General features: G+C 67.2%; 414 protein-coding genes, 4 tRNA genes and 2 pseudogenes (1 of these 420 running past the window's edge). 261 read left to right on the forward strand and 159 right to left on the reverse strand.

Translation table 11 applies throughout. The features are described from left to right. Positions 1-91 precede the first annotated feature (91 nt). The 4 genes from ACS5PN_RS00005 to ACS5PN_RS00020 all read right to left on the reverse strand — a co-directional run bounded on the left by ACS5PN_RS00005 (position 92) and on the right by ACS5PN_RS00020 (position 3,748). Positions 92-790 (reverse strand): ABC transporter transmembrane domain-containing protein, encoded by a 699-nt coding sequence (locus tag ACS5PN_RS00005; RefSeq protein ID WP_439461892.1) that lies wholly within the window; start codon positions 788-790, stop codon positions 92-94. Between the two features lie 47 nt (positions 791-837). Beyond that, on the reverse strand, positions 838-2,628 hold the full coding sequence (locus ACS5PN_RS00010) for an asparagine synthase-related protein (RefSeq protein WP_439461893.1): 1,791 nt from the start codon (positions 2,626-2,628) through the stop codon (positions 838-840). Between the two features lie 14 nt (positions 2,629-2,642). Next, positions 2,643-3,368 carry a lasso peptide biosynthesis B2 protein gene (locus ACS5PN_RS00015; protein ID WP_439461894.1) on the reverse strand — a complete coding sequence of 242 codons (726 nt, stop codon included), beginning with the start codon at positions 3,366-3,368 and terminating at the stop codon, positions 2,643-2,645. Positions 3,369-3,613: 245 nt separating this feature from the next. Continuing rightward, positions 3,614-3,748 carry a rubrivinodin family lasso peptide gene (locus ACS5PN_RS00020; protein WP_439461895.1) on the reverse strand — a complete coding sequence of 45 codons (135 nt, stop codon included), beginning with the start codon at positions 3,746-3,748 and terminating at the stop codon, positions 3,614-3,616. A gap of 318 nt (positions 3,749-4,066) precedes the next feature. Here ACS5PN_RS00020 and ACS5PN_RS00025 point away from each other — a divergent pair, with 318 nt between their 5' ends. Continuing rightward, complete coding sequence (locus ACS5PN_RS00025; protein WP_439461896.1) at positions 4,067-5,101, forward strand: hypothetical protein; 1,035 nt, start codon at positions 4,067-4,069, stop codon at positions 5,099-5,101. 79 nt (positions 5,102-5,180) lie between these two features. Here ACS5PN_RS00025 and ACS5PN_RS00030 read toward each other — a convergent pair whose 3' ends face one another. Further along, complete coding sequence (locus tag ACS5PN_RS00030) at positions 5,181-5,489, reverse strand: helix-turn-helix transcriptional regulator (RefSeq protein WP_439461897.1); 309 nt, start codon at positions 5,487-5,489, stop codon at positions 5,181-5,183. A gap of 452 nt (positions 5,490-5,941) precedes the next feature. Here ACS5PN_RS00030 and ACS5PN_RS00035 point away from each other — a divergent pair, with 452 nt between their 5' ends. Further along, positions 5,942-6,451: an H-NS histone family protein gene (locus ACS5PN_RS00035; RefSeq protein ID WP_439461898.1), complete on the forward strand. Its 510-nt coding sequence runs from the start codon at positions 5,942-5,944 to the stop codon at positions 6,449-6,451. 16 nt (positions 6,452-6,467) lie between these two features. Here the strand turns inward: ACS5PN_RS00035 and ACS5PN_RS00040 are convergent, their stop codons facing one another. Continuing rightward, positions 6,468-7,283: a hypothetical protein gene (locus tag ACS5PN_RS00040; protein ID WP_439461899.1), complete on the reverse strand. Its 816-nt coding sequence runs from the start codon at positions 7,281-7,283 to the stop codon at positions 6,468-6,470. Positions 7,284-7,397: 114 nt separating this feature from the next. Here ACS5PN_RS00040 and ACS5PN_RS00045 point away from each other — a divergent pair, with 114 nt between their 5' ends. The 4 genes from ACS5PN_RS00045 (at position 7,398) to ACS5PN_RS00060 (ending at position 10,268) form a co-directional block, all read left to right on the forward strand. Beyond that, on the forward strand, positions 7,398-7,829 hold the full coding sequence (locus ACS5PN_RS00045) for a hypothetical protein (RefSeq protein ID WP_439461900.1): 432 nt from the start codon (positions 7,398-7,400) through the stop codon (positions 7,827-7,829). Between the two features lie 27 nt (positions 7,830-7,856). Further along, the gene (locus ACS5PN_RS00050; protein WP_439461901.1) at positions 7,857-8,531 is read left to right on the forward strand and encodes a type 1 glutamine amidotransferase domain-containing protein; all 675 of its coding nucleotides are present in this window, start codon (positions 7,857-7,859) and stop codon (positions 8,529-8,531) included. A 40-nt stretch (positions 8,532-8,571) separates the two neighbouring features. Beyond that, positions 8,572-9,090 carry a GNAT family N-acetyltransferase gene (locus tag ACS5PN_RS00055; protein WP_439461902.1) on the forward strand — a complete coding sequence of 173 codons (519 nt, stop codon included), beginning with the start codon at positions 8,572-8,574 and terminating at the stop codon, positions 9,088-9,090. Between the two features lie 410 nt (positions 9,091-9,500). Then, positions 9,501-10,268: a DUF3108 domain-containing protein gene (locus ACS5PN_RS00060; RefSeq protein ID WP_439461903.1), complete on the forward strand. Its 768-nt coding sequence runs from the start codon at positions 9,501-9,503 to the stop codon at positions 10,266-10,268. A 573-nt stretch (positions 10,269-10,841) separates the two neighbouring features. Here ACS5PN_RS00060 and ACS5PN_RS00065 read toward each other — a convergent pair. Then, a complete protein-coding gene (locus ACS5PN_RS00065) occupies positions 10,842-13,202 on the reverse strand; it encodes a S1/P1 Nuclease (protein ID WP_439461904.1) in 2,361 nt (786 codons plus the stop codon). A gap of 218 nt (positions 13,203-13,420) precedes the next feature. Here ACS5PN_RS00065 and ACS5PN_RS00070 point away from each other — a divergent pair, with 218 nt between their 5' ends. From ACS5PN_RS00070 to ACS5PN_RS00085, 4 genes are all read left to right on the forward strand, one after another. Beyond that, the gene (locus ACS5PN_RS00070) at positions 13,421-14,332 is read left to right on the forward strand and encodes a hypothetical protein (RefSeq protein ID WP_439461905.1); all 912 of its coding nucleotides are present in this window, start codon (positions 13,421-13,423) and stop codon (positions 14,330-14,332) included. Positions 14,333-14,641: 309 nt separating this feature from the next. Continuing rightward, positions 14,642-15,016 carry an XRE family transcriptional regulator gene (locus ACS5PN_RS00075; protein WP_439461906.1) on the forward strand — a complete coding sequence of 125 codons (375 nt, stop codon included), beginning with the start codon at positions 14,642-14,644 and terminating at the stop codon, positions 15,014-15,016. A gap of 940 nt (positions 15,017-15,956) precedes the next feature. After that, positions 15,957-18,947, forward strand: a complete 2,991-nt coding sequence (locus ACS5PN_RS00080; RefSeq protein ID WP_439461907.1) for a TonB-dependent receptor domain-containing protein — start codon at positions 15,957-15,959, stop codon at positions 18,945-18,947. Between the two features lie 487 nt (positions 18,948-19,434). After that, positions 19,435-20,253 (forward strand): DUF3108 domain-containing protein, encoded by an 819-nt coding sequence (locus ACS5PN_RS00085; protein WP_439461908.1) that lies wholly within the window; start codon positions 19,435-19,437, stop codon positions 20,251-20,253. A gap of 249 nt (positions 20,254-20,502) precedes the next feature. On the opposite strand, the gene ilvB is transcribed toward ACS5PN_RS00085, so the two are convergent. From ilvB to ACS5PN_RS00105, 4 genes are all read right to left on the reverse strand, one after another. Beyond that, positions 20,503-22,338 (reverse strand): biosynthetic-type acetolactate synthase large subunit, encoded by a 1,836-nt coding sequence (ilvB, locus tag ACS5PN_RS00090; protein WP_439461909.1) that lies wholly within the window; start codon positions 22,336-22,338, stop codon positions 20,503-20,505. Between the two features lie 393 nt (positions 22,339-22,731). Then, the gene (locus tag ACS5PN_RS00095) at positions 22,732-23,229 is read right to left on the reverse strand and encodes a hypothetical protein (RefSeq protein ID WP_439461910.1); all 498 of its coding nucleotides are present in this window, start codon (positions 23,227-23,229) and stop codon (positions 22,732-22,734) included. Between the two features lie 307 nt (positions 23,230-23,536). Beyond that, a complete protein-coding gene (locus ACS5PN_RS00100) occupies positions 23,537-25,423 on the reverse strand; it encodes an acyltransferase family protein (protein WP_439461911.1) in 1,887 nt (628 codons plus the stop codon). A 720-nt stretch (positions 25,424-26,143) separates the two neighbouring features. Next, entirely contained in the window at positions 26,144-26,551 is a 408-nt protein-coding gene (locus ACS5PN_RS00105) for a nuclear transport factor 2 family protein (RefSeq protein WP_439461912.1), read from the reverse strand. Positions 26,552-27,671: 1,120 nt separating this feature from the next. On the opposite strand from ACS5PN_RS00105, the gene ACS5PN_RS00110 reads away from it, so the two are divergent. Beyond that, on the forward strand, positions 27,672-28,853 hold the full coding sequence (locus ACS5PN_RS00110) for a hypothetical protein (RefSeq protein WP_439461913.1): 1,182 nt from the start codon (positions 27,672-27,674) through the stop codon (positions 28,851-28,853). Positions 28,854-29,089: 236 nt separating this feature from the next. Here the strand turns inward: ACS5PN_RS00110 and ACS5PN_RS00115 are convergent, their stop codons facing one another. Both ACS5PN_RS00115 and ACS5PN_RS00120 read right to left on the reverse strand, forming a co-directional pair. Then, positions 29,090-30,292 (reverse strand): type II toxin-antitoxin system HipA family toxin, encoded by a 1,203-nt coding sequence (locus ACS5PN_RS00115; protein ID WP_439461914.1) that lies wholly within the window; start codon positions 30,290-30,292, stop codon positions 29,090-29,092. 49 nt (positions 30,293-30,341) lie between these two features. Then, positions 30,342-30,683: a helix-turn-helix domain-containing protein gene (locus ACS5PN_RS00120; protein WP_439461915.1), complete on the reverse strand. Its 342-nt coding sequence runs from the start codon at positions 30,681-30,683 to the stop codon at positions 30,342-30,344. 422 nt (positions 30,684-31,105) lie between these two features. Here ACS5PN_RS00120 and ACS5PN_RS00125 point away from each other — a divergent pair, with 422 nt between their 5' ends. After that, entirely contained in the window at positions 31,106-31,651 is a 546-nt protein-coding gene (locus ACS5PN_RS00125) for a GSU2403 family nucleotidyltransferase fold protein (RefSeq protein WP_439461916.1), read from the forward strand. 152 nt (positions 31,652-31,803) lie between these two features. On the opposite strand, the gene ACS5PN_RS00130 is transcribed toward ACS5PN_RS00125, so the two are convergent. Next, positions 31,804-33,288, reverse strand: coding sequence for a tyrosine-type recombinase/integrase (locus ACS5PN_RS00130; RefSeq protein WP_439461917.1), 1,485 nt, complete (start codon positions 33,286-33,288; stop codon positions 31,804-31,806). Positions 33,289-33,379: 91 nt separating this feature from the next. Further along, entirely contained in the window at positions 33,380-34,294 is a 915-nt protein-coding gene (locus tag ACS5PN_RS00135) for a YicC/YloC family endoribonuclease (RefSeq protein ID WP_439461918.1), read from the reverse strand. A gap of 32 nt (positions 34,295-34,326) precedes the next feature. Here ACS5PN_RS00135 and ACS5PN_RS00140 point away from each other — a divergent pair, with 32 nt between their 5' ends. Genes ACS5PN_RS00140 through hemW form a run of 5 tightly spaced genes read left to right on the forward strand, consistent with a single transcriptional unit; the run spans position 34,327 to position 38,736 of the window. After that, positions 34,327-35,295, forward strand: a complete 969-nt coding sequence (locus tag ACS5PN_RS00140) for a serine/threonine protein kinase (RefSeq protein ID WP_056195338.1) — start codon at positions 34,327-34,329, stop codon at positions 35,293-35,295. Continuing rightward, complete coding sequence (locus ACS5PN_RS00145) at positions 35,292-36,200, forward strand: PP2C family protein-serine/threonine phosphatase (protein ID WP_439461919.1); 909 nt, start codon at positions 35,292-35,294, stop codon at positions 36,198-36,200. Before ACS5PN_RS00140 ends, ACS5PN_RS00145 begins: the two co-directional genes overlap by 4 nt. A 23-nt stretch (positions 36,201-36,223) precedes the next feature. After that, positions 36,224-36,946: a ribonuclease PH gene (gene rph / locus ACS5PN_RS00150; protein WP_439461920.1), complete on the forward strand. Its 723-nt coding sequence runs from the start codon at positions 36,224-36,226 to the stop codon at positions 36,944-36,946. Then, complete coding sequence (rdgB, locus tag ACS5PN_RS00155; RefSeq protein WP_439461921.1) at positions 36,943-37,548, forward strand: RdgB/HAM1 family non-canonical purine NTP pyrophosphatase; 606 nt, start codon at positions 36,943-36,945, stop codon at positions 37,546-37,548. Before rph ends, rdgB begins: the two co-directional genes overlap by 4 nt. A gap of 3 nt (positions 37,549-37,551) precedes the next feature. Then, positions 37,552-38,736, forward strand: coding sequence for a radical SAM family heme chaperone HemW (gene hemW / locus ACS5PN_RS00160; protein WP_439461922.1), 1,185 nt, complete (start codon positions 37,552-37,554; stop codon positions 38,734-38,736). Here the strand turns inward: hemW and ACS5PN_RS00165 are convergent. Further along, positions 38,708-39,634 (reverse strand): LysR substrate-binding domain-containing protein, encoded by a 927-nt coding sequence (locus ACS5PN_RS00165; RefSeq protein WP_439461923.1) that lies wholly within the window; start codon positions 39,632-39,634, stop codon positions 38,708-38,710. The genes hemW and ACS5PN_RS00165 overlap by 29 nt on opposite strands. A gap of 94 nt (positions 39,635-39,728) precedes the next feature. On the opposite strand from ACS5PN_RS00165, the gene ACS5PN_RS00170 reads away from it, so the two are divergent. Beyond that, on the forward strand, positions 39,729-40,034 hold the full coding sequence (locus tag ACS5PN_RS00170) for a hypothetical protein (protein WP_439461924.1): 306 nt from the start codon (positions 39,729-39,731) through the stop codon (positions 40,032-40,034). Between the two features lie 4 nt (positions 40,035-40,038). On the opposite strand, the gene ACS5PN_RS00175 is transcribed toward ACS5PN_RS00170, so the two are convergent. The 3 genes from ACS5PN_RS00175 to ACS5PN_RS00185 are packed head-to-tail and all read right to left on the reverse strand — an operon-like array spanning position 40,039 to position 42,658. Then, on the reverse strand, positions 40,039-41,127 hold the full coding sequence (locus ACS5PN_RS00175) for a protein-glutamate methylesterase/protein-glutamine glutaminase (RefSeq protein ID WP_439461925.1): 1,089 nt from the start codon (positions 41,125-41,127) through the stop codon (positions 40,039-40,041). An 11-nt stretch (positions 41,128-41,138) separates the two neighbouring features. Next, on the reverse strand, positions 41,139-41,804 hold the full coding sequence (gene cheD, locus ACS5PN_RS00180; RefSeq protein ID WP_439461926.1) for a chemoreceptor glutamine deamidase CheD: 666 nt from the start codon (positions 41,802-41,804) through the stop codon (positions 41,139-41,141). A gap of 2 nt (positions 41,805-41,806) precedes the next feature. Further along, on the reverse strand, positions 41,807-42,658 hold the full coding sequence (locus tag ACS5PN_RS00185; RefSeq protein ID WP_439461927.1) for a CheR family methyltransferase: 852 nt from the start codon (positions 42,656-42,658) through the stop codon (positions 41,807-41,809). 210 nt (positions 42,659-42,868) lie between these two features. On the opposite strand from ACS5PN_RS00185, the gene ACS5PN_RS00190 reads away from it, so the two are divergent. From ACS5PN_RS00190 to ACS5PN_RS00220, 7 genes are all read left to right on the forward strand, one after another. Next, positions 42,869-43,606: a GGDEF domain-containing protein gene (locus ACS5PN_RS00190; RefSeq protein ID WP_439461928.1), complete on the forward strand. Its 738-nt coding sequence runs from the start codon at positions 42,869-42,871 to the stop codon at positions 43,604-43,606. Continuing rightward, positions 43,603-44,418 carry a MinD/ParA family protein gene (locus ACS5PN_RS00195; RefSeq protein WP_439461929.1) on the forward strand — a complete coding sequence of 272 codons (816 nt, stop codon included), beginning with the start codon at positions 43,603-43,605 and terminating at the stop codon, positions 44,416-44,418. The genes ACS5PN_RS00190 and ACS5PN_RS00195 overlap by 4 nt, the downstream gene beginning before the upstream one ends. Further along, the gene (locus ACS5PN_RS00200) at positions 44,411-44,803 is read left to right on the forward strand and encodes a group II truncated hemoglobin (protein WP_439461930.1); all 393 of its coding nucleotides are present in this window, start codon (positions 44,411-44,413) and stop codon (positions 44,801-44,803) included. Before ACS5PN_RS00195 ends, ACS5PN_RS00200 begins: the two co-directional genes overlap by 8 nt. A gap of 76 nt (positions 44,804-44,879) precedes the next feature. Beyond that, positions 44,880-45,257, forward strand: a complete 378-nt coding sequence (locus ACS5PN_RS00205; protein ID WP_439461931.1) for a response regulator — start codon at positions 44,880-44,882, stop codon at positions 45,255-45,257. A 3-nt stretch (positions 45,258-45,260) separates the two neighbouring features. Then, positions 45,261-47,468 (forward strand): ATP-binding protein, encoded by a 2,208-nt coding sequence (locus tag ACS5PN_RS00210; RefSeq protein ID WP_439461932.1) that lies wholly within the window; start codon positions 45,261-45,263, stop codon positions 47,466-47,468. Between the two features lie 14 nt (positions 47,469-47,482). Continuing rightward, complete coding sequence (locus ACS5PN_RS00215) at positions 47,483-47,956, forward strand: response regulator (RefSeq protein ID WP_439461933.1); 474 nt, start codon at positions 47,483-47,485, stop codon at positions 47,954-47,956. After that, on the forward strand, positions 47,949-49,910 hold the full coding sequence (locus ACS5PN_RS00220) for a response regulator (RefSeq protein WP_439461934.1): 1,962 nt from the start codon (positions 47,949-47,951) through the stop codon (positions 49,908-49,910). Before ACS5PN_RS00215 ends, ACS5PN_RS00220 begins: the two co-directional genes overlap by 8 nt. Positions 49,911-49,943: 33 nt before the next feature. On the opposite strand, the gene ACS5PN_RS00225 is transcribed toward ACS5PN_RS00220, so the two are convergent. Then, a complete protein-coding gene (locus ACS5PN_RS00225; protein WP_439461935.1) occupies positions 49,944-50,588 on the reverse strand; it encodes a hypothetical protein in 645 nt (214 codons plus the stop codon). A 274-nt stretch (positions 50,589-50,862) separates the two neighbouring features. Between ACS5PN_RS00225 and ACS5PN_RS00230 the strand changes: the two genes are divergently transcribed. Beyond that, a complete protein-coding gene (locus ACS5PN_RS00230) occupies positions 50,863-51,429 on the forward strand; it encodes a hypothetical protein (protein ID WP_439461936.1) in 567 nt (188 codons plus the stop codon). Between the two features lie 37 nt (positions 51,430-51,466). Here the strand turns inward: ACS5PN_RS00230 and ACS5PN_RS00235 are convergent, their stop codons facing one another. Together ACS5PN_RS00235 and radC are read right to left on the reverse strand one after the other, a co-directional pair. Continuing rightward, positions 51,467-52,114, reverse strand: a complete 648-nt coding sequence (locus ACS5PN_RS00235) for a Smr/MutS family protein (protein ID WP_439461937.1) — start codon at positions 52,112-52,114, stop codon at positions 51,467-51,469. Then, on the reverse strand, positions 52,111-52,785 hold the full coding sequence (radC, locus tag ACS5PN_RS00240; protein ID WP_439461938.1) for a RadC family protein: 675 nt from the start codon (positions 52,783-52,785) through the stop codon (positions 52,111-52,113). Before radC ends, ACS5PN_RS00235 begins: the two co-directional genes overlap by 4 nt. Positions 52,786-52,825: 40 nt before the next feature. On the opposite strand from radC, the gene ACS5PN_RS00245 reads away from it, so the two are divergent. The 4 genes from ACS5PN_RS00245 (at position 52,826) to ACS5PN_RS00260 (ending at position 55,774) form a co-directional block, all read left to right on the forward strand. After that, positions 52,826-53,269 carry an FKBP-type peptidyl-prolyl cis-trans isomerase gene (locus tag ACS5PN_RS00245; protein ID WP_439461939.1) on the forward strand — a complete coding sequence of 148 codons (444 nt, stop codon included), beginning with the start codon at positions 52,826-52,828 and terminating at the stop codon, positions 53,267-53,269. After that, positions 53,269-54,246, forward strand: coding sequence for a 4-hydroxy-3-methylbut-2-enyl diphosphate reductase (gene ispH / locus ACS5PN_RS00250; RefSeq protein ID WP_439461940.1), 978 nt, complete (start codon positions 53,269-53,271; stop codon positions 54,244-54,246). Before ACS5PN_RS00245 ends, ispH begins: the two co-directional genes overlap by 1 nt. Positions 54,247-54,318: 72 nt before the next feature. After that, a complete protein-coding gene (gene serS, locus ACS5PN_RS00255) occupies positions 54,319-55,614 on the forward strand; it encodes a serine--tRNA ligase (protein ID WP_439461941.1) in 1,296 nt (431 codons plus the stop codon). A 69-nt stretch (positions 55,615-55,683) separates the two neighbouring features. Further along, positions 55,684-55,774: transfer RNA gene (locus tag ACS5PN_RS00260), tRNA-Ser, on the forward strand. A 130-nt stretch (positions 55,775-55,904) separates the two neighbouring features. Here the strand turns inward: ACS5PN_RS00260 and ACS5PN_RS00265 are convergent. Continuing rightward, positions 55,905-56,243, reverse strand: a complete 339-nt coding sequence (locus ACS5PN_RS00265) for a hypothetical protein (protein WP_439461942.1) — start codon at positions 56,241-56,243, stop codon at positions 55,905-55,907. Between the two features lie 68 nt (positions 56,244-56,311). Further along, positions 56,312-57,238, reverse strand: a complete 927-nt coding sequence (locus tag ACS5PN_RS00270; RefSeq protein WP_439461943.1) for a LysR family transcriptional regulator — start codon at positions 57,236-57,238, stop codon at positions 56,312-56,314. Between the two features lie 102 nt (positions 57,239-57,340). Between ACS5PN_RS00270 and ACS5PN_RS00275 the strand changes: the two genes are divergently transcribed. Beyond that, a complete protein-coding gene (locus ACS5PN_RS00275) occupies positions 57,341-58,201 on the forward strand; it encodes an inositol monophosphatase family protein (protein WP_439461944.1) in 861 nt (286 codons plus the stop codon). 35 nt (positions 58,202-58,236) lie between these two features. Then, positions 58,237-58,872: an NADPH-dependent F420 reductase gene (locus tag ACS5PN_RS00280; protein WP_439461945.1), complete on the forward strand. Its 636-nt coding sequence runs from the start codon at positions 58,237-58,239 to the stop codon at positions 58,870-58,872. A 10-nt stretch (positions 58,873-58,882) separates the two neighbouring features. Here ACS5PN_RS00280 and ACS5PN_RS00285 read toward each other — a convergent pair whose 3' ends face one another. From ACS5PN_RS00285 to ACS5PN_RS00300, 4 genes are all read right to left on the reverse strand, one after another. Further along, positions 58,883-60,250, reverse strand: a complete 1,368-nt coding sequence (locus ACS5PN_RS00285) for a multicopper oxidase family protein (protein WP_439461946.1) — start codon at positions 60,248-60,250, stop codon at positions 58,883-58,885. 13 nt (positions 60,251-60,263) lie between these two features. Next, on the reverse strand, positions 60,264-61,637 hold the full coding sequence (locus ACS5PN_RS00290) for a TolC family protein (RefSeq protein WP_439461947.1): 1,374 nt from the start codon (positions 61,635-61,637) through the stop codon (positions 60,264-60,266). Between the two features lie 74 nt (positions 61,638-61,711). Beyond that, positions 61,712-62,047: a hypothetical protein gene (locus tag ACS5PN_RS00295; RefSeq protein ID WP_439461948.1), complete on the reverse strand. Its 336-nt coding sequence runs from the start codon at positions 62,045-62,047 to the stop codon at positions 61,712-61,714. A gap of 10 nt (positions 62,048-62,057) precedes the next feature. Beyond that, positions 62,058-62,912 carry an AraC family transcriptional regulator gene (locus tag ACS5PN_RS00300; RefSeq protein WP_439461949.1) on the reverse strand — a complete coding sequence of 285 codons (855 nt, stop codon included), beginning with the start codon at positions 62,910-62,912 and terminating at the stop codon, positions 62,058-62,060. A 99-nt stretch (positions 62,913-63,011) separates the two neighbouring features. On the opposite strand from ACS5PN_RS00300, the gene ACS5PN_RS00305 reads away from it, so the two are divergent. Both ACS5PN_RS00305 and ACS5PN_RS00310 read left to right on the forward strand, forming a co-directional pair. Continuing rightward, complete coding sequence (locus ACS5PN_RS00305; RefSeq protein ID WP_439461950.1) at positions 63,012-63,560, forward strand: carboxymuconolactone decarboxylase family protein; 549 nt, start codon at positions 63,012-63,014, stop codon at positions 63,558-63,560. A 22-nt stretch (positions 63,561-63,582) separates the two neighbouring features. Continuing rightward, positions 63,583-64,281, forward strand: coding sequence for a glutamine amidotransferase (locus tag ACS5PN_RS00310; protein WP_439461951.1), 699 nt, complete (start codon positions 63,583-63,585; stop codon positions 64,279-64,281). On the opposite strand, the gene ACS5PN_RS00315 is transcribed toward ACS5PN_RS00310, so the two are convergent. Both ACS5PN_RS00315 and ACS5PN_RS00320 read right to left on the reverse strand, forming a co-directional pair. Beyond that, a complete protein-coding gene (locus ACS5PN_RS00315; RefSeq protein ID WP_439461952.1) occupies positions 64,261-65,007 on the reverse strand; it encodes a LuxR C-terminal-related transcriptional regulator in 747 nt (248 codons plus the stop codon). The two genes, ACS5PN_RS00310 and ACS5PN_RS00315, sit on opposite strands and share 21 nt — an antisense overlap. Positions 65,008-65,104: 97 nt before the next feature. Continuing rightward, on the reverse strand, positions 65,105-66,082 hold the full coding sequence (locus ACS5PN_RS00320; RefSeq protein WP_439461953.1) for an NADPH:quinone oxidoreductase family protein: 978 nt from the start codon (positions 66,080-66,082) through the stop codon (positions 65,105-65,107). 93 nt (positions 66,083-66,175) lie between these two features. On the opposite strand from ACS5PN_RS00320, the gene surE reads away from it, so the two are divergent. The 6 genes from surE to ACS5PN_RS00350 all read left to right on the forward strand — a co-directional run bounded on the left by surE (position 66,176) and on the right by ACS5PN_RS00350 (position 72,817). Then, complete coding sequence (gene surE, locus ACS5PN_RS00325) at positions 66,176-66,919, forward strand: 5'/3'-nucleotidase SurE (protein WP_439461954.1); 744 nt, start codon at positions 66,176-66,178, stop codon at positions 66,917-66,919. 4 nt (positions 66,920-66,923) lie between these two features. Beyond that, positions 66,924-67,727 (forward strand): protein-L-isoaspartate(D-aspartate) O-methyltransferase, encoded by an 804-nt coding sequence (locus tag ACS5PN_RS00330; protein WP_439461955.1) that lies wholly within the window; start codon positions 66,924-66,926, stop codon positions 67,725-67,727. Between the two features lie 62 nt (positions 67,728-67,789). Continuing rightward, positions 67,790-68,671, forward strand: coding sequence for a peptidoglycan DD-metalloendopeptidase family protein (locus tag ACS5PN_RS00335; protein ID WP_439461956.1), 882 nt, complete (start codon positions 67,790-67,792; stop codon positions 68,669-68,671). A 105-nt stretch (positions 68,672-68,776) separates the two neighbouring features. Beyond that, positions 68,777-69,724, forward strand: a complete 948-nt coding sequence (gene rpoS / locus ACS5PN_RS00340; protein ID WP_439463675.1) for an RNA polymerase sigma factor RpoS — start codon at positions 68,777-68,779, stop codon at positions 69,722-69,724. A 30-nt stretch (positions 69,725-69,754) separates the two neighbouring features. Beyond that, positions 69,755-71,110 carry a 23S rRNA (uracil(1939)-C(5))-methyltransferase RlmD gene (rlmD, locus tag ACS5PN_RS00345; protein WP_439461957.1) on the forward strand — a complete coding sequence of 452 codons (1,356 nt, stop codon included), beginning with the start codon at positions 69,755-69,757 and terminating at the stop codon, positions 71,108-71,110. A 195-nt stretch (positions 71,111-71,305) separates the two neighbouring features. Further along, complete coding sequence (locus tag ACS5PN_RS00350) at positions 71,306-72,817, forward strand: glycoside hydrolase family 5 protein (protein WP_439461958.1); 1,512 nt, start codon at positions 71,306-71,308, stop codon at positions 72,815-72,817. A gap of 43 nt (positions 72,818-72,860) precedes the next feature. On the opposite strand, the gene ACS5PN_RS00355 is transcribed toward ACS5PN_RS00350, so the two are convergent. After that, positions 72,861-73,553, reverse strand: a complete 693-nt coding sequence (locus ACS5PN_RS00355; protein WP_439461959.1) for a Bax inhibitor-1/YccA family protein — start codon at positions 73,551-73,553, stop codon at positions 72,861-72,863. A 91-nt stretch (positions 73,554-73,644) separates the two neighbouring features. On the opposite strand from ACS5PN_RS00355, the gene ACS5PN_RS00360 reads away from it, so the two are divergent. From ACS5PN_RS00360 to ACS5PN_RS00385, 6 genes are all read left to right on the forward strand, one after another. Then, on the forward strand, positions 73,645-74,046 hold the full coding sequence (locus ACS5PN_RS00360) for a GlcG/HbpS family heme-binding protein (RefSeq protein ID WP_439461960.1): 402 nt from the start codon (positions 73,645-73,647) through the stop codon (positions 74,044-74,046). 194 nt (positions 74,047-74,240) lie between these two features. Beyond that, the gene (carA, locus tag ACS5PN_RS00365) at positions 74,241-75,401 is read left to right on the forward strand and encodes a glutamine-hydrolyzing carbamoyl-phosphate synthase small subunit (RefSeq protein ID WP_439461961.1); all 1,161 of its coding nucleotides are present in this window, start codon (positions 74,241-74,243) and stop codon (positions 75,399-75,401) included. Positions 75,402-75,412: 11 nt separating this feature from the next. Continuing rightward, positions 75,413-76,054 (forward strand): leucine efflux protein LeuE, encoded by a 642-nt coding sequence (gene leuE, locus ACS5PN_RS00370; RefSeq protein WP_439461962.1) that lies wholly within the window; start codon positions 75,413-75,415, stop codon positions 76,052-76,054. Between the two features lie 10 nt (positions 76,055-76,064). Beyond that, on the forward strand, positions 76,065-79,352 hold the full coding sequence (gene carB / locus ACS5PN_RS00375) for a carbamoyl-phosphate synthase large subunit (RefSeq protein WP_439461963.1): 3,288 nt from the start codon (positions 76,065-76,067) through the stop codon (positions 79,350-79,352). Between the two features lie 78 nt (positions 79,353-79,430). Then, on the forward strand, positions 79,431-79,907 hold the full coding sequence (gene greA / locus ACS5PN_RS00380; protein ID WP_439461964.1) for a transcription elongation factor GreA: 477 nt from the start codon (positions 79,431-79,433) through the stop codon (positions 79,905-79,907). Next, the gene (locus ACS5PN_RS00385) at positions 79,907-80,350 is read left to right on the forward strand and encodes a DUF4149 domain-containing protein (protein ID WP_439461965.1); all 444 of its coding nucleotides are present in this window, start codon (positions 79,907-79,909) and stop codon (positions 80,348-80,350) included. The genes greA and ACS5PN_RS00385 overlap by 1 nt, the downstream gene beginning before the upstream one ends. Here the strand turns inward: ACS5PN_RS00385 and ACS5PN_RS00390 are convergent. Next, on the reverse strand, positions 80,328-80,807 hold the full coding sequence (locus tag ACS5PN_RS00390; RefSeq protein ID WP_439461966.1) for a YhbY family RNA-binding protein: 480 nt from the start codon (positions 80,805-80,807) through the stop codon (positions 80,328-80,330). The two genes, ACS5PN_RS00385 and ACS5PN_RS00390, sit on opposite strands and share 23 nt — an antisense overlap. 20 nt (positions 80,808-80,827) lie before the next feature. Here ACS5PN_RS00390 and ACS5PN_RS00395 point away from each other — a divergent pair, with 20 nt between their 5' ends. The 4 genes from ACS5PN_RS00395 (at position 80,828) to glmM (ending at position 85,738) form a co-directional block, all read left to right on the forward strand. Then, positions 80,828-81,502: an RlmE family RNA methyltransferase gene (locus tag ACS5PN_RS00395; RefSeq protein WP_439461967.1), complete on the forward strand. Its 675-nt coding sequence runs from the start codon at positions 80,828-80,830 to the stop codon at positions 81,500-81,502. Positions 81,503-81,587: 85 nt separating this feature from the next. Beyond that, positions 81,588-83,489 carry an ATP-dependent zinc metalloprotease FtsH gene (gene ftsH, locus ACS5PN_RS00400; RefSeq protein WP_439461968.1) on the forward strand — a complete coding sequence of 634 codons (1,902 nt, stop codon included), beginning with the start codon at positions 81,588-81,590 and terminating at the stop codon, positions 83,487-83,489. A 61-nt stretch (positions 83,490-83,550) separates the two neighbouring features. Continuing rightward, a complete protein-coding gene (folP, locus tag ACS5PN_RS00405) occupies positions 83,551-84,393 on the forward strand; it encodes a dihydropteroate synthase (RefSeq protein ID WP_439461969.1) in 843 nt (280 codons plus the stop codon). 13 nt (positions 84,394-84,406) lie between these two features. After that, on the forward strand, positions 84,407-85,738 hold the full coding sequence (gene glmM, locus ACS5PN_RS00410; RefSeq protein ID WP_439461970.1) for a phosphoglucosamine mutase: 1,332 nt from the start codon (positions 84,407-84,409) through the stop codon (positions 85,736-85,738). 61 nt (positions 85,739-85,799) lie between these two features. Here glmM and ACS5PN_RS00415 read toward each other — a convergent pair whose 3' ends face one another. After that, positions 85,800-86,279, reverse strand: a complete 480-nt coding sequence (locus ACS5PN_RS00415) for a fasciclin domain-containing protein (protein ID WP_439461971.1) — start codon at positions 86,277-86,279, stop codon at positions 85,800-85,802. A gap of 229 nt (positions 86,280-86,508) precedes the next feature. Between ACS5PN_RS00415 and pstS the strand changes: the two genes are divergently transcribed. The 7 genes from pstS to phoR all read left to right on the forward strand — a co-directional run bounded on the left by pstS (position 86,509) and on the right by phoR (position 93,265). After that, complete coding sequence (pstS, locus tag ACS5PN_RS00420; protein ID WP_439461972.1) at positions 86,509-87,549, forward strand: phosphate ABC transporter substrate-binding protein PstS; 1,041 nt, start codon at positions 86,509-86,511, stop codon at positions 87,547-87,549. A gap of 161 nt (positions 87,550-87,710) precedes the next feature. Beyond that, positions 87,711-88,670 (forward strand): phosphate ABC transporter permease subunit PstC, encoded by a 960-nt coding sequence (pstC, locus tag ACS5PN_RS00425; protein WP_439461973.1) that lies wholly within the window; start codon positions 87,711-87,713, stop codon positions 88,668-88,670. Further along, complete coding sequence (pstA, locus tag ACS5PN_RS00430; protein WP_439461974.1) at positions 88,667-89,530, forward strand: phosphate ABC transporter permease PstA; 864 nt, start codon at positions 88,667-88,669, stop codon at positions 89,528-89,530. Before pstC ends, pstA begins: the two co-directional genes overlap by 4 nt. Before the next feature lie 10 nt (positions 89,531-89,540). Beyond that, complete coding sequence (pstB, locus tag ACS5PN_RS00435; protein ID WP_439461975.1) at positions 89,541-90,326, forward strand: phosphate ABC transporter ATP-binding protein PstB; 786 nt, start codon at positions 89,541-89,543, stop codon at positions 90,324-90,326. A 14-nt stretch (positions 90,327-90,340) separates the two neighbouring features. Next, entirely contained in the window at positions 90,341-91,048 is a 708-nt protein-coding gene (gene phoU / locus ACS5PN_RS00440) for a phosphate signaling complex protein PhoU (RefSeq protein WP_439461976.1), read from the forward strand. 2 nt (positions 91,049-91,050) lie between these two features. Continuing rightward, on the forward strand, positions 91,051-91,752 hold the full coding sequence (phoB, locus tag ACS5PN_RS00445) for a phosphate regulon transcriptional regulator PhoB (RefSeq protein ID WP_439461977.1): 702 nt from the start codon (positions 91,051-91,053) through the stop codon (positions 91,750-91,752). A gap of 145 nt (positions 91,753-91,897) precedes the next feature. After that, positions 91,898-93,265 carry a phosphate regulon sensor histidine kinase PhoR gene (gene phoR, locus ACS5PN_RS00450; protein ID WP_439461978.1) on the forward strand — a complete coding sequence of 456 codons (1,368 nt, stop codon included), beginning with the start codon at positions 91,898-91,900 and terminating at the stop codon, positions 93,263-93,265. 155 nt (positions 93,266-93,420) lie between these two features. Here the strand turns inward: phoR and ACS5PN_RS00455 are convergent, their stop codons facing one another. The 5 genes from ACS5PN_RS00455 to trxA all read right to left on the reverse strand — a co-directional run bounded on the left by ACS5PN_RS00455 (position 93,421) and on the right by trxA (position 97,431). Then, positions 93,421-95,061 carry a hypothetical protein gene (locus tag ACS5PN_RS00455; protein ID WP_439461979.1) on the reverse strand — a complete coding sequence of 547 codons (1,641 nt, stop codon included), beginning with the start codon at positions 95,059-95,061 and terminating at the stop codon, positions 93,421-93,423. Further along, on the reverse strand, positions 95,058-95,201 hold the full coding sequence (locus ACS5PN_RS00460; RefSeq protein ID WP_439461980.1) for a hypothetical protein: 144 nt from the start codon (positions 95,199-95,201) through the stop codon (positions 95,058-95,060). The genes ACS5PN_RS00455 and ACS5PN_RS00460 overlap by 4 nt, the downstream gene beginning before the upstream one ends. Before the next feature lie 5 nt (positions 95,202-95,206). Next, complete coding sequence (locus ACS5PN_RS00465) at positions 95,207-95,458, reverse strand: type B 50S ribosomal protein L31 (RefSeq protein ID WP_310268140.1); 252 nt, start codon at positions 95,456-95,458, stop codon at positions 95,207-95,209. Between the two features lie 138 nt (positions 95,459-95,596). After that, a complete protein-coding gene (rho, locus tag ACS5PN_RS00470) occupies positions 95,597-96,862 on the reverse strand; it encodes a transcription termination factor Rho (protein WP_439461981.1) in 1,266 nt (421 codons plus the stop codon). A gap of 239 nt (positions 96,863-97,101) precedes the next feature. After that, positions 97,102-97,431: a thioredoxin TrxA gene (gene trxA / locus ACS5PN_RS00475; RefSeq protein ID WP_056195487.1), complete on the reverse strand. Its 330-nt coding sequence runs from the start codon at positions 97,429-97,431 to the stop codon at positions 97,102-97,104. Positions 97,432-97,581: 150 nt separating this feature from the next. On the opposite strand from trxA, the gene ACS5PN_RS00480 reads away from it, so the two are divergent. Continuing rightward, on the forward strand, positions 97,582-100,167 hold the full coding sequence (locus ACS5PN_RS00480) for a PD-(D/E)XK nuclease family protein (protein WP_439461982.1): 2,586 nt from the start codon (positions 97,582-97,584) through the stop codon (positions 100,165-100,167). Beyond that, positions 100,164-103,379, forward strand: a complete 3,216-nt coding sequence (locus ACS5PN_RS00485) for a UvrD-helicase domain-containing protein (RefSeq protein WP_439461983.1) — start codon at positions 100,164-100,166, stop codon at positions 103,377-103,379. The genes ACS5PN_RS00480 and ACS5PN_RS00485 overlap by 4 nt, the downstream gene beginning before the upstream one ends. Here ACS5PN_RS00485 and ACS5PN_RS00490 read toward each other — a convergent pair. From ACS5PN_RS00490 to ACS5PN_RS00500, 3 genes are read right to left on the reverse strand one after another with little or no spacing between them, the layout of a single operon-like run. Continuing rightward, positions 103,376-103,774 (reverse strand): hypothetical protein, encoded by a 399-nt coding sequence (locus ACS5PN_RS00490; protein WP_439461984.1) that lies wholly within the window; start codon positions 103,772-103,774, stop codon positions 103,376-103,378. The genes ACS5PN_RS00485 and ACS5PN_RS00490 overlap by 4 nt on opposite strands. Then, positions 103,775-104,152, reverse strand: coding sequence for a YybH family protein (locus tag ACS5PN_RS00495; protein ID WP_439461985.1), 378 nt, complete (start codon positions 104,150-104,152; stop codon positions 103,775-103,777). It lies immediately after the preceding gene. 34 nt (positions 104,153-104,186) lie between these two features. Beyond that, entirely contained in the window at positions 104,187-104,756 is a 570-nt protein-coding gene (locus tag ACS5PN_RS00500) for a TetR/AcrR family transcriptional regulator (protein ID WP_439461986.1), read from the reverse strand. A 134-nt stretch (positions 104,757-104,890) separates the two neighbouring features. On the opposite strand from ACS5PN_RS00500, the gene ACS5PN_RS00505 reads away from it, so the two are divergent. From ACS5PN_RS00505 to ACS5PN_RS00520, 4 genes are all read left to right on the forward strand, one after another. Then, complete coding sequence (locus ACS5PN_RS00505) at positions 104,891-105,628, forward strand: hypothetical protein (protein ID WP_439461987.1); 738 nt, start codon at positions 104,891-104,893, stop codon at positions 105,626-105,628. Then, a tRNA-Pro gene (locus tag ACS5PN_RS00510) sits at positions 105,619-105,695 on the forward strand. The genes ACS5PN_RS00505 and ACS5PN_RS00510 overlap by 10 nt, the downstream gene beginning before the upstream one ends. A gap of 177 nt (positions 105,696-105,872) precedes the next feature. Further along, entirely contained in the window at positions 105,873-107,861 is a 1,989-nt protein-coding gene (locus tag ACS5PN_RS00515) for an OPT family oligopeptide transporter (RefSeq protein WP_439461988.1), read from the forward strand. A 10-nt stretch (positions 107,862-107,871) separates the two neighbouring features. Next, positions 107,872-107,948: transfer RNA gene (locus ACS5PN_RS00520), tRNA-Arg, on the forward strand. An 828-nt stretch (positions 107,949-108,776) separates the two neighbouring features. Here the strand turns inward: ACS5PN_RS00520 and ACS5PN_RS00525 are convergent. Beyond that, positions 108,777-109,499 carry a hypothetical protein gene (locus ACS5PN_RS00525; protein ID WP_439461989.1) on the reverse strand — a complete coding sequence of 241 codons (723 nt, stop codon included), beginning with the start codon at positions 109,497-109,499 and terminating at the stop codon, positions 108,777-108,779. Between the two features lie 252 nt (positions 109,500-109,751). Here ACS5PN_RS00525 and ACS5PN_RS00530 point away from each other — a divergent pair, with 252 nt between their 5' ends. Further along, the gene (locus ACS5PN_RS00530; protein ID WP_439461990.1) at positions 109,752-109,931 is read left to right on the forward strand and encodes a hypothetical protein; all 180 of its coding nucleotides are present in this window, start codon (positions 109,752-109,754) and stop codon (positions 109,929-109,931) included. Positions 109,932-109,938: 7 nt separating this feature from the next. Here the strand turns inward: ACS5PN_RS00530 and ACS5PN_RS00535 are convergent, their stop codons facing one another. After that, positions 109,939-110,628 carry an NUDIX hydrolase gene (locus ACS5PN_RS00535; RefSeq protein WP_439461991.1) on the reverse strand — a complete coding sequence of 230 codons (690 nt, stop codon included), beginning with the start codon at positions 110,626-110,628 and terminating at the stop codon, positions 109,939-109,941. Positions 110,629-110,736: 108 nt separating this feature from the next. Between ACS5PN_RS00535 and ACS5PN_RS00540 the strand changes: the two genes are divergently transcribed. From ACS5PN_RS00540 to ACS5PN_RS00560, 5 genes are read left to right on the forward strand one after another with little or no spacing between them, the layout of a single operon-like run. After that, positions 110,737-111,573 carry a cysteine hydrolase gene (locus ACS5PN_RS00540; RefSeq protein WP_439461992.1) on the forward strand — a complete coding sequence of 279 codons (837 nt, stop codon included), beginning with the start codon at positions 110,737-110,739 and terminating at the stop codon, positions 111,571-111,573. An 11-nt stretch (positions 111,574-111,584) separates the two neighbouring features. Further along, entirely contained in the window at positions 111,585-112,781 is a 1,197-nt protein-coding gene (pncB, locus tag ACS5PN_RS00545; RefSeq protein WP_439461993.1) for a nicotinate phosphoribosyltransferase, read from the forward strand. Beyond that, positions 112,778-114,490, forward strand: a complete 1,713-nt coding sequence (locus ACS5PN_RS00550) for an NAD+ synthase (protein WP_439461994.1) — start codon at positions 112,778-112,780, stop codon at positions 114,488-114,490. Before pncB ends, ACS5PN_RS00550 begins: the two co-directional genes overlap by 4 nt. Continuing rightward, complete coding sequence (locus ACS5PN_RS00555; RefSeq protein WP_439461995.1) at positions 114,487-115,044, forward strand: prolyl hydroxylase family protein; 558 nt, start codon at positions 114,487-114,489, stop codon at positions 115,042-115,044. Before ACS5PN_RS00550 ends, ACS5PN_RS00555 begins: the two co-directional genes overlap by 4 nt. Continuing rightward, complete coding sequence (locus ACS5PN_RS00560; RefSeq protein WP_439461996.1) at positions 115,041-116,075, forward strand: bifunctional nicotinamide-nucleotide adenylyltransferase/Nudix hydroxylase; 1,035 nt, start codon at positions 115,041-115,043, stop codon at positions 116,073-116,075. Before ACS5PN_RS00555 ends, ACS5PN_RS00560 begins: the two co-directional genes overlap by 4 nt. A gap of 8 nt (positions 116,076-116,083) precedes the next feature. On the opposite strand, the gene ACS5PN_RS00565 is transcribed toward ACS5PN_RS00560, so the two are convergent. After that, on the reverse strand, positions 116,084-116,776 hold the full coding sequence (locus ACS5PN_RS00565; RefSeq protein WP_439461997.1) for an N-acyl amino acid synthase FeeM domain-containing protein: 693 nt from the start codon (positions 116,774-116,776) through the stop codon (positions 116,084-116,086). A gap of 448 nt (positions 116,777-117,224) precedes the next feature. On the opposite strand from ACS5PN_RS00565, the gene ACS5PN_RS00570 reads away from it, so the two are divergent. From ACS5PN_RS00570 to ACS5PN_RS00600, 7 genes are all read left to right on the forward strand, one after another. After that, positions 117,225-117,422 carry a hypothetical protein gene (locus tag ACS5PN_RS00570; protein ID WP_439461998.1) on the forward strand — a complete coding sequence of 66 codons (198 nt, stop codon included), beginning with the start codon at positions 117,225-117,227 and terminating at the stop codon, positions 117,420-117,422. Then, on the forward strand, positions 117,419-117,556 hold the full coding sequence (locus ACS5PN_RS00575; RefSeq protein ID WP_439461999.1) for a hypothetical protein: 138 nt from the start codon (positions 117,419-117,421) through the stop codon (positions 117,554-117,556). Before ACS5PN_RS00570 ends, ACS5PN_RS00575 begins: the two co-directional genes overlap by 4 nt. A gap of 14 nt (positions 117,557-117,570) precedes the next feature. Continuing rightward, entirely contained in the window at positions 117,571-117,780 is a 210-nt protein-coding gene (locus ACS5PN_RS00580; RefSeq protein ID WP_439462000.1) for a hypothetical protein, read from the forward strand. Positions 117,781-117,852: 72 nt separating this feature from the next. Next, on the forward strand, positions 117,853-119,916 hold the full coding sequence (locus tag ACS5PN_RS00585) for an SPFH domain-containing protein (RefSeq protein WP_439462001.1): 2,064 nt from the start codon (positions 117,853-117,855) through the stop codon (positions 119,914-119,916). Between the two features lie 12 nt (positions 119,917-119,928). Further along, positions 119,929-121,212 (forward strand): sensor histidine kinase, encoded by a 1,284-nt coding sequence (locus ACS5PN_RS00590; RefSeq protein ID WP_439462002.1) that lies wholly within the window; start codon positions 119,929-119,931, stop codon positions 121,210-121,212. Then, complete coding sequence (locus tag ACS5PN_RS00595; RefSeq protein WP_439462003.1) at positions 121,209-121,895, forward strand: response regulator; 687 nt, start codon at positions 121,209-121,211, stop codon at positions 121,893-121,895. Before ACS5PN_RS00590 ends, ACS5PN_RS00595 begins: the two co-directional genes overlap by 4 nt. Positions 121,896-121,903: 8 nt before the next feature. Further along, complete coding sequence (locus ACS5PN_RS00600; RefSeq protein ID WP_439462004.1) at positions 121,904-122,731, forward strand: alpha/beta fold hydrolase; 828 nt, start codon at positions 121,904-121,906, stop codon at positions 122,729-122,731. 4 nt (positions 122,732-122,735) lie between these two features. On the opposite strand, the gene ACS5PN_RS00605 is transcribed toward ACS5PN_RS00600, so the two are convergent. Then, the gene (locus tag ACS5PN_RS00605) at positions 122,736-123,515 is read right to left on the reverse strand and encodes an SDR family NAD(P)-dependent oxidoreductase (RefSeq protein WP_439462005.1); all 780 of its coding nucleotides are present in this window, start codon (positions 123,513-123,515) and stop codon (positions 122,736-122,738) included. Positions 123,516-123,798: 283 nt separating this feature from the next. Here ACS5PN_RS00605 and ACS5PN_RS00610 point away from each other — a divergent pair, with 283 nt between their 5' ends. Beyond that, positions 123,799-124,488 (forward strand): PEP-CTERM sorting domain-containing protein, encoded by a 690-nt coding sequence (locus tag ACS5PN_RS00610; protein WP_439462006.1) that lies wholly within the window; start codon positions 123,799-123,801, stop codon positions 124,486-124,488. A 77-nt stretch (positions 124,489-124,565) separates the two neighbouring features. On the opposite strand, the gene ACS5PN_RS00615 is transcribed toward ACS5PN_RS00610, so the two are convergent. The 3 genes from ACS5PN_RS00615 to ACS5PN_RS00625 all read right to left on the reverse strand — a co-directional run bounded on the left by ACS5PN_RS00615 (position 124,566) and on the right by ACS5PN_RS00625 (position 128,060). Continuing rightward, positions 124,566-126,857: a molybdopterin cofactor-binding domain-containing protein gene (locus tag ACS5PN_RS00615; protein ID WP_439462007.1), complete on the reverse strand. Its 2,292-nt coding sequence runs from the start codon at positions 126,855-126,857 to the stop codon at positions 124,566-124,568. Next, complete coding sequence (locus ACS5PN_RS00620; protein WP_439462008.1) at positions 126,854-127,321, reverse strand: (2Fe-2S)-binding protein; 468 nt, start codon at positions 127,319-127,321, stop codon at positions 126,854-126,856. The genes ACS5PN_RS00615 and ACS5PN_RS00620 overlap by 4 nt, the downstream gene beginning before the upstream one ends. 148 nt (positions 127,322-127,469) lie before the next feature. After that, the gene (locus ACS5PN_RS00625; protein WP_439462009.1) at positions 127,470-128,060 is read right to left on the reverse strand and encodes a porin family protein; all 591 of its coding nucleotides are present in this window, start codon (positions 128,058-128,060) and stop codon (positions 127,470-127,472) included. A gap of 215 nt (positions 128,061-128,275) precedes the next feature. Here ACS5PN_RS00625 and ACS5PN_RS00630 point away from each other — a divergent pair, with 215 nt between their 5' ends. After that, positions 128,276-128,956: a response regulator gene (locus tag ACS5PN_RS00630; protein ID WP_439462010.1), complete on the forward strand. Its 681-nt coding sequence runs from the start codon at positions 128,276-128,278 to the stop codon at positions 128,954-128,956. Then, positions 128,956-130,353 (forward strand): ATP-binding protein, encoded by a 1,398-nt coding sequence (locus ACS5PN_RS00635; RefSeq protein WP_439462011.1) that lies wholly within the window; start codon positions 128,956-128,958, stop codon positions 130,351-130,353. The genes ACS5PN_RS00630 and ACS5PN_RS00635 overlap by 1 nt, the downstream gene beginning before the upstream one ends. On the opposite strand, the gene ACS5PN_RS00640 is transcribed toward ACS5PN_RS00635, so the two are convergent. After that, a complete protein-coding gene (locus ACS5PN_RS00640; RefSeq protein ID WP_439462012.1) occupies positions 130,354-131,103 on the reverse strand; it encodes a type 1 glutamine amidotransferase domain-containing protein in 750 nt (249 codons plus the stop codon). A gap of 89 nt (positions 131,104-131,192) precedes the next feature. On the opposite strand from ACS5PN_RS00640, the gene ACS5PN_RS00645 reads away from it, so the two are divergent. Genes ACS5PN_RS00645 through ACS5PN_RS00675 form a run of 7 tightly spaced genes read left to right on the forward strand, consistent with a single transcriptional unit; the run spans position 131,193 to position 136,499 of the window. Continuing rightward, positions 131,193-131,687 (forward strand): (2Fe-2S)-binding protein, encoded by a 495-nt coding sequence (locus ACS5PN_RS00645; protein ID WP_439462013.1) that lies wholly within the window; start codon positions 131,193-131,195, stop codon positions 131,685-131,687. Further along, a complete protein-coding gene (locus ACS5PN_RS00650) occupies positions 131,684-133,837 on the forward strand; it encodes a molybdopterin cofactor-binding domain-containing protein (RefSeq protein ID WP_439462014.1) in 2,154 nt (717 codons plus the stop codon). Before ACS5PN_RS00645 ends, ACS5PN_RS00650 begins: the two co-directional genes overlap by 4 nt. After that, complete coding sequence (gene soxX, locus ACS5PN_RS00655) at positions 133,837-134,208, forward strand: sulfur oxidation c-type cytochrome SoxX (RefSeq protein ID WP_439462015.1); 372 nt, start codon at positions 133,837-133,839, stop codon at positions 134,206-134,208. Before ACS5PN_RS00650 ends, soxX begins: the two co-directional genes overlap by 1 nt. Further along, positions 134,205-134,615 carry a thiosulfate oxidation carrier protein SoxY gene (locus ACS5PN_RS00660; protein WP_439462016.1) on the forward strand — a complete coding sequence of 137 codons (411 nt, stop codon included), beginning with the start codon at positions 134,205-134,207 and terminating at the stop codon, positions 134,613-134,615. Before soxX ends, ACS5PN_RS00660 begins: the two co-directional genes overlap by 4 nt. Next, positions 134,615-134,938 carry a thiosulfate oxidation carrier complex protein SoxZ gene (locus ACS5PN_RS00665; RefSeq protein WP_439462017.1) on the forward strand — a complete coding sequence of 108 codons (324 nt, stop codon included), beginning with the start codon at positions 134,615-134,617 and terminating at the stop codon, positions 134,936-134,938. The genes ACS5PN_RS00660 and ACS5PN_RS00665 overlap by 1 nt, the downstream gene beginning before the upstream one ends. After that, positions 134,935-135,657, forward strand: coding sequence for a sulfur oxidation c-type cytochrome SoxA (soxA, locus tag ACS5PN_RS00670; RefSeq protein ID WP_439462018.1), 723 nt, complete (start codon positions 134,935-134,937; stop codon positions 135,655-135,657). Before ACS5PN_RS00665 ends, soxA begins: the two co-directional genes overlap by 4 nt. Before the next feature lie 44 nt (positions 135,658-135,701). Next, the gene (locus tag ACS5PN_RS00675; protein ID WP_439462019.1) at positions 135,702-136,499 is read left to right on the forward strand and encodes a hypothetical protein; all 798 of its coding nucleotides are present in this window, start codon (positions 135,702-135,704) and stop codon (positions 136,497-136,499) included. A 6-nt stretch (positions 136,500-136,505) separates the two neighbouring features. Here ACS5PN_RS00675 and ACS5PN_RS00680 read toward each other — a convergent pair whose 3' ends face one another. Continuing rightward, positions 136,506-137,198 carry a glutathione binding-like protein gene (locus ACS5PN_RS00680; RefSeq protein WP_439462020.1) on the reverse strand — a complete coding sequence of 231 codons (693 nt, stop codon included), beginning with the start codon at positions 137,196-137,198 and terminating at the stop codon, positions 136,506-136,508. A 126-nt stretch (positions 137,199-137,324) separates the two neighbouring features. On the opposite strand from ACS5PN_RS00680, the gene ACS5PN_RS00685 reads away from it, so the two are divergent. Next, a complete protein-coding gene (locus ACS5PN_RS00685) occupies positions 137,325-137,996 on the forward strand; it encodes a hypothetical protein (protein WP_439462021.1) in 672 nt (223 codons plus the stop codon). 230 nt (positions 137,997-138,226) lie between these two features. Here the strand turns inward: ACS5PN_RS00685 and ACS5PN_RS00690 are convergent, their stop codons facing one another. Together ACS5PN_RS00690 and ACS5PN_RS00695 are read right to left on the reverse strand one after the other, a co-directional pair. Further along, positions 138,227-139,300 carry a phosphotransferase gene (locus ACS5PN_RS00690; protein WP_439462022.1) on the reverse strand — a complete coding sequence of 358 codons (1,074 nt, stop codon included), beginning with the start codon at positions 139,298-139,300 and terminating at the stop codon, positions 138,227-138,229. Positions 139,301-139,365: 65 nt separating this feature from the next. After that, on the reverse strand, positions 139,366-140,070 hold the full coding sequence (locus tag ACS5PN_RS00695) for a Crp/Fnr family transcriptional regulator (protein WP_439462023.1): 705 nt from the start codon (positions 140,068-140,070) through the stop codon (positions 139,366-139,368). A 178-nt stretch (positions 140,071-140,248) separates the two neighbouring features. Between ACS5PN_RS00695 and ACS5PN_RS00700 the strand changes: the two genes are divergently transcribed. Further along, positions 140,249-141,898, forward strand: coding sequence for a type IV pilus assembly protein FimV (locus ACS5PN_RS00700; protein ID WP_439462024.1), 1,650 nt, complete (start codon positions 140,249-140,251; stop codon positions 141,896-141,898). 12 nt (positions 141,899-141,910) lie between these two features. On the opposite strand, the gene ACS5PN_RS00705 is transcribed toward ACS5PN_RS00700, so the two are convergent. Genes ACS5PN_RS00705 through lptF form a run of 4 tightly spaced genes read right to left on the reverse strand, consistent with a single transcriptional unit; the run spans position 141,911 to position 145,435 of the window. Beyond that, positions 141,911-142,855 (reverse strand): CysB family HTH-type transcriptional regulator, encoded by a 945-nt coding sequence (locus ACS5PN_RS00705; RefSeq protein WP_439462025.1) that lies wholly within the window; start codon positions 142,853-142,855, stop codon positions 141,911-141,913. Further along, complete coding sequence (locus ACS5PN_RS00710) at positions 142,852-143,214, reverse strand: sirohydrochlorin chelatase (RefSeq protein ID WP_439462026.1); 363 nt, start codon at positions 143,212-143,214, stop codon at positions 142,852-142,854. The genes ACS5PN_RS00705 and ACS5PN_RS00710 overlap by 4 nt, the downstream gene beginning before the upstream one ends. Next, positions 143,214-144,341 carry an LPS export ABC transporter permease LptG gene (lptG, locus tag ACS5PN_RS00715; RefSeq protein WP_439462027.1) on the reverse strand — a complete coding sequence of 376 codons (1,128 nt, stop codon included), beginning with the start codon at positions 144,339-144,341 and terminating at the stop codon, positions 143,214-143,216. The genes ACS5PN_RS00710 and lptG overlap by 1 nt, the downstream gene beginning before the upstream one ends. Then, the gene (lptF, locus tag ACS5PN_RS00720) at positions 144,338-145,435 is read right to left on the reverse strand and encodes an LPS export ABC transporter permease LptF (RefSeq protein ID WP_439462028.1); all 1,098 of its coding nucleotides are present in this window, start codon (positions 145,433-145,435) and stop codon (positions 144,338-144,340) included. The genes lptG and lptF overlap by 4 nt, the downstream gene beginning before the upstream one ends. A 30-nt stretch (positions 145,436-145,465) precedes the next feature. On the opposite strand from lptF, the gene ACS5PN_RS00725 reads away from it, so the two are divergent. The 9 genes from ACS5PN_RS00725 to ACS5PN_RS00765 all read left to right on the forward strand — a co-directional run bounded on the left by ACS5PN_RS00725 (position 145,466) and on the right by ACS5PN_RS00765 (position 159,142). After that, positions 145,466-146,929, forward strand: coding sequence for a leucyl aminopeptidase (locus ACS5PN_RS00725; protein ID WP_439462029.1), 1,464 nt, complete (start codon positions 145,466-145,468; stop codon positions 146,927-146,929). Positions 146,930-146,932: 3 nt separating this feature from the next. Then, positions 146,933-147,355, forward strand: coding sequence for a DNA polymerase III subunit chi (locus ACS5PN_RS00730; RefSeq protein WP_439462030.1), 423 nt, complete (start codon positions 146,933-146,935; stop codon positions 147,353-147,355). A 117-nt stretch (positions 147,356-147,472) separates the two neighbouring features. Then, complete coding sequence (locus ACS5PN_RS00735; protein WP_439462031.1) at positions 147,473-148,615, forward strand: branched-chain amino acid ABC transporter substrate-binding protein; 1,143 nt, start codon at positions 147,473-147,475, stop codon at positions 148,613-148,615. A gap of 694 nt (positions 148,616-149,309) precedes the next feature. After that, a complete protein-coding gene (locus ACS5PN_RS00740) occupies positions 149,310-150,692 on the forward strand; it encodes a TIGR03013 family XrtA/PEP-CTERM system glycosyltransferase (RefSeq protein ID WP_439462032.1) in 1,383 nt (460 codons plus the stop codon). Between the two features lie 101 nt (positions 150,693-150,793). Further along, positions 150,794-152,908 (forward strand): XrtA/PEP-CTERM system histidine kinase PrsK, encoded by a 2,115-nt coding sequence (gene prsK, locus ACS5PN_RS00745; RefSeq protein ID WP_439462033.1) that lies wholly within the window; start codon positions 150,794-150,796, stop codon positions 152,906-152,908. Further along, positions 152,905-154,266 (forward strand): PEP-CTERM-box response regulator transcription factor, encoded by a 1,362-nt coding sequence (prsR, locus tag ACS5PN_RS00750; protein WP_439462034.1) that lies wholly within the window; start codon positions 152,905-152,907, stop codon positions 154,264-154,266. The genes prsK and prsR overlap by 4 nt, the downstream gene beginning before the upstream one ends. An 8-nt stretch (positions 154,267-154,274) precedes the next feature. Beyond that, on the forward strand, positions 154,275-157,049 hold the full coding sequence (gene prsT / locus ACS5PN_RS00755) for an XrtA/PEP-CTERM system TPR-repeat protein PrsT (protein ID WP_439462035.1): 2,775 nt from the start codon (positions 154,275-154,277) through the stop codon (positions 157,047-157,049). A gap of 39 nt (positions 157,050-157,088) precedes the next feature. Continuing rightward, positions 157,089-158,372, forward strand: a complete 1,284-nt coding sequence (locus ACS5PN_RS00760; RefSeq protein WP_439462036.1) for a GNAT family N-acetyltransferase — start codon at positions 157,089-157,091, stop codon at positions 158,370-158,372. Between the two features lie 38 nt (positions 158,373-158,410). Then, a complete protein-coding gene (locus tag ACS5PN_RS00765) occupies positions 158,411-159,142 on the forward strand; it encodes a S1C family serine protease (RefSeq protein WP_439462037.1) in 732 nt (243 codons plus the stop codon). Between the two features lie 124 nt (positions 159,143-159,266). Here ACS5PN_RS00765 and ACS5PN_RS00770 read toward each other — a convergent pair whose 3' ends face one another. Beyond that, on the reverse strand, positions 159,267-160,001 hold the full coding sequence (locus tag ACS5PN_RS00770) for a PEP-CTERM sorting domain-containing protein (protein WP_439462038.1): 735 nt from the start codon (positions 159,999-160,001) through the stop codon (positions 159,267-159,269). A gap of 224 nt (positions 160,002-160,225) precedes the next feature. Here ACS5PN_RS00770 and ACS5PN_RS00775 point away from each other — a divergent pair, with 224 nt between their 5' ends. From ACS5PN_RS00775 to ACS5PN_RS00855, 17 genes are all read left to right on the forward strand, one after another. Beyond that, entirely contained in the window at positions 160,226-161,803 is a 1,578-nt protein-coding gene (locus tag ACS5PN_RS00775) for an FAD-binding oxidoreductase (RefSeq protein WP_439462039.1), read from the forward strand. Between the two features lie 198 nt (positions 161,804-162,001). Next, the gene (locus tag ACS5PN_RS00780) at positions 162,002-162,640 is read left to right on the forward strand and encodes an XrtA/PEP-CTERM system exopolysaccharide export protein (protein WP_439463676.1); all 639 of its coding nucleotides are present in this window, start codon (positions 162,002-162,004) and stop codon (positions 162,638-162,640) included. A gap of 65 nt (positions 162,641-162,705) precedes the next feature. Continuing rightward, positions 162,706-164,295 (forward strand): XrtA system polysaccharide chain length determinant, encoded by a 1,590-nt coding sequence (locus ACS5PN_RS00785; RefSeq protein WP_439462040.1) that lies wholly within the window; start codon positions 162,706-162,708, stop codon positions 164,293-164,295. Between the two features lies 1 nt (position 164,296). Further along, the gene (locus ACS5PN_RS00790; RefSeq protein ID WP_439462041.1) at positions 164,297-165,283 is read left to right on the forward strand and encodes an XrtA-associated tyrosine autokinase; all 987 of its coding nucleotides are present in this window, start codon (positions 164,297-164,299) and stop codon (positions 165,281-165,283) included. Further along, on the forward strand, positions 165,255-166,778 hold the full coding sequence (locus ACS5PN_RS00795) for a TIGR03016 family PEP-CTERM system-associated outer membrane protein (RefSeq protein ID WP_439462042.1): 1,524 nt from the start codon (positions 165,255-165,257) through the stop codon (positions 166,776-166,778). The genes ACS5PN_RS00790 and ACS5PN_RS00795 overlap by 29 nt, the downstream gene beginning before the upstream one ends. Positions 166,779-166,782: 4 nt before the next feature. Continuing rightward, positions 166,783-167,880, forward strand: a complete 1,098-nt coding sequence (locus ACS5PN_RS00800) for an XrtA/PEP-CTERM system-associated ATPase (RefSeq protein WP_439462043.1) — start codon at positions 166,783-166,785, stop codon at positions 167,878-167,880. A 173-nt stretch (positions 167,881-168,053) separates the two neighbouring features. Next, positions 168,054-168,947, forward strand: a complete 894-nt coding sequence (locus ACS5PN_RS00805) for an XrtA system polysaccharide deacetylase (RefSeq protein ID WP_439462044.1) — start codon at positions 168,054-168,056, stop codon at positions 168,945-168,947. Next, entirely contained in the window at positions 168,948-169,997 is a 1,050-nt protein-coding gene (locus ACS5PN_RS00810) for a FemAB family XrtA/PEP-CTERM system-associated protein (protein ID WP_439462045.1), read from the forward strand. It abuts the gene before it with no gap. A gap of 8 nt (positions 169,998-170,005) precedes the next feature. Further along, entirely contained in the window at positions 170,006-171,199 is a 1,194-nt protein-coding gene (locus tag ACS5PN_RS00815) for a TIGR03087 family PEP-CTERM/XrtA system glycosyltransferase (RefSeq protein WP_439462046.1), read from the forward strand. Continuing rightward, the gene (xrtA, locus tag ACS5PN_RS00820) at positions 171,196-172,755 is read left to right on the forward strand and encodes an exosortase A (protein ID WP_439462047.1); all 1,560 of its coding nucleotides are present in this window, start codon (positions 171,196-171,198) and stop codon (positions 172,753-172,755) included. The genes ACS5PN_RS00815 and xrtA overlap by 4 nt, the downstream gene beginning before the upstream one ends. Before the next feature lie 43 nt (positions 172,756-172,798). Continuing rightward, the gene (locus ACS5PN_RS00825; protein WP_439462048.1) at positions 172,799-174,079 is read left to right on the forward strand and encodes a nucleotide sugar dehydrogenase; all 1,281 of its coding nucleotides are present in this window, start codon (positions 172,799-172,801) and stop codon (positions 174,077-174,079) included. An 83-nt stretch (positions 174,080-174,162) separates the two neighbouring features. After that, the gene (locus ACS5PN_RS00830) at positions 174,163-175,302 is read left to right on the forward strand and encodes a TIGR03088 family PEP-CTERM/XrtA system glycosyltransferase (protein WP_439462049.1); all 1,140 of its coding nucleotides are present in this window, start codon (positions 174,163-174,165) and stop codon (positions 175,300-175,302) included. A 116-nt stretch (positions 175,303-175,418) separates the two neighbouring features. After that, positions 175,419-177,356 (forward strand): XrtA/PEP-CTERM system amidotransferase, encoded by a 1,938-nt coding sequence (locus ACS5PN_RS00835; RefSeq protein WP_439462050.1) that lies wholly within the window; start codon positions 175,419-175,421, stop codon positions 177,354-177,356. Next, positions 177,353-178,567 carry a TIGR04063 family PEP-CTERM/XrtA system glycosyltransferase gene (locus ACS5PN_RS00840; RefSeq protein WP_439462051.1) on the forward strand — a complete coding sequence of 405 codons (1,215 nt, stop codon included), beginning with the start codon at positions 177,353-177,355 and terminating at the stop codon, positions 178,565-178,567. Before ACS5PN_RS00835 ends, ACS5PN_RS00840 begins: the two co-directional genes overlap by 4 nt. After that, complete coding sequence (locus ACS5PN_RS00845) at positions 178,567-179,760, forward strand: glycosyltransferase family 4 protein (RefSeq protein WP_439462052.1); 1,194 nt, start codon at positions 178,567-178,569, stop codon at positions 179,758-179,760. Before ACS5PN_RS00840 ends, ACS5PN_RS00845 begins: the two co-directional genes overlap by 1 nt. Continuing rightward, positions 179,753-181,072 carry a putative O-glycosylation ligase, exosortase A system-associated gene (locus ACS5PN_RS00850; protein WP_439462053.1) on the forward strand — a complete coding sequence of 440 codons (1,320 nt, stop codon included), beginning with the start codon at positions 179,753-179,755 and terminating at the stop codon, positions 181,070-181,072. Before ACS5PN_RS00845 ends, ACS5PN_RS00850 begins: the two co-directional genes overlap by 8 nt. After that, on the forward strand, positions 181,069-182,028 hold the full coding sequence (locus ACS5PN_RS00855) for a polysaccharide deacetylase family protein (RefSeq protein WP_439462054.1): 960 nt from the start codon (positions 181,069-181,071) through the stop codon (positions 182,026-182,028). Before ACS5PN_RS00850 ends, ACS5PN_RS00855 begins: the two co-directional genes overlap by 4 nt. 9 nt (positions 182,029-182,037) lie before the next feature. On the opposite strand, the gene wecB is transcribed toward ACS5PN_RS00855, so the two are convergent. The 6 genes from wecB to ACS5PN_RS00885 form a co-directional block, all read right to left on the reverse strand. Beyond that, positions 182,038-183,153: a non-hydrolyzing UDP-N-acetylglucosamine 2-epimerase gene (gene wecB, locus ACS5PN_RS00860; protein WP_439462055.1), complete on the reverse strand. Its 1,116-nt coding sequence runs from the start codon at positions 183,151-183,153 to the stop codon at positions 182,038-182,040. Between the two features lie 17 nt (positions 183,154-183,170). Next, positions 183,171-184,853, reverse strand: coding sequence for an asparagine synthetase B family protein (locus ACS5PN_RS00865; protein WP_439462056.1), 1,683 nt, complete (start codon positions 184,851-184,853; stop codon positions 183,171-183,173). A gap of 14 nt (positions 184,854-184,867) precedes the next feature. Beyond that, positions 184,868-187,054, reverse strand: coding sequence for a GNAT family N-acetyltransferase (locus ACS5PN_RS00870; RefSeq protein WP_439462057.1), 2,187 nt, complete (start codon positions 187,052-187,054; stop codon positions 184,868-184,870). 64 nt (positions 187,055-187,118) lie between these two features. Further along, positions 187,119-188,621 carry a lipopolysaccharide biosynthesis protein gene (locus ACS5PN_RS00875; protein ID WP_439462058.1) on the reverse strand — a complete coding sequence of 501 codons (1,503 nt, stop codon included), beginning with the start codon at positions 188,619-188,621 and terminating at the stop codon, positions 187,119-187,121. Beyond that, complete coding sequence (locus ACS5PN_RS00880) at positions 188,614-189,597, reverse strand: glycosyltransferase family 2 protein (RefSeq protein WP_439462059.1); 984 nt, start codon at positions 189,595-189,597, stop codon at positions 188,614-188,616. Before ACS5PN_RS00880 ends, ACS5PN_RS00875 begins: the two co-directional genes overlap by 8 nt. Beyond that, positions 189,597-190,574 carry a glycosyltransferase gene (locus ACS5PN_RS00885; protein WP_439462060.1) on the reverse strand — a complete coding sequence of 326 codons (978 nt, stop codon included), beginning with the start codon at positions 190,572-190,574 and terminating at the stop codon, positions 189,597-189,599. Before ACS5PN_RS00885 ends, ACS5PN_RS00880 begins: the two co-directional genes overlap by 1 nt. Positions 190,575-190,846: 272 nt before the next feature. Between ACS5PN_RS00885 and ACS5PN_RS00890 the strand changes: the two genes are divergently transcribed. The 3 genes from ACS5PN_RS00890 to ACS5PN_RS00900 are packed head-to-tail and all read left to right on the forward strand — an operon-like array spanning position 190,847 to position 194,414. After that, positions 190,847-191,872 (forward strand): NAD-dependent epimerase/dehydratase family protein, encoded by a 1,026-nt coding sequence (locus ACS5PN_RS00890; RefSeq protein ID WP_439462061.1) that lies wholly within the window; start codon positions 190,847-190,849, stop codon positions 191,870-191,872. Next, positions 191,869-193,302, forward strand: a complete 1,434-nt coding sequence (locus ACS5PN_RS00895) for a GMC oxidoreductase (RefSeq protein WP_439462062.1) — start codon at positions 191,869-191,871, stop codon at positions 193,300-193,302. Before ACS5PN_RS00890 ends, ACS5PN_RS00895 begins: the two co-directional genes overlap by 4 nt. Beyond that, entirely contained in the window at positions 193,299-194,414 is a 1,116-nt protein-coding gene (locus ACS5PN_RS00900; protein WP_439462063.1) for a glycosyltransferase family 4 protein, read from the forward strand. Before ACS5PN_RS00895 ends, ACS5PN_RS00900 begins: the two co-directional genes overlap by 4 nt. A gap of 30 nt (positions 194,415-194,444) precedes the next feature. On the opposite strand, the gene ACS5PN_RS00905 is transcribed toward ACS5PN_RS00900, so the two are convergent. Genes ACS5PN_RS00905 through ACS5PN_RS00925 form a run of 5 tightly spaced genes read right to left on the reverse strand, consistent with a single transcriptional unit; the run spans position 194,445 to position 197,993 of the window. After that, on the reverse strand, positions 194,445-195,362 hold the full coding sequence (locus tag ACS5PN_RS00905; RefSeq protein WP_439462064.1) for a glycosyltransferase family 2 protein: 918 nt from the start codon (positions 195,360-195,362) through the stop codon (positions 194,445-194,447). A gap of 15 nt (positions 195,363-195,377) precedes the next feature. Then, positions 195,378-196,106 (reverse strand): ABC transporter permease, encoded by a 729-nt coding sequence (locus tag ACS5PN_RS00910; RefSeq protein ID WP_439462065.1) that lies wholly within the window; start codon positions 196,104-196,106, stop codon positions 195,378-195,380. Further along, the gene (locus ACS5PN_RS00915) at positions 196,085-196,939 is read right to left on the reverse strand and encodes a hydrolase 1, exosortase A system-associated (RefSeq protein WP_439462066.1); all 855 of its coding nucleotides are present in this window, start codon (positions 196,937-196,939) and stop codon (positions 196,085-196,087) included. The genes ACS5PN_RS00910 and ACS5PN_RS00915 overlap by 22 nt, the downstream gene beginning before the upstream one ends. Next, positions 196,936-197,739 (reverse strand): hydrolase 2, exosortase A system-associated, encoded by an 804-nt coding sequence (locus ACS5PN_RS00920; RefSeq protein WP_439462067.1) that lies wholly within the window; start codon positions 197,737-197,739, stop codon positions 196,936-196,938. Before ACS5PN_RS00920 ends, ACS5PN_RS00915 begins: the two co-directional genes overlap by 4 nt. Beyond that, positions 197,736-197,993 (reverse strand): acyl carrier protein, encoded by a 258-nt coding sequence (locus ACS5PN_RS00925; protein ID WP_439462068.1) that lies wholly within the window; start codon positions 197,991-197,993, stop codon positions 197,736-197,738. The genes ACS5PN_RS00920 and ACS5PN_RS00925 overlap by 4 nt, the downstream gene beginning before the upstream one ends. A gap of 100 nt (positions 197,994-198,093) precedes the next feature. On the opposite strand from ACS5PN_RS00925, the gene ACS5PN_RS00930 reads away from it, so the two are divergent. Then, positions 198,094-199,683 (forward strand): acyl-CoA ligase (AMP-forming), exosortase A system-associated, encoded by a 1,590-nt coding sequence (locus ACS5PN_RS00930; protein ID WP_439462069.1) that lies wholly within the window; start codon positions 198,094-198,096, stop codon positions 199,681-199,683. Between the two features lie 7 nt (positions 199,684-199,690). Continuing rightward, entirely contained in the window at positions 199,691-200,953 is a 1,263-nt protein-coding gene (locus tag ACS5PN_RS00935) for a pyridoxal-dependent decarboxylase, exosortase A system-associated (RefSeq protein ID WP_439462070.1), read from the forward strand. A 3-nt stretch (positions 200,954-200,956) separates the two neighbouring features. Here the strand turns inward: ACS5PN_RS00935 and ACS5PN_RS00940 are convergent, their stop codons facing one another. Together ACS5PN_RS00940 and ACS5PN_RS00945 are read right to left on the reverse strand one after the other, a co-directional pair. After that, positions 200,957-201,691 (reverse strand): arginyltransferase, encoded by a 735-nt coding sequence (locus ACS5PN_RS00940; protein WP_439462071.1) that lies wholly within the window; start codon positions 201,689-201,691, stop codon positions 200,957-200,959. After that, complete coding sequence (locus ACS5PN_RS00945) at positions 201,688-202,419, reverse strand: leucyl/phenylalanyl-tRNA--protein transferase (protein WP_439462072.1); 732 nt, start codon at positions 202,417-202,419, stop codon at positions 201,688-201,690. Before ACS5PN_RS00945 ends, ACS5PN_RS00940 begins: the two co-directional genes overlap by 4 nt. A gap of 15 nt (positions 202,420-202,434) precedes the next feature. Between ACS5PN_RS00945 and ACS5PN_RS00950 the strand changes: the two genes are divergently transcribed. From ACS5PN_RS00950 to ACS5PN_RS00960, 3 genes are all read left to right on the forward strand, one after another. After that, on the forward strand, positions 202,435-202,812 hold the full coding sequence (locus tag ACS5PN_RS00950) for an ArsC family reductase (RefSeq protein WP_439462073.1): 378 nt from the start codon (positions 202,435-202,437) through the stop codon (positions 202,810-202,812). Positions 202,813-202,943: 131 nt separating this feature from the next. Continuing rightward, on the forward strand, positions 202,944-204,152 hold the full coding sequence (locus ACS5PN_RS00955) for an ammonium transporter (protein WP_439462074.1): 1,209 nt from the start codon (positions 202,944-202,946) through the stop codon (positions 204,150-204,152). 48 nt (positions 204,153-204,200) lie between these two features. Beyond that, on the forward strand, positions 204,201-204,902 hold the full coding sequence (locus ACS5PN_RS00960; protein ID WP_439462075.1) for a riboflavin synthase subunit alpha: 702 nt from the start codon (positions 204,201-204,203) through the stop codon (positions 204,900-204,902). On the opposite strand, the gene ACS5PN_RS00965 is transcribed toward ACS5PN_RS00960, so the two are convergent. Next, positions 204,886-205,620, reverse strand: coding sequence for a substrate-binding periplasmic protein (locus tag ACS5PN_RS00965; protein ID WP_439462076.1), 735 nt, complete (start codon positions 205,618-205,620; stop codon positions 204,886-204,888). The two genes, ACS5PN_RS00960 and ACS5PN_RS00965, sit on opposite strands and share 17 nt — an antisense overlap. 211 nt (positions 205,621-205,831) lie before the next feature. Between ACS5PN_RS00965 and kdpF the strand changes: the two genes are divergently transcribed. The 11 genes from kdpF (at position 205,832) to ACS5PN_RS01020 (ending at position 218,221) form a co-directional block, all read left to right on the forward strand. Continuing rightward, positions 205,832-205,924 carry a K(+)-transporting ATPase subunit F gene (gene kdpF, locus ACS5PN_RS00970; protein ID WP_082532572.1) on the forward strand — a complete coding sequence of 31 codons (93 nt, stop codon included), beginning with the start codon at positions 205,832-205,834 and terminating at the stop codon, positions 205,922-205,924. Continuing rightward, the gene (gene kdpA, locus ACS5PN_RS00975) at positions 205,921-207,699 is read left to right on the forward strand and encodes a potassium-transporting ATPase subunit KdpA (protein WP_439462077.1); all 1,779 of its coding nucleotides are present in this window, start codon (positions 205,921-205,923) and stop codon (positions 207,697-207,699) included. The genes kdpF and kdpA overlap by 4 nt, the downstream gene beginning before the upstream one ends. Next, the gene (gene kdpB / locus ACS5PN_RS00980) at positions 207,696-209,750 is read left to right on the forward strand and encodes a potassium-transporting ATPase subunit KdpB (protein WP_439462078.1); all 2,055 of its coding nucleotides are present in this window, start codon (positions 207,696-207,698) and stop codon (positions 209,748-209,750) included. Before kdpA ends, kdpB begins: the two co-directional genes overlap by 4 nt. 17 nt (positions 209,751-209,767) lie before the next feature. After that, entirely contained in the window at positions 209,768-210,466 is a 699-nt protein-coding gene (locus tag ACS5PN_RS00985) for a TorF family putative porin (RefSeq protein ID WP_439462079.1), read from the forward strand. Between the two features lie 9 nt (positions 210,467-210,475). Next, positions 210,476-211,063 carry a potassium-transporting ATPase subunit KdpC gene (gene kdpC / locus ACS5PN_RS00990; protein ID WP_439462080.1) on the forward strand — a complete coding sequence of 196 codons (588 nt, stop codon included), beginning with the start codon at positions 210,476-210,478 and terminating at the stop codon, positions 211,061-211,063. 16 nt (positions 211,064-211,079) lie between these two features. Further along, entirely contained in the window at positions 211,080-212,054 is a 975-nt protein-coding gene (locus ACS5PN_RS00995) for a magnesium and cobalt transport protein CorA (protein ID WP_439462081.1), read from the forward strand. Continuing rightward, positions 212,045-214,723, forward strand: a complete 2,679-nt coding sequence (locus tag ACS5PN_RS01000; RefSeq protein ID WP_439462082.1) for a DUF4118 domain-containing protein — start codon at positions 212,045-212,047, stop codon at positions 214,721-214,723. The genes ACS5PN_RS00995 and ACS5PN_RS01000 overlap by 10 nt, the downstream gene beginning before the upstream one ends. A 130-nt stretch (positions 214,724-214,853) precedes the next feature. Further along, positions 214,854-215,519, forward strand: a complete 666-nt coding sequence (locus ACS5PN_RS01005; RefSeq protein WP_439463677.1) for a response regulator — start codon at positions 214,854-214,856, stop codon at positions 215,517-215,519. 143 nt (positions 215,520-215,662) lie between these two features. Further along, the gene (locus ACS5PN_RS01010) at positions 215,663-217,225 is read left to right on the forward strand and encodes a methyl-accepting chemotaxis protein (RefSeq protein ID WP_439462083.1); all 1,563 of its coding nucleotides are present in this window, start codon (positions 215,663-215,665) and stop codon (positions 217,223-217,225) included. An 88-nt stretch (positions 217,226-217,313) separates the two neighbouring features. After that, complete coding sequence (locus ACS5PN_RS01015) at positions 217,314-217,532, forward strand: DUF3820 family protein (protein WP_439462084.1); 219 nt, start codon at positions 217,314-217,316, stop codon at positions 217,530-217,532. Then, positions 217,529-218,221, forward strand: a complete 693-nt coding sequence (locus ACS5PN_RS01020; RefSeq protein ID WP_439462085.1) for a phosphodiester glycosidase family protein — start codon at positions 217,529-217,531, stop codon at positions 218,219-218,221. Before ACS5PN_RS01015 ends, ACS5PN_RS01020 begins: the two co-directional genes overlap by 4 nt. A gap of 2 nt (positions 218,222-218,223) precedes the next feature. Here the strand turns inward: ACS5PN_RS01020 and ACS5PN_RS01025 are convergent, their stop codons facing one another. Then, positions 218,224-218,958 carry an ABC transporter substrate-binding protein gene (locus tag ACS5PN_RS01025; protein WP_439463678.1) on the reverse strand — a complete coding sequence of 245 codons (735 nt, stop codon included), beginning with the start codon at positions 218,956-218,958 and terminating at the stop codon, positions 218,224-218,226. Between the two features lie 222 nt (positions 218,959-219,180). On the opposite strand from ACS5PN_RS01025, the gene ACS5PN_RS01030 reads away from it, so the two are divergent. From ACS5PN_RS01030 to ACS5PN_RS01040, 3 genes are read left to right on the forward strand one after another with little or no spacing between them, the layout of a single operon-like run. Beyond that, positions 219,181-220,047 carry an ABC transporter ATP-binding protein gene (locus tag ACS5PN_RS01030; protein WP_439462086.1) on the forward strand — a complete coding sequence of 289 codons (867 nt, stop codon included), beginning with the start codon at positions 219,181-219,183 and terminating at the stop codon, positions 220,045-220,047. Next, positions 220,044-221,624, forward strand: a complete 1,581-nt coding sequence (locus ACS5PN_RS01035) for a hypothetical protein (protein ID WP_439462087.1) — start codon at positions 220,044-220,046, stop codon at positions 221,622-221,624. Before ACS5PN_RS01030 ends, ACS5PN_RS01035 begins: the two co-directional genes overlap by 4 nt. Positions 221,625-221,680: 56 nt before the next feature. Further along, complete coding sequence (locus ACS5PN_RS01040) at positions 221,681-222,190, forward strand: hypothetical protein (RefSeq protein ID WP_439462088.1); 510 nt, start codon at positions 221,681-221,683, stop codon at positions 222,188-222,190. Positions 222,191-222,193: 3 nt separating this feature from the next. On the opposite strand, the gene ACS5PN_RS01045 is transcribed toward ACS5PN_RS01040, so the two are convergent. The 4 genes from ACS5PN_RS01045 to ACS5PN_RS01060 form a co-directional block, all read right to left on the reverse strand. After that, positions 222,194-224,830 (reverse strand): TonB-dependent receptor, encoded by a 2,637-nt coding sequence (locus ACS5PN_RS01045; RefSeq protein WP_439462089.1) that lies wholly within the window; start codon positions 224,828-224,830, stop codon positions 222,194-222,196. Between the two features lie 76 nt (positions 224,831-224,906). Further along, positions 224,907-226,148, reverse strand: a complete 1,242-nt coding sequence (locus ACS5PN_RS01050; RefSeq protein ID WP_439462090.1) for an MFS transporter — start codon at positions 226,146-226,148, stop codon at positions 224,907-224,909. Continuing rightward, a complete protein-coding gene (locus tag ACS5PN_RS01055) occupies positions 226,145-227,083 on the reverse strand; it encodes a carbohydrate kinase family protein (RefSeq protein WP_439462091.1) in 939 nt (312 codons plus the stop codon). The genes ACS5PN_RS01050 and ACS5PN_RS01055 overlap by 4 nt, the downstream gene beginning before the upstream one ends. 64 nt (positions 227,084-227,147) lie before the next feature. Beyond that, positions 227,148-228,398 carry an ROK family protein gene (locus ACS5PN_RS01060; RefSeq protein ID WP_439462092.1) on the reverse strand — a complete coding sequence of 417 codons (1,251 nt, stop codon included), beginning with the start codon at positions 228,396-228,398 and terminating at the stop codon, positions 227,148-227,150. A 301-nt stretch (positions 228,399-228,699) separates the two neighbouring features. On the opposite strand from ACS5PN_RS01060, the gene ACS5PN_RS01065 reads away from it, so the two are divergent. From ACS5PN_RS01065 to ACS5PN_RS01100, 8 genes are all read left to right on the forward strand, one after another. Then, positions 228,700-229,809 (forward strand): hypothetical protein, encoded by a 1,110-nt coding sequence (locus tag ACS5PN_RS01065; RefSeq protein WP_439462093.1) that lies wholly within the window; start codon positions 228,700-228,702, stop codon positions 229,807-229,809. Then, a complete protein-coding gene (locus ACS5PN_RS01070; protein ID WP_439462094.1) occupies positions 229,806-231,614 on the forward strand; it encodes a glycoside hydrolase family 9 protein in 1,809 nt (602 codons plus the stop codon). The genes ACS5PN_RS01065 and ACS5PN_RS01070 overlap by 4 nt, the downstream gene beginning before the upstream one ends. A gap of 57 nt (positions 231,615-231,671) precedes the next feature. Further along, positions 231,672-232,628 carry an RNA polymerase sigma factor SigJ gene (gene sigJ, locus ACS5PN_RS01075; RefSeq protein WP_439462095.1) on the forward strand — a complete coding sequence of 319 codons (957 nt, stop codon included), beginning with the start codon at positions 231,672-231,674 and terminating at the stop codon, positions 232,626-232,628. A 49-nt stretch (positions 232,629-232,677) separates the two neighbouring features. Continuing rightward, entirely contained in the window at positions 232,678-233,157 is a 480-nt protein-coding gene (locus ACS5PN_RS01080) for a carboxymuconolactone decarboxylase family protein (protein WP_439462096.1), read from the forward strand. Between the two features lie 190 nt (positions 233,158-233,347). After that, positions 233,348-234,580, forward strand: coding sequence for a M28 family metallopeptidase (locus ACS5PN_RS01085; RefSeq protein ID WP_439462097.1), 1,233 nt, complete (start codon positions 233,348-233,350; stop codon positions 234,578-234,580). Positions 234,581-234,893: 313 nt separating this feature from the next. Then, positions 234,894-236,726 carry a thiamine pyrophosphate-binding protein gene (locus tag ACS5PN_RS01090; RefSeq protein WP_439462098.1) on the forward strand — a complete coding sequence of 611 codons (1,833 nt, stop codon included), beginning with the start codon at positions 234,894-234,896 and terminating at the stop codon, positions 236,724-236,726. Next, complete coding sequence (locus ACS5PN_RS01095) at positions 236,723-237,547, forward strand: citryl-CoA lyase (protein ID WP_439462099.1); 825 nt, start codon at positions 236,723-236,725, stop codon at positions 237,545-237,547. The genes ACS5PN_RS01090 and ACS5PN_RS01095 overlap by 4 nt, the downstream gene beginning before the upstream one ends. Beyond that, the gene (locus ACS5PN_RS01100) at positions 237,544-238,338 is read left to right on the forward strand and encodes a citrate/2-methylcitrate synthase (RefSeq protein WP_439462100.1); all 795 of its coding nucleotides are present in this window, start codon (positions 237,544-237,546) and stop codon (positions 238,336-238,338) included. Before ACS5PN_RS01095 ends, ACS5PN_RS01100 begins: the two co-directional genes overlap by 4 nt. On the opposite strand, the gene ACS5PN_RS01105 is transcribed toward ACS5PN_RS01100, so the two are convergent. Beyond that, positions 238,326-240,437, reverse strand: coding sequence for a TonB-dependent receptor plug domain-containing protein (locus ACS5PN_RS01105; RefSeq protein WP_439462101.1), 2,112 nt, complete (start codon positions 240,435-240,437; stop codon positions 238,326-238,328). The two genes, ACS5PN_RS01100 and ACS5PN_RS01105, sit on opposite strands and share 13 nt — an antisense overlap. Positions 240,438-240,653: 216 nt before the next feature. Between ACS5PN_RS01105 and ACS5PN_RS01110 the strand changes: the two genes are divergently transcribed. The 3 genes from ACS5PN_RS01110 (at position 240,654) to ACS5PN_RS01120 (ending at position 245,443) form a co-directional block, all read left to right on the forward strand. Next, positions 240,654-242,720 carry a TonB-dependent receptor plug domain-containing protein gene (locus ACS5PN_RS01110; protein ID WP_439462102.1) on the forward strand — a complete coding sequence of 689 codons (2,067 nt, stop codon included), beginning with the start codon at positions 240,654-240,656 and terminating at the stop codon, positions 242,718-242,720. A 102-nt stretch (positions 242,721-242,822) separates the two neighbouring features. Next, positions 242,823-243,755, forward strand: coding sequence for an ABC transporter substrate binding protein (locus ACS5PN_RS01115; protein ID WP_439462103.1), 933 nt, complete (start codon positions 242,823-242,825; stop codon positions 243,753-243,755). An 8-nt stretch (positions 243,756-243,763) separates the two neighbouring features. After that, positions 243,764-245,443 (forward strand): ATP-binding protein, encoded by a 1,680-nt coding sequence (locus ACS5PN_RS01120; protein ID WP_439462104.1) that lies wholly within the window; start codon positions 243,764-243,766, stop codon positions 245,441-245,443. On the opposite strand, the gene ACS5PN_RS01125 is transcribed toward ACS5PN_RS01120, so the two are convergent. The 7 genes from ACS5PN_RS01125 to acnA all read right to left on the reverse strand — a co-directional run bounded on the left by ACS5PN_RS01125 (position 245,421) and on the right by acnA (position 254,640). Continuing rightward, positions 245,421-247,775 (reverse strand): ATP-binding cassette domain-containing protein, encoded by a 2,355-nt coding sequence (locus tag ACS5PN_RS01125; protein WP_439462105.1) that lies wholly within the window; start codon positions 247,773-247,775, stop codon positions 245,421-245,423. The two genes, ACS5PN_RS01120 and ACS5PN_RS01125, sit on opposite strands and share 23 nt — an antisense overlap. A 133-nt stretch (positions 247,776-247,908) precedes the next feature. After that, the gene (locus ACS5PN_RS01130) at positions 247,909-248,319 is read right to left on the reverse strand and encodes a VOC family protein (protein ID WP_439462106.1); all 411 of its coding nucleotides are present in this window, start codon (positions 248,317-248,319) and stop codon (positions 247,909-247,911) included. Between the two features lie 40 nt (positions 248,320-248,359). After that, on the reverse strand, positions 248,360-248,803 hold the full coding sequence (locus ACS5PN_RS01135) for a helix-turn-helix transcriptional regulator (protein ID WP_439462107.1): 444 nt from the start codon (positions 248,801-248,803) through the stop codon (positions 248,360-248,362). Further along, a complete protein-coding gene (locus tag ACS5PN_RS01140; RefSeq protein WP_439462108.1) occupies positions 248,800-249,903 on the reverse strand; it encodes an acyltransferase family protein in 1,104 nt (367 codons plus the stop codon). Before ACS5PN_RS01140 ends, ACS5PN_RS01135 begins: the two co-directional genes overlap by 4 nt. An 87-nt stretch (positions 249,904-249,990) precedes the next feature. Next, entirely contained in the window at positions 249,991-250,500 is a 510-nt protein-coding gene (locus ACS5PN_RS01145) for a hypothetical protein (protein ID WP_439462109.1), read from the reverse strand. Between the two features lie 130 nt (positions 250,501-250,630). Continuing rightward, positions 250,631-251,707, reverse strand: coding sequence for a M35 family metallo-endopeptidase (locus tag ACS5PN_RS01150; protein WP_439462110.1), 1,077 nt, complete (start codon positions 251,705-251,707; stop codon positions 250,631-250,633). A gap of 191 nt (positions 251,708-251,898) precedes the next feature. Further along, complete coding sequence (gene acnA, locus ACS5PN_RS01155) at positions 251,899-254,640, reverse strand: aconitate hydratase AcnA (protein WP_439462111.1); 2,742 nt, start codon at positions 254,638-254,640, stop codon at positions 251,899-251,901. 50 nt (positions 254,641-254,690) lie between these two features. On the opposite strand from acnA, the gene ACS5PN_RS01160 reads away from it, so the two are divergent. The 13 genes from ACS5PN_RS01160 (at position 254,691) to dut (ending at position 267,061) form a co-directional block, all read left to right on the forward strand. Further along, a complete protein-coding gene (locus ACS5PN_RS01160; RefSeq protein ID WP_439462112.1) occupies positions 254,691-256,040 on the forward strand; it encodes an MATE family efflux transporter in 1,350 nt (449 codons plus the stop codon). A 78-nt stretch (positions 256,041-256,118) separates the two neighbouring features. Beyond that, the gene (locus ACS5PN_RS01165) at positions 256,119-257,093 is read left to right on the forward strand and encodes a BMP family lipoprotein (RefSeq protein ID WP_439462113.1); all 975 of its coding nucleotides are present in this window, start codon (positions 256,119-256,121) and stop codon (positions 257,091-257,093) included. Positions 257,094-257,172: 79 nt separating this feature from the next. Further along, entirely contained in the window at positions 257,173-258,717 is a 1,545-nt protein-coding gene (locus tag ACS5PN_RS01170) for an ABC transporter ATP-binding protein (RefSeq protein WP_439462114.1), read from the forward strand. Then, entirely contained in the window at positions 258,714-259,823 is a 1,110-nt protein-coding gene (locus tag ACS5PN_RS01175) for an ABC transporter permease (RefSeq protein ID WP_439462115.1), read from the forward strand. The genes ACS5PN_RS01170 and ACS5PN_RS01175 overlap by 4 nt, the downstream gene beginning before the upstream one ends. Then, positions 259,816-260,781, forward strand: a complete 966-nt coding sequence (locus ACS5PN_RS01180; RefSeq protein WP_439462116.1) for an ABC transporter permease — start codon at positions 259,816-259,818, stop codon at positions 260,779-260,781. The genes ACS5PN_RS01175 and ACS5PN_RS01180 overlap by 8 nt, the downstream gene beginning before the upstream one ends. 1 nt (position 260,782) lies before the next feature. Beyond that, positions 260,783-261,199: a cytidine deaminase gene (gene cdd / locus ACS5PN_RS01185; protein ID WP_439462117.1), complete on the forward strand. Its 417-nt coding sequence runs from the start codon at positions 260,783-260,785 to the stop codon at positions 261,197-261,199. A gap of 10 nt (positions 261,200-261,209) precedes the next feature. Beyond that, the gene (locus ACS5PN_RS01190; protein WP_439462118.1) at positions 261,210-262,046 is read left to right on the forward strand and encodes a purine-nucleoside phosphorylase; all 837 of its coding nucleotides are present in this window, start codon (positions 261,210-261,212) and stop codon (positions 262,044-262,046) included. Further along, positions 262,043-262,807 (forward strand): deoxyribose-phosphate aldolase, encoded by a 765-nt coding sequence (deoC, locus tag ACS5PN_RS01195; protein WP_439462119.1) that lies wholly within the window; start codon positions 262,043-262,045, stop codon positions 262,805-262,807. The genes ACS5PN_RS01190 and deoC overlap by 4 nt, the downstream gene beginning before the upstream one ends. Before the next feature lie 3 nt (positions 262,808-262,810). Beyond that, positions 262,811-264,121: a thymidine phosphorylase gene (deoA, locus tag ACS5PN_RS01200; RefSeq protein ID WP_439462120.1), complete on the forward strand. Its 1,311-nt coding sequence runs from the start codon at positions 262,811-262,813 to the stop codon at positions 264,119-264,121. After that, the gene (gene trmB, locus ACS5PN_RS01205) at positions 264,121-264,825 is read left to right on the forward strand and encodes a tRNA (guanosine(46)-N7)-methyltransferase TrmB (protein ID WP_439462121.1); all 705 of its coding nucleotides are present in this window, start codon (positions 264,121-264,123) and stop codon (positions 264,823-264,825) included. Before deoA ends, trmB begins: the two co-directional genes overlap by 1 nt. Before the next feature lie 34 nt (positions 264,826-264,859). After that, positions 264,860-265,369, forward strand: coding sequence for a hypothetical protein (locus ACS5PN_RS01210; RefSeq protein WP_439462122.1), 510 nt, complete (start codon positions 264,860-264,862; stop codon positions 265,367-265,369). A 16-nt stretch (positions 265,370-265,385) separates the two neighbouring features. Then, positions 265,386-266,612 (forward strand): bifunctional phosphopantothenoylcysteine decarboxylase/phosphopantothenate--cysteine ligase CoaBC, encoded by a 1,227-nt coding sequence (gene coaBC / locus ACS5PN_RS01215; RefSeq protein WP_439462123.1) that lies wholly within the window; start codon positions 265,386-265,388, stop codon positions 266,610-266,612. Next, positions 266,612-267,061, forward strand: a complete 450-nt coding sequence (dut, locus tag ACS5PN_RS01220) for a dUTP diphosphatase (protein ID WP_439462124.1) — start codon at positions 266,612-266,614, stop codon at positions 267,059-267,061. Before coaBC ends, dut begins: the two co-directional genes overlap by 1 nt. Before the next feature lie 30 nt (positions 267,062-267,091). Here dut and ACS5PN_RS01225 read toward each other — a convergent pair whose 3' ends face one another. Continuing rightward, positions 267,092-267,613, reverse strand: a complete 522-nt coding sequence (locus tag ACS5PN_RS01225; protein ID WP_439462125.1) for an FKBP-type peptidyl-prolyl cis-trans isomerase — start codon at positions 267,611-267,613, stop codon at positions 267,092-267,094. Between the two features lie 40 nt (positions 267,614-267,653). Between ACS5PN_RS01225 and ACS5PN_RS01230 the strand changes: the two genes are divergently transcribed. From ACS5PN_RS01230 to ACS5PN_RS01240, 3 genes are all read left to right on the forward strand, one after another. Then, positions 267,654-268,769, forward strand: a complete 1,116-nt coding sequence (locus ACS5PN_RS01230; RefSeq protein WP_439462126.1) for a JmjC domain-containing protein — start codon at positions 267,654-267,656, stop codon at positions 268,767-268,769. After that, entirely contained in the window at positions 268,766-269,260 is a 495-nt protein-coding gene (locus ACS5PN_RS01235) for a hypothetical protein (protein WP_439462127.1), read from the forward strand. Before ACS5PN_RS01230 ends, ACS5PN_RS01235 begins: the two co-directional genes overlap by 4 nt. A 165-nt stretch (positions 269,261-269,425) precedes the next feature. Further along, a complete protein-coding gene (locus ACS5PN_RS01240) occupies positions 269,426-269,632 on the forward strand; it encodes a hypothetical protein (protein WP_439462128.1) in 207 nt (68 codons plus the stop codon). Between the two features lie 128 nt (positions 269,633-269,760). Here ACS5PN_RS01240 and ACS5PN_RS01245 read toward each other — a convergent pair whose 3' ends face one another. From ACS5PN_RS01245 to ACS5PN_RS01275, 7 genes are all read right to left on the reverse strand, one after another. Next, positions 269,761-270,540 (reverse strand): MBL fold metallo-hydrolase, encoded by a 780-nt coding sequence (locus tag ACS5PN_RS01245; RefSeq protein ID WP_439463679.1) that lies wholly within the window; start codon positions 270,538-270,540, stop codon positions 269,761-269,763. A gap of 27 nt (positions 270,541-270,567) precedes the next feature. Then, complete coding sequence (gene bamC / locus ACS5PN_RS01250) at positions 270,568-271,749, reverse strand: outer membrane protein assembly factor BamC (protein WP_439462129.1); 1,182 nt, start codon at positions 271,747-271,749, stop codon at positions 270,568-270,570. 69 nt (positions 271,750-271,818) lie between these two features. After that, entirely contained in the window at positions 271,819-272,700 is an 882-nt protein-coding gene (gene dapA, locus ACS5PN_RS01255) for a 4-hydroxy-tetrahydrodipicolinate synthase (protein ID WP_439462130.1), read from the reverse strand. Between the two features lie 30 nt (positions 272,701-272,730). Then, positions 272,731-273,234 carry a class I SAM-dependent methyltransferase gene (locus ACS5PN_RS01260; RefSeq protein ID WP_439462131.1) on the reverse strand — a complete coding sequence of 168 codons (504 nt, stop codon included), beginning with the start codon at positions 273,232-273,234 and terminating at the stop codon, positions 272,731-272,733. Then, positions 273,231-273,362, reverse strand: coding sequence for a hypothetical protein (locus ACS5PN_RS01265; protein WP_439462132.1), 132 nt, complete (start codon positions 273,360-273,362; stop codon positions 273,231-273,233). Before ACS5PN_RS01265 ends, ACS5PN_RS01260 begins: the two co-directional genes overlap by 4 nt. After that, positions 273,359-274,582 carry an MFS transporter gene (locus tag ACS5PN_RS01270; RefSeq protein ID WP_439462133.1) on the reverse strand — a complete coding sequence of 408 codons (1,224 nt, stop codon included), beginning with the start codon at positions 274,580-274,582 and terminating at the stop codon, positions 273,359-273,361. The genes ACS5PN_RS01265 and ACS5PN_RS01270 overlap by 4 nt, the downstream gene beginning before the upstream one ends. A gap of 13 nt (positions 274,583-274,595) precedes the next feature. Continuing rightward, complete coding sequence (locus ACS5PN_RS01275) at positions 274,596-275,954, reverse strand: amidohydrolase family protein (RefSeq protein WP_439462134.1); 1,359 nt, start codon at positions 275,952-275,954, stop codon at positions 274,596-274,598. A 77-nt stretch (positions 275,955-276,031) separates the two neighbouring features. Between ACS5PN_RS01275 and ACS5PN_RS01280 the strand changes: the two genes are divergently transcribed. The 6 genes from ACS5PN_RS01280 (at position 276,032) to ACS5PN_RS01305 (ending at position 283,250) form a co-directional block, all read left to right on the forward strand. After that, the gene (locus tag ACS5PN_RS01280; protein ID WP_439462135.1) at positions 276,032-278,026 is read left to right on the forward strand and encodes a DNA topoisomerase IV subunit B; all 1,995 of its coding nucleotides are present in this window, start codon (positions 276,032-276,034) and stop codon (positions 278,024-278,026) included. Continuing rightward, positions 278,026-279,057, forward strand: coding sequence for a histone deacetylase family protein (locus ACS5PN_RS01285; protein ID WP_439462136.1), 1,032 nt, complete (start codon positions 278,026-278,028; stop codon positions 279,055-279,057). The genes ACS5PN_RS01280 and ACS5PN_RS01285 overlap by 1 nt, the downstream gene beginning before the upstream one ends. Next, positions 279,054-279,578: a GNAT family N-acetyltransferase gene (locus ACS5PN_RS01290; RefSeq protein ID WP_439462137.1), complete on the forward strand. Its 525-nt coding sequence runs from the start codon at positions 279,054-279,056 to the stop codon at positions 279,576-279,578. Before ACS5PN_RS01285 ends, ACS5PN_RS01290 begins: the two co-directional genes overlap by 4 nt. Then, positions 279,575-280,228 carry a lytic transglycosylase domain-containing protein gene (locus ACS5PN_RS01295; RefSeq protein ID WP_439462138.1) on the forward strand — a complete coding sequence of 218 codons (654 nt, stop codon included), beginning with the start codon at positions 279,575-279,577 and terminating at the stop codon, positions 280,226-280,228. The genes ACS5PN_RS01290 and ACS5PN_RS01295 overlap by 4 nt, the downstream gene beginning before the upstream one ends. Next, a complete protein-coding gene (parC, locus tag ACS5PN_RS01300; RefSeq protein ID WP_439462139.1) occupies positions 280,225-282,558 on the forward strand; it encodes a DNA topoisomerase IV subunit A in 2,334 nt (777 codons plus the stop codon). The genes ACS5PN_RS01295 and parC overlap by 4 nt, the downstream gene beginning before the upstream one ends. 203 nt (positions 282,559-282,761) lie before the next feature. After that, a complete protein-coding gene (locus ACS5PN_RS01305) occupies positions 282,762-283,250 on the forward strand; it encodes an FxDxF family PEP-CTERM protein (RefSeq protein WP_439462140.1) in 489 nt (162 codons plus the stop codon). Here the strand turns inward: ACS5PN_RS01305 and ACS5PN_RS01310 are convergent. The 4 genes from ACS5PN_RS01310 to ACS5PN_RS01325 are packed head-to-tail and all read right to left on the reverse strand — an operon-like array spanning position 283,213 to position 286,490. After that, complete coding sequence (locus ACS5PN_RS01310) at positions 283,213-283,977, reverse strand: alpha/beta hydrolase family protein (protein WP_439463680.1); 765 nt, start codon at positions 283,975-283,977, stop codon at positions 283,213-283,215. The two genes, ACS5PN_RS01305 and ACS5PN_RS01310, sit on opposite strands and share 38 nt — an antisense overlap. A gap of 2 nt (positions 283,978-283,979) precedes the next feature. After that, the gene (locus ACS5PN_RS01315) at positions 283,980-284,477 is read right to left on the reverse strand and encodes an outer membrane protein assembly factor BamE (RefSeq protein ID WP_439462141.1); all 498 of its coding nucleotides are present in this window, start codon (positions 284,475-284,477) and stop codon (positions 283,980-283,982) included. Between the two features lie 7 nt (positions 284,478-284,484). Further along, a complete protein-coding gene (locus ACS5PN_RS01320; RefSeq protein WP_439462142.1) occupies positions 284,485-285,525 on the reverse strand; it encodes a quinone-dependent dihydroorotate dehydrogenase in 1,041 nt (346 codons plus the stop codon). 14 nt (positions 285,526-285,539) lie between these two features. Continuing rightward, positions 285,540-286,490, reverse strand: coding sequence for a LysR family transcriptional regulator (locus tag ACS5PN_RS01325; RefSeq protein WP_439462143.1), 951 nt, complete (start codon positions 286,488-286,490; stop codon positions 285,540-285,542). A 102-nt stretch (positions 286,491-286,592) separates the two neighbouring features. Here ACS5PN_RS01325 and ACS5PN_RS01330 point away from each other — a divergent pair, with 102 nt between their 5' ends. The 9 genes from ACS5PN_RS01330 to ACS5PN_RS01370 all read left to right on the forward strand — a co-directional run bounded on the left by ACS5PN_RS01330 (position 286,593) and on the right by ACS5PN_RS01370 (position 295,436). Beyond that, positions 286,593-287,519, forward strand: a complete 927-nt coding sequence (locus ACS5PN_RS01330) for a DMT family transporter (RefSeq protein WP_439462144.1) — start codon at positions 286,593-286,595, stop codon at positions 287,517-287,519. Positions 287,520-287,549: 30 nt separating this feature from the next. After that, positions 287,550-288,671 (forward strand): 3-deoxy-7-phosphoheptulonate synthase, encoded by a 1,122-nt coding sequence (locus ACS5PN_RS01335; protein ID WP_439462145.1) that lies wholly within the window; start codon positions 287,550-287,552, stop codon positions 288,669-288,671. Between the two features lie 272 nt (positions 288,672-288,943). Next, the gene (locus ACS5PN_RS01340) at positions 288,944-289,375 is read left to right on the forward strand and encodes a DUF2141 domain-containing protein (protein ID WP_439462146.1); all 432 of its coding nucleotides are present in this window, start codon (positions 288,944-288,946) and stop codon (positions 289,373-289,375) included. Positions 289,376-289,386: 11 nt separating this feature from the next. Beyond that, on the forward strand, positions 289,387-290,868 hold the full coding sequence (locus ACS5PN_RS01345) for a carotenoid oxygenase family protein (RefSeq protein WP_439462147.1): 1,482 nt from the start codon (positions 289,387-289,389) through the stop codon (positions 290,866-290,868). A 191-nt stretch (positions 290,869-291,059) separates the two neighbouring features. Continuing rightward, a complete protein-coding gene (locus ACS5PN_RS01350; RefSeq protein WP_439462148.1) occupies positions 291,060-291,731 on the forward strand; it encodes a PEP-CTERM sorting domain-containing protein in 672 nt (223 codons plus the stop codon). A 17-nt stretch (positions 291,732-291,748) separates the two neighbouring features. Next, positions 291,749-292,366, forward strand: coding sequence for a PEP-CTERM sorting domain-containing protein (locus ACS5PN_RS01355; RefSeq protein ID WP_439462149.1), 618 nt, complete (start codon positions 291,749-291,751; stop codon positions 292,364-292,366). A gap of 5 nt (positions 292,367-292,371) precedes the next feature. Beyond that, on the forward strand, positions 292,372-294,132 hold the full coding sequence (locus ACS5PN_RS01360; protein WP_439462150.1) for a glycoside hydrolase family 16 protein: 1,761 nt from the start codon (positions 292,372-292,374) through the stop codon (positions 294,130-294,132). Between the two features lie 54 nt (positions 294,133-294,186). Next, positions 294,187-294,846: a ribose-5-phosphate isomerase RpiA gene (rpiA, locus tag ACS5PN_RS01365; protein WP_439462151.1), complete on the forward strand. Its 660-nt coding sequence runs from the start codon at positions 294,187-294,189 to the stop codon at positions 294,844-294,846. Positions 294,847-294,854: 8 nt separating this feature from the next. Then, a complete protein-coding gene (locus ACS5PN_RS01370) occupies positions 294,855-295,436 on the forward strand; it encodes a hypothetical protein (RefSeq protein ID WP_439462152.1) in 582 nt (193 codons plus the stop codon). 126 nt (positions 295,437-295,562) lie between these two features. Here ACS5PN_RS01370 and ACS5PN_RS01375 read toward each other — a convergent pair whose 3' ends face one another. The 6 genes and pseudogenes from ACS5PN_RS01375 to ACS5PN_RS01400 form a co-directional block, all read right to left on the reverse strand. Beyond that, on the reverse strand, positions 295,563-297,152 hold the full coding sequence (locus ACS5PN_RS01375; RefSeq protein WP_439462153.1) for a M4 family metallopeptidase: 1,590 nt from the start codon (positions 297,150-297,152) through the stop codon (positions 295,563-295,565). A gap of 240 nt (positions 297,153-297,392) precedes the next feature. Further along, positions 297,393-298,286 (reverse strand): annotated as a pseudogene (locus tag ACS5PN_RS01380) (methyl-accepting chemotaxis protein); the annotation flags it as partial. 523 nt (positions 298,287-298,809) lie between these two features. Beyond that, positions 298,810-300,753, reverse strand: a complete 1,944-nt coding sequence (mnmC, locus tag ACS5PN_RS01385) for an FAD-dependent 5-carboxymethylaminomethyl-2-thiouridine(34) oxidoreductase MnmC (RefSeq protein WP_439462154.1) — start codon at positions 300,751-300,753, stop codon at positions 298,810-298,812. Beyond that, on the reverse strand, positions 300,750-301,394 hold the full coding sequence (locus tag ACS5PN_RS01390) for an NAD(P)H-binding protein (RefSeq protein WP_439462155.1): 645 nt from the start codon (positions 301,392-301,394) through the stop codon (positions 300,750-300,752). The genes mnmC and ACS5PN_RS01390 overlap by 4 nt, the downstream gene beginning before the upstream one ends. A 2-nt stretch (positions 301,395-301,396) precedes the next feature. After that, positions 301,397-302,908, reverse strand: coding sequence for a DEAD/DEAH box helicase (locus ACS5PN_RS01395; RefSeq protein WP_439462156.1), 1,512 nt, complete (start codon positions 302,906-302,908; stop codon positions 301,397-301,399). Between the two features lie 165 nt (positions 302,909-303,073). Next, the gene (locus ACS5PN_RS01400; RefSeq protein WP_439462157.1) at positions 303,074-304,642 is read right to left on the reverse strand and encodes an ABC transporter substrate-binding protein; all 1,569 of its coding nucleotides are present in this window, start codon (positions 304,640-304,642) and stop codon (positions 303,074-303,076) included. Positions 304,643-304,733: 91 nt separating this feature from the next. Here ACS5PN_RS01400 and ettA point away from each other — a divergent pair, with 91 nt between their 5' ends. The 4 genes from ettA to ACS5PN_RS01420 all read left to right on the forward strand — a co-directional run bounded on the left by ettA (position 304,734) and on the right by ACS5PN_RS01420 (position 309,318). Next, a complete protein-coding gene (gene ettA / locus ACS5PN_RS01405) occupies positions 304,734-306,398 on the forward strand; it encodes an energy-dependent translational throttle protein EttA (RefSeq protein WP_439462158.1) in 1,665 nt (554 codons plus the stop codon). Between the two features lie 224 nt (positions 306,399-306,622). Then, entirely contained in the window at positions 306,623-307,102 is a 480-nt protein-coding gene (locus tag ACS5PN_RS01410) for a Spy/CpxP family protein refolding chaperone (RefSeq protein ID WP_439462159.1), read from the forward strand. A 91-nt stretch (positions 307,103-307,193) separates the two neighbouring features. Beyond that, positions 307,194-307,913, forward strand: coding sequence for a response regulator (locus tag ACS5PN_RS01415; RefSeq protein ID WP_439462160.1), 720 nt, complete (start codon positions 307,194-307,196; stop codon positions 307,911-307,913). 10 nt (positions 307,914-307,923) lie between these two features. Continuing rightward, a complete protein-coding gene (locus ACS5PN_RS01420; RefSeq protein ID WP_439462161.1) occupies positions 307,924-309,318 on the forward strand; it encodes a HAMP domain-containing sensor histidine kinase in 1,395 nt (464 codons plus the stop codon). 164 nt (positions 309,319-309,482) lie between these two features. On the opposite strand, the gene ACS5PN_RS01425 is transcribed toward ACS5PN_RS01420, so the two are convergent. From ACS5PN_RS01425 to trpS, 3 genes are read right to left on the reverse strand one after another with little or no spacing between them, the layout of a single operon-like run. Then, positions 309,483-310,826: an MATE family efflux transporter gene (locus ACS5PN_RS01425; protein ID WP_439462162.1), complete on the reverse strand. Its 1,344-nt coding sequence runs from the start codon at positions 310,824-310,826 to the stop codon at positions 309,483-309,485. Then, positions 310,823-311,233 carry a DUF3717 domain-containing protein gene (locus ACS5PN_RS01430; protein WP_439462163.1) on the reverse strand — a complete coding sequence of 137 codons (411 nt, stop codon included), beginning with the start codon at positions 311,231-311,233 and terminating at the stop codon, positions 310,823-310,825. The genes ACS5PN_RS01425 and ACS5PN_RS01430 overlap by 4 nt, the downstream gene beginning before the upstream one ends. Then, complete coding sequence (gene trpS / locus ACS5PN_RS01435) at positions 311,230-312,234, reverse strand: tryptophan--tRNA ligase (protein WP_439462164.1); 1,005 nt, start codon at positions 312,232-312,234, stop codon at positions 311,230-311,232. The genes ACS5PN_RS01430 and trpS overlap by 4 nt, the downstream gene beginning before the upstream one ends. Positions 312,235-312,292: 58 nt before the next feature. Here trpS and purN point away from each other — a divergent pair, with 58 nt between their 5' ends. Further along, positions 312,293-312,925, forward strand: coding sequence for a phosphoribosylglycinamide formyltransferase (purN, locus tag ACS5PN_RS01440; RefSeq protein WP_439462165.1), 633 nt, complete (start codon positions 312,293-312,295; stop codon positions 312,923-312,925). A gap of 146 nt (positions 312,926-313,071) precedes the next feature. On the opposite strand, the gene ACS5PN_RS01445 is transcribed toward purN, so the two are convergent. Further along, a complete protein-coding gene (locus ACS5PN_RS01445) occupies positions 313,072-313,719 on the reverse strand; it encodes a DUF1345 domain-containing protein (protein ID WP_439462166.1) in 648 nt (215 codons plus the stop codon). Positions 313,720-313,744: 25 nt separating this feature from the next. Between ACS5PN_RS01445 and ACS5PN_RS01450 the strand changes: the two genes are divergently transcribed. From ACS5PN_RS01450 to ACS5PN_RS01460, 3 genes are all read left to right on the forward strand, one after another. Then, positions 313,745-315,007, forward strand: coding sequence for an RsmB/NOP family class I SAM-dependent RNA methyltransferase (locus ACS5PN_RS01450; protein ID WP_439462167.1), 1,263 nt, complete (start codon positions 313,745-313,747; stop codon positions 315,005-315,007). A 130-nt stretch (positions 315,008-315,137) separates the two neighbouring features. After that, entirely contained in the window at positions 315,138-316,349 is a 1,212-nt protein-coding gene (locus tag ACS5PN_RS01455) for a DesA family fatty acid desaturase (protein ID WP_439462168.1), read from the forward strand. Positions 316,350-316,451: 102 nt separating this feature from the next. Next, a complete protein-coding gene (locus ACS5PN_RS01460; protein WP_439462169.1) occupies positions 316,452-316,949 on the forward strand; it encodes a DUF3016 domain-containing protein in 498 nt (165 codons plus the stop codon). A gap of 101 nt (positions 316,950-317,050) precedes the next feature. Here the strand turns inward: ACS5PN_RS01460 and rpmG are convergent, their stop codons facing one another. The 3 genes from rpmG to trxB all read right to left on the reverse strand — a co-directional run bounded on the left by rpmG (position 317,051) and on the right by trxB (position 318,625). Further along, positions 317,051-317,221: a 50S ribosomal protein L33 gene (gene rpmG / locus ACS5PN_RS01465; protein ID WP_025564431.1), complete on the reverse strand. Its 171-nt coding sequence runs from the start codon at positions 317,219-317,221 to the stop codon at positions 317,051-317,053. A 34-nt stretch (positions 317,222-317,255) separates the two neighbouring features. Beyond that, positions 317,256-317,489 (reverse strand): 50S ribosomal protein L28, encoded by a 234-nt coding sequence (gene rpmB, locus ACS5PN_RS01470; RefSeq protein ID WP_025564080.1) that lies wholly within the window; start codon positions 317,487-317,489, stop codon positions 317,256-317,258. A 176-nt stretch (positions 317,490-317,665) separates the two neighbouring features. Beyond that, entirely contained in the window at positions 317,666-318,625 is a 960-nt protein-coding gene (gene trxB / locus ACS5PN_RS01475) for a thioredoxin-disulfide reductase (protein ID WP_439462170.1), read from the reverse strand. Positions 318,626-318,789: 164 nt separating this feature from the next. Here trxB and ACS5PN_RS01480 point away from each other — a divergent pair, with 164 nt between their 5' ends. From ACS5PN_RS01480 to ACS5PN_RS01500, 5 genes are read left to right on the forward strand one after another with little or no spacing between them, the layout of a single operon-like run. Then, positions 318,790-319,458: a Crp/Fnr family transcriptional regulator gene (locus ACS5PN_RS01480; protein ID WP_025564077.1), complete on the forward strand. Its 669-nt coding sequence runs from the start codon at positions 318,790-318,792 to the stop codon at positions 319,456-319,458. 16 nt (positions 319,459-319,474) lie between these two features. Then, complete coding sequence (locus ACS5PN_RS01485) at positions 319,475-321,856, forward strand: DNA translocase FtsK (RefSeq protein ID WP_439462171.1); 2,382 nt, start codon at positions 319,475-319,477, stop codon at positions 321,854-321,856. Further along, positions 321,853-322,458, forward strand: coding sequence for an outer membrane lipoprotein chaperone LolA (lolA, locus tag ACS5PN_RS01490; protein WP_439462172.1), 606 nt, complete (start codon positions 321,853-321,855; stop codon positions 322,456-322,458). The genes ACS5PN_RS01485 and lolA overlap by 4 nt, the downstream gene beginning before the upstream one ends. A 38-nt stretch (positions 322,459-322,496) precedes the next feature. Continuing rightward, complete coding sequence (locus tag ACS5PN_RS01495; RefSeq protein ID WP_439463681.1) at positions 322,497-323,783, forward strand: replication-associated recombination protein A; 1,287 nt, start codon at positions 322,497-322,499, stop codon at positions 323,781-323,783. Further along, positions 323,770-324,666: an amino acid ABC transporter substrate-binding protein gene (locus ACS5PN_RS01500; protein WP_439462173.1), complete on the forward strand. Its 897-nt coding sequence runs from the start codon at positions 323,770-323,772 to the stop codon at positions 324,664-324,666. The genes ACS5PN_RS01495 and ACS5PN_RS01500 overlap by 14 nt, the downstream gene beginning before the upstream one ends. Here ACS5PN_RS01500 and ACS5PN_RS01505 read toward each other — a convergent pair whose 3' ends face one another. From ACS5PN_RS01505 to ACS5PN_RS01515, 3 genes are read right to left on the reverse strand one after another with little or no spacing between them, the layout of a single operon-like run. Then, positions 324,667-324,867 (reverse strand): hypothetical protein, encoded by a 201-nt coding sequence (locus tag ACS5PN_RS01505; RefSeq protein ID WP_439462174.1) that lies wholly within the window; start codon positions 324,865-324,867, stop codon positions 324,667-324,669. 9 nt (positions 324,868-324,876) lie between these two features. Beyond that, the gene (locus tag ACS5PN_RS01510) at positions 324,877-326,217 is read right to left on the reverse strand and encodes a sigma-54-dependent transcriptional regulator (RefSeq protein WP_439462175.1); all 1,341 of its coding nucleotides are present in this window, start codon (positions 326,215-326,217) and stop codon (positions 324,877-324,879) included. Next, on the reverse strand, positions 326,210-328,087 hold the full coding sequence (locus ACS5PN_RS01515; RefSeq protein ID WP_439462176.1) for a sensor histidine kinase: 1,878 nt from the start codon (positions 328,085-328,087) through the stop codon (positions 326,210-326,212). Before ACS5PN_RS01515 ends, ACS5PN_RS01510 begins: the two co-directional genes overlap by 8 nt. A gap of 299 nt (positions 328,088-328,386) precedes the next feature. Between ACS5PN_RS01515 and ACS5PN_RS01520 the strand changes: the two genes are divergently transcribed. Genes ACS5PN_RS01520 through ACS5PN_RS01535 form a run of 4 tightly spaced genes read left to right on the forward strand, consistent with a single transcriptional unit; the run spans position 328,387 to position 331,945 of the window. Then, positions 328,387-329,310, forward strand: a complete 924-nt coding sequence (locus ACS5PN_RS01520; protein WP_439462177.1) for a branched-chain amino acid ABC transporter permease — start codon at positions 328,387-328,389, stop codon at positions 329,308-329,310. A gap of 13 nt (positions 329,311-329,323) precedes the next feature. Then, positions 329,324-330,406, forward strand: coding sequence for a branched-chain amino acid ABC transporter permease (locus ACS5PN_RS01525; RefSeq protein WP_439462178.1), 1,083 nt, complete (start codon positions 329,324-329,326; stop codon positions 330,404-330,406). A gap of 13 nt (positions 330,407-330,419) precedes the next feature. Further along, entirely contained in the window at positions 330,420-331,205 is a 786-nt protein-coding gene (locus ACS5PN_RS01530; protein ID WP_439462179.1) for an ABC transporter ATP-binding protein, read from the forward strand. Between the two features lie 17 nt (positions 331,206-331,222). Further along, the gene (locus ACS5PN_RS01535; protein WP_439462180.1) at positions 331,223-331,945 is read left to right on the forward strand and encodes an ABC transporter ATP-binding protein; all 723 of its coding nucleotides are present in this window, start codon (positions 331,223-331,225) and stop codon (positions 331,943-331,945) included. A 215-nt stretch (positions 331,946-332,160) separates the two neighbouring features. On the opposite strand, the gene ACS5PN_RS01540 is transcribed toward ACS5PN_RS01535, so the two are convergent. The 5 genes from ACS5PN_RS01540 to ACS5PN_RS01560 all read right to left on the reverse strand — a co-directional run bounded on the left by ACS5PN_RS01540 (position 332,161) and on the right by ACS5PN_RS01560 (position 339,010). Further along, positions 332,161-334,497, reverse strand: a complete 2,337-nt coding sequence (locus ACS5PN_RS01540) for an alkaline phosphatase D family protein (protein ID WP_439462181.1) — start codon at positions 334,495-334,497, stop codon at positions 332,161-332,163. Positions 334,498-334,510: 13 nt separating this feature from the next. Beyond that, positions 334,511-335,989 (reverse strand): OmpP1/FadL family transporter, encoded by a 1,479-nt coding sequence (locus ACS5PN_RS01545; RefSeq protein WP_439462182.1) that lies wholly within the window; start codon positions 335,987-335,989, stop codon positions 334,511-334,513. A 150-nt stretch (positions 335,990-336,139) separates the two neighbouring features. Next, positions 336,140-337,195 carry a Leu/Phe/Val dehydrogenase gene (locus ACS5PN_RS01550; protein WP_439462183.1) on the reverse strand — a complete coding sequence of 352 codons (1,056 nt, stop codon included), beginning with the start codon at positions 337,193-337,195 and terminating at the stop codon, positions 336,140-336,142. Between the two features lie 67 nt (positions 337,196-337,262). Beyond that, complete coding sequence (locus ACS5PN_RS01555; protein ID WP_439462184.1) at positions 337,263-337,991, reverse strand: 2OG-Fe dioxygenase family protein; 729 nt, start codon at positions 337,989-337,991, stop codon at positions 337,263-337,265. Beyond that, positions 337,991-339,010: a CDP-6-deoxy-delta-3,4-glucoseen reductase gene (locus tag ACS5PN_RS01560; RefSeq protein WP_439462185.1), complete on the reverse strand. Its 1,020-nt coding sequence runs from the start codon at positions 339,008-339,010 to the stop codon at positions 337,991-337,993. Before ACS5PN_RS01560 ends, ACS5PN_RS01555 begins: the two co-directional genes overlap by 1 nt. Positions 339,011-339,163: 153 nt before the next feature. Between ACS5PN_RS01560 and ACS5PN_RS01565 the strand changes: the two genes are divergently transcribed. Continuing rightward, entirely contained in the window at positions 339,164-340,024 is an 861-nt protein-coding gene (locus tag ACS5PN_RS01565; protein WP_439462186.1) for an NAD-dependent epimerase/dehydratase family protein, read from the forward strand. Here ACS5PN_RS01565 and ACS5PN_RS01570 read toward each other — a convergent pair. Together ACS5PN_RS01570 and ACS5PN_RS01575 are read right to left on the reverse strand one after the other, a co-directional pair. Next, the gene (locus tag ACS5PN_RS01570) at positions 340,021-340,614 is read right to left on the reverse strand and encodes a rhomboid family intramembrane serine protease (RefSeq protein WP_439462187.1); all 594 of its coding nucleotides are present in this window, start codon (positions 340,612-340,614) and stop codon (positions 340,021-340,023) included. The genes ACS5PN_RS01565 and ACS5PN_RS01570 overlap by 4 nt on opposite strands. Before the next feature lie 94 nt (positions 340,615-340,708). Beyond that, positions 340,709-340,793 (reverse strand) — tRNA-Leu (locus ACS5PN_RS01575). Between the two features lie 93 nt (positions 340,794-340,886). On the opposite strand from ACS5PN_RS01575, the gene cysM reads away from it, so the two are divergent. The 4 genes from cysM (at position 340,887) to ACS5PN_RS01595 (ending at position 344,377) form a co-directional block, all read left to right on the forward strand. Then, positions 340,887-341,783 carry a cysteine synthase CysM gene (gene cysM, locus ACS5PN_RS01580; RefSeq protein ID WP_439462188.1) on the forward strand — a complete coding sequence of 299 codons (897 nt, stop codon included), beginning with the start codon at positions 340,887-340,889 and terminating at the stop codon, positions 341,781-341,783. Further along, positions 341,780-342,322, forward strand: coding sequence for an NUDIX domain-containing protein (locus ACS5PN_RS01585; protein ID WP_439462189.1), 543 nt, complete (start codon positions 341,780-341,782; stop codon positions 342,320-342,322). The genes cysM and ACS5PN_RS01585 overlap by 4 nt, the downstream gene beginning before the upstream one ends. 4 nt (positions 342,323-342,326) lie before the next feature. Beyond that, positions 342,327-342,554: a sulfurtransferase TusA family protein gene (locus ACS5PN_RS01590; RefSeq protein WP_439462190.1), complete on the forward strand. Its 228-nt coding sequence runs from the start codon at positions 342,327-342,329 to the stop codon at positions 342,552-342,554. 128 nt (positions 342,555-342,682) lie between these two features. After that, positions 342,683-344,377, forward strand: coding sequence for a hypothetical protein (locus ACS5PN_RS01595; protein WP_439462191.1), 1,695 nt, complete (start codon positions 342,683-342,685; stop codon positions 344,375-344,377). A 1-nt stretch (position 344,378) separates the two neighbouring features. On the opposite strand, the gene galU is transcribed toward ACS5PN_RS01595, so the two are convergent. After that, on the reverse strand, positions 344,379-345,272 hold the full coding sequence (gene galU / locus ACS5PN_RS01600) for a UTP--glucose-1-phosphate uridylyltransferase GalU (RefSeq protein ID WP_439462192.1): 894 nt from the start codon (positions 345,270-345,272) through the stop codon (positions 344,379-344,381). An 84-nt stretch (positions 345,273-345,356) separates the two neighbouring features. On the opposite strand from galU, the gene ACS5PN_RS01605 reads away from it, so the two are divergent. After that, positions 345,357-346,307 carry an NAD(P)-dependent oxidoreductase gene (locus tag ACS5PN_RS01605; RefSeq protein ID WP_439462193.1) on the forward strand — a complete coding sequence of 317 codons (951 nt, stop codon included), beginning with the start codon at positions 345,357-345,359 and terminating at the stop codon, positions 346,305-346,307. A gap of 7 nt (positions 346,308-346,314) precedes the next feature. Here ACS5PN_RS01605 and ACS5PN_RS01610 read toward each other — a convergent pair whose 3' ends face one another. Together ACS5PN_RS01610 and ACS5PN_RS01615 are read right to left on the reverse strand one after the other, a co-directional pair. Further along, positions 346,315-349,128 (reverse strand): valine--tRNA ligase, encoded by a 2,814-nt coding sequence (locus ACS5PN_RS01610; protein ID WP_439462194.1) that lies wholly within the window; start codon positions 349,126-349,128, stop codon positions 346,315-346,317. A 94-nt stretch (positions 349,129-349,222) separates the two neighbouring features. Further along, a complete protein-coding gene (locus tag ACS5PN_RS01615; protein ID WP_439462195.1) occupies positions 349,223-350,980 on the reverse strand; it encodes a CocE/NonD family hydrolase in 1,758 nt (585 codons plus the stop codon). Positions 350,981-351,289: 309 nt separating this feature from the next. Here ACS5PN_RS01615 and ACS5PN_RS01620 point away from each other — a divergent pair, with 309 nt between their 5' ends. The 4 genes from ACS5PN_RS01620 to ACS5PN_RS01635 are packed head-to-tail and all read left to right on the forward strand — an operon-like array spanning position 351,290 to position 353,810. After that, positions 351,290-351,730, forward strand: coding sequence for a hypothetical protein (locus tag ACS5PN_RS01620; RefSeq protein WP_439462196.1), 441 nt, complete (start codon positions 351,290-351,292; stop codon positions 351,728-351,730). Beyond that, complete coding sequence (locus ACS5PN_RS01625; protein WP_439462197.1) at positions 351,730-352,017, forward strand: ATP-binding protein; 288 nt, start codon at positions 351,730-351,732, stop codon at positions 352,015-352,017. The genes ACS5PN_RS01620 and ACS5PN_RS01625 overlap by 1 nt, the downstream gene beginning before the upstream one ends. A gap of 6 nt (positions 352,018-352,023) precedes the next feature. After that, positions 352,024-352,737, forward strand: coding sequence for a response regulator transcription factor (locus ACS5PN_RS01630; RefSeq protein WP_439462198.1), 714 nt, complete (start codon positions 352,024-352,026; stop codon positions 352,735-352,737). Continuing rightward, entirely contained in the window at positions 352,734-353,810 is a 1,077-nt protein-coding gene (locus tag ACS5PN_RS01635; RefSeq protein WP_439462199.1) for a sensor histidine kinase, read from the forward strand. The genes ACS5PN_RS01630 and ACS5PN_RS01635 overlap by 4 nt, the downstream gene beginning before the upstream one ends. Here the strand turns inward: ACS5PN_RS01635 and ACS5PN_RS01640 are convergent. The 3 genes and pseudogenes from ACS5PN_RS01640 to ACS5PN_RS01650 all read right to left on the reverse strand — a co-directional run. After that, entirely contained in the window at positions 353,807-355,297 is a 1,491-nt protein-coding gene (locus ACS5PN_RS01640) for an amidase (RefSeq protein WP_439462200.1), read from the reverse strand. The two genes, ACS5PN_RS01635 and ACS5PN_RS01640, sit on opposite strands and share 4 nt — an antisense overlap. A 98-nt stretch (positions 355,298-355,395) precedes the next feature. Then, positions 355,396-356,373, reverse strand: a complete 978-nt coding sequence (locus tag ACS5PN_RS01645; protein WP_439462201.1) for a GMP reductase — start codon at positions 356,371-356,373, stop codon at positions 355,396-355,398. Positions 356,374-356,902: 529 nt separating this feature from the next. Then, positions 356,903-357,505: pseudogene (locus ACS5PN_RS01650) on the reverse strand (NUDIX domain-containing protein); the annotation flags it as partial. A 60-nt stretch (positions 357,506-357,565) separates the two neighbouring features. Here ACS5PN_RS01650 and ACS5PN_RS01655 point away from each other — a divergent pair. Next, entirely contained in the window at positions 357,566-358,324 is a 759-nt protein-coding gene (locus ACS5PN_RS01655) for a DeoR/GlpR family DNA-binding transcription regulator (protein WP_439462202.1), read from the forward strand. Here ACS5PN_RS01655 and ACS5PN_RS01660 read toward each other — a convergent pair. Continuing rightward, a complete protein-coding gene (locus ACS5PN_RS01660) occupies positions 358,314-359,621 on the reverse strand; it encodes a DUF3422 family protein (protein ID WP_439462203.1) in 1,308 nt (435 codons plus the stop codon). The two genes, ACS5PN_RS01655 and ACS5PN_RS01660, sit on opposite strands and share 11 nt — an antisense overlap. 84 nt (positions 359,622-359,705) lie before the next feature. Here ACS5PN_RS01660 and ACS5PN_RS01665 point away from each other — a divergent pair, with 84 nt between their 5' ends. Both ACS5PN_RS01665 and ACS5PN_RS01670 read left to right on the forward strand, forming a co-directional pair. After that, the gene (locus ACS5PN_RS01665; RefSeq protein WP_439462204.1) at positions 359,706-360,839 is read left to right on the forward strand and encodes a beta-ketoacyl-ACP synthase III; all 1,134 of its coding nucleotides are present in this window, start codon (positions 359,706-359,708) and stop codon (positions 360,837-360,839) included. A gap of 56 nt (positions 360,840-360,895) precedes the next feature. After that, positions 360,896-361,387, forward strand: a complete 492-nt coding sequence (locus tag ACS5PN_RS01670; RefSeq protein WP_439462205.1) for a hypothetical protein — start codon at positions 360,896-360,898, stop codon at positions 361,385-361,387. Positions 361,388-361,402: 15 nt separating this feature from the next. Here the strand turns inward: ACS5PN_RS01670 and ACS5PN_RS01675 are convergent, their stop codons facing one another. After that, the gene (locus ACS5PN_RS01675; RefSeq protein ID WP_439462206.1) at positions 361,403-362,146 is read right to left on the reverse strand and encodes a transporter; all 744 of its coding nucleotides are present in this window, start codon (positions 362,144-362,146) and stop codon (positions 361,403-361,405) included. A gap of 36 nt (positions 362,147-362,182) precedes the next feature. Between ACS5PN_RS01675 and sbcB the strand changes: the two genes are divergently transcribed. Next, the gene (sbcB, locus tag ACS5PN_RS01680) at positions 362,183-363,616 is read left to right on the forward strand and encodes an exodeoxyribonuclease I (RefSeq protein ID WP_439462207.1); all 1,434 of its coding nucleotides are present in this window, start codon (positions 362,183-362,185) and stop codon (positions 363,614-363,616) included. 79 nt (positions 363,617-363,695) lie between these two features. After that, positions 363,696-365,663, forward strand: coding sequence for an MFS transporter (locus ACS5PN_RS01685; RefSeq protein ID WP_439462208.1), 1,968 nt, complete (start codon positions 363,696-363,698; stop codon positions 365,661-365,663). Here the strand turns inward: ACS5PN_RS01685 and ACS5PN_RS01690 are convergent. Together ACS5PN_RS01690 and ACS5PN_RS01695 are read right to left on the reverse strand one after the other, a co-directional pair. Continuing rightward, positions 365,660-366,979, reverse strand: a complete 1,320-nt coding sequence (locus ACS5PN_RS01690; RefSeq protein ID WP_439462209.1) for an amidohydrolase family protein — start codon at positions 366,977-366,979, stop codon at positions 365,660-365,662. The two genes, ACS5PN_RS01685 and ACS5PN_RS01690, sit on opposite strands and share 4 nt — an antisense overlap. A gap of 1 nt (position 366,980) precedes the next feature. Continuing rightward, a complete protein-coding gene (locus tag ACS5PN_RS01695) occupies positions 366,981-370,052 on the reverse strand; it encodes an amidohydrolase family protein (RefSeq protein ID WP_439462210.1) in 3,072 nt (1,023 codons plus the stop codon). Between the two features lie 125 nt (positions 370,053-370,177). Between ACS5PN_RS01695 and ACS5PN_RS01700 the strand changes: the two genes are divergently transcribed. Both ACS5PN_RS01700 and ACS5PN_RS01705 read left to right on the forward strand, forming a co-directional pair. After that, entirely contained in the window at positions 370,178-371,110 is a 933-nt protein-coding gene (locus ACS5PN_RS01700; RefSeq protein WP_439462211.1) for a GGDEF domain-containing protein, read from the forward strand. Between the two features lie 114 nt (positions 371,111-371,224). Then, positions 371,225-371,497 (forward strand): hypothetical protein, encoded by a 273-nt coding sequence (locus ACS5PN_RS01705; protein WP_439462212.1) that lies wholly within the window; start codon positions 371,225-371,227, stop codon positions 371,495-371,497. 27 nt (positions 371,498-371,524) lie between these two features. Here the strand turns inward: ACS5PN_RS01705 and ACS5PN_RS01710 are convergent, their stop codons facing one another. Next, positions 371,525-371,923 (reverse strand): MerR family transcriptional regulator, encoded by a 399-nt coding sequence (locus tag ACS5PN_RS01710; RefSeq protein ID WP_439462213.1) that lies wholly within the window; start codon positions 371,921-371,923, stop codon positions 371,525-371,527. A 74-nt stretch (positions 371,924-371,997) separates the two neighbouring features. On the opposite strand from ACS5PN_RS01710, the gene ACS5PN_RS01715 reads away from it, so the two are divergent. From ACS5PN_RS01715 to ACS5PN_RS01730, 4 genes are all read left to right on the forward strand, one after another. Further along, a complete protein-coding gene (locus ACS5PN_RS01715) occupies positions 371,998-373,236 on the forward strand; it encodes an NADH:flavin oxidoreductase/NADH oxidase family protein (protein ID WP_439462214.1) in 1,239 nt (412 codons plus the stop codon). 65 nt (positions 373,237-373,301) lie between these two features. After that, positions 373,302-374,156 carry a hypothetical protein gene (locus ACS5PN_RS01720; protein ID WP_439462215.1) on the forward strand — a complete coding sequence of 285 codons (855 nt, stop codon included), beginning with the start codon at positions 373,302-373,304 and terminating at the stop codon, positions 374,154-374,156. 50 nt (positions 374,157-374,206) lie between these two features. Beyond that, positions 374,207-374,773, forward strand: coding sequence for a sigma-70 family RNA polymerase sigma factor (locus ACS5PN_RS01725; protein WP_439462216.1), 567 nt, complete (start codon positions 374,207-374,209; stop codon positions 374,771-374,773). Then, positions 374,766-375,773 carry an ankyrin repeat domain-containing protein gene (locus ACS5PN_RS01730; RefSeq protein ID WP_439462217.1) on the forward strand — a complete coding sequence of 336 codons (1,008 nt, stop codon included), beginning with the start codon at positions 374,766-374,768 and terminating at the stop codon, positions 375,771-375,773. The genes ACS5PN_RS01725 and ACS5PN_RS01730 overlap by 8 nt, the downstream gene beginning before the upstream one ends. Positions 375,774-375,822: 49 nt before the next feature. On the opposite strand, the gene acnB is transcribed toward ACS5PN_RS01730, so the two are convergent. The 5 genes from acnB to ACS5PN_RS01755 form a co-directional block, all read right to left on the reverse strand. Beyond that, positions 375,823-378,414 (reverse strand): bifunctional aconitate hydratase 2/2-methylisocitrate dehydratase, encoded by a 2,592-nt coding sequence (gene acnB, locus ACS5PN_RS01735; protein ID WP_439462218.1) that lies wholly within the window; start codon positions 378,412-378,414, stop codon positions 375,823-375,825. 20 nt (positions 378,415-378,434) lie between these two features. Beyond that, positions 378,435-378,845 carry a type II toxin-antitoxin system VapC family toxin gene (locus ACS5PN_RS01740; protein ID WP_439462219.1) on the reverse strand — a complete coding sequence of 137 codons (411 nt, stop codon included), beginning with the start codon at positions 378,843-378,845 and terminating at the stop codon, positions 378,435-378,437. Further along, positions 378,842-379,105, reverse strand: a complete 264-nt coding sequence (locus ACS5PN_RS01745) for an AbrB/MazE/SpoVT family DNA-binding domain-containing protein (RefSeq protein ID WP_439462220.1) — start codon at positions 379,103-379,105, stop codon at positions 378,842-378,844. Before ACS5PN_RS01745 ends, ACS5PN_RS01740 begins: the two co-directional genes overlap by 4 nt. A 104-nt stretch (positions 379,106-379,209) precedes the next feature. After that, positions 379,210-379,821 carry a hypothetical protein gene (locus tag ACS5PN_RS01750; protein WP_439462221.1) on the reverse strand — a complete coding sequence of 204 codons (612 nt, stop codon included), beginning with the start codon at positions 379,819-379,821 and terminating at the stop codon, positions 379,210-379,212. 135 nt (positions 379,822-379,956) lie between these two features. Next, positions 379,957-380,970 (reverse strand): HpcH/HpaI aldolase/citrate lyase family protein, encoded by a 1,014-nt coding sequence (locus tag ACS5PN_RS01755; RefSeq protein WP_439462222.1) that lies wholly within the window; start codon positions 380,968-380,970, stop codon positions 379,957-379,959. 150 nt (positions 380,971-381,120) lie between these two features. Here ACS5PN_RS01755 and ACS5PN_RS01760 point away from each other — a divergent pair, with 150 nt between their 5' ends. Beyond that, positions 381,121-382,686, forward strand: coding sequence for a methyl-accepting chemotaxis protein (locus ACS5PN_RS01760; protein WP_439462223.1), 1,566 nt, complete (start codon positions 381,121-381,123; stop codon positions 382,684-382,686). 62 nt (positions 382,687-382,748) lie between these two features. Here ACS5PN_RS01760 and ACS5PN_RS01765 read toward each other — a convergent pair whose 3' ends face one another. After that, complete coding sequence (locus tag ACS5PN_RS01765) at positions 382,749-383,735, reverse strand: malate dehydrogenase (RefSeq protein WP_439462224.1); 987 nt, start codon at positions 383,733-383,735, stop codon at positions 382,749-382,751. Positions 383,736-383,821: 86 nt separating this feature from the next. Between ACS5PN_RS01765 and ACS5PN_RS01770 the strand changes: the two genes are divergently transcribed. The 11 genes from ACS5PN_RS01770 (at position 383,822) to ACS5PN_RS01820 (ending at position 396,157) form a co-directional block, all read left to right on the forward strand. After that, complete coding sequence (locus ACS5PN_RS01770) at positions 383,822-384,547, forward strand: GntR family transcriptional regulator (RefSeq protein WP_439462225.1); 726 nt, start codon at positions 383,822-383,824, stop codon at positions 384,545-384,547. Between the two features lie 91 nt (positions 384,548-384,638). After that, entirely contained in the window at positions 384,639-385,067 is a 429-nt protein-coding gene (gene sdhC, locus ACS5PN_RS01775) for a succinate dehydrogenase, cytochrome b556 subunit (protein ID WP_439462226.1), read from the forward strand. A gap of 19 nt (positions 385,068-385,086) precedes the next feature. Then, positions 385,087-385,446 (forward strand): succinate dehydrogenase, hydrophobic membrane anchor protein, encoded by a 360-nt coding sequence (gene sdhD, locus ACS5PN_RS01780; protein ID WP_439462227.1) that lies wholly within the window; start codon positions 385,087-385,089, stop codon positions 385,444-385,446. After that, on the forward strand, positions 385,446-387,212 hold the full coding sequence (gene sdhA / locus ACS5PN_RS01785; RefSeq protein WP_439462228.1) for a succinate dehydrogenase flavoprotein subunit: 1,767 nt from the start codon (positions 385,446-385,448) through the stop codon (positions 387,210-387,212). The genes sdhD and sdhA overlap by 1 nt, the downstream gene beginning before the upstream one ends. A 26-nt stretch (positions 387,213-387,238) precedes the next feature. Further along, positions 387,239-387,940: a succinate dehydrogenase iron-sulfur subunit gene (locus ACS5PN_RS01790; RefSeq protein WP_439462229.1), complete on the forward strand. Its 702-nt coding sequence runs from the start codon at positions 387,239-387,241 to the stop codon at positions 387,938-387,940. 3 nt (positions 387,941-387,943) lie between these two features. Beyond that, entirely contained in the window at positions 387,944-388,207 is a 264-nt protein-coding gene (locus tag ACS5PN_RS01795) for a succinate dehydrogenase assembly factor 2 (protein ID WP_439462230.1), read from the forward strand. Positions 388,208-388,231: 24 nt separating this feature from the next. Further along, positions 388,232-389,542: a citrate synthase gene (gene gltA / locus ACS5PN_RS01800; RefSeq protein WP_439462231.1), complete on the forward strand. Its 1,311-nt coding sequence runs from the start codon at positions 388,232-388,234 to the stop codon at positions 389,540-389,542. A 64-nt stretch (positions 389,543-389,606) separates the two neighbouring features. After that, positions 389,607-390,530, forward strand: a complete 924-nt coding sequence (locus ACS5PN_RS01805) for a ribokinase (RefSeq protein WP_439462232.1) — start codon at positions 389,607-389,609, stop codon at positions 390,528-390,530. A gap of 19 nt (positions 390,531-390,549) precedes the next feature. Further along, on the forward strand, positions 390,550-391,863 hold the full coding sequence (locus ACS5PN_RS01810) for a TRZ/ATZ family hydrolase (protein ID WP_439462233.1): 1,314 nt from the start codon (positions 390,550-390,552) through the stop codon (positions 391,861-391,863). 86 nt (positions 391,864-391,949) lie between these two features. Then, complete coding sequence (gene purL / locus ACS5PN_RS01815) at positions 391,950-395,912, forward strand: phosphoribosylformylglycinamidine synthase (RefSeq protein WP_439462234.1); 3,963 nt, start codon at positions 391,950-391,952, stop codon at positions 395,910-395,912. Further along, positions 395,870-396,157, forward strand: a complete 288-nt coding sequence (locus tag ACS5PN_RS01820) for a hypothetical protein (RefSeq protein WP_439462235.1) — start codon at positions 395,870-395,872, stop codon at positions 396,155-396,157. The genes purL and ACS5PN_RS01820 overlap by 43 nt, the downstream gene beginning before the upstream one ends. Positions 396,158-396,176: 19 nt before the next feature. Here the strand turns inward: ACS5PN_RS01820 and ACS5PN_RS01825 are convergent, their stop codons facing one another. The 4 genes from ACS5PN_RS01825 to ACS5PN_RS01840 form a co-directional block, all read right to left on the reverse strand. Continuing rightward, positions 396,177-396,635, reverse strand: coding sequence for an SRPBCC family protein (locus ACS5PN_RS01825; RefSeq protein ID WP_439462236.1), 459 nt, complete (start codon positions 396,633-396,635; stop codon positions 396,177-396,179). After that, the gene (locus ACS5PN_RS01830) at positions 396,632-396,979 is read right to left on the reverse strand and encodes an ArsR/SmtB family transcription factor (protein ID WP_439462237.1); all 348 of its coding nucleotides are present in this window, start codon (positions 396,977-396,979) and stop codon (positions 396,632-396,634) included. The genes ACS5PN_RS01825 and ACS5PN_RS01830 overlap by 4 nt, the downstream gene beginning before the upstream one ends. Then, positions 396,948-397,613: a glutathione S-transferase family protein gene (locus ACS5PN_RS01835; protein ID WP_439462238.1), complete on the reverse strand. Its 666-nt coding sequence runs from the start codon at positions 397,611-397,613 to the stop codon at positions 396,948-396,950. Before ACS5PN_RS01835 ends, ACS5PN_RS01830 begins: the two co-directional genes overlap by 32 nt. 112 nt (positions 397,614-397,725) lie before the next feature. Continuing rightward, positions 397,726-399,057: an MFS transporter gene (locus ACS5PN_RS01840; protein WP_439462239.1), complete on the reverse strand. Its 1,332-nt coding sequence runs from the start codon at positions 399,055-399,057 to the stop codon at positions 397,726-397,728. 114 nt (positions 399,058-399,171) lie between these two features. Between ACS5PN_RS01840 and cyoA the strand changes: the two genes are divergently transcribed. The 7 genes from cyoA to ACS5PN_RS01875 are packed head-to-tail and all read left to right on the forward strand — an operon-like array spanning position 399,172 to position 405,922. Next, positions 399,172-400,257 (forward strand): ubiquinol oxidase subunit II, encoded by a 1,086-nt coding sequence (gene cyoA / locus ACS5PN_RS01845; protein WP_439462240.1) that lies wholly within the window; start codon positions 399,172-399,174, stop codon positions 400,255-400,257. Positions 400,258-400,265: 8 nt separating this feature from the next. Further along, complete coding sequence (gene cyoB, locus ACS5PN_RS01850; RefSeq protein ID WP_439462241.1) at positions 400,266-402,290, forward strand: cytochrome o ubiquinol oxidase subunit I; 2,025 nt, start codon at positions 400,266-400,268, stop codon at positions 402,288-402,290. A gap of 16 nt (positions 402,291-402,306) precedes the next feature. Continuing rightward, positions 402,307-402,930 (forward strand): cytochrome o ubiquinol oxidase subunit III, encoded by a 624-nt coding sequence (gene cyoC, locus ACS5PN_RS01855; protein WP_439462242.1) that lies wholly within the window; start codon positions 402,307-402,309, stop codon positions 402,928-402,930. Beyond that, positions 402,930-403,322: a cytochrome o ubiquinol oxidase subunit IV gene (gene cyoD, locus ACS5PN_RS01860; RefSeq protein WP_439462243.1), complete on the forward strand. Its 393-nt coding sequence runs from the start codon at positions 402,930-402,932 to the stop codon at positions 403,320-403,322. The genes cyoC and cyoD overlap by 1 nt, the downstream gene beginning before the upstream one ends. Continuing rightward, the gene (locus ACS5PN_RS01865; RefSeq protein WP_439462244.1) at positions 403,322-404,029 is read left to right on the forward strand and encodes an SURF1 family protein; all 708 of its coding nucleotides are present in this window, start codon (positions 403,322-403,324) and stop codon (positions 404,027-404,029) included. The genes cyoD and ACS5PN_RS01865 overlap by 1 nt, the downstream gene beginning before the upstream one ends. Further along, entirely contained in the window at positions 404,026-405,375 is a 1,350-nt protein-coding gene (locus ACS5PN_RS01870) for an ATP-binding protein (protein ID WP_439462245.1), read from the forward strand. Before ACS5PN_RS01865 ends, ACS5PN_RS01870 begins: the two co-directional genes overlap by 4 nt. Further along, complete coding sequence (locus ACS5PN_RS01875; RefSeq protein WP_439462246.1) at positions 405,365-405,922, forward strand: response regulator transcription factor; 558 nt, start codon at positions 405,365-405,367, stop codon at positions 405,920-405,922. Before ACS5PN_RS01870 ends, ACS5PN_RS01875 begins: the two co-directional genes overlap by 11 nt. A gap of 126 nt (positions 405,923-406,048) precedes the next feature. Here ACS5PN_RS01875 and ACS5PN_RS01880 read toward each other — a convergent pair whose 3' ends face one another. The 7 genes from ACS5PN_RS01880 to ACS5PN_RS01910 all read right to left on the reverse strand — a co-directional run bounded on the left by ACS5PN_RS01880 (position 406,049) and on the right by ACS5PN_RS01910 (position 411,133). Next, positions 406,049-407,344: an NAD(P)/FAD-dependent oxidoreductase gene (locus tag ACS5PN_RS01880; RefSeq protein ID WP_439462247.1), complete on the reverse strand. Its 1,296-nt coding sequence runs from the start codon at positions 407,342-407,344 to the stop codon at positions 406,049-406,051. Between the two features lie 126 nt (positions 407,345-407,470). Beyond that, a complete protein-coding gene (locus ACS5PN_RS01885; RefSeq protein ID WP_439462248.1) occupies positions 407,471-407,821 on the reverse strand; it encodes an RNA recognition motif domain-containing protein in 351 nt (116 codons plus the stop codon). Positions 407,822-407,903: 82 nt separating this feature from the next. Beyond that, complete coding sequence (locus tag ACS5PN_RS01890) at positions 407,904-408,113, reverse strand: hypothetical protein (RefSeq protein WP_439462249.1); 210 nt, start codon at positions 408,111-408,113, stop codon at positions 407,904-407,906. Positions 408,114-408,349: 236 nt separating this feature from the next. Beyond that, a complete protein-coding gene (locus ACS5PN_RS01895; RefSeq protein ID WP_439462250.1) occupies positions 408,350-409,339 on the reverse strand; it encodes an LLM class flavin-dependent oxidoreductase in 990 nt (329 codons plus the stop codon). Beyond that, a complete protein-coding gene (locus tag ACS5PN_RS01900; RefSeq protein WP_439462251.1) occupies positions 409,336-410,238 on the reverse strand; it encodes an alpha/beta hydrolase in 903 nt (300 codons plus the stop codon). Before ACS5PN_RS01900 ends, ACS5PN_RS01895 begins: the two co-directional genes overlap by 4 nt. A 104-nt stretch (positions 410,239-410,342) precedes the next feature. Then, positions 410,343-410,882 (reverse strand): GNAT family N-acetyltransferase, encoded by a 540-nt coding sequence (locus ACS5PN_RS01905; protein ID WP_439462252.1) that lies wholly within the window; start codon positions 410,880-410,882, stop codon positions 410,343-410,345. Next, positions 410,879-411,133 (reverse strand): DUF2917 domain-containing protein, encoded by a 255-nt coding sequence (locus tag ACS5PN_RS01910; protein WP_439462253.1) that lies wholly within the window; start codon positions 411,131-411,133, stop codon positions 410,879-410,881. The genes ACS5PN_RS01905 and ACS5PN_RS01910 overlap by 4 nt, the downstream gene beginning before the upstream one ends. A gap of 132 nt (positions 411,134-411,265) precedes the next feature. On the opposite strand from ACS5PN_RS01910, the gene gcvA reads away from it, so the two are divergent. After that, on the forward strand, positions 411,266-412,183 hold the full coding sequence (gene gcvA / locus ACS5PN_RS01915; protein WP_439462254.1) for a transcriptional regulator GcvA: 918 nt from the start codon (positions 411,266-411,268) through the stop codon (positions 412,181-412,183). A 232-nt stretch (positions 412,184-412,415) separates the two neighbouring features. Continuing rightward, complete coding sequence (locus ACS5PN_RS01920; RefSeq protein ID WP_439462255.1) at positions 412,416-413,078, forward strand: PEP-CTERM sorting domain-containing protein; 663 nt, start codon at positions 412,416-412,418, stop codon at positions 413,076-413,078. An 81-nt stretch (positions 413,079-413,159) separates the two neighbouring features. On the opposite strand, the gene ACS5PN_RS01925 is transcribed toward ACS5PN_RS01920, so the two are convergent. Continuing rightward, positions 413,160-413,873: a YebC/PmpR family DNA-binding transcriptional regulator gene (locus ACS5PN_RS01925; RefSeq protein WP_439462256.1), complete on the reverse strand. Its 714-nt coding sequence runs from the start codon at positions 413,871-413,873 to the stop codon at positions 413,160-413,162. Positions 413,874-413,927: 54 nt separating this feature from the next. Beyond that, on the reverse strand, positions 413,928-415,016 hold the full coding sequence (locus ACS5PN_RS01930; RefSeq protein ID WP_439462257.1) for a S1C family serine protease: 1,089 nt from the start codon (positions 415,014-415,016) through the stop codon (positions 413,928-413,930). A gap of 112 nt (positions 415,017-415,128) precedes the next feature. Between ACS5PN_RS01930 and ACS5PN_RS01935 the strand changes: the two genes are divergently transcribed. The 6 genes from ACS5PN_RS01935 (at position 415,129) to ACS5PN_RS01960 (ending at position 419,253) form a co-directional block, all read left to right on the forward strand. Continuing rightward, a complete protein-coding gene (locus tag ACS5PN_RS01935) occupies positions 415,129-415,572 on the forward strand; it encodes a hypothetical protein (protein WP_439462258.1) in 444 nt (147 codons plus the stop codon). Then, positions 415,573-416,301: a DUF1624 domain-containing protein gene (locus ACS5PN_RS01940; RefSeq protein ID WP_439462259.1), complete on the forward strand. Its 729-nt coding sequence runs from the start codon at positions 415,573-415,575 to the stop codon at positions 416,299-416,301. It abuts the gene before it with no gap. Beyond that, the gene (locus ACS5PN_RS01945; protein WP_439462260.1) at positions 416,301-417,092 is read left to right on the forward strand and encodes a polysaccharide deacetylase family protein; all 792 of its coding nucleotides are present in this window, start codon (positions 416,301-416,303) and stop codon (positions 417,090-417,092) included. The genes ACS5PN_RS01940 and ACS5PN_RS01945 overlap by 1 nt, the downstream gene beginning before the upstream one ends. 181 nt (positions 417,093-417,273) lie before the next feature. After that, positions 417,274-418,011, forward strand: coding sequence for a 23S rRNA (guanosine(2251)-2'-O)-methyltransferase RlmB (gene rlmB, locus ACS5PN_RS01950; protein ID WP_439462261.1), 738 nt, complete (start codon positions 417,274-417,276; stop codon positions 418,009-418,011). A gap of 33 nt (positions 418,012-418,044) precedes the next feature. Continuing rightward, positions 418,045-418,677, forward strand: coding sequence for a uracil phosphoribosyltransferase (gene upp, locus ACS5PN_RS01955; RefSeq protein WP_439462262.1), 633 nt, complete (start codon positions 418,045-418,047; stop codon positions 418,675-418,677). A gap of 111 nt (positions 418,678-418,788) precedes the next feature. Continuing rightward, on the forward strand, positions 418,789-419,253 hold the full coding sequence (locus ACS5PN_RS01960; protein WP_439462263.1) for a hypothetical protein: 465 nt from the start codon (positions 418,789-418,791) through the stop codon (positions 419,251-419,253). A 4-nt stretch (positions 419,254-419,257) separates the two neighbouring features. On the opposite strand, the gene ACS5PN_RS01965 is transcribed toward ACS5PN_RS01960, so the two are convergent. From ACS5PN_RS01965 to ACS5PN_RS01975, 3 genes are read right to left on the reverse strand one after another with little or no spacing between them, the layout of a single operon-like run. Beyond that, positions 419,258-419,800, reverse strand: a complete 543-nt coding sequence (locus ACS5PN_RS01965; RefSeq protein WP_439462264.1) for a chromate transporter — start codon at positions 419,798-419,800, stop codon at positions 419,258-419,260. Continuing rightward, positions 419,797-420,351: a chromate transporter gene (locus ACS5PN_RS01970; RefSeq protein ID WP_439462265.1), complete on the reverse strand. Its 555-nt coding sequence runs from the start codon at positions 420,349-420,351 to the stop codon at positions 419,797-419,799. Before ACS5PN_RS01970 ends, ACS5PN_RS01965 begins: the two co-directional genes overlap by 4 nt. A gap of 7 nt (positions 420,352-420,358) precedes the next feature. After that, the gene (locus tag ACS5PN_RS01975) at positions 420,359-421,366 is read right to left on the reverse strand and encodes a D-2-hydroxyacid dehydrogenase family protein (protein WP_439462266.1); all 1,008 of its coding nucleotides are present in this window, start codon (positions 421,364-421,366) and stop codon (positions 420,359-420,361) included. 124 nt (positions 421,367-421,490) lie between these two features. On the opposite strand from ACS5PN_RS01975, the gene ACS5PN_RS01980 reads away from it, so the two are divergent. The 4 genes from ACS5PN_RS01980 (at position 421,491) to ACS5PN_RS01995 (ending at position 427,560) form a co-directional block, all read left to right on the forward strand. Beyond that, positions 421,491-422,000: a DUF1993 domain-containing protein gene (locus tag ACS5PN_RS01980; RefSeq protein ID WP_439462267.1), complete on the forward strand. Its 510-nt coding sequence runs from the start codon at positions 421,491-421,493 to the stop codon at positions 421,998-422,000. 125 nt (positions 422,001-422,125) lie between these two features. Next, on the forward strand, positions 422,126-423,985 hold the full coding sequence (locus ACS5PN_RS01985) for an O-linked N-acetylglucosamine transferase family protein (protein ID WP_439462268.1): 1,860 nt from the start codon (positions 422,126-422,128) through the stop codon (positions 423,983-423,985). Beyond that, positions 423,986-426,361, forward strand: coding sequence for a type I secretion system permease/ATPase (locus tag ACS5PN_RS01990; RefSeq protein WP_439462269.1), 2,376 nt, complete (start codon positions 423,986-423,988; stop codon positions 426,359-426,361). It begins immediately after the preceding gene. After that, complete coding sequence (locus ACS5PN_RS01995) at positions 426,358-427,560, forward strand: HlyD family type I secretion periplasmic adaptor subunit (protein WP_439462270.1); 1,203 nt, start codon at positions 426,358-426,360, stop codon at positions 427,558-427,560. The genes ACS5PN_RS01990 and ACS5PN_RS01995 overlap by 4 nt, the downstream gene beginning before the upstream one ends. A 31-nt stretch (positions 427,561-427,591) precedes the next feature. Here ACS5PN_RS01995 and ACS5PN_RS02000 read toward each other — a convergent pair whose 3' ends face one another. Beyond that, the gene (locus ACS5PN_RS02000; RefSeq protein WP_439462271.1) at positions 427,592-429,070 is read right to left on the reverse strand and encodes an alpha/beta hydrolase; all 1,479 of its coding nucleotides are present in this window, start codon (positions 429,068-429,070) and stop codon (positions 427,592-427,594) included. A 228-nt stretch (positions 429,071-429,298) separates the two neighbouring features. Here ACS5PN_RS02000 and ACS5PN_RS02005 point away from each other — a divergent pair, with 228 nt between their 5' ends. The 8 genes from ACS5PN_RS02005 (at position 429,299) to ACS5PN_RS02040 (ending at position 435,771) form a co-directional block, all read left to right on the forward strand. After that, positions 429,299-430,714 (forward strand): TolC family protein, encoded by a 1,416-nt coding sequence (locus ACS5PN_RS02005; protein ID WP_439462272.1) that lies wholly within the window; start codon positions 429,299-429,301, stop codon positions 430,712-430,714. 25 nt (positions 430,715-430,739) lie between these two features. Next, positions 430,740-431,153 carry a sugar 3,4-ketoisomerase gene (locus ACS5PN_RS02010; protein WP_439462273.1) on the forward strand — a complete coding sequence of 138 codons (414 nt, stop codon included), beginning with the start codon at positions 430,740-430,742 and terminating at the stop codon, positions 431,151-431,153. After that, the gene (locus tag ACS5PN_RS02015) at positions 431,150-432,238 is read left to right on the forward strand and encodes a DegT/DnrJ/EryC1/StrS family aminotransferase (RefSeq protein ID WP_439462274.1); all 1,089 of its coding nucleotides are present in this window, start codon (positions 431,150-431,152) and stop codon (positions 432,236-432,238) included. The genes ACS5PN_RS02010 and ACS5PN_RS02015 overlap by 4 nt, the downstream gene beginning before the upstream one ends. A gap of 2 nt (positions 432,239-432,240) precedes the next feature. After that, positions 432,241-433,239 (forward strand): WcbI family polysaccharide biosynthesis putative acetyltransferase, encoded by a 999-nt coding sequence (locus ACS5PN_RS02020; RefSeq protein WP_439462275.1) that lies wholly within the window; start codon positions 432,241-432,243, stop codon positions 433,237-433,239. Continuing rightward, on the forward strand, positions 433,236-434,897 hold the full coding sequence (locus ACS5PN_RS02025) for an AMP-binding protein (protein ID WP_439462276.1): 1,662 nt from the start codon (positions 433,236-433,238) through the stop codon (positions 434,895-434,897). The genes ACS5PN_RS02020 and ACS5PN_RS02025 overlap by 4 nt, the downstream gene beginning before the upstream one ends. Next, positions 434,894-435,130, forward strand: coding sequence for an acyl carrier protein (locus ACS5PN_RS02030; protein ID WP_439462277.1), 237 nt, complete (start codon positions 434,894-434,896; stop codon positions 435,128-435,130). Before ACS5PN_RS02025 ends, ACS5PN_RS02030 begins: the two co-directional genes overlap by 4 nt. A gap of 92 nt (positions 435,131-435,222) precedes the next feature. After that, complete coding sequence (locus ACS5PN_RS02035) at positions 435,223-435,510, forward strand: hypothetical protein (protein WP_439462278.1); 288 nt, start codon at positions 435,223-435,225, stop codon at positions 435,508-435,510. 60 nt (positions 435,511-435,570) lie between these two features. Further along, a complete protein-coding gene (locus ACS5PN_RS02040) occupies positions 435,571-435,771 on the forward strand; it encodes a hypothetical protein (protein WP_439462279.1) in 201 nt (66 codons plus the stop codon). A gap of 23 nt (positions 435,772-435,794) precedes the next feature. Here ACS5PN_RS02040 and ACS5PN_RS02045 read toward each other — a convergent pair whose 3' ends face one another. Continuing rightward, positions 435,795-436,973 carry a radical SAM protein gene (locus ACS5PN_RS02045; protein WP_439462280.1) on the reverse strand — a complete coding sequence of 393 codons (1,179 nt, stop codon included), beginning with the start codon at positions 436,971-436,973 and terminating at the stop codon, positions 435,795-435,797. A gap of 237 nt (positions 436,974-437,210) precedes the next feature. Here ACS5PN_RS02045 and ACS5PN_RS02050 point away from each other — a divergent pair, with 237 nt between their 5' ends. Genes ACS5PN_RS02050 through ACS5PN_RS02075 form a run of 6 tightly spaced genes read left to right on the forward strand, consistent with a single transcriptional unit; the run spans position 437,211 to position 442,266 of the window. After that, the gene (locus ACS5PN_RS02050) at positions 437,211-437,465 is read left to right on the forward strand and encodes an acyl carrier protein (RefSeq protein ID WP_439462281.1); all 255 of its coding nucleotides are present in this window, start codon (positions 437,211-437,213) and stop codon (positions 437,463-437,465) included. Continuing rightward, a complete protein-coding gene (locus ACS5PN_RS02055; RefSeq protein WP_439462282.1) occupies positions 437,462-438,745 on the forward strand; it encodes a class I adenylate-forming enzyme family protein in 1,284 nt (427 codons plus the stop codon). Before ACS5PN_RS02050 ends, ACS5PN_RS02055 begins: the two co-directional genes overlap by 4 nt. Further along, positions 438,742-439,470 (forward strand): SDR family oxidoreductase, encoded by a 729-nt coding sequence (locus ACS5PN_RS02060; protein WP_439462283.1) that lies wholly within the window; start codon positions 438,742-438,744, stop codon positions 439,468-439,470. Before ACS5PN_RS02055 ends, ACS5PN_RS02060 begins: the two co-directional genes overlap by 4 nt. Continuing rightward, positions 439,467-440,225, forward strand: coding sequence for an N-acetyltransferase (locus tag ACS5PN_RS02065; RefSeq protein ID WP_439462284.1), 759 nt, complete (start codon positions 439,467-439,469; stop codon positions 440,223-440,225). Before ACS5PN_RS02060 ends, ACS5PN_RS02065 begins: the two co-directional genes overlap by 4 nt. Positions 440,226-440,229: 4 nt before the next feature. Beyond that, entirely contained in the window at positions 440,230-441,576 is a 1,347-nt protein-coding gene (locus ACS5PN_RS02070) for a hypothetical protein (RefSeq protein WP_439462285.1), read from the forward strand. Positions 441,577-441,591: 15 nt separating this feature from the next. Beyond that, the gene (locus ACS5PN_RS02075; protein ID WP_439462286.1) at positions 441,592-442,266 is read left to right on the forward strand and encodes a glycosyltransferase; all 675 of its coding nucleotides are present in this window, start codon (positions 441,592-441,594) and stop codon (positions 442,264-442,266) included. Positions 442,267-442,281: 15 nt separating this feature from the next. Here ACS5PN_RS02075 and ACS5PN_RS02080 read toward each other — a convergent pair whose 3' ends face one another. From ACS5PN_RS02080 to ACS5PN_RS02100, 5 genes are all read right to left on the reverse strand, one after another. Beyond that, entirely contained in the window at positions 442,282-442,683 is a 402-nt protein-coding gene (locus ACS5PN_RS02080) for a hypothetical protein (protein WP_439462287.1), read from the reverse strand. 89 nt (positions 442,684-442,772) lie between these two features. Then, positions 442,773-443,429: a general secretion pathway protein GspB gene (locus ACS5PN_RS02085; protein ID WP_439462288.1), complete on the reverse strand. Its 657-nt coding sequence runs from the start codon at positions 443,427-443,429 to the stop codon at positions 442,773-442,775. A gap of 26 nt (positions 443,430-443,455) precedes the next feature. Continuing rightward, entirely contained in the window at positions 443,456-445,102 is a 1,647-nt protein-coding gene (locus ACS5PN_RS02090) for an AAA family ATPase (protein ID WP_439462289.1), read from the reverse strand. Between the two features lie 51 nt (positions 445,103-445,153). Beyond that, on the reverse strand, positions 445,154-445,678 hold the full coding sequence (locus tag ACS5PN_RS02095) for a hypothetical protein (protein ID WP_439462290.1): 525 nt from the start codon (positions 445,676-445,678) through the stop codon (positions 445,154-445,156). Between the two features lie 16 nt (positions 445,679-445,694). Next, positions 445,695-448,286, reverse strand: partial view of a protein kinase domain-containing protein gene (locus ACS5PN_RS02100; RefSeq protein WP_439462291.1) — the 3' portion only. It continues 12 nt past the right edge of the window; only the last 2,592 of its 2,604 coding nucleotides appear in the window; its start codon lies beyond the right edge, outside the window; its stop codon occupies positions 445,695-445,697.

A 448,286-nucleotide genomic window follows, 5' to 3' on the forward strand; every position in this document is an offset into this window, starting at 1 on the left:
CAACGTTCCCACATCAATGCCTTCTGCGCGGCGGTGTAGTACGTCCGTGTCCGGTACTTCATCTGCAACACTCCTTCTGCCTGAGCAGTGGTCAGTGTGTTGCGTCGACCGGTTGAATCCGCCTTCCATAGCAGACGATCGACTCGTAGTTGATCAGCTTGTCGGCAAGCTGACTTTGTGCGTCTAGGTTGGCCTTTGAAACCCCTCGAGCGGCGATGGCGAGAGTGGGTGTGTATCTACTGAGTGACGCATACACGACGGCTGTTGTCGCATAGACCGTGATGAGGGCGGGTTGTCCGAGGCCGATCAGAACCAGCGTCACTGTCACCCCTTCAATCACTACCGGAGCGGCGTTGTAGAAGAGGCTGAAGACGATGATCTGAAAACCAGAAACCGCCTGCTGCAGCGCCTGGACAAGTTCGGTGGGGGTTTTTTGAAGGTGGAATGCAAACGGAAGCTCGAGGAGGCGTTCGAAATACTGCTGGCGCATATGGGCGAAAAGGCGCTGCTCTGCAGTGCTCGCAAGCCAAGGGCGAAACTCGGTCAAAAGGCGACTGGCAATCTGGCAAAGCAGATAAGCTGCACCCGCAGCTGCGATACCTGGCGGCATCCCACGGTGCCCCGAAGCTTGACTGCAGGCGTCGACCATTTCCTTGAGTGCGAGAGGTGCCAGGCCTGTGAGGGCGCCAATGATCATTGCTAATAAGCCCGTCGCACCGAATCGGCATGCCACGGATCGGTCCATGTTCGACAGCAGCACCCGAAGCGCCGATGCGAGAGCTTGATGCATCGGCGGTTCGTGAGGGTTCCTCGCGCCGCTAGAACTTTGCAGAGCCATCAGTGAGTCCAGCGCGTCAGCCAGGCTTCCACCGCTACCAGCGCGTGGATCTGGGTGAGCGGGCCTGCCATCGCTGTCGGTCGGCCGGACAGCAGTGCCTCAACTTTTGAGCGATCCACCAGGTGACGTTGGACTAAGCGACCGTCAAGCAGCAGGTTGCGTACAAAGCCGAGGTTGTGATCCAACACTGCTTTGATGTGTTCCTCCATGCCGCCCTTGGAGCGGCGATTGGCTATACAGGGCGGTAGGTCTTCCGCGAAAGCTTGGCGTGCCAGTGCCCGTCCCTGGCCTCCCCGTGTCAACACGTAGCTCGGCAGCCGAAGGCAGAGTTCCACCAATGGCTGCGACAAGAGCGGGTTGACGATCTCAGGCGCCGCAGACTGTTCAAACGGGTCGTAGTAGCCGATCGGGTGAGCAAGCGCCAAGGCCTGCATGTATTTGCCGATAGAGAGCGACTCCAGGTGAGGCAAAGTCGGATGGAGGATTGGATGACGTCTGCGCCGGTTCTGCAGGCTCTCGGTGGTCAAAAGCGGCGTCGGAACGATCAGGTTTCGGGCCGCTAACGAAGGCCACACGCGATCTCTCAGCGCAAGAGCCATGGCGCGCCACACGGAGATCTTTCCGAGGCGAGCAGCATCCAACGCGGCAGTGGGAAAGCCGGCATCGAGGCCTTTCGCTCGAAGATAGTCGGCCGCCGGCCACCATCTGGGGAACTCAAAGAAGAGCGAATCGCCGCCGGCGCCCGTAAAAAGGGCCGAAGCGCCGTGCGCAGATGCCAGGGCAGCGTCGGTGCTGGCGTTCATCCATCCGATGTATGGAATCGGAAATGGTGTGCGGGCAGTTTCGAAGATGCGCTCGATCCGGTAGTTGACGTTGCGTACGCGCTCCAACAGATCGCGTCCAGTGCGAGCTGCCGCCAATCTGGCGTAGACGCGTTCATCACTGTCTGAACCGGGCGAGTGGTAGTTGATGCAAATCACGTCTGCGAGCGTGTCGGCCGGGGATAAGCAACTCAACAGGATCGACGAATCGACTCCGCCGGACAGGCGAAGCAGCAGGGTTCCATAGCAGGATGCCCATGCTTGCGTGCAAGAGCGAACGGTTTGCCGGAGAACCCGCATCGCATCTTCTGGATTGCTTGTCGCAGGGTCTTGAGCAAACGCAATGGCGCTCCATAGCAGCGTCGATGTGCCGGTGTTCAAATCAAGCAACTCGCCAGGATGCACTTGCGAGACACCATGCAGCGCGGTCTCGCGTCCGACGGTTTCGCCCCACCGGAGCTGAGCCGTCAGGACGTTCCAGTTCACGGCGAAGGACACGAAGCCTCGCAGCAGATGCAGTGCATCTTCCAACCGAGAGAAGACGACGGTCAGCCCTTGGTGCTTGACAAAGAAGCAGGGCAGCGTGCCTGTGGGATCGCGGAGAACAGAGACTGCACCGGATGCAGCCTGGAAGAAGGCGACGTAGCGGCCCCAATAGTCGTTGACGAGGGATCGACCGCCGCTGGTCAAAATCTTGGTGCTCTCTTCGCCGGTCGGCGTGACGCGAGTTGCCGATGAACCCAGATCAGCACGACGCAATAACCTGCCCAGCACGATGCCGCGTGCTTCTGGCAACACCGTGGCACTGTTGATGCCTGGTTTCGATCCGATCGTGAGCACTTCAAGGCCGGGTTGAGCGAGAGCTGTACTCCAACCTGGGCGCATCCGCATGGCCTGGCAGAGTTCATTCGCTGCCAACACGGTCGTCGATGCGGCGCTGTCCCACGCGATGGCTACGTAGCGAAACATGTATACGGCTGCAATCAAGCCACGAGGAGAGGTCGAAAACGGCGTACGTACTCGTGCTGGTCGTTCAAAACGATGTTTCCGCTCTGGACCCAGGAGTGCGCGCCGAACGGCGATGTCTTGACGCCGATGACCCAGTGCGGGAACAGCCCCTGACTGGCCAGAAAATTGAGAAATACCAGCGAGTCGTATAGGCATTTCTCCCTCGCAGTGACGGCGAACGGTCGCAGGGAGTGGTAGGTGGCTGCGCAGGACGTCAGCGCGGCGATCGAGTTGGCACCAGTGCGGGCATCACGCTGTCTGCGCTGCACCACCGCCGTTGCAATGGCGTTCAAGGATCGGCAGCGCAGCCACCACGCCGCCAGAGCAGCACCCTTTATGAAGGCAACGATAGCCCTGGAGTCCACCTCTGCCCTCCTCGTGGATGCGTCAACCGCAACGGAAGCGGTGGCCTCAATGATCGGCGGTGCGAAGCGCTCGACCCCTGGGAGTTCTGTCAGAAGTCCTTGGGTCGTCAGGCGTTGCAAGGACTCCTCAACCTCCTGCGTCATCTGAGCGGGCTCCGTCATTGGATGGATGACTGGCCACCCGTCGATGAAGCTCGCTAGCGCAGCTGATACGGGACGACTGATGCCCAGATACCGGTTGCCTCTCAGATCGAGGAGGATGGCTTGGCCGTCGCTTTCACAGGCACGGACATGTGCGGCAAGCGCGAGTCGACGCAACGTTATTGGATCGTTCATGGATCTCTTCCCCCTGCGGCTGAGTGAGACGCGGATGCTTAGATACTTGGCTTGGAGCTGCGCCCTGTCGCCTTCTCCGCGTTGGGCGCCTGCGGCGCGGCCGGAAGGGGCAGGGCAGAAGGCAAGGACGAGCACGGAATGGTTCGGTGGCACTACAACAGGCCTGCGGCTGTTGTGCCTGGATCGTTTCGTCCTTGCCGAGGGGGAGCCGGCGCGACTAACTAGTCATCGCACCGTTGAACTCCTCAGTTTTCGAACTTGCCGGGGACTTGCGGGTTGTCCTCGGCATAGATCGGTGCGGGGACGCCCATGGTGAGTTCCTTGGCGTCGCCGAACTCGACGACGTGCTGGGTCAGGTCTTCTTGCGATGTCTTGTCCATGATGGACTCCTTCGGAGGTGAGGTTGAGGATCAAAGTCCCAAGGCGCTTGTCGCTTTGGGCCACGGAAAGTTATCGATGCCGCTTCGAGCGGTCGATGGCTTGGCGCAGATCCTCGAAGCGCGTTCGGTCTTGCTTTGCGAAGAAGCACCCTCCTCCGAGGGCAGCAAATTGATTGCGACGCCGTAGGACAACGACCGCTTTCCCGTTCGGCGCGTCGACGAAAATGCCGGGGAGCGCGCACTTCTGGGAGCCGAACGATTGCGCTGGTACTGTGGAATTGGGGATGAGCAATTCCTGAGCGGGATCGTCAATGGCCCATGCACCATGCCGCCGCAGCAGCAGCCGATATCGATTTAGACCCAGGTCTCTCAACATGGCTTCTTTGTTGGCAGGCTGCCGTCGGGAGAAGCTTTCTCGCCGAACCCTCACTGGCCTGGCGCATCCGAGGCCGTTTGATTGACGCTCATCGGGAATGGGGAAGGGTGCTCGTCGACTTTGTTGTGTTGCCGACTGAGATCCATGCGATCACTCAAATCCGCCGCGACGACTCCGTCGGCAGCGTCGCCCGGGCCTTCGGAAACGTTGTGTCTCGATGGGTGCGTCAGGCGCAGCCCATCCGCAGCCCCGTCCTTGCGGGGCCCTACCTGGCCCAGCGAGTCGACGGACGGGATGCCCTGCTTCGGGAAGTACGCATGTTGGCCTGGCGCCCTGTTCTACAAAAACAATGTTCAACGCCGACGCACCATCCCTATGGCGGCTTGCGTATCGCTTTGGGCCTCGCGCCCTCTAAAGGCTTTGATGCCCGGCCGCTACTGGGTCAGTTCGGTGACTCCGTATCTACTGCGCGCGAAGCGCTGCGCAAGTGGGCAGCGGTCCGCCCTTCGGATCAGGATTGGCGCGTTTGGGCGCTGACTCGAGGGTTGGAGGTCGCCCTGAGCGGCGGTGGAGCGCATTTCTCTGTTGCTAGGGCAGTTGAAGGTCCAGCCGCGGCCCTGATCGCGGCGGGAGGAGGCCGCGGCGTAGCAGGCGCGCTTGACCTGATCGGCATCTGGGTGTGCGCGACGATCCAATCAGCGTCGCCGCTGGACATCAAGTCGAGTTCCAGCGCGATGGCTGCTCGCGGTCGGGCATTGGTCGCATGCCTAGCAGTGGCACATCGTCTCTGTTCGGCCGCGGCCGTCGCAAGACATTTTCTGCGGGCGAAAGCGACGCTCAGTGAGCAGATGACCGCTTGCCGATCTCGTCCCAGTGACCGGCTGATCCTTGCTACGCCACTGCGCCGCATCCTCGAGGAAGGGATGTTGCTTCAAGAGGCTGCTGCCGTAGTCAATCACCGAATCCCGGCGGAGTGACCAATTGGCGGGCTCCGGGCGTTCAGGAAGCCAGGTCGGGTCGCGGCACGTAGGCCGCGCGCAGCGGCGCGAGTCGTCGTCAGCGGCGCTTTGGCTTGCTGTGCGCCGCACTCTGTTGGGTCCGAAAGCCTCGAACGCCGGCCATGGCATCCGACGTCGCCAATGATGATGTCGGCCGCGCCTCGCACCAGCCCAGGATCTCTGCAAAGCGCCAGCCGATGGCGCGGGCCCCAAGCTGAATCTGCTTCGGGAAGAGGTCGGCGGCCATCATCCGATAGATGGTCGATCGACCCAGCCCCGTTATCTCGCAGACTCTCGGAAGCCTTAACAAGATCGGATCATTGGCTACGCTCGTATCGAACGAGACCTTCTGTAGGGTGCTGTGCATGAGGCGCCTTTCATTGGTGGTCTCGAAAATCTAGTGCCACTTTCACAGCAGGGGGCGCTGGATTCAGACTGAAATCTTGCACTCGGACAGCGAAACCCGTCCCATGCGCGTTGGCGTAGGCAAGCGGGAACATGCGCATCCAGTCCTCCGAACCGTTGACGGGGCAGCCATGGTCTTCAGCCCGCTTCCCTTTGCCATCAGCAAGATGCAGGGTGGTCGTTCTTGCTGAAGATCTAACGCGTAGTTGATGCGGAATGGCGTGCGGGCCCTCGGACTTGAAGGTTTACTGGAGGCCTCGTTCGGAATGAAATGACGCCCCCAAATCGCGCCTTGCCGATGTGCGTAAATATCACAGCGTCGGTTCCGAATGAATCGGATATGAACTAGAGTTCACGCAGAGCGAATAAAAGCTCTCCCTTTTATCCACTATGGAGCCCTTAATGGCGAAATCTTTGTCGACCATCCTCAGTCAAATCGAGCGATTGCAGAAAGAGGCGACTGCAATTCAGTCTGAAGTTGTCGATCGGATCAGAAAGGACATCGCGAAGTTTGGATTGACCGCCGAACAGCTCTTCGGCGAAACGACAAGTCGTCAACCCAAGGCGCGTCCGGCAGCAAAAACTTCGGCCAAGGGCGCGAAGTACGCCGATGGAAGCGGAAACACCTGGGGTGGTATGGGCAAGCGGCCCGATTGGCTGCGCCAAGCGTTGACGTCGGGCAAGACCCTGGAAGACTTTTTGGTTGGCCGAGCGACAGCTAGCGCCACACCTGCCAAGGCTTCGCGCAAACGTGTGGGCAAGAAGAAGGTTGCAGCTCCGCGGAAACGCGCCGCAGCGGCCAAACGCGCTCCAGCCAAGGACGTGGTGAGCGAGGTGGTTGCCAGCAAGAAGGTGGCTCGAAAGAAGGCGCCCAGCAGGAAGCCGAGGGCGAAGCCCGTGGCGAAGGAAGCCAGCGTCGCGTGACCGGCTGCTAGAGACATCAACTCAGCTGGAAGCTGATTGCCGCCGTTCGATGCATAGGCACCGAGGCCCGATGGGCTTGGTGCGGTCGAATGCATTTGTGGAGCTGGATGTTCAGGGGCGGTCGCGGTAGGTTGCGACCAGGTCGTCCTGCGTTTGATGCCGGCTCCGTGCGGTACAGGAGGAGCCAGTCCAGTTCGTCGGGCGCCATCGTGGATGAGTTTCTCAAGGACTCAAGATGGCGTGCCGGCGGATTCGGGCGAAGCATTTCAGATGGCACGTGACAGTGCTCATCTTGAATGTGCGCTTTGCGAGAGCAGGCTGTTGGCTCTCTCTGGATGCCGCTGACTATTGCTGTGGGAGCGGTGATTTCGTTCAAGGAGATCACTGCGCCACGGACGATCGTCAGGGCGCGATTCGTTGGTCTGGCGTTGTAGGCGATGAACGCCCTGGTCTTTTTGGTCGCCTTGGCGGCATGCAGTTGCTGGAGGTTGCGAACCTCACCCGCCAGTGCAGCGCTTTCCCAGCCCCGTACACCACTTAGGGCTGCATCAGTCGTTTGGTCCAAAGCCACCGAGGTGTAGGACTGGAACGCGCCGTCATCTGCAGCGTCGTTGAAGGCGACGATGGAGCCTGGATTCGTGAGCCATCGCATGCTGGCTGCCACTGCGCGGGTGCCCTGGGCAACTCCGGCCTTTGGCCGCATCAAATGACCCGCCCGTCGTGAGCTGCTCAAGCAGGGCAACGTTTTCGCCGCTTGATCACGCCGCTTTGCCGCATGTTCGACGAGCGTCGCGTTCCCGTGTGCCTTGATTGTTCCAGCAATCCATTCCATGACGCATATTAAACATGCTGTGGATATTCGCGCCCTATTCCTTGACTACGTAAAGCCGTAGTTGCGCCCAAACGCGATCCGTACATCATGACGAGGTGTAATTAGGGTGTGGCGTTGAAAGATATTTTCAAATCTACGACGATTCGAACATTTGTTGTTCAATATTCGTATATCTATTTAATCCTGATTGCCTGTATGTGGCAGGGGGCTGGCCATGATGCGCTGGCGACCTATTTTCAGCTGCTGGCGTCGTCTGTGGCTCTGTTCCTCACGATCTGCTCTCGTTGGCCGTTGCGCACTTCATGGTCGCCCAAGGTGTTCGCGATGCGAACCACAACTGTCACTACGCTCTTGCACGTTTTCGTTCAATTAATGACTATTTTGGGGTTGACCCTTTTCTACCCGGAAAAGGAGGAATTTCGCTGGTTGATATTTGTCGCGATGGCAACTGTGGTGCTGCAAGCATTTATAAATGGAATTGTTGTTGTCACGGTTTTAGACCATTTGGAAAGACTTCGCTCCGCTGAGCGATGGAGCTGGCAATAACCTGCGTTTGCATTTGGGAATGCATAAATGAAAGTGTTGTTTGTTCTGACATCCAACGGATTTTTGGGGTCAACAGGTCAGGCTACGGGTACCTGGCTTTCTGAATTTTTGGTTCCCTACCGATACTTTGTAGATCGTGGGATTGATGTCGCGGTTGCTTCGGTCAAAGGTGGAGATGCACCTCTTGATCCGTCAAGTGTCGAAGCTCAAAAATCAACGGGAACTGAGCTGGATCCTCAAAGTAAGGCGCTTCTTAGGAACTCGCTTTGTCTAGCGTCAAATTTCGCTCAATTGAGCGACTGTGATGCCATCTTCTTCCCAGGTGGCAGCGGTGGCATGTGGGATTTTCCAGATTCGGAAGCTGTTCAATGGGCTGTTGAATATTGCTTGACCAACGGTAAAGTCGTTGCGGCGTTGTGTCATGGCGTGGCAGGTCTGGTTTCGGCGCGGGCCTCATCGGGTGATTCGGTGCTGCATGGGAGGCGTGTTACTGGTTTTTCGGATGCAGAGGAACTCGAAATTGGCAGGGAGACCGTTGTGCCATTTTTGCTTGAATCGAAACTGCGGCAATTGGGTGCTGAGTACCGATGCGCGTCAAATTGGCAACCTTGCGTGGAAATCGACGGTAAGTTAATTACTGGTCAAAATCCCGCGTCAGCGGCAATGCTGGCGGAGGCAGTCTACTCAGTCTTGACTCGATGATGTGGTCGGTGGAGCGTCAACGTCGCCAAGGGATGAGCGAATGAAACTCATCAAGTCGCAGGATTCGCGCGCTGTGCGCTTGCTTCAGACAGACGGCGAGGTAATTGAAGCGCTTCAGGTGCTACGATGCGCGAGCCAGCGTATGCGGCGTATGGGTGTGCCGTATTGGCAACCCAGAGAATTGGGTTTGGGGGCTTTGATAGGGCGACGTATTTGCGGGGAGTTGATCGGTGGGTTTGAGAATTCAAAGCTATGTGCCACTATGCAATTGCATTTGCACGACACTGAGTTCTGGCCCGAAGCTATTCGTGGCGACGCTATATATCTGCACAAATTGGCAGTTGCCGAGCGACATGCAAGACAGGGGTGGGGCGACACGATGGTGTCGTGGGCTGCAGTCTTCGCCGTCCGCGAGAGCTGTTCACGATTGAGGCTTGATGTCGTTCCTGGCGCCTTGGAGCGCTACTACGAGCTTCTCGGCTTCCAACCGGTTGGCGAGGTCAGATCAGCCCGCGCGGGAGGCACCGTCATCAAGATGGAGCGACTCTTGAAGATGTAGATCGTCCAGGCAGCGCAACAGTCAGTCGTTTTTGCTGGGCAGAGCATTCATCGATGCTGCCTGCGCAAGGAGTCTTGCAGCGGTGTTCGTCAGCGTGGAGGTCCCGGCCGAAGGTATTTCCTTGGCGCACCCCCGCCTCAATTCATCCCATTTTTAGCCCACTCGATAAGAACTCTGAATCTACGGGATTTCGGAGTGGCGTCGTGGCTTTAGGGATGGGACGTTCAACCATTTTGGGATGGAGACTGCGTTGCGGCCGAGAGGTCCGGGGGGGGGGGCGATCGTCGGCGGGAGGGCATGCTACGCGCTTCTACGTCGGGTCAAGTACTCACTATTTAACTTCGTTAGGGCGGTAACCAATGAATTTCCACTGTTCTCGCTGGATCGTCGTTTCACTTTTATCCGGGGCCATGATCATGGCGTCGGGCGCAGAGGTGATTCCAACACAGACCCTGCACGTTGGAGACAAACTCGCACGAATTCAGTTGTTGACAGCATCGGATCGCACATATTTGCGCTACACCGTTGATGGTGATGGAAAGCGCAGCGCGGTGGATATTTGGCGCCGAACGGTTTCTTTTGAGAATGCAGGACGTGATCGCGTGATGCGTATTTCTCAACGCTGGGATGGCAATACTCCTGAAGAATATCGCTTGATGCAAGAGTCAACATTCAGGGCTAGCGATATGAAGCCGATCGAGCATCGGAGAAATAGCTTCAGAGCGGGCAAAAGTAGCGAACGTACTTATCAATTTCTGGATGGAAAGATCATCGGTTCGGCAAACGAGGTCACGCCTGCGATGGATGTCAAGGCGGACGAGCCAATGTTCAATTTTGAAACTGATATTGAATTGTTGCAAACGCTGCCTTTGGCGCGCCACTACTCTGTAAGTATTCCTTTTTATGATCCAGGACGCGATCCTCCCAATCGTTATCGATTTGACGTGATCGGTGAAGACAAGCTCAAGATGCCGGATGGCCGGCTAATTGATGCATGGATTGTCGCCTGCAACTACAATGACAAAAACGGTCCCGTTCAACGCTTTTGGTTTGCTAAGCAGACCCAAGTCATGATTCAAGAAGAGGTCACGCTTCCAGACGGCCTTTCCCATTTCAAGACGCTTCTTTGGGACGAGCCAAAGTCATTGGTGCCACTGAAGCCGTCAAAGTCTTCCTGAGCAGGCCTCGCTACATGGCCTGAGCACAAACGCGCCCGGAAGGGTTGGTTCCTCGCCGGGCGTCCTTGGTTTCAGTTGTGCTTTATAGGGGCCCAATTTCCTAGCGGCTGATTGATTGTGCTTGAAAGATTGACGAAATAGCCAGAGTGGCCAGGGGTGGCGAAGGCGGCCAATAGTATGAAGATGGTCGCTGCTTGTGAAAATGTTTTCAATTTGACGCGCCGGCAATGTTATGGAGCAAGGAATTTACGATGGCCGCGCTGCTGGTGCAACTGCGATAGTTCGTATGATTCTTGTATGAATCTGCAGGCGGTCAGTGCTTCTTCGCCGGCCGGGCACGGCTCCGATGAACGGTTGCAGTTATTGATTTACAGACGACTTTCGATCCATTTTCCGACTAGTCCTTGCATGTATTAGAGTTGCGTGGAGGCGATGCTCGCTGCAGATCTTCTTGGATTCGGCTGGGCGGATGCGGGAGTTCAGAGCGGGCCCCTCGGTATGCCGCAATGTCGTGCGGCGTCTCAGATTCCCAGCCAATCCGCACCGCGCCGGGGCTTCCGAAGCTCAGAATCGTTAGGCGTCGCGGATTGCCCGCTCGATCTCGTTCACGGTCACAGACTCGATGAAGCTTGGATCTTCATAGAGAGTCTTGACGGCGTCGGAATCGACGCGCCCTGGGTTGACACCGCCACCGCCTGCAACCCACGCCGACTCCCAGACCATCGCAAGTGTCCGTACGCCAAGTGCGAGAACCTTGCCTGTCGGTGTGGCGAGGTCGTGCCAGAGCGCAGCGGCGTGCGGGAGTGAGTTGGGTTGGAAGCTGCGCTCGTACGCATCGATGATCTTGCGAGGCGGCAGGACCTTTGCGACGTCCCGCATGCATTTCAGTGTTGCCACTGCGGCGCTCTGTCCATCTGGCACGAGTTGCATGCCGTGATTGGCGCCGAGGTTCTTTGCAATTTCAGGGAAGAGCTGGTCTTCGCGAGCTGCCTTGTTGAGCATGTCTGTTTCATAGGCTGAGTGCACGCCTTCGCCCCGATACGCCGGCAGCTTGTTCTTCTGCTTGTCCTTGCGGCTGCTGCTCAGTCTGGGGATATCCGGCTCTTCATCCTTGATGCCATCGGAGTAGATGGAGCCGTGCAAAGGTTGTGATGAGTCACCGATGTAGTGGGCAAGGGTGCCTGCGGCAGCGATGAAGCGCGTTGGGTCGGTTCCGGCATATTTCTGCAGGTGGACGAAGTACTGCCAGACTCGGAAGGGCAGGATGCCGCGATGCAGCACATCAACCGTTTCAGGAAACGTATCGAAGTAGCGATTCCAGTCGTCGGCCGTGATGAGGTTGGGATTGCCGACGCAGGCTTCCGTCAGCGTGGGCGCGCCGTCAAAAGGCCGATCGGCATCGCAATGATGATTGGCGTGCTCAGGGCCGGTTGATCTCACGCCGCCAGATCGGGTGTCTCTCCCGCCCACAACACCGATGTCTTCGCCGTTCTTGTTCGGATGAGGCGAGGGATAGTTTTTCCAGACGATATCGGGAACGTCGGCCAGCGGCACGAATCCGGCGTCAATCAGATCCTTGCCCTTGGGTTCCTTGGTGAGCTGGTCGACCTCGATGCTGATGAGATCGGCGTTGTCGCTCAAGAACGCCTTCAGTTCTGGATCCTTGACTTGAGCGATTGCCAGCGACCCGATCGAGTAGTGCCCCAGGGCTCCCCAGGTGCCCGAGACACCATCGCTTCCTTCTACAACCAGCTCTACGTCCAGGAGCTTGCAAACATTGCTCAGCCCGGTGGCGAGCGAGAAGGTCGAGCGCTCCTTGCTATCGACGAAGGTCTGTGCGCCCCACTCGATGGCCAAAGGGCGCAAGTCTCGTTTCATCATCGGCCGCTTGTCCTCGCTGCCATCGGGCAACGGCATCTGGAGCTGCCAAAGCGCGCCGGAGTCACCGGGCCGTGCGCCCGACGAGCCTTCCTTGGGCGAGATCAAAAAGTCGCTGACGTAGTCGAAGCCGCCGACCGATTTGTAGCGGTAGAACATCCCCTTGATGACCCCTTCGAGGACCCCCGAGGCGGCGCCGACTGCAACCACTGGTTGGTCCATCAGTCTTCGCAAGGACAGGTTCTGCTCATAGATGTCAAAGAGTGGCTTGATCGGAGGCAGCTGGTAGACGTTGGGGGTCCATTGCCGTAGATCCTCAAGACGCACAAGACCCACGTCGAGATTCAGCCAGGTCTGGCGCAAGGGCAGGGCGGGGTAGACCTCGGAGAAAAGTTTGCGTGTGATCTGAAGGGGGCTGCTCACGCCTACCTGTTCGACATGCGATCGCAGACCTACCTGCACGGGTGTGCCCTCCTCGCCGCAGGCATGGCGGGCGGTCAAGGCATAGGTGAGATGTCCGTCGGAGACGAGGCAACCGACGGTAGCGAATCGGGGTTCTTGCTGGATCTCGACACGAACCGGCAAGCCTGCGCCGAAGATGCCAGCGGGCCGCATCACGGGCTGACGTCCGATGGACTCTTTCTGTGCAACGGGCGGTGCGAGGACGGTGCAAACCGGCACGGCCCGCCCGTCAGGCAGGTACAAGCGCTTGGGGACGATGTCCGTCGCGCGCGGGCTCCCCGGTCGGCCGAACGCCGTCTCGTCAGTCCATTCGCGCACAAGCACCAGGATGCATGGCCATGAGTAGTCGCGCACCTGAGAGTTGTCGAATCTTCTGGGATAAGTCTTCTTGTCGCGGCTCTTGCCACCCCGGTCCAGGATGCGCGAATCGGGCCAGTCCTCATCGTTTCGAATGAGATAGAGCCCCACCGCCGTCCCCACCACGTTGGCTTTGCTCATCAGGTGAAAGTGGTAGAGGTCGCGAGCCTCAACCAGATCCCTGAGGGACAGTACCGAGAAGGCGTGAGTGGACTCTGCTTCAGAAGATTCAGACATGGACCTCTCCCTTAAGCGGCTCAGTGTGAGCCTTTTGCTGCGCGATCGAGGCTGGCTTGCTCGGTGCTGGCGGCCAGCATGGGTGCGCAAGAAGTCAGCGGGATGACGGATCCCGTGAGAGCACCGGCTGCGCGGTTCTAACGCGACGTGCTGTGGTAAGCATCCATAGAAATGACGACAGCAAGATTTGCGCAAGCAAGCAAAGGGGAGGTTCTCCGATGGTGACGTTCCAGACTACGTCGATTCGTAGCCGTTGGGTGTCCTGCCTGCAAATATGGTTCGCGGGCTCGCATGGGTTGGATCCGGTGATCGGCGCCTGCGGCGATACCGATGGGGCGTCGCCCTTTCTATGCGTTTTGAGCCCGAGTCCTTTGATGCCTTTTTCGTGTTCCTCTCTTCGCCGCGCTGCTGCTGCGCTGCTCGGTGCTCTCATTTGCTTCACATCGCTTGTGGGCTGTGATGGCGCCTTCATTGGGGATCGAGAGGGTGGATACCGGGTTTCGGAAGCCATAGAGGTCCACCTGGCCGCATCGAGTTCATTGAAGGTCAATGGCTTCGAGGTTGCCGCTGGGTCTTCAAAGACGATTACCGGTAGCTTCATGCGCTCTGACTACTTGAATGACACCTTTGAAGGACTGCCGGTGAAGCGAAGTGTCGTGACGCTGGAGCTGAGCTATGCCAGCCCGGGAGAAATCGTCGGTCGCAGGTCTGTTCGAAAGGACTATTTCGACGGCATCTTCAACCCGCGCGGGTACTACGACGACGGTTTGGCAAGCGGGGTGTCGGACTATGCGGTCGTGCGCAATCTTTCGATGCTCCCGACGGCGCCGCGTGGTGGTGAATCGGGAACGTGGTTTGAACTCACGCACTTCGAGAGTGGAGCAAGAAAGGTCGTCACGGGGCTCACGACGGTGAGCTATGCGTTTGCCGTGGCCGTGGCCGGATCGCCTGGAGCGCTGACCATCACGATGGCCACCATGGATGGCAGTCAAGCGCCCGTCTCTACGATCACGTCGATCTACGAGATCGCATTGACGCCATCAGGCTATTCCTCGATCGCACCCGCAAGGCTGCTCAAGCAGGTGAAGGTCCTTTCCGACGGATCGCGAACAGAGCTGACCTACTCTTGAAGGTGTGCGGCGCGACAGACGCGTAGGCTTCAGCAGGCTCAAGGCTGGCGCGTTTAGTCGGCCAGCGACCCAGAAGCAGTTCCGAGGTGGTTTGGAGTGGCGGTCTTGGTTGTCGCGGCGATCCGCGCTCCCTTGAAGGCCCATGCTCGAGTGCATCAACGAGCCCGTCGCTCTGATGTCGAATCGAGTCCGACGTAAGGTGATTGGCGATGTCGCTGGGCGGGGAGCGACTCGAAGAGGAGAGGGCTTCAGCCGCTGATTTGAAAATAGAATTTACTGAAAAGGTATGTGGCGGTAAATTCTATTTGTATGCCGAAGGTTTCCAAAGCGCTTCTTCAGATGCCTCCAGCGACTGCAAAGGCGTTGCAGAAGCTGGGGGCGGATCTCATGGTGGCCAGGCTGAGACGGAAACAGTCCCTCAAGACTTGGGCGACTCGTCTGGGGGTCACCATTCCGACGTTGTTGAGATTGGAGGCGGGCGATCCATCTGTGAGTGTGGGCATCGTGGCGACTGCGCTCTGGTTGGTCGGGCGAGATGGTGAAGTCGCGCGGCTGGCGGCTCCTGAATACGACAAGGGTGCACTTGAACTCGACGTTCGGGAGGCCGTCAAGTTGGCCGATGATCGCGCGCGGGCAAGCGCAGAAGCGGCGCTCTCTGGTAGAGCCCGTCAAGCCAAGAAGTAGTCATGCGTCACGACAGGCTTTTCCTCTGTTACCTCGAGAGCACTTCAAGACGTGCGGTGTGTCCGAGTCAGATACAGCGGCGATCGCTCAGCATGTCGATGGTGACGCGTTGCGCGCCCGGCGAGACAGCCCCGCGCCAAAGGATTACGCATCCATGGCGAACGTGAGGCCGCGGCCCCTTCGAGCCTTGGTCCGATCAAGGACGCCAAGCAAGTGGTAGGACGGCTGTAGTCGCTGAAGGGGCGGGCCGTGCATCGTGTTTGGGTCTGGCGACGGCGTCATCTTCAGCAGTGAAAACATCATCTTCGACGAAGCCAGGGTGCCGTTCTCGCCGACACGTAGGGGATGCGACTGAAGTTGCGCAGCGATCCGCTTTAAGCCGGGCGAGTGCGAGGAGGTCGGGAAGCGGACCTGCATGGCCGTTGACCCGTTCAGCGACTTCCTGGAACTGCTGGAGTCCGCCAGCTTCGAGTTGATCCGGAAAGACCCGACGCCCCTCGTCGAACGCTTCTCGACCGACGCGTCAGCCAGCAGAACTACGCCAGAGGCTAGGCCAAGTAGCCGTGGCGTCGCGATGCAAATGCGAAGCACCAGTCCATCACTCCGCGTGCGACATCAGGTGTGCTCGTGGTGATTGAGCGGTGCATTCATGCCGGTTCGCTCGGCAAGAGATTTGCTAGAGACCGGCGTCGGCTCGTTGTCGTTTACACCGCAATGAAGTCGCCCGAGATCTGAGCGATGACTACGAGTTCTTGTAGGTTTCAACGCGCGACTTTCGGCAGGACTTTGCTGAAGAAGCAACTGTTTCCCTAGGGCGGCAACCTGCAATTCTGCAAATTACGCGCGAGCGTCACCTTGTCAAGGGGGGCATGCCTCACTGCGACTTCAATGGAGTGGATCGCCAGACTGGCGCGATGTATTTCACTCAGCCTTCACGAACATGAAATCTCACCGACACGTCCCGAAGCTGGCAATTACGCTGACTGCGCTTGCAGCACAGACGCTTTGCGTACAGGTCCTTGCTCAGACACAGCCCGATCAATTGGAGCGCGTGGAGATAACGGGCTCAAACATCAAGCGTACGGTGAAGGAGAGCAGCTCACCAGTCGATGTCATTACCGCCAAGGACATTTCTGCTTCAGGCGTCAGGAACACGCTAGACCTGCTGAGGGCTCTCGTGCCAGCTATGGGCAGCGACGGCTTCATGGACAGCCCCACTCAAAACGGCTTCTCCAGGAGCGTGTCGACCGCGTCGCTGCGGAACCTGTCCGCCACGTCCACGCTGATCCTGCTGAATGGCCGTCGGATGACGCCATCAGCTTACGCCAACCCGAACAACGGTACATCTACGCTGTATGACTTGAATTCGATTCCGGTCTCGGCGCTTGCGCGCGTTGAGGTGCTGAAGGATGGTGCCTCCGCCGTCTACGGTTCGGACGCCATCGGCGGTGTCATCAACTTCATCACCCGCAACGACTACCAAGGCATCGAAGTCAAGGCAGTTGGTGGTGCTAACGGCCACAAGGAATTTCAGAAGGGTGGCCTCAGTGGGATTGCTGGTTACGGCAACCTGGCCACTGACGGCTACAACGTCCTGATCGGTGCGGACCTCTCGGTCAAGGGGCGGAGCATGGTGAACGACGCGACTGACGCCGGCATCCAGGCCGCCGACTATCGTGCGATGAACCTGCGCCGAAATCCCTACGGCAGCATCCTTTCGTCTTCGCCGTTCTTCACCAAGGAGGGCACCTCCGGGGCGCGAAATTTCTCTCAGGCCAGCTCGGCCAACATCATCAACAAGGTGAACTGCGATGCGTCGCAACAGATGACTGTTCCGACGGCGGATGCCATCAAGTATGGCTTCTCGACCGCTGCCTCGGCGGCCGGATTGCTGAACAGGCCCTTCTGCAATTACAGCCTCGACAATAACAACGAGATGCAGAATCCGGGAACCGACGCGAATCTGCTCGGCCGCGGCACGCTGCAAATGAACAGCAACCTCACTGCATTTGCAGAATTTGGCTACAGCCGGAGCGAACGCAAATATCTTGCCGCCTCGCGCACCATCAATGGTCTGTCACCCACCAGCAACTTCTTGCTGGGCGGCGGGGGTACAGCCCCAAGCTTCCAGCCAATCTTGGAAGTTGGTCATCCCGACAACCCGTTCCCAAATGCCCGTGCCGCGGTTCAGCTGCGTTTTGAGAACATCAAAGGTGGCTACAACGAGCTGAATGAGGGCTACCGTGCGCTGGCGGGCGTCAGGGGCACGGTCTTCAGCAATTGGGACTGGGAATCCGCAGTTCTCTGGAACCGTTCTGATCGCAACGCGTACTACTACGGCTTCTTGCGCCTGCCAGTATTGCGCCAGATGCTAGGGACGCAGTACGGTGGCAGCAACCGCTCGCTGGCCTCTATCGCGGCCGATCCAGATCTGTCGCGCCCTTTGCACAACATCGGAAAGGCTGAGATCGTCCAGTGGGACGCCAAGGTCAGCACCGAGTTCGGCAAGCTGCCGGGCGGCGCCATTGGCATGGCTGCCGGCGTGGAGCTGCGCCATGAATCCATCGACCTCCAGCCAGATCCCGAGAATGCCGCGGGCAACATCCTGGGTTTGGCCAATACAGCCGTGAAGGGCGGCCGTGATGTCAAGTCAGCCTTCGTGGAATTCCGTGTGCCAGCGCTGAAGTCGCTGGAATTCGACCTGGCTGGCCGTGTCGACAAGTACCCCGGCATCAAAACCAACTTTGTGCCTAAAGCCGGCTTCAAATGGACTGCGACGGATATGTTGAGCCTGCGCGGCACCTACGCGGAAGGCTTCCGTGCGCCCGCTGTGTCGCAGGTAAGCCCGGGCGGCGCGCAGTTCTTTATTAACAACCTGCTGGATCCCGTACGCTGCAACACCAACGCGTCGCCGCAAGTGCCATTCCCTGGCGCGGAAGCGGCAGACTGCAACAAGACTGTATCCGGACAAGGGGGGGCCAACCCGTTGCTGCGTCCGGAGACGGCCTACAGCTCGTCCTTCGGTCTGGTTCTGTCTCCGACGCAAGGGGTCGATTTCGTGGTGGGCTACTTCAAGATCCGCAAGAACGGTGAAGTGGCTTTGGGCAACGCCCAGGATGTGATCGACCATCCAGAGCGCTATCCAGCAGGTTCACTGGTGCGTGATACCAATCCCGCCTTGCTGTTGAATGGTCAGCCAGGCACAGGACCTCTGTTGACTGTCGCTACGCCTTGGAGCAACCAGGGCAGCACGATGGTCTCAGGTATTGACTTCGAGGCCAAGGTGTCCACGAAAATCATGGACGGTGCTGCCAAGTGGACGAACTCACTGAACGGTACCTACACAACGAAGTACGAGCGCATCGAAGCTCCGGGATTGCCGTCCAACAACCTCGTAGGAACCCGTGGAACTCTATGGGACTTTGCGACTTCGGCGGGCGATATTCCGCGTACGAAATTCCGCCTTTCGTCTGCGCTGGAAACTGGCGACCACGCGCTGATGGGGGCGCTGAATTACGTCAGTGGTGTTTCGTTCATCCGCAAGCAAGAAGGACAGCCTGACGGAACGATGACGAACTACTCTGGCAACACCTGCCACTATGGCAACGTCACAGACCCAGGCGATGTGGCGCTGGGCTTGGTAGGCCGCGTCCAGATCGGTCAGGCGCCCACTGCAACCAATGGTCGCGACCTCTATCTGAACCGCTACCCGGGTTGCCGTTTGAGCAGCTGGATGACGTTTGACGTGGGCTACACCTACACGGGCTTCAAGGACCTGACGCTGTCCCTGAACATTCAGAACATCTTGAATGAGAAGGCCCCCTACGATCCGGGCTCTCCTACCAATCCTTTCATCCTTGGCTATAACCCCGGCCTGCACAACCCCTTCGGGCGCTACTTCACGGTCTCAGCGAGCTATAAGTTCCGTTGATCGAAGGACTTCAGCGGTTAGCCATCAAAGGGCGCCCAGGGGGCGCCCTTTTTGCAAGAAGATCTGCTTGGACTAGCACCTTCTGATTCAAGGGCGGGCGTGTAGCGTCGCTTCCCTTGGTATGCAACGTTAGCGTTTCGCACGGCAGCCCGACTCAGCGCCGGCCCACGCACGCATCGGATTGGGACGACGGAGAGATTTCCTCAGGAGCGCTGAAGCGAAGTCTTCGGCCTGAACAGGAAGCGACGCCCTGGTTGAGTGTGTGTGGCCCTAGCTCCATGTCTAAACAGGTGCTCGTTGACGAAGCCAAAACGCAGCTCCTACGATATTTCGGGGTCCTTTGCTGTCTTTCGGGATGGGCCTGCGAATGAACTCGAGGCGCAGACTGCTGTGAGGAGCAGGGAAGTATTGCCTGTTTCGGTGTCGGAAGGCGCATCGTCCTGGTGTGCGCGACATTGATTGATCCCTCGTTAATAGGCGGAATGGCATGAAATCAATCGCAACCCGTTGGATGACTGTCGCAACACTGGTCTGCGCTGCAACAGCGGCGCAGTGTGAAACCCAGGTCGCTACTCAAACGCTTCATGTTGGAGATCAGATCGCCCGACTGCATCTGCTGACTGCTTCGGAGAGGACGTATTTGCGATACAACATTGACGGAAACGGCAAGCGGAGCGCCACTGACATCTGGCGCCGGAAGGTCTCTTTCGAAGGGTCGGGTTCCGATCGGGTCATACGCATTTCACAGCGATGGGACAGTGCGACGCCTGATGAGTACCGGTTGCTGGAAGAAGCCACGTTTCAAGCTCAGAACATGAAGCCGATCCAGATTCGTCGTGATGTCCAAAGGGGCGGCAAGAGCAGCAGCAGGACCTATCGATTTCTGGAGGGACACGTCACTGGAACCGCCACTGAAAGATCACCTGCGCTAGACGTCAAGTTAGACGAGCCGATGTTCGATTTCGTGACTGACATCGAGCTGCTTCAGACCTTGCCTTGGTCGCCAGGATATTCGGTGAGCATTCCCTTCTACGAACCTGGAGGAGATGCGCCGGGTCGCTATCGCTTCGAAGTCGTTGGTGAAGATAGACTTGCAATGCCCAACGGGCAGACGGCAGATGCTTGGGTCGTTGCCTCCAACTACAACGTAGAGGACGGTCCTGTTAAACGATTCTGGTTCGCGAAGGGAACGCAGATCATGATCCGCGAAGAGGTGACGTGGAAGGATGGACTGTCTTACATCAAGACCCTGCAATGGGATGAGCCTGCTCCATTGAAGCCGCGAAAGACTGCCGGTCAATCTTGACGTGCATATTTGATGGTCGGCGACGCAGCAGCGTGCGCGAACGTCCGTCGCCGACCCGTCTGCAGCTAAGGAAGCCTTGAAGGTGTGAACAGGTGCCGGCGCTTGGACTCGAGCCAGCGTCGCCAGGCTCACGCGTTGAGCAACGTGAGGACGCTAGTTTCATGCGGCCTCGAACGCACTTGATTCTGCGGAGTCAAACGCCTAAGGCACCAGCGCACTCTTTGGCGCGGCGGCGATGTTGCGGCAGTCTCAGCGGCGCGTATCGTGCTCGACGTACGGTCGATCTCGTGCAAGCAAGACTTCATGATGACCGCATCCCGGCGGGATCATCGGAAAGCAGTTTTCCTGCTGCGCTACGCGAACATCCAATAGATATGGAGCCTCGCTGTCCATGCATCGCTTGAGCGCTGCATCCAGCTGGGCGCGGGCGTCCACACGTTCTGCCTGCCATCCGAACCCGCGGGCTACTGCGACGAAATCCGGTGGCGCGGCGGTCTCGCTTTGGCTGTACCGGCTGCCGTGTATCAACTCCTGCGACTGCCGGATCATCCCCATCCACCCGTTGTTGCAGAGAACGACTTTCACGGGGGTACGGTGCTGCAGCGCCGTTGCCATTTCCTGGATGTTCATCAGAAACGAGGCGTCTCCGCTGAGACAGATCACCAAGCGGTCAGGGTGAGCGATCTGTGCACCGATTGCCGCCGGAAGGCCGTATCCCATGGTGCCGGCTCCGCCGGAAGTGAGCCACCGATAGGGGCGTTCAAACCGCAGATGCTGGGCAGCCCACATCTGGTGTTGACCCACATCCGTGGACACGATGGCATCACGGCCATCTAGGGCGACTTGAAGCCTGGAAATGAGCGCCTGAGGTGCAATGACTTCTGGCGTATCGACAAAGCTCAGTGAATGCGCCGAGCGCCATATATCGATGTGCTGCCACCAATCGTTCAGGCGGCGTGGCGCGATAACTTGATTTTCGAGTGCGTCATTGAGGGCCGCAAGCACGACCTCGCAGTCTCCGACGAAAGGCAGGGTTGCGCGTACCACCTTGTTGATCGATGCGGGATCGATGTCAATGTGGATCACGTCGGCATAGGGACTGAAAACATCCAGCCGGCCTGTCACGCGGTCATCGAAGCGCGCACCTACACAGACGATGACATCAGCGTGATGCATAGCAAGGTTGGCTTCCAGCGTGCCGTGCATGCCGAGCATGCCAAGCCATTGCGGGTTCGATGAGGGAAATGCGCCCAGTCCCATCAATGTCAACGTGCACGGTGCGCCAGTCAAGGCGGCAAGTCGTGCGAATTCCGCGCAGGCTTGCGGGCCCGCATTGATCAAGCCACCGCCGCCATACAGCACGGGACGAGATGCCCCGGCAATGAGTGTGGCAGCTCGCTCGATCCCGCGCATGCTGCTGCGGCGATTTACCCGTGGCGGCGGGTCCGGCGGGTGCCGCTGCGCGTCGGGGCGGTCAAGCTGAATGTCTTTGGGAATGTCGATGAGTACGGGGCCTGGCCGACCACTTCGAGCCACGTGAATGGCCTTGCGCAGCGTGTCTTCCATCAGCTCAGACCGACGCACCTGGGTGTTCCATTTCGTCACGGAGCGCGAAATACCCAGCGCATCACATTCTTGAGATGCATCCGTGCCGATAGCGGTCGTTGAAACCTGACCGCTAATGCATAGGACGGGGATCGAGTCGCACATCGAGTCCAACAGTCCCGTTGTCGTGTTGCTCACGCCAGGTCCGGACGTGACGAAGATGACGCCCACCTTGCCTGTCGTCCGCGCATAGCCCTGTGCCGCGTGCACGGCTGCCTGTTCGTGACGGACCAGTACGTGGCGCATGGCCGGTCGAGAAAGCAACGCGTCATATAGCGGCAGCACCGCGTCACCCGGGTATCCGAAGACGGTATCCACTCCCATGGACAGCAGGGTGTCGATAAGGACCTCAGATCCGTTTCGCAAGTGCCGTTGCGGTGGATGGTGGGCGATGCGCTGTTCGACGATCGCGGGCTGATTAGCCGCGGGCGGTCGAGGATCGAGAGACATCACGCTTACGTTTGGCAGATCACTCTTCATCGAGCTTGGAAAGATGAGCGGGGAGGAAGGCGGTCGCCGTCAATGGTGCGGTGCATCGACCCGTGGACTCATAAGCGAGATCGGTCGCGAAGTCGGCTCATGGAGCGACTCCTGTGGACTCCCTATGTCGAGCCTTGCTCAACGCTATCCATTCAGAGGCACGGTCGCTAACGTGCATTGCCCTGGATCCGTGACGGCGCTCATGGCAAGTAAGAGCTTCCGCGGAGGGGGAAGCTCCAACATTGAACTCGAGCTTTGCAGAGGCGCTTGCCGAAGTTGTCGCGACAAGTGCCATCTACCTGGCAGTTGATATGTCACCAGGTGAGCCGTTGCGTTGCGGCAAGGAGCGAAGGATTTACTTTGTTGAAGTGGACTATGGACAGATGCACCGATCTACTTGAAACGCTGGCGAGACAACGGTATCAAGCCCATCTCGTGACTACCTCGGTAGAACTTATCGCCAACTCTGTACACCACACCACCGGAAAGAGGCAACTCAATTCGATAGCTTTTAACGACTATCGGCAGGGATTGCCCCCGGTTTCTGTGTTTGACGCGGAGACTGGCGTCAACAGTAAACTCGGGACCCAACTTGTCGCCGTCGTCGTCCTCGTCTTTAGCTGCTGCTTCTGCTCTGATTTGAGTCAGAGCGGTTTGAGCCTGTTTGGCAGTCAAGATGCCCATTTTTTGATTCGTACGAACCATGGCTTCATAGTCGACGTACCAGGTGCCGATCAGCTCTTGAACGTGAGCGGGCGTGATGGGTTGAATGTCCTTTCCATACATATTAGATGCGTGCTTTGCATTTAGATTGTCCAAATCGTCTCGCGATTGCGCGGGAGCTGAGACGGCGGTCGAAAGAGCCAACAATAGGCCAACAAGTCGAAGCACGTGGAACTTCCTCTGCAAAGGTGACAAGCGTTGTGCCGATGCTAGCCGTCAGCACATGGACGAGCACTACGACTGCTCGTACGACGCGTTTCGCAAGCTGCCATCGCGACATGGTTGCCGCTGTGTGGTCTGCTATGGCTTGTTTGGAGGCACGTCAAAGGACACGCCGGTGTCGGTCTGCTTGGAGAACGACGCGACTCCCGTGCCCATTGAGTGCGAGCGCAAGAGCGATTTGCTTATCGCGGTCTTTCTCTTGCGAAACTACGGCCTCATCTAGGTCATCAGCAGTCGGTGAGGACAACGCGGCTCAGTTCAACAGGGTTAGGTCGATATAGGAGGCGGAGCTGCTGACGTACGCTCTCGTCATGTGATCCGTATCAAGATACAGCGGCCTCCCATTGCTGTCGAATATCGGACATTCGTCAGGTGTGCATAGGGTCCTAAGTGGGTCGATTACGACTGCGTTTAGAGACGTTGCGATCGACCTGACTGCGAAGTGCAGTGCATCCATTTGCCTCGTAAACTCCACTGGATCAAAATGCAGATCCGCTATAGGTTTCGGCGAAATCTTGGACAGTCGAGATCCGGTAAACATGTTCTTGGGCGCAAGTTGGGGGCCTGCTGGCGCGCTGAGCAGGATGTAGATTCGCTTCCCCTTTGTTGCAGCAACTCGCGCCAGATAATCGCTCAAGGCCTTGCGGGCAAGAGGTTGCTGAAGCTCCTCAGAAAACTTCAACCAGCTCACGCTTAGGACAATTCTTTGCGTTGAGGGCTTGCCAATCAGCTCCTCAAGAAGCTCTAGCGCGTCATCGCAGGTATGCGTGCGCAACATGATTTCGCGCACTAGGCTGCAAGCGCGCTGATTACCAACCAAGATTGCGCCGTTCGACGCGCTTGGATTTTCCCTGATAACTGCTTCAATCCGTGGGCCGTACTGCTCCATATGAGAGTCGCCGAGAAAAAGCGTGTCGGAGGCGCGCGCGCTGTGGAGGTCGGAGTAACGCAAGGCTCCTAAGCTGTGCAGGTTTGAGGACGGCGGCGGATATTGCCAGTCATTCCCGGCAAGCAGAATTTTGCTAAAGCTGACGTCGCGCAATCGGGGCTCAAACGTACCAGCGTGCGCAACAGCGCCCACGCAGGCTACAGAGGCGAGACCCGCGACCAAAGCGGATGCAACGTGCGGTTTGGCCGAGTGCCTGACGCGCCGCTCCACGAACCTCCAGGTGAGGTGCGCGAGGACCAGCGCCAGCGTGACGGCAATAGCGCGTTCGCTCGGTGTGAGAACACTCCCCTTGACGACCTTGAAGAAGACCAGTACTGGCCAATGCCACAGGTAGAGCGGGTAACTGATCTTTCCCACGTAGACGGCGAGTCGACTGGACAGAACAACCCTGTTAAACCAGCTGCCGTCAGCAAGCAGAAGCAACACTGCACCGGCAGTAGGCAGCAACGCCCACCACCCCGGGAACTTACTCTCTTTGGTCAGATTGACTATGGCAATTAACGCCACCAGCACCCCCAGTCCCGCCACCGGATTCACCCACGTGGAGCAACTTAGACGGCGAGTTAATGTTGTGTGCGCTAAGACGGCACCCACCAACAACTCCCATATGCGAGCAAATGGTGAATAAAACGCAGCCACGGCGTCCTTATTAAGCAGCAGAACGCCAAAAATGAAGGACGCAGTCCCAAGGGTAAGGATCCACGCTCCTAGCCGCCTCTTCGAAACCATACTAAGGATCACCGGCCATACGACGTAGAACTGCTCTTCGATGGCCAAAGACCAAAGGTGAAGGAGGGGCTTTGTATCGGCAGCAGGATCAAAATAGCCCGCCTGACTCCAAAGCACGAAGTTGGCGAGGAACGCCGCTCCTCCGCTCATCTCAGTACCTAGTAGCACAAACTCGTCCGACATCAGCACGTACCAGCCGACAGCCAGTGTGCTAACGCAAACGAGGATGAGCGCTGGAACGATGCGCTGAATTCGCCGTTTGTAGAAGTGCAGGTAGCTGAAGGTCGAATCTTCCAGCGACGTCAAAATGATTCGGCTAATCAAGAAGCCGGAGATGACGAAGAAGATATCGACGCCTACAAACCCGCCTTTTACCAAATTTGGGAAGGCGTGAAAGCCAACCACTGCGCTTACCGCCAGCGCTCTCAACCCATCAATATCCGGCCGATATGTGCTTTTCAAAATGTCAATTTAAATTTTGCAACCGACGTTCATACTCAACGCTGGCGGACAGCGGTGCTGGTGTATCGAGCCGCTAGATTCCGTTGCCCGGACTGAGCTACCGCAATGCAGGCGCTGCGAACCTTCGCAATCAGCCTGAAGTCGCCTTAGGGCAAGTTGCGCAAGCGAAACTTCAACTCCGCTTGTCGCTCGTCGGCGCCGGGATGCTCGGCCCGACTTGCGGTGCATCGCATATGACGGTGCGCTCTGCAGGCTTGAAGTACAGCGCCCCCGAGCACTGGCTATTGCCCTTCCATCGATACCCGGCCGCCTGCATTCGGCCTGTCACCGTCGCCAGCGCTTGACCGTTCTGGGATATGAGGAAGGACCGTCGTCGCTCCCCTCGGGAGTCCATGTAGCCGGTTGGGTGCACACCATGCGTGCCATATGGCTCGGCCTTGATGTCGTCGTCGGATGGTGCGCTAGCCGCTGATGAGGCAGCAGAGGCTACGGCCGGTGGCGCTGGCATGTTGCGGACCGGCGTGGTGACCGCAGCCATTGCTTCGGCCGCTTTGGCCTGCGCAGCAGTCTGATTCTTCGACCCGGCATCCGTCGTCCATGGCATTTTCAATTTGCCTGTCACGACAGCTCGCACTTGCTTTGCGTCGAGGAGGCCGACCGCGCGTTGCTCGCGCGTGTGCGTCGGAGCTTCGCTGTACGCGCCTCGAAGTGGAGGTAGGGTCACGCTTTGCTCGCTTGACGAGCCAATGCGCGAAGGTGATCCGAGGCAGCTTGATCGTCGCAAATGTGCAGGCGAACCTCTTTCAAGACGGAACCTTCGAAGCGAAATTGCTCGGCGATGTAGATCGTTCCCTTTGACTTCGCGAGGCCAGCACGCATGGTGGCAAAAACGATCTCGTCGTCACCGAAGACCCCAAGCAGTTCGAATCGGGTGAAGTCGTAGAACTCACGGACCTTTGGATAGAACTCTTGAAATTCCGCAAGCCCGTGAAACGTTCCACCGAAAGGTAGTGAAGCGGGCTCGTGCATGACGAGGTTCTTGTCGAAACGATCCGGATAGTCTTCAAGTCGGCGCTTGGTGCCGATCATCTCAGCGATAAATTGCTTGTTTGACAGACTGCTTGCCATGAGGTGTCTTCATTGAATGGATCGATCGGGACAGTCGTCGCTACGCAGCGCTTCTTTGTCACTGCTTTAGTTGCAGGCTGTACGTGTGCGACGAGGGTCAAGGTTGTTGCAGAACACTCCGGTCTTTTGGGGCGGCGAAGTTGTTCACGAAGAGTGCGTCTCTTGGCTGAGGCGTTACTCGTCCGCTGTCTCTTGGCAACGTTTTGTGCCTCGCCTGAGGCTTCGTTCAAGTCTGAGCGATGTTTAGAAAATTGAGTCTATGCACATTGCTGTCGGTGGCTGACTACGGTGTTTCGTGGTTGCCTCGCGGTGAAGGGTGGCTCTGGACTGCCGCCTTTTCTAATGTTCACGGAACCGGGCGCGCTGGCCGTTGGCTGTGGGTGCCTTCGCCCTGTCCAACTGCACGTTCACGCTCCGCATCGCCGCGCAACCGTAGGGTCCGAATCACCGTTCGCCGCACTCGGGAGGCCGAGGCCCAAGGGAAGGTGATTGCATTCACCGACGATCGTCGCGTGACCGCCGATGCGTATCGCGCGGCGAGATTCGTCGGTCATCTGCACGATGCTCCCCGCTGAGCGAATGACGGCTCCGCCGACGCCGGCGCGCCGTACAAATCCTTGTCCTGACATACGACTTTTCGTAGCCAGCACTCGCCGTCGATCGATATCGGAGCGAGTGCCTGGCAAATAGACTGCGATGGCCTCGCATCACACTCCAGGTCGTTTGGTTCGCATGGCAGCGCCATCGGGAGGATCCCCCGAGGCAGCTGGTGCCGAAATTCCAGACTCGTTCTGCCAATGCGACCAGCCTCGCTTCATCTGACGATGACCTCCGTCGGTGGCTGAGACTGCCGAATATGGCCGGTAGCGGCGCAGGCCTCGCAACGGAGATGAGGGCACCCATGTCGAATGTTGTACCGGTAGCGATCCAACGCCGCTCATCGAACTTGGAGAACGTGAGCCGGGCCACGATTCCGGTTTCAACGATGCACGAGGAAACACCTGGCCCTTGCAGGGCGTGTGTTGCGCCGATAGCGCCTGACCCTTCTCGTCATCGCGAGGCTCGACGTGAAAGACGAGCCAACTTTGACTTCAAGGCGGCTGGAGCAAGGTTGGTCTGGATGCTTGCGTTGACGGTTCCAGGCCATGTTGCGTGGTCGGCCACGCCGCTTGGAAGCATCGACCAGCTGCCGCTGTCGGCTGGACAGAACATCGTCCATGCCGCCCCGGTCATCACGGAGGTCCCCTCAATCGAACTGCCCGGCGTACCGGCCCGTGTGGCGGCTGTGTTCGCCAGCATGTTCCCCAGTGATCCCGCCGATTCGTCGGCCAGCCAGAATTCGCTCGCATGGGGCGACATCCCTGGCCTCGGGACTTTCGACGTCATCCAGGGCGAGGACCTATCGGCGCAATACTTGGCTGGCCTTGCCCGCACCATCAGCCTCCCCGAGACCGGAAAGGACGATGTGCGCATCAAGCTGCAGGGTAGACCGGGAAACCTGTGGCGAACGGATGAATACACGTTGCGAGGTGAACCGATCTGGATGGAATGCAGCTTTATCGTCACCTTCTTTGCGACGACGCAGGGCACACGTGTCGAGGTGCACGAAATCGGGACGCTCTTGCCAGGTCGTCAGTTGATCTCCAACCCGCGTACCTTGAAGTCCGATTGGGGGTATGACTTGCGCGATATGCCCTATCCGACCCGCAAGGAGCCATTGAAGCTGCTGCAGCTCCTGCACAAGAAATGGTCGGCCTCGACAGCCCTGGGCGCCGACAAGCTGCCCTGGCCGCCTCGCGCGATGCCCGGACGCAACGCCTTTCGCAAGCGCCTCGAGATGTTGATAGACACCGAGCGACTGAGAGTGACGGACGCCCGTGGTGCTCTCGACCCGTCGGATCCTTCTAAGCTGCGCATCGGCTGCGAGATGGTCCACGACGATGACGAGCCGCTGGTGTTTCCCCCAGGCACCGATCTGCATAGCGCCTTGCAGTTGCTTCAGGGCATCGAGCCCGTTTCCGCACGGGCGGGATTCGATAGGCCATGGCCGTTGCTGGGTGTGGCCTATCCCATCGGCAACAACCTTTTTGTGCCTGCACGTACCGTGTTGAAGCCGCACGAACGGATCAAGCTGGACGAAACCATCTCGTTGACGATATTCAAGCTGCGTCCGGGGCGGTACCGCATTCACTTGATGCTGTTCGCCAACACACGAGCCGGCCGGGTGCAGTACTCGGAGCAGACTGGCTCCGGAGTCACTTTCGAAATACCGGACAAGCTGCAGCAAGCAAAGCCGCAGTAGCGGTATGACAACTCGTTCGTGCGGTGAAGGCGGTGTAGGCAGTTGGGCAACCTAGGTTGCCCAGACGAGGCAGAATCAGCCGCTGGGTCACTCGGGACAGTCTGATTCGGTCACATGCTTGAAGGCCTGGACGTCTGGAACCCAGCTTCAGTGCGCTTCATTGAAGGCCACAGTGGTCGTAGTCCCACTCCTCTCGTGGATCACTTGAATTCAGCACTCTCTGTCGTTTTCGCGGCTTACTCGGCAGTATCAAAACCGGGATAGGCGAAGGCCCCAGCGATGCGATCACAGTCGCTGACGGTGACACCTGCTTCCCGAGCCGTCGCGTACCAGCTTGCGCTTACCTGAGCGTGCATTGCGCGAACGATGGCTTCTGCTTCATCTCGAATTAGTAGAAAGCGCGCGTGCTGGCTTTTTAGATTGCCAGCATTGGCTGCGCGCCCCGCATCGCCGCAGATCATGGCTAGGTCGCGCCGTTCGATGCTGACGGGCGTCGTCGGTGTGAGGTCATATGCCGGTGACAGCATCCAATCGGAGCCGCGCGCGATCACCGCATGATTTCGCGGGTGATCGTCGTTGTTGCTGATCAGGGCGTTAAAGCACATGCGAAGGAAAAGTTCGCGCGCATTGTCTTCTGGCTGTGCACAGGCGCGCCGAACTTCCTCGGCCAGGGCGACATAGGACCACCGTTCGCGCGAGCGATGCGTGTCGTCAGCGCGTAGCAGCGTCAGTGCACTGACCATGCGGGCGCGCATATAGCCGCCGTCGGTTTTCAGTCGATCAAAGCGTTTTACAAGCAGTACAGAGCGACCGGCAACCTCGACGACGCGGCTGGCCGCGACATTGATGCCGCAAGTCCGTGCGAGGACCAGCATTGCATGCTCGACTTTCGCACTGTCCCAACGGTCGTCAGGGCGATTGAATTTGGCGATCCATAAGCCTTCCTCGTCTTCGATGACGGCCTTTGGTCTGGCGCCGCCCATGGAGGTGCCGAGAAGTAGCAGGTTCTCCACCTGCTCGGTATCGCCGGCTCCGTCGCCCTCTTGCGCCACGATGGCATCGGCGGCGCGCTGCAGTTCGGTGAGATCTAACGTTCGGTTGAAGTGCCGTCTGGGCGCGGGCGGCACCGAATTCAAGCCGAAGCCTAGTGCGCCGGCCCTGTCATCCGGCGAATGCAACAAATACTGCAGTTCACCAAGCGATGTTTGCCCGAGATGGCGCTCAATGAGTCGGCGTCCCCAGTAGTCAGGGCTGGCGTCCCGTATGGCGCCGAACATGCCGCCCAGTGCCGCCGTTGAATAGGTCCGCGGAGCAAGCTTCAGCTCGACTGGGTCAAGGGGCACTGCATCCGGCCGCGCAAGGTAGCTTCTGCCATAGACGAAACGCCCTTCAGATGCACCATTCCGATTTGCGCCCAAGGTAAAGCGACCGGCGGTCACGGGTTCCGTCCAGCCGGGAAGGGTTATGTAAACGAAGCATTCTCGAGGCTCAGAAGTCATTGTCGAGATCTCCGCTCGGCCGTGCCCTCACGCGCTCACGCGCGAGCGCCAGTGTCTGGCCTTCGGCGTCCTTTTCCGGCGATGCGAGGTCCGCCGCCTGGTCAAGCAGGCCCAACGCCCATAGCAGAGCTAGGTAGACAGCGACACCGGTTGAGGGCTTGCCTTTCTCGGCGTCGGAAACGGCACGAATTCCTGTCCCGATCTTCTCGGCGATCTCAGCAACAGTGAGGTTGCGTCGGACGCGTGCCGTCTTGAGGCTGGCTCCAAGGCGTGTCAGCGCTTGTTCGACCTCAAAGGGGGGGGCGGCGAGCAGCTTGTTGCGGGCGGTCATTGCGGTACCTAGCTGCTGGCGCATAGCCATAGAGACCCATGCCCAGCATGCTTCAATGTTGGAAAAATTGCTCTCAAGAGCATTTTATGCAGCCTAGCAAGCTTTCTAGGTTAATTTTTTAAGAGTCTGATACTTGCGCAAACTCCCACTGGGGTGAGCCCAAGATCGGCTCGCCCGAAAGCATCGCAAGAAACCTATCAAGTCTGCTAGGTTGCTATTGAGGCTTGCTGCTGTTTTGCGCCAAGGAGACCCACCACGCGTTGTGAATTACTTCTAGCACCTTCAGGGCAGCCTTAGGAATCGGGTAAGGGGCGGTGCGCCAGGCGAATCCTCTGCCACGCATGAACATGTGTATCGTGCCAAGCTGCAGGCCGGGCAGAAGCTGTCCCTGTACTTCGCGGACCTTAATGCGCACGTATGCCATGTACGCCTACGAAGCCGCCGCTGGAGTCGTGTTTGATGAGCCGACGATGGCGACGAATGATGTCGACCTTTTTCTCACCGCCGATTCGCGGATGAAGTTCGCGCAAGTCGTTGAAGAGCGCGTAAGCATGCTCGACTTCCTGAAGGAAGCGGATCCGACCTTTGAGCGCAACGAAGACCAGAAGGAGTCAGCAATGAACAGCGATGGCTTCTCGGTCGACTTTCTGCGGCGCAGTGAAAAGGAGCAGTGCACGAACCCGTATTCGATCTCAGGGATCGAAGGGGACATCTATCCGGCGAAGGCCAAGGAGTCGACCAAGTTCATCGGCTCACCAGCATTCGAGCAAGTGATCATCGGCGTCAACGACACCATGACGCTAATGCGGACAATCGATCCCGTCACGTTTGCGAGCTTTAAGGAGTGGATGTCGACCCTGACGGACCGCGAGGCGTTAAAGCTCAATCGTGACAAGCTGCAGGCGGAGGCCGTGCGGCAACTGTTGGCCGAAGGACGGTTGGTCTCGAAGATCCAGGCATCTTCCTGAACCGCGGTGTGCTGAAAATTTCAGGCGCTGAAGCCTGCGCAGGCCGCCCCAGACGCGGATCGCGCAGCCAGCCCCCGAGTGTGATACCGCCCAATTCGAGAGGGGCCTGCTCAAGCTGGCCCCTCAGCGTTCGCCGTACCTCGCCTAAAGCACTACTTTCGGCGTGGCACCGTCTCGATGGTTGTTGTGCCGGGTCGTCGCCCGGCTTCCGTCACGGGAATGAACTCTCCAGAACGGGCGCCGCGACCAACGCGCGTAGTGGGTCCGGTAGGCGTGTTGGCGATTGAATCGAGCAACCGCGCCCAGGCCTGAAGAGCGGTGAGGCGCTCGCTGAAATAGTCGTGGCGGTCGTAGATGCCCTCGACGTTCTTCAGCTTGTGGTTCAGCGCCCGCTCGGCGACGAAGCGATCAACGCCGAGCCTGGCCATGTTGGTCCGAGCGGTCCGACGCATGTCGTGCACGGTGAAGTGCTCAATGTCTAGGACTTCCAGCCGCTTGAGAGCGACGTTCAGAGTGTCAGGCCCGACGTGCGGAAACCGGTTGACCTTGGGTTGCCCTAGTCGGCTCCTGACGAGTCGGCGAGCGGGGAAGACGTGCAGGCTGCCGCAAGACAGCACGCGAACTTCTTTCAGCCACTCGAGGACCGTGTCGGCAAGCGGAATGACGATCGCGGTTTTCGTCTTGGTGCGCTCCTTCTGCAGCGTCCAAATGCCAGCCTCAAGATCGAAGGCGTCCCATCGAGCAGACAGCAGCTCCATCTTGCGGACGCAAAGGGCGAGCAGCAACCAGACGGCCAGTTCATTGATGCGGCCGAAATTTGGCGTGTCCCGCATGGACGAGGCCAGCTGTTCAATTTCCTCGACGGCAAGAGCCCGTTCTCTGGGTACCTCCGGGCCGCCAGCATCTGCAAGTTCGAAATCAGCCGCAGGATTGCGCTCAATCCAATGATTGCGCACGGCCATCTTGAACATTCGGTTCAAGTACAGCAGCGCATCGTTGGCAACGGTAGGGGCGCCATTGGCGACGATGCGCATCAGCACCCGATCCACGTGCATTGGCTGCACGTCCTTGGGGGTCAGAGCGCCGATTACCGGATAGATGTGCTTCTTCAACACGCGCGCGACGACGCTCGGGTGCTTGTATCGAGGCTCGATGTAGCGCTCGTACCAGAGTTGCCCCAGGTCTCGAACCGTCGGTACCTCACCCAGCTTGGCCTTCTCTACCTGCTTGGCGGCGGCCACGTCGACGCCGCGCTCGATGAGAGCCCGGTCTTTGCGGGCCTGCTCCCGCGCCTGCTTGAGTGTCAGCTCGGGGTAGCGGCCAAGGACCTTCTCGCGCGACCGGCCGTGCACCCTGAAGCGCAAGATCCACGAGGCCTTGCCCTCGCGCGCTGATTTCGCGCTGGCGACGAAGGTCAGGCCCTCGCCGACCGCGTGATCCGTGGCGCCATTTGCCAACCAAGCTTTGAGCCCACGGTCAGTGAGCAGCTTCTTTCGCTTGTCCAATTTCGCATCTCCGTCATAGGAGGCTGTGGGGTTCCGGTGCAGAAAATTCCGCATCGTGAGATGCGGCAATTCACCCCACAAAAAACCCCACACGAACCCCACACTACACCCCAAAAAGGAGGTGCGCTTCACTGCTACGCTGTGGGACGGTTTGGTGCGAAAAAACCTTTTAAATCAACAGGTTATTGAGTGTTTGGCGCGCGTCCTGGGACGCCCCAAAAACCTACTCAATGTTTTGCACCTGCTCGCGCATCTGCTCGATGGCGACCTTCATCTCGACCGAGACGTTGGTCAGTTCGAGGGCGGCCGACTTGGATCCCAGGGTGTTGGCTTCGCGATGTAATTCCTGAATCAGGAAATCCAGCCGCTTGCCGAGTTCGCCGCCCTTTTTCAGCAGGCGTGTCAGCTCGTCCAAGTGAGCGCGCAGCCGCCCCAGTTCCTCGGCCACGTCGATACGGATGGCGAAGGCCGCCGCCTCGTTCAGTGCCCGCTCCTGCAGGGCCTCCTTGGACACGCTGTTGGCACCTCCGGTGGCCGTCAGGGCCTCCTGCCAGCGCTCCAGGAAGCGCTGCTGCTGGCGTTGCACGACGGCCGGCAGCAGGGGCTCGGCCTCGTCGGCCAGTTCGCGCAGGCGCTTGATGCGTTCGTTCAGGATGGCGACCAGCTTTTCGCCTTCGCGTTCGCGGGCGTCGGCCAGGCCCTGCACGCAGGCCTGGGCGGCCTCCAGCGTGGCGCTGTCCAGCTGGGCCGGCGCTGCCGCACCGCTCTTGCACCAGTTCAAGGCCTCGTGGACGGACAGAGGCGCGGCCTGGGGCAGCCAGGTGAGCACCTTGGCTTCCAGGCTGGCCAGGCGGTTGAGTTGTTCCGGCTGGGGCTGGGGCCAGGCGCCGTCGGCTTCGCGCTGAGTATTGATGCGCAGTTCGATCTTGCCGCGCTTGAAACGCGCGGCGATCAGTTCGCGCAATTGGGGTTCGAGCCCCCGCAATTCTTCGGGCATGCGCATGGACAGGTCCAGAAACCTGCCGTTGACCGAGCGCAACTCGACGCTGACCGAAGCTTGCGGGGAACTGTTGCCATCCTCGGCTTTAGGGGGTTGCGCCAGGGAATTGGCGTACCCGGTCATGCTGTAGACTGGCATTTCGCATCTCGCAAAACAGACAAAACGCGATTATGTCCAAGCCGAAGCCGGCGCCCTTGCCCGCAGGCACGGTGGTTGGGGGCTATCAGATCATCAAGCGATTGGCGGCGGGCGGTTTCGGCGTGGTTTATCTCGCCGAGGATCCCGACCACCACCTGGTCGCATTGAAGGAATATCTGCCCTCATCGCTGGCCGAACGTTCGCCCGGCGAACTGACACCTCGCGTCAAGCCCGAGAAGCAGCCGCTATACCGGCTCGGCTTGAAGAGCTTCTTCGAAGAAGGGCGCTCGCTTGCCCAGATCTCGCACCCCAGCGTCGTTTCGGTGCTGAATTTCTTGCGCGAGAACGAAACCGTTTACATGGTCATGAACTATCTGCAGGGTGACACCTTGCAGGATTTCATCGTGACCGCGCGCGACATGAAGCGCGACAAGGTCTTCCGCGAATCGACCATCCGCAGCCTCTTCGACGAGATCCTGCGTGGCCTGCGCATCGTCCACCAGCACAAGATGCTGCACCTGGACATCAAGCCGGCCAATATCTTCATCACCAATGACAACAAGGCCGTGCTGCTCGACTTCGGCGCCGCGCGCGAAGTGCTGAGCAAGGAAGGCAACTTCATCCGCCCGATGTACACGCCGGGCTTTGCCGCACCGGAGATGTACCGCCGCGACGGCTCGCTCGGTCCCTGGACCGACATTTACGCCATCGGTGCCTGCATCTATGCCTGCATGCAGGGCTACCCGCCCAATGACGCGCCGCAGCGCCTGGAAAAGGACCGCCTGTCGCTGAGCCTGAGCCGCCTGCGCAATGTCTATTCCGACAACCTGCTCGAGGTGACCGAGTGGTGCATGTCGCTGGACGCGCTGTCGCGCCCGCAAAGCGTCTTCGCGCTGCAGAAGGAACTCGCGCGTGAAACCGAGCGGCGCTACACCAAACTCAGCTTCAGCGAACGCCTCAAACTCCAGCTCGAAAATCTGAAGTCCGGAGCCAAGGCGTGAGATTCAGCGTCTTCCAAGTCAGTCGTCGCGGTGGCCGCGAGACCAATGAAGACCGCATGGGCTATTGCTTCACGCGGGAGGCCGGCCTGTTCGCGCTGGCCGACGGCATGGGCGGCCATCCGGAAGGCGAGGTCGCAGCCCAGATCGCGCTGCAGACCCTGGCCGCGCTGTTCCAGCAGGATGCCCGCCCGGTCATCGAGGACCCGCAGCGCTTCCTGCAGGAAACGATCGTCATCGCCCACCAGCAGCTGCTGCGCTATGCGGCCAGCAAGGGGCTGCATGACACGCCGCGCACCACCGTCGTCGCCTGCATCCTGCAGGGCAACCAGGCCTGGTGGGCGCATTGCGGCGACTCGCGCCTTTACCTGGTGCGCGGCGGCAAGCTGATCGCCCGCACCCGCGACCATTCCTATTCCGAGTTGCAGGAAGCCCTGGGCCGTGTGTCCCGCGGCAGCGAGCCCTTCAACCGCAATGTCCTCTTCACCTGCCTGGGCAGCCCCGGCAAGCCCATGGTGGACTGCCAGGGGCCACTGGTCATGGAGGCAGCGGACCGCATCCTGCTGTGCTCGGATGGCCTGTGGGGCAGCGTCGAGGACAGCGAGATCGTCCAGCATCTGGCCGACCAGGCCATCACCGAGGCGGCTCCTGACCTCGTCGAGCAGGCCCTGCGCAACGGGGGCGCACGCAGTGACAACGTCACCGTGCTGGCCGTCGAATGGGAAGGCGAGGGCGACCCCGGCGGTGACACGACGCAGAACCTCGGCAACTCCGGCTTTGCCTCCACCATCCAGGGTGCCCTGGATGCCGACCTCGTCGCCGCGATGGATGACGAGGAGATCGAGCGTTCGATACGCGAGATCAACGAAGTGATTCGCCAGTCTGGCCGCGGCGCCCACAAGCGCTGAGCGTCGCTAACCCTTCTTCCCCTATGACCAAGACCTTCACGCGCAGCGCAGGCCGCGCTGCCAATCAATTGCGCCCGGTGCGCATCACCCGCGGTTTCACGGTGCATGCCGAAGGCTCGGTGCTGATCGAGTTCGGCGGCACCCGCGTGCTGTGCACGGCCTCCGTCGAGGAGCGCGTGCCACCGCACAAGCGCGGCTCGGGCGAGGGCTGGGTCACGGCCGAATACGGCATGCTGCCGCGCGCCACCCACACGCGTGGCGACCGCGAGGCCGCGCGTGGCAAGCAGAGTGGCCGCACGCAGGAAATCCAGCGCCTCATCGGCCGCTCGCTGCGCGCCGTCTTCGACCTGAGTGCCCTGGGCGAGCGCACCATCACGCTGGACTGCGACGTGCTGCAGGCCGACGGTGGCACGCGCACGGCCGCCATCACGGGCGCCTTTGTCGCCGCCCAGGACGCCGTCAACAAGCTGCTGGCCGACAGCAAGCTGTCGCGCTCGCCCATCAAGGACACGGTGGCCGCCATCTCGGTCGGCATCGTCGACGGCGTGCCGCTGCTGGACCTCGAATACGTCGAGGACGTGGCCTGCGACACCGACATGAACGTCGTCATGACGGGCTCGGGCGGCTTTGTCGAGCTGCAGGGCACGGCCGAGGGCGTGGTTTTCACGCGCGACGAGATGAATGCCTTGCTCGACCTGGCCGACAAGGGCATTCGCGAGCTGATCGAATTTCAGAAGGCTGCATGAAGCTGGTCCTCGCCTCCAACAACGCCAAGAAGCTCGTCGAGCTGCAGGCCCTGTTCGCGCCGCTCTGCATCGAGCTCGTGAACCAGGGAAGCCTGGGCATTCCGGAGGCCGAGGAACCCTTCGACACGTTTGTCGAGAATGCGCTGACCAAGGCGCGGCACGCCGCCAAGCTGAGCGGCCTGCCGGCCCTGGCCGACGACTCGGGCCTGAGCGTCGACGCGCTGGGCGGTGCGCCCGGCGTGCGTTCGGCCCGCTATGCGCTGGACGCCGGCGGCGAGAAGAGCGATGCGGCCAACAACCAGCGCCTGCTGCGTGAGATGGCTGCGATCGAGGATCGCCGCGCGCGTTTCGTCTGCGCCCTGGTCGCTGTGCGCAGCGGCGACGATCCCGAGCCGCTCATCGCCATGGGCCGCTGGCAAGGTGAGATCCTGGCCGCGCCGAACGGTGAAGGCGGCTTTGGCTACGACCCGTTGATGCACATCCCGGCGCTGGGCCAGACGGCGGCCAGCCTCGGTGCCGAGGTCAAGAACCGCCACAGCCATCGCGCGCTGGCGGCGCTGCACCTGATCGAACAGTTCCGCGAGGTCTGGCGCCTCGGGTGAGTGATGGCTGAACTGTTGAACCTGATGCGTCCGGGCACCTTGCAGTTGCCCGCGCTGCCCCCGCTTTCGCTCTACGTCCATCTGCCCTGGTGCCTGCGCAAATGCCCCTACTGCGACTTCAATTCGCATGAGGTCAAGAACGGCGCCTTGTCGACCGACACGGCTGAGGCCTATCTCGCCGCGCTGCGGGCCGATCTTGAAGCAGCATTGCCGTTGATCTGGGGCCGCCATGTCATCAGCATCTTCATCGGCGGCGGCACACCCAGTCTGTTCAACCCCGAGCAGATCGCTCGGTTGATCTCTGACATCCGCGCCCGCCTGCCGCTGGAGCCGGGCTGCGAGATCACGCTGGAGGCCAACCCGGGCACCTTCGAGCGCGAGCGCTTTGCGGGCTTCCGTCAGGCCGGCGTCACGCGGCTGTCGGTCGGCGTGCAGAGCTTTGACGATGCGCAGCTCAAGACCCTGGGCCGCGTCCACAGCGCAAGCCAGGCGCGCGAGGCCCTGACCGAGGCCGCGGGTGCTTTCGACACCTTCAACCTCGACCTGATGTACGCGCTGCCCGGCCAGACCCTGGACGACCTGGCGCGCGAGCTGGACACGGCCTTGAGCTTCAAGCCGCCGCATCTGTCCATCTATCACCTGACCATCGAGCCCAACACGGTGTTCGCGACGCGCACGCCCGAGCACCTGCCCGACCCCGACCTGGCCAGCGACATGCTGGACCTGATCACCGAGAGGACAGCTGCCACCGGGTTGTCGCGTTATGAGGTCTCGGCCTATGCGCGCGAGGGCCATCGCTGCCTGCACAACCTGAACTACTGGCAGTTCGGCGACTACCTGGGCATCGGCGCCGGCGCGCACAGCAAGCTCAGCTTCCCCAACCGCGTGCTGCGCCAGGTGCGTTGGCGCGAGCCGGCCGCCTTCATGGCGCAAGAGAACAAGGTCAGCAACGAGAACGAGGTGGCCCGCAAGGACCTGCCTTTCGAGTTCATGCTGAATGCGCTGCGGCTCAAGGAGGGCGTCACGATGACGCAGTTCCTGGAGCGCACGGGCCTGCCGGTGTCCAGCATTGCCAAGGGCCTGGAGACGGCACGCGCTCGCGGCCTGCTGACGGACGATGCGGCCCGTATCCAGCCCACCGAGCGCGGCTTCGACTTCCTCAGCGATCTACAGCAGCTGTTTCTGTGAGTCGTTGCTGGAGCGCGGCGATCTCGGCGTGCAGCCAGTCGCAGAAGGCCCGTACGGCCGGGTCGTCGCGCAGGGCCTCCGGGTAGACGACGTGATAGTCGCGCCCGGCGTCCAGGTCCAGTTCCTGAGCCGCAACGCGCACGAGGCGCCCATCCAGCAGGGCGTCGCCGGCGATCAGCTCGCGCGCCAGGGCCACACCCATGCCTTGCTCGGCGGCCTGCAGCAGCACGCCGGCATCGTTGAAGCTGGCCACGACGACGGGCGCGATCGGCAGGCCGGCCAGGGCAAACCATTCACGCCAGACATCCACGTCGTCCAGCAGCGGCTGCGAGGCCAGGGCCTCCAGCGGCTGACCGATCAGGCGGTGCGCCAGCGCCGGTGCGGCGACGGCGATCAACGGTGAGTGGAAGAGGCGCTCGTTGACGAGGCCAGGCCAGGACCCGCGGCCCACGCGCAAGCCGAGTTGGTAGCCCTCACGCTCCAGGTCGACGACCTGATGGCCTGTGTGCAGGTCCAGCGTGATGCAGGGCTGCAGGGCCTGCCAGCGCGGCAGCCGGGGCATCAGCCAGCGCTGGGCGAAGGAGGGCAGGGAGGTGATGCGCAGCATCTGGGCCTGGTTGCCGTGGGCCTGGCCGGCGGCGAGCAGGCCGGCCTGCAGCTCGGCAAACACCTTGCTGACGGCGCGCTGCAGGGCCTGTCCGGCCGGGTTCAGCACCAGGCGCCGGCCTTGCCGCGTGAAGACTTCGAAACCTAGGGCCGTTTCGAGGCCGCGGATCTGCTGGCTGACGGCGCTGTGCGTCAGGTGCAGGCTTTCGGCGGCTGCGCGCAGGTTCTCGGTCTGGGCGGCGGCACGGAAGGCGGCCAGGTAATGCAGCGGAAAACGGTCCAGGGAAGCCATCTGGTTAGCCAATCAAACCAATCAGTGCAGAAATAAGCGCTTCGTGGCGACCTGTTGGATAAATAGCATAACCAGCACTTGAAGGAAACGCATCATGAACACGCTGCCTCGCTGGATCTCTTTTGCCTCTTTTGCTGCCGTCCTGGTGCTCGCCACGACGAGCGCGCGGGCGTTCACGGACGCCAATGCCGACCTGAAGGAAGCCGCCGCCGACCGCACGAACCGTGTGGTCGTGGTCGGCAAGGCGGAGCGCCCCGTGCAGACGGCCTACGTGCCGGCGAGCCCCAAATCGCTGGACGGTTTCAAGCCGGTGTTCCCGGCGGATTCGGTGGTCGTCACGCGTCAGCGACCCCTGCTGGTGGCGAAGGCCGAGCTGTCCGCCAGCGCGACCAAGCGCTGAAGGATCAGACGCGGTTGAGCGAAATGCCCGAGGTCGCGCGCAGCCGCTCCAGCACCTTGCCGGCGATCTGGTTCAACGGCAGAACCTCATCCGCTGCGCCGGCCGCGATGGCCTCGCGCGGCATGCCGAAGACGACGCAGCTGGCTTCGTCCTGGCAGTAGTTGTAGGAGCCGGCGTCCTTCATGACCTTCATGGCCTTGGCGCCGTCGGCGCCCATGCCGGTCAGCATGATGCCGATGGCGTTCTGGCCGACGACCTTGGCGGCCGACAGGAACAGGGCCTCGACCGACGGCTTGTGCCGATTGATCGGTTCGCCGTCCTGCACGCGGGCGATGTAGTTGGCACCGCTGCGCTCCACGCTCAGGTGCATGCCGCCCGGCGCGATATAGCCGTGGCCGGGCAGGATGCGCTCGCCGTCCTGGGCTTCCTTGACGCGGATCTTGCACAGGCCGTCCAGCCGCGCCGCATAGCTCTTGGTGAAGCCGGGCGGCATGTGCTGGGTGATGACGACGGCCGGGCTGTCGGCCGGCAGGTTGATCAGCACGTCCTTGGTGGCCTCGGTGCCGCCGGTGGAAGCGCCGATGAAGATGATCTTCTCGGTCGAGGCCTTGCCCAGGCTGGCCATGGTGACGGCCTTGACCGGTGCGGGGGGCGCGGTGCCCGGCGCGGGCGGCGGCGGCGCGCGGCGGATATGGGCCTTGGACGCGACGCGGATCTTGTCGGTGATGTCCTGGGCCAGCAGCTTGATGCCGTCGGCTACGCCGATCTTGGGCTTGGCGACGAAGTCGATGGCGCCCAGTTCCAGCGCCTTCAGGGTGACCTCGGCACCGCGCTCGGTCAGCGTGGACACCATCACCACGGGCATGGGACGCAGCCGCATCAGCCGCGACAAAAAGTCCAGGCCGTCCATGCGCGGCATCTCGACGTCCAGCGTGATGACGTCGGGGTTGAGGTTGCGGATCATCTCGCGCGCGACCAGGGGGTCGGCGGCCGCGCCTATGCATTCCATGTCGGACTGCCGGTTGATGATCTCGGTGAGGATGGAGCGCACCAGCGCCGAGTCGTCCACCACCACGACTTTGGTCTTGGCCATCGTTGGCCTCCTCAGAACAGATCGATGGAGCCGCCGCTGCTGGCGACCGGCTGCACCTTTTGGATCGCGGCCTTGTCCTGCTGGACCAGCGCATCGGTGTTGGTCGGCGCCAGACGCTTGACCATGGCCTTGCCGCTGGCCGGCAGGAAGCAGACCTTGCGCGGATACACGTCCATCACGTCCTTGGACACGATGGGAATGCGTTCCAGCTTCAGGAAGTCGATGACGAAGTTGGTGTTGCGCTCGCCGACATTGAGCGAGTTCATGCCCGAGATGACGGCGCCACCGCCGAAGATCTTGGCTTCCATGCGGGCCTTGCTGGCGCCGCGCTTCATCATCTCGTTGATCAGCAATTCCATCGCGAACGAGCCGTAGCGGCCCGAGTCGCCGTTGCCCTCGGGCAGCATGAAGTGGTTCATGCCGCCGACCTTGGCGACGCGGTCCCACAGGCAGGCCGCGATGCAGGAGCCCAGCGTCGTCATGACGAGCAGGTCCTCCTGGTCGACGAAGTACTCGCCGGGCAGGATCTTGACGGCCGCGTTCTTGAAGTGGGCGTCGTAGAAGAAGAAGGAGGCTTCACCCTGCTTGCGGGGCTGGGCCTTGAGCTGGTTGACCCGCGCGACGGCGACGGGGTTGCCGAGGCCGATGGTGGGTGCGGAGGCAAGGGGAGTGCTCATGCTCAGACCCGTTCGTAAATGGTTTTGCCGCGCAGCTTGAACAGATCGCGGGATTCGGTGAAGTTCTCCGAGTGCCCGACGAACAGCAGCCCTCCCGGCCGCATGACGCGGTGGATGCGCTCCAGCACCTTGCGTTGGGTGGGCGCATCGAAATAGATCATGACGTTGCGGCAGAACACCATGTGGAAGGGGTCGCCCAGCTGCCACTGCGTGTCCATCAGGTTCAGCGGGCGGAAATCGACCCAGCGCTGCAACTCGGGCTTCACGCGGATCTTGCCGGAATTGGCGCCGGTGCCGCGCATGAAGAAGTTCTTCAGCCGCGTGGCGTCCAGGCCGCGGGCATCGGCGTTGTAGACCCCGCGCTTGGCCGCGGCCAGCACATTGGTGTCGATGTCGCTGGAGACGAGCTGCACCGAGGCGCTGGGGCCCAGGGCTTCGCTGCAGGTCATCAGGATGGAATAGGGTTCCTCGCCGGTCGAGGCCGCGCAGCACCAGATGCGCACACCCTTGCCTGCGTAAGGCTTGAGGTCGTCCTTGAGTGCGTGGAAGTGGTGTTCCTCGCGAAAGAAGGAGGTCAGGTTGGTCGTCAGGCAGTTGACGAACTCCTGCCACTCGGCGGCGCCGGACGGGCCGGTGGAAGACTCCAGCCACTGCAGATAGCTCGCGAAGCTCTTGTGCCCGGTCTCGCGCAGGCGGCGCGACAGCCGGCTGTAGACCATCGCATGCTTGCCGTCATGCAGGCTGATGCCGGCATGCTTGTAGATCAGCTCCCGCACACGGTCGAAGTCGGCCTTGCTGAAGCTGAACTCATGATCGAGGGAGTCGTTGCCGGTGGCGAGGTCGGGTGCGGGCATGTCTAAAAATCAGATTTGTTGGTGCTCGCAGCAGTTCTGGCGTTGGCGCGCCGATTCTGCACCGCAGGCCCTTTGTACGGTCCTGGTCCGGTCCAGCATAGTGCAAACAGGCTCCAGGAACGTGCCTGTTTCACGACCTGGACACACGGAGGCCGCTGCTAGACTGCCTCGAAACCACAATCCGGCCATCCGCTCCCTCAGCCGACCCCTTTGGAACAACGCCTGCCCGCCACCCACCTGATCGATGCCCAGACGCTCGATCTGGACCAGGCCCTGCAATTGCTGCAGCAGGCCGGCGCATTGCTTCCGGACGAAGCGCCGATGAGTGCCGCCTGGCTGCAGGCCGTGCTGGATGCGCTGTGCGACCTCTCCAGCAAGGACGCCCTGACCGGCCTCGTCAACCGCCGCAGCTTCGAGATGGCCCTGGCCCGTGAAGTCGACCGCGTGGCCCGCTCCGGCGAGGCCGCACTGCTGCTGATGCTGGACATCGATCACTTCAAGGCCGTCAACGACACCCACGGCCACGGCGCCGGCGACCAGGTCATCCGCGCCGTCGCCCACGCCGTCGAACAGACCGTGCGGCCCATGGACCTCGTCGCCCGCGTGGGTGGTGAGGAGTTCGCCATCATCCTGCCCAACTGCGCCTCGCATGTGGGCCTGGCCGTGGCCGAGCGCGTGCGCGAGCGTGTCTCCGAGCTGGCCATCGAGGTCGGCCCCGGCCAGATGCTCAACGTCACCGTCAGCCTGGGCGGCGCCTTCGCCCCGCAGTGGGTGCGCTCATCGCCGCTGCTGTGGACGGAGCGGTCCGACCGCCAGCTCTACCGCGCCAAGGCTGAAGGGCGCAACCGTGCCTGCCTTGAACCCCAGATCGATTCCCTGGTCAGCGCCGAAGAAAAGGGCATGTTGTTTGCCACCCTGAATCTCGAAACGCAACAGGACCTGCCATGAGCACCACTACCGATCCTGCTGCTCCCACGCCGCCGCCCCAGCGCCCCGCCCGTACGGGTGGTGCCCGCACCCTCGCCGTCACCAGCGGCAAGGGCGGCGTCGGCAAGACCTTCGTCACCGCCAACCTCGCGGCGGCCCTGGCCGCGCGCGGCCAGAAGGTGCTGGTGCTGGACGCCGACCTCGGCCTCGCCAACCTCGACGTGGTGCTGAACCTGCACCCCAAGCTGACGCTGCACGACGTCTTCACCGAGAAGGCCACGCTGGAGCAGGCCATCCTGCCCGCGCCCGGTGGCTTCAGCGTGCTGCTGGCCGGCTCGGGCATGGTCGAGTACTCGCGCCTAACGCCCGAAGTGCGCGACAAGCTGCTGCACATCATCGACCTGGTCAAGCCGCGCTTCGACTGGGTGCTGCTGGACACCGGCGCCGGCATCTCCGATGTCGTGCTGTTCGCCATCTCGCTGGCCACCGACGTCCTCGTCGTCGCCACGCCCGAACCCACATCGCTGACCGATGCCTACGCCACCATCAAGGTGCTGGCCACGCAGCAGGAGCGCCGCCAGGTGGGCCTGCTGGTCAACCAGGCCAACCGCGTCGGCGAAGGCAAGCTGATCTGTGGCCAGCTGCAGCAGGTCCTGCAGCGCTTCGTCGGCCCGGCGCCGGGCCAGAACTTCCGGCTTGAGCTGTATGGCGAGGTCAAGGCCGACCCGGCCGTCAAGCAGGCTGTCCTCAAGCGCCAGCTGATGCTGGAGCATTACCCGGGCTGCGACGCGGCCCAGGCCATCAAGGCGCTCGCCTCAAAAATTCTTGGCTGATTCCCCGACCACCGCCTTCGAATGGGTGGGCGGCGAGGCGCGCGTGCGCGAGCTCGTCGACCGCTTCTACGACCTGATGGACCTGGAGCCGGCCTATGCGCGGCTGCGCGCGGCGCATGGCGATTCGCTGGACAGCGCGCGCGACAAGCTGTTCTGGTTCCTGTGCGGCTGGCTGGGTGGCCCAGACCACTACATCAGCCGCTTCGGTCACCCGCGGCTGCGGGCGCGCCACATGCCATTTCGCATCGGCATCGCCGAGCGCGACGAATGGCTGGCCTGCATGGCCCAGGCCATGCAGGAGACCGGGGTGGACCCGGCCCTGCAGGCCCGGCTGGCCGAATCCTTCGCAGGAACGGCCGATTGGATGCGCAATGTCGGCGCGTGAGCCGGTCAACGCGAGTCATCTCACGTCTTTGTAACTGCTGCCAGAAGGCCCCGCGGGCTCACGTAGCATTTGAGGCATGAGTGTCGCTGCCGACGAATTGCCGCATATCCTGATCGTTGACGACAACGTCGATGCGACCGAAGTGCTTGCCCTGCTGATCGAGATCGAGGGGTTCAGCGTGTCCACCGCACGTACGCTGGCCGAAGGCCGCGAGCAGATCGTCCGCCAGCGCCCGCGCCTGATCTTCCTGGATCTCAACCTGCCCGACGGCAACGGCATGAGTCTGCTCGCTGACGTGAAGGCCGACCAGATGACGGCGGCCATTTCGGTGGTGATGCTCAGCGGGATGATGGACGACAAGATCCGCGAAGAAGCCCATCTGCTGGGTGCGGATGCCTTCCTCGTCAAGCCCTTGGAGCATGACCAGATGACTGCCTTGTTGGGAGCGATCTGAGCAGTGGTTGCGCCCGTCCTGTTGCCGACATCGGCTCTCGCGGCGGATTGCGCCAGCGAGCCTATCCGCGTGCCCGGCGCCATCCAGCCGCATGGCTGGCTGCTGTCGGTCAACGCGGGCGACGGATCCGTGGTGGCCTGGAGCCGCAACTGGGTCGACCTGCTTGGGGATGATCCACCCGCCGAAGCCCTTGCTGGGTTCGCCGCCTCTGTGCACGACGAGACCGCTGCACTGGTCGAGGGCGAGGGCGCGCAGTCGCTCGGCCTGCAGACGCTGGGCGGGCGAAAGCTGCATGTGTCGGCCCACCGTTTGGGTGGCCTGGTGCACCTCGAGCTGGAACCCGCCATGGCCGACGAGGGTGCCCGCGCGCCCATCTACAGTCTGGCGCGCCATGTGGTGCCGCAAATGCAGCGAACGACATCGGTCCAGGAGGTCTGCGAGGTTGTCACCACGGAGATGAAGCGGCTGACCGGTTTCGGCCGCTGCCTCATCTACCGTTTCGATGCCGATGGCCATGGCGAGGTGCTGACGGAATGCTTGGACGCGGGCTACGAGGCCTACCAGGGTCACCATTTCCCGGCCTCCGACATCCCCGCCCAGGCGCGTGCGCTGTACCGGCTCAACCACCTGCGGCTGATCCCCGACGCCAATTACACGCCGGTGCCGGTGCACTTTGCAGATGGCCGCTCCACCGCTCTGGCCCTGGACCTGTCACAGGCCCAGCTGCGCAGTGTGTCGCCGGTGCATCTGGAATACATGCGCAACATGGGCACGCTGGCCTCGATGTCGGTATCCATCATCGTGCGCGGCGAGCTGTGGGGCTTGGTGTCCTGTCATGACCACGACCCGCGTGCGCTGTCCTACCAGACCCGCATGGCCTGCGAGCATCTGGGCCAACTGCTGTCGCTGCAGATCGAGGCCAAGGAGGAGAACGAACAGGTCAACCAGCAGCTGAAGCTGCGCGAGCTGACGTTGGCCATGGTGGCCCATATGGCTGACAGCGACGCGACGCTGCAGCGCCTGGTGGACGAGCCGGGACCGCTGCTGCGCCTGGCGCGCGCGGCGGGGGCGGCCGTCATCCTGAACGACCAGTGTTGGTGCATCGGCGACACGCCCGACCGCGAAACGGTACTTCGGGTGGGGCAGTGGCTGGCCGGCCGCATCGACGATGTGATGCACACGGACCGGCTGGGGCAGGAGGAGGCCGAATTCGCCGCCGAGGGGGCCAAGGCCTGCGGCGTGCTGGCCATCTCCATCTCCAGCCTGCACCGTCACTACATCGTCTGGTTCCGGCCCGAGATCGCCCAGACCATCACCTGGGCCGGCGAGCCGCGCAAGGAGGCGTTGGCCCCGGGCACTCAACTGCACCCGCGGCGCAGCTTCGCGAGTTGGGTCGAGCATGTCAGCGGGCGTTCCATGCCGTGGCGGCCGGCCGAGATCCACGCCGCGCTGGAGCTGCGCCAGGCGCTGATCGGCATCGTGCTGCGCCGCGCGGAGGAGATGGCCGAGGTGGCCGCCGAACTCGGCCGCGTCAACAAGGAGCTGGAAGCCTTTTCCTACACCGTGTCCCACGACCTGCGTGCGCCGATGCGCCACATCTCAGGCTTCGTCGACCTGGTGATGGAGATGGACGGCAAGAGTCTCAGCGAGCGCACGCGGCGCTATCTGGCCCACGTCAAGGAGGCCTCGGCCCATGCCGGCATGCTGGTGGATGCGCTGCTGGACTTCTCCCGCATGGGGCGCTTGGCGCTGAAATGCAGTTGGATCAATACCGAGGCGCTGGTCGACGACCTCATCGCCGAGCAGGCCGGGGCGCCACGCGAAGGGCGCGTTGAATGGGTGGTGCAGCGCCCGCTGCCGCGGCTGTGGGGCGACCCGGTGCTGATGCAGGTCGCGCTGCGCAACCTGATCGGCAATGCTGTCAAGTACAGCCGCACGCGCGAATTGGCGCGCATCGAGATCGCGCCTGTTCAAGACGAACGTGGCGCGGGTCTTTCCATCAGCGACAACGGCGTCGGCTTCCAGATGAAATACGTCAACAAGCTGTTCGGCGTGTTCCAGCGGCTGCACCGCAGCGAGGCGTTTGAAGGCACCGGCATCGGCCTGGCCAGCGTGCGCCGCATCATTGAAAAACACGGTGGCAGCGTGGAGGCCTACGGCGAGGTCGACCGCGGCGCGCGCTTCACGTTCGTGATGCCGCTGCCAGATTGAGAGGAGAAAACGCCATGCACACCCCCGCCACGCTCAAACCCATCCTGCTTGTCGAGGATGACGCGCGAGACCTGGAGCTGACCCTGGTCGCGCTGGAAAAGAGCCAGCTTGCCAACGAAGTCATCATCGTGCGCGACGGCGCCGAGGCGCTGGACTATCTCAACCGCGAGGGCGCGCATGCAGGGCGCGCCGAAGGCAACCCTGCCGTCGTGCTGCTGGACCTGAAGCTGCCCAAGGTCAATGGCCTGGAAGTGCTGAGCACCGTGCGTGCCACCGCCGCGCTGAAGAGCATCCCGGTCGTCATGCTGACGTCGTCGCAGGCCGAGTCCGACGTGGTGCAGAGCTACGAGCTGGGCGTCAACGCCTATGTTGTGAAGCCGGTCGAGTTCAAGCAATTCGTGACGGCCATCTCCGACCTGGGCATGTTCTGGGCCGTGCTGAACGAACCGCCCCCCGGCTCGCTGCGCACGCATCGGCGCTATGAGTGAGGGCGACCTGCAGGTGCTGTTGCTCGAGGACTCGGCGTTCGACGCCGAGTTGCTCGGCACGTCGCTCGACGCGGCGGGGCTGAACGCGCACATCACCTGGGTACAGGACGAAGCCGGCTACAAGCTGGCGCTGCAGCGCCAGGCTTTCGACCTGATCCTGTCCGACTACCAGCTGCCGGATTTCAACGGCGGCGAGGCACTGGACCACGCCCGCACGGCGGCGCCGCAGACGCCCTTCATCTTCGTCTCCGGCGTCATCGGCGAGGAGAACGCCGTCGAGCTGCTCAAGCGCGGCGCGACCGACTATGTGACCAAGGGCCGCCTGTCGCGCCTGCCCCTGGTCATCGAGCGTGCGCTGCGTGAAGTGGCCCAGCGCGAGGCACAGCGGCGCGTGCAGGCGCAGCTGCGCGAGGCCGACGCGCTGTATGCGCGCGTCGTCGACTCCTTGCACGACTACGCCGTCGTGCTGCTGGATCAGGAGGGGTTGATCCGGGGCTGGAATCGCGCCGCCAGCGGCATGTTCGGCCGCGGGCTGGAGACCGTGATCGGGCGCTCGGCCGACCTGCTGTTCTCGCCCGAGGACCGCGTCACCGGGGTGCTGGCCCGCGAGATGGCCACCGCGCTCGCCAACGGTTCGGCGCGTGACGACCGCTGGCTGATGCGCCAGGACGGCACACGGCTGCGCGCCGAGGGCGTGATGACGCCCATCTTCAGCGCGGCCGGCGAACACACCGGCTTCTCCAAGATCGTGCGCGACGTGACCGCCGCCTACGAAGCTTCGCAGCAACTGCGCCAGGCCAAGGAGGAGGCTGAGCGCAGCAACGAGCTCAAGGACCAGTTCCTCGCCGTGCTGTCCCACGAGTTGCGCTCGCCGCTGAGCGCCATCAGCGGCTGGGCCGACATCCTGGAAAAGCACGCTTCGGGCAACGAATTGCTGGCCAAGGCGGCCCTGGTCATCCGCCGCAACGCCCAGCTGCAGACCCGCATGATCAACGACCTGCTGGACATGAGCGCCGTCGTTGCCGGCAAGCTGGTGCTGCAGCGGGACGCCGTGGACCTGGCCGCGCTGACGGCCGAGACCCTGCTGTCCCATGTGCACACGGCCCAGGCACGCAGCATCGAACTGCAATGCCAGGGCAACAGCGTGCTGTGGGTCTCGGGGGACGCGCAGCGACTGACCCAGGTCATTTCCAACCTGGTGGGCAATGCGCTGAAGTTCAGCAACGACGGCGGACGTGTCGTCGTCAGGACGCGGCAGGACGAAGATGGCACGGTGGTGCTGTCGGTGCAGGACGATGGTCGCGGCATCTCACCCGACTTCCTGCCCCATGTCTTCGACCGCCTGCGCCAGGAGGACGGCTCGCGCACCCGCAAGGCGGGCGGCCTCGGCCTGGGCCTGGCCATCACGCGGGCCATCGTCGAGCTGCACGGCGGCCACATCGCCGCGCACAGCGAGGGCCCGGACCTGGGTGCGCGCTTCGACGTGCGCCTGCCAGCGGCGCCGCCGCCCCCGGTGGCGCCGACGGCTGCGGTCGCTCCCCCCGTCGATGCGCGTGCGCCCCGGCTGGACGGCGTGCGCCTGCTGCTGGTCGACGACGAGGATGACGCCCGCGAAGTCGGCCAGGCCGCGCTGCGCGACCTCGGCGCCGAGGTCATGGCAGCCAGCAGCGCACGCGAGGCCCTCGCCCTGCTGCAACCCGGCCGCTTCGACCTGCTGGTGTCGGACATCGGCATGCCGGAAATGGATGGCCTGGCGCTCGTGCGCGCCGTGCGCAGCCAAGCGGCGACGGCCGATCTGCCCGCGGTGGCGCTGACCGCCTTCGCCATGCTGCCCGACCGCCAGGCGGGGCTCGCCGCCGGCTTCCAGCGCTATGTCGCCAAGCCCATTGACATCCGCAAGCTGGGTCAGGCCATCAGGGAAGCTTTGCAGTCACCCCGGCGGCCTGTCGCCTGACGCCATTCGGCGGCGGCGCCTTCTCGAGCGTCGTCAGTCGATCCGGAAGGCGAAGTCCTGCTGGAAGGTCGCGTCGCCCTGGCACTGGTAGCCCGACAGAGCGGATTCCACCGAACGCTGCAGTGAGCGCTTGGTCTTGCTGTCCAGGGCACCTTGCGCGACCTTGAAATCGGTACCGACGACACGGCCGCCGCGCACCGTGGCAATCACCTGCAGCACCGCTTCGCCGACCCAGTTGACGGCAGGGACCTCGGGCTTGGGCATCACGGAGCAGACGGCGCCGGGCGCCTTGATGCCGGTGTCGGGCTTGGAGGTCGCGATGGCGATGGTCTGGCCCGTGCCCATCGTCGGCCCATCGGTGGCGGGCACGGGGTCGCGAACCACAGTGCCGCTGATGACGGGATCTGACGGTGCGATCACGGGCACTGTGGGCTCCGGAATCGCGATCTTCACGTCACGCATGACCGGCTCGGTCGGGCGCACCGGATCCTGGGGTAACGGAATCTCCGGGACCTCGGGCGGCAACGGTTTGAGCGTGATGTTCTCGGGCGCCCTGGGTGGTGTCTTGATCAACCCGGCGCTCAGCGCATAGATCGCCGCCAGATGCACGACGACGACGAAACCGATGCCGACATAGCTCTTGGGCTGAGGCGCACGATCGGAAAAGGTCAGGGACATGGGCTCTCCTCGTTGGGGCTGCGAAAAACCGGACGTCGCTCAGATGGCGGCTTGAGTCCAGACTACTCCGGGCTAACCGCGCCGGTCAATGGCGTTGCACCCCGTGTCGGCGGCGCGACGCGACAGCCCGGTGTTATTCACCGTCAGCGGCGTGTCAGGCGAAGGCTCGCAGCGCGTTCTTCTGCGCCAGCATGAAACCGGCCGCCGGCGGCATGCGTGCTACCGTCCCCATCCAGCGCCCTGCGCGCTTTGCCATCTCGAAGGGACGCTCTCCATGCACCGGAAACTTTTCTTCTGCATCGCACTGGCCGCCAGCGCACTGGCCCATGCCCAGCCGGCGGCGGATGCCTGGACCAATGTGTCGCCGGCGCCGGATGACCGCTACACCAACCCGAAGAAACCCCTTTACGCGGGCCCCAACGGCTGGTTCAACTACGGCGAGTTGCGCGCCAGCGCCGGCGCCAAGCAGTACAGCTTCAAGGCCGGCCTGCAATACCTCTCCACGCCCGAGGCCTTCGTGCTGACGCCCAGCGACAAGCTGCAGCTGGCCTCGCTGGACTTCGGGAGTGCCGCGCCGGCGCCGGGCGTCTACCAGGTCGCTGCCAAGCCCAATCTCGCGGCGCGCCAGGTGAAGGTGAACTTCGCCGACGTGTCCAACAAGAAGATCGTCGAATGGAACTCCAGCGGCGCTGCCAAGGGCAGCGTCACGGTGAGCCAGGTCAATGGCTTTCTGTATTTCAAGGCGCGCGACCTGCAACTCACACCCTCGGGTATGCACAACGCGGGCGACCTGAAGAAGCCGCTGGTGCTGGGCATCGAAGGCGCCAGCAAGATCCAATAGGCGCACGGCGCACGGCGCATTGCCTGCGCCTGCCCCGTCAGGGCGTTCCCGCCAGCAGCACGATGAGGGCGCCGGCGCCGCCGTCGCTGGCGCGCGCCTGCACAAAGGCCAGCACCTCGTTCTTCTGCACCAGCCAGCGCCGCACCCGGCCCTTGAGCACCGGCTCGCGGCCCGGCGAGCCGTGGCCCTTGCCGTGCACGACGCGCACGCAGCGCAGGCCGCGGCGTGCGCTGTCGTGGATGAAGAGGCCCAGGGCCTCGCGGGCCCCGTCGCGGCGCAGGCCGTGCAGGTCGAGCTGGGCCTGCAGCGACCAGTGGCCGCGGCGCAGTTTGCGCACGACCTCGAGGCTGATGCCTTCACGACGAAAGCTCAGCGTCTCGTCGGTGTCCAGCAGCGACTCGACATCGATCTCGTCGGACAGTGCCTGCAGCAGCACGGCGCGCTCATCGGCCTCGCGCTGGCGTGGCTCGGGTGGGGGCTGCTCCAGAGCGTGGACGAATCTATCGGTGCTGCGCAGCGGCGTCACCGGGCCGACGGTCAGCTCGAAGACCCGCCGCTCCTGCTCGGCCAGGCGCATGGCCGCGGCGACCCGCTCGCGCTCGACTTCGGCCGCCAGGCGTGCCGCGGCCAGCTCGCGGGCCAGCGGCTTCAGGTCGGCCAGGCTGCGCACCGACTTCGTCGTCACAGCAGCCCCCGTTCGGCAAACGACACCACCTCGCCCGCGCCGACAATGAAATGGTCGACCACGCGCACGTCCACCAGTGCCAGCGCCTGGCTGAGCTGCCGGGTGAGCAGCTCATCGGCCTTGGAGGGTTCGGCCACGCCGCTGGGGTGGTTGTGGGCCAGGATGGCGGCGCCGGCGCCCAGGGCCAGCGCGCGCTTGACGACTTCGCGAGGGTGGACGGTGGTCGATGTCAGCGAGCCCTGGAACAGCGTCTCCATGGCGATCAGCCGCAACTGGGCGTCCAGGAAGAGCACGGCAAACACCTCGTGGCCCAGGCCGCCGAGGTGCAGGCGCAGATAGGTTTTCACCTTATCGACGTCGTTCATGGCCGGCTTTTCGGCCAGTTGCTGGTTCAGCGAGCGTCGGGCAATCTCGAGAACCGCCGCGATCTCGGCGCGCTTGGCCGGCCCCAGGCCCTTGACCTTGCCCAGGTCCTGCACGCTGGCCGCCAGCAGCCCGGCCCAGCCGCCAAAACGGTCCAGCAGGCTCTGCGCCAGCTGCAGCACGGGCATGCCTTTCAAGCCGGTGCGCAGCAGCAGGGCCAGCAGTTCGGCATCCGCCAAGGCCTGCGGTCCGCGGGCAAGCAGCTTCTCGCGCGGGCGGGCGTCCGGGGGCAGATGGGTCAAAGACATAAAATCACGCCCAGTCTAGCCAAGCGGTCCCCTCTCTCGCATGAACCCCATCCAGGCCGGGTCCTTCCTGACCCTGCATTACCGGCTCTCGGGCCCGGACGGTGCCGACATCGTCAACACCTTCGACGACAAGCCCGCCACGCTGTCCCTCGGCATCGGCCAGCTGTCGCCGGCCATTGAGTCGCGCCTGATCGGCCTGCCCGAGGGCGCCCACGAGCGTTTCGAGCTGGCGCCCGGCGAGGCCTTCGGCGAGCGCAACCCCGAGCTGCTGCAGCGCGTGAAGCTGTCGCTGCTGCGCCAGCTGGGCGACCCCGACGAGGTCTACAACGTCGGCGACGTGGTGCAGTTCCCAGGCCCGGACGGGCAGGGCGGCTATGCCGGCGTCGTGCGTGAGCTGGGCGACGAGGCCCTGCTGTTTGACTTCAACCATCCTCTTGCGGGCCAGCCGGTCAGCTTTGAGGTGCAAGTGATCGGGGTGCTGTGATGAACGCCGTCGTACAACCCCAGGAAGTGCTGCTGGCCGAGCCGCGCGGCTTCTGCGCCGGCGTGGACCGTGCCATCGAGATCGTCGAGCGCGCCCTCGTCAAGTTCGGTTCGCCCATCTATGTGCGCCACGAGATCGTGCACAACACCTATGTCGTCAACGACCTGAAGTCGCGGGGCGCCATCTTCATCGAGGACCTGGCCGAGGTGCCGCCCGGCGCCACGCTGGTGTTCAGCGCCCATGGTGTCAGCCAGGAGGTGCGCCGCGAAGCTGCCGCGCGCGGCTTCCAGGTGTTCGACGCCACCTGCCCGCTGGTGACCAAGGTCCACGTCGAGGTGGCCAAGCTGCACCGCGAGGGCTACGAATTCATCATGATCGGCCACAAGGGCCACCCCGAGGTCGAAGGCACCATGGGCCAGCTGTCCGAGGGCATCTTCCTGGTGGAAGAGGTCGAGGATGTGGCCAAGGTGCAGGTCAAGGATGGCGGCAAGCTGGCTGTCGTCACGCAGACGACGCTGAGCGTGGACGATGCTGCCGAGATCCTGGCCGAGGTGAAGCGTGTCTTCCCGCAGGTGCGCGAGCCCAAGAAGCAGGACATCTGCTACGCCACGCAGAACCGCCAGGACGCCGTCAAGGTGCTGGCGCCGCAGGTCGACGTCGTCGTCGTCGTTGGCAGCCCGACCAGCTCCAACAGCAACCGCCTGCGCGAACTGGCCGAGCGCCTGGGCACGCCGGGCTATATGGTCGACGCGGCCGAGGACCTGAAGGCCGAATGGCTGGAAAACCGCCCCCGCGTGGGCCTGACGGCCGGCGCTTCGGCGCCCGACGTGCTGGTGCAGGCCGTCATCGACCGCCTGCGCGCTCTCGGCGCCACGACCGTGCGCAGCCTGCCGGGCGTGGAGGAGCATGTGCGCTTCCCGCTGCCCATGGGCCTGGGCGACAAGTCCATGGCCGAGGTGAGTTCCTCTCGATCTTGAAGCCGGTGCCTCACGCATCCGGCGGCGCCTGACATCGGCGCCGCTTTCGCATCCGAATCCTGAAAGACACCCATGCTTGACATCACCCAGCTGCGCAAGGAACTCGATACCGTCATCGAGCGCCTGAGCGCGCGCAAGAACCCCCAGCCCTATCTCGACGTGGAGCGCTTCAAGTCGCTCGAGGCCGAACGCAAGGGCGTGCAGACCCGCACCGAGGAACTGCAGGCCCGCCGCAATGCGCTGTCCAAGCAGATCGGCATGGCCAAGGGCAAGGGCGAGGACGCCTCGGCCCTGATGGCCGAAGTCGGAGGCATCGCCGATGAACTCAAGGCCGGCGCCGAGCGCCTGGAGGCCATCCAGGTCGAACTGAACGACCTGCTGATGGGCGTGCCCAATCTGCCGGACGCCAGCGTGCCGGCCGGCACCGACGAAACCGGCAATGTCGAAGTGCGCCGCTGGGGCACGCCCCGCACGTTCGATTTCGAGGTCAAGGATCACGTCGACCTCGGCGCGCCGCTGGGCCTGGACTTCGAGACCGGCGCCAAGCTGTCGGGCTCGCGCTTCAGCTTCCTGCGTGGCCCCGTCGCCCGCCTGCATCGCGCGCTTGCCCAGTTCATGCTCGACGTGCAGACGACCGAGCATGGCTACACCGAGTGCTACACGCCCTACATCGTCAACCGCGAGATCCTCGAGGGCACGGGCCAGTTGCCCAAGTTCAAGGAAGACATGTTCTGGGTGCTGCGCGGCGGCGACGATGAGCAGGCCGAGCAGTACCTGATCTCGACCTCGGAAATCTCGCTGACCAACACCGTGCGCGAGAGTGTGCTGAAGGCCGAGGACCTGCCCGTCAAGATGACGGCCCACAGCCCCTGCTTCCGTTCGGAAGCCGGCTCCGCCGGCCGCGACACCCGCGGCATGATCCGCCAGCACCAGTTCGACAAGGTCGAGATGGTGCGCATCGAGCAGCCCGACAACAGCATGGCCGCGCTGGAAGAGATGACGGGCCACGCCGAAGCCATTCTCAAGAAGCTCGGCCTGCCTTACCGCACGATGCTGCTGTGCGGTGGCGACATGGGCTTCGGCGCGGTCAAGACCTATGACCTCGAAGTCTGGCTGCCGGCTCAGAACACCTTCCGCGAGATCAGCTCCTGCTCGAACATGGGCGCCTTCCAGGCCCGCCGCATGCAGGCGCGCTTCAAGAACGCCCAGGGCAAGAACGAGCTGGTGCACACGCTGAACGGCTCCGGCCTGGCGGTGGGGCGCACGCTGGTGGCGGTTCTCGAGAACTACCAGAACGCCGACGGCAGCATCACGGTGCCGGAAGCGCTGCGCTCCTACATGGGTGGCGTTGAAGTGCTGCGCGCCTGATTTGTTCGGTGGGGCGAAAAAACCTGGCTATAATGCAAGGCTTCGCTCCACATGTAGCGCACCGAATCAGGAGAGGTGGCAGAGTGGTCGAATGTACCTGACTCGAAATCAGGCGTACGGTATCCCCGTACCGTGGGTTCGAATCCCACCCTCTCCGCCAATTTTCTCCCATGAGAAACACCCCACGAAAGCCACCCTAACCGGTGGCTTTTTTCTTGCCCGTCTCGGCCGTTGTGCGGGGCTTTCTGCCAATGTTCCCAAGGGCCACGGCCATGGGGCCGTCGCTGCAGTTACAGCGCGCCGCGAATCTGCTGCGGCAGCAGTTCCAGCACCAACTCCCTGCGAAGCCCGTGTGGGCTGCCGGTGCCCGAAGCTTCGAGCGCGAGAGTCGGGTCGGCATTCATGGCGCGCCTGATGGCATCGATCAAGGGCACGCGCACGCCTGGGTTGTCACCGGCGGCGTTGAAGGCGGCCTGGCAGATCAGTCGCAAGGCGTCCAGCTGTGCGCCGCGTATCTCGACCACCTCGACGAGCGCGTCCATGCGCGCGGCCATGGAGGCCATGGTGGCGTGCAGATGTGAGGTGATGGACAGTGATTGGCCCGAGGCCATCAATTCTTCTTCGTTCATGGGCGCCCCCTTTGGCTTGTTGGTTGGAGTTCAACCCTCCAGCGTAGCCGAAACAGACCGCTCGTCACTCAACTGGCGGTGGCACGAGCGGGGCGCTCTCGCCGTGTCGGGGCGAGCAGCGACCTGACCGCTTCGCCGACCTGCTCGCGCAGCCATGCGTGGGCGCGATCCCCGTCGTGGCGCCGGTGCCAGGCGGCAATGACCGGCAGCGGCGGCGCCTGCACCGGCAGCGCCGCCGTCTTGAGCTGCATGGCCTCGATCAGCGCCGAGCACACCCGTTCCGGTACGACCACCAGCAGGTCGGCGGCGCTCGCCATGCACAGCGCCGCTGCCGCCGTGGGTGCCGATGCGACCACCCGGCGTGCCAGCCCCTGGGCGGCCAGCAGTTCATCCATCGGGTCCTGCAGCCGGCCTCGGCGTGACACCGTAACGTGGTCCGCCGCCGCATAGCTGCGCGCCGTCAGCTTGCGGCCGGCCAGCGGGTGCTGGGCGCGCAGCGCGACCACCACACGCTCCTCGCCCAGCACCGCATGCGCGACGTCCGCCTGTGAAGGGATGGCCGCGCTGAGGTGCAGGTCGACCTGGCCCTGGCGAAGTTCTGGCGTCTCGATGTTGGCCTCCGCCAGCATCCGCAGGCGCGCATTCGGCGCGGCCTGCCGCAGGGTGGCCAGCAGCATCGGCCCCAACGCGCCGGCTAGCGCGTCGTGGCACTGGAGGGTGAAGCTGCGTTCCAGATCGGTGGGGTCGAAGGACTGCTGGCGGGCCAGCACGGCCTGAGCGCGCAGGACGACGGCATGCACTTCTTCCTGGATCGCCAGCGCATACGGCGTGGCTGCCATGTGGCGGCCGGCGCGCACGAGGATGGCGTCGCCCGTCATGTGGCGGATGCGATCCAGCGTGCGGCTCATGGCGGGCGAGCTGACGTGCATGCGTGCCGCGGCGCCGCCCACGCTGCCCTCGTCGAGCAGCGCGTCCAGCGCGAGAAGCAGGTTCATGTCCAGTTGCATTTGGGTTAACTGACTCGTAGCCACGTTTGATTTGATGTTAATTGAACGGCCGCCCAAGATGACGCCATGTCTTCAAACCAAGGAACCGACATGGACCTCTCGAACCCCCTGATGCAGACGGCCGAACGCCTTTCGACCCAGGCCGCCGCCGCGCCCGACGACGGCGGATTGCTGGCCGCCGCGGTGGCCGCTGTACGCGCGGCTGGCGCCGTCATGCTGGCCCGCTTCGACGCGCAAGCCCGCACCCCCGACGACCTGGCCGGCGTCGTGCGCGCCATCCATGCCAACGACGATGCCTCGCTGGCCGTGGCACGCCGGCTGCTGGAGCGGGCCCGGCCGGGCGCCGGCTGGGTGGACGACGAGCTGGAAGGCGGCGCACTGCCCGACGGCGAGTGGTGGGTGTTCGACCCGGTGGAGGGCAATGTGAACCATGTGCATGGCCAAGCCGAATGGGGCATCAGCGCGACCCTGGTGCGCGACAACCAACCGGTGCTGACCGCCGTCTACGAGCCGGTGGCGGATCGCCTGTACACGGCGGTGCGAGGCAGCGGTGCCGCCTATGAGAACGGCGTGCCGATGCGCGCGTCAAAAAAGACCGAGCTGAAGGCCGCCATCGTCACGACGGGGCAGGCCAGGCCCGGTGAAACGGCAGACACCTACCGGCGCCTGGGCGCCTCGGTGACGGCCATGCTGAATGCGGCCCTCGTCGTGCGCATGACGGTGCCGGCCACCTTCCAGCTGGGCCAGGTGGCGGCAGGCCAGATCGACGGCTTCTGGCAGTACAGCGACGTGCGCTCGGGTCTGGCGGCCGGCGCGCTGCTGGTGGCCGAGGCGGGCGGCCGCGTCACCGACACCCGCGGCAATCCCTGGACACTCGCCAGCGAAGACTTCCTGGCCAGCGCGCCAGGCGTGCATCGCGAAGCGGTACAGGCGCTGGCTCAGGTGGCCTGAACAGCAGACAAGAACTCGATCTCAAGGAACACATGATGAACATCAGCATCCTCGGTGCCGGCCGCGTCGGCGCCACACTCGCCAAAGCCCTGGCCGACAAGGGCCATGCCATCACGCTGGGCCATCGCGATCCGCAGGCCGGAGCCAGCCGCTGGCAAGGGCCGGCCGTTCAACACGCCTCACTCGCGGATGCTGCGGCCGCTTCGGCCTTCGTCATCAATGCCCTGCCGGGCGAAGCGGCTTTGCAGGCCTTGAAGGCGCTGGAGGCGGCGCTGCAAGGCAAGGTCTTGCTGGACGTCGCCAACGCCACGGTGCGCACGGCTGACGGCATGCCCGGTGGGCTGCTCTATCCCGACAGCAGCCTGGCCGAGCAGTTGCAGGCGGCGCTGCCGCAGACGCGCGTCGTGAAGGCGCTGAACACGATGCTGTTCACGGTGATGGCGGCGCCGCACAGCCTGGCCACGCCGCCCACTGCCTTCCTCAGCGGCAATGACGCACAGGCCAGGGAGCAGGTGAAGGCGCTGCTCGGCGAACTGGGCTGGCCGGCGGAATGGCTGCTCGACCTCGGGCCCATCGAATCCGCCCGCGCCACGGAGGCCTTCATCCTGATGGTGCCCCGCCTCATCGCCGCCAGAGGCTTCAAGCCCTTTGCGCTGACGGTGGCGGGATGACCGGCCGGCGTCAGTGGCCGTGGTGGCCCTGGGGCTTGCGCACCTGGACCTCGACGTTGGCGGGCTGCGGGGCGGAAGAACCAGGCGCCACGGCCGCGGGTGGCGCATCGCCTACCTCGCGAGCCAGGGTGCCGGGCGGATGCTGGAACCAACCCGGGTCTGAATAGTCGCCGCGCTTCAGCCCGCGCCTGACCTTCAGCATGCTGAACATGCCACCCATGGCGATGGCCCCGAAAGGCCCGTCGCCGGCCATCATCGGCGCGGTGTTCTCGGGTCCCGGCATGCTCATTTCCGTCATCTCGTGCATGCCGTTGTGGCCCATGGCCATATAGCCCGGCACCAGCTTGCGAATCTTGGCCTCCAGGTCGCTGGCATCCACGCCCAGCATGGTCGGCACGTTGTGACCCATCGCATTCATCGTGTGATGGGCCTTGTGGCAGTGGAAGGCCCAGTCGCCTTCCTCGTCGGCGATGAACTCGAGCTGGCGCATCTGGCCCACGGCGATATCCGTCGTCACTTCGGGCCAGCGGGCCGTGCGCGGCACGGGGCCGCCATCCGTGCCGGTGACCTCGAACTCATGGCCGTGGATGTGGATGGGGTGGTTGGTCATCGTCAGGTTGCCGACGCGGATGCGCACGCGGTCGCCCTGGCGCGCCACCAGCGGCGCGATGCCCGGGAAGATGCGGCTGTTCCAGCTCCATAGGTTGAAGTCCAGCATGGTCATGACCTTGGGCGTGGCGCTGCCGGGCTCGATGTCATAGGCGTTGAGCAGGAAGGCGTAGTCGCGATCCACGTCGGCGATCTGCGGATGCCTGGCCTTGGGATGCGTGATCCACAGGCCCATCATGCCCATGGCCATCTGCACCATCTCGTCGGCATGCGGGTGGTACATGAAGGTGCCGGGACGGCGGGCGACGAACTCGTAGACCCAGGTCTTGCCCGGTGGGATGGGTGGCTGGGTCAAGCCCGTCACGCCGTCCATGCCATTGGGCAGGCGCTGGCCGTGCCAATGCATGCTGGTGCCCTCGGGCAGGCGGTTGGTGACGTAGATGCGCACGCGGTCGCCTTCGACGACCTCGATGGTTGGGCCGGGGCTCTGGCCGTTGTAGCCCCACAGCCTGGCCGTGAAGCCGGGCGCCATCTCGCGCACGACGGCCTCGGCAACGAGATGGAACTCCTTGACGCCGTCCTTCATGCGCCAGGGCGCCGTCCAGCCGTTCAGCGTGACGACGGGGTTGTAGGGCCGGCCATTGGGCGGCACGAGGGGGGCCTGCGTGTCGGGCGAGGTCTGGATGACGGGTTCGGGCAGGGCCGCGAGGGCCACCGTGGAGACCGCGGCCAGCGAGGTGCCGGCAAGCAGGGAGCGTCGATTGAGCATGGGGTCCTCGGAATCAGTGGGGCGCTGCAGCGGCGGGCGCGGCGGCGGTGGCCTGCGGCAGGCTGGGCGTGGCGCGGCCGACGAGGGCCTGGTCGAGGTCGGCCTGGGCGATCCAGAAGTCGCGCAGGGCGTCCTGCGCGGCGCTGACGGCGGCCGCCTGGGCGCGCGCGTCGGCCAGCAGTTCGAAGACGCCGATCAGCATGGCGTTGTAGCGCAGCAGCTGCTCCTGGGAGACGCGCTGGGCCAGCGGCAGCAGTTCGTCGCGATGCTGGCGGGCGACGTCGAAGGCGCTGCGGTAAAGGCCGTAAGCCTCGCGCGCCTCGGAGCGTGCCTGGATGGCCGTGTCGGCCGCGATGTGAGCGGCTTCGCGGGCCAGGGCTTCGGCCTTGGGAACCGGTCCGGGGCCGAACAGCGGCAATTCCAGAGCCACTTCCCAGCCGCGTTGCGTCGGCTGCTCGTTGGAGGAGTTGCGCACCGTGCCCAGCTCCAGCATCGATACCCAGCGCGTCGCGCGCGCCAGGTCGAGCTGCTTGCCTGACTGCTCCAGCGACAGCCGCGCCGCCCGCACGTCCAGGCGCTGGGCCAGAGCCTGCGCTTCGACGCCGGCCAGTTCGCGTGGCGCCGTGGGCAGTTCGGGCAGGCGCTCTGGCAGGCGCAGCGCCTGGCCGTCCTCCAGGCTCAGCAGGCGCACGAGGCGTTCGCGTGCCGCCAGGCGCTGGGTTTCGGCGCGTGCCAGGGCCAACCTCGCCTCGGCCTCGAAGCCCTGTTCGCGGGCGCGTGAGAGGGCGTTGAAGTTGCCGGCCGCCTGCATGCGCTTGGCCAATTCGGCGCCGGCTTCGGCGGCCTCCATCACCTGGCGGCGGTAGGCCAGGGCTTCTTCGGCGGCCACGGCGCGCACCCAGGCGCGGCGTGTATCAGCGACCAGGGCCAGAGTGTCGGCGGCGGCTTGCTGCTGCTCGGCCTGCAGGCGGCGCTGTTCGGCGGCGCGCACCAGCGGCAGGGTCAGCAACCGGGCCAGGTCGACATGCCAGCCGCGCTCGATCTCGACTTCGCTGCCGCGGGTCAGGCGGCTGAAGCGAAAGCCCGGGTTGGGCAGGCGGCCGGCCGCGTCGACCTCGGCGGCCGTGACGCCCAGGCGCGCCAGCCGGGCCTGCAGGCCGCGGTTGTTCTGCAGAGCGAGCTGCACGGCGGCTTCGGCCGTCAGCGGCTCGCGCAGGCGCTCGGCGATCTGGTCAGGCGAGGGCAGGGTGGCCGACAGTGGCTGGGCGGTGTGCGGCTCGGTCAGCCTGGAGACCGGCGCGATGTCGTCAGGCGGCGCGGTGGCGCAACCGGCCAGCGCAGCCAGCAGCGCGAGCCCGCAGGCGCGCGCGAAGGGAAGGGAATGCATGCAGAGCCTCTCGGGCGGTGCGAAGACGCCCGCCGCGCGATGGACGGCGGCGGGAACAGCGGCAGGGGAGAGGCTCAGGCCCTGGGAGGCGGGTCGGGCAGGGGCGGCACGATGCCGGCCCAGGTCTCGGCCGGCGCCTGGGCCACGCGCACGGAAGGTGCGGTGGGTGCTGCATCCAGCGTCAGAACAGGCGGAGGTGCGGCGGCCAGGCAGCAGGGCGCGCAGAGCTTGCAGGGTTTGGCCGCGTGGTCGTGGGCATCGCCCTGCGACATCGCGTGATGTTCATGGCCAGCGTGCTGCTCCTGCACCGGCATCGGCTCACAGCCCAACTGGCCGGCCGCGAGCAGGCTGCGCAGGGGCAGCAGCACGAGCAGCAGGCAGAGGACGAGGAAGCGGCCGGGGCGACGCATGCGCGGCACTTTAACTGGCTTGTTGGAGCCAGGCCCGCGGCGACAGCCCCTCATGCTTCTGCGCAAACAGTCGGCTCAAGGCCGAGGCATTGGCATAGCCCAGCTCGACCGCCAGCGTCTTCAAGGGCTTGCCGGCCTGCAGCTCGGCACGGGCGATGGCCAGGCGCCAGTCGGCCAGGTAGTCGGCCGGCGACTGGCCCACGGCTTCGCGGAAGGCCTCGGCAAAGCGGCTGCGCGACATGCCGGCCTGCGCCGCCATGGCCGCCAGGCTCCAGGCCTCGCCGGGCCGCGCATGCAGGGCCGTCAGCGCGTGGGCCAGGCGCGGCTCGGCCAGGCCGCGCATCAGGCCCAGGGGCAGGGGAGCGTCGTGCTGGTCCAGCATCCAGCGCAGCAGTTGCAGCAGCAGCACCTCGAAGAGCCGGTCGGCCAGCAAGCGCTGCCCGCAGCGCACGCGCTCGGCTTCGCCAAACAGCAGGCCGAGCGTCGCTTCCAGCCCTTCCACCTGGGCCAGCGGCAACACGACCAGGGGCGGCAGGGCCTGGACGAGAGGATGCCCGGCTGCGAAGTCCAACGTCGCGCAGACAAAGTCCGCCCCTTCGGCCGGCGCGTTGTGGAAGTCGTGGGCCAGCGGCCGCGGGTAGAAGACCAGACTCGGCTCGCGCACCCACAGGCTTTCGACGAGACCCGTCGCGGCGGCGTGCCTGACCTCCATCTCGCCGTTGCGCATCACATGCAGGAAGCCGCGGCCGGGCTGGGCGTCGAAATGGGTCACGCCGCACAGCGGTCCGGCGTGGAAGAGGCTGGCGCGCACGCGAAAGCGTTCGAACAGCGGACTCAGGCGATCCAGTGGCGGGGCTTCAGCCATGGGACGAATAGGTTGAATTGCTGGATTCAATGATACCTATCGTTCCTCACTGGCGGCGACAGTGGAGGCCTTCCTCCACTGCAACCGAAAGGTGATTTCATGACCTCCCGTATTCCCCTCGTCTCCGCCAACGACACGCCCACCGCCAGCCGCGCCACGCTGGATGCCGTCCACGGCGCCTTTGGTGCCACGCCGAACATGTTCCGTGCCGTCGCCAACTCGCCGGCCTCGCTGCAGGCCCTGTGGGGCTTTTTCGGTGCCCTGGGTGGCGGCACGCTTCCCGCCAAGCTGGGTGAGCAGATCGCCGTCGCAGTGGCCGACCGCAATGCCTGTGAGTACTGCCTGGCCGCCCACACGGCTTTGGGTCGCAAGGCGGGAGGGACGTCGGCCGAGATGAGCGCGGCCCAGGCCGGCGAGTCGGCTGACCCTGCCACGGCTGCGGCGCTGCGTTTTGCCTTGAAGCTCGTCGAGCAGCGCGGCCAGGTTGGCGATGCCGACGTGGCGGCCCTGCGCGCCGCGGGTTTTGCCGACGGCCAGATCGTCGAGATCCTGGCCCATGTCGCGCTGAACCTGTTTACCAACTATGTGAACGTCGCCTTCGCCGTGCCGGTGGATTTCCCCGGCGTGAAGCTCCGTTCGGCAAGCTGATCGAGAGGCGATGATGGCGCCGATGAAAACCGCTCTCGCCCTGCGCCATCTCGCCTTCGAAGATCTCGGCGTCATCGAGCCCGTGCTGCGCGAGCGCGGCTTGGACGTCCGCTACCACGAGGCGGGTGTCGACGACTTCAACGCCGTCGACCTCGCCGCCGTGGATCTGCTCATCGTGCTCGGCGGCCCGATCAGCGTCGAGGACGAAGAGCGCTTCCCCTGGCTGGTCGACGAGGTGGGGTTGATCCGCCAGCGGCTGGACTCGGAGCGCCCGCTGCTCGGTATTTGCTTGGGCGCGCAGTTGATGGCGCGGGCCCTGGGCGCTCGCGTCAAGCCCATGGGCGTCAAGGAGATCGGTTTTGCGCCGTTGACGCTGACCGAGGCCGGGCGGAACACGGCGCTGGTTGAACTGGGCAGCCAGCCCGTGCTGCACTGGCACGGCGACCAGTTCGAGCTGCCGGCCGGCACGAGGTCACTCGCAACCACCGCCGTTTGCCCACACCAGGCCTTCGCCCCTCATGCCAAGGCCCTGGGCCTGCAATTCCACCCCGAGGTCGACCCGGCTCGCTTCGAGCAATGGCTGATCGGCCATATCGACGAGCTGGAGCACGCCGGCATTGCGCCGGGCGAGTTGCGCACCGCGATGGCGGGCGAGGCGGAGGGTTTGAAAGCCGCCCTCAGGCGGCTGATGGGGCGCTGGTTAGACCAGGCCCTGCTTTGACGCCAGCACGGCCGCTTCGGCGCGGCTGGAGACGTTGAGCTTCTTGTAGATGGACTTGATGTGGTCGTTGACGGTGAACCACTTGATGCCCATCAGGTTCGCGATCTCCTTGATCGTGAAGCCCTTGCTCAGATAGGTCAGCACTTCGCTCTCGCGCGGCGTCAGGCGCTCCCACTCGGGCGGCGGGTCCAGGGCGACGCTGCGGCTGTTGGCAAACGGCGCGTGCGCGGTGGACAGGGCGCCGAAGCCGGAGTTCAGCGGCATGGTGCCGCTGTCGCCGCTGGCCGTGGGGCGGAAATGGGTCAGCAGGCGGCGGGCGATGGCCGGCGACAGCGGCGGCTGGCCGCGCACGATGCGCTGCAGTTCTTCCACGAGCACCTCGAAGCGGTCTTCCTTCAGCAGATAGCCGTCGGCGCCGCATTGCAGGGCGGGGAAGAGGTGGTCGTCGTCGGAGTACAGCGTCGTGACGATCTTGATCGCCGTCGAGCCCGTCAGTTCGGTCAGGAACTCCATGCCGTTGCCGTCGGGCAGTTCCAGGTCGACGAGGATGAGCTTGAAGCCGATTTCCGAATTGCCGCTGGACAGCTTGGCGACCTGGCGGCGGGCGTTCTCGAGGTCACCGACTTCGGTGATCTCCATCGCGTCGCTGAAGCTCTCCCGCACCACCCGGCACAGAAAGCTGCGGGCGACGGGGTTGTCTTCGATGATGAGAACTTTGACGGTCATGGGGGCAGACGGCTGTCGATTCGACCGACAGGAATGTAGCGCACAGACCCCTGGAAACCCGGAGCTGTCGCTGATGCGCACGACCCCGTTTCAGGCTTCACGAATTGGTAAGAACTAACTTGCCCACCACCTCGCGGGCCGCCATGCGCGCGAAGGCGGCCGGCAATTCCTCCATGGGCAGCACGCGGTCCAGCACCGGCTTGATCTTGCCGGCGGCATACCAGCCGGCCAGCTCGCCCAGCATGCGGGCGTTGTTGCCCGGCTCGCGCTTGGCGAATTCGCCCCAGAACACGCCGACCAGGGAGGCGCCCTTCAGCAGGGCCAGGTTCAGCGGCAGGGCCGGGATCTGCCCCTGGGCGAAGCCGATGACGAGGTAACGGCCGCGCCAGGCGATGGAGCGGAAGGCGGCTTCGGCCATGTCGCCACCGACCGGGTCGTAGATGACGTCCGGGCCTTTGCCTTCGGTCAGGGCCTTCAGTTCGTCGCGCAGGTTCTGCGTCGTGTAGTTGATGGCCGCGTCGGCGCCCAGTGCCTGGCAGGCCTGGCATTTGGCATCGCTGCTGGCCGCGGCGATGACCTTGGCACCGGCCGCCTTGGCGATCTGGATGGCTGCGGTGCCGACGCCGCCGGCGGCGCCGAGGATGAGGACGGTCTCGCCGGCTTTCAGGGCGGCGCGGTCCATCAGCGCATGGTGGCTGGTGGCATAGGTGCAGATGAAGGCTGCGGCATCCTCGAAGCTGAAGCCGTCGGGCAGGGGCATGGCCAGCATGGCGGGAATGCAGACCTCGGTGGCGAAGCCGCCCAGGCCGCCAAAGGCCGCGACGCGCTGCCCGACCTTGAAGCCTTTGACGCCTTCACCGACCTCGGTGACGACACCCGAGAACTCCGTGCCCGGCACGAAGGGCAGGGGCGGCTTCATCTGGTATTTGTTCTGCACGATGAGCAGGTCAGGAAAATTCAGGCTGGCGGCGCGGATGTCCACGCGCAGATGGCCTGCCGCCAGGGCCGGCGCCGGCAGTTCACGCCATTGCAGCGCCTCGACGCCCACCGGGTTCTCGCAGAGCCATGCCTTCATCGTCGTCTCCAGATTTCGTGAATTCGCGATGATAGGAATCAGAGTGGTTACACCCGGTCTCGCAGGTGACGCTCTCCCTACAATTGCCTTCCTATGCGAATCCTGATTTCCAACGACGACGGCTACCTCGCGCCGGGCCTGGCGGCCCTGGTGAAAGCCTGTGAAGGCCTGGGCGAGATCGACGTCATCGCCCCCGAGCAGAACGCCAGCGGCACGTCCAACTCGCTGACGCTGAACCGGCCCCTGAATGTCTACCGCGCCGCCAACGGCTTCCGCTATGTCAGCGGCACGCCGTCCGACGGCGTCCACCTCGCGCTGAGCGGCCTGCTGGGCTACCGGCCCGATCTGGTGCTCTCGGGCATCAACAACGGCGCCAACATGGGCGACGACACCCTGTATTCCGGCACTGTCGCCGCCGCCACCGAGGGCTATCTCTTCGGCATCCCGTCCATCGCCTTCTCGCAGGCCGAGAAGGGATGGGTCGAGCTGGAAGCCGCGGCGCGCACGGCGCGCAGCGTCGTCGAGCAGGTCATTGCCGGTGGGCTGGGTCAGGGCTTTCTGCTCAACGTCAACATCCCCAACCGGGCCGATGCCGACACCCTGCCGCGCAAGATCACCCGCCTGGGCCGCCGCCACTCGGCCGAGGCCATCATCGAGCAGATCAACCCTCGCGGCGAAACCATCTACTGGATCGGCCCGGCCGGCGACGCCCGCGATGCCGGTGAGGGCACGGACTTCCATGCCACGGCCAACGGCCAGGTGTCGATCACGCCGCTGCAGGTGGACCTGACCGAGCATGCCTCGCTGGGCGCCTGGCAGCAGCGGCTGGGACTCTGACCGCATGTCCACGCCCAAGCGCTTCCCGGCCAGCCTGAAATCGGCGGCGGCACCGCAGCGCGAGCTGCTGATGCCGCAGCGCCATCTGCACCAGGCCACGCGGGATGCCGCCCGGCTGGCTCGCCCCAGCGGTACGGGCCTGGACAGCGGCGCCGTGCGCCAACGCATGGTGGACCGGCTGCGGGCCGAGGGCAAGTTCGACGAGCATGTGCTGGCCGCCATGGCCAGCGTGCCGCGCCACGAGTTTGTCGACAGCGCGCTGGCCGCCCAGGCTTATGAAGACACGGCCCTGCCCATCGGCCATGGCCAGACCATCTCCAAGCCTTCGGTGGTCGCCCACATGCTGGGCCTGCTGATGGCTGGCGCGGGTGCGCGCCAGCGCGGCTCGCTGGGCCGCGTGCTGGAGATCGGCACGGGCTGCGGCTACCAGGCCGCCGTCATCGCGCTGCTGGCTCGCCAGCTCACGTCCATCGAGCGGCTGCAGGGCCTGCATGACAAGGCCAAGCTGAATCTGCAGCGGGTCGGCCTGCCGCGGGTGCCGCGCCTCATCTGGGGCGATGGCCGCATCGGCCACGCGGCCAGCGGGCCTTTCGACAGCATCATCGCCGCGGCCGGTGGCGAGGACATTCCGGCCGCCTGGACGGAGCAATTGGCGCCGGGCGGGCGGCTGATTGCGCCGACGGCGGCGAGCGGTCGCGGCCAGGTGCTGGTGGTGCTGGACCATGTCGTCGAAGGGGGCGTCAGCCGCTGGGCGCGCAGCGAGCACGAGGCCGTGCTCTTCGTCCCCCTAAAATCCGGCGTCCTCTGACGGGCCGTCGGCGCACCGCGCTACACAATCGGGTCGGCCTTCCAACGTGCACCAGCCACACGATGCCCTCAAGTCTGCGTCTTCTATTCACTGTCATCGCCACCTCGCTGCTGCTCAGCGCCTGCACTGTCACGCCGCGTCACCCGGCGCCGGTCGAGGACCGCAACTCGCAGCCCGCCACGGCCGCGGTGGCGCCGGTGCCTGCGGCCTCGGCGGCTTCGGCCCCTGAGGTCAAGCCGCCTCCGGGTGCCGAGAACGCGGGCAAGCCCGGCTACTACACCGTCAAGCCCGGCGATGCGCTGATTCGCGTCGCGCTGGACAACGGCCAGAGCTGGCGCGACGTGGCCAAATGGAACAACCTCGAGAACCCCAACCGCATCGAGGTGGGGCAGGTGCTGCGCGTGGTGCCGCCGGGCGTCGACCCCAGCGCCGTGACGGCCAAGCCGATTGCCAGCGCCACCAAGGTCGAGTCCCGTCCGCTGGACGCCAAGCCCCCCGTTTCCTCCGCCAGCGCGCCGCCCTCCACGCCGCCGGCTGCGCCGACGCCCGCGCCTGCAACGGCTGCGTCGGAAGACGACAGCATGGCCTGGGGCTGGCCGGTGACCCAGTCCATCAGCGCCGGTTTCGACGAGCAGCGCAACAAGGGCCTGGACTTTGCCGGCAAGCCGGGTGACCCGGTGCTGGCTGTCGCCGATGGTCGCGTTGTTTACGCTGGTTCGGGGTTGCGCGGCTACGGCAACTTGGTCATCATCAAGCACAACAACACCTACCTGACGGCGTACGCCCACAACCGGGCCATGCTGGTCGAGCAGGACCAAGTCGTACGCAAAGGTCAGAGGATTGCCGAGATGGGTTCCACCGAGAGCGACACCGTCAAGCTGCACTTCGAAGTGCGCAAACTCGGCAAGCCTGTCGATCCGGCCAAGCTGCTGCCGCCGCGCTGACAAGCCGGCCAGCCAACCACCATGCACCGGGCCAGCGATCACGCCATGAAACGCGCTGCGCCCAAGCTCAACGGTCATGGTGGCAATGGGGGTGAGCCTGGCGTGATGCTGTCGGCCATGAATGGCGGCGGCGATGCCGAACCCGCGCCGGAGGCGGGCGAAGACGAAGGCCAGGTGCTGCGCAGTTCCGGCGACGAGGTCGAACTTGGCAATGCGCTGCAGGCCTATCTGCGCGACATCCGCCGCACGCCGCTGCTGACCCCGCAACAGGAGTTCGACACGGCGGTGAAGGCGCGTGCGGGTGATTTCGACGCCCGCCAGGCCATGATCGAGCACAACCTGCGCCTGGTCGTCAGCATCGCCAAGAACTATCTCGGCCGCGGCCTGCCGATGAGCGATCTCATCGAGGAAGGCAACCTCGGCCTGATGCATGCCATCGGCAAGTTCGAGCCCGAACGCGGTTTCCGCTTCTCCACCTATTCGAGCTGGTGGATACGCCAGAGCATCGAGCGCGCGCTGATGCACCAGGCCCGCCTCGTGCGACTGCCCGTGCACATCGTGCGCGAGCTCAACCAGGTGCTGAAGGCGCGCCGTGCGCTGGAGGCGCTGCAGAGTGCCAATGGTGCAGAAGGGCGCGTGCGCGCCGAGGACGTGGCCCAGGCCCTGGGCCGGCCGGTCGACGAGGTGGCCGAGCTGCTGGCCTATGCCGAACTGCCGAGCTCGCTGGACTCGCCGGTGGACCGCAATGGCGAGGGTGGCGAATCCATGCTCGACCTGGTGGCCGACGACCAGGCCATCGACCCCATGGGCCTGCGCCTGTCGCACGAGGTCGAGGAGCTGCTGCAGCATGGCCTCGCCAGCCTGAACGACCGCGAGCGCGAGGTGCTGTCGGGCCGTTACGGCCTGTCGGACCGCGAACCGGAGACGCTGGACGTGCTGGCCATCCGCCTGAAGCTGACGCGCGAGCGCATCCGCCAGATCCAGATCGAGGCATTGGCCAAGCTGAAGCGCAACATGATGCGCCACGGCGTGGACCGGGACAGCATCTTTTAGGGCATCGAAGCCGCCTCGGATAATCCGGGGATGAATCCAACAACGACAGACTGGCTCAAGGTCGAAAGCATCGAGCTTGAGGCGCAGGGCGTGGCGCACAACGCCGAGGGCAAGGTGGTCTTTATCGACGGCGCTCTGCCGGGCGAGATCGTCAAGGCGCAGATCGCGCGCCGCAAGAACAATTGGGAGCAGGGCCAGCTCACCGAGATCAAGAAGGAAAGCCCGCTGCGCGTGACGCCGGGCTGCCCCCACTTCGGTCTGCACGCCGGCGCCTGCGGCGGCTGCAAGATGCAGCATCTGCAGGCGGGCGCCCAGGTCGCCGTCAAGCAGCGCGTGGTGGAAGACCAGCTCTGGCATCTCGGCAAGGTCAAGCCCGAGGTGCTGCTGCGCCCCATCGAGGGGCCAACCTGGGGCTACCGCTACCGTGCGCGCTTCTCGGTGCGCTATGTGCAGAAGAAGGGCGTGGTGCTGATCGGCTTCCATGAGCGCAAGAGCCGCTACGTGGCCGACATGCAGGTCTGCAAGGTCGTGCCCAAAGTGGTCAGCGACCTGCTGATGCCGATGCGCGAGCTGATCTCCAGCATGGCCGAGCGCGACCGCCTGCCGCAGATCGAGCTGGCCATGGGCGACGAGGTCATCGCACTGGTGCTGCGCCACCTGAACCCGCTGCCGGATGGCGACATCGCGCTGCTGCGCGCGTTCGCGGCCCAGCATGGCGTGCAGTGGTGGCTTCAGCCCAAGGGGCCGGACACGGTCAAGCTGCTCGACGAAGGCGGGCCGGAGCTGGCCTATGCGCTGCCGGAGTTCGGCATCCGCATGCCCTTCAAGCCGACCGATTTCACCCAGGTCAATCCGCACATCAACGCGACCCTGGTCGGCCGGGCGTTGCGCCTGCTGGCGGTGCAGAAGGACGAGCGAGTCATCGACTGGTTCTGCGGCCTGGGCAACTTCACGCTGCCGCTGGCCACGCAGGCGCGCGAGGTGCTGGGCATCGAGGGCAGCGAGACCCTGGTGCAGCGCTCGCGTGAGAACGCTGCGGCCAACGGCCTGGCGCACAAGACGAGCTTCGTCGCGCGCAATCTGTTCGAGATGACGCCGGAACTGCTGGCCCTGGACGGCACGGCGGACCGCTGGCTCATCGACCCGCCGCGCGAGGGTGCTTTCGCATTGGCGAAGGCGGTGGCGGACATCGCCCAGGACCCGTCGCTGGCGCCGGGCTGGACGGCTCCGAAGCGCATCGTCTACGTGAGCTGCAACCCGGCGACGCTGGCGCGGGATGCGGGCCTGTTGGTCAATGTGGCGGGCTATCGCTGCACGGCGGCGAGTGCGGTGAACATGTTCCCGCACACGGCCCACGTCGAATCGATCGCCGTCTTCGAGCGCTAAGACTCGACCCACGTCCCACCGAATCCCGGCCTGCCCCTCGTGGCGGCCGGGATTTTTGCTTTCGGGCCTACGTGTTAGTCCGGAAGCGCTCTCCGGTTTTTAGTAGACAAAATAAATAAACAATGTTGTTTAGTTATTGTGCCGAGCCGCGGACCACCCGGCCGGATCCAGACTTCCACAGGAGACAAGTCGGCCATGCCCATCACCCATTCGCTGCCCCGCATCCTCGGCGCTGCCTGCCTGGCCTTGGGCCTCGCGTCGGCTGCGCTCGCACAAACCCCCGTGGCCCTGCCGCAGCTGGCCCTCAAGCGTGGCGTCAACGCGCTGGGCTACGACCCGCTGTGGAGCGATCCGTCCAAGGCGCGTTTCCAGCCGCGCCACATGCAGGCCATCCGCGACGGTGGCTTCGACCATGTGCGGTTGAACCTGCATGCCTTCGAGCACATGGACGCTCAAGGGCAGCTGTCGGCGGCCTGGTTGAAGACGCTAGACGAGATGACGGCTGCGGCGCTGAATGCGGGCCTGCAGGTCATCCTCGATCAGCACAACTTCAACGACTGCGCCAAGGAGATCGACGCCTGCCGCGTGCGGCTCAAGGCCTTCTGGCGCCAGATTGCGCCGCGCTACAAGGATGCGCCCGATGCGGTGCTGTTCGAGATCCTGAACGAGCCCAATGGCGCGGCGGACGCGATCTGGAACGACATGCTGGCCGAGAACCTGGCCATCATCCGCGAGAGCAACCCGAAGCGTCGCGTCGTCGTCGGGCCGAAGTTCTGGAACTCGCTGGACCAGCTCGACAGCCTCAAGCTGCCCGAGGGCGATCGCAACCTGGTCGTGACCTTCCACTACTACACACCCATGGAGTTCACCCACCAGGGCGCGTCCTGGACGCCGCAGTTCCAGAAGCTGTCGGGCGTGACCTGGGGCACGGCGCAGGAACTCGACAAGCTCAGGCAGGACTTCGATCGCGTCAAGGCCTGGAGCCAGCGCACCGGCCGGCCCATCCTGCTGGGTGAATTCGGCGCGCTGGAGACGGCGGGCATGGCCCAGCGCGTTGCCTGGACAGCGGCGGTCGGCCGCGCCGCCGAGGCCCGCGGTTTTAGCTGGAGCTACTGGCAGTTCGACTCGGACTTTGTCGCCTGGGACATGAAGGCCGATGGCTGGGTCAAGCCCATCCTGAATGCCCTGGTGCCGGTGCCCGGCGCTCCGGCCCCGGTGGCGCGCAGCAGCGACCCGGCGCTGGACCACCTCATCAACGCGGCCAAGGTGAGCGCCTGGTCGGTCTATGGCGAAGGCCAGTCCACGAGCCAGGTGCCCTGCGAAGCCTCGGGCAAGGCCTGCCTGCGCGTCGACCTGCAGGGCAAGCGCGCCAATCCCTGGGACAACGGCGTCATCGCGCCCATCACGGCCGACATCCGCAAGGGCGACAAGCTGCAGGTGCTGGTGTGGATGCGGCTGGACACCGATGACGCCAAGGCCAAGGTCAATGTGCCGGTCTCTCTGCAGCTGAATGCGGCGCCCTATACGGCCCTGCTGTCGGGCGCGGCGACGCTGACCAACAAGCTGGAGCCCGTGGTGTTGAACGGCACGGCGCAGGAGAACTATGCAGCCGGCACGGTGATGATGTCGGCCCATGTCGGGCAGGTGGGGCAGCCGATCTGGGTCAGCGCGCCCTTTGTGCTGCGCAACTACACGCCGGGCAAATAAAAAAAGCGGCCCGCGGGCCGCTTTTTCATTGTGGGCGCGTCAATCAGTCGCGCTCGCCGCCGAAGATGCCGAGCAGGCTCAGCAGGCTCTGGAAGATGTTGTACAGGTCCAGGTAGATGTGCAGCGTGGCGGAGATGTAGTTGGTCTCGCCGCCGTCGATGACGCGCTTGATGTCATACAGCAGGAAGGCCGAGAACACGCCCAGCATCAGCACCAGGATGGTCAGCATCAGGGCCGACGACTGCAGGAAGATGTTGGCGATGCAGGCCACGAACAGCACGATGGCGCCGACGAACAGGAACTTGCCCATGAAGGACAGGTCGCGCTTGATGACGGTGGACAGGCTGGCCATGGCGAAGAAGATGGCCGAGGTGCCGCCGAAAGCGGTCATGACCAGGCTCGCGCCGTTGCGGTAGCCCAGCACCTCGGCGATCAGGCGCGACAGCATCAGGCCCATGAAGAAGGTGAAGCCCAGCAGGGCCACGACACCGGCGCTGCTGTTCTTGGTCTTCTCGACGACGAACATCAGGCCGAAGGCGCCGATGAAGAAGACTGCGGTGCTGATGCCGAAGCCCAGCTTGGCCATGAAGCCGGTGGACACGCCGATCCAGGCGCCCAGCACGGTTGGCACCAAAGACAGCGCGAGCAGCCAGTAGGTGTTGCGCAGCACGCGCTGACGGTCGACGGCCAGGCCGCTGCCGGCGTAGCCATAAGAGTTTTGCAGACTGTCGTTCATGACGATGCTCCCGGTACGAAAAGAAACCGCGGGAATTCTAGGTGCCCGCAAGGCCGCTACATTGGGGGCTGACCCCAGGAAAATCAAGACCATGAAACAGCAAGCTCAACTCGAACTTTCAGACGTCAAGCGCATCGCCGCCGCCGCCGAGGCCCATGCCCTCAGCAAGGGCTGGGCAGTTTCCATCGCCATCGTCGACGCCGGCGGACATCTGCTGTGGCTGCAGCGCCTGGATGGCGCATCGCCCAGCTCCGCCCTGTTTGCCCCCGCCAAGGCCCACACCTCGGCCCTGGGCCGGCGCGAATCCAAGATCTACGAGGACATGATCAACGGCGGCCGCCAGTCCTTCCTCAGCGTGCCCGGGATGCACGGCCTGCTGGAAGGCGGCGTGCCCATCCTCGTCGAGGGCCAGTGCGTCGGTGCGGTGGGTGTCAGCGGCGTCAAGTCCAGCGAAGACGCAGAGATCGCCAAGGCCGGTATCGCCGCCCTCTGAGGCCGCCCCTGGAGGCGTCACGAAGCCGTCGCAAGGTGGTCACGAAGCCTCCGTACTTACCCCAGTCGGCTATACTCGATGGGTTTACCTGAACCCACCTGCTGCCCGGCGAAAACCTCTTCGGTTTCCTCAAGTTGATCCGCTCCCTTCGGGCGGGTTGATGCTGGGCACGCGCCCCACTTGCGGAGATCCTTGTGCTGACCGACCTGCTCCATCCCCCTCAAGCAATTCTGGCTCTGGCGGATGGGACGGTGTTCCGAGGCCAGTCCATCGGCGCCACGGGCCAGACGGTCGGCGAAGTGGTGTTCAACACCGCGCTGACGGGTTACCAGGAAATCCTCACCGACCCCAGCTACTGCAAGCAGATCGTCACGCTGACGTATCCGCACATCGGCAGCTACGGCATCAGCGAGGAAGACGTCGAGGCCTCCAAGGTCTTCGCCGCCGGCCTGGTCATCAAGGACCTGCCGATCCGCGCGTCCAACTTCCGCTCCGGCAAGACGCTGGACGCCTATCTGCGTGAGCAGGGCACGGTCGGCATCGCCGGTCTGGACACGCGCCGCCTGACCCGCGTGCTGCGCACCCAGGGCGCGCAGAACGGCTGCATCCTGGCCCTGGCGGCCGGCGAGGCGGTCACGCAAGCCCATATCGACACGGCGGTTGCCGCCGCCAAGGCCGCGCCGTCCATGGCCGGCCTGGACCTGGCCAAGGTCGTCAGCCGCACCGAGAGTGAAGTCTGGACCCAGACCGAATGGAAGCTGGACGGCGGCTATGGCAAGCAGACTTCGCCGAAGTTCCACGTGGTCGCCTATGACTTCGGCGTCAAGCTCAACATCCTGCGCATGCTGGCCGAGCGCGGCTGCAGGGTCACCGTCGTGCCCGCGCAGACGCCGGCCAGCGCCGTCTTCGACCTGGAGCCGGACGGCGTCTTCCTGTCCAACGGCCCCGGCGACCCGGAGCCCTGCGACTACGCCATCAAGGCCACGGCCCAGCTGATCGAGTCCGGCATCCCCGTCTTCGGCATCTGCCTGGGCCACCAGATCCTGGCCCTGGCCTCGGGCGCCAAGACCTTCAAGATGAAGTTCGGCCACCACGGCGCCAACCACCCGGTCAAGGACCTGGACAGTGGCCGCGTCGGCATCACCAGCCAGAACCACGGCTTCGCGGTCGACCCCGAGACGCTGCCGGCCAACCTGCGCGCCACCCACGTCAGCCTGTTCGACGGCACGCTGCAGGGCATCGCCCGCACCGACAAGCCGGCCTTCAGCTTCCAGGGCCACCCGGAAGCCAGCCCCGGTCCGCACGACATCGCCTATCTGTTCGACCGTTTCATTGGCTTGATGAACAAAGCCTGAGGAGCCTGCACATGTTCGGCATCACCGACCTCGGCACCTTCCTCGCGGCAGCGATCTTCATCATCCTGCTGCCCGGGCCCAATTCGCTCTATGTGCTGTCCGTCGCGGCCCAGCGCGGCGTGCGCACCGGCTACACGGCCGCCTGCGGCGTCTTCGTCGGCGACACGGTGCTGATGACGGCCGCGGCGGCCGGCGGCGCCTCGCTGCTGATGGCCAGCCCTCAGATCTTCTTCGTCGTGAAGATGGTCGGCGCGGTCTATCTAGGCTGGATCGGCATCCAGCTGCTGCGCGGTGCGATCAGCACCTGGCGTGGCGATGCCAGGTCGGCCGAAGCGCCGCGCGTCGTTGACGCCAGCCAGCCCTTCCGCAAGGCCCTGGTCGTCAGCCTGCTGAACCCCAAGGCCATCGCCTTCCTGCTGTCCTTCTTCATCCAGTTCGTCGACCCGGCCTATCCGACGCCGGCGCTGACCTTCCTGATCCTGGGTTCCATCATCCAGGTGCTCAGCTTTGTCTATCTCTCGACGCTGATCTTTGCCGGTGCCCGCCTCGCGGCGGCCTTCCGTGCACGCCGTCGTCTCTCTGGCGCCGCCAATGCCGGCGTCGGTGCACTTTTCGTCGGGTTCGGGGCCAAGCTCGCGACCGCCACACTCTAAGCAGACCGCCATGCCGAAACGTACAGACCTCAAGAGCATCCTCATCATCGGCGCCGGCCCGATCATCATCGGCCAGGCCTGCGAGTTCGACTACTCGGGCGCCCAGGCCTGCAAGGCGCTGCGCGAGGAGGGCTACAAGGTCATCCTGGTGAACAGCAACCCGGCGACCATCATGACGGACCCGGACACGGCCGATGTCACCTACATCGAGCCCATCACCTGGCAGGTGGTCGAGAAGATCATCGCCAAGGAGCGCCCCGACGCCGTGCTGCCCACCATGGGCGGCCAGACCGCGCTGAACTGCGCCCTGGACCTGCACAAGCACGGCGTGCTGGCCAAGTACAACGTCGAGATGATCGGCGCCAACGAGGTCGCCATCGAGAAGGCCGAGGACCGCCTGAAGTTCAAGGACGCGATGACCAAGATCGGCCTGGGCTCGGCCAAGTCGGGCATCGCGCACACGCTGGAAGAGGCCTGGGCGGTGCAGAAGCGCATCCAGGCCGACCTCGGCGCAAATGGTGAACATTCGGGCTTCCCCATGGTCATCCGCCCCAGCTTCACGCTGGGCGGCACGGGTGGCGGCATCGCCTACAACCCGGAAGAGTTCGAGACCATCTGCAAGCGCGGCCTGGACCTCTCGCCCACCAACGAACTCCTCATCGAAGAGAGCCTGATCGGCTGGAAGGAATACGAGATGGAGGTCGTCCGCGACAAGGCGGACAACTGCATCATCGTCTGCTCCATCGAAAACCTGGACCCGATGGGCATCCACACCGGTGACTCCATCACCGTGGCGCCCAGCCAGACGCTGTCCGACAAGGAATACCAGCTGCTGCGCAATGCCTCGCTGGCCGTGCTGCGCGAGATTGGCGTGGACACCGGTGGCTCCAACGTGCAGTTCTCCATCAACCCGAAGGACGGCCGCATGGTCGTCATCGAGATGAACCCGCGCGTGTCGCGCTCCTCGGCGCTGGCCTCCAAGGCGACGGGCTTCCCCATCGCCAAGATCGCCGCCAAGCTGGCCGTCGGCTACACGCTGGACGAGCTGAAGAACGACATCACCGGCGGCATCACGCCGGCGTCGTTCGAGCCCAGCATCGACTACGTCGTCACCAAGATCCCGCGCTTTGCCTTCGAGAAGTTCCCGATGGCCGACTCGCGCCTGACGACGCAGATGAAGTCCGTCGGCGAGGTGATGGCCATGGGCCGCACCTTCCAGGAGTCCTTCCAGAAGGCCCTGCGCGGCCTGGAGACCGGTATCGACGGCCTGACCGAGCGCAGCAACGACCGCGAGGAGATCGTGCAGGAGATCGGCGAGGCCGGCCCCGAGCGCATCCTCTTCCTGGCCGACGCCTTCCGCATCGGCATGACGCTGGACGAGATCTACGAAGAGACCGCGGTGGACCCGTGGTTCCTGGCCCAGATCGAGCAGCTGGTGCAGATCGAAGGCGCGCTGAAGGGCCGCACGATTGAATCGATCACCGAGGCCGAGCTGCGCCTGCTCAAGACCAAGGGCTTCTCGGACAAGCGCCTGGCCAAGCTGCTGGGCACCCACCAGCATGCCGTGCGCGAACGCCGCCATGCGCTGAACGTGCGCCCGGTCTACAAGCGCGTGGACACCTGCGCCGCCGAGTTCTCGACGCAGACGGCCTATATGTACTCGACCTATGAAGGCGAGGGCGCCGAGTGCGAGGCCGCACCGACGGACAAGAAGAAGATCATGGTGCTGGGCGGTGGCCCGAACCGCATCGGCCAGGGCATCGAGTTCGACTATTGCTGCGTGCACGCGGCCCTCGCCATGCGCGAGGACGGCTACGAGACGCTGATGGTCAACTGCAACCCGGAGACCGTCTCCACCGACTACGACACGTCCGATCGCCTCTACTTCGAGCCCGTCACGCTGGAAGACGTGCTGGAGATCGTCGACAAGGAAAAGCCGGCCGGCGTCATCGTGCAGTATGGCGGCCAGACGCCGCTGAAGCTGGCCCTGGACCTGGAGCGCGCCGGCGTGCCCATCATCGGCACCACGCCCGACAGCATCGACATCGCCGAGGACCGCGAGCGCTTCCAGAAGCTGCTGCATGAACTCGGCCTGAAGCAGCCGCCCAACCGCACGGCGCGCACCGAAGAGCAGGCTGTCACGTTGGCCAACGAGATCGGCTATCCGCTGGTCGTGCGCCCCAGCTATGTGCTGGGCGGCCGCGCTATGGAGATCGTGCACGGCGACAAGGACCTGGAGCGCTATATGCGCGAAGCGGTGCGCGTCAGCGAGAAGTCGCCAGTGCTGCTGGACCACTTCCTGCAGGACGCCGTCGAGGTCGACGTGGACTGCATCTCCGACGGCGTCGACACCATGATCGGCGGCATCATGGAGCACATCGAGGCGGCCGGCATCCACTCCGGCGACTCGGCCTGCTCGCTGCCGCCGTACACGCTGGCGGCCGACGTGCAGGATGAGCTGCGCCGCCAGACCGCGGCCATGGCCAAGGCGCTGAAGGTTGTCGGCCTGATGAATGTGCAGTTCGCCATCCAGGGCGACGTGGCCAAGGGCCTGGAACACTGCACGATCTATGTGCTGGAAGTGAACCCGCGCGCCTCGCGCACGGTGCCCTATGTCTCCAAGGCCACGGGCCAGCAGCTCGCCAAGATCGCGGCGCGCTGCATGGCGGGCCAGAAGCTGCAGGACCAGCGCGACCGCAAGGGCCGCGTGCCGGCCGAGGTCGTGCCGCCTTACTTCAGCGTCAAGGAAGCGGTCTTCCCCTTCAACAAGTTCCCGGGCGTGGACCCCATCCTCAGCCCCGAGATGCGTTCGACCGGTGAAGTGATGGGAGCAGCCCGGACATTTGGCGAGGCCATGCTGAAGAGCCAGATCGGTGCGGGTTCGCGCCTGCCGCGTCAAGGCAACGTCTTGATCACCGTGAAGAACAACGACAAGGCCCGCGCCATCGCCATCGCCAAGGACCTGCACGAACTGGGCTTCGGTCTCGTCGCGACCAAGGGCACGGCCGCCGCCATCATCGAGGCCGGCGTGCCGTGCAAGCTGATCAACAAGATCAAGGACGGCCGTCCGCACATCGTCGATGCGCTCAAGGGCGGTGACATCCAGCTCGTCTTCACGACGGTCGACGAAACCCGCACGGCCATCGCCGACAGCCGCTACATCCGCCAGGCCGCACTGGCCAATCGTGTGACCTATTACACGACCATGGCCGGCTGCGAAGCCGCGGTCGAAGGCATGAAACACCGCGATGGCCTGACCGTGCAATCCCTGCAGGAACTGCACGCCGAGCTGGCTTAAACTTCAGCCCTATCGATTCCGCCGCAGCAGCCCGCACGGGCCGCAGCGGCGGAACTCTTTTTGCCATCGAGTTTTGACATGACGACCATTCCCCTGACCAAGCGCGGCGCCGAGGCGCTGAAGGCCGAGCTGCACCGCCTCAAGACCGTCGAGCGTCATGCCGTCGTCCAGGCGATTGCCGAGGCGCGCGCCCAGGGTGACCTGAGCGAAAACGCCGAGTACGACGCGGCCAAGGACAAGCAGGGCTTCATCGAAGGCCGCATCCTCGAGATCGAAGGCAAGTTGGCCGCGGCTCAGATCATCGACCCGTCGTCGCTGGACGCCGGCGGCCGCGTGGTCTTCGGTGCCACCGTGGACCTGGAAGACGAGGACAGCGGCAATGCCGTGACCTACCAGATCACCGGCGACGACGAGGCCGACATCAAGCTGGGTCGCATCTCGGTGGGTTCGCCCATCGCCCGCGCCCTGATCGGCAAGGAAGCCGGCGACGTGGCCGAAGTGCAGGCCCCCGGTGGCGTACGCCGCTACGAAATCATCGAAGTCCGTTACGAGTGATGTTCGCCAGGCTCCAAGCCCTGCTGGCCGCCCTCTGGGGCGGCTTTTTGCTGTGTATCGCCTTCGTCGCGACGCCCACGGCCTTCGCGGTGCTCGAGCGCGCCCAGGCCGGTGCCTTCGTCGCGCGCGTGTTCGCCATCGAGGCTCAGGTCAGCCTGGCACTTGGTTTGGTGCTGCTGATGATCGAGCGCCGCATCACGCGTGATGCGGTGGAGGCGGGCGGCGCGAGCAGCCAGTTCTCGGCCAAGCTGCTGCTGCCGGTCGTGGCGCTGTTCTGCACCATCGCCGGCTACTACGGCCTGCAGCCGATGATGGCCGACGCAAAAGCAGGCCATGGCGTCGCGTCATTCGCGGCGCTGCATGGCATGTCGTTGGCGTTTTTTGGCGTCAAAGGCCTGGCCGTCTTGGCCCTGGCCTGGATCAGTCAGCAGCGGTCTTCTTGACGCTGGTCATCTTGCTGCGCTTCTTGATGCGCTTGATCTCGCCGCCCTGGGTCACGCGCTCGTTGCCCATGACCTTGACCTTGTTGATCTGAGGGCGACCGTTGCCGCTCTTGGAGAACTTGACGATCTTGACGACACGCGGACCCGGCATGGCGTTTTCGCGCTCTGCCTTGGGTTTCTCGGGGATGGGGCGCCACAGCACCAGCAGCTTGCCGATGTGCTGGATGGGCGCGGCGTTCAGTTCGTCGCAAAGTTGCACGAACATGGCCTCGCGCGCCTCGCGATCGTCGCCCTGAACCCGCACCTTGATCAGGCCATGGGCATTCAGCGCGGCGTCGGTTTCCTTGACGACGGCGGGCGTCAGGCCCTCGCCGCCGACCATCACGACCGGGTCGAGATGGTGGGCATCGGCGCGCTTTTCCCGGCGCTGGGTGGGAGTCAGGTTGATTTGAGGCATCCCCGTATTATCCCGTAGGCATGAAAACTCAAACCAAAAGCAAGAAGCTCAACAAGGCGTGGTTGAACAACCACGTCTCGGATCCCTATGTTCAGCAGGCTCAGAAGGACGGTTACCGCTCCCGCGCCGCCTACAAACTCAAGGAAATCGACGAAGAGCTGAAGCTGATCCGACCGGGCCAGGTCGTCGTCGACCTGGGCGCCACGCCCGGCGCCTGGAGCCAGTACCTGCGCCGCAGGTTCGCGCCCACGGAGGCGGGGCGGGGCGGAGCGGCGGTAGGCCAACTCAACGGCACCATCATCGCGCTGGACCTGCTGGAGTTCGAGCCCATCGAGGGCGTGCAGTTCATCCAGGGTGATTTCCAGGAAGACGCCGTGCTGGCGCAGCTGGAGGAGGCCCTGGCCGGCAAGCCCGTGGATGTCGTCGTGTCGGACATGGCGCCCAATCTGTCGGGTATTGCTTCGACCGACGCCGCACGCATATCCAACCTGATCGAATTGGCCGTCGATTTCTCGGATAAACACCTCAAACCCGATGGGGCGCTGGTGGCCAAGGTCTTCCATGGCAGTGGTTACAACGAGCTCGTGGACCTGTTCAAGGCGCATTTCAAGGTCTTCAAGGTCGTCAAGCCCAAGGCCTCCCGCATCCGCTCCTCCGAGACATTCTTGGTGGGCATGGGGCTGAAAAACCGCTGATTACAGGGCTGGCCCCCTTGCCGGCCCTAAAATCGCCCCCACTGTCCTGAAACCCGCGCTGGGCCATCAGGGCCAAGGAGTCGCAGTGAACAATCAATGGTTTTCGAAGTTCGCCGTCTGGATCGTGATCGCCCTCGTGCTGTTCACGGTCGTCAAGCAGTTCGGCGGCACCACGGCACCCGGTAAGCAAGTCACTTATTCCGAGTTCCTGGATCTGGTCCAGGCACACCGGATCAAGTCCGTCATCCTGCCCGATGGGTTCGCGGGAGACGTGATCGCCGAAGACACCGAGGGCAACAAGCTCCGCACGCTGGCCACCGCCAAGGATCAGGGCCTCGTTGGTGACCTGATCAGGAATGGCGTCAAGTTCGACGTCAAGCCGCGTGAAGAGCAGAGCTTCCTGGTCAGCATGCTGATCAACTGGACGCCCATGCTGCTGCTGATCGGCGTCTGGGTCTACTTCATGCGCCAGATGCAGGGGGGTGGCAAGGGCGGGGCGTTCAGCTTCGGCAAGTCCAAGGCCCGCATGCTGGACGAGGCCAACAACTCCATCACCTTCGCTGACGTCGCCGGTTGCGACGAGGCCAAGGAAGAGGTGAAGGAGCTGGTCGACTTTCTGAAGGACCCGCAGAAATTCCAGAAGCTCGGCGGCCGCATCCCGCGCGGCGTGCTGATGGTCGGCCCTCCGGGTACCGGCAAGACGCTGCTGGCCAAGTCCATCGCCGGTGAAGCCAAGGTGCCCTTCTTCACGATCTCGGGTTCCGACTTCGTCGAGATGTTCGTCGGCGTCGGCGCGGCTCGCGTGCGCGACATGTTCGAGCAGGCCAAGAAGAGCGCACCCTGCATCATCTTCATCGACGAAATCGACGCTGTCGGCCGCCATCGCGGCGCGGGCCTCGGCGGCGGCAACGACGAGCGCGAGCAGACCCTGAACCAGATGCTGGTTGAGATGGACGGCTTCGAGACCAACCTCGGCGTCATCGTCATCGCGGCCACCAACCGTCCCGACATCCTGGACCCGGCCCTGCTGCGTCCTGGCCGTTTCGACCGCCAGGTCTATGTGACGCTGCCGGACATCCGCGGCCGTGAGCAGATCCTGAACGTGCACATGCGCAAGGTGCCCATTGGCCAGGACGTCAACGCGTCCATCCTGGCCCGCGGTACGCCCGGCATGAGCGGTGCCGACCTGGCCAACCTCGTCAACGAGGCTGCCCTGTTCGCCGCCCGCCGCAATGGCCGGCTGGTGGAAATGATCGACTTCGAGCGCGCCAAGGACAAGCTCTACATGGGCCCCGAGCGCAAGAGCATGGTCATGACCGAGGACGAGAAGCGCGCCACGGCGTATCACGAGTCCGGCCACGCCGTCGTCGCCGAGTTGCTGCCCGGCACCGACCCGGTCCACAAGGTCACCATCATGCCGCGCGGCCGTGCCCTGGGCGTAACCTGGCAGTTGCCCGAGCGCGACCAGCACAGCCTGTACTTCAAGCAGATGCTCAACAGCATCAGCATCATGTTCGGTGGCCGCATTGCCGAGGACCTGTTCGTCCACGACATCTCCACCGGCGCGTCCAACGACTACGAGCGTGCCACCCGCATGGCCCGCGACATGGTCACGCGCTATGGCATGAGCGAGGCCCTGGGCCCCATGGTCTATGCCGAGAACGAAGGCGAAGTCTTCCTCGGCCGCAGCATGACCAAGACGGCCAATATCAGCGAGAGCACGCAACAGAAGGTCGACAGCGAGATCCGCCGCATCCTCGACCAGCAGTACGCCGTCGCGCAGAAGATCCTTGAAGACCACAAGGACAAGGTCGAGGTGATGACCGATGCGCTGATGAAGTGGGAAACCATCGACCGCGACCAGATTCTGGACATCATGGCCGGCCGTCCGCCGCGTGAGCCGGGTGGCGGCACGCCGGTGGCCCCCAGCGGTCCGAGCGGCGGTACGCCGCCCGTCAGCACCGACGGCGCTCCGGCCGCGGCCTGATCCGAAAACCCGTGACGGGCCCGGCTTCCACCGGGCCCGTTTTCATTCCGAGCTATTTTTCATGCACTGGCAGACCCGGCGTTTTCGCATCGACCTGAGCCGCCCACGCGTGATGGGCATCGTCAACGTGACGCCGGATTCCTTCTCGGATGGCGGCAGCCATGACGACAGCCGTGCGGCGATTGCGCACTGCGAGCGGCTGGTGGCCGAAGGGGCCGACATGCTGGACATCGGCGGTGAGTCCACCCGTCCCGGGGCGCCGCGTGTCGATGTCGACAGCGAATGGGCGCGCATCGACAAGGTGCTGGTCGCGGCTGTCACGATGGGTGTGCCCGTCTCGGTCGACACGTACAAGCCCGAGGTCATGCGGCGAGCGCTGGAGGCGGGGGCAGACGTCATCAACGACGTGCAGGCCCTGCAGATGCCGGGTGCGCTTGCAGCGGTGGCGGGCAGCGGTGCCGGTGTGTGCCTGATGCATATGCGCGGCGAGCCGGCTTCGATGATGGATCTGGCCGTCTATGGCGACGTGGTGGCCGAGGTGGCGGCCTTCCTGGCGCAGCGCGCCCAGGCGGCGCGGGACTCGGGCATTCCGGCGGACTGCATCGCCCTCGACCCTGGCTACGGCTTTGCCAAGAAGGGGGAACACAACCTGGGCTTGCTGGCGGGACAGCGACATTTGGCGCAACTGGGCTACCCGCTGCTTGTCGGCTGGTCGCGCAAGCGCACCCTGGGCGACATCACCGGTCGGCCGGTGGATCAGCGCCTGCCGGCCAGCCTGGCGGCAGCCCTGAAGGCCGTCAGCCTTGGTGCGAATCTGCTGCGTGTGCACGATGTCGCCGCCACGGTGGACGCGCTCAAGGTCTGGGCCGCGGTCGATGCGGCGACAATCCCGGCCACTGAATAAAAGGAAGAGCTCGATGGGCCGCAAGTATTTTGGAACCGACGGCATTCGAGGCACGGTGGGCCAGGATCCGATCACGCCGGACTTCATGCTGCGCCTGGGCCATGCCGTGGGCCGCGTGCTGCGCAAGGCCAACAAGCGCCCCACGGTGCTGATCGGCAAGGACACCCGCATCTCGGGCTACATGCTCGAGTCCTCGCTGGAAGCGGGCTTTGCGTCGGCCGGTGTCAATGTGCTGCTGACCGGCCCGCTGCCGACGCCGGGCGTTGCCTACCTGACCCGCGCGCTGCGCCTGGACCTGGGCGTGGTCATCAGCGCCTCGCACAACCCCTTCCAGGACAACGGCATCAAGTTCTTCTCCGCCAAGGGCGAGAAGCTGCCCGACGCCTGGGAAATGGACGTCGAGTCCGCGCTGGAAGAAGCCCCGCAATGGGTGGATTCGGCCAGCCTCGGCCGCGCCAAGCGCCTGGAAGACGCCCGCGGCCGCTACATCGAGTTCTGCAAGAACAGCTTCGGCTCCGACCTGACGCTGAAGGGCCTGAAGATCGTCGTCGACGCAGCCCACGGTGCGGCCTATCACGTCGCGCCCGACGTGTTCCACGAGCTCGGCGCCGAGGTCATCTCGATCGGCTGCAAGCCTGACGGCTTCAACATCAATTCCGGCTTCGGCGCGACGGCGCCTGGCGCTCTCGTGGAGGCCGTCAAGGCCCATGGTGCCGACTACGGCGTGGCTCTGGACGGTGACGCCGACCGCCTGCAGCTGGTGGACGCCAATGGCCGCCTGTACAACGGCGACGAGCTGCTCTATGTGATGGTGGCCGACCGGCTGTCGCAGGGCCTGCGCGTGCCCGGTGCGGTGGGTACGCTGATGACGAATATGGCGGTCGAGCTGGCCCTGCGCGCGCGCGATGTCGAGTTCGTGCGCGCCAAGGTCGGCGACCGCTATGTGCTGGAAGAGCTGGCCGCCCGCGGCTGGCAGCTCGGCGGTGAAGGCTCGGGCCATCTGCTGGCCCTGGACAAGCACACCACGGGTGACGGCATCGTCAGCGCGCTGCTGGTGCTGCAGGCCGTCTGCCGCAGCGGCCGCAGCCTGGCGGATCAGTTGCAGGGCGTGGAGCTGTTTCCGCAGACGCTGATCAATGTGCGCCTGCAGCCCGGCCAGGACTGGAAGCGCAACACGCGCCTGGCGGAAGAGCAGACAGCAGTGATCGCCGAGCTGGGCGACCGCGGCCGGGTGTTGATCCGTCCGTCGGGCACTGAACCGCTGGTGCGGGTGATGGTCGAGGCCTCGGATGCCACCCTGGCGCAGCGCTGCGCCCAGCGCTTGGCGGACACGCTGACTGCCTGATCCGTCGATGCCACGCAAAAAGGCCGCCCTCGGGCGGCCTTTTTCTTTGGCGGAGCGCTGCTTACTTCTTCGGCGGCATCAGCACACGGTCGACGACGTGGGCCACGCCGTTGGTGGCGACGATGTCGGCCTGCTGCACGACGGCGTCGTCCACGGTGACGAAGCTGCCGGCCTTGGCCAGGACCACCGTGGCGCCTTGGTGGGTCTTGGCGGCGCCCGGCTTCACGTCGGCGGCGGCAACGCGGCCGTCGATGACGTGATAGCCGAGCACGGCCTTGAGCTGGGCCGGGTCGGCGGCCAGGGCTTCCAGGGTCTTGGCCGGCACGGCCTTGAAGGCGTCGTCGCTGGGCGCGAATACCGTCAGCGGGCCTGCGGCGCGCAGTTCATCGACCAGGCCGGCCTGGGCCACCAGGCGGTTGAAGGTGCTGAGCTGCGGGTCGCGGGCCAGCGTGTCGGCCAGAGGCGCGGGGGCGGGCGTGGTGGCGCAGGCGGACAGCAGCGCGGCGGCGGCCAGTGCGATCAGGGACGTGCGGCGGATCATGAGGGGGCTCCGGTTGAGGTCTGAAAACGACTGGCCGGCACTCTAGAACTGCAATATGACACTCCGGTGAACCGAAAATGACACTGTCACAAAGCGGCTCGAATGGCTTCCCAGCAGGCGGCTGACGCGCTCCAATGTCCGCATCGATGACGCGACGGTCACTGAACCGTCACATTCCATCCCTAGGATGCCGTTCATCGTCAAAACCGCGCTGCGGAAGGTGTCTCAGATGAACTTTGTCCAGGTCAGCAAGTCGCTCGCGATCGTCGCGGGTCTGTTCGGTGCCCAAGTGGCCCTTGCCCAGGACGTCACTGGCGCTGGCGCCACTTTCCCGGCTCCCATCTATGCCAAGTGGGCCGACGCCTACAACAAGGCCACCGGTGCCCGCATCAACTACCAGTCCGTCGGTTCCGGCGCCGGCATCCGCCAGATCAAGGCCAAGACGGTCGACTTCGGCGCTTCCGACATGCCGCTGAAGGACGAGGAACTGGCCAAGGACGGCCTGGTCCAGTTCCCCATGGTCATCGGCGGCGTCGTGCCCGTCGTCAACATCAAGGGCATCGCCCCGGGCCAGATGAAGCTGACCGGCGCCGTGCTGGCCGACATCTACCTGGGCAAGGTCACCAAGTGGAATGACGCGGCCATCGCCGCCCTGAACCCGGGCGTCGCCCTGCCGGACGCGACCATCGCCCCGGTGGCCCGCGCCGACGGCTCGGGTACGACCTTCATCTTCACCAACTACCTGTCCAAGGTCAGCGACGCCTGGAAGACCCAGGTCGGCGAAGGCACGACGGTCAAGTGGCTGGCCGGTACGGCCGGCAAGGGCAATGAAGGCGTCGCCGCCTTCGTGCAGCGCCTGCCCAATTCCATCGGCTACGTCGAGTACGCCTATGTGAAGCAGAACAAGATGACCTACGTCCAGCTGAAGAACAAGGACGGCCAGTGGGTCAACCCGAGCGACGACGCCTTCAAGGCCGCTGCCGCCGGTGCCGACTGGAACAAGACCTTCTACCAGATCACCACCGACCAGCCCGGCAAGGCCGCCTGGCCGCTGACCAACCCGACCTACATCCTGATGTTCAAGTCGCAGGACAAGGCGGCACAAGCCAGCGCCGCGCTGAAGTTCTTCGAGTGGGCCTATGTCAATGGCGACAAGTCGGCCGACGACCTCGACTACGTGCCCCTGCCCGCCGCCGTGAAGGACCTGGTGCGCAAGCAGTGGACCGACCACATCAAGGACACCGCTGGCAAGGCCGTCGCCTACAAGTGATTCCCGGGTGTCGTCGGTGACACCCCGGCAGGCCCGGCTCCAGCCGGGCCTTGCCACATCGAAGACACCCAACCCGTGACCCCACTTCAGGAGGTTCCTTGGCAGCCATCCTTCCAGCCGGCCCCACCGGCGTCGATCGAAGCGAACCCCAGACCTCGCCGATGAATCCCCAACCCCAACGCCGCCGTGTCGCCCCCTGGGCCGACGCCGTGTTCGCGGCCCTGTCGCAGGGTGCGGCCTGGCTGACGCTGGCGCTGATGGTCGGCATCATCGGCTCCCTCATCGTCGGCGCAGCGCCGGCCCTCAGGGCCTTCGGCCTCGGCTTCCTGACCAGCGCGGAATGGGACCCGGTGCAGGAGAAATTCGGCGGCCTGGTGATGATCTACGGCACGCTGGCCAGCTCCTTCATCGCCCTGGTCATCGCCGTGCCGGTCAGCTTCGGCATCGCCATCTTCCTGACCGAGCTGTCGCCCAGCTGGCTCAAGCGCCCCCTGGGCATCGCCATCGAGCTGCTGGCGGCCGTGCCCTCCATCGTCTACGGCATGTGGGGCCTGCTGGTGTTCGGTCCCATCCTGGCCACCTTCGTGCAGCAACCGCTGCAGGCCGTGTTCACCGGCGTGCCCTTCATCGGGTCGCTGTTCTCCGGTCCGCCGGTGGGCATCGGCATCTTGTCGGCCGGCATCATCCTGGCCATCATGATCATTCCCTTCATCGCCTCGGTGATGCGCGACGTCTTCGAAGTCACGCCGCCGATGCTGAAGGAGTCGGCCTACGGCCTGGGCGCGACGACCTGGGAGGTCGTCTCCAAGGTGGTGCTGCCCTACACCAAGACCGGCGTCGTTGGCGGCGTCATGCTGGGCCTGGGCCGCGCGCTGGGCGAGACCATGGCCGTCACCTTCGTCATCGGCAACATGAACCAGCTGAACTCGCTGTCGGTCTTCGAGGCCGCCAACAGCATCACCTCGACGCTGGCCAACGAGTTCGCCGAAGCCGGCGAGGGCCTGCACCAGGCTTCGCTGATGTATCTCGGCCTGGTCCTCTTCCTGATCACCTTCGTCGTGCTGTCCATCTCCAAGCTGCTGCTGCTGCGCCTGAAGAAGGGCGAGGGAGCCCGTTCATGAGTTCAACCCTCGACGCTCGCCGCCTGGCGATGCACCACAAGCGCAAGCGCGTCAACGCCGTTGCGCTGACCCTGTCCCTGGGTGCCATGGCCTTTGGCGTGTTCTGGCTGATCTGGATCCTGTTCGAGACCATCTATCTCGGCATCGGCGGCCTGAACCTGGCCACCTTCACGCAGATGACGCCGCCGCCGCAAGGCGAGGGCGGCGGCCTGGCCAATGCCATCTTCGGCAGCTTCGTCATGGTCGGCCTGGCCACGCTGGTGGGCACGCCTGTCGGCATCATGGCCGGTGTCTACCTGGCCGAGTACGGCCAGAAGACCTGGCTGGGCAGCGCGGTGCGCTTCATCAACGACATCCTGCTGTCGGCACCGTCCATCGTCGTCGGCCTGTTCGTCTACGCCGTCATCGTGGCCAAGCTGAAGAGCTTCTCCGGCATGGCGGGTGCGCTGGCCCTGGCCCTGCTGGTCATTCCGGTCGTCATCCGCACGACCGAGAACATGCTGAGCCTGGTGCCCAATGCGCTGCGCGAAGCGGCCTATGCGCTGGGCACGCCCAAGTGGAAGGTCATCCTGTCCATCACGCTGAAGGCGGCCCGCGCGGGCGTCATCACTGGCATCCTGCTGGCCCTGGCCCGCGTGTCCGGCGAAACGGCACCGCTGCTGTTCACGGCCCTGTCCAACCAGTTCTGGACCAGCGACATCAGCTCGCCGATGGCCAGCCTGCCGGTCACCATCTTCAAGTTCGCGATGAGCCCCTATGAGAACTGGCAGAAGCTGGCCTGGGCCGGCGTCTTCCTGATCACCGTGGGCGTGCTGCTGCTGAACATCCTGGCCCGCGTGCTCTTCAAGAACAAACACTAAGGACCCCACCATGGACGCCAAGATCGAAACGCCCGTGGGCGAGCGCGCCAAGCTGTCGGTGCGCAACCTGAACTTCTACTACGGCGGCTTTCACGCGCTGAAGAACATCAACCTCGACATCCCCGAGAAGAAGGTCACCGCCTTCATCGGCCCGTCGGGTTGCGGCAAGTCCACGCTGCTGCGCACGCTGAACCGCATGTTCGAGCTCTACCCCGAGCAGCGCGCCGAAGGCGAGATCCTGCTGGACGGCGAGAACATCCTGCAGAGCAAGGACGACGTCTCGCTGATCCGCGCCAAGGTCGGCATGGTCTTCCAGAAGCCCACGCCCTTTCCGATGTCCATCTACGACAACATCGCCTTCGGGGTGCGCCTGTTCGAGACGCTGCCGCGCGTGGAGATGGACGAGCGGGTCGAATGGGCGCTGAAGAAGGCGGCCCTGTGGACCGAAGTGAAGGACAAGCTCAACCAGAGCGGCTCGGGCCTGTCCGGTGGCCAGCAGCAACGCCTGTGCATTGCCCGCGGCATCGCCATCAAGCCCGAGGTGTTGCTGCTCGACGAGCCCTGCTCGGCCCTGGACCCGATCTCCACCGGCAAGATCGAAGAGCTGATCCACGAGCTGAAGAGCGACTACACCGTCGCCATCGTGACCCACAACATGCAGCAGGCCGCGCGCTGCTCGGACTACACCGCCTATATGTACCTGGGCGACCTGATCGAATTCGGACCGACCGCTGAGCTCTTCATGAAGCCCAAGCGCAAGGACACCGAGGACTACATCACCGGCCGCTTCGGCTGATCAAGGAGGACGGTATGGTGGACAAACATCTCTCAACCCAGTTCGACGCCGAGCTCAGCGGCATCTCGACCCGCGTGCTGGAAATGGGCGGCCTCGTCGAGGCCCAGGTGGCCCAGGCCGTGCAGGCCCTGGCCGACTTCAGCGCCGAGTCGGCCGACGAAGTGCTGGCCAAGGAAGGCCGCGTCAACACGATGGAAATCGAGATCGACCGCGATCTCTCCACCATCATCGCGCGCCGTCAGCCCACGGCCCGCGACCTGCGCCTGCTGATCGCCATCAGCAAGAGCATCGCCAACCTCGAACGCGTCGGCGACGAGGCGGCCCGCATCGCCCGCACCGTGCAACGCCTGGTGTCGGGCGGCGTCTCGAGCCGGCTGCGCCTGCCCATGGGCGACCTGGCCTTCGAGGCCGAACTGGCCATCAAGCAGCTGCGCAAGTCGCTGGACGCCTTCGCCCGGCTGGACGTGGAGCGTGCGCTGGACGTGCTCAAGCACGACGACGAGATCGACAAGGAATTCGACGGCCTGCTGCGCAAGCTCATCACCTACATGATGGAAGACCCGCGCACCATCTCCTCGTCGATCGACCTCGTCTTCGTCGCCAAGGCCATCGAACGCGTTGGCGATCACGCCAAGAACCTGGCGGAAGTGGTGATCTACGTGGTCAAGGGCCAGGATGTCCGGCACGCCACGCCGGAAGCCGTCGAGACCATGGTGCGCTGATCATGAGCCGAGTTCTTGTCGTTGAAGACGAATCGGCGATTGCCGAGCTGATCTCCATCAATCTGCGCCACGCCGGCTTCGAAGTGACGATCGCCGGCAGTGCGACGCAGGCCCAGTACGAGGTCGACCGCGTGCTGCCCGACCTGGTCGTGCTGGACTGGATGCTGCCCGGCCAGAGCGGCGTCGCCCTGGCCCGCCAATGGCGCACCACGGCCCGCACCAAGGAACTGCCCGTCATCATGCTGACCGCGCGCGCCGAGGAGGGTGACAAGATCGCCGGCCTGGATGCGGGTGCCGACGACTACATCACCAAGCCCTTCTCGACCAACGAGCTGCTGGCCCGCATCCGCGCCGTGCTGCGTCGCAAGGCTCCCGAGGCGCTGGACAGTGCCGTGGAAGTCGGCCCGCTGCTGCTGGACCCGGGCACGCGCCGCGTCAGTCGCGAGGGCACCGAGGTCAAGCTCGGCCCGACCGAATTCCGCCTGCTGCACTTCCTGATGACGCACCCTGAGCGCGTGCACAGCCGCTCGCAGCTGCTGGACCGTGTCTGGGGCGACCATGTCTTCATCGAGGAACGCACCATCGACGTCCACGTCAAGCGCCTGCGCGAAGCGCTGGAGCGCGTGCAGTGCGCGCGCATGATCGAGACCGTCCGTGGCGCGGGCTACCGCCTGACGCAGCAGAGCAGTGCGCTGTCAGCATGAGCCCCTCGTCCAAGGTGTACCTTGGCCGGTCCCCCGAGGGGACGGCGATGCTTGCCGGATTGACCGGCAAGCACATCGCCAGAGCGGGCCGGCTAGGGAGCGGCTCGGCGCTCGTCCCGCGAGCCACTGAGATGTACCTCGCTTCATGACCTGGTTGCTGCCCCGACTGCTGATGGCCCTGGTGGCTGCGCTGCTCGGGTTTGTCATCGGAGTGGCGGTCCGCACGGCCACGGGTATCGACAGCCTGGGCCTCGGTATCGGCATCGTCAGCGGTGTCGTGCTGATGATGGGGGTCGACGCGGTGCGGGGCCACCGGCTGCTGAGCTGGCTGCGCGGCAACCAGCTCGAGAACGCGCCGCGTGACACCGGCCTGTGGGGCGAGGTCGGCTATCGCATCGAGCGCGCCGTGCGCGACCGCGATCGCGCCGTCGCCCGCAACCGGCTGGAGCTGGAGCAGTTCCTCTCGGCCATCGAGGCCTCGCCCAACGGCGTGCTGATGTTGGACTCGCACGAGCAGATCGTCTGGTGCAACCGTGTCGCGGCCGACCATTTCGCGCTCGACCCGCAGCGCGACCTGCGCCAGCGCATCACCAACCTCGTGCGGGCGCCGGCCTTCGTCGCCTATCTGCAGGCCGGCAACTTTGCCGAGCCTCTGGTGCTGGGCAATGGCCGCGGCCCGGGCACGCTGTCCATCATCGTGCGCGAGTACGGCGAGGGCATGCGCCTGGTGCTGTCCCTGGACGTCACCGAACGCATGCGCTCCGACGCCATGCGGCGCGACTTCGTCGCCAATGTCTCGCACGAGATCCGCACGCCGCTGACCGTGCTGTCGGGCTTCATCGAGACCATGCACTCGCTGCCGCTGACGGCGGTCGAGCGAGAGCGCGTGCTGGTGCTGATGAACCAGCAGACCCAGCGCATGCAGACCCTGGTGGCCGACCTGCTGACCCTGGCCCAGCTCGAAGGCAGCCCGCGCCCGGCGCCGGATCGCTGGGTGGGCCTGGACGGTCTGCTGTTGCGCATCGCCGCCGATGCCGAGGCCTTGTCGGCCGGCCGCCATCCGCTGCGCCTCAAGCCCGAGACCCATGTCGAGCTGGCCGGCATCGAGAGCGAATTGCTCAGCGCTGTTGCCAACCTCGTGACCAATGCGGTGCGCTACACGCCCGATGGTGGCGAAGTCGAGGTGACCTGGCGATTGCTGGAAGGCGGTGACGGCGAGCTGACCGTCATCGACACCGGCCCGGGCATCGCGCGCGAGCACATCCCGCGGCTGACCGAACGCTTCTATCGCGTCGACGGCAGCCGTTCGCGCGAGACCGGCGGCACGGGCCTGGGCCTGTCCATCGTCAAGCATGTCATGCAGCGCCATGGCGGCGAGCTGATGATCCAGAGCGACGTGGGCAAGGGTTCGCGCTTCCGCCTGGTCTTCCCGGCCGCGCGCGTGCGCCAGGCCAGCGATTCGGCGCTGGGCGACGAGGCGGCCTTCAATGCCGCCGCGCTGTCAGATCACTGACAAGGGAAGCTCCGAACAGGCGCCATCGCGGCGCGCGCATCCCGGCTGCGGGCGCATCGCGGCGTTGCAAATCCGCACCGTAGCGGAGCTACGGCTGTGGTTTGCGCCTTGCGCTGCATCCCGCATCCAGGCGCGCACGCTCGCGCTGGCCCTGTTCAGAGCTTCCGCAGCAGCGTCAGGCTGGCACTGCCGCTGCGGTCCGTCGGTCGCTTCACCTGGGCGATGACCTGCCAGCCCGGGGGCGTCGGCTGGCCAGCGCCGATGACGGCGAAGCTGCATCCGGAGGCGTTGAGCGAACCGCGGCCGTGCACCTGCCAGCCGCCATGCCATTCCAGGGCTGCCAGCGTGGCCAGGTTCTGGCCCGGCGCGGCGAGACAGTTGGCATCGGCTGGCATGCGGGCCTTCAGCCGTGCCACCAACGGCGCCAGGCTGCGACCGTAGTCCAGCGGCGGCAGCATCAGGCTCATCACCAGCAGCCAGCCCAAGGCGACACCACCGGCCGGCAGGGCCAGGCTCTTCCACAGCGCATGGCGGTGGCGGGCCGTGCGCCATCGCACCAGGGCCAGCCACGCCGCGGTCGCGGCGATGGCGAGCACCAGGGCGAGCAGGCTGAAGCGCGGCTCGAAACCTTCGGCCAGGCGGCGCAGATTGGCCATGGGCCGCTCCGGCCAGCCGGTGTGCATGGACACGTAGTAGAGCCAGCCGAACAGCGCCACGGCCGAGAAGATGAAGACGCAGAACCAGTCCACCGCTGCGGAGACGCTGCGGCTCAGCGTCGGCAGCGCAAACGCGGCCAGGATGGCCAGCGAAGGCAGGGCCAGCAGCAGGGCGCGCTCCGAGCCGTCCATGGTGATGCAGGCCATCAGCGGCACCAGCAGGGCAATCGCCGGCACGGTGATGTGGCGGCGCAGGCCGTGGCGGCGCCAGCGCCACAGCGTCCACAGCGCCAGCGGGCCGGCCGGCCAGCAGAACCAGGCCAGCAGGCTCAGCAGCGAAGCAAACTGAAGGCCCGGCCTGACGCGCCAGGCCCAGCCGTCGAAAGCCCAGGCCGCCACCACGGCCAGGGTCAGCGAAGCGAGCAGCCAGACGCGCTGGCCCTTGGCCTCGTCATAGCTGGAGCGGTGATTGAGCAGCAGGCCCAGGATGCCGAGGGCGCAGGCCACCGTCGGCGCGCCGCTGGCGGCCAGTACGGGCAGGGCCAGCAGCACGGCGACGCGAGAGCGGCCGGGCTTGAACGGTGCGGCGGCCAGGCCGTAGAGATAGCCCGAGATGGCCAGCAACTGCACCAGCTCGGGCGTGGTCTCGTGGCCCAGTTGCAGCAGGCCCAGGGACGCCATCAGCGCCAGCAGGGAACCGTCGGCCAGGGCGCGGGCGTAGTCCACGGCCTGGGCCTCGCCGCCAAAGGCGAATGCGACGGGTTGGGCGGCCTCGGTGCGGGCCAGATGGAAGCAGGTGTACCAGACCGCCACCAGCACGCCGACCAGCACGAAGGCATAGGGCAGGCGGGCGGCGATGGGTGCGTCCAGGAAGGGCAGGGCCTTGATGGCCAGGGCGCCCAGCCAGTAGGGCAGGGGGCCGCCGTCGGCGGGAATGCCGGCGATGGCCGGCTGCCACCACGGCGCATGACCCTCGGCAATGCTGGCCATGAAGCCAAACGCCGTCAGATCGGCGTTGCGCCAGGGATCGCGGCCGAAGATGCCGGGGATCACATAGGCGGCGCACAGCAGGATCAGCGCCAGTCGCGGCAGGCGCTCGACGCCGCGCTCGGCGACGATGGCGGGGGTGGGGAGATTCACGCGGCGATATCGAAGAGGTCGGCCGGGATCATGCCGTCAAACGGCGTCCGGAAATGCAAAAGGGCTCGGCGAATGCTGCGGAAAAACAAAAGGGCAGCCTGAGCTGCCCTTTGGTCGTTGGCGCGGCGAAACGCCGCCAAGCCAATTACTTCTTGAGGTGAGCGAACTTGTTGCGGAACTTCTCGACGCGACCGCCCAGGTTGTCCACGCTCTTTTGCGTGCCCGTGTAGAAGGGGTGCGACTCGCTGGTGGTTTCCAGCTTCACCAGCGGCAGGGTCTTGCCGTCGATTTCGGTGGTTTCCTTGGTCTGCACGGTCGAGCGCGTGACGAACTGGAAACCGTTCGACAGGTCGATGAACGCCACGTCGCGGTAGTTGGGGTGAATGCCGTCTTTCATGGGAACCTCTTGGCTAGGTTGGGAGCCACGCCGACCGCATTTTTGGCTGCAGTGGACGCACTTTCCAGGGTGTCTGGGCGGAAAACCGGCGATTGTAGCCGGCTTCCCCGCGGTTTGGCTAGTTCTGGGTAGGAAGGACTACCCGCCGCGCCGCATCATGTCGAAGAAGTCCAGGTTGTTCTTCGACGCCTTCATCTTGTCGAGGATGAACTCCATCGCCTCGATTTCGTCCATGTTGTAGAGCAATTTGCGCAGGATCCAGCTTTTTTGCAGGATTTCCGGCTTCAGCAGCAGCTCTTCACGGCGGGTGCCCGACTTGTTGATCAGGATGGATGGGTAGACGCGCTTCTCGGCCATGCGGCGATCCAGGTGGATTTCGCAGTTGCCGGTGCCCTTGAACTCTTCGTAGATCACCTCGTCCATCTTGGAGCCGGTGTCGATCAGGGCCGTGCCGATGATGGTCAGCGAGCCGCCTTCCTCGATGTTGCGCGCGGCGCCGAAGAAGCGCTTGGGGCGCTGCAGGGCGTTGGCGTCCACACCACCGGTCAGCACCTTGCCGGAGCTGGGCAGCACGTTGTTGTAGGCGCGGGCCAGGCGGGTGATCGAGTCCAGCAGGATGATCACGTCCTTCTTCAGCTCCACCAGGCGCTTGGCGCGCTCGATGACCATTTCCGCGACCTGCACGTGGCGGGCGGCGGGTTCGTCGAAGGTGGAGCTGATGACCTCACCGCGCACGGTGCGGATCATTTCGGTCACTTCCTCAGGGCGCTCGTCCACGAGCAGCACGATGAGGTGGCAGTCCGGATGGTTGGCCACCAGCGCATGCGCCAGGCTCTTCATCATCTCGGTCTTGCCGGTCTTGGGCTGCGACACGATCAGGGCGCGCTGGCCTTTGCCGAGCGGCGCGATCATGTCGACGATGCGGCCGGTGATGTTCTCTTCGCCCTTGAAACCTTCGCGCTCGAGCTTGAACTGCTCCTTGGGGAACAAGGGCGTCAGGTTCTCGAACATGATCTTGTTCTTGCTCTCCTCGGGCGTCTGGTTGTTGACGCGGTCGACCTTGACCAGAGCGAAGTAGCGTTCGCCGTCCTTGGGCACGCGCACTTCACCTTCCACCAGGTCACCGGTGTGCAGGTTGAAGCGGCGGATCTGGCTGGGCGACAGGTAGATGTCGTCCGTCGAGGCCATGTAGCTGGCTTCGATCGAGCGCAGGAAGCCGAAGCCGTCGGGCAGCACTTCGAGCACGCCATCGCCGAAGACCTGCTCGCCAGCCTTGGCGCGCTTCTTCATGATGGCGAACATCAGCTCCTGCTTGCGCAGGCGGGTGACGTTGTCGATCTCCAGCTCCTCGCCCATCTGGATCAGGGCGGAGACGTGAAGCGCTTTGAGTTCGGAAAGATGCATGGGTGAACACCCGTCAGGGGCCGCGGCGCCAGCCAAGGCGCAACGGCGATTCCACGGCCGCCCCGGGAAAGGACCGAAAGGGCAATCGCTCAAACAGCGAGCGATGCGGATTCAGAAAGTGGGGGAGGGGGAGGCCGAGTCCACGCTGGCTGGGTCCCTTGGAACCCGGGGCGTGTTGGCTTTGGCTGCTGCAGCGGGGCACCGGGAGGTGCATCATGCGCTGCAGCAGTTGGGCGCGATTATAGGTTCGCGTCGAGGAAGGCGGTCAACTGGGCCTTGGACAGGGCGCCAACCTTGGTGGCGGCGAGCTGGCCGTCCTTGAACAGCATCAGCGTCGGGATGCCACGGATGCCGAACTTGGCGGGCACTTCGCGGTTCTCGTCGACATTCATCTTGGCGATCTGCAGCTTGTCACCGTAGCCGGTGGCGACCTCGTCCAGGATGGGCGCGATCATCTTGCAGGGGCCGCACCATTCGGCCCAGTAGTCCACCAGCACCGGCTTGCCGGACTGGATCACGTCGGCGTCGAAGGACGCGTCGGAAACATGCTTGATCAATTCGCTGCTCATGGGAGGGTTCCTTGGCCTCAAAGGGGTGGCGGTCACCGCGGGGGCGCCGTCCGAATAGGCAAAATCATTGTGACATAGCCACTTTTCCCGGACGGTCGCGAGGGTGACCGAAGCAATGGCAGACATCAGGGCGGGAGGCCCGCTTTACAAGTGCAACAAGCCTTGAACCTGGGCCTGGAACCCGGGGAAGACATCGAATCCTGCTGGCGTCGCGTCGCCGCAACCTGTGCCAACTGGCTGGCCGGCCAGGGTGCGCCCCTGCGCGACGCCGTGCTGCTGCTGCCCTTTGCCCAGCAGATTGCTCCCGCGCGGCGCGCATTCCTGGCCCGCGGCGGCTGGATGCCGCGCATCACCACCAGCCACAGCCTGGCCTCGGCCCTGGGGCCGGCCACGCTGGCGTCGCCCGAGCAGCTGTCGGGCGATGCTGCCATCGATGCCTTCACGGCCGACCGCCTGCTGGCCGGCCAGAGCTGGGTCGAGCCCCTCAAGCGCAGCAGCCCGCGCGACTACCGTGTCGCGGTGGCCCGCCTGGTCGACACCGCCCAGGCCCTGGCTCGCGCCGCTGCCCAGGTGCCGCCTCAGGACCGCACGGCCTTTCTTGAGGACGCCCGCCAGCGACTCGCGGCGCTGGAAGCCGGCCCCGGCCTGCTGGAGCGCGCCCTGGCCCAGGTTGCCCTGGCCTGGGTGGCGGCCGACGAGCGTCGCCCGGCCACCGACACCCTGTTTGCGCTGCGCCCCAGCGCCTGGATCTGGCTGCGTGTCGGCGGGCCCGACGCGTTGGCCCGCACCCTGCTCGCCCAGGCCGGCGACGTGCCGACGCTGTGCCTGGATGCCGACCTCGACCTCGACCAGGCCTGGAGCGGCTTCACGCCCACGGCGCGGGTGGAGGAGGCCGTCGCGCCGGACTTCGAAACCCTGGCTGCGCAGACGGCCACCGCAGTCATCCAGCACCTCAACGCCGGCCGCCGGCCGGTCGCCCTGCTGGCCCAGGACCGCGTCGTCATCCGCCGCGTGCGCGCCTTGCTGGCCCGCCAGCATGTGCCCGTGCACGACGAAACCGGCTGGACGCTGGCGACCACGCCTGCCGCCGCCGCCGTCATGGCCCTGCTGCGCGCTGCCCTGGCTGGCGGCGCCGTGGACGACTGGCTGGCCTGGCTCAAATCGGCCCTGGCCACGGGCTGGGACACCGAGGGCCTGGCCGGGCTGGAATCTCGCTGCCGCCGCCTCGGCTGGCGACAGGCTGCGCAGCTCGACGCCGCCACGCTGCCGCCCGCCGTCGCGGCCGTCTGGCAACGCGCGCGCCGCCAGCTGGAGCCGTTGGCCGGCGGTTCGCGGTCGCTCGGCGGCTGGCTGGTCGGGCTTGGTCAGGCGCTGAACGGGCTGGCGCCGCTGGCCGATGTCGAAGGCGGCGAGGCCCTGCTGGAGACGCTGTGGATTTCGCGCAACCCCTGGGCCGGCAGCGCCCACGAGGCGGCGCTGGCACAGACGCGGTTGCGTCCCGATGAATTCCTCGCCTGGGTCAACGACACGCTGGAGGCCGCCCAGTTCGAGCCTGCCGAAGAAGCAGGCGCTGCCGAAGTCGTCATCACGCCGCTGGCCCGCGCCATGCTGCGACCCTTTGGCGCCGTCGTGCTGCCGGGCGCCGACGCCGCGACCCTCGGCCCCGTGAATCCTCAAGCCGGCCTGCTGGCCGATGCCGACGCGGCGGCCCTGGGCCTGCCCAGCCTGGCCGAACGCCGCGAGGCTGAGGCCCTGGGCTTTGCGCAGCTGCTGCGCGCACCTGTGCTGACCGTACTGCGCTGTGCCTTTGCCGGCGCCGAGCCCTTGCCGCCCAGCCCGCTGCTGGAGCGCCTGTCGGGCGCGGCCGCCAAGGTGGGGCAGATGCTGCCGGCCTGGCGCGACGAACGGGTGTCGGTCATCGCGCCGCCGCTTGTGCAACAGCGCGCTGCCGCCGATGCAGGCGGCCGCCTGCCGGCTGCCCTGAGCGCCAGCGCCATTGATGCGCTGCGCAACTGCCCCTACCAGTTCTTCAGCCGCGTACTGCTGGGCCTGCGCGAGGCCGATGAGCTGGAGCAGGAGCTCAGCAAGCGCGACTACGGCACGTGGCTGCATGCGGTGCTGAAGCGCTTCCACGAGGCACGTGCTCCCGATGACGACACAGCCTTGCGCGCCGCCGCCGAGACCGAACTGGCACTGCTGGACGCTGCCGATTTCCTGCCCTTCTCGGCCGCCTTCGAGCGCCTGCGCCCCCATTACCTGGCCTGGCTGGCCGAGACCGAGGCCACCGGCCAGCGTTATGCCGCCGGCGAAGTGGACCGCGCGGCCCATCCCTTTGCGGCGCCACTGGACGGCCTGGCCGTGAAAGGCCGCATCGATCGCATCGACGACGCGAAAGGCGTGACCTGGCTGCTGGACTACAAGACCGGCGATGCCAAGGCGCTGAAGGAGAAGGTGGCCGCCAAATTGGAGGACACCCAGCTCGCCACCTACGCGTTGCTGAGCGGTGCCGAGCGTGGGCTGCAGGCGGCCTATCTCGTGCTGGACGACGGCAAGGGCATCTCACTGCTGCCGCACGAAGACGTCAGCGCCACTGCGCTGGCCCTGCGCGATGGCCTGCAGGCCGACCTCACGGCTTTGCGCGAGGGCGCGTCGCTGCCCGCATTGGGCGAAGGCCGGGTCTGCGACTACTGCGAAGCCCGCGGCCTGTGCCGTCGTGACGATTGGAGTTCGACATGAGCAATGCCGAACTCGCCTACTGGGCCGACGGCTACCGCATCCCGCGCGAGCGCTTCTACGAGCTCGCCTGCGATCCGGCGCGCAGCATCGTCGTCGAGGCCTGCGCTGGCGCCGGCAAGACCTGGATGCTGGTCTCGCGCATCCTGCGTGCACTGTTGGCCGGCGCCGAGCCGCAGCAGATCGTCGCCATCACCTTCACCCGCAAGGCTGCCGGCGAGATGCGCCAGCGCCTGGCCGAATGGCTGGCCGAGTTCGCGCATGCCACCGAGGCCGAGCAAATCGTGGCCCTGCGCCTGCGCGGCGTCTCGGCTGAAGAGGCAGTCACGCTGCGGCCGCGGCTCGCCACCTTGCAGGCCGAGCTGCTGCGCGGTGGCCGGGCCGTCGAGGTGCGCACCTTCCACGGCTGGTTCTCGCAGTTGCTGCGTGCCGCGCCGCTGGCATTCCTGCAAACCCAGGGCATCGCGCCCGAGCTGCAACTCATCGAGGACGAAGAGGAGCTGATGCCCACGCTGTGGCGGCGCTTTCACGTCGCCGTGCTGGCCGACGAAGCGCTGCGGGCCGACTTCCAGGCGCTGACGCAATCGCGCGGCCGCTACAACCTGCGCGAATGGCTGCTGGGCGCCTTCTCCAAGCGCGTCGAGCTGCGCCTGTCCGAGGCGGCTGGCGTGCTGGCATCCAGCCTGCCTGGTGCGGTCGATCTGCTGGGCACGACGCCCGAGCAGTACTTCGGCCACCTGCGCGAACCGCTGAAGGGCCTGGCCCGCCAACTCGGCGCAGCCAAGGGCAAGAAAGCCCAGGACGCGGCGATGGCGCTGGAGCAGGCCGAGGACTTCGACGCCTGCTTTGCCGCCCTCTTCACGCAGAAGGCCGAGCCGCGCAAGCTCGGCGTCGACAACCCCGACCTGGACGAGCTGTGCGAGGAGCTGCAGCGCCTGCGCGCGGCCATCGCCCAGCAGCGCGCCGCCGACGAACACGCCGCCATGCGCCGTTTGGCTTTGGTGCTGGTCGAGGCCTTCGAGGGCCTCAAGCGAGAGCGCGGCCTGGTCGACATGAATGACCTGGAGCGCGGCGCCCTGGCCCTGCTGGCCGATGCCCAGACCGCGGGCTGGGTGCAGCAGCGCCTGGACGCCCAGGTGCGCCACCTGCTCATCGACGAATTCCAGGACACCAGCCCGCTGCAATGGCAGGCCCTCCACGGCTGGCTGTCGGCCTATGCCGGCGCCGGCGCGGGCTCGCCGTTGTCGGTCTTCATCGTGGGCGACCCCAAGCAGAGCATCTACCGCTTCCGTCGTGCTGACCCGCGCGTGTTTGCAGCGGCGCAGGAATTTGTCTGCGATGGCCTGGCCGGCGTGCGCCTGGCCTGTGACCACACGCGGCGCAATGCGCCCGAGGTGCTGGCCGTCGTCAACGCCGCCTTCGACAGCGCCCAGCGCGCCGGCGACTACGAAGGCTTTCGCGTCCACACCACGGAGGTCGGCAAGGTTGACGACCTGGCCGGCCTGTGGGCCCTGGATGCCGAGGTCAAGACGGCGCCCGCGGTCGATGATGTCGATCCCTTGCGCTGGCGGCCCAGCCTGACCGAAGCCCGTCACGAAGCCGAGATCAGCCGCCGTGCGCCCGAATGTGAGCGCGTCTGTGCCGCCATCGTGGGCCTGCTGCGCGAACGCCCCGAACTCAAGCCCGGCGACCTTTTTGTGCTGGCCCGCAAGCGCGACCCGCTGCGCCAGCTCAGCGAAGCATTGACGGCCGCCGGCGTGCCTCACGCTGCGCCCGAGGAGCAGCCGCTGGTCGAGTTGCCTGACGTCGCCGACCTGCTGGCCCTGCTGGACGTGCTGGCCTCGCCCGGTCACGATCTGTCTCTGGCGCATGCGCTGCGCAGCCCGCTTCTTGGCGTCGACGAGGCCGACCTGCTGACCCTGGCCGAAGCTGCCGGCACGGCCGAATGGCTGGGCAAGCCCGCCACCGAGCGCCGCCGCTGGTGGGACGCGCTGCAAGACCTGAAGGCCCCCAGTGCCGCTTTGGCGCGCGCCCAGGCGCTGCTGCGCGACTGGGCCGAGCAGGCCCGCCTGCGCACGCCGCACGAGTTGCTGGACCGCATCGTCCACGAAGGCGAACTGCTGGCGCGCATCGCCGCGGCCGTGCCTCCCGCAGACGCCGCTGTCCGCCTGCAAAGCGTGCAGGCCCTGCTGCATGCGGCCCTGGACCTGGACGGTGGCCGCTATGCGCAGCTCTACGGCTTTGTGCGCGCGCTGAAGAGCCGGCCCATCAAGTTCGTGCCGGCCGCCGCACCCGATGCCGTGCAGCTGCTGACCATCCACGGTGCCAAGGGCCTGGAGGCGGAAGTTGTCTTCCTGCTCGACACCGATGCCGCGCCGCCCAAGGCCGAGACCCTGGGCCTGCTGCTGGACTGGCCGGTCGGCCAGCTGTCGCCGCGCCGCGCCGCCTTCCTGGCCTCCGAAGCCAAGCCGCCGCCGTCGCTGCAGGCCCTGGTTGACGACGAGCGCATTGCCCGTGAACGCGAAGAGCTGAACGGCCTCTACGTCGCCATGACGCGGGCGCGCCGCGCCATCGTGCTCAGCCACACGCCAGGCCGCAGCCACGCGACGAGCTGGTGGGACCGGCTGCAACCGCTGGCCCGACGCTGGCCCTTCAGCCTGGACCCGAGCGCGCGCACCGACACCGCCGCGCCGCGGCTTGCCCCCTTGCCGCTCTGGCAGGCGCAGCCGATGCCACCTGTGCGTGACGGCACCGCCCGCAATGAGCGCGAAGCCAAGGTGGGCGAGGCCCTGCACCGCGCGCTGGAATGGGTCTCAGCCCCAGGCCAGACCCAGTCGCTGGACGTGCTGCTGGCTGCATCGGCCCAAGCCTTTGGCCTGGACGCCAAGGCCCGCGAGCAGCATGCGAAAGCGGCCAAGGCCATCCTTGACAGCCCCGACTGCAAACCCTTCTTCGATCCGGCCGAACTGCTGTGGGCCGGCAACGAGGTGGCCGTGGGGCAGGGTGGCGAAGACCAGCGCATCGACCGCCTCGTGCAGCGCCGCGATGGCTGCTGGTGGGTGCTGGACTACAAGCTGGGCGCCACGCCCGAGCGCGAGCCGGCCTATCTGGCGCAGATGCGCAGCTATGTCGCCGCGGTGCAGGCGCTGCAGCCGGGGGAGCAGGTCAGGGCGGCGTTGATCAGTGGGACGGGGCGGTTTGTGCCTGTCGACTAGCGCGAGTGCTCGCTGGCGATGGCGCGCAGCACCCTGCGCATGAGGCGCGAGACCTGCCAGAGGTTGTCCTCATCCTCCTCTTGAGGATTCGCCCAGTACAGGATGGACGCCCCATGCAGATCGGAGCGCGCCCGCAGCAAGGGTTCGATGGCACCCCATGCGGTCGCGTTGGCGTGCATGTCCTCGACGCACCGGATCAACATCTCCATCAGCGACACCCGCTCGTCGTTGGACAAGTCCGCCGTGCAATACGCGTGCAGGAAGTCTTCGAATCTGTCGGGGCTCGCGACTTGCCATTCCCAGTCCTGCATCCAGTCTTCGCAGGGCAGGCCAAACCGTTGGGCAAGCGACTGGCGTGCCGCCGCGCTGGGAAGGGAGGTCTGCAGTTCAGTCATTCACCAAGCAACCGAATACCGGTCAATCACCCACAGCCACGTGCCATCCGTCTGGCGCCGCGCCACCTCCGTGGTGATGGAGCCATTGCGGCAACGCGTCGAGGTCAAGGCCAGTTCACCGCAGATGAGGGCGGGCCGCTGTTCTCCGTACTCGAACTTGCGTCTCTCCGGCCCGAACCCCGTCACCTGGAGCTGGGTGAAGTACGCGTGGATGGCTTCCCTGCCATGCACGAAGCTGCCCTCGCCGATGTCGATGACCGCATCGGGCTCGAACAACGCCGTCATGCCGTCCACGTCGCCCGCGTTCTCGCGTGCGACCAGCAAGCGCTCCAGGTCCTGGGGATCGCGTGCGGGTTCTCTCGTTGACAGATCGGTCATGGACACTCCGCCAAGTGGTGGGGTTGGCTTGAGTCTAGGCCGCCACGGCCACGTCCAGCCCCGGAAAGCACAACCGCTGGAACTGCGCGTTCAGGTCCTCCGGCGGCAGTGGCTTGTCGCTCTCCATCCACCAGATGAAGCTGGCCCACAGCGCGCCCACGACGTACTGCGTGGCCAGGTCCAGCCGCGCGCCGGTGATGGGGGCGTGGCGCTGTCGCAGGTCTTCGCGCACCAGCGCCGCCAGCATCTGGCGCACGTGGCGCTCCACGCTGCTCTCGCTCTCGCGGGCCACCGTCATGTCGTAGATGCGCCGGTGGCTGGCCAGATGCTGGAAGAAGGGCAAGGTGAAACCCAGCGGCTCGTCGCGAGCGCGGCCGGCTTGCTCCAGCCAGCCGCGCAGGCGGCCGATGCTGGCGGCCAGCAGCTCGTCCTTGCTCTGGAAGTGGGCGTAGAAGGTGGCGCGACCCACGCCGGCGCGGTCGATGAGGTTCTGGATGGTCAGCCGCTTGTAGCCGCGCTCCTGCATCAGCGCGAACAGGGCTTCGAGGATGAGGTCGCGCGAGCGTTGCGCGCGGCGGTCCAGTGTCGCAAGGGTCTCGGGCATGGGTAAGAGGGTTGTTTTGCCGAACAAACTGCCAACGCCTGTTCGCTAGCGAACAACCGGCTGCCGTCTGTGCGGGACATGCTCAGGGGCGCTGAGTATGGTTGGTTTCGTCATCCACTCACCCACCGCAACCCATGCCCAAACAACCGCTCGCCGATCAGCCCGACGTCCAGCCCGGCACCCGCGCCGCCGGCATCGCCATCGCGCTGGCCACCATCATCTCGACCGTCTTCGTCGCCCTCGACGAGAGCGGCGGCGGCCAGGGTCAGCTCGCCATCCTGCAAAGCATTGCGCAACTGGCGGCGCTCAAGGCCACCGTGCATGGCGTGGCCATCGCTAGCATCTGCGCCTACGCCTTTGGCTATTCGGCGCTGACGCGCCGCCTGTCGCTGCGCCGCCCCGCCGTGCTGGCCGGCTTGGCCGCCTACCTGCTGGGCTGCGTGGCGCTGGTGGGCGCCACCATCGTGGATGGCTTCGTCATCCCCCACCTGGCGGCCGACGCCATCGTCGGCTCGCCCACACGCCTGCAAGTCGGCTACGAACTGGTCCACGCCGCCGGCATCGCGCTGACCGACGCCGCCAAGATTGGCTGGCTGCTGCAGGCCGCGGGCGCCCTGGCCTGGGCCGGCGTCCTGATGGGCGAGGGTGGTTTCGCCCGCGTCATCGGCATCGTGGGAGCCGTCGCCAACCTCGCCGTGGCCGCCGCCGTGCTGAGCGCGGGCGTCAACATGACCATGACCGCCATCCTCACCATCCTGCTTGCCCAACTCGTCTGGAACGTCGCCGCGGCCCTCTGGCTCGTGCGCACGCCCAGGGCTCAGTCGGCTGCCTCGTTTTCGTCAGCTAGAATGATTGGCTCAGTCGGGGCGTAGCGCAGCCTGGTAGCGCATCTGCTTTGGGAGCAGAGGGTCGCGAGTTCGAATCCCGCCGCCCCGACCAAACCTTTTTGACGACCCGCCTCGGCCCCGCGCCGCGGCGGGTTTGTTTTTTTGAAGCCCCCGTATCCGGGGGCTTCGATCCGAGGGCATCCCCCAAAGTCCGACCGAGCGGTCGGCCGGGACAATCCCAGGCTTTTGCTGCAACCCCGGCACGGCCACAAGCCACGCCAGAGATCCCATGGCACTCCAACACCTGACCGACGATCAGATCGCCACCATGACTCGCGCCCAAAAGGACGAGTGGTGGTTCAAGAACGTCTTCCGTGGCGACATGGCCCAGTTGACGCTGCGCTCGGGCCTGACCGGTTTCCTGCTCGGCGGCGTGCTGTCGTCCACCGGGCTGTATATCGGCGCCAAGACTGGCATTTCCCTGGGCGTCGGCCTCACATCGGTCATCCTGGCCTTTGCACTGTTCCGCGCGCTGCACGCAGCGGGCATGGCCAAGGACTACACCATCCTGGAGAACAACTGCACCCAGTCCATCGCCACGGCCTCGGGCTATGTGACGACGGCGCTGATCTCCAGCCTGCCGGCCTACATGCTGGTGACGGGCCATGTGCCGCCGGGCTGGCAGATCGCGGTGTGGATGTTCCTGATCTCGCTCGTGGGCGTGCTGCTGGCCTTCCCGCTGAAGCGCCGCTTCATCAACGAAGACCAGGCGCCTTTCCCCGAAGGCCGCGCCTGCGGCGTGGTGCTGGATTCGCTGTACCACGGCGAGGGCAGCGAGGGCATGTTCAAGGCGAAGCTGCTGGCCTGGGTGGCGGGCGGTGCTGCGCTGCTGCAGGGCATCTGCGGTGAAGGCTGGATGAAGCTGATCCAGTTCAAGCTGCTGGCCATGGACAAGTGGGCCGGCATGACCGAGCCCTGGCATCTGCACGACCGCATCGACGACTACTACTACGCCTGGGCGGTCAAGGCGCACGGCTTCATCCCCAGCATCCTGGGTACTGACTTCCGCACGCTGGGCCTGCGCCTGGTGGTGGACGCCGCGCTGATCGGCACCGGCGGCCTGATGGGCATTGCCATCGCGGCCAGCTGCTTCCTGGGCGCCTTCATCAACTTCGTCTTCCTGGCGCCGCTGATGATCCAGGTCGGCGACATCGTGCCGCGCCTGGGCGCCAACGGCGTGCCCATCCCGCTGAACCGCGTGGAGATCGTCAACCAGTGGTCGCTGTGGTGGGGCGTCACGATGATGGTGGTGGGCGCGCTGGTGTCGCTGCTGGCCAAGCCCGAGATCTTCACCAGCGCCTTCAAGCGCAAGGATGCCAAGGCCAAGGCCGACGAGCCCAAGAGCGACCTGCTGAAAGACATCGAAGTGCCGCTGTGGATCAGCTGGATCGGCGTGCCTGTCGTCAGCCTGCTGGGCTGCCTGGCCACGCACTACTTCTTCGGTGTGCCGCTGTGGCTGACCATCGTGTCGCTGCCGCTGATCTTCGTGCTGACCGTCATCTGCACCAACTCCATGGCGCTGACCTCGTGGACGCCGACCGGCTCGCTGTCCAAGATCACCCAGTTCACCATGGGCGCGCTGGACCGCGCCAACCCTGGCTCCAACCTGCTGCCCGCCGGCATGACGGCCGAGATCTCGTCCAACGCGGCCAACCTGCTGTCGGACATCAAGCCCGGCTACATGCTGGGCGGCAAGCCGCGTCACCAGGCCATCGGCCACGTCATTGGCAACATCGCCGGCGTGCTGGTCTGCGTGCCGCTGTTCTTCCTGCTCTTCATCAAGACCGACGCCAACGGCGCCATCAACGTGGCTGGCATGGTGAGCGACCAGTTCGGCTTCCCCGCCGCGCTGCAGTGGAAGGGTGTGGCGGACATCATCGCCAAGGGCCTGAAGAGCCTGCCCACGTCGGCGCTGATCTCCATGGGCGTGGCGGCCGTGGCGGCCGTCATCATCGAGGTGGCCCGCATCGTCACCAAGGGCAAGTCCGGCCTGTCGGCCGTGGCCATCGGCCTGGGCGTGACCCTGCCGCCGCAAGCTACCTTCATGATGTTCGTTGGCGCCTTGATGTTCTGGTACATGGCCCGCAAGCACAAGAAGGCGCCGGGCTCCAAGGGCCACCGCATCTGGGTTGAAGGCATGGAGCCCATTTGCGCCGGCCTCATCTCCGGTGCTGCGTTGATGGGCATCGGCGACGCCATCATCGGTGTGCTGATCTAATTCGAGTTTGCTGTCCGTAGCTCAACTGGATAGAGCAGCTGCCTTCTAAGCAGCAGGTCGGGGGTTCGAGTCCCTCCGGACAGGCCAGATCAAGAGTCGCAAGACGACTCACTAGCGCTCAGGCGCCCAGCTCCATCGAGGACCTGGGCGCCTTTTTCATGGCGGTCGGACTGCCAGTACTTTGGGTCTCGCAGCTTGGTACCGGTCGATGTCGAGAAGCGGCCCTGCGACCTATACGAGGCTAAATGCTGCTGCTGGTCTTGACTCAAATCGACGCTCGTTACGGACGCGGCAATAAGAGTAGAAGCCAGAAAGTTAGCGATGGACTGAAAAGAAAAGAGAGCAAAAACCATCTTCCATATGACCTACCCTGCCGTCTAGCCCAACTTCCCATGAAGGAGCAAATCAAGCCATAGACCGCAAACCCAACCAAAAGCGGCACGACGTCAGCAAAAGAAGATTTCTTCTTGACGGAGGTTTCTTGAGCCGGCGCTTCAGGTGCAGATCGATCTGCAACGCTGTCCACTTCGCGGGAGCTTGCCGAGGTCGTTACAGATTCGACAGGCCGCGGCGGTTGATACTGAGTGGCACTCGGTTTTTGGCCTGGCGTGGTCGCACTGTTGCGACGATTTGCCGGAGTGGTTTCGACTACAGAGCTGGTGGCACTGGACGGGCAGGGGTCGCTTTGATATGCCGTAGAACCGTTTGGCTGTTTGCATTTATACACTTGGGCATGCGAGAGGGCATGAAAACAAGTGACAAGGATAAAGACCAGGATGCGGAAGTTCAGCATGCAAGAATTTTCGTATTTGCGACTGGGGCTGCAGGGTGGATGACGGGCAACTAGCAATAAGCGGAGCTGAGATTTCGCTTGCGAAACTCGGTGGATCGCAAGACGGAGATCTATTACTCCAATCAGGATGGGGCTTGCTGCGGTGACAAGTCAGGCAATAGCCCATCAGCCCTCATGGCTTGTAGCAGTTCCTTCATGAGCGCCTCATAGCCAGAAAACTTCCCCAGCGGAGAACCAAAGTCTGAACGCTGATAGCGCTTGAACCACCATAGTTCTTTGCCCGTTGCATCGGTCAGCGTGCCTCTGACGGAGAACGTCATAGAAAAGTCATCGGGCTCAGCCTTGCCATTTGGCAGCGCAGGGTCTGCGAAATAGCTTAAAAAGGTTCCATTGGCCGCGGTCACGCGAATCGACAACGTCATGCCAGCCTGTCCGCTGCTGCGAAGCGGCAATGAAGCGGCGCGCGCGTCGTCGAGAAACTTGGTGAGGGACTCTTTCCGAGATCTTTCAGCGTAAGCGGCGGCAAAGCGCCGGGTGTAATCCCTTTGCCATTGGGTCACCAAAAACTTGTACGTGGTCACCTCAACCTTTTCCGGCTGGAAAGACATCTGGACCACCAATGGCTCCAACCTGAAGCCGGCAGGCATCGGCCCTGCGCTCATCTTTGGCGCGCTCATGCACCCAGAGAGCGTCAAAGACAGAGCGACGCACGCGAGCAGAGCCAGCAGGCGAGTGACGAACGTATCTGCGCTAGCCGTCTTCTCGGCGTTCTTCTGAAACGCCTTCGCAGCTGACGATTGGCTGCCTTTGTAGGTCTTGATGACCGACTTTGGTTCTTTGACCATAGCCCCTCCCTTGTGATTTCATTCTAGGGATGGTGGGCTGCCAGACTACCCGGGCGGTTCCCGATGTAGGTTCGCAGCGGTCACAGCCGGCTGAGGATCGAACTGCTCGCCATGCGCGAGCATCCCTCTTTAGGGGGATACGACGCGCCAAGCTCCCCCTTGAGGGCGATACCCAGCGGACGCCTGGATTCGGACACTGGCGGCACCATGAAAAAGACGCCGTCGAACCCAGAAATCCAAGCTGAGGAATCCATGCCCACCCTTGAACGCCGCACTGCCACCCGCACCCACCACGAACCCTGGCCCGAGGCCATGCGGGAGGAGTTCAGAAAGCTTCAGTTCCTGGACGCCGTCGAGGTGGACGAGGTCCATGCGGACGCATGGCGCGACATCCTGGCCTCCTTCGAAGGCCGCCACATCCGCTTCATCTGAGCGGGGCTCAGGCGTTCAACCCGCGCCCCACCAGCCGCAGCGTCCGCCTGAACTCGCCCTTCAGTCGGTAGAGCTGGGCCGGCCGATGCGGGCCTTCGGCGCGCTTGGCACCGGGCACCGGTTCGAGGATGTCCAGCTCGTCCATCTTGCGGCGAAAGCTCACCGGGTTGATGGCCTCGCCCAGCAGAGCTTGGTAGATGGCATGCAGTTGCGGCAAGGTGAAAGGCTCAGGGCAGAGGTGCACCGGCAGCGACGAGTACTGGCTCTTGTTGCGCACGCGTTCGGCAGCCGCCGCGATGATGCGGCCATGGTCGAAGGGCAATTGGGGCAGGCGGTCCACCGGCAGCCAGTGCTGGCCGGGTTGGCTGGCGTCAGGCTCAGCCACCAGCGCGAAATAGGCCACCGAGACGCTCCAGCCGCGCGGGTCCCGAGCCGGGCCGCTGAACGTGGCGAGTTGCTCCAGGTAAGGGCTTTGCAGCCCGGCCTTCTGCAGCAGCACGCGCTGCGCGGCATCCTCGCAACCCTGATCCTCTTCGACATGCACATAGCCGCCGGGCAGGGCGAGGGCGCCGTCGAAGGGCTCGCGGTCGCGCTTGAGCAGCATGACCTGCAACTGGCCTTCGCGCAGCGTCAGCAGCACGATGTCGACCGTGCAGATGAGACGTTGGTCGGCCGGGGAGTTCGTTGAATCATTCACCGAAGCAAGGATAAGCGCTGTGGCCTCCCATGAACTCTCTTACAACTACTTAGTTGCACAGGTAATTTAAGTGGACGTATCATGCAGCCACAACACAAGAGGAATGCCATGAACACGCATCTGTTGCTGATCGACCCGCAGAACGACTTCTGCGATCTGCCCGCGGACTGGCTGCCGCGCTCGCCGGTGAGCGGCGACCTGATCCGCCCCGCGCTGCCCGTGACCGGCGCCCATGAAGACATGCAGCGCGCCGCCGGCCTGGTGAAGCGCCTGCGCGGCCAGCTTGACGCCATCACGGTGACGCTGGACTCCCACCATCGCATCGACATCGCCCACACGGGCTTCTGGGTCGAAACCGCCAGTGGCCGCGCGCCTGGCGCCTTCACGCCCATCACCGCGGCCCAGGTTCGCGCTGGTGAATACGCGCCGCGCGATGCCGCCCAGCTCGACCGCGTGCTGACCTATCTGGACGCACTGGAAGCCACCGGCCGATACACGCTGATGGTCTGGCCCGTCCACTGCCAGATGGGCAGTTGGGGCCACGGCGTGCACGCCGGCCTGCAGTCGGCCCTGGACGCGTGGGCGGATGAGCAGGGCAGTTCGGTGGAAGTCGTCACCAAGGGCGAGAACCCCTGGACCGAACACTACAGCGCCCTGCAGGCCGAGGTGCCCGATCCCGCCGATGAAGGCACCGAGCTGAACCAGGCCCTGCTGGCCGCGCTCGACCGTTACGACCGCGTGCTGATTGCCGGTGAAGCCGGCAGCCACTGCGTGCGTGCCACCGTCGAGCATCTGGCCGCCCATCTGCCGTCGAAGCAGCTGAACAAGCTGGTGTTGCTGACCGACTGCATCAGCCCTGTGGCAGGCTTCGAGGCTCAGCAGGCCGAGTTCCTGGCCGCCATGCAGGCCCAGGGCCTGCAGCTCACTACCAGCACCGAGATTTGAGAGACGAAAGCATGAGCACTCCCGTCATCACCAGCCTGCTGGACACCGACCTCTACAAGTTCACGATGTGGCAGACCCTGCTGCATCGCCATCCGCAGACCCAGGCGGAGTACCGCTTCGTCTGCCGCAACCAGCCGGGCTATCCGCTCGCCGAGCTGAAGGCCGATGTCGAGCGTGAGCTGGAAGCCCTTTGTTCCTTGAGCTTTCGCGCCGATGAGCTGGCCTATGTGAAGGGCCTGCGCTTCATCAAGAGCGACTTCGTCGACTTCCTGCGCATCTTCAAATTCCAGCGTGACTTCGTCGAAGTGACGACCGACGGCGCCCAGCTCAACATCGTCGCCCGCGGCCCGCAAGTGCATGTGATGGGCTTCGAGATCCCGGTGCTGGCCATCGTCAACGAGCTCTATTTCCGCCGCCTGGACACGCCCGCCGTGCGCGCCGAAGGCCAGCGCCGGCTGGACGCCAAGATTGCCGCGCTGAAGGCCTTTGCCGCCGAGCCCCGGCCGCAGCGCCATCCCTTCGATCTGTTCGACTTCGGCCTGCGCCGTCGCTTCTCGGGCGCCTGGCAGCGCGAGGTGGTGACCCAGCTGCGTGACGCCTTGCCCCAGCATTTCAAGGGCAGCTCCAATGTGCTGCTGGCCAAGGAGCTGGGCCTGGTGCCCATCGGCACCATGGCCCACGAATACCTGCAGACCTACCAGGCCCTGGGCACGGTGCGCCTGCGCGACCACCAGAAGGCGGCGCTGGAAGACTGGGTGCAGGAATACCGCGGCGACCTGGGCACGGCCCTGACCGACGTCGTCGGCATGGACGCCTTCCTGGCCGACTTCGACCTCTATTTCGCCAAGCTCTTCGACGGCCTGCGCCATGACAGCGGCGATCCGGTCGTCTGGGGTGAGAAGGCCCTGGCCCATTACGCCAAGCTGCGCATCGACCCTCACACCAAGCGCCTGGTGTTCAGCGACGGGCTGACCGTCACCAAGGCCATCGAGCTGTATCGCCACTTCGCCGACCGCGTGCAGCTGGGCTTCGGCATCGGCACCCACCTCAGCAACGACCTCGGCCTGACGCCGTTGAACATCGTCATGAAGCTGACCCACGCCAACGGCCAGCCCGTGGCCAAGCTCAGCGACAGCCCCGGCAAGACGCTGTGCGATGACGAGACCTTCCTGGCCTATCTGCGTCAGGTCTTCGGGATCAAGTCGTGATGAAGCTCACCCTCGCCCAGCTCAATCTGACGGTGGGCGACGTCAACGGCAATGTGGCCCGCATGGTGGCCGCGGCGCGCCAGGCGGCCTGGGCCGGCTCCGAACTGGTCGTCTTCCCCGAACTGGCCGTCAGCGGCTACTACCCCGGCGACCTGCTGGACGAGCCCGCCCTCCTGCGACTGGTCGAAGCCGGCCTGCAGTCGCTGCGCGCGGCCTCGCGCGAGCTGCCTGGCCTGACCTGGGTGTTCGGCGCGCCGCTGCTGCGAGAAGGCCCCGGCAAGCAGCTGGAAAACGGCCTCGTCGTGTTGAAGAACGGCGAGCAGCTGCTGCGTTATGCCAAGCAGTTGCTGCCCACCTACAACATCTTCGATGAGCGCCGCCATTTCGAGCCCGGCCCCGACGTCGCCAAGGTGCTGCGCATCGGCTCTGCCCAGGTGGGCCTGCTGATCTGCGAGGACGGCTGGAACGACGGGGGCGCCGACTATGGCGTCAACCCTTTCGAGCGCCTGCGTGACGCGGCGCCCGATTTCGTCATCAGCATCAACGCCAGCCCCAGCAATATCGGCAAACGCGAGCAGCGCCACCAGGTCTTCACCTCGGCCTCGCGCCGCAACGGCCTGCCGATCCTCTACGTCAACCATGTCGGCGGGCATGACCAACTGGTCTACGACGGCGCCAGCTTTGCCGTCGAGCCGGATGAGGGTGTGGTCTTCGAGGCCGAGCGCTTTGTCGAGTCCGTGCGCACGCTGGGCTTTGTGGACGGCCGCTTTGTCGAGCCCGATGGCAGCCGCCCCGCACGCCCCGATGCGGCCGGCCTGAGCGCCATGGCCTTCTACCGTGCCCAGATCGTGCTTGGCCTGCGCGACTACGCGCGCCGCTGTGGCTTCACCCAGGCGGTGGTCGGCAGCTCCGGCGGCATCGACAGCGCCTTGACGCTGGCGCTCGCAACAGAGGCCTTGGGTGCCGACAACGTCGTCGGCATCACCATGCCGTCCAGCTTCTCGTCCAGCGGCTCGGTGAGCGATTCCGAAGCCCTGTGCCGCAACCTCGGCATCCAGTTGCTCAACCATCCCATCCACGGTGCAGTGGAAGCGCTGAAGGCCCAGTTCGCCGACAGCTTCGGTGCGCCCATGCAGGGGCTGACGCTGGAGAACCTGCAGGCCCGCGTGCGCGGCACCATCCTGATGGCCTATTCCAATGCCAACGGCCATCTGCTGCTGACCACCGGCAACAAGAGCGAGGTGTCGGTCGGCTATTGCACGCTGTACGGCGACACCAATGGCGGCCTGGGGCTCATCGGCGATCTCTACAAGACCGAGGTCTTCGCGCTGTGCCGCCATCTGAACGAGGCGGCCGGCCGTGAGCTGATTCCCATGGCCATCATCGAGAAAGAGCCTTCCGCCGAGTTGGCCCCGGGGCAGCGGGACATCGACAGCCTGCCGCCGTATCCGGTGCTGGACGAGATGCTCAAGGTCCTCATCGAAGGCGGCCGCCTGGCCAATTGGGAACGTGAAGCCGCCGAGGCCCGCATGGCCGCGCTGCGCGAAACCGCGGAGGGCAGGGCGCTGATTGAAAGGATCGCCCGCATGACCCAGCGCAGCGAATACAAGCGCCGCCAGGCGCCGCCGCTGATCCGGCTGCGCGCGCGAGCCTTCGGGCAGGGGCGGCAGATGCCGATCGCGGCGGTTTTCCCGAGCGTGCTCGCATGACGATCGTCTGGCACAGCGAGCGGGTGTTCACGCTGCCGCGCTTCCTCGCGGCATCTGAGTGCGCCGAACTGATCGAGCTGGCCGAGCAGGCTGGCTTCGATGCGGCGTCGGTGCGCACCGAGGAAGGCCAGCGCGCCATGCCCCGCGTGCGCAACAACGAGCGCACGATCATCGACAGCTCGCCGTGGACGTCGCGACTGTGGGAGCGGTTGCAAGGCGTGGCCTTGCCCGAGATCGAAGGCGAGCATGCCGTCGGCCTGCCGCATTCGCTGCGTTTCTACAAATACCTGCCCGGTCAGCGCTTCAAGATGCACAAGGACGGCCCATGGCGTGAAGACGGTCGCGTCAGCCAGCTGACCTTTCTCGTCTATCTGAACGACGGCTTCAACGGCGGCTGCACGGACTTTCGCGACTTCACCGTCCAGCCCGAGGCCGGCACGGCATTGCTTTTCATGCATGACACCTGGCACGAAGGCGCTGCCCTGGTCGAAGGCACGAAATACGTGCTGCGCTCGGACGTGCTGTACGCCCCACAGGAGCCCAATCCATCATGACCTCTGCCGCTGTCGTCATCGGCCGCTTCCAACCCGTCCACAACGGCCACCTGGCGCTGCTGCGTGCCGCCCTGGCCGAGGCGCCGCGCGTCATCGTCATGCTGGGCTCGGCCCACCAGGCACGCTCGCCTCGCCATCCTTTCAGCTGGACCGAGCGTGCCGAGATGCTGAAGCTGGCGCTGAGCGAAGAGGAACGCGAGCGCGTCGAGATCGTGCCGTTGCGCGACCTCTACGACGAGACGCGCTGGGTGCAGGCCGTGCGCAGCGCGGTGCAGCAGCGTGTGGGGAATGGCGACGTCACGCTGGTCGGCCATTTCAAGGACGCCACCAGCGACTACCTGCGCCGCTTCTCGCCCTGGAAGCTGCTCAGCCTGCCGCGCCAGCATCGCGTCGACGCCACCGACCTGCGCGCGGCCCTGTTCGAGGCCGAGCCCGAAGACCTGGACGGCGTGCTGGCCAGCTGGGTCGACCAGGTGCCGCCGGGCACGCGCAGCTTTGTGCAGGCCTGGTCGCGTCTGCCTTACCTTGCCGCGCTGCGTCGCGAGTGGGCCATGCTGAAGCGCTACCGCCAGGCCTGGGCGGCCGCACCCTATGCGCCGGTCTTCGTCACCGTCGACCTGGTGCTGCAATGCGCCGGCCATGTGCTGCTGATTCAGCGCGCCCAGGATCCCGGCCAGGGGCTGTGGGCCTTGCCGGGCGGCTTTGTCGAGCCGCGCGACACGCTTTACCAGTCAGCGGTGCGCGAGCTGGAGGAGGAGACCGGGCTGCGCCTGCTGCCCGAGACGCTGCAGCGGGCGCTGCTGGGCGTGGCCGTGTTCGACCACCCGGATCGCAGCCAGCGCGGCCGCACCATCACGCATGCCCATCACTTCGACCTGGGCGACCGCGAACTGCCCGAAGTGCAGGGGGCCGACGATGCCGCTCAGGCGCGCTGGGTGCTGGTGGCTGAACTGGCTGCGATGGAGGCGCAGTTCTTCGACGACCACTTCCACATGCTGGACCGCTTTCTGAAGCTGCTGCCTTTGGAATGACCCGTCGCTTACGACAGGCGCGCCAGCATCATGGCTTCGGTGGCTTCGTCCCAGGCCAGCGGGTAGAGGCTGCGCGCCGAGGCCAGTGAGTCGGGGTGGCCGCCCCACAGCGCGATCTGCTCGCGGATGGTGGCGAAGTCAATGCTCATCAGCACGGCCGGTGCATCGACGCGCGGGTTGTGGCGAGCGGCCGTGTAGGGCACCAGCCCCAGGCAGCGGCGATAGAAGGGGACGTGGCGCGGGTTGACCTCGATGACCAGGCGGTCGATGCGGGCGCGGCGATGGGCATGCAGATAGCCGAGATGGAAGATCTGAGCCAGCACGCGCTTGGGGTCGTGGGAATGCTTGTCCACGGCCAGGCCGCCGAATTCGCACAAGGTGATGCCAGCGGCGCGCCATTCGTCCAGTTCGGCATGGAACAACTGGTCGGCGTGCAAGCCGCCGTCGCCGTCAAAGCGCACGGACAGGGTGCCCACGATCCGCTGATCGCGGTCGCGCGCAGTGCAGACGATGTCGCCGTCCTCGTTGCGGCTGCTGTAGCGCTCGCGGGTGACGGTGAGCCCACGGTCGCCATAGCGGCGCTCGACGAGGCCCAGGGCATCGCCGTCCAGCGCACCGAAGTCGCTGTTCAAAGCCAGTGCGGCAGCGCCCGAAAAGGCGTTCGATGACGGGCTGTGCCGCGCTTGCATGACAGGGACCATGGACTGCATCCTTTTTCCGCGCCCAATGCGCGAGCGGCGCAGTCTAGGGAGCCCACCCCCCAAATGGGGGGATCTCACAGACCGATACACCAGTCGCATTCGGCGCATGAGATTTCGCACGAGGTACTGGTTGCAAGCCGTGCCCTTTGTTAGCGCATGTTTCTCGACAGCGCGGCGCCGTCCTACAGCCTATGCGCTGGTGCAGCGCTAACGTATCACTCGTCTGCTTCTCCCTCCCTGAGCAGGCCGCTGGTCAGCCTCGCAGGCGTCTGGTGAATTGCCCCGGCCGATGGCCGGGGCATTTTTTTGCCATCCCCCTTTGGAGGGATACGGCGGGGGATATCCCCTCTCATCCCCCTTCACACCCCCCTGCGGGCACCACTAAGAGTGATTTCCGCACGGCCCGTCCTTGCCGAGACTGACGTCATCGACATCGGAGCCAGCGGTCATGCAGATTTCCTTCCACGCCTTTGCCCAGGACTCGGTCCACCAGATCCGCGCCACGCTGCGCCGTGTGCGTGGCCTGCATGAGACCTCGCTGAGCGCGATCGAGCCGAGCGGTTTCTGGACCGCCATCGAGCTGCCCAAGCCCGACGTCGTGGCCTGGCAAGACACCGAGATCGACGTGCGGCGGGTGGTGCTGTGAAAGCCCAGACCCTGGCCGTCGTGGCCGTCGGTGCCGCCGTCATCGGCGCCGCGCTGCTGGTCGTCGCGCCTCTCGCCGATGCCAATCCGCGCACACCCGGCGCCCTCGCCGCCGCCGTCCCTCATTCGCACTAAGGAGATTGGCTCTCATGTTCACCCCACCTTCGCAGATCGCCCGCTGGGCGTTCGACAGCCACGCCAGCCAGATCAGCGCCGTCGATCATCAGGGACGCGTGCTGATGGCCATCACCGCCAACCCCATGTTCGGCGTGCGGCTGGCCGCGGCCTTCGGCTGGCCGGGCGGCTATCCGGCGGCCATCGGCCAGCCGCTCAGAAGCGCCGGCGAGCTGCTGCGCTGAAACGGGGCGTCCTTATGCGGCGCTAACGCGCTGCCGGACACAGTGGGGGCCTCTTCACCACCAGTGCTCCGCATGGACACCCTGTTCGCCCTTTTTGCCCACCCCTGGTTGACGGCCGCCGGCCTGCTCGCCCTGGTGGGCCTCATCTTCTACAAGCGCACGCTGCGCCTGTTCGGCTTCGTCATCGTGCCGGACGACTCCATCGGCACGGTCACCAAGGGCTTCGTGCTGTTCGGCCGCCACCGCGAACTGCCGCCCGGCCGCATCGTCGCCCTCCATGGCGAAGCCGGCCTGCAGGCCGACACCCTGGCCCCGGGCCTGCACATCGGCCTGTGGCCGTGGCAGTACGAGGTCGAGTTGGTCAAGTTCACCGTCGTGCCCGATGACGCCATCGGCGTCGTCGAGGCCTGCGACGGCCTGCCGCTGCCCGATGGCCGCGTGCTGGCCCGCCATGTCGATTGCGACAACTTCCAGGACGCCCGTGCTTTCCTCGCCAGCGGCGAGCGCGGCCTGCAGACCAGCGTCGTGCCTCCGGGTGCCTGGCGCATCAACACCCTGCTGTTCACCGTGCGCCTGGAGCGCATGACCGTCATCGAGCCCGGCAAGATCGGCATCGTCGAGGCGCGTGATGGCAAACCCCTGGCCGGAGGCCGCGTCATCGGCCGCGCCGTCGCCTGCGACAGCTTCCAGGACGCCCGCGCCTTCATGGCCGGTGGCGGCGAGCGTGGCCCGCAGATGAGCGTCATCCCGCAAGGCAAGTACCGCATCAACCCGGGCCTGTTCAAGGTCATGCAGGTGCAGGTCACCGACGTGCCCGACAACAAGGTCGGCATCGTCACGACGCGCGAGGGCGCTTCGCTGACCACCGGCGAGATCGCCGGTCCCGAAGTGCCCGGCCACAACCTCTATCAAGACCCGCAGTCCTTCGTCAACGCCGGCGGCACCAAGGGCCTGCAGGAACAGGTGCTGCTGGCCGGCCGCTACTTCATCAACCCGATGTTCGCCACCGTCGAGATCATCGACATGACCGAGGTGCCCATCGCGTCGGTCGGTGTCGTCGTCGCCTTCGTCGGCAAGGCCGGCGTGGACGTGACGGGCGAGGGCTTCCGCCATGCCAACATGGTCCGCAAGGGCGAGAAGGGCGTGTGGGTGGACGTGCTCGACCCCGGCAAGTACGCCATCAACACCTACACCCACAAGGTGCGCGTGGTGCCCACGGCCAACGTCGTGCTGAACTGGGCCACGGGCAAGACCGAAGCCCACAAGCTGGACGCCAACCTGTCCACCATCACCGTGCGCTCGGCCGACGGCTTCACCTTCAACCTGGACGTCAGCCAGATCATTCACATCCCGCGCAACGACGCGCCCAAGGTCATCGCCCGCTTCGGCAGCATGGAGGCCCTGGTCACGCAGGTGCTGGAGCCCACCATCGGCAACTACTTCCGCAATGCCGCGCAGAACTCGGACGTCATCGACTTCCTGAAGAAGCGCAGCGAGCGCCAGGCCGAGGCCAAAGCCGCGATTGCGCTGGCCCTGAAGGCCTATGACGTGGGTGCCGTCGAGACGTTGATCGGCGACATCGTGCCGCCGGCCGAGTTGATGAAGACCCTGACCGACCGCAAGCTGGCCGAGCAGGAGAAGGTCACCTTCACGACGCAGATGGAAGCCCAGGGCGTGCGCCAGCAGCTCGAGCAGGCCACGGCCCTGGCCCGCACCCAGGCCCAGGTGGTGGACGCCGAGCGCAAGGTGGCGATGGCCGAGTTCAACGCGCAGGCCGCGGTGAAGACGGCCGACGGCGCGGCGCGCTCCAAGAAGATCACGGCCGAGGCCGATGCCGAAGTCACCCGCGTGACCGGTCAGGCCGAAGCCGGCCGGACTCTCGCCATCGGCGAGGCCGAAGCCGAGGTCATCCGCCAGAAGATCGGCTCCATGGAGTCGGGCAATTACGCCATCGTGCAGGTCGCCCAGGCCCTGGCCGGTGCCGGCGTGCAGCTGGTGCCCGAGGTGCTGGTGGGTGGCGGTTCACAGTCGGGCGGGCAGGGCGGCACCCTGGTCGACGTGCTGCTGGCCGGCCTGGTGAAGGACCGCCTGGCCAAGCCCGAGCCGGTGCTGACCGACGTCGTGGTGGCGCCCTAAACTGCGCGCCCCATGATTCCCCGCCCCATCGTCCAGTTCCTGCCCTGGATCGCCACCGGCTCGCTGATGGCCCTGGCCTGGGTGGGCTGGAAACTGCGCAAGGCCTGGGAGGGCCTGCGCGCCGCGCAACGGGCCGCCCAGCTGGAGCGCGCCCTGCGCGAGTTCGGCGACCTGATGCGCGATGCCGACCGCCCCGAGGCCCATGCCCACGAGCTGCTTCAGGCGCTGTCGAGCCTGGCCGGCCTGCCGGCCGCGGCGCTGCTGCGGCCGGCGCCCGACGCCCAGGACATCGTCCTCGGCGAGCCCGATGCCAATGCGCTGGCCGGCCTGCAGCTCTGTGCCGACAGCGGTCGGGCTCTCGGTCCCGGCACGGCCCACCACAGCGGCGAGCCCGACCTCTATCTGCCGCTGCGCGGCCGTGACGTGGCCCTCGGCGCGGTCACGCTGCGCGGCCTGGGCACCGAAGCCCTGGCCCCCGACCACCTCGCCCACGCCCAGGCCCTGTGCGACCAGATGGGCCTGGCCCTGCAGCGCCGTCGCGTGCAGGACGAGGCCCGCCTGGCCGGCGAGCTGGCCGAGACCCAGTCCACCCGCAATGCCATGCTGGCCGCCATCTCCCACGACTACCGCACGCCGCTGGCCACCATCATGGGATCGGCCTCGGCCCTGCAGACCCAGGGCGACCGGCTGACGGCGGCCCAGCGCAGTGAGCTGGCCGGCCGCATCGTCGACGAGACGGCCCGCCTGGTGCGCCTGACCGACAACACCCTGCAGCTGGCGCGCCTGGGTGCGCCCGGCGTGGCCCTGCGCTGCGACTGGGAGTCGGCCGAGGAGATCGTCGGCGCGGCCCTGCGGCGCGTGCGTCGCCGCCCCGACGGCGAGCGCGTCAAGGCGCGCATCGAGGAAGGCCTGCCGCTGCTGTGGTGTGATGCGGCCCTGATGTCTCAATTGCTGGACAACCTCATCGACAACGCCCTGAAGTACAGCCCGGCCACGGCGCCGGTCGAGCTGGTCGTGCGCCGCCTGGGTGGCGAGGCCATGTTCGCCGTGCGCGACCGCGGCCCGGGCATCGACCCGGCCTGGCGCGACCGCGTTTTCGACGCCTTCCAGCGCGGCGACCTGGCCGCCTTCGCCCAACGCCCGCCGGGCTCGGGCGTGGGCCTGGCCCTGTGCCGCGCGATTGCGCAGGCGCACGAGGGCAGCCTGAGCCTGCGCCCGCGTGGCCATGGCGGCTGCAGCTTTGAGCTGCGCTTGCCGCTGCGCGATGCCCCTGAGTTCCCCGAGGCGCCGACATGAAATTGCTGTTGGTCGAAGACGACCGCGAACTGCGCGTGACCTTGAAGGAGGCCCTGGCCGTCGAAGGCTATGAGGTGCTGACCGCGGCCAGTCTGGCCGATGCCATGGCCCAGCTCGCCCACGCCGGTCATCTGGATGCCGTGCTGCTCGACCTGGGCCTGCCCGATGGCGACGGCGAGGAGCTGCTGCAGGCCCTGCGCCGCGAGCGCTCGACGCCGCTGATCGTCATCTCGGCCCGCCAGGTCGAGGGCCAGAAGATCCGCCTGCTCGATGCCGGCGCCGACGACTACCTCGTCAAGCCCTTCGGCATCGGCGAGCTGCTGGCGCGGCTGCGCGTGGCCCTGCGCCACCGCGGCACCGTGGCTCAGCCGGCCGTCACGATGTACCGCCGCGCCGGCCTGGAGGTCGATCTTGCCGCCCACCGCGTCAAGCGCGACGGGGTCGACGTGCGCCTGACGCCGACCGAGTTCAAGCTGCTGGCCCGCCTGGTGCGCCAGGCCGGCCAGGTTGTCACCCACCGCCGCCTGTTGGCCGACGTCTGGGGCCCCGACGACACCGAGCAGACGCATTACCTGCGCCTGTACATGGGCCAGTTGCGCGCCAAGCTCGAGGCCGATCCGGCCGAGCCCCGCGTGCTGCTGACCGAGCCCGGCGTGGGCTATCGCATCGCCGAGCCGAAGTGATCTCCTGCATGCAAATCACCCACTGGATTCCCGTCGACGGCGCCGAGCTGGCCGTCGAATACCGCCCTCATGACGACGGCCGTGCGCCGCTCGTGTTCCTGCACGCCGGCGTCACCGATGGTCGGTTGTGGGACGGTGCCATGGCTGCTGCGGCGGGCCAGCGTTCGGCGCTGCGCATCGACCGCCGCGGCTTTGGCCAGACCCGGGTCACCGCCGCCCGCCCGCACGCCTGGGTGAGCGACCTGCGCGCCGTGCTGGACGTACTGGACCTGCCGCGCGTGGAACTGGTGGGCTGCTCGCTGGGCGGTCGCATCGCCATCGACTTCGCGCTGGCGTCGCCTGAACGCGTGGCCGGCTTGGTGCTGGTGGCGCCTGCCGTCACCGGCGCGCCCGACCCCACGCCGGAACTGGATGCCGCCAGCCGCGAACTCAACGATGCCACGCAGGCTGCCCGTGCAGCCGGCCGGCTAGATGAAGTCAACCGCCTGCAGGCGCGGCTGTGGCTGGACGGCCCCGGTCAAGTCGAAGGCCGCGTGAGTGGCGCGGCGCGTGAGCTGTTCCTGACGATGAACCGCATCGCCCTGCATGCCCCGGCCATCGGCGAGCTGCAGGCTGCGCCCGACGCGTGGTCGAGGCTGGAGCAACTGGCCGTGCCCACGCATCTGGTGTGCGGTGACCTGGACCTGCCTTACCTGGTGCAGCGCTGCCGCGAGATGGCCGCGCGCATCCCGGGTGCTCGCCATGTGGCGCTGCCCGGCGTGGCCCACCTGCCGTCGCTGGAGGCCCCGGCGGCCTTCAACCGTGTGCTGCAGGCCGCGGGCTTGCTGGCTGGCTGACGACTCAGCGCGGCGGCCTGGCGCCGGCCAGGTGCATGCCGCTGTCCAGCATCACCAGCTCGCCGGTCACCGTGCGCGCGCCGTCCACCAGCCAGACGATGGCCTCAGCCACGTCCTCGGGTGAGCAGGCGCGCTGCAGCGGCACGCTGGCTTCGTAGGCCTTCAGGCCGGTCTCGTAGCCCTGTTGCCCCACGCCGTCGACGAACCAGCGCGTGGTGATGAGACCCGGGCACACCGCATTCACGCGCACGGCCGGCGCCAGGGCGCGGGCGAGGTGCAGCGTCATCGCGTTGATGGCGCCCTTGGACGCGATATAGGGCATGGACGAGCCCACCCCCAGCGCGCCGGCCACCGACGACACGTTGACGATGCAACCCTGCGCGGCCTTCAGCGCGGCGACGCAGGCGCGCACCATCTGGAAGCTGCCCAGTGCATTGACGCCCAGGATGCGCTGGAAGGTCTCCGCGTCCAGCGCGTCCCATTCGGCCGCGGCGCCGAACACCGACACGCCCGCGTTGTTCACGAGCGCGTCGATGCGGCCCCAGCGGTCCACCGCCGCCTGCGCCAGCGCGCGGCAGTCGGCGTCCTGGGCCACGTCGCCCTGCTTGACGAGCACGTCCGCCCCGGCTGCGCGGCAGGCCGTGGCGCTGGCCTCGGCGTCGTCGGCGCTGCGCGAGTAGTTGATCAACAGGTCGTAGCCCTTGCCGGCCAGCATCAGCGCAGTGGCAGCGCCCACGCCGGTGCCACCGCCGGTGATCAGTGCGACCTTGCGTGACCCTGGCATGCGTCATCTCCTGCGGAAGTGCGATGGACCAGTCTAGGGGCCCGCCACCGCCATGGCAGCGGGGCCCGGCGAGACCTCCGAAAAGTGTCGAGCAACTTTACAAAGCAATTGGGAATACGTGCAGGGTCGCGCCGGCGTGTTGATCAAGCCATTGATTGAATTGAGTTTTTTGAAAATCCAAGATGTCAATCTAGTTTGGCGTGAAACGTGCTTGTAGACACAGTTGCATCCTGAGGCCGGTCGGCGAGCAGGAGCGGTTCGCCAATCACAGGGAGGCTTCATGATGATCAAGAGCGCTTTGAAGTACGTTGCGACCACGGTTTTGGGTCTGTGCCTGGGTGTTTCTGCGCACGCTGCGGTGGTGACGTTCACCGGTGGCACGATGACGAACAACAGCAGCGGCACGGGCATCACGAACAACTCCGTGGTGTACCAGGACGTCTCGAAGTACGAGGAAGCGGGCTTTCGCGTCCAGTTCTTCTTTTCCGGCGCCAACCCCTTCTCCAGCATCATTGGCGACTACTACGGCGTCGGCAACGACGTCATCCACGGCCACTGGGCGACCGGCGACTACGGCACGCTGACGCAGATCAAGATCACGAAGATCGACGGCAGCTCCTTCGACATGAACTACTTCGTGCTGACGTCGAACACCGAGACCGGTGGCGGCGCGGCATCGGGCAACGAGAAGGCCTACATCCATGCGTCCGGCGACGGCACGAGCGACGACTACTCGCAGCTGCTGCCGGCGGAGAACTGGGGCTTCCCTGCCACGCAGGTGTTCCTGGGCTCGCAATTCGACAGCGTCAAGGCCGTCTGGTTCGACGTGGCCAACGCGGTCGACTGCTTCGGCATGGACAACTTCTTCATCGACCAGGCGGCACCCGGCACGGTGCCTGAGCCGGGCAGCCTCGCGCTGGCTGCCTTCGCGCTGTTCGGCATGACCGCGGCGGCTCGCCGTCGCAACCGCTGATCGCCGGGAACACACCCAAAAGCAAACCCCGCCTCGGCGGGGTTTTTCGTTTCTGGCGCAATGAGGCCAGGTGATGCTCAAGCCTTCTTCTTGGTCAACTGATCCTTCAAAGGCAGCTCACGTATCCGCTTGCCCGTCGCCGAGAAGATCGCGTTCATCAGCGCCGGGGCGATGGGCCCCAGCGCCGGCTCGCCGACGCCGCCCAGCGGCTGGTCGTAGCCGCTGGACGGCATGATGTGCACGGCGATCTTCTTGGGCGCGATGTTGAGCCGAGCGATCTCGTAGTCGTGGTAGTTGCTCTGCTCCACACGGCCATTCTTGAAGGTGATCTCGCTGTACAGCGCATGGCCCAGGCCCATGATGCAGGCGCCCTCCACCTGGGAGCGGATGCGATCGGGGTTGATGGCCGGGCCGCAGTCCACCGCCACGTCGATGCGCGGGATGCTCAGCTCGCCCTTGGCCGACACCTTCACCTCCACCACGATGGCCATGTAGGTGACGAAGCTGTAGTTGGCCGCCAGGCCCAGGCCTTGGCCCTTGGGCAGCTTGCGGCCCCAGCCGGCCTCCTTGGTCACGCGCTCCACGCAGCCGCGCAGGCGGCCGATGTCGACGGGGTAGAGCGCCGGTGACTCACCGTGGTTCCAGTCGTCGCCCATCTGCGGCGGCGGTATCTGGCGCGGCGGGCCCAGCAGCTCCAGCAGCAGCTCGCGGTGGTCGCGTTTGGCGGCATGGGCCAGTTCTGCCACGAAGCTCTGCGCCGCGAACTGGTGCTGGATGTTGTTGACGCTGCGCAGCCAGCCGATGCGTGTGTGCGCCTCGGCGGCCGGGTTCTCGATGCGCAGATCCGGGATGTCGTAGGGCAGGTTGATCAGCCCCAGGCCCAGCTCGAAGGGGGCGAGCTGCTTGGGGTCGGGCGCGAAGATGGACAGGATGGTGGGCTCGGCCGCCCGCTGCAGCCAGGCCGTGACCTTGCCCTTGGCGTCCAGGCCGGCTTCCAGGTGCTGGGCGGTGACGGTGTGGAAGTAGTCGTGATGCAGGTCGTCCTCGCGCGTCCAGGTCAGCTTGACCGGCGCACCCATCTCCTTGGCGGCGAGGGCCGCCTCCACGGCGAAGTCGGGCTTGCTCTTGCGGCCGAAGCCACCACCCAGCAGCGTCACGTTGACTGTGACCTTGTCCATGCCCAGCCCCAGCCGCTTGGCAACGCGCTCGCGCGCGGCCTGCGGGGACTGGGTGGACGTCCAGACCTCGCAGCGCCCGTCCACGATGCGGGCGGTGGCGGCCGGCGGCTCCATGGTGGCATGGGCCAGGTGGGGCACGTAATAGTTCGCCGTCACGCGCTTGGCGGCCTTGGCCAGCGCACCTTCGGCATCGCCCTGGTTGCGCACCACCTTGCCGCCGGGCTTGGCGACCGCGGCCTCCAGTTCCTTGCGGAAAGCCACCGAGTCGTAGCTGCCGTGCGGTCCGTCATCCCAGGTGATCTTCAGCGCCTCGCGGCCTTTGATGGCGGCCCAGGTGTCCTTGGCGACCACCACCACGCCGCCCAGCGGCTGGAATTCCGAGGGCGCCGGCGTGGGGTCGATCTGGAACACCTTGACGACGCCCGGCACCTTCATCGCTTCCGCGGCGTCCACAGCCTTGACCTTGCCGCCCAGCACCGCGGGCCGCGCCACGACGGCGTAGAGCATCCCCGGCAGGCGCGTGTCGATGCCGTACTGCGACTTGCCGGTGACGATGACCTCGGCGTCCACCAGCAGGCTGTCCTGCTTGCCGATGTATTTGAAATCCTTGGGGTCCTTGAGCCTGAGCTTGTCGCGGGTGGGCACGTCCAGTCTGGCGGCGGCCTCGGCCAGTGCGCCATAGCCCATGCTCTTGCCGCTGGGCTTGTGCGTGACCGCGTGGTTGGCCGCCTGCACCTCGGCCACCGGCACACCCCAGGCCTGGGCCGCGGCCAGCTCCAGCATGGCGCGCGCGGCCGCGCCGCAGCGGCGCATGGGCATGAACCAGTGCCGCATGCTGCGCGAGCCGTCGGTGTCCTGGTTGCCGAACTTCTCTTCATCGCCGGGGGCCTGCACGACCTTGACGCGCTTGAAGTCGGCCTCCAGTTCGTCGGCCAGCACCTTGGGCAGGCTGGTGCGCACGCCCTGGCCCATCTCCGAACGGTTGACGACGATGCTGACCGTGCCGTCGGTCGCAATCGTCACGAAGGTGAGCGGGCTGTCCTGGATGCCATGGGGCATGCCGTCGCCGCCGTATTTCTTGGGCTCGTCGGCGCCCAGCGCAAAGCCGGGCAGGCCGATGCTGAGCACCAGGCCCGTGAAGCCCAGCAGGCTGCGCCGCGTGAGATGACCATGGGGGACAAAGGCGTTCATGCGGCACCGCCTTCCAGGCCGGCGGCCGTCTTGATGGCGCTGCGGATGCGCGTGTAGGTGCCACAGCGGCACAGGTTGCCGCTCATGGCGGCGTCAATGTCGGCGTCGGTGGGCTTGGGCTTGTGTTCCAGCAGGGCCGTCGCGCTCATGATCTGACCCGCCTGGCAGTAGCCGCACTGCGGCACGCCGAGCTTGACCCAGGCGTGCTGCACGGCCTGGCCGGTCTTGGAGGCGCCCACGCCCTCGATGGTGATGATCTTCTTGCCCGTGGCGGCCGAGAGCGGCGTCTGGCAGGCGCGCACCGGCTGGCCGTCCAGATGCACGGTGCAGGCGCCGCACAGCGCCAGGCCGCAGCCGAACTTGGTGCCGGTCATGCCGAGGTGGTCTCGCAGCACCCACAGCAGCGGCGTGTCCTCGCCCGCCTCCACCGTCATCGACTGTCCGTTGATCTGCAATGTCGTCATCGAAGTCTCCATGCGTTGTCGAACATGCGCGGGAGGCGGTTGCAGCCTCGGGGCGGGCTGATTATTCGGGGAAGCGGGCCGGTGTGCACGCGACGCGGAAAAACCCTGCCGGGCCAGGGCCGGGCAGGGTTCGATGTCGTGTTGAAGCTCAGAAGCGATAGCGGACGCCGGCGCTGAACAGGTTGGCGCGCACCTTCTCCGACACCTGGCCGAAGTGGTCGAAATCGGCCGTCAGCGCCAGCGCGTTCGTCAGCTGGTATTCGGCACCGATGCCCCACATGAAGGAGCGCTTGGAGCCCGTCATGTCGCTGGACGCCGGCAGCAGGTTGGCGCCGCTGGCCTTGCCGAAGGAAACGCCGGCCTTGCCGGTCAGCGCGAAGGCGTCGGACAGGGGCAGGCGGCTGGTGGCCGCCACATAGAGGCTGCGGGCCTTCACGGTCTGCGAGACGGCGTTGTTGCCGACGGTCAGCGTCTCCACGGCGTTGCCCAGGCGCACATAGCCGCCTTCGACGCCCACCAGGTTGCTGAAGCGGTAGCCACCGTAGACCTTGCTGGCCTGGGCGGATTCATCGCTGCCGGTCTTGGGCAGGCCGAGGTTCTTGGCCGAGAAGGAAGTGCGGCCGAGGGCGGCGCCGATGTAGGGGCCGGATTCCTGCGTGTTGTCGATGTTGCCGGCCCAGGCCGACGAGACGGCGAGCATGCACAGCAGGGGAGTGGCGGTGAAGGGGATGCGGTTCATGGAGGATTTCCTTGGAGTTGTCGAAGCGGGTGGAGGTGTGGGCCGGGCATCGGTGCTTCGCATCCGGTGCCGGCGGCCGAGCTGTGTTTCGGCGCTGATGCAGTGTCGAAATCGCAGATGAACCGAAGCCAAAGCCTTTCTGAAGGCTTGATGAACGGGCACCATCCGCTCTTGCGTTCAGGCTTTCTTCATGTAGCGCCGCTCCAATTCCTGGCATGAACATCCTGTTGGTGGAAGACGATCTCGAACTGGGCAACGGCGTGCGCATCGCGTTGGAAGACCAGGGCCTGGCGCTGCTGTGGGTGCGACGCCTGGGCGACGCGCTGCAGGCCCTGGACAGCCGGCCCTTCGACCTGGTGCTGCTGGACCTGGGCCTGCCCGACGGCGATGGCCTGACGCTGCTGGCGCGGCTGCGCCGCGAGGGCGAGACGACGCCCGTCCTCATCCTGACGGCGCGCGATGCGCTGGCCGACCGGCTGGCGGGCCTGGACCGTGGTGCGGACGACTACCTCGTCAAGCCTTTCGCACTGGCCGAGCTGGTGTCGCGCGTGCGAGCCCTGGCCCGCCGCAGCTACGGCATGGCCGGTGAGACGCTGGAGGTGCGCAAGCTGGTGCTGCACACGGCGACGATGCGCGTCACCGTCGACGGCAAGCTCGCCGAGCTGTCGCGCAGCGAGTTCGACCTGCTGAGCCTGTTGATGAAGCGCGCCGACCGCGTGCTGACGCGCCGCATGCTGGAGGAGCAGGTGCTGCCCGGTGGCGCCAGCAACGAGAGCAATGTGCTGGACGTGCACATCTCCAACCTGCGTCGCAAGATCGGGCCGGGCTATATCCGCACGGTGCGGGGTGTCGGCTACGTCATCGACCGCGTCGACGCCACCGGGGACGTGAGCTGATGCGCGCCCGACTGCGCAAGCTGCTGCCGTCCTCGCTGACCGGGCGCCTGGTGCTGGCCCAGATGGTGGTCGTGCTGCTGCTGTGGGGGGCAGCCTGCGGCTATCTCGTCCATGACACGGCGCGCTATGACGAGATCCTCGAGCCCAAGCTGGCCAGCCCGCGCGCCGACATGATCCTCGCCGTCGTCGACGCGCTGGCCGACCAGCCCGACAAGCAGGCGGCCCTGCTCAAGCGCATCGACGTCTTCCAGCGCCGCGAGAACAACGAGGAGGACGATCCGGCCCTGCGCCAGACCATGGTCGTCTGGCAGGGCGAGCGCCTGCTCTATGCCTCACCGGGAGAGCCTGGCGCGCTGCGCACCCACAAGCTCCGCCAGCTGGAGAAGCTGGAAGTCGACGGCACGCCCTGGCGCACCTACAGCCAGGCCTCGGAGGTGTCCGACGCACGCGTCACGCTGATCCGTTCCGGCCATGCCGTGAACATCCTGTTCGCGCTGGGCGCACGCGGCATCCTCATCCTGCCGCTGCTGATCAGCCTGCCTTTCCTGGTGCTGCCGGCCTGGTTGTCGGTGCGGGTGGCCTTGCGGCCCTGGCGGCGCTTCTCCGAGGAGGTGGCGGCGCGCGGGCCTGACGATCTGACGCCCTTGAAATTCGGCAGCCAATACAGCGAGCTGCGACCCTTGTCCAAGGCGGTCAACCAGCTGCTGGCTCGCGTCGCCACCAGCATGGAGCGCGAACGCAGCTTCATCGCCGACGCCGCCCACGAGATGCGCACGCCGCTGGCGGCCATGCGCATCAATGTCGAGGCCCTGCGCGGCCACCGCAACGACCCGCGCGACCAGGAGCTGCTGGATGGCTTGGTGCGCAGCAACGAGCGCACCAGCCGTCTGGTGGCCCAACTGCTGGGCCTGATGCGCAGCGACGCCGCCCGGCCGCAGGGCGCCCGTGCGCGTCTGAGCCTGGCCGAACTGGTGCAGGACCGGCTGGCGGCCCTCAGCGGCCTGGCGCGTCAGGGCCGCATCGAGCTGGAGCTGCGCGCCCACACCGAGGGCCTGGTCGATGGCGAGCGCGAGGGGCTGACCTCCCTGGTCGACAACCTGGTCGAGAACGCCATCAAGTATTCGCCCGCCGGTTCCCGCGTGGAGCTGGGCCTGATCGAGCAGGGTGCGGAGGTGCTGATGTGGGTTGAGGACGCCGGGCCCGGCATTCCCGAGGACTTGCACGAGCGGGTTTTCGACCGCTTCTTCCGCGTGCCGGATCAGCAGCAGGCCGGCAGCGGCCTGGGCCTGGCCATCGTCAAGGCGGTGGCCGACCGGCATGGCGTGGCGCTGCGCCTGGCGCGCGGCGCCGATGGCCAGGGGCTGCGCGTCGAGCTGCGCTTCCCTGGCGCCGCCTGATCAGGCTGGCAGCATCTCCGCAAACTTCAGCGCCCAGCCGTGGGCATCACCCGGCCAGCGGGCGCTGAGGTAGTTGCCGTCGCGCAGCGAGAAGCCGCGGCCCAGGTGGTCGGGGTCGTCGCGCAGCAAGGCCGGCGGGCCGACGTCGAAGTCCTGCGGCCGGGCCAGCAGCGACTCCACCTCGGTCTGCAGCGGCGTGGGGTAGGTGCGGTAGTAGCTGCCCAGCCAAGCCGCCGTCATCAGCCAGGCCGTCATCTCCTGCTGTTTGGTGAGGCCGGTGGTGCGCCGGCCATGCAGCACGGACTTGCCATCCGCGCGTTTCGAGCGGGCCGCCAGCAGCACACCGTGGCAGATGGCGGCGACCGGCTTGTCGGCAGCGAAATGAGCCGCGATGAGGGCCTGCAGGCGGGCTGATTCGAGATAGGCCTTCATGCCCGGGGCGTGGCCGCCGGGCAGCAGCAGGGCGTCGACGGTGCTGGCATCGATGGCGTCGTAACGCAGCGGTTGTCGGAAGGCCTCGCTCTGCACCATGGCCGCGTGCGCCTCGCGGGCGTTGGCGTCGGCGCGCAGCACGCCCTTCCAGACGCCCAGGCCGTTGCCGTCCAACATGCGCGGGTCGGCCTGGGCCGGCCGGCCGTCGGGCGTTGCGAAGCAAAAACTGTGGCCGCGCGCCGTCAGCAGCTTCCAGGGGATGGCGGCTTCGGAGGGGTCGTAGTCCTGGGCGGGCAGGGGAATGAGGATGCGGGCCATGTCGGGCATCTTAGGAGTGCAAGACAGAAAGGCGTCGATGCTGCTAGGCTGCCCCGCGCCCGCCAGCGGTGGCGGAGTGGAGGAGCGGCATGGCGGAGTTGACGGTCAACGGCAAGCGGGTGCAGTTCGAGGCGGAAGCCGAGACACCCCTGCTCTGGGTGCTGCGCGAGCAGCTCAGCCTCACGGGCACCAAATACGGCTGCGGCGTGGCCCAGTGCGGCGCCTGCACGGTGCACATCGACGGCGCGCCGGTGCGCAGCTGCGTGATGCCGGCCTCGGCGCTGACGACGGCGCAGAAGATCACCACCATCGAGGGACTGGCTCCGAATGCCTCGCACCCGCTGCAGAAGGCCTGGGACGCGCTGGACGTGCCGCAGTGCGGCTTCTGCCAGAGCGGCATGCTGATGGCTGCGGCGGCGCTGCTGAAGGCCAAGCCCAAGCCCACCGATGCCGACATCGACGCGGCCATGACCAATATCTGCCGCTGTGGCACCTACAACCGGGTGCGGGCCGCCATCCACCTGGCCGCCGGTCAGGTGCAGCGCAAGCAGATCCCCATCGTCATCGAGGGAGGCCAGGCATGAGCGCCGTGCTCTCGCGCAGGTCTTTCCTGCACACGACATCGGCGGCTGCCGGCGGCCTGATGGTGGGCTTCCATGTGCCGGGGCTTGCCCAACAGGGCGAAGCCACGCCCGAGCTGAACGCCTGGGTGCAGATCCTGCCGGACGAAAGCGTCGTCATCCGTATCGCGCGCTCCGAGATGGGGCAGGGCACGCTGACCGGCCTGGCTCAGCTCGTCGCCGAGGAGCTGGAATGCGGCTGGAGCAAGGTCAAGACCGAGTACCCGACGCCAGGCCAGAACCTGGCGCGCAACCGCGCCTGGGGCAGCATGAGCACGGGCGGCAGCCGTGGCGTGCGCGAGTCTCACGAGTACGTGCGCAAGGGCGGGGCGCTGGCCCGGGCGCTGCTGATCCAGGCCGCCGCCAACCAGTGGAATGTGGCCGTCGTCGAATGCGCCACCAGCGCGGGCTGGGTGACGCACGCCGGCAAGAAGCTCAGCTATGGCTCGCTCGCCGCCGAAGCCGCCAAGCTGGCCGCACCGGCCGACATCCAGCTCAAAGACGCCAAGGACTGGAAGCTCGCGGGCCGCCCGATGAAGCGCCTGGACACCCGAGGCAAGCTGGACGGCTCCCAGGTCTATGGCATGGACCTGAAGCTGCCGGGCATGCTGAACGCGGCCATCAAGGACTGCCCGGTCTTCGGCGGCAAGCTCAAGGGTTTCGACGCAGCCGCCATCGAGGGCCGGCCGGGGGTGAAGAAGATCGTCAAGGTTGGTGACTCCGCCGTGGCCGTGGTGGCCGACACCTGGTGGCGAGCCAAGACCGCCCTGGAGGCCCTGCCCATCGTCTGGGACGAGGGCGCCAACATCTCGCAGAACAGCGCCGACACGGCGGCCATCTTGAAGGCCGGCCTGGACGCTTCCGAAGCGGCCGTCGGCAGCAGCCAGGGCGATGCCAAGGCGGCGCTGACGGGTGCCGCGAAGAAGGTGGAGGCCATCTACAGCGTGCCGCACCAGAACCACGCCACCATGGAGGTGATGAACGCGACGGCCAAGTGGACACCCGAGCGCTGCGAGGTCTGGACGCCGACGCAGAACGGCGAAGCCGCATTGGCGGCCGCGTCAGAAGCCTCGGGCCTGCCGCCGTCGGCCTGCGAGGTCTACAAGCTGCACCTGGGTGGCGGCTTCGGCCGGCGCGGCGCCGTGCACGACTGGGTGCGCCAGGCCGTGGCCATCGCCAAGGAACTGCCTGGCACGCCGGTCAAGCTGATCTGGAGCCGCGAGGAGGACATGACGCATGGCCGCTACCACCCCGTCACCCAGTGCAAGCTGACTGCCGGGTTGGACGCGGCAGGCAAGCTGACGGCCCTGCACATGCGCATCTCGGGCCAGAGCATCATCGCGGGCATCTTTCCGCAGAACATCAAGGACGGTAAGGACCCCGTCGTCTTCCAGGGGCTGAACCTGGGCGGCGCGGAAGGGGCCATCGGCTATGCCGTACCGCATCTGCTCATCGACCATGCGATGCGCAATCCGACGGTGCCGCCGGGCTTCTGGCGCGGCGTCAACCTGAACCAGAACGCGGTCTACCTGGAGTGCTTCATCGACGAGGTGGCCCATGCTGCCAAGCGTGATCCGCTGGAGCTGCGCCGCGAGCTGCTCGCCAATTCGCCCAAGCATCTGGCAGTGCTGAATGCGGTCGCAGCCAAGGCCGGCTGGGGCAAGCCGCGACCCAAGGGACGCTATCTGGGCCTGGCCCAGATCATGGGCTTTGGCAGCTATGTGGCGGCCTGCGCCGAGGTGTCGGTGAGCAAGAAGGGCGACCTCAAGATCCACCGCATCGTCGCGGCCACCGACCCTGGCCACGCGGTCAACCCGCAGCAGATCGCGGCCCAGGTCGAGGGCAGCTTCGTCTATGGCCTGTCGGCGGCGCTGTTCGGCGAGATCACGGTGAAGGACGGTCGCGTCGAGCAACAGAACTTCGACACCTACCCGGTGCTGAAGATGGAGCACATGCCGGCCGTCGAGACGATCTGCATGCCGTCGGGCGGCTTCTGGGGCGGCGTGGGCGAGCCCACCATCGCTGTGGCCGCGCCGGCGGTGCTGAACGCCGTCTTCGCAGCGACCGGCAAGCGCATCCGCGATCTGCCGCTGGCCAAGCACAAGCTGGTCTGATGCGTGCGCTGCTGGCCCTGCTGATGGTGGCGGCCAGCGCGCAAGCCGGCGACGTCGAACGTGGTCGCGCCCTGGTGGCCGACCGCACGCAGAGCCTTTGCCTGCTCTGCCATGCGCTGAACAGCGCGGGTGATGCCAACCAGGGCAATCTGGCGCCGCCGCTGGATGCGGTCGCAACACGCTTGAACGCCAAAGGCCTGCGCGAGCGCATTGCTGACATGCGCCGCTTCAACCCGAAGACCGTCATGCCGCCTTTCCGCTCGACAGAGGGGCTGCGCGATGTGGCGCCTGCCTGGCAGGGCAGGGCGGCGCTGACCGAGCAGCAACTGGACGACATCGTGGCCTATCTGGGCACCTTGGCCAACCCATGAAGCGACGCGAGTTCGTCATGGGAGCCGCGGCGTGGGCGCTGCTGCCCGAGGCTCAGGCCAGCGACGAAGCCATGCGCACAGCCATTCGTGCCTGGGCCGGTCGCAATCCCGAAGTAGGCTTGCTGAAGATCGAGATTGCCGAACTGGTGGAGAACGGCAACGCGGTGCCGGTGCGTGTCGTGGCGAGTGAGCCGGTGGCGGCCCTGGCCCTGTTCACACCCCAGAACCCCGAGCCCGAAGTCCTGCATGCCAGCTTCGGTGCCGCCGTGGCCCGGCCCGAATTCAGCACGCGCATGCGCCTGGCGCGCAGCCAGCGCATCTTTGCGGTGGCCAAGGCGGCCGACGGGCGCTGCTGGCAGGCGGGTGTGGACGTCATCGTGACGTTGGCCGCCTGCGTGGAACCCTGATGGCGACCCGCGCCGTCATCACGCTGCCGGCCGCCATCAAGGCGGGCGAGGCCTTCGAGGTGCGTGCCACCGTGGCCCACGCGATGGAAACGGGCTACCGCACCGGCGACGACGGCTCGCGGCTGCTGCGCGACCTGGTGCGCCGCTTCGAGTGCCGGCTGGACGGTGAGTTTGTCTTTGCCGCCGACCTGTTTGCGGCGATTTCGGCCAACCCCTATCTCGCCTTCTGGATGCGGGCCGACAAACCGGGCGAGCTGAGCTTTGTCTGGCGCGGCGACAACGGTTTCGAGCATCGCGAGACCCGCGCGCTCCAGTTCGCATGAGGGCGCTCCTGCTTCTCGTCGTCGCTCTGGCGGCGCATGCGGACGAGCGCCGTTCGGGCCGCGAGACCATGAGCCCGGCCCTGCGCACGCTGCAGGCCGATGACACCCAGCATCCCGCCCAGCTCGCGTTGGCCTTGGGTCGTGAGCTGTGGGGGCAGGGGGACAAGTCCTGCGCCAGCTGTCACGGTGAGCCCGAGAAGCTGCGCGGCGCGGCCGCGCGCTACCCCGCCTTCGACCAGGGCCTGCTCGACCTGCCGGGCCGCATCCAGCGCTGTCGCGTCCGCCATCAGCAGCAGGCCGCCTGGGCACCCGAGGCGGAGCCCCTGCTGGCGTTGACGGCCCTCGTTACACAGCAGTCGCGCGGCCTGCCGTTGCAGCCGCCGCGCGGCCCTGAACTGGACCAAGCCGCCAGCCGCGGCCAGCGTCTTTACACGACGCGCATGGGCGCGCTCAACCTCTCCTGCGCCCAATGCCATGACGAGCGCGCCGGTCTGCGCCTGGGTGGCAGCCTGATTCCCCAGGCCCATGTCGACGACTATCCCGTCTATCGCCTGGAATGGCAGTCGCTGGGCAGCCTGCAGCGCCGCCTGCGCGGCTGCCTGAACGGCGTGCGTGCGACGGTCTGGGATTGGGACGGCGCCGAGTTGCTGGCCCTGGAGGTGTATCTGGCGCGCCGCTCGGCCGGCATGGCCATGCAGCCTCCCGGCGTGCGCCCCTAACAAACAGGGTGACTGTTACGCGACCTCCTTCCTAGGATCGGGCCATGGCAGTCACGACAACAAGGCGCGAACCGACACTGGAGCGTCTGCGGCTGCCGGTGGGCGAAGCCCTGGTCTTCATCGACCTGGCCACTGGCGATCTCGTCACGACGGGATTGCGTTGCTGCCTGGTGCAGCGGGGGGGCGGCCGGCTGCTTGGCCGTTCGGTCGTCACGCCTTCGGGCCTGCATGTGTGGCCGGACCTGCCTGAGCGCTGGCGCCGGCCCGAGGAGGCCGTCTGCGCCGACGTGCTGGTGCGCGATGAACTGCAGCGTTTCCAGCCCGTGAGCCTGCCCTGGCCGCTGCCGGCCCGGCCGGTGGGCCAGATCCTGAGTGACCGTGTGCTGGACGGCTTGCGACTGATGCGGGTGGGCCTGCTCAGCGCACCGACGCGAAGGCCGCCGCCGGGCGTGTTCAGTGTCTACGGCCTGCTCACCTGGCAGGGCGACGGCGAACCGGCGGCTTGGGCACGGGTCTGCCTGATCGACGGCGAAGGCCGTGTGCACGAGGGCGCTAGCGACGCGGAGGGGCGGCTGGCCCTGCATCTGGCGCCACCTCGCCAGGGCAGCGTCGGGGCTGCGGCGCTGCGAGTCTTTGCCGATCGGGCCCTCGACGCGGCGTCCATGGGGCTGGGTGCGCCGGACATGCTGGCCTTCGCCGATCAGCGGGCCGTGGTCGCGCTGGCCAACGTCGAAGAAAAGACCGCCTTTGTGCCGGGGGCCATGGCGGCGCATGAACCCCTCATCCTCGCCAGCCAGGGTCTGCCGCCGGCGCATCGCGAGTTGCGGCTGGCGCCGGTCTGACGCTCCTCAACGCTGTTCCAGCTGCCGCCTGCCGAACAGCACCTCGCGGGCCTTGTCGTCGGTCAGCGGTTTGCGTGCGCCGGCCAGCACCTCGACGCCGCGCTGCACGGCCGGGCGCTTGGCAATCTCGTCGAACCAGCCCTTCAGATGCGGGTAGTCGCTCATCTCCACGCCCTGGTTCTTCCAGGAACGCAGCCAGGGGAAGACGGCGATGTCGGCGATGCTGTATTCCCTCCCCCCCAGATAGGTGGCGTGGGCCAGGCGCTTGTTGATGACGCTGTAGAGCCGCTGGGCCTCGCGGGTGTAGCGGTCGATGGCGTAGGGCAGCTTCTCGGGCGCGTAGATGCGGAAGTGATGCGCCTGGCCCAGCATGGGGCCGACACCCCCCATCTGGAACATCAGCCACTGCAGCACTTCGTATTTGCCATGGACGTCGGCGGGCAGCAGCTGGCCCGTCTTGCCGGCCAGATAGAGCAGGATGGCGCCGCTCTCGAACAGCGAGATCGGTTGGCCGCCGGGGCCGTCGGAATCGGTGAGGGCGGGGATCTTGTTGTTGGGGCTGATGGCGAGGAAGTCCGGGGCGAACTGCTCGCCGGCGCCGATGTCCACGGGATGGACCCGGTACGCGAGTCGGCACTCCTCCAGCATGATGTGCACCTTGTGGCCGTTGGGCGTGGGCCATGAATACACTTCAATCATTCGTCGCCTCCATGCGGTGTGCCTAGCAAGCAGCCCCATTCTCAGACTTCCTCACGACTCATGGTGGTAAAGCAAGTCAAGCACTGGCTCGTGACGCGGGCCAACGCAGCGCGTTGGCGTCCGATCATGGACTGGGCCGAGGCACGCGGCGCCGAATTCAGCCAGACGCGTGACGGCCTGGGCTTTTTGATCGAGGCTCCCAAGGCTGTGCCCGGGCCGATGCGCGTCGAATGGGGCGTGTCGCAGCGCAGCTATCTGCCCGGTTCGGAGCTGCGCATGCGCTGCGAGATGGGCCTGCACCACGACCTGCAGATGATGGTGGTGTGCCGCTCGCTGATGGAGAACCTGGAGCGCGCCGTCTTCGAGGCCTATACCGACACGCTCAAGACCCGTGCCGACACCGACACGCCGGAGGAGATGCGCTGGCTGGTGATGTTCCCGAAGTTCAACAATGCCAGCTCGCAGATCCTGCGCCAGCGCTATGGCATCGTCGGCGTCACCAAGGATCTGAGCTCGTCCTGGGTCGAAGGCGAGCTCGGCGAGGCCCTGGTGCAGGCCAGCCAGGACGTGCTGCCCGAAGGCCATCCCTTCGTGCTGATGAGCATGCGCGGCAACCTCTATCTGCGCACCGAGATGAGCGAGGCCGACCTGCCCAAGGTGCAGGCCCTGGTCAAGCTGCTCGAGACCGCCGCGCGCGAGGCGCAGCGGGTCAGCGGCCGCCTCGCCGAAGGCGGCGCCTGGCCGACGACGACGTCGATTGCCTGGACGCCGTCCACCCGTCCCGGCGACATCACCTGACGCTGCGCGATTTGCGGGCCGAGCGCCGGGCCGCTCCCTAGCCGGCCCGCGTTTGGCGATGTGCTTGCCGGTCAATCCGGCAAGCATCGCCGTCCCCTCGGGGGCTGAGACCGGACACATGGCGCCCAGTGGGCGGCATGTGCCTACCGAAGAGCTGCGGCACTGCCGCAGCGCGGTCTGCAAGACCGGTCAGGCCACGCGCGTTCAGCGCCGCGGACTGGACGAGGGGCTCAAGCCTTCTGCGCGAAGCTCCAGGCCAGCTCGGCCAGGGGTTTGGCGCTCTTGGCGGTTTCCCTGGCCTGGGCGCTCGAGGCCGTGCCATCCACGACGCGCTTGGCAATGCCCTGCACGATGGCCGCGATGCGGAACATGTTGTAGGCCATGTAGAAGTTCCAGTCGGCCATGACGGCAGTGGCATCGGCGCGGCCGGTGCGCTCGCAGTAGCGCTGCACATACTCGCGCTCGCTGGGGATGCCCAGGGCCACGAGGTCCTGGCCGCCCAGGCCGCGCGCCGCGCCCGAGGTGGGAATGTGCCAGCTCATGCAGTGGTAGCTGAAGTCGGCCAGCGGGTGGCCCAGCGTCGACAACTCCCAGTCCAGCACGGCGATGACGCGCGCCTCGGTGGGGTGGAAGACGACGTTGTCCATGCGGTAGTCGCCGTGCACGATGCCGACTTCGCCCTCGTCGCGCGCCGAGGCCGGGATGTGGGTCGGCAGCCATTCGAGCAGCGAGTCCATGGCCGGGTTCGGCTCGGTGACCGAGGCCAGGTATTGCTTGCTCCAGCGGCCGATCTGGCGCTCGAAGTAGTTGCCCGGCTTGCCATAGGCCTCCAGGCCGCGGGCCTTGAAGTCGACCTGGTGCAGGGCCGCGATGACGCGGTTCATCTCGTCGTAGTGGGCCGCGCGCTCGGCATTGCTCATGCCGGGCAGGGTCTGGTCCCACAGCACGCGGCCGGGCATGAAGGACATGACGTAGAAGGCCCGGCCGATGACGGCCTCGTCCTCGCACAGGGCATACATGGCCGGCACGGGCACGTCGGTGCCGGCCAGGGCGGCCATGACCTGGAACTCGCGCTCGATGGCATGGGCCGAGGGCAGCAGCTTGGCCACCGGGCCCGGTTTGCTGCGCATCACGTACTGCGCGCCCGGCGTCTTCAGCAGATAGGTCGGGTTGGACTGGCCACCCTTGAACTGCTCGATCTCCAGCGGGCCGGCAAAGCCGTCGACATGGGCAGACAGCCAGGCCTCGAGGGCGGCGTTGTCCAGGGGCTTGGCGAGGGGGCGGGTGCCGGTGAATGCTTCCATGAATGTCGTCGTTCCGTAGGGCGCGAACTTTCCATTCTGAGAGCCACAGGCCGGCGCGCGTGTCCCTACCGTGACGCGGCCGCCAGCAGCTTCTCGCGGCTGAGCACCACCAGACGCGTCGGTTCCACGCGCACGGCGCCTTCGCGCTCAAAGGCCTTCAGCTCCTGGTTGACACGCTGGCGCGAGGCGCCGAGCAGCTGGGCCAGGTCTTCCTGGGCCAGTTGCAGGCCGATGCGGATCTCGTCGCCTTCCTGCACACCGTAGGAGCGCGCCAGCAGCAGCACCTGCTTGGCCAAGCGGGCGGCCAGGGGGCGGGTGTTGAGGTCCTCGATCATGTCGAACATCAGGCGCAGGCGGCGGCAGTTCAGGCGCAGCAGGGCGTCGTAGAGCTCGGAATGGGTCTGCAGCAGGGCGCGGAAGTCGGCCTTGCGCACGCTCAAGAGCGTGGTCTCGCCGTGGGCGTAGGCGTCGTGGGTGCGGGGCAGGCCGTCGAAGAGGGCGATGTCGCCGAACCAGGTGCCGGGCTCGACATAGGTCAGCGAGATCTGCTTGCCGGCCAGCGACACCGAGCTGACGCGCACGGCGCCCTTGGCCACGGCCGTCCACTCCTCGGCGGGCTCGCCACGGTGGGACAGCATGGTCTCGTCGGGCAGGCGGCGCACGAAGGCGCGCTGCAGGATGTCGTTGCGCAGCGGCTCGGAGAGCCTGGAGAACCAGGCGCCCTGGTCGATCTGCTGGCGTTCGGCGGGGGTGAGGGTGAGTGCGTTCATGGCTTGGGAGACATTGTGCCGCCCGCGCATCCCCCGGGAATGGGGTGGTCGGCGGGTGACCCCATGCTAGAGTGGTCCGCGCTGTCTCCACCCCTCATTCAACCTCATCGATAGCCGCCCGCAGTCAATGCCCATCACGGCCCTGCGCCTGACCTTAGCTGGCGCCCTCACTCCCGCTTTGGCACTGCTGCTTGGCCTGGCGCCGGACGCCCAGGCCCTGGGTGTGGGCCGACCGCAAATCTATTCCACCCTGGGCAAGCCGCTGGATGCCAGCATCCCGGTGACGCTGGCCGACGGTGAACAGCTCACGGATGCCTGCGTGCGGGCCGAGGTCTCGGCCGGTGATGTGCGCGTTCCTGCCGGGCTGTTGCAGTTGCACGTCGAGGGTGAACCCGGCCAGCAGCGCATCCGCCTGCAAAGCCTGGCGCGCATCGACGAGCCCGCCGTGCGCATCACGCTGGCCCTGGGCTGCCCCGTGAGGCTGACACGCGAGGTCAACCTTTTCATCGACCCGCCAGGGGGCGTCGCCGCGTTGCCGGTTCCCGCCCCCGCGCCTGTCGCGCCAGCCGTCGCCGCGCCGGCGCCGCGCCCGGTGGCCGAGGCGTCGCCTGCCCCCGCGCCGCGGCCCGTGGCCCGGCAGCGCCCCCGTGCCAAGCCGCGCGCCAGCGGTCCGCGCCTGGTGCTGGAGAGGCCCGAAGTGCTGGTGGCCGAGGCGCCCCGGCCTGCCAAGCCCGCCGCCAGCGCGGTCGAGACGGAGATGTCGCCCGAGCTGGAGGCCCAGATCACCCAGCTCGAGCAGACCGTGGCCCAGTTGCGGGTAGAGCTGGAGGCGAAGCTGCAGGCCGAAGCCGCGGCGGCTTCGGCGGCGGCGGCGGACGCCATACCGCGCGCTTCCGCGCCGGTCGTGGCGCCACCGGCCGTGATCCAAACGGCCCATGCCTCGCCCTATCGCGATCCCATGACTTGGCTGTTCACGCTGGCCCTGAGCCTGCTGGCCGGCGCGGTGGCCTTCTATGGCAGCCGCTGGCGCGACGAGCGCGCCCGCCGCGAGCTGGCCTATTGGCGGGCCCTGCATGCGGCCGAAGGGGCGGGCCTGCCGCCGGTGGCGCCACCCGTGTCGCCCGGCATGGCGCCTCCCGTCGTTGGCCTGGCTGCCTCGCTGCCCGACGAAGGCCAGCACCAGGCGACCCGGCCCCAGCCCCGGCCCATGCCCTGGCCGCCGGCGCCCCTGGCGGCACCGCCCGTGATCGCGCCGCCCATGGACATGCAGGCGACCCAGCCGATGGCGCCCCCGCTGGCGGCGCCGTCGCTGTCCAACGAGGTGACGGTGGCGGACGAGTTGCTGGACCTGCAGCAACAGGTCGACTTCCTGCAGCTGCTGGGCCAGCACGAAGCAGCGGCCGACCTGTTGGCGACTCGGCTGTCGCGTGGCAATGCCGGCGCCATGCCCTATCTGATGCTGATGGAACTCTGCCAGCAGCGCGGCGAGCCCGAGGTGTTTGCCGAACTGGTCAAGCAGTTCGAGCAGCGCTTTCGCGTGGCGGCGCCGCAGTGGACGCAGAGCCTGGCGCGCGGCCGCAGCCTGGACGCCAACCCCAGCGTCATCGCTCACCTGCAGGTGGTCTGGTCCGATCCGGGCACGGCCATGCAGATGCTGCAGGACCTGCTGGCCCGCGGCAGCGGCCCGGGGGCACCGAGCTTCGAGCTGCCGGCCTACCGCGACCTGCTGACCCTGTACAGCGTGTCGCGCGACCTCTTCGAGGCGGGGCTGCGCGGCGAGGAGGTGGACCTGATGCTGCCGATCGACTCAAGCTTCGGCCGGGCCTGAAGAAGCACCGACTCAGATCCCGAAGTCGCTCGAGTCGCCGTTCATGGCCTTCTCGATGAGCTTGCGAGACAGGCGTTCGGACAGCAGCTCGGCAAAGGCGTACACATAGTTGCGCAGATAGGCCCCGCGCTTGAAGGCGATGCGCGTCACGTTGCTGCCCAGCAGGGTGCCCAGCGGCCGGGCGACGAGGTCGCTGCCCGGTTGCTCCTCGCGCATGGCCATCTCGGCAACGATGCCCACGCCCATGCCCAGACGCACATAGGTCTTGATGACGTCGGAATCGATGGCCTCGAGCACGATATTGGGCGTCAGATGACGCGAGGCAAAAGCCTTGTCGATGCGGGTGCGGCCGGTGAAGCTGGGGTGGTAGGACACCAGCGGCTCGGTGGCGAGTTGCTCGAGGTTGATGCGCTCGACCGTTGCCAGGGGGTGGTCACGCGGCACGACCATGACGTGCTGCCATTCATAGCAGGGCAGGGTGACCAGCTCGGGATACTGGGCCAGGGATTCGGTGGCCAGCCCCAAGTCGGCGGTCTCGTCCAGCAGCATCTTGGCGACCTGGTCGGGGCTGCCCTGGTGCAGGCTGATGCGCAGCTGGGGCAGGTTCTTGCGCAACTGGGCCACCGGTGCCGGCAGCACGTAGCGGGCCTGGGTGTGGGTGGTGGCGATGGAGAAGGTGCCGCTGTCCTGGCGCGAATACTCCTCGCCGATGCGCTTCAGGTTGCCGACCTCGCGCAGGATGATCTCGATGCAGGCCAGCACCTGCTGGCCTGGCTCGGTGATGCGGCGCAGCCGCTTGCCGTGGCGCGAGAAGATGTCGACGCCCAGCTCTTCCTCCAGCTCGAGGATGGCCTTGGACACGCCGGGCTGCGATGTGAACAGGGCCTTGGCCGTCTCGGTCAGGTTGAGATTGCGGCGGGCGGCTTCCTGGACGAAGCGGAATTGATGCAGATTCATTCGAGGACACCCAGGCAGGCCAGGCTGATGGCGTTGAGCACGGCTTCCTGTTCGCCCAACGGCGCATGCAGCCGCCACTCGACGGCATGGCGTTGGCGCAGTTGGTCGAGCAGGGGGGGGATGTCGCGCCGGACATGGCCGCCGGTGCCGAGGAAGAGGGGCAGCACATGCACGCGCGTGCAGCCGGCGCTCACCAGCTGTTCGGCGGCCTCTTCGATGCCGGGCGTCATGAATTCGAGAAACGCCATCACCAGTGGCGTGCCGGGTCGCGCCGCGCGCAGGCGCTCGGCAATGGTCTCGAAGGGCCGTGCCCAGGCCGGGTCGCGCGCGCCGTGGGCAAAGAGCAGCAAGCCCTCCATCACCGGTATCTGACCAGCCAGGTGAAGGCCGCCATGGACAGGCCCATGTAGAGCAGGCTGGGCGTGGCGGCGACGACCCAGGGCGTCCAGTTTTTCAGCAGGCCCAGGTGGCCGGCCACGTTGTTCAGCAGCACGAAGCTGATGCCCAGCATGATGCCGCCGAAGACCTTGAGGCTGATGCCGCCCGAGCGGCCGTGCAGATAGGCGAAGGGCAGGGCCAGGGCCACCATGACGAAGCAGGCGAAGGGATAGAGGGCCTTGCGCCAGAACTGGATGTTGTGGGCCTGGGCCGACTGCTCCTGGGCCGACAGATGGGCGGTGTAGCGGTAGAGCTCCAGCGTCGACATGGACATGGCCGGCAGCACCGCCGCCGCAATGACGCCGGCATGCAGTGAGCTCTGCCAGTCCAGCTTGTCCAGGCGCTGCTCACTGACGACGACCTCACCAACGGGGCTTGCACCGGCTTGGCTGCCCTGGTTCCACAGCGTGCGCTTGACCTTTAGCAGATGCCAGACGCCCTGGGCGTCGACATCGACGTTCTCGGCCTCGGTGCGCGACATCAGCCGGCCCTGGTCGTCGAACTCGAAGATGCGCACATCTTCCAGTTCGCCGCCGGTGCCGACGCGGCCGACCTTGACCGAGTAGCTGCGGTCCCGGCCGTCGATCTTCTGGTGGTCCTTGAGCCAGGCGCCGCGCTTGGCCGTGTTGGCGTCGTGGCTGAAGCGGGCGCGCAGGTCGTCGCCCTGGCGCTCGAACTGCGGCGCCACATAGTCGCCGACGGCAAAGGTCAGCACCGCGAATACCGCCGCCAGCCGGGCGAGCAGGCCGAGGGCGCGCGCCGGGCCGAGGCCGCCGGTGCGCAGGATGGTGAACTCGCTGTTCTGAGCCAGCCGGGCCAGCGCGATGATGGTGCCGATCAGCACGGCGATCGGGAACAGCGTGTAGAAGTTGCCCGGCAGCTCCATCGCGGCCAGCAGGGCCGCCTTGCCGGCGCCCGCGCCGATGCGCGACATGCGGTCCATCTCTTCGACGAAATCGTTGAAGAAGACCAGCGACATGAAGGCCATGACGACCAGCAGCACCGAGCCGACGATGTCCTTGTACAGGAGTCGACGCACCGTCCTCATGCGGCCATCTCCTTCACGCGCCGGCGCAGGCAGAAGCGGTTGGCGTTGTCGCGCAGCCAGATGATGGCCAGGGCCAGGAACAGGGCGCTGCCGTGCAGGGCGATGAGGGCGCGCGGTAATGAGGTGCGGCCGTTGCCGACCCAGGAGACGGACACGTTGATCAGGTTGAAGTAGACGACGAAGGTCAGCAGGGCGAAGAGCAGGTTCCAGTTGTTGGCGCGGCGCGGGTTGGACGCGGCCAGGCCGACGCCCAGCAGGGCCATGTTGATGCCGCCCAGGATCATCCCCAGGCGCCAGGCTAGCTCGCCCTGGTTCTTCGGCGTGGGCAGGCGCAGCAGGTCCAGCGTCGCCGTCGCCTTGGGCGGCAGCTGGTTGGCATTGGCCAGCACCTGGGTGTCGGTCATGACCTTGTACTGCTGGAAGCGGGCCAGGCTCTTCTCGCCCGTCTTCAGCTGTGTCTCGTTGCGCTGTCCATGGTCGAGCACCAGGAAACGGTCGTCGCCTTCCATTTCCAGCTGGCCACGCGAAGCCGTCGTCACCGATTCGCGCTCGTTCTGGTTGGCCAGGATGAAGACATTGCGGCCGGTGGCGGCGTTGTCACCGTCGCGTTCGATGAAGAAGACGCGGCTGCCGTCGCGCGAACTCTGGAACTGGCCCGGCGCGACGCGCGACAGGTCGCTGCGCTTCTGGTAGCGATCGCGCAGCTCCGCGCTGTTCTGGTTGCCCCAGGGCCAGACCAGGAGTTCCAGCACGACGACGGCCAGCAGCACCGGCCAGGCCATGCGCAGCACCGGGCGCACGAAGCGCGACAGCGGCATGCCGCTGGCAAACCAGATCGTCATCTCCGACTCGCGGTAGAAGCGTCCCAGCGTGATGACGACGGCGATGAAGACCGACAGGATGAGCATGGTCGCCAGGTGGGCGATGGTGGCGTAACCCATCAGCAGCACCACGTCTTGCGGCGCGACATTGCCGCCTGCGGCCTGGCCCAGGGTCTTGATCACGGTCAGCGTCAGCATGATGGTCAGGATGACCACCAGGGTGACGCCGAAGCTTTTGGCCAACTCGGATCGCGTGGATGAATCGAATAACATCAAACGCACTTCTATCTACTTCCAGTCATTATGGACTTCAAGATTCAAACCGCTGAGCTGGGTGCGCTCGCGGGAGTGGGTGCCGACGCCCTGGTCGTCGTGCTCGGCGGCGATGCGCTGCCCAAGGGGCTGGATGCGGTGGTTGCCAAGCATGTGCAAGCCGCCATCAAGCTCGGCGATTTCGCGTTGAAGGGGGGGCAGGCGCTCACGCTGACGCAGGTTGAAGGCGTCAAGGCGACCCGCCTCGTGCTGGCCGCCAGCGGCAAGACCTCCCTGGCGGCCGCGCGTGCGGCGCTGGCCGCTGGCCTGGGCCAGATCAAGTCGCGCGGAGCCGTCAGCGCCGCCGTGGCGTTCGCGGGCTTTGACGCCAGCCTGACCGAGGCGCTGTCCGAGCAGGTGGCGGTCACCGCGGCCGACACGGTTTATCTGTACCGCCACACCAAGCCCAGCGCGCCGGCCGCCTCCAAGCTGGCCAAGCTGGCCCTGCTGGTGGGCAAGGCCGACCTGAAGGCGGCCAAGACCGGTCTGGCGCGCGGCGAGGCCATCGCGGCCGGTGTCGACCTGGCCCGCGAATGCGCCAACCGCCCCGCCAACTACGCGACGCCGACCTATCTGGGCGAAGTCGTGCAGGGCCTGGGCAAGACCCATGGCCTCAAGGTCGAGGTGCTGGACAAGAAGGCCGTCGAGAAGCTCGGCATGGGCAGCTTCCTGTCCGTCGCCCAGGGCTCGGACGAGCCATTGCGCTTCATCGTGGCCCGCTACGAAGGCGCGGCCAAGACGGTGGCGCCGGTCGTCCTCGTCGGCAAGGGCATCACCTTCGACACCGGCGGCATCTCGCTGAAGCCGGGTGCCGAGATGGACGAGATGAAGTTCGACATGGGCGGTGCGGCCAGCGTCATCGGCACGCTGCGCGCCGTGGCCGAGCTCAAGCCCAAGCTCAACCTCGTCATGATCGTTGCCGCTTGCGAGAACATGCCCAGCGGCCGTGCGGTCAAGCCGGGCGACGTCGTCACGTCGATGTCGGGCCAGACCATCGAGATCCTGAACACCGACGCCGAAGGCCGCCTCATCCTCTGTGATGCGCTGACCTATGCGGAGCGCTTCAAGCCCGCGGTCGTCGTCGACGTCGCGACGCTGACCGGTGCCTGCGTCATCGCCCTGGGCGGCGTGCGCAGCGGCATGTATGCCAGCGACGACGAACTCGCGGCCGCGCTGACCGCGGCCGGCGACGCGGCTCTGGACCCTTGCTGGCGCATGCCCCTGGACGACGAATACGCCGAAGGCCTGAAGAGCAACTTCGCCGACGTGCCCAACATCGCCGGCCGTGCGGGCGGCTCCATCACGGCCGCCAAGTTCCTGCAGCGCTTTGCCGGCAAGTACCGCTGGGGCCACCTCGACATCGCCGGCACGGCCTGGAAGGGCGGCGCCGCCAAGGGCGCGACCGGCCGTCCGGTGGGCCTGCTGACCCACTTCGTGCTGAGCCACGCGAAGTAATCGGTGGCGCTTCAAGTCAGCTTCTACAGCGACGCGGCCGAGCCCCTGCAATACGCCTGCCGGCTGATCCGTCGCGCTTTGGCGTCGGGCAAGCCGGTGGGGGTCTGCGTGGCCGCCGCCCAGGCCACTCGTCTAGACGAGTTGCTGTGGAGCTTTGACGCGACCGAGTTCATCCCGCATCGGCGTTGGGACGGCACCACGCCGGCCGTGCCGGGCGAGGTGCTGCTGGTCGAGGACGCGGCGCGCCTGCCGCATCGCGGCCTGCTGCTGAACCTGGGCGACGACATGCCCTCCGACGCGCTTGCATTTGAACGCGTATTGGAGGTCATCGGCCAGGCGCCCGAGCGCGTTCAGGCCGGGCGTGCGCGATATCGCGTCTATCAGCAGGCCGGTGCCAGGCTGGACCACTTTTCAGCGGCGGGTTGACAACGCTGCGTCCACGCTTTCCCGAATGAGAGCCCCCCGGATTTGGGGTATGTTCAATTGGTTGAAAAATCAACAGTTGTCTGTTTGTTCCTTTCCATTTCAAACCGGAGTTGATCCATGCAAGTCAAATTGAATGTGGTGGTCGGTGCAGTGGCAGCGCTGCTCAGCGGTGCCGCAATGTCTCAGGATCTGGTGGTCAAGATCGGTCACGTCGGCCCGACCAGCGGCGCCATCGCCCACCTGGGCAAGGACAATGAGCTGGGCGCTCGCCTGGCCATCGAAGACCTGAACGCCAAGGGCGTCATGATCGGCGGCAAGAAGGCCAAGTTCGAACTGCTGGCCGAAGACGACGCCGGCGATCCGAAGCAAGGCACGGCCGCTGCCCAGAAGCTGGTGGACTCCAAGGTCAATGGCGTGGTGGGTCACCTGAATTCGGGCACCTCCATCCCCGCCTCCAAGGTCTACAGCGACGCTGGCATTCCCCAGATCTCGCCGTCGGCCACCAACCCCAAGTTCACCCGCAACGGCTACAAGACGACCTTCCGCGTCGTGGCTGACGACGTGCACCTGGGTGGCACGCTGGGCAAGTACTCGGTGGCCCAGTTGAAGGGCAAGTCCATCGCCGTCATCGATGACCGTACCGCTTACGGCCAGGGCGTCGCCGACGAGTTCGAAAAGGGCGTCAAGGGCGCGGGCGGCAAGGTTGTCGGTCGTGAATTCACCAACGACAAGGCCACGGACTTCACCGCCATCCTGACCTCCCTGAAGGGCAAGAAGCCCGACGTCGTCTTCTTCGGCGGCATGGACGCCGTGGCCGGCCCGATGCTGCGCCAGATGAAGCAACTGGGCATCGAAGCCAAGTTCATGGGCGGCGACGGCATCTGCACGGGCGAGCTGCCCAAGCTGGCCGCCGGCACCATGGGTGACGGCCAGGTCGTCTGCGCCGAAGCCGGTGGCGTTGAAGGCGAAGCCAAGAAGTCGATGGACGACTTCAAGGCCAAGTTCAAGGCCAAGTTCAACGTCGACGTGCAGATCTACGCACCGTACGTGTATGACGCCGTCAACGTGATGGCTGCCGCCATGGCCAAGGCCGGCTCCGCCGACCCCGCCAAGTACCTGCCCGTGCTGGCCAAGACCGCCGGCTACAAGGGCGTGACCGGCACCATCTCGTTTGACGAGAAGGGCGACATCAAGAATGGCGCCCTGACGCTCTACACCTACAAGGGTGGTGCCCGCGAGCAGCTCGCCGTCGTGCGCTGATCCAGCTCCGCTGAGCGAAACGCCCGCCCTGGCGGGCGTTTTTCATCAAAGAAGGCCCGCCCCCCCGCGGGCCTTCTCCTTTTTGGGTGGGGCGAAACCGCGCCGCGCGTGGCAGACGACAAACTAATGCGTGCTGCGACAACGGTGCTGCATGAATCGTGAATACTGCCCACGCGATTCCTGCTGGCCAATATCGACGGAACCGAAAACCCCGGGAGGCCCACTCAGCAGCGAACTTCCATAAACCCTGTGCCGCCGAATTTCAAAGGAAGGGGCGTGCGTTCCGCACGCTTTGCCAGGCCCGGCGGCGGGGCTGTCATGGTGCTGTCGTCCGCTTTCGGTTCTACTGCCGCCCGTTGTGAAAAACACCCTCGGCACGGGTTGCGGAGGCCTGGTGACGCGACACGGATTCAAGGGGCAAGCACCCTCTAAACGGGGGGCTTTCAAGCCCGGGGGGGCGGAGGCATGATGCCGGCGCGATCAAGGGGTGGTCGGACATGTCCGTTTCGGCGTCAAGTCGGGGACTTCCATAGGCCAGCCAGGCGGTCTCCGGGGCGGTCCGCGAGTCGGGCTGCCGCAAGGTGGTGATGCGACATGCAGCCGCCGTGCGCAGGTGAATGGAATATCGATATTGATTCGAGTTTCGTTAATCGGATATGCGGAAAACGCCAGGCAGTAGTGATCGGGGATGCAAATGATTCGAATATTCAACCATTACCTGCACAAGCAGACCTTGCTACAGGTCTTCTTTGATCTCGGCCTGATCGTCTTTGCCGTCATCGCCGTCGTCCTGAGCCAGGGCGAGTCGGCGCAGACCGTGCTGCCCTTTGCCGCCTCGCATGGCCTGTCGCTGGCCGGTTGCATGTTCGTGATCAATTCGGCGACGGGTTTCTACCAGCACGTCCACAACCGCTCCATCACCGAGTCCTGCGCGCGTGCGCTGTTCGGCCTGCTGTTCGGCCTGCCGCTGGCCTATGCCATCTTCAGCCTGGTGCCTTCCAACACCAGCCATCGTGACCTGCTGACCCTGGTGGCCATGGTGGCCGTGGCCGCGGTCATGGTGCATCGCGTCTACGCCGCCCACTCCGGCACCCAGGCCCGCCTGCGCAGCCGCATCCTGATCTTCGGTACCGGCGTTGCCGCCCGCACCGTGGGCAACACGCTGCGCGCCTCCGATCCGCACGCCCAGATCGTCGGCTTCTACGCCGGCCCGAACGAAGAGCATCCCGAGGTGCCGCAGAGCGAGATCATCAATGACGGCGCCAACCTGACGGAAGCCGCCCTGCGCCACAACGTCGATGAGATCGTCGTCGCGCTGAGCGAGCGCCGTGGCGGCAGCATGCCGCTGCGCCAGCTGCTGGATTGCAAGCTGTCCGGCGTGCGTGTCGTCGACATCGCCACCCATTTCGAGAAGACCCTGGCCCAGATCAACATCAAGCACGTCAACGCCGGTTGGCTGGTGTTTGGTGACGGCTTCAGCCAGGGCATGCTGCGTGCCGCGATCAAGCGGGTCTGCGACGTCATCTTCGCCACGCTGATCCTGGCCGTGACCTGGCCCATCATGCTGGTGACGGCCCTGGCCATCGTCTTCGAGTCGCGCGGCCCGGTCCTCTACCGCCAGGAGCGCGTCGGCCTGAATGGCGTGCCGTTCAGCGTCATCAAGTTCCGCAGCATGCGCACGGATGCCGAGAAGGATGGCAAGCCGCGCTGGGCCACCAAGAACGACGACCGCGTGACCCGCGTCGGCCGTTTCATCCGCAAGGTGCGCATCGACGAACTGCCCCAGCTCTTCAACGTGCTGGTGGGCGAAATGAGCATGGTGGGGCCGCGTCCGGAGCGCCAGTTCTTCGTCGACGACCTGATCAGCAAGATTCCCTACTACGCCGTGCGTCACAGCGTGAAGCCGGGCGTCACCGGCTGGGCCCAGGTGCGTTACGAATACGGCTCGACCATCGAGGATTCGGTGGAGAAGCTGCAGTACGACCTGTACTACGTCAAGAACCACTCCCTCTTCCTTGATCTGCTGATCATGCTGGAGACCGTGGCGGTGGTGCTGACCGGCAAGGGCGCACGCTGAGCGGCGAGCCGCTTGGGCGTAAGCGCCTATGCCCCGACGCCTGGGGCATGCTTGAATGATGCATGTCTCCCGCCGTCGAATCGGACACTGTCCCTGGCGCCATGGTTGAGGCGCTCGGTTCCTTCCTCTCCTTGAGCAGCCTGGGCGACCTGATCTGCTGCGTCGCCTACGGCCTGTTCGCGCTCCACTTCGCGCTGCGGCTGCTGCGGGGCAGCATGGCTGTCTCCGTGCCGGCCCTCGTGTTCCTGACAGCGCTGGCGGCGAGTTCGATCTGGTCCGGCCTGGCGCTGGCGAACGAGCTGAGGCATTGGTCCGACCGCCTGCCGACCTGGCTGGTTCCCGGCTTCGACCTGCTGCGCTACAGCCTCTGGTTCGGCTTCATGCTGATGTCGCTGCCGCCGCCGCGGCGCGGTGGCGGCCTGGGTTGGATGCGGCCCATCGCCGTCGCTGCGGTGTTGGCGCGCCTGGCACTGATCCTCCTGGGTGAGGGCGTACCGGCCGAGAGCCTGGCACGTCCCCAGGCCTTCACGGCGCTGGCGCTGGCGGTGCTGGGCCTGGTCCTGGTCGAGCAGATGCTGCGCAACGCGACGGGGGACGCGCGCTGGAATGCCAAGCCGGTCTGCCTGGGCCTGGGGGCCATCTTTGTCTTCGATCTCTTCATCGGCTCGCAGTCGGCGCTGTTCGAGCGTTTCGATGGCGATGCCATCAGCGTGAGGTCGCTGGTGCATGCCGCCGCGGTGCCGCTGCTGTACGTGGCCTCGCGCCGCCACGCCGACTGGCTGGGCAAGCTGCATGTGTCGCGCGCGGCGGTCTTCCACTCGGCGACGCTGCTGCTCGTGGGCACCTATCTGCTGCTGGTGGCCGGCGTCGGCTACTACGTGCGCTACACCGGCGGCCAGTGGGGGCGGGCCCTTTCCGTGGCCCTGGTCTTCGTCGCACTGGTGGGCCTGACGCTGCTGATCGCCTCCGGCTCGATGCGCTCGCGTCTGCGCGTCTACATCAGCAAGAACTTCTTCAGCTACCGCTACGACTATCGCGAGGAGTGGCTGCGTTTCACCCAGCTGCTGTCGGGCAGCGCCGAAGCCCAGCACACGGCCGAGACCGTCGTGCGGGCGCTGGCCAACCTGGTGGAAAGCCCCAGCGGCATGCTGTGGCTGCAGCGCTCCGCCGGTGGCGACTTCGTGCAGGCGGCCCGCTGGAATCTGCCGGCCGAGCCCGGCAGCGAGGCCCGCGACGGGCCGCTGGCCACGTTCTGGCGCGAGCGCGCCTGGATCGTCGATGTGGACGAGTGCCGCCGCAGCCCCGATGCCTATCCGGGCCTCGAGCTGCCGGCCTGGCTGCTCGCAGAGCCGCGCTGCTGGCTGCTGGTGCCCCTGCTGGTGCGCGAGGCCTTGATCGGCTTTGCCGTGCTCGGGCGGCCGCGTGCCGTCGTCGAGCTGAACTGGGAGGTGCGCGACCTGCTGCGCACGGCCGCCAGCCAGGCCTCCGGCTATCTCGACCAGGCCCAGGCCACGGAGGCCCTGCTGGAGGCGCGCAAGTTCGACGCCTTCAACCGCATGTCGGCCTTCGTCGTGCACGACCTGAAGAACATCGTCACCCAGCTCTCGCTGATGATGAAGAACGCCAAGCGCCTGCGCGACAACCCCGAGTTCCAGCAGGACATGCTGGATACCGTCGAGAACTCGCTGGAAAAAATGCGCCAGCTGATGCTGCAGCTGCGCGAGGGTGACAAGCCACACGGCGTGACCAGCGGCGTCGACCTGGAACAGATCGCCAAGCGGCTGGCCGCCGCGGCCTCCAGCAAGGGCCGGGTGCTGGAACTGGGGCTGCAGCCCGGCGTCAGCACGCGCGGCCATGCCGAGCGTGTCGAGCGGGTGCTGGGCCATGTGGTGCAAAACGCCTTCGATGCCACACCGGCCAGCGGCCATGTGCGCCTGACACTGGATGCGCAAGGGAGCCAGGCCCGCGTTCGCGTGGAGGACAACGGCTGCGGGATGAGCGAGGATTTCATTCAGAATCGACTCTTCAAGCCGTTCCAGACCACCAAGGCCAGCGGCATGGGCATCGGTGCCCACGAGAGCTATCAATACGTACAGGAACTGGGAGGGAAAATCAGCGTGGAAAGTGAATTGAACCGGGGCACCACCGTGACCCTGTTGCTGCCGCTCTTCCACGCCCAGGCGGATGCTCCGTTGACGGCGCTTGACGTCCAATGAGCGCGCCCAGCCATGCCCCCCTGCTGATCGTCGAGGACGATCTGGCCCTGCAGAAGCAGCTCAAATGGTCGCTGGATCGGTTCGAGTCGGTGACGGCCGACGACGTCGCCAGTGCCGTGCTGCAGTTCCGCCGCCACAGCCCCGCCGTCGTCACGATGGATCTCGGCCTGCCACCCGATCGGGACTCGGTGTCCGAGGGCTTCAAATGCCTGGAGAAGCTGCTGGAGCTCGATGCCCGGGTGAAGGTCATCGTGCTGACGGGCCAGAACGATCAGGACAACGCCCTGCGCGCCATCCGCATGGGGGCTTACGACTTCCTCGCCAAGCCCGTCGATCCCGACGTGCTCAGCCTCACGGTCGAGCGCGCCTATCGCCTCTACGAGCTGCAGCAGGAGAACCGACGCCTGCAGACGCAGCAGAGCAGCGACGTCTTCTCCGGCCTCATCACGCGCGATCCCGGCATGCAACGCGTCTGCCGCATGATCGAGAAGGTGGCCCCCAGCGACGCCACGGTGCTGCTGCTGGGCGAGAGCGGTACCGGCAAGGAAGTGCTGACCCAGGGCCTGCACGACGCCTCCAAGCGCAAGGGTCGCTTCGTCGCCATCAACTGCGCGGCGATTCCCGAGACGCTGCTGGAGAGCGAGCTCTTTGGCTACGAGAAGGGTGCCTTCACCGGCGCGACCAAGTCCACCCTCGGCAAGATCGAGACCGCCAATGGCGGCACGCTGATGCTCGACGAGATCGGCGATCTGCCCATGCCCTTGCAGGCCAAGCTGCTGCGCTTCCTGCAGGAGCGCGTCATCGAACGCGTGGGCGGCCGCCAGGAGATCCCGATCGACGTGCGCGTCGTCGGGGCGACCCACCAGGATCTGAAGGCGCGCATCGCCGACGGGCGTTTCCGCGAAGACCTCTACTACCGGCTGGCCGAGATCGTCGTCGAGATCCCGCCGCTGCGCGAGCGCGTCGGCGACCCGGTGCTGCTGTCCCATGCCTTTGCGCGCCGCTTCGCGACCGAAATGCGCCGTCCGGCCCCCACGCTGGCCGACGACGCCGTGCGTGCGCTCGAGACGCATCGCTGGCCGGGCAATGTGCGCGAGCTGCAGAACATGCTCAAGCGCGCCGTCATCATGTGTGAGGACGACCGCATCACGGCACTGGACCTAGGCTTGCGGGCGGCACCTGCCCCGGCCGATGACAGCGCGACGCTGGATCTGCGCACCGTTCGCGAGAACGCCGAACGCCAGGCCCTCATCACGGCACTGGCGCGTACCGACGGCAACATCGTCCGTGCGGCCGAATTGCTGGGCATCAGCCGCCCGACCCTCTACGACATGATGAACCGGTTGCAGATCAAATGAGCCACAAGATGCCTTCCCCGTCTGTTTGCCTGGCTGGAACGGTGCTTGCGGCGTCCGCCTTGTTGGCGGGGTGCTGGGGGCCGACGCCGTCGCAGATGGTCGAGTCGGGACGGGCCCGCATGCAAAAGGGCGAGTACAAGGCTGCCGCCATCGAATTCAAGAACGCGCTGCAAAAGGACGCCACGCTGGTCGACGCCCGCTTCTGGCTCGGCAAGGCCTTGCTGGAAAGTGGCGACGCCAATGGCGCATGGGTGGAGCTGTCGAAGGCGAAGGAAGGCGGCTACAGCAACGACGAACTCGTCCCCGTGATGGCGGCTGCGCTGATCCTGCGCGGCGAAGGCAACAAGTTCATCGCTGACTACGCGGACGCCAAGCTTACCGACCCCAAGCGCCAGGCGGAGCTCAAGGCCGCCCTGGCCACGGCTTACGGGGCCCAGGGCAAATACGTCCAGGCCCGGGCCGCCGCAGACGCTGCCTTGCAGGCCGATCCGAACAACCTCATCGCGCAGCTGTCGATCGTCCAGCTGCTCGCCGTCACGGGCGACAAGGCCGGCGCCATGGAGGAGGTGGACAAGGCCTTGAAGGCCCACCCCGAAGCCTCGCGTCCCTGGGTGTCGAAGGCCGAGCTGCTGCAGGCCACGAACGCCGATCCTGCTCAAGTCATGCTGGCCTATCGCGAGGCCCTCAAGCGCCGCAACGATGACTTTCAGGCCCACATCGGCGTCGTCCGCTTGCTGATGGCGCAGCGAGACTTCGAAGGGGTCGACAAGCAGCTGGCCGAGATGGCCAAGCAGCAGCCGAACAACCCCCTGGTGATGTACTACACGGCCAGCGCAGCCTTCGAGCGGCATGACCTGAAGAAGGCCTTCGAGCTGTCGCAGCAGCTGCTGAAGATGGCGCCGCACAACCCCATGTTCCTGTACCAGGCCGGCCTCATCGAATATGAGCGCGGCGGCTATCTGCAGGCGGTCGCACACCTGGGCAAGGCCTTGCCGAATTCGCCGAATCCGGTCCCGGTGCGCATCATGATGGCGCGGGCCCAGCTGCGCGCCGGCGACGCGCGCAAGGCCTTGAGCTTCGTCTCTCCCTTGCTGGAGAACGACAAGCTGGCCACTTCGGAGGCTTATGCCGTCGCCGCCGATGCCTCGCTGCAGATGGGCGACGGCGAAGCCGCCAAGCGTCTGTATGCCAAGGCCGTCAAGCTCAACCCCGGCAACATGAAGGGCCGCACGGCGCTGGCGGTGGCCGAAATGATGGGTGGGCAGACCGAAAAGGCCCTGGATGAACTGAAGTCCGTCGCCAATCAGGATGCCGGTGTCGAGGCCGATGTGGCCATGACCATGTCCCTGCTGCGCCGCAACCGCCTGGACGAAGCGGCGGCGGCCATCGAGGCGATGGACAAGAAGCTGCCGGGCAAGCCGGTTGCACCGCTGCTGCGCGGAAGACTGGAACAACTCCTCAACCATCGCGACAAGGCGCGGGAGCAGTACGAGGAGGCCTTGCGCCGCTTCCCGTCCTATATGGCAGCTGCGACCACGCTGGCGGCCATGGACTACGAAGACAACAAGCCCGCCGCTGCCGTGGCGCGCTTCGAGAAGGTGGTGGCGGCCGATCCGCAGTCCCTCGATGGCGCCATTGCGCTGATCTCGGCGCGCACCCGCGCGGGCGCACGCCCCGAAGAGATCCGCAGCCAGCTGGAGGCCGTCATCAAGCGCTTCCCGGACCAGGAGTTGCCGCGGCTCGCGCTGATCACGCATCTGATGGAGGCGGGCGAGAACAAGCTGGCGGTCCAGGCCGCCAACGAGACGGCGGCCCGGTTCACGGACAGTCCGAAGGCCTTGGAGGCTTTGGGCCTGGCCGAGTTGTCGGTGGGCAACCTGAACCAGGCTTCGCAGGCGTTCAGCAAGATGTTGGCCCTGCGGCCCAATTCGGCCGACGCCATGATGCGCATGGTGGACCTGCACGATGCGCGCAAGGATGTGCCGGCGGCCATCGCCCAGCTGCGCAAGGTCCTGGCGGTCAAGCCCGACCATCTGCAGGCCCAGATGCGGCTGATCACGCTGTTGGCTCGAAACGGCAAGATGGACGAGGCCATGGCCATCGCCAAGTCCGCGCAGACCCAGTCGCCGAACGAGCCGCAAGGCTGGTCGTTCGAGGGTGACGTGCAGGCCGCCAAGCGCAACTGGCCGGCTGCCGTGGCGGCGTTCCGCACCAGCCTGTCCAAGCGCCCGCTGGAAGAGACGGTCATCAAGCTCTATCTGACGCTGGCCAGCGCCGGGCAGCAGGCTGACGCAGACAAGCTTGCGGTGGACTGGCTGGCCAAGCATCCTGAATCGCCGGCGCTCGACTATCTGCTGGGCGACCAGGCCATGGCGCGTGGCGACTTCGACAAGTCGGAACAGCATTTCCGCAAGGTCCTTGCCGTGCGGCCCGGGAATGCCGTGGCGTTGAACAACCTGGCCTGGCTGCTACATCGTGCCGGCCGTCCGGGGGCCCAGGAAACGATCGACAAGGCGATGGCCCTGGCGCCGAACTCGCCGGCCCTCACCGACACGGCGGCGGAAATCCAGGCGGGTGCTGGGCATCTGGACAAGGCCTTGGCCTTGCAGCGTCGCGCGGTGGAGCTGGATCCCGAGCAACCGCTGCACCGGCTGCACCTGGCCGAATACCTGATCAAGAACAATCAGAAGGCCGAAGCCAAGGGCGAACTCCAGAAGCTTGCCGATCTCGGCAAGAGCTTCGGGCGCGCGGCCGATGTGCAGAAGCTGCTGTCGACGCTTTAATCTCTGGATCCATTCACCTCGGATCGGCCGGGTCGCGTCATGAAGATCAAACAGGCAAGCTTCAGGAAGCGTCTGCACCAGCTGATGCGTCGCGCGTTCGCTCGCGTGCCGCGGGACATGCGCCACGCCATCTACCGCAGCATGATCGATTGCGATCCTGCGCCGGATGCGCGTCTTGAGCTCAAGGTCGCCGAGACCCAGGAGGAGCTCGAGGATTGCTTCCGCATCCTTCACGATGCCTATGTGGCCAGCGGCTTCATGAAGCCGTCGCCCTCGGGCCTGCGCGTGACCATGTACCACGCGCTGCCCACGACGACGACGCTGTGCGCCAAGTACGACGGGCGCGTCGTCGGCACCATGTCCATGATCCGCGAAGGCGTGTTCGGCTTCCCGCTGCAGTCGGTCTTCGATCTGAGCGAGGTCCGCGCCAAGCAGGGCCAGATCGCCGAGATTTCAGCGCTGGCGGTGCATCCCGACTTCCGCAAGACGGGCGGCGCCATCCTGTTCCCGCTGATGAAGTTCATGTACGAGTACTGCACCGAGTACTTCGATACGCGCCACCTCGTCATCGCGGTGAATCCGGACAAGATCGAGCTCTACGAGTCGCTGCTGTTCTTTGAGCGCCTGCAGGAGACGGTCGTCGACAACTACGACTTCGCCAATGGTGCGCCGGCCGTCGGTGCGGCCCTGGACCTGCCGATCGCCAAGGAAATCTTCCGGCGCGTCTACGGCAAGCGCAAGGAACGCAAGAACCTCTATCACTACTTCGTTCAGCTGCGCCTGCCCCACATCAAGCTGCCCAAGCGCCGCTACTTCACGACCAATGACCCGGTGCTGACGCCGGCCATCCTGGACTATTTCTTCAACCAGCGCAGCAAGGTCTTCGAAGAGCTCGACGACCGCCGCAAGGCGCTGCTGTGGTCCATCTATGACCAGCCCGAGTTCCGCTCGGTGCTGCCCATGATGAGCGGCTCGCTGACGGGCTTCCACCCGATGCGGCGGCACCAGCGTTTCTCGCTGCGCTGTCCCGCGGAATTGCGCGTGCGTGTCGAGGGCGGCGAGCGTTCCATCGTGATGACGGTCATCGAAATCTCGCTGTCGGGCTTCCAGGCCCAGTCCAAGCTCGACATCCCCGTGGGTGTGGACGGCGAGGTCCGGGTGGAGCTGGGCATACAGGACAGGGCGTCGCTGGAAGTGAAGGTGATGCGGCATCACCACGGGGATACCGGCGAGTTCTATGGCTTCCGGGTGGATGAGGCCGACGAAGTCTGGCGCCGCGCGGTCAGCGCCTTGGAAACCGAACATGTCGCGGGAGACCTGTGAGGCCTGATCGACGCCGGCTGCTGGTGCTGGCGGCGGGCATGGCCTGCGCAGCGGCGGCGCAATCGGAAACGCTGCCTGAGCTTGTGGCGCGCGCCAAACGCTCGGTCGTCATCGTCGGCAGCTACGGCTTGATGGACACGCCGCGCTTCGGTTTCCGGGCAGCGGGTTTTGCCGTCAGGGACGGGCTGCACGTGCTGACCAACGCCCATGTGGTGCCTGAAGAGACACCAGGACGGGTCGATCGCAGCGTGGCGGTACAGGTCTGGACACCCGAATCGCAATGGCAATTGCGCAGTGCCAAGGTGGTGGCCACCGACAAGGCGCATGACCTGGCCCTGCTGGAGATTGACGGGCCGCCCTTGCCGACATTGAAGCTGGCCGCCAAAGAGGTGCCGGAGGGCACTTCGATTGCGCTGATCGGCGTTCCGATCGGGAATGCACTGGGCTACACCCATGTCACCCACCGCGGCATCGTTTCCGCCCGGACCGCCATCGTGCCGCCCGCGACCAGCCCTCAAGGCCTGAGCGAGCGAGCCGTCCGCCAGCTGCGTGAAGGTTCGTTCGAGGTGATGCAGCTCGATGCGGCTGCCTACCCGGGCAACAGCGGCGGGCCGGTCATCGACACCGAGACCGGTGAAGTGATCGGCGTGCTGCAGGGGGGCATCGTGAAAGGCACCCGCGAGGCGGCGCTCAGCGCGCCGACGGGCATCAGCTATGCCGTCCTCATCAAGGATGCGATGCCCCTGCTCAAAGGGATCGAGCCGCGTTGACGCCCACCGGGAGGTGGGTTGCGCCGATGGTCGAGACCATCAACAGAAGAAATCAGGGCGTAAAAAAACCCGCCGGAGCGGGTTTTCATCGATGGCCAGCGACGCTCGCGCGCCGCTGTTCACATCACTTGGCTTGGCGGCGACGGCTGGCGAAGCCCAGGCCAGCCAGGGCCAGACCGACCAGACCCACGGTGGCGGGCTCAGGCAGGCGGGTGGCTTCGATGGTGGCAGACCAGTCGTTCTGGTCCAGCGTGCCGCCGCCCAGAATCTTGGCGACCAGAGCAGCCGTCGACGTACCGGTGTACTGCGACGAGAAGATGCCGGTCCACTTGGTTTGGTCTTCGCCCACGTCGCACGTGCCGTTGGCGTTCGTGTCATCGCAAGCCATGCCGTTCACGCTCATCGTGACGGAGGTGTTGCCACCCGTGTCGGTGAAGACGAACGGCGAACCGAATTGGCCCGGAGCCAGGTAGGTTTCGCTGAACAGCCAGTTCGGCTTGGCGTAGAAGTGCAGGAAGTTGGGGATCGGGGTGGGGTTCACGCCGATGGGCACGTTGTTCGGGCCCGGGGTCTGCTGCATGTCTTGCACCCAGCCAAACGTCGGGCTGGAGAACGAACCGAAGGCCGGGTCAGCGAAGACGCCGGTGGCGCCGGTGGCCTTGGTGCCGAAGGCGCCGTAGGTCTTGCCAGCGGTTTGGTAGGCATCAGCAGCAGGATCCGGAACCCAGTTGACCACGCCGAACGACACGATCACTTGGCCCAGGCTCACGCTGGTCTTGCCGACGATGGGGGTGGCGGAGGCTGCACCTGCCACTGCGAGGGCCGCTGCGGCAACCAGCGTCTTCAGGGTCTTGCTCATTTGAATCTCCTTGATTCACTTGCTAGAGGTGGGGGCGCGGCCCCGGACGATGGGTATTAAGCAGGTCGCGTGCCAGGTTTGGTAGTGTGGGTTGGTTTTCTTTATGAATCAACAGCTTGCGACATCGTTGGGTGACGGAATGCCGCTGGTTTTGAGGGGGAGGGGTGGGCGCTGTAAAGTCCGCCGACACCTGATTGGACGGGTAGGCGAGAGGCTGCGAACAGATGGCTCAGGGTGAACACGGAGAGGGACGGCGGCATTCCGGCAATGTGACCGGTTGGCACCACGGCGAACTGGACTGCTGGCGCGCGACCAGCGTCCGGGAGGTGCGGGCCTTTGTGCGTCGCGCGCGCCGTGAGGGGCGAACCCTCTATCCCATCTCCACCGGGCTGAATTGGGGCTATGGCTCGGCCACGCCGCCGCAGCCCGGCGCCGTGCTGCTGGACCTGAGCGGCATGAACTGCATCCTGAATCGGGAGAAGGTGTCCGAGGCGAACCCGGTGGTGGTCATCCAGCCAGGCGTGACGCAGCGGCAATTGCATGAATTCCTGCAGGAATCCTGCCCGGGGCTGACCTTCAACGTTACGGGCTCGTCGGTCGATACCAGCATCCTGGGCAATGCGCTGGACCGTGGCGTCGGGTATCTGGGGCCGAGGCGCGAGGACGTTTTTGGCCTGGAAGTCGTGACCGGGCAGGGCAAATTGCTGCGTACGGGTTTCCGGCGCCTGGGTCGACATTCGCCACTAGCCCATGCCCATCCCTATGGGCTGGGCCCCATCATGGATGGCCTGTTTTTCCAGGGCAATTACGGCATCGTCACCAGTGCCTGCCTGAAATTGCTGCCCCGGCCTGCCCGGTCGGTGGCGGTGTCGCTGGCTTTGCGCGAAGCGTCGAAGCTGGGTGAATTCCTGGATGGTTTGACCTTGCTGAAGCGCCTGGGCGTCATGAGCGGCGTCACCCATGTGGGCAACCAGGCACGGACTCGCGCCAGCATGATGTCGGGCATTTCCGAATACCTGCGCGTCTCCTGTGGCGTGCCCGAAACCCGGCTGGCCGCCGAGGCGGACCGGGCCTTGGCCACGGTGGCGCCCTATGAATGGACCAGCCTCGGAGGCGTGGCGGGCAGCGCAGGCCAGGTCAAGGCCGCGGTGGCCGAAGTCAAGCGGGTGCTGGGCGGTATTGCCAAGCTGACGGTGGTGGACGACGCCAAGCTGGCGGCCGGTTTTCGGGTCTTGAACCCCCTGCGAAACCTGTGGCCCTGGGCGAGGGCCAATGCGGCGGCCATCTCCGCCATCCGGCCCCTGCAGGGTTTGGCGGACGGCAGGCCCACGGATGCCGCCATCACCAATCTGCTGTGGCGCTATGGTCAGCCGCAGGCGCCGGGCCGGGATCTGGATGCGTCCGATTGCGGGTTGATCTTCATCAATCCGGCGCTGCCAACCGACGGGGCGGCGGTCATGAAGATCGTGGACGGCATGAAAGAGGTGGCCGGGGGGTTTGGCCATGAGCTCTACATCACCTTGAATATCGAGACGACGACATCCCTGGTGGCGGTGGCCAATCTGTTGTTCGATCGCGGTGACGAGGCGGTCGTTGCGAATGCCAAGGCCTGCGCCAAGGCGCTCCGGGAATATTTACGCAAGCAGGGCCTGGAGGTGTATCGGGCGCGCGCCGACATGATGGAAGACATCACCGATCCGCACGACCCGTTCTGGCGCACTGCCTGGGAACTGAAATCAGTTTTCGACCCACACCATTTGATCGCGCCGGGGCGCTACAACCTGGCTCGACCGCCTGTGTGAAAGTCCGCGCGACCCGGGGGAGGCCCCCGATTTAGGTTGCCAGGCAACAGGTGGGCCTATGGCATCATTCCAAGGCTTTGGCCCTGGGGACGGCAGGTTTCGCCGTTCCTCTCGATTGCAATGATGCGAGGGCTCTCGATGAACAAGACCCACAGGGGACCCGCCTTGAACGCTTCTGACAACCGCGATGCGCAACTGATGCCGGCAATCGGCTCGCCCAAGGCTACCGGGGCCGGGTGGCTGGGTCGAGGCCTGGTGGCATTGGCCTTTGGCTTGCTGGCCGGTTGCGCCAGCACGAATTTCCCGCCGGCGCCGGCCGCCGTCGCCAACGACGACTACAGCTACATCATCGGTGCAGGCGACAACCTGAACATCCAGGTCTGGCGCAATCCGGAGCTGTCGATGTCGGTGCCGGTCCGCCCGGACGGCAAGATCGCCGCGCCGCTGGTGGACGAGATGGTCGTGCAGGGCAAGACCTCCGTGCAGGTGGCCCGCGAAGTCGAGAAGCAGCTCGGCAAGTATGTGCGCGACCCTGTCGTGACGGTCATCGTCACCAACTTCATCGGCCCGTACAGCGAGCAGATCCGCGTCGTCGGCGAGGCCGCCAAGCCGCAGTTCCTGCCCTACAAGCAGAAGATGACGGTGCTGGACGTGATGATCGCCGTGGGCGGCCTGACCGATTTCGCGGCCGGCAACAGCGCCACCATCCTGCGCACGGCGGAGGGCAACAAGCAGTACTCCGTGCGCCTGAAGGATCTCATCAAGCGCGGTGACGTGTCGGCCAACGTCGAGATGCGACCGGGCGACATCCTCATCATCCCGCAGAGCCTGTTCTGAACTGAAGGGGAGGGCGCGGCTGCCGCCAGCCCTTCTTGCGATAGCTTTAACCGAGACTGTTCTTCATGGAATTGCTGATTGGTCAGCTTCTGATCATCGTCCGGCGGATGTGGAAGTACCGCTGGGTCGGCCTGGTCGTGGCCTGGGTGACCGGCATCGTGGGTGCGGTTGTGGTCTTCGTGCTGCCCGACCGTTACGAGGCCAGCGCCCGCATCTACGTGGACACCCAGTCCATCCTGAAACCGCTGATGTCGGGCCTGGCGGTCCAGCCCAATGTCGAGCAGCAGGTGACGATGCTGAGCCGCACGCTGATCAGCCGGCCCAATGTCGAAAAACTCGTCCGCATGGCCGACCTGGACCTGAAGAACCAGTCCAAGGCGCAGCAGGAAGCCACCATCGAGACGGTGACGAGCAATCTGTCCATCCAGAGCAGCGGCCGCGACAACCTCTACATGCTGGGCTACCGGGACAGCGATCCCGAGACGGCCAAGCGCGTGGTGCAGTCGCTGGTGTCGATCTTCGTCGAGTCCAGCCTGGGCCAGACGCGCCAGGGCACGTCGACGGCGACGACCTTCATCAACGAGCAGATCAAGGCCTACGAGACCAAACTCGAAGAGGCCGAAACGCGACTCAAGGAATTCCGGCTCAAGAATCTCTCCAGCATGACGGGCGACGGCAAGGACTCCGCGGCCCGCATCTCGGAGATGAGTGGTCAACTGGAGCGGGCGCGCCTCGAATACCGTGAGGCCGTCAATGCCCGCGATGCGGCCAAGGCTCAGCTGGATGCCGAGAAGGCCCGCGGTGGTGCCCAGACCACGGCCCAGAGCCTGATGCAGGAGTCCAATGCCAATGTCAGCACGCCCGAGCTCGATGCGCGGCTGGCCGACCACAGGCGCAACCTCGACGCCCTGCTGCAGCGCTACACCGAACAGCACCCGGACATCATTGCGACGCGCAAGATGATCAAGGACCTGGAGGAGCAGAAGAAGCGCGAAGTCGCTGAACTGCGCAAGGCCGCCATGAATGTGCCGACGGCATCCGTGGGCCAGACCGGCGGCAGCCTGGCGACGCAGGAACTGGTTCGCATCCTGGCGACGACCGAGGTCCAGGTGGCTGCGCTGCGCGCGCGGGTGGATGAGTACACCAGCCGCTATTCGCAGGCCCTGTCGGCGCTGAAGACGGCCCCTCAGGTCGAGGCCGAGGCGGCGCAGCTGAACCGCGACTACGCCATCCACAAGAAGAACTACGAGGACCTGGTGCAACGTCGCGAGCAGGCCTCCATCTCGGGTGAGCTCGACGTCGCCTCCGGCGTCGCCGACTTCCGCGTCATCGATCCGCCGCGCGCCAACCCCAAGCCGGTGGCGCCCAACCGCCTGCTGCTGCTGGCGGGTGCCATGGCCGCGGCCTTGGGCGTGGGTCTGTTCACGACCTTTGCGGCCAGCCAGCTGCGCCCGGTCTTCCATGATGCGAACGACCTGCGGGCCCGTGTGGAGCTGCCCATCCTGGGTGTCGTGACGCGCCTCGTGACCGACGCGGACCGAGCGCGCACGCGTGTCGAGCTGATCCGCTTTTCGGCGGGGGCCGGTGGCCTGCTGGCGATGTTTGCCGTCGCATTGACGGTCTTGGCTGTGCAACTGAGCCGGCAGGTGGTTTGATATGACAAGCCTGATTGAACAGGCCGCCCAGCGGCTCGAGCAACTGCGTCAGGCCGGCGTCGTTCTGCCCGGTGATGAACCTGCGCAGGCCGCGGCGGTGCCGCCGACCGTCGAGCCGGTCGCTGCGCCCATCCCGGCCGCGGCTGCGCCTGTGGTGCCCGCGGCCCGGCCGCATGTGGGCATCTCGATCCAGGACGACGGCCATCACCCGTCTTCCAAGCGCGTCGAACTCGACGTCGTGGCGCTGGCCGCCCAGGGTTTCCTGATGCCGCACACGCCGCGCTCCCAGACCGGCGACCAGTACCGCGTCATCAAGCGGCCGCTGATCAAGAACGCCATGGGCAAGGGTGCGGCCACCATCAATCACGCCAACCTGATGATGGTGACCAGCGCGCTGGCCGGCGAAGGCAAGAGCTTCACCTCCATCAACCTGGCGCTCAGCATCGCCGCCGAGCTGGACAACACCGTCATGCTGGTGGACGCCGACGTGGCGCGCCCCTCGGTGCTGCGCATGCTGGGCCTGCCCCAGGGCCCGGGCCTGCTCGACGTGCTCGAGGAGCGGGTCGACATGTCCGAGGTGCTGCTGCGCACCAACGTCGAGAAGCTGACCATCCTGCCCAGCGGCACGCCGCACCCGCGCGCGACCGAACTGCTGGCCAGCGACGCCATGAGCCATCTGCTGGACGACATGGCCAAGCGCTATCCCGACCGCATCATCATCTTCGACTCGCCGCCGCTGCTGCTGACGACCGAATCGCGCGTGCTGGCCTCGCACATGGGCCAGATCGTCATCGTCGTCCATGCGGAGAAGACGGCCCAGAGCGCCGTCCAGCAGGCCCTGGCCGCCATCGAGACCTGCCCGGTCAAGATGATGCTGCTCAACCAGGCCAGCCCGAACGCCGCCGGTGGCTACGGCTACGGGTATGGCTACGGCTACGGTTACGGATACGGCTACGGCTATGGCAGCAATGACTCGGCGCAAGGCTGAGCCGCGACATCTGCCCCTGGCCCTCGCGTTCCTGGCGCTGGTGGCTCAAGCCCAGGAGGGCGGTGGGTCTGGCGGCGCGATCCAGCCGCGCATCGGCGTTTCGCTGAGTGCGACCGACAACCTGCGCCTCAACGACAAGGAAAAGGACGCCGCGTTGATCGCCACCGTGTCGCCTGGCATCTCCGTCGTGCGCAACACCGGCACCTTGCGCGGCAGCGTCGACTACTCCCTCAGCGGCATCACCTACCTGAAGACCAGCTACGGTTCGCGCGTGCAGAACGCGCTGACGGCGAACGGCCAGGCGGAGCTCATTCCCCGCACGCTGTCCGTCGACGTGCATGCCAACATCGGCCAGCAGAATGCGTCGGCCTTCGGCTTGCAGTCGACGCCCACGCAGGACTCGTCGCTGGCCAATTCCAACCAGCACGAGACCGGCACCCTGGCCGTCTCGCCGCTGTTGCACGGCCAGTTCGGTGGCCTGGCCAGTTTCGACCTGCGCGGCGACTTCGCCATGACCCAGGTGCGCGACAGTGCCGTGGGCGACAGCCACAGCGCCGGTGGCTCGCTGCATGTGGCCCAGCTCAACGCGGGTGTGCTGGGCTGGTATCTGCAGCTCGGCACGCAGCAGTACCGCCCCAAGACCGGGGTGTCCAACCGCAACAGCACCGCCACTGCAGGCCTGAACTACCGCCCTAATCCCGACTGGGTCGCCAGCGTCAACGCCGGCAAGGAACGCAACGATTACGAGGGCGGCAGCAGCCATGACGGCTTCACGGGTGGCGTGACCGCCGAGTGGACGCCGACGCCGCGCACCCGCATCAGCGGCAACTGGCAGAGCCACAGCTATGGCAACAGCCACGGCCTGAATTTCGAGCACCGCATGCGGAACTCGGTCTGGCGCTTCTCGGACAACCGCAACGTCACCCTCGGCAATACCGGCTCCATCGGTGGCGTGCGTACCAACTACGACCTGTTCTTCCTGCTGTTCGCCTCCACCGAGCCGGACCCGGTCAAGCGTGATGCGTTGGTGCGTGCCGCGCTGGCATCGATCGGCCTCTCGCCCGACGCCCCCGCCAACCTGGGCTTCCTGTCCACCGGCCCCAGCCGGCTGCGCAGCCAGATGCTCAGCTTCATGGTGGAGGGTGTGCGCAGCAATGTGACGGCCAGCATCAGCCGTTTCGTCACCACGCGCCTGGGCAGCAACCTGAACCAGGGCGACCTGGCCAACAGCGCCCTCATCGAGCAGCGCTCCTACTCGCTGTCGGGCAGCTATCAGCTCACGCCGGTGTCCGGCCTGTCGCTGACGGCCCTGCGCCAGGAGACCAGCGGCGACTCCAGCAGCCAACGCACCAAGTTGACCAGCTTCCTGGCGAACTGGAACAACCGCCTGGGCTCGCGCATCAGCATGCAGCTCGGCGCGCGTCACAGCCGCTTTGAAGGTGTCACGCCGTATACCGAGAATTCGGTCTACGCCAACCTGACTCAACAGTTCTGACGCGATGTACGAAGCCTTCTACGGCCTGAGCAGCAAGCCTTTCCAGCTCAGCCCGGACCCGAACTTCTACTACGGCAGCAAGCAGCATCGCCGGGCCAAGGCCTACCTGGACTATGGCGTGCTGCGCAATGACGGCTTCATCGTCATCACCGGCGAGATCGGTGCCGGCAAGACGACGCTGCTGCGCGGCCTGCTGGACAGCCTGAACCGCAGCAATGTCGTCATCGGCAATGTCGTGACGACCCAGCTCGACGCCGAGGACACGCTGCGCATGGTGGGTGCAGCCTTCGGCGTGCGCGTGAAAGACGCGCCCAAGTCCGAGCTCTTGATGACGCTGGAAGCCTTCTTCGTCAACCAGGTCACCCAGGGCAAGCGCTGCCTGCTCATCGTCGACGAGGCGCAGAACCTCACCGCCCGCGCGGTGGAGGAGCTGCGCATGCTGTCCAACTTCCAGTTCGCCAACCAGTCGCTGCTGCAGACCTTCCTGGTCGGTCAGCCCGAGTTCCGCGGCATCCTGCAGAAGCCCGAGATGGAGCAGTTCCGCCAGCGCGTCGCGGCGACCTGCCACATCGGCCCGCTGGACGAGGACGAGACCCAGCGCTACATGGAGCACCGCCTCAAGTGCGCAGGCTCCACCGGCAAGCCCACCTTCGACCACGATGCCTTCCCGGCCATCCACAAGGCCAGCAACGGCATCCCGCGCCGCATCAACCGCCTGTGCGACCGCCTGCTGCTGCTGGGCTTCATGCAGGGCCGCACGCACCTGACGCTGGCCGACGTGAAGGAAGTGCTGCGCGACATCGCCCAGGAGAGCGAAACGCCGCGCCACAGCGACGCCAGCCCCCTGGACAGCGTGCCCGCCAAGCTGCCCGACAGCCGCCCCGCGGCCCTGGACAGCGCCCCCGGCGCGCTGGACGTGAGCAAGCTCAAGCTGAGCCCGGCCGAGGTCGATGGCCTGTCCACCGAGATCGCGGCGCTCAGCGCCGACCACCACACCGACCGGCTGCAACGCCTGGAGCGGAGCATGATGCGTCTGGAGCGCATCAATCTGCAAACGCTGGCGCTGCTGCAGAAGCTGGTGGACGCCGTGAAGCAGCACTGAAATGAACTGCCCCTCGCCCAGTCTTGCCCTGCTGAACGCAGGCCAGCCCGGTCGGTCCCCCGCGGGGACGGCGATGCATGCGGCGTTGAGCCGCCTGCACATCGCCTGCGGGCCGGCTTGGGGCGGCCCGGCGCCAGTCCGCGGTTTCATGCCCAGCGCTAGGAAGTACTGACATGCTGATGCCCACCAAGACCCCGGCCCTGCGCAATGCGATGAGCATCGACGTGGAGGACTATTTCCAGGTCTCCGCCTTTGCGCCCTACATCAAGCGCGAGGACTGGAACGGCCTGGAATGCCGCGTCGAACGCAATATCGAGCGCATCCTGGCCCTGCTGGCCGAGAAGAACGTCAAGGCCACCTTCTTCACGCTGGGCTGGATTGCCGAGCGCTACCCGCAGGTCGTCAGGACAATAGTGGCCGGCGGCCATGAGCTGGCCAGCCACGGCTACGGCCACGAGCGCGCCAGCGACCTGAGCCCCACCGCCTTCCTGGACGACATCACGCGCGCCAAGAAGATGCTGGAGGACCTGGGCGGCGTGCCTGTCATCGGCTACCGCGCGCCCAGCTTCTCCATCGGCAAGAGCAACCTCTGGGCCTTCGACACCCTGCGCGAGGCGGGCTACCGCTACTCCAGCAGCGTCTACCCCATCGCCCATGACCATTACGGCATGCCCGATTCGCCGCGCTTCGCCTACCCGGTGCGCGAGGGCCTGCTCGAGATCCCGGTGACCACGCTGCGCATGGGCTCGAAGAACCTGCCCAGCAGCGGCGGCGGCTATTTCCGCCTGCTCCCCTATGCGCTGTCGCGCTGGATGATCCGCCGCGTCAACGAGATCGACGGCGAACCGGCGGTCTTCTACTTCCATCCCTGGGAGATCGACGAAGACCAGCCGCGCATTCCCGGCATCAATGCCAAGACGCGCTTCCGCCACTACGTCAACATCCCGCGCACCCACGATCGCATCGCGCGCCTGCTCGGCGATTTCCGTTGGGGCCGGATGGACGAGATCTTCCTCGGCCGCGAGGCCAGCCCGCGCGCTCCGGCGCCCACGCTGACCCCCGTCTGAATGAATTCCCCCCTTCGCATTGCGCGCTTGGCCGCGCAAGATCAAGCCTTGTCCGCGCGCTGGGACGAGTTCGTCTTCGCTCACCCGCAGGCGACCTTCTTCCACCGCAGCGGCTGGCTGCGCATCATCGAGCGGGTGTTCGGCCACCAGGGCTTCTTCCTGTACGCAGAGCGTGATGGCGTCATCGAGGGCGTGCTGCCCCTGGCCGAGGTCAAGAGCCGGCTGTTCGGCCATTCGGTCTCGAGCTTGCCCTTCGGCGTCTACGGCGGCGTCGCTGCGCTGAACGACGAGGCCGCCGCGGCGCTGGAGGTCGAGGCCGAGAAGATCGCGCGAGGGCAGGGCGCCGAGCATCTCGAGTACCGCAACCTCGGCCCGACGCGGCATGCCGACTGGCCGCGCCAGGACCTCTACGTGACCTTCCGCAAGGAGATCCTCGCGGACGAAGAGGCCAATATGCTGGCCATCCCGCGCAAGCAGCGGGCCATGGTGCGCAAGGGCATCAAGAACGAGCTCAAGGCCGAGATCGACGCGAATGTCGACCGCTTCTTCGACCTCTACGCCGACAACGTGCACCGCCACGGCACGCCGGCCATGCCCAAGAAGTATTTCCAGGCTCTGCTGGACGAGTTCGGCCCCGATGCCGAGGTGCTGACCGTCACCGGCCCGGACGGCAAGCCGCTGTCCACGGTGCTGACCTTCTACTTCCGCGACGAGTGCATGCCCTACTACGCCGGTGACGACGAGGCGGCGCGCGACCTGGCGGCTAACGATTTCAAGTATTGGGAGCTGATGCGCCGGGCTTGCGCCCGTGGCCTCAAGGTCTTCGACTACGGCCGCAGCAAGCAGGGCACCGGCCCCTATGCCTTCAAGAAGAACTGGGGCTTCGAGCCGCAGCCGCTAAGCTACGAGTACCGGCTGTTCAAGCGCGACGCGATTCCCCAGAACAACCCGAACAACCCCAAGTACCAGCTGATGATCAAGGCCTGGCGCAAGCTGCCGATCGGCGTGGCCAACTGGCTGGGGCCCTTCATCGTCAGGAACCTGGGTTGAGGAATCGCTTGAAGATCCTCTACCTCGTCCACCGCCTGCCTTACCCGCCCAACAAGGGTGACAAGGTGCGCTCCTACCATCTGCTCAAGCATCTGGCGGCGCGGCACGAGGTGCATCTGGGCACCTTCATCGACGACCCCGATGACGAGCAGCACCTGCCGCGCGTGCAGGCCCTGTGCAAGAGCATGCACGCAGCGCGCCTGAGCCCGCGCTCGGCCAAGCTGCTCAGCCTGCGCGGCCTGCTGAGCGGCGAGGCCCTGAGCCTGCCCTATTACCGCGACGCCGGCCTGCAGGCCTGGGTGGAAGAGACTGCCCGCCGGGTGGGCTTTGACGCCGTCGTCGTCTTCAGCGGCGTCATGGCCCAGTACACCGGCGGCCTGAAGCACGTGAAGACGCTGGTGGACTTCGTCGACGTGGACTCCGCCAAATGGCGCGACTACGCGCCCGAGCACGCCTGGCCCATGTCCTGGCTCTACCGGCGCGAGTTCGCCAAGCTGCTGGGCTTCGAGCAGCGCGTGGCCGATGCCGCCGCCTGCAGCTTCTTCGTCACCGACAACGAGGTGGCGCTGTTCCGCGAGCTGAGCCCCGGCCACCAACTGCGCCTGGCGGCCCTGGGCAATGGCGTCGATGCCGATTTCTTCACGCCCGACGCGAGCCGCGCCAGCCCGTTCACGAAGGATGAGCTGCCGCTGGTGTTCACTGGCGCCATGGACTACTGGCCCAATGTCGACGCCGTGACCTGGTTTGCCAACGACATCCTGCCGGCGCTGCGCGAGCGCTTCCCGACGCTGCGCTTCCACATCGTCGGTCGCGCCCCGACACCGGCCGTGCAGGCCCTGGCCAGCGACGCCGTCAACGTGACCGGCACCGTGCCCGACGTGCGCCCCTATCTGCAGCATGCGGCGGCCGTCGTCGCGCCGCTGCGCCTGGCGCGCGGCATCCAGAACAAGGTGCTGGAGGCCATGGCCATGGCCCGGCCCGTCGTGGCTGCCGGCACCTGTGTGCGCGCCATCACGGGCGAGGCCCAGGCCGGCCTGCTGGCGGCCGAGACCGAATCCGACTACGTCGAGCGCGTCAGCGCATTGCTGGCCGATGCGGCGTCCGCGAATGCGGCCGGCCGTGCGGCTCGCGACTTCGTGCTGGGCGCCTACAGCTGGGACGCCCATCTGTCCGGCCTGGACCGCCATCTGGAGACCGCGTGATCAACCTGCCCAAGCCCTGGCGGCTGCCCCTGCTTGGCCTGGCGCTGGCCTGGGGCCTGCTCGCCTTCCTGTATTTCGCGACCGGCGCGGCCATGATCGGCATCTGGAACCGCTCCGAGACCTTTGCCCATGCCTGGGTGGTGCCGCCCATCTCGGCCTGGCTGGTCTGGCGACTGCGCGCCGAGCTGGCCTCCTTCACGCCGCGCCCGTCGCCGCTGTGGCTGCTGGCCCTGCCGCCCATCGGTTTCCTGTGGCTGGCCGGCGACCTGGCTTCCGCCAACGCGGCCACGCAGTTTGCGCTGCTCGGCATGGGCGTCGTGCTGGTGCCGTTGCTGCTCGGCAGCGAGGTCGCCGGGCGCATCGCCTTCCCGCTCGGCTTCCTGTTCTTCGCCGTGCCCTTTGGTGATTTCCTGACGCCCTGGCTGATCGACCGCACGGCCGACTTCACCGTGGTCGCGCTGCGAGGCACCGGCATCCCGGTGTTCCGTGAAGGCAATCAGTTCATCATTCCGACCGGCTCGTGGTCGGTCGTGCAGGCCTGCAGCGGCATCCGCTACCTGATGGCCTCCCTGATGGTGGGCACGTTGTTCGCCTACCTGAACTACCGCTCGAACAAAAAACGCTGGACCTTCGTCGGTGTGGCCATCGTCACGCCGCTGATCGCCAACTGGCTGCGCGCCTACATGATCGTCATGCTGGGACATCTGTCCGGCAACAAGCTCGCTGTCGGCGTCGACCACATCATCTACGGCTGGGTCTTCTTCGGCATCATCATGCTGGCCATGTTCATGATCGGGGCGCGCTGGACCGACCCGGATCCCGAGCCCGTCATGGCCTCGGCCGAAAACGCAGCGCGCGCCCAGCCCTTCAACCGCTTCGCCGCCGCCCTGGTCGCCGCCCTGGCTTTCGTGGCCCTGCCCACCGGTGTGCGCGCCCAGCTGGCCCTGGCCGGCGCCCATGGGCAGCCATCGTTGGCGGCGCCGGCCTTGCCCGGCCTGATCTGGGTCGCCGAGGCGCCCAACAGCTGGAAGCCCCATTTCGTGAACCCGGCGGCGACGCTGCAGGGCCGCTTCGAGTCCGCCACGGGCGGCGCGCCGGTGGGCTTGTACGTCGGCTACTACCGTGACCAGCGCTACGGTCGGCAGCTGGTGACTTCGGTCAACGAACTCGTCAATTCCGAGGCACAGAGCGAATGGGCGGTCACGGCCGCGGGTCAGGACAGCGTCGACGCGCTGACCTGGCGGACCGCCGAGCTGCGCGGCCAGGCCCTGGGCGAGGTCACGGGCGGTGGCCAGTCGGCGCCGCGGGTGCGTGCCTGGTACCTCTATTGGATCAACGGCCGGCCCTTTGTCAGCGACTGGCAGGCCAAGCTCTATGGCGCCTGGCAGACCCTGCTGGGCCATGGCGACGATGCCGCCGTCGTCATCCTCTACGCCGACAAGACCGCCGTCGGCGACGACGACGGCTTGCTGCGCGACTTTGTTCACAAGCATTGGGCCGCCCTCGACACCGCTTTGCGGGACGTCCAGGCTAGGGATGTCACGCACAAGCGGTGACAATCACGCGCCTCCAAAAGATCACAGCAACGAGAACCTATCCATGAAAACGCTCGCAGTCATCGGCCTTGGTTATGTCGGCCTGCCCCTGGTGGTGGAATTCGGCAAGCAGATCCGCACCATCGGTTTCGATATTGCCAAGAACAAGGTCGAGGCCTGCCAGCGTGGCACTGACCCGAGCCGCGAACTGACGGACGAGGAAGTCCAGGCCGCCAAGCATGCCGTCTACACCGACGATCCCAAGATGCTGGCCGAAGCCGACGTCATCATCGTCGCAGTGCCCACGCCGGTGGACGAGGCCCACATCCCCGACTTCCGCCCGCTGATCGGCTCCTCCACCAGCGTCGGCCGCCACATGAAGAAGGGCGCCATCGTCGTCTACGAGAGCACGGTCTACCCCGGCGCCACCGAAGAGGTCTGCATCCCCGTGCTGGAGAAGGAATCCGGCTTGAAGTGGAAGCAGGACTTCTTCGTCGGCTACAGCCCCGAGCGCATCAACCCGGGCGACAAGGAACACACGCTGACCAAGATCCTGAAGATCGTCTCCGGCGACACGCCCGAGACGCTGGACACGGTCGCCAAGGTCTACGAGAAGATCATCGTCCCCGGCGTGCACCGCGCGTCCAGCATCAAGGCGGCCGAAGCCGCCAAGGTCATCGAGAACACCCAGCGCGACCTCAACATCGCGCTGATGAACGAGCTGTCCATCATCTTCGACAAGCTCGGCATCGACACCTCCGAGGTGCTGGAAGCCGCCGGCACCAAGTGGAACTTCCTGAAGTTCAAGCCGGGCCTGGTGGGCGGCCACTGCATCGGCGTGGACCCCTATTACCTGACCCACAAGGCCGACATGCTGGGCTACCACCCGCAGGTCATCCTGGCCGGCCGCCGCATCAACGATGGCATGGGCAAGTTCATCGCCGAGCAGACCATCAAGCAGATGATCGCCAGCGGCAGCCACGTCAAGGGCGCCCGCGTCAACGTGCTGGGCCTGACCTTCAAGGAAAACTGCGGCGACCTGCGCAATTCCAAGGTCATCGACATCATCAACGAGCTCAAGACCTATGGCGTCGAGATCTTCGTGACCGACGCCCAGGCCGAAGCCGAAGAGGCCATGCACGAGTACGGCGTGCGCCTGATGCCCTTCGACGACCTGCCGCAGGCCGACGCCATCGTGGCCGCCGTGTCGCACAAGGAATACGCGGCCCTCAGCGCGGCCGACATCGGCAAGAAGCTCGTCAAGGGCGGTGCCTTCATCGACGTGAAGGCCGCCTTCGACAGCAAGGCGCTGGTCGACGCCGGCTTCCGCCTCTGGCGCCTGTAAGGATGGAGCCCCCACGCGTGCTTCGCACGCTGCCCCCCGAGGGGGCGCGTCAGCGCCTACGGGCGGCCGGGCGGCGCTGACCTGTGCCAGCTGATCTGCGGCCCCTGGTCGTTCACCTGCTGAACCGCTTCGACACCGGCGGGCTGGAAAACGGTGTCGTCAACGTCATCAACAACACGCCCCAGTTCCGCCACGCCGTGGTGGCGGTGACTGAGATCACCGCCTTCAAGGACCGCGTGACGGCGCCGGGCACGCAGTTCATCGCGCTGCGCAAGCCGCCGGGCCAGGGCTTCTGGATCTACCCCAAGGTCTACCGCCTGCTGCGGGAGCTGCGCCCCGCGGTGCTGCACACGCGCAATATCGGCGCCATGGAGTTCCAGTGGCCCGCCTGGGTGGCGCGGGTGCCCCTGCGCATCCACAGCGAACATGGCTGGGACATGGACGACCTGGGTGGTGTCAGCCGTCGCAACCAGCTGATCCGGCGCGTGTATGGCACGCCCGCCCACCGCTTCGTGGCGCTGTCGCGCGCTATCGAGACCTATCTGGCCGGACCGGTCGGCTTCCCCGCGCAGCGCGTCCAACGCATCTGCAATGGCGTGGACACGAAGCGGTTCGCGCCCGTGACCACGGTGCCTGAGGCCTGGCCCTTCCACCGCGGCGAGCATCTCGTCATCGGCGCCGTGGGCCGCATGCAGACCGTCAAGGACCCGCTGAACCTGGTCGAGGCCTTCCTGCGCCTGCGCGACCTCTGCCCGGCGGCCTGGCCGCGGCTGAGGCTGGCCATGCTGGGCGGCGGCCCGCTGCTGGAGAAGGCGCGCGAGCGCCTGGCCCAGGCCGGTGCCGCGGACCAGGCCTGGCTGCCGGGTGACCGCAGCGATGTCGCGGCCTTGCTGCCCCAGGTCGACATCTTTGCGCTGCCGTCCCAGGCCGAGGGCATCAGCAATACCCTGCTGGAGGCCATGGCCTGCGGCTGTGCGCCGGTTGCCACCGACGTGGGCGGCAACTCGGAGCTGGTGCAGGACGGGGTCAACGGCCTGCTGGTGCCGGCCACCGATGCCGCAGCGCTGGCGGCTGCGCTGGCCCGCCTCGTCGACGACGCGGCGCTGCGTGAGCGGCTGGCCGCGGCCTCGCTGCGCCGGGCTCGCGCCGAGTTCAGCCTGGAGGGCATGCTGGCCGCCTATGGGCAACTCTATGCCGGCGCGCCCCCTCGGCCGGGGGGGTAGGCGTGCCTCACGTCACGCCTTGCGGCGTCGAAGGCGGGTGGAGCGGCCAAGCTCGGTAAGAATCCGCCTTTAGCCGCGCGCGTGCGCGGCGCCATCTTCAATGGGCTGAACTTTTCATGTGCGGCATCACCGGTTTGTTCGACACCCGCGGCCAACGCCTCCCCGAGCGCCAGCGGCTGCACCGGATGAACGAATCCCAGCACCACCGCGGCCCCGATGAGGGCGAGCTGCACATCGAGCCCGGCCTGGGCCTGGGTCACCGCCGCCTGTCCGTCATCGACATCGCGACCGGCCAGCAGCCCATCTTCAACGACGACCGCAGCGTCGCCCTGGTCTTCAACGGCGAGATCTACAACTACCAGGAGCTGACGGCTCAGCTGACCGCCCTGGGCCATCGTTTCCGCACCAAGAGCGACACCGAGACCATCGTGCGCGCCTGGGAGCAATGGGGCGAGGACTGCGTGCTGCATCTGCGCGGCATGTTCGCCTTCGCCCTGCACGACCGCCGCCGCGACTGCCTCTTCATGGCCCGCGACCGCCTGGGCGTCAAGCCCATGCATTACGCGCTGCTGGACGACGGCTGGCTGCTGTTCGGCTCCGAGCTGAAGAGCCTGCTGGCCCACGGCGGCATGCCGCGCGACATGGACCCGCAGGCGATCGAGGAGTATTTTTCGCTGGGCTACACGGCCGACCCGCGCACCGTCTTCAAGGCCGCGCGCAAGCTGGAGCCTGGCCACCGTGTGCTGTGGAAGCGCGGCGAGAGCCCGCGGCAGCCCCAGGCCTACTGGGACGTGCGCTTCACGCTGGACAACCCCATCTCGCAGGCCGATGCCGAGCAGGAGCTGCGCGAACGCCTGCGCGAGGCCGTGCAGCTGCGGCTGAAGGCGGAGGTGCCGCTGGGCGCCTTCCTCAGCGGCGGCGTCGACTCCAGCGCCGTCGTGGCCGTCATGGCCGGCCTGCAGGGCGACATGCCGGTCAACACCTGCTCCATGGGCTTCGACGACCCGAAGTTCAACGAGGTCGAGTTCGCGCAGATGGTGGCCGACCGCTACCGCACCAACCATCGCGTGCAGACGGTGGCCAGCGACGACTTCGACCTCATCGACACGCTGGCCCGGCTTTACGACGAGCCCTATGCCGACAGCTCCGCCATCCCGACCTACCGCGTCAGCCAGCTGGCGCGCCAGCATGTCACCGTGGCCCTGAGCGGCGACGGCGGCGACGAGAGCTTCGGCGGCTACCGCCGCTATCGCCTGCACATGATGGAAGAGCGCCTGCGCGCCTCCATGCCGCATGGCCTGCGCAAGCCGCTGTTCGGCACGCTGGGCAGCCTCTATCCCAAGATGGACTGGGCACCGCGCTTCGTGCGCGCCAAGACCACCTTCGAAGGCCTGGCGCGCACCAGCGTGCAGGCCTATTTCCATTCCATGTCCATCATGCGCGGGCCGATGCGCTCGGCGCTGTTCTCGTCCAAGCTGAAGAGCGAGCTGGCCGGCTACGACGCCTTCTCGGTCTTCGAGCGCCATGCCGCCAACGCCCAGACCGAAGACCCGCTGGCCCTGATCCAGTACCTGGACACCAAGACCTACCTGGTCGGCGACATCAACACCAAGGTCGACCGCGCTTCCATGGCCCACAGCCTGGAGGTGCGCGAGCCGCTGATGGACCACAAGCTGGTGGAATGGCTGGCCACGCTGCCGTCGCACCTGAAGCTGCGCGACGGCGAAGGCAAATTCCTGTTCAAGAAGGCGATGGAGCCCTTGCTGCCCAACGATGTGCTGTACCGCCCCAAGATGGGCTTTGCCGTGCCGCTGGCACGCTGGTTCCGCGGGCCGCTGCGCCAGCGCGTTCGCGAAGCCGTGCTGGGCGAGCGCCTGGCCGACACCGGCTGGTTCAACCGCGACGAGTTGCAGCGCCTGGTGGACCGCCACCAGAACGGCCAGAGCGACTTCAGCGCGCCGCTGTGGACGCTGATGATGTTCGAGGCCTTCCTGCGCCAGGTGGTCGACGCGCCCGACTCCATCGGCCTGCCGGTGCCGGAGGCCGTGGCATGAGGGTGCTGCACGTCTTCGACCATTCCATCCCCCTGCATTCGGGCTACACCTTCCGCTCCCTGTCCCTGCTCAAGGGGCAGCGCGCATTGGGCTGGGAGACCTTCCACATCACCAGCCCCAAGCACAGCGCGGGCCTGGGCGACAAGGCCAACGGTGCCCTCGAGGACGACGTCGACGGCTGGCATTTCTTCCGCACGCCCGAGGCGCCCAAGGCGGCGCTGCCGGGCCTGGGCGAGTACCGGCTCATGCAGGCGCTGGAGCAGCGCCTGGAAGAAGTCGCGCGCCAGGTGAAGCCCAACCTCCTGCACGCCCATTCGCCGGTGCTGAATGCCTTGCCGGCGCTGCGCGTCGGCAAGCGCCTGGGCATCCCGGTCGTCTACGAGGTGCGCGCCTTCTGGGAAGACGCGGCCGTGGACCATGGCACCACCACCGAGGGCAGCGCGCGCTACCGCCTGACGCGCTGGATGGAGACGCGGGCCCTGCGCCGCGCCAGCCACGTGTTCACCATCTGCGAGGGCCTGCGGGGCGACATCGTGGCGCGCGGCATCCCGGCCGAGCGCGTCAGCGTCATTCCGAATGCCGTTGACATCGAGGCCTTCACGCCCGGCGGCCAGGCTGATCCGGTGCTGCAGGCGCAGCTCAGCGTGACGGGCTGCACCGTGCTCGGCTTCCTGGGCAGCTTCTACGCCTATGAGGGCCTGGACCTGCTGCTGGACGCGCTGCCGGCCATCCTGCAGCAGCGCCCCGACGTGCGCGTGCTGCTGGTCGGCGGCGGCCCGCAGGAAGCCGCGCTGAAGGCCCAGGCGGCCCGCCTGGGGGTGCAGGACAAGGTGATCTTCACCGGCCGCGTGCCGCATTCGGAAGTCACCCGCTACTACGACCTGGTGGACCTGCTCGTCTACCCCCGCCACGTCATGCGATTGACGGACCTGGTCACGCCGCTGAAGCCGCTGGAAGCCATGGCGCAGTCGCGCGTGATGCTGGCTTCGGACGTCGGCGGCCACCGCGAGCTGATCCGTGACGGCGACACCGGCCGGCTGTTCAAGGCCGGTTCCGCGTCGGCCCTGGCCGCCACGGCGCTGGACATGCTGGCCAAGCGCGATCAATGGCCGGCCATCGGCATCGCCGGCCGCCGCTTCGTCGAGACCGAGCGCAACTGGACGCGCTCGGTGTCCAACTACATCGAGCCCTTCACCCGGCTCGTGGGCTGATGCGGCTGCTGACGTTCTCGTCGCTGTACCCCAGCAGCGCCCGGCCGCGGCATGGCCTGTTCGTCGCCGCGCGCTTGCAGGAGCTGCGCCGGCGCCACGGCTTCGACGCCCACGTCATCGCCCCCGTGCCCTGGTTTCCCTTCACGGCCGAGCGCTTCGGCGACTACGCCGCCTGGGCGCGCACACCCCCCCAGGAGGTCTGGCAGGGCCAGGACGTGCATCACCCGCGCTATCTGATGCTGCCCAAGATCGGCATGGCCATGCAGCCCGACGCCATGGCGCGTGCGGCCATTGCCTGCATCGAGCGTGAAAACCTCAGCTTCGACCTGATCGACGCGCACTACTTCTACCCCGATGGGGTGGCGGCTGCCGCGCTGTCGCGCCATTTCGGCAAGCCCCTGCTCATCACCGCCCGCGGCTCCGATCTGAACCTGATCGGCCAGAACGCCCGCGCTCGCGCCCGCATGCTGCAGGCCTGCGAGCAGGCGTCAGCCTGCGTCGGCGTCAGCCAGGCCCTGGTGGACATCCTGCGGGGCTGGGGTGTGCCGGCGAGCAAGCTGCATGTCATCCGCAACGGCGTCGACCTGGACCGCTTCGCACCGCTGTCGGTGCAGCAAGCGCGTGCAGGCCTGGGCCTGGACGACGCACCCCTGCTGCTCGCGGTGGGCAATCTGATCGAGTTGAAGGGCCATGCCTTGCTGATCGAGGCCCTGGCCTCGCTGGCGGCAAGCCATCCGCAGTTGCAGCTGGCCATTGCCGGCGAGGGGCCGGAGCGGGCGGGTCTGGAAGCCCTGATCGCTCAGCATGGTCTCGTCGGCCGCGTGAAGCTGCTGGGCTCCATCGGCCACGCCGAACTCGCCCGCTGGTATGCCGCAGCCGATCTGTTCGTGCTGCCTTCCAGCCGGGAGGGGCTGCCCAATGTGCTGCTGGAATCCCTGGCCTGCGGCACACCGGTGATCGCCACCGCCGTGGGCGGCATTCCGGAAGTGCTGGCTGAGGTGCCCGAGGCCGGCGAGCTGCTGCGTGAACGCAGCGTTCCCGCCATTGCCGAAGCTGTGCAGCGCTGGCTCGCCCGCGATGTCGATCGTGCCGCGGTGCGCCGCGCGGCCTCGGCCTATGCCTGGGACGCCAGTGCCGCAAGGCTGGCGCAGCTGATGCACGGCGTTGCAGCCGGGGAGTCCTGCCATGCGTGACATCATCCTGCTGCTGATCATCGGCTGGATCACGCTGCAGGCCTTCAGGCGCCCCTGGATCGGCATCCTGGGCTGGACCTGGCTCAGCATCATGAATCCGCACCAGCTGACCTGGGCCCTGAAGACCATGCCGTTTGCCGCGGCCATGGGCGGGGCGACGCTGATCGGCCTGTTCATCACGCGCGACCGGCGCGACTACAGCCAGACCCACGAGAGCATCACCCTGATGCTCTTCATGGCCTGGATGTGCATCACGCTGCCCTTCTCGCTGATCTGGGACGAGTCCTTCGAGCTGTGGAAGCGCGTCATGAAGATCGACCTGATGATCCTCGTGGCCATCGTGCTGCTGCACAGCAAACGCCACGTGATGCTGCTGACCTGGGTGCTCGTCATCTCGATCGGCTTCTTCGGCGTCAAGGGCGGGGCCTTCACGCTCGCGACCGGCGGCGGCTACAAGGTCTGGGGCCCGGAGAACACCTACATCGAGGGCAACAACGAAGTGGCCCTGGCCATCGTCATGGTCATCCCGCTGATGCGCTTCCTGCAGTTGCAGATGACGGCCAAGTGGGCCAAGACGACGATGACCGTCTGCATGGTGCTGATGGCGGCGTCGGCCTTGGGCAGCCACTCGCGCGGTGCGCTGCTGGCGATTGCGGCCATGGCCCTGGTGCTGTGGTGGCGGGGCAAGAACAAGGTCATGGGTGCCGTCGCCATGGTGGTGATCGGCGCGGCGCTGCTGTCGATGATGCCGGCCGAATGGTGGGAGCGAATGGGCACCATCAAGACCTATGAGCGCGACGAATCGGCCATGGGACGCATCAACGCCTGGTGGATGGCCTACAACGTCGCCAAGTCCAATTTCTTCGGTGGCGGCTTCTACATCTGGACCGGCAGCCTGTTTGCGATCTACGCGCCCGACCCGAACGACACCCACGCGGCGCACAGCATCTACTTCATGGTGCTCGGCGAGCAGGGCTTCCCGGGGCTGTTCCTGTTCCTGACGCTGTTCACCATGGTCTGGTTCACGGCGGGCAAGTTGCGAACCAAAGCCATGGCCCAGCCCCAGACGCTCTGGCTGTCCCAGCTGGGCAGCATGCTGCAGGTGAGTCTGGCCGGCTATGCGGTGGGGGGCGCCTTCCTCAGCCTCAGCTATTGGGACTTGCCGTACAACCTGCTCATCCTCGCCGTCGTCGGCCAGCGCTGGCTGCAGCGCAAGGAATGGCTGCGCGAGAAGGAAGAGCCCGTCATCTACTGGCCCGAGTTCCTGAAGAAGCGCTTTGAGAAGAAGAAGCGCGCCCCGCTGCTGCCATGAAAGCCCTGTTCAGTCTGCTGTCGCCGGCCGGCGCGCGTGCGCGCCTGAACGTGCTGATCTTCCATCGCGTGCTGCCCGAGCCCGACCCGCTGTTTCCGGACGAGGTCGACGCGGCGCGCTTTGACACGCTGCTTGGCTGGGTGAAGTCCTGGTTCAACGTGCTGCCGCTGGACGAAGCGGCCCGGCGCCTGGCCGACGGCAGCCTGCCCGCGCGCGCCGCGGTCCTGACCTTCGACGACGGCTATGCCGACAACCACGATGTCGCGCTGCCGCTGCTGCAAAAGCATGGCCTGGCCTGCAGCTTCTTCATCGCCACCGGCTTCCTCGATGGCGGCCGCATGTGGAACGACACCCTGATTGAGGCCGTGCGACGCAGCAGCCTGCCGCTGCTGGACCTGCGCGGCCTGCAGGATGGGCGCGGCAACGACCTCGGCCAGCATGCCCTCGGCGATGTGGCCAGCCGCCGTGCCGCCCTCGGCAACCTCATCGAGCGCGTCAAGTACCTGCCGCCCGAGCCGCGCGTGGCCTGCGTAGACGCTATCGCCCAGCGGGCCGAGGTGCAGCCGCCGAACGACCTGATGATGAGCAGCGCCAAGGTGCGCGCACTGCATGCCGCCGGCATGCAGATCGGCGCCCACACCGTCAGCCATCCCATCCTCGCCAAGCTGGGCAGGCAGGAGGCCGCGGACGAGATCGGTCGCAGCCGTGAGGTCTTGCAGGACCTGCTGGGTGCCAGGGTCGGCCTGTTCGCCTATCCCAACGGCAAGCCGGGCAACGACTACCTGCCGGACGTGCATCCGGGCCTGGTGCGTGAACTGGGATTCGATGCGGCGGTGTCCACCCGCTGGGCGGCGTCGCGGCGCGGCGAGGACCTGTTCCAGATCCCCCGCTTCACGCCCTGGGACCGCGGTCGCGCGAAGTTCGGGCTGCGCCTGCTGCGCAACCTATCGAACTGAGGCCTGGCTTCAGGCCTTGAGGCGGGCGGCGAGCGCCTCGACGATGCGCTCCGACGAATGGCCGTCCCACAGGGCAGGGCGGCGGCCGGCCTTGGCATGGCCCGCGAGCGCCTCGCGGCAGGCGGCCAGCACGCGCGCCGGATCGGTGCCCGCCAGCACATTGCTGCCCTCGTCCACGGTCACCGGCCGCTCCGTGCTTTCGCGCATTGTCACGCAGGGCACGCCCAGGGCCGTGGTCTCTTCCTGCAGGCCGCCGCTGTCGGTCAGCACGACGGCGGCGTCCTTCCACAGGTGCAGGAAGGACATATAGGGCTGCGGCCCCAGCACATGGACGTTGGGCGCCAGCGCCAGGCCCAGGGCTTCCAGGTTCTTGCGCGTGCGCGGGTGCATGGGGAAGACGACCGGCACGTCGGCGGCCAGTTCGTTCACCACGCCGGCCGCGCGGCGCAGATTGGCTTCGCCGTCGACGTTGCTGGGGCGGTGCAGCGTGACCACGGCATAGCGGCCGAGCGTGCGCTTGAGGGCGTCGCTTTCCAGCGTCGTGGTGTCGAAGTCCTGGCCCAGCTTGGCGGCCTGGTAGAGCAGGTTGTCCACCATCACATGGCCCACGTCGTGGATGGCCTCGGGCGGCTGGCCCTCGCGCAGCAGGTGGGCGCGGCCGGACGGTTCCGTGACGAAGAACCAGTCGGTGATGGCGTCCGTCACGAGCCGGTTGATCTCCTCGGGCATGCCGCGGTCGCCGCTGCGCAGGCCGGCTTCCACGTGGGCCACCGGCACGCCGGCCTTCTTGGCCACGATGGCGCAGGCGAGCGTCGAATTCACGTCACCGACCACAAGGCAGCAGGCGGGCCTGTCCTCGGCCACGCAGGCCTCGTAGGCAATCATGATCTTGCCGGTCTGCTCGGCATGGCTGCCGCCGCCGCAGTTCAGCCGCACGTCGGGCGTGGGGATGCCCAGCTCCTGGAAGAACACGTCATTCATGTCCTTGTCGAAGTGCTGGCCGGTGTGGATCAGCCGGGCCTGCAGCCTGCCATCGGCCGCAATCGCGCGCAGCAGCGGCGCGATCTTCATGAAGTTGGGCCGGGCGCCTGCGATGAGGTGAACGAGAGGGCGGGGTTGCGACATGGCTTGATCCAGGAGTTTCAGGCGGCGATGCGGTAGTCGGGCGCATGGCGGCGCAGCCACTGCTCCAGCATCATCAGGGTCCAGACGGTCTCGCCGTAATAGCCGGCATGCTCCCTGAGCCGCTGGGTGAACAGGCTTTCGACGAAATCGGCCCGCGCGATGCCGCGGGCAGCGATGCCGCGCAGCGACTCCGCAGCCAGCGCGTTCAACGCAGCATCCTTGACCGCCCAGGGGCCGAAGGGCAGGCCGAAGCCATGCTTCTTCTTGGTCAGGATGTCGTCGGGCAGGAAGCCGCGCAGGGCCTCCTTGAAGAACCAGCGCAGCTTGAAGCCGCGCAGCTTGTAGTTCGTCGGCAGCTTCATCGAGAAGTCCAGCAGCCGCGTGTCCAGCAGCGGGAAGCTCACGTCCACGCCGGCCAGGCCCGTCGTGCCGACCACCTTGGGCAGGTCGTTCTCGGCCAGGGTGTAGCGCCAGTCGAAGGCCAGCATCTGGTTGACGAGGCTGGCGTCCTTCGGGCCGGCACCCCAGGTGGCGCGCTGGTGCTCGCGCGGGCCCTGCGTGTTGACGGCGGCGAGGAAGGCCGGCGTCAGCATGTTGGCCAGGCCCAGGCGGTCCAGCAGGTTGTAGCTCTGCATACGGTCCGGCATGGGCACGCGCGCCTGGCGGATGTAGCTCGTGCCCTTTTTCAGCAGGGGGATGCTGCCGGTGACCGGGTTGGCGAACAGCGGGTCCAGCAGGCCGGCGCGCAGCGGCGACGGGATCTGGCTGTAGACGTGGAAGACCCTCTCCTTGGCATAGCGGGTGTTGCCGCCGAAGAGCTCGTCGCCGCCGTCGCCGGCCAGCATGCGGGTGTGGCCATCCGCCCGCGCCTTGCTGGCGCAATAGAAGGCCGGCACCGCCGAGGAGTTGCCGAAGGGCTGGTCGTAATGCGCGGCCACGTCCGGGATGGCGCGCACGAGGTCGGCCGGCGTCACGTAGTACTCGTGGTGCTCGGCGCCGTAGGCCTTGGCGGCGATGCGCGCGTAGGCCATCTCGTCATAGCCTTCGGAATCGAAACCGATGGAATAGCTGGCCGGCGCCTTGCCGGTGGCTTCGCCGAGCAGGCCGCAGACGGTGGAGCTGTCGGTACCGCCGGACAGGAAGCAGGCCGTGCTGCCGTCGGCCGCGAGACGCTCCTTCACGGCCGTGCGCAGGATGCCGCGGAATTCCTCGCGCAGCGCGCCAAAGTCGGCACCGCGCGGCTCGCTGAACCTGGCCGTCCAGTAGGGCGCCGCCGTCAGCTGGCCGTTCTCGAACAGCGCGTAATGCGCCGCGGGCAGGCGGTGGATGCCGGCGTAGATGGTGCGTGGCGAGGGGATGCAGTGGTGGAAGAGGTAGTCGAAGATGGCCTGCGTGTTCAGCTCGGTGATGCCGAGATGGCGGGCCAGGTCGTCGGCGCGGCTGGCGTAGTGCAAGCGGCCGTCACGCACCGCGTAGCACAGGCTGTGCACGGCGAAGCGGTCCGTCGCCAGGTAGGTGCCGCCCGAGGGCAGGGCCAGGGCAACGGCGAACTCGCCGCCGACGTCGGCCGCGCAGGCGGCGCCGCGCGCGGCGTAGGCCTGCTGCCAGGTGGCAATGTCCGCCGCCTTCAGCGTGCCGCCGGGGAACTGGGGCATGCCGCTGGCGAAGGGCGTGTCAGGGGGCAGGGCGTGGGCTTGCATGCGTGGTCTTGGGTTCAAGGCTCGGGATTGTCGACGGGCTGGCGCTTGCGCTCCTGGGCAGCGCGCCAGCGCCGCCAGGCGTTGCCGCCGGCCTGGCGCAGCAGGCCGAACAGGCCCCGCAGCGTCGTCGGGTCGTAGGCCACGAGACCGAAGCGCTCGCGGCGGTGGCTCATCCAGGTCTTCTTGTAGCTGTCGTCGCCGATCAGGTAGTCCACCTCGGCGACCTTGTCGCGCTCCATGGCTTCTTCCAGCAGCAGCGCCGTCACCAGCGTGCCGGGCGCAATCGACTTGTAGGCCTCGTCGTAGGCCACCTTGTAGATGTGGGCACGGCCGGCATTGACGATCCACAGCTGGGCGGCAATGGGCTTGTCGCCGATCCAGGCCAGGCCCAGGCGCAGCCAGCCGCGCCGGGCGCACAGGCGGATCAGGCCGGGGATGAACTCGGTATAGGGCTCGGGCACCTTCCAGCTGGCGCCATAGACGGCCTCGTAGGCCGCAATGCCGCGCTCGACGTCGGCCACGTCGCGGATGATCTCGAGCCGGCCGCCGTCCTCGGCCGCCAGGCGCTTGCTCATGCGCTTGATGGTGCTGCGCAGCTGGCCGCTGCGGTTCTTCAGGTAGTCGGCCCAGTCGCCGTCCACCTGCAGATACCAGTTGCCGAAGGCGAAGTACTCGTGCGTGCGCAGGCCCGCCCGGCGCAAGGCGTCGCGCAGCAGCTGGAACTCGCGCGACTGCGGGTCCATGGGCCAGAAGCGGTAGGCCGGCGTGCCGCGTTGCTCGCGGCGCAGCACATGCAGCAGCGGCAGCAGGTCTTCCGCGGCCAGGTCGTCGGCCAGCGCCGGCGCATAGAGGGTGGTGTAGTAGTTGGCAAGCGCGCCGACCTCCAGGCCGGTGGCGCCCTGCTGGATGCCGATGGGCAACACGGCCAGCGTGCGGCCCTGGCGGCGCAGCACATAGAGGGCGGCCTGCGACGCGTCCTTGAAGACGGTGTCGGTCAGCAGCCCGAACCAGTCGCCGCCGAACTCCACATAGGCATGCTCGCGCTGGCGCATCAACGCCAGTGCATCCTCGGGCAACTCGCGCGGGTGGCTGAAACGTTCCACCGACGCGCCGCTGCGCTCCACCATGGAGTCGGTGTCGACGCGTGCACGCTTGGGCTTGCGCTGGCGCCAGCCGCGGCCGCGGCGCAGCAGGTCGTAGACGGCGGGCAGGCCGCGGTGGCGGTAGACGCTGACATGGTTGATCCAGCGCTGCGAGGTGGACCAGGCCAGCAGGTCTGCGTCGGCATCGGTGTAGAACTCGACGACGCCGCCGGGCAGGCGCCTGAAGAGATCCTCGAGCGTGCGCAGCAGCAGCAGCCGGCCCGGTGCGAAGCGGTCGAAGGTTTCCTGGAAGGCCGTCTTCAGCATGACGGCCATGCCGGCGCGCAGCAGCACCATGCGCGAAGCGATCAGCACATCGCCCAGCCACAGTTCGTACACCAGCGCCTCGCCGCGCGCCGCGAACTCGCGCATGACCTCGGCGTAGAAGCGGCCCTGCGGGTTGTCGCGGCTGACGGCGGTGCCCTCGCGACCTTTCCAGCCGCTGCTTTCCAGCGCGGCATAGCGTTCCACCGCGGCGGCGATGTCTTCGGGCGAGCTGATCACCTGCAGGCGCTCGCCCTCAACCTCGGACTGCAGGCGGCGCAGGTAGCGGCGCATGTTCTGGATCAGCTTGCGCGGCCGCTGGGCCCAGTAGTCGTCGAAGCTGTCGCGCAGGCTGACGCTCATCGTCAGCGCATGGGGCAGGCTGTTCACGGGTCGGCCCGGCAAATCGCGCAGGTCGCCAAAGCGTGGGTCATTGCAGAGCAGGTCCAACTCGCTGGCGTAGCCGGGCAGTGCGGCGAACAGGCCGCCCATGTCCAGGTCGGGCGGGATCAGGCTGGGGCCGATCTGCGTCTGCGACGGCAGGAAGCTGGCCCACACCCCCAGCCGGCGCGGCTGGCGGTCGATGAGCAGCATCGCGACGGCTTCGCCATTGCGCCGCGCGATGGCCAGTTGCACGCCGGCAGCGCCGAAGTGGCGCAGCAAGGCGTCGACGAACTGGCTGTCGAGCAGGCTGTGACCCGCCATCAGCTGCCGGTTGAGGCGATCCCAGGCGTCACGGTGCTCGCCCAGGCCCTGGCCGGCGGTGACGGGGACCAGGGTCCATTGGAGCCCCATGGTCTTGGCCGCCGTCATCCCGACAGCGGCCGCAAGGGGGTGGCCGGAAGCGATGGACGGTGGATCATGGGCTTTTGGAGGTGTCGACCGGCGATGGTGCCGGCGTCGCAGGCTGGCGCAGCAGCCAGCGGCGGGCGCGCTGGAAGTGCGACTCGTCGGCCAAGGGGTGGTGCGTCCATTGCACCGCGACGGCAGCGAAGATGGCGCCCAGGCCCGCCACGGGCAGCCAGGCCAGCACGGGCAAGGGCTCGGTATGGCCCCAGCCGACATAGGTGATCTGGCAGAGCGGCGGCAAGGCAGCCGCGGCAGCCACCACGGCACTCTTCATCAGGGCCTTGCGCATGATGCCGTGATCGTCACCGACCGCATGGCGGCGCACGGCGGCGAAGATGGGCGCCGCGATGACGGACGACGCCATGAAGGCGATGGCGCAGGCCTCGATGCTCTTGAAGATGATGGCGGCGCCGGCGATCAGCACCATGCGCATGGGCTGCAGCAGCAGCTCCACACGGGTAACCAGGTCGATGCGCCCGATGGCGGTGAGCAGATTGGGCGTCAACGCATTGGTGGCCGCCACGGCCCCGGCCAGCGAGAACAGCGGCACGAGGGCTGCGGCCTGGTGCCATTGCGAGCCGTACAGCAGGTGCAGCACCTCCAGCGAATACAGGGCCACCAGCGTGTGGAAGGGCCAGCCAAACACCGTCACCAGCGCGACGGAGCGCGCATAGGGCACCGGCAGCGCCACGCCATCGCGGTGGGCGCTGGCAAAGGCCGGCAGGGCCACGTTGCGGATCGCGCCCATCAGGTCGCGGTTGAACATGTTCATCAGCCCCTGCGCGCGGCTGAGCACCGCCACGGGCTGGAAACCCAGCACCTTGGCGACGACGAGGTCGTTCATGTCCATGGCCAGGGAATTGACCAGGCTGGTCACCGAAACCTGCCCGCCAAAGCCCAGCATGGGACGCCAGCCGCCGAGTCGCGGGCGCGGAAAGCCGTATTGCGGCCTGACCAGCCACAGCCCCACGACGGTGGCCGCATTGCCGGCCACGGCGCCCCAGGCCAGCGCGCTGACACCCAGGCCCAACACGGCCAGGCCGACGGAGGCCACGGCGCCGGTCAGGGAGGCGGCGATCATCACGTACAGCAGGCGCTTGAACTGCAGCGCGCGCCGCAGCAGCGCCAGTGCCACCGTCGTCAAGGGCAGCAGCAGGAAGTTCAGCGAGCAGATGCGCAGCGTCGTGACGACGCGGGGGTCTCCGTAATAGTCGCCGACGAAGGGCGCGGCCACCAGGGTGGCGACGAACAGCGTCGCGCCCAGGCCCATGGTCAGGCTGAAGGCGGTGCCGGCCTTCTCCTCGTCCAGTTCGCGAACCTGCACCAGATAGCTGCCGATGCCGAAGTCGCGCAGCGCCTGGGCCAGGCCCAGCACGGCCATGCTGACCGAGTAGATGCCGATCTGTTCCGGTGTCAGCAGCCGGGCCAGCGCCATGTTGGACGCCAGCGCCAGCACCAGCATCAGATAGCGCTCGATCAGCGACAGCGCCAGCGCGCGGCGGACGCTAACCATGGGGCACCTCGTCGGCCAGGAAGTGCGGGCCGGTGGTGGCGGTCAGCCTGGCATGGCGGCGCAGTTGGGGCCACCGCAGCAGCAGCTGCCAGCCGGCCACGACGCTGGCGAGATAGCCCTTGCCGTCGCGGCTGACCAGGGCCTCGGCCACAGGCGCGACAAAACCCTGGCTCAGCAGCGTGGCCAGCATGTGCAGCGCGCTGAAGCCGGGCCGCTTGACCTCGTTCAGCAGCAATGCGCGGCGGCGCCGGGCCAGTTGCAGGATTTCGCCGACCCAGCTGGGGCGCGGGCCTTTGACGGACTCGCGCAGGTGCACGATGCGGCTGGCCGGCAGCAGCGCGAACACGATGCGCTGGTGCTGCCAGCGGTGCAGCAGGTCGTCGTCCTCGCCGTACATGAAGAACAGCGGGTCGAAGCCGCCCGCCTGGCGCCAGACCTCGGCGCGCACGAACCAGGCGGCGGCATTGACGCCGAAGGTCTCGTAGTAGGCCTGGCTGCGCCCCATGCAGGCGTCGGCCAGATAGCCGGGCAGATGGCGCTGCAGATAGCCGCGCAGCGTGCGCTGGTCGACATGTTCGGCATCCGGGCTGCAGTGCAGCGGCGAGACGACGCCGATGTGGGGGTGGGCATCCATGAAGGCGGTCAGCTCCGCCATCGACTGCGGCAGCACATAGGCGTCCTGGTTGAGCAGGAAGACATAGCGGGCGCCGCGCGCCAGCGCATGCCGGATGCCGATGTTGTTGCCGCGCCCGAAGCCGTCGTTGCTGCCGTTGCGGATCAGCACCACGCTCGGGAACTCCGCCGACACGATGGCACAGGTGTCATCGCTGGAGGCGTTGTCCACGACGATGACCTCGGCGCCGCTGTCCGCCAGCGAGCCGAGGCAGCGGCGCACCCACGGTGCACCGTTGTAGGTGACCACCACCACGCTGACCGCGGGCTGTGCGCCAGGAGAAGGCTGTGCGGTGGTTTGCATCAGTAGGTGTTCTGCTTCTTCTGGGAGTGCCGTTCGACCCAGGCCGGGTAGGCCGCCGGCCGCAGGCGCGACACCCAGCGGCTGGTGCAGGTGCCCCAGGCCCGCCGCAGGCGCAGCTCGCGCTGGAAGCGAACGGGCTCGGGCTCACCGCGCAGCGGGGCCAGCAGGCAGCCCAGGGCGTCCTGGGCCAGCTGGCTGTACAGCCACAAGGGTACCCAGGCGAAATGACGCATGCGCGTATCCATCTGCTGCCAGGGCGAGATGCCGGCCTTGAAGGACCAGCGGCGGAAATAACGCTTCGTCAGGATGGCCGCATCCACGGGCGCCGTGACGACCAGGCGCGGCTCGTAGGCGACGACCTCCCCGCGCGACAGGCAGCGCTGGCCGAACTCGAAATCCATGTGCCGGAAATGAGCCTCGGAAAAACCCCCAACGCGGTCGAAGAGTGCAAGCCGTGCCACCAGATTGGCGCCTGCGGGGGAATAGGTGGCGGGCGGCGGCTGCAGGCGTTGGGTGCCGAGGTCCACCTGTCCGACGATGGCTGCCATCGAATCGCCATACCAGGTGGGCGGGCCGTCGCCCGGCCATTGCAGTTCGGTGCGGCCGCCGGCCAGCATCAGCGCGTGCGGGGCGAACACCGCGGCCACCTGCTCCAGCCAGTCGGCCGGGAACAGGATGTCGTCATCGGTGAAGGCCAGCACTTCGCAGCCCAGGGCGCGCGCCCGCGCAATGCCCGCATTCAGCGCGAACTGCTTGCCCTGGCGGGGCTCGAACAGGGCGTGGAGCCGGCCCAGGGGCCATTCGCGGGCCCATGACGTGAGGCGGGCCTGCGTGTCATCGCTGGAGTTGTTGTCCACGACCAGCACCTCCACCGCCGTCCCCGCTGGCGTGCGCACCTGAGCCAGGCTGGCCAAGGTCTCGGCGAGCACGGCGGCACGGTTCCAGGTGCAGATGATGACGGCAATAGGGGAGGGCATTCGGGCTTGGTTCACCAGCGGGCTGCCGGGCGTGCGACGACGCCGACCGGGGTTCCAACCGCTTCGTTGGCCTGGGCAAACGGGCAGCCATGGGGCGCAGAAGTGTAGTCCGCGCAGGCCGCCGCCCAGGGCGTGCGACTCCCCGTGATCGGGCGACCCGCGCCGTCCGGTAATTCGTCTCGGTCACCTATGATCGCCGGCCGCTTGTGCGGGTCGGCGCTGTGGTGCTCCGGACCTGCGTTTCACTCCCTCTTGATGGCCCTCTGCACCGAATGAGCAATGCCAACTCGCGCCCGGCGCGATGCCTGATCACGGGCGCCTCGGGCTTTATCGGCACGCGTTTGTGTGAGCGCATGGACGCCCAGGGCGGGCAGGCCTACGTTGCCATGGCCCGTTCTGCGGCCGGTTCGCAGCCGGGGCGGTCTTCGGTCCAGGCCGACCTGCTGGTGCCCGGTGACGCCGCGCGCGCGCTGGCGGGTTGTGATGCCGTCATCCATCTTGCCCATGGCGGTCGCGGCCCGGAGGCCACGCGGCGCCTCGTCGAGGCCGCCGTGGCGCAGAAGGTGCGCCGCTTCGTGCACATCAGCACCATGTCGGTCCACGGCCCTCGACCCGGCATCGAGGCGGCACGCGAAGAGACGGCCCGCATCGGGCGCTATGACGAGGGCTATTCCGATTCCAAGGCCGAGCAGGAAGAGATCGTCCAGGCCGCCATCGACAAGGGCGACCTGGCGGCCGTCATCCTGCGGCCCACCGTGGTCTACGGCCTGGGCGGTCATTTCGAGCGCCAGGTGCTGCAGCAGGCCAAGGCCGGCGAGGTGACGCTGTTCGACGACGGGCGCGGTGTCTGCAACGCGGTGTTCGTCGACGATGTCTGCGATGCCATCGAAGCAGCGCTGCTGAGCGATGCGGCCGTGGGCCAGGCCATGTTCATCAATGCCGACCGCTCGATCAGCTGGGGCGAGTTCATCCGCGGTTTTGCCGCCTTGGTCGAGCCGCCGCCGCGCATCGTCAGCCTGTCCGCTGCCGCCGTCGAGACCTGGTGGGCCGAGCATCCGCCCGAGCCGGTGGGCGGCCTGGCCACGCGCGTGCTGCGCAAGCTCAAGCATCTGGCGGGCGTGCGCCCTCCCGTTTCGCCCTGGCCGCCGCTGGGCCGCGTGCGCCGCGAGACCTTCCCGATCACCTTCGCCAATGACAAGGCCAAGCGGCTGCTGGGCTGGTCGCCGCGCGTCGATTTCGAACAGGGCCTGGCCCTGACCGCTGACTGGCTGCGGGCGCGGGGCGAACTGGCTCGATGAAGCCGCGGGCCGTCATCGTTGGCGCCGGCCTGGGTGGATGCGTGCTGGCGCATGCGCTGCTGGACTCGCATGAGGTCGTCATCATTGAACGGGGCCGCGAGGCCGACGATCGGCGCTTCCCTGTCAGGGACGCGGGCGTGCCGGCCGGTACAGACCCGCATGTGGGCGCCGGCCTGGGCGGCACGACCCAGCTCTGGCACAACGGCCTGATCGAGATCGACGAAGAGATCTTCGCGGCGCACTGGCCGTTTCCGAAGGCGACGCTGGACGGCTGGTACGAGCAGGCCTTTGCATTGCTGGCCGGCGTCGAGATCACGCCGGTGCGAGCGGCCATCGCCGAGCTGCGCCGCAAATACTTCAGCCTGGGTGTGCCCGAGGGCCTGATGCAGGGCCTCTACTACCCCCGCTGGCCGCGCAATCTCTGGGACAGCCTGGCCTTGCAGGGCAAGGTCGAGGTCGTGCAGGCCGAGGTGGTCGACTTCGAGCTGGACAGCTCGGGGTCCCGCGTCGCCAGCCTCACCCTGGCCGAGGGTGGTCAGCGCCGCCAGCTCGAGGGTGACGTCTTCGTGCTGTGTGCGGGCGGCCTGGGTTCGCCGGTGCTGCTGCAGAAGCTGGCCGCACGGGCTGCGCTGCCGGCCCTGCGCCATGCCGGCGCCCATTACGAAGACCATCCGATGGGCTTTGTCGGCGAGGTCGAGGTCACGGTGCCGCTGTACCGGCTCTGGAACTACCGGGTGCGCGGCACCGACGGCAATCTGCGCCTGCCGCTGGTGGTCAAGCGCGCCGGCCTGCACATCTCCTTCCAGCTGCGCCCCGCGGCCAACTACCACCGCAACAGCCGCCGCGAGCGCGTCGGCAGCGTGTTGAACGAGTTGCGCCGCAACCCCTGGAACCCCTTGCATTACTTCAAGCTGTTGAAGCACTGGGACGACATCCTGGACATCCTGTCCTTCAAGTTCGGCATCCATCTGCCGACGCGCCACTACACGCTGCTGCTCTGCGCCCAGATGCCGACCTCGGCGGACCTGTCGGTCTGGAGCGAGCGGGATGCGGCCAGCGGTGCCGAAGTCCGCGTGCGGCGCTGGGTGCTCCCCGAGGACTACCTGGCTCAGCTGCAGGCCTCGGTCCAGGACGTGCTGGCTTGGCTGGCACCGGTCACCCAACGCTTTCGCGCCTTCAGCGGCTGGCAGGGCGACCTGCGCTCGGCCGCCCATCACTCAGGCACGGCGCGGCTGTCGACGGACGCCGCCGGCGGCGTCTGCGACGTGCACGGCCGGGTTCATGGCCTGTCCAATCTCCATGTCTGTGACGGCTCGCTGATTCCGGCCAGCGGCATTGCCAACACCGGCCTGACCATCGCCGCGCTGGCCCTGCGCCTGGGCGCACATCTTCGTCAATCCATCCCTTCTGCATCGCGAGCGATCCCATGAACCTTCACGTCGCGATGGCCGGCCGCAGCATGAATGTCCCGCATCTGCGGGGCACCGGCCGCTACGAGCAGGAGCTGCTGCGCAACACCCGGCCCGGTGACCAGCTGCAATGGACCGCCTATGGCCACAACCCGGCCCAGCCCTTCCGCGTGCCCGAGGGCTTGATCGGCCACGCCGAGGTGTTCGAGTTCCGCGGCGACCGCTTCCACCTGTGGGAGCAACTGGGGCTGCCCCGCAAGGTGCGCGACAGCGGCGCGCAGTTGCTGCATTGCGCCGAGAACACCGCGCCGGTCTGGCAGCCCGTGCCCACCATCGTGACCATCCATGACACGGTGCCGTGGGAGGAAGACCGGCGGGGCCTGGACCGCTTCTATATGCACGACGTGCAGCGCATGGCGCTGCGACGCTGTGCTCACGTCATCACCATCAGCGAGTCGTCGCGGCGGGACATCGCCACCCGCTGGCCATTTCTCGCCGATCGCCTGACCATCATCCCGCACGGCATCGCCGACGAGTTCTTCAGCGACGTGCGCGTGCCCCTGCCTGCCGTGCTGCAGCAGTCGCTGGGCGACGCCCCCTATCTGCTGTACCTCGGCGGCGGCCAGCCGCGCAAGCGCTTCGACTGGGCGCTGGAGCTGCTGGCCCGCAGCGGCCGCGACGACCTGCATCTGGTCGGCTGTGGCTTTGGTGCCGGGACCGCGCCGCTGGAGCGCGTGCCCGAGGCCCTGCGCGGCCGCGTGCATTTCGCGCCCTTCCTGGAGGACAGCGAGCTCGTGACGCTGTACCGCGGCGCCCAGGCGGCCATCTACCCCACGCTGTACGAAGGCTTCGGCTTCCCCGCGGTGGAAGCGCAGGCGGCCGGAACGCCGGTGCTGTTCAGCCCCGTGAGCAGCCTGGTCGATCTCGTCGGGCCGCTGAGCTGGACCAACGAGCCTCAGGATTTCGACGCCTGGCTGGCGTCGCTGCGCGAGGTGCTGGCGCTGCCGGCCGCGGTGCGCGCGGAAAAGGCCGCTGCGGCCGTCGCCTGGGTCAGGACCTTCTCCTGGCGCAGCAGTGTCGAGCGGCATTTCGAGGTCTACCGCGAAGTGCTGGCGCGCAGCCAGCGTCGCTAGGCGCACCCCGGCGCCGCTGCCCGGGCCGGGTTACTCGTTCTTCGGAATCCAGCGGCGCACCAGCGATTTGCTCATCTTGGAGAAGGTACGCCCGCGGTGCGGGCCACTGGCGAGCAAGCCGGCGAAGGTTTTCAGGCCCAGGCCGAGGTCGCCCTTGGCACAGTGCGAGTCCGCGAAATTACACCAGCCGCGGTGCTGGAAGTCGCGCAGCGCCTGGGCGTCGATGGTGTGACCGGCTGGTGCGCTCATGCCGAAACGCCGGATCAGGTCGCTGCGCATCAGCTCGGTGGTGTTGGTCGCCGGCACGCGCCGCGACAGCGAGACCGGGTGCTGGCGGTACAGCACAAAGGGCTCGGCCAGGCGCACGAAGCGGTGCTGGGTGCTGGCGCGCACCAGGTACTCCCAGTCGTCCGTCTGCTGGTTGTCGGTCAGGAAGCCGCCCATGCTGTCCCAGGCACTGCGCCGCCACAGCACCGACGAGGGCAGGGCATGGTTGTCGAGGATGAGGCGGGGGTAGATCCAGCCCGACAGGGTCTCGTCGATGCGGCCGCTGCGTGGCTCCTGGAAGAAGCCGGGGCGCGGCTCGCCATGCCAGACCTGGAAGGCCGTGTAGCAGAAGTCGTGGTCCGGGCGGCTTTGCAGCGCCTCGATCTGCAGGCGAAGCTTCTCGGGATGCCACAGGTCGTCGGCATCCAGCAGTGCAACGAATTCCGAATCCACCTCGGCCATGCCGCGATTGCGCGAGCGCGACATGCCGCGGTTCTCCTGCGAGATGACGCGCAGGCGCGCATCGTCCAGCGAGGCATTGGCGGCGGTGGCGTCCTTGGAGCCGTCGTCGATGACGGTGAGCTGCAGATCGGTGAAGGTCTGGTTCAGGGCCGAGCGCAGGGTTTCGGCGATGAAGGCTTCGGCGTTGTAGGCGGGAACGACGATATTGACGCGCGGCATGGGCGGGAGGCGGTCTCAGCGGGAGGGTTGCGATGCGGGCTCGGCCGCGGAAGCCGCCGACGCGGCCTCGGCGGGCTCCGCCGGCGGCTCCTGCCAGCGGCCCACCGATTCAAGGCGCTTTTGCAGATCGGTCCGCGTCAGCCCCATGCCCATGGCGCGATGCGCCTGCGCCAGGGCCTTGTCGTAGTCCTTCATGTCGAAATACAGCATGCCCGCATTGAAGTGGGTCAAGGGGCTGTCACCGGCCTGCGTCACCACATAGGCCAGGAAACGCTGCGCCTCTTCGAGCCGGTTGCGGCGGGTCAGATGGCTGACGTACAGCATGCGAAAGACCAGGTCGTCCGGAGCGAACTCCATGCCGCGGGCGAAGTAGCAGTCGACCGTCATCTCCGCGCCCTTGGGCTGGTCCGCCTTCTCCCTCTCGGACAGGCGTTCCATCGAGATCATGGCCCGGGCATGGTTGGGGAACACGCCGAGCGTGTAGCCGATGTCGCCGCCAAAGGGGCCGGTCTCGCCTCGCGTCAGCGACTCGACGCCACGCGTGAAGTGGGCTTCCTCGACGATGGAGCGCTGCTGCGGTGCCGCGGTGCGGTAGTCGAAGGGGCCGTAGCGGTTGCGCGACTGGCCGCAGCCGTCCGGGGCGTCGGCGCGCTTGGCGGCCTGCGCGGGAAGCGCTGCCGCCATGGCCAGGCTGATCGCGAGGCAGGCGAAAGCCAGCTTCGTCAGGGGTTTGTCGCTAGACATCGTGTCCTCAACCATTCCAAACAGATGCGGCACTGGGCGTCATGGTCCGACGAGGCCGAAAACGTGTGGTCGGCCGTTGGCAACTCGTGCAGAGCCAGTGTGGGCCTCTCCAGCAGGCCGGCCCATGCAGGCGCGCTGGCGGCGCAGCCGGAGAATTCGCGGGCAGTGTAGTCATCGCCGCTGAGCACCAGCAGGGACGGGCCGGCGAAGCCGCGCAGGCCGGCCGCCATGCGGTCCTGGAAGCTGCGCGAATCCGAAGCCTTGCCGGCACCGCAGGCCAGTTGCAGATTGCTGCCCAGACCGCGCAGTGCCTTGGCGCCTACGCCACCCTTGAGCAGCTTGAGCCAGAACTCTTTCTGGCGCAGGCGCTGCCAGTAGTAGTGCTTCACATGGGTCTGGGCCAGCGACGCGGCGGAGCGCACCCAGGGGTTGAGCAGGGCCACGCCGGCCACGCGGGTGTCGCCGGTCGATTCCAGATAGAGCAGGGCGGCCGAAGCGGCATCGCACAGGCCCCAGAGCGCCACACGCTTGAGCGTCGGGCGAGCGGCCAGCAAGGCGTCGATGGCGGACTTGATGTCGGCGTCGACGGCCAGGAAATCACGCGTCTCGCCCGGGCTGTCGCCCATGCTGCGGTAGTCGAAACGCAGGGCCGCGAAGCCGTTGGCGGCCAGATGACGGGCCATCAGCGTGAACTGGCGGTGGCTGCCGGCACGGTACTGGGGGCCGCCGACGATGATGAGGACACCGACCTCGGCCGGCGTGCCGTCGGGTTCGGCCAGGATGCCGACCAGGGGCTGGCCCTCGCAGGCGAAGCTGAGCACCGATTCCTTCACGCCAAGGCCTCCACGGTGGCCGCAATCAGCGCGGGGGCGAGTTCGATCTCGGCCGTGGCCCAGAAGCCGGGGCCTTGCACGATGCGCGGGCGCACGGCCCAGCCGGCGTCGCCCCAGCTCTTGATGGCTTGCTCGCTGACGGGCGTCAGCACGGCGTCTTCACGAGTGCTGAGTTCCAGCCATTCGACGCGGCCGGGCGAGCCGGCGGGCGCCAGCTTGGCGGCCTCCAGGCCGGAGGCGAGGGCAGCGCCCAGGGCGTAGCCGGCGATCTCCACCGACCGGCCGGCGGCCAGTTCGGTCTTCATCTGCTCCATCAGCCCCTTGCTGGCACCGCTGGCCATCTCGGCGGCCAGCTTCAGGCGCAGGAACTGCTGCAGCGCCAGCTTGCCGCTGGTCATGGGCTGCCAGAACAGGTAGTTGACCGGGCGACCCCAGTCCGCGGTGGCCAGCATGCTCCCGGCGCGCAGGCCCCAGAGCCACAGCGGCGCGTTCGGCACCTTGGCGTCGAGCCAATCCAGCCCCAGGCGCACATCGGCCTGCCAGTCGGCCCAACCGGCGTCGCCGAAATCGGCGGAGGAGTCGCCGCAGCCGCGCAGGTCGATCTGCAGCACGGCATGACCGGCATCGGCGAGCGCCCGGCAGGCCAGGGCGGCCATGCGGCGCGACTTGTTCATCTCCTCCGCAAACGGGTGCAGATAGAGGACCTTGCTGCGCGCTGCGCCGGGGGCGGCGTGGAACAGGCAGAGTCGCTGCTCGCCGCCGGCGGCGGGCAGGAAAAAGACGTCGGGGTGTGGGATCAACCCAGGCGGGCGGCGACGAAGTCCGCCAGCGAGCCGACGGTGGCGAAGGTGTCGCCGTCGATGTCATCATCATCGACGACCAGGCCCAATTGCTCTTCCAGCGCAGTGATCAGGCTGACCACGGCCATGGAGTCCAGCTCGGGCAGGGCGCCGAGCAGGGCGGTGTCGCGGGTGAAGGTCTGGGCGCGGCCGTTCAGGCTCAGCACATCGTCGAGAAGCCTCAGCACGTGGCCGAGGACCTGATCTTTGTCCATGAAGGGGCTTCCAAAAGCAGCCGCGCAGTTTAGCTGGGCTCCCCCCTCGCTCCCGGGGCGCGCACCCCTCGGCTCAAGGGTCGCGTGAGATACTTTTTTCATGCCCGAATCGACCCTGTTGCACGAGTTGGTGGCCGTCGCCGCCGAGCGCACGCCCGACGCCCCGGCCCTGACCTATGGCGCGGCGACGCTGAGCTATGGCGAACTGGACGCCGCCGTGCGCGGCTTTGCCAGCGGCCTGATGCAGCTGGGCCTGGCCCGCGGCGAGCGGGTCGCCATCTACCTGGAGAAGCGCTTCGAAACCGTCGTTGCCAGCTTTGGCGCCCCGGCCGCCGGTGGCGTCTTCGTGCCGCTGAACCCCCTGCTCAAGCCCGATCAGGTCAGTTTCATCCTGCGCGATTGCGATGTGCGCGTCCTCGTCACGTCGCCCGAGCGCCTGTCCCAGCTGGGCGAGGTGCTGACCCAATGCCCGTCGCTGCGCCATGTGGTGCTGACCAGCGGCGCGGGCTCGGCACCCGTGCCGGTGCATGACTGGACCCAGTTGCTGGCCGCACCGGCCCGCGCCGGCCACCGCGTCATCGACACCGACATGACGGCCATCCTCTACACGTCCGGCTCGACGGGCCGGCCCAAGGGCGTCGTGCTGTCGCATCGCAACATGGTGGCGGGTGGCAAGAGCGTGGCCAGCTATCTGCAAAACCGCGCCAGCGACACCTTGCTGGCTGCCTTGCCGCTGTCCTTCGACGCCGGCTTCAGCCAGTTGACCACGGCCTTCCACAGCGGCGCGCGCGTCGTGCTGCTGAACTATCTGCTGCCCAAGGACGTGCTCAAGGCCATGGAGCGCGAGAAGGTGACCGGCCTGACCGCCGTGCCACCGCTCTACATCCAGCTGACCCAGCTCGAATGGCCGGCTGCCATCGACGCCAACTTGCGCTACTTCGCCAACACGGGTGGCCGCATGCCGCGCGCGACGCTGGACCTGCTGCGCGCCAAGGCGCCCTCGGCCCAGCCCTTCCTGATGTATGGCCTGACCGAAGCCTTCCGTTCGACCTATCTGCCGCCCAGCGAGGTCGACCGCCGCCCCGACTCCATCGGCAAGGCGATTCCCAACGCCGAGATCCTGGTGCTGCGCGAGGACGGCAGCGAATGCGCGCCGGACGAGCCGGGCGAGCTGGTGCACCGCGGTGCCCTGGTGGGCCTGGGCTACTGGAACGATGCCGAGAAGACGGCCGAGCGCTACAAGCCGCTGCCGATCGGTGTCGGCGGCCGCGAGGGCGGCCTGCAACTTCCCGAGTTCGCCGTGTTCTCGGGCGACACGGTCAAGCGCGATGCCGAAGGCTTCCTCTACTTCGTCGGCCGCCGTGACGAGATGATGAAGACCTCGGGCTACCGCGTCAGCCCCACCGAGGTCGAGGAGATCCTCTACGCCACCGGCCTGGTGGGCGAATGCGTGGCTTTCGGCGTCTATCACGACACCCTGGGCCAGGCCATCCAGGTCATTGCCACGCCGCCGGAAGGTGCCGCCGCGCTGGACCTGGCCGCTTTGACCGCCGCCTGCAAGGCGCGCATGCCGGCCTACATGGTGCCCCACGGCATCGACGCGCGCAGCGGCCCGCTGCCGCGCAACCCCAACGGCAAGATCGACCGCAAGACCCTGTCGACCGACTGGGCCGAACGCCTCAACGCCTGATCTCTGCATGAGCGAACCCACCGCCCCGAAGCGTGCCCTCGAGCACGCACCCGTCCTCTTCCCGCGCGACGCACAGGGCGAGCTGCTGATCGGCGGCCAGCGCCTGTCGGTGCTGGCCGAGCGCGTCGGCCAGACGCCTTTCTATGCCTACGACCGCGGCCTGTTGAAGGCCCGCGTCGCCGAGCTGCGTGCCGCCTTGCCCTCGGGGCTGGAGCTGCATTACGCGATGAAGGCCAACCCCATGCCGGCCCTGGTCCAGCTGATGGCCGGCTTGGTGGATGGCATCGACGTCGCTTCGGCCGGCGAACTGCAGGTGGCGCTGAATGCCGGTGCTGACCCGCACGAGATCAGCTTTGCCGGCCCCGGCAAGCGCGACATCGAGCTGGGTCAGGCCGTGGCGGCCGGCGTGCTGGTCAACGTCGAATCGGCTCGCGAACTGGCGCCGTTGGCCCGTGCCTCCCAGCGCCTGGGCCTGCCGGCCCGCGTCGCCCTGCGCGTGAACCCCGACTTCGAGCTCAAGGGCTCGGGCATGCGCATGAGCGGCGGCCCCAAGCAGTTCGGCATCGACGCCGAGGCCTTGCCCGAGGTGCTGGCCGAAGTCGGCCGGCTGAAGGGCGAAGGCATCGCCTTCGAAGGCTTCCACCTCTTCGCCGGCTCCCAGAACCTGAAGGCCGAAGCCATCTGCGAGGCTCAGCTGAAGAGCTATGAGCTGGCCCTGCGCCTGGCCGAGGCCGCGCCTTCGCCCGTCAAGTTTTTGAACCTGGGCGGCGGCTTCGGCATTCCCTATTTCCCGGGCGAGACGCGCCTGGACCTGGCGCCCATCGCCGACAACCTGGCCGCGCTGCAAGCCCGCGCCAAGGCCGATCTGCCGGCCGCCAAGCTGGTCATCGAACTGGGCCGCTATCTGGTCGGCGAGGCCGGCGTCTACGTCAGCCGCGTGGTTGACCGCAAGGTCTCGCGCGGCCAGGTCTTCCTGGTGGCGGACGGCGGCCTGCACCACCACCTGTCGGCCTCCGGCAATTTCGGCCAGGTGCTGCGCAAGAACTACCCGGCCTCCGTCGAGCCGCAAGGCCGCCGTGAGACCGCGACCGAGGCCGCCAGCGTCGTCGGCCCCCTGTGCACGCCGCTGGACCTGCTGGCCGACCGCATGGACATGGCCAAGGGCGAGATCGGCGACCTGGCCCTGGTCTACCAGAGCGGCGCCTACGGGCGCAGCGCCAGCCCGGAGGGCTTCCTGGGACATCCGGCCTGCGTCGAGGTGCTGGTCTAAGGCCTAGGAAGCGTCTTCCCAAACGCCGTTGTTCAGGATCTGGTGCGGCCTGAACCCGGCCTTGTAGGCCATCTTGGGGCTCTCCTCGATCCAGTAGCCCAGATAGAGGTGATTGAGCTTCAATTCCTTGGCCTGCTGGATCTGCCACAGCACGCCATAGGTGCCCAGGCTGCCGGCGACGTCGGGGTCGTAGAAGGTGTAGACCGCCGACAGGCCGTCGTTGAGGATGTCGAGGATGGAGACCATGCGCAGCGGCGTGCTGCCATCCGGCATGGTTTCGCGGAACTCGACCAGGCGTGAGTTGATGCGGCTTTGCAGCAGGAACTGGGTGTACTGGTCGACGCTGTCGTGGTCCATGCCGCCGCCCGAGTGCCGGCCGGCCTGGTAGCGCAGATAGAGGGCGTAATGCTCGGGCGAATAGCCCAGGCGCATGACCTTGGCCTGCAGATGGCGGTGAGCCTTCCAGGCGCGGCGCTGAGCGCGGGTGGCCTCGAAAGTGCTCACCGGCACGCGCAGGGCGATGCAGGCCCGGCACTGGTCGCAATAGGGGCGGTAGGTGAACAGCCCGCTGCGGCGGAAGCCCGCGGCCACCAGGTTGGAATAGGCGTCCGCGTGGATGAGATGGCTGGGGGTGGCGACCTGGGAGCGCGCCTGGCGGCCCGACACATAGCTGCACGGGTAGGCGGCCGTGGCATAGAACTGGATCTGCGCGAGCGGCAGTTCTTTGGGGTGGGTCACGTGAGGTCGAGGATCCGGTGCCAGTAGGCCGAATGATAGGTCCAGGGCCCGGGCGTGGCTTCACCGACATGGGTGGCGAGATGGTCCTCGAAGGCCGCCCGTGGGACTTCTGCCGCACCCAGGGAGGCCAGGTGAGGGGTGTTCTGCTGGCAGTCGATCCAGGGAATGCCGAATTCCCGGCACAGGCAGATCAGGGCGCACAGGGCGATCTTGGAGGCGTCGGTGCGGCGCATGAACATGGACTCGCCATAGAACATGCGCCCCAGGTTGACACCGTAGAGGCCGCCGATGAGCTCGCCGTCCATCCAGGTCTCGATGCTGTGCATGGCCGGCCAGGCCAGGTAGGCGGCCTGCAGTTCGGGGACGATCCAGGTGCCCGACTGGCCTTCGCGCGGTGCGCTGGCGCAGGCCTTGAGCACGGCGGCGCGATCGAAGTCGATGCGGATCTCGCAGCCGGGCGTGCGGGCAAAGCGCGCGACCGTCTTGCGCAACGAGTGCGACAGCTTGAAGTGAGCCGTCTGCAGGACCATGCGCGGGTCGGGTGCCCACCACAGCGGCGGCTGGCCGGGGCCGTACCAGGGAAAGATGCCGCGGCGGTAGGCGGCCTCCAGGCGCTCGGGGGTCAGCGTGCCGCCGGCGGCCAGCAGGCCGGGAGCGTCAGTGTCGGGCCCGAGCGCACGGCGGCTGGGCGGGAAGTCCAAGGTCGCTTCGTCGAGCCAGTCGATCATGGCTGGCACCGTACCATGCCGCCCATGATCACCGTCTATGGCATCCCCAACTGCGACACCGTCAAGAAGGCCCGCACCTGGCTGGCCGACCAGGGCCTGGAGGTCACCTTCCACGACTTCAAGAAGCAGGGCGTTCCCGCCGAACTGCTGCCGGCCTGGTTGAAGGCCTTCGGCCGCGACAAGCTCATCAACCGCACCGGCACGACCTGGCGCAAGCTGGACGACGCGACCCAGGCCGCCGTCGTCGACGACGCCAGCGCGACGGCCCTGATGCTGGAGCAGGCCAGCGTCATCAAGCGGCCCGTCGTGCGCTGGCCGGACGGCCATTGGACGCTCGGATTCAGTGCAGAGGCGTTCGAGAAGAGTGCACAGAAAGCACCAAACAAGGGCTGACCGCCCGCTTGTGGTGCTGATGGGTGCTGGATTCATGCCTTAAAAGCGGGCATTGAATTTGCAATTTCGGTGCGGTTTGGCTCGGCTTGGTGCATGTCGCCCAGGTCTGGAGCCGCCGGCCGGAGACAGCGTTGGAGACGACATCGATCAAGCAGGGCGCTGATGCGCTCTTCATCCTCCTGGGCGCCATCATGGTGCTCGCCATGCATGCGGGCTTTGCCTTCCTGGAACTGGGCACGGTGCGCAAGAAGAACCAGGTCAATGCCCTGGTCAAGATCCTGGTGGACTTCGCCGTGTCCACGCTGGCCTATTTCCTGGTCGGCTATGCGGTCGCCTATGGCACGCACTTCTTCGTCGGCGCCGAGCAGTTGGCGCAGAAGAACGGCTATGAGCTGGTCAAGTTCTTCTTCCTGCTGACCTTTGCGGCCGCCATCCCGGCCATCGTGTCGGGCGGCATCGCCGAGCGGGCCCGCTTCGGCCCGCAACTGGCCGCGACCTCGATCATCGTCGGCTTCATCTACCCCTTCTTCGAGGGCATCGCCTGGAACCAGGCCTTCGGCATCCAGGCCTGGCTGAAGGCTGCCAACGGCGCCGAGTTCCATGACTTTGCCGGCAGCGTCGTCGTGCACGCCGTGGGCGGCTGGATTGGCCTGGCCGCCGTGCTGCTGCTGGGCCCGCGACTGAACCGCTACCGCAAGGACGGCGCCATGAGCGCCCACCCGCCTTCCAGCATCCCTTTCCTGGCCCTGGGCGCCTGGGTGCTGACGGTGGGCTGGTTCGGCTTCAACGTGATGAGCGCCCAGACCCTGGACAAGATGTCCGGCCTGGTCGCCGTCAATTCGCTGATGGCCATGGCCGGTGGCACGCTGGTGGCCGTGCTGCTGGGCCGCAACGATCCAGGCTTTGCCTACAACGGCCCGCTGGCCGGCCTCGTCGCCGTCTGCGCCGGCTCGGACGTCATGCACCCGCTGGGCGCCCTGGTCACCGGCGGCATCGCGGGCTGGGTGTTCGTGCAGTTCTTCACCCTGACGCAGAACCGCTGGAAGATCGACGACGTGCTGGGCGTCTGGCCCCTGCACGGCCTGTGCGGTGCCTGGGGCGGTATCGCCTGTGGCATCTTCGGCCAGAAGGCCTTGGGCGGCATCGGCGGCGTGTCTTTCGGCGCCCAGCTGATCGGTACGCTGGGTGGGGTGGCCTGGGCGCTGGCGGGTGGCTTTGTCGTCTACGGTGTCATCCGCAAGATCACCGGCCTGCGCCTGGACGCCGAGCAGGAGTTCGAGGGCGCCGATCTTTCCATCCACAAGATTGGCGCGACACCGGACCGCGAAGTGAGCTGGTAAGCTGGTCCGAACGCTGTTCACCAAGGCCTCCCTGGAGGCCTGTTTTCCATGTTCACAGGCATTGTCCAGGGCGTCGCCCGCGTCGAATCCATCGAGGCCCGCGAGGGCCTGCACACCCTGCACCTGAAGTTCCCTGAGGGCTTTGACCAAGAGCTGGCCATCGGTGCCAGCGTGTCCTGCGACGGCGTCTGCCTGACCGTCACCGAAAGGCCAGCGCCCGATGTGGCCAGCTTCGACGTGATGGCCCAGACCCTGAACCTGACGACGCTGGGCGGCCTGATGGTGGGCTCCGGCCTCAACGTCGAGCGTGCCGCGAAAGAGGGCGTCGAGATCGGCGGCCATCCGTTGTCCGGCCACGTCGACGTCTCGGCCCGCATTGCCGCCATCCGCAAGCCCGACAACAACCATGTCATCCGCTTTGCGCTGCCTGCACCGTGGATGCGTTATGTCTTCGCCAAGGGCTACATCGGCGTCAATGGCTGCAGTCTCACCGTGGCCGAGGCCCAGCGCGAGCGCGACGGCTCGGGCTGGTTCGAGGTCTGGCTCATCCCCGAGACCCTGCGCATGACGACCTTCGGCGCCAAGGATGTGGGCGATGCGGTCCACATCGAGATCGAGCGTAGCACCCAGGTCGTTGTCGACACGGTGCGCGACGCGCTGGACGAAAAACTCGGCCCGCTGCTGCCGGTGCTGGAAGCCATCGCCAGGGAGCGCGGCATCGAGCTGACCCAGCTCACTCTGCCGCGCTGAGGCGCAGCCGGTCCAGCTCGGCGCGCGAGCGTGCCACGACGCGGTTGAGCCTCTCGATGACCCAGGTCCAGCGGCTGTTCAGGCCGGTGGCGAAGTGCAGGGAGGTCGTCGTCATGGTCACTGGCGCAAGCGCGAGGCCGCGCTCCTGCATGCCGGCCAGGGCCGGGTGGCGGGCTGCCAGTGCGGCGTCGCCAGTCTCCAGCGTGATGAGCGCCGCCCGGCAGCGTCCGGCCGCGGCCATGCGCAGGGCGGTGTCGTCGTCGTTGGCTTCCAGCGCCAGCATGCGGCCCAGGCCGGCAGCGCTGAACAGCTCGCCATAGCTGGAGCCGCGCGCCCAGCAGACGGCCTGGCCGTCCAGGTCGCCATAGTGCTTGAGCGAGGTCTCTTCGCCGCGGCGCACGACGGCCCAGGTGTGGTTGGTCCAGATGGGCAGGCTGAACAGCAGCTCCTTCTCGCGCTTGGGCGTGCGGCTGAGGCCGTACATGACGCCTTCGCCGGAAGCGGTGAGCTTCTGCGCGCGCAGCCACGGCGTGGGCCGGTAGTCCCAGCCCAGGCCGGACTGAGCGGCCAGCCAGGCCAGCATCTGTGGCGTCTGGTCCGACGGCGGGCCGGTGCCGACAAACAGTGGCACCAGCGGCGCGGCCCGCGCCGGCAGGGTCAGCGACCCGAGCGCAAGAGCCAGCAACTGACGGCGGCCGGGCTCGTGCATTGAGGTCATGGACCGATTCTAGGAAGCGGCACCGCGCTTCTTGATGCTTTCTTGATGCCGCCCGCCGCGATCTTGTCGGCGGTTTGACGGCCTGATTTCCAGAATTCCTCCCATCAAAAGGAGGTGTCATGGACATCGTTTTTCTGGGTCTGGGCGCGGCTCTCGCGCTCGTGACCGGGTTCGCGGCCTGGGGCTGCGACAAGCTGGCGAGGAGGAAGCCATGAGCGGTTTCGAACTCGCCGCCGCCATCCTCGTCGTCGGTCTGGTGGGCTATCTGTTCTGGGCGCTGCTGTTTCCGGAGGACCTGTCATGAGTGCCTCGGCCTGGATGCAGCTGGTCGCCTTCCTTGTCGTACTGCTCGTGCTGGCCTGGCCGCTGGCGCGCTGGATACACGCCGTCATGGAAGGCCGCGTCGGCTGGCTGAACCGCATCGAACGCGGCCTGCTGAAGCTGGCCGGCGTCAACAGCGACGCCGAGCAGGGCTGGCTGCGCTACGCCCTGGGCCTGTTGGTCTTCAATGCGCTGGGCGTCGTTGCCGTCTATGCATTGCAGCGCCTGCAGCACCTGCTGCCGTTGAACCCGCAGGGCTTGGCAGCCGTCTCGCCGGACTCGGCCTTCAACACCGCCATCAGCTTCGTCACCAACACCAACTGGCAGGGCTATGGCGGTGAGACGACGATGAGCTATCTGACCCAGATGCTGGCGCTGACGGTGCAGAACTTCCTGTCCGCCGCCACCGGCATCGCCGTTGTCATGGCCCTGCTGCGCGGCTTTGCGCGCCACTCGGGCCATGCCATCGGCAATGTCTGGGCCGACCTGACCCGCGCCACGCTGTGGGTGCTGCTGCCGCTGTCCCTGGTCTTCGCGCTGGCACTGGCCGGCATGGGCGTGGTGCAGACCTTCAAGCCCTATCAGGACGTGACGACGGTCGAGGCGCAGAGCTGGCAGGAGGCCAAGCTCGACGCGGCCGGCCAGCCGCTCATGGGCGCCGACGGCCAGCCCCTCATGGAGGACAAGACCGGCCAAAGCCAGAGCATTGCGCTCGGCCCGGTGGCGTCCCAGCTCGCCATCAAGATGCTGGGCACCAATGGCGGCGGCTTCTTCAACGCCAATTCGGCCCATCCTTTCGAGAACCCGACGGCAGCGACCAATGCGCTGCAGATGCTGTCCATCTTCCTGATCCCGGCGGCGCTGTGCTTCGTGCTGGGCCGCCAGGTGGGCGACATGCGCCAGGGCTGGGCCCTCCTGGGCGCGATGACGGCCATCTTCGTCGTTGCCGTCGTTGTCACGACCGCCGCCGAGCAGGCGGGCAACCCTCGCTTCGCCGCCCTGGGCGTGGACGCCGCCGGCGGCAATATGGAAGGCAAGGAGGTGCGCTTCGGCATCGAGGCCTCCTCGCTGTTCGCCGTCATCACGACGGCCGCCAGCTGCGGCGCCGTCAATGCCATGCACGACAGCTTCACGCCGCTGGGCGGGGCCGTGCCCCTGGTGCTGATCCAGCTCGGCGAGGTCGTGTTCGGCGGCGTCGGCTCGGGCCTCTACGGCATGCTGGTGTTTGCCATCCTGGCCGTCTTCGTCGCCGGCCTGATGATCGGCCGCACGCCCGAATACCTCGGCAAGAAGATCGAGGCGCATGAGATGAAGATGGTGTCGCTGGCCATCCTGCTGACGCCCCTGGCCGTGCTCATCGGCACGGCCGCCAGCGTCATGCTGGAACCGGGCAGGGCGGGTATTGCGGCGCCGGGCGCGCATGGCTTCAGCGAGGTGCTGTACGCCCTTTCGTCCGCCGGCAACAACAACGGCAGCGCCTTTGCCGGCCTGTCGGCCAACTCACCCTTCTACAACCTGCTGTTGGGCCTGGTGATGTGGGTGGGCCGCTTCGGCGTCATCGTGCCGGTGCTGGCCATGGCCGGGTCGCTGGCGGCCAAGAAGCGCCTGGCCCCGGGCGAAGGCACCCTGCCGACGCATGGCCCCCTCTTCATCGTGCTGCTGATCGGCGCCGTGCTGCTGGTCGGTCTTCTGAACTATGTGCCGGCGCTGGCCCTGGGCCCCGTCGTCGAGCACCTGATCCTTTGGAGCCAATCATGAGCCGCCGCGGCTTTTCCCTGCTCGACCCGGCGCTGACCCGCGCGGCCCTGGTCGACGCCTTCCGCAAGCTGGACCCGCGCACGCAGTTGCGCAACCCGGTGATGTTCGTCGTCTACCTGGGCAGCCTGCTGACGACGGCCTTGTCGGTCGCCGAGCCGAACGGCTTCGTCATCGCCGTGACGGTGTGGCTGTGGTTCACCGTGCTGTTCGCCAACTTCGCGGAGGCCCTGGCCGAGGGGCGCAGCAAGGCCCAGGCGGCCTCGCTGCGCGGCCTGAAGAAGGAGACCTGGGCCAAGGTCGTCGACGAATGGAAGCCCGGTGCGAACCGCGACGGTCTCAAGTGGCATCCGCGCGAGGCTGGCACCGTGCGCAAGGGCGAGGTGGTGCTCGTCGAGGCCAACGACGTCGTGCCGGCCGACGCCGAGGTCATCGACGGCGTCGCCTCGGTGGACGAGAGCGCCATCACCGGCGAGTCGGCCCCCGTCATCCGCGAAAGCGGCGGTGACTTCTCGGCGCTGACCGGCGGCACCCGCGTGCTGTCCGACTGGGTCATCGCCCGCGTCGCCGTCAACCCGGGAGAGACCTTTGTCGACCGCATGATCGCCATGGTCGAGGGCGCCCAGCGCAAGCGCACGCCCAACGAGATCGCGCTGACCATCCTGCTGGTCGCGTTGACCCTGGTCTTCCTGGGCGTCTGCGCCACGCTGCTGCCGTTCTCGCAGTTCAGCGTGGCGGTGGCTGGCGCGGGCACGCCGGTCAGCCTGGTGGTGCTGGTCGCGCTGCTGGTCTGCCTGATTCCGACCACCATCGCCGGCCTGTTGTCGGCCGTCGGCGTGGCGGGCATGAGCCGCATGCTGCAGGCCAACGTCATCGCCACCTCGGGCCGCGCCGTGGAGGCCGCCGGCGACGTGGATGTGCTGCTGCTGGACAAGACCGGCACCATCACCCTGGGCAACCGCCAGGCAGATGCCTTCTGGCCGCTGGCCGGTACGTCCGAGGTCCAATTGGCCGACGCGGCCCGCCTGGCCTCGCTGGCCGACGAGACGCCCGAAGGCCGCAGCATCGTGGCCCTGTCCGATCGCAAGTTCGGTGCGGCAACCGCAGCCGGTGAGCGCGGCGAGTTTGTGCCCTTCACGGCCCAGACGCGCATGAGCGGCGTGGACCTCGGCGAGCGCCAGATCCGCAAGGGTGCCGGCAGCGCCATTCGCGCCCACGTCGAGGCCCAAGGCGGCCGCTGGCCCGCCGGCGTGCAGGCCAGCGTCGACGAAGCGGCCCGGCGCGGCAGCACGCCGCTGGTGGTGGCCGATGGCGTCCAGGTGCTGGGCGTCGTCGAGTTGAAGGACATCGTCAAGCCCGGCATCAAGGAGCGCTTCGCCCAGATGCGCCGCATGGGCATCAAGACCGTCATGGTCACCGGCGACAACCGGCTGACGGCCGCGGCCATCGCGGCCGAGGCCGGCGTGGATGACTTCCTCGCCGAAGCCACGCCCGAGGCCAAGCTGGCCCTGATCCGTGAGCACCAGGCCCAGGGTCGGCTGGTCGCCATGACGGGCGACGGCACCAACGACGCCCCGGCCCTGGCCCAGGCCGACGTGGCCGTGGCCATGAACACCGGCACCCAGGCGGCGAAAGAGGCCGGCAACATGGTCGACCTCGACAGCAATCCGACCAAGCTCATCGAGGTCGTCGAGACCGGCAAGCAGATGCTGATGACGCGTGGATCTCTCACGACGTTCTCGATCGCCAACGACCTGGCCAAGTATTTCGCCGTGCTGCCAGCCGCCTTCGTGTCGACCTATCCACAGCTGGCGGCCCTGAATGTGATGCGGCTGCAAAGCCCCAACTCGGCCATCCAGTCCGCCGTCATCTTCAACGCGCTGATCATCGTCGTGCTGATCCCGCTGGCGCTGAAGGGCGTGCGCTACCGCGCCATCGGCGCTGCGGCCCTGCTGCGCCGCAACCTGCTGGTCTACGGCCTGGGCGGCGTCATCGTGCCCTTCATCGGCATCAAGGCCATCGACCTGATCCTGGTCGCCTTCGGCCTGGCCTGAACCTCTTCCTCAAGTTCATGAAAACTCTGTCTGTCTCCCTTCTCGCGCTGGGTCTGGCTCTGCCCGCGTTTGCCGACGAGCTGTCCTTCAACGCCGGCGCGGTCAGCGACTACCGCTACCGCGGCATCTCCCAGACCCGCCTCAAGCCTGCCCTGCAGGGCGGCATCGACTACGCCGCGCCGAGCGGCTTCTATGTCGGCAGCTGGGCCTCGACCCTTCAATGGATCAAGGACGCCGGCGGCAACTCTGACGTCGAGATCGACGTCTATGGCGGCTACAAGGCCGAGCTGACACCAGGGCTCATCCTGGACTTCGGCTTGCTGCAATACGCCTACCCGAGCAACCGGCTCAGCCCCAGCGCCAACACGCTGGAGGCCTATGGCGCTGCGACCTGGGGCCCGGTCACGGCCAAGTACTCGCACAGCACGACCAACCTCTTCGGCTTTGCCGACAGCAGGAACTCAGGCTATCTCGACCTGACGGCCAGCTTCGACTTGGGCGGCGGCCTCAGCCTGGCGCCCCATGTCGGCCACCAGACCGTCAAGCGCAATGCCGGCGCGTCCTACACCGACTACTCGCTGACCCTGGCCAGGGACTTCTCCGGCCTGGTACTCAGTGGCGCCGTCGTCGGCACCGATGCCAAGGGCTATCTCGCCCCCAATGGCAAGGACCTCGGCAAGACCAGCCTTGTCCTCGGCCTGAAGAAGAGCTTTTAAGGAGTCACCATGAAAGACCCCATCCTCCGCCCGGCGCTGACCCTCTTCGTCGTGCTCAGCCTTGTCACCGGCCTGGCCTACCCGCTGGTCGTGACCGGCGTCGCGCAGACGCTGTTCCCGCACGCCGCCAACGGCAGCTTGATCATGGAGAACGGCAAGCCGGTGGGCTCCGAGCTGATCGGCCAGGGCTTCACCGACCCCGGCCATTTCTGGACCCGCCCCTCGGCCACGGCGCCCATGCCCTACAACGCGGCCAATTCGGCGGGCTCCAACCTGGCGCCGACGGCGCCGGCCCTGGTCGATGCCGTCAAGGCGCGCATCGAGGCTCTGCACACGGCCGATCCCGGCAACGCCGCACCGGTGCCGGTCGACCTCGTGACCGCCTCGGCCAGCGGGCTGGACCCTCACATCAGCCGCGCCGCGGCCGACTACCAGCTGGCTCGCGTCGCCCGCGTGCGCGGCCTGCCGGTCGAGCAGGTGAAGGCCCTGGTGGACCAGCACACCGAAGGCCGGGTGCTGGGCTTTCTCGGCGAGCCGCGCGTCAACGTGCTGGCCCTGAATCTGGCCCTGGAGCATGCGACGATGACAAGAAAGTGACCTGGAGCCCGACGCCATGCTGATCAACAGTGCCGTGTACGACGATGGACGCATGGTGGCCGAGCCGGGCCTGGACGGCGTGTCCGAGGCGCTGGGGGCGCGCCAGACCGGCTTTGTGTGGATCGCCCTGCGCGACCCCACCGATGACGAACTGCACCGCCTGCAGCATGAACTCAACCTGCCGGCCCTGGCCGTGGAAGACGCCCGCAAGGGCCACCAGCGCCCCAAGGTCGAGGAATACGCCGACATGCTGTTCGCCGCCATGCATCTGCTCGAAAACGGGCCGGACGGCGAGCTCAAGGTCGGCGAGGTGCATGTCTTCGTCGGTGCGCGCTTCATCGTGTCGGTGCGGCATCGCAGCGACCAGGGTTTCCTGGGCGTGCGCGGGCGCGCCGAGCGCGAGCCCGACCTGCTGCGCCAGGGGCCGGGCTTCGTCTTCTACGCGCTGATGGACGCCGTCGTCGACCGCTACTTCCCGCTGATGGACGCCATTGAGGCCGAGCTGGAGCAACTGGAGGAGACCATGTTCCAGCCCCACCAGGATCGCCAGGCGGTGGTGCAGCGCCTGTTCGGCTTGAAGCAGCGCCTGGCCACGCTGCGCCATGCCGTCACGCCGCTGCTGGAGGTGTCGTCCAAGCTGCACGGAGGCCGCGTGCCCGTCGTCTGCAAGGCCTTGCAGGACTATTTCCGCGACGTCTACGACCATCTGCTGCGCATCCAGGCCAGCATCGACGCCGCCCGCGAAACCATCATTGCGGCGACCCAGGTCAACCTGACCCTGGTCACCATCGACGAGTCCCTGGTCACCAAGCGCCTGGCCGCCTGGGCCGCCATCTTTGCGGCGTCCACGGCCCTGGCTGGCATCTGGGGCATGAACTTCGAGAAGATGCCGGAGCTGAAATGGGAGTTCGGCTACCCGATGGCCCTGGGTGCCATCGTGCTGGTCAGCAGCGCGTTGTACTGGCGCTTCAAGCGCCTGAAGTGGCTGTGACGGACAGCCGCCCCGATCCCGATGCGTTGCTGGCCAAGGTCCAGCGCGACGAAGCCGCCGCCCGGCGCGGCCGGCTGAAGATCTTCTTCGGCGCCAATGCCGGTGTCGGCAAGACCTTCGCCATGCTGGCCTCCGCGCATGCGGCGCAAAAGCAGGGCAGGGCGGTGCGCGTCGGTGTCGTGGAAACCCATGGGCGGGCCGATACGGAAGCCATTGCGCGTGACCTGCAGCGCCTGGCGCTGAAGGACGTGGCTCACCGCGGCCAGACCCTGCGCGAGTTCGACCTCGACGCGGCCCTGGCCTGGAGCGCGGCCGAGCCCGGTGGCGTGCTGCTGCTGGACGAACTGGCCCACAGCAATGCGCCCGGCTCGCGCCATGCCAAGCGCTGGCAGGATGCCCAGGAGCTGCGCGAGGCCGGCGTGGAGGTCTGGACGACGCTGAATGTGCAGCATCTCGAGAGCCTCAACGATGTCGTCGGCGGCATCACCGGCATCCGTGTCTGGGAGACCCTGCCCGACCAGGTCTTCGATGCGGCCGACGAGGTCGTCGTCGTCGACCTGCCGCCGGACGAGCTGTTGCAGCGGCTGAAGGAGGGCAAGGTCTATCTGCCGCAGCAGGCGGAGCGTGCGGCCAAAAACTTCTTCCGCAAGGGCAATCTGCTGGCCCTGCGTGAGCTGGCCCTGCGCCGCACGGCCGACCGTGTCGACGACCAGATGCAGGCCTACCGGCGCGAGCACAGCGCAGCCGTGATCTGGCCCAACCGCGAGTCGCTGCTGGCCTGCGTCGGCCCCGGTGCGGCCAGCGACAAGGTGGTGCGCAGCGCGGCCCGCCTGGCCAAGGCGCTGGGCTTGGACTGGCATGCCGTGCATGTGGAGACGGCGCGGGCGCTGAGCGAGGCGGCGCACCAGCGCGTGCAGCGCACGCTGGAACTGGCTCAATCCCTGGGCGCGCGTACGGCCGTGCTGTCCGCCCCCGAAGTGGGCGCAGCCCTGGTCGGCTATGCCCGCGAGCACAACCTGTCGCGGCTGGTTGTCGGCCGCCGCGAGCGGGCCTGGCGCTGGCCCGGCCGGCCTTCGCTGGCCGAGGCGCTGAACCGGCTGGCGGATGACATGGACGTGCTGCAGGTGGCCCTGCCGACGACCGCGCGCACGCCCGCGGCGCCGGTGTTGCAGGCTCGCGGGCTGCTGGCGCCGCACGCGCTGCGCGGCTATGCGGCCGCCCTGCTCGGCGTCGGGCTGACGACGTTTGTCGCCCATGCGCTGCTGCATTTCATCGCGCCGACGAATATCGCGATGCTCTATCTGCTCAATGTCGTCGGCGTTGCGCTGCGCTTCGGCCGCGCGCCGGCGGCCTTGACGGCGCTGCTGGGTGTGGCCGCCTTCGACTTCGTCTTTGTCGAGCCGCGCTGGTCCTTCGCGGTGGGAGACGCGCAATACCTGGTCACTTTCGCTGTGCTTCTTCTGGTCGGCCTGGTCATTGGCCAGCTTGCAGCGGGCTTGCAGGCGCAGGCCCGCGCGGCCCAGGAGCGCGAGCGCCGCGTGCGCGGCCTGTATGCGATGTCGCGCGACCTCGGCGCCGCCCTGGTGCCGGAGCAGGTGGCCGAGATCGCCACGCGCTTCCTGCGTGCCGAGTTCGGCACGGCCTCGGCCGTGCTGGCGCCGCCGCTGGCCGCATCGCCGGGGCGCGAGGTGCTGGCCGTGCTGCCTGTACCCGGTTCATCGAGCGTACAGCCCGATCTCGGCGTTGCCCAATGGGCCTTTGACCACGGCCAGGCCGCAGGGCAGGGTACCGACACCCTGCCGGCCAGCCCTTGCCTGATGCTGCCCTTGACGGCACCGATGCGATTGCGTGGCGTGCTGGCGGTGGAGGGCAGGCGGCAGCGCTGGTCGCCCGAGGAGCGCGAGCTGCTGGACACCTGCGCGGCCTTGCTGGCCATCTCGCTGGAGCGCATCCACTACATCGAGGTGGCCCAGCAGAGCACTTTGCAGATCGAATCGGAGCGGCTGCGCAATTCACTGCTGACGGCCATCTCCCACGACCTGCGCACGCCGCTGGCCGCCCTGGTGGGCCTGGCGGATGCGCTCAAGCTCACGCGCCTGGAAGCGCCGCAGACGGAAGTGGCCGACGCGATGCGCCGCTCGGCCCTGCGCATGAGTGCCCTGGTCGCCAATCTGCTCGACATGGCGCGGCTGCAGTCCGGCGCCGTGCAGCTGAACCGCCAATGGCTGCCGCTGCAGGAGGTGGTCGGCAGCGCCCTGGCCAGCCTGGACGAGGCGCTGGCCGGTCGTGACGTGAAGGTCGAGCTGCCGGCCGAGCTGCCCCTGGTCGAGCTGGATGCGGTGCTGATCGAGCGCGTGCTCGTCAATCTGCTGGAGAACGCGACGAAGTACTCGGCGGGCGCCATCCGCATCGGCGCGCGCGCGGTCGGTCATCAGCTGGAGATCGATGTGGCCGACCATGGCCCCGGCTTCCCGGCCGGCCGCGAGGCCCAGCTCTTCGACAAGTTCGAGCGTGGCGACCGCGAGAGCGCGACGCCGGGCGTCGGCCTGGGCCTGGCCATCTGCAAGGCCATCGTCGAGGCGCATGGAGGGCGCATCAGCGCCCACAATGTCGCGACCGGTGGCGCTTGCATCCGGATAGAACTCCCGCTTGGTCACCCTCCCGCATGACGTCTATCAACACGGCCACAGAGGCACAGAGACACAGAGGAATGAAGCTTCTTTTCGGCTGGTTCTCCGTGCCTCTGTGCCTCTGTGGCTGTGTTCAATGGGGCCAGATTTGAGCGCCGCCCGCGTGTTGATGATCGAGGACGAGCCGGAGATCCGGCGTTTCGTGCGCATGGCGCTGGAGAGCGAGGGCATCGAGGTCTTCGAGGCGGCGACGCTGCAGCGCGGCCTCATCGACTCGGCGACGCGCCGGCCCGAGCTGGTCGTGCTGGACCTGGGTCTGCCCGACGGCGATGGCCTGGACTTCATCCGCGAGTTCCGCGGCTGGTCGCAGGCGCCCATCCTGGTGCTGTCGGCCCGCGAGGGCGAGGAGCGCAAGGTGCAGGCCCTGGATGCCGGTGCCGACGACTACCTCGTCAAGCCTTTCGGTGTGGCAGAACTGCTGGCCCGGGCGCGTGTGCAACTGCGAAGGCATGGCGGTGGCGGCAGCGACGCCGACCCGGTGCTGCGCTTCGGCGACATCGCCATGGACCGCGCCCTGCGCACCGTCACCAAGGCCGGCGCGGAGCTGCACCTGACGCCCATCGAATACCGGCTGTTGCAGGAGCTGGCCACGGCCCCCGGCCGCGTGCTGACCCATCAGCACCTGCTCAAGGCCGTCTGGGGCCCGGGCCATGCCGAGGACGTGCACTATGTGCGCGTGCACATGGCCAATCTGCGCAAGAAGCTCGAGGCCGACCCCAACCGGCCGCAATGGCTGGTGACCGAAGCCGGGGTTGGCTACCGCCTGAAGGCCTGAGGCCGCCTGTAGGTAATTTGCCTACAGCAAGTCCCTGGATCCACGCGCAAGGGCGTCAGGCGTCCCCGGCTCGCCGCTGCACCGCCAGTTTCCGAAGATAACGGTCATCAATCGTTGACTTCAACACCAAGGGAGCGGTGGCCATGTCATTCTGGAAAAACCTGTCGGTCAAGACCAAGCTGATCGGGGCCTTCGGCCTGCTGATCCTGATGATCGTCGCGGTGTCCGCGGCGGCCTTGCTGTCCATCAAGGCCGACGGCGACCAGTTCACCGGCTATGTGCAGGGCGTGGAAGCCCGGGCCGAGGCCGCCAACCAGGTGCGCCTGGCGGTTGACCGCCGTGCCATTGCAGCGCGCAATCTGGTGCTGGTGACCAAGGCGGAAGACAGTGCGCTCGAGAAGGCCGCCGTGCTGGCGGCCGTGGCGGATGTCGGCAAGTCGCTGGAGGCGCTGCAGACCCTGTCGCACGAACCCGGGGTGCCGGCCGAGGCGCGCAACCGCGTCGACGAGATCACCGGCATCGAGGTGCGCTATTCCCGTGTCGCCGAGGCCATCGTCGGCCTGGTGCTGGCGGGCGACCGCGAGGCTGCCATCGGCCGCATGAACGAGCAATGCCGTCCGCTGCTGGCGGCCCTCGTCAAGGCCACCGATGACTACATCCACTACACCGCCCAGACCTCTGCAAGCCTGATCGCGGAGAACGACAAGGTGCATGCCCAGCGCATGGTGGTGCTGTCGACCGGCTGTGTGCTGGTGGTCGTGCTGGCCCTCATCGCCGCCTTCGCCATCACCCGTTCCATCGTCGCGCCGCTGAACCAGGCCGTCACGCTGATCAACGACGTGGCCGAAGGCAATCTGGACACCGAGGTCCGCGTCGAGACCCGCGACGAGTTCGGCAACCTGCTGCAGGCCATCGCCTCCATGCAGGGCGGCCTGCGCACCCTGGTTTCCTCCGTGCGGCAAGGCGCGGACAGCCTGTCGCTGGCCAGCGCCGAGATCGCTCAGGGCAATCACAGCCTGTCGTCGCGCACCGAAACCCAGGCCAGCGCGTTGCAGCAGACTGCATCGTCGATGGAGCAGCTGAGCGCCACCGTGCGCCAGAACGCCGACAACGCCGTCCAGGCTAACCAGTTGGCCCAGGCCGCCAGTGCCGTGGCCCAGCAGGGCGGCGACGTCGTCGAGCAGGCCGTGGACACGATGCGCGGCATCAGCGAATCCAGCAAGCGCATTGCCGACATCACGTCGGTCATTGATGGCATCGCTTTCCAGACCAACATCCTGGCGCTGAACGCGGCTGTCGAGGCCGCCCGCGCGGGCGAGCAGGGCCGTGGCTTCGCCGTCGTGGCCAGCGAGGTGCGGGCCCTGGCCCAACGCAGCGCCGAAGCGGCCAAGGAGATCAAGGTGCTGATCGCCGACAGCGCGGTGCGCGTCGAATCCGGCGCCGAACAAGTCAGCCGGGCCGGCAGCACGATGAAGGAAGTCGTCGCCAGCATCGGTCGCGTCACGGCCATCATGGGCGAGATCCGGACCGCCAGCGCCGAGCAGAGCGAGGGCGTGGGCCAGGTCGGCGGCGCAGTGTCCAGCATGGACCGCACCACACAGCAGAACGCCGCCCTCGTCGAAGAAATGGCCGCCGCCGCCAGCAGCCTGAAGAGTCAGGCCCTGGACCTGGTGCGTGCAGTCGGCATGTTCAAGTTGTCCCATTGATCCTCGGTGGCGGCCGGCCGGTCGCCTTTGCCCGACTGGCCCGTAGCCGGTCGGGCTTTTTGCTGTCCGGCGCAGGCACACTGTCGCGATGCAATCCGAAGACCTGCTCAAGCTCGTGAAGACCGAGATGCCCTTTGGCAAGCACCAGGGCACCTTGATCGCCGACCTGCAGAGCAACTACCTGGCCTGGTTTGCCCGCGAAGGCTTTCCCAAGGGCGAGATCGGTCGGCTGCTGGCGCTGATGCACGAGATGGACATCAATGGCCTGCGCGAGCTGCTGAGGCCGCTGCGGGGGCAGGGGAGATGAAGCGGCTGCTGGCGTTGGTGCTCGTTCTGGCCGGCGCGACCGCGATGGCGCAGGGCCGCTATACCGTCGTCCGCGTCGATACGGCCACCCAGAAGCTCGCTCTCTACTGGCAGGACGAGCAGGGGCAGCCGCTGCGCCGGCTGGACCGGCTGGCGGCCTGGCTCAAGGGCCGGGGCCAGACGCTGAGCTTCGGCATGAATGCCGGCATGTATCACGCCGACGCCAGCCCCGTCGGCTTGCTGGTCATTGATGGCCGTGAGCTTGCCCCCCTCAATCTGGATGCGGGCCAGGGCAATTTCTTCCTCAAGCCCAACGGTGTCTTCCTCATCGATGCCAAGGGCCCGCGCGTCGTCGACGCGGTGGACTATGCGGCCTCCCACGAGGGCGTGCGCCTGGCCACGCAGTCCGGCCCGCTGCTGTTGAAGAACGGCGACATCCACCCGGCCTTCAACCCCAATTCGGCTTCGCGCTATATCCGCAACGGCGTCTGCGCCCTCGGCACCCAGGCGATCTTCGTCATCAGCGACCAGCCCGTCACCCTGCACGAGTTCGCCAGCCATTTCCGCGACGAGCTGCATTGCCGCGATGCCCTCTACTTCGACGGCGCCATCTCCAGCCTCTATTCGCCCAGCCTCGGCCGCAACGACCAGCTCAAGGACCTCGGGCCCCTGATCGGCGTGGTGGAGTGAGTTCAGCGCGGCGGTGCCACCGTGGCACCGCTGATGCCATGGCGCTTCAGGGCCGCGGCGACGAAGCCGCTGGCCTTGGCGTCTTCGACGAAGCTGCCGAGATAGGCGGCGCCGGCCGCCTTGCCCCGGGCCATGCCCATGGCCTGCTCGATGACCATGAAGCGCCCCGGCAGCAGGCGCAGGCCCGGCAGGCGCTGGGCGTCGGCCTGCAGCTGCTGCTTGACGCCGGCGGCCACGTCGAGCTGGTGGGCGACGAAATGGTCGACCACCTCGGGTGAGGTCGGGGCGCGATCGATCTGGGCCTGGCGCAGCTCACGCGTCAGATAGAGGTCGTAGGCGCTGCGGGCGCCGACGGCCACGCGCCGACCCGGCTGGTCGACCTCCTCGTTGGCCTGCAGCGGCGAGTCCTGGCGCACCAGATAAGCGCCTTCGATGAGCACATAAGGCGCGGAGTAGGCCGTGGTGGCAGCGCGCTTGGGGTCGATGGCGAAGAAGCCCACATCGACCGCGCCGCTGGCCAGCGCATCCACCGACTCGCCGGCGGACTGCACGACGGTCAGCACCGCCGGCACGCCCAGCCGCCGTGCCAGCTCGCGTGCCAGGTCGACGGACACGCCGGCGACCTCGCCCGTGGCGCTGTCGCGCCGGGCCAGGATGGGATTGCCCAGATTGATGACGGCACGCAGGCGGCCATCGGGGGCAAGTTCGGCGCGGGCTTCGGGCGGCGGTGCGGTCATGGTGGTGCAGCTGGCGAGCGTGGCGAGGCAAAGCAGCATCGCATGTCGACGGAGCAGGCGGGGCATGGCGGGCCTCGGGCAGCGGCAATGGCGTCATCTTCGCTCCGCTTCAGGCCGCCGTTTTTTCCGCCTGAACCCCGCCATCGACGGCCTGTCGCTTGGGCGTTTGAGATGCGGTCACCCCTCCTTAACCTGCGCTCCAGATCAAAACAGGAGGCGGCCATGCTGCAGATCCAGAACGTCACCAAGAGCTTCGGAAAACTCGATGCCGTTGAAGACGTGTGCCTCGATTTGAAGCCCGGCGTCGTCGGCCTGATCGGCCACAACGGCGCGGGCAAGAGCACGCTGATGCAGATGCTGGCGACGCTGATGAAGCCCACCCGCGGCAGCATCCTGCTGGAGGGCCAGGACATCGTCGCGAAACCTGAGCTGATGCGCCGGCGCCTGGGCTATCTGCCGCAGGACTTTGGCGTCTATCCGCATCTGACGGCGCTGGAGTTCCTGCAGTATTTCGCGGCCCTGAAGGGCGTCAGCGATCGCCAGCGTCTGCAGCAGCTGCTGGAGCTGGTGAACCTGCACGAGCAGGCCAATCGCCCCGCCATCGGCTTCTCGGGCGGCATGCGCCAGCGCCTCGGTATCGCCCAGGCTCTGCTGAACGATCCCGACGTGCTCATCGTCGACGAGCCCACGGCCGGACTGGACCCCGAGGAGAGGCTGCGCTTTCGCCACCTGCTCGGCGACCTTGGCCGCCAGCGCCTGGTCATCGTCTCGACCCACATCGTGTCGGACATCGAGAACATGGCCACGCATCTGGCCGTCATGCGCCAGGGCAAGCTGGTCGCCTATGAAACGCCGGAGGCCGTCGTTGCGCGCGCCGTGGGCAAGGTCTGGACCGCCTCGCTGGCGCCGGCCGACTACGAGGCCTTGCAGGGTCATGTCCATGTGCTGCAGGCCCAGCCTCAGGGCAACCGCGTGCAGGTGCGCATGACCCATCCCTCGCGCCCCTTTGCCGAGGCCGAGCCGGTCAACGCGACGCTGGAAGAGGCGCTGATGGCCCAACGCTATGCCGATGCACGGGAGGCCGCATGAATACGAGTCTCTACAAGGCCCTGGTGCTGAATGAGTGGCGGCTGCGCAGCCGCCGCGTCAGCAGCCTCGTCATCTTGCTGGCCGTCGTCGGCATCAGCTGGCTGATGGTGCTGGACCCGAACAGCGGCGCCGCCATGATGGTCACGCACAAGCAGCGTATCGCCTACGAGAGCCAGGCCCTGGCTTTCGGCACCACGCTGATCGCTTCGCTGCTGTTCGGCCTGGCCGGCTTCTACCTGGCCCGCGGGCGCACGCAGGAAGACCTGCGCACGGGCACGGCCGGCGTGCTGGCGGCCACACCGGTGAGGAGCGCCCAGTTGCTGGGCGCGCGCTGGCTGGGCGCCTTCGGCTTCCTGTTCTCGCTGGGCACCGTCGTCATGCTGACGGTGTGGGTGCTGCAGCTGGTGCGCGGCGAGGGGCCGCTGCAACCCTGGCCCTATCTGCAGATGCTGGTGCTGGGCCTGGCGCCCGGGCTGATGCTGTGCGCCAGCCTGGCCGTGCTGGCGGATGCCTGGCTGCCGCTGATGGGCAAGCGCGGCGATGCCCTCTACTGGGTGTTGTGGATGGCGCAGTTCGCCTTCGTCCCGACCATGCTGGGAGATGGCAGTCCGGCGCAGCTGAGCGGCTGGCAGCTGTTCGACGTGAATGGCGTCTCGCCGCTGCTGGTGGCCGTGAGCCAGTTGATGGACGTGAAGACCCTCAGCGTCGGCGGCTCGCCCTTCGACGCCACGTTGCCGGTGCTGCACATGCCCGCGGGCCTGTGGAGTTCCGAGCTGGTGGCCCTGCGCGTGGGCGCCATGCTGGTGGCCTTGCTGCCGCTGGTGCCGGCCGTGATGCTCTTCCACCGCTATGCACCCGACCGCGTCAAGCTGCGCAACCCCAATGGCCGCTGGCGCCTCGTTCAAGGCCTGCAATGGCTGCTGCGTCCGCTGCTCAAGCCCTTCACCGCTGTCCTCGGCCTGCTGCTGCGCGCCAGCGCCCGCCTGCCGGGCCTGCCGGGCCGCTGGCTGGCCGACGTGGCCCTGGTGCTGCTGAGCCAGCCGCTGCTGGCCCTGGTGATGCTGGCGGGCGCAGTGGCCTGCAGCCTGGTGCCGGCGCAGGCGCTGCCCGGCGTGCTGGCGGCCACGCTTTGCGCCTGGGGCCTGGCGGTGTCCGATGTCAGTTCGCGGGACCTGCAGAGCGGCACCCTGGCCCTGGCCAGCGCCACGCCGGGTGGTGCGCTCGAGCGCGGCTGGCGCCAGGCCCTGGCGGCCTTCGGTCTGGGCCTGATCCTCGTGTCGCCGGCCCTGCTGCGCATCTGGAGCGCGGCGCCGATGCTGGCCTTGGCCTGCGTCGCCGGGCTGTTCTTCCTCAGCGCCGTGACTGCGCTGCTGGGCCGCCTGACCCAGGGCTCGCGCACCTTCCTGGCCCTGTTCCTGTTCGCCCTTTATCTCGACCTGCAGAAGGTCGGCATTCCGGCCCTGGACCTGCTGGGCCTGGCCGGCTCCGCCAGCACAGGCAGCGTGACGGGTTATGCGGTGGCGGGCGTGCTGGGTTTCGCTGCCCTGCTGGCTGGACCGCGGCTGCGTCGGGCCTGAGGCCAAGGCTGCGGCCTACAGCGTCGCGGCCGGGAAAGGCGCAAGATGGAGATGTCATGCTCCCCTATCGCGTCCTCCTGGCTGTTGCCCTTGCGCTGCTGTGCAGCGTGACCGTTGCCGAGGAACTGCCGCGGTCGCCGGCCTGCCGCACGGCAGTCCAGGCGCTGGAAGAAGCTGAGGACGCCCTCGCGGCGAGCGCCGCATCCCGGGAGGCCGCCGCTTCCGACAAGCAGCGCGAGCAGTCCGTTGCTGCGCGCCTGCAGCCCTTGCGCAAACGTGTGGCGGATGCCTGCCTGGGCGGGCTGACCACGTCGCCGCCGCCGTCCCAGCACACCTGGGTCGTGCCGCAGGCAGCTGCTCGACCGAGCGTGGCCGCGCCGCGCCTGCCTCAGCCTGCAGTGCCGCCCGTCACCGTGCCGCGTCCGGAGCCCCCTGTCATGGTGACCCATTGCAACGGAGCTGTCTGCTATGGCAGCGACGGCAGCACCCTGACCCGCGTCGGCCCCGGCCTGGTCGGGCTGCGCGGCCAATGCACCGTGCAGGGCGGCTTCGTGCGCTGCCCCTGAAGCTCAGTAGTCGATGCCGACGCGGATGCCGTAGGTGCGCGGGTCGTTCCAGTAGGCGCGCACAAAGCCGCCGCCGTCCTGCACCGCGTTCTTGGTCATCTTGTTGGTCGCGTTCAGCACATAGAGCTCGGCGCGCCAGGTTTTGGGCGCTTGCAGCTTGAGGCTGGCGTCGATCTTGGTGAAGGCCTTCTGCCCGTCGGAGATGTGCGGGTTGTCCAGATTCAGCATCGTGAAGTACATCTTGTCCTGCCACTTCAGGTTGACCCAGGGCGTCAGCTCCCAGCCCTCGCCGAACATGAAGCTCTGCGAGAAGTTGATGCCGAAGCTGTACTTGGGCGACAGCGGCAGGTGGTGGCCGGTGATGTCCAGGATCTGGCGGCCGGCGAACTCGCGGATGGGGCCGCTGTAGGGCTCGGGGCAGGCCGGTGCGCCGACGTCCGCGCGCACACCGCAGTTCCAGGTGTCGCTGTAGGACGGGTAGTCCTTCATCTTGCTGTTGATGTAGCTGAAGAAGGCCCCCAGGCGTGCGCCGGCCCAGGGCTTGTAGTCGACCTCCAGCTCGATGCCGGGGATGTTGACGACGCCGACGTTGACGGTCTGCCACTTGGTGACGATGTCGCAGGTCGGGTTGTCGTCGGGGCATGGCTCGGTGCGCTTGATGCGCGAGGCGAAGTTGTCGCCGGTGACCTGCATGTCCTTGTAGCGGCTGAAGAACAGGGTGGCCGACAGGCTCAGCCGCTTGTTCAGCATCAGGCCCTTGTAGCCGATCTCGAAGTTGGTGACGGTCTCGGGCTTGTAGGGGAAGAAGGTGTATTGCGGGCCGGCTGGACCGTCCACGCAGTCGTGGCCGCCGCAGCGGTCGTCCTTGTCGCCGAAGCCGCCGGCCTTGTAGCCGGTGGACAGCGACGTGTAGACCATGTCCAGCGGCGTGAGCTGATTCTGCAGGCCCAGGCGGTAGGTGATCTTCTTCCAGCTCTGCGAGTTGTCGTTGCCGGCCGGCGGGCCCCATTCGGCATAGGCGGCGGTGCCGCCGAAGGGCCCCATCTGCTCGGTGAGGTCGCGGCCGTTGTGGGCGCGGAAGCCCGGATCGCCCGGCGTGCCGGGATGGAAGAGTCCGTTGTAGTAGGCCGGCGTCGAGCCGTCCCAGCCGCCGAAGACCTGACCGTTCTTGTCGGTCTTCTTGTCGTAGCTGTAGCGTGCGCCCAGCGTCGCCGTCCAGGTCGGCGTGAACTTCCAGTCGGCCTGGGCGAAGACGGCCTTGGCGTCGATCTGGCGATCGGGCTGGTGATAGAACTGGCTGGTCGGGAAGCCATAGGGCGCCGTGACGAGCTGCTCCTGCGCATAGTCGATGGCGTTCTTCTCGTGCATCCAGAACAGGCCGGTGACGAGCTGCAGGGTGTCGGTTTGGTGCTTGAACTGCAGCTCGTGCACGCTGGACTTGTAGGTCGAGCCCAGCGTGAACGAAGTCATGTCGTTGACGGGCCAGGTGCCCCAGTCGCCGTCGGGGCCGACCGGCAGGCTGGCCGTCACCTGGCTGGCGATGGGCTGGTAGCCGCCGTCGTCGTCGGACTGCTGGCTGCGCTTCTGGTTGGCGAAGGCGAAGCCGTATTCGATGCTGCTCTGCGGGCTGAGGTTCCAGACCAGGTTGGAGCGCAGAGTGCCGATGCTCATGTCGGTCTTGCCGGGCACGTTGATCTTCACGTCCCATTTGCCGCCGGGGCAGGCGAAGGCGGTGCCGGCCGCCATGTCGCAGTCCTTCATGGCGACGTCGCCGGCGCCGTTGTTCTGGAACTTCTCGTAGGCCAGCAGCCATTCGATGTCGTTCGTCAGCTTCAGCCGCCCGGCGATGCGAGCCGCCCATTCGTCGCGGTTGTAGTAGTACCTGCTCTTGGAGACCAGGGTGTTGCGGCGCTGGTCGACGTCGGGGATGCCGTCGGAGACGAAGCCCTGGGCCGGCAGGTTGACGTCGTAGAAGTCCTGCTGCTGGTTGATCCAGCCGTCGCGCTGGACCTTGCTGACGGTGGCACGCAGCGCGAACTTGTCGTTGATGGCGATGTTCTGGATCAGGTTGACCTGGCGTTTGCGGTAGTTGCCGAAGTCGGTCTCGAGATTGCCGTAGGTGGAACCGAACTCGGGCTTGGCCGGGATGATGTTGACGCTGCCACCGGTGGAGTTGCGGCCGAACAGCGTGCCCTGCGGGCCGCGCAGCACTTCCACCTGCTCCAGGTCGAACATCAGCGCGAGTGCGCCTTGCGGGCGGGGCGAGTACAGGCCGCCGACATGCAGGCCCACGGCCGGGTCGCCGATCTCGGTGAAGTTGGTGGAGCCGACGCCGCGGATGTTGATCTGGATGCCGGAGTCGGCACCCGAGGAGATCTGCAGATTGGGCACCGTGCCCGACAGGCCGCGCACGTCGTGGATGCCTTCGCGGCTCAGCGCCTCCTGCGTGATGGCGGTGACGGCGACCGGCGTCTTCAGCAGACTGGAATTGACGCGGGTGGCGGTGACGGTGACGGTGGGCAGCTCGTTCTTGTCCTTGTCGGCCGTGGCGGCCTCCTGCGCAAAGGCGGTGCTGGCCAGCAGGCTGACGGCGGCTGCGGTGACGGTTTTCAGCGGGAATCCAGCTCGGTTCGTTCTCATCGCTCTCGGCTCCTTCGGTTTTGTAGGGGCGGCACGCGGCCCGGCAGCGTGGCCGTGCGGCGGGCTCGTCTGGAAGTCAGCCCTCGCCAGGTCGGGACTGGGGCTTGATCTGGGACAACAGCTGCGCCACGGACACGGTCTCGTTGCGCACGAGTGGCCTGGCCCAGGCGCTGACGCTCAGGATGTAGGCCAGGGTCAGGAAGACGGTGGTCATGGCGGCGCGAAGGCCGATGGCGTCGCCGAGCACGCCCACCAGCAGGGGCACGACGGCGCCGCCGAGGATCCCGGTGCACAGCACGCCGGAGAAGGCGCCGTGGTGGCGGGGCACGGAATTCAGGCCCAGCGAGAAGACGATGGAGAACATCACCGACAGGCAGAAGCCCGAGGCGGCGAAGGCCCACAGCGAGGCAGCCGCTGGGCCGAACAGCGCGATGCCGACGCAGCCCATGGCCAGCACCGTGAAGCCAGCCAGCACCAGGCGCGAGTCCAGCAGCTTGAGCAGCAGCAGGCCCAGCAGGCAGCCCAGCGACATCAGGCCCCAGAAGCGCGCCACGGCGTCGGCGCCTTCGGCCGTGGCCGAGTAGCCGTGATACGTCGCCAGGAACTGCGACATCCAGTTGGCCAGGGTCTGCTCGGTGCCGACATAGGCCAGGATGCCGAGGAAGAAGAGGCGCACGTCACGCCGCGCCAGCAGCTCCCGGTAGGCCGACCAGCCGCCGGCGCGCTCGTCTTCCTTCAGTTCGACGGTCGGCAGCGGCAGGGTCTGGTTGGCGAGGATGAGGGCGACGAAGCCGGCCGTGAAGATCCAGTAGAAGGCCACCCACACCAGCGGGCTGCCAGACGCGCCGGGGCGCTCCATCAGCAGCTGGAAGGCCCAGGGGCTGAGGAAGGACGCCAGGCCGAAGACGAGCTGGCCCATCACCGAGAAGAAGGCGAAATGAGCCTCGCCGCCGGCCGTGCGCAGCAGCGGGTTGATGACGACCTGCAGCAGGGCCATGCCCAGGCCGATGATGAAGAGGCCGGCGATGGCGGTGCCGTAGCTGGGCCATAGCGCGATGGCGAGCGAACCCGCGAGGTTGAGCAGGAAGGCGATCAGGATGGTGAAGCGCGGTCCGCGGGCCTCGACCAGCATGCCGCCCGGCACCGACACCAGCCCATAGGCCAGGAAGAAGGAGAAGGGCAAAAAGCCCGCCAGCCCCAGGCTGAGCTTGAAGTCCTGGATGATGATGGGCATCAGCGGCCCGATCAGGTTGGTGACGAAGGAGATCACGAACCAGATCAGCAGGATGTAGCCGACGATGAGGGCGCGGTGCTTCATGCCACGCAAGCGGCGAACTCGCCGGCCTTGATCGTCTTGCGCGGGAAGCGCGACAGGATGGCCCGCGCGGTGCGACAACCGGCGGCGAGGGCCTCGGCGAGAGGGGCGCCGCTCAGGCGGGCGGACAAATAGCCCGCATTGAAGGCATCACCGGCACCGATGGTGTCAAAGATGTCCGCCGGCTCGGTGTCGTGCGCCACGCGCTGCCCGTTCTCGATGCCCAGTGCCCCGCGAGCACCGACCTTGACGACCAGGCTGGCCCCTGGCTTCAGCGCTTTCGCGATCAATACCAGCGCCGCGTCCAGCTCCTCGGTGCCGGCAATGCTTTGCGCCTCCAGCTCGTTGATGAGCAGGTGGTCGCAGTGCGGCAGCCAGGTCATCACCTCGTCGCGGTCCCAGCCCTCGGGCGGCCAGCCGGTGTCCAGCGCGATGCGGTAGCCGCGCGAGGCCGCTTCGGCCAGCAGGTCGGCATAGCGGCTGCGCAGATTGGTCAGCAGAAAGGGCGCCGTGAAGAGGGCGATGGACGGCACCGGCGTGGAGTGCAGATGCTTCAGCACATGCTGGACCGACAGCTGCTGCAGATGGCCGTGGGTAGTGAAGAAGTTGCGCTCGCCGCAGCTGTGCATCAGGCCCACCGAGATGGTGGTCTCGCGGTCGCAGACCTCCAGGTGGGTGCGGATGCCGTTGAACTGCTCGGCCAGCCAGTGGCCGAAGTGGTCGTTGCCGACGGCGGAGATGAAGTGGGTGGCCTGGCCGATGTGGCGGGCGGCGAGGGCTGCGTTGGCGCCGGAGCCGCCGGCACGCAGCTCGCTGCGCGGCATCAGGAGCTCGGTGCCGATGCTGGGCCAGCCTTCCAGCGAGCCGAGAACCAGGTCCACGCCGACGTCGCCGACGATGCTGAGCTGAGGGGTGAAGAGAGCGCGATCCGAGTCCATGGGCGCCGACTATAGGAGCCCACCGGAACGAGTGTCAATAAATAAATCCAGTGGATTGAAATATTTATTGGCCTCGCTTGGCGGACGGCCTGTGGCCCAGCAATTCGCCCACATCGAGATCGCCGCGGCGGTCCTGCTGCAGCACTTCCAGGCGCGGCGACAGCATCTCGTAGATGGGCAGGACAGCGGCGCCGAGGATGGAGGAATCGTCCTGGCGGTCGGACAGCACGATGCGCGTTTCCGGTGCCGCCACGCCGCCGCGCACCGAGCGGTGCCAGGGCAGGGCGAGGGCCACGAGATGCTCCACCAGCACCTTGGGCGCCGAGCCGCCGATGACGATGGAGCGCGGGTCCAGCATGTTCTCGATCATGCAGACGGCGTCGCGCAGCCGGTCGGCGGCCTGGCGGCACCAGCCGTGCAGGGCGGTGTCGCCGGGTTGCTGCAGGCGTGCGGCCAGGTCCAGGGTCCAGACGTCGTGGTCGCTGACGCCCAGGGCCTCGGCCAGAGAGTGCATGGAGACATAGCGCTCCAGGCAGCCGCGGTTGCCGCAATAGCAGGGCGTGCCACCGGGCACGATGGGCACATGGCCGATTTCGGTGGCATTGCCGTTGGCGCCGGGAAAGGCCGAGCGGCCGATGACCAGGGCACCGCCCAGGCCCAGGCCCAGGTGCAGGTAAAAGAAGTCGTCGAGGTGACGGGCGACGCCGAACAGCGTCTCGCCCAGGGCGCCGGCCACGCTGTCGACGCGGTAGAAGAGGGGCAGGCCGGTGGCCTCACCCAGTTCGTCCAGCACCGACAGGTCGTTCCAGCCTTCCAGGGCCGTGGGGCCGACGAAGCTGATGTCGGTATGGCCCAGCGGGCCGGGCAGGGCGATGCCGATGCCCCACAGGCGCTCGGTCGATTCCCGGCGCAGGCGGGCGACAAGCTGCAGCATGGCGGCCAGCATCTGCTGGCGGTCGCTGGTGTCCATCTCGACTTCGCTGCGATGCAGGATTTCGCCGACCAGGTTGACAAGGGCGGCCGAGGCCCGGCCCGGCTCCAGGCTGATGCCAATGGCATTGCCGGCCTGCGGGTTCAGCTCGAAGGCGATGGGCGGCTGGCCGCGCGATTTGTCGACCTTCTGGCGCCGCGACACGATGAGGCCGATGGCCTCGAGGTCGTTGGTGATGTTGGCCACCGTCTGCGGGCTCAGCGACACCATGTCGGCGATGTCCTTGCGCGAGGCGGCGCCCTGCTGGCGGATGAAGTCCAGCACCACGCGGCGGTTGAAGGGGGCGCTGGACTGTTGGGTGGCTCCTCGGCCGGTGGTTCTCATGCGTGCTGGCGGCGCTTTCGTGGCGCCCATGATAGGTGGGGGCTGTGCCTGGACGGCCATTCTGTCCGAGCTGGCAGCGTTGTCGTCGGGCGCTTTTGAAATAAATTTATACAACCATTGGATTTAAATATTGACGATGCCGCTCTGACGGCCCTACATTCGCGCCCCAAGGTCCCGTTGGAGGGACGAGGTCTGGCCCGGCGCATCCAGCAGTGAAGTTGCGCTCCTCGCCGGCGGCATGCCGCTCGTGGGCATCACAACCCGTGGCCTTCATTCGCCACAAGACTTCGTTGAGGCAAACATGCAATCACTCCGGATCGGCTCCTGTGCAGCTCTCGCCCTGCTGAGCCTGTCAACGCTGGCCCTCGCGGCCGGCAGCAATGCCGAAAAGAGCACGGCCTTCGTGCAGGACGGCTGGCTGTACACCCGGACCGAAACCGCCAGCGGCCAGGCCCTGGTGACGGCCGTGCAGCCGGCGGCGGCCAGTGGCGTCATCCCGGTCGGCGACTCGCGCGTCTGGGGCAACGTCTTCGACAAGAACCGCAAGCTGACCGTCGCCCAGTGGCAGGCCGTGCTCAGCATGGATGCCTATCCGGAGAACGGCACCACCAACTACCAGGAAGTCGGCCCCTGGCGCTATTGCGAGGTGGACTACGAGGCCAGCGTCGGCATCTCGGACTACCGCGGCAACACCTTCGGGCCGGTCGGCGTGACGACGGTGGGCGACTTCCCCGACTACTTCAAGAACGCCTTTGCGCCCTATGTGCTGGGCAAGACCGGTGCGACCAACACCGACATGAAGAACTGGGGCGTGCAGGTCACCGGCGTGTCGGCCAGCAACTTCAAGGCCGACGATGAGCGCCTCGACCCCTATCCCAACCTGAGCCGCTCCAACTCGACCAAACGCGCGGCGCTGACCAAGATCTGCAAGGCCCTGCAGTCGGCCTTCGACACCCAGCAGGACAAGTATGTGATGAGCCATTACGCGCACATCAACAACGACAAGCTGCTGCCCGTGCTCAGCGCCTTGAAGGGCATCGGCTTCACGGCCTTCGACAAATACAACCTGGTCGGCCTGGCCTTCCAGGTGCAGGTCAACACCGGCTCCATCGGCAGCGTCTCGGCCTTCACCTCGGTCAAGAACGCCGGCAACTGCGGCAGCATGAGCAACGAGACCTGCTTCGCCACCTACCTGACCGACCAGTACATCCGCTGGCTCAAGTCTTCCAGTCTGGGCGACGATGCGGGCAATTGCTGGCGTGCCAGCATGGCCCTGGACATCTACAAGAAGAACCCGGCCATGAACAGCGTCAGCACGGTCAACTCCGTCATCAACAGCAGCTACCCGAACAACAGCGGCAAGTGCCCGACCTCGGGCATCAAGTGGTCCAAGAACATGGCATGGGAATGAAGCGAATCCTGATGGCAGCGGCCCTGGCGGCCGCCACCCAGTTGTCCGTGGCCGCCGAGGAGGCGGCTGCGGTGACGACGGTCTCGGTGAAGCTGCCGACCGAGCCCTTGCTGGTGCAGATCAACCAGGTGGCGCTGGAACGCGTCGGCCCCAAGAAGGCCGTCGTCGAATCCACGGGCCTGGCTTCGGCCGGGCGCTACCGCGTGCTGGCCGGCAGCCAGGTCGTGGCCCAGGGCGAGCTCAAGGCCTTGCCCGAGTTCTCGGCCTGGGGCGCGGGCAAGCGCTATTTCGAGGTGGACTTCTCGGCCATCGAGAAGCCGGGTGTCTACCGCGTCGAGGCCAGCGTGGGGGCCAAGCGGGTGCAATCCGCCCCCGTTCGGGTGCGCGACCAGGCCCTGTTCGCAACCATCGCCGACAAGACCCTGGATTACTTCCATCGCAGCCGCCATACGGCCAAGGTCGACAGCCACATCCGCATCTTCGAGACCGACCGTTTCGTCGATGTGCATGGCGGCTGGAAGGACGCCGGCGGCGACACGGGCAAGTATCTGTCCCACCTCGGCTATGCCAATTTTTTCAACCCGCAGCAGACCTCGATGGCGGCCTGGGTGCTGGCCTACACGGCGCATGCCTCCAGCGATCTGTATCGCAAGGCCGGCCTGCTGAAGCGCGCCGAGAACGAGGCCTTCTGGGGCGCCGACTATCTGCACCGCATCGTCGACGCCGAGGGCTATTTCTACACGACGGTGTTCGACAAGTGGGGCGATGAGAAGGCCGAGCGCATGGTGGTCGGCTACGAGGGCGAGGACGGCAGATACACCCAGCTGTATCGCTCGGCCTACCGCGCGGGAGGTGGCATGGCCATCGCGGCGCTGGCGCGGGCGTCCATGCTCGCCAGGCAGTCGGGCCGCCAGGGCGAGTTCAGCGGCGCGACCTATCTGGCCGACGCGGTCAAGGGCTTCGACCATCTGCAGCAGTTCAATGCGCAGTACACGGCCAATGGCGTCGAGAACATCATCGACGACTACACGGCGCTGATGGCGGCGGTCGAACTGTTCCGCGCCACGCAGCAGCCGCGCTTCCTGGATGCGGCAAGGCTGCGTGCCGAAAGCCTGGTGGGTCGCCAGACCGCGGAGGGTGGCTTCATCAGCGACGGCGGTAGCCGGCCCTACTACCACGCGGTCGAAGCCGGCCTGCCGGCGCTCAGCCTCACGCACTACCTGGCCATCGAGACCCAGGAGGCGCGCCGCGGCCGGGCGACCAGCGCAATCGCAGCAGCCCTGAAGCAGGAGATCGCCATCACCCAGCGCGTGTCCAACCCGTTTGGCTATGCACGCCAGTCCTTCCAGCTCGCCCCCAATGGCAAGGCCGAAGGTCCCGTCCTCGAAGGTTTCTTCATCCCCCACAAGAACGAGACCGGCTACTGGTGGCAGGGTGAGAGCGCCCGCCTGGCCTCGCTGACCACGGCCATGGCCGCCGCGAGCCGCCAGCTCGGCTCCGCCATGCCCGAAGGCTGGGCCGGCTATGCGCAAAGCCAGCTCGACTGGACGCTGGGCCGCAACCCTTACGGCATCTCCATGCTCTATGGCTTTGGCAAGCGCAACCCGCCGACGGTCGCATCCAGTGCCGGCGACATGTTTGCCGGCGGCATCTCCAATGGCATCACCGGCGCGGTGGGCAGCGACACGGGAGAGGGCATCGCTTTCGGTCCGGGGCCCGACGGCGAGCAATGGCGCTGGGTGGAGCAATGGATTCCACATTCGACCTGGATGTTGCTGGCAGCGACCGAGACGGCACGTCGCTGATGTCACAAACGTGGGGGCTGTTGCGTCAGGAGGGGGTTCAAGCCTGAAACTCCCGCCATGACCGACGCCGACGACCTCTCGCCCACCGCCCGCGCCCTGCGCTTTGACCGCGAGCATGCGCGCCGCCTGCGAGCGCTGGCCTACCGCATGCTCGGCTCGCGCGCCGAGGCCGAGGACATCGTGCAGGAGGCATGGCTGCGCTGGGCCGAGGTGGATGCGACCACCATCCAGCACGAAGGCGCCTTCCTGTCGCGGCTGGTGACCAATCTCTGCCTGGACAGGCTGCGCTCGGCGGTCGTGCAGCGCGAGCAATACGTGGGCGTCTGGCTGCCCGAGCCCATGCTGGAGGACGAGGCCCTGTTCGGCTGGGCGCCCGGCCCCGAGAAGCAGGCCGAGTTCGCCCAGGACGTGTCCATCGCCTTCATGCTGGCGTTGGAGCGCCTGTCGCCGCTGGAGCGCGCGGCCTTTTTGCTGCACGACGTCTTCGACCTCGACTACGACGAGGTTGCCCGCCACCTGGACCGCGAGGAAGCCGCCTGCCGCCAGCTCATCAGCCGGGCGCGCAAAAACATCAAGGCCGACTATGCGCGTCGTGAAGTGGCCAAGGAGGAGGCGGACCGCCTGGTGACTGCCTTCATGGATGCGGTGCGCAGCCGGGACGTGTCGGCCCTGGCCCAACTGCTGAGCGAGGACGCCGTCATGATGGCCGACGGTGGCGGCAAGGTCAGCGCCGTGCCCCAACCCCTGCATGGCGGTGCCCAGATCGCGCGCATCTTCATCGGCTTTGCGCAGATGCCCACCAGCCAGGGCTGGCGTCTCGTGCCCACCAACGTCAATGGCCTGCCCGGCGTGCTGATCGTCGACGACAGCAACGGCGGCCGCCTGGTGCAGACCATTGCGCTCGCGCCGGCCGCTGAAGCCGGCCAGGTGGGCGCCGTCTACATCCAACGCAACCCCGACAAGCTCAGCGGCATCCGCATGCGTGTCACAAGCGGCGAGGCTGATCCGTCTTGAGTGTGAGGCCGGCGATTTCCGCCGGCCCGCCGCACCCAAGGACATCGCCATGAGCACGCACACCGCCCGCCTCGACTACTTCCGCCAGTCCGCCGACCTGTCCAAGAAGTACCTGGACTTCAGCATGGCCTTCCGCATGGACAAGACCCTGTCCGTGCTGATCGACATCCGCGCCTCTCAGCTCAATGGTTGCGCCTTCTGCCTGGACATGCACGTCAAGCAGGCCAAGATGCATGGCGAGCGCGAACTGCGCCTGCACCATGTCGCGATCTGGCGCGAGTCGACGCTGTTCACTCCCAAGGAGCGCGCCGCCCTGGCCTGGACGGAACTGCTGACCCACATCCCTGGGGACGGAATTTCGGATGCCGCCTATGCCGAGGTCAGCGAGCATTTCTCGCCGGAGGAGCTTTCCGAGCTGACCTGGCGTGTCGCCGCCATCAACGGCTGGAACCGGATGAATGTGGCGGTTCGGAATGTGCCGGGGTCGATGGACAAGGCGTTTGGCCTGGAGAAGGCTGGCCTGAACTGAGCGGCGTCAGCGAGGGCAGGGCGGGCACCTTGACCTGCACCGACTGCTCGGCCACAGGCCGAGGGTCGACGACGGGTTTGGGGTGTCTGAAGAAGAACATGAAGGCGAGTTATGGGCCCTGGGCAAAGAGTCAAGCCCAGGGAATGCCCCCGGAACGGGTGGCCCGGCGCGGGGGTCTATGCTGGCTGTCATGAAGACCGCCATCCTGCCTCTGCTGCTTGCCGCCCTCATCGCCGCACCGGTTTCGGCCCAGGAGGCCGACCCGATCGCCACCCTGGTCCACCACCTCGACCTCGAGAAGTACAAGGCCACCATCAAGGGCCTGACCCAGTTCGGCGACCGCCGCCAGGGCACGGCGCGCAACCGCGCGGCCCTGGACTGGATCGAGGCTCAGCTTAAGAGCTACGGCTGCAGCAACACCGAGAGGCTGCAATACCAGTTCACCGAGCCCGCCAAGCGCAACCCGGCCGCGCCGCGCGCGCCCCTGGCCGGCGGCCCGGCGGGGCAGGGCGGCAGCACGCTGTTCGGCAAGCGCGCGCCCATCGGCGTCAACACCGATCCCATGGCCCAGCCCGACGAGCGCCTGCGCAAGCTGAACGAGGAGCCCACGCCTGAAGGCACCTCGCTGCGCGAGAACGTCTACTGCACCAAGGTCGGCACGACCCGGCCCGACGAGATGTACATCGTGGGTGCCCACATGGACGGCATCGGCTGGGGCGAGGCCGCCAACGACAACGGCTCGGGCACGGCCCTGGTGATGGAGCTGGCGCGCATCTTCAGCCTGCCTGGCGTGACGACGGAGCGCTCCATCCGCTTCGTGCTGTGGAACAACGAGGAGACCGGGCTGAACGGCGCCTACGCCTATGTCGAGCAGCGCAAGGGCCTGCAGGGCATCGAGTCGCCCAAGGGCTCGGGCAGGTATCCCGAGCCGAAGTGGCTGGGCATGATCCAGCACGACATGATGATGTTCGACCACGGCATGCCGGTCCCCAAGCTGGACGCCGCTGGCAAGCCGGTGCTGGATGCCAAGGGCCAGCCGGTCTATACGCCGCCTTCGGCCCAGCGCGCCGAGGCCGACGTCAACATCGAGTACCAATCGACCTCCAAGTTCGCGGAGGGCGCGGCCAAGCTGGCCTGGCATTTCCGCGCGGCCAACGACAGGTATGCGACGAACTACCCGGCGGCCGTGGGCTTACACATGACCAACACCGACTCCACGCCCTTCATGGACGAGGTGCCCGCCATCTCCCTGCGCGAAAACGAGCGCGGCCAGCAGATCGGCGCGGGATGGAACCCGCACTGGCACCAGCCGACCGACCTGTTCGTGAACTACTCCGACCAGGATTTCCTGCTCGGCCTCAACGCGGCACAGACAACACTCGCAGCTGTCGCGCAACTGACGGGCGTGCGGGTCAAGCCCTGACCCTGGGGCAATTTGTCCTGCCCGCATTCGCGGGGATGTAAATAAGTTTCAGATTGATACAGTTCCGTCCATCGCGCAGTTGCTAACCCCTTCATGCGCGGGCACGAGATGCTGCGGGGCCAGGTGTAGTCAGCGCCAGGGCTCCAGCGCACGCAGGGAGGAGCGAGGGTCGTTCGGCGTTTGCCATCGGCCGTTCAGGGTCCACGCCGTCGTGGATTCATCCTTTTCCCGATGTCGTGCCGACAAGCAGGTGCAAGGCGCTCCAGCAGCGCCATGCAGCCGTCCGGTGCGGTGTCCCATCGCCTGCTGCACCGTGGAATCAAATACTGCCTTCGCCCCGTTCTACGTCGGGGCGGCCGACCTTGCGCGTGAGCCCGCTCAACGCGACGCTGCCGACCTGATCGTTGATGCCCTTGCGGGCCTCGGCGTCGAATACGTCTTCGGCGTGCCCGGAGGCGCCATCGAGCCTCTGTACAACGCCCTCGCTCGCAGCGCCCGCCGAGGCGGCCCGCAGGCCATCGTGGCCCGCAACGAACAGGGCGCGGCCTATATGGCCGACGGCTATGCCCGCGAGACCGGCAAGCTCGGCGTGTGCATCGCCACCTCGGGCCCGGGTGCGACCAACCTGATCACCGGCGTGGCCTGCGCCTATGACAACAACGTGCCCATGCTGGTCATCACCGGCCAGCCGCCGATCAAGAACTTCGGCAAGGGCGCGCTGCAGGAGTCCAGCTGCACGGGCATCAACACCATGGCGATGTTCCGGCCCTGCACGCGCTACAACTCCCTGGTCTCGCATGCCGAACAGCTGCCCACCAAGCTCTTCAATGCGCTGATGCAGGCCCAGCGGGCGCCCAGCGGCCCCAGCCATCTGTCCATTCCCGTGGACATCCTGCGAGCCCCTGTTTCCAGCGACATGGAAACCCCAGATTTCGCCGGCCTGCTGCGCCGCGCGCCGGCCCTGGTGGACCTGCCGGCCGTGCGCCAGCTGGCCCGCCTGCTGTTCTCGGCGCGCCAGCCGGTCTGGCTGATCGGCGACGGTTGCGGCGACGCCGCCAATGAGCTGATGCAGCTGGTGCAGCGCACCGATGGCAACTTCATCACGACCCCTGACGGCAAGGGCTTCATCAACCCGCGCCATCCGCGCTTTCGCGGCGTGTTCGGCTTCGGGGGCCATGCCAGCGCGGCCGAGCTGCTGCAGAGCGAACCCGATCTCGTCATCGCCCTGGGTACGGGCTTCGGCGAGTTCAACAGCGGCGGCTGGTCCACGGCCCTGCTGAACAGCCGTCTGGTCCATGTCGACGACAGTGATGAGAACCTGATGCGCTCGCCGATGGCGCGGCTGCATGTGCGCGGCCACATCAAGTCGGTCTGCGAACAGCTGGTCGCCTTGCTGAACTCGCCGCAGGACGCGGCCCTGCTGCCCTTCATGCACCCGCAGGTCGCGCGCCAGGCCTATGAGGCCATGGTGGACAGCCCCGCGGCCCTGCACAGCGACAGCTTGCCAGTCAAGCCGCAGCGCCTGGTCGCCACCCTGGGCGAGCGCTGCCCGCCGCAGACGCGCTTCGTCGCCGACGCCGGCAACAGCGCCGCCTGGGCCGTGCACTACCTGGCCCCGCACGATCAGCGCGCCCGCATGCCGGGCAGCGCCTACCTGCCGGCCGGCAAGGAGAGGCGCACCCGCAGCTCCAGCTGGCTGCGGGTGACCATGGACTTCGCGCCCATGGGCTGGGCCATCGGCTCGGCCGTCGGCATTGCCATGGCCAACCGCCGCTGCCCCGTCGTCTGCCTGACGGGCGACGGCAGCTATCTGATGAACGGCCAGGAGATCACGGTTGCGGCGGAGCTCGGCCTGCCGGTGCTCTACGTCGTGCTGAACGACGGGGCGCTGGGCATGGTCAAGCATGGCCAGCGCCTGGCCGGTGCCGAACCCATCGGCTTCCAGCTGCCCAAGGTCGACTTCGCGCTGATGGCGCAGTCCATGGGCATTCCGGGCATCGTGGTGCGGTCGTCGGCGGACCTGGACGCGCTGGACTTCGACGCGTTGGTGTCGCGCGGGGGTCCGACGCTGCTGGATGTGCGCATCGACGGCGAGGAAGTGCCGCCGATGAATCTGCGCATGCGCACCCTCGGGACGGCGCGGTGAGCGCCGTCGGCGACGTGGTGCGGCCGCAGCTGCGCACGCGCATCTGGTTGGAGGACGCCGTGCCTGGGCATCCCGGCGTCACGCAGGCGGCCTACTGCCATGGGTACGACGTGGCCGGCGACCTGCTGGGCCGGGCGGGCTGGGTGGAGATGCTCTTCCTGCTGTTGCGCGGCGAGGCGCCCGACGCGTCTCAGCTGCGGCTGCTGGAGGCCTTGGCCGTGCTGCTGGCCAACCCGGGGCCGCGTGACCCCGCCGTGCACGCGGCGATGTGCGCCGGCAGCACCGGGTCCACGGCCGCCGCCACGCTGATGGCTGCCCTGGCCGTGGGCGCGGGCCAGCTCGGCGGCGCGCGCGAGGTCCATGCCGCGGTGACGGCCTGGCAGCAGCTCGGCCGCGATCTCGCCGGCTGGCAGGCGGCCTGCGAGGCGCGGCGTGGAGCGGCGCCCGGCGTTGCGAGCATCTGGCCGCGCACCGAGCACGTGCCGGGTTTCGACCCCACAGCCACGGCGTTGTCGCCGTGGATCGAGGCGGCGTTGGAGCGCCTGGTGGCGCTGGGGGGCGGTGCCTGCCTGGCCTGGCTGCTGGCGCATCGCGCGGCCCTGGAAGCGGCGGCACAGGCGCCCCTGGCGATGACCGGCGTGGCCGCCGCGGCGCTGGCCGACCTGGGCTTCACGCCCGCCCAGTCCGAGATGCTGCATCTGCTGCTGCGCCTGCCGGGCTCGGTCGCGCATGCACTTGAGCAGCAGGCGCTCGGGCCCAAGCAATTCCCGTTCTTCGATCTGGACCTCGTCAACGACCCCTTCGACCGGGAGGCCGCATGATCAGCAGCGACCGTCCCCCGACCTGGGCGGGCAAGGCCTTCGTCGGCACGCGGGCCGTGTTCCGCGGCCATGACCAGCACGCCGACCTCGGCCGCGCGGACTGGATGGACCTGTTCGTGTTCGGCATCACCGGGCGGCGTTACGGGCCGGCGGCGCTCAAGCTGATGCATGCGCTCTGGGTCGGGACCAGCTACGCCGATGTGCGGCTGTGGAACAACCGCGTGGCCGGGCTGGCCGCTTCAGCGCGCAGCACGCCATCGCTGGCCGTTGCGGCGGCGCTGGGCATGTGCGAGGCGACCGTCTACGGCGGCCACCCCTGCGTGCGCGCCATCGACTTCCTGCTCAGTGCTCGGCAACGGTTGGCGCAGGGGGAGGCCCTGGAGTCCTTGGTGGCGACCGAACTGGCCGAGCGCCGGATCTACGGCTACGGCCGCCCTATCCATGCCACCGACGAGCGGCTGCCATGGCTGCAGGAGATCGCGCGCGAACAGGGGCTGGCCGACGGTCCGCACCTCGCGCTGGCCCGGCAGGTCGAGGCGCAGCTGTGCGCACGCGATCCGCGGCTGAAGATGAACTACGCCGCCATGGCTGCCGCGTTGGCGGCCGACCTGGGGTTCAGCGTGGTGGAGTTCCACCATTTCCAGGTGCCCATGGCGATGGCCGGCATACCGCCCTGTGCCGTCGAGGCGGCCGAGCGCCCGGCAGGCGCCCTGTTCCCGCTGTCCTGCGAGCACATCCGCTACGAGGGCGTGCCCAAGCGCGCCTGGCCCGGGCGGGCTCAGAACCGGTAACCGGCGATCAGGTTGAAGGCGCGCCGCGGCAGGGGCAGGTCGTCGGCAATGCCCGCGCTGGGGCGGCTGGGCTCTCGCACATCGGCATTGAAGAGGTTGAGCGCAGCCAGGCTCAGGTCCCAGCCCTCGCGCACCGCCGGCAGGCGCAAGGTCAGGTCCAGCGTCGTGCTGCCGGGCACCGGCGGGCGGTTGTCGCCCGCGGCACGCGCACGCGCCGACACGTAGTTGATGCGGGCGTTGATGTTCAACCCGTTGCGCAGTGCCCAGTCGGCGCGGGCGTTCAGATGATGGGTCGGCGCGTAGCCGGCTGGGGTGTCGGTCTGCACCTCGGTGGATCGCTGGTAGCCATAGCCGCCGGCAAAGCGCAGGTCGCGCTGGGCGTCCCAGGTCCACTCCAGTTCGCCGCCATGGCCGCGCCGTTCAAAAGCGTTGCGGTAGCTCGCACCGGGTGCGGGTGCTGGGTTGGGTGTGGTCTTGATGAGGTCGCTCATCCGGTAGCTGTACAGGTTGACGCCGACCTGCAACGAGCGCTGCAGCTGCCATTGCACAGCGGCCTCCAGCGTCTTGATGCGTTCGGGCTGGATGTTGGCGTTGCCGGCCGTGACAGGGTTGACCCCGTACTGCTCGTCGAACGACGGGGCGCGGAAGGCGCTGCCATAGAGCAGCTTGGCCGTGATATCGAGGCTGGCGTCCCAGACCAGCGCCAGCCGCGGGTTGGTGGTGCTGCCGAAGTCGGAGTAGCGGTCGCGCCGCACGCCACCGGTCAGCGTCCAGTCCTTGGCGAAGCTCCATTCGTCCTGCACATAGGCATAACTGACCTGGCGCCGGTGCGGCGCGAGGAAGGATTCGGACACCGGCGCCAGCTCGACCTGGCCGCTGGGCGTCGGGATGGGCAGACCGGTGAGCGGGCCCGAGGTGATGAGGGAGAAGTTCCGGTACTCACGGGTGCGGTAGAGGTCAAGGTCATCGTGGCCGACTCCGATGCGCCACTGGTGCCCCGACCATCCGGCATAGACCAGCGCCGCGCCCAGGCGCGTCTGCCGCTCCCAGGTGTTGGGCGAGCCGAGCATGCCGTTGGGGAAGGCGCCGCCGAAGGCTCCGGCCGGAAAGAGCACCACCGGCGCCGGCAGTTGCTGGACGTAGCTCAGCACGCTGGCATTGAGGTTGAGACGCCAGTTTCGGCCCAGCGCCAGGTCGTTGAGGGCGAGGTTGGCATGGCTGCGCTGGGACGCCACGTGGCCGACCGGGTCCAGCGCGCCGGAAGCGCCGGCGCCGGTACCCACGTCGGTGCGGCGCTTGTGGCCGGCCTGCAGGCGCCATTCGCCCAGCGCCAGCTCCAGGCCGGCATCCAGCGCGTCATAGCCCAGGCTGGTGCGGCCGGGGGCAAGGCTGGCGTGGGTGCCGAAGAGGGCATCGAAGCCGGTCTGGGCATCGCTTGGAATCCCTTCGCGGGCGCCATCGCTGCGGCCGCTGCGCAGGAAGGCAGCCACCGACACCGGACCGAGCTTGCCGCCGTGCTGGAACCAGACATCGCGCGTCGAGAACGACCCCGCCGAGGCGCCGACCTCGGTGCCGGCAATGTCGGCCGCGCCCTTGGTGACGATGTTGATGATGCCCGCATAGGCATCGGCCCCGTAGAGCGCCGAGCCTGGGCCGCGGATGACTTCGACGCGGGCGATGTTGGCCACCGGCAGCCCACCCCAGACGACGCCGCGGCTGCCCACGTAAAGCGTCGTCATGGGCACGCCGTTCTGCAGCATCAGCACCTGGGGGTTGAACTCGCTGACGATGCCGCGGATCTGATAAAGCGGCGAGTAGGCGAGATTGCTGCGGCTCACGTGCAGGCCAGGGACCGTCTCCAGCACCTGGTCCAGGTCGGCGGCACCCATGTTGGCGATGTCCTGTGCCGTGATGACGGTGGCCACGGCCGGCGCGCGGCGCAGCGATTGCACGGTGCCCGTGGCAATGCTGACGGTGGTCTTGTCGCCGTAGACCTGGGCCAGTTCGTCCTCCTCGCTGGTCGGCTGCGCGACGGCGAGCGACGGCACGGCCGTCCAGCAGACGCCGCCGAGGAACACCAGGCCAATCAAACGTCGCATTGCCAGCTTCTCCGAGGAGGTGGGCGCGTATTGTGTGGTCGCGCTCATGTGGCCCGGGCGATGCGACGCGAGGGATTGACGTCTCGATTCGTGAACTCTGCACGCCGGGGCGGCGGCGCGCCGTCGAGGATGAAGGCATCCTCATAATGCGCGCACCGCGCCCTCCCTGCGCTGCGAAGAATCCGCTTGATTGCCTCCGGTCGTCGTCTTCTAGTCATGCGTGGCACCCTGGCCTTGCTGGTCCTGGTGTTGCCGAGCCTGGCGCTTGCGCAGACCGATGAGGACGAGCTGGCCCTGGCCTATGGCGACCAGCGCTCGGTGAGCATCGCGGCCGGCACGCGCCAGCCCTTGCGTCAGGCGCCCGCGGTGGCCAGCGTCATCACGGCCGAGGCCATCCAGGCCATGGGCGCGGTGGATCTGGACGAGGTGCTGGAGTCGGTCGCGGGTCTTCATGTCGGGCGCGCCGCCAACCAGTACATGCCGCTCTACATCTTCCGCGGCATCTACAGCCAGTTCGGGCCCCAGACCCTGGTGCTGCAGAACGGCGTGCCGATGACGACGCTGTTCGTCGGCAACAAGGGCAATGTCTGGGCCGGCTACCCCGTCGAGCACATCGCGCGCATCGAGGTCATCCGCGGACCCGGTTCGGCCCTGTATGGCGCGGACGCCTTCGCCGGCGTCATCAACATCGTCACCAAGTCGGCCGCCGACACGCCGGGCACCCGCGTCGGCCTGCGCGGCGGGTCATTTGGCAGCGGCGACGGCTGGGTGCTGCATGGCGGCAAGCTGGGATCGCTCGACGTGTCGGCCTATCTGCGCGCCGGCCACACCGATGGCGCGCGCAGCATCATCGACAAGGACGCAGCCCAGCCTGCCGTGACGCGCGCGCCCGGGCCGTTGAACCTGGGCTACGACGCCGTCGACGGCAACCTGGAGCTGGGTTACGGCGCCTGGCGTGCGCGCCTGGGCTACAAGCTGCGCAGCAACGTGGGCACGGCCGCAGGCGTGGCCTCGGCCCTGGATCCGACGGGCAAGAGCCGCAGCGAACGCACCCATGCCGACCTGAGTTGGACCGAGCCCAAGCTCAGCGCCGACTGGGGAGCGGGCTTCCAGGCCAGCTGGCTGCGCTATGTCGATACGGCCAGCGTCAACTATGTGCTGCTGCCGGCCGGCACGACGCTCGGGCCGGGCAATGTCTTCACCGACGGCCTCATCGGCGGACCCAACAAGTGGGAGCGGCAGCTGCGAGTCTCGGGCTTTGCCACCTACTCGGGTTTCAGCGGCCACAGCCTGCGCGTCGGCCTGGGCCATGACGACCTGGATCTCTACGCCACCACCGAATACAAGAACTTCAACCCCAACTACAGCCGCATCGGCATGGGCTCCATCGGTGACGTCACCGACTTCTCCGACACCACGCTGAAGTTCATGCTGCCCCAGCAGCGCCAGGTGAGCTATGGCTATGTCCAGGACGAATGGCGTTTCCAGCCGGACTGGGTGCTGACGGCGGGCCTGCGCCACGACCGCTATTCCGACTTCGGCACGACAACCAATCCGCGCCTGGCCTTGGTGTGGAGCGCGGCCTACGACCTGACGGCCAAGCTGCTCTACGGCCAGGCTTTCCGGGCGCCATCCTTCACCGAGCAGTACAGCATCAACAACCCCGTCGTGGGCGGCAACCCCAACGTCAAGCCCGAGACCATCCGCACCGCCGAGGCCGCCCTGGCCTGGACGCCGGCCGACAGCCTGCAGGCCAGCCTCAGCCTGTTCCGCTATGAGATGCGCAGCATCATCCGTGGCGCCCCGAATGCCGCCGCACCGCCCTCGAGCCTGATCCAGAACCGCGGCGGCCAGGACGGCCAGGGGGCGGAGCTGGAGATCGTCTGGGACGCCTCGTCCAGCCTTCGCATCTCGGGCAACTACGCTTTCCAGCGCTCGGTGGACGAGGTCACGCGGCTGGACGCCGGCTATGCACCGCGCCATCACGCCTATCTGCAGGCCGACTGGGCGGCGGTGCGCGGCGCCACGCTCAGCGCCCAGCTCAACCATGTCGCCGGCCGCCAGCGGCCCGTCGGCGATGCACGGCCGCCGGTCAAGGACTACACGACGCTGGACCTGTCGGCCCGCACCCGGCCCGGTAATTCAGGCTGGGAGCTGTCGCTGATGCTGCGCAATCTTTTCAACGCCGATGCGCGCGAGCCCAGCCTCGCCGGCGGCGGCATCGTCAACGACCTGCCGGTCTACCCGCGCGCAGCCTATGTGCAGGCCGTGGTCCGCTATTGAGGCGACCCCTTTGCATAATGCCGCCCACCCGCCACGGCCCTGCCACACCGCGTCTTTGTTTTGACTGAACCTGGTTGCCTCCACCCCGCCACGCGCCGCGCCTTGTTGCGACAGGCCCTGGGCGGTGCCGTGGCGCTGGCCGGCGGGTCGGTCCTCGCGGCCGAACTGGGACGCTCGCTGGTGGTGGTCTATCCGGAACTGGGTGAGCCCTTCCGCCAGGTCTTCACGACCATCATCGAAGGCATCGAGGACAAGCTCGGCGGCGCGGTGACGAGCTTTGCCATCGCCAACAATGCCAACCCGGCCCAGGTGGCCGACGACGTGCGCAAGCGCGACGTCAAGGTGCTGATCGGCCTGGGGCGCGGCGGCATGCGCGTCGCGGCCGCGCTGGCCGACGAGCTGGCCGTGATGGTGGGTTGTGTCGTCTCGGTGCAGGAGTCCGAGGCGCGCAGTTTCCCCATCCACACGCTGGCGCCCGACCCGGCCCTGCTGCTGGGGCGGCTCAAGCGCCTGAAGCCGGCCACGCGCCGCGTGCACCTCGTCTACGACCCAAAGCTGAATGCCTGGCTGGCGAAGCTGGCCCGTGAGGCCGCGCGCGTGGAAGGCCTGGAGCTGCTGGCCCAGGAGGCCGGCGACCAGGCCGAGGCCCTGCGCGCCTACACCCAGCTGCTGGCCTCCGCCGACCCGACCCGCGATGCCGTCTGGCTGCCGCAGGACCCGACGACGGTGGACGACAACGTCGTGCTGACCCTGGTGCTGAAGGAGGGCTGGAACCGCAACATCGCGGTCTTCTCGAGCCATCTGGCGCATGTGAAGCGCGGCGCGCTGTTCTCGCTCTACCCGGACAACCATGAGCTCGGGCGCTCGCTGGCCGTGTCGGCGCAGCGCCTGGCCTCCAGCCCGAAGTCGGGCGCGGCCGGCGTGCTGCCGTTGCGCCAGGCCCGGGCCGCCATCAACATCCGCACCGCTGCACACCTGGGGCTCGACGTCGCCTCGGTCCAGGCGGGATTCGACCTCGTCTATCCGTCCAGCTGAGGCCCAGATTGACGCCACCGATTCCACTGGACAGCGAGCCCTCCGTCATCCGCAGCGATGACGCGGTGGCACCGGCTTCCACACCGCAGGCACCGCCGCAGCGCCCCTGGCTGCTGCGCGTCTATGCGCGCTGGATGCGGGAGACCTCCTTCCGCCGCCACCTCAGCATCGTCGTGGCCCTCGGCACCCTGGGCCTGGCCCTGCTGATGGCCGGCGTGAACGCCTGGCAGGGCGGCCGCCAGGTGCGCGCCATGCTGATGGAGCAGGGCGGCCGCGTGGCCGCCAACCTGGCCTCCAACAGCTCCCTGGCCCTGCTGTACGCAGCGGCCGACAACGCCGAGGAAGCCGTGCGGGCGTCGCTGGCCTTCCCCGACGTCATGGGCATCGAGATCCGCGACACCAAGGGCCGCCTGCTGCTGGCCCTGGGGCCCGAACGCGACCGCCTGCCCAGGGCGGCGTCCGTCGCCGTGCCCGATGCCGCGGCCAGCGAGCCCTGGCTGGACCAGGAGACTGAGGACAGCTGGGCCTTTGCCGCGCCCGTCTGGACCCGTCCCGAGGCCTCGCCCTTCGACGTGACGACCCACCCGGCCCAGCTGCTGGGCCATGTGCGCGTCATCCAGAGCAAGGCGACCCTGCATCGCACCCAGGCCTCGCTCTTCCTCGCCAACTTCGGCGTGGCCGTGCTGTTCGCGACCCTCTTTCTGCTGGCGGTGCGCTTCCTGATCCTGCGCCTGACGCGGCCGCTGGGCGCCTTGTCCAAGGCCATGGAAAAGGTCGAGCTCGGCGACAACGACGCCCGCGCGCCGGGCGGTGGCCCGCGCGACATCGCGGCCATGGCCGACACCTTCAACCGCATGATCACGGCCCTGCAGGAGCGCGAGGCCGAGCTCGGCGCCCACCGCGACCACCTCGAGGACCTGGTGCGCGAACGCACGCTGGAGCTCAGCGATGCCAAGGAGCGGGCCGAGATCGCCAGCCGTGCCAAGAGCCAGTTCCTGGCGCGCATGAGCCATGAGCTGCGCACGCCGCTGAACGCTGTCATGGGCTATGCGCAGATCCTGAAGATGGACAACGGCCTGACGCCCAAGCAGCGCAACGGCCTGGACATCATCCACAGCAGCGGCCAGCACCTGCTGACGCTGATCGTCGACATCCTGGACCTGTCGCGCATCGAGGCCGGCAAGGCCGAGCTGCGCATCGCGCCGGTCGAGCTGGTGCCGCGCCTGCAGGCCGTCGTCGACATCGTGCGCGTGATGGCCGAGGACAAGCACATCACGCTGGACCTGCAGCTCGACCCGAACCTGCCGGCCGTCGTGCTGGCTGACGAGAAGCGGCTCAACCAGATCCTGCTCAACCTGCTCGGCAACGCCGTCAAGTTCACCCATGTCGGCGGCGTGCTGCTGATGGTGCGGCGCCTGCCGCCGCTGGCCGACACCGAGCCCGGCCATGCGAGGCTGAGCTTCGAGGTGCAGGACACCGGCGTCGGCATCGCCGAGGACCAGGCGGTGCGCCTGTTCGAGCCCTTCGAGCAGGCCGGCAGCGCTGAGCAGCGCGTCGGCGGCACCGGCCTGGGCCTGGCCATCAGCCGCCAGCTGGTGCGCATGATGGGCGGCGAGATCCAGCTCGAGAGCCGGCTGGCCCAGGGCAGCCGGTTCTGGTTCGAGATCAGCGTGCCCGTCGAGGCTTGATGTAGTCGGCCAGGTGCTGGCCGGTCAGCGTTGCGCCTGCCTTGACCAGGTCGGCCGGCGTGCCCTCGAAGACGACCTTGCCGCCGTCATGGCCGGCGCCGGGGCCCAGGTCGATGATCCAGTCCGCATGAGCCATGACGGCCTGGTGGTGCTCGATGACGATGACGGACTTGCCGGCGTCGACCAGGCGGTCCAGCAGGCCGAGCAGCTGTTCGACATCGGCCAGGTGCAGGCCGGCGGTCGGCTCGTCCAGCACATAGATGTCGCCCTTCTCGGCCATCTGCGTGGCGAGCTTGAGGCGCTGGCGTTCGCCGCCGGACAGCGTGGTGAGCGGCTGGCCCAGGCTGAGATAGCCCAGACCGACGTCGGACAGCCGCTCCAGGATGGCGTGGGCGGCAGGGGTCAGCTTGGAGAAGAACGCCGTCGCCTCGCTGACCGGCATGGCCAGCACCTCGCTGATGTCCTTGCCACCCAGCTTGTAGTCGAGCACCGCGGCCTGGAAGCGCTTGCCGCCACAGTCTTCGCAAACGGTCGACACCGTGGCCATGGGGCCGAGGTCGGTGAAGATGAGGCCAGCGCCGTTGCAGGTCGGGCAGGCGCCTTCGGAGTTGGCGCTGAAGAGAGCGGGCTTCACGCCATTGGCCTTGGCGAAGGCGCTGCGGATGGGGTCGAGCAGGCCGGTGTAGGTGGCCGGGTTGCTGCGCCGCGAGCCACGGATGGCGGTCTGGTCGATGGCGACGACGCCATCCTGCTTGGACACCGAGCCGTGTATCAGCGAGCTCTTGCCCGAGCCGGCCACGCCGGTGACGACGCAGAGCACGCCCAGCGGGATGTCGACGTTGACCTTCTGCAGGTTGTGGGTGCTGGCGCCGCGCACCTTGAGCGCCGTCTTGGACCTGCGGACCTCGGGCTTGAGCTGGGCGCGGTCGTCCAGGTGGCGCCCGGTCAGCGTGCCGCTTTTGCGCAGGCCGGCGAGCGAACCCTCGAAGACGATCTCGCCGCCGGCCGAGCCGGCGCCCGGGCCGAGATCGACGATGTGGTCGGCAATGGCGATGACCTCCGGCTTGTGCTCGACGACGAGGACGGTGTTGCCCTTGTCGCGCAGCCGCCGCAGCAAGCCGTTCATGCGCTGGATGTCGTGGGGATGCAGGCCGGTGGTCGGCTCGTCGAAGACATAGCTGACGTCGGTCAGCGATGAGCCGAGGTGGCGGATCATCTTGACGCGCTGGGCCTCGCCGCCGGACAGGGTGCCGCTGGGCCGGTCCAGCGACAGATAGCCCAGGCCGATCTCGGCAAAGGCGTCGAGCAGATGGGTCAGCGACTTCAACAGGGGTGCGACCTCGGCGCCCTTGAGGCCGCGCACCCAGTCGGCCAGGTCGCTGATCTGCATGGCGCAGGCATCGGCGATGCTGTGCTTGCCCATCTTGCAGCTGCGTGCCGCCTCGCTGAGCCGCGTGCCCTTGCACTCGGGGCAGGTCTGGAAGGTGATGACGCGGTCGACGAAGGCGCGGATGTGAGGCTGCAGCGCCTCCACGTCCTTGGACAGAAAGGACTTCTGGATGGACGGAATCAGGCCCTGATAGGTCAGGTTGATGCCGTCGACCTTGATCTTGGTCGCTTCCTTGTGCAGCAGGTCGTGCAGTTCGCGCTTGGTGAACTTGGCAATCGGCTTGTCGGCGTCGAAGAAGCCGCAGCCGCGGAAGATGCGGCCGTACCAGCCTTCCATGCTGTAGCCGGGGATGCTGATGGCGCCGTCATTGATGGACTTGCTGGCGTCATAGAGCTCATTCAGGTCGAAGTCGCTGACGTGGCCCATGCCCTCGCAGCGCGGGCACATGCCGCCGGTGCGCGAGAAGGTCTGCTTGACGGCCTGGCTGGCGCCGCCCTTGTCGACGGTGATGACGCCGGTGGCTTGCACCGACGGCACGTTGAAGGCGAAGGCGCTGGGCGGGCCGATGTGGGGCTTGCCGACGCGGCTGAACAGGATGCGCAGCAGGGCGTTGGCATCCGTCACCGTGCCGACCGTGGAGCGGGCGTTGGCGCCCATGCGCTCCTGGTCGACGATGATGGCCGTCGTGATGCCTTCCAGCACGTCCACCTCGGGCCGGGCCAGCGTGGGCATGAAGCCCTGCACGAAGGCGCTGTAGGTCTCATTGATGAGACGCTGCGACTCGGCCGCGATGGTGCCGAAGACCAGGGAGCTCTTGCCCGAGCCCGAGACGCCGGTGAACACTGTCAACCGGCGCTTGGGCAGGTCGACGCTGACATCCTTGAGGTTGTTCTCGCGCGCGCCCTGCACGCGGATGCGGTCGTGGTTGTCAGCTGTGGTCATGTTTAGTTTCCTGCGGGCCGAGCGACGGGCCGCTCCCTAGCCGGCCCGCTCTGGCGATGTGCTTGCGGCTCAATGCCGCAAGCATCGGCGTCCCCTCGGGGGACCGACCAAGGTAATCCTTGGGCGAGGGGCTTCAAGTTCTTTCCTGGATTCGAAGAAGGTTGCCTGCGGGATCGCGGACGGCGCAGTCGCGCACGCCGTAGGGTTGCATCGTCGGCTCCTCGACGATCTCGGCGTCCTCCGCCTGCAGCTTGGCGAAGGTCTTGTCCAGGTCGGCCGTGGCCAGGATGAGCATGCCGAAGGTGCCCTTGGCCATCATCTCGCTGATGGTGCGGCGCTCGTCCTCGGTGATGCCGGGCGTGACCGCCGGCGGGTGCAGCACGATGGAGGTGTTGGGCTGGCCGGCCGGGCCGACCGTGATCCAGCGCAGGCCGTTGTAGCCGACGTCGTTGCGCACCTCGAAGCCGAGGGTGTCGCGGTAGAAGGCCAGCGACGCTTCCGGGTCGGTCTGGGGCAGGAAGCTGGAGTGAATGCTGATGTCCATGATGTCAGTCTCCGTGAGGGGTTAGGGCACGGAAAGAAGTCTAGGTTTCGCCTGCTTCGGACGCTTCTCGATTCCTGATCGGTTTGGTCACCTGGCGCGCCACGCAGGCCGGCATGCCTGCGGTCGCCTGGGCCTGGTCGCGCTTGTAGGCGCTGGGCGACTGACCCACCAGCTCGCTGAAGCGGGTGCTGAAGGTGCCCAGCGACGAGCAGCCCACCGTGAAGCAGACCTCGGTGACGCTGAGGTCGCCGCGGCGCAGCAGGGCCATGGCGCGCTCGATGCGCCGCGTCATCAAATAGCTGTAGACCGATTCGCCATAGGCCTGGCGGAACTGCCGGCTCAGGTGGCCGCCCGACATGTGCACACCGTGGGCCAATGCCTCGACGTCCAGGGGCTGGGCGTACTCGCGGTCGATGCGGTCGCGCACGCGGCGCAGCCGGGCGAGGTCGCGCAGATGGAGTTCCGAGCCCGGCTTGGTCGTCATGCCGGCATGCTGCCAGCTTCGACGCCTCGCGGCGAGCCGGCCAGCCGGTCGCGCAATTGCAGGCCCGGCCTTTCGACGAGGTAGTGCAGGGCGGCGCCCACGGCCGGGATGACGGCGGCGTAGACCGGAAACAGCGCCAGCCCCTGCAGCGGCGTGGCGGGCGCGATCCAGGTGTAGACCGCATGCATGGCGATCTTGTGGCTCAGGTAGAGGCTGTAGGAGGCCGCGGCCAGCCAGTCCGTGCCCGGGATCGCCCAGACCCGCGGCGAACTGGCTGCCAGCACGAGCAGGCCCAGGCCGAAGGACAGCAGCGGCCAGCCGATGGCGTTGGCGACGAGGCCGGTGCGGTCCTGGAACAGCCAGATCGCCAGGGCGATGGCCGCCAGCCCGGCCAGCAGGGAGGCCATGGTGCGCGCCTGCAGCCGCTCCCACAGCTGCGGCCGGTAGACACGCAGGGCTGCCAGCATGACGCCCATCAGCAGGCCGTCCAGGCGTGCCCAGGTCGGGTAGTAGATGTCCTCGATGAACCAGGGGCGCTGCGGCTGCAGGGCGTCGTTGTGCAGCCAGATGCCGGCGCGCAGCGCGATGCCGCCCAGCACCAGGGCCGCGAACAGGGTGGCCACGCGCGCCACGGAAGGCCGGCGCGTGGCCCACCAGGCCAACAACGGGAAGAGCAGATAGAAATGCTCTTCGACGCACAGGGACCAGGCGTGCGAGAAGGCCTGGTTGTGGCCGTAGTCGATCAGCAGGTTCAGCGTGAAGGTGGCGAACTGCCACCAGGCCTCCAGGTTGGGTTCCTCCCGCAGCACCGGAAAGAAAACGTAGATGGCCAGCACGACGGCAAAGGCCGGCAGGATGCGCCAGGCGCGGCGCCAGTAGAAGTCACCCAGCTGCAAGGCCTCGCCACGCTGCAGCTTGCGCAGCAGTTGGGAGCCGATCAGGAAGCCGCTGAGCACGAAGAAGATGTCCACGCCCATCCAGCCGAAGCGCGTCAGCCAGGCCCAGTCCGGCCCCAGGCCGCCGATGAGGAAGGTGTGGAAGAACATCACCCAGACGATGGCGATGCTGCGCAGGAGGTCGAGGCCGGGAAGGCGGTGCATGGAAGAAGCGGCGATGCAGAGGCGAGGAGGGCGCGCAGCGTAACGCCGCCTTTCAGCGGCAGCCGTTCGTCAGGGAGCGGCCGACGCTCAGCGCGTCAACGAGACTTCGCCGCAGGGCTGGTCCAGGCCCTGGTGGCGGTCGCGGGGCCGCGGCGGCTTGCTGCCGGCCATCACGTCATGCCAGTGCCAGGCAGCCTTCAGGTTCAGCGCGCCGGTGGCCGGCAGCGTGAAGGCGTCGTTGAGCGTCAGGCTCGCGGTCAGGCTCTGACCGGCGGGCAGGTTCAGATAGTCCTGGGCCGACGGCTCACCGCGCTTGCGCATGGCGCCTTGGAAGGCCAATTCGCCCTGCGGCGCGCTGACTTTGACGAAAGGGCCGAACCAGCCCCCTTCGAACGGGCTGCCCCAGCGCAGCAGGTGCAGGTCGCGCTTGCCGTTGTTGCTGAGCTTGAACTGCAGCGACACCTGGCCATCGGGCCGGGGCGTGGCCTGGAACTGGCAGCTCAGCTCGGCAGGCTGGGGAGGAGTGACGGCATGGGCCATGGGGGACAGGCAGGCGGCAAGCAGGGTGGCCGCGAGAGGGAGGCGGTGACGGTGCATGGTCTCGAGCCTAGCCGATGGTCGATCTGTCGGGAGTCCCCAAAAAAAGCGCCGCCCGAGGGCGGCGCAACACGAGGGATTCATGCCCACCGCCCGGGGCGGGCGGTGGCTTCAGGTCAGATGATCGAGTTCAGTTCTGGAAGGGGGTGTTCTCGGCGAAATATTCGTGGTTGTCCGAGTTGTCCAGGGCCTTGGTGGGGTTGGACTTGGCCAGGCTCTTGGCAGCGCTCTGGCCATAGGCCCAGTCGTCGGTGCCGGCGATGACGTTGAAGTGCATCATTTCGTGGACCAGGGTGCCGCCCTTGCTGTCGGTGCCCGTCATCGGGGCGCTCCAGAAGGCGCCGCAGACGTAGATCTTGTACGGCTGGGTCGGGTAGACGTAGGCATAGGTGCCGCTGTCCTTGCAGCTGCAGTCCAGCGTCAGCGCCGCGGACTGGAACGCGTTGCGGGCCTTGGTGTAGTGGTCGCGGGCCGTGGCCCAGCGCGACGAGGTGTAGGCGCCGAACCAGGTCGTGTAGCGTGCCGTGCCCGACGGCGTGCCGTTGAGGTAGGTGGTGGACGACGAGGCGTAATTGGTGGCCGCGGTCACGGCCGAGGCCAGCTGGGACTTCTGGCTGCTGGTGCAGGAGCCGGTGTAGGAAATGCTGGCGGCCGCGGCGGTGGCGTCGGTGCGGGCCGTGGTGAGCATCTCGCTGTCGGCGCTGGCGGCATCCAGCTTCTCGTTGCGGCCCTGCGTCCACAGATAGGTGGCCGCGGCGCTGTGCATGGACTGGGCGCCCGAGCCGTGGGTGCCACGGTCGCTGTGGAACTCGATGGCGTAGCGGCCGTTCTTGCCGAAGTCGTAGTGGCCGGTCAGTTCCACCTTGTAGTTCAGCGTGGCGCCGGCGGCGATCTCGACATAGTCCTTGGCCGTGGGCGCAGCGCGCTTGATGACGGCGCCGGTGTAGCGGACCGGGCGGTCGTCCCGGGTCACCGTGAACAGCGAACCGCTCATGGTGTCGCTGGGCAGCTGCCAGCGCAGCACCTGCACGGCGCTGCGGCAGACGTTGGTGACGGCCACATCGACGTGCACGTCGACGTCACCGTTGACGACGGGCGAGGCATTGCTCAGCCGCACATCCAGGCATTCGGTGCTGGGGGCGGCATAGCTGCTGCTCATGGCGGCAGTGGCAAAAGCGGCGGCGGTCAGCTTGAACCAGGTCTTCATGCAAGCTCCTGTCGGCCCCGATGGGGGCACTGGGTTGAAGAAGCCGCGGATTCTGGTGAGGTGCAGGGCGTGTGCCTGCTGGGACAAGCCTGTCCCCTAAACGGGCTCCGTGCTTGTCTAGACAGGGTGAACCATGAAAAAAGCCAGCGCGGATGCGCTGGCTCCCTAGGCTTGGGGTCTTGACCTGGGCGTCAGGCGGCGAGCAGCTGGCGCAAAACGAAGGGAAGGATGCCGCCGTGGAAGTAGTAGTCGACCTCGATGGCGGTGTCGATGCGCAGGGTCAGCACGACGTTTTGCGTGCTGCCGTCCGCGCGGGTGATGGTCATGGCCGCATCACCCTGGGGTTTGATCTCTTCGGCCAGCGTGATGTCAATCGTTTCCGCGCCGGTCAGGCCGAGGGACTCCCAGCTCGTGCCTGCCTTGAATTGCAGCGGCAGCACGCCCATGCCGATGAGGTTGCTGCGGTGGATGCGCTCGAAGCTCTTGGCGATGACGGCCTTGATGCCCAGCAGCTGCGTGCCCTTGGCGGCCCAGTCGCGGCTCGATCCGGTGCCGTATTCCTCGCCGGCAAAGATGACGGTGGGCGTGCCCTCCTTGATATAGGCCATGGCAGCGTCGTAGATGGTGGTCTGCTGGCCGTCCTTCAGCGTGTAGCCGCCTTCCTCGCGCGAACCGTCGGGGCGGGCTGGCAGCATCAGGTTCTTCACGCGGACATTGGCGAAGGTGCCGCGCATCATCACGTCGTGGTTGCCGCGGCGGGCGCCGTAGGAGTTGAAGTCGGCCTTCAGCACGCCGTTCTCGGTCAGGAACTTGCCGGCCGGCGTGGTCTCCTTGAAGGAGCCGGCCGGGCTGATGTGGTCGGTGGTGATGGAGTCGCCGAACAGCGCCATGACCTTGGCGCCCTTGACGCCCGACACCAGAGCCGGCGGCACCATGGTGAAGCCCTCGAAGAAGGGCGGCTGGGCGATATAGGTGCTCTTGGGCCAGTTGTAGACCTGGCCCTTGACGCCCTTGATGGCGTCCCAGAGCTTGCCGGGCTTCTTGGCGACCTGGTCATAGTTCTCCTTGAAGGCCTTGGCATCCATGGCGAACTTCATCAGTGCATAGATCTCGTCGCTGCTGGGCCAGATGTCGCCGAGAAAGACCGGCTGGCCTTTTTTGCCATAGCCCACCGGCTGGGTCATCAGGTCGCGCGTGACATTGCCGGCGATCGCATAGGCGACGACCAGCGGCGGGCTGGCCAGGAAGTTGGCCTTCAGATTGGGGTGGATGCGGGCCTCGAAGTTGCGGTTGCCCGACAGCACGGCCGCGCAGACCAGGTCGTTGTCCTGGATCAGCCTGTTCAGCTCGGGCGTCAGGTCGCCGGCATTGCCGATGCAGGTCGTGCAGCCGTAGGCGGCGACGTTGAAGCCCAGCTTCTCCAGATAGGGCAGCAGCCCCGCCTTCTCCAGGTACTCGGTGACGATGCGCGAGCCGGGGGCCAGAGAGGTCTTGATATGGGGCGCGACCTTGAGGCCGGCCTCCACGGCCTTCTTGGCCAGCAGGCCGGCGGCCAGCAGCACGCCGGGGTTGCTGGTGTTGGTGCAGGAGGTGATGGCCGCGATCAGCACATCGCCGTTCTTCACCGGGATGCCCGACTCGGTGACGAAGGGCTGGGCCAGCTTCTCGGCCGGCTGGTTGAAGCCGTTCTCGGCGGTGGGCTTGCTGAAGAGTTCGCCGAAGCTGCTCGCCAGGTTGGTGATCTCGATGCGGTCCTGCGGGCGCTTGGGGCCGGCCAGGCTGGGCACCACGGTGCCGAGGTCCAGCGAGACGACGGAGGTGAAGTCGATGTCGCCGGCCTGGGGCACGCCGAACATGCCTTGCGCCTTCCAGTAGGCCTCGAAAGCCTCGATCTCGGCCTTGCTGCGGCCCGTGCCCTTGAAATAGTCGATGGTCTTGTCGTCGACCGGGAAGAAGCCCATGGTGGCGCCGTACTCGGGCGCCATGTTGGCGATCGTCGCGCGGTCGGGCAGGGCCAGGGTGCGGGTGCCTTCGCCGAAGAACTCGACGAATTTGCCGACCACCTTGTGCTTGCGCAAGATTTCGGTGACCGTCAGCACCAGGTCGGTGGCCGTCACGCCTTCGCGCAGCTGGCCGGTCAGCTCGAAGCCGACGACGTCGGGGGTCAGGAAATAGACCGGCTGGCCCAGCATGCCGGCCTCGGCTTCGATGCCGCCCACGCCCCAGCCGACGACACCGATGCCGTTGATCATGGTGGTGTGGCTGTCGGTGCCCACCAGGCTGTCGGGGTAGTAGGTGCCGTCCTTGGCCTTGTGTACGCCGCGCGCCAGGTATTCCAGGTTGACCTGGTGGACGATGCCGAAGCCCGGCGGCACGACGCCGAAGGTGTCGAAGGCCTGCATGCCCCACTTCATGAACTCGTAGCGCTCGCGGTTGCGCTCGAATTCCAGCTTCATGTTGAGGTCCAGGGACTTCTTGGTGCCGTAGTGGTCGATCATGACCGAGTGGTCGACGACCAGGTCCACCGGCACCAGGGGCTCGATGGCCTTGGGATTCTTGCCCATGCCGGCGGCCACGTTGCGCATCGCGGCCAGGTCGGCCAGCAGGGGCACGCCGGTGAAGTCCTGCAGCACGACGCGGGCAACGACGAAGGGGATCTCGTCGACGCGGGCGGCCGTCGGCTTCCAGTTGGCGAGCTGCTCGACGTGTTCTGCCGTCACCTTCTTGCCGTCGCAGTTGCGCAGCACGCTTTCCAGCACGATGCGCGTGGAGATGGGCATGCGCGTCACGTTGGGATAGGCCTTGGCGAGCGCAGGCAGGGAAAAGAACTGCCCGGTCTTGCCGGAGGCGGTCTTGAAGCTGGACTGGGTGTTGGCGAATGCGTGGGCGGCGGCGGGTTTCGGCACGGTTACTCCTTTAGGATTCCGGGCCATTCTGGCGAGCTTGTCGTGACTTGTGTGAATTCCGCCTTTAAGGCTCGGTCATGACCGCGCCTTCCGCTCGCCCGCGTCTTTTCCCGCTGACCTGGCCGCTGCTGCTCGAACTGCTGCTGGGCATCGGCATCGGCGTCATCGGCACGGGCCTGGCCGCCCGGCTGTCGGACAACAGCGGCGCCGCCTTCGGCATCGCCAACCAGGTGTTTGCGGCCCTTTTCGTGCTGTTCCGCGTCATCGGCGCAGGCGTCAGCGTGGCCGTGACCCAGGCCTTGGGGGCCGGCCGGCGCGACCAGGCCGACGCCGTGGCCCGGTCTGTCGTGGGGGCCAGCACCTGGTTGGGCCTGGCCGGCGTGGCGGCGGCCCTGCTGGCGGCCGGGCCGATGCTGAGCCTGGTCAACACGCCCGCCGAGGTGGTGCCGCTGGCCCGCACGCTGCTGCAAGCCCTGGCCCCGGCCCTGCTGCTGGACGCCTGGAACGCCAACATGTCCAGCGTCATGCGCGCCCACCTGCGCAGCCGCGAGGCGCTCTTTGTCGTCGTCATCATCCAGGTGGTGACGCTCGGCGTGGCGCTGCTGGCCATGCCCCACCTGGGCCTGCCGGGTTATGCCCTGGCCTGCATCCTGGGGCGGGGCATGGGCCTGGCGATGCACATCACGCTGTGGCGCGGCCGGCTGGACCTGCGCCTGCGGGCGGCCGACTGGTGGCGGCTGGTGCGGGCGCCGCTGGCGACGGTGCTGCATATCGGCATCCCCGGCGCGGCCGAGAACATCGCCTGGCGGGCCGCCTTCATGACCAGCCTGGCCGCCGTGGCCCAGCTCGGCGCCCACGCCCTGGCCACCCACGCCTACACGATGCAGTTCCTGCACGTGATCCTGATGTTCAGCCTGGCCATCGGCTTTGCCGTCGAGATCCTGGTCGGCCACATGGTGGGGGCCGGAGAGTTGCATGCGGCCCACAAGCTGGTGCGCAAATCGCTGGCCCTGGGCTTTGTCGTCGCCCTGGTCGTGGCCGGCAGCTTTGCCCTGGCCGGGCCCTGGTTGCTGACGCGCTTCACGTCCGACCCCGAAATCGTCGCCATGGGCTGCACGCTGCTGTGGTGGACGGTGCTGGTGGAGCCGGGGCGCACCTTCAACCTCGTCGTCATCAATGCGCTGCGGGCCACCGGCGACGCGCGCTACCCCGTCATGGCGGGGGCCGCCTCCATGGCCATCGTGCTGGCCGGCGGCAGCTGGTTCCTGGGCGTGCACCTGGGGCTGGGCCTGGTGGGTGTCTGGATTGCCTATGCGGCGGATGAGTGGATTCGAGGCCTTTTGATGTGGCGGCGTTGGGCGACACTGGGGTGGCTGCCCCATGCCCGGGCGGCCCACCGCAGGCTGCGTCACAGCAAGGCCGGGTGAATCGGTATTTTCCTACCCAGTAAAACTTGAGGGATGTTTTCTACAATGCGCCCCTTTCGCCTTGCCCACGCCAATCCCATGAAGTTCGCTCTGACCAGCTTTTCTCTGGCCCTGATGCTCGCCTGCGGCGCCGCGCACGCGCAGCAGCCCGCGGTGATCTTCGACATGGGCGGCAAGTTCGACAAATCCTTCAACCAGGCCGGCTACCAGGGTGCCGAGCAGTGGAAGAAGGAGACCGGCAAGACCTATCTCGAGTTCGAGATCAGCAACGACACCCAGCGCGTGCAGGCCATCCGCCGCATGGCCGAGCGGGGCGCCAGCCCCATCATCAGCATCGGTTTCGCCCAGGCTTCGGCCCTGCAGCAGGTCGCCAAGGACTTCCCCAAGACCCAGTTCGCCATCATCGACGCCAAGGTCGACCTGCCCAATGTGCAGTCCCTGCTGTTCAAGGAGCACGAAGGCAGCTATCTGGTCGGCGCCATGGCGGCCCTGGTCACCAAGACCAACAAGGTCGGCTTCGTCGGCGGCATGGACATCCCGCTGATCCGCAAGTTCCAGTGCGGCTACGAGCAGGGCGCCAAGGCGACGAACGCCAAGATCGAGGTGTTCTCCAACATGACGGGCACCACGTCGACGGCCTGGAACGACCCGACCCGCGGCGGTGAGCTGGCCAAGAGCCAGTTCGCCAAGGGCTCGGACATCGTCTTCGCCGCCGCCGGCGGCACCGGCATCGGCGTCTACCAGGCCGCCAAGGACGCCGGCAAGCTGGCCATCGGTGTGGACAGCAACCAGAACCACATCCAGCCCGGCACCATGCTGACCTCCATGGTCAAGCACGTCGACGTGGCCGTCTACAACGTGCTGAAGGCCTGGAAGCCCGGCGTCAGCGTGCTGGGCCTGAAGGAAGGCGGCGTCGACTATGCGCTGGACGACAACAACGCCAAGCTCATCACGCCGCCGCTGAAGGCCAAGGTCGAAGCCATCAAGGCCGACATCATTGCCGGCAAGGTCAAGGTCGCCGATTACATGGCGGACAACGCTTGTAAATTCTGATGGCTTTGCGGGATGGACCTGTCGGCGTACCCGCCGGCAGCTCCGTCCTCAACTGACTAGAGAGCGTTCACGCCCTGACATGCCAGAGCAAGCCCCACCCGCCGTACGCCTCCAGGCGATCTCCAAGCGCTTCGGCGCAGTCCAAGCCAACCGCGAGGTGTCCTTCGACATCGCCGCGGGGGCGGTGCATGGCCTCGTCGGTGAGAACGGCGCGGGCAAGAGCACGCTGATGGCCATCCTGTATGGCTACTACCACGCCGATTCCGGGACCCTCGAGGTCAACGGCCAGCAGGTCCACATCGCCAATTCCCAGCAGGCGATTCAGCTGGGTATCGGCATGGTCCACCAGCACTTCATGCTGGTCGACACGCTGACCTGCCTGGAAAACATCATGCTGGGCGCCGAGGGTGGCTTCTTCCTGACAGCCTCCAAGGCCAAGGTGCGCGAGAAGCTGCAGACCCTGATGGCCGAGACTGGCCTGCAGGTGCAGCTGGACGCCGTTGTCGCCGACCTGCCGGTGGGCGAACTGCAGCGCCTGGAAATCCTGAAGGCCCTGTACCGCGGCGCCAAGATTTTGATCCTGGACGAGCCGACGGCCGTGCTGACGCCCCAGGAGACCGACCAGCTCTTCGTCACGCTGCGCAAGCTCAAGGAGCGCGGCACGACCCTCATCCTCATCACGCACAAGCTGCGCGAGGTCATGAGCCTGTGCAGCGCCGTTACGGTGATGCGCGCGGGGCAGGTGGTCGAGACGCGTGGCATCGAGCAGTGGAGCGAGGAGTCGCTGGCCGAGTCCATGGTGGGCCGCAAGGTCACGCTGGGCCGGCCGGAGGGCCTGGAAGTGCATGCCGGCGAAGTGCGGCTGCAGGCGTCGGGCTTGAGCCTCAAGCATGCCAATGGCGTGCCGGCGCTGAAGGATGTCAGCCTGACGCTGAAGGCCGGCGAGATCGTCGGCGTGGCCGGCGTCTCCGGCAACGGCCAGAGCGAGCTGCTGGAAGTGCTGTCCGGCCTGCGCGCACCTGAAGGGGGGCGCATGGAACTGGGCGGCCAATCCTTCTCGCCCGCGGCCTGGCTGGACACCGCCCAGGCCCGCCCGCTGCGCCTGGCCCATGTGCCCGAGGACCGGCATGCCGTCGGCCTGGTCATGAGCTTCCCGGCCTGGGAATCGGCCGTGCTGGGCTACCAGAAGCTGCCCAAATACCGCAAGGGCGCGGCCATGGACCATGCCGCCATGCGCGCCGCCACCCAACAGATGCAGGAGCGCTTCGACGTGCGCCCGCGCGACGAGAACCTGGGTTCGTCCAAGTTCTCCGGCGGCAACCAGCAGAAGCTCATCCTGGCGCGCGAGATCGGCGAGCAGCCGACCGTGCTGCTGGTGGGCCAGCCCACCCGCGGCGTCGACATCGGCGCTATCGAATTCATCCACCACCAGCTGCGCGCCCTGCGCGACGCCGGCTGCGCCGTGTTGCTGGTCAGCAGCGAGCTCGACGAGATCCTGGCCCTGGCCGACCGTGTCGTCGTCATGAACTGCGGCCGCATCACCGGTGAACTCGCCATCGAGGACTGCGACGAGAAGCGTCTCGGCCTCTTGATGGCTGCACAAGAAGAACGAGCTGCCGCATGAGCCAGCCTTTGACGCTTCCCCGCTGGATCGACATCGGCCTGCTGCCGCTGTGGAACCTCGCCATCGCCCTGGTCGTGGCCGGCCTCGTCGTCCTGGTCATCGGCCACAGCCCCTGGCAGGCGCTGACCGTGCTGCTCAACGGCGCCCTCGGCAGCGTGCGCGGCCTGGGCTATTCGCTCTACTACGCGACGACCTTCATCTTCACCGGCCTGGCGGTCGCGGTGGCCATCCATGCCGGCCTGTTCAATATCGGTGGCGAAGGCCAGGCGACCCTGGGCGGTGTGGGCGTGGCGCTGGTCGCGCTGTGGCTGGGTGCCAAGCTGCCGGCTGTTGTCATGCTGCCGCTGCTGGTCATCGCTTCGGCCTTCTTCGGCATGCTGTGGGCGGCCCTGCCGGCCTATCTGCAGGCCTGGCGCGGCAGCCACATCGTCATCACGACGATCATGTTCAATTTCCTCGCCGCCGGCCTCAACGGCTATCTGCTGGTGAACTGGCTGCGCCCGGCCGGCAGCATGGCGGTCGAGTCGGCCGAGTTTGCCGAGAGCGCCCGCATGCCGGCCCTGCATCAGATCGCCGCCGCTCTGGGTTATGAGCTGCCGTCGTCGCCGCTGAATCTCAGCCTCGTCATCGCGTTGATCGCCTGCGTGCTGGTCGGCTGGTTCCTTTGGCGCAGCGCCGCCGGCTACGCGGTCCGTGCCGTCGGCAGCGCCCCGCGCGCCGCCCATTACGCTGGCATCCGCCCGCGTGCCCAGGTGCTGATCGCCATGGCCATCTCCGGCGCCCTGGCCGGCATGGTGGGCATCAACGAGATCTCGGGCGTGCAGGGCAAGCTGACGCTGGACTTCGTCGCCGGCGCGGGCTTCACAGGCATCGCCGTGTCGCTGATGGGCCGCAACCATCCGGTCGGCATCATCCTGGCGTCGCTGCTCTTCGGCGTGCTCTACCAGGGCGGCGTCGAGGTGAGCTTCGAACTGCAGGGCTTCAGCCGTGAGATGGTGGTCACGGCCCAGGGCCTGATCGTGCTGTTCTCAGGCGCCATGGCCACTGTCAGCGCGCCGCTGTTCGCGCGCATCTACGCTGCCATCAAGGGAGGCCGCCATGGATGAAGTCCTGATCGCCTCGGTCATCGCCTCCACGCTGCGCGTCAGCGCGCCGCTGCTGCTGTGCGCGATGGCAGGCGTGCTGTCCGAGCGCGCCGGCGTCGTCGACCTGGGGCTGGAAGGCAAGATGCTGTTCGCCGCCTTTGCCGCTGCAGCCGCTGCCTCGGTCACCCATTCCACGGCCTATGGCGTGATGGCGGCCATCGCCGTCGCCTGCGTGGCCTCGCTGCTGCATGGCTTTGCCTGTGTCAGCAACCGTGGCGACCAGGTCGTCTCGGGCGTGGCGCTGAACATGATTGCCGCTGGCTTGACCGTGGTGCTGGGCATTGCCTGGTTCCAGCAGGGCGGCCAGACCCCGCCCATCGACCCCGACGTGCGCCTGACGGCCCTCGCCAAGGGCTTTGCCGAGCCGCAGCCGGGCAACTGGTTCGCCTCCGTCTTCGGCCATGGCTTCCTCAGCCACAACATCCTGGTCTATGTCGCCTTCCTGATGGTCGCAGCCGTCTGGTTCTTCCTGGAGCGCACCCGCCCGGGCCTGCGCTTGCGTGCCGTCGGCGAGAACCCGGCCATGGTGGAGGCCGCCGGCATGTCGGTCCAAGGCCTGCGCTACCAGGCCCTGCTGATGAACGGCGTGCTCTGCGGCCTGGCGGGCTCCTACCTGACGCTGGCGCAGAACGCTTCGTTCAGCCCCAACATGACGGCCGGCCGCGGCTTCATCGCGCTGGCCGCCATGATCTTCGGCAAGTGGAAGCCCCTGCCCACCATGGGCGCCTGCCTGCTGTTCGGTTTCCTGGACGCCATGGCCATCCGCATGCAGGGTGTGCAGCTGCCAGGCATCGGCGAAGTACCCGTGCAGCTGATCCAGGCTTTGCCGTATATCTTGACGGTCGTGCTGCTCGCTGGCTTCATTGGTTCTGCCATCGCCCCCAAGGCGCTGGGTCGCCCCTACGTCAAGGAGCGCTGACATGGAGCTGAGCCAAGAACTGCTGGACCGCCTGCTCGCCGAGTCGCTGCGTGCGAGGGAGTTCTCCCACGCGCCTTACTCCAACTACAAGGTCGGCGTGGCCATCCTCGACGAGCAGGATCGCATCCACGTCGGCGCCAACATGGAGAACGCCTCCTACCCGCAAGGCTGGTGCGCCGAACCTTCGGCGCTGACGGCCATGATCATGGCTGGCGGCAAGCGGGCCAAGGTCGCTCTCGTCATAGGCCCCGGCCCGGGCATCATCACTCCCTGCGGCGGCTGCCGCCAGAAGCTGCGGGAGTTCTCCGTCCCCGAAGAGCTTGTCATCATCGCCGGCGATCCTGGCGGCATACGCCAACGCTGGACCCTGGCCGAACTGCTGCCCCACAGCTTCGGGCCTTCCCATCTGAATTTCTGAGGTCTTTTCCATGATCGACAACAAGACCCTCGACCCCGCGATCACCGCGAGCGTCGAGAAGCTGCAATCCCTGTTCGGCAACGCCCCTGAAGTCGCCGTCGTGCTCGGCTCCGGCTGGGCCGGTGCCGTCAGCCATGTGCAGGAGGCCAAGAGCCTGCCCTATACCGAGCTGCCCGCCTTCCCGCAGCCCAAAGTCGAGGGCCATGTCAACGAGATCGTCGTCGGCAGCATCGGCCAGCAGCGCGTCATCTTCCTGCGCGGCCGCGCCCACACCTACGAGAGCGGCGACTGCACCGGCATGGCCGGCGCGCTGCGCTCGCTCAAGCGCTGGGGCGTCAAGCTGGTGGTGCAGACCAATGCCTCCGGCTCGCTGCGTGGCCACATGCCGCCGGGCAGCCTGATGCTGATCGCCGACCACATCAATTCGCCGCAGCGCAGCCCGTTGGTGGGAGAGCAGGGCAGCCAGCGCTTCGTCGACATGGTCAACGCCTACGACGGCGAACTGCGCAAGCACGCGCTGGCCCTGGCCAAGCGCGAGAACCTGATGCTGGGCGAGGGCACCTACTGCTGGGCCCTGGGCCCGCAGTTCGAGACCGCCGCCGAGATCCGCATGTTCGCCGCCTGGGGCGCTGATGCCGTCGGCATGAGCACCGTGCCCGAGACCATCCTGGCCCGCCACGCCGGCCTCAAGGTCATGGGCATCGCACTGATGACCAACATGGCTGCTGGCCTGTCCGCCGAGGCGCTGACGCATGACCTGACACTGAAGCAGGCCCAGATGTCGGGCGAGCGCGCCGCCAGCTTCCTGGCTGCGCTGATCGCCAGCTTCAAGGACGTGGCGCTGTGAACACCAACCTGCAAGCCGCGGCTCGTACGGCGCTGGCCTGCCTGGACCTCACCAGCCTGAACGACGCCGACACGGCCGCCGATATCGAGGCCCTGTGCAAGCGCGCGCAGACGGCCCATGGCCCGGTCGCCGCGGTCTGCGTCTGGCCGCGCTTTGTCGCCCAGGCCCGGGCCGCGCTGCCGGCGGCCATCAAGGTCGCGGCGGTGGCGAACTTCCCTGACGGCTCCCTGGACCTGCAGCGCACGCTGGCCGATGTGGCCGAGATCGCTCAGGCCGGCGGCGATGAGGTCGACGTCGTGCTGCCCTACAAGGCCCTGATCGCCGGCGACAGCACCGAGGTCGCCGAGTTCCTGTCCGAAGTCCGCTTCGCCTCGCGCCCGCTGACGCTGAAGGTCATCATCGAATCCGGCGAACTGGCCACGCCTGAGCGCATTGCCCAGGCCACGCGCCTGGCCCTCGCGGCGGGTGCCGACTTCGTCAAGACCAGCACCGGCAAGACCAAGACTGGCGCGACGCCTGCCGCCGCGGCCATCATGCTGAAGGAAATCGCCGCCAGCGGTCTGCCCGCGGCCGGCTTCAAGGCCTCGGGCGGCGTGCGCTCGGTGGCCGATGCCGCCGGCTACATCGCCCAGGCCGAAGCCGCTCTCGGCGCCGCAGCGCTGAACCCACACCGTTTGCGCTTTGGCGCCAGCGGCCTGCTGACTGATATTGAAGCTGTCTTGGCCGGCGCGCAATCCGCCGCCGTGACCGCAGCCTACTGAACCATGCTTGCCCAAGAAATCATCCGCACCAAGCGCGACGGCCAGGCGCTCGACGAAGCGCAGATCAACCACTTCGTCCGCGGCCTCGTCGACAACTCCTGGAGTGAAGGCCAGGTGGCCGCCCTCGGCATGGCCGTGTTTCTGAAGGGCATGGGCCGCGACGAAGCCGTGCTGCTGACCCGCGCGATGATGAATTCGGGCCGCGTCATGCGCTGGCCCAGCATGCCCGGCCCGGTGCTGGACAAGCACAGCAGCGGCGGCGTGGGCGACAAGGTCAGCCTGATGCTGGCGCCCATGGTGGCGGCCTGCGGCGGCTATGTGCCCATGATTGCCGGCCGCGGCCTGGGCCATACGGGCGGCACGGTGGACAAGCTCGAGGCCATCCCCGGCTACACGACGACGCCTGATCCGATCAAGTTCGAACAGATCGTGCGCAGCCTGGGCTGCGCCATCATCGGCCAGACCGCCGACCTGGCCCCGGCCGACAAGCGCTTCTACGCCACGCGTGACGTGACGGCCACGGTCGAGAGCGTGCCGCTGATCACCGCCAGCATCCTGTCCAAGAAGCTGGCCGCCGGCCTCGAGGGCCTGGCCATGGACATCAAGTGCGGCAACGGCGCCTTCGCGTCCACGCCCGAGTTCGCCAAGGAACTGGCCGAGAGCATCGTCGCGGTGGCCGGCGGTGCGGGCCTGCGCACCCGCGCGCTGATCACCGACATGAACCAGATCCTGGGCACCGATGTCGGCAACTCGCTGGAAGTCATCGAGACCATCCGCTACCTGAAGGGCGACGTCCGCGAAACGCGCCTGCACGAGGTGACGCTGGCCCTGTGCGCCGAGATGCTGGTGCTGGGCAAGCTGGCGCCGGACACGGCCGCCGCCCGCCTGAAGCTGCAGGCCGCGCTGGACTCCGGCGCCGCTGCCGAGAAGTTTGCCCAGATGGTCGTGGCCCTGGGCGGCCCGGCCGACCTGATGGAGCGCCCGGAGGCCTACCTGGCCGCCGCGCCGGTGGTGAAGCCCGTGGCCGCACCGCGTGCCGGCGTCATCACCACCATGTCGACCCGCGACCTGGGCGTGGCCATCGTCGAACTGGGTGGCGGCCGCCGCAAGGCCGGCGACGCCATCGACATGCGGGTCGGCTTCTCCGAGGTTCAGCCCATCGGCACCCGTGTCGCAGCCGGTCAGCCGCTGGCATTGATCCACGCCGCTGACGAGTCGGCCGCCGATCGCGCCATCGCTTCGTATCTGGCTGCCTGCACGCTGGGCGATGCCGACGTCGCGGCGACCCCCATGGTGATGGCCGAGGTGGGCTGATGGCAGACGAGCAAGACCAGCCGCCGCAGGATTTCCGACGCCGGGCGATCAAGAGCTTCGTCACGCGTGCCGGCCGCATGGGCACGGGTCAGATCAAGGCCCTGGCAGAGCTCGGCCCCAAGTTCGTGCTGCGCTACAAGCCCGAGCGTCTGGACGCCGAAGCCGTCTTCGGCCGCAAGGCCCCGCTGGTGCTGGAGATCGGCTTCGGCATGGGTGCCGCGACGGCCGAAATCGCGCTCACCTTGCCCGATCACGACTTCATCGGCTGCGAGGTTCATGAGCCCGGTGTCGGCGCTCTGCTCAAGCTCATCGACGAGAAGCAGATCCCCAATATCCGCATCGTCCAGCACGACGCGGTCGAGGTGCTGCGCGACATGATCGGCCCCGACCTGCTGGCCGGCGTGCACATCTTCTTCCCCGATCCCTGGCACAAGAAGCGCCACAACAAGCGCCGGCTGATCCAGCCCGAGTTCGTCGCCAAGCTGGTGCAGCACATCAAGCCCGGTGGCTATCTGCACTGCGCCACCGACTGGCAGCCCTATGCCGAGCAGATGCTCGAGGTGCTTTCTGCCGAGCCGACATTGGAAAATGCGGCGGCCGGCTATGCTGACAAGCCCGCCTACCGGCCGCTGACCAAGTTCGAAGCGCGGGGCCTGAAGCTGGGCCACGGCGTCTGGGACCTGGTGTTCCGCCGCAAGGCCTGATCGGCACCGACTTTCACTACGATTCTTCCCAACGATGCCCGCACTGATTCGCTCTTTCGCCACGTTCGCCCTGATTGCCGCCGGCTCCGCCGCCCAGGCCACCAGCTACCAGATCCCGGAGAACATCGGCTACAAGGACGTCACCATCATCCAGAGCAATGTCGTCGAGGAATGCAAGGAGCTGGGCCGCCAGCTGTCGGCCTCGCTGGCCGCGGAGCTGACCAAGACGGGCGTCGAAGTCCAGCGCGTGGCCACTCTGGATGCCGCGGCCGGCCCGGTCGTCGACATCAAGATCAGCAACCTCGTCAGCGCCGGCAACGCCTTCATCGGCCATCGCAAATCCGCCAGCGTCTGGGTGGAACTGCGCCAGGGCAGCGAAGTGCTGGCCTCCAAGGGCTTCACGCGCGACACCATGGGCGGTGCCTTTGCCGGCTTCAAGGGCTCCTGCACGGTGCTGGAGCGCGCCGTGCTGGTGCTGGGCAAGGACGTGGCCCAGTGGACGCAGTCCATCCCGCTGCGGGGTGCTGCGGGCGGTTCGCCCTGATCCGACGGTGAGCGCCATGCAGGACCAGCCTTCCAGCCCCGTGCATGGCAAGCATGTGCTGCTGGCGATGACCGGTGGCATTGCCGGCTACAAGATCGCCGAGCTGACGCGCCTGTTCGTGAAGGCCGGCGCGACGGTGCAGGTCATGATGACCGAGGCCGCCGAGCAGTTCATCACCGCCGTCACCATGCAGGCCCTGTCCGGCCGTCCCGTTTACACCAGCCAGTGGGATGCGCGGCCCGACAACAACATGGCCCACATCAACCTCAGCCGCGAGGCCGATGTGATGCTGGTGGCGCCCGCGAGCGCCGATGCCATCGCGGCCCTGGCCCAGGGCAGGGCGGACGACCTTGTCAGCCTGACGGCGCTGGCGCGACGCATCCATGAATGCCCGCTGCTGGTCGTGCCGGCCATGAACCGCGAGATGTGGGCCCACCCGGCCACGCAGCGCAATGTCGCGCAGATCAAGGCCGACGGCGCGACCATCATCGGCCCGGCCAATGGTGACCAGGCTTGCGGCGAGATCGGCGATGGCCGCATGCTGGAGGCCCAGGAGATCTTCGACGACGTCGAGGCCTTCCTGGCGCCCAAGACCCTGGTCGGCAAGAAACTGCTGGTCACTGCCGGACCGACCTTCGAGCCCATCGACCCGGTGCGTGGCATCACCAACCACAGCAGCGGCAAGATGGGCTTTGCCATCGCGCGCGCCGCGGCCGAAGCCGGTGCCGAAGTCACGCTGGTGGCCGGCCCGGTGCATCTGCCCACACCACGTGGTGTGCAGCGCATCAATGTGCAGTCGGCTCAGCAGATGTTCGATGCCGTGCTGCCGCTGGCGACCCACCAGCACGCCTTCATCGCCACGGCCGCCGTGGCCGACTGGCGCCCGGCGCAGACACATGAGCACAAGCTGAAGAAGGCCGAGGGCGGCGCGACCGCGCCGACCATCGCAATGGCCGAGAACCCCGACATCCTCGCGGCCGTCGCCAAGCTGCCCAAGCCGCCTTACTGTGTCGGCTTCGCCGCCGAGAGCGAGAAGCTGGCCGAGCATGCCGACGCCAAGCGCCGCCGCAAGGGCATCCCTCTCATCGTCGCCAATCTGGGGCCGGCCACCTTCGGCCGCGACGACAACGCGCTGCTGCTCATCGACGAGCAGGGCCAGCGCGAATTGCCTGAAGCGGGAGGTCGGGCCGACAAGCTCAGCCTCGCGCGCGAGCTGATTGCCGAACTTTCCAAAAGACTCTGATGCACGCGATTGATTTGCAAGTGCTCGACGCCCGCATGGCCGAGCAGATCCCCGCCTACGCCACGCCTGGCAGCGCCGGCCTCGACCTGCGCGCCTGCCTCGACGCCGCCATCACGCTGGCTCCGGGCCAGACGACGCTGATCCCCACGGGCCTGGCCATCCACATCGCCGACCCGGGGCTGGCCGCCATCATCCTGCCGCGCTCGGGCCTGGGTCACAAGCACGGCATCGTGCTGGGCAACCTCGTCGGGCTGATCGACAGCGACTACCAGGGCCAGCTGATGGTCAGCTGCTGGAATCGTGGCCAGACGGAATTCGTCATCCAGCCGTTCGAGCGCATCGCGCAGCTCGTCATCGTGCCGGTCGTGCAGGCCAGCTTCCGCCGTGTGGACAGCTTCGATGCATCCGCACGCGGCGCCGGCGGCTTCGGTTCCACCGGCAAGGGCTGAAGAAAAAGGGCGCCGAGGCGCCCTGATTTTTCAGTGGATCTGCTCGTCCGGCGGTGCGCCGGTCTGCACCATGAAGATGGGCTCGCCGACCGATCCGGCCTGAGCCTCTGCCTCAGTCGCTGCGCGCACATCCAGCAGCGTCAGATGCATGCGCAGGCCGATACCCGCCAGCGGGTGGTTGCCGTCGAGCACGACGTGTTCCGGGTAGACCTCGGTGACCGTGTAGACCACGTCCTGCGGCATGCCCTCGGTGGCGGCGCCTTCGGGCAGGCCCTCGATCTGCAGGCCGGGCTCGACGCCATCGGGGAACAGGCCGCGGGCCTCGAAACAGACGAGGTTGGAGTCGTAGTCGCCAAAGGCTTCCTCGGGTTGCAGCGCGAGGTCGGTCTCGAAGCCGACGGCTTGGCCTTCCAGGGCTTCCTCGACCTTGGCAAACAGGTCGTCCCCTCCGACCAGGAATTCCATGGGCTCGGTCAACTCGTCAATGAGCTGGCCTTGGGCATCTTCGAGTCTCCAACGCAGGGAGACGACACAGGGGCGGGTCACTTGCATGGCGGCAATTTTCCCACACTGCCCTCGGCACAATGCCTGCATGCAGATTGCACTTCCCACCCCCATGCTCGCCGGCCTGAGCCCGGCGCAATTCATGCGCAAGCATTGGCAGAAGAAGCCGCTGCTGGTGCGCCAGGCCTTCGATGCCGCCGCGCCGCCCGCTTCACTGAAGGAACTGGCCGCCCTGGCTGCCCGTGACGACGTCGAGTCCCGCCTCGTCACGGCATTCGACGGCGACTGGAAGCTCAAGCAAGGCCCCATCGCGCGCCTGCCGGCCATGAGCAAGCCCGGCTGGACCTTGCTGGTGCAGGGCCTGGATCAGCATCTGGCCGAGGCCCGCGCCTTGCTCGACCTGTTCCGCTTCGTGCCCGATGCCCGCCTGGACGACCTGATGCTGTCGGTCGCCAGCGATGGTGGCGGTGTCGGCCCGCATTTCGATTCCTATGACGTCTTCCTGATCCAGCTCGCCGGCAAGCGCCGCTGGCGCATCGGCGCCCAGCGCGACGCCGTGCTGCGCGACGACGTGCCGCTGAAGATCATCGCCAACTTCAAGCCGGAAGAGGAGTTCGTGCTCGAGGCCGGCGACATGCTCTATCTGCCGCCCGGCTGGGCGCATGACGGGGTGGCGGTCGGGTCGGGTTGCATCACCGGCTCGGTCGGCTTTCGCGCCTCCAGTGCCGAAAGCCTGGCGGCCGAGCTGCTGCCGCGGCTGCTGGACGATGTCGAGAGTGCCAGCCGGCTCTACGCCGATCCACGCCAGGAAGCGACCAGCGAGCCGGCCTGCGTCCCGGCCGCGCTGCTGGACTTTGCCCGTCGCGCCGTCGAGGACGCCGTGCAGCGTCCGCAAGCGCTGGAGCGGGCGCTGGGCGAGGCCTTGACCGAGCCCAAGGCCACCGTCTGGTTCGAGCCCGGCGAGCCGCTGCCGCAGGGGCAGGGCGCCGTGCTCGACCGCCGCAGCCGCATGCTCTATGACGCTGCCCATGTCTTCCTGAACGGCGAGAGCTTTCGCGCGGGTGGCCGTGACGCGGCCTTGATGCGCAGCCTGGCCGACACCCGCGTCCTCAGTGCCGCCGAGGTGGCGCGTCTCTCAACCGATGCGCGTGAATTGCTGGATCAATGGACCGAGGACGGCTGGGTTCAGCCGCAGACGCCATGAACGCACAACACTTTGCCGGTCGCGCCGAATTCCTGCGCCTGACCATGGAGACCCTGGCCTGGGCCTGCGAACAGGGCTGCCGGGAGGTCCACGCCTGGGACGCGAGCTTCGTCGACTGGCCGCTGTCTGAGGCCGCCGTGCTGGAGTCCCTGACCCACTGGGCCCGCAACGGCCGCCAGCTGCATCTGCTGGCCCTGCAGTACGACGACATCGTGCGCCGGCACCCGCGCTTCGTGCGCTGGCGCCGCGACTTTGCCCACTGCGTGACGGCCCGCGCCATCGAGCCTGAGTTGCGGCTGGAGGAGGCGCCCGAGGCGTTGCTGCTGGCTGTCGGCCCCGAGTCGAGCGTGAGCCTGCGCCTTTTCGACCGTCATCTATGGCGTGGCGAAGTCAGCCTGGACACCGCCCAGCGCCTGCGCGGCCTGGAATGGTTTGATGCCCTGGCACAACGTTCCAGCGACTCATTTGCGCCCACGACTTTGGGGTTGTGAGCGTTAGCGACGTGCAAACCCCTATAATCACTGGCTAGGCGAGGGAAGCGCTCGAGGTTTTCCGCGTCTTGTTCTGTCGGGGTCGGCAGTCAGTGTGCAAAAAGCACTGGCGCACGACCCCAAAATTATGGTGTGCACCGTCGTTTAAACGTTTGAGGACAAGTAATGAATAAGTCGATCCTGTTGGCTTCCCTGCTGGCTGCCGTTGCTCTGACCGCCTGCAGCAAGAAGGAAGAACCCAAGGTTGAGGCCCCGGCCCCCGTCGTCGCTCCGGCCCCCGCCGCTTCGGAAGCCGCTTCGGCTGTTGCCGACGCTGCCTCGGCTGCTGCCAGCGCCGTCGTCGACGCTGCCGCGTCCGCCGCTTCGAAGTAATCACTTCGTCCCCACGGAAAGAGCCGCCGCTGCGTGAGCAGCGACGGCTTTTTTCTTTTTCGCGACGCTTTTGCGCGTCTGGCTGGCGCGGTTACAAAACTTTGCTCGGCGCGATTTCGCCGCGCAGCTCAGTTCAAGGCCAGCCAGTCCAAACCCAGCTTCGGGTGAGCAACGCGAATATCTGATTCCCTGGCGCCGAGCACTTCGATCAGCGCCGCGCGCGCCAGTTCCGGCGTGTTGTTGTGTTCGCTGAGATGCGCAGCAGAGACCGTCTTGAGGCCTGAGTGCAGGCAGCGGCTCAGCAAATCCGCCGCCGCGGCGTTCGACAGATGGCCGTGCGTGCCCAGGATGCGCTTCTTCAGCGACGGGTGATACGGCCCGGTGCGCAGCAGGCCTTCGTCGTGGTTGCACTCCAGCAGCAGCGCCTGGCAGCCCGCCAAAGCAGTGGCGACGTCATCCGGCGCGCAGCCCAGGTCGGTGACGATACCCAGCCGCAGCGCGCCGTCGCTGAGCGCCAGCTGCAGCGGTTCGTTCGCATCGTGCGGCACGGCAAAGGGCTGCAACTCCATATCGCCGAGCGCCATGGCCTCGCCGTCCTTCGCGATGCGCAGCAGGGCCGGATCGAAGTCGGCGCTGCCCACGGCCCGCCAGGTGCCACGGCTCATGATCAAGGGGCGGCGGTAGCGCATGGCGAAGGCCAGCGCGCAGCCGATGTGGTCACCATGCTCGTGGGTGATGAAGACCGCATCGACCTCCTCGGGAGCGCTGCCGGCCCGCGCCAGACGCTTGACGAGCTCGCGCACGCTGAAGCCGGCATCGACGAGCAGGCGTGTGCTCGTGATGCCTTGGCTGGCTTCGATCAGCGTGGAATTGCCGCCGCTGCCGCTGCCGAGGCTGCAAAAGCGCATCACGGCAGCGACTTCCGTGCGTGAGGCTTACTTCAGGTCGTCCATCAGCAGCGACAGGATGCGCTTGGCGTTGTCGTCTGCAATGGCCTGACCGCGCTCGTCCAGCACGCGGACGGTGCTCTTGACGCCCTCGGCCTTGACGGAGACGCGGTAGCGCACCGGCGTCGAGGCCTTGGCGCCGAACAGGCGCTGGAAGAAGTTGGGTTCGTCCTGGCCGGCCTTCTCGGGGTCGGCGTAGCGCAGGTAGAACAGGCCGGCGGCGCGGTCGCGGTCTTCGATGGTGAAGCCATGACGGTCCAGCGACAGGCCCACACGGCGCCAGGCGCGGTCGAAGCCGTCGTTGACGTTGAGGCTGTCAGGCACTTCGGACAGCGGCCGGCGGACGGCCGCGCCCTGGGCGTCGCCGCCGACCTTCATCGTGCTGGCGGTGGTGGCAGCCGCCGGCTTGCCGGCGTCGGCGACCACGGCCTTGGCGTCGTCTTCCTTGCCGCCCAGCTTGAGCATCAGGCGCGACAGCATCTCGGCTTCGAGATAGGGGTCGGCCGGGCGGTTCTGCCAGGCGGTGGAGTCACGGCCCTGGGAGGTGTAGACCTCCTGCATGCCGCGATGGCTGATGAAGATGTCGGTGCCGGTGGCGCCGCGCTCCACACGGGTGCGGTACATGTCGCGCTCGCCGGTGGAATAGAGGCCGTCGAAGACCTTGCCGATGGTGGAGCGGATGAAGTCCTGCGGCAGCTTGGCGCGGTTCTCGCCCCAGTTGGTCTCCATGGTGCCGATCTCGGGCTGCTCCTTGACGACCTCCAGGCCGCGTTCCTGCCAGAACGTGCGGATCTGCGGCCAGAGCTGCTCCGGCGAGGCCGAGGTGTGCAGCCAGCGATCGGTACCGCTGCGCTCCAGGCGCACCTCGCCGAGGGTGTTGGCGGCGACGCTGCCGGCCACCAGGGACTGGGCGTTGGTCGAATTGGAGGGCTTCACCGCCGACAGCGCGGAGGCCGTGATGGCGCCGCCCTGCACCTGGGCGCGGTTGTCCTTGGCGAGCTGGGTCAGGTCGGGCGGAACGTCCAGGCCCTGGGTCTGGCGCGAGGCGGCCTTGTAGTCGACCTTGTCGCTCGAGAACATGCTGTCGATGGTGCTGCAGCCAGCGAGCGACAAAACAAAGGCCGTGCAGGCCAGACGGGTCGCCGTGGGGCGGAGCGAGGAAACAGACATCACGCTGGAAATCTCCGGGGAACTAGAACGCCGGACCTGGCCGGCGCAGCCGCGCATTAGACCAGAGGCTCAGAGCAGTCCGGCTTCAACCATGGCCTGACCGACGCTGGCCTGGCCGGCGGCGGTCAGCGGCGTGATGGGCAGGCGCAGTGCACCGCCGCAGCGGCCCAGGCGCGACAGCGCCCACTTGGCCGGCCCGGGGCTGGGTTCGCAGAACAGCTGCTTGTGCAGGCCGAGCAGCTTGAAATGGAGCTTGCGGGCCTCGGCGGCATTGCCTTCGATGGCCAGGCGGCACAGCTCGGCCATCTCGCGCGGGGCGACGTTGGCCGTCACGCTGACATTGCCATGGCCGCCCAGCAGCATCAGGGCGACGGCCGTGCCGTCGTCACCCGAGTAGACGTGAAAGCCCTGGGGCGCGTGCTTGATCAGGAAGGCGGCGCGCTCGATGTTGCCGGTGGCCTCCTTGATGCCGAAGACACCGGGCAGGGCGGCGCAGCGCAGCGTCGTCTCGGGCGCCATATCGGCGACGGTACGGCCGGGCACGTTGTAGAGCATCATGGGGATGTCCACGGCCTCGGCAATCGCCTTGAAGTGCTGGTAGATGCCTTCCTGGGAGGGCTTGTTGTAGTAAGGCACGACCGACAGGGTGCAGTCCGCGCCGACTTCCTTGGCGTAGCGGCTCAACTCGATGGCCTCGGCGGTGGAGTTGGCGCCGGTGCCGGCCAGGATGGGGATGCGGCCCTTGGCATGCTCGACCGCGACGCGAATGATTTCGCGGTTCTCTTCCATGCTGACGGTGGGCGACTCGCCCGTGGTGCCGACGACGCCGACGCAGGCGGTGCCCGACTCGACATGCCAGTCGATCAGGCGGCGCAGGGCGGGGTAGTCGATGCTGCCGTCCTCGTTCATCGGGGTGACGAGGGCGACGATGCTGCCGAGGATGGGCTTCATGGTGGGAATGTCTTAAGGAATCCGGCGATTTTAGGCTGCAGGCGGCAGCCGGATGGCCGCAACGCGCTGCACGAATCTCGGGTTGACGCCGTCCTCGAACAGGTCTTCGTAAGCCACGATGCGCCAGTCGCCGCAGACGCGCAGCAACTCGCCCCGCTGCAGCAGGAAATCGGGCCGTGACGGCCGGCCGATGGTCTGCTGGCCGTCGGCGAAGGTTTCCCAGATCAGCCAGCCGCCCGGCTTGACGGCGGCGCGGATATCGTCAAACAGCGGGCGCCACAGGTAGTTGCAGACGACCACCAGGTCGAACTGCTGCTGCAGCGGCCAGGGACCGTTCTCGATATCGGCGTCGATGATCTTTGCAAGGCTTTGCAGAGGCGCCGTGGCGGCGGTGTCACGGTCCACGCCCGTGACCTGCCAGCCGGCATCCACCAGCCAGCGCAGATTGCGCCCCGAGCCGCAGGCCACGTCCAGGGCCGTGCCGGGTGGTGTCGGCGCAAAGCGCTGCAGCCAGCTTGAAGGTGTGCCCGTCATCCGAAGCAGGCCCAGATCTGGTCGCTGAGCTGGACCATGACGGCCGGGTGGCGATAGGCCATCACCGTCAGCGCCAGCGCGGCGACGGCCAGCGTCGGCCAGAGCCAGCGGCCTGGCTTGTGCCTCATGCCGCCTGCGTCCTCACCGACCGGTCAATGGGCGCCTCGCGCACTGGCAGGTTGGCCAGCATGGCCATGACGCCCAGCGCGATGGCCAGCCACCAGACGACGTCGTAGCTGCCGGTGGCGTCGTAGAGCTTGCCGCCCAGCCAGACGCCCAGGAAGCTGCCGATCTGGTGGCTGAAGAAGACGAAGCCGCCCAGCATGGACAGGTGCTGGGCGCCGAAGATCTGCGCCACCACGGCATTGGTAGGCGGCACGGTGGACAGCCACAGGAAGCCGATGACGGCCGCGAAGATGTAGACGCTGATCGGCGTCAGCGGCACGGCGATGAAGATGATGATGGCCACGGCACGCAGGCCGTAGATGGCCGACAGCAGATAGCGCTTGGGAAAGCGCTGGCCCAGCATGCCGACGGCATAGGTGCCGAAGATGTTGAACAGGCCGATCAGCATCAGCGCACCGGTCGACACGCCGATGCCCAGGCCGTGGTCCTTCAGATAGCTGGGCAGGTGCACGCCGATGAAGACGACCTGGAAGCCGCAGACGAAGTAGCCCAGCATCAGCAGCTGGAAGCTGCGGTAGCCGAAGGCCTCCTTCAGGGCCTGGCCGACGCTCTGGTGGGCGGCGCCCGTGGCGCTGGCCTGGCGCTCGCGGATGCCCAGGGCCAAGGGCACGATGAGCAGGGCGGCGCCCGCCAGCAGGTAGAGGGCGTTCTGCCAGCCGATATGGCTGATCAGCCAGGTCTCGACCGGGATCATGACGAACTGGCCGAAGGAGCCCGCGGCGGCCGCGACGCCGAAGGCCCAGGAGCGCTTCTCGGCCGACACGGTGCGGCCCAGCACGCCGTAGATGACGGCATAGGTCGATCCCGACTGGGCGATGCCGATCAGCACGCCGGCACCCAGCGTGAAGCTCAGGGGATGGCTGGTCACGGCCATCAGCGTCAGGCCCAGGGCATACATCAGCCCACCCATGACCAACACCTTCCAGGCGCCGAAGCGGTCGGCCAGCATGCCGGCGATGGGGCCGGCGGCGCCCCAGGCCAGGTTCTGCACGGCGAGGGCAAAGGAGAAGGTTTCGCGCGTCCAGCCGCGCTCCGTGATGATGGGCTGCAGCCAGAAGCCGAAGCCGTGGCGGATGCCCATCGACAGCGTGACGATCATGGCGCCGCAGAGCAGCACCTGCTGGACGGACAGTCCCGTGGAGGCAGGGCGGGGGGTGTTCATGCGGCGACTGTAATCAGCGCCGCTTGGCCTTGCTCGCCGGCTTGGCTTTGGCGCTGCCGGCCTTCTTCTTGGTGGCCGCCTTCTTGGGGGGATCGGCGGTGGACGCTTCCGCCTGGGAGCTGGACGCCGCCACGTCGGCCAGCCGGGTCAGCAGCCGGCCCTGCTTGACGCGCAGCATGGGCATGTCCAGGGTTGCCAGGTCCGTCAGCGGGTTGTCGCCCAGCAGCAGGAAGCTGGCTTCGCAGCCCGGCTCGAAACAGCCGATCTTGCGTTTGGGGAAGAGGACCCGCGGTGTGTCCTGCGAGGCCAGGCGCAGCAGGGTGGCCCGGTCCAGGCCGAGGTCGGCGAGGGCATGCAGCTCAGCGCGAGCCGTGCCGATGAAGACGTCGGAGCCCACCAGCAACTGCACGCCGGCAGCCTGCAGCCGCGCCAGGTTGGCGCGTTGCACCTCGCGCAGCGTGGTCAGTGATGCCGCGTCGAGCTTGAAAAGGGCGGTGGCGGCCGTCGTCGTGATGACGGCGGTGTGCTGGCGCGCCGCCAGGGCGGCCGCGGACTCGCTGATGGCAAAGACCTCGGGTGCCTCGTCCAGCGTGTTGGCATAGCCCGGCAGGTGGGCGATGGCATCGACGCCGGCGGCCAGGGCGGCATCGAAATCGGCCGCCGTCTCGACATGGGCGACGACGCGCCGGCCCTCCGCATGGGCCAGGCGGGTCAGCTCGCTGGCCGTGTCGGGCCGCAGGCCGAGGCGGCCGAACATGGCCGGCTGCTGGTGCAGTTCGGGCCTGTCGCTGTGAGCCAGCACGATGCGCAGCCACGTGCCGCCGCGGGCCTTGATGGCCGGCCACTGGGTGCGGGCCTGCTCCGGGCTGTCGACCAGCACGATCTGCTGCTGGGCCGCGGCGGCCTCGGCGCTGGGCTCGGGCAGCACGGCGGCCAGCGGGTAGCCGTCGGGCGAGGTGATGCAGGCGGTGACGAAGCTGACGTCGGGGGCGGCGGGCGTGGCAGCCAGCGGCTTGACCTCGGCGACGCCGGCCGGGTCGCCGCAGAGCATGGCGGCGTAGAACACGCCCTCGTCGACATACTGGTCGGCGTACTGGCCCCAGCCCCAGGCCGTCTGCAGGTTGTGGTTGTGGGCCTCGGCCAGCGGCGGGATCAGGGTCTGCTGGCCGCGCAGGTCCATCTTGCGGTTGACCTTGGCCGGCTTCCTGGCGACGAAGACGCCGTTCTCGACATAGAGATTGCCCTTCTGGATCTGGCGGCCATCGAACCAGCGGGCGTTCTTCAGCTCCCAGGACAGCGGGGCGCTGGCCTGGTAGGGCTGTTGCGGAGTGGGTGATGTCTGGGCCTGTGAAAAACTACAGGTCAGAGCCAAGCAAGCAATCAGGAATCTCAAGCGCTGGAACTCGGTCTTCGGGGGCGGCGAATCCTACTTCTTAGAATCCCGCCCCTATGTCGAGCCGTCCCCCCGCCACTCCCGCCGCAAAATCTGCCGAATATGGCGAAGCCTCCATCCGCGTTCTGAAGGGCCTGGAACCCGTCAAGCAGCGGCCGGGCATGTACACCCGCACCGACAACCCGCTGCACTGCATCCAGGAAGTCATCGACAACGCCGCCGACGAGGCCCTGGCCGGTTTCGGCAAGCGCATCGACCTGACCCTGCACGTCGATGGCTCCGTCTCCGTGGCCGATGACGGCCGCGGCATTCCCTTCGGCCTGCACCCGGAAGAAGGTGTGCCCGTGGTCGAGATCGTCTTCACCCGCCTGCATGCCGGCGGCAAGTTCGACAAGGGCTCGGGCGGCGCCTACAGCTTCTCGGGCGGTCTGCACGGCGTTGGCGTGTCCGTCACCAACGCGCTGGCCAAGCGCCTGGAAGTGGCCGTCTGGCGCGACAAGCAGGTCGCCGGCATCGCCTTCGAGCATGGCGACGTCGTCCAGCAGGTCGTCACCCGCCCGGCCGCCAGCGGCGACCGCAGGCAGGGCACGACGGTGCGCGTCTGGCCCGAGGCCAAGTATTTCGAGAGCGCCGAGCTGCCGCGCCATGAGCTGGTGCACCTGCTGCGCTCCAAGGCCGTGCTGATGCCCGGCGTCATCGTCACGCTGAAGATCGAGAAGACGGGCGAGGTCACGACCTGGCAGTACAAGGCCGGCCTGCGCGACTACCTGGCCCAGGCCCTGACCGCCGACCCCATCGTGCCGTCCTTCGAGGGCGAGGGCTTTGCCACCGCCGGCGAGAGCGAGAACTTTGCGGAAGGCGAGGGCGCCTCCTGGTGCGTGGCCTTCACCGAGGACGGCGCGCCGCTGCGCGAGAGCTATGTGAACCTGATCCCGACGGTGGCCGGGGGCACGCACGAGTCCGGCCTCAAGGACGGCCTGTTCGGTGCGGTCAAGGGCTTCATCGAGATGCATTCCCTGCTGCCCAAGGGCGTCAAGCTGATGCCCGATGACGTGTTCTCGCGCGCCAGCTTCGTGCTGAGCGCCAAGGTGCTGGACCCGCAGTTCCAGGGTCAGACCAAGGAGAGGCTCAACTCCCGGGATGCGCTGCGGCTGGTGTCGGCCTATGTGAAGCCGGCCTTCGAGCTGTGGCTCAACCACCATGTCGAGCATGGCAAGAAGCTGGCCGAGCTCGTCATCAAGCAGGCCCAGACCCGCCAGCGCGCCGGCCAGAAGGTCGAGAAGCGCAAGGGCTCGGGCGTGGCCGTGCTGCCGGGCAAGCTGACCGACTGCGAGAGCCGCGACCTGTCGCTGAACGAGGTCTTCCTGGTCGAGGGCGACTCGGCCGGTGGCAGCGCCAAGATGGGCCGCGACAAGGAGACCCAGGCCATCCTGCCGCTGCGCGGCAAGGTGCTGAACGCCTGGGAGGTCGAGCGCGACCTGCTGTTCAAGAACAACGAGATCCACGACATCTCGGTGGCCCTGGGCGTGGACCCGCATGGCCCCAACGACACGCCGGACCTGTCCGGCCTGCGCTACGGCAAGGTCTGCATCCTGTCGGACGCCGACGTCGACGGCTCCCACATCCAGGTGCTGCTGCTGACGCTCTTCTTCCGCCACTTCCCCAAGCTGGTCGAGACCGGCCACGTCTATGTCGCCCGCCCGCCGCTGTACCGCGTCGATGCGCCGGCCCGCGGCAAGAAGCCGGCGGCCAAGCTTTACGCCCTGGACGAGGGCGAGCTGACCGCGACGCTGGACAAGCTCCGCAAGGAAGGCGCCCGCGAGGGCTCGTGGAGCATCAGCCGCTTCAAGGGCCTGGGCGAGATGAGCGCCGAGCAGCTCTGGGACACGACGCTGAACCCCGAGACGCGCCGTCTGTCGCGCGTCGAATATGGCCTGTTGGACTTCGCCGCCACGGTGGACGCCTTCAACAAGCTGATGGGCAAAGGCGAAGCCGCCTCGCGCCGCGAGCTGATGGAATTGCACGGCGACAGCATCGAGGTCGACGTCTGATGCAGACGGTCTACAACGCCGGGCACGCGGCCCATGCGGCGACGCATGAGTTCTTCCGCGGCCGTCTGGTGCCGGCGTTCGAGATCCCGGCGCGCGCCGACTACATCCTGCAGACGGTGCAAAGCGCTGGCCTGGGTGAGGTGCTGGCGCCTGTCGACCATGGCCGCACGCCGCTGGAGCGCGTGCATTCGACCCGCTACCTGGACTTCATCCAGGGTGCCCACGCCGAGTGGCTGGCCACGGGTGGCGAGGGCGACGCCTTCCCGGCCGTCTGGCCGGTGCGCTCGCTGCGCAGCGACGTCGAGCCGGCGAGCTTCGCGGCCCGCATGGGCCTGTACTCCATGGACAGCGGCACACCGCTGACTGCCGGCAGCTGGGCCGCGGCCTATGCCGGCGCCCAGGCGTCGCTGACGGCCCTGGACCTGGTGCTGGCCGGCCAGCGCTCGGCCTATGTGCTGACCCGCCCGCCGGGCCACCATGCCGGCGCCGACTTCTTTGGCGGCTATTGCTTCATCAACAACGCCGCCGTCGCCGCCCAGGCAGCGCGCGATGCGGGCCTGAAGCGGGTCGCCATCCTGGACGTGGACTACCACCACGGCAACGGCACCCAGGCCATCTTCTACGACCGCGCCGACGTCTTCTACGCCAGCATCCATGGCGACCCGCGCACCGAGTTCCCTTTCTTCCTCGGCCATGCCGACGAAACCGGGGCGGGCGAGGGCGCGGGCTTCAATGCCAACTTCCCGCTGCCGGTCGGCGTGGCCAACGAGGACTGGTTTGCGGCGCTGGAGCAGGCGCTCGGCAAGCTGAAGGCCTACCAGCCTGAGCTGCTCATCGTGTCCCTGGGCGTGGACACCTATGGCGGCGACCCGATCTCCCACTTCAAGCTGGACGGGCCCGAGTTCCGCCGCATGGGCGAGCGCCTGGCCGCGTTTGGCGCGCCGACGCTCTTCATCCAGGAGGGCGGCTATGCCACCGAGGCCATCGGCCGCAATGTCGTCGCCGTGCTGCAAGGCTTCGAGCGCGCATGAGCCTGCGCCTGCGTCCCACCATGCTGTCCGATCTGGACTGGGTCGTCTCGCTGGAGCGCGACGGCGCCAACCTGCCTTTCATCACGCCCTGGGACCGCACCCAGCACGAGGGGGCCATCCGCTTCCCGGACTCTCGCCATTTCATCCTCGAGGAAGGTGACCAGCTCGAACGCATCGGCTTTGTCATCCTGCAGGGCTGCCGCAATCCCAACGGCTCGGTCGAGCTGAAGCGCCTGGTGCTGCAGCCCAAGGGCCGTGGCCTGGGGCGCTCGGCTGTGCGCCAGTTGAAGGCCATGGCCTTCACGCAGATCAAGGCGCATCGCTTCTGGCTGGACGTGAAGGCCTTGAACACCCGCGCCCTCAAGCTTTATCAAAGCGAAGGCTTTGTCGAGGAGGGGCGTCTGCGCGAAAGTGTTCGCGTGACCATCGACGGGGCCGACGGCTATGACTCGCTGATCGTCATGTCGCTGCTGGACCGCGAATACCAGGCCCGCGTCGCCCTGGGCCAGGAGGCTGCATGAAGTCCACCTGGCTGCTGCTCGCCGCCTTCGCACTGCCGGCCCATGCCGATCTGTGGGGCTATGTCGACGCCGCCGGCATGGCCCATTTCGCGCCGCGCCAGCTCGATGCGCGCTACACGCCGGTGCTGGGCAGCGTCGGCATGCAGCGTGTGCCCGGCAAGACCGACGCGGGTCTCGCCCTGCTGAGCTGGCTGGAGATCGCGCCGGAGGTGAAGGCAGTGCAACCCTGGCTGCGCGAGGCTGCCGCCCAGCATGGCGTGGACGCTGATCTGCTGAAGGCCATCATCGCCGTCGAGTCCGGCTACCAGCGCAATGCCGTGTCGCCACGCGGTGCCACCGGTCTGATGCAGATCACACCCGAAACGGCCAGCCGCTACGCGACGCCGGCCGACGCGGCGCGCCTCATCGAGCCGCGCATCAACATCCACACCGGCGCCCGCATGCTGGCCGACCTGATGCGCCGTTTCGGCCGCATCGACGCGGCCCTGGCGGCCTGGAATGCCGGCGAGGGCGCTGTGCGCCGCGCCGGCAACCGTGTTCCCGATATCGACGAAACCCAGGCCCATGTACAGCTCGTCCTCGAGCTGTACTGGGCCCTGCTGCAGCAGAGCCAACCGGCCCGCGCGCAGCACTTGACCTTGCATCCATGAGTTCCCAGACCACGATCGACTTCAACGGCCCCACCGACGGTGGTGGCGATGACAGCAACGCGCTGACACTGGCGGCCTACGCCCAGCAGGCCTATCTCGAGTACGCGCTCAGCGTCGTCAAGGGTCGCGCGCTGCCCTCCTATGCCGACGGCCAGAAGCCCGTGCAGCGCCGCATCCTCTATGCGATGAAGCAGCTGGGCCTGGGCTGGAGCGGCAATTCCGGCGCCAAGCCGGTCAAGGGCGCCAAGGTCGTCGGCGATGTGCTGGGTGACTTCCACCCCCACGGCGACCAGTCTGTCTACGACGCCCTGGTGCGCATGGCCCAGGACTTTTCGCTGCGCTATCCCCTCATCGACGGCCATGGCAACTTCGGCAGCCGTGACGGCGACGGCGCGGCGGCGATGCGTTACACCGAAGCGCGCTTGGCCCCCATCGCCCGTCTGCTGCTGGACGAGATCGACGAGGACACGGTCGACTTCCGCGCCAACTACGACGGCCGCCTGCAGGAGCCCGTCGAGCTGCCGGCCCGCCTGCCTTTCGCGCTGCTCAACGGCGCCAGCGGCATCGCGGTCGGCCTGGCGACCGAAATCCCCAGCCACAACCTGCGTGAAGTGGCCGCCGCGGCCGTTGCGCTGCTGAAGGACGACAAGCTGTCCGACGACGCCCTGTTCGAGCTGGTGCCCGGCCCCGACTTCCCCGGTGGCGGCCAGCTCATCAGCGCGGCCGAGGACATCCGCTCGGCTTACACGACCGGCCGCGGCAGCCTCAAGTTGCGCGCGCGTTGGAAGATCGAGGACCTGGCCCGTGGCCAGTGGCAGCTCGTCGTCACCGAACTGCCCCACGGTACCAGTGCGCAGAAGGTGCTGGAAGAGATCGAGGAGCTGTCCAACCCCAAGGTCAAGGCCGGCAAGAAGACGCTGACGGCCGAGCAGCTGCAGCTCAAGGCCAGCCTGCTGGCGGTGCTGGACGGCGTGCGCGACGAGTCCAGCAAGGACGCGGCGGTGCGCATCGTCTTCGAGCCCAAGAGCCGCACGGTCGAGCAGCAGGACCTCATCAATGCCCTGCTGGCCCACACCAGCCTGGAAAGCAGCGCCTCGGTCAACCTGACCATGATCGGCGCCGATGGCCGGCCGACGCAGAAGAGCCTGCGTGAGATCCTGACCGAGTGGGTGGGCTTCCGCCAGACGACGGTGCGCCGCCGCACCGAGCACCGCCTGGCCCACGTCAACGACCGCATCCACGTGCTCGAAGGCCGGCAGCTGGTGCTGCTGAACATCGAGGAAGTCATCCGCATCATCCGCGAGTCGGACGAGCCCAAGCCGGCGCTGATCGAACACTTCAAGCTCAGCGACCGCCAGGCCGAAGACATCCTCGAAATCCGCCTGCGCCAGCTGGCGCGGCTGGAGGCCATCAAGATCGAGCAGGAGCTGTCCAAGCTGCGCGAGGAGCGCGCCAAGCTGGAAGACATCCTCGGCTCGCCCGCCGCGCTGCGCCGCACGGTCATCAAGGAGATCGAGGCCGACACCAAGCAATACGGCGACGACCGCCGCACGCTGATCCAGGCCGAGAAGCGCGTCATCGCCGAGGTCAGAATAGTCGATGAACCCGTCACCGTCATCGTCAGCCAGAAGGGCTGGGTGAGGGCGCTGAAGGGCCACGAGGTGGATGTCGCCGCCCAGACCTTCAAGGCCGGCGACGCGCTGTGGGGGGCCTTCCGCTGCCGCAGCGTCGACCCGCTCATCGTCGTCGGCAGCAATGGCCGGGTCTATTCCGTGCCGGTGTCGACGCTGCCCGGCGGCCGTGGCGACGGCCAGCCCATCACGACCATGATCGAGCTGGAAACCGGCAGCCAGATCGCCCATTACGTCGCCGGCGCGCCGGCCCAGCGCCTGGTGTTCGCTGGATCGACGGGTTATGGCCTCATTGCCCAGATCGGCGACCTGGTCGGCCGCCAGAAGGCAGGCAAGACCTTCCTGGCGCTGGAAGAAGGCGAAGCGCCGTTGCTGGCCGTGGTGCCTAACGGCGTGGTCGCCCTCCAGCTGGGTGTGCTGAGCGCCGAAGGGCGGCTGCTGAGCTTCCCGCTGGACGAGCTCAAGCACCAGCCCAAGGGCGGCAAGGGCCTGACGCTGATGGACCTGGAGGCCAAGGACTGCGTCGCCTCCCTCGCATGCTTCACGACCCAGCTGCGTGTGCACGGCAGCGGCCGCGGTGGCAAGCCGCGTGAGGAACTGCTGAAGAACCAGTCCCTGGCGGCGCACGCCGGCAAACGCGCTCGCAAAGGCAAGGCCGTGGACGGTCTGCAGAAGGTCGCGCGGCTCACTTCCGAATGAGGTGCGTCCGCTCGGAAATGGTGTCAGCCGGCCGTGACTTGGTGCACAACTGACAAAGCTGGGGCAGCGGTTAACAACTTGCTACAAGATCCCCCGGCCGCCTCCCTAGCCCGAGGGGTGTACCGACGCCTCAATACCTTTCGCTGCACTGCACAATGATTTCCGGCGGTTGTGCTTGACCGTCAGAAGTCAGGAGCTACGCAATGAAATTGAAATCCTTGGTCGCCGCCTCCGCGGTGGCACTAACAGCCCTAAGCAGCCACGCTGCTTCCACCGATTGGGGCTCGCACGACGCGTTTGAACTCGGTGGCAGCACCGTTTCCGGCGCTGTGTTCGACACCTACGCCTTCTCGCTGGGCGTCAACAGCAAGTTGACCAGCAGCGTGATTGCCAATCCTGGCAGCTTCCTGGGTGCAGCCTACACGCTGTATTCCTCCGGTGCTGACCACGTGATCGGCGGCGGCGACGACTCGCTCGTCGGCGCATGGGGCTTCAACACGGTCAACACCGTGACGCTGGGTTCGGGCAACTATTACTACTCCGTGCTGGGCGGCGCTCCGAGCGCTTCCACGTACGCCATCAGCTCGGTGGCCACGGCCACGACGCCGGTGCCGGAACCCGAGACCTATGCCCTGCTGGGCGCCGGTCTGGGCGTCATCGGCTTCCTCGCTTCGCGCCGCCGTCGCGACTGATAGCCCCCCAGAAAGACCAAAGCCCTGGCAGCCTCGCGGCTCCAGGGCTTTTTTCATGGGCGGCTCCGCGGCCGCCCCGGTCCGGCTTCAGGGCTTGGCGGCGGGTGCGCTGCCGATGTTGCCGCTCGAGGAAGCGCTCCACACGGCCCCAAAAGTTCTTGTTGGTCTCCAGCGCACGCCAGCCGTGGCCTTCGGTCGGATACACCACCCATTCCAGCCCGGTGTAGCCGGCGGCCTCCAGCGCCTTCTTCATGTCCGTGCCCTGTTGGGCCGCGACACGACGGTCCTGGGCGCCATAGGCCATCAGCAGCGGTTGCTTGATCTTGGCTGCCAACTTGACCGGTGCATTGGCGGCGAACATCTCCGCATCCTTCTCCGGATCGCCGACCAGCAGCTTGAGGTCGTACTCCCACACGCTCTCGATGTCGGTGCGGTTGCGGGAGAAGAGATCCACCGGGTCGGTGACACCCACCCACTCGAAGCCACAACGGAACAGGTACGGATCCCGCACCAGGCCCATCAGCGTGGCATAGCCGCCGTAGCTGGCGCCGGCGATGCAGATGCGTTTGCCATCCGCCAAGCCGGCGGCCTGAAGAACGCCTCGATCGGCAGCTTGGGCGCCTGGGCGCTGGCAATGGCAGACGACAACAGGGCCAGCGTGGCGCCGGCCTGTGCAATGAATCTCATGACTTCTCGCTGAAAAACCGGGGCGAAGCCTGATCGATATGGCTAGTCGTCGAACCCAGGGAAGAGCCGGCTGGGAAACACCATGCTTTGCGTGGTCCGCAGCACGACGCCGTCCTTGAAATGCACGTTGAAGCGCATGCCATAGCCGGTCTGGTCGGGTTCGATGGTCCAGTCCCAGACGTCCTCGCCACTGAGGCGGAAGAACACCCGGCTGCGCTCGCGGCCCAGCAGGCGGCTGACCTGCTCCGGCGTCATGCCGGGTTCGATGCGGGCGCGGCCTGCGGGCGAGAGGCCATCCTGGACGCCAACCAACTGGCCGTCCGCTGTAAAGCGGACCATGTAGGTGTGGCGACCCATGGGCTGGGTCGAGTACTCCAGCGTGCGGCCGCCATCGCTCTCGGGCCAGACGCGGCTGGGCTGGCCGTAGATCGCGACCACATCCGCCTCGCGGCTGACGCCCGGCTGCAGCCGCGCATCCCGGTCCGGCGTCGCGCAGCCGGCGAGCAATGCGGTACAGAGGGCGAGGGCGGCAAGGCGCATGGGCTTCTCAGCGTTTGGCCAGCGCCCTCGCGCAGTCGCTGACGAGGGCCGGCCCCTTGTAGATGAGGCCGGTGTAGACCTGCACAAGGTCGGCACCGGCCTCGATCTTGGCACGGGCGTCGGCCCCGCTCATGACGCCGCCCACACCGATGATGGGGTAGCCGGCGGGCAGGGCGGCGCGCAGCAGGCGAATGACACGGTTGCTGGCCTCGAAGACCGGCGCGCCCGACAGGCCGCCCATCTCGTTGGCGTGGGCCAGGCCCTGCACCTTGTCGCGGGTGATGGTCGTGTTGGTCGCGATGACACCGTCGATGCCATTGGCCTTCAGCGTCTGGGCGATGACGGCCACCTGGTCTTCCTCCAGGTCGGGCGCGATCTTGACGAACATCGGCACGCGCCGGCTGCTCTGGGCGTCGAGCTGCTGCTTGCGCTGCTGCAGCTTGCCGAGCAGCGCATCCAGGGCCTCGTCACTCTGCAGCGCTCGCAGGTTCTTGGTGTTGGGGCTGGAGATGTTGACGGTGATGTAGTCGGCATGCGGGTGCACGCCTTCCAGGCCCAGCAGGTAGTCGTCCGCCGCGTTCTCGATGGGCGTGGCGGCGTTCTTGCCGATGTTCAGCCCCAGGATGCCGCCGGCCTTGCGGAAGCTGTGGGCGCGCTTCACATTGGCGATGAAGCTCTGCAGGCCCTCGTTGTTGAAGCCCAGGCGGTTGATCAGCGCATTCGCCTCGGGCAGGCGGAACATGCGTGGCTTGTCGTTGCCCGGCTGGCCCTTGGGCGTCACCGTGCCGACCTCGATGAAGCCGAAGCCCATCGCGCCCAGGCCGTCGATGCAGCGACCGTTCTTGTCCAGGCCGGCGGCCAGCCCGATGCGGTTGGGAAAGCGCAGGCCGGCGACGGTCACGGCGTCGCTGACGCGCTCGCCGCACCACAGCAGCTGGGCCGGCGTGTTCTGCAGCCTGGCGATGCTGCCCAGCGTCAGTTCATGGGCGTGTTCGGGGTCCAGGCCGAACAGGAAGGGGCGGGAGAGGGCGTAGGGGATCAGCGGCATAGCCCGCGATTCTCTCAGCCAGCGTCCGGCCGGTCCCAGGGGGGCAGCTCGCCCATCTTCTCCAGCATGAAGTCGATCAGGGCGCGGACCTTGGGCGCCGGGTGGCGGCTGGGCAGATAGACGGCATAGAGGGTGTCGGCATCGGCCAGGCCGCCGATGGGTTGCCAGCCGTGCAGAACGGCCTTGAGCCGCCCCGCGCGCAGGTCGGCGCCCACGGCATAGGTGGGCAGCACGGCCAGGCCCAGGCCGGCCAGGGCGGCCACGCGCAGGGATTCGCTGCTGTTGGCCGTCAGCCCACTTTCGAAGCGCAGGGCGCCGCGGGTCTCGACGTCGACTTCGCCGTGCTCGGCATGGCGGAATCGCCAGCGGTCGGGCGACTGCAGATAGCCAAAGCGCAGGCAGCGGTGGCCGGTGATGTCTTCGACGGCTTGCGGCTCGCCATGGGCCTCGAGGTAGGCCGGTGCTGCGCAGAGCACAAAGTGGATGGCCGCCAGGCGCCGCGCCACCAGGCCGTCCGACGGCTTGTGGGTCAGGCGCAGCACGACGTCGAAGCCTTCCTCGGCCAAATCGACATAGCGGTCGTTCAGCCCCAGCACGACATCGATCTGCGGATGGCGCGCACAGAACTCGGCCATCAGCGCCGTGAACTGCAGATTGCCGAAAGCGGTGGACACCGACAGGCGCAGCACCCCGCGCGGCTCGTCGCGGCGGCCGGCCAGTTCGGTCTCCAGGGCCAGCGACTCGTCCAGCAGCCGCAGTGCGCGCTCGTACACGGCTCGGCCTTCGGCCGTCGGGCTGACGCTGCGCGTCGTGCGGTGCAGCAATCGGGTGCCGAGCTGGTCCTCCAGCCTCACCACCTGCTTGCTGACGGCCGACTTGGTCGTGCCCAGCAGGCGCGCGGCGCCCGAGAAGCCGCGTGCATCGACGACGCGGGCAAAGGCTTGCAGATCCTCGAGACGTCCCATGGTGATTGGGTTCCTTTTGGAAACTCTGAAACGATTTTCTGATGGATTGTGTCTTGTTTGGTTGATTTCTAGAGTGCAGCCATGCCTTCTCAAGGAGCCGTCATGTCCACCTCCACCCTGTCGTCCTGCATGGCCCGGTCCTTCCAGCCCAGCCGGCTCGAGCGCCTGCTTAGCGCCGCGGCGGCTTCCAGCCTGCCGTTGCTCTTCATCCTGCTGTGGAGCAGCGGCTATGTGGCCGGCAAGCTGGCCCTGCCGCACACCGGTCCGCTGACGCTGTTGACGCTGCGCTTCGGCCTCGCCGCCGTCGTGCTGCTGGCCGTGGCCGCTGGCACCGGTGCACCCTGGCCGCATCGCGCCCGCGGCTGGGGCCATCTGGCCGTTGTCGGGCTGCTGATGCAGGTGCTGCACTTCTCCTGCATCTACTTCGCGCTGCAATGGGGCCTGAGCGCCGGCGTGGCCGGCCTGCTGATCGGCCTGATGCCGCTGGCCACGGCCCTGGGCGCTCACCTGTGGCTGGCCGAGCGCATCGGCCGGCGTCAGTTGCTGGCCCTGTTCGGCGGCTTGGCCGGCGTGGGCCTGGTCATTGCCGACAAGCCGCTGAACGGCGCCTGGACGGCCTACGCCGTCGCCGGCCTGGGCCTGCTGGGCCTGGTGGCTGGCACGCTCTACCAGAAGCGTTTCTGCGCCCACATGGACCTGCGCAGCGGCGCCGGCGTGCAGATGGCGGTGTCGGCCCTGGCCGTGGCAGCCATCGCGTGGCCGACCGAGCATTTCGCGATCGACTGGGCGCCCGAGCTGATCGGCTCCTGGCTGTGGCTGGGCCTGGTCAACTCCATCGGCGCCTTCAGCCTGATGTTCATCATGATCCGCCGCGGCCAGGCGGGGCAGGTGGCGCGGCTGTTTTTCCTGATCCCGGGCGTGTCGGCGCTGATGGGTTTCGTGCTGCTCGGCGAGCGCCTGGAGCCCCTGGCCCTGGCCGGTTTTGGGCTCTCTGCGCTGGCCGTGTGCTTCGCGGCCGCCAAGCGGTGAAAATGCAGGGCTTCCTGGAGCCCCTGCATCATGAAACCTCTCGACGACCCCCGCCACGACCGTGAAGCCGGCTCCCGCGACGAAACCCGCGACACCACGCGCACCGACGACACCCGCATCGGCGCCGTCCGCGCCCTGATCAGCCCGGCCCTGCTGCTGGAAGAGTTGGCCATCCCCGACGCGACGCTGGAGCTGGTCGAGCGTGCCCGCCAGGAGATCAGCGACGTGCTGCACGGCCGCGACGACCGCCTGCTCGTCATCGTCGGCCCCTGCTCCATCCACGACCACGACCAGGCGATGGACTACGCTCGCCTGCTCAAGGTGGCGCGTGACGAGCTCAAGCGCGACCTGCTCATCGTCATGCGTGTCTACTTCGAGAAGCCGCGCACGACGGTGGGCTGGAAGGGCTATATCAACGACCCGCGCCTGGACGGCAGCTTCCACATGAACGAAGGCCTGCGCCTGGCCCGCCAGCTGCTGCTGGACGTCAACGGCCTGGGCCTGCCGGCCGGCACCGAGTTCCTGGACCTGCTGTCGCCGCAATACATCTCCGACCTCATCGCCTGGGGCGCCATCGGCGCGCGCACCACCGAGAGTCAGAGCCATCGCCAGCTGGCCTCGGGCCTGAGCTGTCCGGTGGGCTTCAAGAACGGCACCGACGGCGGCATCAAGGTCGCCAGCGACGCCGTGCTGGCTGCCAGCAGCGCCCACGCCTTCATGGGCATGACCAAGATGGGCACGGCCGCCATCTTCGAGACCCGCGGCAACCAGGACTGCCACGTCATCCTGCGCGGCGGCAAGGCGCCCAACTACGACGCCGCTTCGGTCAACGCGGCCTGCGACGCGCTGAAAACATCGGGCCTGCGCGAGCAGGTCATGATCGACTTCTCGCACGCCAACTCCAGCAAGAAGTACGAGCGTCAGGTCGACGTCGGCCATGACGTGGCGGGTCAGATCGCCGGCGGCGATGCACGCATCACCGGCGTCATGATCGAAAGCCATCTGCAGCCCGGCCGCCAGGACCTGGCCGAGGGCCAGACCAAGGCCGACCTCAAGCCCGGCGTGTCCATCACCGATGCCTGCCTGGGCTGGGCCCAGACCGAGCCGCTGCTGCGCGAACTGGCTGCGGCCGTCCAGAAGCGCCGCGGCTGAACTGTTTGCCCCTCGCCCAGTCCTGCCGCGCTGAACGCCGGCAGTCTGGTCGGTCCCCCGAGGGGACGGCGATGCTTGCGACGTCGAGTCGCAAGCACATCGCCTGAGCGGGCCGGCTAGCGAGCGGCCCGTCGCTCGGCCCGCACGAAAACGCCTGACGCCCACTGGGCGCCGTTCACGCCCGCTGCCACCCACCCGTCGCAGCGCGCTCGCGCCGCGGCGGCGCGGTTTCCATCATTCAGCCATCCCAACCGCTGAATCTGGAGACCGCGATGAAGAAACAAGCCTTGGCCACCGCTGCCTTGTCGGCCCTGCTGCCCCTGTGCAGTCACGCTGCCGATGTCACCCTTGAGGTGGAAGGCCTGGACACCACGCGCCTGCAAGGCGCCACGCTGATGGTGGCCGTCTTCACCGAGCCTGCGAGCTGGCTGCGCCAACCGCAGTCCGGCCATCGCTTCAGCCTCGATACCGCCGCTGGCGGCAAGCTGAGCGTCGTGCTCAAGGACCTGCCCGAAGGTCCCCTGGCCATCAGCCTGTTCCAGGACGCCAATGCCAATGGCCGCCTGGACATGAATGCCATGGGGATCCCCGTCGAGCCTTTCGGCTTCTCCAACAACGCGGCCGGCAACTTCGGCCCGCCGAAGTTCGAACAGGCCGTCGTGACGCCGGTCGCCGGCGCGCCCGTCAAGGTCAAGCTGAACTGAGGGTGGCGGCCATGAGCACGACACGTCGTTCCCTCCTCGGTGCCTTGCTGGCAGGCGCCTTCAGCCCCGAGCTGCTGGCTCTGGGCCTGCCGGCCGACGGCTTTGCAGCCGATGCGCCCGAGCTGGCGCCGCTGCATGGCCTCAGTGGCGAGGACCTCGACGCCGGCGCCGTCGTCGAGGGGCGCCTGCCAGTGGCCCTGCGTGGCCGCTATTTCCGCAACGGCCCCGGCCTGATGCAGCGAGCCGACAAGCGCTACCGCCACTGGTTCGACGGTGACGGCCTCGTGCAGTCCTGGCAACTGCAGGACGGCCGCGCCAGCCATCGTGCCCGCTTCGTACAGACCGACAAGTTCCGCGCCGAGCAGGAAGCAGGCCGCTTCCTGCTGCCCGCCTTCGGCACGGCCATCAGGGCCGAGAGGCCCGTGCGCGGGCCGGACAGCGTCAACGCCGCCAACACCAGCGTGCTGATGCAGGGCGATCACCTCTACGCGCTGTGGGAAGGCGGCAGCGCCTACGAACTGGACCCGGCCACGCTGGCCACGCGCGGCGTCAAGACTTGGGCGCCGGAGCTGCGCGGCATGCCGTTCTCGGCCCATCCCAAGGTCGAGCCCGATGGCACGGTGTGGAACTTCGGCACGGCCAGTGGCCGCCTGGCTCTCTACCAGATCGATGCCGCCGGCAAGGTGCGCCGCCACGCGGTGCTGGACGACATCGCCGCGCCGGCCATGCTGCACGACTTCGCCGTGTCGCAGCGCCATCTCGTCTTCCTGCTCGCGCCCATCCAGCTGGACATGGCGGCCGTGCGGGGCGGCGAGTCCATGCTGGGAGCCATGCGCTGGGGTGCCGACCAGCCGACCCGCGTCCTCGTCATCGACAAGGCCGATTTCTCGCGCCGCCGTATCTTCGAGATGCCAGCCTGCCATGTCTTCCACTTTGGCAATGCCTGGGACGATGGCCGGCTGCTGCGTGTCGACTATGTGCAGGGTGTGGCGCTTCCGGAATTCAACGCGAGCGCCGAACGCATGATGCGCGGTGAGCGCACCGGCCGCGAGGCGTCGACGCCGCGGGTGCTGGAAATCGACCTGCAGAGCGGTCGCCTGGCCGTGGCCGCGCGCGACGAGTCGGTGGAGTTCCCCGTCGTCGATCCACGGGTCGTGGCCCAGCGGCATCGCTTCGTCTGGTACCCGACCGCCGTCGAGACCGGCGCGCGCTGGGGCTTCAACGGCCTGATGCGCCTGGACATCGAAACCGGCGCCCGCGAGCGCTTCAGCTTCGGTGCGGACACCGTCGTCGAGGAGCATGTGCTGGTGCCCAAGCCGGGCAGCACCCGGGAAGGCGAGGGCTGGCTGATCGGCATGGGCTATGACGTGAAGCGCCGCCGCAGCTTCCTCAGCGTCTTCGACGCCCTGCGTCTGGCCGACGGTCCGCTGGCCCGGGCCTGGCTGCCCTACGCCGTGCCCTACGGCTTCCACGGCAAGTTCTACGCCACCTGAGCCCCAAGCCCCCTGCGTCTGGGACAGGGCAGGGGACTCCACATTGACAGCCACCCCCCGCCCCCCTATCGTCCGCGCCGTTTGTTGAAAGCGCTTTCAGAAAGCGCTTTCACTTTCGGCGACCGGCAGCAGTTCGTCGTCGCCTCGTTCCGGGATTTCTATTTCCCCGCCAAAACCATGGAGACGACAACATGCTGAATCTGAAAACCTGCGTGGCGATAGCCGCGCTCGCTGTCGCCGGCACTGCCGGCGCAGCCACGACCAACGCCTTTGCCAACGGCGGCTTCGAGAATGCCGGTGGCCCAGGCCAGCTCGCCGCTGGCTGGCTGACGGCCGCCACCAGCAGCCCCGCCTCGTTGTCCAGCGACGCCCACAGCGGCAGCCATTCCCTGCTGCTGAGCGCCCCCAACGGCTTCGACGCCTCCATCGCGCTGCAGGATTCCGTCGGCCATGGCGGCATGCCGCTGCTCGGCGCCGCCAATGTGGGTGACACGCCCTGGCTGAGCTTCTGGGCCAAGGGCGATGCCAGCACCACCGGCAATGCCTTCGTCACCCTGCGCTACATGGGCGCCAGCGGCATCCTCAGCACGGCCCTGAACCAGCAGTTCCAGAGCCAGCTCAACGCCGGCAGCTGGACGCAGATCAGCTTCCAGGCCGCTGCCATTCCCGCCGGCACGACCTCGGTCTTCATCGAGATCGGCACCGCCGTCGGTCCCATCCTGGACAACCGCGCCAACGCCGTTCTGGTCGACGACCTGCAGCTGGGCCTGCACACCGCCGCCGTGCCCGAACCGGGCAGCTATGCCCTGCTGCTGGCCGGCCTCGCCACCGCTGGCACCATCGCCCGTCGCCGCCGCGCCTGAAGCCCAGGAGAACTCACATGCAACACACCCTCTCCAAGATCGCCGCTTCCCTGCTGCTCTGCGGCCTGGCCGCACATGCCAGCGCCGCCGGCACCGTCGTCATCAACACCTATGGCCCCGGCGATGACGTCAGCGGCTGGGCTTCCCAGCTGGGCCAGGGCTTCAACCCTGACCAGAACCTCGCGGTCGCCTTCGACATCGGCAGCGCCACCACCCTCCAGTCCATCCTCACATCCATCGACGGCCTGGGCGGCGTCACCGTCGGCATCATGGCGCGCTCGGGTGCCGTGCCGACCGGTACGAGCTGGCTCTACAGCACCCACCTGACCGACCCCTGGGCCAACACGGCGCTGACGCCCAGCGGCTGGAACCTGGCCGCCGGCAGCTACTGGCTGGTGGCCCAGGCCGATGCCGGCTTCACCGGCCAATGGCAGAGCGGCACCGACACGCCCAGTGCCGCCTGGGCCTTCTCGTCGGCCGGCAACTGGCAGGCGGTCAACACCGGCTTCACCGGCGCGCCGGCCGTCCGCATCACGGTCACCAGCGCGGTGCCCGAACCCTCCACCTACGGCTTGATGGCCCTCGGCCTCGTCGTCGTCGGTGCCCGCCTGCGTCGCAACCGCCAACAAGGATGAATGCCATGAATCGCCAACACTTCATCGGCGGGCTGCTGCTGGCCGCCAGCGCCGCGGTCTCTGCCAGCGTCACCAGCCCCGTCATCGGCAAGCTGCTCTGGTCCGAGGAATTCAACGGCGCCAGCCTCGACAGCACGCTCTGGTCCACCTACGACGGCAACGGCTGCCAGATCGGCCTGTGCGGCTACGGCAACCAGGAGCTGGAGTACTACCGTCCGGGCAACCTCAGCATCGTCAACGTGCCCTTCGAGCCCAACACGCGGGCCCTGGCCATCACGGCCAAGCGCGAGGTGATGGGCAGCAACCAGTTCACCTCCGGCAAGCTCGACTCGGCCGGCAAGGTACAGGTCAAGTACGGGATGATCGAAATCCGCGCGGCCACCCCATCGGTCGGCGTGGGCCTGTGGCCGGCCCTGTGGATGCTGGGCACCAGCCTGCAACCATGGCCACGCAAGGGCGAGATTGACATCATGGAGCAAGGCGGCCGCCAGCCCGCCGGCTTGCCGGCCGTGTCGCCGGACCAGTTCGTCGGCTCCAACGTCATCACCTACGCCGATGCCGCCTGCGTGCCCGGCAACGAGAGCTGCGCCGCGTCCACCGCCTGGCAGACCAAGAACTGGGTCACGCCGTCGCGCTCGCTGGCCAACCGCTTCGTGCTGTATCGCCTCTACTGGACCGACACTCAGATCCGCTTCACGCTGGTGGACAACGGCCGTGAGCAGGACATGTACAAGGCGCCCATCTCCACGGTGGGCTCGCCGGCGCTGCAGGAGCCGTTCTATCTGCTGATGAACATGGCCGTTGGCGGCAACTTCACGCCTGCTGCCACGCCGGCGCAGATCACCGCGCCGCTGCCGGCCACCATGTACGTGGACTATGTGCGCGTCTATGAGCTGGACGGCAAGGGCGAGGTCAAGCTGGGCGTCGGCATCACGCCGGAGGCCGGCAAGTTCGGTGTCTTCACCGACACCACGCCGGTCACCAACGGCCAGGCCCTCGGCTCGTCGGCGGACTTCTACATCTGGAACACCGGCTCCATGGGCGGCGGCAACATCCCGGCGTACGAGGGGAGCAATGTGCTGGCGCTGAACTACTTCGCGCCGGGGCAATGGTTCGGTGGTGCCGTCGCGTCGCGCCAGGCGCACGACATGAGCGGCTTCCGCGGCGGCAACATCAAGCTGAAGATCAAGGCACCCGCCAACGTCGCGTTCAAGATCGGCATCCTGGACAACTACACCAACCACAGCTGGGTGACCTTCCCTGCCAACACCACGGCCTACGGCCTGGTGCGCAACGGGGAGTGGGGCACGGCCACCATTCCGGTGGCCGAGATCGCCGGGCCGCTGGTCGCGCTGCAGTCCATGAACTCGCTGTTCGAGTTCCTCAGCGTGGACGGCTCCAATCCAGGCGCGCCCTTCCAGATGGCCTTTGACGACATCATCTGGGACTCGGGCGTGGCGGGTGTGGCCCCGACGGTGGTCAGCGCACCGGCCCTGGTCAAGACGACGGCCGTGCCGACAGCTGCGGCGCAGACCGGTGCCACCACCCTCGAGCTCGCCGCGACGGCGGGTGGCTCGGTGGACGTGCACTACAGCGTCAACGGTGGCGAGACCCAGACCGTGCGCATGCGCCAGGATGGCTCGGCCAGCCGCTACACGCTGGGCGGGCTCAAGAAGGGCGATGTGGTCGAGTACCGCTTCACGTCCTGGGATGGCAAGAGCACGGTGGCCAGTGATTCGGCGGCCAAGCGGGTCACGATGAAGTAAGCCGGAGGAAGGGATGGCCGCGCCTTGCCGCGGCTATCCCGGACAATCCGGCCCATGAACCAAGACCAGCTCAAGCAACTCGTCGGCCGTGCAGCCCTGGACTATGTCCCCGCCGGCCAGATCCTCGGTGTCGGCACGGGCTCGACGGTGGACTGTTTCATCGACGCGCTCGCCGCCAGCGGCATTTCGATTCCCGGCGCCGTGTCCAGCTCGGAGCGCTCGACGCAGCGCCTGCTCCAGCATGGCATCCGGGTGCTGGACGCGACCGAGGTCGAGCGCCTCGCGGTCTACATCGACGGCGCCGACGAGATCGACGGCCGGGGCTTCATGGTCAAGGGCGGCGGCGCGGCGTTGACGCGCGAGAAGATCGTCGCCGACCTGGCCGACCAGTTCGTCTGCATCGCCGACGAATCCAAGCTGGTGCAGACCCTGGGCAAGTTCCCGCTGCCCGTCGAGATCATTCCCGTGGCCGCGGCCCAGCTGGCGCGCCACTTTGCCAAGCTTGGCGGCCAGGCGACCTTGCGGGCCGGAGTCGTCACCGACAACGGTGGCCACATCCTCGACGTGCGCGGCCTCTCCATCACCGATCCGCTCGGCTTCGAGACCGAGGTCAGCCAGTGGCCCGGCGTCATCACCGTCGGCGTGTTCGCCCGCCACAAGGCCGGCGTCTGCCTGCTGGGTGGCGCCGATGGCGTGAAGACGCTGAAGTTCTGAGTCGGCGCATGTCGCGCGAGCCTCTCGGTTTCGACGCGGTCTCTCACGAGAAGCACCACTGGTGGCGCAGCCTGTTGTTCAAGCTGGTGGTGTGCGGTGCCGCGACGGCGCTGCTGTGGTGGGCCAGCGGCTGGGCAGGCCTGCTGGTGGCGCTGATGCTGTGGGGGCGCGCCTTTGCGTCCGATCTCTTCGCCCTGGGCGAGACGTTGGGACGTCACCTGAAAGCCCTGGCTTTCCGGCCTGTGCAGGGGCGCTTCTACGCCTTCAAGGGCCATCGCATCCGCGTGCTGGACGACGAGCTGCTGCCGCAGCGCTGGATCGCGCTGGAGGACCTGGCCACGGCCCTGGGTGCCCCCCTGCCGGCAGCCGTGCTGCGGCGCCGCCAGCCCGAGGCCCTGCGCGAACTGCGCGACGGCTCCTATGCGCTCGACGAATTCGTGATGGCCTGGCTGCGCGACCAGCGCAACGACCGCGCCGTGCGGCTGGCGCATTGGGTGGAGCGAGAGGTCTGGTTTCCGGCGCGGGGCCGCAAGGCCAGCTATGCCCAGAAAAAAGGGGCGTCTGAAGACGCCCCTTCCGGCGGAGACTGAGGCATGCGGGCCGAGCGCCGGGCCGCTCCCTAGCCGGCCCGCTCAGGCGATGTGCTTGCCGGTCGAGCCGGCAAGCATCGCCGTCCCCTCGGGGGACCGCCCAAGGTAATCCTTGGGCGAGGGGCTTCAGTTCCGGCCCACGGCGCTCCAGGCGGCGGCCACGGCGGCCGATTCAGCGCTGCCTGAGCCATACAGCTCGTTGGCGGCGGCGATGGTGCCACTGCGGGCGCTGGCGTAGTTGGTGGACGAGGTGAACTTGGTCGTCAGGGCCCGGTACCAGATCTTGGCGGCCTTGTCCCGGCCGATGCCGGCCAGCGTGCCCGAGCCGGTGGCGACGCGGGTGTTGCCGGCCACGCAGGTCGGGCTCCTGCCATAGCTGCTGTTGGTGCCTTCGGCGAGCAGGAAGAAGAAGTGGTTGGCCACGCCCGAGCTGTAGTGCACGTTGAGGTTGCCCACGCCTGAGTACCAGCAGTCGGCGGACTTGCCGTCGCTGCTGGGCTTGACCATGCTGCGCAGCGAGCCGCCGCCGACCATGATCTTCTCGCCGATCAGGTAGTCGCCGGCATCGCTGCTGTTGGCGGCATAGAACTCGACCATGGTGCCGAAGATGTCCGACGTGCCTTCGTTCAGGCCGCCGGACTCGCCGGAGTAGATCAGGCCGGCGGTGCGGCTGGTCACGCCGTGCGTCATCTCGTGGCCGGCCACGTCCAGGGCCACCAGGGGTTTGAGGGTGGAACCGTCGCCGTCGCCATAGGTCATGCAGAAGCAGGAATCCGACCAGTAGGCGTTGTTGTAGTTGGTGCTGTAGTGCACGCGGTTGTAGGCACCCTTGCCATCGTTGGCGATGCCGTTGCGGCCGTGGACGTTCTTGTAGTAGTCCCAGGTCTTGGCCGTGCCGTACTGGGCGTCGGCGGCGGCGCTGTTGGTGTCGCTGGTGGCGTTGTTGCCCCAGGTGTTGTCGGCATCGGTCGCGACGGTGTTGCCGCTGGTCTTGTTCTTCAGGTTGATGGTGTAGGTGTTGCCGCGGCTGGGGTCGCGCAGCTCGTAGCCGCCGCTGATGCTGTTGGTCGTCAGCGCGACGTTGCCGCTGTAAAGCGTCTTGCCCGTGCCGTTGGCGGCCGCGGTCTGGATGTCGTCCCAGGCATCGAGCTTCTGGCCGTTGCCGGCGTCGATGATGATGTGCTTCTCGAAAGGCGTGCCATCGTCGCCGTCGCCGCTGACCTTGACCTCCCAGGCCAGGCGGGGCAGGTCTTCGCGGGCCCAGATGACGAGTTCGGGACGCGGCTGGATGTCGGCCATCGGGTACTCGACAAAGACGGCCAGCAGGGCGCGGGCGGCGCTGACGCTGGGCGTGGTCGACACGCTGGGCAGCATGCGGTTGCTGCGCTGCATGGCGGCGAGGTTGCCGCGCTTGTCGGTCTGCACGATGAGGTCAGCACCGATGGCGCGCAGGCCGCCGATGCGGCGGTCGAAGTGGACGTGGCTGCTGCCGTCGGCATCCTGCACGACACGACGCATCTCGTAGCTGTGGTCCTTGCCATCCAGGCTCAGGCCGGGGAATTGGCGGGCAAATCCTTCGGCGCTGGTGCGCAGCAGGGCCTGGGCGCTGACCGTGGCTTCGGTCGGCTTGCCGTCCGCGGTCTGGGATTGGGCCTGGACCAGGGAGGTGAGGGTGGCGAGGCCGAGCAGGGTCAGCTTGTGGCTGGTTCGGAACATGATGGAACTCCGGAAGTGGGGTGTTGCTGCGGGAGTACTGCGGCAGCGGCCCGCGGCGCCGGATGGGCGCGCGGTACCGGGCCGGACTATGCGCAACGGGCCCCTGCGCGAGCAGTGGCGGCCGCCCGTCGCCTGGCACAGTGACGGGTAGTCCCTGATTTCCAATGCAAAGAGCCGGGCAGTGCCCGGCTCCGTTCAATGGCGAAGTTCGCGACGCGTCAGAACGTTTGCAGAACCTTCTTAGAAGGTTTCCCAGTCGCCGTCGTCCGCAGCAGGCGCGGGAGACGGAGCGGGGCGCGGTGCCGCGGCGGGCGCCGCCTTGGCCACGGGTGCGGCGACCGGTCGGGGGCTGGCGGCCGGCTTGGGGGCCGGGGCCTTGGCCATGGGCTTGGCGACTGGCGCGGGCTTGTGAGCGGCCGGTGCGCGGGGCACTGCGGCCGGGCGGTGGGTGCTGGCGCCAGCGAGCTTGAACACGCCGATGGCCTCGCCCATGCGGGCCGACTGCTCGCGCAGACTTTCCGCGGCGGCGGCGGACTCCTCCACCAGGGCGGCGTTCTGCTGCGTCATCTGGTCGAGCTGCACGACGGAAGCGTTGACGACGCCGATGCCCTCGCTCTGCTCGCGGGCCGCGGCGCTGATCTCGCCAATGATGTCGGTCACGCGCTGCACACTGGCGACGATCTCGGTCATCGTCGCGCCGGCGGCCTGCACCTGCTCGGTGCCGGAGTCCACGCGCTCGACGCTGGCGCTGATCAGGCTCTTGATCTCCTTGGCGGCTTCGGCGCTGCGCTGGGCCAGCAGGCGCACTTCGCCGGCCACGACGGCGAAGCCACGGCCCTGCTCACCCGCGCGGGCCGCTTCCACCGCGGCGTTCAGCGCCAGGATATTGGTCTGGAAGGCGATGCCGTCGATGGTGCCGATGATTTCGTTGATCTTGCGCGAGCTGTGGCTGATCTGGTCCATGGTGGCGACGACCTGCGAGACGGCCTCGCCGCCGCGCTGGGCGACGCTGGCCGCCGAGCTGGCGAGCTGGTTGGCCGTCATGGCCGCGTCGGCTGTCTGCTTGACCGTGCCGGTCAGCTCGGACATCGACGAGGCAGTGTTCTGCAGATTGCTGGCCGTCTGCTCGGTGCGCTGGCTCAGGTCCAGGTTGCCGGTGGCGATCTCGGCGCTGGCCGTGCCGATGCTGTCGGCCGCCTCGCGCACCTTGCCGATGAGCTTCTGCAGGGCTTGCTGGGTGTCGTCCAGCGCGCTCAGCAGGCGACCGATGTCGCCGCCACCGCTGCGCGGGATGGGATAGGTCAGGTCGAAACGGGCCAGGGCCTCGGCCGCCTCGGTGGCCGCATGCAGATTGCCACCCGAACCGCCACCGCTCAGCAGGCCGAACAGGCCGGCAGCCCAGCTCAGCGCCAGGACGGCATACAGCCAGCCCTTGGCGGAGCCGGCATCGGACAGTGCCACGCCGACGCCGACCGTCACCACGCCGAGCACGACGCCCAGGGCCAACTTCATTCGCTGCGAACCGCTCATGCCGTCTCCATCAGAAAAGGGAAAGGAACACCGGCCATGCCGGGTCAACGGCGCAGTTTGCCGCCGGCCCCGGTGCGGCGGAAGAGCGATATGGGGGAGGAAGCGGCAATAGTTGCCCGAACCGCGGTCAGCGGCCGGGCTTGCGTCGCCGGCGCAACGCGAAGCGCAATGGGTCGACGGCATCCAGCAGTTCGGCCTCCAGCGGCCGCGGCGAGCCCAGGGCCAGGGCCGCAACGAGGCGCCCGGCCAGGGCCGCCCAGGTGATGCCACGCGAGGCGAAGCCGGTACAGACGACGAGGCCCGGCCGGCGGGCCTGCAGGCGCAGCTGGTCGGCCTCAGGCGCGCCGGGCAGGGCCAGGCCGCCGATCAGCGGCAGGCGGTCTGACGCAATGAGGCGCCAGGCGACGCGGCCGGCCAGTGGCGCTTCGGGAGGTGACGCCAAGCCGGCAAGGCGGGCATAGCGGGCCAGGTTGTCAGCCTGGTCCTCAGGGCGAAGCTCGGGATCGAGGTCGCCATCCTGCGTCGTGGCGCCGCACCACAGGCCGCCCTGGCCGTCGGCAATCGCATAGCCCTCGCCGGCGACGGGCAGGGCCGGGTACCAGGGCGCCGCGGGCAGATGGGTGAGCTGGCCGCGCTGCACGACGAGGTCGGCCGCCAGATCGCCGAGCAGGGGCAGCTGGCCATGGCCGCCGGCGAGTACGACCAGAGGCGCCTCGGCGATGAGTTGACCCGTGGCATCGAGCAGGCGCCAGCCGTCCGCGGTGGCCTCCAGGGCCTGAATGCCTTGTCCCAACTGCAGCGTGGCGCCGCTGGCGGCCAGCATGGCGCGTGTGTAGGCCGCTGGATCCAGGGCGCCGCCGCCGGGATAGAACCAGGCGGGGTGGGCGAGGCGAGTGCCGGCCCGGGCAGAGGCGACCTCGGCCGACAAGGCCTGCACATAGCCGGGTGCGCCCTGCATGGCATCTGGCGGCAGCCGCGTCTCCAGCCTCAGCAGCCCCTGTTGATGCGGCAGGCCGAGTTCGGCCAGCTGGGCCTGGGTGGCCAGTGCCGCGGCGCGGTTGAAGCGGGCGTGCGGACCGTCGTCCGGGTTGAGGGTGCCGTGGAAGAGGCCGGCCGGGTTGCCGGAGCTGGCCTGGGCTGGTCCGGGCAGGGCGTCGACGACGGTGCAGGCAACGCCTTGGCGGGTCAAGGCCAGCGCGCAGGCGGCGCCTGCCAGGCCGGCACCGATGACGATGGCGCGGCGCGCGTCCGGGGCCAGCGGCTCACGCCCGGCCGGGCGCTGCGGCAGGTGGCGCGGCGCGAACCGGGCGACGGTCATCTCGGGCTTGTTGGCAAAGCCTGGCGCCAATTCAACTTCGAAGCCGAGAGAGGCCAATGCCCGCCGCATCGGCCGGTTGATGCTCCAGGTGGCGACCGTCGTGCCGGGCACGGCGTGGCGAGACAGGCTCTTCAGCAGCCACTCGTCCCATAGCTCGGGATTGCGCAGCGGCGCAAAGCCGTCGAGGTAGAGAGCGTCTGCCTGCAGCACCAGCTCCCGCAGCAATTCGCGCGCCTCGCCCAGGCCCAGCAGCAGCTCGACACGACCGCCTTCAAAGCTCAGCGTGTGCAAGCCCGCGGTCAGCGGTGGCCAGCGGTCGACGAGCTGTTGCGCCAGGTCGGGCAAGGGGCTGCTCGCGTGCGCTCGGGCCAGGTCGTCGCGGCGCAGCGGGTGTTTCTCGACGCTGACGAAGACCAGGCGTTCGCAGCGTGCCGGGTCTTGCCGCCAGGCGTCCCAGGTGGCGAGGAAGTTGTTGCCCAGGCCGAAGCCGGTCTCCAGCACGACAAAGCGTTCGCGCCCTTGCCAGCGTCCGGGCAGGCCGTTGCCGGCTATGAACACATGGCGGGCCTGGGGCAGGGCGCCGGCACGCGAGTGGTAGACGTCGCCGAAAGCGGGTGCGGCCGGGGCGGCCGGGTCGGTGAAGTCGACCTCGGCTGGCGTGACGGCCGGCGAAGTCCCTGGCGCACCCTTCGCGCTGCGCGCTGTCCCGCCAAGCGGGAGCTGATCTCCTTCGGGCGGCCGCGCGGAGCTCATGCGCCCAGCCGCTGCATCTCGCTGGATTCAAGTACGCGCAGGGCGGGGCCGGGCGCTTCGAGGGCGAGACACATCGCGCGGGCGATGCGTTGCGGTGAGATGGGGCGCCAGGCCGCGGGAATGAGGCCGGCCAGCGGGCGCATGAGCCTCAGGGACCAGGCTTCGCCGCTGCGATGCGGCTGGTCCAGCTTCTCGCGTTCGCCGTCCAGCAGCGAGGGGCGGGCAATGACGAGGCGCTCGAAGCCCAGCGCCTTCAGCGCGTCCTCGGCTTCGCCCTTGACGCGGTTGTAGAACACGGCGGACCCCGCGTTGGCTGCGAGGGCGGACACGAGGCCGCAATGCGTGGCGCCGGCTTCGCGCGCAGCACGGGCGACGGCCAGCACGGCATCGAAGTCGGCCGCGCGGAAGGCGGCTTGTGAGCCAGCCTGGGCCATGGTCGTGCCCAGGGCGATGAAGACGCGGCCCGGTGCGGGCAGGGCCTGAAAAGACTCAGGCCTGCCATAGTCGACGATGGCCGTCGACACGGGCAGGCCCGGGGTGGGCTTGCGCACGAGCGCGAGGCCCGTGGGCAGTTCGGCGCACAGTGCCCGCCCGACGAGGCCGGTGGCACCGGCGATCCAATCGGGGCGGGATGTGGGCATCGTTATCGCTTGGGTTGCGTCAGGCGCGGGCCGTTATTGTGGCGCGGCGCGCCGCCGTCACGGCTGGGCTGGCCGCCCGCCGGACGCTGGCCTTGCGGCTTGGGCGCCGTGCGGGCACCGCCGTGACCGGTGTGACCGGCCGGCTTGGCGCCGCCGTGGCCGGCGTGAGCTTGCGGCTTGCCGCCACCCGGGCGGCCACCGCCGTCGCGCTGGCCGCCGCGGTTGTCGCCGCCACGGCCACCACCACCGCCGCCGTTGCCACCGCGACCGCCTCGACCTGCGTGTTGCGGCGGGTTGGGGTTGCGGCCGCGGCTGCCGTTGGGGTTCAGCACGGTGCGGCCCAGCACGATGGGCTCGGCCTTCTCGTTGGGATCGGGCGCGAAGCCGGGCACGATTTCCTTGGGGATCTCGCGCTTGATGAGCTTCTCGATGTCGCGCAGGAAGCCGTTCTCGTCGACGCAGACGAGGCTGACGGCTTCACCCTGGGCGCCGGCACGGCCGGTGCGGCCGATGCGGTGGACATAGTCCTCCGGCACATTGGGCAGCTCGAAGTTGACGACGTGGGGCAGCTGGTCGATGTCGATGCCGCGGGCCGCGATGTCGGTCGCCACCAGGCAGGTCAGATCGCCGCTCTTGAAGTCGGCCAGGGCCTTGGTGCGGGCACCCTGGCTCTTGTTGCCATGGATGGCCATGGCGCTGATGCCCTGCTCGTTCAGGAAGTCGGTCAGGCGGTTGGCGCCATGCTTCATGCGCGTGAAGACCAGCACCTGGTGCCAGTCGCCGCTCTTGATCAGGTGAGCCAGCAGTTCCTTCTTGCGCTCGCGGCCAACCGGGTGGACCTTTTGCGCGATGGCGTCGTTGGTCTGGTTGCGGCGGGCCACCTCGATCAGGGCCGGCTGGTTCAGCAGGCGATCGGCGAGATTCTTGATCTCGTCGCTGAAGGTGGCGCTGAACAAGAGCGATTGCTTCTTGGCCGGCAGCAGGGCCAGCACCTTCTTGATGTCGTGCACGAAACCCATGTCGAGCATGCGGTCGGCTTCGTCGAGCACGAGGATCTGCACTTGCGACAGGTCCAGCGTGCCTTGCTGGGCGTGGTCGAGCAGGCGGCCGGGCGTGGCAACGAGGATGTCGACGCCGTCGCGCAGCTTGTTGATCTGGGGCTGCATGCCGACGCCGCCGAACATGACCATGCTCTTCAGCGGCAGGTATTTGCCATAGGTCTGCACGCTTTCCTCGACCTGGGCGGCGAGTTCGCGGGTGGGCGTCAGCACGAGGGCGCGGATGGCGATCTTGCCGCGCTTGTTCAGCAGCTTCTCGCCGGTGGCGAGGCGGTGCAGCATGGGCAGGGTGAAGCCGGCGGTCTTGCCGGTACCGGTCTGGGCGCCGGCCATCAGGTCACCACCGTTCAAGACGGCGGGAATGGCCTGGGCCTGGATGGGCGTGGGGGAGGTGTAGCCAGCGTCAGCAATGGCCTTCAGCAGCGGAGCTGCCAAGCCGAGGGTGTCGAAACTCATCGAATCCTAGAAAGGGGAGGGCACGCCAACAATCACCGGGGCTCGCCGTGCCGCCGGGGAGGCGACACCAGTCTTCGGGCAAGCCAGGCCGCGTGCGGGGGCTCAAAAAGTGAAACGCCGCGCAAGACTGTCAGCGCGGCGTTGGGATGCATTCTAGCGGCTGAACTATTTACGGATCGTGACCCAATCCATGCTTGCCCAGTTGTTGGCCGAATGGGGCATGCTGACTTCCTTGCGCATGGCCCACGGAATGACCTGGCGGTGCAGGGGAATGATGTTGACCTGTTCGCGGTAGGCCTGCAGGGCCGCCTTGACGGTGGCTTCGCGCTTTTTCGGGTCGATCTCGATGGTGGAGGCCGCGGCCAGGGCATCGGCCTCGTTGTTGACGATGCCGCCGTAGTTGGCCACGCCGACACCCTGCTCGCCACGGTTGCGCAGCACCGGCGTCAGCATGGTCTCGGCGTCCGTCGAGCCGCCGCCCCAGCCGGTCAGGAAGAGGCTGGTGTCGAACTTCTCGATCTTGGGGAAATACAGGGTGCGGGGCATGGCGTTGACCTTGACCCTGACCTTGACCTGGGCCCACATGCTGGCCAGGGCGATGCAGATGCGCTCGTCGTTGACGTAGCGGTTGTTGGGGCAGTCCAGCGTGATGTCGAAGCCGTCCGGGTAGCCGGCTTCGGCCAGCAGCTTCTTTGCCGTGGCGACGTCATAGGGCAGGCGGCTTTCCAGCTTGGGGTCGCCATAGGCGCCGCGCGGCGAGGCGGTCAGGCCGCCGGTGGGCGTGGAGTAGCCGCTCATCAGCTTGGTCTTGATGGCCTCGATGTCGATGGCGTGATACAGGGCCTTTCTAACGCGCAGGTCCTTCAGCGGGTTCTTGCCGTCGGGCGACTGGCCGTAGAGCAGCTTGTCGCGGCTCTGGTCCATGCCGATGTAGACGATGCGGTTCTCCTGGCCGTCGACGACCTTGAGGTCGGGCGTGGTGCGCAGCCGGGCGATGTCGCGCGGCGGCGGGTCGAGGACGAAATCGATCTCGCCGGAGATCAGCGCGGCGGTGCGCGTCGCGTCATTGCCGATGGGCAGGTAGCTGAACTCCTGCAGATTGCCTTCGAACTTGTTCCACCAGTTAGGGTTGCGCTTGAAGACCGTCTTCACGCCCGGCTGGCGGCTGACCAGCATGAAAGGCCCCGTGCCGTTGGCATGCTGGCTGGCATAGGACTCCTCCTGCTGCTTGAAGTTCAGCGGCCGTGCCACCCGGTGCTCCTCGCACCATTTGCGGCTCATGATGAAGAGGGTGGTCATCAGCTCAGGCACGATGGGATTGGGCTTGTCCAGCGTGAAGACGACGGTCAGCGGGTCGACGGCCTTGGGCGAGCCGACGGCGTTGGCGTAGACGCGCTGCGGGGAGTTGTCGTCGCGCAGGCGCTGCATCGAGAACACGACGTCGTCGGCCGTGAAGGGCGTGCCGTCGTGGAACTTGACGCCCGGGCGCAGCTTGAAACGCCAGATCAGCGGCGTGACCTGGGTCCATTCGGTGGCCAGCGCCGGCATCGGGGCCAGGTCCTTGCCGCGCCGCGTCAGGGTCTCGTAGACCTGGTTGTTCAGGCTGTTGGTCATGACCTCGTTCTGCGAATGCGGATCGGTGGTCTGCATGTCGCCCTGGCTGGACCAGCGCAGGGTCTGGCAGTGGGCGAAGCTGGCGGCGAGAACGAGCAGGGCGGCGAAAAAGCGGGGCATCTGGCTTCCTGGAAACGCGGCTCGGCGACAATAGCAGGCAATGCAGGCCCTCTTTCGGGGCCTGCCGCTGTTTCAGCTCCAAGGATCGCCCATGGCCCAGTACGTTTTCAGCATGAACCGTGTCAACAAGACGGTTCCCCCCAAGCGCCACATCCTGAAGGACATTTCGCTGTCCTTCTTCCCCGGCGCCAAGATCGGCGTGCTGGGCGTCAACGGCTCCGGCAAGTCGACCATCCTGAAGATCATGGCCGGCGTCGACAAGGAGTACGAAGGCGAAGCCATCCCGATGCCGGGCATCAAGATCGGCTACCTGGAGCAGGAGCCGCGCCTGAATGCTGACCAGACCGTGCGTGAAGCGGTGGAAGAAGGCATCGGCGGCGTGCTGGCTGCCAAGAAGCGCCTGGACGAGGTCTATGCCGCCTATGCCGAGCCGGACGCCGACTTCGACGCCCTGGCCGCCGAGCAGGGCGAGCTGGAGGCCATCATTGCCGCCGCCGGATCCGAGAACACCGACCTGCAGCTGGAGCTGGCAGCCGACGCGCTGAACCTGCCGCCCTGGGACGCCCAGATCGGCGTGCTGTCGGGTGGCGAAAAGCGCCGCGTGGCCCTGTGCCGCCTGCTGCTGTCCAAGCCCGACATGCTGCTGCTCGACGAACCCACCAACCACTTGGACGCCGAGTCCGTCGAGTGGCTGGAGCAGTTCCTGCAACGCTTCCCCGGCACCGTCGTGGCCATCACCCACGATCGCTATTTCCTGGACAACGCCGCCGAGTGGATCCTGGAACTGGACCGTGGCCACGGCATTCCCTGGAAGGGCAACTACTCCGAGTGGCTGGACCAGAAGGAACGCCGCCTGGAGAGCGAGCAGAAGTCCGAAGACGCGCGCATGAAGGCGATGAAGGAGGAGCTCAAGTGGGTTCGCTCCAACGCCAAGGGCCGCCAGGCCAAGAGCAAGGCGCGCCTGGCCCGCTTCGAGGAGCTGAGCGACGTCGAGTACCAGCAGCGCAACGTGACGAACGAAATCTTCATCCCCGTGGCCGAGCGCCTGGGCAATGAGGTCATCGAGTTCGAGAACGTCAGCAAGAGCTTCGGCGACCGCGTGCTGATCGACAACCTGTCCTTCAAGGTGCCGGCCGGCGCCATCGTCGGCATCATCGGCCCCAACGGCGCCGGCAAGTCGACGCTGTTCCGCATGCTGCAGGGCGTGGAGCAGCCGGACAGCGGCACGGTCAAGATCGGCAAGACGGCCAAGCTGGCCTTCGTCGACCAGAGCCGCGCCAGCCTGGAAGCCGACAAGACGGTGTGGCAGGACGTCTCCGGCGGCCTGGACAACATCACGGTCGGCAAGTTCGTCATGCCCAGCCGCGCCTATCTGGGCCGCTTCAACTTCAAGGGCAATGACCAGCAGAAGCTCGTCGGCTCGCTGTCGGGCGGTGAACGCGGCCGCCTGCACCTGGCCAAGACCCTGGCCCAGGGCGGCAATGTGCTGATGCTGGACGAACCGTCCAACGACCTCGACGTCGAAACCCTGCGCGCACTGGAAGAAGCGCTGCTGGAATTCGCCGGCTCGGCCATGGTCATCAGCCATGACCGCTGGTTCCTGGACCGCATCTGCACCCACATCCTGGCCTGCGAAGGCGACTCGCAGTGGTTCTTCTACGACGGCAACTTCCACGAGTACGAAGCCGACAAGAAGAAGCGCCTGGGCGAGGAAGGTGCGCGCCCGAAGCGCATGCGCTTCAAGCCCATCAAGTGATGGGTCTCGTCACCGCGGCTTAAGGGTGGTTGGGGCCTGAACCGGCGCCGGGCCGCCCCTAGCCGGTTCGCGCCCCCTCGGGGGCAGCGCCTGTATTCGGGCGCGTGGGGGCACCACGAAGCCTGGTGACGACAACGGGACACAGTTCTTTACCCCGTGCCCAAAGATCCCACACAGGCCCCCTGGAAGATCACATCACTCCCTCTTCTTCCCGGAGACCCCTGATGAAAGCCTTCCAGAACCTGTTGCGTATCGGTACCGTGGCTGCAGCCCTGGCCCTCGGTGGCGTGGCCGCCCAGGCCCAGCCCGGCCCTGGTCACCACGGTGGCCCGGCCATGATGGCCCCCGGCGGCCTGTTCGGCGGTCACATGGACCACCTGCTCGACCTGGTCAACGCGACAGACGCTCAGCGCAGCCAGATCGACGCCATCTTCAAGGCCGCCCGCACGGACCTGTCCGGCCAGCGCGAAGCCGGCAAGAAGCTGCATGAGCAGATGGCAGCCCTCTATGCGGCCCCCAACATCGATGCCGCCGCCATCGAGGCCGTGCGTGTGCAGATGAGCACCCAGCACGAGACCGCCTCCAAGCGCCTCAGCCTGGCCAGCATCGACGCTGCCCGCGTGCTGACACCCGAGCAGCGTGCCAAGATCGCCGACGTCATGAAGAAGCGCCAGGCTCGCATGGCTTCGCGTCACGCTGGTTGATTGGCCCTTGACGAGGAGTTCTGCGATGCTTGAGCCTCGTTCCACCGGCGCGGAAGCGCGCCGGATTCCCTTTTCTTCCCTTGCCCCGGTGATGAGTAGCGCCCGACTGCTGTTGATCGATGACGATGTCCGCCTCACCGGCATGGTGGGCGACTACCTCCGCTCCGCTGGTTTTGAAGTCAGCACCGCCGGCAACCTGGCCCAGGCCCGTGAGGCCCTGGCCCATGGTCGCTTCGAACTGCTGGTGCTGGATCTGATGCTGCCCGACGGCGATGGGCTGGACTTCTGCCGCTGGCTGCGTGGCGACGCGCGCTGGCGCCACCAGCCGGTGCTGATGCTGTCGGCCCGCGGCGAGCCCATGGACCGCATCCTTGGCCTCGAACTCGGCGCCGACGACTACCTCGCCAAACCCTTCGAGCCGCGCGAGCTGCAGGCCCGCATCAAGGCCCTGCTGCGCCGCCTGGAGCCCAAGCTGGACGGCGACGAGGTGCTGCGTTTCGGCCGCCTGGAGATCGACCTGGCCGCCCGCGTGGCGCGCCTGGACGGCAAGATCTGCGACCTGACCAGCCACCAGTTCGACCTCCTCGTCGTGCTGGCCCAGAGCCCGGGCCGCGTGCTGAGCCGCGACCAGATCATGGATGCGCTCAAGGGCCACCCGCTGGAAGCCTTTGACCGTTCCATCGACGTGCACATCTCGCGCATCCGCGCCGTCATCGAGGACGATCCCAAGAACCCCCGTCGCGTGCTGACCGTGCGCGGAGCCGGCTATGTCTTTGCCCGCAAGCAAGACGCCGACGCGGACGCCGCCTGAACGCCCCGGCTTGAAGTCACTCTACGTCCGCATCTACCTGACGCTGGTGGCGCTGCTGCTGGCGTTCGCCTTCGGCTCGGCCTGGCTGTTCCAGCGCCACATCGAACAGGAGCGCGGCAATGTCGAGTCGGCGGCCGGCGAGCGCCTGAACGCGATGGCCGCGCTGCTCAAGCTTGCGCTGCCGCCGGCCACGGCACCGCGCGCAGAGCAGGCCGCCGCGTTTGCGGACTGGGGGCAGCGCCTGCGCATGCCCATCGCGCTGGAGGATGCCGACGGCAAGCGCATCGCGACGACGCAGATGTTCCAGCGCCGCCTCGATGACGCAGGTGCCCTCGTCGTCAGCGCCAGCCTGGGCGATGGGCGCAGCCTGGAGATGGTTCGCAGCGTCCGTCCACCGAATGCCCCGGGCGCGGCTTCGGGCCCCGGTTCGGGGCCTGGTTCAGGCCCGGGTGGCCCTCTGGCTCGGCCGCCGCGCCTGGATGAAGGACCTTGGACCGGCCCGTGGCTGCACCGCCCCGTGTCGCCGGGCGCGCCGGCCGTGTCGACGCTGGCCGTCGTGCTGGTGCTGCTTTTTATCGGAGTCGCGGCAGGCGCCTATCCGGTCGTGCGCCGGCTGACGCGCCGGCTGGAGTCGCTGAAGCGCGGTGTCGAGAAGTTCGGCTCGGGCCAGTTGGGCCACCGCGTCGACGACAGCGGCCGTGACGAGGTCGCGGCCCTGGCCACCAGCTTCAACCAGGCAGCCGACCGCATCGAGACCCTGCTGCGCTCTCACCAGACCCTCTTGGCCAATGCCAGCCACGAGTTGCGTTCACCGCTGGCGCGATTGAAGATGGCCTTCGCGATGCTGGATGACGCCGCCCCGGCACAACGCCAGCGCCTGGCCCATGAGATCGACGTCAACATTGCCGAGCTCGACGCTCTCGTCGAGGAGGTGCTGCTGGCCAGCCGCCTGGAGGCGGGCAGCGCCATCGGCGAAACCCACACCGTCGAACTGCTCGCCCTGGGCGCCGAAGAAGCCGCCCGTGCCGAAGCGGCCTTCGAGCCGGAGACCGACTCGGCCCGCATCGACGGCCAGGAACGCCTGCTGCGCCGCGCCCTGCGTAACCTGCTCGACAACGCGCGCCGCTACGGCGGGCCCGAGGTGGAACTGGCCCTGCGGCCGGTGGCCGGCGGCTATGAATACGTCGTCGCCGACCGCGGCGCGGGCGTGCCGGCCGATCTGCGCGAGCGCATCTTCGAGCCCTTCTACCGCCTGCCCGGCCATGCCGAGATGGCGGGCGGCGTCGGGCTGGGGCTGAGCCTGGTCAAGCAGATCGCCGAGCGCCACGGCGGCAGCGTGCGCTGCCTGCCGCGCGATGGCGGTGGCAGCCGTTTCGTGCTCTTCCTGCCGGCGACGGGCGGCTAATTAGTCGCGCAAGACTGTGTATTCCGGGCCGAGCGCTGGGCCGCTCCCGAGCCGGCACGCTTGGCGGCGGTTGCGGCTCGATGCCGCAAGCGTCGGCGTCCCCGCGGGGGACCGGCCAGACGCACCGCGTTCAGCGGAGTGCGGCTGGACGAGGGGCTCCGCTACTAGCGGTTCTCGTTGAAGACCCGTCTCAGCAACAGGCTGAGCAGCAGGGCAGCCATGACGAGGCCGGCGGTGGCGGCCTGCCAGAAACCTATGGCGCCGGCACCATGGGCGCCGAAGGCCAGGAAGTAGCCACCGCCGATGCCCAGGCCCCACAGCGCAATAACGTAGATGATCATTGGCAGCGTGGCCACCTGGTAGGCTCGCAGCACATAGGCAGCCACCGTCTGCAGGGCGTCGCCGAGGTGGAAGAACCAGACCCACACGAGCAGCGGCAGGGCCGCGGCGGCGGTCGACGCGTTGGAGGTGTAGAGGGCGACGATGCCCTCCCGTGCGAACGCGACAACGGCGCCGACACCCGCCGCGGTCAGCGCCGCCAGCGTCATCGCGTGCCGGCCCACGATGCGCGCCTCGCGCTTCTCCTGGGCGCCCAGATGCTGGGCCACCAGCGTGCCGGCCGCGGTGGCCAGGGCCAGCGCGATCATGAACATCATCGCGACGAGGTTGACGGCGATCTGGTGGCCGGCGACCGGCGTTGCGCCGAGGCGGGCGATGAAAAAAGCCATGAAGGTGAAGCCCGTCACTTCGACGAGGATGGAGCCGCCCATGGGCAGGCCCAGGCGCACGAGGCCCCAGAGCGCGGCCCATTGCGGCCGCGTCTGCCACAGGAAGGGGATGCAAAAGGGCTGGTAGAAGCCGTCGCGCCGCAGCAGTGCGAGGGCCGCCGTCGCCTGCGCCGTCATCGCGATGGCCGTGGCCCAGCCGCAGCCCGCCACGCCCATGGCGGGAATGGGACCCCAGCCGAACACCAGCACCGCGTTCAGCGGCACCTTGGCGGCAAGCCCGGTGAGTTGCATGGCCATGACGGCCTTGGGACGGCTGACCGCCGTCGAGAAGCCGCGGAAGGCCGCAAACAGCAGGCCGGCCGGCAGCGCAAAGGCCTCGGGCCGCGTGTAGGCCCGCACCTTGTCGGCCTGGATGGCATCGAGCTGGGCCAGCCAGATGAAGGGGTCGGGGAACCACAGCGCCAGGCTGCCCGGCACGCACAGCAGCACGGCCAGCCATTGCGCCTGCACAAAGCTGCGGCCGGCGCCGGGCAGGTCTTCGGCGCCGAACTGGCGGCCGGCAATGGGCCCGACCGCGAGGACGACGCCCATCAGCCCGACGAAGATGGACACATAGGCGGCCGAGCCGACGGCCAGGCCAGCCAGGTCCTCGGGGCCGACGCGGCCCATCATCAGCGTGTCGACCGTGCTGAACATCATCACGGCGATCTGGCCGACCAGGACGGGCCAGGCCAGCGGCACAAGGCGGCGGACGCTGTCGATGAAACGGATGCGGTTCATTTCTGTGCGCGTTCAGCGTAGCGGTTGAAGCGCCAGGCCGTGCCTTCCTGGGCGATGCGCTGCCAGACGATGCGCTTCTCGAAGGGACCCAGACCGGGCCAGTGCTGCACCTCGTCGAAGGTCCGGCCGCAGCCCTTGCAGACGGGATCGCCCTGGGCGGTGGAACAGATGGCGATGCAGGGGGAGTCGGGCGTGGTTTCGTACCAGTCCAGCCAGGCGCCCAGGGCCTTGTCGCTCAGCGCGTCGATGTCGACTTCGGTGGCGCGTGTCCAGGCCAGCAGGGCATAGGCCTCGGCCAGCGCGCGCACTTCGGGCGCGGCGCTGATGCCATCGAGCGAAGGCGAACGCTCGCGCCACCAGTTGATGGCGGCCTCGAGGTCGGTGACATGAATCTTCTCAGCGCTCAAGCGACCAGTCCCATCGCTGCGCGCACCTCGCGCAGCGTCTTGCGCGCGACGGCGCGGGCGCGCTCGGTGCCCACTTCCAGCGTCCACTGCACCTGCTGCGGGTCCAGGGCCGCCGCGCGCTCGCGCCAGGGGGCCTGTTCCTTCTGGATGGCTTCGATCAGCGGCTGCTTGCAGTCCAGGCAGCCGATGGAGGCGGTCTTGCAGCCGGTCTCGCAGGCGGCGCGCGTGGCCTCGTCGCTGTAGATCTGGTGCAGGGGCCAGACGGGGCAGCGCGCCGGGTCGCCGGCATCGCTGCGGCGCACGCGTTGCGGGTCGGTCGGCATGGTGCGGATCTTGGTGACGACGACCTCGGGCTCGTCGCGCATGGCGATGGCGTTGTCCAGGCTCTTGCTCATCTTCTGGCCGTCCAGGCCGGCCAAGCGGGCGGTTTCGGTCAGCAGGGCTTGCGGCTCGACAAAGATGGGCGCGGCTTCGGCGTAAAGGCGGTTGAAGCGGCGCGCGACCTCGCGGGTCACCTCGACGTGGGCGGCCTGGTCTTCGCCCACCGGCACGCCGGCGGGCTTGTACATGAGGATGTCGGCTGCCTGCAGCAGCGGGTAGCCCAGGAAGCCGTAGGTGGCCAGCTCCGGGTCGGCGGCGACCTGGTCCTTGTAGCTGGGCATGCGCGCCAGCCAGCTCGACGGCGTGCACATCGCCAGCAGCGTGAACAGCTCGGCATGCTCGGGCATGCGGCTTTGCAGGAAGAGGGTGCAGCGTTCGGGATCGATGCCGGCGGCCAACCAGTCCGTCACCATCTCGTAGACGTGGCGGGTCAGCGTCTCGCCACTGGGGCGCTGTGTTGTCAGGGCGTGCCAGTCGGCGACGAAGAAGAAGCAGTCGTGCGTGTCCTGCAGGCGCACCCAGTTCTTGATGGCGCCGTGGTAGTGGCCGAGGTGCAGGGCGCCGGTCGGGCGCATGCCCGAGAGCACGCGGGGGCGGGTGAGGGCGGGTGTCGTCGACATGGGGCGCGGATTGTCGTTCAAGGGGCTACCGGTCGGCCGCCCCCTAAACTGCCTCCCCATGAAAAGGCTGGTGATTCTGATTTCGGGGCGCGGTTCCAACATGGAGGCCATCGTCAAGGCCTGCAAGGCCGAAGGTTGGCCGGCCGAGGTGGCCGCCGTCATCAGCAACCGGCCCGACGCCGGTGGGCTGCAGTTCGCAGCACAGCACGGCATCGCGACGGCCGTCGTCGATCACAAGGCCTATGCCAGTCGCGAGGATTTCGACGCCGAGCTGGCCCAGGTCATTGACGGTTTTGCGCCCGATCTCGTCGTGCTGGCCGGCTTCATGCGCATCCTGACGCCCGGTTTCACCGCCCGCTACGCCCGGCGCATGCTCAACATCCACCCCTCGCTGCTGCCGGCCTTCACGGGCCTGCACACGCATGAGAGAGCGATCGAGATGGGCTGCAAGATTGCCGGGGTCACCGTGCACTTCGTGACCGCCGAGCTGGATCATGGCGCCATCGTCATGCAGGCCGTTGTGCCGGTGCTGCCGGGCGACGACGCCAAGGCGCTGTCGGCCCGCGTGCTGACAGCCGAGCATCGCATCTATCCGCAGTCGGTGCGCTGGTTTGTCGAGGGCGCGTTGGTGTGGGACGGCGAGGTCGTGCGCCACCGCGATGGCGCCCCCCAACATCTTTTTCTCGGTTAGACGAGGTTTTTGCGGGCCGAGCGCTGGGCCGCTCCCGAGCCGGCCCGGCTGGCGATGTGCTTGCGGCTCAATGCCGCAAGCATCGCCGTCCCCTCGGGGGACCGACCAGGCTTGCCCGCGTTTAGCGCGGCAGACTGGGCGAGGGGCTAACTGATCAGCCCAGCCAGGATATTGATCGACAGGGCCAGCACGCCGGTGTTGAAGACGAAGGCGAGCAGGGACTGGACCAGCACCAGGCGGCGCATGGAACGCGAGCTGACGCAGACATCGGAGGTCTGCGAGGTTGCGGCGACCGTGATCGAGAAATAGAGGAAGTCACCGTAGTCAGGCGGCTCCTTCTCGTCGCCCGGGAACTCCAGCCCATGTTCGCCCTTGCCCTTGCTGTGATAGCGGCTGGCATAGGCGATGCCGAACTCCACCGGCAGCAGCAGCCAGGAACCGGCAACCGTCGTCAGCGCGAGCAGCACATAGCGCGTGTCGTGCTGCTGCTTGGCGGCCTGCAGCTCCAGCGTGATGGCCGCCAGGCTGGCCAGGGCGCAAAGCACGGCCAGCATCAGCATCTGGATGACGCCTTCGTTCAGCTTTTGCGCGCGTTGTTGGACGTCCACCGTGCCCGCGCGCCCCAGCATCATCCAGAAAGCCAGCGGCAGATAGATCCAGACCACCAGGTTCCAGCCGATCAGCAGCCGCGTCTGCAGGCTCATCGCGACGGGCCAGGCCGCGGCCAGCGCGCTGCCCACGAGGATGGCCGTCAACAGGCGGGGGCGCAGGCGCAGCTGGGTCCAGAGCTTCATGCAAACAGGTTGGGATAATGGCGAAATGCATCCTAATGCCCTGCTGGAGCTGTGCGCCGAGCTGATCGCCGCCGTCAACAAGCTCGACGCGCCGGCCGACTCGACTGTCTCGGCCTTTTTCCGTCAACACAAGAACCTCGGCCAGCGCGAACGCGCGAGTCTTGCCGAGACCGTCTATGCGCTGCTGCGCGAGCGGCTGAAGTTCCAGAATCTGGCCCAGAGCGGCAGCGGCCCCATGCCGCGCCGCCTGGCCATGCTGGCCTGGCACGGCAGCGACAGCTTCCTGCGCGGAGCCCTGAGCCCCCAGGAGCAGCAATGGCTGCAGCAGGTCAACGCGATCGATCCGAAAAGCCTGGCGTCCAAGCTGCGCCACAACATGCCCGACTGGCTGGCCGAGCCGCTGCTGGCTCGCCTGGGCGAGCAAGAGTTCTGGAAGCTGGCCACCTCGCTGAACGAGGCCGCGCCGCTGGACTTGCGCGTCAACACGCTCAAGCTCAAGCGCGAGGAGGCCCAGGCCCAGCTCAAGGCGGCAGGCATCGAGGCCGAGGCGACGCCCTATTCACCCATCGGCCTGCGCATCGATGGCAAGCCGGCCCTGAACAAGCAGGAGCTGTTCACCAACGGCAGCATCGAGGTGCAGGACGAGGGCAGCCAGCTGCTGGCCCTGCTGCTGGCGCCCAAGCGCGGCGAGATGGTCGTGGACTTCTGTGCCGGCGCCGGCGGCAAGACCCTGGCCCTGGGGGCACTCATGCGCAATACGGGGCGGCTTTATGCCTTCGACGTCTCCGGCCACCGCCTGGATGCGCTGAAGCCGCGGCTGGCGCGCAGCGGTCTGTCCAATGTGTACCCGGCCCAGATCGCCCATGAGCGCGACGACCGCATCAAGCGCCTGGCCGGCAAGATCGACCGCGTGCTGGTGGACGCCCCTTGCTCGGGGTTGGGCACCCTGCGTCGCAACCCGGACCTGAAATGGCGCCAATCGCCCCAGTCCGTGACCGAACTGCAGGCCAAGCAGCGCGCCATCCTGGCCAGCGCGGCCCGTCTGGTGAAGCCGGGCGGTCGCCTGGTCTATGCCACCTGCAGCCTGCTGGACGCCGAAAACGAGGTGATTGCGAACGAATTCTCCGCCGCCCATCCCGACTTCAAGCCGTTGGCGGCGGAGGAGGCGCTGGTCAAGGCCCAGGTTGAGTGCGCCGCTGGACTCGTGGAAAACGGCGCACTCCGGTTGTGGCCCCACCGACACGCCACGGACGGATTTTTCGCCGTCGCGTGGGAGCGTCAGGGTTGACCCGGATCAAAGAACGCGTCCATTTGCACGCGGGCGCCTGAATGCGGTGCGCTAAACCCCTTGTTATTGGGGGCGTGCCCCTACAATTGACGTTCCTTTGCATGGCCGCTTCGGCCGGAGTCTTGGACGCATGAACGACATCCTGAACGCGCTGATCGACTGGGTGGGCTCCGGCCTGCTGGGCCTCAGCGTCTGGCAATTGGTGATCTATACGCTGGTGGTGACCCACATCACGATCGCTTCGGTCACCATCTTCTTGCATCGTGCCCAGGCTCACCGCGCCCTGGATCTCGGTCCCATCCCGTCGCATTTCTTCCGCTTCTGGCTGTGGATGACGACCGGCATGGTCACCCGCGAGTGGGTTGCCATCCACCGCAAGCACCACGCCAAGTGCGAAACCGAGGAAGACCCGCACAGCCCGCAGACCCGCGGCCTGAAGAAGGTCATGGCCGAAGGCGCCGAGCTCTACCGCGCCGAAGCCAAGAACGCCGAGACCATCGAGAAATACAGCCGTGGCACGCCGGACGACTGGATCGAGCGCAATATCTACCTGAAGCACAGCGCGCTCGGCGTGTCTCTGCTGCTGATCATCAACGTCGCGCTCTTCGGCGCGATCGGCGCGACCATCTGGGCCATCCAGATGGCCTGGATCCCCTTCTGGGCGGCCGGTGTCATCAATGGCATCGGTCACTTCTGGGGCTATCGCAATTTCGAAGCGCCCGATGCCTCGACCAATCTGACGCCCTGGACGCTGATCGTCGGCGGCGAAGAGCTGCACAACAACCATCACACCTACCCGACGTCGGCCAAGTTCTCGGTCAAGCCCTACGAGTTCGACATCGGCTGGATGTATATCCGCGGCCTGGAAATCCTGGGCTGGGCCAAGGTCCGCAAGACGGCGCCCAAGCTGAGCCTGGGCGAGATCAAGCCGGCCGACGCCCGCACGCTGGAGGCGCTGATCGCCAACCGTTACGAAGTCATGGCCAGCTATGCCCGTGAGCTGAAGGCTGCCTGTGCAGCCGAGCTGGCCAAGGTCAAGGCCGAGGGCGGCAAGCACACGGCGCGCTTTGCTGAGTTCAAGCAGGCCCAGCGCTGGCTGCACCGCGACGAAGACCGCATCCCGGTCGCCGTGCATGGCGATCTGGCCAATGCCCGTGCTGCCAGCCCGGTCATCGACAAGCTGGTGACCATGCGTGAAGAGCTGCGCCAGATGTGGACCCGCACCAATGTGTCGGCCGAGCAGCTGGTGGCCGACCTGCAAGCCTGGTGCCGCCGCGCCGAGGAAAGCGGCATTGCCGAACTGCAGGCCTTCTCGATGCGCCTGCGCGCCGCTCACGCTTGAGCCGCGACCGTTTCGCCGAAGTAAAGGGCGCCCCTGCGGGCGCCCTTTTTCTTGGGCTGGCCTAGACTTGGGGTATGCAGTCGCTGGATTAGGAGGCTTGCCATGAAGTTGCGCTGGATGACCCTGACCGTAATGGCTCTTGCCGCTGGCGCCGCGAGCGCTGACGTGCAAGTCCACTTCATCACCCCGGAGAAGTTCTCCGACATCAAGGACAACAACGGTTTCCGTCAGCCCGACGTGCTGAAGGACATCGAGGCTTACCTGGTGGCCCAGACGGAAAAGCGCCTGCCGGGGCGCAATGTGCGCATCGACGTGACGGACGTCGATCTGGCCGGCGAGGTTGAGCCGCTGTGGCGGCACAACGGCCAGTGGCTGCGCATCATGCGCGCCGTGACGTCGCCGTCTATCGAGATGAGCTGGGAAGTCCGCGAGGGCGACAAGGTCGTGCAGCAGGGCAAGACCCGCCTGCGCGACATGAACTACCAGGATGGCTTCAACAGCTATATGAGCGGCGACCCGTTGCGCTATGAAAAACGCATGATCGACCGCTGGATGCAGCAGGAGTTCAGCCCCACGGTGGCTGCCGCGCCGGCGCGCTGACTGCTTGGGCTGGTGCCCACAAAAGACAAAACCCGCCAGCGTTGCCGCTTGGCGGGTTTTGTTTTGGCTGAGAGAGCGGGACGGCCAAGCCGCCCGATGCATCACTTCAGCTTGATTTCCTTGTACAGGACGTGCTTGCGCGCCTTGGGATCGAACTTCATGAATTCGAGCTTTTCGGGCGTGGTCTTCTTGTTCTTGTTCGTCGTGTAAAAGTGGCCGGTGCCCGCAGTGGACTCCAGCTTGATCTTTTCGCGGCCGCCTTTGGATGCCATGGTCGTAATCCTTTAGTGAGTCAGTGAACGACGATCAGAGCTCGCCCTTGGCGCGCAGATCGGCGACGACTTGGTCGATACCGACCTTGTCGATCAAACGCAGAGCGGCGTTCGTGATGCGCAGGCGCACCCAGCGGTTTTCCGATTCCACCCAGAAACGGCGGTATTGCAGGTTCGGCAGGAACCGACGCTTGGTTTTGTTGTTGGCGTGGGAAACGTTGTTCCCGACCATGGGCTTCTTGCCCGTGACTTGACAGACGCGTGCCATGACGCTTCTCCGGTTTGACTTCTCTGACCAGCCGCCCAAACAACTCGGGCAGCCCTTTGACCGCAAATGCCTGCTAATCCGTCACTTGGCGCGTGGCCGAAAGCGTTGGATGCGGTCCATCCAGCAGGCAAGCCCGCGAGTGTAGCGGAAAACCCGCAAACCCGGAAGGCTTTTGCTCAACTGGCCTCTTGCTCCAGGAAGCGCTGGGCGTCCAAGGCCGCCATGCAGCCCGTACCGGCGCTGGTAATGGCCTGGCGGTAGATGTGGTCCTGCACGTCACCGGCGGCGAACACGCCTGGCACGCTGGTCATCGTCGCGAAACCGTTCAGGCCGCTCTTGGTGATGATGTAGCCGTCCTTCATTTCCAGCTGGCCCTTGAAGATGTCGGTATTGGGCTGGTGGCCGATGGCGATGAAACAGCCATGCACGGGGATGTCGGCCTTGGCGCCGTCCAGGGTGCTGACGGTGCGCACGCCGGTCACGCCCGAAGCGTCGCCCAGCACCTCGTCGAGCTGCTGGAAGAGGTGCAGCACGATCTTGCCGGCGGCGGCCTTCTCATGCAGCTTGTCGACCAGGATGGGCTCGGCGCGGAACTTGTCGCGGCGGTGGATCAGGTGGACGGTGCTGGCGATATTGGACAGGTAGAGGGCCTCTTCGACGGCCGTGTTGCCGCCGCCGACGACGCAGACTTCCTGGCCACGGTAGAAGAAGCCATCGCAGGTCGCGCAACCACTGACCCCGCGGCCCATGAAGGCCTGCTCGGAGTCCAGGCCCAGGTATTTGGCCGAGGCGCCGGTGGCGATGATGAGGGCGTCGCAGGTGTAGCTGCCGCTGTCGCCCGTCAGCGTGAAGGGGCGCTTGGAGAAGTCGACCGCGTTGATGTGGTCGAAGACGATCTGGGTCTGGAAGCGCTCGGCGTGCTCCTGGAAGCGCTGCATCAGCTCGGGGCCCTGGACCCCCATCACATCGGCCGGCCAGTTGTCGACTTCCGTCGTGGTCATGAGCTGACCCCCTTGGGCCATGCCGGTGATCAGCGTAGGCTTGAGATTAGCCCGTGCGGCATAGATGGCGGCGGTGTAGCCGGCGGGGCCGGAACCGAGGATGAGCAGGCCGTGGTGTTGGGTCGTAGCGGTCATGGCGGGGAAGATGAGGGCGGGTTGGCGGCTCACAAGGTAGTCTTAGGGGTGAAAACCCCGGCCTAACCCGATGCGGAGGAGCCTGCCGCGTGTGCACAATGCACGCCATTTTAGGCAGGCGCATTTATTAGCGTCGGCCTGGGGCCCAAACCTGGAGATTGCATATGGCGATGATTTCAAACCTCGACCTGATCCGCCGGGTGCCGCTGTTCTCGATGCTGACCACCGATCAGGCTCAGTCCATCGCCGACAGCGTCGTCAAGCGCCGTTTCAAGCGCGGTGAACTGATCGTCGAACAGGGCACCAAGTCCAACGCCCTCTTCATCCTGCTGAATGGCCGCGCCCGCGTGCTGACGGCCGATCACCGCGGCCGCGAGGTCATCCTGGCCGTGCTGCAGTCGGGCGACTATGTCGGCGAGATGAGCCTCATCGACAATGAGCCCCACTCCGCCACGGTGCGCGCCGAGGTGCAGACCGACATGCTGGTGCTGGGCCGCCTGGAGTTCGCACGCTGCCTGCCCGAGAGCAGCAGCCTGTCCTACGGCATCCTGCGCGGTCTGGTCGCGCGTCTGCGCAACGCCGACCGCCAGATCGAGTCGCTGGCACTGCTGGACGTCTATGGCCGCGTCGCCCGCACGCTGCTGGACATGGCCGAGGACGAGAAGGGCATCAAGCTCATCCGCGGCAAGGTGTCGCGCCAGGACATGGCCAAGGTCGTCGGCGCCTCGCGCGAGATGGTCAGCCGGGTCATGAAGGACCTGGAAGAGCGCGGCGTCATCGAAACGCTTGAGAACGGTTCGGTCGTCATCAAGGAACGGCTGACCCACGATTGACGGCGACAATGCGGGGATGAGTTTTCCCCTCGGTTCCCTGCTGGGCGGTGATGAAGCCGCCCCTGAAGCCGCACCTCCCGCCAAGCCCGCCCGCCGCCAGGCACCCAAGCGCGAGCCGGCTCCGCCGTCGGCCGCGTCGCGGCTGCTGCGCACGCCGCTGTGGCTGGCGTTGACGGCCTTTGCCCTGGCCTTGCTGGTGCTGGCCCTGGCGACCCATGATCTGCGCGATGCCGCCTTCAGCACCAGCGGCCAGCGCGAGCTGGTCCACAACCGCGTAGGCAGCTTCGGCGCCTGGGTGTCGGACGGCCTGCTCTTCATCTTCGGCTTCTCGGCCTGGTGGCTGCCGCTGCTGGCCCTGCGCGCGTGGCTGCGCAGCCTGGCCGGCCTGCTGCGCCATGACATCGCCCCGGTGCCGCGCTGGAGCCAGCGCGCGCGCTGGTGGGTGGGTGTGCTGCTGCTGATCGGCGCCAGCTGCGCATTGGAGTGGAGCCGCCTCTACGCATTGGAGCCGCGTGTGCCGGGCAGCCATGCCGGTGGCATCGTCGGCTACATCCTCGGCCCCATGGGCATGAAGGGCCTGGGTTTTGCGGGCTCCGGCGTCGTCTGGATCGTGCTGCTGCTGACGGGCATGGCCTGGGCCTTCCGCTTCTCCTGGGGCCACCTGGCCGAGCGCATCGGCGAGCGCATCGAGCAGCTGCGCGAGCAGCGCATCGAGAAGCGCGAGATCAAGGCCGACCAGAAGGCCGGCGAGCTGGCCGTGAAGGAACGCGAGCAGGAGGTCGAGGTCGAGCGCCAGATCGAGCGCCAGGTCGAAGCCGAACATGCGCCGCTGGTCATCGAGGCACCGGTCGTCGAGGTGCCGCAGTCCACCCGCGTCGCCAAGGAGCGCCAGCAGACGCTGTTCGTCGATGCCGGCGACGCCAAGCTGCCCCAGGTCGACCTGCTGGATGCCGCCCCCGGCCGCCAGGAGACGGTGACGCCCGAGTCGCTGGAAATGACCAGCCGCCTCATCGAGAAGAAGCTGCGCGACTTCGGCGTCGAAGTGCACGTCGTTGCCGCCTCGCCCGGTCCCGTCATCACGCGCTACGAGATCGAGCCGGCCACCGGCGTGAAGGGCTCGCAGATCGTCGGCCTGGCCAAGGACCTGGCCCGCTCGCTGAGCCTGGTGTCCATCCGCGTCGTCGAGACCATCCCCGGCAAGAACTACATGGCCCTGGAGCTGCCCAATGCGCGGCGCCAGACCATCCGCCTGTCCGAGATCCTGGGCTCCCAGGTCTATGCCGATGCCGCGTCCCAGCTGACCATGGGCCTGGGCAAGGACATCATCGGCCTGCCCGTCGTGGCCGATCTCGCCAAGATGCCGCACTGCCTCGTCGCCGGCACCACCGGCTCGGGCAAGTCGGTGGGCATCAACGCGATGATCCTCAGCCTGCTCTACAAGGCCGAGGCCCGCGATGTGCGCCTCATCCTCATCGACCCCAAGATGCTGGAAATGAGCGTCTACGAGGGCATTCCGCACCTGCTGGCGCCGGTCGTGACCGACATGAAGCAGGCCGGCAATGCGCTGAACTGGTGTGTCGGCGAGATGGAGCGCCGCTACAAGCTCATGTCCAAGATGGGCGTGCGCAACCTCGCCGGCTACAACAAGAAGCTGGACGAGGCCAAGGCCAACGGCATCAGCATCCCCAATCCCTTCGCGCTGAACAACGACGATCCCGAGCCGCTGGAGCGCCTGCCCTTCATCGTCGTCGTCATCGACGAGCTGGCCGACCTGATGATGGTCGTCGGCAAGAAGATCGAGGAACTGATCGCGCGCCTGGCGCAGAAGGCCCGCGCGGCCGGCATCCACCTCATCCTGGCCACGCAGCGCCCGTCGGTGGACGTCATCACCGGCCTCATCAAGGCCAACATCCCGACCCGCCTGTCCTTCCAGGTCAGCTCCAAGATCGACAGCCGCACCATCCTCGACCAGATGGGCGCCGAGGCCCTGCTGGGCATGGGCGACATGCTCTACATGCCCTCTGGCACCGGCCTGCCCATCCGCGTGCACGGCGCCTTTGTCAGCGACGACGAGGTGCACCGCGTTGTGGAGTACATCAAGTCCCAGGGTGAACCGAATTACATCGAAGGCATTCTCGAAGGTGGCGTGCTCGACGGCATCGACGGCGAGGCGCCGGCGCCGGGTGAAGCCAGCGGTGAGCAAGATCCCATGTACGACCAGGCAGTCGCCATCGTCCTACAGCATCGCAAGGCGTCCATCTCGCTGGTGCAGCGCCATCTGCGCATAGGCTACAACCGCGCCGCGCGACTGCTGGAGCAGATGGAGAACTCCGGCCTCGTCGGTGCCCTGGCCGCCAATGGCAGCCGCGAGCTGATTGTTCCCAAACGCGACGAATGAAAAAACTTCTGTTGTCCCTGACGCTGCTGCTCAGTGCCGCGGCCCACGCCGATGCCGTCGACGCGCTGCGCGCCTTTGCCAGCGAGGTGAAGAGCGGCAAGGCCAACTTCACGCAGACGGTCACCTCGCCCGATGGCAAGCGCAAGAAGGTGTCCTCGGGCAGCTTCGAGTTCCAGCGCCCCAACCAGTTCCGCTTCGCCTACGCCAAGCCCTTCGAGCAGGCCATCGTCGCCGACGGCCACAAGGTCTGGATCTACGACGCCGACCTCAACCAAGCCAGCTCGCGCAAGCTGGCCGACGCGCTGGGCGCCACGCCGGCGGCCCTGCTGGCCGGCACCAACATCGAACGCGATTTCACACTGAAGGCCCAGCCCAGCGATGGCGGCCTGGACTGGGTGCAGGCGGCCCCGAAGCAGGCCGAATCGACCATCCAGTCCCTCAAGCTCGGCTTCAAGGGCAAGGAGCTCGCGGCGATGGAAATCGTCGACGGTTTCGGCCAGCGTTCGCGGCTGGACTTCAGCGCCGTGCAGTCCAATGTGCCGGTCGCGGCCGAGCGCTTCCAGTTCAAGCTGCCGGCCGGAGCCGACCTCATCGAGCAGTGAGCGGGTCTCTCTTCGACGACGACCCCGTCCCCGACGCGATCCCTGCGCCGGCGGCGCCGCTTGCCGGCATCCCGCTCGCCGAGCGCCTGCGGCCCAGGACCCTGGACGAGGTCATCGGCCAGCGCCATCTGCTCGGGCCGGGCATGCCGCTGCGCGTGGCCTTCGACGCCGGCCGCCTGCACAGCATGATCCTGTGGGGCCCGCCGGGCGTCGGCAAGACGACACTGGCGCGGCTGATGGCCGGTGCCTTCGACGCGCAGTTCATCGCCATCTCGGCCGTGCTGGGCGGCGTCAAGGAAATCCGCGAGGCCGTGGAGCGCGCCCAGGTGGCCGCCGCCCAGGGCCGGCGCACCGTCGTCTTCGTCGATGAGGTGCACCGCTTCAACAAGTCGCAGCAGGACGCCTTCCTGCCGCATGTGGAGGCCGGTCTCTTCACCTTCATCGGCGCGACGACCGAGAACCCCAGCTTCGAGGTCAACTCGGCCCTGCTGTCGCGCGCGACCGTGCAGGTGCTCAAGAGCCTGGACGCCGAGGAGCTGGGCCAGCTGATCTCGCGAGGTGCCGCCGAGCTGGGTGTGCCTGAACCGACACCCGAAGCTGCCCAGCGCCTCATCGGCTATGCGGACGGCGACGCCCGCCGGCTGCTGAACGCCTTCGATACCGCGGCCTCACTGGCCCAGGGTGTGCAGATCGACGAGCCGCTGCTGGAGCGTGCGTTGGGCGAGCAACTGCGCCGCTATGACAAGGGCGGCGACCAGTTCTACGACGTCATCAGCGCCCTGCACAAGTCCGTGCGCGGCAGCAGCCCCGATGGCGCTCTGTACTGGTTCGCGCGCATGCTGGATGGCGGCGTCGACGCCCGCTACATCTCGCGCCGCCTGATCCGCATGGCCAGCGAGGACATCGGCCTGGCCGACCCGCGCGCCCTGCGCATCACGCTGGACGCCGCCGAGACCTACGAACGCCTGGGCACGCCTGAAGGCGAGCTGGCCCTGGCCGAGGCCGTCGTCTACCTCGCCATCGCGCCCAAGTCCAATGCGGTTTACAAGGCCTTCAACGAGGTCAAGGCCTTCATCAAGCAGGACCAGTCGCGTCCGGTGCCTGTGCACCTGCGCAATGCGCCGACACGGCTGATGAAGGACCTGGGCTATGGCAAGGCCTACCGCTACGCCCACGACGAGCCCAATGCCTATGCGGCCGGCGAGCAATACCTGCCGGACGGACTGGAAGGCCAGCGCTGGTACGAACCCGTGCCGCGCGGCCTGGAGCTGCGCATTGCCGACAAGCTGGCCGAACTGCGGCGGTTGGACGATGAAGCGTCTTAGCGCGGCCTTGTTCGCGCTGTGCGCGATCGCCGCGCAGGCAGCCGATGGCCCGACGCTGACGCGGGTGCGCGACACCGGCGTCATCGTCATCGGCTACCGGCCGGCTTCACTGCCCTTCTCCTACCTCGACGCCCAGCTGCGCCCCACCGGCTACACGGTCGAGCTGTGCGACCGCATCGTCGCGGCCGTGCGCACCAGGCTGCAGCTGCCCGACCTGGAAGTGCGCCGCGTCGAGGTGGCCTCGGCCACGCGCATGCCCCTGGTCATCAATGGCACGCTGGACCTGGAATGCGGCATCACGACGCACACTGCCGAGCGGGCCCGTCAGCAGGCCTTCTCTCTGACCATCTTCATCGCCGAGACGCGGCTGATGACGCGCGCCGCCGAACGCGCGCAGGGCCTGTCAGACCTGCGCGGCCTGCCGGTGGCGTCCACCATCGGCACGACCAGCATCCAGCACCTGGCCAAGGTCAATGAGCAACAAGGCCTGGGCATCCGCATCCTGGGTGGGCTGGACGATCCCGAGGGCTTCCAGCTGCTGCGCAGCGGCCGTGCCTCGGCTTTCCTGATGGACGACGTGCTGCTGCGTGCCTTGCTGGCCCAGCAGGGGCCGGGTGCCGATGACTACCGCATCTCCGACCAGGCCCTGACGGTCGAGCCTTATGCGATTGGTTTGCGCAAGGGGGACCCGCAGTTCAAGGCGCTGGTGGACGAAGTGCTGACGGGGCTGTATCGCAGCGGCGAGATCCATGCGATCTACCGCCGCTGGTTCGAATCGCCATTGCCGTCTCAAGGGCTCAACCTCAAGCTGCCGATGAGCGCGGCCTTCCGCCGCGTCATTGCCAATCCGACGGATTCGCCGGATCCGGAAAAGTACCGCTGATCAGCGCCGCGTGCCGTAATACATCCAGAGGCCTTCGAGGCCGCTGAGGACAAGGAACGCCAGCCCCAAAGGCAGGAGTGAGTGGTCGACAAGGGACCAGTAGACCGCCAGGCCCGCACCCCCAAGAGATACGGCATGCACCGCAACGCCAAGCGGCCAACTGTCGAGTGGATTCCTTCGCTTGTCGGGCTGGAACTTCATGAGCCAACTCTAGCGGAAGGTATCCAACACGATGCCATGCCGATTGAGCTTGTCATACAGCGTCTTGCGCGGCGTGCCCAGCAGTTCCATCGCGGCGGGCACCTTGCCGTGGCAGCGGCGCAGGGCCTGCTCGATGAGGGTCTTCTCGACGAGGTCCATCTGCCGCGCCAGGTTCAAGGAGGGCAGGGCCTGCAGGGCGGCCTGGGGGTCGAGGTCGTCCAGGGCCAGCACGAAGCGGTCGGCGGCGTTGCGGATCTCGCGCACATTGCCCGGCCAGTCGTGGGCCATCAGCTCGCGCAGCTTCTCGGGCGTCAGCTCGGGCGCGGCGCGCTCGTAGCGGGCGCAGGCCTGGGCGACGAAATGCTCGAACAGCAGCGGGATGTCCTCGCGACGCTCGCGCAGCGGCGGCAGGTTGAGCGTGGCGATGTTGAGGCGGTAGTAGAGGTCGTTGCGGAACTCGTTGCGCTGGGCCTGTTCGCGCAGATCGCCCTTGCTGGCGGCGATGAAGCGCACATTGACCGGCAGCTCCTCGTTGGAGCCCAGGCGTTCGATGCGCCTTTCCTGCAGCACGCGCAGCAGCTTGATCTGCAGAGCGATCGGCATGGTCTCGATCTCGTCCAGCAGCAGGGTGCCGCCATTGGCATGCTCGATCTTGCCGATGCGGCGCTTGGCCGCACTGGTGAAGGAGCCGGGCTCGTGGCCGAAGAGTTCGCTCTCGAACAGGGCCTCGGGCAGGCCGCCGCAGTTGATGGCGACGAAGTGGCGGTCGCGGCGCGCGCTCTGGTCGTGCAGGCAGCGCGCCACCAGCTCCTTGCCGGTGCCGGTCTCGCCGACGATGAGGACGTCGGCCGAGGTGCCGGCCAGGTTCAGCACCTGGCGGCGCAATTGCTGCATGGCGGGTGACTGGCCCAGCAGGGCGGCTTCGATGCCACTGGCGCGCTGCAGCTGCGTGCGCAGCTCGTCGGCCGAGTGGCGCAGGGTGCGCAGGTCCAGGGCGCGGCGGGCGACGTCCAGCAGGCGCTCGGGCGCGAAGGGCTTCTCGATGAAGTCGTAGGCGCCGGCACGCATGGACTGCACGGCCATGGTCACGTCGCCATGGGCCGTGATGAGGATGGTGGGAATGCTCGCGTCCGTCGCCTGTACATGGGCGAGCAGGGCGCGGCCATCCATGCCAGGCAGGCGCACGTCGGTGATGACGATGATGGGTGCGCCGGGCTGGATATGGGGCAGGGCCTCCTCGGCGCTGCGGCAGGGGATGACGGCCAGGCCTTCCAGCTCCAGCGTCTGCGTCAGGCTGACCCGCACGGGCATGTCGTCCTCGACGAATACGACCTTGTAGCCCTCAAACATCTTGGCTCTCCCACGTGTCGACGCCCAGGTCGAACTCGAAACTCATGCCGCGCTCGAGGCGGACCGCGCGCAGCGTGCCGCCGAACTCATGCACGATCTTGGCCGAAATCACCAGGCCCAGGCCCAGGCCTTCGCCGGCCGGCTTGGTGGTGAAGAAGGGCTCGAAGAGGTGGGACAGCTGTTCGTCACCGACACCGGCGCCGCTGTCCTGCACCTGCACGAGCACTCGACCCCCGCCGTCCTGTGCGGTGGCCCGCACAAGCAAGCGGCGCTCGGCTTCGTTCTGCATGGCGTCGATGGCGTTGCCGAACAGGTTGACCAGCACCTGCTCCAGCCGGTTGGCCTCGGCGCGCACGCGCAAGCCGCCGGGCACGTCGATTTCCATCGCGATGCCGAGCGTCCGGCTGCGGTGCTCCAGCAACACCTGGGCATTGCGCACGCTCTCCAGGAGCGACACGACGCCGGTGACCTGCTCGTCGGCCTTGCGTGCAAAGCTCTTCAGCTGGCGCGTGATCTGGCCCATGCGTTCGACCATGTCGTCCATCAGCTTCAGATTCGTCGCCACCGCGTCCTGTCGCCCGTTTTCCAGCAGGCGGATGGAGTTGCGCGCCAGCGCCCGCAGCGCCGTCAGCGGCTGGTTGACTTCGTGGGACAACCCGGCCGACATCTGGCCCAGCACCGCCAGCTTGCTGGCCTGCAGCAGCTCGCCCTCGGTCTGCAGGCGCTGGGCGATCTGGGTCTTCAGCGCGTCATTGGTCTGGCGCAGCTCTGCGGTGCGGCTGTCCACCAGTTGCTCGAGCTGGACATGGGTCTGCTTCAGCTCGGTCTGGGCCTTGGTGAGCTGGCGCAGCGCACGGCGGCGTGAGGACAGATAGAGGGCGAGCAGGCCGATGCTGGCGCCGAAGGCTGCACCGCCCCAGGCGGCGATTTGGGCCCGCTGCTTGACCTCGGTCAGGTCGGACAGGGCGACCAGGCGCAGGCCCAGGGGCACCAGCTGGCGCTGCTGGGCCAGCATGGCGGCCTGGCCGGGCAGCTTGACCTGCAGGCCCTGGTGCACCTCCAGCGAGGCCGGCAATTCGAGATTGGGCCCGATGGCCTGGGGGTAGCGGGCGCTGGCCTGCAGGGCCTGGCGGCGCGAGGGGTCGGCGTGGCCCAGCACGGCGTATTTCCAGGGCTGGACCGAGCTCATGATGACGACGTCCTGGTCGTCGGCGATCAGGATGCGTTCGTTCTGCGAGCGCAGGCCGAGATCGATCCACGTGGCCTCCAGTGGCGCGAGATTGAAGCGCACCGCGATGACGGCGGGATCATGATTCGCCGGCTGGGCGGCTGGTGAGGGCAGGGGTGCGCGCACCACCGGCGCCAGGGGATGCAGCAGGTAGAAATCGGTGCTGCCCGTGTTCGCGTCGGCGGCGAAGAAATGGGTGCGGCCCTGGGCCAGCGCTTCGGTCAAGCGCGGCGGTGGTGTCAGCACCTCGCTGGCAGACAAGACATGGCCCTGGGCGTCGGCGACAAAGATCTGGCTGGTGCCGGCGCGCACATTGACGCGCGCCAGCATCTGGCTGGCGGCCCGCCTGGCCTCGGTGTTTTCGGGGGCCGTCCTCAGGGCCTGCAGCGTCGGATCGATGGCCAACAGGCTCGGCAGCGATGAATGACGACCCAGCTCGGCGGCCAGGTTGGAGGCATAGAGCTCCAGGCGCTCGGTGCTCAGCGCCGACAGCTGCTCGCGGCCGCTGCGCTCACTCAGGCGGTGTGCGAGCACGAAGCCCAGCACCATCAGCAGGCCGGTCAGGAAGAGATGGAAGCCCGGCCGGCTCAGCAGGCGGAACAGGCGCAGCGCGCGTGGGCGAAGAGAGGCAGACACAACCATGGCAGGGGGCCGTGTAGTTTGCCCATCCCCGCTGCCTCAAGACAGGCCCGAAACCAGTTTTTTCAGCGTTGGCGGAGAACCGCTCTCGCACCGTCAGGTTTGTGCGGATTTCCGCCCAGTTTTCGGCAGCCGACACTCGTGAAATCTGACCAGGCCCGCCCCCGTGGGACGGATCGAACGGTCGGCTGTTTCATACCGTCGGTGAATACCCTTGAAACGCCGTCATTGGCACGAGGGTTGCGATTTAACGCAGGTCGCGTGGCGCATGCTGCGCCCAACGAAAATTTTCTGGAGCCCTCATGGAGACTCTGATTCAACAGATCATCAACGGCCTGGTGCTGGGGAGCATGTATGCCCTCGTCGCCCTGGGCTACACGATGGTCTACGGCATCATCAACCTCATCAACTTCGCCCACGGCGAGATCCTGATGGTCGGCGCCATGGTCAGCTGGACGCTGGTCACGCTGCTGGCGGATTCCGGCATCCCCGGCTGGCTGTTGATGCTGATCGGCCTCGCGGCCGCCATCGTCGTCTGTGCCACCTTGAACTACGCGGTCGAGAAGATCGCCTACCGGCCGCTGCGCAATGCGCCGCGCCTGGCGCCGCTGATCACCGCCATGGGCATGTCGCTGCTGCTGCAGGTGCTGGCGATGATCATCTGGAAACCCAATCCCAAGCCCTTCCCGCTGCTGCTGCCGACGACGCCCTTTGATCTGGGTGGTCCCGTCATCACGGTCACGCAGTGCCTGATCCTGGGCCTGACGGTCTGCATCCTGGCCGGCCTGATGTACCTGGTGAACTACACCCGCCTGGGCCGCGCGATGCGCGCCACCGCCGAGAACCCGCGCGTGGCCGGCCTGATGGGCGTCAAGCCCGACTTCATCATCTCGACCACCTTCGTCATCGGCGCTGCACTCGCCGCAGTCGCCGGCCTGATGTGGGCGGCCAACTACGGCACCGTGCAGCACACCATGGGCTTCATGCCCGGGCTGAAGGCCTTCACGGCCGCGGTGCTGGGCGGCATCGGCAACCTGGCCGGCGCCGTCGTGGGTGGCGTGCTGCTGGGCCTGATCGAGGCCATCGGCGCAGGCTACCTCGGTGACCTGACCGGCGGCGTGCTGGGCAGCCACTACGCCGACATCTTCGCCTTCGTCGCCCTCATCCTCGTGCTGACGCTGCGCCCCTCGGGCCTGCTGGGCGAGCGTGTGGCCGACCGCGCCTGAAGGGAAACAAGACATGGACAGCAAGAAAATCTTCACCTTCCTCGCCGCCGCCATCGGCCTGCTGGTTGTGCCGTTGTTCGCACAGCAGCTGGGCAACGGCCCGGTCCGCATCATCGACCTGGCCCTGCTCTATGTGCTGCTGGCCCTGGGCCTGAACATCGTGGTGGGCTACGCCGGCCTGCTGGACCTGGGCTACGTCGCCTTCTACGCCGTCGGCGCCTACATGTTCGCGCTGATGTCGAGCCCGCACCTGAGCGAGAACTTCGAGGCGTTCCGGGCCGCGTTTCCGGACGGCCTGCATTCGCCGCTGTGGCTGGTCATCCCGGCCGGCGCGGCACTGGCGGCCTTCTTCGGCGTGATGCTGGGGGCGCCGACGCTGAAGCTGCGCGGCGACTACCTCGCCATCGTCACGCTCGGCTTCGGCGAAATCATCCGCGTCTTCCTGAACAACCTCGAGTACCCGGTCAACGTGACCAACGGCCCGCGCGGCATCGGCCAGATCGACTCCTTCCACGTCTTCGGCGTGGACCTGGGCAAGTCCTGGGACGTCTTCGGCTTCACGCTGCCTTCGGTAACGCTGTACTACTACCTCTTCCTGGCTCTGGTGGTGGCGGGCGTGGTGATCTGCTATCGCCTGGAAAACTCCCGCATCGGCCGCGCCTGGATGGCCATCCGCGAGGACGAGATCGCCGCCAAGGCCATGGGCATCAACACCCGCAACCTGAAGCTGCTGGCCTTCGGCATGGGCGCCACCTTCGGCGGCGTGTCGGGCGCGATGTTCGCGAGCTTCCAGGGCTTCGTGTCGCCCGAGTCCTTCAGCCTGCAGGAGTCGGTCATGATCGTCGCCATGGTGGTGCTGGGTGGCATCGGCCACATCCCGGGCGTCATCCTCGGCGCGCTGATGCTGTCGGCCCTGCCCGAGGTGCTGCGCTACGTCGCCGGCCCGCTGCAGCAGATGACCGATGGGCGTCTGGACGCCTCCATCCTGCGCCAGCTGCTGGTGGCTCTGGCCATGATCGGCATCATGCTGGCCCGCCCGCGCGGCCTGTGGCCGTCGCCGGAGCACGGCAAGGTCGCACCGCCGGCGGCCAAGTGAGGGGAGCACGCACATGACACAACACGACAACATCGTTCTCAACGTCAGCGGCGCGTCCAAGCGCTTCGGCGGCGTGCAGGCCCTGTCCGACGTCGGCATCCAGATCCAGCGCGGTCAGGTGTATGGCCTGATCGGCCCCAACGGCGCCGGCAAGACGACCTTCTTCAACGTCATCACGGGCCTGTATGTGCCGGACGGCGGCAGCTTCGCTCTGGGGGGCACGCCCTATGCGCCGCAGGCGGTGCACCAGGTCGCCAAGGCCGGCATCGCGCGCACCTTCCAGAACATCCGTCTCTTTGCCGACATGACGGCCATCGAGAACGTCATGGTCGGTCGCCACATCCGCACCAAGTCCGGCCTCATCGGTGCGGTGTTCCGCACGCCCAGGTTCAAGGCCGAGGAAGCCGCCATCAAGGCACGCGCCCAGGAACTGCTGGACTATGTCGGCATCGGCCAGTTTGCGGACTACAAGGCCCGCACCTTGAGCTACGGCGACCAGCGCCGCCTGGAGATCGCCCGCGCTCTCGCCACCGACCCCCAGCTGATCGCGCTGGACGAACCCGCCGCCGGCATGAACGCGACCGAGAAGGTCGTGCTGCGCGAGCTGATCGACCGCATCCGCAACGATGGCCGCACCATCCTGCTCATCGAGCACGACGTGAAGCTGGTCATGGGCCTGTGCGACCGCGTGACGGTGCTGGACTACGGCAAGCAGATCGCCGAGGGCACGCCGGCCGAAGTGCAGAACAACGAGAAGGTGATCGAGGCCTATCTGGGCGCCGGTCACAAGGCCCATTGAAGAGCGGGGACAAGAACATGGCAGAAGCAAAGCAAACCCTGCTCAAGGTCAGCGGCCTGAAGGTGGCCTATGGCGGCATCCAGGCCGTCAAGGGCGTCAGCTTCGAGGTGCGCGAGGGCGAACTGGTGTCGCTGATCGGTGCCAACGGCGCCGGCAAGACGACGACGATGAAGGCGGTCACCGGCCTGCTGCCCGCAGCGGCCGGCAGCATCGAGTACCTCGGCAAGCCCATCAAGGGCCAGGGCGCCTGGGACCTGGCCAAGCAGGGCCTGGTCATGGTGCCGGAAGGTCGCGGCACCTTCACGCGCATGACCATCACCGAGAACCTGCAAATGGGTGCCTACAACCGCAAGGACGGTGAGGTGCAGGCCGACATGGACAAGGTCTTCGCCCTGTTCCCGCGCCTGAAGGAGCGCGCCAAGCAATTGGCCGGCACCATGTCCGGCGGCGAGCAGCAGATGCTGGCCATGGGCCGCGCGCTGATGGCGCGCCCCAAGGTGCTGCTGCTGGACGAACCCTCCATGGGCCTGTCGCCCATCATGGTGGACAAGATCTTCGAGGTCGTGAACGACATCCACCAGCAGGGCGTGACGGTGCTGCTCGTCGAGCAGAACGCCAGCCGCGCGCTGCAGCTGGCCAACCGCGGCTATGTGATGGAGTCGGGCGAGGTGACCATGGAAGGCGAAGGCCACGCGCTCTTGAACGACCCCAAGGTCCGCGCCGCCTACCTCGGCGAGTAACTGGCCCACCCCCGAGGCGCTGGCGCGCCTCCCCCCTCAAGGGGGCTGAGCCCGGACATGAACAGTCCTGTGGACTGTTTGTGCCTGGCGAAGGACGAGGCCTCTGGCCTTGGCAGCAGCCAGTGGGCTGGCAAAGCCAGTTCCACGGCTGCCGCTGGATGAACAAACGCCCGGTTGAACCGGGCGTTTGTATTTTTGAGGCCGACGGTCAGGTCTTAGAGGCTGGCCACCACGCTGACGTCGGTCACGCCGGCCGCGACGCGGACCGTCTTGACGCTGGCCACCGGCGTCGTAGGCGCCGTGCCGCCGACCTGGCGAGCCACCTTCTTGAAGGTGCAGATCAGCTCGGTCTTGCTGAGGGACACGACGGCATAGCCCTGGGCGTCGCTGTCGACATGCTTGATCCAGGGGTTGTTGACCGTAGGCGGCACGCCCGTCGTCGAGTTGGCGAAGGGGTTGAGGCGCTTGACGACTTCCGAGGCCGGCACGGCGGCGGCCGGGATGCCCAGGGCCGCGGCCAGCGACTGCTGGATCAGGCCGTAGAGCGTCATCGCAGCCGCCGACTTGCCTGCGGCTGCCAGGCCCGCGATCGTGCCCGCGACGATGCTGCCCATGGTGCCGGCCTGGGTCTCGTCGAAGGTGTTGATGACGGCCTTGGACAGCGTGGCCGTCGGCGCAAAGGCCGCGGCGGGCACCTTGCCGGCCAGGATGGCGCCCTGCACGGCAGCCTGGATGGCCGCGGTGTTGCTCAGGTCGGTCACGCCGGCGGCGATGGCGATGGCCGCGCTCAGCATCTGGATGGCGATGCCCTCGGACTCGGCTTCGCTGGTCGCCACCAGCGGCTTCAGCGCGGCAAAGGCCGGCTGGGTGGCCGCGCCGTAGAAGTAGCTGAAGTTGGAGTTGCTGGACACGCCGGCCGTGACGAGGTCGACCATGGCCGGCACGGGCGTGGCGGCGTCGTAGTCGGCCATGACCACGCCGGCATAGAAGGCGTGAATGTCGCCCGTGACGGCCACCACGTTCTTCACGCCCTTGGACAGCAGCTGGCCCATCAGGTATTTGCGCTCGGCGTTGAAGCCGTCCCACTGGTCGGCGTTCAGCACGAACTTGGCCTTGAAGGCGGCCGGCGCGGTCGGGATCTTGTTGCCATCCATGCCCATGCGCAGCAGCGAGACCTCGTTGCCCCAGATCTTCCACAGCGCGGTGGACGTCGTCATGGTCTGGGCCCACCACTGGCGCTGCGCGCCACCCAGCACGCTGACCAGGGCCAGCGGGTCGGGCAGGGCGGCACCGGCGGCCAGCTTGGCGGCCTCGACGCCGGCCAGCGTGGCCTGCGGCACCAGATAGCGCGCACCGATGGAGCCGACGGCCTGGCCCGTCAGCGGGCTGGGCGCGGCTTCGGGGATCAGGTGGTCGGCGCGGTAGAGGCGCTGGTCGGTCATGACCAGGTGCATCAGCTTCCCGAACTTCAGGTCACGGTAGATGCGGATGCCGGTGATGCCCTGGCCCGGGTCCAGCGTGAAGCTGATGTCGGCCGGCATGTTCTCGAACCAGGCCTGGTTGGCGGACAGGCGGCGCGAAGTCTGGGCCGTGTTGTCGCCGACCTGGGTGGTCGCGTTGAAGGTGCCGTTGTCGTAGGTTTCGCGGTCCTGCCAGCAGTCGTCGCTGAACTCGTGGTCGTCCCAGATGGCGACGAAGGCGAAGCGCTCGTGCAGGTTCTGCAGGCGGCGGTCGGTGCGGTAGCGCTTGTAGAGGTAGCGGTAGTCGGCGAGGGTCGTCGCGTATTTGCCGCCGGTGGGCAGGGCCGTGCCATTGGGCAGGGCCAGGGCCGTGTGGGCGCTCTCGACGCCGCCGGCCTGGTAGTCGGCGCCCACCGCTTCATAGATGTAGTCGCCCAGGTGGACGACGAAGTCGATGTTCTCCGTGGCCAGGGTGTCCATGCCGGCCCAGTGGTTCACGCTCCAGTCCTGGCAGGACACGAAGGCGAAGTTCAGGGCGCTGATGTCGGCATCGGCGGCGGGCGCGGTCTTGAAGCGGCCAACGCGCGACGTGGTGCTGCCGGCGGTGAACTGGTAGTAGTAGACCGTGCTGGGCTGCAGGCCGCTGATGCGGTGGCGCAGGGTGTGGTCGTAGAACTCGTAGACCGGCACGTCGGCGCTGGTGTCGGCCGTGCCGGTCAGCGCGGTCGTCGTGCCCAGCAGGGCGGCGTTGCCGGCCGCGCTGCTGATCTTCAGCGTCACGTTGTAGCTGCCGGCGCCGGCGGCGCTGGTCACGTCATCGGCCGTGCTCGGCACGATGCGGGCCCACAGCACCGCGCCATCGGGCTTGGGGTCGCCCGAGGCGACCGACTGCGGGAACTTGAAAGTACCGCTGGCCGCCGACGTCGTCGGCAGCGGTGTGCTCGTGCCCGGGAAGGTGTCGGGCAGGGGTTGGATGGGCGTACCAGCATCGCCACCACCGCCGCAGCCGACGAGGCTGGACAGGGCTGTGGAGGCGGTGATCAGGGCGCCGGCTTGAGCGGCGCTGCGACGTAGAAAACTGCGGCGATCCATGATGTTCGCCTCCTCAGAACTTGTAGTTGAACTGGACACCGAAGATGGTGGCCTTGGTGGTGTAGTTGCCGCGCACCGTCGAGTAGGCGCAGTTGCAGGGCTGCGAGCCGTCGCCGTCGTCGGTGGCGCTCATCGCGGCGTCCTTCAGCTTCACGTGGCCGAAGGAGAAGTCGACGCTGGCGCTGTCCATGAAGGCCCAGTTGGCGCCCAGGGCGTACCAGGTGCGTGCCGCGTCGGGCAGGGCGGGGCCGCGCGTCTCCGACGGCACGGGCGACATGTCCTTGCTGAAGCCGGTGCGCAGCGTCAGCGAGGGCAGGGCCTTCCAAGTCGCGCCCACCGAGACCTTGGTGCTGTCCTTCCAGTGCTCGGCCGTCGTGGAGTCGGCGGTCGAGTTCGCGAAGTCGATGCGCAGCTGCTTCAGCTGGGAATCGCGCGTGATCGTGAAGTCGCCCATGATGGCGATGGTGGGCGTCAGTTGCTGGTAGCCATGCAGAGACAGCGACTCGGGCGTGCGCACCGACAGGCTGGCATCGGAGTCGTTGTGGTCCAGGGCCGAGACGCCGTTGTAGGGCGCGGCAACGATGGCCGCCTGCACGGTGGCCGGCAGGTTGTTGGGCTGGGTCCAGTCGGCCTTGCCGCGCAGCTTGTGCGAGACGCTGCTGCGATAGGCCAGGCCGATGCGCGTGCCCGCCTCGGGTTCCCACAGCAGGGAGGCGTTGAAGCCCAGGCCCCAGTTCTTGCCGTTGACGGCGATGGAGCCGTCATAGCTTGGGTCACCGAAGATCTGCGCCGCCTGCTGCTGCAGTTGCAGGGCCAGGCCCGGGGCGCCACCGGCGGCGGCCTGGTGGGCGGCGTTCAGCAGGCCGGCTGCGTAGACGGAGGCATAGGGCACCGCACGCTTGAGCTTGCCTTCCATGTACTGGATGTTCAGGCCGGCCGCCAGCGACAGCTGGGGCGAGGTCTTCCAGGCCACGTTGGGGTTGATGGACAGCGACTTCAGCTCGACCGATTGCAGGTTGTAGCGTCCGCCCCAGTTGGCCGGGTAGTTGAGCTTGGTGCCCCAGGGCACGAAGACGCCCAGGCCGTAGGCGACGTCGCCATCGCCCTGGTAGCTCAGGTAGGCGTGCGGCACGGCCTGGGCCTTGGCGAAGCTCATGCTCTCGCCGGCGGTGCTCGTCGAGCGCGGCGCGAGGCCCGAGCCGGGCAGGGAGATGAAGGAGCCTTCGTCCGTGAACTTGGTCTTGGGGTCGACGTAGTCGAGCACGCCGGAGAAGTTCCAGCCCTTGCCGAGCCGGGTGATGCCGGCGGGGTTGGCGAACAGCGTGCTGGCGTCGGCGGCCTCGGCGCCATTGGCGTTGGCCGTGCCTTCGGCGGCGGCGCTCTGGGTGCCGAAGCGGTAGCCGGCGGCCTGCGCCGTCAGAGCCAACGGCAGCAGCGCGATGGCGGCCAGCAGCGGGCGCAACGCGCCCGCCGTGCGGGTGTGTCTGAACATGGGTTTGTCTCCGGTAATCGTGCGTAACCGGCGCGGATTGTGCGCAGCGCCAGTGTCACGCGCAGGACAAACCCGTCAAGACAAACCCTGGACTTGAGAGGCCTCTCTAGTGTTGGCTGGACGCAACCACCCAGCCAACTAGGTCTGGACTCAGGCCGTGCGCACCAGCTTGGAGCGGGCCCAGTCATCGGCCACGCGGGCCGGCGTGGAGTCGGCGGTCTGCACGCGCTGCAGCAGCTCTTCGACGCGCTCGGCGATCTTGCTGACCTCGGCCATGACCGCGGTCTCTTCGCCTTCGTTGCGGTACTCGCGGGCGACGCTGATGATGCCGCCGGCATTCACCAGGTAGTCAGGCAGGTAGCAGATGCCGCGGCGCTGCAGGGCGTCGCCGTCGGCCGCCGTGGCCAGCTGGTTGTTGGCGGCGCCGGCGATGAGCTTGGCGCGCAGCGTCGGCACCGTCTGCTCGTTCAGCGAGGCGCCCAGGGCGCAGGGGGCCAGCACGTCGACGTCGGCAGCCAGGATCTCGCCCACGCTGACGGCGGTGGCGCCGAACTGGGCGACGGCGCGCTCGACCTTGCTGGCGTCCACGTCAGCCACGACCAGCTTGGCGCCGGCCTTGTGGAGGAATTCGGCCAGATGCCAGCCGACGGCGCCCAGGCCCTGCAGGGCGACGCGCACGCCGTCCAGCGAGGAGCGGCCCAGCACGAGGCGGGCACCGGCCTGGATGGAGACGAACACACCCCAGGCCGTCTTGGGGCTGGGGTCGCCGCCGAAGGCGCCTTCGCGCGGAATGCCGCTGACGAAGGGCGTCACGGCCTGCATGCCGCGCATGTCGGCGGTCGTCGTGCCGACGTCCTCGGCGGTGATGTAGGCGCCTTGCAGCGACTGCACGGCGCGGCCGAAGGCGGCGAACAGGGCCGGGCGGTCGAACTGGCCTTCCGGCTTCAGGATGACGGCCTTGCCGCCGCCGAAGGGCAGGTCGGCCAGCGCGTTCTTCAGGCTCATGCCCTGGGACAAGCGCAGCGCGTCGTTCAGCGCGGCGAGTTCGGAGTCGTAGTGCCACAGGCGGCAGCCGCCAAAAGCGGGGCCGCGCGCGGTGCTGTGCACCGCGAGGATGGCCTTGAGGCCGGTGGCCGGGTCGGTGGCGAGCAGCACGCGCTCATGGGCGGCTTGCTCGGGCAGGCCGAAGAGGGAGGTCGGGTTCATGACGGTCGGCGCTTTTGGCGCGGTAAATGGAAGAACGGCCCCGCTTTTGGCGGAGCCGCTTCGCATTTTACGGACCTTGGAATCCGCCGCCTCTGAGCGTGATGACCAGGGTGTCGCGCCAGCCGCGCTCGCCGGGTTCCACCGGCTGGATGGGCGTGGTCTCGTGGATGACGCGGGCGTCGTCCAGCAGCAGCGTGGTCCACGGCTGGGTCATGGTGAAGCGCTGGCCGGCCGGGCCGTCGGCGTCGAAGACGCGCGACTCGCCGCCCTTGATGCCGTGGCGGCCGACGAAGAGCACGGCCACCAGGTCGACGCCGTCGCGGTGGGCGCCTTCGGGCGTCGGGCGGCCGATGCCGTCGCTGGTGTCGATGCGAAAGGGGTGGGCCTCGATGAACCAGGCCTGCTCGCCCTTCAGTGCCGAGGCGGTCCGGGCCAGGCCCAGCAGCAGGGCGGTCCAGGCGGGTGAATTGACCATCTCCTGGGCCAGCGGCACGAACCAGCGCTGGATGCCGCCATGCAGGGCGTTGTAGTCCAGTGGCTGCCAGTGGGCGCGGTGGGGGCTGAGGGTCAGCGTGCCGCCGTCGGCGACGAAGCAGCCATGGCGGCGGAAGCGGTAGCGGCCGCCGTCGCGCAGATAGCCGTCGGGCGGCAGGTCGTCCCAGCAGGGTTTGAGGGCGTCGAGGTCGGCCGCGGAAGCACCCAGCACGCCCAGCGAGCCCGGTGCGAGCACCGCCTCGCCATCACGCTTGAGCGCGTCGACCAGTTCAGCAGCAGGGGTCCACGGCGGTTCGAACATCAGTGCTTGTCCGCCTCTGAGGTGAATGCGTCGGCGTAGAACTCTTCATCCGGCAGCTGGCACTGCGCGACGAAGTCCTTGTGCGCGGACTCGACCATGATGGGTACGCCGCAGGCATAGACCTGGTGGCCCGACAGATCGGGGTGGTCCTGCATGACGGCGCGATGGACAAAACCGGTGCGGCCGGCCCAGCCATCGTCGGGCTCCGACAGCACGGGCACATAGCTCAGTGTGGGCCACTCGGCAGCGATCTGCGCGGCCCAGTCGTTCAGGTAGAGGTCGGCAGCCTTGCGCGCACCCCAGTACAGCACCATGGGCCGCTTGGATTCGATATGACGAGCGCGCTCGATGATGGCCTTGATGGGCGCGAAGCCCGTGCCGCTGGCCAGCAGCACGATGGGCTTGTCGCTGTCCTCGCGCAGGAAGAAGCTGCCGAAGGGGCCTTCCATGCGCAAGATGTCCTTTTCCTTCAGCGCGCCGAAGACGTGGTCGGTGAACTTGCCGCCCGGCATGTGGCGGATGTGCAGCTCGATCTGGCCCGGCAGCGAGTGCGGCGCATTGGCCATGGAGTAGCTGCGGCGTGCGCCGTCGCGCAGGATGAACTCGACATACTGGCCAGCGCGGAACTGGAAGTTCTGGTTGGCGGCCAGCTGCATGGTCAGCACGGCCACGTCGGGCGCTGGGCGCAGGATGGCGGTCACGCGGCTGGGCAGCTTCAACACCGGGAACTCACCGGCCCCGGGCACCGTGCGGGCCTCGAGGGTGCAGTCGGTCTGGGGGTGGGCGCAGCAGGTCAGCACAAAGCCGGCGGCTTCCTCCTCGGCCGACAGCGCCTTGGCTTGGTGGTTGCCGTGGATGACGGCGCCTTCGAGCAGCTTGCTCTTGCAGGAGCCGCAGGCGCCGTCCTTGCAGCCATAGGGCAGACCGACGCCGTTGCGGATGGCGGCGGCAAGCAGGGTGTCGTCGCCCTCGGTCTGGTAGACGCGGCCGGCGGGCTGGATGGTGATCTGGTGGGACATGGGCTTCCGAAAAGGCAGCGGCCCCGCGTGGAATGCCCGGGGCCGTAGACTGCCCGCCATTTTGCCCGAGAGACATGTTGACCCCCACGCTCGCCAGGCGAGCTGCCCCCCGAGGGGGCGCTCAGCGCCTTCGGGCGGCCGGGCGCCGCTGATATGACCCCACGACTCCTCATCATTGGCTGCGGCGATGTCGGCCTGCGCGTGTTGAAGCTGCTGGCGGGGCGATGGCGCGTGTTTGCACTGACCTCGTCACCCGATCGGGCCTCAGTGCTGCGCCAGGCGGGTGCCGTACCGCTGGTGGGCAATCTCGACGACGCTGCAACGCTGGCGCGATTGGCCGGCCTGGCTGAACTTGTGCTGCATCTGGCGCCGCCCGCCCGCGACGGCGAAGCCGACCTGCGCACCCGCCATCTGCTGGCGGCGTTGTCGCGCAGGCCGCCCGCGGCCCTGGTCTATGCCAGCACGACCGGCGTCTATGGCGACTGCGGCGGTGCCCTCATCGATGAGACCCGGGCACTGAACCCGGCGACCGACCGCGCGCGCCGCCGCGTGGATGCCGAGGCTCAACTGCGCGCCTTCGGCCGCCGCCACGGCGCGCGCGTGAGCCTGCTGCGCATCCCCGGCATCTATGCCCGGGATCGCGAAGGCGGTCATCCGCGCGAGCGGCTGGCGCGGGGCACGCCGGTGCTCAGGCGCGAGGACGATGTGTTCACCAACCACATCCATGCCGATGACCTGGCGCATGCCTGCCTGCTCGCGCTGCTGCGCGGCCTGGCGCAGCGCGCGGTGAATGTCTGTGACGACAGCCAGCTGTTGATGGGCGACTACTTCGACCTGGCCGCCGATCTCACCGGCCTGGCGCGGCCCGAGCGCATCACGCGCGCCGAGGCGTCCGAGCGAATGAGCGCGATGCAGCTGAGCTTCTGGAGCGAATCACGCCGGCTGGGCAACGCCCGCATGAAGCGCGAGCTGCGATTAAAGCTGCGCTACCCGACGCCTCGCGAAGGTCTTTAGCCGCGCCGGCGCGGCGAGCGCCAGTGGCGGATCAGCAGCCACGCGCCCAGCATGCCGCCCAGGTGGGCGAAGTGGGCCACGTTGGGCGGGCCGAAATCGAAGATGCGTGTGCCTAGGATGAGTTCCAGGCCGCCGAAGATGGCGACGAAGTACTTGGCCTTCATCGGGATGGGCGGGATCAGCGGCACGATGATGCGGTTGGGGAACAGCATGCCGAAGGACAGCAGCAGCCCGAAGATCGCCCCCGACGCCCCGACCGTGGCGGAGTTGGTGCGCATGACCCAGGTGAAGAGCAACTGCACCAGCGCGGCGGTCAGCGCGCTGGCGATCAGGATCTGCGTGTAGCGCTTGGGTCCCCAGACGCGCTCCAACTCACCACCGAACATCCACAGGCCCAGCATGTTGAACAGCAGATGGGTGAAGCTGCCATGCAGGAAGACATAGCTCAGCAGCTGCCAGGGCATGAAAGCCCCCGACGTCAGCGGCCACAACTCAAACCAGAAGGCCAGGCTGGGAAACAGTTCGAAGAAGCAGAAGGCACCAACGCAGGCCAGGATGAAGGCTTTGGTGACCGAAGGCAGCGGGGGCATGGGGCGACGGCTGTGCGCCCGGGGAGGGCGCCTGCACCGGGAGAGCCGGTGCTTACCGTTTTGAGTATGCCAGGGCTTGGCTTGCTGCTTCGTCTGGTGCCTCGGGCCGGACTCGAACCGGCACACCTTGCGGCGGGGGATTTTGAGTCCCCTGCGTCTACCGATTTCGCCACCGAGGCCCGTCGGAAACAGCTTTTCTCGCCATTGCGGCGAGGGGCGGATTATGCACTCGTCAAGGCTCGGGATTTGGTCCCGCTGCCACAATCGACCGCATGAACTATCCGACCCTCGAAGACGTCATCGGCGCGACGCCCCTGGTGCGCCTGCAGCGCCTGCTGGGAGCCGATGCCCGTGGCAATGTGGTTCTGGCCAAGCTGGAGGGCAACAACCCGGCCGGTTCGGTGAAGGACAGGCCGGCCATCAGCATGATCAAGCGCGCTGAGGAGCGCGGCGAGATCAAGCCTGGCGACACGCTGATCGAGGCGACCTCGGGCAATACCGGCATCGCCCTGGCCATGGCGGCGGCCATCCGCGGCTACCGCATGGTGCTGATCATGCCGGAGGACCTGTCCATCGAGCGCGCCCAGACCATGAAAGCCTTTGGCGCCGAACTCATCCTGACGCCCAAGACCGGCGGCATGGAATACGCCCGCGACCTGGCCGAACAGATGGCCCGCGAAGGCAAGGGGCGGGTGCTGGACCAGTTCGCCAATGCCGACAACCCGCGCGTGCATTACGAGACCACCGGCCCGGAGCTGTGGAAGGACACCGGCGGCCGGATCACCCATTTCGTCAGCGCCATGGGCACGACGGGCACCATCACCGGCGTGTCGCGCTTCCTGAAGGAGAAGAACCCGGCGGTGCGCATCGTCGGCGCCCAGCCGGCGGAAGGCTCGCGCATCCCGGGCATCCGCAAATGGCCCGAGGCCTACATGCCCAAGATCTACGACCCGAGCGGCATCGACGAGACCGTGCTCGTCACCCAGAGCGACGCCGAGGACATGGCGCGCCGGCTGGCCCGCGAGGAGGGGCTGTTCGCCGGCATCTCGGCGGCGGGCGCCTGCTGGGTGGCGCTGCAGATTGCCCGCCGCGTCGAGAACGCGACCATCGCGTTTGTCGTCTGCGACCGCGGCGACCGCTATCTGTCCACGGGGGTGTTCCCCGCATGAAGCCTTATCGCTTCTGCCCGGACTGCGCGACCGAGCTGGCCCTCATCACGCTGGCCGAGGACGGCGGCGACAAGCAGCGCCTGCGCTGCCCGGCCTGCGGCTTCACGCACTGGAACAACCCGACGCCCGTACTGGCCGCCGTCATCGAATGCACCGATCGCGACGGCCAGGTGCTGCTGGCCCGCAATGCGGCCTGGCCGGGGCGCTTCTTTGGCTTGATCACGGGCTTCATGGAGGCCGGCGAATCCCCCGAGGAAGGCATTCGCCGCGAGATCGCGGAGGAGACCTCGCTCGAAGTCGATTCACTGCAGCTGCTCGGCGTCTGGGATTTCCAGCGCATGAACCAGATCATCATTGCCTACCATGCGGCGGCGCGCGGCGAGATCCAGCTCTCGCCCGAACTGGCCGAGTACAAGCTGATCGCGCCGCAAGACGTGCGCTGCTGGCCCCAGGGCACGGGCCAGGCGCTGGCGACCTGGCTGCGCAGCAAAGACATCGAGCCGAAATGGCTCGACCTGCAGGACATGAAGCGAGAATGATCCGATGGACGTCCAACGCGAGATCGACACCCGGGGCCTGAACTGTCCCCTGCCCATCCTGAAGGCCAAGAAGGCCCTGGCCGAGATGCAGAGCGGCGAATTGCTGCGTGTCGTGGCTACCGACCCGAGCTCGACGCGCGACTTCCAGGCCTTTGCGCGCCAGACCGGCAATGAACTCGTGGCCCAGGAAACCCGGTCCGACGAATTCATCCACGTGCTGCGCCGGCGCTGAGGCTGCGCTGAACCCTCCACAAAGCTGACCCACAAAGCTGACGAGAGGCCGCCGGGCTTCGTCAACTCTGAGGTGTTGGTGCCGTGGCGACGCGGCTGCAATCGCGGCTCCTGTTTTGAGGAGCCACGATGAAGACCACCCTGATTTCTCCTTTGGCCTGTGCCGTGCTTTGCCTTGTCGGTTGCGGCGGTGGCGGCGGTTCGGGCGAGACGGCACCCGCGTCGAGCCCGGCTCCGGCGCCGGCCCCTGCCGCGGCCGACCTGACTGCGCGCGCCTACACCGTGACGTCGTCCGCCGATGCGGTCGCGACGATCGAGAACGGCAAGGGCGCCAGCATCGACTACTGGCTGCAGACCAACACGGCCGGCAAACGGCTGCCCGCGCAGACGCTGATGAAGGACGGCAAGGGCGCCGCGGTGCGCAGCTTCTATGACGACAAGGGGGAGCTGACACGCATCGTCGACGACGCCACGGGCAAGTCCTGGACGCTGGCCTGGACGGATTCGACGCTGATCGCCACCGAGGTGGATGCCGCCGGGCAGGTGCAGTCGGCCTATCTGGTGGCCACCGCGGCCGACGGCAAGCTGACGCTGGCGCGCATCGCCGGCACCGCCACACTGGCCGGCCAATTGACGGGGCAGATCACGGGCCAGCAGCAAGCCGCCTTCGCGCTGACGCCCAAGGACGTCGGCACCTTGCCGGGCATGGTGCTCGAGGCCGCCCAAGCCCTGCCGGACAATCTGCAGGCGGTGCTGCCGCGCAAGGCCGCCCTCGTGGACGCGGGGCTCGAACTGCGCCAGGTTCTGGCCGGCAACGACACCGGGACGGGCCTGGACCTGGTGACCGAGGCATGGAACAACTCCCTGCCATCCTGGACCCAGCACAACCGCGGCCGCCTGCTGACGGGATTCGTGCTGGGCGCAGCCTGTGCCGGCTTCGTGCCGGGCTGCCAGGCGGTCGGCATCGGCGTCAGCGCTTCCAGCCTGGCCTTGCTGGTGGGTGGCTGGACGGCTCAGCAGGGCGGCCAGCGACTCATCAACGAGGTGCGACAGGACGCCGGCCAGAGCTTGCTGGATGACGCGGCGCCCTCGGCGATGGACAACCTGCGGGCGCGCGTCGCGAGTGCCTGGCAGCGTGGCACGGACTTCGTGCAGGAGCTGCGCGACTCGACCAGCACCCTCGCTTCCGGCGCCACGCTGGCGCCGCCGGCCGACCTGCGCACCGAGCGGCGCGACGCCGGGACGCGCGCCACCGTGGGCTTCACGTCAGCCTCCACCCTGCCCACGGTCGGCCGCATGCCGGCAGCCGACACGCAGGTGAGCGGCATGGTCGCGACGAACGCCGGCGAGACCTTCGGCATGAGCGGCACGCTGGGCAAGGATGGCCGGCTCAATGTCAGCGGCACCCAGGACGGCGGCACGGCCACGGCCCAATTGCAGGGCAACCTGTCGGGCGGGTCGCTGAACGGCAGCTACAGCGACAGCAGGGGGCGCACGGGGCAGTTGAGCGGGGCGGACGTGCCACTGGGCCAGTGCCAGACGCAGCAGCAGTCCGGCGGCCAGGGCTCGTTCTCCTATGCGTTTTCGATGGGCGCCAAGGCCGGCTCGGTCAACATCCAGTACGAGATGTACACCATTCCCGATCGCATGGATGTCTATGCCCTCGACGCCTCGGGCCGCCGCGCCGTCTTCTCGACGGGCGGGCTGGTGTCGGGCAGCGGCGGCAAGGCCGTGTCGATCACGGCGCAGACGACCCTCTTCGTCGCCATGACCGCGCCGAATTCCGGCACGGCCTGGGACTTCCTGCTGTCCTGCCCGAATTGATTCAGAGCGAAAGGCCCTGCAGGAATTCCCTGAAGCCCGCGCCCAGTTGCGGGTGGGCCAGGGCCAGCTCGACGTTGGCCTGCAGGAAGCCTTCCTTGCTGCCGCAGTCATAGCGCTTGCCGTCGTAGCGGTAGGCAAACACCTTTTCGCGGCGCAGCAGGCCGGCGATGCCGTCGGTCAGCTGGATCTCGCCCCCCACGCCACGCGGCTGGTTGGCGATCTCGTGGAAGACGCCCGGCGTCAGGATGTAGCGGCCGGCCACGCCCAGGCGTGACGGCGCGGCTTCCGGCGCCGGCTTCTCGACGATGCGGTTCACGTCCATCAGCTGGTCGTTGACCTGGGTGCCGGCGACGATGCCGTAGCGGCGGGTGTGTTCGGCCGGCACTTCCTGCACGGCCAGGATGGAGGCGCGCCAGTCGGCGAACTGCTCCACCATCTGCTTCAGGATGGGCCGGTCGGGGGTCGGGCCCACCATCAGGTCGTCGGCCAGCAGCACGGCGAAGGGCTCGTTGCCCACCAGGCGCTGGCCGCACAGCACGGCATGGCCGAGGCCCAGGGCCTGGGCCTGGCGCACATAGATGCATTCCATGTCGTCGGGTTTGACCGAGCGCACCACGTCCAGCAGCTCCTGCTTGCCGGCGTTCTCCAGAGCCACCTCGAGCTCGAAGGTCATGTCGAAATGGTCTTCGATGGGGCGCTTGTGACGGCCGGTCACGAAGATCATCTCGCGCACGCCGGCGGCATAGGCTTCTTCCACCGCGTACTGGATCAGCGGCTTGTCGACGACCGGCAGCATCTCCTTGGGCTGGGCCTTGGTGGCCGGCAGGAAGCGGGTGCCGAGGCCGGCGACCGGGAAGATGGCTTTGGTGATCGGCGATTTGGGCGAAGAAGCCATGAACGTAAACTCGTTTGAAGGGGCGCGCGGATTCTGTCATGCGGGGTGTGACGGTCAGCGTAGGACGCCCACCCAATCCCAAACATGACAGTCCTGATCCTGGAACCGTTGGAAGCCGAGGTGGTGCAGTGGCTGGCCGAGCGCCATGACGCCCGCTTTGCGCCCGAACTTGTGGGTGACCCGGACGGTCTGGTCGAGGCCCTGCAGGACTCACGCGCCCTGGTGGCGCCGCCCGAAGTCCGCATCGATGCCGAGCTGCTGCGCGCGGCCCCGACGCTGCGGGCCATCGGCCGCGCCAGCGGCGGCGCCGAGAACATCGACATCGAGGCCTGCCGCAAGGCGCAGGTGGAGGTGGTGCGTTCCCAGTCGTCCACGGCCAGCGCCGAGGCGGAGTTCGCCATCGGGGCCCTGCTCAGCCTGCTGCGCCGTGTGCCCATCGAGGGCAGTGACGGCCTCAAGGTGGGCCGTGAGCTGGGCTGCTCGACCATTGGCGTGCTGGGTCTGACGCCCACGGCCCAGGTGCTGACCCAGCTGCTGCATGCCTTCGGCGCGCGCGTCATCGGCTACGACCCGGCCCTGCACCCGAGCGACGCGACCTGGGCGCGCTGGGGCATCGAGTCGGTTTCCTTGGGCGACCTCGTCGAGTACAGCGACGGCCTGGTGCTGCTGCAGCCCTATTTCCCGCGCTTTCGCGGCCTCATCGGCGACCGCCAGCTGGCCAATGTGCGCGCCGGCCAGGTGCTGGTCGGGCTGAGCCAGTCCGGCGTCGTCGACGAAGAGGCCCTGGGCCGGGCTTTGCGCGGCGGCAAGCTGCGCGCGGCCTGGTTCGACAGCCTGGAGCCGGGCTGGCTGGAAGCCGGCCGGCCTCTGCATGGCCTCTCGACCCTGCAGGTCACGCCGCGGCTGGCGGGCACGACGCGCGAGTCGCGCGTGCGCGCCGCGTGGGCGGTGGCACGTGGGCTGGATGAATTGCTGGGCGCGCCGTCCGGCGGAAAGAAGAAGGCCGCCCAGAAGGCGGCCCTCGACTACTACTAGGCCGGGATCAGGCCGGCAGGCGGGCGAGCTGCTCGCGCAGGCGCACCACGGTTTCCTTGAAGCCGGCCACGCGGGCACGCTCCTGCTCCACGACAGCCGCCGGCGCACGGGCGACAAAGCCCTCGTTGCCCAGCTTGGCCTCGGCCTTGACGATCTCGCCTTCGAGGCGGGTCGCTTCCTTGGTCAGGCGGGCGCGCTCGGCGGCCACGTCGATCTCGACCTTCAGCGCCAGCTTGGCGGCGCCGTGCAGCAGCACGGGCGAGGTGGCGCTTTGCTTGGCGAACTCGGCCTCGTCGGCAATCAGCTCCACAGAAGCCAGCTTGGCCAGCACCTTCAGCACTGCGGCCGCTTCGGTCAGGAAGCTCAGATCGCCGCCCACCAGCAGCGGCACGCGGTCGCTCGGGCTGAGATTCATCTCGCTGCGCAGGCTGCGCGTCGTGCCGACGACTTCCTTGAGCTGGGCCATCCAGGCGTCAGCGGCGGGGTCTATGCGCTCGGGCTGGGCGACGGGGTAGGGCGCCTGGCCGATGTAGTCGGTCGCCTTGCGGCCAGCAACGGGAGCGACGGTCTGCCACAGCTCTTCGGTGATGAAGGGCGCGATGGGATGCAGCAGGCGCAGCGTCGTTTCCAGCACGCGGATCAGCGTGCGGCGGGTGGCGCGCTGCTGGCTCTCGTCGCCGGTCTGGATCTGCACCTTGGCGATCTCCAGATACCAGTCGCAGTACTCGTCCCAGACGAAGCTGTAGATGGCGTTGGCGACGTTGTCGAGGCGGTACTCGGCAAAAGCCTGGGCCACGGTCGCTTCGACGCGCTGCAGCTCGCTGGTGATCCAGCGGTCGGCTTGCGAGAAGCTGTTGTAGCCCGGCGGGCAGGCGCCTTGCTCGTGCGCGAGGCCGCAGTCCTGGCCCTCGGTGTTCATCAGCACGAAGCGGGTCGCGTTCCAGAGCTTGTTGCAGAAGTTGCGGTAGCCCTCGCAGCGCTTGGTGTCGAAGTTGATGTTGCGGCCGAGGGACGCATACGAGGCCATCGTGAAGCGCAGCGCGTCGGCGCCGTAGGCCGGCATGCCTTCGGGGAATTCCTTCTTCACGCGGGCGGCCACCTTGGGTGCCGTCTCGGGCTTGCGCAGGCCGACCGTCGATTTGGCCGTCAGCGTGTCCAGGTCGCAGCCCTGGATGAGGTCGACCGGGTCCAGCACATTGCCTTCGGACTTGCTCATCTTCTGGCCCTGCGAGTCGCGCACCAAGCCGTGGATGTAGACGTCCTTGAAGGGCACTTGGCCCGTGAAGTGGGTCGTCATCATGATCATCCGGGCGACCCAGAAGAAGATGATGTCGTAGCCGGTGACCAGCACCGACGAAGGCAGGAAGAGCTCCTGCTCCAGCGTCTTCTGCGGCCAGCCCAGCGTGGAGAAGGGCACCAGGGCCGAGGAGTACCAGGTGTCCAGCACGTCCGGGTCGCGCGTCAGCTCGCCCAGATACCCGGCGGCCTTGGCGCGGGCTTGCGCTTCTTCCTCGCTGCGTGCGACGAAGAGTTCACCGCCCGTGCCATACCAGGCCGGGATCTGGTGGCCCCACCACAGCTGGCGCGAGATGCACCAGTCCTGCAGATTGCCCATCCAGTGGTTGTAGGTGTTGACCCACTGCTCGGGGTGGAACTTGACCGCACCGGTCTCGACGGCGGCGATGGCCTTGTCGGCAATGCTCTTGCCGTCGGCGCTGGGCTTGGTCACGGCGACGAACCACTGGTCGGTCAGCATGGGCTCGATGACCTGGCCGGTGCGCTCGCAGCGCGGCACCTGCAGCTTGTGCTTCTTGACCTCGACGAGCAGGCCTTGCGCGTCCAGGTCGGCCACCACGCGCTTGCGGGCGACGAAGCGGTCCAGGCCGCGGTAGGTCTCGGGCGCGTTGTCGTTGATCTTGGCCTGCAGGTCCAGCACCGCGATCATGGGCAGCTTGTGGCGCTGGCCGACGGCGTAGTCGTTGGTGTCGTGGGCCGGCGTGACCTTGACGACGCCGGTGCCGAACTCGCGATCCACGTAGTCGTCGGCAATCACCGGGATCTCACGGTCCGTCAGCGGCAGCTTGACCAGCTTGCCGATCAGGGCCGCATAGCGCTCGTCCTCGGGGTGGACCATGACGGCGACGTCGCCCAGCATGGTTTCGGGGCGCGTGGTGGCCACCACGACCGAACCTGAGCCGTCCGCCAGCGGATAGCGGATATGCCACAGCGAGCCGTCTTCTTCTTCGCTGGTCACCTCCAGGTCCGACACGGCGGACTGCAGGATGGGGTCCCAGCTGACCAGGCGCTTGCCGCGGTAGATCAGGCCTTCCTCGAACAGGCGCACGAAGGTCTCGACGACGACGGTCGAGAGCTTCTCGTCCATCGTGAAGTACTCGTGACCCCAGCTCACCGAGTCGCCCAGGCGGCGCATCTGGCTGGTGATGGTGTTACCCGATTCCTGCTTCCAGTCCCAGACGCGGGCGACGAAGTTCTTGCGGCCCAGGTCGTGGCGGCTCTGGCCGGCGGCCTGAAGCTGGCGCTCGACGACGATCTGCGTGGCGATGCCGGCATGGTCGGTACCTGGCACCCACAGCGTGTTGTCGCCCTTCATGCGGTGGTAGCGCGTCAGCGAGTCCATCACCGTCTGGTTGAAGGCGTGGCCCATGTGCAGCGTGCCGGTGACGTTCGGCGGCGGCAGCTGGATGCTGAAGGAGGGCTTGGCCGGGTCCAGGGTCGGCTCATAGAGGCCGGCGGCTTCCCATTTGGGGCCCCAATGGGCTTCCAGGGCGGCGGGTTCGAAGGACTTGGCAAGTTCGGTCATCGCGGCGTCGCCCGCTGTGAAGCTGGGGCGAAAAGAGGGCTTTTCGGGGGTCCGCGATTGTAGGGGGCCGCACCGGGCGACCCCCTGGGCGCCATCAGCGCGTCAGCAGCTTCAATTGCAGCGGCGTGCCGCTACTGAAGTCCAGCGCCATGTCGAAGCGCTCACCCGCGCGCACCGGCGGGCCGTACAGGCTGTCCTGGGTGTCGAAGACCAGCACCAGGCGGTGGCCGGCCGGCACGTCGTAGCCGGTGGCGACCATGTCGAAGCTGAAGTCCTGCGACTGGCCCGGCGTGGCTGCATGCACGGCGCGGGCGCCATGGGTGATCAGCGTGCCGAAGCCCAGCAGGTCGACGTCATAGAGATAGGCCACCAGCATGCCGCGCTTCTGCGACGGGATGGCCTTGAGCTTCAGCGTCGGCGCGCCGCGCAGCTTCAGCGTCTGGCTGAGCCAGGGCCCCTCGTAGCGCACGCCGAAGGCCGGCAGCACGGTCGTCATCTGGTTGATGACCGGCAAGCCGACGCTCTCGGCGAGGGGCGACAGCACGGGGATGGGTCCGGTCGTGGCCGTCGTGTCCAGCGCGTTGTTGATGCTGTCGCGGCCGCTGGTGCTGCGGGTGCCGGTCTGCAGATCGCCGGTGATGCCGCGCCAGCACAAGCAGCTCAGCTCCCAGCGCACGCTGCCGCGCGGCGTGATCTGGTAATCCAGGGCGCGCAGCTCGGGCGCCGGCCAGGTCGACAGCGTTTCGCGGTAGCCCTGGAACTTGGGCTGCAGCGACACCTTGGGTTCGTTCTCGATGCCATTGGCCTTGCCCTTGAGCCAGCGGTCGAACCAGCGGTGGGCCTGGTCCCAGATGGCGTTGTCGACGTCGAACAGCGCGCCGGGGATCTCGGCCGAGGCGTGGATGCCGGGCTGCAGCATCAGCTTCTTGGGGCCGGTCAGCTGGCTGAACAGGGCCAGCGAGGAATTGGGCGAGAACATGTCGTCCTGCCAGTTCTTGCCGATGAAGACCGGCGCACCGCGGGCGTTGATGGCGGCCACGGCGCTGGCCGGCGAGCGCGGCCAGCCCCAGGCGGTGATCTCGGCGAGCTTGGATGCCGGCGTGTCGGGGTTCTGGATGGCGGCGTTGTACTCGGCCACGAGGGGGTCCAGGCGACCGGTCAGCTGGCCGGAGATCTGCAGGATGTCCAGCCAGGTGGGGTTGGGCACCTGGTTGCGGTACATCTGGTCGAGCAGGGTCGCCCAGCCCGAGAGCGCTACGGCGGTCTTCAGCCGCGGCTCGGCGCCCAGGGCCAGCAGGGACAGGCCGGCTCCATAGGAGATGCCGGCGGCGCCGACGCGGGCCGGGTCGGCCGGCGTCTGGGCCAGGGTCCAGTCCAGCACGCCGCTGACATCGGCCACGTCGACCGGGCCGGCCACGCCGATGGTGCCTTCCGAATCCCAGAAGCCGCGGGCCGTGTAGGCCACGGCGATGTAGCCGTCACGGGCCAGGCGCTGCTGCTGGCCCAGGTATTCGAAGAAGTCGGCCACGGCCCAGCTGGTGACGAAGATCACCGTCGGGTATTTGGTGGCCGAGCCGCTGCTGGCGCCGGCCGGCAGGAAGACGTTGGCGGCCAGCCTCACGCCGTCCGGCCGGGTCACCTTGAGGTTGTTGATGAAGCAGGTGCCGTCCTTGGGTGAGATCACGCCCGGCATGGCCAGCGGCGTGGTGTAGGTGACGGCTTCCAGCGGCGTGGCGGCGCGGCAGCTCAGGTTGGTGGCCTGGGCCTGGCCCAGGCCGAGGCTCAACATGCAGCCCAACAGGGCCGCTCCCCGGGCGGCGCGCACGCGCCAGCCCTGCACAGAAACGTTCATGGCTTGTCTCCATCGGGGTGATGTGAAGACGGTCGGCTTCCCCGATAAAAGCACGACCGTTCGTTTTATTTTTCGAGGTCTGGGCAGGCTGATGCCTGGGGAAATCCCGCCCGCCATGCTTGACGTTGCGGCGACGGGACGTTCATGCGGGTTTGGGGAGGGCGACCCGCCGGCCGGGCGTGCTAGCGAGGCCCGCGGGCGAAACAAAACGAAAAAAGGCGATACCGCGTCGAGATGCTCTGGCAGGCGCTGACGGGAAACATGCATGCCATCCCAACCACCGGGTCTCGAGCACCCACGGAGCACACCATGAACTTTTTTCGTCGCTGGCACGCCCACCACGAGTTCCATCACCACTTTGGCCACGGCCATCACGGCCATCATTTCGGCCGTCATGCTGATGGCTTCGCCCACCTCCTCATGGCCCGAGTCGGCGCCAAGCTGGACCTGGACAGCGAGCAGCAGCGCCGCTTCGCCAGCTGGATCGAGATGATCCAGAACCAGCGCGATGCCATGAAGGGCATGGCCCGCGGCCCGGAGCTGGTTGGCCTGATCGCCGGCGAGCAGTTCCCGCGCGAGTCGGCCCAGCAGCTGCTGGACGCCAAGCTCGACGCGGTGCGGGCTGCCGGGCCTGGCCTCATCGGCGCCTTCGCCGAGTTCTTTGACTCGCTGGACAACGAGCAACGCCAGGTGCTGCGCTTCATGATGCGGCGCTTCAGCCATTCGCGCCGCCATGGCGACGTGGCGTGATGGACGTCCACTGCGGCAAGCAGCCACGGGGCCGCTTTGCGCCCCACATCGACCGCAACCGCTGCGAGGGCAAGGGCGACTGCGTGGCCGTCTGCCCCTTCAACGTCTTCACCCTGGGCAAGCTGGCGCCCGAGCAGCGCCAGGACCTGAGCCTGTTCGGCAAGCTGCGCGGCATGGCGCACGGCTGGGAGCAGGCCTTCACGCCCAACGCCGAGGCCTGCGAGGCCTGTGGCCATTGCGTCAGCGCTTGTCCCGAGAAGGCCATCACCCTGGTGCGGGTCAAATAGTCCCTTATGCACCGACTGCTGTTGATTGACGACGACGAGGCCCTCGCCGGGCCGCTGACCCAGTACCTGGCCCGCTTCGACCTGCAACTCGAAGCCGTGACGCGCCCCAGTGCGGCGCTGGAGCGGCTGGCGGCCGAGCGCTTCGACGCCCTCATCCTCGACGGCATGCTGCCCGAGATGGATGGGTTCGAGTTCTGCAAGCGGCTGCGTGGCGGCAACGATGCCTGGCGCGACATGCCCATCCTGATGCTGACCGCGCGCGGTGACCTGACCGACCGCGTCGTCGGCCTGGAGCTGGGGGCCGACGACTACCTGCCCAAGCCCTTCGAGCCGCGCGAACTGGCCGCGCGCCTGCAGACCATCCTGCGCCGCACGCGTTTTGCGCCGCCGGCCGCACCGGCCGTCGCCGTGTCCACTGCGCGCCTGTGCTTCGAGGGCCTGGAGATCGACACCACGCGCCGCGAGGTCAAGTGCGCAAGCGGCCTGGTCGAGCTGACCGGTACCGAGTACGAGCTGCTGCTGATGTTGGCCCGCGAGCCCGGCAAGGTGTTCTCGCGCGACGACATCCTGAACCGCCTGCGCGGCCAGGAGGCGGAGCTGTTCACGCGCGCCGTCGACATCCTCGTCAGCCGCCTGCGCCGCAAGCTGGAGCCTCTGGCCGCGCTGAAGACGCTGCGCAATGCAGGCTATTGCTTCGCACTGCCCGAGAAGCAGGCATGAAGCAGCATCCCTATGACCACCGCTGGCGCGAGCGCTGGGAGCGAAAGAAGGCCAAGCGGGCCCGTCGCATGGGCCGCGACTGGGACTACCGCTGGCGTGTGCGCCACCGCTGGCACCAGCGCTGGCACCACCAGCACAGGCGCTTCAAGCATTCGCTGGGCGCGCGGCTGATCGCCATCTTCATCGTGCTGGCCTGCACCAGCAGCGTCATCCTGTGGGCCTGCATGGGCAGTCCCTACGGCCTGCTGTGGGCCGTGCCCGCCCTGCTGGTCGTCACGGGTTTTGCCTTCGGCATGATCCGCCACATGGTCTGGCCCCTGCATGCCCTGGCCATCGGTGCCGAGGCCTTCCGCCGCGGCGAGTTCTCGCACCGCGTGCCCGTCATCCATGGCGACGAGATCGGCGATCTGGCCGTGCGCTTCAACCAGATGGCGGCCGACATCCAGGCCATGCTGGACGGCAAGCGCGCCCTGCTGCTGGCCATCAGCCATGAACTGCGCAGCCCGCTGACGCGCGCCCGCCTGCACGCCGAACTGGTGGGCGAAGGCGCCTCGCGCGACGCGCTGCTGGACGAGCTGGCGCAGATGCGCGACCTCATCACGGCCCTGCTGGAAAGCGAGCGTCTGGGCAGCGGGCACAGCGCGCTGCAGCTGTCCGACTGCGACCTCGCCGCGCTGGCGCGCGAGCAGGCGCAGCCCGGCCTGGAGCTGCATGTCGAACCCGATCTGCCGGTGGTGCAGATCGACAGGCTGCGCGTGCAGCTCTGTCTGCGCAACCTCGTTCAGAACGCGCTGCGCCACAACGATGCGACGCGCGGGCCTGTGCAGCTCAGCCTGGCCCGCGAGGGATCGGGCGTGCGCCTGACCGTACGTGATTTCGGCCCGGGCGTGCCGGCCGATTCGTTGCCTCAGCTGGGCCAGCCCTTCTACCGGCCGGACGAGGCGCGCACCCGCCATGGCGGCGGCGTGGGCCTGGGCCTGTGTCTGTGCCGGCTGGTGGCGGAAGCCCATGGCGGACGGCTGGAACTGCGCAATGCGGAGCCGGGCTTCGAAGCCTCGGTGCGCTTCGCTTAATTCGGCGCGCGGTCGAACCAGGGCTGGGCCGTTTCCAGCTCGGCGGCCAGTTGCAGAAGCAACCCATCCTCGCCCGGCGCAGCAACCAACTGCACACCCAGCGGCAGGCCCTCGCTCGTCCAGTGCAGGGGCAGGGAGATGGCGGGCGTGCCGGTCAGGTTGGCGAGCTGGGTGAAGGGCACATGGCGCAGGCTGTCGGTGGCCATCTGTTGCACAACCCCGTCCAGCAGGCCGGCGCGCTTGAGCAGGCCCAGGAGCCCCGAGGCGCGCAGCGCGCCCAGCACGGCGAGTTGGGCCGGCGGCGGGTCGCCGGTGCCGTGCAGTACCGGTGGCGAGGCCAGGGTCGGCGTCAGATAGAGGTCGTAGCGCGAGTGCAGGGCGGCGAGGCTGCGGGCGTAGTCGTTCCAGCGCAGCAGCTCTGCCGTCAGCTTCTCGGCGCTGGTGGCGCGACCGAGGGTCGCAATCAACCGCGTCAGTGGCTCGAAGTCGGCTTCGCGGCCGCCCTGGGCGACGGCGCGGCTCAGTGCGGCCGGCACCTGGCCGAAGTAGATGTGCAGAAAGCTGTTGGCCAGGGCGCGGCCGTCGAGGTCGGGCCGCGCCGGCTCGACCACGTGGCCCAGCCCCTTCAGCAGCGAGACGGTGCGCTCGACCGCGAGGCGAGCCTCGTCGTGCACCGGCTCGCCGATGGGCGAGTCGGCGCACCAGGCGATGCGCAAGCGCCGCAGCGGTGAGCGCATCTGGTCGACAAAGCACGTGGTTGGCGAGGGTAGGGCGATGGCATCACCCCGTTCGGGGCCGCTGAGAACGTCCAGCGCCAAGGCCGTGTCGCGCACGCTGCGTGAAATGACGCCCTCGCTGCAGGCGCCGAACCAGATCTCGCCCTGGCCCGGACCGACCGACACGCGACCGCGCGAGGGCTTGAGGCCCACCAGACCGCAGCAGGCGGCCGGAATGCGGATGGAGCCACCACCATCATTGCCCGCGGCCATGGGCACGACACCCGCAGCCACGGCCGCCGCCGAGCCACCGCTGCTGCCGCCCGGCGTGCGCGTTGCGTCCCAGGGGTTGCTGCTGCGACCGAAGGCCAGGGGATCGGTGACGCCCTTGAGCCCCAGCTCGGGCGCATTGGTCTTGCCAAAGATGACGACGCCGGCGTCCAGCATGCGACGCACGGTATGCGCATGTTCACGCGGCGGGGGCAGGGCGGTCAGTGCGCGGCTGCCCCAGCTGGTGGGTACGCCGGCGTAGTCCTGGGCCACATCCTTGATCAGCCAGGGCACGCCGGCCAGCGGGCCTTGGCCGGCGCCTCGCGCCAGTTGGGCGCGGGCCTCGGCTTCCATCAGCCGGCAGACCGGGTTGAGTGCGGGTTGGACTTCGGCCAGCCGGGTCAGGGCCAGGTCGAGCAGGGCTTCTGGCTTGACCCTGGCGGCCGCTGCTTCGGCCGCCAGTGAGGTTGCGTCGTGACGGCGGTAGGTGGCGAAGTCCATGCTCGGCTTACATGAACAGGTGTTTGCCGGCGTTCTGGCTACGCCGGCCCGCGGACCTCGTGCAGAGCGCGAGGTGCTCCCCTGCGTTCCGCAGGTGATCACATGAACAGATGTTCGCCCGCATTCTCACCGCCGAGGATCACGTAGTTGACCCTCTTCAGGTCTGCCAGCTGCGTGCCGCCCGCATACGAGATCGAGCTCTGCAGGTCCTCCTGCATCTCGCGCAGCGTGTCGGCGAACTTGCCCTTGACCGGCTCCAGGATGCGCTTGCCCTCGACGTGGCGGTACTCGCCCTTGTTGAAGTCTGAGGCCGAGCCGTAGTACTCCTTGTAGAGCTTGCCGTCGACCTCGACCGTCGTGCCAGGCGACTCTTCATGACCCGCGAACAGCGAGCCGACCATGACCATGCTGGCACCGAAGCGCACGCTCTTGGCGATATCGCCGTGGTGGCGGATGCCGCCGTCGGCCACGATGGGCTTGGTGGCCACGCGCGAGCACCACTTCAGCGCCGACAGCTGCCAGCCGCCGGTGCCGAAACCGGTCTTCAGCCGCGTGATGCAGACCTTGCCCGGGCCGACGCCGACCTTGGTGGCGTCCGCCCCCCAGTTCTCGAGGTCGATGACGCCTTCAGGTGTGCCGACATTGCCGGCGATGACAAAGGTCTCGGGCAGCTTTTGCTTGATGTGGCCGATCATGCGCTGCACGCTCTCGGCATGGCCGTGGGCGATGTCGATGGTCAGGTAGTCGGCGCCGACGCCCTCGGCGGCGAGCTTGTCCACCAACTCGTAGTCGGCCGGCTTGACGCCGACGCTCAGGGACACCAGCAGGCCCTTGTCGCGCATGTCCTTGGCATAGGCCAGGCTGTCGAGGTCGAAGCGGTGCATCACGTAGAAGTAGCCCTCGCGGGCCAGCAGCTCGGTGATGGGCTCGTCCACCACGGTCTTCATGTTGGCCGGCACGACCGGCAGCTTGAAGCGGTGCGGGCCGAACTGCACGGAGGTGTCGCAGTCGGAGCGGCTGTCCACGCGGCACTTGCGCGGCAGCAGCAGGATGTTGTCGTAGTCGAAGATTTCCATGGTTCAAGTTCACAGTTGCGGCGCGCGTTTGGCAGTGCACGACCTGGGCTGCGAGCGCTTGACTTGGCTCTGCCGGCTCATCACCCACGTTTGCAGCGGGCAAAAAAAACCGGACGCCAAAATTTGGGCCCGGTGATTGATTCTACGCAGACTGAGCGACCAAGGAGTCGAGGCCTTCAATCACCGTCAGGCCACGAGCCAATCCGGCCTGGACCATGGCATCGGCGCCGGCAGAGTCGCCGCCGATCCGCAGCACAACGTCGCATCGCTGCAGCAGGGCCTGGGCATTGGGATGGAACCAACGGTCCCAGGTCGCATCGCCCCGCTGGCCGCCTGCCGCTGCGATCAGCGGAAGCGTGACCCATTCGCCCAGCACGGGTACATGGCCCCGGGCGGCCACCTGCACGGCGGCGTCCTGCATGGCCTTCACATTCGCAGCGATGAGCTCCTCGCGGTCGCCCGTGCCACTGCGGTAGGGCCCGGCAATGAAGACCAGCAGCGGTCCCGGCTGAGGTGCCGGTCCGAACACATGCCGCTCGGCCCAGCGCAGCAGCATGATGGTCTTGGCATCGACGATGCCACCCGCCTCTACCTGGCGCATGGCCTCGTCGAAGCCGATCTCGAAGCGGGCGATGTCCTCACCCTCGTCGACCAGGCCGCCGCCTGCGCCGACGAGATCGCCGTCCTCGTACTCGGCCGCAAAGAAGTGAAGCTTCTCGGTCACCGAACCCGGGCTCATATAGGACTCGAAAAGCGGCTGCACCTCGCGGAGCTTCACACCGGCCTCCTGCTCGGCCTCGGCGCGGATGCAGCTGACGGGGTCGTTCTCGTCCAGCAGCCCGGCGACCACTTCCACCATCAAATGCTGCCAGCCATTCACGAAGACGGGATAGCGGAACTGCCGCGTCAGCAGCACGCGGCGGCGGGCGCGCTGGTAGAGCAGGATGCATGCGCCGTTGCCGCGGTCATAGGTCTCGCGGTCCTGGGTCTGCCATTGGCCATCGCTGCGCAGGAAGTCGAAGCGGGTCGTCTTCAGCGTGTACCAGTTGTCGGACAGCAGCCGCTCCTGCTGGACGCGTACCCGTTCCGGCAGGGGCAGGGTGGCAATGCGTGAATGGATCTGGTCTTGCATGTTATTTCCTGACTTGAAAACAAATCATGCACAATCATGCAAAACCATGCAATCCCAAAGATGCTGACCGAGCAACGCCACCTGGACATCCTGGAAGAACTGCAGCGCGCAGGCCGGGTGCTGGCGCGCGAGCTGGCCGAGCGCCTGCAGGTATCGGAGGACACCGTCCGCCGCGACCTGCGCGATCTCGCCTCCCGTGGCGCCCTGCAGCGCGTGCACGGCGGCGCGCTGCCGGTGTCGCCCGCCCTCGTCAACCTGGCGCGGCGCAGCAGCATCGCGGTCGACGAGAAGCAGGCCCTGGGTCGGCATGCGGCCTCGCTGATTGCCGACGGCCAGCTCGTCTTCATCGATGGCGGCACCAGCACCCTGGCCATGGTCCAGCAACTGCCCGCCACGCTGCGTGCCACGGTGGCGACCCACAGCCCCGTCATCGCCGCGGCGCTGATCGAGCATCCGACGGTCGAGGTGCTGATGCTGGGCGGGCGCCTCTTCAAGCATTCCGGCGTGGCCGTCGGCGCGGGCGTGGCCCAGGCCATCCAGGCGCTGCGGGCCGACTGCTATTTCCTCGGCGTGACGGGCGTGGAGGCCGGCTTCGGCCTGTCCACCGGCGACGCCGAGGAGGCCCAGGTCAAGGCCCTGCTGATGGCCAGCGCCGCCGAGACGGTGCTGATGGCCAGCAGCGACAAGCTGGGCAAGGTCTCGCCTTATCGCGTGGCGCCGCTGTCGGCGCTTTCCACCCTCATCGTCACGCCGCAGGCCGACCCGGCACAGCTCGACGCGCTGCGCCTGCCGGGCCTGGACGTGCAGCTCAGTGGCTGAAGAACTTGCGGTGGATGCGCCGTGTCGTCTGCCAGACGGCCAGCAGCACGAAGGGAATGGCCGCGCCGGCCGCGAGTTCGGGCTGCACCGGCAGCCAGCCCTCGGCCTTCAGGGCCTTGAAGAAGTAGAGCAGCAGGCTGACGACGTAATAGGTGATGGCCGCGATGGACAGGCCTTCGACGGTGGCCTGCATGCGCAGCTGGGTGGCCTGGCCGCTGTTGAGCTGGGCCAGCAGCTGCTGGTTTTGCGCCTCGGTGGCGATGTCCACCCGCGTGCGCAGCAGGGCGCTGGCGCGTGAGATGCGCTGCGACAGCCCGGCCAGGCGTTGGGCCGTTGCGTTGACCGTCGCCATGGCCGGCGAGAGTCGGCGCTGCATGAATTCGCCCAGGCTCTGCGTGCCGGCCACCTTGCCTTCGTGCAGCTCTTCGATGCGTGCCTCGACGATGGCCTGGTAGGCCTGGGTGGCGGCGAAGCGGTACTGGTGCGAGGCCGTCGCATGCTCGATGCGGGCGGCCGTCGAGATCAGGTCGTCCAGCAGCTCGGCTTCCGATGCGCCGCGTGTCTCCAGCCGTGCGGTGATGTTGGCCAGTGTTGCCTCCACCTCGGCCAGCGTGCCGCCCAGGGACTTGGCCGCCGGCAGGCCGCGCAGGGCCATCAGGCGGTAGGTCTCCAGCTCCAGCAGGCGCTGGCAGATGCGACCGGCGCGGGTCTCGGGCGTGCCGGGTTCGGCCAGCACGACGATGTGCTCGAAGCCGGTGGCACGCAGGCAGAAATCGGTCACCACCAGCGAATGGCCGCCCATGGTCGACGCGACGACGGCATGGGCGCCGAACCAGTCGCGGGCTTCGGCGAGCGCGCTGGGCGCGAAGGTGAGCGGGCGCTCGATCATGACGAGCTTGATGGCCGCAAAGGTGCGACCCGGGATGCGGCCCAGCCAGTCACCGGGGGCGCGCAGGGCCAGGCTATCGAGGGTCTGGGCACTGGCGACCGCATCGGCGGGCAGCGGCTGCACCACCGCATAGCGCGTGAACTCGGCATGGCGCTCCCACTTCAGCGAGAACTCGCCGCAGCGCAGGCGCAGGAAGTTGGCGTTCAGCGCTTCGAGGGCCAGATCGTGCTGGCCGGGCAACTGGCGCAGATGGGCATGCTCGTCCTTGCGGCTGACACCGTCGTTGAGCACGGCGATGTGCACGATGACGGCCGGCAGGCGGATGCGCGCCGGTGGCCGGGCATGCACCTCGTTGTGCAGGGCCAGGCGCAGGGCGTCGTCGGGAGGGAGCAGGCTGTCTTCGTGCATGGGGCCCCAGGCTAGTGCCTAGAGAAGGCAATGGGTGTGGTCGATAAAATTCCAGGCTTCGTACATCAGCAGGGCGTCCTCCTCATGCAAGCTTCGTTCCCGCCCGTCGTCATTTCCGGCACCGGCATCTACCGCCCGCCCCACGTCATCACCAATGCCGAGCTGGTCGAGGCCTTCAATGCCTATGCCGACCTGCAGAACGCCGAGCATGCCGAGGCCATTGCGGCGGGCGAGCGTGTCGCCCTGACGCACTCCAGCGTCGAGTTCATCGAGAAAGCTTCGGGCATCAAGCAGCGCTATGTCATCGAAAAGGACGGCGTGCTGGACCCGACGCGCATGTACCCTCGCTTCGCACCGCGCGGCGACAGCGAGATCTCGCTGATGGCCGAGATTGCCGTCGTGGCCGCCAAACAGGCTCTGGAGCAGGCCGGCAAGACCGGGGCCGACATCGACGCCGTGCTCTGCTCCAGCGCCAATATGCAGCGCGCCTATCCGGCCATGGCGGTCGAGATCCAGCAGGCCTTGGGTGCTGGCGGCTACGGCTTCGACATGAATGTGGCCTGCTCCTCGGCCACCTTTGCCCTGGAGCAAGCCTTCAATGCGGTGCGCTCGGGTGCTTCCAAATGCGTGCTCGTGGTCAACCCCGAGATCACCTCGGCCCACCTCGAGTGGCGCGACCGCGACTGCCATTTCATCTTTGGCGACGTCTGCACGGCCCTCATCGTCGAGCGCGCTGAAGACGCCACCGGGCCTGACCAGTGGGAGATCCTCGGTACCCAGCTGGCCACGCAGTTCAGCAGCAACATCCGCAACAACTTCGGCTTCATGAACCGCGCCGAAGACCGCGATCCCGCCGACCGCGACCTGACCTTCTACCAGGAGGGCCGCAAGGTCTTCAAGGAAGTCGTTCCCATGGCTGCGGCGCATATCGAGGCCCATCTGCACAAGCTGGGCCTGGAGCCGACGCAGATGCGTCGCTACTGGCTGCACCAGGCCAACCAGGGCATGAACCAGCTCGTCATCAAGAAGCTGGTGGGAGCGGACGCCGGCGACGATGTCGCGCCGCTGATCCTGAACGAGTACGCCAACACAGCCTCTGCCGGTTCCATCATCGCCTTCCACGAGCACCGGGCCGATCTCAAGGCCGGCGAGGCCGGGGTCATCTGCTCCTTCGGCGCGGGCTATTCCATCGGCAGCGTCGTCGTGAAGAAGCGCTGAGCGTGGCCGCCGGCCGTTCGGTTATCTTTCAGCTCCCATTGCCTCTGGGGATGATCATGAATCGACAACTCGTGGCCGGTCTCGTTCTGGCGCTCGTGGCCGGCCTGGCTCAAGCCCAGGCGCCCAAGCAGTTCGAATTCAGGGTCGCCGAGGTCGGCTCGCACATCCTGGGGACCTCGGGCCGAGCCGAAGGCCTGCCGCTGAACCGCCGCTATGCGGAACTCGATGCCGGCGAGAAGGCCAAGGTCAGGGCCAACTACGAGGCCATGCCGGCCGGCGACGAACCACCCTATCCCGCCGACGGCCTGCTGCCGGTCTTCAAGGCCGTGCAGACGGCCAAGCAGGCGTCCCTGGGCCAGCTGACGCTGGTGGCCGACGTGGACAGCGCCGGCAAGGTCAGGCATGTGGACACCTTCGGCAAGGTCGATGCCGAATTCGCGCGTTTCGCGGCACGGGTGCTGGCGGCCACACCCTTCAAGCCGGGCCGCTGCGCCGGCAAGCCTTGCAATATGCAGTACGTGCTGAAGATGCAGATCGCCGGCCTCTAGCCTCCAGCCGGTCACTCAGAAGCGCAGCGACAGCCCCACCGTCCAGGCCCAGTCGGGCGTGTTGTGGTTCAGGCCGCGGAACACTGCCGTGTCCAGCTGCACATCGTTGGTCATCTGCCAGGCCACCCCCGTGCCCGCCGTGACGACATTGCCGCCGTTGCGGGCCGAGGCCAGTTGCTGGCCGGCAATCTCGGCAAAGCCGTGCAGCTTCTCGCCCAGCGGGATGCCGAGGCTGGCAGACAGCACGGCGGCCGTGTAGCGCTGATCGGCATCATTGCGGTCCGTGAGGACGCCAGCCATGGTGCCGAGAGAAAAGCCGGCGGGCAGCTCCCATTGCGCCAGGAAACTCAGGCTGGGCCTGAGGCCGTGGCCCTTGAAGACGCCACTGCCCGTGGGTGTCTTCACGTCGACCAGCACACCCAGGCCGGGCTTGCCCTCGTCGCCATCCTGCAGCTGCCACTTGAAGCCCAGGCCCAGGTCGCCGCGGCCGCTGGCGTCGGGGTTGCGCTGGTGCAGGGCGCCGTCGCTGTCCAGCCTCAGCTCGAGGTCATGGCCCAGCCCCAGGCGCAGCAGCGTCGGCGTCGAGCGCAGCCGTGACGAGCCGTCGCGCTGCCAGGCGCCGCTGGTCTCGAGCTGGAATCGGCCGGCGGCCATCACGTCGGGACCGTTGGTGAAGTCGGGGCGATCGGGCGAGATCGCGTCGTCGCCGGCCTGGGCGGCAGTGCTGGCGGCGAGCAGGAGCAGCAGGGCAAGTCTCATGCGGTCCACTCTAGCGGCTGAGCTATCGTGGCGACCATGTCTTCCCTTTCATTTTTCTGGCACGACTACGAGACCTTCGGCCGCGTGCCGCGCCGCGACCGCCCGGCCCAGTTCGCCGGCCTGCGCACCGATGCCGAGCTCAACGAGATCGGCGAACCGCTGATGCTGTACTGCCAGCCGGCGCCCGACTACCTGCCCGACCCCGAGTCCTGCCTGCTGACGGGCATCCTGCCCCAGCATTGCCTGCAGCAGGGTGTGCCCGAGCATGAATTCGCCGCGGCCATCGAGACCGTGCTGGCCCTGCCCAACACCATCGGCGTGGGCTACAACAGCATCCGCTTCGACGACGAGGTCACGCGCCATCTGTTCTGGCGCAACCTCATCGACCCCTACGGCCGCGAATGGCAGAACGGCTGCGGCCGCTGGGATCTGCTGGACGTGGTGCGCTGCGCCTACGCGCTGCGACCGGACGGCCTGGAATGGCCCAAGCACGAGGACGGTCGCCCCAGCTTCAAGCTCGAACACCTGACCATCGCCAACGGCGTGGCCCACGAGGCGGCCCACGATGCGCTGTCCGACGTGCGGGCCACCGTGGCGCTGGCGCGCAAGCTGCGCAACGCGCAGCCCAAGCTGTGGGACTTCTGCGTCAAGCTGCGCAGCAAACAGGCGGTGTGGGACGAGATTGGCATCGGCAAGCCCTTTCTGCACATCTCCGGCATGTACGGCCCCGAGCGCGGCTGCATTGCCATGGTCTGGCCGCTGGCACCCCACCCCACCAACAAGAACGAGCTCATCGTCTGGGACTGCGCGGTGGACCCGACGGAGCTCCTGACGCTGAATGCCGCCGCCATCCGCGAGCGCATGTTCACCAAGCAGGAGGCCCTGCCCGAGGGCGTCACGCGCCTGCCCATCAAGACCATCCACGTCAACAAATCGCCCATCGTCATCGGCAATCTGAAAACGCTCAGTCCGGCCATGGCCGAGCGCTGGGGCCATGACGTCGACGCTCAGCAGGCCAACGCCCAGCTGCTGGCCGAGAAGGGCCGGCTGCTGGACGCCCTGTGGCTGGACGTCTTCCAGCGCGAGCCTTTCGCGCCGGCCGATGTCGACGAGGACCTCTACGGCGGCTTCATCGGCAACGACGATCGCCGCACGCTGAACCGTGTGCGCACGACGCCGCCCGAGCAGCTCACCGAGCGTGCGGCCCAGGGCAAGCTGGCCTTCCAGGACGGGCGCCTGGACGAGCTGGTGTTCCGCTGGCGCGCCCGCAACTTCCCGCAGAGCCTGTCGGCCGAGGAGACCGAGCGCTGGCAGGCCCATCTCGCCGCGCGCCTGCATGAAGGCGAGGGCGGCGCGCAGACGCTGTCGGCCTTCATGGAGCGCATCGACCAGTTGGGTGAGGCGGCGGACGAGCGCGGTGAGGCGATCCTGTCGGCGCTGTACGACTACGCAGAGCAGATCGCGCCCTGAAGCCGGTTTCTCCTCAGCTTTGGTGAGGCCGGCACAGGCGGCTTGAGATCACCATGGGGCCTTCCGCAAGGAGAGCCCCATGACGACGACTGCATCCACCGCCGCCCAGCAGACCGCCGCGGCCGCGTCCATCGCGAACGCCAGCCACGGCCGGCCGTCGATGGACAAGATCATCGTCGCCATCCACGGCATTGGCAGCCAGCTGCGCAGCGACACCATCCGCTCGGTAGCGCGCCGCTTTGGCGAACGGGCCGACCCGCCGCTGCCCGTCATGCCGCTGGGCTATTTCAATCTGGGGTCGGCGGCGACGGTGCGCATCAGCCGCCTGGATGCCCATGAGGATGACGAGCTGTCGCGCATCGGCTTTGCCGAGGTCTACTGGGCCGACATCCCCGGCCAGGTCGTCAAGGCCAACGACACGCTGGAAGAGACCAAGGCCTGGGGCCACACGGTGGTCAGCCGGGCCGAATCGCAGTACCGCCGGGACGTTCCCGATGGCCATCTGAAGCGTGAAGACTTCCAGCTCGGCACCGGCGTCGTCGACGAGATCGTCGAGACGGTGGGCGTGCTGGAGAAGCTGCTCGCCGTGCTGGCCCACATGGGCATCTTCAAGTTCGAACTGGCCCCGCTGCTGCGCGACTATGTGGGCGACGTCCAACTCGTCACCGACTTCCCCTACTACCGCCAGAAGATCCTGCACCGCTTCCACAGCGCGCTGGCCCAGATCGTGGCGACCTTCCAGCAGGCCTGCCCCGGTTGCGACCCCGAGATTCACATCGTGGCGCACAGCGAGGGCACCGTCATCAGCTTCCTCGGCCTGCTCGAAGCCCTGGCCGGCCGCCCCGTTGTCGACCCCGACAACCCGACCGGCGCGGCGGTCGACGACGGCTGGATCCGCTTCGTGCGCGGCTACATGACGATTGGCTCGCCCATCGACAAGCACATCGTGCTGTGGCCGGCGCTGTGGCGGGATCTCGACCTGCAATCCAGCGTCGTTGGCGGGCGCGTGCTCTTCGGCGACGCCAAGGCGCCGCGCCTGGTACTGGGGCAGAAGATCAAATGGCGCAACTACTACGACCTCGGCGACCCCATCGGCTTCAAGCTCGATTCGGCCGTGGGTTTCCTGAAGGAGGAGGGCTGCGAAGCCTTCGAGTTCGGCGCCGAGCATGACTACGGCTTCAGCCGCTACTGGCTGCCCGGCAAGGCGCACAACGACTACTGGAACGACCCCGAGGTCTTCGGCCATTTCATCGATGAGGTGGTACTGCCGGACCCGGCGGTGAAAGCCAAGGTGCCGGCCAGCAACTGGCTCATCGACCGCGTGAGCCTGGCCATCCCTTACGTCGCGAGCTTCCTGCTGCTGGTGGCCGCCGTCTTCCTGCTCTACAAGGGCGTCACCGAGGCGAAGGCGAGCTTCGATAGGCTGCCGCTGCAGATCCTGCTGATGAGTGGCCTGCTGATGGGCATCACCGCCGCAGCCCGACTGCCGCGGCTGGTGCACACCGGCGGCCTGCGCTGGCATCTGGCGGCGGCGCTTGCCTTTGCGGCCGGCGCGGCGCCTTTCTTTCACTGGCTGCCCGACGGGCCGGCGCGCTACCTCGGAGGACCGCTCACTACCTTGTTGGCCATGCCGATCACCGACGCCATCCTGGCGGGCAAGCTGGCTCTGGTGGCCGCTGCGGCCGTGATCGCCCTCAGCGGCTGGCTGCTGCCGCGCAAGCCCAACTGGGGGCGGCGCTGCTTGGTCCTGGTCGGCACTGTCGTGATTGCCTTCCTAGTGGGCTCGCGGCTGCTCGGGGCCGAAGCGGCTGGCGCTCCGCCCGCCTGGCCGGTGCTGCTCGCCGGCGCGGCCTTTCTCTACCTCTGGTGGCTGGCCATCCTGATCTTCGACCTCAGCTTCATCTGGCACCGCTACATCCGCCGCTCGGTCGCGGTCGACACGCTGAAGCAGTGGAAGCGGGGCCACGATGCGCGGCCGAATGCCAAGATGGGCCTGGGTGCTCCGGCCGCGCCGGTGCCACCGCCCGCGGCCAAGGCGGCGAGCTAGCGTTTCAGGTATTTGTCGCGCAGGGCGGTCTGGCGGTCGGCCAGTTCCACCTCACGGCCCTGCATGAAGACGCGCTCGATGCGCGTCGTCGGCTCCAGCGGGTTGCCGTCGGCCACGAAGAGGTTGGCCAGCTTGCCGACCTCGATCGAACCCAGCCTGTCGGCGATGCCGAGGATCTGGGCCGGGTAGAGGGTGACCGCCTTCAGGGCCTCGTCGTCGCTGAGGCCGAAGGCGCGGGCATGGGCGGCTTCGAAGGGCAGGTTGCGCTCGTTGGTCGAATCGCGGCCGCCGTCGGCGATGCAGTAGCGCACACCAGCTGCGGCGAGCTGGGCGGGCAGGGCGAAGAGGGCGTCCGGCGGGTCGTCGCGGCGCATCGGCAGGCGCAGCAAACCGTCGATGATGACGGGCACATTGCGCTCACGCAGCGTGTCGGCCACGCGCCAGGCATCGGCGCCGCCGCTGATGATGAGCTTGAGGCCATGGCGGGCCGCGAAGTCCAGCGCGAAGCGGATCTGCGCCAGGTCGTCCGCATGCATGACGACGGGCCGCACCGGCACAGCGCCGGGCGTGGCTGGCAGCACCGGGCGCATGGCCTCCCAGCGCGTGTCGATGGGCGTGGCCGGGTCGGCCGCACGGGCCAGGGCATAGGCCTTGGCCTGGTCGAAGCTGTCGTCCAGCAGCTTGAGCCGGGCATCGGTGGACTTGCGGATTTCCGCCAGGCGCGCCTCGGGCTGGTTGGGGAAGAGGGCGCTGTTCAACCGCAGCCGCGGCACGGCGATATGCAGGCCGACCTCGGGGACGAGGGCCATGTCCTGCCAGTTCCAGCCTTCCAGCTGCAGCAGGGCCGAGGTGCCGGCGATGAGCCCGGTGCGGCCGGCCTCGGGCACGGACAGGGCTGCCAGCACGCCGCCGGCGCGGGTGATGGGCAGCAGCTCGCTGTCGGCATTGAAGGCGACCAGGGCGCGCGCATTCGGGTTCAGTGCGCCGGTCTCGCTGCTGTCCATGGACGCGTTGACCGAGCGGATCTCGGCCAGGCCCAGACTGGTGTTGGCCGCGACCATGCCGGGATAGACATGGCGGCCGCCGAGGTCGACCGTCTTCGCGCCGGCGGGTGCGGCCAGCTCGGCGCCGCCGATCGCACGGATCCTGCCGGCTTCGATCAGCAGGCTGCCGTTGGCGATCACGGGGCCGCTGACCGTGTGGACGGTGGCGTTGCGCAGCAGCAGGGGCTCGTGCTGCGGCGGGGGCGGGGTGTTGGGCGTGGCCTGGGCGGTGAAGGCGGCTGCCAGCAGGGCCGTGATGAGAGCGAGCTTCATGTCAGTACGCGTCCACGGTGCATTCATGCCAGGCGTCGCCGCCAAAATAGCTTTGGCGGTCGCGGTTGGCTTCGTGCAGCCAGCGCTGCAGCTCGAGCTGGTCCAGCGCCGCGGCCACTGGGGTCGCGGGGCGCCCCTCGGGCGGTGACGCGGCCTTGGCCCGTTCAGGCAGGGCCAGGGCCACGAGGCGGGCACGTTCGGCGCGGTCGCGTTCGCGCAGCTGAGCGTCCTCGCCACGGTCGAAGTAGCGCCGGCCGTCGATCCAGGTCTGTTCGGCCTTGGCCGCGCTGGACAGCGGGTTGGCGCTCCAGATGACGAAGTCGGCGTCCTTGCCCACTTCCAGCGAACCGACGCGATTGGCTATGCGCAGCTGCTTCGCGGAATTGATGGTCACGAACTTCAGCGCCTCGGCCTCGTTCATGCCCCAGTCCTTGCCGCCGTAGCGCAGGGCCTTGGCGGCCTCGGTGTTGAGGCGGCGCGCCAGTTCGTCGCTGTCGGAGTTGAAGCTGGTCAGCACGCCGGCCTTGCGTGTCATGGCGCCGTTGTAGGGAATGGCGTCCTGCACCTCGACCTTGTAGCCCCACCAGTCCGAGAAGCCCGAAGCGCCGGCGCCGATGGCGGCGATCTCGGGCGCGACCTTGTAGGCCTCCAGCACATGCTGGAAGGTGGCGACGTCCAGGCCGAATTCCTTGGCCACGGCGATGAACATCAGGATCTCGTCGGCGCGGTAGCTGTGGATGTGGATGGCGCGCTTCTTCTCCAGCAGCTCGACCAGCGTGTCCATCTGCAGGTCGCGGCGCGTGTGCGGGTCGGCCTTGCGGCGCTCGCGGTAGACCTGGGCCGCCAGGAAGGCGTCTCGCATGACCTGCTCCACGCCCATGCGCGTGGCCGGGTAGCGTGGGTCGGCGTCGGCCGCCGCGGGGAAGTTGGCGCGCTTGACGTTCTCGCCGAGCGCGAACTTGATGCCGGGCTGCGCACCCTCGAACTTCAGCGCCTCGGCGTCCTGCCCCCAGCGCAGCTTGATGATCTGGTTCTGGCCGCCGATGGCATTGGCCGAGCCGTGCAGCAGGTTGGCGCTGGTCACGCCGCCGGCGAGCTGGCGGTAGAGGCTGATGTCGGTGGCGTCCACCACGTCGCCGATACGCACCTCGGCCGTCACCGAGTGGGCGAACTCGTTGATGCCGCGGTTGATGGCGGTGTGGGAGTGGGCATCGATGATGCCGGGCGTCAGATGCTTGCCTGCGGCGTCGATGACGACCGCGCCGCTCGGTGCGGTCAGGCCCTTGCCGATGGCGGCAATGCGGCCGTCGCGCACCAGCAGGTCGGTCGCTTCGAGATTGCCGGCGGCGGCACTGGTCCAGACCGTCGCGTTGCGCACCAGCACGGCAGCCGGCCGCTCGGGCAGCGCCGTGCGGCCGAAGACACCGGCAGGGAAGGTGGCGGGCGAGGGTGCTGCGACGACAGGCGGCTTGGGCGCGGGGGGCTCGAAAGCTGCGGTGCGCGTGGCCGTCCAGGCCTGGGTGCGGCCGTCGGCCAACGTCAGCGCGCCGACCAGTGTCGCGCCGCGGCCTTCCAGGCGCAGGCTGGTGCCGCCTTCGCAGGGCCAGCGCAGCAGCAGTTCGCGGCCGCGCTGCTGCAGCTCGCAGGCCTTGCCGTCGACCTGCAGCGTGGGCTTGGCGCGTGTGCCGGCTATCTGCCAGCTCTGCTCGACACCGCCCGCGGGCTTCACCGTCCAGCGCCCGCGGGCATCGAAGCGCTCCCAGGCTTCGGTCGGCAGGGGCTGGCCATCGACAAAGGCGATTTCGACCTCGGCCTGCTCGCTGGTGAAGAGATCGCCGCTGGCGACGATGACGTCGGCGAGTTGGCCAGGCGCCAGGCGCCCCAGGCGTGGCTGGTTCAGCAGCCTGGCCGGCGTGGTTGTCAGTGCGGCGAGCGCCGCCTCGGGCGTGAGGCCGCGCTGCACGGCCTGGCGCAGCCGTGGCCAGAAGTCCTTCTTCAGGTCCTTGACGCCCTGGGTCGAGATCGCGAACTCGACACCGGCTGCCTGCAGGGCCGCAGCATTGCCGGGCGCCCGCTCCCAGTGCTGCAGCAGTTGCAGCGGCACGTCCAGGGCGCTCTCGGGCTGCTCAACCTCGGGCGCGGCCGGGTAGGCCAGCGGCAGGATGACGGGCAGGCCCAGGGCCTTGAGTTGGGCGGCCTTGCGGTACTCGTGGCCGGTGCCTTGGGCGATCAGCTTCAGGCCGAACTCATCGCGCAGCTTGGCGATGCGCAGCAGGTCTTCCTCGTCCAAGGCTTCGTGAATGATGGGCTGCTTGGCCGCCAGGGCCGGGGCGAGCGCATTCAGGCTGGCATTGAACTCGCGCCGCTCGCCCTTGGGCGCGGGGCCTGCGGCCCATTGGGCGTTCAGCAGGGTCTGGCGTTCCAGCGCGATGCTGCCCATCAGCGAGGTCGGGTAGCTCAGGTTGCCGGCGCGACCGCCGCTCTCGAAGTCGAAGGTCGTGTACTCGTGGGCCAGGTGCTGGGCCACGTCGCTGGCCAGCACCAGGCTGCGGGCGTCGGCGCCCTCTTTGGGTATGTTCTGCAGGCTGATCAGCGCGCTCTGGCCGCGGAAAACCGCGCCCGTGGGCGGCAGCGACAGGGCCGTCGTGAAACCCTGTTCGCGCGCTGCTCGAACATCTTCGGCCTTGATCTCCAGCGCCGCGGCTTGGCGGAACTCGCTGCGCACCCAGCGCTGGCCCGGCGTGAGGCCCTTGGCCTTGGACGACTCGACGCGGCCCTGGCCGAGGCTGCTGGCGGCGTCGATGAAACCGGCATAGACGGTGCGGCCGTTCAACGCCCAGACCTTGGCACCGGCCGGCGGCTTGACGTCGGCGCCGACGGCGACGATGACGCCATCCCGCATGACCAGGGTGCCGTTCTCGACCACCTGGCCTGGCGCCAGCACGAGGCGTGCGCCGGTCAGTGCATGCCAGCGCGGTGTTGCGTCGCGCAGACCCTGAGGGATTTCACTGAGCTGCTGGGCCTGGGTCAGGCCGGTGAGCAGGGCGAGCAGGGAGACCGGGAGCAGACGCATCGTCTCGTCGAGTCATGGCGCCGTGGTACGGCAAGGACGCGGACTCTAATGCCGTGATCTGCGTCATGGCCGAAACCCGGCAGTCCTGCGATAGTCGGACCTAGAAGATCGACTCGGAGACCCCCATGAGCAGCGCTACTCCCGCCTCGACCGAGGACACCACCTCCGCCCGCCTGCGTGCCCTGTTGGTACGCGCGCCCACCGCCGTTGCCTTTGTCGCCGGCCAGCGTTTCGAGGTGGTCAGCGAGGAGTTCAACCACCTGTTCGGCTTTGGCGACGACAACGAGCTCTCCGGCCAGGGCACGCGTGTCGTGCACACGACGGACATGGCCCACACGGCCCTGCACGAGCGCGCTGCCGCCGCCTTTGCAGCCGGCCGGCCGCTGGACGAGGAGATCGAATACGTCAAGCGCGACGGCCACCGCTTCTGGGGCCGCTTGCAGGCCACACCGGTGCACTGGGATGCGCCGACCGGCGAGTCGCTGTGGATCGTCGAGGACGTGAGTGCCGCTCGCGCCCTGCGCCTGCAGCCCACCTGGACGGCCAAGCACGACGCCATCACCGAACTGGCCAACCGCCGCGAGTTCGAGCGTCGCCTGGGCGAGCATGTCGGCAGCCGCCGCAACGAGCCGGTCTCGGTGCTGTGGGTGGATGTCGACCGCTTCAGCGAGGTCATCAAGGACATGGGTGCCGAGGTGGGTGACCATTTCCTTTACGGCCTGGGCCAGATGCTGATCAGCAAGGTGCGGGCTTCCGACCTCGTTGCCCGCCTGGAGGAAGACCATTTCGCCATCCTGCTGCCCGACTGCGACCAGCACTACGCCCAGATCATTGCCGAGAAGGTGCGCTCCGCCATCGCCAGCTACCGCCTGCGCTGGGGCCTGCACCGCACCCGCGTGAAGGCCTCCCTGGGCGTGGTGCAGATCCAGCCGACATTGGGTACGGTGGACGCCGTGCTGGGCGGCGCGGCCCTGGCTTGTACCGAGGCCAAGGCGGCGGGCGGCGACAGCGTGCGCGTCTTTGTCTCGGCCGGCGGCTATGAGGAACTCGCGGGCTGATTTCACGCTTGACCGCGTGGCGATCCCCGGAAATGCGGGGTTTTTCGGCTTTTGTTCTAAAGTTCAGCCAGGTGCTGCCGATTTACGGCCGAAGTGCCCAATGACTGAATCCCGATGAACGTCGCCCTGTCCTCCGCCCTGACTGGCATCTCGTCCGCGAACGAGCGCCTGCGCGCGTCGTCGGCGAACATCGCCAACCTGGCGGCCAGCAACCAGAGCCGACCCAGCCCCGAGCCGACCAATGTCGACAAGGTGCCCCAGCGCGAGATCAACCCGGCCAATGAGATCGTCGAGCAGCAGTCCGCGGCCTATGCCTATGTGGCCAACCTGAAGGTGCTGCAGACGCAGATCAACACCACCGGCGCCTTGCTGGACATCAAGGCCTGATCGGCCTTTCCCCGACGACAAGCGGCCTCAGGCCGCTTTTTCTTTGCCCGCCTCTTCCAGTGCCACGCAGCGGCCGGCGGCCCATTCCTCGGTGAGCTGGTCGCGCAGAGCCAGGGTTTCGGCGCGCTGGCGCTCCAGGTCGGCCGCCAGCTTGTCGATCTGGGCCAGGCGATCGTTCAACCCCTTCAAGATGAGGTCATGGGGCAGGCCGTCATGGCAGGCAGCAAACAGTTCGCGCAGCTGGTCCAGACCGAAGCCCAGGCGCTGGCCGAGCTGGATCATCTGCAGGCGTTGCAGGGCGGCGTCGCCGTACTGGCGATAGCCATTGCTGCCGCGTTCGGCGGCCGGCAGCAGCCCGCTGGACTCGTAGAAACGGATGGCGGAGGTGGCCATGCCGGTGCGTTGGGACAGTTCGCCGATCTTCATGCAGGAGTCGCTTGACTTTCAAGTTGGCTTGAAGCTTAGCATCCGCGGCGCTTCAACTGCCAACCCGTCCTGCCATGTCCGCCAGCTCCCTCTTCCAGCCCCTGACCTTGCCCAACGGCCGCCAATTGCCCAACCGCCTCGTCAAGGCGGCGATGGAAGAGGGCCTGGCTGACCCGGGGCAAGTGCCGGGCGAAGGCTTTGTGCGCCTTTATCGGCGCTGGGCCGAGGGCGGTGTCGGCCTGATGCTGACCGGCAATGTCATGGTCGACCCCGCGGCCCTGACCGGCCCGGGCGGTGTCGTGCTGGACGAGAACTCGCCGCTGGACGGTTTCAAGGCCTGGGCCAAGGCCGCCCGCAGCGGCGGCGGCCAGGTCTGGATGCAGATCAACCATCCCGGCCGCCAGGTGTTTGCCGCCATGGGGGAGCCGGCGCTGAGCGCCTCGGCCGTGGCCCTCGACCTGGGCAAGCATTCCAGGCTGTTCGCCGCGCCCCAGCCCATGAGCGAGGCCCAGATCGCGGCCGTCATTCAGCGTTTTGCGACGACGGCGCGGCGCGCGGCCGAGGCGGGCTTCGATGGCGTACAGGTCCATGCCGCCCATGGCTATCTGCTCAACCAGTTCCTGTCGCCACTGAGCAACCGACGCGAGGACCGCTGGGGCGGCGGCCTGGAGAACCGCGCCCGTCTGCTGATCGAGGTCGTGCGTGCCGTGAAGGCGGCCGTGCCGGCGGGCTTCGGCGTCGGCGTGAAGCTGAATTCCGCCGACTTCCAGCGCGGCGGCTTCAGCCAGGAGGATGCGCGCGGTGTCGTCGCGCTGCTGAACGGCGAGGGCCTGGACCTGCTGGAGCTGTCCGGCGGCAGCTATGAAAGCCCAGCCATGCAGGGCCGCACCGCCGATGGGCGCACGCTGGCGCGCGAGGCCTATTTCCTGGAGTTCGCCCGAGACCTGGCCGGTGTCGCCACCATGCCGCTGATGACGACCGGCGGCATCACCCGCCCGGCCGTGGCCGAGCAAGTGCTGGCCGAAGGCGTCGCCCTGGTCGGCCTGGGCACGGCCCTGGCGATGGCACCCGAGCTGCCGCGCCAATGGCAGGCCGGCGAGGACCGCGTGGCGCCGCGGCCCCAGGTCGGCTGGAAGGACAAGGTCATGGTGGGTCTGGCCACCATGGCCCTGGTGCGCCGCCAACTGCAGCGCATGGCGGCCGGCAAGGCGCCGCAGGCCAAGTCCTCGCCGCTGTGGACGCTGATCGCGGATCAGCTCCGCACCAAGCGGCTGACACGCCGTTACCGTGGCTGGCGGGCCGCGCGCGCCTGATTTCACCCCGTTTGCGCGGCGGCTCCGTAGAAGCAGAGGACCCCACCCTTTGCGAAGGAACCGCCATGAGCTCACCACTCCCCCTGCGCCGCCGCACCGCCTTGCTGCAGCTGGCCGCACTGACCGGCCTGGCCGGGCTTCATGCTGGCTGCGCTGCTGCCGTCCAGCAGCCCCTGCTGGACATGCAACTGGTCGACCGCGACAGCGGCGCAACCCTCACTCAATACCCCGGCCGCGGCCGTCGCTACAGCCCGGGCACGCCGGGCTCGCGCTATGCCATCCGGCTCAGCAACCGCAGCGGCGAGCGCGTGCTGGTGGTGCTGTCGGTGGACGGCGTCAATGCCATCACCGGCGACACGGCGGCCTTCAACCAGTCGGGCTATGTGCTGAGCCCCGGCGAGAGCTATGACATCACGGGCTGGCGCAAAAGCGACCAGCAGATTGCGGCCTTCGAGTTCACGTCCCTGGGCGACTCCTATGCCGCCCGCACCGGGCGGCCGGCCAATGTGGGTGTGATCGGTGCCGCGGTGTTCCGTGAGGTCTATGTGCCGCCGCCCGTGGTTGACGAGGCGCCCCCCGTGTCGTCTGCCGCGCCCATGGCGCCCAGCCCCATGGCGCGCCTGAACGGCGCCGCGGCGGACGCGGCAGCGCCGGCACGCGAAAGTGCCGGTCGCGCCGAGGCCGAGCGCTCGGCACGCGCCAAGCTTGGCACCGGCCATGGCGCCGCGGAGTGGTCACCCATCGCCCACACGGGCTTTCAGCGGCGCACGCCCCAACCCGATCAGTTGCTGGAGATCCACTACGACAGCCAGGCCAATCTGATGGCGGCCGGCATCATGCCCCGGCCGATGGCGCAGCTGCCGCGCTCCTTCCCCAACAGCAGCGGCGGCTATGTGCCCGATCCGCCGCCGCGCTGGTGAGGTTGCGCCTGATGCGGCCGACCGTGCTGACGGCGTAGCATCCGCGCCGCATGGTGGTTGCGAATGAACCTGCCGACGAAGAGCTCATCGCCCGCTATCTGCGCGGCGACATGGGCGCGTTCGACCGCCTCTACCGCCGCCACGACCGCAAGACCTTCGCCTTCATCCGCCAGATGCTCCACCCCACGGACCGTGCCACGGTGGAGGACCTGCACCAGGAAGGCTGGCTGGCCGTGGCAAGCAAGGCCGCCAGCTTCACGCCCGCCAAGGCAAAGTTCTCGACCTGGCTCTACACCGTGCTGCGCAACCGGGTGGTGGACCACCTGCGGGCGCGCCCGCCCCAGGGGGATGACGAGGCCGACCCCGACCTGCTCGCCTCGTCTGCCAATGGCCCCGAGCAGCAGCTGGTGTCCAAACGTCTCGTGCAGGCCGTGGAGGGCGGCCTGTTGCGCCTGTCCGTCGAGCAGCGGGAGGCCTTCCTGCTCTTCACCGTCGTCGAGCTCAGCCTCGCCGAGATTGCCGACGTGACCCAGGCCCACCCCGAAACCGCCAAGACCCGCCTGCGCTATGCGCGGGAGGCGCTGCGGCATCGTCTGAGCGAGTGGCGCGATGGCTGAGTTCGACCCCACCCCGCCCAAGGACGTGGACGAGGCCGCGTATGCCGCAGCTCTGCTCGGCGACGACACGGGCCGCGAGCAGCGCCATGCAAGGCTGATGGCGGCCTTGCCGCGGCCGGAGGCGGCTGCGGCCGTGCCGGTCTCGGACAGCAGCCTGGCCTGGCGTTGGCAGCCCTATGCCTGGGGCCTGGCCGCCGGCGTGCTGCTGCTGGCCACCGTTCTGCTGCTGAAGGGGCGGCCCGCTGAGCCCACAAAGACCCTTGATCCGCGCCTGGCAGCCGGCCCGGCCGCCTCGGCGCCGGTCGTGGTGGCCCAGGCAGAACCGCCGCGCGAGGCGGCGCCTCAAGCGCCGGCTGCCGTGGCGCCTCCCGTTGCGGCCAAGATCATTCCGTCCAGGCCGCCTGCCATGCAGCTTCCACCGCCCATGGTGGTGGCGGATGCGAGCATGCCGCAGCAGCGCAAGGAGGCCGAAGCGGCCGTGACGGTGGCGGCCGAGTCGGCACGACAGGCGGTGGAGCCGCCGCCAGCCGCTCCCGTCATGGCTGCGGCACCACCGCCGGTGATGGCACCCAAGCCCGTTGTGCCGCCGGCGGCTGCGGTGACGGCTGCCGCCCCGGTTGCGCCGTCGTCCAACCAGGCCGAGGCCCTGGCGCGGGCCGACAGCGCAGCAGGCCTGGCTTCGGCTCGCGCCCGCATGTCCCTGGCAGCTTCCGAGCCGGTGAAGCTGATGACGCCGGCGGAATCCTTCCTGCTGGCGGCCGTCAACCATGCGGACCTGGCGACGGCCCGCTCGGCCCTGCAGTCCGGTGCCTCGGCCCATCTGCGTGATGACCAAGGCCGCACGGTCCTGATGCTGGCCGCACGCACCGGCTCTCGCGAGATGGTGGAGCTGCTGCTCGCCGCCGGCGCCCGCAAGGCCGACCGCGATCCCCAGGGCCTGACGGCTGCCGACCATGCCCGCTCCGTGGGGCAACTCGAACTGGCTGAACAGCTGCGATAGGCCAAAAAAAAGCCCGCCGGGTGGCGGGCTTTGGCTAGGCGTCGAGCGCTCAGGCGGCCACGGTCTTGGCGGTGTCTGCGTACTCTTCGATCTGGTCGAAGTTCAGGTACTTGTAGACGCTGGCCGTGTCCTTGTTGATGATGCCCATGGCCTCGTGGTATTCGGCCACCGTCGGGATCTTGCCCAGCTTGGACGCGATGGCGGCCAGTTCGGCCGAGGCCAGGAACACATTGGTGTTCTTGCCCAGGCGATTGGGGAAGTTGCGGGTCGAGGTGGACACGACGGTCGCGCCTTCACGCACCTGGGCCTGGTTGCCCATGCACAGGCTGCAGCCCGGCATTTCGGTGCGGGCACCGGCGGTGCCGAAGGCGGCGTAATGGCCTTCCTTGATCAGCTCGCTCTGGTCCATCTTGGTCGGCGGCGCCACCCACAGCTTGACCGGGATGTCGCGCTGGCCGCCCAGCAGCTTGGCCGCGGCGCGGAAGTGGCCGATGTTGGTCATGCAGGAGCCGATGAAGGCTTCGTCGATCTTGGTGCCGGCCACATCGGACAGGGTCTTGGCGTCGTCAGGATCGTTGGGGCAGCAGAGGATGGGCTCCTTGATGTCGGCCAGGTCGATCTCGATGACGGCGGCGTATTCGGCGTCCTTGTCGGCTTCCAGCAGCTCCGGCTTGGCCAGCCAGGCTTCGACCTTCTCGATGCGGCGCTGCAGCGTCTTTGCGTCGGCATAGCCGTCGGCGATCATGTTCTTCATCAGCACGACGTTGGAGGTCAGGTACTCCTTGATCGGGGCCGGGTTCAGCTTGATCGTGCAGCCGGCGGCCGAGCGCTCAGCGGAGGCGTCGGACAGCTCGAAGGCTTGCTCGACCTTCAGGTCAGGCAGGCCTTCGATCTCGAGGATGCGGCCCGAGAACACGTTCTTCTTGCCGGCCTTGGCGACGGTCAGCAGACCGGCCTTGATGGCGTACAGCGGAATGGCGTGCACGAGGTCGCGCAGCGTCACGCCGGGCTGCATTTCGCCCTTGAAGCGCACCAGCACCGACTCCGGCATGTCCAGCGGCATCACGCCGGTGGCGGCGCCGAAGGCCACCAGGCCGGAGCCGGCCGGGAAGCTGATGCCGATGGGGAAGCGGGTGTGCGAGTCGCCACCGGTGCCGACGGTGTCGGGCAGCAGCAGGCGGTTCAGCCAGCTGTGGATGACGCCGTCACCCGGGCGCAGGGCCACGCCGCCGCGGTTGCTGATGAAGGCGGGCAGCTCGCGGTGGGTCTTGACGTCCACCGGCTTCGGGTACGCAGCCGTGTGGCAGAAGGACTGCATGACCAGGTCGGCCGAGAAGCCCAGGCAGGCCAGGTCCTTCAGCTCGTCGCGGGTCATGGGGCCGGTGGTGTCCTGCGAGCCGACCGTCGTCATCTTGGGCTCGCAGTAGGTGCCCGGGCGCACGCCCTGGCCTTCCGGCAGGCCGACGGCGCGGCCGACCATCTTCTGCGCCAGCGTGAAGCCGGCCTTGGTCTCGGCAGGGGCCGCGGGCAGGCGGAACAGCGTGGAGGCGGGCAGGCCCAGGAACTCGCGCGCCTTGGCGGTCAGCGAGCGGCCGATGATGAGGTTGATGCGGCCACCGGCGCGCACTTCGTCGAACAGCACATCGCTCTTGAGCTTGAACTCGGCGACGGTCTGGCCGTTCTTCACCAGCTTGCCGTCATAGGGCAGCACGTCGATGACGTCGCCCATCTCCAGCTTGCTGACGTCGACTTCGATGGGCAGGGAGCCCGAGTCTTCCTGGGTGTTGAAGAAGATGGGGGCGATCTTGCCGCCCAGGGTCACGCCGCCGAAGCGCTTGTTGGGCACGAAGGGGATGTCTTCGCCGGTGGCCCAGATGACCGAGTTGGTGGCGGACTTGCGCGAGGAACCCGTGCCGACGACGTCGCCGACATAGGCCACGACATGGCCCTTCTTCTTCAGGTCGTCGATGAACTGCATCGGGCCGCGCTTGCCGTCTTCCTCGGGCTTGAAGGCCGCGTCGCTGCGCGTGTTCTTCAGCATGGCCAGGTAATGCAGCGGGATGTCCGGGCGGCTCCAGGCGTCGGGGGCGGGCGACAGGTCGTCGGTGTTGGTCTCGCCGGGCACCTTGAAGACGGTGACGGTGATCTTCTTCTCGACTTCAGGCCGGCTGGTGAACCACTCGGCGTCGGCCCAGCTCTTCATCACTTCCTGGGCCTTGGCGTTGCCGGCCTTGGCCTTGGTGGCGACGTCGTTGAAGTAGTCGAACATCAGCAGGGTCTTCTTCAGGCCCTCGGCGGCTTGCGTCGCGACTTCGGCGTCGTCCAGCAGCTCGATCAGCGGATGCACGTTGTAGCCGCCCACCATGGTGCCCAGCAGCTCGGTGGCCTTGGCCTTGGAGATCAGGCCGACCTGGATGTCGCCGTGGGCCACGGCGGCCAGGAAGCTGGCCTTGACCTTGGCGGCATCGTCCACGCCCGGGGGCACGCGGTGGGTCAGCAGGTCCAGCAGGAAGGCGTCTTCACCGGCCGGCGGGGCCTTGATCAGCTCGATCAGTTCGGCGACCTGCTTGGCGTCCAGCGCAAGGGGCGGGATGCCGAGGGCGGCGCGCTCAGAAGTGTGTTGGCGGTAGGCGGCAAGCATGGTGATCTCCGTAGGGCAGGTCAGGATTGGGCTTGAGGCACGATCAGCCTCAGGCCTTTGAAATAGTCTCGAAAGAAGCCGTCATCGCGGGTGATGAGGGCCTGGCATTGCAGCAGGGCGTGGGCGCCGATGAGGAAGTCTGCAACGACACGCTGGCGGGCGCCACCGCGGTCGCGGTAGCGGCGCTGCATATGGCCGGCGCGCACGGCGGCGGCTTCCTGGATGGGGTCGAAGCGCAGGCCGAATTCCTTCAACGAGTCCATGACGGTCTCGCGGGTGTCCAGCAGGGTCTGGACCTCGGCGGCCACGGCGTCGCAGAGCACCACCTCGCCCTGGCTCAGGGCCAGGGCCAGGGCCTCTGCGGAGGCGTCGCCATAGCGGGCGTCGCCGGTCAGCACGTCGACCAGGACCGAGGCATCGACAGCGATCATTCCTCGTCGCTCGGGGCGGGGTAGGGGTCGCCAGGGGCGCGGCCCCGCAGGGCGCGCATGGCGTCGTCGGTGCTGGTGAAGCCTTCAGCCAGCTTGAATCGCCCGCGCAGTTTGGCGAGGGCGTCGTCGACGTTCTTGCGCAGGATGATGCGGCCGCCGTCCAGCTCGACCTTGAGCGTGGTGCCCTTGGTCAGGCCGAGGGCATCTCGGACGGCTTTGGGCAGGGTGATCTGCCCGCGTTCGGCAACAGTGGCTTCCATGGCGCCTCCAGCGGCTGAGCGCCGCGGAGGCGGTGGCTCAGGTATGCATCGGAAAGTATGTATTCATTCTACATACCGGAGCCGCGGGTTTCAACTGAGATGACTCACTTGGCCTTGGCCGGCTTGGCCGGTTTTGCGGCCGGCGCCGGGGCGGGCGCTTCGGGCGCCGTGGGCGTGATGCCCAGGCCGCTGCGTGCGGCTGCGGCGGCTTCGGCCTCGGGGTCGTTGATCTTGGCGGCCTTGGCGGCTTCGATCAGCTTGAGCTGCTCGGGGTGGACGCAGTCGTCAATGAGGCGCTGGCCGATCTTGGTGTCCAGCAGCATGGACTTGTTGGCGATCTGGATCATCAGCGTGCGGCCGGTCACGTCTTCCAGGCGCAGGGCACCGGTGGAGGAAAGCACGGGCTTCATCGTGAAGACCTGCTTCTTCCAGACCACGTTGATGTAGCCGGCGACCTTGGGATGCTTTTCGATCAGCACGGTCTCCTTGAACTCGCAGGCGTAGTCGCCGAGATAGGCGCGTTCGGCGGCGGCGAGCTGAGCTTCATCGGCGTCGACCAGCACGGGCTCGGGCGGCGGCAGCGCCTTCTTGGCCGGTGCGGGCTTGGCGGCCTTTGCGGCCGGCTTGGCTGCGGGCTTGGCCGGCGCAGTCTGGGCGAATGCGGGGAGAGCGGCGCAGAGGATCAGGGCAGCAGCGCTGCTGCGAAGCGTGGGCATCGGCATCTGGAGTCGAGGTCGGGGAAAGGGGTTGGGGGATTGAAAAAGGTGGCGCATCATGGCTGCAAAGCCACGGCGGATGGGTGAAAAGATGTAGGCATTGTCGGCGTGACGAAGTGCACGCCGACTCCTGCCTCACTCGGCGATTACCCCGATGGCTACGGGGAAGAACGCCGATCGCGCTTCCTCGGGAATCGCGCGACCTGTGCGCTCGGCGCGCTCCAGCACGGTCCAGAAATAGCGGTAGCTGGCGCGGTCGTGCAGGCGGTCGTGAAAGGAGATGGGTGCCCATTGCGCAGCCTGCGCGGCCAGCAGCAACTCGGCCGCTTCGGCCACCTCGTCGGCGGCCGGCGCGAAGGCCTCGACAATGGGGCGGATCTGGTCGGGGTGGATGCTCCACATGCGTGTGTAGCCGAAGTCGCGGGCAGCACGACGCGCGGCTTGGGACAACGCTGAAGCATCGCGGAACTCGGTGACCACACAGTGCGAGGGCGTCTTGCCGAAGGCGTGGGCCGCGGCGGCGATCTCCAGCTTGGCGCGCACCACCAGCGGATGCTCGAACTGCCCGGGCAGCTCCATCGCTGCCTTCGGGATGGCGCCGCCGTGGGCGGAGACGAAATCCATCAGGCCGAAGGACAGCGACTCGATGCGCGGATGCGCGGCGATGCGAAAAACCTCGCGCAGCGCGCCGTGGGTTTCGATGAGGACCTGCAGCGGCAGCTTGGCAACGCCGTGGCGCTCGCAGGCCGCGTCGATGGCCGCTGCCGCGCGGTCGACGTCGTCGGCACTCTCGGGCTTGGGGATCATCAGATAGGCCAGGCGGTCGCCGGCCTTGGCGATCAGCGTGTCGACGTCGCTTTCGAATGCGGAATGGCCGAAAGGGTGGACGCGCGCGCCGACGCGACCGAAGCGGTTGGCCGCGCTGGTGGCCAGCTCGGCGATCAACAGCGCATGCTCGGCCTCGCCGCCGACGGGGGCGCCGTCCTCGGCGTCCAGCGTGATGTCGAAGACCGGGCCCAGCTCGGCCTGCAGGGCCAGGCTCTTGCGCATGCGGGCCTCGACGCCGCAGTAATGGTCGACGACCGGCAGCACCGGCCGGGTGGCTTCATGGCCGAACAGGGCCTGACGGGGGTGGAGGAGGGCGCTCATCGCACCACTGTACCCAGCGCCGGAATCACGGCAGGTGTGAAGCCGGTCGCGGAATCGCGACGTTTGGGGGATGCAAAGGGTGCTTACGCACTGTCATATCTGACCCAGGCATGCCAGCATCCGCGAATAACGACCTCAGGAGACAAAGCCATGCTCAAGCTCGAGTCGCTCAGAGTTTCCCGCCGCCTGGCCCTGCAGACCTTTGGCGCCGTTCTCGGCGTGCTGCTGGTGGCCGCCATCCTGCTGTTCTCGGAGCGGGAGCTGATCCTGAACGAGCGCCAGCAGGCCGTGCGCCAGGCCGTCGAGACAGCCCATGGCATCGTGGCGCAAATCCATGCCCAGGTGGCAGCCGGCAAGCTGTCCGACGACGAGGCCAAGAAGGCGGCCATGGCTGCCGTGCGCGGGCTGCGCTACAGCGGCAGCGAGTACTTCTGGATCAATGACATGAGCCCCATCATGGTCATGCATCCGATGAAGCCGGAGCTCGAAGGCAAGACGCTGAACAACAACAAGGACCCGACCGGCAAGCCGCTGTTCGTCGCCATGGTCGACATCGTCAAGGCCAACGGCGCGGGCTATCTGCCCTATCTGTGGCCGAAGCCGGGCAGCGAGCAGCCGGTGCCCAAGGTGTCCTATGTCAAGGGCTTCACGCCCTGGGGCTGGATCATCGGTTCGGGCGTCTATGTGGACACCGTCGACGCGGCCATCTGGCAGCGCGTCTGGAAGGTGGGCCTGGGTGTGCTGGTGCTGGCCGGCGTGCTGCTGATGCTGGGCCTGGCCATCACGCGCAGCATCACGCGCCAGCTGGGCGGCGAACCCGCTCGCGTCAACGAGATCACGCGCCAACTGGCCGAGGGCGACCTCAGCGTCGACATCGACTTGAGAGGCAGCGGCCACGAAAGCGTCATGCAGGGCGTGAAGGCCATGCGCGACAGCATGGCCAGCATCGTGCAGCAGGTGCGCGACGGCTCGGAATCGGTGGCCAATGCCAGCTCGGAGATCGCCTCGGGCAACCAGGACCTGAGCGCCCGCACCGAGAGCCAGGCCAGCGCGCTGCAGCAGACGGCGGCGTCCATGGATGAGCTGGGTGCGACGGTGCGCAACAACGTCGACAACGCCCAGCAGGCCAACCAGCTGGCGCAGAACGCGTCCCATGTGGCGGCCGAAGGCGGCCAGGTCGTCAAGCAGGTCGTCGACACGATGAAGGGCATCAACGACAGCTCGCGCCGCATCGGCGACATCATCTCAGTCATCGACGGCATCGCCTTCCAGACCAACATCCTGGCGCTGAATGCGGCCGTTGAAGCAGCACGCGCGGGCGAGCAGGGCCGCGGCTTCGCGGTCGTGGCCGGCGAGGTGCGCTTGCTGGCCGGCCGCAGCGCCGAGGCCGCGCGTGAGATCAAGACGCTGATCTCGCAGAGCCTGGAGCGCGTGGACCGCGGCAATACGCTGGTCGACCAGGCCGGCGCCACCATGGACCGCGTCGTCAGCAGCATCCAGCGCGTCACCGACATCATGGGCGAGATCAGCTCCTCAAGCGCCGAGCAGAGCGCGGGCGTCAACCAGGTCGGCACGGCCGTCACGCAGATGGACCAGGCCACGCAGCAGAACGCCGCCATGGTGGAGGAGATGGCCGCTGCGGCCGATGGGCTCAAGGTGCAGGCGCAGCAATTGGTTGAGACGGTGTCGACCTTCCGCCTGCCAGCTCACCGCTGATCCGGCCCAGCCATGAAAAAGGCCTCCCGCGGGAGGCCTTTGCTTTTGCCGAAGCGAAAGACTTACAGCAGGTGCTTGACGCCGTCCTGCTCGTCCGTCAATTCCTTCAGCGTCTTGTTGATGCACTCCTGCGAGAAGGCGTCGATCTCGATGCCTTGCACGATCTTGTACTCGCCGCCTTCGCAGGTGACGGGGTAGCCGAACATGACTTCCTTGGGGATGCCGTATTCGCCGCCCGACGGGATGCCCATGGTGACCCACTTGCCGTTGGTGCCCAGGGCCCAGTCGCGCATGTGGTCGATGGCGGCGTTGGCAGCCGAGGCGGCCGACGACAGGCCGCGAGCGGCAATGATGGCGGCGCCACGCTTGCCGACGGTGGGCAGGAAGACCTCACGGTTCCACTGCTCGTCGTTGATCAGGTTCTTGACCGACTGGCCGTCGATGGTGGCGTTGCGGTAGTCTGCATACATCGTCGGCGAGTGGTTGCCCCACACGGCCAGCTTCTCGATGCCGGCGACGGCCTTGCCCGTCTTGGCGGCGATCTGCGAGGCGGCGCGGTTGTGGTCCAGGCGCAGCATGGCGGTGAAGTTCTTGGCCGGCAGGTCCGGAGCCGACTTCATGGCGATGTAGGCATTGGTGTTGGCGGGGTTGCCGACGACCAGCACGCGCACATTGCGCGAGGCGACGGCGTTCAGGGCCTTGCCCTGCACCGTGAAGATCTGGGCGTTGGCGGCCAGCAGGTCGGCACGCTCCATGCCGGGGCCGCGGGGGCGGGCGCCGACCAGCAGGGCGTAGTCCGTGTCCTTGAAGGCGGTCATCGGGTCGCTGTGGGCTTCGATGCCGGCCAGCAGCGGGAAGGCGCAGTCTTCGAGTTCCATGATCACGCCCTTCAGCGCGTTCTGAGCCTTCTCGTCGGGGATTTCCAACAGCTGCAGGATGACGGGCTGGTCCTTGCCCAGCATTTCGCCGGAGGCGATGCGGAACAGCAGGGCGTAGCCGATCTGGCCAGCAGCGCCGGTGACGGCGACGCGAACGGGTTTCTTGCTCATGGAGGTCTCCGAGGACAGTTGATAAAGCCGGGGCCGGGACAGATCGCCCGAAACCCGTCGAGTGTACGGGCATACCCTGTGCTGCAATGCGGTCCATGCCCAAGTCCCCTGCGCCGCTGTACGAACAGATCCGCCAATTGATCGTGGCCGCCCTGGCGGCGGGGGAGTGGCGGCCGGGCGACGCCCTGCCCAGCGAAGCGGCCCTGGCCGAGCGTTTCCACGCCAGCGCAGGCACCGTCAGGAAGGCCATGGACGAGCTGGCCGCGGCCCATGTCGTCGAGCGCCGCCAGGGCGCCGGCACCTTTGTCGCGACGCACACGGCGCCACGTGACGCCTATCGCTTCCTGCGCCTGGTGGCCGACGACGGCGCCACCGGCTTCACCCGGGAGCTGCTGCATTGCCGACGCGCCCGTGCCAACGCAGAGACGGCGCGGGCCCTGCATCTGCGCACATCGGAGCCCGTCATCGAGGTGCGGCGCCTGCTGCTGCGCCGTGGACGCGCCGTCGTGCTGGACGACCTCTGGCTGCCGGAGCGGCATTTCCAGGGGCTGACCAGCGAGGTCATCAATGCCTACCCGGGCACGCTGTACGCCTTGTTCGAGGAGCGTTTCCGTGTCCACATGGTGCGCGCCGAGGAGAAGCTGCGCGCCGTTGCAGCGGATGCCGAGGCGGCCGAGCTGTTGGGCTTGGGCGACGGCGCCCCCCTGCTCAGCGTCGAGCGCGTGGCCTTCACCTATGGCGACCGACCGGTCGAACTGCGCCGCGGCCTCTACCACACGGAGGCGGACTTCTACCTCAACGAGTTGAACTGAATCTGACAATGCCGCAGTGCAGCAACCGCGAAGCTCGGCCTTTGTCTTGGGCCTAGAATCTTTCGGTTTCACATTGATTACGGGCACGACCATGACGGACAGCGTCAAGAAAAGACCGGTCTACACCAATATTCACGTCACGCAGATCGTCAGCTACCGCCTCCCGGCCGCAGGTTGGGTTTCCATCCTGCATCGCGCCAGCGGCCTGCTGATGTTCCTGCTGTTGCCCTTCGCGATCTGGATGCTGGACAACAGCCTCAGTTCCGAAATCTCCTTCGAGTCCTTCACCAACGTCTTCGTGGCGGGCGTGATCGGCATCCCGGGCGTGGTGATCAAGCTCGTGGCGCTGGCCCTGATCTGGGGCTATCTCTTCCACTTCATCGCCGGCGTGCGCCATCTGTGGATGGACGCGACCCACAGCGTCAGCAAGGCCCAGGGCCAAAGCTCTGCACAGATCACCTTGGTGCTCAGCAGCCTGCTGACCCTGGCGCTGGCTGCCAAGCTGTTCGGTCTCTACTGAGCCCCAGAGGACAACAACAATGAGTACTTTCGGCTCCAAGCGCGTCGTCGTCGGCGCGCACTACGGTCTGCGCGACTGGCTCGCGCAACGCATCACGGCCGTGCTGATGGCCCTGTTCACGGTCGTGCTGCTGGCCCAGGTGCTGATGCCCGGCGCCCTCGGCTATGACCGCTGGGCAGCGATCTTTTCGCAGCAGTGGATGAAGCTGCTGACCTTCGTGACCATCCTGTCGCTCGCCTATCACGCCTGGGTCGGCATGCGCGACATCTGGATGGACTACATCAAGCCCGTGGGTGTGCGCCTCGCGCTGCAGGTGGCCACCATCGTTTGGTTGTTGGGTTGCGCCGGCTGGGCAATCCAGGTTCTGTGGAGACTCTGATGGCGGCGCTTTCGACCCGTAAGTTTGATGTGGTGATCGTCGGGGCTGGTGGCTCCGGCATGCGCGCCTCCCTGCAGCTGGCTCTGGCCGGCCTCAACGTGGCCGTGCTGTCCAAGGTCTTCCCGACCCGCTCGCACACCGTCGCCGCGCAAGGCGGCATCGGCGCGTCCCTGGGCAACATGTCCGAGGACAACTGGCACTACCACTTCTTCGACACCGTCAAGGGTTCGGACTGGCTGGGCGACCAGGACGCCATCGAGTTCATGTGCCGCGAGGCGCCCAAGGTCGTTTACGAGCTTGAGCACTTCGGCATGCCCTTCGACCGCAATGCCGACGGCACCATCTACCAGCGCCCCTTCGGCGGCCACACCGCCAACTACGGCGAGAAGCCCGTGCAGCGCGCCTGCGCCGCGGCCGACCGCACCGGCCACGCGCTGCTGCACACGCTCTACCAGCAGAACGTCCGTGCCCGCACGCAGTTCTTCACCGAGTGGATGGCGCTGGACATCATCCGTGACGCCGAGGGCGATGCCGTCGGCGTGACCGCCCTGGAGATGGAGACCGGCGAGGTCCACATCCTGCACGCCAAGACCGTGCTGCTGGCCACCGGTGGCGCCGGCCGCATCTTCGGCGCCAGCACCAATGCCTTCATCAACACCGGTGACGGCCTGGGCATGGCGGCGCGCGCCGGCATCCCGCTGGAAGACATGGAGTTCTGGCAGTTCCACCCCACCGGCGTGGCCGGCGCGGGCGTGCTGCTGACCGAAGGCTGCCGTGGCGAAGGCGCCATCCTGCGCAACAGCAACGGCGAGCGCTTCATGGAGCGCTATGCCCCGACGCTGAAGGACCTGGCCCCGCGCGACTTCGTGTCCCGCTCCATGGACCAGGAAATCAAGGAAGGTCGCGGCTGCGGTCCCAACAAGGACTATGTGCTGCTGGACATGACCCACCTGGGTGCCGAGACCATCGCCAAGCGCCTGCCCTCGGTGCTGGAGATCGGCCACAACTTCGCCAACGTCGACATCACCAAGGAACCGATTCCTGTCGTGCCGACCATCCACTACCAGATGGGTGGCATTCCGACGAATGTGCACGGCCAGGTCGTCATCCCCAAGAACGGCAAGCCCAACGACATCATCAACGGCCTCTACGCCGTGGGTGAATGCTCCTGCGTGTCGGTGCACGGCGCCAACCGCCTGGGCACCAACTCGCTGCTCGACCTGCTGGTGTTCGGCCGCGCCGCGGGCAACCACATCGTCGACTTCAACCTCAAGACGAAGTCGCACAAGGAACTGCCCAAGGACGCTGCCGACAAGACCCTGGCCCGCCTGGCGCGCCTGGAATCGGCCACCAACGGCGAGTACGCCCAAAACGTCGCCAACGACATCCGCTCGACCATGCAGAAGCATGCCGGCGTGTTCCGCACGCAGGCGTCCATGGACGAAGGCGTCGCCAAGATCAAGGAAGTCGCCCAGCGCGTCGCCGGCATCGGCCTGAAGGACAAGTCCAAGGTCTTCAATACCGAGCGTGTCGAGGCCCTGGAAGTCGAGAACCTCATCGAAGCCGCGATGGCCACGATGATCTCGGCCGCCGCCCGCCCCGAGAGCCGTGGCGCCCACGCGCACAACGACTACCCGAACCGCGACGACGCGAACTGGATGAAGCACTCGCTGTGGTATTCCGAAGGCAACCGCCTGGACTACAAGCCTGTGAACCTGACGCCGCTGACGGTTGAATCCGTCCCGCCCAAGGTCCGTACCTTCTAAGCCGGGTCGACAAGGACATCAAGAACATGAAGCGCACCTTCCAGATCTACCGCTACGACCCCGACAAGGACGCCAAGCCCTACATGCAGACCCTCGAGGTCGAGCTGGACGGCCATGAGCGCATGCTGCTCGACGCCCTGGTCAAGCTGAAGGCGGTCGATCCCACGCTGTCCTTCCGCCGCTCCTGCCGCGAAGGCGTCTGCGGTTCGGACGCGATGAACATCAACGGCAAGAACGGCCTGGCCTGCCTGACCAACATGCGCACGCTGCCGGGTGTCATCACGCTGAAGCCGCTGCCGGGCCTGCCCGTCGTGCGCGACCTCATCGTCGACATGACGCAGTTCTTCAAGCAGTACCACTCGATCAAGCCCTACCTCGTCAACGACAACCCGCCGCCCGAGAAGGAGCGTCTGCAGTCGCCCGTTGAGCGCGAGGAGCTGGACGGCCTGTACGAATGCATCCTGTGCGCGAGCTGCTCGACGAGCTGCCCGAGCTTCTGGTGGAACCCCGACAAGTTCGTCGGCCCGGCCGGCCTGCTGCAGGCCTACCGCTTCATCGCCGACAGCCGCGACGAAGCCACCGCCGAACGCCTGGACAACCTCGAAGATCCGTACCGCCTGTTCCGCTGCCACACCATCATGAACTGCGTGGATGTCTGCCCCAAGGGCCTGAACCCCACGAAGGCCATCGGCAAGATCAAGGAACTGATGGTCCGCCGGGCCGTCTGACGCATGCCTGAACTGATCGGTGAACGCGAACTCTCCAAGCTGCGCTGGCGCTGCCGGCGTGGCCTGTTGGAGAACGACCTCTTCATCGAACGATTCTTTACCCGACATGCCGACGAAGGCATCAGCGTCGCGCAGGCCGAAGGCCTGACGATACTGATGGACCTGGCCGACAACGACCTGCTCGACCTGTTACTGCGCCGCAAGGAACCCAGTGGTGAAATCGACACCACTGCCGTGCGAGGCGTCCTTGCCGACCTGCGCACCTGATTTCAAAACCCTAAGGACTCAAGCATGACCCCGTCCGACGTCAAAGCCACCCTGTCGTTCTCCGACGGCAGCCCCTCGATGGACCTGCCCCTGTACAAGGGCACGATCGGTCCGGATGTCATCGACATCCGCAAGCTCTACGCGCAGACCGGCAAGTTCACGTATGACCCCGGCTTCCTGTCGACGGCGTCGTGCAACTCGACCATCACCTATATCGACGGGGACAAGGGCGAGCTGCTGTACCGCGGCTACCCCATCGACCAGCTGGCGGTGAACTGCGACTACCTCGAGACCTGCTATCTGCTGCTGTACGGAGAACTGCCGAACGAAAGCCAGAAGGCCGACTTCGAGAACAAGGTCATGCACCACACGATGGTGAATGAACAGATGCAGTTCTTCCTGCGGGGCTTTCGCCGTGACGCCCACCCGATGGCCGTCATGACGGGCCTGGTGGGTGCGATGTCCTCGTTCTATCACGACAGCACGGACATCAATAACCCCGAGCACCGCGAGATCTCGGCCATCCGCCTGATCGCCAAGATGCCGACGCTGGTGGCCATGGCCTACAAGTACACCATCGGCCAGCCCTACATCTACCCGCAGAACAACCTCAGCTACGCCGGCAACTTCATGCGCATGATGTTTGCCACGCCCTGCGAGGACTACAAGCCCAACGACGTGCTGGTGCGCGCGATGGACCGCATCTTCACGCTGCACGCCGACCACGAGCAGAACGCGTCGACCTCGACCGTGCGCCTGTGCGGTTCGTCGGGCACCAATCCCTTCGCGGCCATCGCGGCCGGCGTGGCCTGCCTGTGGGGCCCCGCTCACGGCGGCGCCAACGAAGCGGCGCTGAACATGCTGGGCGACATCCAGAAGCAGGGCGGCGTCGCCCGCATCGGCGAGTTCGTCAACAAGGTCAAGGACAAGAACTCCGGCGTCAAGCTGATGGGCTTCGGTCACCGCGTCTACAAGAACTACGACCCGCGTGCCAAGCTGATGCGCGAGACCTGCCACGAAGTCCTGAACGAGCTGGGCCTGCAGAACGACCCGCTGTTCGAGCTGGCCATGAAGCTGGAAAAGATTGCGCTGGAAGACGAGTACTTCGTTGCCCGCAAGCTTTACCCGAACGTCGACTTCTACTCGGGCATCGTGCAGCGCGCCATCGGCATCCCGGTGCCGCTGTTCACCGCCATCTTCGCGCTGGCCCGCACGGTCGGCTGGATCGCCCAGCTCAATGAGATGATCGGCGACCCCGAGTACAAGATCGGCCGCCCGCGCCAGCTCTTCGTCGGCGCCACCCCGCGCGACGTCAAGCCCATCGCCCAGCGCTGATCGACTCTCGCCTCACGCGAACCCCTCGGTTTCCCCCGAGGGGTTTCTTGCTTTTGGAGACTTGATGACCGCAGCCGCTGAGATCCTGGTGCTTGGCAGCGTCAATCGCGACCTGATCGTGCACGCGCCGCGCCTGCCCCTGCCGGGCGAGACGCTGCGCGGCCAGCGCTTCGGCTCCTGCCTGGGGGGCAAGGGCGCGAACCAGGCGGTGGCGGCGGCGCGTCTCGGTGCCAAAGTTGCGCTGGCGGCCCGCGTGGGCTTGCTGGAGAACGGCGCAGCCATGGTCGAGCAGCTGAAAGGCGAGGGCGTCGACACCCGCGCCATCGCCCAGCCGGCCGATGAGGTGCCGGGCGTGGCGTTGATCGTCGTCGGCGCCGAGGATGCCGAGAACCAGATCGTCACCGTGGCGGGCTCCAATGGCATGCTGCCGCTGGAGCAGGTGGAGGCGCTGGAGCTCGACGGCCTGCGCTGGCTGGTGGCCCAGCAGGAACTGCCGCTGCAAAGCGTCGCCCGCGCCTTTGAGCGTGCCCATGCGGCCGGCGTGAAGACGGTCCTGAATGCGGCCCCCTTCCGCCCCGGTTGTGAGGCCTTGCTGCCCCTTGTCGACCTGCTGGTCGTCAATGAACTTGAGGCTCAAGCCCTGTTGACGACGCTGGGCGGCGGCGTGGCCGAGCCCGAGGCCCTGGCCCAGGCGCTGCGGGCCAAAGGGCCGGCGGCCGTCCTGGTGTCTCTAGGCGCCGAAGGCCTGTGCTGGGTCGATGAGCAAGGGACCCGACGCGTGCCGGCGCGCAAGGTCAAGGCCGTCGATACCGTCGGCGCCGGGGACACCCTTGTCGGCGCTCTCGTCACCGCCCTGGCCGAAGGCCAGCCCATCGCGAGCGCGCTGGCCTTCGCCCAGGCCGCCGCGGCTATCGCGGTGTCACGCCCCGGCGTGCAGGACGCGATGCCGCGCCGCGCCGAAGTCCAAGAATCGCTGAACAAGCACTGAATTCCACAAGGAGAACAAGATGTCCCAGACCCTGCTGCTGCCCCGCTGGATCCTGACCATGAAGGCCGGTGAAGCGACGCTGGAAGGCCACGGCCTGCTGATCGAAGGCGAGCGCATCAAGGCCATCGCCCCGCGCGCCGACCTGCTGGCCCAGTACCCACAAGCCGAGCGCGTCGAGCTGCCCGAGCAGATCCTCATCCCCGGCCTCATCAACGGCCATGCCCACTCGGCCATGACGCTGCTGCGCGGCGTTGCCGACGACGTGCCGCTGATGGACTGGCTGCAGAACCACATCTGGCCGCTGGAGAAGAAGTGGGTCAGCGAGGACTGGACCTATCTGGGCAGCAAGCTCGCCGCCGCCGAAGGCCTGCGCAGCGGCACGACCTACATCAACGACATGTACTTCTTCCCGACCGCCATGGCCCGCGCCGCGGTGGACTCGGGTGTGCGCGCCGCCGTGTCGATGAACGTCATCGACTTCCCCACCGGCTATGCCTCGGGCCCGGACGACTACATCGCCAAGGGCGTGGCCGCCTACGAGCAGTACAAGGGCGAGAAGCTGCTGGACTGGACCAGCGCACCGCATGCGCCCTACACGGTGTCCGACGAGACCTTCATCAAGCTGCGTGATCTGGCCGAGAAGCTGGACATCCAGATGCACTGCCACATCCACGAGACGGCAGGTGAGGTGACGGACGGCATCAAGGCCCACGGCGTGCGCCCCATCGCGCGCCTGGACAAGCTGGGCCTGTTCAACGAGCGCATGATCGCCGTGCACATGGTCCACCTCAACGAGGAAGAGATAGCCCTGATGGCGAAGAAGGGCGTGCACCTGGTGCACAACCCCAACTCCAACCTCAAGCTGGCCTCGGGCGTGATGCCGCTGAAGGCGCTGGAAGCCGCGGGCGTCAACACCATCCTCGGCACCGACGGTGCCGCCTCCAACAACCGCCTGGACATGTTCGGCGAGATCCGCTCGGCAGCCCTGCTGGCCAAGGGCATCACCGGCGACCCGACCGTGGCCACGGCGCGCACCGCGCTGGAGATGGCCACCATCCGCGCCGCCAAGGCCATGGGCCGCGCCGACGACCTGGGCTCGCTGGAAGTCGGCAAGCTGGCCGACGTCGTCGCCGTGTCGCTGGACAGCATCGAGTGCCAGCCGGTCTACAACGCCGCCGCTCAGCTGGTCTACGTGGCTGGCCGCGAGCAGGTCAGCAATGTCTGGATCGGCGGCCGCCAGGTGCTGAAGGAGCGCCAGCCGACGACCATCGATGTGCCGGCCCTGCTGGGCGAAGTGCGCGAGGTGGTGGAGCGCATGAAGTCCAGCACCTGAAATTTTGCTGAATGGTCAAAGTCGGAATAGGGGGTTGGCCCTCCTAGAATGCGCGTTTCCCCTTACGCCGGCCGCCTCCCGACGCCATGACCCGCACCCTGCATCTGCAATGTTTCGAGGGCGGCAACGCCTTGTCCACGTTCCGCGCCCAGGCCTTGCTGGGCCGGCTGCAACAGGTCAACGAACGCATCAGTGGCGTCAGCGCCCGTGCGGTGCACTGGGTGTGGACAGACGTCCCGATGGCGGCAGATGCGCGTGAACGCTTCGAAGCCCTGCTGACCTATGGTGAGCCCGCCGATGCGGCGGCAAGCGGCGACCTGGTCGTCGTCGCACCGCGCTTCGGCACCGTCAGCCCCTGGGCCTCCAAGGCCACCGACATCGCCCGCAACTGCGGCTTGAGCCTGAAGCGCGTCGAGCGTGTCGTCGAATACCGCGTGGCATTGAAGTCCGGCCTGTTGGGCGGCACCAAGCACCTCACCGAGGCCGAACTCCAGGCCTGCGCCGAGCTGCTGCATGACCGCATGACCGAATCGGTCTGCTTCACCCGCGAGGACACGGCGCATCTCTTCGACGAGCGCACCGCCGAGCCGCTGGCCCATGTGGACGTGCTGGGCGCCGGCCGTGCGGCGCTGGAGAAGGCCAACGTCGAATTCGGCCTGGCCCTGTCGACCGACGAGATCGACTACCTCGATACCAACTTCAAGAAGCTCGGCCGCAACCCCAGCGACGTCGAGCTGATGATGTTCGCCCAGGCCAACAGCGAGCACTGCCGCCACAAGATCTTCAATGCGTCATTCATCGTCGACGGCGAGGCCCAGCCACTGAGCCTGTTCGGCATGATCCGCAACACCGAGAAGCTGAACCCCCAGCACACGGTCGTCGCCTACTCGGACAACGCGGCCATCATGGAAGGCCACGCCATCGAGCGCTGGATGCCGGCACCCCAGCCGGGCGCGGCCTATGTGGCGCGCGCCGAGCAGGCCCAGGTGTTGATGAAGGTGGAGACGCACAACCACCCGACGGCCATCTCGCCCCACCCGGGCGCGTCCACGGGCGCCGGCGGTGAGATCCGCGATGAAGGCGCCACCGGCCGCGGCTCCAAGCCCAAGGCCGGTCTGACGGGCTTCTCGGTGTCCAACCTGCATCTGCCGGGCCTCTCCGAGCCCTGGGAGCAGAACCCCGTCGGCAAGCCCGCCCACATCGCGTCGGCGCTGCAGATCATGATCGACGGGCCGCTCGGCGGCGCGGCCTTCAACAACGAGTTCGGCCGACCCAATCTGGCGGGCTATTTCCGCGTCTTCGAGCAGTCCGTGGACGGCGTGCGCCGTGGCTATCACAAGCCCATCATGATCGCGGGCGGCCTGGGCACCATCCGCTCGGACCTGACCCACAAGATCGAATTCCCGGCCGGCAGCCTGCTGGTGCAACTGGGCGGCCCGGGCATGCGCATCGGCATGGGCGGCAGTGCGGCCTCATCGATGGCGGCAGGCACCAACACGGCCGACCTGGACTTCGACTCCGTGCAGCGTGGCAACCCCGAGATCGAACGCCGTGCGCAGGAGGTCATCAACCACTGCTGGGGCCTGGGCGCGACGAACCCCATCCTGGCCATCCATGATGTGGGCGCCGGCGGCATCTCCAATGCCTTCCCTGAGCTGGTCAACGATGCCGGCCGCGGCGCGCGCTTTGACCTGCGCAAGGTGCCGCTGGAAGAGTCGGGCCTGGCGCCAAAGGAAATCTGGTGCAACGAGAGCCAGGAGCGCTATGTGCTGGCGATTGCGCCGGACAGCCTGGAGCGTTTTGCGGCGATGTGCGCGCGTGAGCGCTGCCCGTTCGCGGTCGTCGGCGTGGTCACCGAAGAGCGTGACCTGAAGCTCGTCGACGAGCAGTCCGGCGACGACCATCCCATCGACATGCCCATGGATGTGTTGCTGGGCAAGCCGCCCAAGATGCAGCGCGACGTCAAGCGCGTGGCCCGTGATGGCGGCACGCTGGATCTCAACGGCGTCAAGCTCGAGCAGGCCGCCTTCGATGTGCTGCGCCACCCCACCGTGGCCAACAAGCGCTTCCTCGTCACCATCGGCGACCGCACCGTCGGCGGCCTCAACCACCGCGACCAGATGGTCGGACCCTGGCAGGTGCCGGTGGCCGATTGCGCCGTCACGCTGGCCGACTTCAAGGGCTTTGCCGGCGAAGCCATGAGCATGGGTGAGCGCACGCCGCTGGCCGCCGTCAATGCGCCGGCTTCGGGCCGCATGGCTGTGGCCGAGGCCATCACCAATCTGCTGGCCGCGCCCTTCGAGCTGCCGCGCGTCAAGCTCAGCGCCAACTGGATGGCCGCCTGCGGCGAGGCTGGCGAGGATGCGGCCCTGTTCGACACGGTCAAGGCCGTCGGCATGGAGCTGTGCCCGGCTCTGGGCATCTCCATCCCGGTCGGCAAGGACTCCTTGTCCATGCGTACCAAGTGGGACGACAAGCAGGTCACCGCGCCGGTATCCCTCATCGTCACCGCCTTTGCCAGCATTGCCGACGTGCGCGGCACGCTGACGCCCGAGTGGCAGCGCGAAGACTCCTGCGCCATCCTGGTCGACCTGGGCCAGGGCCAGCACCGCATGGGCGGCTCCATCCTGGCGCAGACGCTGAACCAGTTCGGCTCGGACGTGCCGGACCTGGACGACCCGAAGCTGCTGGTCTCGCTGGTCAACGCCATTAACGAGCTGCGCGCCGCCGGCAAGCTGCTGGCCTATCACGACCGCTCCGACGGCGGCCTGTGGGCGGCGGCCTGCGAGATGGCCTTTGCGGGCCAGACCGGCCTGAGTCTGAACGTTGACATGCTGGTCACCGAAGGCGACGGCATCAGCGACAGCCGTGCCGACACCGGCGACTCCAAGAACTGGGCCACGCAGGTCGGCGCCCGCCGCGAGGAGCTGACGCTGCGTGCGCTGTTCGCCGAGGAACTGGGCGCCGTCATCCAGGTGCGCGCCAGCGACCGCGACGCCGTCATGCAGGTGCTGCGCGCCCATGGCCTGTCCAGGCATTCGCATGTCGTCGCCAAGCCGAATGCGTCACGTCAGATGGAAGTCTGGCGCGATGCGAAGAAGGTCTTCGGCGCCGATCTCACGGCGCTTCAGCAGACCTGGGACGAAGTGTCCTGGCGCATTGCCAAGCTGCGCGACAACCCGGCCGGCGCGGACGCGGAGCACGCTGCCGCCGGCAAGGCCGACGACCCGGGCCTGCATGTGCACCTGACGTTCAAGCCTGAGGCACCTTTCGTGTCCACCGGCGCCAGGCCCAAGGTCGCCATCCTGCGCGAGCAGGGCGTCAACTCCCATGTCGAGATGGCCTATGCGATGTCGCTGGGCGGCTTCGACAGCTTCGACGTGCACATGAGCGACCTGCAGTCGGGCGCGGTCAAGCTGGATGGCTTTGCGGCCTTCGTGGCCTGCGGCGGCTTCAGCTATGGCGACACCCTGGGCGCCGGCGAAGGCTGGGCGCGCAGCATCATGTTCAACCCGGTGCTGACCGAGCAGTTCCGCGCTTTCTTCGAGCGCAAGGACACGCTGGCCCTGGGTGTGTGCAACGGCTGCCAGATGCTGGCGGCCCTCGCGCCCATCATCCCGGGCGCCGACGCCTGGCCGCGCTTCACGCGCAACCAGAGCGAGCAGTACGAGGCCCGTCTGGCCCTGGTCGAAGTGCTGGATTCGCCCAGCGTCTTCTTCAAGGACATGGCCGGCAGCCGCGTGCCCATCGCCGTCGCCCACGGCGAGGGCTTTGCCAACTTTGCTCGCCAGGGTGACGCCGGCAAGGTCATCAAGGCCATGCGCTTTGTCGACAACCACGGCGCGGCGACCGAGGCCTATCCGTTCAATCCGAACGGCAGCCCGGGTGGTCTGACTTCGGTGACGACGCTTGATGGCCGCTTCACCGCGCTGATGCCCCACCCGGAACGCGTCTTCCGCAATGTGCTGATGAGCTGGACCTCGGGCGACAAGAGCGAGCACAGCCCGTGGTTGAAGATGTTCCACAACGCGCGGAAGGCGTTGGGCTGAGCTCGGTGAATCAGGCCGAGCGGAAGACTTGGATCGTCCAGCGAATTCGCGAAGGCGATTTCGAGAACATCCATGAGGCCTGGGCAGTCGTCGGCGGCGAGTACAACTCGTTGGAAGCGTTGCCCTTCGGCTTGAAGACAAGGCCGAATCACATCTTTTCTGATTTCATGGACAACAAGCTGACGGGTCCTGCTTCGGTTCAGGCCTTGTTGGATGCTGTCTTGGAAGTCCCCGATACGCCTTAGCCGCTGTGCTTGGTTGGCGCTAGATTGCCTCGACTTCTAGCAGCAAGCGCTCGAGGCCCTCTTCAGTACCTCGGCGGCGCTGCTTGATGTCCATATGACCGTCCAGGTAGGCGAGCTGCTCGGTCAGCTTGAGCGTCGAGCCTGAAGCACTGTCTGAGAATTCCACGGTGACGAGGGAGGCCGACAGCGCGCGGCCGCCCATCGCCATCGAATACGCGAAGACGATGCGCGCGTTCGCCACGATGTCGAGGAAGACCTTGTCAACGGCCAGCGGTGTGCCGTCATCGAGCTGGCTGCGGTAGATCTCGAAGCCGCCGGGGCGGAAGTCCATGCTGAACTCGGTGGCGCCGGTCTCGGCATGGCAGTCGTTCCAGCGCTGCTTGGCGGCCGGGTCGGCCCAGGCGGCGAAGACTCGGGCGGCCGAGGCCTTGAAGCGGCGCTCCAGTACAAAGCTGGTGTGGGCGGTGGGCGTCGTCATGGCTTGTCCTGTGATTCGAGAAGTGCTTCGAGGGCGTCGAACTGGCGGTGCCACTGCGCCTTGCGCTCGGCCACCCAGTTCTCGAGCCCCCCAAAGGCATCCGGTGCGATGCGGTAGGTGCGCACGCGGCCGGCCTTGTCCGACTGCACGACCCCGCCGGCCTCCAGCACGGCCAGGTGCTTGACCGCCGAGGGCAGGCGCAGCGCCAGCGGCCGTGCGAGGTCGGACACCGAGGCCGGCCCGCGGCTGAGCTGGTCCACCATGGCGCGGCGGTTGCCGTCGGCCAGGGCGACAAAGAGGCGGTCCAGGCGCTCAGTCGGCGAGGAAGCGAGCGGGGACGGCATGGTGCAGCGGGTAGTAGGGGAAGACCGGGCGCGCCTCGACGATGACGCGCCAGACCGAGGGGCGGGCCAACAGGCGTTCGAAGTAGGCGGACAGCCGCACGTGCTCGGCGGAGAACGGACGGATGGTGCTGGCGTAGAACAAGGCCGGCGCGGCCGCGCAGTCGGCCATGGTGAAGCCATCGCCGGCCGCCCAGTCGTGAGGGCCCATGCGGCCCTCGATCAGGTCGTAGGCCCGGCCCAGGGCGGCAACGGCGTCGGACTGGGCCTTGGCATCGCGCTCGGCTTCGGGGCGCAGCTGCTGGGCGATGTAGCGCTGCATGGGGTCCATCACATAGCAGTCGAAAAGACGATCCCACAGCCGCACCTGCAGCCGTGCGTCGAAACCTTCGGGCAGCAACTGATGGCGCTCGCGATCCAGGTATTCGATCTGGATGGAGGTTTCCGGCACGACGCGCTCGCCATCCACGAGCAGCGGGATCTTGGCTGTCGGCCAGAGTTCGGCGTAGGCCGCTCGCGCGGCCGGATCGCCCAGATTGACCAGGCGGGCCTCGAAGGGCGTACCGTGCTCGTACAGCGCGATCAGCACCTTCCAGCAGTGCGAGGAGAGGGGATGGGAGTGCAGCGTCAGGGCCATGGCTCGCTTTCAGTTTCCGATACGGCTAAGTGTATGGAAACTTTCTTTGATTGGAAACTGTCGCGGCAAACAAAAGCGGGCTGGGGCCCGCTTTCGCTTGAGGAGACTTGCTTCAGTCTTCCACCACCGCAGCCACCTGCAGCTGCTTGTTGATGCGCAGCGCCACCAGCGTGGCCAGGCAACCCGACATCAGATAGGCCGTCAGCGACAGCAGGCCGAACTGCGAGGACAGGTACAGGGCCACCACAGGCGCGAAGGCGGCGCCCAGCAGCCAGGCCATGTCGGCCGTCAGGGCCGCGCCGGTGTAGCGGAAGTGGGGCAGGAAGTTGGACGTCACTGACCCGGCCGACTGGCCGTAGGACAGGCCCAGCAGCACGAAGCCGATCAGGATGAAGGCCGCCTGGCCGGGCTTGCCGCCGCCCAGCATAAAGGGCGCGAACAGCGCAAAGATGCCGATGCACACGGCCATGGTGCCGAGATAGCTGCGGCGGCCGATCTTGTCGGCGATGAGGCCGGACATGGGCATGGACACGGCACCGAAGGCGGCGCCCAGCAGCTCCATCTTCATGAAATCCTGGATGCCCTGCGGGTCGGACAGCGCCACCCAGGACAACGGGAACACGGTCACCAGGTGGAAGAGGGCATAGCTGGCCAGGGCGGCAAAGGCGCCGATGACGACGTGATGGCCCTGGGCCGGCAGCAGCTCGCGCAGATAGGCGGGGTCGAGCTCATGCTCCTCCATGCGCTTCTCGTACTCGTGCGTGACCACCAGGCGCAGGCGCGCGAACAGGGCGACGACGTTGATGGCGAAGGCGGTGAAGAAGGGGAAGCGCCAGCCCCAGGACAGGAAGTCCTTGGCCTCCAGGCTGCCGTAGACGTAGATGAAGACGCTGGAGGCCACCAGGAAGCCCAGCGGCGCGCCCAGCTGACCCAGCATGGCGTACCAGCCGCGGCGGTGCTGCGGGGCGTTCAGGGCCAGCAGGGAGGGCAGGCCGTCCCAGGAGCCACCGAGGGCGATGCCCTGGCCGACACGGCACAGGGCCAGCAGCCAGACGGCGGTGGCGCCGACTTCGGCATAGCCCGGCAGCAGGCCCATGCCGACGGTGGAGCAGCCCAGCAGGAAGAGGGCGGCGGTCAGCTTGGTCGAGCGGCCGAAATGGCGCTGGATGGACATGCCGATCAGCGTGCCGACCGGTCGGACGACGAAAGCCAGCGCAAAGACCAGGAAGGCGTAGAGGATGCCGGTCAGCTTGTCGGCGAAGGGGAAGAAGACTTGCGGGAAGACCAGCACCGAGGCGATGCCGAACACAAAAAAGTCGAAATATTCGGACGCACGGCCGATGATGACGCCCACCGCGATGTCGCCGGGGGCCAGATCCTCGTCGCTGCGGGTGGTCAGCGGACCGGATTGGGGGCTAGGGAAGGTACTACCTGCAACTGCCATTTCGAGCTTGTCTCCGTCTGTGCCTTGGACAAAATGTCCAATCGTTGATTTGCCTCAATCAACTTACATTCCGTCGCTGCCCGCAAGATCGTTAACCCTCGCGCGCCTCTCAGGATGTACCCCAACAAGTCTCTCCTTACAAGCGCCCTGGTTGTGTCAGCCAGCTTCGCTTTGTCCGGCTGCGACTGGATCGTGATGAAGCCGCATGGCGACATCGCGAACCAGCAGGCGCAGCTCATCGTCACCTCGACGCTGCTGATGCTGCTGATCATCGTTCCGGTGATCGCGCTGACGCTGTTCTTTGCCTTCCGTTACCGGCAATCGAACACCGAGGCGACGTATGCGCCGGACTGGGACCACTCCACCCGCCTGGAACTCGTCATCTGGGGCGCGCCGCTGCTGATCATCATCGCGCTGGGCGCCATCACCTGGATCAGCACCCACAAGCTCGACCCCTTCCGCCCGCTGGACCGCATTTCGGAAGGCAAGCCGCTGGCCGCCGACGTGAAGCCGCTGGAGGTCTATGCCGTCTCCATGGACTGGAAGTGGCTGTTCATCTACCCCGAGCAGGGCATTGCCACCGTCAACGAGCTGGCCGCGCCGGTGGACCGCCCCATCCACTTCCGCTTCACGTCCACCAGCGTGATGAACACCTTCTACGTGCCCGCCCTGGCCGGCATGATCTACACCATGCCGGGCATGGAGACCCAGCTGCACGCCATCATCAACAAGGCTGGCGTGTATGACGGCATCTCGGCCCATTACAGCGGCGCCGGCTTCTCGGACATGCGCTTCAAGTTCCACGGCCTGAGCGACGAAGAATTCGCCCGCTGGGTCGAATCCGGCAAGGCCGGGGGGGCCAAGCTGACGCGCGAGGACTACCTCAAGCTGGAGCAGCCCAGCACCAAGGAAGCCGTGCGCCGCTACGCCAGCGTCGAGCCGGGCCTGTGGGGCGCCATCGTCGACCGCTGCGTCGACGGCAAGAAGATGTGCGCGAGCCAGATGATGGCCATCGACGCCGCCGGCGGCGCCGGCAAGGGCGGCCTGGCCAGCACCATGCGCAGCCCCTGGCGCGATGCCGAGGGTGGCCTGCGCGAGCGCACCGTCGTCGCCGGCCTGTGCACGCCTGCCAACCCGCTGGGTCTGCCCGTCGAGACCGCCGATGCGTCGGCCGTCTCCCCGGCCTCGCAGAAGAACTGAGTCCTCCGATGTCCAATCCCGTTGTTGCCCAACACCAGGCGCTCGACAAGCTGCATCCCATCCTCGGCCGCCTGGGCTGGGATTCGCTGCCGCTGCACGAGCCCATCCTCGTCGCCACCTTCATTGCCGTCGCCCTGGGTGGCCTCGCCGTCTTCTTCCTGATCACGAAGTTCAAGCTCTGGGGCCATCTGTGGCGCGACTGGATCACCAGCATCGACCACAAGAAGATCGGCATCATGTACATGATCCTGGGCGTGATCATGCTGCTGCGCGGCTTTGCCGACGCGCTGATGATGCGGGCCCACCAGGCCATGGCCTTCGGCGACAACGCCGGCTTCCTGCCCCCGCACCACTACGACCAGGTCTTCACCGCCCACGGCGTCATCATGATCTTCTTCGTCGCGATGCCTTTCGTGACGGGCCTGATGAACTATGTCGTGCCGCTGCAGGTCGGCGCGCGCGACGTGGCCTTCCCCTTCCTGAACAACTTCAGCTTCTGGATGACGGTGGGCGGCGCCATCCTGGTCATGATCTCGCTGTTCGTCGGCGAGTTCGCCAAGACCGGCTGGCTGGCCTTCCCGCCGCTGTCGGGCATCCTGGCGAGCCCTGACCCCGGGGTGGACTACTACCTGTGGTCATTGCAGATCGCGGGGGTAGGGACGACGCTGTCGGGCATCAACCTGATCGCCACCATCATCAAGATGCGTGCGCCTGGCATGACCATGATGAAGATGCCCGTCTTCACGTGGACGTCGCTGTGCACCAACGTGCTCATCGTCGCCAGCTTCCCCGTGCTGGCCGCGGCCCTCGCGCTGCTGACCGCCGACCGCTACCTCGGTACCAACTTCTTCACCAACGACCTTGGCGGCAACGCCATGCTCTACGTGAACCTGATCTGGATCTGGGGCCACCCCGAGGTCTACATCCTGATCCTGCCCATCTTCGGCGTGTTCTCCGAAGTGGTGTCCACGTTCAGCCAGAAGAAGCTGTTCGGCTACGCGTCCATGGTCTATGCCACGGTCGTCATCACCATCCTGTCCTACCTCGTCTGGCTGCACCACTTCTTCACGATGGGCTCGGGCGCCAGCGTGAACTCGTTCTTCGGCATCACGACGATGATCATCTCGATCCCGACGGGCGCCAAGATCTTCAACTGGCTGTTCACCATGTACCGTGGCCGCATCCAGTTCGAGGTGCCCATGCTGTGGACGGTGGGCTTCATGATCACCTTCACGATCGGTGGCATGACCGGCGTGCTGCTGGCCGTGCCGGCGGCCGACTTCGTGCTGCACAACAGCCTGTTCCTGATCGCCCACTTCCACAACGTCATCATCGGCGGCGTGGTGTTTGGCGTGTTCGCCGGCATCAACTACTGGTTCCCCAAGGCCTTTGGCTTCCGCCTGGACGCCTTCTGGGGCAAGGTCTCGTTCTGGTGCTGGTTCATCGGCTTCTGGCTGGCCTTCACACCGCTGTATGTGCTGGGTCTGATGGGCATCACGCGCCGCGTCAGCCACTTCGACGACATGACGTTGCAGCCCTATTTCGTCGTCGCCGCCATTGGCGCGGGCTTGGTGGCTCTGGGCATCGGCGCCTTCCTGATCCAGATCGCCGTCAGCATCCTGCGCCGCAAGGAACTGGCCGATACGACGGGCGACATCTGGGGTGGCCGCACGCTGGAGTGGTCCACGTCCTCGCCGCCGCCGGACTACAACTTCGCCTTCACGCCCATTGCCCACGAGATGGACGCCTGGTACGACATGAAGCAGCGCGGCGCGGAGCGCCCGACGACCGGTTTCGTGCCCATCCACATGCCCAAGAACACCGGCGCCGGCTTCGTCATCGCCATGCTGGCCACGCTGATGGGCTTCGCGCTGATCTGGCATATGTGGTGGATCGCGGCCTTCAGCTTCGCGGCGACGGTCATTGCGGCCATCGTGCACACCTTCAACTACGACCGCGACTACCACATCCCGGCTGATGCGGTGACCCGCACCGAGGACGAGCGCACCCGTGCCCTCGCGTCCGCTGCCTGACCGGGAGACCTCTGACATGTCTGCAACCATTGCCACGCACGTGAACGGCACGCCGGTCTACTACGACCACAGCGGCGAGCACCATCCGCCCGGCAGCACCATGCTGGGCTTCTGGCTCTACCTGATGAGCGACTGCCTCATCTTTGCGGTGCTGTTCGCCGTCTACGCCGTGCTGGGCCGCTCCTATGCGGCCGGCCCGTCGGGCGCCGACCTGTTCGACCTGCCGCTGGTGGCCGTCAACACGGCCCTGCTGCTGTTCTCGTCCATCACCTACGGCTTCGCGATGATCGCGATGCAGGCCCGCAAGAAGGGGCAGCTGCTGGCCTGGCTGGCCATCACCGGCCTGTTCGGCCTGGGATTCCTCGGCATCGAGCTGTTCGAGTTCCACCACCTCATCCACGAAGGCGCGGGCCCGCAGCGCAGCGCCTTCCTGTCCAGCTTCTTCACGCTGGTCGGCACCCACGGCCTGCACGTCACATTCGGCACCATCTGGCTGGTCACGCTGATGTTCCAGGTCAAGAAGCTGGGCCTGACGCCCGCCAACCGCCGCCGCCTGATGTGCCTGTCGATGTTCTGGCACTTCCTGGACGTCGTCTGGATCGGCGTCTTCACCTTCGTCTATCTCATGGGGGTGCTGTGATGGCCGGCCATGCACATGATCACGCGCACGGTCACGACGACCACCTCGATGGCGAGGAAGACTTCCACGTCAGCTACAAGGGCTACGCGACGGGCTTCATCCTGTCCGTCATCCTGACCGCCATTCCCTTCTGGCTCGTCATGGCCAAGGTGCTGCCCAGCCCCAAGATGACCGGCTTCATCATCCTCGGCTTCGCCGCCGTGCAGATGGTGGTGCACATGATCTATTTCCTGCACATGAACGCCAAGGTCGAGCAGGGCTGGTCCATGCTGGCCCTGGTGTTCACGGCCGCCCTGGTCGTCATCATGCTGTCGGGCTCGGTGTGGGTCATGTATCACATGAACACCAACATGATGCCGACGCCGGACCCGGCCGCCATGCGCAATATGTGATGGCTCGCGCCGCGCGCATCGCATTGATCGTTGCCGCGGCGCTGTCGAGCATCGGCTTTCTGGCGCTGGCTGCGTGGCAGGTCCAGCGCCTGGGCTGGAAGGAAGACCTGATCGCGCGCGTCGGGCAGCGGGTCCACGCGGAGCCGGTGGCGGCACCGCCCGCTTCGGCCAGTGTTTCCAAAGACGACGAATACCGTCGGGTGCGCCTGCGCGGCCAGTTTGAGCCGCGCGAAGCTTTGGTGCAGGCCACCACGGAGCTGGGCGGCGGCTTCTGGGTCATCGCACCACTGCGGCTGGAGGACGGCAGCGCCATCCTTGTCAACCGCGGCTTCGTGCCGCCCGAGCAGCGTGCGCCCGAACAGCATGCTGCCCCCTCGGGTCCGGTCGAACTGCTCGGCCTGCTGCGCCTGACCGAGACCGGTGGCGGCCCGCTGCGCAAGAACGCGCCCGCCGAAGGTCGCTGGTACTCGCGTGACGTGGCCGGCATCGCGACCCAACTCGGCGTGGTGGACAAAGCTGCACCTTACTTCGTCGACGAGACCGCCGACCCCGCCCAGCCGCAGCGCTGGCCGCGTCCCGGCCTGACGGTCCTGCATTTCGCCAACAATCACGCCGTCTACGCCGCCACCTGGCTGGCGCTCGCGGTCATGGCGGCCGCCGCGGCCTTCTACCTGGTCCGCGAGGAGCGCCGGCGCCCGCTGCCTTGAACCCAGACATCCCGCTGACCTCCATCGCCGAGCCCGTCGCCGTCGCCCCCGAGCGCCGTGCCGGCCGTGCCAATCTGCACCAGCTCATCGAGCTGCGCTGGCTGGCCGTGGGCGGCCAGCTTGCCACCGTGCTGGTCGTGCATGTGGCCCTGGGCATCAGCCTGCCCTGGGCCGAGATGCTGAGCCTGCTCGGCATCCTGGTCGCCTTCAACCTCTTCAGCATCTGGCGCAACCGCCTGACCCAGCCGGTGGCGCAGATCGAGCTCTGCATCGCGCTGCTGGTTGACGTCGGCGTGCTGACCGGCCAGCTGTATCTCGCCGGCGGCAGCGACAACCCCTTCATCTACCTCTATCTGCTGCAGGTCGCCGTCGCGTCGGTGCTGCTGCGGCCGGCCTTCCTGATGGCCGTCATGATGAGCGCGGTGTCGGGCTTCGTCGTGCTGACGCAATGGCACCGGCCGCTCGCGCTGGACCCGACCTCGCCGACGACGCTGTCGCCCAACTATCTCGGCGGTCTGCTGCTGTGCTTCCTGCTCAACGTCGGCCTGCTCAGCATCTTCATCGTGCGCATCAACCGCAATCTGCGCCAGCGCGATGCCGAACTGGCCGAGCTGCAGCAGCGTGCGGCCGAAGAGGTGCACATCGTGCGCATGGGCCTGCTGGCCAGCGGCGCCGCGCATGAGCTGGGCACGCCGCTGGCGACCCTCAGCGTCATCCTGGGCGACTGGGCGCACATGGCGCCGTTTGCCGCCGAGCCCGAGCTGCGCGAAGAGATCGAGGAGATGCAGCGCCAGATCCTGCGCTGCAAGGCCATCGTCACCGGCATCCTGATGTCGGCCGGCGAGATGCGCGGCGAGGCACCGCGGCTGACGGCGCTGCAGTCCTTCATCGACGGCCTGGCGCGCGACTGGCGCGCTGCCCATCCGAATGCCGAGCTGAGCCTGCGCAGCAAGGACCTGCCCGACATCGAGATCATCTCGGACAGCGCGCTGCAGCAGGTTGTCGCCAACCTGCTCGACAACGCGCTGGAGGCGGCGCCCGGCATGCCGCTGACCCTGCTTGCCAGCTGCCCCGACGAGGAGACGCTGAGCTTGAGCGTGCTCGACAACGGCCCCGGTTTCGACGCCGAGCGGCTCAAGCATTTCGGCGAGCCCTACCAGAGCAGCAAGGGTCAGCCCGGCCGCGGCATGGGCCTGTTCCTGTCGGTCAATGTGGCGCGCACCCTGGGCGGCCGGCTGCAGGCCCGCAACCGCAGCCCCAGCGGCGACGGCGGCGGGGCCGAGGTCATGCTGACCCTGCCCCTCGCGACCTTGCTGCCGCGACAATCCAAATCCGATGCCCGCTGAAGACGACCGCCTGCTGCTCATCGTCGAGGACGACGACAGCTTCGCCCACACCCTGACCCGCTCCTTCGAGCGCCGCGGCTGGCGCTGCCTGCGGGCCACGGGTCTGGATGACATGAAGAACCTGCTCGACGAGCTGCCCGACGACGAGGAGCTGGGCCATGCCGTCGTCGACCTCAAGCTCGCCGGCGGCGCCTCGGGCCTGGCCTGCGTGCAGGCCCTGCATGGCTGGGATCCCGAGGTGCTGATCGTCGTGCTGACCGGCTACGCCAGCATCGCGACGGCCGTCGAGGCCATCAAGCTCGGCGCCTGCCACTACCTGGCCAAGCCGGCCAACACCGACGACATCGAGGCCGCCTTTGCGCGCAAGCAGGGTGATGCCGATGTGGAAGTGACGGAGCGCCAGACCGCGTCCATCAAGACCCTGGAATGGGAGCGCATCCACGAGGTGCTGGCCGAGACCGACTTCAACATCAGCGAAACGGCACGGCGCCTGGGCATGCACCGGCGCACGCTGGCGCGCAAGCTCGAGAAGCAGCGCATCAAATAGTCGCGGGGCTGAGCTTGCTCCAAGGCCCATGAACACAGCCACAGAGGCACAGAGACGCAGAGGAATTGCGGCTTTCTCCGTGTCTCTGTGGCTTTGTTTTGTTCGTTGCCCAGCCGCGCTGTTCGTTCAGCCAGCGAGCCTTTCCCTCAGCGCATCCCTCAGTTCCGCCCAGCTGTAAGTCGCCTGCGCAGCCAGCAGGCCGGCCTGGCCGAACACCGGCGTCAGGCCATAACGCGCCAACGCAGCGGGCAGGTTGGCGCGGCCGCTGATGGCCTCGGCCAGCCATTCGCCGGCCACCGTCGTCGGCGCCACGCCATGGCCGCCAAAGGCCTGGGCGAACCACAGGCCCGGCGCCAGCTGGCCGATCTGCGGCATCTTGTGGCGGGCATAGCTCATCAGCCCGCCCCAGGCGTGCTCGATGCGCACCGCGGCCAGCTGCGGATAGACCTTGATCAGGTCGGCCTGCAGCATCTGCGCAATGCGGGCCGGGTCGCGTTCCTGGATGGAGATGCGGCCGCCCCACAGCAGGCGGTGGTCGGCCAGGGCCCGGTAGTAGTCGAAGGCGAAGCGGTTGTCGTAGAGGGCGGCCGGTGTGCGGATGGGCCGCAGATGGGGCGGCAGCGGCTCGGTCGAGATGACATAGGTCGCGATCGGCAACCGGGCGCCGGTCAGCGCCGGCAGCACCGTCTTCAGATAGGCGCCGCCCGCCACGACGAGCTGTTTCGCGCGGATCGAGGTTTCCTGCGCGGTGCGCATCGCAAAGCCGCCGGTGGGCAGTCGGTCCACAGCCATCACGGCGCTGTGCTCATGCACCCGGCCGCCGGCCTGCTCGATGACGCCGGCCAGGCCCAGGGCGTATTTCAGCGGATGGAAATGGAAGGCATCCCGCTCCAGCAGTGCGCCGCCATAACGTTCCGTCTCCAGCCACTGCCGCACCTGCGCGGGCTCGACCTCTTCCCAGGTGACGCCGAAGTTCTCCCGCAGCCAGCGCGCCTGCTCGCGCGCCTGACGCTCGGCGCGCGGGCTGTGCTTGAACCAGTTCAGCAGCAGGGCGCCGCCCTCCACCTTGTCGCAGTCGATGGCATGACTCTCGATGCGCGAGCGGATCAGCGCGACGGCCTCGCGGCTGTGGGCATAGAGCTCGCGTGCCGGCGCCAGGCCCAGGTCGCTGACCAGGTCCGCCGCATCGCGGCTGTAGCCGCCAAAGACGAAGCCACCATTGCGGCCCGAAGCGCCATGGCCGATGGTCTGCGCTTCCAGCACCGCCACGCTCGTGATGCCGCGCTCCTGCAGGCCGCGCGCCGTGGCGAGGCCGGCAAAGCCGCCGCCCAGCACAGCCACCTCGACATCGGCGGGCGACTCGGTGAGGGGCGGGAAGCTGAGGCGAGGCGCCGTGGCGGCGTAGTAGGTTTGCGTTTGCATGCGCGGATATTGGGCTCAGAGGGCTCGGCTCAATGTAGCCCCGGGCACGCGGCCGCATGCCGGGTCGGGTCAGGACGAAAAAAAACCGGCTCAAGAGAGCCGGTCTTTCATGCGGAGCCGCTGGGCTCAGTAGCGACCACCGCCGAAGCCACCCGTGCCGTAGCCGACATCCGAACGCTTGGTTGCGGTGTAGCCGTTCGCGCTGTAGCCGCTCGAATCCTTGCTGGCTTCGCGGGGGCGGGCCAGACTCACGACGATGGAGCGTCCATCGACGGACATGCCGTGCAGTGCGGCGATGGCGGCCTGGGCGACTTCGGCAGAAGCCATTTCGACGAACCCGAAGCCCTTGGAAGTGCCGGTTTCCCGGTCCATCATGACCCTGGCGGAGGAGACGCTGCCGAACTCCGCAAAGTTGCTTTTCAGGCTGGCATCGGTGACCGAGTAGGGCAGGTTGCCCACGTAAATCTTGCTGCTCATGGATGAGTCTTTCTGTGTGTTGGCGCGCCGTCAGGGCGCGGCGCCGCGAATCTGCCTTCGGGCATACGCGGCGATTGAGGCGTCAGTACGCGTTGAGGGGCGGCATGCACGCTTGCAGCCAGCCCTGGGTGACGGCAAACAGCTTTGCCGCTTCGCGCGACGCAAAGGTGGTATCGAAGCGGAATACGCGGCGACAACCGTCATTGCCCTGGGCAGGGCGAACCGAGAAAGAGGCGCGAAAGCGGCCGCAGTCGGTCGGGTGTGTCGCGGGCGAAACGACGTACTGGCCCATGGGGATGGTGTGGTTCGAAATCTTGATCAGTCAGAACTGCGGGCTTGAATCGCCCGACGGGGCACGTTTTCGCTCGGCCAGCGCTGCCGGCATAAAACGCGTGGAAGGTCGCAAAGCTCGCCCTGGGAGGGCGTGAACGGCCAGTCAGATGGCGCGGCGACAGAGGATTATATCTATTTGAATATATTTCTGTCGAAATATATTTCTTCAAGTTTTATTGGGGCGTCGGATGTCGATCAGAGCCGCGCCAGCAGCTCGTACGACCGCCGCCGCAACGCATGGTCATGCACCGCGCAGGCGACGATGAATTCGTCCGCCTGCGTACGCTCCCGCGTCGCAGCCAGTCCGGCACGCACGGTGTCGGGCGAACCGACGATGGACTCGCTCAGCATGCGCTCGACCTGCATGCGTTCGGCTGGCGACCACAGCGCATCCATGCTCGGCACCGGCTCGGGCAGCTTGCCGCGGCGGCCGCGCGCCATGCCGAGGAAGCGCTGCTGGGCCGAGGTGAACAGGAACTGCGCCTCCTCGTCCGTCGGCGCGACGATGACGTTCAAACCGACCATCGCATGCGGCTTGGGGTTGCGGGCACTGGGCTTGTAGGTGGCGCGGTAGATCTGCAGGGCCTGCATCAGCATCTCGGGCGCGAAGTGCGACGCGAAGGCAAAGGGCAGGCCGAGATAGGCGGCGAGCTGGGCTGAGTAAAGGCTGGAACCCAGCAGCCAGATCGGCACCTCCGTGCCCTGGCCGGGTACGGCGCGCACGACGGCGTCAGCGGCCAGCGGCGCCAGATAGCTCTGCAGCTCCAGCACATCGTTGGGGAAGCCGTCCTCGCCGGTGCTCTCCAGGCTGCGGCGCAGGGCGCGCATGGTGGGACGGTCTGTGCCGGGTGCGCGGCCCAAACCCAGGTCGATGCGGCCCGGGAAGAGCTCGGCCAGCGTGCCGAACTGCTCAGCGATCGTCAGCGGTGCATGGTTGGGCAGCATGATGCCGCCGGCGCCGACGCGGATGCGCCGCGAGGACGCCGCCAGTTGGCCGATCAGCACGGCCGTGGCCGAGCTGGCCACGCCTTCCATGTTGTGATGCTCGGCCACCCAGTAGCGCTGGTAGCCCAGCTCGTCGGCCAGCTTGACGAGGTCCAGGCTGTTCAGCAGGGCTTCGCGGGTGGTGGCGCCTTCGACGACGGGCGCCAGGTCGAGGATGGAAAGCGGGGGCAGGGCGGTCATGCCGCCATCTTGCCCAGATCGGTTTGGCCCCATGCGACCGGGGCCTTGCGCAGATGTGATTGCAGCCAGGGCAGGATGCGAGCCTCGTAGGTCGGGCGGTCGAAGTCGCGCAGATCCTCATGCGCTGCGCCGGGCACGGCGAAAAGCTGCTTGGGCTCGGGGGCCGCAGCGAAGAGCGCCTCGGTCTCGACCCAGCGCGTGGACTTGTCTTCCGTGCCCGAAGTCACCAGCACGGGCGCACGGACACCACGAATGGCCTCGATGGGCCGCAGCTCGTGCACGCCGAGGTTCAGTCGCAGCGGGATCTGCAGCAACAGCAGCGGTGCGGCCCAGACCCCGGCCGGGCCGAGTCGGCTGACCAGGCGGTCCTGGACGGCGTCGGTGATGGTCGGGAAGACCGACTCCAGCACCACGGCGTCCAGTTCGGGCTGGCGGTCGGCGAACAGCAGCGAGGCGCCGCCCAGCGAGATGCCGAGCCCGGCCAGCTTCTCGCCCGGCAGCTTGTGGCGCAGCCAGCCCAGCGCGGCGTCCACGCCCAAAGCCTCGCGGCGGCCGAAGCTGATGCGGTCGCCACTGCTTTCGCCATGCGAGGGCAGGTCGATCAGCAGACAGCCTATGCCCTCACGCTGCAGCCAGCGGGCGCGCTCCAGCATCTGGGTCCGGTTGCCGCGCACACCATGCAGCAGCAGCACGGCGCCTTCGCCAGTGCGACCGGGCAGAAACCAGCCGCTGACCTGCTGCCCGTCGCCATAGGGGATGCGCAGGGCTTCGCCCGGCAGGCCGGGCGGCGGCGCGCCGAGAACCGCGCGGGCGGGGCGGGTCAACCATTCGCCGGCGGCCAGGCTGAACACGACGACGCCCACGGCCAGCACGAGGGTGATGAGGAGGATGCGATTCATGCGACCAAGGCTGCCCGGTCCCAGGCCGCGGCGTTGTCAGCGCAGAGGCTGCGACGCGGTAGGCCGATGTAGTCAGGCCGCAGTGTCGCCCGCGCCGGCGCGGCTCAGACCAGATCCAGTACCGCGCGAACCAGTTGGGGGCCGTCCGGATGCGCCGTGAGGCGGGCGCCCTGATCGCGCATCAGCGCCAGCATGCGGCGGTTGTCGGCCAGGATGTCGCCGTACAACTGCTGCACGCCGTGGCGGCGCGCATGGGCGGCCAGATGGGCGAGGAGGCGTCGGCCCAGGCCACGGCCCTGCCAGTCGTCGGCGACAGCCAGCGCGAACTCGGCGCGCTCGGGGCGGCTGAGCTCATGCACATAGCGGGCATCGGCAATGACCGGGTGGCCCGGCTCCAGCGCCTCGACCACCCAGGCCACGTGGGCGCTCTGGTCGACCTCGGTCAGCAGCTTCAGCAGCATCGGGCTGAGCTCGCGCAGGCCGACATGGAAACGCTTGTGGCGTGAGTCCAGCGACAAGGCGCTGAAGAAGGCCTGCTCGGCGGGCGCATCGGCCGCGACGATGGGGCGCAGACTGACCTCACGAGCGCCGGCCAGCAGCCAGCGCTCGGCGGCCTGCCTGACCGGCGCGAGCAGGGCGTTCACACCAGGGCCCGGGTTTCGGCCGGCCGCAGGTCCAGCACCGCCGGGCCGCTGAGGGCACTGACGGTGACGGCCTCGTCGCTCTGCACGACAAAGCACTGGCCCGGTTCCAGCACGATGTCGCGCGAATCGTGGTCGATGGTGATCCACAGCGTGCCGGAGGCGCTGCACAGATGGGTGGCGCGGGCCTCGGGCAGGCGCGAGATCTGGCCGCGCTGCAGCAGCAGCCGGGTGCGGGGGACGTCGATCAGCATGGTGAGCTCCTCGGGCGGGCGGGTTGCATGCGGGGTTGGCATGCTTGCGCTAGCTCCGCCTGGAGCGGATAGTGACGGCTTGGCCCAGAGCCGACAAACGATGATTTGGAAGGTTTCGCATTCCTCCAGCTCATGTCAAACAAGCCACTCGACCACCTTCCGCCGCTGCAGCTGCTGGCGGCCTTCGAGGCCGCCGCACGGCACTTGAGCTTCACCCACGCCGCGCAGGAGCGCTTCGTCACCCAGTCGGCGATGAGCCGGCAGATGCGCGCGCTGGAGGAGGAGCTGGGCGTGACGCTTTTCGAGCGTCGCCATCGGGCCCTGGCGCTGACGGAAGACGGCCAGCGCCTGCATGCCGCCTGCGCCACGGCGCTGAACACGCTGCGCGTGGCGGTCCGCGCCGTGCGGGAGCCGCATCAACGCCAGGTGCTGGCCCTGACGACGACGCCAGGCTTTGCCTCGCTGTGGCTGATCCCGCGGCTGACCGCCTTCACGCGCGCCCACCCGGGCATCGACGTGCGCCTGGATGCCGGCCTGGGCAACCGCAACCTGGCCAGCGAGGGTTTCGATCTCGCCATCCGCTACAGCCCCATAGGTGCGACCTTGGGGACGCAACTGTTCGCCGAATCCATGCTGCCGGTCTGCAGCCCGCGGCTGGTGGGGGAACTGGGTTTGCCGCTGCGCGAGCCTGCCGACCTGGCGCGTCACACCTTGCTGCACCTGGCCATGGACGGCGACAGCAGCGGCATGCCGGCCGAATGGGAGCCCTGGCTCGGCGCCTGGGGGCTGGCCGATCTGCGGCCGGCGGCGCGCCTGAGCTTCTCCAGCTACTCCGAGGCCATCGCCGCGGCGGTGGTGGGGCAGGGGGTGGCCCTCGGGCGCCGCCCGCTCGTGGATGCCTTGCTGGCCAATGGCCAGCTCGTGACGCCGTTCGACGCCGGCATCGCGTCGGCGCGGGCCTATCGCCTCATCGTCGATCCGGCGGCCCGCCACCGGCCCGCGGTCAAGGCTTTCGAGCAGTGGTTGCTCGCCGAGTGCGGCGCCGCCTAACCCTCTGGTGAAGTGCCAACTTCGTCACGGTCCGTCATTGGGACCCGGCGGCAGGCGGCCTGCCAACTTGTTCACGAACAGCCGACACAAGCCCCGCGTCGCGGGTGTCGACCCCGTTTACAAAATTTTCCAAGCAAATTTGTGCCTGTTTGTAAATCAACAAGTTAGGGATATGGCATGGTTATCGCTTAAGGGTTGGAAGCCACTTTTAGCTAATTCCAAGATTTCCACCATGAAAACCCTGAGCTTCATCGCCGCCGCCGTCGCCGCCCTGACCGTCAGCACCGCCGCCAACGCCGGCTTCGTCGTCTACTCCGACCCGGTCGCTTTCGCTGCCGCTGCCGGCGCCCTGCACACCGAAACCTTTGCTTCGGCCCCGCTGAGCGGCGTGACCACCGCCAACTACTCGCACGTCTTCAACGACTTCACGCTGAGCAGCGCCGCCAACGGCAACTACAGCGGCATCGTCAACAACACCTACAACGGTGACGGTGGCGCTCCCGCGTCCTTCATCGGCCAGAACTTCTACGGTTGGGGCAGCTCCGCCGGCAACCAGGGCCCGACCTCGACCTTCACGGTCGCTGGCGCCTCGGCCTTCGGTTTTGACTTCTTTAACACCGATTTGACCGATCGCTACGCCATCTCCATCAACGGCATCGACCGTGGCGCCATCGGCTACATCTCGAGCGGCTTCTTCGGCGTGATCGCCAACGGCCCCGACGCGATCAACCAGGTGCAGATCCGCACGGCTGCCTTCGGTGGCTATGTCTCCAGCGCCGGCGTCGACAACGTCCGCGTGGCCTCCCACGCTCTGCCCGAGCCGTCGGCCCTGCTGCTGACCGCCGGTGCCCTGCTGGCCCTGGGCGGCGTGCGCCGCCGCAAGAACGGCCGCTGATCCACGGCCCGCCAGGGCCTCAGCGTTGCAACGAGTGAGGCGCCTTCGGGCGCCTCACTGCTTTCAGGAGGGCAAAGAGGACTAGCCGGCGAGTCCGGCGTAGACATGCTGGACGTCATCGTTGTCGTCCAGCGCGGCCAGGAAGCTCTCCACCTCTTCCAGCTGTTCGGCACTGAGGCTGTCGGGCGCGATGGGGTTCTTGGGGCGGTAGCCCAGCTTGGCGCTCAGCACCGTGAAGCCTTGGGCGGGCAGGGCACGGCTGACGAGGTCCAGATCGGCCGGATCGGTGAGGAAGAGCGTGATGCCGTCTTCATCCGGCGGCAGCAGATCCTGGGCGCCGGCCTCGATGGCTGCCATGTCGCCGTCGGCGCCCGGCGTGGCCGGCTCCGCCTCGATCAGGCCGAGGTGGTCGAAGTCCCAGCTCACCGAGCCCGGCGTGCCTTGCTGGCCCTTGCGGAACAGCACCCGCATGTCCGACGCGGCGCGGTTGGTGTTGTCGGTCAGCACCTCCACCATCACCGGCACGCGGTGCGGCGCAAAGCCTTCGTAGATGACCTGCTCGAAGTGGACGGTCTCGCCGGTCAGGCCGGCGCCTTTCTTGATGGCGCGGTCCAGCGTGTCCTTGGGCATGGACACCTTGCGCGCGGCCTCGACAGCCATGCGCAGCTTGGAGTTGTCCTTGGGGTCAGCGCCGCTGCGCGCCGCGATCATGATGTCCTTGGCCAGCTTGCCAAAGAGCTTGCCCTTGGCATTGGCGGCGATGTCTTTGTGTTTGGCTTTCCATTGCGCGCCCATGATGTTTCCGCTGTCGTTGATCGAGAGGGGCGTTACTTTACGGGCTGGCGCGGTTCAGTCCGAACTGCCAAGCGTGGCGGTGACCTTCCTCGTCTGCCCCGCCCGCCACACCGTCAACGTCACCTTCTCCCCGATCTGCCGGGTTTCCAGCAGCGACAGCATGTCATCCAGGTCGGCCACGGCCTGGCCGTCCACGGCGGTGATGACGTCGCCCTGCACGATGCGGCCGACGCGGTCCCGGCCGAAGGGCTTCAAACCGGCTGCAGCGGCGGGGCTGTTCTCCGCCACATTGACCAGCAGCACGCCCTTGGGGGCGCCCAGCGCCTGAGCCAGATTGGCCGGGCCCGACGTCACGCCCAGGGCCGGGCGGATGAAGCGGCCGTCGCGGATCAGCCGCGGCACGATGCGGTTGACCTCGTCAACGGGAATGGCAAAGCCGATGCCGGCGCTGCCCCCGCTCGGGCTGTAGATGGCCGTGTTGACGCCGATCAGCCGCCCGGCCGAGTCCAGCAGCGGGCCGCCCGAATTGCCGGGGTTGATGGCCGCGTCGGTCTGGATGGCGCCCTTAATGGTGCGGCGCGTGACCGATTCGATCTCGCGGTTCAGCGCGGAGACGATGCCGGTCGTCAGCGTCTGGTCCAGGCCGAAGGGGTTGCCGATGGCATAGACCTTCTGGCCCACCTGCAATTCGCGGCTGGTGCCGACGGCAATGGCCGGCAGCTTGTCGCGCGGTGCCTCGATGCGCAGCACGGCGATGTCGCGGTCGGGGAAGGCGCCGACCAGCCTGGCGGGATAGCTGCTCTGGTCGTTCAGCGTGACGGTGGCGCGATCGCCGCCCTGGATGACGTGGAAGTTGGTGACGATGTGGCCGCTGTCGTCCCAGACAAAGCCGGTGCCCGTGCCGCTGGGTTGCTCGCTGGTGCGCAGCGAGAAGAAGTCACGTTGCACGGACAGCGTCGTGATGTGCACGACCGACGGCGACACGCGCTTGAAGACGCCGATGTTGTTCATCTCCTCGGCATCCAGCGCCCCGCGCGGCGCCACGGTTCGCGACTGCGGCTGGGGGCGGGGCTGGGCGCCCGCGGGGAGGGCGGCGGCGTTCAGGGCGACCACCAGGGTCAGGATCAACAGGCGCTGGGCCATGGCGGGGCACGGAGAGCGTTGGAGATGGCGCGCATTGTGGAGGCTCGGCACGGCGTTTGCCGGTGAAGGGTGCGCGGTGGGCGTCGTGCGGGGCCGCGAACGGAGATCAGCGATGAAACGCGTGCTTCTGGTCGTCGGGTTGGGGTGGCTGGCGGGCTCTTGCTGGGCGCAGCAGGTGTGGAGATGCGAGACGGATGGGCTGGTGCGCTACACCGACCAGCCCTGCGAGAAAAGCGGCCGGCCCTTGCCGGCGCGCAACCTGAAGGCCAATGTGGCCGACAGCCTTGCCACCGAAGCCGCGCATGCGGCCACGTCGGGGGCATCGCAAGCGGCAGAGACGCCGGCGTCGGCGCCTGCGGCCGAAGCCGATGAGGCGGCGGCGGTCAAGCCCGCGCCCCCGGTCCAGCAGGTCTCATCGACGAGCAGCCGCCGCGGCCACCGCAGTGCGCGGGCGCCGCAGTTCGCCATGCAGGGCTTGATGGACACCGACTTCGTGCAGCGCGGCTATGTGCCGAGGCGGCAGAATCCGCCGTCCACGCCGAATCCCTCACCCTGAATGCCCCAGGCCGCTGCCGTCACGCCAACGCCTTCACGTTCCGACCGCCTCGACGCCTTGCGCGGTCTGGCCATCGTCTGGATGGCGGTTTTCCATTTCGGCTTCGACCTCAACCACTTCGGCTGGATCCAGCAGAACTTCTACCGCGACCCGGTCTGGACCTGGCAGCGCGTCTGCATCGTCAGCCTCTTCCTGTTTTGCGCCGGCGGGGGCCAGGCCTTCGCGGTGCTGGCCGGGCAGGGCGCTCCCCGGTTCTGGAAGCGCTGGGGCCAGGTGGCCGGCTGCGCGCTGCTGGTTTCGATCGGCTCCTGGTTCATGTTCCCCAACAGCTGGATCAGCTTCGGCGTGCTGCACGGCATCGCCGCGATGTTGTTGCTGTTGCGCATGGGCCTGAGCCGGCTGCCGAATGCCGTGCTGCTTGCGTTGGCAGCCGTGGCGATCGCCGCACCGCGCCTGGTGCAGTCCAGCTTCTTCGACACGCGCTGGACCAACTGGATGGGCCTTGTCACCCACAAGCCCATCACCGAGGACTATGTGCCGGTGCTGCCCTGGCTGGGCGTCATGCTGATCGGCTTTGTCGTCACGCGGGTTCGGCCTCAGCTGTGGGCCGGCAGCGCGCCGCGGCCCTTGGCCCTGCTGGGACGTTGGTCGCTGAGTTTCTACATGCTCCATCAGCCGGTGCTCATCGGTGGGCTGATGGCGGTCCAGGTCTTGAAGGGAATGATGTGATGCGAAAGCTGCTCGTGGCCGGGTTGGGCCTTTTCCTTGCTGCGGCGGCCACGGCGGCACCTTTCGTGTGGCCCAACGGCGCCGAGGCGGCGGTCCACCTGGGCTATGACGACGGCCTGGACAGCCAGCTCGACCATGTCATCCCACAGTTGAACAAGCGCGGCCTGCGCGCCAGCTTCTACGTCCCCATCAACAGCCCGACGCTGCCGGGCCGCCAGAACGAATGGAAGGCCGCCGCCGCGGCCGGCCATGAACTGGGCAATCACACCCTGTTCCACAGCTGTTCGTCCAAGGGGCCGGGGCGGGAGTGGGTGCAGCCGCATCGCGATCTGGACAAGCAGATGGCGGCCCAGGTGCAGGAGCAGGTCATCGCGGCCAACACGTGGCTGCAGGCCCTGGACGGCAAGACCCGGCGCACCTTCACGCCGCCCTGCCTGGACATGCAGGCGGGCGGCCAGGACTTCGTCGCCGCCCTCAAGCCCCATTTCGTCGCCTTCCGCGCCGCGGGCCCGGGCCTGGTGACCGACACGGCGGCTCTCGACCCCTATGCGATGCCGGTCTATTTCGTCGAAGGCATGAGTGGTGAGCAGCTCATCGCCCTGGTGGAAAAGGCGGCGTCCCAACATGCGCTGATCGGCCTGCTCTTCCACGGCGTGGGTGCCGAGCATCTGAGCGTGACCCGCGAGGCTCACGACCAGCTGCTGGACCACCTCGCCAGGCACAAGGCGCGCTTCTGGACCGACTCCATGGTCAACATCATGGAGAACGCGAGGAAGCAAGCCGGAAAATGACGGAGCCCCTCGCCCAGTCCCGCCCCGCTGAGCGCGGGCGCGCTTGGTCGGTCCCCCGAGGGTGCGGCGATGCCTGCCGGCTCGACCGGCAAGCACATCGCCCAAGGTGGGCCGGCTAGGGGCGGCCCGGCGCTCGACCCGCAACACAACCAATCGGCGCGATGAGCTGACAATGCTGAGCATGAGTTCGCCCAAGTCCGTCCTGTTCGGCTTCCATGCCGTCACCGTCCGCCTCAAGACCCACCCCGCTTCCGTCGCCGAGGTCCATTTCGACCCCGCTCGGCGTGACCAGCGCATGCGCGCCTTCATCGAGCGCGCCAAGGAGGGTGGCGCCAAGCTGGTGGAGAGCAGCGACGAGCGCCTGACCCAGCTGGCCGGCAGTCCGCGCCACCAGGGCGTGGTCGCCCGCGTGGCCGCCATTGCCCAGCCGCACTCGCTGGACGATGTGCTCGATGCCGTCGAAGGTCCGCCGCTGGTGCTGGTGCTGGATGGCGTGACCGACCCGCACAACCTCGGCGCCTGCCTGCGCGTGGCCGATGGCGCCGGTGCGCATGCCGTCGTCGCGCCCAAGGACCGTGCCGTGGGCCTGAATGCGACGGTGGCCAAGGTGGCCAGCGGCGCGGCGGAGACCGTGCCCTATCTGATGGTCACCAACCTGGCCCGCACCCTGAACGAGTTGAAGGAGCGCGACATCTGGGTCGTTGGTACCTCCGACCAGGCCGAACGCTCCATCTACGACCTGGACTTGAAGCGCCCCATCGCCTTCGTGCTGGGGGCCGAAGGCGAGGGCATGCGCCAGCTGACGGCCAAGACCTGCGACGAGCTGGTGCGCATCCCGATGGCCGGGGCTGTCGAAAGCCTGAACGTTTCGGTTGCTTCGGGGGTCTGCCTCTACGAGGCCCTGCGCCAGCGTCGATAATTCTGACTATTCAGAAAAACTAGGAACTCCGTCATGGCTGTCATCGAAGTCAAGCACCCCCTCGTCAAGCACAAGATCGGCCTGATGCGGGAGGCCGACATCTCGACGAAGAAGTTCCGTGAACTGACGGGTGAGGTGGCCCGCCTGCTGGCCTATGAGGCGACAGCCGACTTCCCGACCGAGAAGGTCACCATCAACTGCTGGAGCGGCCCCGCCGAGGTCGACCAGATCTCGGGCAAGAAGGTCACCGTCGTGCCCATCCTGCGCGCCGGCCTGGGCATGCTGGACGGCGTGCTGGACATCCTGCCCAACGCCAAGGTCTCCGTCGTCGGCCTGGCCCGCGACCACGAGACGCTGAAGCCAGTCAACTACTTCGACAAGTTCGTCGGCAACCTCGAGGCCCGCACGGCCCTCATCATCGACCCCATGCTGGCCACGGCCGGAAGCATGATCGCCACCGTTGACCTGCTGAAGGCGCGCGGCTGCAAGGATGTGCGCGCCCTGGTGCTGGTGGCCGCACCCGAGGGCGTGAACGCGCTGGAGACGGCCCACCCCGATGTGCGCTGCTGGACGGCGGCCATCGACAGCCACCTGAATGACGTCGGCTACATCATCCCGGGCCTGGGCGACGCCGGCGACAAGATCTTCGGGACCACGCAGGGCTGAGTCAGCGGCGGTGAAATTTCACCGTGATGATCCCTGCGGCCAGGCCCTTGCGTCAGTACAGGCAGGCAGACCAATCGTGGTCAGCCACCCACCTGACCCAAGGAGCCCACCATGGCCACGCTTTCCACCCCCAGCATCACCCTCGGCGCCACCACCAACGGCAAGCGCGAAGTGACCGTCGCCGGCACGATGACCTTCGATGCCAATGACGTCGGCCGCACCTACCGCCTGGAGATCGAGCTCTTCGGTGAAGACCTCGCGGGTGACCATCTGCCCACCGGCGACAGCGGCGCCGACGACCTGATCAGCACCTTCACCTGGCTGGCCGGGGGGCTGATCCTGCGCCCCTACAAGGCCATCTCGGTGCTGTCGGCAGGCTCGGTCAACTACTCCGAGAAGCGTGCCATTGACACCGCCAAGCTCGATGAGGATGCCGGCACCGAGATCGTCGGCTGGGCCGACATCCACACGCCCATCATCATGCCGCGCTCCGACGAGGTCTATGCCCAGGTCACGCTGGGCATGTCGCCCGTCAGCAAGCGCTCGGCGACGATGACGGCCGGCATCGGCGTCTGAGGCCTCAGACGAGGCCGAGCGCCCCCAGCACGCCACCACCCAGCACCATCCAGACGAGGCCCAGCCTCGTCTTCAGCGTCAGCAGCACGGTGACGGCCACCAGGGCCAGGGTGCTCCAGCGGTGCGCCTCGGCGCGCAGATAGGGCAGGGCCAGCAGCCAGCCCGTGGCGATGATCAGCCCCAGCGTCAGCGGCATCATGCCGGCCGAGAAGGAGCGCAGCACGACATGCTCGCGGTTGGCGCGGGCCCAGCGTGTGGCCGTCAGCGTCAGCACGCTGGACGGCAGCATCATGCCGCCCATGGCCGCCGCGGCGCCGGGCAGGCCCGCCACGTTCCAGCCCAGCACGGCGACGAAAAGGATGTTGGGGCCCGGCGCGGCCTGGGCCAGGGCGATGGACGAGGTGAAGCTGGTGTCCGTCAGCCAACCGGTCTTGTCGACCAGGAAGCGGTGCATCTCCGGCACCGTCGTGATGCCGCCGCCGACGGCCAGCAGCGACAGCGTCAGGAAGTGCAGGAACAGGCTGAACAGGTCGACGGGCGTGGTCATGGCCTGGCCCTCCACCATGCGATGGCCATGCCGCTGCCGCCCACCAGGGCCAGCACATAGACCAGCGGCCAGCGCAGCAGGCCGATCAGCAGGAAGGCCAGCAGGGCCAAGCCCAGGGCCGTGACCGGGCCCAGCGGGCTTTTCTTCAAGGCCGGCAGTAGCTTGATGCCGGTGGCGACGATGAGGCCGGCCGACACGGCGCCCATGCCGCGCAGCGCGTTTTCGGCGACAGGATGGTTGGCAATCTGGCCATAGGCCATGGCCAGGCCGAGCACGACGATGGCCGGCACACCCAGCATGCCCGCCAGCGCGACGAAGGCGCCCCGCAGGCCGAAGAAGCGGTCGCCGATCATCATCGACATGTTGACGATGTTGGGGCCCGGCAGCACCTGAGCGATGGCCAGGGTCTCGACGAACTCTTCCTTGGTCATCCAGCCCAGGCGTTCCACCAGTTCGCGCTGGGCCACCGCCAGCACGCCGCCGAAGCCCTGCAGGGCCAGGCGTGAAAAGGCCAGGAAGAGCTCGGTGAGGGACTGCGGACGGTTCAGCACGACAACTTCAGCGGTGCACTTTCAGGGCGTCCGGGTTGACGACATTCGTCGGCTGCTGGTTGATGAAGTTCAGCACATTGTCGAAGGCCGCATCGAAGTAGAGCTCATAGCTGTCCTGCTCCACATAGCCGATGTGCGGCGTGCAGACGGCGTTCTCCAGCCGCAGCAGCGGGTGGCCCTGCAGGATGGGCTCGCTCTCGAAGACGTCGATGGCCGCCATGCCGGGGCGGCCGCGGTTCAGGGCCGACACCAGGGCGCCTTCGGTGACGAGCTCGGCACGCGAGGTGTTCACGAACAGGGCCGTCGGCTTCATCTGGGCCAGGTCTTCGGGCGTGACGATGCCGCGGGTGGCGTCGCACAGGCGCAGGTGCACGGACAGCACGTCGGCGCCGCCGAAGAAGTCCTCACGGCTGGGCGCGGCCTGGTGGCCGTCGGCCTCGGCGCGCAGACGCGAGGCCTCGCTGCCCCAGACCATGACCTTCATGCCGAAGGCGCGGCCGTAGCCGGCCACCAACTGGCCGATCTTGCCGTAGCCCCAGATGCCCAGGGTCTTGCCCTTGAGCACCATGCCGACGCCGAAGTTGGCCGGCATGGAGGCCGCCTTCAGCCCGGCCTGCTGCCAGGCGCCGTGCTTCAGGTTGCCGATGTACTGCGGCAGCCGGCGCATGGAGGCCATGATCAGGGCCCAGGTCAGCTCGGCCGGGGCCACCGGGCTGCCGACGCCCTCGGCGACGGCGATGCCCAGCCGCGTGCAGGCTTCGACGTCGATGTGGCTGCCGACGCGGCCGGTCTGCGAGATCAGCTTGAGCTTGGGCAGCTTTTCCAGCAGCTGGCGCGGGAAGGTGGTGCGTTCGCGGATCAGCACCAGCACTTCGGCGTCGCGCAGCCGCACGGACAGCTGGCCGATGCCCTTGACGGTGTTGGTGAAGACCTTGGCATTCAGCGGCTCCAGCTTGGCCGCGCAGCGCAGCTTGCGCACGGCATCCTGGTAGTCGTCGAGGATGATCACATTCATGGTCGGGGCCCGCGCCGCAATCGTCGTCAGCGTGGAGGCATCACGTTTTAGGGCATTGTGCCCTCGGTGGATGCAGGGGCCGGGCATGCTGGCTACGATCGCTTTCCCTCAATGGAGACACCCGATGACCCCAATTTCCATGCACGGCGCCAGCGTGCCGGCCTTTGCCAAGATGCTGTCGAACATGCTGAACTGGCTGGAGGCCGCCAAGGCCCACGCCGAGGCGCGCAAGTTCCCGGCCGACAACTACCTCACGCTGCGCCTGGCCCCTGACATGCTGCCCTTCACCAAGCAGATCCAGATCGCCAGTGATGCCGCCAAGGGCTGCGTGGCCCGCCTGTCCGGCCAGCCCATCCCCAGCTACGAGGACAACGAAGCCACGCTGGATCAACTGGCCGAGCGCATCAAGAAGACCCGCGACTTCGTGCTGTCCGTGCCCGAGGCGGCCTTCGCGGGCGCCGAGGACCGCGAGATCACCATCCCGCGCCGGACCGGCGACCCGCTGAAGTTCGACGGCTCGACCTATCTGCGCCATTTCGCGCTGCCGAACTTTTATTTCCACGCGACAACAACTTACGCGCTGCTGCGCCACGCGGGCGTGGCGCTGGGCAAGTCGGACTACCTTGGCGGCTAATTCCCCCGTTTGACCCCGCCCGGGCGGGAAATGCTGCGCAATCCGCGGCCTATTCCACCGCCCATCCGGGGCGGGGCGGCTTGAAAATCGGGGGAACATCCGATCACGCCGCCCTCCGCATGGACATGTCGACGCCCCCCGCCGCCCAACCTCAAGGCAATCAAGGCATTGCCCTGGTTGAGCAATGGCTGGGCCTGGCCCGCAGCGGCCAGTGGCCTCTGCCCCAGGTCATGGAGGCCGCCTCGCGCCTGCAGGGCGCCGGCGCCCTGGACGCGGCGGCGCTGCTGTACCAGAGCTGGGTAGGCGCCACCGCCTCGCCGCTGCGCCATGTGGCCTGCTTCAACTGGGGCGCCATCCTGGGCGAGCTGCGCCGTCATGGCGAAGCCGAGACGGTCTACCGCATGGCCCTGGGCCTGGCGCCGACCTTTGCCCAGGCGCGGCTCAACCTCGGGCACCAGCTCGAGCACCAGGGCCGCGAGGAAGAGGCGCTGGCCGAATGGCGCACCGTCTACGACAACGAGAACCCCGAAAGCGTGGGCGCCGAGCCGCTGAGCCTGCGCCTGCACGCCTTCAACAACGCCGCGCGCCTGCTGGAGCAGCTCAAGCGCTATGACGAGTCCGAGGCGCTGATGCGCCGCTCGCTGGAGCTGGACCCGCGCCAGAGCGACGTCGCCCAGCATTACGTCCACATCCGCCAGAAGCAATGCGCCTGGCCGGTCTACCAGACCGTCGGCGAGGTCACCCACAACCACCTGCTGATGAGCACCAGCCTGCTCGGCATGCTGGACGAGAGCGACGACCCGGCCCTGCAGCTGCTGACGGCCCAGCGCTTCGTGCTGGAGAAGGTCACCAAGGTCACCGAGCCGCCGCTGCACAAGGGCCGCCAGCGCGACGGCAAGATCAAGATCGGCTATCTGTCCGGCGACCTGCACATGCATGCCGTCGGTCTGCTGACGGCCGAGCTCTACGAGCTGCACGACAAGAGCAGATTCGAGATCCACGCCTTCAGCTGGAGCCGCGAGGACGGCACGCCACTGCGCGCCCGCATCAAGGGCGCCATGGACAGCTACACGCCGCTGCACGGCATCCCCGACCGCCGCGCGGCCGAGATGATTGCCGAGGCCGGCATCGACGTCCTCGTCGACCTGCAGGGCCTGACCAGCGGCGCCCGCCCGGGCATCCTGGCCTACCGCGGCGCGCCCATCCAGGTCAGCTACCTGGGCCTGCCGGCCACCTCGGCCCTGCCGGGCGTGGACTGGATCCTGGCCGACCGCTTCGTGATGCCGCCGGAATCCCTGCCGTATCACACCGAGAAGCCCATCTACCTGCCGCACTGCTACCAGGTCAGCGACCGCACCCGCGCCGCCAACCCGGCGCCCAGCCGCGCCGAGATGGGCCTGCCCGAAGACGGCTTCGTCTTCTGCGCCTTCAACAACAACCACAAGATGAGCGAGCAGGTCTGGCGCTGCTGGATGCGCGTGCTGCGCCAGGTGCCGAACAGCGTGCTCTGGCTGCTGGCCGACAACCCGTTTGCCCAGGCCAACCTGACCCGTGTCGCGGTGGAAGAGGGCATCGCGCCCGAGCGCCTGGTCTTCGCGGGCCGCGCCCAGCCGGCCGACTATCTGGCCCGCTTCACGCTGGCCGACCTGTTCCTGGACACCTTCCCCTACAACGCCGGCACCACGGCCAGTGACTGCCTGTGGATGGGCACGCCCATCCTGACCCGCTCGGGCAAGACCTACATCTCCCGCATGGCCGGCAGCCTGCTGACGGCCGTCGGCCTGCCCGACCTGATCACGACGACGCTCGAGGAATACGAGCAGCGCGCCGTGCAGATCGGCAACCAGCCGGCCCGCGCCGCTTCTTACAAGCGCTACCTGGCCGAGCATGGCCACAGCTCGCCGCTGTTTGACATCCCGGCCATCGTGCGCGATATAGAGGCTGAGTTCGAGCGTCTGGCGCTCGATGCGAGGCGGAAGGCCTAAATGCCACGTCAGCACGACCCCTTCTTTGACGGTCAGCCCCAGGCCGCGGGCTTGCGCCTGGCCGCCAATGGCGAGCCACCGCCGGCGCCGGACCCGTTGGAGGGCCTGGCCAACCAGCCAGCCGGCGACCCGCTGCTGCAGGCCCTGTCCTGGCTGACCCGCCACCACGGCCGGCCGCGCTCGCCCGAATCGCTGCGCGCCGGTGCGCCGGTGGAAGGCGCCCTGGCGCCGGACGGCGCCATCCGCGTCATGCGCGAGGCGGGCTACAACGCCGGCCTGCTGCGCAAGAGCATCGACGACATCCACGAACTGCTGCTGCCGGCGGTGCTGCTGCTCAACGGCGGCGACGCCTGCGTGCTGGTGCGCCGTCTGGACGACCCCGCTGCCGTCGCTGCGGGTACTTGTCGCTACGAAGTCGTCTTCCCCGGCCCGGAAGCTGCCGCCGTGCCGGCCACGACGGCCGAGCTGGAGCCCGAATACAGCGGCTTCATGCTGGCGGTGTCACGCCAGGAAGCGGCCCAGGGCCAGCGCGCCGAGTCGCCACTGCTCAAGCTCGCTGACAAGGGCCTGGAATCGCACTGGCTCTGGGGCACGCTGAAGCGCTTCACGCCCTACTACCGCGCCTCCATGCTGGCGGCCCTGCTGTCCAACGTGCTGATGCTGGTGTCGGGCCTGGTGACGTCCGTCATCTACGACAAGGTCATCCCCCACCAGGCCATGGTCACGCTGTGGACCTTGGCCGTCGGCGCCGCCGTGGCCCTGGTGTTCGACCTGTTTGCCCGCCAGCTGCGCTCCCACCTCATCGACCTGGCGGGCCGCAAGGCCGACCTCGTCATCGGCGCCAAGCTCTACCGCCAGACCCTGGGTGTGCGCATGGAGCACAAGCCGGCCTCCGCCGGCGCCTATGCCGCCCACCTGGCCCAGGTGGAGATGGTGCGCGAGTTCTTCACCGGCGCCACGCTGTCGGCCTTGTCGGACCTGCCCTTCCTGGTCATCTTCATCGGCATGACCTTCGTGATCGGCGGGCCGCTGGGCTGGGTGCTGGTGCTGGCCGTGCCCGTCATCATGGGCCTGTCCTGGGCCATCCAGGGCGCGCTGCGCCGTGCCATGAGCACCAATATGCAGGAGACCGCCGACCTGCATGGCACCCTGGTCGAGTCCCTCGAAGGCCTTGAAGACCTGAAGACCTCGGGCGCCGAGGGCCGCTTCCTGCGCCGCTACGAGCGCACGACGGCCATCGTCGCCGAGACGGCGCTGACCTCGCGCGCCCTGTCGGGCTGGAGCATGAACCTGTCCAGCACGCTGCAGCAGGCGGTCAACCTCATCCTGCTGGTCTGGGGCGTCTACCTGATCCATGACGGCGTGATCTCGTCCGGTGCCCTGATCGGCTCGGTCATGTTCGCCAGCCGCGCCATCGCGCCGCTGGGCAGCCTGGTCAGCCTGGCCACGCGCTACCAGGGTGCCCGGGCCGCCATGATGGCCCTCAACCAGATGATGAATGCGCCGGTCGAGCGCGACAGCAGCCGCAACTACGTGCCGCTGTCCCAGGTCACCGGCAAGGTCGGCCTGCATGACGTCGGCTTCAGCTACCCGCCCCAGCCCCAGCATGGCCACCAGCAGGCTGCCAGCGAGTCGACGGCCCCCAAGGTGCTGCGCAACGTCACCATGCGCCTGGAGGCCGGCGAGCGCGTCGCCATCCTGGGCCGCATCGGCAGCGGCAAGTCCACCATCCTGCGCATGCTCGGCGGCCTCTACCAGCCCACCGAAGGCATGGTCGAGGTCGACGGCATCGACCTGCGCCAGGTCGACCCGGCCGAGTACCGCTCGCGGGTCGGCTTCGTCAGCCAGGAGCCGCGCCTCTTCGTCGGCACGCTGCGCGACAACGTCATGATGGGCCGCGGCCACCTGGATGCCGGCCGCCTCGTCGAAGTGGCCAAGCTGACCGGCCTGGACCGCGTCGTGGCCAGCCACCCGATGGGCTGGGATCTGCCGGTCGGCGAAATGGGCCAGTTGCTGTCCGGCGGCCAACGCCAGCTCGTCGCCCTGGCCCGTGCCCTGGTCACCAAGCCGCAGATACTGCTGATGGACGAACCCACCAGCTCCATGGACGCTCAGAGCGAAATGGCCTTCCTGCGCCAGCTGCGTGATGCGGCCGGCTCGGCCACTCTGGTCGTCGTCACCCACCGCCCGGCCGTGCTGGAACTGGTGCAGCGCATCGTCGTCGTCGACGGTGGCCGCATCGTCATGGACGGCCCGCGCGACCAGGTGCTGGCAGCCCTGTCCGGCGTGCGTCCGGCGGCGCCCGGCGCCTCGGGCGGCGAGGGCGTCCACATGCATCCGTCGGCCCAGCCCGTGCAGCGCTCCGCTTCCGTATGACATCGGCCCTGACCAAGGAGGAGGGCGCCTTCGTCAGCGCCCTGCACGCCGCCCACATCGACGAGCCCCTGCCGCGCGCGACCTGGGCCCTGTACCTGCTGTGCGCCGTCGTCACGGTGGCCATCACCTGGTCGGCCCTGGCCAAGGTGGACGAGATCACCCGCAGCGACGGCCGCATCGTGCCCGATGGGCGCGAGCAGGTCATCGCCAGCCTCGATGCCGGCATCCTGCGCGAACTCAAGGTGCGCGAAGGCCAGGAGGTGCAGGCCGGCGAGGACCTGGCCTACCTGGACCCGACCCGTGTCGAGGCCCAGCAGAACGAAGGCCAGGCCAAGCTGCTGGCCCTGAAGGCCGCCGCCGCGCGCCTGGATGCCGAGGCCAACGGCCGCGCCGCCATCCGCTGGCCCTCGGGCGTCGACCCCAAGGCCCGCTATGCCGAGGGCGAGGCCGAGTCCTTCGAGGCGCGCAAGCATCTGCTGGACGAATCGGTCGCCGCCATCAACCGCAGCCTGGGGCTGATCTCCAAGGAGCTCAAGCTGGCCCAGGACATGTCCCGCAGCGGCCTGATGAGCGACGTGGAAGTCATGCGCCTGAACCGCCAGGTCAACGAGATCCAGCAGCAGCGCAGCGAGCGCATCTCGCGCTACCGCCAGGAGGCCAGCCAGGAGCTGGTGCGGGTGCAGAGCGAGATGGCCCAGATGGACGAGCAGATGGTGGTGCGCCAGGACGCGTTGACGCGCACGGTGCTGAAGTCGCCGGTGCATGGCGTCGTCAAGAGCATCAAGGCCGGCACCGTCGGCGGCGTCATCGCCAGCGGCGCGCCCATCCTCGAGATCGCCCCCATCGGCCCCAAGGTGCTGGTGGAGGCACGCATCAAGCCGCGCGACATCGGCTTCATCCGCCTGGGCCAGACCGCCGAGGTCAAGCTGGCCGGCTATGACTTCAACACCTACGGCGGCCTGGAAGGCAAGGTCACCTACATGAGCCCGGACGCCGTCACCGAAGGCGACAAGACGGGTGAGGGCCACTACCGCGTCATCGTCACCGCCGAGCGCAACAACCTCAAGTACAAGGGCGAGAAGCTGCCCGTCATCCCGGGCATGACGTCCAACGTCGAGATCAAGACCGGCGAGCGCTCGGTGCTGAGCTATCTGCTGCGGCCGATGATGAAGTCACAGGAAGCGCTGCGCGAGCGGTGACGCCCGGTGGCGCCGCCGCCGTTCACACCTGTCAGGGGCAGGCGGGGTAGTTCGCCTGGAAGGCCGCGCGGCTGGCCGGGGCCGTGTAATCCTCGGCGCTCGGGGTGTTGATCGTGTATGCGCAGCCGTAACTGGGCTGGGCCACGGTGGCCGCCGTGCTCACGTCGTCACCCGCCGGCTTCGGGCCACCGGCTTCCCACTTGACCATGTCGTCGAAAGCCTTGGCAGCTTCGGCGGCGGTGAAGGCGCAATGGCCCACGTCTCGGATGGCGCGCTGCACCAGCCATTTGTCGTTGCCCTTGGCCTTGGCCCGCGCGGCGTAGACCTGCTCCATCTTGAAAGGCACGAACAGGTCACCCAGCGTGTGCAGGGTCACGACGGGCACGCCGAAGTCGCCGGCCACCTGCGGAATCCAGCGCAGGCCGTCGCGGCGCAGGCGGTTGGCGTCGGCTACCGGCTTGATCTTGAAGATGCTGTTGTTGAAGGCCGTGTCCAGCGCGGTGGTGCTGGCGCTGGACGCGTCGACCTTGTAGGTCAGTGCGGTGGTGTCGAGCACGTTGGCGGTCAGGATGCCGTTGATCGTGCCGTCGCCGCCAATGGACGCCCAGATATTGCCCTGGTTGCCGGCGTTGGCCCAGCCTTCGGCGAAGAAGGGGCGCGGCCCACCGCTGAGGTAGGCGACGATGTTCTTGAGCTTGTCGCCAATGGCGTTGGTCTGGGTCGGGAAGGTGGTCCAGAGCGTGGCCTGGATGGCCGGGGCTATTGTCCCGAAGTCGGCCTGCGGAAAGCTGCTCATGGGCAGGCCGGCCAGTTGCTGAGCGGCCAGCTGGTAGCCGGCGAAGTAGTTGAACAGCTCGTTGTCGCCGACCACGCCGCACATGGGCACCGCGCCGTTGTACTTGACCTTGTTCACTGCATTGGCCTGCGCTTCCGCCTCGATGGCCGCTGCCGTGATGTGGCCGCCCATCGAGACACCGGTGATGAAGATCTTGCTCGGCGCGGCCAGCGTGCGGCCGTTGGCAGCTGCCAGCGAGACAAACTTGTTTGCCAGCGCGTTCGTGTCCTCCACACCGGCCTTCACGTCGTAGTAGTTTTTGGAATAGCTGGACGCCGCCCAGGCGTAGCCATTGGCGATTAGGTAGCGCCGGATGATGGGGTTGCCGACCGTGAGGCTGCCGCCGGTACCGGCATAGCCGTGCGCCCACATGACGAGCTGCCCGTTCCAACCGGTCTTGGGCACCTCGATGCGGTAGGCCGAGCCGTTCAGCACGCCCACCCAGCGGTCGGTGTCTGCCGCACCCGCGAGGGCCGGGAAGCCGGTTTCCACCACCGGCGTGAAGCTGCGCGCGTCCTGCGGCCGGGTGTCCTCGGGCATCGGGGCTGGCGCGGGTGCCGGTGCTGGTGCCGGGGCAGAGTCGCTGCCACCCCCGCCGCAGGCGCTCAACGCCAGGGCCGCGACGAAACAGACGCCCAGCACACGCGGCGCGGGACAGTTTGAGATCGGGTTCATGAGGTGTCTCCGGTTGGAAGCCGGCGCTCGACAGTTGGCGCCGTGAAGCGACGGTAGGCAGGGCGAACTGCGTGTGCAGTCCGGTTGGCGACTCGGCGCCCCCCTAACTTCCGCTCCCCAGGCCGGTCAGCCCTGGCGGCTGAGGCCGCTTCACCGACGAAAACCGCGCTCCCGCCCACGCTTTTCCGGGCTTTGGACAGGGGGTGCGAATGGTCTAGTAACGGAGCCATGCTGTACCTGCTCCGTCCCCTCGTCGCCCTGGGCTTTGCCGCCTTCGGCTCCCTCGCGCTCGCGCAATCACGACCGGCCAAGACCGCCGCGCCGCCACCTGCGCCGGTGGCCGAGGCCCCGGCCGGCCAGGGCCGCTGCAACGAGGACGATGCCGGCTTGTCCCGCCTGGGCCGCGACATGAGCGCCCTGGAAGTCCAGAGCGGCGACCCGCGCGCCGCCCTGCAGACGCTGATCGACACGACGCTGTCGCGCAGCAAGGCCCTTGGGGCCGTGCGCCTGCTGACCGACGCTGCCCGCTCCGACCTCGAGGAGACGCGCGCGATGAGCCTGCCGACGGCGACGCTGAGCATCGGCACCACCGGCATCAACCAGACGGTGGGCGGCGCGACCGTCGGCCGCGGCGGTCAGCTCAGCACCACGCTGAGCGCCGGCATGCCGCTCTGGGACTTCGGTCGCATCGCCAAGCTGACCGAATGGCGCAAGGAACTCGCCGAAGTGGCCCAGCAAGGCCAGCGCAGCGCCGAGGAGCAGCTGTCGCTGAACGTCGTCACGCTGGCCCTGGACCGCAGCCGCTATGTGCTGCAGGGCCAGGTCTACACGCAGTACGTGCGCAAGATGGCCTGCCTGGTCGATGCGCTGGAGATCATCACCAAGGCCGACCGCGGCCGCGCCAGTGAGCTGGTGCAGGCCCAGAAGAGCCTGCAGCAGGCCGACCTGTCGCTGGAGCAGACCATGTCGGCCCTGCGCCAGACCGAGGTGCGCATGCGCCGCCTGGTGGGCGAGCCCCTGCCGCCCAGCATCGGCATGACGGCCCAGCTGTCGGTCATGCCCGACCTGGAACAGATGCAGAGCGACATCCTGCTTGGCGCCGACGTCGCCCAGGCCGAGGCCCAGGCGCGCTCGCAGCGCAGCTTTGCCGAATCCGTCATCGCCGGGCAGAAGCCGACGGTCAGCCTGACCGGCAGCGCCAGCGCCATCCTGCGCAGCGGCGGTCCCAACGATGCGCGCCAGACCGACATCGGCGCCGGCGTGTCCGTCACCATCCCCATCCTGCAGCCCGGTGCCCACGCCCAGGCGAGTGCTGCCGTGCAGCGCTATCGGGCCACCGTGCTGCAGCGCGACGAGGCCATCGAGGCCAAGCGCTACCGCCTGCTGGAGATGAACGAGGTCGGCGTCTCCACGCTGGACCGCGCGCGGCGTATCGTTGAGATCCTGCGCAACAGCGACCGCGTGCGCGCCTCGACGCTGCAGCAGTGGCAGCAGCTCGGTCGCCGTTCCCTCTTCGACGTGATGGCCGCCGAGGGCGACTACTATTCGATGCGTGTCGCCCATGTGAACGCCATGTTCGATGCGCAGCAGATCGTTGCGCTGATCTGGTCCATGGGCCGCGGTGTCGCCGCACCCTTGCGCTAACTCCAGCAGAGCACTGACCCAAGACATGTCCATCGACCGCTGCCAGATCTTCGACCTTCCCAAGATCCACGACCCGCGCGGCAACCTGACCTTCATCGAAGGCGGCGTGCATGTGCCCTTCGACATCCAGCGCGTCTACTACCTCTACGACGTGCCGGGCGGCAGCGAGCGCGGCGGCCATGCCCACAAGAACCTGCACCAATTCATCATCGCGATGTCGGGCAGCTTCGACGTGGTGCTGGACGACGGCAAGGACAAGAAGCGCGTCCACCTGAACCGCAGCTACCAGGGCCTCTACATCTGCCCCATGATCTGGCGCGAGCTCGACAACTTCTCGTCGGCCTCGGTCTGCATGGTGCTGGCGTCGACCAAGTACGACGAGGCGGACTACCACCGCGATTACGCCGAGTTCATGCGCGACCGCTGGGGAGCCAAGTGAGCATCCCCTTCCTCGACCTGAAGCGCCTCAACGGCGCCCATGACGAGGCCATCCGCGCCGGCATCGCCCGCGTGCTGGACTCGGGCTGGTACATCCTCGGCGCCGAGGTGCAGGCCTTCGAACGCGAGTTCGCGGCCTGTTGCGAGGTCAAGCACTGCATCGGCGTGGCTGACGGCCTGGATGCCCTGGTGCTGATCCTGCGCGCCTATGGCGTCGGTGCCGGCGACGAGGTCATCGTGCCGTCCAACACCTTCATTGCGACCTGGCTGGCCGTGTCGGCCGTCGGTGCGACACCGGTGCCGGTGGAGCCGCGGCCGGGCACGCACAACATGGACCCGGGCCTGATCGAAGCGGCCGTCACGCCGCGGACCAAGGCCGTCATGCCTGTCCACCTTTATGGCCAGCCCTGCGAGATGGGCGCCATCCAGGCCGTGGCGGCCCGCCATCGGCTGAAGGTCATCGAGGACGCCGCCCAGGCCCACGGCGCGCGCTGGCAGGGCCAACGCGCCGGTTCGATCGGCGACGCGGCCGGCTTCAGCTTCTACCCCGGCAAGAACCTCGGCGCCCTCGGTGATGGCGGCGCCATCACGACCAACGACGACGCGCTGGCCGACAAGCTGCGCCTGCTGCGCAATTACGGCTCGACGCAGAAATACCGCCACGAAGTGCAGGGCGTGAACTCGCGCCTGGACGAGATGCAAGCCGCGGTGCTGCGCGCCAAGCTGCCGTCCCTGGACGAAGACAACGCCGCCCGCCGCCGTGTCGCCGCGGCCTATCTGCAGGCCCTGCAGGGTGCCGACGTCGTGCTGCCCGAAGTGGCAGAGGGTGCCGAGCCGGTCTGGCATCTCTTCGTCATCCGCACACCGCGCCGCGCTGCCGTGCAGGCCGCGCTGACGGCCGAAGGCATTGGCCATCTGGTGCACTACCCGCTGGCCTGCCATCTGCAGCCCGCCTATGCCGGCGAGTCCTGGCCGGCCCTGCCGATTGCCGAGAGGCTGCAGCATGAAGTGCTGAGCCTGCCGATGGCGCCCTATCTGACGGCCGAGGATGTGGAGCGTGTGGCAGCGGTGATCCGGCGCGTCTGAGCGTGAAGCCCGTCGTCTGCATCTACGCAAACTGCCAGGGCGAGGCGCTGGGTCGCCTGCTGCGCCAGCATCCGGGGCTGCGGGGCCACGAGTTCGTCGTGCTCAAGGCCTGGCTGCAGGAGCAGCCCACCGATGACCAACTGGCGCGCTGCGAGGCCCTGATCTACCAGGAGGCCTTCGGCACGCCGGTTTTCCTGGACAAGCCGGCCATCGACGCCACCCGCGTCTGCATCCCGCTGCTGACCTGTTCCTTCCTGTGGCCCTATGGCTTTGACAAGCCCAACGAGCCGGTCGGTTGGCGCTTTCCCTATGGCGACCGCCACCTGATCGCCCAGTTGCGCCAGGGCGTGGCGCCGGCCCAGGCCGCGGCGGACTATGCGGCTCTCGACCTAGCGACCAAGCTGGACCTGCAACGCCTGCGCGACATGGAAGTGCAGAAGTGGCAGCGCTACGACCTCAGCACCGACGTCAGGATCGGTGGCTTCCTGCAGCAGCACATGCTGACGCAGCGCCTCTTCTTCACGCCCGACCACCCGACCGACGTGGTCATGATCGAGCTCTGCAACCAGGTGCTGGCCAAGCTCGGCCAACCGCCGTTCGGCTGGCCGACCTGGGAGGGCTACAACCATTCGCTGGCCGGTACCGAGGTGCCTGTGCACCCCTCCGTGCTGCGTCATTTCGGCATCGCCTGGCTGACGCCCGAGCACCGCTACCCCTTGTTCGGCGGCTATCTGTCGCTGGACACGGTGGCGTTCTACGAGCGCTATGCCGCCGCCCTGCAGGCGCCCGGCATGGCGGAGGGCCTGCGTGAGGCCGTCGCGGCCATAGCGCGCCAGGACGACGCGACGGCGCTGAATCTCTGCAACCTCATCCGCCTGCGCGCGCCCCAGCAACCCTGGGCCATGGCAGCGATCGCGGTGGTGCAGGCCCTGCACGGCCATCGCGCCGAAGCCGCCGCGCAGTTGCTGGCTGCCTTGCCCGCCGACCTCCACATTCCATGAGCATGCCAGCCTTTCACTCCATCCCCGAGGCCGTGCAGGCCTGGGCTGAACGGGATGCCGACAAGGTCTTCGCCCGCATCCGCAAGCGCGGCAGCGAAGAGCGCGCCATCACCTACACCGAACTGCTGGACCAGGCGCGCCAGTACTGCGGCGCCTACCAGGCCCTGGGCGTGCGCCCGGGCGCCAATGTCTTCATCCTGCTGAACCTGGGCGAGGACCTGATCCATTCCTTCATCGGCGCCATGCTGGGCGGCTACATCCCGTCCTATGTCGCGCCGCTGGGCGACAAGCAGGATCCGGCGCACTACTGGAAGGCGCTGGTGCATCAATGCCAGCGCATCGAAGGCGGCGTGCTGGTGACGTCACCGGAGAACGCCGCCCAGGTGGCGGCGCTGGTGGACCAGTCCCGGGCCAAGGTGCTGTCGACCGACGTGCTGCATCGGCACTTCACGCCGGCAACGCCGCCGCTGCCCGACACCGAGGCCATCGCGCTGCTGCAGCACAGCTCCGGCACCACCGGCGGCCACAAGGGCGTGGCCCTGTCGCATCGCGCCATCCTGGACCAGATCGCCCGCTATGCGCAGTCGCTGCGCCTGGATGCGAAGGATGTGATCGTCAGCTGGCTGCCGCTGTATCACGACATGGGGCTGATCTCCAGCTTCCTGACGCCCCTGGTCACCGGCACGCCGCTGGTGCTGCTCGACCCCTTCGAGTGGGTCGCCGCGCCGTGGACGCTGCTGGCCGCCATCACCGAGCACCGCGGCACGCTGTGCTGGCTGCCCAACTTTGCCTTTCATTTCCTGTCGCGGGCACCCCAGCCGGCGGGCATGGAAATCGACCTGTCCTCGGTCAAGGCCTTCATCAACTGCTCCGAGCCCTGCAAGCCAGAGGCCTTCGAGGCCTTCGAGAAGCGCTTCGCGGCCCATGGCGTGAAGGCCGGCCAGCTGCAGGTCTGCTATGCGATGGCCGAGACCGTGTTTGCCGTCACGCAGACCACGCCCGGTGAGGTGCTTCAGCCCTTGCGCGTCTCGCGCGCGGGCCTGCAGCAGGGCCGGCTGGAGCCCAGCGACGACCCTCTGGACGAGCGCGTCATGCCGGTCGGCCCGCCGCTGCACGGTGCGCGCGTGCGCATCCTCGGCGACGACGGCCAGCCGCTGCCCGAAGGCCGGGTCGGCGAGATCGCCATCTGCACGCCGTACATGTTCTCGGGCTACTACCGCGAGCCTGAGCTCACCGCCGCGGCGCTGAAGGGCGAGGACTATCTGAGCGGCGACCTGGGAGCGATGCACCAGGGCGTGCTCTACATCACCGGCCGCAAGAAGGACCTCATCATCGTCAACGGCAAGAACTACTACGCCCATGACGTGGAGGAAGTCGCCAGCGATGTGGCAGGCGTCAAGGCCGGCCGCGTCGTCGCCCTGGCCGTGCCCAATGCAGCCATGGGCAGCGAGAGCGTGCACGTGATTGCCGAGTCCGAGCGCCCGGAAGAGGACTACGCGCGAATAGCCCGCGACATCAAGATCGCCATCCAGCAGGTCACCGGCCTGCTGATCGCCAAGGCCATCGTGGTGCCGCCCAAGTGGCTGATCAAGACCACCAGCGGCAAGATGTCGCGCTGGGGCAATCGCGAAAAATACCTGAACGAGAACAAGCCATGAGCACCACCACCCTGGAGCGCCTGCAGGCGCTGATGCGCGATGTCTTCATGGACGCCAGCATCCAGATCGAGCCGCAGATGACGGCCATCGATGTGCCGGGCTGGGACTCGCTGTCGCACACCCTGCTGATGCTGGAGATCGAGTCCGCCTTCGGCGTGCAGCTCGACCTGGAGAAGGTGGCGGGCTGCGCCGACATCGGACAGCTGGTCAGCTATATCGACTCACTGCGGTGAACTTCATCTAGCATCGACCCCTGCGCGGAGCGTTGGCCCCGCAGCCAGGCGCGATCGTCGGCGACCGACGAGGTTCGAATCTGGCTGCGTTGATGGCATACCCACCCGCTTTCCCCGCCGCGCTGCAAGCTGCCGCATCGGCGTTGCTGCATGTACTTCCCGCCGCCGACCTTGCACCCTCACATCAAGGGTTCAAGGTCCTCGTGCAAGGAGAGGCGCTCTCTGCACCCTATCGGGTTTACTGCCCGCCGAACCAGCTTCGGTCGGTGATCGCCAGCTCAACCGGCGATACCCGAACCCTGGCGCTCAGTCTGGGCACAAGGCACTGCGATGGCCGCGTTCGCGAGGAATGCCTGCGGCAGGTCATCACGACGGACTGACCTTGGGTCGCGCCGTTCGTCGTTCAGCTCCTCGGCGAATACGTCATCGAGATCGTCGAGGTGATTGCCGAAGCGATCGCCGTCGGAAGCACTGGCAGCCTGGCCGAGTTCGCGGCGGAGAACCCGGCATTCATGGCGACGACCAGGCGACGGGCCACGAGCTACTGGGACTGCTACCACCGCGGTCGTTTCCCCACGCTGCCAAGCTATCCAGGCATCGCCGCACTCGATGCGATCGAGCAGGCGGCTCCTCGCGGCTGAGGCCTGACCCTGGCGATGGCCGTTCAGCTCGCCGGAACCAGGATGGCGCGCACCGTCTGCTCCAGCTCGCTCGTGGAGCAGTCGGCCGCGTTGGAGCAGCCCTGGCAAACCGGCGGCGCATTGCCTTCGAGCAGGTTCTGGCGGAAAGCCCGGATGTCCGGCCCGTCGATGCCTTCGCCTTCGCGATGGATGTTGCCGACCGGCTGCATGTCGGTCACGCAGCAGGGGTAGATCGAGCCATTGGCAGCGATCGTGAAGCGTGTCCAGGGCTGCGTGCACATCTTCGTGAGGCGGCCAGCGGGCGGCGAGACAGTGACGGGCGCGCCCGCGGCATCGGTCTGGTTCAGCTGCGCCACCAGCTTGTTGATGCGCTCGATCAGGTGTGGCTGCACCGACAGCGTGTAGGCCTTGGTGGCCTGCGCGAAGTTGATGGCCTTCTGCAGCGTCTGCACCGACTCCGCGAAGAGCGCGCGGTCTTCGATGCCGATGGGCTTGATGTCGTTGATCGACACGGCTTCGAACTCGATCAGGTCGGAGAAGGACACGTGCTGCACCGGCAGCTCCGACAGCATCACGGCCAGGTCGTAGGAGCCGCGCGCCGCCTCGGCGTAGACGGTGGCGTTGACCGTCAGGCGCGGCATGCGCACACCATGGGTCGTGCACCAGGTCTTCAGACGCAAGATGTTGTAGACGATCAGTGACAGGTCGGACTTGCTGCGCACGGTGCGCGTCAGCTCGCGGTCGGCCGTGTCGATGGAGATCATGATGCCGTCCAGCTGGGCCAGTACCGCCAGCTCCGCATCACCGTACTTCAGCGCGAAATTGCTGTTGATGTGGATGAAGGCGGCCGGGTTGGCGGCCTTGCCGGCGGCAATCAGCCGAGGCAGGTCCTGCACCCAGTCCTTGTGGAAGGTCGATTCGCCGGTGCCGGCCAGCAGCAGCTCCGAGAAGCGCTCGCGGGCAATCATGGCCAGCGTCTGCTCGATGGTGGCCGCTTCCATGTCCATGTCCCGGCCGGGGATCTGGTCGTCGCCGGGATTGGATTTGCTGCAATATTTGCAACGCAGATTGCAGCGCGAGGTGTACTCCACCATCAGCCCGTGCGGTTTGGCACGCAGCAGGGTCGGGTCGACGTTCGACTCGATGCCGCCCAGCGACGGAGGCTTGGGCATGCGCACAAGGGGAGCGATGGCGACGTGCATGGGCGGAGGTCCCTGGAATCAGACCTCGACATTAGACGGCGCAGGCCGGTTTCTGAAGCGTCGAAAACGGGGTGCGGGCGGCGATTGTTCTCGCCGCCGACCGTTTCGCCGGGGGAGCCGGTGATTCGCCGGGCGCCGCAGATGCCCGCCATTTCCCGGTTTTGGCGGGCGGCCGGGCCACTAGACTGTTCCGCGAAGCTGCTGGATGCTGCCCTTGAACCTGAACCGAGTGACGGAATGAACACTTTGCGATCCGAGATCCTGGCCGCGCTGGCCGAGTCGGCCGACAGCCGCGGTGCCCAGGTCGTGGCCACGATGACGGACGACACGCTGCTGCTGGAGTCCGGCCTGGATTCGCTGGGCTTTGCCATCCTGGTGGCGCGCCTGGAGGAGACGCTGGGTTACGACCCCTTCGTCAGGATGACGGAGCCGGTCTATCCGCGCACCCTCGGCGAGTTCGTCGACATCTACGAGCGCTACGCGCCGAAATGACCTGCCTGGCCGAGCGGCTGCAGGCCGCGCCCGCTGACGCGCTGGTCTGGCTGACCACGTCGGGGGAGCGCATCACGGCCGGTGCACTGCGGGGCGCCCTGGCGCGCGTCGACGCCGAGGCCTGGCGCGGCAAGCGGGTGGCCCTGGGCGACATGCCGGTGCTGGAATTCCTGCTGGCGCTGCTGGCCTTGGACGGCCTGGCGCAGGCCCTGGTGCTGCTGCCCGCGGAAGAGGGCGAAGCGGCGCGCGCCGAGAGGCTGCGGCTGGCGCCGGTCGACGTGGTGCTCGATGCACAGGGCCTGGGCCTGGTCTCAACGGGCGATGCACCGTGGCAGCCGCACGCCGACGTCACCACCGAATGGTTGCTGCCCACCTCCGGCACTACCGGCACGCCCAAGCTCATCGCCCATACCCAGGCGTCGCTGACACGCACGGTGCGTCGCCGTGCACAGCAGGAGCCGCTGGTGTGGGCCAGCCTCTACAGCCTGCGACGCTTCGCCGGCCTGCAGGTGTTCCTGCAATCGTGGTGGGAAGGCTCGCCGCTGATCCTGACCGAGGACGACATGGACCTCGGGTCTCGGCTGGAAGCCTTGGCGCAGCTGGGCTGCAGCGCACTGTCGGCCACGCCGTCGATGTGGCGCAAGCTGGCCATGCTGCCGCCATCCGATGGCCTCACGCTGCGCCAGATCACGCTCGGCGGCGAGATCGTCGACCAAGCGGTACTGGACCTGCTGGCCCGGCGCTTCCCCACGGCCCGCATCACCCACATCTACGCGTCGACAGAGGCCGGCGTCGGCTTTGCGGTGCGCGATGGGCAGGCGGGCTTCCCCGCCAGCTACCTGAACCCCGGCGCGCTGGACATCGAGCTGCGCGTGGGCGACGACCAGCACCTCTGGCTGCGCCCGCCGCGCTCACCCGACTGGGTGGACAGCGGCGACATCGTGCGGCCGCAGGGTGACCGTCTTTACTTCCTTGGCCGCGCCAATGGCTCGATCAATGTCGGCGGCAACAAGGTCATGCCCGAGGAGGTCGAAGCCGTCATCCTGGAGCTGCCCGAGATCGCCTTCGTGCAGGTGCGGGCCCGGGCCAGCGCCGTGCTGGGCAGCCTGGTGGAGGCGGCGGTGCTGCCGGCCGAAGGCGCGGTGCTGGACGCCGACCTCAAGAAGCGCGTGATGGCACATTGCCGCGGCCGGATCGAGGCTTTCAAGGTACCGGCCTTCGTGGTGCTGGCGCAGGGCATCGCGGTCAATGCCGCCGGAAAAATGTCGAGGACCGCATGACGGACCCAAAAAAGAACGTGATCGTCACCGGCGCACGCCGTGGCTTGGGGCTGGCCATCAGCCAGAAATTGGTGGCGCAGGGCTTTCGCGTCATCGCGGTGGCGCGCCAGGGCAGCGAGGAACTGACGCGGCTCTGCGAGTCCGGCGATGCCCATGAAGAGCTGTTCGACCTCAGCCGCACCGAAGCCATGCACGAGTGGGTCGGCGACCTCACGCGCCGCCATGGCCGCATCTACGGCCTGGTCAACAACGCCGCCATCGGCGCCGACGGCGTGCTGGCCACCATGCACGAGCTGGACATCGCCCAGGCGCTGCAGGTCAACCTGCAGTCGCCCATCGTGCTGACCAAATACGTGTCGCGCTCCATGCTGCTGGGCCGCGGCGGGCGCATCGTCAACATCTCTTCCATCATCGGTTCGACCGGCTTCAGCGGCCTGTCGGTCTACGCCGCCACCAAGGCCGGCCTGATCGGCTTCACCAAGTCGCTGTCGCGCGAGCTGGGCAAGGCCAATATCAACGTCAACTGCGTGGCGCCCGGCTATCTGGAGACGGAGATGACCAAGGGCTTGCAGGGCGACAAGCTGGCGTCCATCAAGCGCCGCAGCCCGTCCGGCAAGCTGGCTACCGTCGAGGCGGTGGCCGACAGCGTCACCTTCCTGATGGGCGAGGGCGGCGCCATGATCAACGGCACCACGCTGACGGTCGACGCGGGGAGCACGGCATGATCCATCCCACCGCCCTCGTGTCGCCTAAAGCGCGCCTCGGCAGCGACGTGTCCATCGGGCCGTTCACGATCGTGCACGACGACGTCGAGATCGGCGACGGCAGCCGCATCGACGGCCATTGCGAGATTGGCTATCCCACGCCGCTGGCGCAGGGCCGGCCCCTGGTCATCGGCGCCGGCGCCGTGATCCGCTCGCACAGCGTCTTCTATGCCGGCTCGCGCTTCGGCACCGGGCTGGTCACCGGCCACCGCGTGACCGTGCGTGAACTCACCGAGGCCGGCCAGGGCTTCCAGATCGGCACGCTGGCCGACATCCAGGGCCACTGCCGCGTCGGTCACCATGTGCGCACGCAAAGCTCCGTCACCATTGGCCAGCAGTCCGTCATCGGCGACTTCGTCTGGCTCTTCCCCGGCGTGCTGCTGACCAACGACCCCAACCCGCCCAGCAACGAGCTGTTGGGCGTGACGCTGGAGGACTATGTCGTGGTCGCGGTCAAGGCGACGCTGCTGCCGGGCGTGACCATCGGCCGCGGCAGCTTCATCGCCGCCCACGCGCTGGTGGGGCAGGACATGCCGGAGGACTCCCTCGTCTCCGGCGCGCCGGCCAAGCGCATGTGCAAGGCCAGCGACCTGCGCGTCAAGGGCGACATGCGCCAGCGCGCCTACCCCTGGCGCCACCGCTTCGTGCGCGGCTATCCGGAGCATGTCGTCCAGGGCTGGGCGCAGGGCACCGACCGTTTTGAATTCGACGCCTGACGACATGACCCAGCTCAATTTCCTGGACCTGGTGAAGCGCCTAGAGGCGCATCAAGTGGCCGGTGAATGGCCGCAGATGCTGCTGGAGATCAGCAACCTCGTCATCGCGATGATCAACGATCCGCGCGCACGGGGCCTGGTGTTCGGCTCGCTGGAGATGGACCGCTTCTGCCTTGCTGCCGGCGAGATCTCCGCGCGACAGCTCGGCCAGTCGCCGTCGACGGCCTACAACGACCACCTGGCCGTGCACGTGACCACCGAGGTCTACGACGGGCAGGGCGGCCACACGCTGGCGCTGAAGGACGTGATCCGCGCCCGGCCGGACCTGACCCACGTGGTGCTGGTCACCAACCTGCACGACCGCACGCTGCCGCTGGACCGCTTCAACCGCGACATGGCGCAGCCCGTGCAGGTGCTGGCCGCGCCGGCGCTGTCGCTGCCCGACAAGCTGCGCTGGCTGCAGCTGCAGCTGGCCGCGCTCAAGCCCGGGCTGCTGACGCTGTTCCACCACCACTACGACGTCGCCGCCGTGGCGGCCGCCCAGCCGGGCGTGGCGCGCGAGATGGCCTATTTCCACCATGCCGATCACGACATGGCGCTGGGCGTCTACCTGCCCCACGCCCTGCATGTGGACTGCACCCAGCTGTCCCACCACAAATGCCGCCACCACCTGGGCGTCAGCAACCAGGTCTACTGGCCGCTGGTCTCGCCGGACCAGGGTGGGCGCCAGGGCCATGAGTTCATGCGCGACGGCCAGTTGCTGACCTGTGCGCATGGTTCGTCCAACAAGTTCCTCGCGCCGGGGCGCTACGCCTATTTCGACGTGCTGCTGCGGCGCCTGACCGAGGTGGGCGGCGCCCATGTGCACATCGGGCAGTTGCCGCCCGAGGAGCTGCAGAACTTCCGCGAACGCCTGGACGCCGCCGGCGTGGAGGCCTCGCGCTTCCAGCACCAGCCGCCGGTGCCCAGCCTGTGGCACTGGCTGCGCGACAGTCCCATCGACCTCTGCATCTCGTCCTTCCCGGTGCAGGGCGCCAAGGGCCTGGTCGAGACCCAGGGCGCCGGCCTGCCGGTGCTGATCCAGCAAAGCAGCCTGTCCACGCTGCACTCCACGCGCGACCTGGTCTACCAGGAGGCGCTGTGGTGGGAGACGCCGGACGATTTCATCCGTGCGCTGAAAGCGGTGACGCCGGAACTGCTGGCCGAGCAGGCATACCTGTCGCGGCGCTACTACGAGCGCTGGCACCACCCGCGCGAGCTGTCCTATGCGCTGAACAACCCCCGCCGCACCGCGCCGTGCCCGCCGGTGCGCGACACGCCCTGCGACACCCTGGCCCTCTATCTCCGCTGAACCGACCAAGCTTCCATGATCGATCTCATCTGCGGCACCCGGCTCACGGCCCAGGAATTCTGGAGTCGCTCGGCCCTCGGCCTGTCATTGCAGCGCCTGGCCCACGACGATCGCCTGAAGCCGCGCATCTATTTCGAGAACAGCCGCGGCCTGCCGGCCCTCTACAACGAGCGCATCGCCGCCGAGGACGCGTCGCCGGTGCTCGTCTTCATCCACGACGACGTCTGGCTGGACGACTACTTCTTCTGCGAGCACGTCTCGGCGGCCGTGCAGGCGGTCGACATCGTGGGCGTGGCGGGCAACCGCCGGCGGGTGCCGGGTCAGCCGTCCTGGGCTTTCCCGACGATCAAGTTCGAATGGGACGAGCGCAGCAATCTCAGTGGCACGGTCGCCCATGGCCCCAATCCCTTCGGCAAGCTCTCCTTCTTCGGTCCCGTGCCCGCCAGTTGCGAGCTGCTGGACGGCGTGCTGATCGCGACCCGGCGCGACCTGCTGCGCGAGAAGCGGGTGGGTTTCGACGAGCAATTCGACTTCCACTTCTACGACATGGACTTTTGCCGCGCGGCCCGCGCGGCTGGCCTGTGGCTGGCCACCTGGCCGCTCGCGATCACGCATCAGAGCGAGGGTGGCTTTGGCTCCAATGCCTGGTTGGAGAACTACAAGAAGTACATCGGCAAATGGGGCGACTAGCGGCCGGCGGTCGCTTCATTTCCCCGGTGCCGACGCCGCCAATCTGCGTTCGCAGTCGGCCCGGTCGGCCACGTTGCCCAGCGCCACGCAGCGTGCCGCGCCTTCGTTGACACGCCCGGCCAAGCCGGCGGCCGGTGCGGAAGCCGCCGTCGCGGCGGGCAGGGCGATGTTGCGCGGCTTGATGGGGATGGTGATCTGCGGTACCACCCTTTCCTCGGGGCGCTGGTTGCCGGGCTCCTTGGCGTTTTCGGCCGCCGTGATGGCGGGATTGCGTGCCGGCACCTGCCTGGAAGCCGCCGTCATCGGCGCTGCTGCCGACGCCGACGATGCAGCCGGAGATGCGGGCTGCGCATGGGCGCCAGCAACGGCAAGCGCTGCGAGCATGCCGCCCAGCAAGGCTTCGAGGACAGTTCTCATGATGACCTCGCAGGGTCGGTTGCGACGCGATCAGTGTGGCCCGGCGAGAGGGCCGGGTGTGTAGGAGGCCGACTGAACTCGAACAGGCCTCAGACCGGCTGGCGGAAACGCTGGCCCTTGAAGCGCAGCACCAGTTCGCGCGGACCGATCTGTTCCAGCACCAGGTCGGGCCCCAGCGTCGCGCCTTCGCGCATCACCTCGCCATTGATCATGACGAAGCGGCTGGCCGGGTTGTCCGAATAGACCGAGCCGCTGATGGCCAGCTTGGGCAGTTCGCGGCGCGTGCTCTCGGGCAGCTCGGCGAGCCTCGGGATGGGAGCCTCGGCCGCGGGCGCCGGCGTTGCTGCCGGCTTGGCGGCGACGACCGGTGCAGTTGCCGGAGCCATCGCAACCGGCGGTGGAGCTGGAGGCAGATAGGGCGAGGTCGATGCCGCGGGCTGGGGCAACACCGCGCTGGCTGCCGGGGCGGGCGCCGGCGCTGGCGCGGCTGCGATCTGGGGCGCGGGTGCGGGCGGGAGTGATGGCAGTTGTGCGGCGGCGTCGCGCTGGCCGCTGGCCCACCAGCTGCCGGCGCCAATGCCGGCGAGCAGCAGCAGCCCGGCGCCGGCCCAGGGCAGCCAGCGGCGCTGGGCGGCGCCTCGGGCGTCGTCCACCGGCTGGGGCTGGGTGTGCAGGCCCGGCACCTGGCCGCGCTCGCGTTCGCGATCGGCTTCGGCACGGCGCAGGGCGTCGAGGATGTAGGACATGGCTTTCGGGTGATCGATTCTCGGGGTCAGCGCGCCGCATCCAGGCGCGGCTCGGCCACGTCGGTGGCCCGGTTGATCTGCATCAGCGTGATGGGGCCGATGCGGCCGTCGGGCTGCAGGCCCTGGCTGGCCTGGAAGGCCTGGACCTGGCGTGTCAGCTCCGCCAGGCTTCGCGGCGCCGAGGCTGCGTTGCCCGGCAGATGGGTCATCTGCTCGGCCAGCCAGTTGCGCAGCGGGCCGCTGTTGTCTGCCCGGTTGGCATAGCCCGGCGGCACCCGCCAGAAGGTGGTGAACTCGCCGCGCCAGGCGCTCGCCAGTTCGCTGACGGCGACGCGGCGTGGCTTGCCGTCCACCAGCAGCGTGGCCTGTTGCCCATCCAGCCCGACCAGCGCAGCCAGAACCTGGGGCTGGCCGGGGCGCTGCAGCGTCAGCAGCACGGGGCGGTCGATCAGGCGGATCAGCGACAGGCTGCCGCTGTTGCTGCGATAGCACTGCAGGCCACGCTGCGCGGCCGCGCTGCACGCGTCGCCCTGGGGCGGCAGCGGCAGGCCCCAGCGCTGGGCCAGGCCACTCCAGGCGTCGTCGTCTCGTGGCGCCCAGTCGGCCAGTTGCAGGGGTTCGGGTGCCGGCGCGGCGCTGCTGGCGGCCGAGGCCGGCGCCGAGGCGGCACTGGCAGCGGGCGCCACGCGGGCCGGGGCGGACGCCGCAGCAGCCGCTGCCGTGCTGATGCCGCGTGCGGGCTGGGATTGCTGTTGCCAGGCCCAGGTCAGGCCGGCACCCGCGAGCGCGGCGGCCAGCACCACCAGGCCGATGCCGACAGGGTCGGTCCGGCGCTTGCGCCTGCGGCGGGACGGTGCGAGTCGCGCGTCGAAGACCTCGGCCCCGGCCTGGCGCACGATGGCCGGGTTGATCTGCGCCTGGCCGCCGGCATAGGCGCCCAGCAGGGCGCGGTCGCAGAGCAGGTTGATGCGGCGCGGCACGCCGCGGGTGAGCTGGTGGATGAGCTTCAGCGCGGCGCGGTCGAAGGGCAGGGCGCCGCCGAGGCCGGCCACGGTCATGCGGTGGCGGATGTACTGGGTCGTCTCTTCCTCGGACAAGGCGCTTAGGTGGAAGCGGGCGATGACGCGCTGGGCCAGCTGTTCCAGCTCGGGCCGGGCCAGCATGTCGCGCAGTTCGGGCTGGCCGATCAGCACCACCTGCAGCAGCTTGCGCTCCGACGTCTCCAGGTTGGTCAGCAGGCGCAGCTGCTCCAGCACGCTGGCCGACAGGTTCTGGGCCTCGTCGATGATGAGGACATTGTTGCGGCCGGTCGCGTGCTGGGCCAGCAGGAAGGCGTTCAGCGGGTCGACGAAGTCCTTCACCGTCTGCGCGCCGGCCGGCACCGCCACGTGGAACTCGTCGCAGATGGCCTCCAGCAGCTCGGTGACGGTGAGCTGGGGGTTGAAGATGTAGGCGACGTTGCAATTCGCCGGGATCTGTTCCAGGAAGCAGCGGCAGACCGTGGTCTTGCCCGCGCCGATCTCGCCGGTGAGCAGCACGAAGCCGCCCCCGCCGTCCAGCCCGTACAGCAGATGGGCCAGCGCCTCGCGGTGGCGCTCGCTCATGAACAGGTAATGAGGATCCGGCGCGATCGAGAACGGCGCTTGTTTCAAGCCGAAGAAGGTCGCGTACATGGGGCGGCAGGATAACCACCCGCGAAACCGGGCCGCGCCCGCGCTGCCGTGCTATGGCTTGGGCTTGCTGGGCTTGCCCGTCGAATCACCCGCTTCCGGCAAGCCGCTGATGTCACCGCCCCTGCTGCAGGTGATCTTGCAGGCACGTGGGTCCTGCTTGGATTTGCACAGCGCTTCGCAGGTCAGGTTCTTGAAATACCAGTCCAGCAGCCGCCTGCCTTCGGCGACGTCCCCCGGGTTGCCATAGGGTGAGTTGCCCCTGGGCGTTACATAGGCCTTGGGCGGGGTCGTGCTGCAGGCCGGCGGATGGTTCAGCGATGTGCAGATGTACTGCCCCTTGTGATTGGCCTCTGCCGCATCGAGCAAGGCCTGGTTGGCCCGGTGCAGGGCCTCGCACACCTGGGGCCGGCGTTCGCAGATCAGCTCTGAAGCATCGGGGGCGGAAGCGCCCGAGGCCGGCGGCAGCGGCGGGACAGGGGGTGTTGGCTGGGCCGCCGCTTGTCCCGCCCACGCCAGCGTGGCGACCATGGTCATCGCCGCCATGCGCAGCAGCATCGGTTTCCTGGCAGTCTTCATCACGTCCTCCTTGGGTTCACAGCACCACCCGCTGCCAGGCGGCCGACGTGGCCGTCTGCGCATCGGGAACGTCTTTCCACGCCGAGCCCTGAGGCCAGGCGCGCACATAGTCCGCACGCGCGGCCGACAGCGCGCTGCGGTCGCCGGCGCCGCCTGCCAGCCACTGCGCAAGGGCCAGCTCCAGCGCAGTGCGCAGCCTCAGCGGGTGGTCGCGTGGCAATTCGGCAGCGAGCAGGGCCGCGGCCTGGGTGTGCAGCGCCACGGCGCCGCCGGCATCGCCGCTTTGACGGGCCAGCACGCCTTGCAGCACCAGCACCTGGGCGCGGTGGATGCCGGCCAGCGGCAGAAGGGGCTTGGCCATCGCCGCCGCGGCATCGAATTGACCCGCGCGCAAGGCGATCTCGGCGGCGAAGCGTCGGGCCCGTTGCTGCGGCACGCTTTCGGCCGGCAGGCCGAGCTGCTGCAGGCCCGTGAGCGCTGCAGCGATGTCGCGCTGCGCGTCCGCGTGCCTTCCGAGCGCCGAACGCGCGATGGCGCGGGTCTGCACCGCCATGACCCGGTCCCATTCGAGCTGCGCACCCTGCGCGTCGCGGGCTGCGGCGTCAGCTGCTGCTTCGGCGGCCGGCAGCAGCCCCTGCGCGAGCAGCACCTGGGCCAACATGCGCGACTGCTCCACTCGGGCAGGCGTGGGCGGATGCTCGGCCAGCAGGGCTTCAAGCGCGGCGCGGGCCGGGGCATAAGCGCCCAGGTCGGTCTGCAGCAAGGCCTGCTTCATCCGAAGATCTAGCAGATCGTTCGCGCGCAAGGGGGCGCTCGCGGCGATACGGCTGGCGTTGGTGATGGAGTCCGCGGCATCCCGCAGGGCGCCCTGGTTGCGCTGGATGATGGCCTGGTTGCGCCAGGCCAACGCCGTCTCGGAATGTTCGCTGCCGAAGCCGCGCTGGTAGGCTTGCACGGCGAGCCTGGCGTGCAGCAAGGCCTGCGTCGTGTCGCCGCTGGCATTGGCCAGGTTGCGCAGCACGTCGTGGGCATAGGCGCGCGCCTTGGCGCACAAGGCCGTGTCGGCGCCGCAGCCCTCAAGCGCGGTGTTGGCCCAGGACCTGGCCTGCCGGGGAGCGTCAGGCTCATCGTGCTCACTGAAAGCGATGGCCAGCTGGGCTTCGGCGACATGCAGGGTCGGATCGTCGATGTCGACCGACTGCGCCAGCAGTTGGTGCGCCTCGCGCAGCACTGCCAGGGACTGATCGGGCTGGTCCAGCACCTTGAACATATGGCCGAGCTGGACCAGCACATTGCCCCGCAGGGCCGGCTGGCCGTCGAAGCCGCGGCGGGCGCGGTCCAGGGCGCTGTTCAGCATCTGCAGGCCGGTCACCGGGCCTGAAGCCTGGCCGGCGGCCGGCTCCGCGTCTTCCATCAGATCGAGCAGGAAGTTCCGCGCCTGCTGCGCGCGCTGGGCTTGCAGCGTCTCCTGGGCGTGCTGGTGCATCAGCAAGGCGCCACCCGTGGCGACCATGCCGATGAAGACCAGAATCGCCGCCAGGCCGGCGCGATGGCGTGCGGCAAACAGCCCGACACGATGAGCCAGCGATGTCGGGCCGGCCAGAACCGGGCGCCGCTCCAGCATGCGCTGCAGGTCGTCGGCCAGCCGTTCGGCCGAGCTGTAGCGCTGCGCCGGATCGGCATGCGAGGCGCGGGCGACCACCAGGGCCAGATCGGGCCCCATCTCGTCCGGGTCGGCAGGATCGGCCGCCGAAGGCAGGCGGCCGGTCAGCAGCTCGTGCAGCACGACACCGAGCGAATGGATGTCCATCGCGGTCGTGACCGGGGCTCCCTGCAATTGCTCGGGCGCGGCATAGCGCGGCGTGTGGGTGCGACCGCTTTCGTCCGACACCGTTGCCGTGGGTTGGCCCATGGCGCCATCGAGCAACTTGGCGATGCCGAAGTCGAGCAGCTTGACCTCGCCGCGCGCATCGACCAGCAGGTTGGACGGCTTGATGTCGCGATGAACGACCAGCAGCCGGTGGGCGTGGGCCACGGCAGCGCAGACCTGCAGCATCAGCCGCAGCCGTGCTGGCGCCGTCAACGCCTGATGATTGGCGTAGCTGATGAGATCGACGCCCTGTACCAGCTCCATCACGAGGTAGGGCCGGCCGCCGGCGTCAATGCCGGCGTCGTACAGGCGGGCGATGTGAGGGTGTTCGAGCGAGGCTCCGATCTGCCGCTCGCGGGCCATGCGCTCGGCCAGGCGCGGGCCCTTGCTCAGCCGTGGCAGCTTCACCGCCACTTCGCGCTCGAAGATGCCGTCGACCCGCGCCGCCCGCCAGACGCTGCCCATGCCGCCGCGCCCGATCTCCGCGAGCAGGCGGTAGGGGCCGATCAGCGCGCCCGCCGCGGCCTCGGCCGGCTCGGGCAAGGCCGTGTCACCGAGGGGAGGCAATGTCGAGATCAACTGGCTGTCGTGCGCCGCGTCCGGCGCCAGCATGCGTCGCAGATGGGGCACCAGCGCCTGCTGTTCGGCCGGCAAGCTGTTCAGCCAGGCCTCCAGTTCGCTGGCCGGCAGGGCCTGCCCGATGTCGAGCAGTCGGCTCAGCGCAGCGATGTCATCGGC

The sequence above is a fragment of the Roseateles sp. NT4 genome, assembly GCF_051857475.1.
In the GTDB taxonomy this organism is placed as follows: domain Bacteria; phylum Pseudomonadota; class Gammaproteobacteria; order Burkholderiales; family Burkholderiaceae_C; genus Pelomonas.

Coding starts and splice junctions, on each gene's coding strand:
- ACS5PN_RS01415 (WP_439462160.1), top strand. CDS start 307,194: ATGAGTAGCGCCCGACTGCTGTTGATCGATGACGATGTCCGCCTCACC.
- ACS5PN_RS01390 (WP_439462155.1), bottom strand. CDS start 301,394: ATGCCCACATCCCGCCCCGATTGGATCGCCGGTGCCACCGGCCTCGTC.
- gcvA (WP_439462254.1), top strand. CDS start 411,266: ATGTCAAACAAGCCACTCGACCACCTTCCGCCGCTGCAGCTGCTGGCG.
- ACS5PN_RS00585 (WP_439462001.1), top strand. CDS start 117,853: ATGGACACCCTGTTCGCCCTTTTTGCCCACCCCTGGTTGACGGCCGCC.
- kdpA (WP_439462077.1), top strand. CDS start 205,921: ATGAGTGCCTCGGCCTGGATGCAGCTGGTCGCCTTCCTTGTCGTACTG.
- ACS5PN_RS00615 (WP_439462007.1), bottom strand. CDS start 126,857: ATGAACGCCTTTGTCCCCCATGGTCATCTCACGCGGCGCAGCCTGCTG.
- ACS5PN_RS01610 (WP_439462194.1), bottom strand. CDS start 349,128: ATGACCGAACTTGCCAAGTCCTTCGAACCCGCCGCCCTGGAAGCCCAT.
- ACS5PN_RS01605 (WP_439462193.1), top strand. CDS start 345,357: ATGACAGTCCTGATCCTGGAACCGTTGGAAGCCGAGGTGGTGCAGTGG.
- ACS5PN_RS00850 (WP_439462053.1), top strand. CDS start 179,753: ATGCGTGACATCATCCTGCTGCTGATCATCGGCTGGATCACGCTGCAG.
- ACS5PN_RS01455 (WP_439462168.1), top strand. CDS start 315,138: ATGAACGACATCCTGAACGCGCTGATCGACTGGGTGGGCTCCGGCCTG.
- ACS5PN_RS01895 (WP_439462250.1), bottom strand. CDS start 409,339: ATGACCGCCCTGCCCCCGCTTTCCATCCTCGACCTGGCGCCCGTCGTC.
- ACS5PN_RS01110 (WP_439462102.1), top strand. CDS start 240,654: ATGCGTGGCACCCTGGCCTTGCTGGTCCTGGTGTTGCCGAGCCTGGCG.
- acnA (WP_439462111.1), bottom strand. CDS start 254,640: ATGGCCCGGAATCCTAAAGGAGTAACCGTGCCGAAACCCGCCGCCGCC.
- ACS5PN_RS00945 (WP_439462072.1), bottom strand. CDS start 202,419: ATGATCGACTGGCTCGACGAAGCGACCTTGGACTTCCCGCCCAGCCGC.
- ACS5PN_RS01165 (WP_439462113.1), top strand. CDS start 256,119: ATGAAGTTCGCTCTGACCAGCTTTTCTCTGGCCCTGATGCTCGCCTGC.
- ACS5PN_RS00195 (WP_439461929.1), top strand. CDS start 43,603: ATGAGCACCACTACCGATCCTGCTGCTCCCACGCCGCCGCCCCAGCGC.
- ACS5PN_RS01190 (WP_439462118.1), top strand. CDS start 261,210: ATGATCGACAACAAGACCCTCGACCCCGCGATCACCGCGAGCGTCGAG.
- ACS5PN_RS00120 (WP_439461915.1), bottom strand. CDS start 30,683: ATGACCGCCCGCAACAAGCTGCTCGCCGCCCCCCCCTTTGAGGTCGAA.
- ACS5PN_RS01015 (WP_439462084.1), top strand. CDS start 217,314: ATGCAATCCGAAGACCTGCTCAAGCTCGTGAAGACCGAGATGCCCTTT.
- ACS5PN_RS01085 (WP_439462097.1), top strand. CDS start 233,348: ATGAAGACCGCCATCCTGCCTCTGCTGCTTGCCGCCCTCATCGCCGCA.
- ACS5PN_RS00685 (WP_439462021.1), top strand. CDS start 137,325: ATGGACTGGGCCGAGGCACGCGGCGCCGAATTCAGCCAGACGCGTGAC.
- ACS5PN_RS01710 (WP_439462213.1), bottom strand. CDS start 371,923: ATGAAGATCGGCGAACTGTCCCAACGCACCGGCATGGCCACCTCCGCC.
- radC (WP_439461938.1), bottom strand. CDS start 52,785: ATGTCTTTGACCCATCTGCCCCCGGACGCCCGCCCGCGCGAGAAGCTG.
- ACS5PN_RS00875 (WP_439462058.1), bottom strand. CDS start 188,621: ATGGTTAGCGTCCGCCGCGCGCTGGCGCTGTCGCTGATCGAGCGCTAT.
- ACS5PN_RS00790 (WP_439462041.1), top strand. CDS start 164,297: ATGACAAGCCTGATTGAACAGGCCGCCCAGCGGCTCGAGCAACTGCGT.
- ACS5PN_RS00905 (WP_439462064.1), bottom strand. CDS start 195,362: ATGCCGCGCGTCAATATCGTCGTTCCCGCCTACAACGCCGAAGCCTTC.
- rlmB (WP_439462261.1), top strand. CDS start 417,274: ATGAGTTCGCCCAAGTCCGTCCTGTTCGGCTTCCATGCCGTCACCGTC.
- ACS5PN_RS01290 (WP_439462137.1), top strand. CDS start 279,054: ATGAGCCTGCGCCTGCGTCCCACCATGCTGTCCGATCTGGACTGGGTC.
- ACS5PN_RS01520 (WP_439462177.1), top strand. CDS start 328,387: ATGGAGACTCTGATTCAACAGATCATCAACGGCCTGGTGCTGGGGAGC.
- ACS5PN_RS01045 (WP_439462089.1), bottom strand. CDS start 224,830: ATGAGAACGAACCGAGCTGGATTCCCGCTGAAAACCGTCACCGCAGCC.
- sbcB (WP_439462207.1), top strand. CDS start 362,183: ATGTCTTCCCTTTCATTTTTCTGGCACGACTACGAGACCTTCGGCCGC.
- ACS5PN_RS01570 (WP_439462187.1), bottom strand. CDS start 340,614: ATGCCCCCGCTGCCTTCGGTCACCAAAGCCTTCATCCTGGCCTGCGTT.
- ACS5PN_RS00495 (WP_439461985.1), bottom strand. CDS start 104,152: ATGACCGATCTGTCAACGAGAGAACCCGCACGCGATCCCCAGGACCTG.
- ACS5PN_RS00960 (WP_439462075.1), top strand. CDS start 204,201: ATGTTCACAGGCATTGTCCAGGGCGTCGCCCGCGTCGAATCCATCGAG.
- ACS5PN_RS00290 (WP_439461947.1), bottom strand. CDS start 61,637: ATGCATTCCCTTCCCTTCGCGCGCGCCTGCGGGCTCGCGCTGCTGGCT.
- cyoB (WP_439462241.1), top strand. CDS start 400,266: ATGTCCAATCCCGTTGTTGCCCAACACCAGGCGCTCGACAAGCTGCAT.
- acnB (WP_439462218.1), bottom strand. CDS start 378,414: ATGCTTGCCGCCTACCGCCAACACACTTCTGAGCGCGCCGCCCTCGGC.
- kdpF (WP_082532572.1), top strand. CDS start 205,832: ATGAGCGGTTTCGAACTCGCCGCCGCCATCCTCGTCGTCGGTCTGGTG.
- sigJ (WP_439462095.1), top strand. CDS start 231,672: ATGACCGACGCCGACGACCTCTCGCCCACCGCCCGCGCCCTGCGCTTT.
- phoU (WP_439461976.1), top strand. CDS start 90,341: ATGGTGGACAAACATCTCTCAACCCAGTTCGACGCCGAGCTCAGCGGC.
- ACS5PN_RS00890 (WP_439462061.1), top strand. CDS start 190,847: ATGAGCAATGCCAACTCGCGCCCGGCGCGATGCCTGATCACGGGCGCC.
- ACS5PN_RS00580 (WP_439462000.1), top strand. CDS start 117,571: ATGTTCACCCCACCTTCGCAGATCGCCCGCTGGGCGTTCGACAGCCAC.
- ACS5PN_RS01335 (WP_439462145.1), top strand. CDS start 287,550: ATGAAACCTCTCGACGACCCCCGCCACGACCGTGAAGCCGGCTCCCGC.
- ACS5PN_RS00105 (WP_439461912.1), bottom strand. CDS start 26,551: ATGGCAAGCAGTCTGTCAAACAAGCAATTTATCGCTGAGATGATCGGC.
- ACS5PN_RS00320 (WP_439461953.1), bottom strand. CDS start 66,082: ATGAAGGCATGGCTCTGCGAGAACCCGGTGGGCGTCGAGGCGCTGCAA.
- ACS5PN_RS00870 (WP_439462057.1), bottom strand. CDS start 187,054: ATGGGGCTCCAATGGACCCTGGTCCCCGTCACCGCCGGCCAGGGCCTG.
- ACS5PN_RS00085 (WP_439461908.1), top strand. CDS start 19,435: ATGAAATCAATCGCAACCCGTTGGATGACTGTCGCAACACTGGTCTGC.
- ACS5PN_RS00895 (WP_439462062.1), top strand. CDS start 191,869: ATGAAGCCGCGGGCCGTCATCGTTGGCGCCGGCCTGGGTGGATGCGTG.
- ACS5PN_RS00995 (WP_439462081.1), top strand. CDS start 211,080: ATGCTGATCAACAGTGCCGTGTACGACGATGGACGCATGGTGGCCGAG.
- ACS5PN_RS01705 (WP_439462212.1), top strand. CDS start 371,225: ATGAACGTCGCCCTGTCCTCCGCCCTGACTGGCATCTCGTCCGCGAAC.
- mnmC (WP_439462154.1), bottom strand. CDS start 300,753: ATGAGCTCCGCGCGGCCGCCCGAAGGAGATCAGCTCCCGCTTGGCGGG.
- leuE (WP_439461962.1), top strand. CDS start 75,413: ATGTTCGGCATCACCGACCTCGGCACCTTCCTCGCGGCAGCGATCTTC.
- ACS5PN_RS01900 (WP_439462251.1), bottom strand. CDS start 410,238: ATGAATCGCATCCTCCTCATCACCCTCGTGCTGGCCGTGGGCGTCGTC.
- ACS5PN_RS01105 (WP_439462101.1), bottom strand. CDS start 240,437: ATGCGACGTTTGATTGGCCTGGTGTTCCTCGGCGGCGTCTGCTGGACG.
- ACS5PN_RS01330 (WP_439462144.1), top strand. CDS start 286,593: ATGTCCACCTCCACCCTGTCGTCCTGCATGGCCCGGTCCTTCCAGCCC.
- ACS5PN_RS01910 (WP_439462253.1), bottom strand. CDS start 411,133: ATGCTGATCGACGTCCCCCGCACCCGGCTGCTGCTGCAGCGCGGCCAG.
- greA (WP_439461964.1), top strand. CDS start 79,431: ATGACGACCATTCCCCTGACCAAGCGCGGCGCCGAGGCGCTGAAGGCC.
- ACS5PN_RS01975 (WP_439462266.1), bottom strand. CDS start 421,366: ATGAATGTGATCATCCTCGACGACTACCAGGATGCCGTGCGCAAGCTG.
- ACS5PN_RS01545 (WP_439462182.1), bottom strand. CDS start 335,989: ATGTTCAGACACACCCGCACGGCGGGCGCGTTGCGCCCGCTGCTGGCC.
- ACS5PN_RS01160 (WP_439462112.1), top strand. CDS start 254,691: ATGACCGCGCCTTCCGCTCGCCCGCGTCTTTTCCCGCTGACCTGGCCG.
- pstS (WP_439461972.1), top strand. CDS start 86,509: ATGAACTTTGTCCAGGTCAGCAAGTCGCTCGCGATCGTCGCGGGTCTG.
- ACS5PN_RS01715 (WP_439462214.1), top strand. CDS start 371,998: ATGTCCGCCAGCTCCCTCTTCCAGCCCCTGACCTTGCCCAACGGCCGC.
- pstA (WP_439461974.1), top strand. CDS start 88,667: ATGAGTTCAACCCTCGACGCTCGCCGCCTGGCGATGCACCACAAGCGC.
- ACS5PN_RS01225 (WP_439462125.1), bottom strand. CDS start 267,613: ATGCAAGTGACCCGCCCCTGTGTCGTCTCCCTGCGTTGGAGACTCGAA.
- ACS5PN_RS02000 (WP_439462271.1), bottom strand. CDS start 429,070: ATGAACCCGATCTCAAACTGTCCCGCGCCGCGTGTGCTGGGCGTCTGT.
- ACS5PN_RS01725 (WP_439462216.1), top strand. CDS start 374,207: ATGGTGGTTGCGAATGAACCTGCCGACGAAGAGCTCATCGCCCGCTAT.
- ACS5PN_RS01685 (WP_439462208.1), top strand. CDS start 363,696: ATGACGACGACTGCATCCACCGCCGCCCAGCAGACCGCCGCGGCCGCG.
- ACS5PN_RS00020 (WP_439461895.1), bottom strand. CDS start 3,748: ATGGACAAGACATCGCAAGAAGACCTGACCCAGCACGTCGTCGAGTTC.
- ACS5PN_RS02005 (WP_439462272.1), top strand. CDS start 429,299: ATGCTGTACCTGCTCCGTCCCCTCGTCGCCCTGGGCTTTGCCGCCTTC.
- ilvB (WP_439461909.1), bottom strand. CDS start 22,338: ATGAAGAGTGATCTGCCAAACGTAAGCGTGATGTCTCTCGATCCTCGA.
- ACS5PN_RS00645 (WP_439462013.1), top strand. CDS start 131,193: ATGGCGGAGTTGACGGTCAACGGCAAGCGGGTGCAGTTCGAGGCGGAA.
- ACS5PN_RS01100 (WP_439462100.1), top strand. CDS start 237,544: ATGATCAGCAGCGACCGTCCCCCGACCTGGGCGGGCAAGGCCTTCGTC.
- ACS5PN_RS00280 (WP_439461945.1), top strand. CDS start 58,237: ATGAACATCAGCATCCTCGGTGCCGGCCGCGTCGGCGCCACACTCGCC.
- ACS5PN_RS00560 (WP_439461996.1), top strand. CDS start 115,041: ATGACCTCTGCCGCTGTCGTCATCGGCCGCTTCCAACCCGTCCACAAC.
- ACS5PN_RS00705 (WP_439462025.1), bottom strand. CDS start 142,855: ATGAATCTGCATCAATTCCGCTTCGTCCAGGAAGCCGCCCGCCGCAAT.
- pstC (WP_439461973.1), top strand. CDS start 87,711: ATGAATCCCCAACCCCAACGCCGCCGTGTCGCCCCCTGGGCCGACGCC.
- pstB (WP_439461975.1), top strand. CDS start 89,541: ATGGACGCCAAGATCGAAACGCCCGTGGGCGAGCGCGCCAAGCTGTCG.
- ACS5PN_RS00230 (WP_439461936.1), top strand. CDS start 50,863: ATGCACCGGAAACTTTTCTTCTGCATCGCACTGGCCGCCAGCGCACTG.
- ACS5PN_RS00220 (WP_439461934.1), top strand. CDS start 47,949: ATGAGTGAGGGCGACCTGCAGGTGCTGTTGCTCGAGGACTCGGCGTTC.
- ACS5PN_RS00490 (WP_439461984.1), bottom strand. CDS start 103,774: ATGACTGAACTGCAGACCTCCCTTCCCAGCGCGGCGGCACGCCAGTCG.
- ACS5PN_RS01500 (WP_439462173.1), top strand. CDS start 323,770: ATGAAGCGTCTTAGCGCGGCCTTGTTCGCGCTGTGCGCGATCGCCGCG.
- ACS5PN_RS00855 (WP_439462054.1), top strand. CDS start 181,069: ATGAAAGCCCTGTTCAGTCTGCTGTCGCCGGCCGGCGCGCGTGCGCGC.
- ACS5PN_RS02045 (WP_439462280.1), bottom strand. CDS start 436,973: ATGCACGTCGCCATCGCTCCCCTTGTGCGCATGCCCAAGCCTCCGTCG.
- ACS5PN_RS01770 (WP_439462225.1), top strand. CDS start 383,822: ATGCGGTCCATGCCCAAGTCCCCTGCGCCGCTGTACGAACAGATCCGC.
- ACS5PN_RS01795 (WP_439462230.1), top strand. CDS start 387,944: ATGCCTGAACTGATCGGTGAACGCGAACTCTCCAAGCTGCGCTGGCGC.
- ACS5PN_RS01920 (WP_439462255.1), top strand. CDS start 412,416: ATGAAAACCCTGAGCTTCATCGCCGCCGCCGTCGCCGCCCTGACCGTC.
- ACS5PN_RS01395 (WP_439462156.1), bottom strand. CDS start 302,908: ATGAGTTTCGACACCCTCGGCTTGGCAGCTCCGCTGCTGAAGGCCATT.
- ACS5PN_RS00355 (WP_439461959.1), bottom strand. CDS start 73,553: ATGAACGACAGTCTGCAAAACTCTTATGGCTACGCCGGCAGCGGCCTG.
- ACS5PN_RS02030 (WP_439462277.1), top strand. CDS start 434,894: ATGAGCACCACCACCCTGGAGCGCCTGCAGGCGCTGATGCGCGATGTC.
- prsR (WP_439462034.1), top strand. CDS start 152,905: ATGAGCGCGCCCAGCCATGCCCCCCTGCTGATCGTCGAGGACGATCTG.
- ACS5PN_RS01655 (WP_439462202.1), top strand. CDS start 357,566: ATGCTGACCGAGCAACGCCACCTGGACATCCTGGAAGAACTGCAGCGC.
- hemW (WP_439461922.1), top strand. CDS start 37,552: ATGGCTGAACTGTTGAACCTGATGCGTCCGGGCACCTTGCAGTTGCCC.
- ACS5PN_RS01245 (WP_439463679.1), bottom strand. CDS start 270,540: ATGCGCTTTTGCAGCCTCGGCAGCGGCAGCGGCGGCAATTCCACGCTG.
- ACS5PN_RS00275 (WP_439461944.1), top strand. CDS start 57,341: ATGGACCTCTCGAACCCCCTGATGCAGACGGCCGAACGCCTTTCGACC.
- ACS5PN_RS01260 (WP_439462131.1), bottom strand. CDS start 273,234: ATGACGGGCACACCTTCAAGCTGGCTGCAGCGCTTTGCGCCGACACCA.
- trmB (WP_439462121.1), top strand. CDS start 264,121: ATGGCAGACGAGCAAGACCAGCCGCCGCAGGATTTCCGACGCCGGGCG.
- ACS5PN_RS00315 (WP_439461952.1), bottom strand. CDS start 65,007: ATGACCGTCAAAGTTCTCATCATCGAAGACAACCCCGTCGCCCGCAGC.
- ACS5PN_RS01285 (WP_439462136.1), top strand. CDS start 278,026: ATGCAGACGGTCTACAACGCCGGGCACGCGGCCCATGCGGCGACGCAT.
- ACS5PN_RS01980 (WP_439462267.1), top strand. CDS start 421,491: ATGACCCCAATTTCCATGCACGGCGCCAGCGTGCCGGCCTTTGCCAAG.
- ACS5PN_RS00185 (WP_439461927.1), bottom strand. CDS start 42,658: ATGCCCGCACCCGACCTCGCCACCGGCAACGACTCCCTCGATCATGAG.
- ACS5PN_RS01890 (WP_439462249.1), bottom strand. CDS start 408,113: ATGGGCCAGTACGTCGTTTCGCCCGCGACACACCCGACCGACTGCGGC.
- ACS5PN_RS01750 (WP_439462221.1), bottom strand. CDS start 379,821: ATGCCCACGCTTCGCAGCAGCGCTGCTGCCCTGATCCTCTGCGCCGCT.
- soxA (WP_439462018.1), top strand. CDS start 134,935: ATGAGGGCGCTCCTGCTTCTCGTCGTCGCTCTGGCGGCGCATGCGGAC.
- ACS5PN_RS00050 (WP_439461901.1), top strand. CDS start 7,857: ATGAAAGTGTTGTTTGTTCTGACATCCAACGGATTTTTGGGGTCAACA.
- ACS5PN_RS01635 (WP_439462199.1), top strand. CDS start 352,734: ATGAAGCAGCATCCCTATGACCACCGCTGGCGCGAGCGCTGGGAGCGA.
- ACS5PN_RS01865 (WP_439462244.1), top strand. CDS start 403,322: ATGGCTCGCGCCGCGCGCATCGCATTGATCGTTGCCGCGGCGCTGTCG.
- ACS5PN_RS00505 (WP_439461987.1), top strand. CDS start 104,891: ATGCCCAAACAACCGCTCGCCGATCAGCCCGACGTCCAGCCCGGCACC.
- ACS5PN_RS01645 (WP_439462201.1), bottom strand. CDS start 356,373: ATGGAAATCTTCGACTACGACAACATCCTGCTGCTGCCGCGCAAGTGC.
- ACS5PN_RS01560 (WP_439462185.1), bottom strand. CDS start 339,010: ATGTCCCACCAGATCACCATCCAGCCCGCCGGCCGCGTCTACCAGACC.
- rpoS (WP_439463675.1), top strand. CDS start 68,777: ATGCTGTCGGCCATGAATGGCGGCGGCGATGCCGAACCCGCGCCGGAG.
- ACS5PN_RS00610 (WP_439462006.1), top strand. CDS start 123,799: ATGATCAAGAGCGCTTTGAAGTACGTTGCGACCACGGTTTTGGGTCTG.
- ACS5PN_RS01355 (WP_439462149.1), top strand. CDS start 291,749: ATGCAACACACCCTCTCCAAGATCGCCGCTTCCCTGCTGCTCTGCGGC.
- ACS5PN_RS01755 (WP_439462222.1), bottom strand. CDS start 380,970: ATGAGCGCCCTCCTCCACCCCCGTCAGGCCCTGTTCGGCCATGAAGCC.
- sdhC (WP_439462226.1), top strand. CDS start 384,639: ATGACGGACAGCGTCAAGAAAAGACCGGTCTACACCAATATTCACGTC.
- gltA (WP_439462231.1), top strand. CDS start 388,232: ATGACCCCGTCCGACGTCAAAGCCACCCTGTCGTTCTCCGACGGCAGC.
- ACS5PN_RS01370 (WP_439462152.1), top strand. CDS start 294,855: ATGTCGCGCGAGCCTCTCGGTTTCGACGCGGTCTCTCACGAGAAGCAC.
- ACS5PN_RS00985 (WP_439462079.1), top strand. CDS start 209,768: ATGAAAACTCTGTCTGTCTCCCTTCTCGCGCTGGGTCTGGCTCTGCCC.
- ACS5PN_RS02010 (WP_439462273.1), top strand. CDS start 430,740: ATGTCCATCGACCGCTGCCAGATCTTCGACCTTCCCAAGATCCACGAC.
- ACS5PN_RS01700 (WP_439462211.1), top strand. CDS start 370,178: ATGAGCAGCGCTACTCCCGCCTCGACCGAGGACACCACCTCCGCCCGC.
- ACS5PN_RS01350 (WP_439462148.1), top strand. CDS start 291,060: ATGCTGAATCTGAAAACCTGCGTGGCGATAGCCGCGCTCGCTGTCGCC.
- ACS5PN_RS00555 (WP_439461995.1), top strand. CDS start 114,487: ATGACGATCGTCTGGCACAGCGAGCGGGTGTTCACGCTGCCGCGCTTC.
- ACS5PN_RS00930 (WP_439462069.1), top strand. CDS start 198,094: ATGCCCGAATCGACCCTGTTGCACGAGTTGGTGGCCGTCGCCGCCGAG.
- ACS5PN_RS01925 (WP_439462256.1), bottom strand. CDS start 413,873: ATGGGCGCGCAATGGAAAGCCAAACACAAAGACATCGCCGCCAATGCC.
- ACS5PN_RS01625 (WP_439462197.1), top strand. CDS start 351,730: ATGGACGTCCACTGCGGCAAGCAGCCACGGGGCCGCTTTGCGCCCCAC.
- rlmD (WP_439461957.1), top strand. CDS start 69,755: ATGAATCCAACAACGACAGACTGGCTCAAGGTCGAAAGCATCGAGCTT.
- ACS5PN_RS01615 (WP_439462195.1), bottom strand. CDS start 350,980: ATGAACGTTTCTGTGCAGGGCTGGCGCGTGCGCGCCGCCCGGGGAGCG.
- ACS5PN_RS00725 (WP_439462029.1), top strand. CDS start 145,466: ATGGACTTCAAGATTCAAACCGCTGAGCTGGGTGCGCTCGCGGGAGTG.
- ACS5PN_RS01345 (WP_439462147.1), top strand. CDS start 289,387: ATGAGCACGACACGTCGTTCCCTCCTCGGTGCCTTGCTGGCAGGCGCC.
- glmM (WP_439461970.1), top strand. CDS start 84,407: ATGGGCCGCAAGTATTTTGGAACCGACGGCATTCGAGGCACGGTGGGC.
- ACS5PN_RS01630 (WP_439462198.1), top strand. CDS start 352,024: ATGCACCGACTGCTGTTGATTGACGACGACGAGGCCCTCGCCGGGCCG.
- ACS5PN_RS00620 (WP_439462008.1), bottom strand. CDS start 127,321: ATGACGACATTGCAGATCAACGGACAGTCGATGACGGTGGAGGCGGGC.
- ACS5PN_RS01135 (WP_439462107.1), bottom strand. CDS start 248,803: ATGACGACCAAGCCGGGCTCGGAACTCCATCTGCGCGACCTCGCCCGG.
- ACS5PN_RS00775 (WP_439462039.1), top strand. CDS start 160,226: ATGGCTCAGGGTGAACACGGAGAGGGACGGCGGCATTCCGGCAATGTG.
- prsT (WP_439462035.1), top strand. CDS start 154,275: ATGCCTTCCCCGTCTGTTTGCCTGGCTGGAACGGTGCTTGCGGCGTCC.
- pncB (WP_439461993.1), top strand. CDS start 111,585: ATGAGCACTCCCGTCATCACCAGCCTGCTGGACACCGACCTCTACAAG.
- ACS5PN_RS01640 (WP_439462200.1), bottom strand. CDS start 355,297: ATGGACTTCGCCACCTACCGCCGTCACGACGCAACCTCACTGGCGGCC.
- kdpB (WP_439462078.1), top strand. CDS start 207,696: ATGAGCCGCCGCGGCTTTTCCCTGCTCGACCCGGCGCTGACCCGCGCG.
- trxB (WP_439462170.1), bottom strand. CDS start 318,625: ATGACCGCTACGACCCAACACCACGGCCTGCTCATCCTCGGTTCCGGC.
- sdhD (WP_439462227.1), top strand. CDS start 385,087: ATGAGTACTTTCGGCTCCAAGCGCGTCGTCGTCGGCGCGCACTACGGT.
- ACS5PN_RS01825 (WP_439462236.1), bottom strand. CDS start 396,635: ATGACGACGCCCACCGCCCACACCAGCTTTGTACTGGAGCGCCGCTTC.
- bamC (WP_439462129.1), bottom strand. CDS start 271,749: ATGTCTGTTTCCTCGCTCCGCCCCACGGCGACCCGTCTGGCCTGCACG.
- ACS5PN_RS01535 (WP_439462180.1), top strand. CDS start 331,223: ATGGCAGAAGCAAAGCAAACCCTGCTCAAGGTCAGCGGCCTGAAGGTG.
- ACS5PN_RS00040 (WP_439461899.1), bottom strand. CDS start 7,283: ATGGAATGGATTGCTGGAACAATCAAGGCACACGGGAACGCGACGCTC.
- rho (WP_439461981.1), bottom strand. CDS start 96,862: ATGCATCTTTCCGAACTCAAAGCGCTTCACGTCTCCGCCCTGATCCAG.
- ACS5PN_RS01400 (WP_439462157.1), bottom strand. CDS start 304,642: ATGCCCCGCTTTTTCGCCGCCCTGCTCGTTCTCGCCGCCAGCTTCGCC.
- ACS5PN_RS01065 (WP_439462093.1), top strand. CDS start 228,700: ATGCAATCACTCCGGATCGGCTCCTGTGCAGCTCTCGCCCTGCTGAGC.
- ACS5PN_RS00565 (WP_439461997.1), bottom strand. CDS start 116,776: ATGGTCCCTGTCATGCAAGCGCGGCACAGCCCGTCATCGAACGCCTTT.
- ACS5PN_RS01080 (WP_439462096.1), top strand. CDS start 232,678: ATGAGCACGCACACCGCCCGCCTCGACTACTTCCGCCAGTCCGCCGAC.
- ACS5PN_RS00785 (WP_439462040.1), top strand. CDS start 162,706: ATGGAATTGCTGATTGGTCAGCTTCTGATCATCGTCCGGCGGATGTGG.
- ACS5PN_RS00570 (WP_439461998.1), top strand. CDS start 117,225: ATGCAGATTTCCTTCCACGCCTTTGCCCAGGACTCGGTCCACCAGATC.
- ACS5PN_RS00395 (WP_439461967.1), top strand. CDS start 80,828: ATGAAAACTCAAACCAAAAGCAAGAAGCTCAACAAGGCGTGGTTGAAC.
- lptF (WP_439462028.1), bottom strand. CDS start 145,435: ATGTTATTCGATTCATCCACGCGATCCGAGTTGGCCAAAAGCTTCGGC.
- ACS5PN_RS00070 (WP_439461905.1), top strand. CDS start 13,421: ATGGTGACGTTCCAGACTACGTCGATTCGTAGCCGTTGGGTGTCCTGC.
- ACS5PN_RS01445 (WP_439462166.1), bottom strand. CDS start 313,719: ATGAAGCTCTGGACCCAGCTGCGCCTGCGCCCCCGCCTGTTGACGGCC.
- ACS5PN_RS01265 (WP_439462132.1), bottom strand. CDS start 273,362: ATGAGGCACAAGCCAGGCCGCTGGCTCTGGCCGACGCTGGCCGTCGCC.
- ACS5PN_RS01450 (WP_439462167.1), top strand. CDS start 313,745: ATGCATCCTAATGCCCTGCTGGAGCTGTGCGCCGAGCTGATCGCCGCC.
- soxX (WP_439462015.1), top strand. CDS start 133,837: ATGCGTGCGCTGCTGGCCCTGCTGATGGTGGCGGCCAGCGCGCAAGCC.
- ACS5PN_RS01995 (WP_439462270.1), top strand. CDS start 426,358: ATGACATCGGCCCTGACCAAGGAGGAGGGCGCCTTCGTCAGCGCCCTG.
- cdd (WP_439462117.1), top strand. CDS start 260,783: ATGGAGCTGAGCCAAGAACTGCTGGACCGCCTGCTCGCCGAGTCGCTG.
- ACS5PN_RS00925 (WP_439462068.1), bottom strand. CDS start 197,993: ATGGACAAAGATCAGGTCCTCGGCCACGTGCTGAGGCTTCTCGACGAT.
- ACS5PN_RS01760 (WP_439462223.1), top strand. CDS start 381,121: ATGCTCAAGCTCGAGTCGCTCAGAGTTTCCCGCCGCCTGGCCCTGCAG.
- ACS5PN_RS01130 (WP_439462106.1), bottom strand. CDS start 248,319: ATGGACATCAGCATTCACTCCAGCTTCCTGCCCCAGACCGACCCGGAA.
- trpS (WP_439462164.1), bottom strand. CDS start 312,234: ATGTCGACGACACCCGCCCTCACCCGCCCCCGCGTGCTCTCGGGCATG.
- ACS5PN_RS01270 (WP_439462133.1), bottom strand. CDS start 274,582: ATGAACACCCCCCGCCCTGCCTCCACGGGACTGTCCGTCCAGCAGGTG.
- ACS5PN_RS00760 (WP_439462036.1), top strand. CDS start 157,089: ATGAAGATCAAACAGGCAAGCTTCAGGAAGCGTCTGCACCAGCTGATG.
- ACS5PN_RS00625 (WP_439462009.1), bottom strand. CDS start 128,060: ATGAACCGCATCCCCTTCACCGCCACTCCCCTGCTGTGCATGCTCGCC.
- ACS5PN_RS00175 (WP_439461925.1), bottom strand. CDS start 41,127: ATGGCCAAGACCAAAGTCGTGGTGGTGGACGACTCGGCGCTGGTGCGC.
- ACS5PN_RS00465 (WP_310268140.1), bottom strand. CDS start 95,458: ATGAAAGACGGCATTCACCCCAACTACCGCGACGTGGCGTTCATCGAC.
- lptG (WP_439462027.1), bottom strand. CDS start 144,341: ATGAGGACGGTGCGTCGACTCCTGTACAAGGACATCGTCGGCTCGGTG.
- ACS5PN_RS00300 (WP_439461949.1), bottom strand. CDS start 62,912: ATGGCTGAAGCCCCGCCACTGGATCGCCTGAGTCCGCTGTTCGAACGC.
- ACS5PN_RS00835 (WP_439462050.1), top strand. CDS start 175,419: ATGTGCGGCATCACCGGTTTGTTCGACACCCGCGGCCAACGCCTCCCC.
- phoR (WP_439461978.1), top strand. CDS start 91,898: ATGACCTGGTTGCTGCCCCGACTGCTGATGGCCCTGGTGGCTGCGCTG.
- ACS5PN_RS01070 (WP_439462094.1), top strand. CDS start 229,806: ATGAAGCGAATCCTGATGGCAGCGGCCCTGGCGGCCGCCACCCAGTTG.
- ACS5PN_RS01460 (WP_439462169.1), top strand. CDS start 316,452: ATGAAGTTGCGCTGGATGACCCTGACCGTAATGGCTCTTGCCGCTGGC.
- ACS5PN_RS00650 (WP_439462014.1), top strand. CDS start 131,684: ATGAGCGCCGTGCTCTCGCGCAGGTCTTTCCTGCACACGACATCGGCG.
- serS (WP_439461941.1), top strand. CDS start 54,319: ATGCTTGACATCACCCAGCTGCGCAAGGAACTCGATACCGTCATCGAG.
- ACS5PN_RS01055 (WP_439462091.1), bottom strand. CDS start 227,083: ATGGACTCGGATCGCGCTCTCTTCACCCCTCAGCTCAGCATCGTCGGC.
- ACS5PN_RS00770 (WP_439462038.1), bottom strand. CDS start 160,001: ATGAGCAAGACCCTGAAGACGCTGGTTGCCGCAGCGGCCCTCGCAGTG.
- ACS5PN_RS00390 (WP_439461966.1), bottom strand. CDS start 80,807: ATGCCTCAAATCAACCTGACTCCCACCCAGCGCCGGGAAAAGCGCGCC.
- dut (WP_439462124.1), top strand. CDS start 266,612: ATGCACGCGATTGATTTGCAAGTGCTCGACGCCCGCATGGCCGAGCAG.
- ACS5PN_RS00665 (WP_439462017.1), top strand. CDS start 134,615: ATGGCGACCCGCGCCGTCATCACGCTGCCGGCCGCCATCAAGGCGGGC.
- ACS5PN_RS01060 (WP_439462092.1), bottom strand. CDS start 228,398: ATGAGAACCACCGGCCGAGGAGCCACCCAACAGTCCAGCGCCCCCTTC.
- ACS5PN_RS01885 (WP_439462248.1), bottom strand. CDS start 407,821: ATGAGCAGCAAGATTTACGTGGGCAACCTGCCCTACTCGGTCACCGAT.
- ACS5PN_RS01485 (WP_439462171.1), top strand. CDS start 319,475: ATGAGTTTTCCCCTCGGTTCCCTGCTGGGCGGTGATGAAGCCGCCCCT.
- ACS5PN_RS01940 (WP_439462259.1), top strand. CDS start 415,573: ATGCCCCAGGCCGCTGCCGTCACGCCAACGCCTTCACGTTCCGACCGC.
- ACS5PN_RS01540 (WP_439462181.1), bottom strand. CDS start 334,497: ATGGATCGCCGCAGTTTTCTACGTCGCAGCGCCGCTCAAGCCGGCGCC.
- ACS5PN_RS00515 (WP_439461988.1), top strand. CDS start 105,873: ATGGCACTCCAACACCTGACCGACGATCAGATCGCCACCATGACTCGC.
- ACS5PN_RS01510 (WP_439462175.1), bottom strand. CDS start 326,217: ATGTTTGAGGGCTACAAGGTCGTATTCGTCGAGGACGACATGCCCGTG.
- ACS5PN_RS00590 (WP_439462002.1), top strand. CDS start 119,929: ATGATTCCCCGCCCCATCGTCCAGTTCCTGCCCTGGATCGCCACCGGC.
- ACS5PN_RS00360 (WP_439461960.1), top strand. CDS start 73,645: ATGAAACAGCAAGCTCAACTCGAACTTTCAGACGTCAAGCGCATCGCC.
- ACS5PN_RS01150 (WP_439462110.1), bottom strand. CDS start 251,707: ATGAAGACCTGGTTCAAGCTGACCGCCGCCGCTTTTGCCACTGCCGCC.
- ACS5PN_RS00060 (WP_439461903.1), top strand. CDS start 9,501: ATGATCATGGCGTCGGGCGCAGAGGTGATTCCAACACAGACCCTGCAC.
- ACS5PN_RS00065 (WP_439461904.1), bottom strand. CDS start 13,202: ATGTCTGAATCTTCTGAAGCAGAGTCCACTCACGCCTTCTCGGTACTG.
- rpmG (WP_025564431.1), bottom strand. CDS start 317,221: ATGGCATCCAAAGGCGGCCGCGAAAAGATCAAGCTGGAGTCCACTGCG.
- ACS5PN_RS00140 (WP_056195338.1), top strand. CDS start 34,327: ATGTCCAAGCCGAAGCCGGCGCCCTTGCCCGCAGGCACGGTGGTTGGG.
- cyoD (WP_439462243.1), top strand. CDS start 402,930: ATGGCCGGCCATGCACATGATCACGCGCACGGTCACGACGACCACCTC.
- ACS5PN_RS01375 (WP_439462153.1), bottom strand. CDS start 297,152: ATGTTCCGAACCAGCCACAAGCTGACCCTGCTCGGCCTCGCCACCCTC.
- ACS5PN_RS01425 (WP_439462162.1), bottom strand. CDS start 310,826: ATGAACCGCATCCGTTTCATCGACAGCGTCCGCCGCCTTGTGCCGCTG.
- ACS5PN_RS01985 (WP_439462268.1), top strand. CDS start 422,126: ATGTCGACGCCCCCCGCCGCCCAACCTCAAGGCAATCAAGGCATTGCC.
- ACS5PN_RS00350 (WP_439461958.1), top strand. CDS start 71,306: ATGCCCATCACCCATTCGCTGCCCCGCATCCTCGGCGCTGCCTGCCTG.
- ACS5PN_RS01180 (WP_439462116.1), top strand. CDS start 259,816: ATGGATGAAGTCCTGATCGCCTCGGTCATCGCCTCCACGCTGCGCGTC.
- ACS5PN_RS00765 (WP_439462037.1), top strand. CDS start 158,411: ATGGCCTGCGCAGCGGCGGCGCAATCGGAAACGCTGCCTGAGCTTGTG.
- ACS5PN_RS01565 (WP_439462186.1), top strand. CDS start 339,164: ATGACCCCACGACTCCTCATCATTGGCTGCGGCGATGTCGGCCTGCGC.
- ACS5PN_RS00500 (WP_439461986.1), bottom strand. CDS start 104,756: ATGCCCGAGACCCTTGCGACACTGGACCGCCGCGCGCAACGCTCGCGC.
- ACS5PN_RS00630 (WP_439462010.1), top strand. CDS start 128,276: ATGAACATCCTGTTGGTGGAAGACGATCTCGAACTGGGCAACGGCGTG.
- ACS5PN_RS01025 (WP_439463678.1), bottom strand. CDS start 218,958: ATGACCGCACCGCCGCCCGAAGCCCGCGCCGAACTTGCCCCCGATGGC.
- ACS5PN_RS01945 (WP_439462260.1), top strand. CDS start 416,301: ATGCGAAAGCTGCTCGTGGCCGGGTTGGGCCTTTTCCTTGCTGCGGCG.
- ACS5PN_RS00330 (WP_439461955.1), top strand. CDS start 66,924: ATGTCCACGCCCAAGCGCTTCCCGGCCAGCCTGAAATCGGCGGCGGCA.
- trxA (WP_056195487.1), bottom strand. CDS start 97,431: ATGAGCAGCGAATTGATCAAGCATGTTTCCGACGCGTCCTTCGACGCC.
- ACS5PN_RS01140 (WP_439462108.1), bottom strand. CDS start 249,903: ATGCACCGCCTTCCCGGCCTCGACCTCCTGCGCAGCATCGCCATCGTC.
- ACS5PN_RS00415 (WP_439461971.1), bottom strand. CDS start 86,279: ATGATCCGCCGCACGTCCCTGATCGCACTGGCCGCCGCCGCGCTGCTG.
- ACS5PN_RS01965 (WP_439462264.1), bottom strand. CDS start 419,800: ATGACCACGCCCGTCGACCTGTTCAGCCTGTTCCTGCACTTCCTGACG.
- rpmB (WP_025564080.1), bottom strand. CDS start 317,489: ATGGCACGCGTCTGTCAAGTCACGGGCAAGAAGCCCATGGTCGGGAAC.
- ACS5PN_RS00935 (WP_439462070.1), top strand. CDS start 199,691: ATGAGCGAACCCACCGCCCCGAAGCGTGCCCTCGAGCACGCACCCGTC.
- ACS5PN_RS00540 (WP_439461992.1), top strand. CDS start 110,737: ATGAACACGCATCTGTTGCTGATCGACCCGCAGAACGACTTCTGCGAT.
- ACS5PN_RS00310 (WP_439461951.1), top strand. CDS start 63,583: ATGAAAACCGCTCTCGCCCTGCGCCATCTCGCCTTCGAAGATCTCGGC.
- ACS5PN_RS00485 (WP_439461983.1), top strand. CDS start 100,164: ATGAGCAATGCCGAACTCGCCTACTGGGCCGACGGCTACCGCATCCCG.
- ACS5PN_RS00680 (WP_439462020.1), bottom strand. CDS start 137,198: ATGATTGAAGTGTATTCATGGCCCACGCCCAACGGCCACAAGGTGCAC.
- ACS5PN_RS01555 (WP_439462184.1), bottom strand. CDS start 337,991: ATGTTCGAACCGCCGTGGACCCCTGCTGCTGAACTGGTCGACGCGCTC.
- ACS5PN_RS00165 (WP_439461923.1), bottom strand. CDS start 39,634: ATGGCTTCCCTGGACCGTTTTCCGCTGCATTACCTGGCCGCCTTCCGT.
- ACS5PN_RS00030 (WP_439461897.1), bottom strand. CDS start 5,489: ATGCACAGCACCCTACAGAAGGTCTCGTTCGATACGAGCGTAGCCAAT.
- ACS5PN_RS01690 (WP_439462209.1), bottom strand. CDS start 366,979: ATGAAGCTCGCTCTCATCACGGCCCTGCTGGCAGCCGCCTTCACCGCC.
- ACS5PN_RS00805 (WP_439462044.1), top strand. CDS start 168,054: ATGCTGATGCCCACCAAGACCCCGGCCCTGCGCAATGCGATGAGCATC.
- ACS5PN_RS01145 (WP_439462109.1), bottom strand. CDS start 250,500: ATGCACCGTCACCGCCTCCCTCTCGCGGCCACCCTGCTTGCCGCCTGC.
- ACS5PN_RS00840 (WP_439462051.1), top strand. CDS start 177,353: ATGAGGGTGCTGCACGTCTTCGACCATTCCATCCCCCTGCATTCGGGC.
- ACS5PN_RS01880 (WP_439462247.1), bottom strand. CDS start 407,344: ATGCAAACGCAAACCTACTACGCCGCCACGGCGCCTCGCCTCAGCTTC.
- rpiA (WP_439462151.1), top strand. CDS start 294,187: ATGAACCAAGACCAGCTCAAGCAACTCGTCGGCCGTGCAGCCCTGGAC.
- ACS5PN_RS00170 (WP_439461924.1), top strand. CDS start 39,729: ATGAACACGCTGCCTCGCTGGATCTCTTTTGCCTCTTTTGCTGCCGTC.
- ACS5PN_RS02060 (WP_439462283.1), top strand. CDS start 438,742: ATGACGGACCCAAAAAAGAACGTGATCGTCACCGGCGCACGCCGTGGC.
- ACS5PN_RS01790 (WP_439462229.1), top strand. CDS start 387,239: ATGAAGCGCACCTTCCAGATCTACCGCTACGACCCCGACAAGGACGCC.
- cheD (WP_439461926.1), bottom strand. CDS start 41,804: ATGAGCACTCCCCTTGCCTCCGCACCCACCATCGGCCTCGGCAACCCC.
- ACS5PN_RS01305 (WP_439462140.1), top strand. CDS start 282,762: ATGAAATTGAAATCCTTGGTCGCCGCCTCCGCGGTGGCACTAACAGCC.
- ACS5PN_RS01340 (WP_439462146.1), top strand. CDS start 288,944: ATGAAGAAACAAGCCTTGGCCACCGCTGCCTTGTCGGCCCTGCTGCCC.
- ACS5PN_RS01720 (WP_439462215.1), top strand. CDS start 373,302: ATGAGCTCACCACTCCCCCTGCGCCGCCGCACCGCCTTGCTGCAGCTG.
- ACS5PN_RS00605 (WP_439462005.1), bottom strand. CDS start 123,515: ATGCCAGGGTCACGCAAGGTCGCACTGATCACCGGCGGTGGCACCGGC.
- ACS5PN_RS00305 (WP_439461950.1), top strand. CDS start 63,012: ATGACCTCCCGTATTCCCCTCGTCTCCGCCAACGACACGCCCACCGCC.
- ACS5PN_RS01295 (WP_439462138.1), top strand. CDS start 279,575: ATGAAGTCCACCTGGCTGCTGCTCGCCGCCTTCGCACTGCCGGCCCAT.
- ACS5PN_RS00055 (WP_439461902.1), top strand. CDS start 8,572: ATGAAACTCATCAAGTCGCAGGATTCGCGCGCTGTGCGCTTGCTTCAG.
- ACS5PN_RS01170 (WP_439462114.1), top strand. CDS start 257,173: ATGCCAGAGCAAGCCCCACCCGCCGTACGCCTCCAGGCGATCTCCAAG.
- ACS5PN_RS00710 (WP_439462026.1), bottom strand. CDS start 143,214: ATGGAGGGCTTGCTGCTCTTTGCCCACGGCGCGCGCGACCCGGCCTGG.
- kdpC (WP_439462080.1), top strand. CDS start 210,476: ATGAAAGACCCCATCCTCCGCCCGGCGCTGACCCTCTTCGTCGTGCTC.
- ACS5PN_RS01665 (WP_439462204.1), top strand. CDS start 359,706: ATGCAAGCTTCGTTCCCGCCCGTCGTCATTTCCGGCACCGGCATCTAC.
- ACS5PN_RS01530 (WP_439462179.1), top strand. CDS start 330,420: ATGACACAACACGACAACATCGTTCTCAACGTCAGCGGCGCGTCCAAG.
- ACS5PN_RS01745 (WP_439462220.1), bottom strand. CDS start 379,105: ATGGAAGCCACTGTTGCCGAACGCGGGCAGATCACCCTGCCCAAAGCC.
- cyoC (WP_439462242.1), top strand. CDS start 402,307: ATGTCTGCAACCATTGCCACGCACGTGAACGGCACGCCGGTCTACTAC.
- ACS5PN_RS00910 (WP_439462065.1), bottom strand. CDS start 196,106: ATGTCTAGCGACAAACCCCTGACGAAGCTGGCTTTCGCCTGCCTCGCG.
- ACS5PN_RS00385 (WP_439461965.1), top strand. CDS start 79,907: ATGTTCGCCAGGCTCCAAGCCCTGCTGGCCGCCCTCTGGGGCGGCTTT.
- ACS5PN_RS01240 (WP_439462128.1), top strand. CDS start 269,426: ATGAATAAGTCGATCCTGTTGGCTTCCCTGCTGGCTGCCGTTGCTCTG.
- ACS5PN_RS01590 (WP_439462190.1), top strand. CDS start 342,327: ATGGACGTCCAACGCGAGATCGACACCCGGGGCCTGAACTGTCCCCTG.
- ACS5PN_RS00950 (WP_439462073.1), top strand. CDS start 202,435: ATGCCGCCCATGATCACCGTCTATGGCATCCCCAACTGCGACACCGTC.
- carB (WP_439461963.1), top strand. CDS start 76,065: ATGCCGAAACGTACAGACCTCAAGAGCATCCTCATCATCGGCGCCGGC.
- ACS5PN_RS01830 (WP_439462237.1), bottom strand. CDS start 396,979: ATGCCGTCCCCGCTCGCTTCCTCGCCGACTGAGCGCCTGGACCGCCTC.
- ACS5PN_RS00080 (WP_439461907.1), top strand. CDS start 15,957: ATGAAATCTCACCGACACGTCCCGAAGCTGGCAATTACGCTGACTGCG.
- ACS5PN_RS00800 (WP_439462043.1), top strand. CDS start 166,783: ATGTACGAAGCCTTCTACGGCCTGAGCAGCAAGCCTTTCCAGCTCAGC.
- ACS5PN_RS01235 (WP_439462127.1), top strand. CDS start 268,766: ATGAACGCACAACACTTTGCCGGTCGCGCCGAATTCCTGCGCCTGACC.
- lolA (WP_439462172.1), top strand. CDS start 321,853: ATGAAAAAACTTCTGTTGTCCCTGACGCTGCTGCTCAGTGCCGCGGCC.
- ACS5PN_RS00595 (WP_439462003.1), top strand. CDS start 121,209: ATGAAATTGCTGTTGGTCGAAGACGACCGCGAACTGCGCGTGACCTTG.
- dapA (WP_439462130.1), bottom strand. CDS start 272,700: ATGAAGCCCATCCTCGGCAGCATCGTCGCCCTCGTCACCCCGATGAAC.
- ACS5PN_RS01660 (WP_439462203.1), bottom strand. CDS start 359,621: ATGCACGAAGACAGCCTGCTCCCTCCCGACGACGCCCTGCGCCTGGCC.
- ACS5PN_RS02095 (WP_439462290.1), bottom strand. CDS start 445,678: ATGAAGACTGCCAGGAAACCGATGCTGCTGCGCATGGCGGCGATGACC.
- ACS5PN_RS01550 (WP_439462183.1), bottom strand. CDS start 337,195: ATGAACCCGACCTCCCTCTTCGGCCTGCCCGAGCAAGCCGCCCATGAG.
- ACS5PN_RS00010 (WP_439461893.1), bottom strand. CDS start 2,628: ATGTTTCGCTACGTAGCCATCGCGTGGGACAGCGCCGCATCGACGACC.
- prsK (WP_439462033.1), top strand. CDS start 150,794: ATGGTTGAGGCGCTCGGTTCCTTCCTCTCCTTGAGCAGCCTGGGCGAC.
- ACS5PN_RS01670 (WP_439462205.1), top strand. CDS start 360,896: ATGAATCGACAACTCGTGGCCGGTCTCGTTCTGGCGCTCGTGGCCGGC.
- ACS5PN_RS01040 (WP_439462088.1), top strand. CDS start 221,681: ATGCTCCCCTATCGCGTCCTCCTGGCTGTTGCCCTTGCGCTGCTGTGC.
- ACS5PN_RS01525 (WP_439462178.1), top strand. CDS start 329,324: ATGGACAGCAAGAAAATCTTCACCTTCCTCGCCGCCGCCATCGGCCTG.
- ACS5PN_RS00885 (WP_439462060.1), bottom strand. CDS start 190,574: ATGCCCTCCCCTATTGCCGTCATCATCTGCACCTGGAACCGTGCCGCC.
- ACS5PN_RS01360 (WP_439462150.1), top strand. CDS start 292,372: ATGAATCGCCAACACTTCATCGGCGGGCTGCTGCTGGCCGCCAGCGCC.
- ACS5PN_RS00880 (WP_439462059.1), bottom strand. CDS start 189,597: ATGCAAACCACCGCACAGCCTTCTCCTGGCGCACAGCCCGCGGTCAGC.
- ACS5PN_RS01050 (WP_439462090.1), bottom strand. CDS start 226,148: ATGAAGCACCGCGCCCTCATCGTCGGCTACATCCTGCTGATCTGGTTC.
- ACS5PN_RS00295 (WP_439461948.1), bottom strand. CDS start 62,047: ATGCGTCGCCCCGGCCGCTTCCTCGTCCTCTGCCTGCTGCTCGTGCTG.
- ACS5PN_RS02090 (WP_439462289.1), bottom strand. CDS start 445,102: ATGTACGCGACCTTCTTCGGCTTGAAACAAGCGCCGTTCTCGATCGCG.
- ACS5PN_RS01810 (WP_439462233.1), top strand. CDS start 390,550: ATGTCCCAGACCCTGCTGCTGCCCCGCTGGATCCTGACCATGAAGGCC.
- ACS5PN_RS00335 (WP_439461956.1), top strand. CDS start 67,790: ATGCCCTCAAGTCTGCGTCTTCTATTCACTGTCATCGCCACCTCGCTG.
- ACS5PN_RS01030 (WP_439462086.1), top strand. CDS start 219,181: ATGCTGCAGATCCAGAACGTCACCAAGAGCTTCGGAAAACTCGATGCC.
- phoB (WP_439461977.1), top strand. CDS start 91,051: ATGAGCCGAGTTCTTGTCGTTGAAGACGAATCGGCGATTGCCGAGCTG.
- ACS5PN_RS01325 (WP_439462143.1), bottom strand. CDS start 286,490: ATGGGACGTCTCGAGGATCTGCAAGCCTTTGCCCGCGTCGTCGATGCA.
- ACS5PN_RS00865 (WP_439462056.1), bottom strand. CDS start 184,853: ATGCAAGCCCACGCCCTGCCCCCTGACACGCCCTTCGCCAGCGGCATG.
- ACS5PN_RS01320 (WP_439462142.1), bottom strand. CDS start 285,525: ATGCCGCTGATCCCCTACGCCCTCTCCCGCCCCTTCCTGTTCGGCCTG.
- ACS5PN_RS02070 (WP_439462285.1), top strand. CDS start 440,230: ATGACCCAGCTCAATTTCCTGGACCTGGTGAAGCGCCTAGAGGCGCAT.
- parC (WP_439462139.1), top strand. CDS start 280,225: ATGAGTTCCCAGACCACGATCGACTTCAACGGCCCCACCGACGGTGGT.
- ACS5PN_RS00640 (WP_439462012.1), bottom strand. CDS start 131,103: ATGGCCCGCATCCTCATTCCCCTGCCCGCCCAGGACTACGACCCCTCC.
- ACS5PN_RS00635 (WP_439462011.1), top strand. CDS start 128,956: ATGCGCGCCCGACTGCGCAAGCTGCTGCCGTCCTCGCTGACCGGGCGC.
- ACS5PN_RS02050 (WP_439462281.1), top strand. CDS start 437,211: ATGAACACTTTGCGATCCGAGATCCTGGCCGCGCTGGCCGAGTCGGCC.
- ACS5PN_RS01675 (WP_439462206.1), bottom strand. CDS start 362,146: ATGAGACTTGCCCTGCTGCTCCTGCTCGCCGCCAGCACTGCCGCCCAG.
- ACS5PN_RS00845 (WP_439462052.1), top strand. CDS start 178,567: ATGCGGCTGCTGACGTTCTCGTCGCTGTACCCCAGCAGCGCCCGGCCG.
- ACS5PN_RS00810 (WP_439462045.1), top strand. CDS start 168,948: ATGAATTCCCCCCTTCGCATTGCGCGCTTGGCCGCGCAAGATCAAGCC.
- ACS5PN_RS01210 (WP_439462122.1), top strand. CDS start 264,860: ATGCCCGCACTGATTCGCTCTTTCGCCACGTTCGCCCTGATTGCCGCC.
- ACS5PN_RS01505 (WP_439462174.1), bottom strand. CDS start 324,867: ATGAAGTTCCAGCCCGACAAGCGAAGGAATCCACTCGACAGTTGGCCG.
- ettA (WP_439462158.1), top strand. CDS start 304,734: ATGGCCCAGTACGTTTTCAGCATGAACCGTGTCAACAAGACGGTTCCC.
- ACS5PN_RS00225 (WP_439461935.1), bottom strand. CDS start 50,588: ATGTCCCTGACCTTTTCCGATCGTGCGCCTCAGCCCAAGAGCTATGTC.
- ACS5PN_RS01840 (WP_439462239.1), bottom strand. CDS start 399,057: ATGGCAGTTGCAGGTAGTACCTTCCCTAGCCCCCAATCCGGTCCGCTG.
- sdhA (WP_439462228.1), top strand. CDS start 385,446: ATGGCGGCGCTTTCGACCCGTAAGTTTGATGTGGTGATCGTCGGGGCT.
- purN (WP_439462165.1), top strand. CDS start 312,293: ATGAAAAGGCTGGTGATTCTGATTTCGGGGCGCGGTTCCAACATGGAG.
- ACS5PN_RS01765 (WP_439462224.1), bottom strand. CDS start 383,735: ATGAGCAAGAAACCCGTTCGCGTCGCCGTCACCGGCGCTGCTGGCCAG.
- surE (WP_439461954.1), top strand. CDS start 66,176: ATGCGAATCCTGATTTCCAACGACGACGGCTACCTCGCGCCGGGCCTG.
- ACS5PN_RS00695 (WP_439462023.1), bottom strand. CDS start 140,070: ATGAACGCACTCACCCTCACCCCCGCCGAACGCCAGCAGATCGACCAG.
- purL (WP_439462234.1), top strand. CDS start 391,950: ATGACCCGCACCCTGCATCTGCAATGTTTCGAGGGCGGCAACGCCTTG.
- ACS5PN_RS00780 (WP_439463676.1), top strand. CDS start 162,002: ATGCCGGCAATCGGCTCGCCCAAGGCTACCGGGGCCGGGTGGCTGGGT.
- ACS5PN_RS01230 (WP_439462126.1), top strand. CDS start 267,654: ATGCAGATTGCACTTCCCACCCCCATGCTCGCCGGCCTGAGCCCGGCG.
- ACS5PN_RS00660 (WP_439462016.1), top strand. CDS start 134,205: ATGAAGCGACGCGAGTTCGTCATGGGAGCCGCGGCGTGGGCGCTGCTG.
- ACS5PN_RS00265 (WP_439461942.1), bottom strand. CDS start 56,243: ATGAACGAAGAAGAATTGATGGCCTCGGGCCAATCACTGTCCATCACC.
- ACS5PN_RS00900 (WP_439462063.1), top strand. CDS start 193,299: ATGAACCTTCACGTCGCGATGGCCGGCCGCAGCATGAATGTCCCGCAT.
- ACS5PN_RS01835 (WP_439462238.1), bottom strand. CDS start 397,613: ATGGCCCTGACGCTGCACTCCCATCCCCTCTCCTCGCACTGCTGGAAG.
- ACS5PN_RS01010 (WP_439462083.1), top strand. CDS start 215,663: ATGTCATTCTGGAAAAACCTGTCGGTCAAGACCAAGCTGATCGGGGCC.
- ACS5PN_RS01410 (WP_439462159.1), top strand. CDS start 306,623: ATGAAAGCCTTCCAGAACCTGTTGCGTATCGGTACCGTGGCTGCAGCC.
- ACS5PN_RS02075 (WP_439462286.1), top strand. CDS start 441,592: ATGATCGATCTCATCTGCGGCACCCGGCTCACGGCCCAGGAATTCTGG.
- ACS5PN_RS00025 (WP_439461896.1), top strand. CDS start 4,067: ATGCACCATGCCGCCGCAGCAGCAGCCGATATCGATTTAGACCCAGGT.
- folP (WP_439461969.1), top strand. CDS start 83,551: ATGCACTGGCAGACCCGGCGTTTTCGCATCGACCTGAGCCGCCCACGC.
- ACS5PN_RS02065 (WP_439462284.1), top strand. CDS start 439,467: ATGATCCATCCCACCGCCCTCGTGTCGCCTAAAGCGCGCCTCGGCAGC.
- ACS5PN_RS01740 (WP_439462219.1), bottom strand. CDS start 378,845: ATGATCGCTGTCGATGCCTCGGTCCTGGTCGACGTGCTGACCGGCGAC.
- ACS5PN_RS01960 (WP_439462263.1), top strand. CDS start 418,789: ATGGCCACGCTTTCCACCCCCAGCATCACCCTCGGCGCCACCACCAAC.
- ACS5PN_RS01595 (WP_439462191.1), top strand. CDS start 342,683: ATGAAGACCACCCTGATTTCTCCTTTGGCCTGTGCCGTGCTTTGCCTT.
- upp (WP_439462262.1), top strand. CDS start 418,045: ATGGCTGTCATCGAAGTCAAGCACCCCCTCGTCAAGCACAAGATCGGC.
- ACS5PN_RS00135 (WP_439461918.1), bottom strand. CDS start 34,294: ATGCCAGTCTACAGCATGACCGGGTACGCCAATTCCCTGGCGCAACCC.
- ACS5PN_RS01875 (WP_439462246.1), top strand. CDS start 405,365: ATGCCCGCTGAAGACGACCGCCTGCTGCTCATCGTCGAGGACGACGAC.
- coaBC (WP_439462123.1), top strand. CDS start 265,386: ATGCAGGACCAGCCTTCCAGCCCCGTGCATGGCAAGCATGTGCTGCTG.
- ACS5PN_RS02025 (WP_439462276.1), top strand. CDS start 433,236: ATGAGCATGCCAGCCTTTCACTCCATCCCCGAGGCCGTGCAGGCCTGG.
- ACS5PN_RS01515 (WP_439462176.1), bottom strand. CDS start 328,087: ATGGTTGTGTCTGCCTCTCTTCGCCCACGCGCGCTGCGCCTGTTCCGC.
- ACS5PN_RS00005 (WP_439461892.1), bottom strand. CDS start 790: ATGCATCAAGCTCTCGCATCGGCGCTTCGGGTGCTGCTGTCGAACATG.
- rph (WP_439461920.1), top strand. CDS start 36,224: ATGACCAAGACCTTCACGCGCAGCGCAGGCCGCGCTGCCAATCAATTG.
- ACS5PN_RS02055 (WP_439462282.1), top strand. CDS start 437,462: ATGACCTGCCTGGCCGAGCGGCTGCAGGCCGCGCCCGCTGACGCGCTG.
- ACS5PN_RS01125 (WP_439462105.1), bottom strand. CDS start 247,775: ATGACCACAGCTGACAACCACGACCGCATCCGCGTGCAGGGCGCGCGC.
- ispH (WP_439461940.1), top strand. CDS start 53,269: ATGAACGCCGTCGTACAACCCCAGGAAGTGCTGCTGGCCGAGCCGCGC.
- ACS5PN_RS00205 (WP_439461931.1), top strand. CDS start 44,880: ATGAGTGTCGCTGCCGACGAATTGCCGCATATCCTGATCGTTGACGAC.
- ACS5PN_RS00525 (WP_439461989.1), bottom strand. CDS start 109,499: ATGGTCAAAGAACCAAAGTCGGTCATCAAGACCTACAAAGGCAGCCAA.
- ACS5PN_RS01315 (WP_439462141.1), bottom strand. CDS start 284,477: ATGCGCCTTGCCGCCCTCGCCCTCTGTACCGCATTGCTCGCCGGCTGC.
- galU (WP_439462192.1), bottom strand. CDS start 345,272: ATGGCTTCTTCGCCCAAATCGCCGATCACCAAAGCCATCTTCCCGGTC.
- ACS5PN_RS00285 (WP_439461946.1), bottom strand. CDS start 60,250: ATGCTCAATCGACGCTCCCTGCTTGCCGGCACCTCGCTGGCCGCGGTC.
- ACS5PN_RS00965 (WP_439462076.1), bottom strand. CDS start 205,620: ATGACCTCAATGCACGAGCCCGGCCGCCGTCAGTTGCTGGCTCTTGCG.
- ACS5PN_RS00125 (WP_439461916.1), top strand. CDS start 31,106: ATGTACGCCTACGAAGCCGCCGCTGGAGTCGTGTTTGATGAGCCGACG.
- ACS5PN_RS00690 (WP_439462022.1), bottom strand. CDS start 139,300: ATGGAAGCATTCACCGGCACCCGCCCCCTCGCCAAGCCCCTGGACAAC.
- ACS5PN_RS01020 (WP_439462085.1), top strand. CDS start 217,529: ATGAAGCGGCTGCTGGCGTTGGTGCTCGTTCTGGCCGGCGCGACCGCG.
- ACS5PN_RS00075 (WP_439461906.1), top strand. CDS start 14,642: ATGCCGAAGGTTTCCAAAGCGCTTCTTCAGATGCCTCCAGCGACTGCA.
- ACS5PN_RS01805 (WP_439462232.1), top strand. CDS start 389,607: ATGACCGCAGCCGCTGAGATCCTGGTGCTTGGCAGCGTCAATCGCGAC.
- ACS5PN_RS00215 (WP_439461933.1), top strand. CDS start 47,483: ATGCACACCCCCGCCACGCTCAAACCCATCCTGCTTGTCGAGGATGAC.
- ACS5PN_RS01585 (WP_439462189.1), top strand. CDS start 341,780: ATGAAGCCTTATCGCTTCTGCCCGGACTGCGCGACCGAGCTGGCCCTC.
- ACS5PN_RS01695 (WP_439462210.1), bottom strand. CDS start 370,052: ATGCGTCTGCTCCCGGTCTCCCTGCTCGCCCTGCTCACCGGCCTGACC.
- ACS5PN_RS00740 (WP_439462032.1), top strand. CDS start 149,310: ATGATTCGAATATTCAACCATTACCTGCACAAGCAGACCTTGCTACAG.
- ACS5PN_RS01280 (WP_439462135.1), top strand. CDS start 276,032: ATGTCGAGCCGTCCCCCCGCCACTCCCGCCGCAAAATCTGCCGAATAT.
- rdgB (WP_439461921.1), top strand. CDS start 36,943: ATGAAGCTGGTCCTCGCCTCCAACAACGCCAAGAAGCTCGTCGAGCTG.
- ACS5PN_RS02085 (WP_439462288.1), bottom strand. CDS start 443,429: ATGTCCTACATCCTCGACGCCCTGCGCCGTGCCGAAGCCGATCGCGAA.
- ACS5PN_RS01930 (WP_439462257.1), bottom strand. CDS start 415,016: ATGGCCCAGCGCCTGTTGATCCTGACCCTGGTGGTCGCCCTGAACGCC.
- ACS5PN_RS01480 (WP_025564077.1), top strand. CDS start 318,790: ATGGCGATGATTTCAAACCTCGACCTGATCCGCCGGGTGCCGCTGTTC.
- ACS5PN_RS01620 (WP_439462196.1), top strand. CDS start 351,290: ATGAACTTTTTTCGTCGCTGGCACGCCCACCACGAGTTCCATCACCAC.
- ACS5PN_RS01990 (WP_439462269.1), top strand. CDS start 423,986: ATGCCACGTCAGCACGACCCCTTCTTTGACGGTCAGCCCCAGGCCGCG.
- ACS5PN_RS01175 (WP_439462115.1), top strand. CDS start 258,714: ATGAGCCAGCCTTTGACGCTTCCCCGCTGGATCGACATCGGCCTGCTG.
- ACS5PN_RS01035 (WP_439462087.1), top strand. CDS start 220,044: ATGAATACGAGTCTCTACAAGGCCCTGGTGCTGAATGAGTGGCGGCTG.
- ACS5PN_RS00245 (WP_439461939.1), top strand. CDS start 52,826: ATGAACCCCATCCAGGCCGGGTCCTTCCTGACCCTGCATTACCGGCTC.
- ACS5PN_RS00530 (WP_439461990.1), top strand. CDS start 109,752: ATGCCCACCCTTGAACGCCGCACTGCCACCCGCACCCACCACGAACCC.
- deoA (WP_439462120.1), top strand. CDS start 262,811: ATGCTTGCCCAAGAAATCATCCGCACCAAGCGCGACGGCCAGGCGCTC.
- ACS5PN_RS00675 (WP_439462019.1), top strand. CDS start 135,702: ATGGCAGTCACGACAACAAGGCGCGAACCGACACTGGAGCGTCTGCGG.
- cyoA (WP_439462240.1), top strand. CDS start 399,172: ATGTACCCCAACAAGTCTCTCCTTACAAGCGCCCTGGTTGTGTCAGCC.
- ACS5PN_RS01005 (WP_439463677.1), top strand. CDS start 214,854: ATGATCGAGGACGAGCCGGAGATCCGGCGTTTCGTGCGCATGGCGCTG.
- ACS5PN_RS00795 (WP_439462042.1), top strand. CDS start 165,255: ATGGCAGCAATGACTCGGCGCAAGGCTGAGCCGCGACATCTGCCCCTG.
- ACS5PN_RS01730 (WP_439462217.1), top strand. CDS start 374,766: ATGGCTGAGTTCGACCCCACCCCGCCCAAGGACGTGGACGAGGCCGCG.
- cysM (WP_439462188.1), top strand. CDS start 340,887: ATGAACTATCCGACCCTCGAAGACGTCATCGGCGCGACGCCCCTGGTG.
- ACS5PN_RS00110 (WP_439461913.1), top strand. CDS start 27,672: ATGCTTGCGTTGACGGTTCCAGGCCATGTTGCGTGGTCGGCCACGCCG.
- ACS5PN_RS00015 (WP_439461894.1), bottom strand. CDS start 3,368: ATGAACGATCCAATAACGTTGCGTCGACTCGCGCTTGCCGCACATGTC.
- wecB (WP_439462055.1), bottom strand. CDS start 183,153: ATGTCGCAACCCCGCCCTCTCGTTCACCTCATCGCAGGCGCCCGGCCC.
- ACS5PN_RS01935 (WP_439462258.1), top strand. CDS start 415,129: ATGAAACGCGTGCTTCTGGTCGTCGGGTTGGGGTGGCTGGCGGGCTCT.
- ACS5PN_RS00600 (WP_439462004.1), top strand. CDS start 121,904: ATGCAAATCACCCACTGGATTCCCGTCGACGGCGCCGAGCTGGCCGTC.
- ACS5PN_RS02035 (WP_439462278.1), top strand. CDS start 435,223: ATGGCATACCCACCCGCTTTCCCCGCCGCGCTGCAAGCTGCCGCATCG.
- ACS5PN_RS00735 (WP_439462031.1), top strand. CDS start 147,473: ATGCAAGTCAAATTGAATGTGGTGGTCGGTGCAGTGGCAGCGCTGCTC.
- ACS5PN_RS00270 (WP_439461943.1), bottom strand. CDS start 57,238: ATGAACCTGCTTCTCGCGCTGGACGCGCTGCTCGACGAGGGCAGCGTG.
- ACS5PN_RS00825 (WP_439462048.1), top strand. CDS start 172,799: ATGAAAACGCTCGCAGTCATCGGCCTTGGTTATGTCGGCCTGCCCCTG.
- ACS5PN_RS02080 (WP_439462287.1), bottom strand. CDS start 442,683: ATGAGAACTGTCCTCGAAGCCTTGCTGGGCGGCATGCTCGCAGCGCTT.